347 protein-coding genes, 1 tRNA gene and 3 pseudogenes (2 of these 351 only partly in view) are annotated in these 461,373 nt (G+C 71.4%); 183 read left to right on the forward strand and 168 right to left on the reverse strand.

All coding sequences use genetic code 11. The features are described from left to right. From WMF28_RS34455 to WMF28_RS34465, 3 genes are all read left to right on the forward strand, one after another. Positions 1–71, forward strand: the 3' portion of a protein-coding gene (locus tag WMF28_RS34455; RefSeq protein ID WP_437597757.1) for a hypothetical protein. Its footprint begins 1,024 nt before the window's first position; 71 of the gene's 1,095 nt are visible here — the last part of the coding sequence; its start codon lies beyond the left edge, outside the window; its stop codon occupies positions 69–71. Positions 72–96: 25 nt separating this feature from the next. After that, entirely contained in the window at positions 97–618 is a 522-nt protein-coding gene (locus WMF28_RS34460) for a hypothetical protein (RefSeq protein WP_437597758.1), read from the forward strand. Between the two features lie 63 nt (positions 619–681). Further along, a complete protein-coding gene (locus WMF28_RS34465; RefSeq protein ID WP_437597759.1) occupies positions 682–1,194 on the forward strand; it encodes a hypothetical protein in 513 nt (170 codons plus the stop codon). Between the two features lie 317 nt (positions 1,195–1,511). Here WMF28_RS34465 and WMF28_RS34470 read toward each other — a convergent pair whose 3' ends face one another. From WMF28_RS34470 to WMF28_RS34485, 4 genes are all read right to left on the reverse strand, one after another. Further along, positions 1,512–1,943 carry a hypothetical protein gene (locus tag WMF28_RS34470; protein WP_437597760.1) on the reverse strand — a complete coding sequence of 144 codons (432 nt, stop codon included), beginning with the start codon at positions 1,941–1,943 and terminating at the stop codon, positions 1,512–1,514. Between the two features lie 496 nt (positions 1,944–2,439). Next, positions 2,440–3,804, reverse strand: a complete 1,365-nt coding sequence (locus WMF28_RS34475) for a serine/threonine-protein kinase (RefSeq protein ID WP_437597761.1) — start codon at positions 3,802–3,804, stop codon at positions 2,440–2,442. Between the two features lie 53 nt (positions 3,805–3,857). Then, the gene (locus WMF28_RS34480) at positions 3,858–4,817 is read right to left on the reverse strand and encodes a hypothetical protein (protein ID WP_437597762.1); all 960 of its coding nucleotides are present in this window, start codon (positions 4,815–4,817) and stop codon (positions 3,858–3,860) included. Positions 4,818–5,105: 288 nt separating this feature from the next. Further along, on the reverse strand, positions 5,106–5,771 hold the full coding sequence (locus WMF28_RS34485; RefSeq protein WP_437597763.1) for a hypothetical protein: 666 nt from the start codon (positions 5,769–5,771) through the stop codon (positions 5,106–5,108). 312 nt (positions 5,772–6,083) lie between these two features. On the opposite strand from WMF28_RS34485, the gene WMF28_RS34490 reads away from it, so the two are divergent. Then, complete coding sequence (locus tag WMF28_RS34490) at positions 6,084–6,905, forward strand: hypothetical protein (protein ID WP_437597764.1); 822 nt, start codon at positions 6,084–6,086, stop codon at positions 6,903–6,905. A 718-nt stretch (positions 6,906–7,623) separates the two neighbouring features. On the opposite strand, the gene WMF28_RS34495 is transcribed toward WMF28_RS34490, so the two are convergent. The 3 genes from WMF28_RS34495 to WMF28_RS34505 form a co-directional block, all read right to left on the reverse strand. After that, positions 7,624–8,112, reverse strand: a complete 489-nt coding sequence (locus tag WMF28_RS34495; RefSeq protein ID WP_437575385.1) for an ArsI/CadI family heavy metal resistance metalloenzyme — start codon at positions 8,110–8,112, stop codon at positions 7,624–7,626. Positions 8,113–8,158: 46 nt separating this feature from the next. Beyond that, positions 8,159–8,464 (reverse strand): ArsR/SmtB family transcription factor, encoded by a 306-nt coding sequence (locus tag WMF28_RS34500; protein ID WP_437480477.1) that lies wholly within the window; start codon positions 8,462–8,464, stop codon positions 8,159–8,161. 166 nt (positions 8,465–8,630) lie between these two features. Next, positions 8,631–9,542 (reverse strand): nucleotidyltransferase domain-containing protein, encoded by a 912-nt coding sequence (locus WMF28_RS34505; protein WP_437597765.1) that lies wholly within the window; start codon positions 9,540–9,542, stop codon positions 8,631–8,633. A 211-nt stretch (positions 9,543–9,753) separates the two neighbouring features. Here WMF28_RS34505 and aroA point away from each other — a divergent pair, with 211 nt between their 5' ends. The 16 genes from aroA (at position 9,754) to WMF28_RS34585 (ending at position 26,944) form a co-directional block, all read left to right on the forward strand. Next, positions 9,754–11,121: a 3-phosphoshikimate 1-carboxyvinyltransferase gene (gene aroA, locus WMF28_RS34510; protein ID WP_437597766.1), complete on the forward strand. Its 1,368-nt coding sequence runs from the start codon at positions 9,754–9,756 to the stop codon at positions 11,119–11,121. Between the two features lie 32 nt (positions 11,122–11,153). Further along, positions 11,154–12,077: a (d)CMP kinase gene (cmk, locus tag WMF28_RS34515; RefSeq protein ID WP_437597767.1), complete on the forward strand. Its 924-nt coding sequence runs from the start codon at positions 11,154–11,156 to the stop codon at positions 12,075–12,077. Further along, positions 12,061–13,020, forward strand: coding sequence for a hypothetical protein (locus WMF28_RS34520; RefSeq protein ID WP_437597768.1), 960 nt, complete (start codon positions 12,061–12,063; stop codon positions 13,018–13,020). Before cmk ends, WMF28_RS34520 begins: the two co-directional genes overlap by 17 nt. A gap of 70 nt (positions 13,021–13,090) precedes the next feature. After that, positions 13,091–14,203, forward strand: coding sequence for a hypothetical protein (locus tag WMF28_RS34525; protein WP_437597769.1), 1,113 nt, complete (start codon positions 13,091–13,093; stop codon positions 14,201–14,203). Positions 14,204–14,282: 79 nt separating this feature from the next. Continuing rightward, positions 14,283–16,187 (forward strand): 30S ribosomal protein S1, encoded by a 1,905-nt coding sequence (locus tag WMF28_RS34530; RefSeq protein WP_437597770.1) that lies wholly within the window; start codon positions 14,283–14,285, stop codon positions 16,185–16,187. A 196-nt stretch (positions 16,188–16,383) separates the two neighbouring features. Further along, entirely contained in the window at positions 16,384–16,893 is a 510-nt protein-coding gene (locus WMF28_RS34535; RefSeq protein WP_437597771.1) for a hypothetical protein, read from the forward strand. Positions 16,894–16,968: 75 nt separating this feature from the next. Further along, a complete protein-coding gene (locus WMF28_RS34540) occupies positions 16,969–17,520 on the forward strand; it encodes an HIT family protein (RefSeq protein WP_437597773.1) in 552 nt (183 codons plus the stop codon). Then, positions 17,517–18,968, forward strand: coding sequence for an AI-2E family transporter (locus tag WMF28_RS34545; RefSeq protein WP_437597774.1), 1,452 nt, complete (start codon positions 17,517–17,519; stop codon positions 18,966–18,968). Before WMF28_RS34540 ends, WMF28_RS34545 begins: the two co-directional genes overlap by 4 nt. A 68-nt stretch (positions 18,969–19,036) precedes the next feature. Beyond that, positions 19,037–19,996 (forward strand): hypothetical protein, encoded by a 960-nt coding sequence (locus tag WMF28_RS34550; RefSeq protein ID WP_437597775.1) that lies wholly within the window; start codon positions 19,037–19,039, stop codon positions 19,994–19,996. A gap of 97 nt (positions 19,997–20,093) precedes the next feature. After that, positions 20,094–21,047 carry a hypothetical protein gene (locus tag WMF28_RS34555; protein ID WP_437597776.1) on the forward strand — a complete coding sequence of 318 codons (954 nt, stop codon included), beginning with the start codon at positions 20,094–20,096 and terminating at the stop codon, positions 21,045–21,047. Between the two features lie 78 nt (positions 21,048–21,125). Next, positions 21,126–21,551 carry an HIT family protein gene (locus tag WMF28_RS34560; protein ID WP_437597777.1) on the forward strand — a complete coding sequence of 142 codons (426 nt, stop codon included), beginning with the start codon at positions 21,126–21,128 and terminating at the stop codon, positions 21,549–21,551. Between the two features lie 199 nt (positions 21,552–21,750). Continuing rightward, a complete protein-coding gene (locus tag WMF28_RS34565) occupies positions 21,751–22,095 on the forward strand; it encodes a hypothetical protein (protein ID WP_437597778.1) in 345 nt (114 codons plus the stop codon). 115 nt (positions 22,096–22,210) lie between these two features. Continuing rightward, entirely contained in the window at positions 22,211–22,879 is a 669-nt protein-coding gene (locus WMF28_RS34570) for a carbonic anhydrase (RefSeq protein WP_437597779.1), read from the forward strand. Positions 22,880–23,033: 154 nt separating this feature from the next. Further along, positions 23,034–24,569, forward strand: coding sequence for a SulP family inorganic anion transporter (locus WMF28_RS34575; RefSeq protein ID WP_437597780.1), 1,536 nt, complete (start codon positions 23,034–23,036; stop codon positions 24,567–24,569). Positions 24,570–24,652: 83 nt separating this feature from the next. Further along, a complete protein-coding gene (locus tag WMF28_RS34580) occupies positions 24,653–26,251 on the forward strand; it encodes an FAD-binding oxidoreductase (protein ID WP_437597781.1) in 1,599 nt (532 codons plus the stop codon). Positions 26,252–26,449: 198 nt separating this feature from the next. After that, positions 26,450–26,944 carry a PDZ domain-containing protein gene (locus WMF28_RS34585; protein WP_437597782.1) on the forward strand — a complete coding sequence of 165 codons (495 nt, stop codon included), beginning with the start codon at positions 26,450–26,452 and terminating at the stop codon, positions 26,942–26,944. Between the two features lie 66 nt (positions 26,945–27,010). Here the strand turns inward: WMF28_RS34585 and WMF28_RS34590 are convergent, their stop codons facing one another. The 4 genes from WMF28_RS34590 to WMF28_RS34605 form a co-directional block, all read right to left on the reverse strand. Further along, positions 27,011–27,892 (reverse strand): alpha/beta hydrolase, encoded by an 882-nt coding sequence (locus WMF28_RS34590; RefSeq protein WP_437597783.1) that lies wholly within the window; start codon positions 27,890–27,892, stop codon positions 27,011–27,013. Positions 27,893–27,970: 78 nt separating this feature from the next. Beyond that, positions 27,971–28,252, reverse strand: coding sequence for a hypothetical protein (locus tag WMF28_RS34595; protein WP_437597784.1), 282 nt, complete (start codon positions 28,250–28,252; stop codon positions 27,971–27,973). Then, on the reverse strand, positions 28,249–28,839 hold the full coding sequence (locus tag WMF28_RS34600) for a protein kinase (protein WP_437597785.1): 591 nt from the start codon (positions 28,837–28,839) through the stop codon (positions 28,249–28,251). Before WMF28_RS34600 ends, WMF28_RS34595 begins: the two co-directional genes overlap by 4 nt. A 194-nt stretch (positions 28,840–29,033) precedes the next feature. Next, a complete protein-coding gene (locus WMF28_RS34605; protein WP_437597786.1) occupies positions 29,034–31,535 on the reverse strand; it encodes a beta-glucosidase in 2,502 nt (833 codons plus the stop codon). A 456-nt stretch (positions 31,536–31,991) separates the two neighbouring features. Here WMF28_RS34605 and WMF28_RS34610 point away from each other — a divergent pair, with 456 nt between their 5' ends. Further along, the gene (locus tag WMF28_RS34610) at positions 31,992–32,600 is read left to right on the forward strand and encodes a hypothetical protein (RefSeq protein WP_437597788.1); all 609 of its coding nucleotides are present in this window, start codon (positions 31,992–31,994) and stop codon (positions 32,598–32,600) included. Positions 32,601–32,614: 14 nt separating this feature from the next. Here the strand turns inward: WMF28_RS34610 and WMF28_RS34615 are convergent, their stop codons facing one another. Beyond that, positions 32,615–33,292, reverse strand: coding sequence for an RNA ligase family protein (locus WMF28_RS34615; RefSeq protein ID WP_437597789.1), 678 nt, complete (start codon positions 33,290–33,292; stop codon positions 32,615–32,617). A 101-nt stretch (positions 33,293–33,393) separates the two neighbouring features. Between WMF28_RS34615 and WMF28_RS34620 the strand changes: the two genes are divergently transcribed. Next, complete coding sequence (locus WMF28_RS34620; protein ID WP_437597791.1) at positions 33,394–34,533, forward strand: AAA family ATPase; 1,140 nt, start codon at positions 33,394–33,396, stop codon at positions 34,531–34,533. 274 nt (positions 34,534–34,807) lie between these two features. Here the strand turns inward: WMF28_RS34620 and WMF28_RS34625 are convergent, their stop codons facing one another. Together WMF28_RS34625 and WMF28_RS34630 are read right to left on the reverse strand one after the other, a co-directional pair. Beyond that, the gene (locus WMF28_RS34625; RefSeq protein ID WP_437597792.1) at positions 34,808–35,017 is read right to left on the reverse strand and encodes a hypothetical protein; all 210 of its coding nucleotides are present in this window, start codon (positions 35,015–35,017) and stop codon (positions 34,808–34,810) included. Positions 35,018–35,237: 220 nt separating this feature from the next. Beyond that, entirely contained in the window at positions 35,238–35,480 is a 243-nt protein-coding gene (locus WMF28_RS34630; RefSeq protein ID WP_437597793.1) for an AAA family ATPase, read from the reverse strand. An 869-nt stretch (positions 35,481–36,349) separates the two neighbouring features. On the opposite strand from WMF28_RS34630, the gene WMF28_RS34635 reads away from it, so the two are divergent. After that, on the forward strand, positions 36,350–37,087 hold the full coding sequence (locus tag WMF28_RS34635) for a Uma2 family endonuclease (RefSeq protein ID WP_437597795.1): 738 nt from the start codon (positions 36,350–36,352) through the stop codon (positions 37,085–37,087). 57 nt (positions 37,088–37,144) lie between these two features. On the opposite strand, the gene WMF28_RS34640 is transcribed toward WMF28_RS34635, so the two are convergent. The 3 genes from WMF28_RS34640 to WMF28_RS34650 are packed head-to-tail and all read right to left on the reverse strand — an operon-like array spanning position 37,145 to position 41,984. Further along, on the reverse strand, positions 37,145–40,186 hold the full coding sequence (locus WMF28_RS34640) for an ATP-binding protein (RefSeq protein WP_437597796.1): 3,042 nt from the start codon (positions 40,184–40,186) through the stop codon (positions 37,145–37,147). After that, on the reverse strand, positions 40,183–40,938 hold the full coding sequence (locus tag WMF28_RS34645; RefSeq protein WP_437597798.1) for an enoyl-CoA hydratase/isomerase family protein: 756 nt from the start codon (positions 40,936–40,938) through the stop codon (positions 40,183–40,185). The genes WMF28_RS34640 and WMF28_RS34645 overlap by 4 nt, the downstream gene beginning before the upstream one ends. After that, entirely contained in the window at positions 40,935–41,984 is a 1,050-nt protein-coding gene (locus WMF28_RS34650; protein ID WP_437597800.1) for a RimK family alpha-L-glutamate ligase, read from the reverse strand. The genes WMF28_RS34645 and WMF28_RS34650 overlap by 4 nt, the downstream gene beginning before the upstream one ends. A gap of 322 nt (positions 41,985–42,306) precedes the next feature. On the opposite strand from WMF28_RS34650, the gene WMF28_RS34655 reads away from it, so the two are divergent. Both WMF28_RS34655 and WMF28_RS34660 read left to right on the forward strand, forming a co-directional pair. Further along, positions 42,307–43,476, forward strand: a complete 1,170-nt coding sequence (locus tag WMF28_RS34655) for an acyl-CoA dehydrogenase family protein (RefSeq protein ID WP_437604335.1) — start codon at positions 42,307–42,309, stop codon at positions 43,474–43,476. Between the two features lie 115 nt (positions 43,477–43,591). Further along, a tRNA-Ala gene (locus WMF28_RS34660) sits at positions 43,592–43,664 on the forward strand. A gap of 64 nt (positions 43,665–43,728) precedes the next feature. Here the strand turns inward: WMF28_RS34660 and WMF28_RS34665 are convergent. Genes WMF28_RS34665 through WMF28_RS34675 form a run of 3 tightly spaced genes read right to left on the reverse strand, consistent with a single transcriptional unit; the run spans position 43,729 to position 47,869 of the window. Beyond that, complete coding sequence (locus WMF28_RS34665) at positions 43,729–45,042, reverse strand: hypothetical protein (RefSeq protein ID WP_437597802.1); 1,314 nt, start codon at positions 45,040–45,042, stop codon at positions 43,729–43,731. Next, the gene (locus tag WMF28_RS34670; protein WP_437597804.1) at positions 45,042–47,132 is read right to left on the reverse strand and encodes a TonB-dependent receptor plug domain-containing protein; all 2,091 of its coding nucleotides are present in this window, start codon (positions 47,130–47,132) and stop codon (positions 45,042–45,044) included. The genes WMF28_RS34665 and WMF28_RS34670 overlap by 1 nt, the downstream gene beginning before the upstream one ends. After that, a complete protein-coding gene (locus tag WMF28_RS34675; RefSeq protein WP_437597805.1) occupies positions 47,129–47,869 on the reverse strand; it encodes a hypothetical protein in 741 nt (246 codons plus the stop codon). Before WMF28_RS34675 ends, WMF28_RS34670 begins: the two co-directional genes overlap by 4 nt. 194 nt (positions 47,870–48,063) lie before the next feature. Here WMF28_RS34675 and cobT point away from each other — a divergent pair, with 194 nt between their 5' ends. The 4 genes from cobT (at position 48,064) to WMF28_RS34695 (ending at position 51,792) form a co-directional block, all read left to right on the forward strand. Next, positions 48,064–49,161, forward strand: a complete 1,098-nt coding sequence (gene cobT / locus WMF28_RS34680) for a nicotinate-nucleotide--dimethylbenzimidazole phosphoribosyltransferase (protein WP_437597806.1) — start codon at positions 48,064–48,066, stop codon at positions 49,159–49,161. Further along, complete coding sequence (locus WMF28_RS34685; protein ID WP_437597807.1) at positions 49,158–49,925, forward strand: adenosylcobinamide-GDP ribazoletransferase; 768 nt, start codon at positions 49,158–49,160, stop codon at positions 49,923–49,925. Before cobT ends, WMF28_RS34685 begins: the two co-directional genes overlap by 4 nt. A 17-nt stretch (positions 49,926–49,942) precedes the next feature. Beyond that, positions 49,943–50,539, forward strand: coding sequence for a histidine phosphatase family protein (locus WMF28_RS34690; protein ID WP_437597808.1), 597 nt, complete (start codon positions 49,943–49,945; stop codon positions 50,537–50,539). Between the two features lie 377 nt (positions 50,540–50,916). Beyond that, on the forward strand, positions 50,917–51,792 hold the full coding sequence (locus WMF28_RS34695) for a hypothetical protein (protein WP_437597809.1): 876 nt from the start codon (positions 50,917–50,919) through the stop codon (positions 51,790–51,792). Here WMF28_RS34695 and WMF28_RS34700 read toward each other — a convergent pair. The 5 genes from WMF28_RS34700 to WMF28_RS34720 form a co-directional block, all read right to left on the reverse strand. Beyond that, on the reverse strand, positions 51,725–52,363 hold the full coding sequence (locus WMF28_RS34700) for an aldo/keto reductase (RefSeq protein ID WP_437597810.1): 639 nt from the start codon (positions 52,361–52,363) through the stop codon (positions 51,725–51,727). The genes WMF28_RS34695 and WMF28_RS34700 overlap by 68 nt on opposite strands. A gap of 133 nt (positions 52,364–52,496) precedes the next feature. Beyond that, positions 52,497–53,570 carry an MBL fold metallo-hydrolase gene (locus WMF28_RS34705; RefSeq protein WP_437597811.1) on the reverse strand — a complete coding sequence of 358 codons (1,074 nt, stop codon included), beginning with the start codon at positions 53,568–53,570 and terminating at the stop codon, positions 52,497–52,499. Beyond that, positions 53,567–54,079, reverse strand: coding sequence for an SDR family NAD(P)-dependent oxidoreductase (locus WMF28_RS34710; RefSeq protein ID WP_437597812.1), 513 nt, complete (start codon positions 54,077–54,079; stop codon positions 53,567–53,569). Before WMF28_RS34710 ends, WMF28_RS34705 begins: the two co-directional genes overlap by 4 nt. After that, complete coding sequence (locus WMF28_RS34715) at positions 54,036–54,908, reverse strand: SDR family NAD(P)-dependent oxidoreductase (protein WP_437597813.1); 873 nt, start codon at positions 54,906–54,908, stop codon at positions 54,036–54,038. Before WMF28_RS34715 ends, WMF28_RS34710 begins: the two co-directional genes overlap by 44 nt. Then, complete coding sequence (locus WMF28_RS34720; protein WP_437597814.1) at positions 54,905–55,471, reverse strand: TetR/AcrR family transcriptional regulator; 567 nt, start codon at positions 55,469–55,471, stop codon at positions 54,905–54,907. Before WMF28_RS34720 ends, WMF28_RS34715 begins: the two co-directional genes overlap by 4 nt. A gap of 355 nt (positions 55,472–55,826) precedes the next feature. Here WMF28_RS34720 and WMF28_RS34725 point away from each other — a divergent pair, with 355 nt between their 5' ends. Further along, positions 55,827–56,954, forward strand: coding sequence for an arginase family protein (locus tag WMF28_RS34725; RefSeq protein ID WP_437597816.1), 1,128 nt, complete (start codon positions 55,827–55,829; stop codon positions 56,952–56,954). 43 nt (positions 56,955–56,997) lie between these two features. On the opposite strand, the gene WMF28_RS34730 is transcribed toward WMF28_RS34725, so the two are convergent. From WMF28_RS34730 to WMF28_RS34750, 5 genes are all read right to left on the reverse strand, one after another. Beyond that, a complete protein-coding gene (locus WMF28_RS34730) occupies positions 56,998–57,870 on the reverse strand; it encodes a sulfurtransferase (RefSeq protein WP_437597817.1) in 873 nt (290 codons plus the stop codon). A gap of 188 nt (positions 57,871–58,058) precedes the next feature. Further along, on the reverse strand, positions 58,059–58,829 hold the full coding sequence (locus WMF28_RS34735; protein ID WP_437597818.1) for a toxin TcdB middle/N-terminal domain-containing protein: 771 nt from the start codon (positions 58,827–58,829) through the stop codon (positions 58,059–58,061). Positions 58,830–59,157: 328 nt separating this feature from the next. Continuing rightward, complete coding sequence (locus WMF28_RS34740) at positions 59,158–59,631, reverse strand: hypothetical protein (RefSeq protein WP_437597819.1); 474 nt, start codon at positions 59,629–59,631, stop codon at positions 59,158–59,160. A gap of 126 nt (positions 59,632–59,757) precedes the next feature. Then, positions 59,758–68,739 carry a SpvB/TcaC N-terminal domain-containing protein gene (locus WMF28_RS34745; protein ID WP_437597820.1) on the reverse strand — a complete coding sequence of 2,994 codons (8,982 nt, stop codon included), beginning with the start codon at positions 68,737–68,739 and terminating at the stop codon, positions 59,758–59,760. A 225-nt stretch (positions 68,740–68,964) separates the two neighbouring features. Next, positions 68,965–69,792 carry a hypothetical protein gene (locus WMF28_RS34750; protein ID WP_437597821.1) on the reverse strand — a complete coding sequence of 276 codons (828 nt, stop codon included), beginning with the start codon at positions 69,790–69,792 and terminating at the stop codon, positions 68,965–68,967. Between the two features lie 659 nt (positions 69,793–70,451). Between WMF28_RS34750 and WMF28_RS34755 the strand changes: the two genes are divergently transcribed. Continuing rightward, positions 70,452–71,984 (forward strand): helicase HerA domain-containing protein, encoded by a 1,533-nt coding sequence (locus WMF28_RS34755; protein WP_437597822.1) that lies wholly within the window; start codon positions 70,452–70,454, stop codon positions 71,982–71,984. Between the two features lie 18 nt (positions 71,985–72,002). Next, entirely contained in the window at positions 72,003–72,599 is a 597-nt protein-coding gene (locus tag WMF28_RS34760) for a Uma2 family endonuclease (RefSeq protein WP_437597823.1), read from the forward strand. A gap of 106 nt (positions 72,600–72,705) precedes the next feature. Here the strand turns inward: WMF28_RS34760 and WMF28_RS34765 are convergent, their stop codons facing one another. From WMF28_RS34765 to WMF28_RS34785, 5 genes are all read right to left on the reverse strand, one after another. Next, complete coding sequence (locus WMF28_RS34765) at positions 72,706–74,283, reverse strand: protein kinase domain-containing protein (RefSeq protein ID WP_437597824.1); 1,578 nt, start codon at positions 74,281–74,283, stop codon at positions 72,706–72,708. A gap of 196 nt (positions 74,284–74,479) precedes the next feature. Beyond that, entirely contained in the window at positions 74,480–76,138 is a 1,659-nt protein-coding gene (locus WMF28_RS34770) for a DUF2254 family protein (protein WP_437597825.1), read from the reverse strand. 64 nt (positions 76,139–76,202) lie between these two features. Beyond that, entirely contained in the window at positions 76,203–77,312 is a 1,110-nt protein-coding gene (locus tag WMF28_RS34775) for a hypothetical protein (protein WP_437597826.1), read from the reverse strand. A 221-nt stretch (positions 77,313–77,533) separates the two neighbouring features. Further along, the gene (locus WMF28_RS34780) at positions 77,534–77,878 is read right to left on the reverse strand and encodes a hypothetical protein (RefSeq protein ID WP_437597827.1); all 345 of its coding nucleotides are present in this window, start codon (positions 77,876–77,878) and stop codon (positions 77,534–77,536) included. Further along, positions 77,866–78,135, reverse strand: a complete 270-nt coding sequence (locus WMF28_RS34785; RefSeq protein WP_437597828.1) for a hypothetical protein — start codon at positions 78,133–78,135, stop codon at positions 77,866–77,868. Before WMF28_RS34785 ends, WMF28_RS34780 begins: the two co-directional genes overlap by 13 nt. A 396-nt stretch (positions 78,136–78,531) precedes the next feature. Here WMF28_RS34785 and WMF28_RS34790 point away from each other — a divergent pair, with 396 nt between their 5' ends. The 3 genes from WMF28_RS34790 (at position 78,532) to WMF28_RS34800 (ending at position 81,970) form a co-directional block, all read left to right on the forward strand. Continuing rightward, entirely contained in the window at positions 78,532–79,419 is an 888-nt protein-coding gene (locus WMF28_RS34790) for a tetratricopeptide repeat protein (RefSeq protein WP_437597829.1), read from the forward strand. A 61-nt stretch (positions 79,420–79,480) separates the two neighbouring features. Then, positions 79,481–80,899 (forward strand): protein-disulfide reductase DsbD family protein, encoded by a 1,419-nt coding sequence (locus tag WMF28_RS34795; RefSeq protein WP_437597830.1) that lies wholly within the window; start codon positions 79,481–79,483, stop codon positions 80,897–80,899. A 75-nt stretch (positions 80,900–80,974) separates the two neighbouring features. Then, positions 80,975–81,970 carry a hypothetical protein gene (locus tag WMF28_RS34800; RefSeq protein ID WP_437597831.1) on the forward strand — a complete coding sequence of 332 codons (996 nt, stop codon included), beginning with the start codon at positions 80,975–80,977 and terminating at the stop codon, positions 81,968–81,970. Positions 81,971–81,979: 9 nt separating this feature from the next. On the opposite strand, the gene WMF28_RS34805 is transcribed toward WMF28_RS34800, so the two are convergent. From WMF28_RS34805 to ribF, 3 genes are read right to left on the reverse strand one after another with little or no spacing between them, the layout of a single operon-like run. Continuing rightward, positions 81,980–82,948 (reverse strand): hypothetical protein, encoded by a 969-nt coding sequence (locus WMF28_RS34805; RefSeq protein ID WP_437597832.1) that lies wholly within the window; start codon positions 82,946–82,948, stop codon positions 81,980–81,982. A 57-nt stretch (positions 82,949–83,005) separates the two neighbouring features. Then, entirely contained in the window at positions 83,006–85,180 is a 2,175-nt protein-coding gene (locus WMF28_RS34810; protein WP_437597833.1) for a DUF4912 domain-containing protein, read from the reverse strand. A 30-nt stretch (positions 85,181–85,210) separates the two neighbouring features. Beyond that, a complete protein-coding gene (gene ribF / locus WMF28_RS34815; RefSeq protein WP_437597834.1) occupies positions 85,211–86,212 on the reverse strand; it encodes a riboflavin biosynthesis protein RibF in 1,002 nt (333 codons plus the stop codon). A gap of 146 nt (positions 86,213–86,358) precedes the next feature. On the opposite strand from ribF, the gene WMF28_RS34820 reads away from it, so the two are divergent. The 6 genes from WMF28_RS34820 to rplI all read left to right on the forward strand — a co-directional run bounded on the left by WMF28_RS34820 (position 86,359) and on the right by rplI (position 90,421). Further along, on the forward strand, positions 86,359–87,321 hold the full coding sequence (locus WMF28_RS34820; RefSeq protein ID WP_437480630.1) for a ribose-phosphate pyrophosphokinase: 963 nt from the start codon (positions 86,359–86,361) through the stop codon (positions 87,319–87,321). Between the two features lie 167 nt (positions 87,322–87,488). Continuing rightward, positions 87,489–88,166: a 50S ribosomal protein L25/general stress protein Ctc gene (locus tag WMF28_RS34825; RefSeq protein ID WP_437597835.1), complete on the forward strand. Its 678-nt coding sequence runs from the start codon at positions 87,489–87,491 to the stop codon at positions 88,164–88,166. 147 nt (positions 88,167–88,313) lie between these two features. Next, positions 88,314–88,985, forward strand: a complete 672-nt coding sequence (gene pth / locus WMF28_RS34830) for an aminoacyl-tRNA hydrolase (RefSeq protein WP_437597836.1) — start codon at positions 88,314–88,316, stop codon at positions 88,983–88,985. 112 nt (positions 88,986–89,097) lie between these two features. After that, complete coding sequence (gene rpsF / locus WMF28_RS34835) at positions 89,098–89,634, forward strand: 30S ribosomal protein S6 (protein ID WP_437597837.1); 537 nt, start codon at positions 89,098–89,100, stop codon at positions 89,632–89,634. 3 nt (positions 89,635–89,637) lie between these two features. Continuing rightward, a complete protein-coding gene (gene rpsR / locus WMF28_RS34840; RefSeq protein ID WP_437480642.1) occupies positions 89,638–89,958 on the forward strand; it encodes a 30S ribosomal protein S18 in 321 nt (106 codons plus the stop codon). 10 nt (positions 89,959–89,968) lie between these two features. Continuing rightward, positions 89,969–90,421 (forward strand): 50S ribosomal protein L9, encoded by a 453-nt coding sequence (gene rplI, locus WMF28_RS34845; protein ID WP_437597838.1) that lies wholly within the window; start codon positions 89,969–89,971, stop codon positions 90,419–90,421. Positions 90,422–90,570: 149 nt separating this feature from the next. Here rplI and WMF28_RS34850 read toward each other — a convergent pair whose 3' ends face one another. After that, on the reverse strand, positions 90,571–91,509 hold the full coding sequence (locus WMF28_RS34850; protein WP_437597839.1) for a PfkB family carbohydrate kinase: 939 nt from the start codon (positions 91,507–91,509) through the stop codon (positions 90,571–90,573). A gap of 382 nt (positions 91,510–91,891) precedes the next feature. Between WMF28_RS34850 and dnaB the strand changes: the two genes are divergently transcribed. Both dnaB and WMF28_RS34860 read left to right on the forward strand, forming a co-directional pair. Then, on the forward strand, positions 91,892–93,394 hold the full coding sequence (dnaB, locus tag WMF28_RS34855) for a replicative DNA helicase (RefSeq protein ID WP_437597840.1): 1,503 nt from the start codon (positions 91,892–91,894) through the stop codon (positions 93,392–93,394). A gap of 78 nt (positions 93,395–93,472) precedes the next feature. After that, positions 93,473–96,313, forward strand: coding sequence for a hypothetical protein (locus WMF28_RS34860; RefSeq protein WP_437597841.1), 2,841 nt, complete (start codon positions 93,473–93,475; stop codon positions 96,311–96,313). A 257-nt stretch (positions 96,314–96,570) separates the two neighbouring features. Here the strand turns inward: WMF28_RS34860 and WMF28_RS34865 are convergent, their stop codons facing one another. After that, positions 96,571–97,413, reverse strand: a complete 843-nt coding sequence (locus tag WMF28_RS34865; protein WP_437597843.1) for a hypothetical protein — start codon at positions 97,411–97,413, stop codon at positions 96,571–96,573. Positions 97,414–99,681: 2,268 nt separating this feature from the next. On the opposite strand from WMF28_RS34865, the gene WMF28_RS34870 reads away from it, so the two are divergent. From WMF28_RS34870 to WMF28_RS34890, 5 genes are all read left to right on the forward strand, one after another. Beyond that, complete coding sequence (locus WMF28_RS34870; RefSeq protein ID WP_437597844.1) at positions 99,682–99,915, forward strand: hypothetical protein; 234 nt, start codon at positions 99,682–99,684, stop codon at positions 99,913–99,915. Continuing rightward, a complete protein-coding gene (locus WMF28_RS34875) occupies positions 99,912–100,415 on the forward strand; it encodes a hypothetical protein (protein ID WP_437597845.1) in 504 nt (167 codons plus the stop codon). The genes WMF28_RS34870 and WMF28_RS34875 overlap by 4 nt, the downstream gene beginning before the upstream one ends. After that, a complete protein-coding gene (locus WMF28_RS34880; RefSeq protein ID WP_437597846.1) occupies positions 100,409–101,983 on the forward strand; it encodes a protein kinase in 1,575 nt (524 codons plus the stop codon). The genes WMF28_RS34875 and WMF28_RS34880 overlap by 7 nt, the downstream gene beginning before the upstream one ends. A 684-nt stretch (positions 101,984–102,667) precedes the next feature. Then, positions 102,668–102,898 (forward strand): hypothetical protein, encoded by a 231-nt coding sequence (locus WMF28_RS34885; protein ID WP_437597847.1) that lies wholly within the window; start codon positions 102,668–102,670, stop codon positions 102,896–102,898. A gap of 15 nt (positions 102,899–102,913) precedes the next feature. Then, on the forward strand, positions 102,914–103,792 hold the full coding sequence (locus tag WMF28_RS34890) for a hypothetical protein (protein WP_437597848.1): 879 nt from the start codon (positions 102,914–102,916) through the stop codon (positions 103,790–103,792). 251 nt (positions 103,793–104,043) lie between these two features. On the opposite strand, the gene WMF28_RS34895 is transcribed toward WMF28_RS34890, so the two are convergent. Continuing rightward, complete coding sequence (locus WMF28_RS34895; protein WP_437597849.1) at positions 104,044–105,066, reverse strand: hypothetical protein; 1,023 nt, start codon at positions 105,064–105,066, stop codon at positions 104,044–104,046. Positions 105,067–105,618: 552 nt separating this feature from the next. After that, positions 105,619–106,152, reverse strand: coding sequence for a hypothetical protein (locus tag WMF28_RS34900; protein ID WP_437597850.1), 534 nt, complete (start codon positions 106,150–106,152; stop codon positions 105,619–105,621). A 453-nt stretch (positions 106,153–106,605) separates the two neighbouring features. Between WMF28_RS34900 and WMF28_RS34905 the strand changes: the two genes are divergently transcribed. The 4 genes from WMF28_RS34905 to WMF28_RS34920 all read left to right on the forward strand — a co-directional run bounded on the left by WMF28_RS34905 (position 106,606) and on the right by WMF28_RS34920 (position 112,461). Beyond that, positions 106,606–107,649 (forward strand): glucose 1-dehydrogenase, encoded by a 1,044-nt coding sequence (locus tag WMF28_RS34905; RefSeq protein WP_437597851.1) that lies wholly within the window; start codon positions 106,606–106,608, stop codon positions 107,647–107,649. A gap of 151 nt (positions 107,650–107,800) precedes the next feature. Continuing rightward, positions 107,801–108,790 (forward strand): L-threonylcarbamoyladenylate synthase, encoded by a 990-nt coding sequence (locus tag WMF28_RS34910; RefSeq protein ID WP_437597852.1) that lies wholly within the window; start codon positions 107,801–107,803, stop codon positions 108,788–108,790. Positions 108,791–108,957: 167 nt separating this feature from the next. Beyond that, on the forward strand, positions 108,958–110,145 hold the full coding sequence (locus WMF28_RS34915; RefSeq protein ID WP_437597853.1) for a YcbK family protein: 1,188 nt from the start codon (positions 108,958–108,960) through the stop codon (positions 110,143–110,145). 258 nt (positions 110,146–110,403) lie between these two features. Next, a complete protein-coding gene (locus WMF28_RS34920; RefSeq protein WP_437597854.1) occupies positions 110,404–112,461 on the forward strand; it encodes a PrkA family serine protein kinase in 2,058 nt (685 codons plus the stop codon). 64 nt (positions 112,462–112,525) lie between these two features. Here WMF28_RS34920 and WMF28_RS34925 read toward each other — a convergent pair whose 3' ends face one another. Together WMF28_RS34925 and WMF28_RS34930 are read right to left on the reverse strand one after the other, a co-directional pair. Continuing rightward, positions 112,526–112,789 carry a hypothetical protein gene (locus tag WMF28_RS34925; protein ID WP_437575454.1) on the reverse strand — a complete coding sequence of 88 codons (264 nt, stop codon included), beginning with the start codon at positions 112,787–112,789 and terminating at the stop codon, positions 112,526–112,528. 45 nt (positions 112,790–112,834) lie between these two features. Then, entirely contained in the window at positions 112,835–113,590 is a 756-nt protein-coding gene (locus WMF28_RS34930) for a PP2C family protein-serine/threonine phosphatase (RefSeq protein WP_437597855.1), read from the reverse strand. A 133-nt stretch (positions 113,591–113,723) separates the two neighbouring features. On the opposite strand from WMF28_RS34930, the gene WMF28_RS34935 reads away from it, so the two are divergent. Continuing rightward, positions 113,724–114,908 (forward strand): FIST C-terminal domain-containing protein, encoded by a 1,185-nt coding sequence (locus WMF28_RS34935; RefSeq protein WP_437597856.1) that lies wholly within the window; start codon positions 113,724–113,726, stop codon positions 114,906–114,908. 27 nt (positions 114,909–114,935) lie between these two features. Here the strand turns inward: WMF28_RS34935 and WMF28_RS34940 are convergent, their stop codons facing one another. Then, positions 114,936–117,323 (reverse strand): protein kinase domain-containing protein, encoded by a 2,388-nt coding sequence (locus WMF28_RS34940; RefSeq protein ID WP_437597857.1) that lies wholly within the window; start codon positions 117,321–117,323, stop codon positions 114,936–114,938. Between the two features lie 236 nt (positions 117,324–117,559). Between WMF28_RS34940 and WMF28_RS34945 the strand changes: the two are divergent. From WMF28_RS34945 to WMF28_RS34965, 5 genes and pseudogenes are all read left to right on the forward strand, one after another. Next, positions 117,560–118,456, forward strand: a pseudogene (locus tag WMF28_RS34945) (ABC transporter ATP-binding protein); the annotation flags it as partial. Further along, complete coding sequence (locus WMF28_RS34950) at positions 118,453–119,259, forward strand: ABC transporter permease (protein WP_437597858.1); 807 nt, start codon at positions 118,453–118,455, stop codon at positions 119,257–119,259. The pseudogene WMF28_RS34945 and the gene WMF28_RS34950, both read left to right, overlap by 4 nt. A gap of 5 nt (positions 119,260–119,264) precedes the next feature. Further along, the gene (locus WMF28_RS34955) at positions 119,265–120,050 is read left to right on the forward strand and encodes an ABC transporter permease (protein WP_437604336.1); all 786 of its coding nucleotides are present in this window, start codon (positions 119,265–119,267) and stop codon (positions 120,048–120,050) included. A 93-nt stretch (positions 120,051–120,143) separates the two neighbouring features. Continuing rightward, positions 120,144–122,054, forward strand: a complete 1,911-nt coding sequence (locus tag WMF28_RS34960; protein WP_437597859.1) for a PAS domain-containing protein — start codon at positions 120,144–120,146, stop codon at positions 122,052–122,054. A gap of 870 nt (positions 122,055–122,924) precedes the next feature. Continuing rightward, positions 122,925–124,310 carry an alpha/beta hydrolase family protein gene (locus WMF28_RS34965; RefSeq protein ID WP_437597860.1) on the forward strand — a complete coding sequence of 462 codons (1,386 nt, stop codon included), beginning with the start codon at positions 122,925–122,927 and terminating at the stop codon, positions 124,308–124,310. Positions 124,311–124,637: 327 nt separating this feature from the next. Here WMF28_RS34965 and WMF28_RS34970 read toward each other — a convergent pair whose 3' ends face one another. Continuing rightward, positions 124,638–125,537 carry a LysR family transcriptional regulator gene (locus WMF28_RS34970; RefSeq protein ID WP_437597861.1) on the reverse strand — a complete coding sequence of 300 codons (900 nt, stop codon included), beginning with the start codon at positions 125,535–125,537 and terminating at the stop codon, positions 124,638–124,640. Between the two features lie 148 nt (positions 125,538–125,685). Between WMF28_RS34970 and WMF28_RS34975 the strand changes: the two genes are divergently transcribed. From WMF28_RS34975 to WMF28_RS34995, 5 genes are all read left to right on the forward strand, one after another. Then, positions 125,686–126,309, forward strand: coding sequence for a glutathione S-transferase family protein (locus WMF28_RS34975; RefSeq protein ID WP_437597862.1), 624 nt, complete (start codon positions 125,686–125,688; stop codon positions 126,307–126,309). Then, entirely contained in the window at positions 126,306–127,310 is a 1,005-nt protein-coding gene (locus WMF28_RS34980; protein ID WP_437597863.1) for a flavin-nucleotide-binding protein, read from the forward strand. The genes WMF28_RS34975 and WMF28_RS34980 overlap by 4 nt, the downstream gene beginning before the upstream one ends. 155 nt (positions 127,311–127,465) lie before the next feature. Continuing rightward, positions 127,466–128,986, forward strand: coding sequence for a sensor histidine kinase (locus tag WMF28_RS34985; RefSeq protein WP_437597864.1), 1,521 nt, complete (start codon positions 127,466–127,468; stop codon positions 128,984–128,986). Positions 128,987–129,037: 51 nt separating this feature from the next. Continuing rightward, complete coding sequence (locus WMF28_RS34990; protein WP_437597865.1) at positions 129,038–130,420, forward strand: sigma-54-dependent transcriptional regulator; 1,383 nt, start codon at positions 129,038–129,040, stop codon at positions 130,418–130,420. Positions 130,421–130,612: 192 nt separating this feature from the next. After that, positions 130,613–131,083, forward strand: coding sequence for a response regulator (locus WMF28_RS34995; RefSeq protein WP_437597866.1), 471 nt, complete (start codon positions 130,613–130,615; stop codon positions 131,081–131,083). 52 nt (positions 131,084–131,135) lie between these two features. On the opposite strand, the gene WMF28_RS35000 is transcribed toward WMF28_RS34995, so the two are convergent. Beyond that, positions 131,136–132,161 (reverse strand): Rieske 2Fe-2S domain-containing protein, encoded by a 1,026-nt coding sequence (locus WMF28_RS35000; RefSeq protein WP_437597867.1) that lies wholly within the window; start codon positions 132,159–132,161, stop codon positions 131,136–131,138. A 77-nt stretch (positions 132,162–132,238) separates the two neighbouring features. On the opposite strand from WMF28_RS35000, the gene WMF28_RS35005 reads away from it, so the two are divergent. After that, complete coding sequence (locus tag WMF28_RS35005; protein WP_437597868.1) at positions 132,239–133,288, forward strand: AraC family transcriptional regulator ligand-binding domain-containing protein; 1,050 nt, start codon at positions 132,239–132,241, stop codon at positions 133,286–133,288. A 171-nt stretch (positions 133,289–133,459) separates the two neighbouring features. Here the strand turns inward: WMF28_RS35005 and WMF28_RS35010 are convergent, their stop codons facing one another. Next, a complete protein-coding gene (locus tag WMF28_RS35010; protein ID WP_437597869.1) occupies positions 133,460–134,644 on the reverse strand; it encodes a hypothetical protein in 1,185 nt (394 codons plus the stop codon). A gap of 393 nt (positions 134,645–135,037) precedes the next feature. On the opposite strand from WMF28_RS35010, the gene WMF28_RS35015 reads away from it, so the two are divergent. The 3 genes from WMF28_RS35015 (at position 135,038) to WMF28_RS35025 (ending at position 139,097) form a co-directional block, all read left to right on the forward strand. After that, positions 135,038–135,592, forward strand: coding sequence for a CAP domain-containing protein (locus tag WMF28_RS35015; protein ID WP_437604337.1), 555 nt, complete (start codon positions 135,038–135,040; stop codon positions 135,590–135,592). Positions 135,593–135,675: 83 nt separating this feature from the next. Next, positions 135,676–136,860 (forward strand): acyl-CoA dehydrogenase family protein, encoded by a 1,185-nt coding sequence (locus WMF28_RS35020; RefSeq protein WP_437597870.1) that lies wholly within the window; start codon positions 135,676–135,678, stop codon positions 136,858–136,860. 182 nt (positions 136,861–137,042) lie between these two features. Next, positions 137,043–139,097: a M3 family metallopeptidase gene (locus WMF28_RS35025; RefSeq protein ID WP_437597871.1), complete on the forward strand. Its 2,055-nt coding sequence runs from the start codon at positions 137,043–137,045 to the stop codon at positions 139,095–139,097. A 30-nt stretch (positions 139,098–139,127) separates the two neighbouring features. On the opposite strand, the gene WMF28_RS35030 is transcribed toward WMF28_RS35025, so the two are convergent. After that, positions 139,128–141,008 carry a hypothetical protein gene (locus tag WMF28_RS35030; protein ID WP_437597872.1) on the reverse strand — a complete coding sequence of 627 codons (1,881 nt, stop codon included), beginning with the start codon at positions 141,006–141,008 and terminating at the stop codon, positions 139,128–139,130. A gap of 641 nt (positions 141,009–141,649) precedes the next feature. On the opposite strand from WMF28_RS35030, the pseudogene WMF28_RS35035 reads away from it, so the two are divergent. Next, positions 141,650–141,754, forward strand: a pseudogene (locus WMF28_RS35035) (protein adenylyltransferase SelO family protein); the annotation flags it as partial. Positions 141,755–141,896: 142 nt separating this feature from the next. On the opposite strand, the gene WMF28_RS35040 reads toward WMF28_RS35035, so the two are convergent. After that, complete coding sequence (locus WMF28_RS35040) at positions 141,897–142,073, reverse strand: hypothetical protein (RefSeq protein WP_437495098.1); 177 nt, start codon at positions 142,071–142,073, stop codon at positions 141,897–141,899. A gap of 159 nt (positions 142,074–142,232) precedes the next feature. Here WMF28_RS35040 and WMF28_RS35045 point away from each other — a divergent pair, with 159 nt between their 5' ends. Further along, complete coding sequence (locus WMF28_RS35045; protein WP_437480723.1) at positions 142,233–142,562, forward strand: PilZ domain-containing protein; 330 nt, start codon at positions 142,233–142,235, stop codon at positions 142,560–142,562. Positions 142,563–142,863: 301 nt separating this feature from the next. Here WMF28_RS35045 and WMF28_RS35050 read toward each other — a convergent pair whose 3' ends face one another. Next, entirely contained in the window at positions 142,864–145,293 is a 2,430-nt protein-coding gene (locus WMF28_RS35050) for a hypothetical protein (protein ID WP_437597873.1), read from the reverse strand. A gap of 1 nt (position 145,294) precedes the next feature. Beyond that, on the reverse strand, positions 145,295–145,900 hold the full coding sequence (locus WMF28_RS35055; RefSeq protein ID WP_437597874.1) for a 5-formyltetrahydrofolate cyclo-ligase: 606 nt from the start codon (positions 145,898–145,900) through the stop codon (positions 145,295–145,297). 358 nt (positions 145,901–146,258) lie between these two features. Here WMF28_RS35055 and mscL point away from each other — a divergent pair, with 358 nt between their 5' ends. Together mscL and WMF28_RS35065 are read left to right on the forward strand one after the other, a co-directional pair. Further along, positions 146,259–146,708, forward strand: a complete 450-nt coding sequence (gene mscL / locus WMF28_RS35060; protein WP_437597875.1) for a large conductance mechanosensitive channel protein MscL — start codon at positions 146,259–146,261, stop codon at positions 146,706–146,708. Positions 146,709–147,673: 965 nt separating this feature from the next. Beyond that, entirely contained in the window at positions 147,674–148,480 is an 807-nt protein-coding gene (locus WMF28_RS35065) for a hypothetical protein (protein ID WP_437597876.1), read from the forward strand. Between the two features lie 316 nt (positions 148,481–148,796). Here the strand turns inward: WMF28_RS35065 and WMF28_RS35070 are convergent, their stop codons facing one another. Beyond that, a complete protein-coding gene (locus WMF28_RS35070) occupies positions 148,797–149,834 on the reverse strand; it encodes a phosphotransferase enzyme family protein (protein WP_437597877.1) in 1,038 nt (345 codons plus the stop codon). Between the two features lie 12 nt (positions 149,835–149,846). Then, entirely contained in the window at positions 149,847–151,181 is a 1,335-nt protein-coding gene (locus WMF28_RS35075) for an MFS transporter (protein WP_437597878.1), read from the reverse strand. 175 nt (positions 151,182–151,356) lie between these two features. Between WMF28_RS35075 and WMF28_RS35080 the strand changes: the two genes are divergently transcribed. From WMF28_RS35080 to WMF28_RS35100, 5 genes are all read left to right on the forward strand, one after another. Next, positions 151,357–152,181 (forward strand): glycosyltransferase family 2 protein, encoded by an 825-nt coding sequence (locus WMF28_RS35080; protein WP_437597879.1) that lies wholly within the window; start codon positions 151,357–151,359, stop codon positions 152,179–152,181. A 24-nt stretch (positions 152,182–152,205) separates the two neighbouring features. Next, on the forward strand, positions 152,206–153,810 hold the full coding sequence (locus WMF28_RS35085; protein WP_437597880.1) for a C45 family autoproteolytic acyltransferase/hydolase: 1,605 nt from the start codon (positions 152,206–152,208) through the stop codon (positions 153,808–153,810). Positions 153,811–154,139: 329 nt separating this feature from the next. Continuing rightward, complete coding sequence (locus WMF28_RS35090) at positions 154,140–156,638, forward strand: cytochrome c peroxidase (RefSeq protein ID WP_437597881.1); 2,499 nt, start codon at positions 154,140–154,142, stop codon at positions 156,636–156,638. A 34-nt stretch (positions 156,639–156,672) separates the two neighbouring features. Next, the gene (locus tag WMF28_RS35095) at positions 156,673–157,314 is read left to right on the forward strand and encodes a LolA family protein (RefSeq protein WP_437597882.1); all 642 of its coding nucleotides are present in this window, start codon (positions 156,673–156,675) and stop codon (positions 157,312–157,314) included. 178 nt (positions 157,315–157,492) lie between these two features. Next, complete coding sequence (locus tag WMF28_RS35100; protein WP_437597883.1) at positions 157,493–158,674, forward strand: SUMF1/EgtB/PvdO family nonheme iron enzyme; 1,182 nt, start codon at positions 157,493–157,495, stop codon at positions 158,672–158,674. A 188-nt stretch (positions 158,675–158,862) separates the two neighbouring features. On the opposite strand, the gene WMF28_RS35105 is transcribed toward WMF28_RS35100, so the two are convergent. Then, positions 158,863–159,747, reverse strand: coding sequence for a hypothetical protein (locus tag WMF28_RS35105; RefSeq protein ID WP_437597884.1), 885 nt, complete (start codon positions 159,745–159,747; stop codon positions 158,863–158,865). A 769-nt stretch (positions 159,748–160,516) separates the two neighbouring features. Between WMF28_RS35105 and WMF28_RS35110 the strand changes: the two genes are divergently transcribed. After that, complete coding sequence (locus tag WMF28_RS35110) at positions 160,517–160,849, forward strand: hypothetical protein (RefSeq protein ID WP_437597885.1); 333 nt, start codon at positions 160,517–160,519, stop codon at positions 160,847–160,849. Between the two features lie 415 nt (positions 160,850–161,264). Here the strand turns inward: WMF28_RS35110 and WMF28_RS35115 are convergent, their stop codons facing one another. Together WMF28_RS35115 and WMF28_RS35120 are read right to left on the reverse strand one after the other, a co-directional pair. Then, positions 161,265–161,939 carry a peptide chain release factor-like protein gene (locus WMF28_RS35115; RefSeq protein WP_437597886.1) on the reverse strand — a complete coding sequence of 225 codons (675 nt, stop codon included), beginning with the start codon at positions 161,937–161,939 and terminating at the stop codon, positions 161,265–161,267. Next, on the reverse strand, positions 161,936–163,171 hold the full coding sequence (locus WMF28_RS35120) for an RtcB family protein (protein ID WP_437597887.1): 1,236 nt from the start codon (positions 163,169–163,171) through the stop codon (positions 161,936–161,938). The genes WMF28_RS35115 and WMF28_RS35120 overlap by 4 nt, the downstream gene beginning before the upstream one ends. 178 nt (positions 163,172–163,349) lie before the next feature. Between WMF28_RS35120 and WMF28_RS35125 the strand changes: the two genes are divergently transcribed. Further along, positions 163,350–164,894 (forward strand): sigma-54 interaction domain-containing protein, encoded by a 1,545-nt coding sequence (locus WMF28_RS35125; protein ID WP_437597888.1) that lies wholly within the window; start codon positions 163,350–163,352, stop codon positions 164,892–164,894. A gap of 415 nt (positions 164,895–165,309) precedes the next feature. Here the strand turns inward: WMF28_RS35125 and WMF28_RS35130 are convergent, their stop codons facing one another. From WMF28_RS35130 to WMF28_RS35160, 7 genes are all read right to left on the reverse strand, one after another. Continuing rightward, positions 165,310–165,636, reverse strand: a complete 327-nt coding sequence (locus tag WMF28_RS35130) for a hypothetical protein (protein WP_437597889.1) — start codon at positions 165,634–165,636, stop codon at positions 165,310–165,312. A gap of 481 nt (positions 165,637–166,117) precedes the next feature. Beyond that, positions 166,118–167,386: a PAS domain S-box protein gene (locus WMF28_RS35135; protein ID WP_437597890.1), complete on the reverse strand. Its 1,269-nt coding sequence runs from the start codon at positions 167,384–167,386 to the stop codon at positions 166,118–166,120. A gap of 216 nt (positions 167,387–167,602) precedes the next feature. Then, positions 167,603–169,684, reverse strand: coding sequence for a DUF2169 family type VI secretion system accessory protein (locus WMF28_RS35140; RefSeq protein WP_437597891.1), 2,082 nt, complete (start codon positions 169,682–169,684; stop codon positions 167,603–167,605). Positions 169,685–169,687: 3 nt separating this feature from the next. Further along, positions 169,688–170,095, reverse strand: coding sequence for a PAAR-like domain-containing protein (locus WMF28_RS35145; protein ID WP_437597892.1), 408 nt, complete (start codon positions 170,093–170,095; stop codon positions 169,688–169,690). Between the two features lie 26 nt (positions 170,096–170,121). Further along, positions 170,122–170,856, reverse strand: coding sequence for a DUF3540 domain-containing protein (locus WMF28_RS35150; protein WP_437597893.1), 735 nt, complete (start codon positions 170,854–170,856; stop codon positions 170,122–170,124). Positions 170,857–170,860: 4 nt separating this feature from the next. Then, a complete protein-coding gene (locus tag WMF28_RS35155) occupies positions 170,861–171,937 on the reverse strand; it encodes a pentapeptide repeat-containing protein (protein WP_437597894.1) in 1,077 nt (358 codons plus the stop codon). A gap of 84 nt (positions 171,938–172,021) precedes the next feature. Beyond that, positions 172,022–172,480 carry a hypothetical protein gene (locus tag WMF28_RS35160; protein ID WP_437597895.1) on the reverse strand — a complete coding sequence of 153 codons (459 nt, stop codon included), beginning with the start codon at positions 172,478–172,480 and terminating at the stop codon, positions 172,022–172,024. A gap of 73 nt (positions 172,481–172,553) precedes the next feature. Between WMF28_RS35160 and WMF28_RS35165 the strand changes: the two genes are divergently transcribed. Further along, the gene (locus WMF28_RS35165) at positions 172,554–174,425 is read left to right on the forward strand and encodes a choice-of-anchor D domain-containing protein (protein ID WP_437597896.1); all 1,872 of its coding nucleotides are present in this window, start codon (positions 172,554–172,556) and stop codon (positions 174,423–174,425) included. 60 nt (positions 174,426–174,485) lie between these two features. Here the strand turns inward: WMF28_RS35165 and WMF28_RS35170 are convergent, their stop codons facing one another. From WMF28_RS35170 to WMF28_RS35185, 4 genes are all read right to left on the reverse strand, one after another. Then, positions 174,486–175,931, reverse strand: coding sequence for a type VI secretion system Vgr family protein (locus WMF28_RS35170; protein WP_437597897.1), 1,446 nt, complete (start codon positions 175,929–175,931; stop codon positions 174,486–174,488). Positions 175,932–176,004: 73 nt separating this feature from the next. Then, entirely contained in the window at positions 176,005–177,681 is a 1,677-nt protein-coding gene (locus tag WMF28_RS35175) for a DUF2169 domain-containing protein (protein ID WP_437597898.1), read from the reverse strand. A gap of 678 nt (positions 177,682–178,359) precedes the next feature. Next, the gene (locus WMF28_RS35180; RefSeq protein WP_437604339.1) at positions 178,360–179,700 is read right to left on the reverse strand and encodes a cytochrome B6; all 1,341 of its coding nucleotides are present in this window, start codon (positions 179,698–179,700) and stop codon (positions 178,360–178,362) included. 602 nt (positions 179,701–180,302) lie between these two features. Next, positions 180,303–180,845: a thermonuclease family protein gene (locus WMF28_RS35185; protein ID WP_437597899.1), complete on the reverse strand. Its 543-nt coding sequence runs from the start codon at positions 180,843–180,845 to the stop codon at positions 180,303–180,305. Between the two features lie 421 nt (positions 180,846–181,266). Between WMF28_RS35185 and WMF28_RS35190 the strand changes: the two genes are divergently transcribed. Further along, positions 181,267–181,632, forward strand: coding sequence for a hypothetical protein (locus tag WMF28_RS35190; RefSeq protein ID WP_437597900.1), 366 nt, complete (start codon positions 181,267–181,269; stop codon positions 181,630–181,632). A 78-nt stretch (positions 181,633–181,710) separates the two neighbouring features. On the opposite strand, the gene WMF28_RS35195 is transcribed toward WMF28_RS35190, so the two are convergent. Then, entirely contained in the window at positions 181,711–182,610 is a 900-nt protein-coding gene (locus WMF28_RS35195) for a dienelactone hydrolase family protein (RefSeq protein ID WP_437597901.1), read from the reverse strand. 65 nt (positions 182,611–182,675) lie between these two features. Continuing rightward, complete coding sequence (locus tag WMF28_RS35200; RefSeq protein ID WP_437597902.1) at positions 182,676–183,101, reverse strand: response regulator; 426 nt, start codon at positions 183,099–183,101, stop codon at positions 182,676–182,678. Between the two features lie 789 nt (positions 183,102–183,890). Here WMF28_RS35200 and WMF28_RS35205 point away from each other — a divergent pair. The 3 genes from WMF28_RS35205 to WMF28_RS35215 all read left to right on the forward strand — a co-directional run bounded on the left by WMF28_RS35205 (position 183,891) and on the right by WMF28_RS35215 (position 188,555). Further along, the gene (locus WMF28_RS35205; RefSeq protein WP_437597903.1) at positions 183,891–184,982 is read left to right on the forward strand and encodes a hypothetical protein; all 1,092 of its coding nucleotides are present in this window, start codon (positions 183,891–183,893) and stop codon (positions 184,980–184,982) included. Positions 184,983–185,302: 320 nt separating this feature from the next. Next, positions 185,303–186,586 carry a diaminopimelate decarboxylase gene (locus WMF28_RS35210; RefSeq protein ID WP_437597904.1) on the forward strand — a complete coding sequence of 428 codons (1,284 nt, stop codon included), beginning with the start codon at positions 185,303–185,305 and terminating at the stop codon, positions 186,584–186,586. Positions 186,587–186,677: 91 nt separating this feature from the next. Beyond that, entirely contained in the window at positions 186,678–188,555 is a 1,878-nt protein-coding gene (locus WMF28_RS35215; RefSeq protein WP_437597905.1) for a bifunctional metallophosphatase/5'-nucleotidase, read from the forward strand. Here WMF28_RS35215 and WMF28_RS35220 read toward each other — a convergent pair. After that, entirely contained in the window at positions 188,539–190,557 is a 2,019-nt protein-coding gene (locus tag WMF28_RS35220; RefSeq protein ID WP_437597906.1) for a hypothetical protein, read from the reverse strand. The genes WMF28_RS35215 and WMF28_RS35220 overlap by 17 nt on opposite strands. A gap of 420 nt (positions 190,558–190,977) precedes the next feature. After that, entirely contained in the window at positions 190,978–191,889 is a 912-nt protein-coding gene (locus WMF28_RS35225) for a prephenate dehydratase (protein WP_437597907.1), read from the reverse strand. 600 nt (positions 191,890–192,489) lie between these two features. Here WMF28_RS35225 and WMF28_RS35230 point away from each other — a divergent pair. Then, complete coding sequence (locus WMF28_RS35230) at positions 192,490–193,044, forward strand: RNA polymerase sigma factor (protein WP_437597908.1); 555 nt, start codon at positions 192,490–192,492, stop codon at positions 193,042–193,044. 12 nt (positions 193,045–193,056) lie between these two features. Here the strand turns inward: WMF28_RS35230 and WMF28_RS35235 are convergent, their stop codons facing one another. Continuing rightward, positions 193,057–193,506: a helix-turn-helix domain-containing protein gene (locus WMF28_RS35235; protein WP_437597909.1), complete on the reverse strand. Its 450-nt coding sequence runs from the start codon at positions 193,504–193,506 to the stop codon at positions 193,057–193,059. Positions 193,507–193,897: 391 nt separating this feature from the next. Between WMF28_RS35235 and WMF28_RS35240 the strand changes: the two genes are divergently transcribed. After that, positions 193,898–194,473 (forward strand): hypothetical protein, encoded by a 576-nt coding sequence (locus WMF28_RS35240; RefSeq protein ID WP_437597910.1) that lies wholly within the window; start codon positions 193,898–193,900, stop codon positions 194,471–194,473. A gap of 67 nt (positions 194,474–194,540) precedes the next feature. Here the strand turns inward: WMF28_RS35240 and priA are convergent, their stop codons facing one another. Next, positions 194,541–196,967, reverse strand: coding sequence for a replication restart helicase PriA (gene priA, locus WMF28_RS35245; RefSeq protein WP_437597911.1), 2,427 nt, complete (start codon positions 196,965–196,967; stop codon positions 194,541–194,543). A gap of 477 nt (positions 196,968–197,444) precedes the next feature. Here priA and WMF28_RS35250 point away from each other — a divergent pair, with 477 nt between their 5' ends. Further along, on the forward strand, positions 197,445–198,035 hold the full coding sequence (locus WMF28_RS35250; RefSeq protein WP_437597912.1) for a DUF2231 domain-containing protein: 591 nt from the start codon (positions 197,445–197,447) through the stop codon (positions 198,033–198,035). 23 nt (positions 198,036–198,058) lie between these two features. On the opposite strand, the gene WMF28_RS35255 is transcribed toward WMF28_RS35250, so the two are convergent. Then, positions 198,059–199,354: a serine/threonine-protein kinase gene (locus tag WMF28_RS35255; protein ID WP_437597913.1), complete on the reverse strand. Its 1,296-nt coding sequence runs from the start codon at positions 199,352–199,354 to the stop codon at positions 198,059–198,061. 320 nt (positions 199,355–199,674) lie between these two features. On the opposite strand from WMF28_RS35255, the gene WMF28_RS35260 reads away from it, so the two are divergent. From WMF28_RS35260 to WMF28_RS35275, 4 genes are all read left to right on the forward strand, one after another. Beyond that, positions 199,675–200,673: a helical backbone metal receptor gene (locus tag WMF28_RS35260; RefSeq protein WP_437597914.1), complete on the forward strand. Its 999-nt coding sequence runs from the start codon at positions 199,675–199,677 to the stop codon at positions 200,671–200,673. A 108-nt stretch (positions 200,674–200,781) separates the two neighbouring features. After that, positions 200,782–201,048: an acyl carrier protein gene (locus WMF28_RS35265; RefSeq protein WP_012239660.1), complete on the forward strand. Its 267-nt coding sequence runs from the start codon at positions 200,782–200,784 to the stop codon at positions 201,046–201,048. Next, on the forward strand, positions 201,045–202,850 hold the full coding sequence (locus WMF28_RS35270; RefSeq protein WP_437597915.1) for a fatty acyl-AMP ligase: 1,806 nt from the start codon (positions 201,045–201,047) through the stop codon (positions 202,848–202,850). The genes WMF28_RS35265 and WMF28_RS35270 overlap by 4 nt, the downstream gene beginning before the upstream one ends. Positions 202,851–203,003: 153 nt before the next feature. Beyond that, entirely contained in the window at positions 203,004–204,401 is a 1,398-nt protein-coding gene (locus WMF28_RS35275) for an MFS transporter (RefSeq protein WP_437597916.1), read from the forward strand. A 17-nt stretch (positions 204,402–204,418) separates the two neighbouring features. Here the strand turns inward: WMF28_RS35275 and WMF28_RS35280 are convergent, their stop codons facing one another. The 7 genes from WMF28_RS35280 to WMF28_RS35310 all read right to left on the reverse strand — a co-directional run bounded on the left by WMF28_RS35280 (position 204,419) and on the right by WMF28_RS35310 (position 209,906). Then, complete coding sequence (locus tag WMF28_RS35280; RefSeq protein WP_437597917.1) at positions 204,419–205,279, reverse strand: fibro-slime domain-containing protein; 861 nt, start codon at positions 205,277–205,279, stop codon at positions 204,419–204,421. A gap of 85 nt (positions 205,280–205,364) precedes the next feature. Continuing rightward, positions 205,365–205,505 (reverse strand): hypothetical protein, encoded by a 141-nt coding sequence (locus tag WMF28_RS35285; RefSeq protein WP_437597918.1) that lies wholly within the window; start codon positions 205,503–205,505, stop codon positions 205,365–205,367. Between the two features lie 78 nt (positions 205,506–205,583). Beyond that, on the reverse strand, positions 205,584–206,891 hold the full coding sequence (locus WMF28_RS35290; RefSeq protein WP_437597919.1) for a hypothetical protein: 1,308 nt from the start codon (positions 206,889–206,891) through the stop codon (positions 205,584–205,586). Next, a complete protein-coding gene (locus WMF28_RS35295) occupies positions 206,888–207,805 on the reverse strand; it encodes a hypothetical protein (protein ID WP_437597920.1) in 918 nt (305 codons plus the stop codon). Before WMF28_RS35295 ends, WMF28_RS35290 begins: the two co-directional genes overlap by 4 nt. Beyond that, complete coding sequence (locus WMF28_RS35300; RefSeq protein WP_437597921.1) at positions 207,802–208,638, reverse strand: hypothetical protein; 837 nt, start codon at positions 208,636–208,638, stop codon at positions 207,802–207,804. The genes WMF28_RS35295 and WMF28_RS35300 overlap by 4 nt, the downstream gene beginning before the upstream one ends. After that, positions 208,613–209,422, reverse strand: a complete 810-nt coding sequence (locus tag WMF28_RS35305) for a ParA family protein (protein WP_437597922.1) — start codon at positions 209,420–209,422, stop codon at positions 208,613–208,615. The genes WMF28_RS35300 and WMF28_RS35305 overlap by 26 nt, the downstream gene beginning before the upstream one ends. A 67-nt stretch (positions 209,423–209,489) precedes the next feature. Beyond that, positions 209,490–209,906 carry a hypothetical protein gene (locus tag WMF28_RS35310; protein WP_437597923.1) on the reverse strand — a complete coding sequence of 139 codons (417 nt, stop codon included), beginning with the start codon at positions 209,904–209,906 and terminating at the stop codon, positions 209,490–209,492. 247 nt (positions 209,907–210,153) lie between these two features. Between WMF28_RS35310 and WMF28_RS35315 the strand changes: the two genes are divergently transcribed. From WMF28_RS35315 to WMF28_RS35330, 4 genes are all read left to right on the forward strand, one after another. Beyond that, positions 210,154–212,874 carry a TonB family protein gene (locus tag WMF28_RS35315; RefSeq protein WP_437597924.1) on the forward strand — a complete coding sequence of 907 codons (2,721 nt, stop codon included), beginning with the start codon at positions 210,154–210,156 and terminating at the stop codon, positions 212,872–212,874. Next, positions 212,871–213,650, forward strand: a complete 780-nt coding sequence (locus WMF28_RS35320; RefSeq protein WP_437597925.1) for a hypothetical protein — start codon at positions 212,871–212,873, stop codon at positions 213,648–213,650. Before WMF28_RS35315 ends, WMF28_RS35320 begins: the two co-directional genes overlap by 4 nt. 187 nt (positions 213,651–213,837) lie before the next feature. After that, positions 213,838–214,773, forward strand: a complete 936-nt coding sequence (locus WMF28_RS35325; protein ID WP_437597926.1) for a hypothetical protein — start codon at positions 213,838–213,840, stop codon at positions 214,771–214,773. A 241-nt stretch (positions 214,774–215,014) separates the two neighbouring features. Further along, positions 215,015–215,719, forward strand: a complete 705-nt coding sequence (locus WMF28_RS35330; RefSeq protein WP_437597927.1) for a hypothetical protein — start codon at positions 215,015–215,017, stop codon at positions 215,717–215,719. A 124-nt stretch (positions 215,720–215,843) separates the two neighbouring features. Here WMF28_RS35330 and WMF28_RS35335 read toward each other — a convergent pair whose 3' ends face one another. The 5 genes from WMF28_RS35335 to glgC form a co-directional block, all read right to left on the reverse strand. Next, positions 215,844–216,821 (reverse strand): hypothetical protein, encoded by a 978-nt coding sequence (locus WMF28_RS35335; RefSeq protein ID WP_437597928.1) that lies wholly within the window; start codon positions 216,819–216,821, stop codon positions 215,844–215,846. Beyond that, a complete protein-coding gene (locus WMF28_RS35340) occupies positions 216,821–217,570 on the reverse strand; it encodes an RsmE family RNA methyltransferase (protein ID WP_437597929.1) in 750 nt (249 codons plus the stop codon). Before WMF28_RS35340 ends, WMF28_RS35335 begins: the two co-directional genes overlap by 1 nt. Continuing rightward, positions 217,567–218,520, reverse strand: a complete 954-nt coding sequence (locus tag WMF28_RS35345) for a 50S ribosomal protein L11 methyltransferase (protein WP_437597930.1) — start codon at positions 218,518–218,520, stop codon at positions 217,567–217,569. The genes WMF28_RS35340 and WMF28_RS35345 overlap by 4 nt, the downstream gene beginning before the upstream one ends. Positions 218,521–218,676: 156 nt before the next feature. After that, positions 218,677–219,372, reverse strand: a complete 696-nt coding sequence (locus WMF28_RS35350; RefSeq protein ID WP_437597931.1) for a metallophosphoesterase — start codon at positions 219,370–219,372, stop codon at positions 218,677–218,679. Positions 219,373–219,621: 249 nt separating this feature from the next. Further along, entirely contained in the window at positions 219,622–220,890 is a 1,269-nt protein-coding gene (gene glgC / locus WMF28_RS35355) for a glucose-1-phosphate adenylyltransferase (RefSeq protein ID WP_437597932.1), read from the reverse strand. Between the two features lie 401 nt (positions 220,891–221,291). Here glgC and WMF28_RS35360 point away from each other — a divergent pair, with 401 nt between their 5' ends. Beyond that, the gene (locus tag WMF28_RS35360) at positions 221,292–222,002 is read left to right on the forward strand and encodes a hypothetical protein (protein ID WP_437597933.1); all 711 of its coding nucleotides are present in this window, start codon (positions 221,292–221,294) and stop codon (positions 222,000–222,002) included. A 30-nt stretch (positions 222,003–222,032) separates the two neighbouring features. Here WMF28_RS35360 and WMF28_RS35365 read toward each other — a convergent pair whose 3' ends face one another. Further along, positions 222,033–222,419: a hypothetical protein gene (locus tag WMF28_RS35365; protein WP_437597934.1), complete on the reverse strand. Its 387-nt coding sequence runs from the start codon at positions 222,417–222,419 to the stop codon at positions 222,033–222,035. 99 nt (positions 222,420–222,518) lie between these two features. Then, positions 222,519–222,887 carry a hypothetical protein gene (locus WMF28_RS35370; protein ID WP_437597935.1) on the reverse strand — a complete coding sequence of 123 codons (369 nt, stop codon included), beginning with the start codon at positions 222,885–222,887 and terminating at the stop codon, positions 222,519–222,521. Between the two features lie 263 nt (positions 222,888–223,150). Here WMF28_RS35370 and WMF28_RS35375 point away from each other — a divergent pair, with 263 nt between their 5' ends. The 5 genes from WMF28_RS35375 to WMF28_RS35395 all read left to right on the forward strand — a co-directional run bounded on the left by WMF28_RS35375 (position 223,151) and on the right by WMF28_RS35395 (position 230,284). Further along, positions 223,151–225,007, forward strand: a complete 1,857-nt coding sequence (locus tag WMF28_RS35375; RefSeq protein ID WP_437597936.1) for a chloride channel protein — start codon at positions 223,151–223,153, stop codon at positions 225,005–225,007. A 328-nt stretch (positions 225,008–225,335) separates the two neighbouring features. Further along, positions 225,336–225,803, forward strand: a complete 468-nt coding sequence (locus WMF28_RS35380; RefSeq protein WP_129579215.1) for a response regulator — start codon at positions 225,336–225,338, stop codon at positions 225,801–225,803. Between the two features lie 85 nt (positions 225,804–225,888). After that, complete coding sequence (locus WMF28_RS35385; protein ID WP_437597937.1) at positions 225,889–227,487, forward strand: circularly permuted type 2 ATP-grasp protein; 1,599 nt, start codon at positions 225,889–225,891, stop codon at positions 227,485–227,487. After that, positions 227,484–228,518: an alpha-E domain-containing protein gene (locus WMF28_RS35390; protein ID WP_437597938.1), complete on the forward strand. Its 1,035-nt coding sequence runs from the start codon at positions 227,484–227,486 to the stop codon at positions 228,516–228,518. Before WMF28_RS35385 ends, WMF28_RS35390 begins: the two co-directional genes overlap by 4 nt. Before the next feature lie 20 nt (positions 228,519–228,538). Continuing rightward, a complete protein-coding gene (locus WMF28_RS35395; RefSeq protein ID WP_437597939.1) occupies positions 228,539–230,284 on the forward strand; it encodes a class II glutamine amidotransferase in 1,746 nt (581 codons plus the stop codon). A 13-nt stretch (positions 230,285–230,297) separates the two neighbouring features. Here WMF28_RS35395 and WMF28_RS35400 read toward each other — a convergent pair whose 3' ends face one another. Continuing rightward, a complete protein-coding gene (locus tag WMF28_RS35400) occupies positions 230,298–232,415 on the reverse strand; it encodes a glycosyl hydrolase (RefSeq protein WP_437597940.1) in 2,118 nt (705 codons plus the stop codon). 394 nt (positions 232,416–232,809) lie between these two features. Then, complete coding sequence (locus WMF28_RS35405) at positions 232,810–233,382, reverse strand: peroxiredoxin (RefSeq protein WP_437597941.1); 573 nt, start codon at positions 233,380–233,382, stop codon at positions 232,810–232,812. Positions 233,383–233,743: 361 nt separating this feature from the next. On the opposite strand from WMF28_RS35405, the gene WMF28_RS35410 reads away from it, so the two are divergent. The 6 genes from WMF28_RS35410 (at position 233,744) to WMF28_RS35435 (ending at position 241,097) form a co-directional block, all read left to right on the forward strand. Continuing rightward, positions 233,744–234,928 carry a thiolase family protein gene (locus tag WMF28_RS35410; protein WP_437597942.1) on the forward strand — a complete coding sequence of 395 codons (1,185 nt, stop codon included), beginning with the start codon at positions 233,744–233,746 and terminating at the stop codon, positions 234,926–234,928. Then, positions 234,925–235,782: an MBL fold metallo-hydrolase gene (locus WMF28_RS35415; protein ID WP_437597943.1), complete on the forward strand. Its 858-nt coding sequence runs from the start codon at positions 234,925–234,927 to the stop codon at positions 235,780–235,782. The genes WMF28_RS35410 and WMF28_RS35415 overlap by 4 nt, the downstream gene beginning before the upstream one ends. Before the next feature lie 443 nt (positions 235,783–236,225). Next, positions 236,226–236,921 (forward strand): mobilization protein, encoded by a 696-nt coding sequence (locus WMF28_RS35420; RefSeq protein WP_437597944.1) that lies wholly within the window; start codon positions 236,226–236,228, stop codon positions 236,919–236,921. 174 nt (positions 236,922–237,095) lie between these two features. Then, entirely contained in the window at positions 237,096–238,655 is a 1,560-nt protein-coding gene (locus WMF28_RS35425) for an SLC13 family permease (RefSeq protein ID WP_437597945.1), read from the forward strand. A 249-nt stretch (positions 238,656–238,904) separates the two neighbouring features. Then, a complete protein-coding gene (locus WMF28_RS35430) occupies positions 238,905–239,309 on the forward strand; it encodes a hypothetical protein (protein WP_437597946.1) in 405 nt (134 codons plus the stop codon). 447 nt (positions 239,310–239,756) lie between these two features. Then, positions 239,757–241,097 carry a hypothetical protein gene (locus WMF28_RS35435; protein WP_437597947.1) on the forward strand — a complete coding sequence of 447 codons (1,341 nt, stop codon included), beginning with the start codon at positions 239,757–239,759 and terminating at the stop codon, positions 241,095–241,097. Positions 241,098–241,170: 73 nt separating this feature from the next. On the opposite strand, the gene WMF28_RS35440 is transcribed toward WMF28_RS35435, so the two are convergent. The 4 genes from WMF28_RS35440 to WMF28_RS35455 all read right to left on the reverse strand — a co-directional run bounded on the left by WMF28_RS35440 (position 241,171) and on the right by WMF28_RS35455 (position 247,227). Beyond that, positions 241,171–241,434 carry a hypothetical protein gene (locus tag WMF28_RS35440; protein WP_437597949.1) on the reverse strand — a complete coding sequence of 88 codons (264 nt, stop codon included), beginning with the start codon at positions 241,432–241,434 and terminating at the stop codon, positions 241,171–241,173. A 150-nt stretch (positions 241,435–241,584) separates the two neighbouring features. Beyond that, positions 241,585–242,292 carry a hypothetical protein gene (locus tag WMF28_RS35445; protein WP_437597950.1) on the reverse strand — a complete coding sequence of 236 codons (708 nt, stop codon included), beginning with the start codon at positions 242,290–242,292 and terminating at the stop codon, positions 241,585–241,587. Positions 242,293–242,718: 426 nt separating this feature from the next. Next, a complete protein-coding gene (locus WMF28_RS35450) occupies positions 242,719–246,720 on the reverse strand; it encodes a serine/threonine-protein kinase (protein WP_437604340.1) in 4,002 nt (1,333 codons plus the stop codon). A gap of 75 nt (positions 246,721–246,795) precedes the next feature. Next, complete coding sequence (locus WMF28_RS35455) at positions 246,796–247,227, reverse strand: zinc-binding dehydrogenase (protein ID WP_437604341.1); 432 nt, start codon at positions 247,225–247,227, stop codon at positions 246,796–246,798. Here WMF28_RS35455 and WMF28_RS35460 point away from each other — a divergent pair. Both WMF28_RS35460 and WMF28_RS35465 read left to right on the forward strand, forming a co-directional pair. Further along, on the forward strand, positions 247,196–247,405 hold the full coding sequence (locus WMF28_RS35460; protein WP_437597951.1) for a hypothetical protein: 210 nt from the start codon (positions 247,196–247,198) through the stop codon (positions 247,403–247,405). The genes WMF28_RS35455 and WMF28_RS35460 overlap by 32 nt on opposite strands. Before the next feature lie 234 nt (positions 247,406–247,639). Next, on the forward strand, positions 247,640–248,011 hold the full coding sequence (locus WMF28_RS35465; protein WP_437597952.1) for a hypothetical protein: 372 nt from the start codon (positions 247,640–247,642) through the stop codon (positions 248,009–248,011). Positions 248,012–248,182: 171 nt separating this feature from the next. On the opposite strand, the gene WMF28_RS35470 is transcribed toward WMF28_RS35465, so the two are convergent. Further along, on the reverse strand, positions 248,183–248,803 hold the full coding sequence (locus WMF28_RS35470) for a LamG domain-containing protein (protein ID WP_437597953.1): 621 nt from the start codon (positions 248,801–248,803) through the stop codon (positions 248,183–248,185). A gap of 458 nt (positions 248,804–249,261) precedes the next feature. Here WMF28_RS35470 and WMF28_RS35475 point away from each other — a divergent pair, with 458 nt between their 5' ends. Further along, positions 249,262–249,513 (forward strand): hypothetical protein, encoded by a 252-nt coding sequence (locus tag WMF28_RS35475; protein ID WP_437597954.1) that lies wholly within the window; start codon positions 249,262–249,264, stop codon positions 249,511–249,513. A 60-nt stretch (positions 249,514–249,573) separates the two neighbouring features. Here WMF28_RS35475 and WMF28_RS35480 read toward each other — a convergent pair whose 3' ends face one another. The 6 genes from WMF28_RS35480 to WMF28_RS35505 all read right to left on the reverse strand — a co-directional run bounded on the left by WMF28_RS35480 (position 249,574) and on the right by WMF28_RS35505 (position 261,473). Then, positions 249,574–250,446, reverse strand: a complete 873-nt coding sequence (locus WMF28_RS35480; protein WP_437597955.1) for a DNA-formamidopyrimidine glycosylase family protein — start codon at positions 250,444–250,446, stop codon at positions 249,574–249,576. A gap of 79 nt (positions 250,447–250,525) precedes the next feature. Beyond that, the gene (locus tag WMF28_RS35485; RefSeq protein ID WP_437597956.1) at positions 250,526–253,333 is read right to left on the reverse strand and encodes a hypothetical protein; all 2,808 of its coding nucleotides are present in this window, start codon (positions 253,331–253,333) and stop codon (positions 250,526–250,528) included. After that, complete coding sequence (locus tag WMF28_RS35490; RefSeq protein ID WP_437597957.1) at positions 253,252–253,884, reverse strand: vanadium-dependent haloperoxidase; 633 nt, start codon at positions 253,882–253,884, stop codon at positions 253,252–253,254. Before WMF28_RS35490 ends, WMF28_RS35485 begins: the two co-directional genes overlap by 82 nt. 261 nt (positions 253,885–254,145) lie before the next feature. Beyond that, positions 254,146–255,270 (reverse strand): PAS domain-containing protein, encoded by a 1,125-nt coding sequence (locus tag WMF28_RS35495; RefSeq protein WP_437597958.1) that lies wholly within the window; start codon positions 255,268–255,270, stop codon positions 254,146–254,148. Positions 255,271–255,488: 218 nt separating this feature from the next. After that, the gene (locus WMF28_RS35500) at positions 255,489–260,534 is read right to left on the reverse strand and encodes an AAA family ATPase (RefSeq protein ID WP_437597959.1); all 5,046 of its coding nucleotides are present in this window, start codon (positions 260,532–260,534) and stop codon (positions 255,489–255,491) included. 228 nt (positions 260,535–260,762) lie between these two features. Beyond that, positions 260,763–261,473, reverse strand: coding sequence for a hypothetical protein (locus WMF28_RS35505; RefSeq protein WP_437597960.1), 711 nt, complete (start codon positions 261,471–261,473; stop codon positions 260,763–260,765). A 399-nt stretch (positions 261,474–261,872) separates the two neighbouring features. Between WMF28_RS35505 and WMF28_RS35510 the strand changes: the two genes are divergently transcribed. From WMF28_RS35510 to WMF28_RS35520, 3 genes are all read left to right on the forward strand, one after another. After that, positions 261,873–263,429 carry a hypothetical protein gene (locus tag WMF28_RS35510; RefSeq protein WP_437597961.1) on the forward strand — a complete coding sequence of 519 codons (1,557 nt, stop codon included), beginning with the start codon at positions 261,873–261,875 and terminating at the stop codon, positions 263,427–263,429. 148 nt (positions 263,430–263,577) lie between these two features. Then, positions 263,578–264,891 carry a DNA polymerase beta superfamily protein gene (locus tag WMF28_RS35515; protein WP_437597962.1) on the forward strand — a complete coding sequence of 438 codons (1,314 nt, stop codon included), beginning with the start codon at positions 263,578–263,580 and terminating at the stop codon, positions 264,889–264,891. Then, positions 264,888–265,667, forward strand: a complete 780-nt coding sequence (locus WMF28_RS35520) for a nucleotidyltransferase domain-containing protein (protein ID WP_437597963.1) — start codon at positions 264,888–264,890, stop codon at positions 265,665–265,667. Before WMF28_RS35515 ends, WMF28_RS35520 begins: the two co-directional genes overlap by 4 nt. Before the next feature lie 158 nt (positions 265,668–265,825). On the opposite strand, the gene WMF28_RS35525 is transcribed toward WMF28_RS35520, so the two are convergent. From WMF28_RS35525 to WMF28_RS35540, 4 genes are all read right to left on the reverse strand, one after another. After that, a complete protein-coding gene (locus WMF28_RS35525) occupies positions 265,826–267,511 on the reverse strand; it encodes a protein kinase domain-containing protein (RefSeq protein ID WP_437597964.1) in 1,686 nt (561 codons plus the stop codon). Between the two features lie 246 nt (positions 267,512–267,757). Then, complete coding sequence (locus WMF28_RS35530; RefSeq protein WP_437597965.1) at positions 267,758–268,345, reverse strand: TIGR00725 family protein; 588 nt, start codon at positions 268,343–268,345, stop codon at positions 267,758–267,760. 189 nt (positions 268,346–268,534) lie between these two features. Next, positions 268,535–269,074 (reverse strand): chalcone isomerase family protein, encoded by a 540-nt coding sequence (locus tag WMF28_RS35535; RefSeq protein WP_437597966.1) that lies wholly within the window; start codon positions 269,072–269,074, stop codon positions 268,535–268,537. A 157-nt stretch (positions 269,075–269,231) separates the two neighbouring features. After that, positions 269,232–270,536: an SGNH/GDSL hydrolase family protein gene (locus WMF28_RS35540; protein ID WP_437597967.1), complete on the reverse strand. Its 1,305-nt coding sequence runs from the start codon at positions 270,534–270,536 to the stop codon at positions 269,232–269,234. A gap of 440 nt (positions 270,537–270,976) precedes the next feature. Here WMF28_RS35540 and WMF28_RS35545 point away from each other — a divergent pair, with 440 nt between their 5' ends. Further along, a complete protein-coding gene (locus tag WMF28_RS35545; protein WP_437597968.1) occupies positions 270,977–271,456 on the forward strand; it encodes a YbhB/YbcL family Raf kinase inhibitor-like protein in 480 nt (159 codons plus the stop codon). A 220-nt stretch (positions 271,457–271,676) separates the two neighbouring features. On the opposite strand, the gene WMF28_RS35550 is transcribed toward WMF28_RS35545, so the two are convergent. Beyond that, on the reverse strand, positions 271,677–272,825 hold the full coding sequence (locus tag WMF28_RS35550; RefSeq protein WP_437597969.1) for an ATP-binding protein: 1,149 nt from the start codon (positions 272,823–272,825) through the stop codon (positions 271,677–271,679). A gap of 189 nt (positions 272,826–273,014) precedes the next feature. Further along, positions 273,015–274,643 (reverse strand): RNA repair transcriptional activator RtcR, encoded by a 1,629-nt coding sequence (gene rtcR, locus WMF28_RS35555; protein ID WP_437597970.1) that lies wholly within the window; start codon positions 274,641–274,643, stop codon positions 273,015–273,017. Positions 274,644–274,759: 116 nt separating this feature from the next. Between rtcR and rtcA the strand changes: the two genes are divergently transcribed. Together rtcA and argF are read left to right on the forward strand one after the other, a co-directional pair. Beyond that, positions 274,760–275,779, forward strand: coding sequence for an RNA 3'-terminal phosphate cyclase (gene rtcA / locus WMF28_RS35560; protein ID WP_437597971.1), 1,020 nt, complete (start codon positions 274,760–274,762; stop codon positions 275,777–275,779). A 259-nt stretch (positions 275,780–276,038) separates the two neighbouring features. After that, positions 276,039–276,974: an ornithine carbamoyltransferase gene (gene argF, locus WMF28_RS35565; protein WP_437597972.1), complete on the forward strand. Its 936-nt coding sequence runs from the start codon at positions 276,039–276,041 to the stop codon at positions 276,972–276,974. A gap of 52 nt (positions 276,975–277,026) precedes the next feature. Here argF and WMF28_RS35570 read toward each other — a convergent pair whose 3' ends face one another. Further along, entirely contained in the window at positions 277,027–279,549 is a 2,523-nt protein-coding gene (locus tag WMF28_RS35570; protein WP_437597973.1) for a PAS domain-containing protein, read from the reverse strand. A 239-nt stretch (positions 279,550–279,788) separates the two neighbouring features. Between WMF28_RS35570 and WMF28_RS35575 the strand changes: the two genes are divergently transcribed. Further along, positions 279,789–280,349: a hypothetical protein gene (locus WMF28_RS35575; protein ID WP_437597974.1), complete on the forward strand. Its 561-nt coding sequence runs from the start codon at positions 279,789–279,791 to the stop codon at positions 280,347–280,349. 10 nt (positions 280,350–280,359) lie between these two features. Here the strand turns inward: WMF28_RS35575 and WMF28_RS35580 are convergent, their stop codons facing one another. After that, a complete protein-coding gene (locus tag WMF28_RS35580) occupies positions 280,360–282,054 on the reverse strand; it encodes an MYXO-CTERM sorting domain-containing protein (protein WP_437597975.1) in 1,695 nt (564 codons plus the stop codon). Positions 282,055–282,454: 400 nt separating this feature from the next. On the opposite strand from WMF28_RS35580, the gene WMF28_RS35585 reads away from it, so the two are divergent. Continuing rightward, complete coding sequence (locus WMF28_RS35585; RefSeq protein ID WP_437597976.1) at positions 282,455–284,809, forward strand: AAA family ATPase; 2,355 nt, start codon at positions 282,455–282,457, stop codon at positions 284,807–284,809. Between the two features lie 263 nt (positions 284,810–285,072). Here WMF28_RS35585 and ltrA read toward each other — a convergent pair whose 3' ends face one another. The 4 genes from ltrA to WMF28_RS35605 form a co-directional block, all read right to left on the reverse strand. After that, positions 285,073–286,410: a group II intron reverse transcriptase/maturase gene (gene ltrA / locus WMF28_RS35590; protein WP_437597977.1), complete on the reverse strand. Its 1,338-nt coding sequence runs from the start codon at positions 286,408–286,410 to the stop codon at positions 285,073–285,075. 878 nt (positions 286,411–287,288) lie between these two features. After that, positions 287,289–287,417, reverse strand: a complete 129-nt coding sequence (locus WMF28_RS35595; RefSeq protein WP_437597978.1) for an ATP-binding protein — start codon at positions 287,415–287,417, stop codon at positions 287,289–287,291. A 378-nt stretch (positions 287,418–287,795) separates the two neighbouring features. Next, entirely contained in the window at positions 287,796–288,917 is a 1,122-nt protein-coding gene (locus WMF28_RS35600) for a DUF4419 domain-containing protein (RefSeq protein ID WP_437597979.1), read from the reverse strand. A 360-nt stretch (positions 288,918–289,277) separates the two neighbouring features. Further along, positions 289,278–290,693 carry a hypothetical protein gene (locus WMF28_RS35605; RefSeq protein WP_437597980.1) on the reverse strand — a complete coding sequence of 472 codons (1,416 nt, stop codon included), beginning with the start codon at positions 290,691–290,693 and terminating at the stop codon, positions 289,278–289,280. 115 nt (positions 290,694–290,808) lie between these two features. Here WMF28_RS35605 and WMF28_RS35610 point away from each other — a divergent pair, with 115 nt between their 5' ends. The 7 genes and pseudogenes from WMF28_RS35610 to WMF28_RS35640 all read left to right on the forward strand — a co-directional run bounded on the left by WMF28_RS35610 (position 290,809) and on the right by WMF28_RS35640 (position 315,253). Beyond that, a complete protein-coding gene (locus WMF28_RS35610; RefSeq protein WP_437597981.1) occupies positions 290,809–305,916 on the forward strand; it encodes a hypothetical protein in 15,108 nt (5,035 codons plus the stop codon). Between the two features lie 81 nt (positions 305,917–305,997). Next, a complete protein-coding gene (locus WMF28_RS35615) occupies positions 305,998–307,257 on the forward strand; it encodes a metallophosphoesterase family protein (protein ID WP_437597982.1) in 1,260 nt (419 codons plus the stop codon). A gap of 222 nt (positions 307,258–307,479) precedes the next feature. Further along, entirely contained in the window at positions 307,480–308,697 is a 1,218-nt protein-coding gene (locus WMF28_RS35620; protein ID WP_437597983.1) for a cytochrome P450 family protein, read from the forward strand. A 383-nt stretch (positions 308,698–309,080) separates the two neighbouring features. Next, positions 309,081–312,839 (forward strand): AAA family ATPase, encoded by a 3,759-nt coding sequence (locus WMF28_RS35625; RefSeq protein WP_437597984.1) that lies wholly within the window; start codon positions 309,081–309,083, stop codon positions 312,837–312,839. A 284-nt stretch (positions 312,840–313,123) separates the two neighbouring features. Further along, positions 313,124–313,231, forward strand: a pseudogene (locus WMF28_RS35630) (hypothetical protein); the annotation flags it as partial. A 1,026-nt stretch (positions 313,232–314,257) separates the two neighbouring features. Next, entirely contained in the window at positions 314,258–314,518 is a 261-nt protein-coding gene (locus tag WMF28_RS35635) for a hypothetical protein (RefSeq protein ID WP_437597985.1), read from the forward strand. 129 nt (positions 314,519–314,647) lie between these two features. After that, positions 314,648–315,253, forward strand: coding sequence for a hypothetical protein (locus WMF28_RS35640; protein ID WP_437597986.1), 606 nt, complete (start codon positions 314,648–314,650; stop codon positions 315,251–315,253). Positions 315,254–315,414: 161 nt separating this feature from the next. On the opposite strand, the gene WMF28_RS35645 is transcribed toward WMF28_RS35640, so the two are convergent. The 8 genes from WMF28_RS35645 to WMF28_RS35680 form a co-directional block, all read right to left on the reverse strand. Then, a complete protein-coding gene (locus WMF28_RS35645) occupies positions 315,415–315,804 on the reverse strand; it encodes a YidH family protein (RefSeq protein WP_437597988.1) in 390 nt (129 codons plus the stop codon). Between the two features lie 41 nt (positions 315,805–315,845). After that, on the reverse strand, positions 315,846–316,562 hold the full coding sequence (locus WMF28_RS35650) for a molybdopterin-dependent oxidoreductase (protein WP_437597989.1): 717 nt from the start codon (positions 316,560–316,562) through the stop codon (positions 315,846–315,848). Between the two features lie 43 nt (positions 316,563–316,605). Continuing rightward, entirely contained in the window at positions 316,606–316,986 is a 381-nt protein-coding gene (locus tag WMF28_RS35655) for a dihydroneopterin aldolase (protein WP_437597990.1), read from the reverse strand. A gap of 124 nt (positions 316,987–317,110) precedes the next feature. Then, positions 317,111–317,419: a hypothetical protein gene (locus WMF28_RS35660; RefSeq protein WP_437597991.1), complete on the reverse strand. Its 309-nt coding sequence runs from the start codon at positions 317,417–317,419 to the stop codon at positions 317,111–317,113. Positions 317,420–317,663: 244 nt separating this feature from the next. Continuing rightward, the gene (locus tag WMF28_RS35665; RefSeq protein ID WP_437597992.1) at positions 317,664–318,404 is read right to left on the reverse strand and encodes a Crp/Fnr family transcriptional regulator; all 741 of its coding nucleotides are present in this window, start codon (positions 318,402–318,404) and stop codon (positions 317,664–317,666) included. Positions 318,405–318,506: 102 nt separating this feature from the next. Continuing rightward, positions 318,507–322,511, reverse strand: a complete 4,005-nt coding sequence (locus tag WMF28_RS35670; protein ID WP_437597993.1) for a hypothetical protein — start codon at positions 322,509–322,511, stop codon at positions 318,507–318,509. Between the two features lie 64 nt (positions 322,512–322,575). Beyond that, complete coding sequence (locus tag WMF28_RS35675) at positions 322,576–324,819, reverse strand: hypothetical protein (RefSeq protein WP_437597994.1); 2,244 nt, start codon at positions 324,817–324,819, stop codon at positions 322,576–322,578. Between the two features lie 386 nt (positions 324,820–325,205). Beyond that, a complete protein-coding gene (locus WMF28_RS35680; RefSeq protein ID WP_437597995.1) occupies positions 325,206–326,333 on the reverse strand; it encodes a vWA domain-containing protein in 1,128 nt (375 codons plus the stop codon). Between the two features lie 344 nt (positions 326,334–326,677). Between WMF28_RS35680 and WMF28_RS35685 the strand changes: the two genes are divergently transcribed. Then, positions 326,678–328,489 carry a PE-PGRS family protein gene (locus tag WMF28_RS35685; RefSeq protein ID WP_437597996.1) on the forward strand — a complete coding sequence of 604 codons (1,812 nt, stop codon included), beginning with the start codon at positions 326,678–326,680 and terminating at the stop codon, positions 328,487–328,489. A gap of 23 nt (positions 328,490–328,512) precedes the next feature. On the opposite strand, the gene WMF28_RS35690 is transcribed toward WMF28_RS35685, so the two are convergent. Beyond that, positions 328,513–329,928, reverse strand: a complete 1,416-nt coding sequence (locus tag WMF28_RS35690) for a hypothetical protein (RefSeq protein WP_437597997.1) — start codon at positions 329,926–329,928, stop codon at positions 328,513–328,515. 439 nt (positions 329,929–330,367) lie between these two features. After that, positions 330,368–330,574, reverse strand: a complete 207-nt coding sequence (locus tag WMF28_RS35695) for a hypothetical protein (protein WP_437597999.1) — start codon at positions 330,572–330,574, stop codon at positions 330,368–330,370. A gap of 635 nt (positions 330,575–331,209) precedes the next feature. Here WMF28_RS35695 and WMF28_RS35700 point away from each other — a divergent pair. Then, a complete protein-coding gene (locus WMF28_RS35700; protein WP_437598000.1) occupies positions 331,210–332,250 on the forward strand; it encodes a serine/threonine-protein kinase in 1,041 nt (346 codons plus the stop codon). Positions 332,251–332,336: 86 nt separating this feature from the next. Continuing rightward, positions 332,337–333,929: a serine/threonine-protein kinase gene (locus tag WMF28_RS35705; protein ID WP_437598001.1), complete on the forward strand. Its 1,593-nt coding sequence runs from the start codon at positions 332,337–332,339 to the stop codon at positions 333,927–333,929. Between the two features lie 33 nt (positions 333,930–333,962). Here the strand turns inward: WMF28_RS35705 and WMF28_RS35710 are convergent, their stop codons facing one another. Further along, positions 333,963–336,206 carry a cyclic nucleotide-binding domain-containing protein gene (locus WMF28_RS35710; RefSeq protein ID WP_437598002.1) on the reverse strand — a complete coding sequence of 748 codons (2,244 nt, stop codon included), beginning with the start codon at positions 336,204–336,206 and terminating at the stop codon, positions 333,963–333,965. Positions 336,207–336,358: 152 nt separating this feature from the next. On the opposite strand from WMF28_RS35710, the gene WMF28_RS35715 reads away from it, so the two are divergent. The 6 genes from WMF28_RS35715 to WMF28_RS35740 all read left to right on the forward strand — a co-directional run bounded on the left by WMF28_RS35715 (position 336,359) and on the right by WMF28_RS35740 (position 342,617). Beyond that, a complete protein-coding gene (locus tag WMF28_RS35715) occupies positions 336,359–337,495 on the forward strand; it encodes a hypothetical protein (protein WP_437598003.1) in 1,137 nt (378 codons plus the stop codon). 34 nt (positions 337,496–337,529) lie between these two features. Next, on the forward strand, positions 337,530–338,522 hold the full coding sequence (locus WMF28_RS35720; RefSeq protein ID WP_437598004.1) for an NAD-dependent epimerase/dehydratase family protein: 993 nt from the start codon (positions 337,530–337,532) through the stop codon (positions 338,520–338,522). 58 nt (positions 338,523–338,580) lie between these two features. Next, positions 338,581–339,498 carry a hypothetical protein gene (locus WMF28_RS35725; RefSeq protein ID WP_437598005.1) on the forward strand — a complete coding sequence of 306 codons (918 nt, stop codon included), beginning with the start codon at positions 338,581–338,583 and terminating at the stop codon, positions 339,496–339,498. Continuing rightward, positions 339,495–340,655: a peptidase MA family metallohydrolase gene (locus WMF28_RS35730; protein WP_437598007.1), complete on the forward strand. Its 1,161-nt coding sequence runs from the start codon at positions 339,495–339,497 to the stop codon at positions 340,653–340,655. The genes WMF28_RS35725 and WMF28_RS35730 overlap by 4 nt, the downstream gene beginning before the upstream one ends. Beyond that, complete coding sequence (locus tag WMF28_RS35735; protein ID WP_437598008.1) at positions 340,637–341,473, forward strand: type II CAAX prenyl endopeptidase Rce1 family protein; 837 nt, start codon at positions 340,637–340,639, stop codon at positions 341,471–341,473. Before WMF28_RS35730 ends, WMF28_RS35735 begins: the two co-directional genes overlap by 19 nt. A 343-nt stretch (positions 341,474–341,816) precedes the next feature. Then, entirely contained in the window at positions 341,817–342,617 is an 801-nt protein-coding gene (locus WMF28_RS35740) for a hypothetical protein (RefSeq protein ID WP_437598009.1), read from the forward strand. 86 nt (positions 342,618–342,703) lie between these two features. Here WMF28_RS35740 and WMF28_RS35745 read toward each other — a convergent pair whose 3' ends face one another. After that, positions 342,704–343,618, reverse strand: a complete 915-nt coding sequence (locus WMF28_RS35745) for a zinc metalloprotease (protein WP_437598010.1) — start codon at positions 343,616–343,618, stop codon at positions 342,704–342,706. 770 nt (positions 343,619–344,388) lie between these two features. On the opposite strand from WMF28_RS35745, the gene WMF28_RS35750 reads away from it, so the two are divergent. Together WMF28_RS35750 and WMF28_RS35755 are read left to right on the forward strand one after the other, a co-directional pair. Next, entirely contained in the window at positions 344,389–344,841 is a 453-nt protein-coding gene (locus tag WMF28_RS35750; protein WP_437598011.1) for a Fur family transcriptional regulator, read from the forward strand. Between the two features lie 196 nt (positions 344,842–345,037). Then, positions 345,038–346,708, forward strand: coding sequence for a permease (locus WMF28_RS35755; protein ID WP_437598012.1), 1,671 nt, complete (start codon positions 345,038–345,040; stop codon positions 346,706–346,708). Here the strand turns inward: WMF28_RS35755 and WMF28_RS35760 are convergent. The 4 genes from WMF28_RS35760 to WMF28_RS35775 form a co-directional block, all read right to left on the reverse strand. Further along, a complete protein-coding gene (locus tag WMF28_RS35760; protein ID WP_437598013.1) occupies positions 346,684–347,031 on the reverse strand; it encodes a hypothetical protein in 348 nt (115 codons plus the stop codon). The genes WMF28_RS35755 and WMF28_RS35760 overlap by 25 nt on opposite strands. Before the next feature lie 188 nt (positions 347,032–347,219). Next, positions 347,220–348,305: a serine/threonine-protein kinase gene (locus tag WMF28_RS35765; protein WP_437598014.1), complete on the reverse strand. Its 1,086-nt coding sequence runs from the start codon at positions 348,303–348,305 to the stop codon at positions 347,220–347,222. Positions 348,306–348,647: 342 nt separating this feature from the next. Further along, the gene (glnA, locus tag WMF28_RS35770) at positions 348,648–350,054 is read right to left on the reverse strand and encodes a type I glutamate--ammonia ligase (RefSeq protein WP_437598015.1); all 1,407 of its coding nucleotides are present in this window, start codon (positions 350,052–350,054) and stop codon (positions 348,648–348,650) included. Between the two features lie 136 nt (positions 350,055–350,190). Beyond that, entirely contained in the window at positions 350,191–350,529 is a 339-nt protein-coding gene (locus tag WMF28_RS35775; protein ID WP_012239819.1) for a P-II family nitrogen regulator, read from the reverse strand. A gap of 637 nt (positions 350,530–351,166) precedes the next feature. Here WMF28_RS35775 and WMF28_RS35780 point away from each other — a divergent pair. From WMF28_RS35780 to WMF28_RS35810, 7 genes are all read left to right on the forward strand, one after another. Then, the gene (locus tag WMF28_RS35780) at positions 351,167–353,896 is read left to right on the forward strand and encodes a serine/threonine protein kinase (protein ID WP_437598016.1); all 2,730 of its coding nucleotides are present in this window, start codon (positions 351,167–351,169) and stop codon (positions 353,894–353,896) included. 4 nt (positions 353,897–353,900) lie between these two features. Then, complete coding sequence (locus WMF28_RS35785; protein WP_437598017.1) at positions 353,901–354,476, forward strand: GNAT family N-acetyltransferase; 576 nt, start codon at positions 353,901–353,903, stop codon at positions 354,474–354,476. A gap of 77 nt (positions 354,477–354,553) precedes the next feature. Then, on the forward strand, positions 354,554–356,122 hold the full coding sequence (locus WMF28_RS35790; protein WP_437598018.1) for a sensor histidine kinase: 1,569 nt from the start codon (positions 354,554–354,556) through the stop codon (positions 356,120–356,122). Next, positions 356,119–358,038, forward strand: a complete 1,920-nt coding sequence (locus tag WMF28_RS35795; protein ID WP_437598019.1) for a sensor histidine kinase — start codon at positions 356,119–356,121, stop codon at positions 358,036–358,038. Before WMF28_RS35790 ends, WMF28_RS35795 begins: the two co-directional genes overlap by 4 nt. An 82-nt stretch (positions 358,039–358,120) precedes the next feature. Beyond that, entirely contained in the window at positions 358,121–359,143 is a 1,023-nt protein-coding gene (gene ruvB / locus WMF28_RS35800) for a Holliday junction branch migration DNA helicase RuvB (RefSeq protein ID WP_437598021.1), read from the forward strand. A 159-nt stretch (positions 359,144–359,302) separates the two neighbouring features. After that, positions 359,303–361,297, forward strand: coding sequence for a PAS domain S-box protein (locus WMF28_RS35805; RefSeq protein ID WP_437598022.1), 1,995 nt, complete (start codon positions 359,303–359,305; stop codon positions 361,295–361,297). 35 nt (positions 361,298–361,332) lie between these two features. Next, complete coding sequence (locus WMF28_RS35810) at positions 361,333–362,493, forward strand: sensor histidine kinase (RefSeq protein ID WP_437598023.1); 1,161 nt, start codon at positions 361,333–361,335, stop codon at positions 362,491–362,493. Between the two features lie 22 nt (positions 362,494–362,515). On the opposite strand, the gene WMF28_RS35815 is transcribed toward WMF28_RS35810, so the two are convergent. From WMF28_RS35815 to WMF28_RS35845, 7 genes are all read right to left on the reverse strand, one after another. Next, entirely contained in the window at positions 362,516–363,034 is a 519-nt protein-coding gene (locus WMF28_RS35815) for a hypothetical protein (RefSeq protein ID WP_437598024.1), read from the reverse strand. Continuing rightward, positions 363,034–363,756, reverse strand: coding sequence for an anti-sigma factor family protein (locus WMF28_RS35820; RefSeq protein WP_437598025.1), 723 nt, complete (start codon positions 363,754–363,756; stop codon positions 363,034–363,036). The genes WMF28_RS35815 and WMF28_RS35820 overlap by 1 nt, the downstream gene beginning before the upstream one ends. Next, entirely contained in the window at positions 363,753–364,559 is an 807-nt protein-coding gene (locus tag WMF28_RS35825) for a sigma-70 family RNA polymerase sigma factor (RefSeq protein WP_437598026.1), read from the reverse strand. The genes WMF28_RS35820 and WMF28_RS35825 overlap by 4 nt, the downstream gene beginning before the upstream one ends. Before the next feature lie 110 nt (positions 364,560–364,669). Continuing rightward, positions 364,670–365,821 (reverse strand): S1C family serine protease, encoded by a 1,152-nt coding sequence (locus WMF28_RS35830; RefSeq protein WP_437598027.1) that lies wholly within the window; start codon positions 365,819–365,821, stop codon positions 364,670–364,672. Next, complete coding sequence (locus WMF28_RS35835; protein ID WP_437598028.1) at positions 365,818–366,120, reverse strand: DUF1844 domain-containing protein; 303 nt, start codon at positions 366,118–366,120, stop codon at positions 365,818–365,820. Before WMF28_RS35835 ends, WMF28_RS35830 begins: the two co-directional genes overlap by 4 nt. Further along, positions 366,117–366,347, reverse strand: a complete 231-nt coding sequence (locus WMF28_RS35840; protein WP_437481196.1) for a hypothetical protein — start codon at positions 366,345–366,347, stop codon at positions 366,117–366,119. Before WMF28_RS35840 ends, WMF28_RS35835 begins: the two co-directional genes overlap by 4 nt. Before the next feature lie 40 nt (positions 366,348–366,387). Continuing rightward, positions 366,388–367,008: an FKBP-type peptidyl-prolyl cis-trans isomerase gene (locus WMF28_RS35845; RefSeq protein WP_437598029.1), complete on the reverse strand. Its 621-nt coding sequence runs from the start codon at positions 367,006–367,008 to the stop codon at positions 366,388–366,390. Between the two features lie 294 nt (positions 367,009–367,302). Between WMF28_RS35845 and WMF28_RS35850 the strand changes: the two genes are divergently transcribed. The 4 genes from WMF28_RS35850 to WMF28_RS35865 are packed head-to-tail and all read left to right on the forward strand — an operon-like array spanning position 367,303 to position 371,773. Continuing rightward, positions 367,303–368,523, forward strand: a complete 1,221-nt coding sequence (locus tag WMF28_RS35850; RefSeq protein WP_437598030.1) for an efflux RND transporter periplasmic adaptor subunit — start codon at positions 367,303–367,305, stop codon at positions 368,521–368,523. A gap of 6 nt (positions 368,524–368,529) precedes the next feature. Beyond that, complete coding sequence (locus WMF28_RS35855) at positions 368,530–369,327, forward strand: ABC transporter ATP-binding protein (protein ID WP_437598031.1); 798 nt, start codon at positions 368,530–368,532, stop codon at positions 369,325–369,327. Continuing rightward, positions 369,324–370,544 carry an ABC transporter permease gene (locus WMF28_RS35860; protein WP_437598032.1) on the forward strand — a complete coding sequence of 407 codons (1,221 nt, stop codon included), beginning with the start codon at positions 369,324–369,326 and terminating at the stop codon, positions 370,542–370,544. The genes WMF28_RS35855 and WMF28_RS35860 overlap by 4 nt, the downstream gene beginning before the upstream one ends. Continuing rightward, a complete protein-coding gene (locus WMF28_RS35865; protein WP_437598033.1) occupies positions 370,541–371,773 on the forward strand; it encodes an ABC transporter permease in 1,233 nt (410 codons plus the stop codon). The genes WMF28_RS35860 and WMF28_RS35865 overlap by 4 nt, the downstream gene beginning before the upstream one ends. 74 nt (positions 371,774–371,847) lie before the next feature. Here the strand turns inward: WMF28_RS35865 and WMF28_RS35870 are convergent, their stop codons facing one another. The 3 genes from WMF28_RS35870 to WMF28_RS35880 all read right to left on the reverse strand — a co-directional run bounded on the left by WMF28_RS35870 (position 371,848) and on the right by WMF28_RS35880 (position 376,323). Further along, the gene (locus WMF28_RS35870; protein ID WP_437598034.1) at positions 371,848–374,016 is read right to left on the reverse strand and encodes a S1 RNA-binding domain-containing protein; all 2,169 of its coding nucleotides are present in this window, start codon (positions 374,014–374,016) and stop codon (positions 371,848–371,850) included. 128 nt (positions 374,017–374,144) lie between these two features. Then, entirely contained in the window at positions 374,145–375,245 is a 1,101-nt protein-coding gene (locus WMF28_RS35875; protein WP_437598035.1) for a P-loop NTPase, read from the reverse strand. 121 nt (positions 375,246–375,366) lie between these two features. Beyond that, entirely contained in the window at positions 375,367–376,323 is a 957-nt protein-coding gene (locus WMF28_RS35880) for a hypothetical protein (protein ID WP_437598036.1), read from the reverse strand. A 689-nt stretch (positions 376,324–377,012) separates the two neighbouring features. Between WMF28_RS35880 and WMF28_RS35885 the strand changes: the two genes are divergently transcribed. The 3 genes from WMF28_RS35885 (at position 377,013) to WMF28_RS35895 (ending at position 380,166) form a co-directional block, all read left to right on the forward strand. Continuing rightward, positions 377,013–377,540 (forward strand): TlpA family protein disulfide reductase, encoded by a 528-nt coding sequence (locus WMF28_RS35885; protein ID WP_437598037.1) that lies wholly within the window; start codon positions 377,013–377,015, stop codon positions 377,538–377,540. Between the two features lie 151 nt (positions 377,541–377,691). Next, complete coding sequence (locus WMF28_RS35890) at positions 377,692–378,219, forward strand: peroxiredoxin family protein (RefSeq protein ID WP_437598038.1); 528 nt, start codon at positions 377,692–377,694, stop codon at positions 378,217–378,219. Positions 378,220–378,294: 75 nt separating this feature from the next. Continuing rightward, positions 378,295–380,166 carry a hypothetical protein gene (locus WMF28_RS35895; protein WP_437598039.1) on the forward strand — a complete coding sequence of 624 codons (1,872 nt, stop codon included), beginning with the start codon at positions 378,295–378,297 and terminating at the stop codon, positions 380,164–380,166. A 36-nt stretch (positions 380,167–380,202) separates the two neighbouring features. On the opposite strand, the gene WMF28_RS35900 is transcribed toward WMF28_RS35895, so the two are convergent. After that, on the reverse strand, positions 380,203–381,525 hold the full coding sequence (locus WMF28_RS35900) for a hypothetical protein (protein ID WP_437598040.1): 1,323 nt from the start codon (positions 381,523–381,525) through the stop codon (positions 380,203–380,205). A gap of 95 nt (positions 381,526–381,620) precedes the next feature. Here WMF28_RS35900 and WMF28_RS35905 point away from each other — a divergent pair, with 95 nt between their 5' ends. Further along, on the forward strand, positions 381,621–382,610 hold the full coding sequence (locus WMF28_RS35905) for a diacylglycerol/lipid kinase family protein (protein ID WP_437598041.1): 990 nt from the start codon (positions 381,621–381,623) through the stop codon (positions 382,608–382,610). A gap of 130 nt (positions 382,611–382,740) precedes the next feature. Beyond that, the gene (locus WMF28_RS35910) at positions 382,741–383,703 is read left to right on the forward strand and encodes an acyl-CoA desaturase (RefSeq protein ID WP_437598043.1); all 963 of its coding nucleotides are present in this window, start codon (positions 382,741–382,743) and stop codon (positions 383,701–383,703) included. A 161-nt stretch (positions 383,704–383,864) separates the two neighbouring features. Here WMF28_RS35910 and WMF28_RS35915 read toward each other — a convergent pair whose 3' ends face one another. Further along, positions 383,865–385,550 (reverse strand): CTP synthase, encoded by a 1,686-nt coding sequence (locus tag WMF28_RS35915; protein ID WP_437598044.1) that lies wholly within the window; start codon positions 385,548–385,550, stop codon positions 383,865–383,867. A gap of 448 nt (positions 385,551–385,998) precedes the next feature. On the opposite strand from WMF28_RS35915, the gene WMF28_RS35920 reads away from it, so the two are divergent. Continuing rightward, a complete protein-coding gene (locus tag WMF28_RS35920) occupies positions 385,999–386,898 on the forward strand; it encodes a fumarylacetoacetate hydrolase family protein (protein WP_437598045.1) in 900 nt (299 codons plus the stop codon). A 37-nt stretch (positions 386,899–386,935) separates the two neighbouring features. On the opposite strand, the gene WMF28_RS35925 is transcribed toward WMF28_RS35920, so the two are convergent. Both WMF28_RS35925 and WMF28_RS35930 read right to left on the reverse strand, forming a co-directional pair. Beyond that, entirely contained in the window at positions 386,936–387,418 is a 483-nt protein-coding gene (locus tag WMF28_RS35925; protein ID WP_437598046.1) for a hypothetical protein, read from the reverse strand. Then, positions 387,415–387,930 carry a hypothetical protein gene (locus tag WMF28_RS35930; RefSeq protein ID WP_437598047.1) on the reverse strand — a complete coding sequence of 172 codons (516 nt, stop codon included), beginning with the start codon at positions 387,928–387,930 and terminating at the stop codon, positions 387,415–387,417. The genes WMF28_RS35925 and WMF28_RS35930 overlap by 4 nt, the downstream gene beginning before the upstream one ends. A 170-nt stretch (positions 387,931–388,100) precedes the next feature. Here WMF28_RS35930 and dacB point away from each other — a divergent pair, with 170 nt between their 5' ends. Then, positions 388,101–389,675 (forward strand): D-alanyl-D-alanine carboxypeptidase/D-alanyl-D-alanine endopeptidase, encoded by a 1,575-nt coding sequence (dacB, locus tag WMF28_RS35935; protein WP_437598048.1) that lies wholly within the window; start codon positions 388,101–388,103, stop codon positions 389,673–389,675. Positions 389,676–389,837: 162 nt separating this feature from the next. Here the strand turns inward: dacB and WMF28_RS35940 are convergent, their stop codons facing one another. The 4 genes from WMF28_RS35940 to WMF28_RS35955 form a co-directional block, all read right to left on the reverse strand. After that, on the reverse strand, positions 389,838–391,634 hold the full coding sequence (locus WMF28_RS35940) for a sigma-70 family RNA polymerase sigma factor (protein ID WP_437598049.1): 1,797 nt from the start codon (positions 391,632–391,634) through the stop codon (positions 389,838–389,840). Between the two features lie 1,109 nt (positions 391,635–392,743). Beyond that, complete coding sequence (gene rplT / locus WMF28_RS35945) at positions 392,744–393,103, reverse strand: 50S ribosomal protein L20 (protein ID WP_437598050.1); 360 nt, start codon at positions 393,101–393,103, stop codon at positions 392,744–392,746. A gap of 26 nt (positions 393,104–393,129) precedes the next feature. Continuing rightward, entirely contained in the window at positions 393,130–393,327 is a 198-nt protein-coding gene (gene rpmI / locus WMF28_RS35950) for a 50S ribosomal protein L35 (RefSeq protein WP_437481252.1), read from the reverse strand. 186 nt (positions 393,328–393,513) lie between these two features. Beyond that, the gene (locus WMF28_RS35955) at positions 393,514–397,362 is read right to left on the reverse strand and encodes a DUF3857 domain-containing protein (RefSeq protein WP_437598051.1); all 3,849 of its coding nucleotides are present in this window, start codon (positions 397,360–397,362) and stop codon (positions 393,514–393,516) included. Between the two features lie 724 nt (positions 397,363–398,086). Here WMF28_RS35955 and WMF28_RS35960 point away from each other — a divergent pair. The 6 genes from WMF28_RS35960 (at position 398,087) to rimI (ending at position 403,264) form a co-directional block, all read left to right on the forward strand. Then, positions 398,087–398,569, forward strand: a complete 483-nt coding sequence (locus WMF28_RS35960; protein ID WP_012239856.1) for a roadblock/LC7 domain-containing protein — start codon at positions 398,087–398,089, stop codon at positions 398,567–398,569. Positions 398,570–398,580: 11 nt separating this feature from the next. Next, entirely contained in the window at positions 398,581–399,171 is a 591-nt protein-coding gene (locus WMF28_RS35965) for a GTP-binding protein (RefSeq protein ID WP_437481258.1), read from the forward strand. A 426-nt stretch (positions 399,172–399,597) separates the two neighbouring features. Then, complete coding sequence (locus WMF28_RS35970) at positions 399,598–400,107, forward strand: hypothetical protein (RefSeq protein ID WP_437598052.1); 510 nt, start codon at positions 399,598–399,600, stop codon at positions 400,105–400,107. A gap of 99 nt (positions 400,108–400,206) precedes the next feature. Further along, positions 400,207–401,487, forward strand: a complete 1,281-nt coding sequence (gene alr / locus WMF28_RS35975; RefSeq protein ID WP_437598053.1) for an alanine racemase — start codon at positions 400,207–400,209, stop codon at positions 401,485–401,487. A gap of 59 nt (positions 401,488–401,546) precedes the next feature. Continuing rightward, positions 401,547–402,743 carry a vWA domain-containing protein gene (locus tag WMF28_RS35980; protein ID WP_437598054.1) on the forward strand — a complete coding sequence of 399 codons (1,197 nt, stop codon included), beginning with the start codon at positions 401,547–401,549 and terminating at the stop codon, positions 402,741–402,743. Continuing rightward, positions 402,740–403,264, forward strand: coding sequence for a ribosomal protein S18-alanine N-acetyltransferase (gene rimI, locus WMF28_RS35985; RefSeq protein ID WP_437598055.1), 525 nt, complete (start codon positions 402,740–402,742; stop codon positions 403,262–403,264). Before WMF28_RS35980 ends, rimI begins: the two co-directional genes overlap by 4 nt. 15 nt (positions 403,265–403,279) lie before the next feature. Here the strand turns inward: rimI and tssM are convergent, their stop codons facing one another. Both tssM and WMF28_RS35995 read right to left on the reverse strand, forming a co-directional pair. Beyond that, positions 403,280–406,183 (reverse strand): type VI secretion system membrane subunit TssM, encoded by a 2,904-nt coding sequence (gene tssM / locus WMF28_RS35990; RefSeq protein ID WP_437598056.1) that lies wholly within the window; start codon positions 406,181–406,183, stop codon positions 403,280–403,282. 123 nt (positions 406,184–406,306) lie between these two features. Beyond that, positions 406,307–406,864: a hypothetical protein gene (locus tag WMF28_RS35995; RefSeq protein ID WP_437598057.1), complete on the reverse strand. Its 558-nt coding sequence runs from the start codon at positions 406,862–406,864 to the stop codon at positions 406,307–406,309. Positions 406,865–407,315: 451 nt separating this feature from the next. Between WMF28_RS35995 and WMF28_RS36000 the strand changes: the two genes are divergently transcribed. Further along, entirely contained in the window at positions 407,316–408,053 is a 738-nt protein-coding gene (locus WMF28_RS36000; RefSeq protein WP_437598058.1) for a metallophosphoesterase family protein, read from the forward strand. Positions 408,054–408,224: 171 nt separating this feature from the next. On the opposite strand, the gene WMF28_RS36005 is transcribed toward WMF28_RS36000, so the two are convergent. Both WMF28_RS36005 and rpoZ read right to left on the reverse strand, forming a co-directional pair. Beyond that, the gene (locus WMF28_RS36005) at positions 408,225–409,094 is read right to left on the reverse strand and encodes a class I SAM-dependent methyltransferase (protein WP_437598059.1); all 870 of its coding nucleotides are present in this window, start codon (positions 409,092–409,094) and stop codon (positions 408,225–408,227) included. Positions 409,095–409,215: 121 nt separating this feature from the next. Next, a complete protein-coding gene (rpoZ, locus tag WMF28_RS36010) occupies positions 409,216–409,461 on the reverse strand; it encodes a DNA-directed RNA polymerase subunit omega (RefSeq protein WP_437598060.1) in 246 nt (81 codons plus the stop codon). Positions 409,462–409,608: 147 nt separating this feature from the next. On the opposite strand from rpoZ, the gene pyrH reads away from it, so the two are divergent. The 3 genes from pyrH (at position 409,609) to WMF28_RS36025 (ending at position 412,793) form a co-directional block, all read left to right on the forward strand. Further along, positions 409,609–410,370, forward strand: coding sequence for a UMP kinase (gene pyrH, locus WMF28_RS36015; protein ID WP_437598061.1), 762 nt, complete (start codon positions 409,609–409,611; stop codon positions 410,368–410,370). 145 nt (positions 410,371–410,515) lie between these two features. Beyond that, the gene (locus WMF28_RS36020; protein WP_437598062.1) at positions 410,516–411,571 is read left to right on the forward strand and encodes a peptidylprolyl isomerase; all 1,056 of its coding nucleotides are present in this window, start codon (positions 410,516–410,518) and stop codon (positions 411,569–411,571) included. Then, positions 411,558–412,793, forward strand: a complete 1,236-nt coding sequence (locus WMF28_RS36025; RefSeq protein ID WP_437598063.1) for a KamA family radical SAM protein — start codon at positions 411,558–411,560, stop codon at positions 412,791–412,793. Before WMF28_RS36020 ends, WMF28_RS36025 begins: the two co-directional genes overlap by 14 nt. A gap of 9 nt (positions 412,794–412,802) precedes the next feature. On the opposite strand, the gene WMF28_RS36030 is transcribed toward WMF28_RS36025, so the two are convergent. Further along, the gene (locus tag WMF28_RS36030) at positions 412,803–415,502 is read right to left on the reverse strand and encodes a protein kinase domain-containing protein (protein ID WP_437598064.1); all 2,700 of its coding nucleotides are present in this window, start codon (positions 415,500–415,502) and stop codon (positions 412,803–412,805) included. 670 nt (positions 415,503–416,172) lie between these two features. On the opposite strand from WMF28_RS36030, the gene WMF28_RS36035 reads away from it, so the two are divergent. From WMF28_RS36035 to nusB, 8 genes are all read left to right on the forward strand, one after another. Beyond that, complete coding sequence (locus WMF28_RS36035; protein ID WP_437598065.1) at positions 416,173–417,738, forward strand: acyl-CoA carboxylase subunit beta; 1,566 nt, start codon at positions 416,173–416,175, stop codon at positions 417,736–417,738. A 320-nt stretch (positions 417,739–418,058) separates the two neighbouring features. Continuing rightward, positions 418,059–418,607 (forward strand): hypothetical protein, encoded by a 549-nt coding sequence (locus tag WMF28_RS36040; protein WP_437598066.1) that lies wholly within the window; start codon positions 418,059–418,061, stop codon positions 418,605–418,607. Between the two features lie 851 nt (positions 418,608–419,458). Continuing rightward, positions 419,459–422,125: an Rne/Rng family ribonuclease gene (locus WMF28_RS36045; RefSeq protein ID WP_437598067.1), complete on the forward strand. Its 2,667-nt coding sequence runs from the start codon at positions 419,459–419,461 to the stop codon at positions 422,123–422,125. Between the two features lie 6 nt (positions 422,126–422,131). Further along, positions 422,132–422,494, forward strand: a complete 363-nt coding sequence (locus WMF28_RS36050; protein WP_437598068.1) for a PilZ domain-containing protein — start codon at positions 422,132–422,134, stop codon at positions 422,492–422,494. A gap of 17 nt (positions 422,495–422,511) precedes the next feature. Further along, positions 422,512–423,255 (forward strand): riboflavin synthase, encoded by a 744-nt coding sequence (locus WMF28_RS36055; RefSeq protein WP_437598069.1) that lies wholly within the window; start codon positions 422,512–422,514, stop codon positions 423,253–423,255. Positions 423,256–423,310: 55 nt separating this feature from the next. After that, positions 423,311–424,480, forward strand: coding sequence for a 3,4-dihydroxy-2-butanone-4-phosphate synthase (gene ribB, locus WMF28_RS36060; RefSeq protein ID WP_437604342.1), 1,170 nt, complete (start codon positions 423,311–423,313; stop codon positions 424,478–424,480). A 103-nt stretch (positions 424,481–424,583) separates the two neighbouring features. Then, entirely contained in the window at positions 424,584–425,093 is a 510-nt protein-coding gene (gene ribH / locus WMF28_RS36065) for a 6,7-dimethyl-8-ribityllumazine synthase (RefSeq protein ID WP_437598070.1), read from the forward strand. 16 nt (positions 425,094–425,109) lie between these two features. After that, positions 425,110–425,532 carry a transcription antitermination factor NusB gene (gene nusB, locus WMF28_RS36070; RefSeq protein ID WP_437575709.1) on the forward strand — a complete coding sequence of 141 codons (423 nt, stop codon included), beginning with the start codon at positions 425,110–425,112 and terminating at the stop codon, positions 425,530–425,532. A 19-nt stretch (positions 425,533–425,551) separates the two neighbouring features. Here nusB and WMF28_RS36075 read toward each other — a convergent pair whose 3' ends face one another. From WMF28_RS36075 to WMF28_RS36090, 4 genes are all read right to left on the reverse strand, one after another. Then, a complete protein-coding gene (locus WMF28_RS36075) occupies positions 425,552–428,014 on the reverse strand; it encodes an endonuclease MutS2 (protein WP_437598071.1) in 2,463 nt (820 codons plus the stop codon). Further along, on the reverse strand, positions 428,014–429,948 hold the full coding sequence (locus WMF28_RS36080) for a sigma 54-interacting transcriptional regulator (protein WP_437598072.1): 1,935 nt from the start codon (positions 429,946–429,948) through the stop codon (positions 428,014–428,016). Before WMF28_RS36080 ends, WMF28_RS36075 begins: the two co-directional genes overlap by 1 nt. 62 nt (positions 429,949–430,010) lie before the next feature. Then, positions 430,011–431,075 (reverse strand): hypothetical protein, encoded by a 1,065-nt coding sequence (locus tag WMF28_RS36085; protein WP_437598073.1) that lies wholly within the window; start codon positions 431,073–431,075, stop codon positions 430,011–430,013. 83 nt (positions 431,076–431,158) lie between these two features. Next, the gene (locus WMF28_RS36090) at positions 431,159–432,157 is read right to left on the reverse strand and encodes an NAD(P)H-dependent glycerol-3-phosphate dehydrogenase (RefSeq protein ID WP_437598074.1); all 999 of its coding nucleotides are present in this window, start codon (positions 432,155–432,157) and stop codon (positions 431,159–431,161) included. Between the two features lie 109 nt (positions 432,158–432,266). On the opposite strand from WMF28_RS36090, the gene WMF28_RS36095 reads away from it, so the two are divergent. The 4 genes from WMF28_RS36095 to WMF28_RS36110 all read left to right on the forward strand — a co-directional run bounded on the left by WMF28_RS36095 (position 432,267) and on the right by WMF28_RS36110 (position 437,072). Next, positions 432,267–433,340, forward strand: coding sequence for a hypothetical protein (locus WMF28_RS36095; protein ID WP_437598075.1), 1,074 nt, complete (start codon positions 432,267–432,269; stop codon positions 433,338–433,340). Between the two features lie 312 nt (positions 433,341–433,652). Next, the gene (gene lepB, locus WMF28_RS36100; protein WP_437598076.1) at positions 433,653–434,996 is read left to right on the forward strand and encodes a signal peptidase I; all 1,344 of its coding nucleotides are present in this window, start codon (positions 433,653–433,655) and stop codon (positions 434,994–434,996) included. 114 nt (positions 434,997–435,110) lie between these two features. Then, on the forward strand, positions 435,111–435,764 hold the full coding sequence (locus WMF28_RS36105; RefSeq protein ID WP_437598077.1) for a hypothetical protein: 654 nt from the start codon (positions 435,111–435,113) through the stop codon (positions 435,762–435,764). Between the two features lie 138 nt (positions 435,765–435,902). Further along, positions 435,903–437,072, forward strand: a complete 1,170-nt coding sequence (locus WMF28_RS36110) for a zinc-binding dehydrogenase (RefSeq protein ID WP_437598078.1) — start codon at positions 435,903–435,905, stop codon at positions 437,070–437,072. Between the two features lie 5 nt (positions 437,073–437,077). Here the strand turns inward: WMF28_RS36110 and kbl are convergent, their stop codons facing one another. Further along, on the reverse strand, positions 437,078–438,268 hold the full coding sequence (kbl, locus tag WMF28_RS36115) for a glycine C-acetyltransferase (protein WP_437598079.1): 1,191 nt from the start codon (positions 438,266–438,268) through the stop codon (positions 437,078–437,080). A 266-nt stretch (positions 438,269–438,534) separates the two neighbouring features. Between kbl and WMF28_RS36120 the strand changes: the two genes are divergently transcribed. Both WMF28_RS36120 and WMF28_RS36125 read left to right on the forward strand, forming a co-directional pair. Further along, the gene (locus WMF28_RS36120) at positions 438,535–439,599 is read left to right on the forward strand and encodes a hypothetical protein (protein ID WP_437598080.1); all 1,065 of its coding nucleotides are present in this window, start codon (positions 438,535–438,537) and stop codon (positions 439,597–439,599) included. A gap of 32 nt (positions 439,600–439,631) precedes the next feature. After that, positions 439,632–441,044, forward strand: a complete 1,413-nt coding sequence (locus tag WMF28_RS36125; RefSeq protein ID WP_437598081.1) for a DUF4331 domain-containing protein — start codon at positions 439,632–439,634, stop codon at positions 441,042–441,044. Between the two features lie 39 nt (positions 441,045–441,083). Here WMF28_RS36125 and WMF28_RS36130 read toward each other — a convergent pair whose 3' ends face one another. Further along, complete coding sequence (locus WMF28_RS36130) at positions 441,084–442,076, reverse strand: hypothetical protein (RefSeq protein ID WP_437598082.1); 993 nt, start codon at positions 442,074–442,076, stop codon at positions 441,084–441,086. Between WMF28_RS36130 and WMF28_RS36135 the strand changes: the two genes are divergently transcribed. Then, positions 442,076–443,617 carry a tetratricopeptide repeat protein gene (locus WMF28_RS36135; protein WP_437598083.1) on the forward strand — a complete coding sequence of 514 codons (1,542 nt, stop codon included), beginning with the start codon at positions 442,076–442,078 and terminating at the stop codon, positions 443,615–443,617. The two genes, WMF28_RS36130 and WMF28_RS36135, sit on opposite strands and share 1 nt — an antisense overlap. A gap of 118 nt (positions 443,618–443,735) precedes the next feature. Here the strand turns inward: WMF28_RS36135 and WMF28_RS36140 are convergent, their stop codons facing one another. After that, positions 443,736–444,197, reverse strand: a complete 462-nt coding sequence (locus WMF28_RS36140; RefSeq protein ID WP_437598084.1) for a hypothetical protein — start codon at positions 444,195–444,197, stop codon at positions 443,736–443,738. 14 nt (positions 444,198–444,211) lie between these two features. On the opposite strand from WMF28_RS36140, the gene WMF28_RS36145 reads away from it, so the two are divergent. Then, positions 444,212–445,279 (forward strand): endonuclease/exonuclease/phosphatase family protein, encoded by a 1,068-nt coding sequence (locus WMF28_RS36145; protein WP_437598085.1) that lies wholly within the window; start codon positions 444,212–444,214, stop codon positions 445,277–445,279. 46 nt (positions 445,280–445,325) lie between these two features. Here WMF28_RS36145 and WMF28_RS36150 read toward each other — a convergent pair whose 3' ends face one another. Next, the gene (locus tag WMF28_RS36150; RefSeq protein WP_437598086.1) at positions 445,326–446,039 is read right to left on the reverse strand and encodes a hypothetical protein; all 714 of its coding nucleotides are present in this window, start codon (positions 446,037–446,039) and stop codon (positions 445,326–445,328) included. A 223-nt stretch (positions 446,040–446,262) separates the two neighbouring features. Beyond that, positions 446,263–447,300, reverse strand: a complete 1,038-nt coding sequence (locus tag WMF28_RS36155) for a polysaccharide deacetylase family protein (RefSeq protein WP_437598087.1) — start codon at positions 447,298–447,300, stop codon at positions 446,263–446,265. Positions 447,301–447,687: 387 nt separating this feature from the next. On the opposite strand from WMF28_RS36155, the gene WMF28_RS36160 reads away from it, so the two are divergent. Then, positions 447,688–448,248 (forward strand): hypothetical protein, encoded by a 561-nt coding sequence (locus WMF28_RS36160; RefSeq protein ID WP_437598088.1) that lies wholly within the window; start codon positions 447,688–447,690, stop codon positions 448,246–448,248. On the opposite strand, the gene WMF28_RS36165 is transcribed toward WMF28_RS36160, so the two are convergent. Further along, complete coding sequence (locus WMF28_RS36165) at positions 448,214–448,954, reverse strand: ComF family protein (RefSeq protein WP_437598089.1); 741 nt, start codon at positions 448,952–448,954, stop codon at positions 448,214–448,216. The genes WMF28_RS36160 and WMF28_RS36165 overlap by 35 nt on opposite strands. Positions 448,955–449,106: 152 nt before the next feature. Here WMF28_RS36165 and WMF28_RS36170 point away from each other — a divergent pair, with 152 nt between their 5' ends. The 3 genes from WMF28_RS36170 to WMF28_RS36180 all read left to right on the forward strand — a co-directional run bounded on the left by WMF28_RS36170 (position 449,107) and on the right by WMF28_RS36180 (position 454,576). Next, a complete protein-coding gene (locus WMF28_RS36170) occupies positions 449,107–452,079 on the forward strand; it encodes a GYF domain-containing protein (RefSeq protein ID WP_437598090.1) in 2,973 nt (990 codons plus the stop codon). Next, positions 452,076–452,912 carry a hypothetical protein gene (locus WMF28_RS36175; protein WP_437598091.1) on the forward strand — a complete coding sequence of 279 codons (837 nt, stop codon included), beginning with the start codon at positions 452,076–452,078 and terminating at the stop codon, positions 452,910–452,912. The genes WMF28_RS36170 and WMF28_RS36175 overlap by 4 nt, the downstream gene beginning before the upstream one ends. Before the next feature lie 194 nt (positions 452,913–453,106). After that, complete coding sequence (locus tag WMF28_RS36180) at positions 453,107–454,576, forward strand: alginate export family protein (protein WP_437598092.1); 1,470 nt, start codon at positions 453,107–453,109, stop codon at positions 454,574–454,576. A gap of 168 nt (positions 454,577–454,744) precedes the next feature. On the opposite strand, the gene ftsH is transcribed toward WMF28_RS36180, so the two are convergent. From ftsH to WMF28_RS36205, 5 genes are all read right to left on the reverse strand, one after another. After that, positions 454,745–456,691: an ATP-dependent zinc metalloprotease FtsH gene (gene ftsH / locus WMF28_RS36185; protein ID WP_437598093.1), complete on the reverse strand. Its 1,947-nt coding sequence runs from the start codon at positions 456,689–456,691 to the stop codon at positions 454,745–454,747. A 171-nt stretch (positions 456,692–456,862) separates the two neighbouring features. Next, positions 456,863–457,864: a tRNA lysidine(34) synthetase TilS gene (gene tilS, locus WMF28_RS36190; protein WP_437598094.1), complete on the reverse strand. Its 1,002-nt coding sequence runs from the start codon at positions 457,862–457,864 to the stop codon at positions 456,863–456,865. Continuing rightward, complete coding sequence (locus tag WMF28_RS36195; protein ID WP_437598095.1) at positions 457,861–458,097, reverse strand: hypothetical protein; 237 nt, start codon at positions 458,095–458,097, stop codon at positions 457,861–457,863. The genes tilS and WMF28_RS36195 overlap by 4 nt, the downstream gene beginning before the upstream one ends. A gap of 178 nt (positions 458,098–458,275) precedes the next feature. Beyond that, positions 458,276–459,673, reverse strand: coding sequence for a class I SAM-dependent RNA methyltransferase (locus WMF28_RS36200; protein ID WP_437598096.1), 1,398 nt, complete (start codon positions 459,671–459,673; stop codon positions 458,276–458,278). Beyond that, positions 459,670–461,373 carry the 3' portion of a protein kinase domain-containing protein gene (locus WMF28_RS36205; RefSeq protein ID WP_437598097.1) on the reverse strand. The gene runs 564 nt beyond the window's last position, so the window shows 1,704 of its 2,268 coding nt (coding positions 565–2,268); the start codon falls outside the window, past its right edge; it ends in the stop codon at positions 459,670–459,672. Before WMF28_RS36205 ends, WMF28_RS36200 begins: the two co-directional genes overlap by 4 nt.

Raw genomic sequence — 461,373 nt, forward strand, 5'->3', positions numbered from 1 at the left:
GGCTCGCGGCGGTCCGCGCTGCTCGAAGAAAGGCGCAGGCCGACGATGGTTCGCCGGAGATGGGCAAGTAGCGCGCTGACGAGGCCGTGCGCCGGGATGGTCGCCCTCTCGCTCGTGTCCATGGGCGCCCGGGCGGAGGAGCGCGCGCCGCCTCGATGGGAGATCGACGTCAAGGCGGCCTACGTCGTGCTGGGGGCCCGTGCCGCGCATGCGACGGGAGGCATCATGCCGTCGGTCACCGGCTTGCGCCGGTGGCCCGTCCGTGACGCCGTGGACGTTGGCATCGGCGCCGACATGGGGCTCTTCGGTCTGGGCGGCGACGCACGCTGGCTCGGCGTCCTGGGAGGCCCGGCGGCGGCCGTCCGGGTCATGCCGTTCCGCGCGCCCTTGTCTTTCGAGCTCTCGGCCCGGCTCGACTTCGGGCGCATCCCCGTGTGCAACGCATGGGGGTTGTGCCTGCGGTACTATGGATTCTTCCCGGCTGTGGAGGCTGGCGCAGCCTACCTGTCGACCCAGCATGTGGCGGTCGTGGCGACGTGCGGTGTCCGCTTCATCAGGACGCTCGCGTGGTCCGGTGTCAGCGTGGAGCCGGCTGCTGCGGGTCGGATCTTCTGGTAGGTATATCACCGCTTAACGGGCGGAGAGCCCACGTACCCCAGACGGTCAACCCGGAGCAGATGGATGAAGTCTTCGATGGGGAAGCCGAAGCCCCTCGTACGCCGCGGCCTCTGCGAGGCGGCCCTCGGGCACCGGCTGTTTGCGACCAGGGATCCCGACGGCTGGAAGGCGCACTTCGAGGTCCTGGGCACGCTGTGCGCCGAAGCATGGCTCGACGACCTGCCGGAGGAGGACCGCGCATGGGCAGCGGCGCACCACGAGAGATTCAGGGAGTGGGTCGACGCTCCGGGGCCGAATGGCGCCGACCCGAGGTCCGGCGCGAGCGCCCTCCAGAGCGGCCAGGTCCCCGTCTCCGGGGAGTTCGCCCCATCGTGGCCGATGCTGCTCGGCGCCGTCGAGAGCGCGTTCTTCGCGTCCGTCAGGGTCTTCGAGGTGGCACCTGCAGGCGAGCGCGAACGTGCGGCGGCCGACGCGACATCGCGCCTCCACCGGACCTACCACTGGCGAACCCTGTCGTCCGACGCTGCGGCCGAGCAGCACCGGCCCGAGGCGCTCCGCGCCTTCCAGAGGGGGTGAAGGCTATCTCCAGAGCAGCGGTGGGCTCTTCGACGGAGAGCCCGGCCGACCGTGGCTGAATCTGAGCCACTCCACCTCGGAGCCCTGGCGAGCTTTCGCCGACCGCGTCGAGGACGCGCCCGACGGCGAGAGCGAGCTTGCGACGGCCGAGGCGGCGGCGCGCGAATGCCGGGAAACACTCCATGGAAAGTTCCCGCCGTGGGACAGCGACCCGGACCATGAGCACTGGCTCGTGGCGGTCCGCGCAGCTCGCGCCCAGGCGCTGGCCAGCGATGCACCGCCGGACAAGGCGCTATAGCCCCAGCAGCCCCTCCCGGCTAGTCGGCCCCGCTGCAGTCCGAGACGTGAAAGACCGCCGTCTCGAGGCGCGCCTTCGCACCGTCGAAGAGGCGGATGAGGTCACACGGCCCCGCCGCCACGTCGGCCTCGTATGGGTCACCTTGCTGCTCCTGGACGACGATCTCGCATGCGCCCTGGTACAGCTCTCCGTCGATTCTCGCGGACGCGTGAGGCGAGTCGGCCTGGTCCATCACGTCGAAGAAGGAAAGCGTCTCGCCATCCTTCGCGACCGTCACGCTGAGCTCACCTTGGTTGCGTACGATGCACATCCCTGAGACGGCATCGCTTACCCCCACGGCCTTCGTACCGTTGCCGCCGGTGTCGATCACCAGGCCTTCGCCATTCCGCGAGACGGTCACCTTCCCCGAGACCTCGGGATCGGCGATGCACCCGCAGATCGAGGCGCTCACAGCAACCCAGAACAGGGGCAGGAGCGCGCGCCCGAGGACACCTGCGACCGTCTCGCTCATGTCGTGCATCCCTCCTGGCTCTGAGGGATCACCGTCGGCGGACTCCCCCTAGGTGTGCAGCACATCACGTGCTCTTCTCCGTCCTCTTCAACATAGATCGCGCTGTCCTCGTATCCCTCCCAGCAGACATCGTCCGCCTGGCTGGGGATCACGCAAAGGGTGTACCCGTCCGGGAGGGCGTCTCGAACGATGCCGGCACAAGCACGTGCGAACGTCGGCGACTCCGGGGCGGTGGAGGCCCCTTTCCTCCACCCGTCCCAGAGAACATCCGTGTCCTCCGCGCAGCCGTGCGCCTCGCTCTGCGTGCCATTCCAGAGCCACACGGCGGGGTCCCCCTCGTGTGGGCCTCGGCCGGGGCAGCCGAGATCGGGGACACAACCTAGCCCAGCGCTCGCGCCGATGAACAGAAGAACGCATCGCATCGACAGAAGCCCTCCTAGTACAGCGCAGGACCACAGCTCACATCGCCGGCCTCGCAATACGGCCGGCGCAGGTCGGCTTCCACCACCACCGCGGTTCGCCGCGAGAGCGCAGCGCGGGGGCGGCGGCTCGCTTCCTTCGAGGCGGCCCCCGCCGACCCCACCCGCGACGGCAAGCGCTGCTGCTCGCATGGTGGCGACACCCGCTCGACCAGCACCGCCCCAAGCTTCTCCGCGCGGGGCGCGATCACAATCGGGCGCGTGAGGCAGAGCGCGCCAGCGCTCAGCGCGCCCGTTGCGGCGAGCGCAAAGGCGACACGGCTCGCGAGCTTCCGGGGCGCCGTACCGGAAGGGTTGCTCCGGGCAATCACTGGATCTCGCCCAGGTTCTCGGACGAGCGAGGACGGCGGCGGCCAGACCAGCTCCTTCGGAGGGAGAGCCGTCGGCGATGGCACCTCGAGAGGGGGGATCTGCGGCAGCGGGCGCTCATCCTCGTTCGGCGCCCCAATCACCGGCGCGCTCTCGGACGGCCGGGTGCCCGGATCTTCCGTCACCGGCGCTGGTGAACGTGGACCCTCCAGATGGGAGCTGCGCAAGGTCGACGGCGCCACGCCGGCGACCGGGGCGTGCTCCTCGCCGCGGCTCGGCGCCCGGTCCAGTGGGGCCCATGCATCCGCGAGGCCCTCGAGCACGGTGATGAGGTGGTCCACGTTCCTGTACCTGCGGCGCGGATCCTCTTCCAAAGCCATCTCGATGGCGGCAGCCACAGCGGGCGGCGTGTCGATGGGGATCGCGGGCCTGTCCCGCTGCACCCCCAACGTACCTGGCGGGCCGACGTCGAGCGGGCGACGGCAGACGAGCTCGTACAGCAAGGCCCCGAGACCATAGACGTCCGCCCGTGGCCCCACCCGGTCGCCGCTCAGCAGCTCAGGAGGCGCCACCAGCGGCTCCCGCGCCGCCTCGTGGGGCTCGATCCGGAACAGGCGAACCAGGCCGAACTGGCTGATGCTGTAGTCCCGCTTCGACGTGATGAGCACGCGGTCCGGCCCGAGCGCCCCATGGCACCATCCCAGCGCGTGACACCGCTGGATCGCGCGGGCGATCTCGATCACCATCCGCAGCGCGGTCACCCCGAGGTCGGCCCCACGCGTCGCGTCCATGATGCTGATCCCGTGGCTTCGCCGGCACGCGACCCAGGAACAGAAGTCGCCCGCGTCGCCGTAGAGCACGGGCTCGATCTGCGGGACCGCTCGCGCGATGTCCTGCAAGCGCTGGAGCTCGGAAGCGAAGGCCGTCCGGTCCATCGGTTGGCCCTCGCGCAGGTGCAACCAGACGGTCGCGCCCTCATCGCCGACCTGTTGGGCGAGGAACGTGCGGACCATGCCGTCGTGAACCTCACTGAGGATCCGGTGACCTTCCCAGACTGTACCAGGCTCTACCATGCGAACCGCACCTCCGCGCCACGCGCGCTTGCGCGGACCTGAGCATTGCTCGGGAGCACCGCAACCACCAGCGTCGCGGCCCCCAGCACGCTGCCGGCGACGAGGGCTGCCGTGCTGACGTGCTGCTCTACGTCGATGGTATTCATCGCTCTTCGCGCCGCATCGGTCTCCTCCCAGTCGGGCTTGCACATCTCATCCCTCAAGGCGCTGTCCTCCAGCGATGCCACGATGTGCAGCACGATTCCCGATACCAGGAACGCGCCCGATGCTGCTGAGCCCGCGTAGAGAAGCCACCGCCCCGGGGGCGCTGCCGGTTGTGCCGGCGCGCCCGCCGGCCTCGCCGGCGGCGGAGCGACCAGCGGAAGGCTCGCCGGCTCGGCGCTCAGGAGGACGGCGCGCGGCTCCGATTCTCCCGCGGTGACGTGCACGGTGGAGCGCACCGTCCGGCCGTCCGGCATCGCCGCAGCGACCTCGTGCTGCCCGGGTGCGACATAGATTCGACCGCTCTCGTCCACGAGACGCCCGTCGACGAGCACCGGCGCCGCCCCGGCGGGCGCGAACACACGCAGCTCCGCCACCTGCCGCCGCGCCGCGGCCAGGTCCGCGTGCCGCGTCTCGTGAAGTTTCCGCTCCCTGGGCGTGGCCGGCGGGCGCATCTCCCGCACGCAGCGCGTGAGCTCCACCACGGCGTCCACCCAGCGCCCGAGGCGGCGGTCGAGCTGCCCGAGCTGGCAGATCCCCACCGTGGATCTCTCGATGTCGTAGATCTGCGCCCACAGGTCACGGGCGCGCGCGATGTCGAGCCGCTCGAACGCCGCCTCCGCCTCCCTGATCAGGGCCACCACCCGCGGCGACCGTGGCGGCGGCGCGGCGAACGCCGGCGTGAGCGCGAGGAGGAACATCGCGACGGCCGCTGCATGCGACCAACAGACGACCAGCGCAGAACGCAGCAAAGCTCACCTCGGCCCAACGAAGGGGACCGGATGCCGCGCTGGCCCAATCCGGCGCGGCATCCCTCTTTCCGCCCAGCCTCGGCCGGAGCGGCGTCTGTTCCTCGCGCAGAGGTGAATTACCATGGGTCTCCTGGCGCTGTGAATCCTGGATTGCCCCAATTTGCGGGCCGTCATGCATTCCGGTTCATGACCAAGAATTCTCACCGTTCAGCGGCTTGTGTGCTCGCCAGTAGCGTCGGTTCTTCGGCTCGCCACGTTCACCGCCGACGGGCCGCACACACGCGCCGTCTACGCGGCGACGTATCGCCGCTGCAACGCGCGGCGCTCCTCCTCCGTCGACGCCGTGATGAGCTCGATGTAGGGCTCGAAGGCGAGGGGCATGGGGAGATCGAAGAGCAGGTGCTTCTCGGGATCGACGCTCTTCCCCGCGCCATGGCAGAGGAACAGCCGCTCCTGGAGGAGCGGGAAGACGGCGAGGGAGGTGAGCTCGTGCCTCTCGATCGTCTCGATGTCGGCGATCGACGGCTCGAGGATCTCGTCGAACACACCGCTCGGATGCTTGAAGGGACCTCCGGCGTGATGGTTCACGTCCTTGCGCACGAGCGCCCCGCCGCGACCGATCGTGATGAACGAGCGCTCGTGAGGCGTGCCCTCCCAGACCGTCACCCGCCGGCTCGTCGCGTCGGGGTGGATCCACACGGTCGGGAGGTCGGCGTTCAACGGCTCCACGCCCTTGACCCGGCCGATCGTGCTCGATCTGAGGAGCTGCCGGGTGACGGCCGTGCAGAAGAGGGCGTCCGTCGGAACGAGCCTTGTCCCCTGCCAATCGCGATCCCGGCGGAAGTGACGGAAGAGGACGAGGTAGGGGGACCTGCACATCTGCGCGAGAACGAAGAGCCCCCGGCGGGTCTCGAGATCGATCACGTTGCCAACGCCCCAGGTTACGCGTCCCATCGCGGCCGCGACTCTACCCGTTCAGGCTCGCTCCGGCGAGGCGATCGGTTACGCGATCGCCGGCGGCTCGTCACGCGGCGGCGGCTTGACCTACAGGCAGCAACGCGCTCGCTGTAGGACGCGGCCAGCCCGACGATGGCGGGAGGCCGCCTCTCGCTCGGCCAGGGTGATGCATCGCTCCGTGGCTCGAGGGCCATCGCCCGTCCCCGGCCACGGAGCAAGATCGCGACGCCAGTCCGGGCGCCCAGCAGCTTGCACTCAGCCAGCCCAGGACCGACACTCGGAGCGCCCCTTACCAAAGGAGGGTATCTCATGGGTTATCGCAATCTCAGTCCCCAGGCGATGGTCAACATCTCCGCGCCCTGGCTCGATCCGGCGCAGGATCGGAAGGTCTTCACGTCGCTGCCGCTGCTCGCGCCGCTCCTGCCCGCGGTCGAGGAGGCGCACGGCCGGATCCTGACCACGCAGCGGCTCGGCTCCAGCCTGCAGCAGCAGGCGAAGACGCTCATGGAGAGGGCGCTCGCGCTCGACGCGACGCACGACCGCAAGCTCCGCGGGGCGTACAACTACCTCGGCGCGCTCGCCGAGCTGACCGACGATCCCGCCTTCGCGGCGGCGCTCCTCGATCTGCGGGATCGGCTCGCGCCGGCGGGGCTCAAGGCGATCTCGCGGAGCTACGGCGACCAGGCGGGCGACGCCAAGCTGCTCCGGTCGCGGCTCGACGAGGCCTCGGAGAAGCTGCTCAAGAAGCTGAAGACGCCCGAGGGGCCGCTCGCGCAGGTGGTGGACGCCTGGGTCGCGGCCGCGCTCGAGATCGAGAAGGTGGAGGCGCAGCGCGATCAGCTCGCGCTGAGCGCCCCGTCGAACACGGACGGGGCGACGCCGCGCGAGGTGCTGAACGCCCGCAACGGCTGGATCCGCGTGGCCCGCGCGGTCGAGACGAACCTCGCCCTCGAGAAGGCGGCGACCGGCGAGATCGCTGACCGCCTCCTCGGCCGGCTCCACCGCGAGTCCGCCCGGGCCGACCGGCGCGTGCGCAAGGGCGGCGCCGAGGGCGAGGCCGAGCCCGCGCCGGCCGACGACGCCGCGCCGCCCGCTGCCGGCGACGACGACGATTCCTTCGACGGCGCCTGATCCTGGCGCTCCTGGCCTCCGCGCCACGATCAAGCCCCCGCGCGGGGCGCGCGAGGGAAGACGCCTTGCTCGATCTGCCGCCCTCCACCTCACGGAAGTAAGCCATCTTACTTTTTTCGCCGCCTGCCGCCGGGTGCGCGGCTGTCCACTTGCGCGGAACAGGTGTCGGGCGGCGATTCGAGTAAGAGTCCTTACGATCAGGTGCCACCGGGCGGCAATCTCGCGTAAGAAGCCTTACTTCGAAGGGCCACCAAGCGGCGATCGCCGGCAGTTGACTTGCGCCGAGACGCCACCCGGCGGCGATCGCCGGCAGTTGACTTGCGCCGAAGCGCCGCTTGCCGGCGATCGCCGGCAGTCCGCCTGCGCCGAGGCGCCGCTTGCCGGCGATCGCCGGCAGTCCGCCTGCGCCGAGGCGCCTCTAGAATGCCGATCACATTGAAATTCCGCTAAAATCGACTCATGGGAAGAGGACCGCAAGGGCGCAAGGGCGCAAGGGGGGAGAAGAATATAATTCTATCTCTGTTCCCTTGCGCCCCTTGCGCCCTTGCGGTCTCTCGTCTGACTGGGTGCCGTGCCCTTCCAGCGTGCTCCTCGGCGACTCTGACGGGTGCCACAATCTGTTGAATTTAGCTGAATTTCAACCTATTCGGCGTTCTAGTCCGTACCGGCAGCAGCCAGGGCCGTCCCGAGCGCCTCGGCGACGGCCCTGCGGGGGAGATCAGCGCGCGGCGGCATCGTCGAGCTTGGACGGCGCGCAGCACGCCGGCGCGCAGCACGCGGCATCGCTCTTCGCGGCATCGCTCTTCGAGGGCACCGCGGGCTGACTCCCCATCACGGCCGCCTCGCCCTTCACCACGAACACCTCCCACGAATTGCCGTCGGGGTCCTCGATCCAGACCTTGTCCTGCACCGCGTAGCAACAGGCCGTGTCCTCCTCCGTGAAGGTCCTGAGCTCCGCGGCCTCGAAGCGGCTCTTGGCCTCGAGCACGTCCTCCGTGCTCGCCACCTGGACGCCGAAGTGGCTCGCGTTGACGCCCGTGCGCGGCGCCTCCTGCATCGTGAGGTTCAACGAAGGCGACGCGAGGTCGAATTTCGCATAGCCGGGACGACGCTTTGTGGCGCTCACGCCAAAGGCCTTCTCGTAGAACGCGACCGAGGCATCGATGTTGGAGACGTTGAGCGAGACATGAGGCTTGAGGACATTCATCGCGCACCTTCCTTCCAAAAAGTTCGAAATGGAGGGCAAAAAAAACTCAGCAGCACGCCTTGCCGCGCTTGCAACAGTCCTCCCACAGGTACGCGGTCAGGGCACGGAGCGCCTCGTAGTCGGCGCTGTAGTAATGAAACGTCCCTTCCCCGCGCGTCCTCAGGATGCCCGCATCGACGAACCGCTTCAGGTGATGGCTCAGCGTCGAGGCGGCCAGTCCGACGTGCGCCTGGATGTCGCCGGCGGAGGCGCCCTCCGCGCCGGCCTGCACAACGAAGCGCAGGACAGCCAGCCGCACGGGGTGCCCGAGCACGGCGAGCTGCTCGGCGTGACGATCGAGCTTCGACGACACGCCCTACTTCTACAATTGTCGAAGCATCGGCGCAAGCCCTTCTTCCAGAAAATACGAACTGGTGCCGCGTCCCCCCGGGGTCCTCGGCGCCTTGGTCCCCCCTCCTTGCTCGACGTGTGTCCGGGCCCGCCCCCGCGGCGACCCTCCGCGACCGTCGCGGCCGATGCTAGCAGCTCGCCCCGTCCCGGCGGCACAGGTCGCTCATCTCGCGCGCGAGCGCCTCCATGCGCCCGAGGCTCCCGAGCAGCGCCTGCGCGCCATCGCCCGGGGCGGAGAGCGCCGCCTCCACCCGGTCGGCGAAGCGCTCGGGACACCGCGGGAGCGCCCGCGTCCTCAGGAGGGAGCCCTTCTCGTTCGAGAGGTAGCGCTCGTTCAGCGCGAACAGCGCCTGCACCAGGCAGGCGGCGGCGCGGAACAGACAGCCGCTCACGTACGTCACGTCGCCGCGCCTGGCCGCCTTCTTCGCGGTGTCGATCGCGAAGCCGGCCTCCCACAGGAACCGGTCGAGGAGCGCCCTCCTCAGGGCCGGCGGATACGGCGTCACGAGCGCCTTGAGCGGGGCCAGCGCGCCTCCCGGATCGAAGAGCGGCCGGCAGTCGTGGAGGTCGGCCAGGTAGATGGAGCTGAGGAAGCCGTGAGGGTGCCCGGGCTGGTAGTCGCACGTCACCTGCCCCGCGCGGCATTCCTCGATCACGCGCCGCACGCGGGCGAGATCGCGGTAGAGCCAGTCGACCCGGTGCCCCTCGATCTCGAGCCACGCGCCCCCGTTGATCCACGGTCCCCACGCGCCGAGCGGCGTCACGTCGTCCCCGGCGGCCGTCGCGAGGAGCTCCCGCGCGAGCGGCGTCACGGTATCCCCCGCGCCGCTCGCGCAGAGCTCCCGCGCGAGCGCGCGCAGCGCCGGGAGGTCGGGCGGGCGCTCCGGCTCGTAGTAGATGCCAAGATCGATGTCCGAGTCCGGGTGGCCCTCGCCGCGGGAGCGCGAACCGCCCAGCACGACCGCCACCACGCCCGAGATCGCGCCGAGCCGAGCCGCCACGCGCGCTGCCACGTCGAGTGCCCCGTTTGCCCCGTTCACGCCGCCTCCTGTCGCTTCCCCGCGACACGCCGAGCGTAACATCAGGACGCGCCCGGGCGCCCGGACCGGACAGGCGCCGCCGCGCCCCGCCCGCTCGCAGCCCACGCCGCGCCCCGCCCGCTCGCAGCCCACGCCGCGCCCCGCCCGCTCGCAGCCCACGCCGCGCCCCGCCCGCTGTGCCTGCGCCCGCCGTTCTGCTAAACGGCAACGCGTGCCCGACCTGATCGTCCACCCGGCCGAGCGACCTCTCCTCGGGAGCGTGCCGGTTCCCGCGGACAAGAGCATCGCCCACCGGGCGCTCCTCCTGGCTGGGCTCGCCATCGGGCAGAGCCGCATCCGGGGCGGAACGCTCGGCGGCGACATCCTCTCGACCGTGAACGCGCTGCGCGCCATGGGCGTCCGCGTCGAGGAGCCGGCGCCGGGCGACCTCGTCGTCGACGGCGCCGGGCTCTCCGGCCTCCGCGCCCCGGCGGGGCCCATCGACTGCGGCAACTCCGGGACCACCATGCGGCTCCTCTCGGGCATCCTCGTCGCCCAGCGCTTCGCCGCGCGGCTCGTGGGCGACGCGTCGCTCTCGCGCCGCCCCATGGAGCGCGTGGCGAAGCCGCTCCGCCTCCGCGGCGGGCACATCGAGGGGCAGCTCGACCCGCGCAAGATCGGCGAGATCACGGCGCCGCTCGACGTCGGGCCGCTCCCCGAGCCGCACGTGCTCTCGTCCATCGAGTACGACCTCCCCGTCCCGTGCGACCAGGTGAAGAGCGCCCTCCTCTTCTCCGGCCTCTTCGCCGACGGGCCCACGTTCGTGCGCGAGCCGATCGTCTCGCGCGATCACACCGAGCGCATGCTCACCGCGCTCGGCGTCCCGGTCGACTCGGTCGGCGCGATGGTCTGCCTCGACGCGGCCCGCTTCTCCGGCGCGCTGCCGGCGTTCGACGTCGACGTGCCCGGCGACCTCTCCGCCGCCGCGTTCCTCATCGCCGCCGCGCAGCTCGTGCCGGGCAGCCGCGTGACCGCGCGGCGCGTGGGGCTCAACCCGACGCGCACCGGCCTGCTCGAGGTGCTGCGCGACATGGACAGCAGCGTCGCCGTCGAGATCAAGGGCGAGGCCCTCGGCGAGCCCACCGGCGATCTCCACATCGCCTCCGGCGGCGCCCTGCGCGGCGGGCGCGCGGGCGGCGAGCTCGCGTCGCGCGCCCTCGACGAGCTGCCCATCCTGCTCGGCCTCGCGGCGCGGGCGCGCGGCCTCACCGAGGTGTTCGACGCGCGGGAGCTGCGCGTGCAGGAGACCGACCGGATCGCGGCGATGGCGTCCGTGCTCGGGGCCTTCGGCGTGCGCTGCGAGGAGCGCACCGACGGGCTCCTCGTCGAGGGCAGGCCCGACCGGCCGCTCGACGCGGCGGACATCGACAGCCGCGGCGATCACCGCATCGCGATGACGGCCGCCGTGCTCGGGCTCGTCGCGAGCGGGCCCACGCGCGTGCGCGACGCGGGCTGCATCGCGACGAGCTTTCCCCTCTTCATCGGGACGCTCCGCGCCCTGGGCGCGCGCATCGAGGTCGAGGGCGCCCGCGCGGCATGAGCGGGCGAGCAGGTGAGCGAGGAGGAGCGCAGGTGACGGAACGGCAGAGACAGGACGACGCACGCCACCTCCCGGGCCAGGGCGAGCTCCGGCGGCTGCGCGTCGCCATCGACGGACCGGCCGGCGCCGGCAAGGGCACGGTCGCGCGGGGGCTCGCCGAGCGGCTCGGCTACCTCCTCGTCGACACCGGCGCGATCTACCGCGCCGTCGCGCTCGCGGTCCACCGCGTGGGCCTCGCGTGGGACGACAGCGGCGCGATCGGCACCCTCGCCGAGGATCTCGCGAGCGGCGGGCGCATCGCCCTGGAACGCGGCGGGCCCGGCGCGCCGCCCGACTCCACGGACGCCCGCGCGGCGCACGACGTCCGCGCGGCGCACGACGTCCGCGCGGCGCACGACGTCCGCGCGGCGCACACCACCTCGGACGCCGGCGCAGCGAACGCCGGCGCAGCGGACGACGGCTCGGCCGACGGCCCGGCCCACTCGAGCGTGGGGGGCAGCGGCATGCGGGTGCTGCTCGACGGCGAGGACATCTCCAGCGCGATCCGCGCGCCCGAGATCAGCCTCGGCGCGAGCCGGGTCTCGGCCGTCCCCGCGGTGCGCAAGGCGCTGCTCGCGATGCAGCGGCAGGCCGGCGCCGGCGGCGGGGTCGTGCTCGAGGGGCGCGACATCGGCACCGTGGTGTTCCCCGACGCCGAGGTGAAGTTCTATCTCACCGCGCCGGCCGAGATCCGCGCGAAGCGGCGGTACGACGAGCTCGTCGCGCGCGGCATCGACGTCAGCTTCGAGGCGACGCTCTCCGACGTGCTCCGCCGCGACAAGGCCGACAGCGAGCGCGCCGTCGCGCCGCTCCGCAAGGCCGACGACGCGATCCTCGTCGACTCCGGGCACCGGAGCCCGCAGGAGATCGTCGACGAGATGGCGACCCTCGTGGAGATCCGTGCGCGCGGCGCGTGACGTCCGCGCCGCCGCCGCCGTCGTCACCGTGATTGCGCTCGCGCTCCCGGCCTGCGGGGGCGCGGCGCCGCGACCCGAGGCGCGCGGCGTGGGGAGCCCGGCCGGCCCGCGGATCGTCCGGCGCATCGAGCCGGCCGATCTCCTCCCGGCCGATCTCGATCTCGTGGTGCGCGTCGACGTCGCCCGTATGCGCGGCGACCTGGGCCAGGCGGCCGCGGACGAGCTCGCGCGGCGCGCGCTCGACGAGGTGCCCGACGAGGCGCTCGAGAGCGCCCTCCACCGCGCGGACATCGTCTGGCTCGGCCTGCGGCTCGCCGATCTCGAGGAGGGCGACCGCGTTGTCGTCCTGGAGGGCCGGATGGCCGGACTCACGCCCGATCCCGAGCGCTGGGAGGCGTCGCCGGCAGCGAAGGGCGTGCAGGGCGGCGTCGCCGTCTTCGACCGCCGCGACGGCAGCGCGGGCGCGCGCGCCGACACGGCGCGGATCGTCGCGCTCGGCGATCGCGCCGTCGCGCTCGTGTCCGCGGTCGAGGTGAGCAGCGTCGCGCGCGTCCTCCGCGACGGCCCCGACGAGCGCCGCGGCGACCCGGCCGCCGAGGGGCTCGTGAGCCTCGACCTGCGCGCGCGCCGGCTCCCTCCCTCGCTCGCGCGGCGCTTCCCGTCGATCGGCGCGGTCGTCGCCGGCGTCGAGCGCGTCCGCGCCGTGGCGTCCCTCACCGACGAAGGGGTGCGCCTCGATGCAGAGATCGTCGGCGTCGACCCGGCCGGCGCCGCGCGCGCCCGCCGGCTCCTCGAGGTGCTCCGCGACAACGTCGAGGAGGCACGTTACGTGGACCTCATGAAGGCGCTCTCGATCGAGCAGGTGGAGCGCACCGTGCGGCTCCGCTGGCTCTTCCCTGCGCCCCTCGTGCTCGCCCTGCTGTCCCGGAGCTCTCCCGGCTGAACCCATCCCCGACGCGCGTCGGTTTCGTTTACGTTCTCTGGCTGTCCCGGCGCTCCCCCGGCTGAAACCGATGTCCGACACCCTGATCGAAGAGCCGATCCGACCGACCGTGATCGACGACGCCGCGGCGCCCGCGCCTGCGCCCGACCCCGCCGAGGCGCAGCCCGCGAAGCCCGGCGACGGCGGCGCCCCGCCGCGCCCTGCCCGGCCGCGGGGGGCCGCGTGCCTCGTCGCCGGGCTCGCGCTCGTCGCGCTGCTCGCCGGCGTCGCGCTCGGCGTCTACTTCCTCTTCTGGCGCTACGAGCCGACGGCCCGGCGCCACATCCCGGGCGACGCGAACATCGTGCTCCGCCTCGAGACCGCCGATCTCGCGCTCTTCGGCCCCGTGCGCCGGCACTTCCTCCCGCTGCTCGACGAGGCGCCCTCGGGCACGTCGCGGCGGGCGCGCATCGAGGCGGCCACCGGCCTCGATGTCCTCTCGGATCTGCGCGAGATCGTGATCGCCTCGACCGACGCCGCGAGCTGGGTCGCGCTCGCGGGCGGGCGCATCCCGAAGGACCGGTTCGTCGCCGGCATGGAGAAGGTCGCCCGCGAAGAGGGCTGGGCCGGCCTCCGCCGCGAGGGAGATCTCCTCCTCCTCGGGCCGCGGGCCGTGATCGGCCAGGCCGACGACGGCACGCTCGTCCTCGGCACGGACGTCGAGATCGTGAAGGCCGCGCTGCCCGCGTCGGACGAGTGGCAGCGCCTCGATCTGCCCGAGCAGGGCCCCGTCACCTTCGCGCTCACCAGCGCCGCGTGGTCGGGCGCCGCCGGCGTGGTCTCCGCCGTGCTTCCGCGCGCCGGAGCGCTGTTCCGCCGCATCGATCACGCCTCGGGCACGTTCACCCTCGGCGCGGAGCCCGCGCTCGCGATGCGCCTCGCGCCCGTCTCGGGCGACGCCGCCGCGGCGCTCGCCGCGGACACGCAGGCGTTCCTCGGCAGCCTCAAGCTCGCCCTCGCGCTGCTCCCCGACGTCGCCGGCGCCGGGACCGCGATCGAGGGCGCCCAGGCCGTAGCGCAGGGCGATCGCGTCGAGCTCCGGGCGAAATGGCCCCACGAGGGCCTCGATCGCGCCTGCGCGGAGCTCGCACAGCGGGCCCGCGCCGCGCGCGACGCCGGCGGCGCCCCGCGCCCCGCGCCCTGAGGGCGCGCGCTGCTTTGAGCCGGCGGGTTCGTCGTTTCTCGGGGAAACGACAAAAACCTCTCGTGGCTCGGTCGTTGCATTGACAGAGGCCCCTCCTCAGACTACAGGCTCGCCTCTCCCGAGGGGCCGGGTACATCGGTACGCGTGTGCCTGCCCCTCCGTCGCTCGTGCGTGGCACCAAGGGTCCACGCCTGCGCCCGCTGCGACGAATCCCAGGGAAGGAAAGGAAACAAGAACGAACAACATGACTAGTAACATCCATATGGAGGCTGGCTCGTCCGGGGCGAGCATGGAGAGCTTTGCCGCGCTCTTCGAACAGAGCGTGGAGGGGGGCGATTTCGCGCGTGAAGGAGAGATCATCTCCGGCACCGTGGTCGCAGTGAACCGCGACTCCGTCGTGGTCGACATCGGCGGCAAGAGCGAGGGCGTCATCGCGCTCCGCGAGTTCGCGGACGCCGGCGGCGTGAGCGCCGTCAAGGCCGGCGACAAGGTCGACGTCTACATCGAGAGCCGCGAGAACGACGACGGCCTCGTCACCTTGTCGAAGGAGAAGGCCGACAAGATGAAGGTTTGGGATGAGATCTCGAACGCCTGCGAGGCGGACGAGCTCATCGAGGGCACCATCAGCCAGCGCGTGAAGGGCGGCCTCTCGGTCACCATCCGCGGCGGCGTGAAGGCCTTCCTCCCGGGCTCTCAGGTCGATCTTCGCCCGATCCGCAACTTGGACAAGCTGATCGGCCAGACCTACAAGTTCAAGGTCATCAAGTTCAACAAGAAGCGCGGCAACATCGTGCTCTCGCGGCGCGTGCTCCTGGAGCGCGAGCGCGACGAGATGAAGGCCAAGACGCTCGAGACGTTGACCGAGGGGATGACCGTCAAGGGGACCATCAAGAACATCACCGAGTACGGCGCCTTCGTCGACCTCGGCGGCATCGATGGCCTCCTGCACATCACGGACATGTCGTGGGGCCGCGTGAACCACCCGAGCGAGGTGTTCCAGGTCGGCGACGAGGTCCTCGTGAAGGTCCTCAAGTACAACGCCGACACCGAGCGCGTCTCCCTGGGCCTCAAGCAGACCCAGGAGGACCCCTGGAACCACGCCGAGGAGGCCTACCCCGCGGGCAAGAAGGTCCGCGGCAAGGTCATGTCGATCACCGACTACGGCGCGTTCGTCGAGCTGGAGCCGGGCGTCGAGGGCCTCATCCACGTCAGCGAGATGAGCTGGACCAAGAAGGTCAAGCACCCGTCGAAGCTGCTCGAGGTGGGCCAGGAGCTCGAGTGCCAGGTGCTCGAGGTGGACGCGCGCGCGAAGCGCATCAGCCTCGGACTCAAGCAGCTGGAGCCCGATCCCTGGATGCTCTTCACGGACAAGTACCACCCCGGCGACAAGATCGCGGGCAAGGTCCGTTCGCTCACCGACTACGGCGTCTTCGTCGGGATCGAGGAGGGCGTCGACGGCATGGTCCACAAGAGCGATCTCTCGTGGTCGGTGCGCGTCAACAACCCGAGCGACCTGTACCACAAGGGCGACGACGTCGAGGCGATCATCCTCTCGATCAACCACGACGAGAAGAAGGTCTCCCTCGGCATCAAGCAGCTCTGGGACGATCCGTGGCCGACCATGCTGACGGAGTACCCGCCCGGCCGCGTCATCGACGAGTGCCAGGTGGTGAGCATCGTCGACTACGGCGTGTTCGTGCGGCTGCGCGAGGGCGTCGAGGGCCTCGTCTCGCTGGGCGACGTGCAGGAGCCCGAGGAGGGCAAGCTCAAGGTCGGCGACAAGGTCAAGGCCGAGATCTCCTCGCTCGACACGGTCGATCGCCGGCTCTTCCTGACGATGAAGAACATCGGCATGGAGCGCCCCGCGCCCGTCCAGCGCCAGCAGCAGAAGCGCAAGGAGGAAGGCGGGGACGACAAGCCGGTGGCCGGGACGATCGGCGATCTCATCAAGGAGAAGTTCGGCGGCAAGCTCGACCTGAAGTGACGCTGCCCGGCGCGCGGCCGCTCTGAGCCGGCCGCGCGCCAGGCGCTCACTCCGCCGCACGCCAGGTACGGCGGGCCGCGGGCGCCCCGGTGCCGCTCGGCTCGCCGTGTGGACCCGATGTCGACGAGAGGCGAGGCCCTTCCCAGGGCCTCGCCTCTTGCTTTTTCCAGGGGCGCCGTGGACGATCCTCGCCCCGATGAGAGGCCCCCTCGCGCGCTCTGCCCTCGCGGCGCCGGTCCTTGCCGCCCTGGCGTTCGGCGCGCCCCCCGCCCGGGCCGACGGCCCCCTCGCCCGCCCGGCGGGCGGCGATCCGCTGGCCCGCCCGGCGAGCGGCGGCTCCCTTGCCAGCGCCGCAGGCCGCCTGCCCCCGGTGGCGTTCCCGGGGCGGCCGCTCGTGGGCGCCCTGGCCCTGCGGCGCGACCCCGACCCGTGGTTCGGCGATGACAAGGCGCGCCATTTCTACGCGTCAATCGCCCTCGCCGGCGGCGGGTACGCGCTCGGCGCGCTCGCGACCGACGACACCCACGGACGGATCGTGGTGGGGGCCGCGGTCGCGCTCGGCGCCGGCCTGGCGAAGGAGGCCTTCGACGCCGCCGGGCACGGCACCCCGTCCTTCCGCGATCTCGTCTGGGATGCGCTCGGTACCTCCGCCGGGCTTGCCCTCTCGGTCTGGTTCGACCTCGCGGCGACGCCGATCTCGTTCTGAGGCCCGCGCCGCGGCCGGCGCGAAGAACGGGCGGTGGTCCCGCGCGCGCGGCCGTCGTGCTAGCGTCTCCGCGACATGGGTAACCCCCTGTGGGCGCCCTGGCGCATCGAGTACATCCTTGCGCCGAAGGGCCACGTCGACTGCATCTTCTGCGGTATTCCCCGCGCCTTCGAGCAAGAACAGCGCGACCGGCTGGTCGTGGCCACGACCCGCCGCGCGTTCGTCATGCTCAACCGCTACCCGTTCGCGTCGGGTCACCTCCTCGTGGTCCCGCACGCGCACGTCGCCTCGCTCGACGCGCTCGATCCGGCCGACCATGAGGCGCTCTTCCGCCTCGTGCGCGAGTCGACGACCCGCCTGCGCGCCGCGCTCAGGTGCGAGGGCATGAACGTCGGGATCAACCTTGGCACCGCCGCGGGCGCCGGCATCGCCGAGCACCTGCACGTGCACATCGTCCCGCGCTGGCCCGGCGACACAAACTTCATGCCGGTGCTCGCCGACGCGCGCGTCGTGCCGCAGGCGCTCGAGGCGACGCGCGATCACCTGCTCGGCTTCTTCGCCGACCTGCCCGCGTCGCTCGTTGACGACGGCGTCCCGGGCTCGGCGTCGCGCGGCGGGGCGCTGTGAGCGAGGGCATCTCGCCGCGCACCGTGTTCCTGACGATCAGCGCCGTCCTCACGGTGGCGTTGCTCATCGTCGCCCACGCGGTGCTGCTCCCCTTCGTGCTCGCGCTCGTCGTGGCCTACGTGCTCACGCCGGCGGTCCTCCGGCTCGAGCGCGCGCGCGTCCCGCGCTGGGCCGCGATCCTCGTCGTCTACGCCCTCGTGCTCTCCGGCGTCGGCGGCTTCTTCGCCCTCAGCGTCCCGCGCCTCGTGGCCGAGGGAAAGGCGCTCACCGTCGAGGCGCCGCGGCTCGCCGCGCGGCTCCGCGAGGAGTACCTGCCCGCGCTCGACGTGCGGCTCCGTCGCTGGTCGGGCCGCGAGCCTCTGGCGCCGCCCTCCGCGCCGCCCGAGGCCACGCCGGACCGGCCGTTCGGCGAGCGCGCCGCGCCGCCCGGCTCGATCGCCGCGCCCCGAGAGGAGAGCGCCGAGCGCCCGCCTGTCCGCATCACGCCCGGCCCGGGCGGCTCCTTCGACGTGCACATCGCCGACGACGTCGAGATCCGCGAGGCAGGCGACGGCGTCTGGCAGATCGCGCAGGCGCGCCCGAAGCACCCGCTCTCCAGCGCGAACATGCTCCAGGAGGGTTACGAGAAGGCGGCCGACTACCTCAAGGAGAACTCGCTCACGGTCCTGCGGATTGGCCAGGCCATCGCGACCGCCATCTCGCGCGGCATCTTCAACCTCTTCATGACGTTGATGCTCGCCGGGTACATCATCCTCACGCACGAGAAGATCTTCCGCTTCTTCCGCGAGCTCTGGCACCCGATCTCGCGCGACTCGTTCGATCGTTTCCTGCGCCGGCTCGACCGGGGCCTGTCCGGCGTCGTCCGCGGTCAGCTCCTCATCTGCCTCGTGAACGGCGTCCTCTCCGCGATCGGCTTCTGGCTCTTCGACCTCAAGTACTGGCCGATCCTCTCGGTCCTCGCGGGGGTGATGTCGCTGATCCCGATCTTCGGCTCGATCCTGAGCTCGATCCCGGCGGTCGCCATCGGCCTCACGCAGTCGTTCGGCACGGCGGCCGGCGTGCTCGCGTGGATCGTGGGCATCCACCAGCTCGAGGCGAACTTCCTGAACCCGAAGATCATCGGCGACTCGGCGAAGATCCACCCTGTCCTCGTGGTGCTCGCGCTGCTCATCGGCGAGCACTTCTTCCAGATCACCGGCGCGCTCTTCGCGGTCCCGTGCCTGTCGATCGCGCAGACGATCTTCCTCCACTTCCGCGAGTCCACGCTCGGCCTTGCCGACCCGACGGCCTCGATCCCCCCGCAGCGCGGCCCGCAGCTCGCCACCCCCTCGATCGAGCCGCTCCCCCCGCTGCGCGGCTTCGAGACCGCCGGCCCTGCCATGACCCCCCTCCCCTCCTCCGGCGCCGATCCGGACCCCGCCCCCCGCGCGAACGACCCCGTCACCTAGCCGCTCCCGGGCAAGCCGGCTATGAGAGCCCGAGCCCCGCCAGCGGGAACGTCAGATCCACGACCTCGATGAAGACCCCCGGCAAACCCACCCTGACCCCGACCCCGAAGAAGCAGAGCCCCAAGCAGCAGCGCGAGCAGGCCATCTCGGCCCTCCGCAGTGGAAAGCCGCCGGCCGATCCCCTCGCCCAGCTGAACCCGCGCTCGCTCGCCCTCCGCGTCGGCATCCCGGCGCTCATCGTCTGGGCCATCGCCCTGGCCCTCCCGGGGATCTGGCCGAAGGTGGTCGCCGGCGTCCTGACGGTCATCGTCGTGGGCGTCATCCTGTGGGCGCTGCGCTTCGCGACCAAGACGCGCGCCGTCGCGCAGATCGTGCAGACCGCCGGCACCGCCGAGGCCCGCAAGGACGCGATCGCCAAGCTCGACACGGAGTTCAAGAAGGACGACGCGGCCGCGACGTTCGCGAAGGCGCAGCTCCAGATGCAGGAGGACCCGCGCGCCGCGCTCAGGACGCTGGAGACCATCAACCTCGACAAGGTGATGGCCCCCATGGCCGACGAGGCGCGCGCCCAGCGCGGCATGATCCACCTCATCCTGAGCGAGACGGACGAGGCGCGAATGCTCGTCGACAAGATCGACATGAGCCGCCACAAGGAGCCGAAGATCCGCGCCATGATGGCCGCCATCGTCGGCGAGGCGTGGGCCCGCACCGGCCAGGCGGCGAAGGCGGTCGAGCTGCTCGAGACGTACGATCCGAGCGACGAGGCGTTCGCCGATCTCAAGCCGCAGCTGCTCCGCTCGCGGGCGTTCGCCTACGCGTGGGCGAACAACACGAAGCAGATGAAGAGCACCCTGCGGACGCTGAGCGCGCTCAACCCGCAGTACCTGAGCGGCTTCGTCACGAAGAAGAAGAGCCCCATGGGCGTCCCGCCGCGCGGCGTGCACCCCATGCTCGAGAAGGAGGCGTTCGAGATGCTGATGCGATCCGGCGCCGTCCCTCGCAAGATGCAGCAGGTGAGGCGCGGCTGAGCGGCGGCCGGCCGAGGTCGACGGCGCGGACCGCGCCCGCCTCAACGCCTGTCCGCCGCGCGCGGCCCCTTGACGCGGGGCGCGCGGAACGGCTCACATGCGCGACCTGATGAGAGGGACCGCGCTGATCTACAGCTCGCACAGCCGCTGCAACGTCATCCACAACGACTACATCGCGCAGCGCGCCCTGGCAGGGCGGGACAACAAGCGCATCCTGTTCCTGCCGATGTCCGAGGCGCCCCGCGACGGCAACGAGCTCGAGCGGCAGGAGTTCGCGTACGGCAACTTCCGCTGGTTCTTCCGGTTCTACGAGCGGTTCGGCCTCGAGCCCGTGCCGTTCTACTGGACCCGCCACCTGCGGCGGGAGGACGTCGACGTGCTCTGGCACCTCCTCGGATCGTCCGAGGTGGTGATCCTCGGCGGCGGCTACAGCACGACGGGGCTCTCGCGCTACAAGCAGCTCGGCGCCCTGTTCGAGGGCGAGCCCGGCAAGTTCGGGCGCCTCCTGCACGAGCGCCGGCAGCGGGGCCTGCTCACGGTCGGGTTCTCCGCCGGGGCCGACCAGCTCTGTCAGCACCTCTTCCGCCGGGTGTGGGACAGCCCGGGCGACAGCGACGGGTTCGGCCTCGCGCGCGACACGCTCGTGACGCTCCACCACGAGCCGAGCCGCAACGGCGACCTCTGGCACGCCGCGAGGCGCATGCCCCATTGCTTCGTCTTCGGGCTCCCGAACGACTCCGGGCTCAATGTGGACTGGGGTGTTCTCCCCTCCGGCAATCTCTGGCAGGTCTACGAGCTCATCGTCGACACGTCCTGGGACGATCCGGCCGACGCCCTCCACGTGAAGACGCGGCAGGGTGCGCTCATCGACCACTTCGACAACACGGGCCGCCACTGGGCGTTCCACGGCGGCGACCACATCGCGCGGATCACGTCGCAGGACGGCCGCTTCGACCGGGCCTGGATGACGGCGGGCGGGCGGCTGCTCGACTACTGGACGCGCGAGCCCGCCGCCCATGGGTCGATCGACGAGATCCTCGCGAGCCACTGATCGCGCTGCGGCCGCATGGCGCGCCCGAGTCAGGGTTGACGTTGGGCAGGCGGCGCCGCATCGCTGATCGAGGCCGCCATGCCCGCTCGACCTTGCGTTTTCTGCAGCATCGCCCGGGGCGAAACGCCGGCCTACGTCGTGCTCGACGAGCCCGAGATGATGGCGTTCCTGGACGCCCGCCCGCTCTTCCCGGGTCACTGCCTGCTCATCCCGCGCGTTCATCACGAGGTGCTCACGGACCTTCCGTCGGAGCTCGTTGGCCCCCTCTTCATGACCGCCCAGCGGCTCGCGCGCGCCGTGGAGTCGGCGAGCTCAGCAGACGGCTTCTTCGTCGCGATCAACAACCGCGTCAGTCAGAGCGTCCCGCACTTGCACGTCCACGTGGTCCCGCGTCGCCAGAAGGACGGTCTCAAGGGCTTCTTCTGGCCTCGTTACAAATATGCCGGTGAGCGCGAGATGCACGGTCTTCGTGACGCCATCGTGACGGCGTTGTCTGAAGGTTGAATTCCGTCGCAGTAACGGTTATCTGAGCGTGACGCCGGCCTGGCTCAGGCGAAAGGCGTCCGTCCCTGACCGCGGCATTCTGCCACACACGGTTGGTACGTCGTGGCATCTTGCGACGCGCCAGGCCTGCTGCCACGTTGGGGAATAGACCGCGATCTACCCCGGTTCGAACGGCCGACGCTCTATCCATCCCTGAACGATGCTGAGTTTCCGGTCATTTCTCCCTCGGCTCGCGCTGCTCTTCGCGCTGATCCTCGCCCCAGTTACGCTGGTACGGGGGAATCTCAGCATCATCGAAGCGAGCAGCTCGGATGTTTCGGGGGCGTTTCGAACCGGATCCATCGAGATCGATCAAGGTGATCTCGCGGGGCTGCACCTGCCGTTCCGCGGTTCGTCCCATCACCGCCGCGCGCTCCACGCGGTGTCGAGCGACGGCGAGGGGCGGGCGCGGGTCGACCTCGTGGCCGATCTCCGCCCCCCCCGCGTCGCGTCGCCCGTCCCTCACCCTCCTTTTCGTCGTCCTCCACCACGTTTCCTGAATTGATCTCCTAGCTCCGTGGCTGAGGCCGCTCGCGGCCGGGCGCGGAGGATCTGGAAACCGGAGGTGTTCACGACGACTGCCGCGCTGAATCGGCGCGGTCAACGAGAGGGTTTGTTCCATGCAGAAGCTCGCTGACGGGTTGCACAAGTTCCATGCCGAGGTTTGCCGCTCACATCAGGATCTCTTCCGCCACCTGGCGGGGGGTCAGCGGCCCGAGGCGCTGTTCATCACGTGCTCGGACAGCCGGATCAACCCGAACCTCATCACGCAGACCCAGCCGGGCGACATCTTCATCGTGCGCAACGTCGGCAACATCGTGCCGCCGTACGGCGCGAGCAACGGCAGCGAGGCCGCGGCGATCGAGTTCGCGGTCGCGCACCTGGGGGTCAAGCACATCATCGTCTGCGGCCACACGCTCTGCGGGGCGATGCGCGGGCTGCTCCATCCCGCGGGTCTCGACGAGCTGCCGGCGGTCAAGGGGTGGCTCCAGCACGCGGAGCTGACCCGCCGCCTGGTGCAGGAGAACTACCCGCACATCGAGGGGGAGGATCGGCTGACGATCACGGTGGAGGAGAACGTGCTCGCCCAGATCGAGAATCTCAGGACGCACCCGACGGTGCGTGCGCGGCTCGCGCGCGGCGAGCTCTCGGTCTACGCCTGGGTCTTCAAGATCGAGACAGGGCAGGTATATCAGTTCGAGCATTCGACCGGGCAATTCGGGCCCATCTGCGAGGCGGCGCCCCCGTCGGCGTTACCGGAGACCACGATCTACCGGCGCGCCGGCTGAGCACCTCACAGGCACTGAACCAAGGATCACTGGAAAGAGGACCCGTTCAATGCAGTTCCCGAATGCCATCCAAGCAAGCGCCGGATCGGAGCGCGCAGACTCCCGTACCGATTCTGCTGGCGTCCCTGGCAGCGCAACAGCAATCCCCATCCAGGTGGCGCCTCCTGCGGACAGCGCGCCGCCGCTCGATCCGCGCCTCCGCGCGAACCTCAAGTACGATATCCCCGCAGGCCTCGTCGTCTTCCTCGTCGCCCTGCCGCTCTGCCTGGGCATCGCGCTCGCGTCCGGGGCCCCTCTCCTGGCCGGCATCGTGGCCGGGGTCGTGGGAGGGCTCGTCATCCCGCTCGTGAGCCGGTCCGCGCTCAGCGTGAGCGGCCCGGCGGCGGGGCTCGCGGCCATCGTGGTCGCGGGCATCGCCACCCTGCAGAGCTTCCAGGCCTTCGCGATGGCCGTGGTCATCGGCGGCGTCCTGCAGCTCGCGCTCGGCTTGCTGAAGGCCGGCGCGATCAGCCATTTCTTCCCCTCCTCCGTCATCAAGGGGATGCTGGCGGCCATCGGCGTCCTGCTCATCCTGAAGCAGCTCCCCCACGCCGTCGGCTTCGACCAGGACAACTTCGCCTCCGAGTCGTTCCAGGTCGAGGGCGGCAACACCTTCACGATGCTGGCCCAGGCGCCGCAGGCGATCGAGTGGGGCGCGTTCCTCATCAGCGCCGTCTGCCTGGGCATCCTGGTCGGGTGGGAGAAGACGCGCTTCGCGAAGATCTCCTGGCTGCCCGCGCCGCTCATCGCCGTGGTCGTCGCCACGCTCGGCAACGAGCTGTTCAAGACGGCGGTCCCGTCGCTCGCCCTCGATCAGAAGCACCTCGTGTCGCTGCCGATGGGCGACGGGGCGCAGGGCCTGCTCAGCGTCCTCCAGCTGCCGGACTGGTCCGCGATCCTGCGGCCCGAGGTCTGGGTGCTGGGCGTGACCCTCGCGATCGTGGCCAGCCTCGAGACGCTGCTCAACCTGGAGGCCGTGGACCGGATCGATCCGTGGCACCGCAAGTCGCCGCCGAACCGGGAGCTCGTCGCGCAGGGGCTCGCCAACATGCTCTCCGGGTTCGCCGGGGGCCTCCCGGTCACGTCGGTCATCGTCCGCAGCAGCGCCAACACGAACGCCGGCGCGCGCACGCGGGTCTCCGCCTTCACGCACGGCGCGCTGCTCCTGCTCGCGGTGGTCTTCGCCGCAGGGCTGCTCTCGCACATCCCGCTCGCGTGCCTCGCGACGATCCTGCTCGTCACCGGCTACAAGCTGGCCAAGCCAAAGATCTTCGCCGAGATGCACAAGCTCGGCTGGAGCCACTTCATCCCGTTCGTGGTGACGATCGTGGCCATCGTGCTGACCGACCTCCTGAAGGGCATCGCCATCGGCCTCGCGGTCGGCGTCCTCTTCGTGCTGAGGACCCAGATGTCCCGCGTCTTCGACGTGATCCACGAGGGGGCGCGCGTGACGATCCGGTTCAACAAGGCGGCCTACTTCTTCACCCAGGGCAAGCTCGTCGCGCTGTTCGAGCGGCTGCCGAGCGACACCCACGTGGTCGTCGACGCCCAGAACGCGTCCTACATCGACCACGACGTCGCGGAGCTCATCCGCCGCTTCCAGCAGTCCGCGCCCCGGCGAAATATCCACGTAGAAATCCGCGGCCTTTAGAGCGACGCTGGCGGGATGCGCCCCGCCCTCGAACCGGTCGATACGATAGACAACCTGTCCCTCCCGCCCGCCTCGGGTTGATCGTGGTCGCTCGATTCGTCAGCGGGGCGCACCGGCGATCCACGCGAGGGGCAGCGGGCGGGGGGGGCGCGTACGTCGGGGGCGCGCCGCTGCCGCCGCGGCTCGACGAGATCCCTCGAAAGCCGCTCTGCATGCTCCAGGGCTATGGCGGGCAGCACCAGTCGTGTGGAGACCTGTACACCCCGGCGTCGGTCGAGGAGCTCAGGGTGCTGTTCGGCATGGCGCGGCGGACAGGGCGCAGGATCACGTTCCGCGCCGGGGCCCAGTCGTTCGACGGGCAGGCCCTGAACGACGACATCGTGATCTCGATGACGGGCTTCACCTCCATCGAGATCGACGAGGAGGGCGCGCAGATGACCGTGGGCGCCGGCACCCCGTGGGGTGCCATCGCCCGTGAGCTCGCCGCCCGCGGGTTCGTGCCGTACACGGTCGTATCGACGAGCCACGCCACCGCGGGAGGCACGGTCTCCGGAGACTGCCTCTCTCGCTTCTCGGGCACCGGCGGCAAGGAGGGGCACTACGTCGAGCGGCTGACGCTCCTCACCCTGGACGGGCAGCTGCTCTCCCTGAGCCGCGACGAGCCGACGAGCGCGCTGTTCCACGCGGTGATCGGCGGGCTCGGCTACCTCGGCGCGGTGCTCGACGTCACGTACCGCATCGCACGCGTCGCGCCGGCAGGGACCCCCATCCGGGTCGTGACCCAGGCGACGCGCTGCGGGTCGCTCGACGAGCTCGCCGCGATGCTCGTCCCGCGCGCCGAGCAGCTCCTGCCCTCCGAGGGAGGGAGCGCGGTCGAGGACGGATGGGTCCCCGAGGCGCTCTACTCGATCGCCTTCCACACCCTCGACGGGAGCAAGAGCATGGTCCTGCGGTCGCGGTACGTCGCGGGGACGTCGCACGCGCTCCGCCCGCTGCTGAACCACCGCCGCGGGTACCCGCTCCGCGTCCCGATCGAGTGGCTGATGCGGACGTCCGTGGTGAGCCGGGGAGTCTGGACCCTCATCGACCGCTTCGTCTTCGATGTCTCGCGCCCGAACGTCGACGAGCTCATGGGCTTCCTGTTCTTCATGGACGGCAACGTCCTCGCGAACCGCATCGGGCAGACCCTTGGGGCGCCAATGATCACGGTGCAGCAGACCTTCATGATCCCCTACGACCCGGGCGCCCCGGAGGACAGCCTGCGGCGGCTCGTCGATTTCATGAACAGGATCGATGAGATAGCGACACGAGACGGAACCCCGCCGCTGCTGCTCGATGTGCTCCACATCCAGGGCGACCGGTTCCTCCTGTCGGCGAACTACGGGGCCGACGGGTTCGCGGTCACGGTCGCCTTCGCGGGCAGCGATGAAGACAGCGTGTGCCGGATCCGCCTGCGGCTCACCGAGCTCAGCGCGCACACCCTCGAGCTCGGCGGGCGGGTCCATCTGGTGAAGAACGTCCACGCGACGGCGGAGCATCTCCAGGCGATGTACGCGCACGCGCTCCCGGAGTTCGTCCGGCTGAAGGAGCTCGTCGATCCCGACGGGCTCCTGCGCAACGAGTTCCTCGAGCGGGTGTTTCCCGCGCACTTCCGTCCGGCGCCACGGCTCGCCCGCGCGTGATCGCGGCGCGCCGCGGGACGGAACCCCTCCCTGCTTTCCGACAACGGCCCGGACAGCGGCGGAGAATCGCTGGTTGGGATCTTGCACCTCGGAAGGCTGGGAGGCCGGGGGCGCCGAGAGGCCATGCACACAAGTCAGCAGCGAGATCGACCCCCCGGTGCGCGCGGCGCGTACGGGTGGGCTCGGCGGCTATCCCGCGTGCTCACCCCGCTGGTCCCGCTCGCTGTCGCCGCTTGCCGCGGAGATTGCCCGCGCGTCGAGGCCACGCAGCCGCGCGCAGACGCCACGCAGCCCCGCGCAGCCGCGCCGGCGAGCCCGGCGGAGACCGCGCAACGAGAGAAGCCGTCGCGCCCCGCGTCAGCAGCGACCGTCGTCCCGGCGCCGTGGCACCTCACGATCCAGCCGACCGCAGGCGAGGGCGTGAGGATCGCGAGCATCGATATCCGCAGCTTCACGTCCCCCCTGCTGGAGCCGGGCGACGTGATCCTCGCGGTCGACGGGCGACCCGTCCACTCGATGACAGGGCTGGAGAGCTACCTGCACGCCTGCGCGCCCGGGGACATGGTGGTGCTCACCGTGCTGCACAACGAGACAACGATCGACTACGCGATGCTCCAGGTACCGGCCAGGGACGCTCCGGCGCCCACGCCGGCCGGCGCAGCGGCGCGGGGCGGGCCTGTCGACGGCGGTTGAGCGGGCTCTCGGGTCCGCCGCGGGCGCGCGGGGGCGGTCCATCCGGGGCGGCTGCCTGTGCGTCCCTCATCGCGGACGAGCTCCGCGCCCTCTGCCGGGCTCCTTGACCGCGCCTCGCTTGCCGCTCAGGAACGCGAACGCCTTGTCGACCTGATCGTCGATCATCGCGTGTCCCGCGCGCTTCTTGCCGAGCGACCTCGAAGGCCACTTCAGCCGGCGGAGCATCTTTGCGAGCGCCACCTGGTCCCGGTGCGCCGGGTCCTTGCCGCCCCAGCCGACGAAGACCGGGACGCGCAGCCGGGTCCGCGCGCCTGCCCGCTCCAGGTAGCGCGCGCCCGAGCCGCCCGCGAACGCCGCGTACCCGTCGACCGGCAGCCGCCCGCGCATCGCCAGCGACGTCGCGTAGTACGCGCCGTTCGAGAAGCCGAACACGAGCACCCGCTCGAAGCGCCCGCCAGCGCGCCGCTCGAGCTCCGCGCGCGCCGCGTCCCACCCGGCGAGCAGCGCGTCCTCGTGGGCCGCCTGCGCGGCGGCGGCGGTGGGCCAGCACCACCAGTCTTCCATCGTCTTCGGCCCGATCCCTCGCCGGCCGCGCGGCATCATCACGGCGACGCCGTGCCGGGCGCCGGCCCGCGCCGCGCCCCGCTGTTGCGCCCACTGCCACCCTGAATCGGGCTGAACGACGCCGTGCAGGAAGATCACGAGCACGCGCGGGCCAGGCGCCGCTCTGGCCGGCAGGAAGGCGCACGCCTCGCCGGGCAGCGAGGCGAGCTCCGGCGCGCACCACCGCGCCGCCGCCGCGGCCGCGGGCGCGTCCCCAGGGGGAGCGGCCTGCGGCGGCGCGGGCGCGCCTGCCGGAGGCTGGCCGGCCTCGTCGCCCCTGGCCGGAGCGGGCGCGCCCACGGCCAGGAGCGCGGCCAGGGACAGCACCATCGCGAGCGAGCGCATGAGCGCGCAGTACCATTTCCGCGCTGCCGCCGGGTAGCGCGGCGCGCTCGCCGCCGGTGCGGTGTTCTCGTGCCCCGCTCAGGGATCGAACGAATAGACGTCGCGGTTCCAGAGCTGACCGGGGCCGACGTCGCCGTCGCAGGCGAAGCCCCACCCCGAGAACACATACATGGTGCCGTTCACTTCCGCGGCGACATGTCGCTTGAGCTTGACCAGCGGATCACCGCCCGGCGACAGCTGGGTCCATTTCCGGTTGTTCGGGCTGTACCGCCAGAGCTCCTCGATCGGGTTCTGCTCGAACGGCGCGCCGCAGCCCGACGACCCGTCGCCTCCTTGCAGGTACAGGTTCGAGCCGATCACCGCCGCGGCGCCGTAGTTGCGCGGCGGCGTGATCCCCGACGCCCGGCCGGCGTGGCCGCGGCCGCCGGCGACGCGAGCAGCGTCCTCCCTGCACCGGGCGGGCGCGGCGCCGCCGGCGCGGAGACGGCGCCGGTCGCCGCGAGGACCGGCGCGGCCCGCTCCGCGGTGAGCGGCGCGTCGACCCCCCGCGCGAGCGACTGGTGCGCGAGCGACGTGCCGGCCACGTCCGCCGTGACCCCGCGCTCGACAGCCCAGGACGCCAGGGCGCGGCCGAGCGACCGCATGCTCGGCCACCGCTCGGCCGGCGCCTTGGCCAGGCCTCGCCGGAGGATCGACCAGAGCTCCTCGTCACCTGCGCCGAGCTGGGTCGTCGGCACCGGCTCCTTGCTGAAGCTCGCCGCGATCACCGCGCCCAGGCTCTCCCCGCTGAACGGCCGCCGTCCGGTGATGAGCTCGTAAAGAACCACGCTGAACGCCCAGATGTCGGTCTGCTCCCCGTGCTCGCATCGCCTCTTCTGGCGAACGATCCGCGCTGGCCGAGGACAGGGTGCTTTTCCTGCATGACTCGCCTTTCCCTCATCGTTCATCGTTCATCGTTGGGTGGTGGCCCTATTTGCCCCGGAGTGATGCACATGAAGGCGGGAAGGCGGGAAGATCATTGATCTTTTCTTCCCGCCTTCCCGCCTTCATGTTCAAATCCGGCCACCCCCCTGCGTCGCGCTGCCCGGGACTCCCCATCACCGGGAGCCTCGCAGGCCCACGCCGGCGCGCCCTCAGGCCCTCAGGCGTCCACGTTCACCGCGGTCTGCCTCGTCAGGACGGTGGCCGAGTGCCCCGCGTGCAGCGTGAACACGCCGGGCTCGACCTGCCAGCGACCTGCCGCCCAGTGCGCAAAGGCCCGCGCCTCGATGGTGGCGACGACCTCGGCCGTCTGGTCGGGCTCGGCCTCGACGGAGGCGAAGCCGGCCAGCCAGAGCACGGGGCGCTCGACCGCGGAGCCCGGCCGCGACAGGTAGAGCTGGATCACGTGACGGCCGCGGCGGGTCCCGACGTTGCGGACCTGCACCCGCACCTCGACGGCCGCGCCGGCGGCGACGCTCGGCGGCGCGTCCATGTCGACGATCTCCCAGCGCGTGTAGCCCAGGCCGTGCCCGAACGGGTAGGCCGGGGTGACGCCGGCGCGGGCCCAGGCCCGGTACCCGACGTGCAGCCCCTCGGCATAGACCAGCTTGCCGTTCTCGGGCTTCGTCGAGAGCACGGGGACGTCCTCGTCGCGCGACGGCCACGTCGTGGGCAGACGGCCGCCGGGCTCCACGGCGCCGAGCAGCACGTCGGCGGCGGCGTTGCCGAGCTCCTGGCCCGGGAACCACGTGAGGAGCACCGCGGCCACCTCGTCGCGCCAGGGCAGGGTCACCGGCCCGCCGGAGTTCACGAGCACGATCGTCCGGGGGTTCACGGCCGCGACCGCGCTGACCAGCTCGTCCTGGCGGCCAGGGAGCGCGAGCGTGCTCCGGTCGAAGCCCTCGCTCTCGATCGCCTCGGTGGTGCCGACGACCACGATCGCCACGTCGGAGGAGCGCGCGAGCTCCACGGCGCGCGCGAGCTCCTCCTCGTCGGGCAGCGCGGGGACCTCGGCGCCGAGGGAGAACGCCACCGCGATCGTGCCCGGAAAGACCGAGTGCGCGAGGGCGAGGTCGATCTCCTGGCCGGCGGCGAGGGACAGCTCGGCCGCCCGCTGCGGCGGGGCGAGCAGGGCCGCGGCGAGGTCGTCCTTGTCCGGCGCGATCATCCCGTCGAAGAGGACCTGCCCGCCGCCGGTGAGGCGGTAGGCGCCCACGCCGGCCACGCCGATCCGGTAGCGGCCCGCCGCGGCGGCGCGGAACCGCGCCGTCACCTCGATGGTCGCGGCCCGCGTCGCGCGCTCGTCCCCGATGAACGTGAGGCGCCCCACGTCGCGATGCTCCTCGTGCACGACGTGGCCCTTGGCGTCGAGGAGCCGCACGTGCACGCCGGCTGTGCCGGTCACGGGGTCGACAACCTGGTCTCCGGCCACCGGCACGAGGCCCTCGTGGATGCGGGCGCCGAGCGCGTGGAGCACCTCGGCGCGCTGGCCGAGCGCGGCGCGCAGCCCGTCGAGCGGCGAGACGGCGTAGTGCGGGTGCACGCTGGCGCTGCCGCCGCCCTGGATCCGCCCCTGCGCGGCGCCGGGGCCGATCACGGCGACGCGCCGCAGGCTGGCCGCGTCGAGGGGGAGCGCGTCGCCCTGGTTGCGCACGAGCACCATGCCGGCCGCGGCGGTCTCGCGGGCAAGCCGGGCGGCCTCGGCGGCGGGGAGCTGGGCCGGGGCGGCGGCGGCCGGCGCGACGCCCTCGAGCGCGCCGACCCGGGCGGCGAGGCGCAGGAGGCGGCGGACCTTGTCGTCGATGGCCTTCTCGGGCACCGCGCCGCGCTGGACCGCGGCGACGAGCGCCCGGCCCCACGGCCCTTCCGGGCCAGGCATGACGAGGTCCAGCGCCGCGCGGGCTGCGGCCTCGGTGGAGCGGGTCGCGGTCCAGTCCGAGATCACGACCCCGTCGAAACCCCACTCGTCCTTGAGCGGCGCGTCGAGCAGGGCGTTCTCGGTCATGGTCGCCCCGTTGACCGCGTTGTACGAGGCCATCACGAGCCACGCGCGCGCGCCGACGATCATCCGCTCGAAGGGCGCGAGGTACAGCTCGCGCAGCGTGCGCTGATCGACGCGGACGTCGACGGTGAACCGCTCGGTCTCGGAGTCGTTGGCCACGTAGTGCTTGGGGGTGGCGCCGACGCCGTGGGCCTGCAGCCCCCGGACGTAGGCCGCGCCGATCCGACCGGTGAGCAGCGGGTCCTCGGAGAAGCACTCGAAGTGCCTGCCCCCGAGCGGGCTGCGGTGCAGGTTGACCGTCGGCCCGAGGACGACATCGACGCCCTTGCGCCGCGCCTCGGACGCCAGCAGGGCGCCGACGCGCTCCAGGAGGGCCTCATCCCATGTGGCGGCGAGAGCGGTGGCCGAGGGGAGGCTCACCGAGGGATCGCGCTCGTCCCAGTGCTCGCCGCGCACGCCGACCGGACCGTCCGAGACGACCATGCGGCGCAGGCCGATGGCGGGCTCTGGGTAGGTGCTCCAGAAGTCGGCGCCCGTCAGCAGGCGGACCTTCTGCTCGAGCGACAGCGCGGCGAGGGCGTCCGCCACCCGCCGCTCGACGGCCTCGGGTGGATGATCGGTCTTCTGGGGATGTGCTGATAGCGAGTCGGCGACGGCCATGGACCCTCCTGGAAGCGCAGAGACGCCGCCCGCGGCGGCGGCGTGAGCACGGTACGTACAAGGTCAGGGGAACGCCAGGTTCACAGGAGCGCGACGATCATCGGGGGTTGGGGATCATCGGGGCAGGTGGTGAGAGGGGCACCACCTGTGTTGGTGCCGCGTCGGTCGGCACGGGCGGTAGAGCTCGCGCGCCCGCGGCGTCCTCGGCGGGTCCCGGCCGCTCCGGCAGCCGTGCGCGAGCCGGGCCCGGAACCCGTCGTCGTGGCGCGATCCGTCGCGGTGATGGCAGCCGGCGAGGAGGGGGATGAGGGAGAGCCAGCAGACGGCGAGGAGGCGCACCGGGGGATTGTCGTGCCGCGCGCGGGGGGCGTCGAGACCTCGAGGAGATGGGAGCCCTTGTTGCTCCGGGACGGGAACGAGGCAATCCTCCGGGGCCCCTCGAGCGAGGTCTCCGCCATGAGCCTTTCGACCGTGCTCCGCGTCCTCGGCCGCACCGACGGCGAGGTCCACAGCGTTTTCCGCACCGGGTCCCGCGTGTACGGCACCGCGACCTCGACGTCCGACGAGGATTTCGTCGCCGTCCTCGCGCGCCGCGACGCGAGGCAGGACCTCGCGTTCTCGCCTGGCATCAACGTCGTCCTGCACGGGCTCGACACCTTCCGCAACGCCATCGCCGAGCACAGCGTCTTCGCGCTGGAGTGCCTGTTCCTCCCGCCCGATCACCGGCTCAAGGAGACGAGACCGCCCTTCGCGTTCAAGCTCGACAGGAAGAAGCTCGCCGCCTCGGCCGCGAGCCGCTCCGCGTCCGACTTCAAGAAGGCCGGCGCCCGCTTCGACGAGGAGCCGGAGGCCTCGAAGAAGAAGCTCTTCCACGCGCTCCGGGTGCCGCTCTTCGCCGTGCAGATCGCCGAGACCGGCGCCATCCACGACTACGGCGCCGCGAACCCGTACTGGCGCGAGCTCGTCGCGGACGAGCGCCTCGACTGGGAGGACTACCGCAAGACCTACGGCCCGCTCCGCGAGAGGCTCTGCGACCGGCTCGCGGCGCTGGCCTCACGACGGTAGCCGCGCCGCCGGCCTCAGGGCGGAGGCCCTCCCGCCGGATCCGCCGCGAGCTTCTGCGGCCGGATCTCCTGGTGCATCCAGTGCTCGTCCGTCTGCACGTGCCCGCGCCGCACCCACTTGGCGAGGCTGCGCTGGAACATCACGTCCGGGAACTCGCCCGCGACCCGCACCACCACCCCCTCGCGCTGGCCGCCGAACGCGGAGGGCTCGCGCGCGAGCCCGCTCGTCAGCGCCTCGAGCTCGCGCTCGCTCTCGACGATGCCCCGGAACAGGACAGGCACCGTGGGGAGCCCCAGATCCTTCGCCTGGGCCACGACCATATCCCACTCCCAGAAGAGCCCCAGCGCGTCGTCGCGCACGCCGAAGACCAGCGAATACCCCGGCAGCGCCTCGTACTCGATGGAGTGGACCGCATAGCAATACTCGCAGAAGAGCGACATGCCGTCCGAGAGCCGGTGAGCGATGCTCGCGTGCGTGGCCTTCGCGAGGTCGAAGCTCGGGTGGGACGGAGGGCCCGAGTGCGAGCGGGAGAAGACGCTCTTCCGCGTGTACGTGAGGTTGCTCCCGTCGCACTTCTCGGTGATGACGATCTCGACGCCGAGCAGCCCCGATACGTCGGCCATCCTCTTGTCGTCGGACGTGCCGCCGGGCGACCATGGCAGGTGGAACGAGCGCGGGTATTTGGCGGACATGGCGGCGGAAGGGTAGCACCGACCTCCCGGCGCGGACATGCTACGATCCTCGCGCGCTGCGCGCCTGCGTCCGGCGCGCGCCCGCCATGGGGTGCTCCGTCATGTCGTCCGCGTCCTCGCTCCTCGACCTCCTCACGCCCGATCCGGAGCGTGTCCCCTGGGACGAGCTCCAGGTCTTCGACTGGGTCCGTGCGCTCGAGGGCTGCCCGCAGGACCCGATCCACCACGCCGAGGGCAACGTCTGGATCCACACCCGCATGGTGCTGGAGACGCTCCTCGGGCTGCCCGAGTGGCGGGCGCTGCCGGCGGAGGAGCAGCGCGTCGTGTACCTCGCCTGCCTGCTCCACGACGTGGCGAAGCCGGCGACCACCCGGGAGCAGGACGGGAGGATCACGGCCAAGGGCCACTCGCGCGCGGGCGAGCTGCTCGCGCGCCGCCTGCTCTGGGAGCTCGGCGCGCCGTTCGCGCTGCGCGAGCAGGTGTGCGCGCTCGTGCGCTACCATCAGATCCCGTTCTATCTCATCGAGCGGGACGACGCGCGGCGCGTCGCCGCCGAGATCAGCCTCCACGCGCGCTGCGACCTGCTGGCGCTCGTCGCCGAGGCCGACATCCGCGGGCGCGTCTGCGCGGACATGGGCCGCGTGGTCGACAGCATCGAGCTCTTCCGCGAGTTCTGCCGCGACGAGGGGTGTTACCGGGCGCCGCGCGCCTTCGCGTCGGATCACACGCGCGTCGTGTACTTCCGCTCCGACCTCACCGGCGGGCGCCACCCGGACGTGGAGGTCTACGACGACACGCGCGTCGAGGTCGTGGTGATGAGCGGGCTCCCGGGCGCCGGGAAGGACACCTATGTCCGCAACCACCTCGCCGACTGGCCGGTCGTCTCCATGGATGCGCTGCGGAGCGAGCTCGAGATCGATCCGACCGAACCGCAAGGACAGGTGGTCCAGGCGGCGCGCGAGCGGGCGAAGGAGCACCTCCGGCGCGGCGAGCGGTTCGTGTGGAACGCGACGAACCTGTCGCGACAGCGGCGCGGGCCCGTGCTGCAGATGGCGGCGGACTACGGGGCGAGGGTCCGTGTGGTCTACGTGGAGGTGCCGGCGGCGGCGCTGTTCGCGCAGAACCGCGCGCGGGAGGCGGCGGTGCCGGAGGCGGCGATCCGCAGGATGATCGAGCGGTGGGAGATCCCGGGGAAGACGGAGGCGCACGAGGTCGTGCTGGCGGTGCGCGGAGAGGGGTAGGGCGTGCCGAGCTGCCCGGCCCCCGGAGAGGGCGTTCGTCGCGCGGGGTGGGGGCCCCGCCGAACTCGGCGGAGACATGGATCATCCGGCGATGCCGGATGATCCATGTCTCCGCCTCAAACATCGGCCCATCCCCCACCCCGCGCGACGAACGCCCTCTCCGGGGGCCTACCGTTGTGCCTGGGGAGAAGCACGTCTTGATGGCGATGCTTGGATAACTGCCGAGAGGCCCTCGTGCCCCGATCGGCCGAGCCGAGGAGATGTCCGGCGGAGTTCAACGCTCGTCGCAGAAGTGGCTCAGCGTCCACTCGCCGCCACACGGGTAGTGGATCAGCTTGAGGCCGGCCAGGCGCTGGCTGGACTCTTCGTACTTGACGGGTGCGCGCCCGATGCCGGTCTTCGGGGGGCGAACGCTCGAGCTGAAGAGCAATCCCCGGTAGACGACCCGCAGATCCGACTGGACCTGACCATGGTACTTCACCAAGGAGACGATGTACTCGGCCAGGAGCATCCCGTTTTCAAGCTGCCCCCTATTGCCGCGGACGTTCTTGGATTTCAGCTCGCACAGGAAGACATAGAGGGGCCTGGGCGTGGCGCTGCGCTCGCTGTCCCGCTGGTAAAAGATGATGTAGTCGCAGAGGGCGCGGACCCCTGGAAGGGCCTGGAACAGGGGGAAGAAACGATCGTCGACCGAGAACGTGCATTCACAGTTCAGGCGCGAGCAGCGACGGGGAGCGAACCCGTTGGTCCTCGGATGCCAGGAGCACCTCGCTCAAGCGCTCGATCGATTCATTGGTCAGTTTGGGATGAAAATGAAACAACCCGTAGACCGCCCACGCGAGGTACGTCTTCCCCGAGTTGTTCGGCCCTGTCAGCACGATGAGGTCCTTCGAGAGGTCGACCTCCGCCTCGCGCAACGGGCCCAGATTTTCGACGCGGCAGCGCATGCCCTTCGTCCCAGGAGATCCGCGCGAAACGCGTACAGCCGCGGCCCGCAGGAACCCCGAGCAACCCACCGCCTCCCCTCCGGGTCGGGCAAGGTTGCGAACGGCACCGAGCAGGCAGGCGCGCTCATTTCTTCACCGTCCTCAATGTCCTGCGATCATCGAGAACGTCTCGTCCGCCACGCCGACGGAGGACACCGGAACCGCCGGCGATGAGGAACGCGCAGCCGCGGGCTCCCTGCTCTTCCGCTCGGGATCGGGCCGCTGATCCCAACGGCACGCGGACGTCGCGCGGCCGCGGCCGCCGGCGCACACGTTGACGAGCGATGTCTTAGCCGGCAGCCTCGACCATGGCGCAGGTGAGGTCGGCGCGAGTTCGCTCTCCCAGGTCATCGACCCGAGCGCAGCTTGGATGCTCCTGCGTCTCAGGGCGACGTCGGCCTGCCTCAACGCGCACGAGCTCTCCGCCTAGGTCGACCCCGGTTCCCCTCAATTTGTACAAGGTTTCGGGGTCGCCGGACCTCGGTCATCTCAATTTGTACAAGGTTCTCCCCTCTGTCGACCCTGGTTCCCCTCAGCTTGTACAAGGTTTTGGGGTCGACCGACCCCTGCCATGCTCAACCTGCACAAGGTTCCCCCGTCGGCCGATGCCTGCCCCCGGCTCTCACCCCCGACCCGCACGGACATGACGCGCGGCCGACCCAACGAGCTCCTCCGCGAGCTCTGCCGCAACGAGGGCGGTTACCGGGCGCCGCGCTCGTTCGCGCCGGATAGGTGTTCCCCCGTCCAGCCGGCATCGGCCGGCGCGCGCCGCACGGGCCGGCCGGCTGCGCTCGCATGCGCGGCGCGGTACGCTGCGCCTGGAGCCGCGTATGCCCTTCCAGAGCGAGAACTCTCCCGTCCCGATTCCCCCGCCCGGCGAGGACCAGCTCCCGTACGACGATGGAGAGCCGATGGAGTCCGAGCGCCACCGCGCACAGATGGACCTGCTCATCGAGGCGCTGAAGCTCTTCTGGCACGACCGCGATGACGTGTACGTCGCCGGCAACATGGCCATCTACTTCAGCGAGCTGCAGGCGAAGAAGAACGACTTCCGAGGCCCCGACGTGTTCGTCGTGCTCGACACCAACCGGCGCGAGCGCAAGTCATGGGTCGTCTGGCAGGAGGACGGGAGGACGCCCGACGTCGTGATCGAGCTGCTCTCCGAGAGCACCGAGGCCGTCGATCGCGGCGACAAGATGCGCGTCTACGCGAAGCTCCTGCACGTACCGGAATACTACCTGTTCGATCCGTTCTCGGGCACGCTCGAGGCCTATGCGCTCGATCAGGCCACGCGGTCCTACGTGCCGGTGCCGCCCGAGTCGAACGGCGACGTCGCGAGCGCGTGCCTCGGCCTGCGGCTCGGAGTACGCCATGGCACCTACCTCGGCCTCGAGGCCGGCTGGCTGCGCTGGATCGATGCCCAGGGGCGCGTGCTGCCGACCGGTGAAGAGCGGGCCCGCGCCGCAGAAGAGCAGGCCCGCGCCGCCAGCGACGAGGCGAAGCGGCTCGCCGCTCGGCTGGCGGCATACGAAAAGCAGTTTGGACCGCTGCCGGGCGCCTCGGAGTAGCGGCCCGCCTGACCCGCGCCGCCCGCCGAAAGGCGCGGCTCAGCCCCAGCCGACCCGCTACCTCCGCCCGAACCCCGGCACCAGCATCGCCGTCCACCGCGCCGGGCTCTTGATCCGCTCCCGCGCCATCACCGCGTCCGCCTCGAGGAGCCGCTGCAGCCCCTTCTCGCCGCCGAAGAGCTCGCCCGACTGACGCCGCGCCGCCGCCGCGTAGAGCGGCATGTCCGCCGCGTCGAACCCGGCCGCCGCCACCTCCAGCTGCAGGATCGCCTCGTCCCGCTCGCCGCGCAGCTCCGCCGCGCCCGCGCGGAGGAGCGGCACGAACGGGTCGGACCACGCCATCCGCTCCCGGGTGAGCGCGGCGGCGTCCCGCAGCGCCGCCTGGATCAGCGGCTCGGGATCGGTCGCCCCCTCGGCGGCAGCGAGCGCCGTGCTCGCGCGCTCCACGTGGGCCATCACCCGGCTGTTCTGCATCATCAGCAGCATCGAGCCCTCGATCGCCGGCCACGCCTCCGCGAGCCGCTTCATCGCGGGGCCGGCGCGGCCGGCGTACCGGTCGACGTAGGTCTCGCCGAGCAGCCCCACGAAATGCTCGAGGTGGAACCCCGACGTCGTCCACCTCGACAGCGCCCCCAGGACCGCGCCGCGGGCGCCCGCCACGTCGTCCGACGCGAGCGCCACCCACACCGCCTGCACGCTGAAGATCGCCGCCGCATAGCGATCGCCCCGCTGCTCGGCCCCCCGGAGCACGGCCGGCATCGTCCGCGCGAGCGCGTCGATCTGCCCGCGGTAATACCGCATCCACGACGTCATCACCTGCGTCGTCACGAGCTCCCAGGCGGCGCCGGTGCAGCGGTCGCGCAGCAGCTCGTCGGCCCGCTCGTACCACGTGAACGCCGCCTTCCAGCGGCCCGCCGTGAACGCCTCGAGCATGCCCGACACCATCATCGACAGGCCGAGGAGGTGCGGGCTGTCGAGCCGCTCCGCGAGCGCGCGCACCGCGGCCACGAGCTCCTCCGCGCGCGCCCGGCCCGGCGCCCCCATCATGCACGCCGACGAGGCCTCGAACGCGAGCGCGCGGCCGACGCGGTACGGCTCGCCGGCGCGCAGCGCGAGCAGCAGGGCGCGCGCCGAGAACTCGGCGGAGCGCACCATGTCGACGGCCGACAGACCCACCGTCACCGTCCAGCAGGCGTCGATGCGCGCGAGATCCTCCGGACGCACCTCCGCCTCGGACCGCTCGCGGAACCGGAGGCCCCGCAGGCGCAGCTCCGCCCGGTGCAGGAGCAACGCCACGAGCGCGCGCCGCGGCGTCTCCGGGAACGATAGGCCGACCGCCCTCAGCACGGCGCGGACGAGATCGAGCCCCTCGTCGATGTGCCCGCTCCGCAGGTGCTGCTCCGCGGCGCGGCGGCGGAGCTCGAGCGACCGCGCGCTGTCCGCCCCCTCCGCCGCGGCCGCGTAGCGCCTCGCCGCCTCGGCGCCCTGGCCCGCGTTGACCAGCGCATCGGCGCACCGCACCCCGAGCGCGCGCCGCTCCGCCTCCGGGAGCTCCGCCTCGCGCGAGAGCAGGCCGAGCGCGAGCTCGTAGAGCCGCGCCGCGCGCTCGAACGCGAGCGCCTCGGCCGCCTGCTCGGCCGCGAGCGCCGCGAGCCGCCCCGCCCGCGCCGCGTCGCCCGCGCCGAGCCAGTGCCGCGACAGCGTCTCGGCGTCCGCCGTCCCGAGCGCCTCGAGCGCCCGCCCGAGCCGCCGGTGCCGCGCCGCGAGCTGCTCCGGACCGAGCCGGCCGACCACGGACGCGCGCACGAGGTCGTGCGACGCCTCGACGAGCTCGCCCTCGCCGGCGCGCCGCGCGACGATGAGGTCCTCTGTGAGCAGCAGCGTCATCGCCGGCGCGCGCTCCTCGTCCTCGAGCTTCGCCGCGCGCGCCGCGACCGCCGCGTCGATCGGCTCGCCGGCGACGGCGATCACCTCGATCAGCCGGAGCGCCTGCTCCGGCAGGCGGTGGAGCCGCGCCTTGAGCGCCCGGTCCAGCGCGGCGTCGCCCTGCGCGCCGGTCTCGCCCGCCGGCTCCTGCGCGTCGCGGGCGAGCTCGCCGAGCAGCCGCGGGTTGCCGCCGGACGCGCGGGCGACGGCGTCCGCCCGCGCGCGGGTGCCCTCGTCGCGCGCGAAGAGGAGCGCGAGCGCGAGCTCCTCGGCCTCGAGCGGCAAGAGCGGCCCGACCTCGATCTCGCGCAGCTCGCCGTCCCCGCGCGGCGGCTCGACCCGCTCCCGAACGCCGGGGGCGGCCTCGACCTCCCCGGCGGCCGGGCGCGCGAGCCCCATCCCGTCGAGCAGCGCGCGGAGCGGCGCGCTCGTGGCCACGTCGTCGGTCCGGTAGCTGCCGAGGAACATCATCGCGGGCGCGTCGGGCGGCCGCGTGAGCTCGAGCAGGAGCGCCACGCTGTCGGCGTCGCAGAACTGGAGGTCCTCGATCGCCACGACGAGCGGGCTGCGCTCGGCGATGCGCCAGAGCAGCTGCCGGAGCGCCGCGAAGGCGCGCTGCCGCAGCTCCTGCGCGTCGGGCGACTCGCTCACGCGCGGCGCGGACGCGACGGCGGGCACGCGCGAGAGCGCCGGGAACACCCGGACGAGCGCGCGGACGTCGCGCGGCAGGAGGCGCTCCACCTCGTCGGCGGAGACGCGCCGGAGGAACCGGCTCAGCGACTCCATGACGCCCCCGAAGGCCTTGTAGGACTCGGTCGCCCCGAGGGCGCAGCGCCCCCGCAGGACGACCGGCCCCTTGTCGCGGCGGAGCCCCATCAGGAAGTGGTGGATGAGCGCGCTCTTGCCCATCCCCGCGCCGCCGCGAACGAGCACGGAGATGGGCCGCTCCATGAAGAGCGACGCGGCGGCGCGATGCAGGGCGCGCAGGTGCGGGCGGCGGCCGATGAAGTGCTCGATCGTCGGCGGCACGAGCGGGTGCAGCGCGCTCTCCGGAGCGGGCTCGGCGCCGCCGGGCGCGGGCTCGGCGCTGCCGGGCGCAGGCGCGGCGCTCGGCGTCGGCTCGGCGCCGCCCGGGTCCTCCGCTCCGCCCCCTCCGCCCTGGGCCACGGTCACGTCTTGCTCAGGAACGCATCCATCGCCTGGCGGTGCTCCGGGCCGTTCCACTGCTCGGCGAACGCCCGCCGCTCGACCTCTACGGCGGAGGCGCGCAGCGCCTCACGCACCTTGCAGAGCGCCCGCTTCATCGCCGCGACCGAGGTGCGCGGGCTCCGGGCGATGCGGTTCACCTGCGCGATCGCACGGCTGCGCGCCGTGCCGGTCGCGACGACGTCGCTCACGAGGCCGATCCGGAGCGCCTCGGCGGCGCTGATCTTCTCCGCCGTCAGGAGCAGCCGCGACGCCTGCAGCGGCCCCACCCGCTCGCAGAGCCGCGTCAACCCGCCCCAGGCCGGCGACAGGCCCATCTTGACGTGGCGGAACGAGAGCGCGGCGTGCTCCTCGACGAGGACGAAGTCGCAGAGCAGGAGCAGCTCGCAGCCGCCGCCCAGCACGTCGCCCTGCACCGCGGCGACGATCGGCACCTCGCTCTCCTCGAGCGCCGCGAGGCCCTCGAACATCGCGAGGATCTCGCCGCCCTCCGCGCCGCCCGCGGCGAGCGCGGAGAGCTCGCGGATGTCGCCGCCCGCCACGAAGACGTCGCTGCTCGTCGCGGCGATCACGATGCCGCGCACGCGCGGGTCCGAGCCGGCGAGGCGGACCGCCTCGCCGAGGCGCCTCGCGAAGACGCTGTCGATGGCGTTCCTGCGCTCGGGGCGATCGATGGTGAGGACGACCGCGTCGCCGGCCGCCTCGACCCCGAGGGTCACGAGACGGCCCTCCGCGCGCCCCTCCCGTTCGTGAGCGCCGGGGGCTTCCTGCGGCTCGCGCCCGCCCCGTTCTCCACCGCGCGGCTGAACCGCCGCGGCACCGGCATGCGCTCGTCGTGGATCACGTCGGCGATCCGCGCCTCGAGCGTGCGGCGGCTGAGGCCGCGCTGCTCCTCGGCGTACCGCTCGGCGTAGCTGATGATCGCGCCCGCGACGTCGACGCCGCTCGCGCGCTCGACCCCCTCCAGCCCGGGCGAGCTGTTGATCTCGAGGATCTTGGGCCCGGAGCGCGCCTCGAGCATGTCGACGCCGGCGACCTCGAGGCCCATCGCCTTCGCGGCGCGGATCGCGACGCTCCGGTAGGAGCGCGGCAGCTTCACCCGGTCGCCCTTGCCGCCGCGGTGGAGGTTCGAGCGGAACTCGCCCGGCTTGGCGACCCGCCGCATCGACGCGACCACGCGGCCGCCGACGACGATGACGCGGATGTCGCGCCCCTTCGACTCGCGCACGTACTCCTGGAGCACGATGTCCTGGCCCATGGCCCAGAACGTCTCGAGCAGCGCGTGCACGGCGTGGGGCGTCTCGGCGAGCATGGTGCCGATGCCCTGGGTCCCCTGCTGGAGCTTCACGATCGCCGGGCAGCCGCCGACGAGCGAGAGCGCCGCCTCGACGCCGGCCGGGTTCCTGGCGCAGACGGTGATCGGCACGTTGAGCTTGCGGCGCGTGAGCAGCTGGAGCGCGCGCAGCTTGTCCCGGCTCCTCGCGATCGAGACGGCGCCGTTCAGGACCGGGACGCCCATGAGATCGAACTGCCGGACGACGGCGAGGCCGTAGTTCGTGATGCTCGCGCCGATGCGCGGGATCACGATGTCGAAGCGGGGCACCGCCGAACCACCGACGAGCAGCGACGGGCGGCCGCTCGACACCACGATCTGGAAATCGAGCGGATCGATGACGCTGACGTCGTGACCGCGCGCGCGCCCCGCGAGCACGATCCGGCTCGTCGAATAGAGGGACGCGTTGCGCGACAGGACGAGGAATCGCATGTGGCCCGGAGGCTAGCAGAGCCCGCAGACTGCGTGGATGGGAGCGCGAGTGGATTCATTTTTCGCGCTTCGGGTCCGGCGCGTTCAGCGTGTTCGGCGCGGTTCTTCGAACGCCCCCACCGCCCGCGCTGCCTGCCCCGCGTCGCGCGCCGCGCCATCGGCCCTCGTTTTCCATGCGGCTTCCATGCGGCCCCATGCGGCTCCGTTCGATTTCGATGCGGCGGACCGGACGCGAGCGGAAGCGCGGGTGAAGAGCGGCGCTTGCGCTGGAAAATGTTTCGTGTACGAATTATTTCGGTCCGCCGACGAGGAGGGGTTCGCGATGTGGCAGCCGTTCACGGAGGAACATCAGCAGTTCAGGAAGACGGTGCGGGCCTTCGCAGAGAAGGAGCTCGCTCCCCATGTGGAGGAGTGGGAGGCGTCGGAGTGTTTTCCCGGCTGGGTGTTCAAGCGCGCCGGCGAGCTCGGGATCCTCGGCGCGCACTTCCCGGAGGAGCACGGCGGCGCCGGGCTCGACTACTGGTTCTCGGCGGCGAAGGCCGAGGAGCTCGTGCGCTGCACGATGGCGGGCGTCTCGATGGGGCTGCTCGTGCAGAGCGACATGGCGACGCCGGTGATCAGCGACATCGGCACGAAGGAGCAGATCGACGAGTTCCTCAGGCCGGCGCTCGCGGGCGACAAGATCGCCGCGCTCGGCGTCTCGGAGCCGGCGGCCGGCAGCGACGTGGCCGGGATCCGGACGACCGCGCGCAAGGACGGCGACGACTACGTGTTGAACGGGCAGAAGACGTTCATCACGAACGGGACGCGCGCCGACTTCGTGACGCTGCTCGCCAAGACGTCGCCGGACAAGGGGGCCCACGGCTGCTCGTTCTTCCTCGTGCCGACGGCGCTGCCCGGCTTCAGCGTCGCGAAGAAGCTGAAGAAGATCGGCAACAAGTCCTCGGACACGGCGGAGCTCTTCCTGGAGGACGTGCGGGTGCCGCGGCGCTACCTGCTCGGCGAGCCGGACCAGGGCTTCGCCTACCTGATGCAGAACTTCCAGACCGAGCGGCTCGTCGCCGCGGTGGGCGCGATCGCGAGCTCGTTCATGACGCTCGACAACACGGTCGACTACGGGCGCGAGCGGGTGGCGTTCGGCAAGCCGATCATCAAGCGCGAGTCGTGGCAGCACAAGTTCGTGGACCTGTACACGCGCTGCGAGGCGGGGCGCGCGTTCGCCTACAAGTGCGTCGACCACTACAACGACGAGCGGTACGTGCGGAAGGTGCCGATCAGCTTCGACACGGTGAAGCTCATCTCGATGGCGAAGATCCTGGCCGGCGACGTGGCGAACGACGTCGTGGACACCTGCCTGCAGTTCCACGGCGGCTGGGGCTACATCGAGGACTTCCCGATCGCGCGCGCCTGGCGCGATCAGCGGCTCCTGCGCATCGGCGGCGGGACGACCGAGACGATGAAGTACTACCTGGCGAAGCTGATGAACTTCTGAGGGCCGCCCGCGCGAACGGCGCCAACCGACGCTCACGGACATAAAAAACGCGCCGGTCGAAAAAAAGTAGAGACAAGCCGAGCGGGAGGCTGTACATCTGCCGCTCCCAACGACCGGGGCTGTAGCTCAGCTGGGAGAGCGCATGACTGGCAGTCATGAGGTCAGGGGTTCGATCCCCCTCAGCTCCACCGATAGGACCGAAGGACTCCCGCGGGAGTCCGGCACGCCGCGCCTGCCTGCCGGCGTGCTCGCTCAGAACGCGCCGAGGTAGCGCGGCGGCAAACCGACCCGCGGGTCGACGTGGATGCTGGCCGCGTGCACGACCGCGCGGCTGCCCTCGCCGACGTCGAAGCGGTGGACGACGCCCCCTTCGGTCTCGGCGTCCGCGGCGAGGCACCGCCCGCAGGCCTCGGCGCAGCGCACCTCGCCGAGGGAGGACGGGAGCTCCGTCGAGCGCAGCAGGACCTCGGGCTCGCCGCGCGCCGGTCCGGAGGCGGCGAGCGCGACCGTCGTGAGGGTGTCGTCGACCGGGCCCCCCTCGCTGAGCGCGTCGCGGCCGAGCGTCGCGAGCAGGAGGCGGTCCTCGGCGGCGAAGGCGACCGAGAAGCCGGGCGTCCCCGCGCCGAGCTCGGCGGCCGTCCAGCGCGCCTCCTCGACGAGGGTGCCCTCGCGGCGCGCGAGGACGACGAGGCCCGCCTCGCCGGCGTTCGACGCGGCGTCGCGGCCGAACGTCCCGGTGCACACGACCGCGAGCCGCGAGCCGCCCGCGGACACCGCCAGCCCCCCGCACCCGTGGAGCCCGTCGAGCACCGTGACCTCCCGGATCGCGTCGCTGCGCGTGTCGATCTCGACGAGGCGCGACTCGGCCGACGCGCTGAAGTCGAGCGAGGTCGCCACGAGGAGCACGTAGAGGCTGTCGTCGACGAGCACCGCGCGGCCCGGCCGGGGGTAGAACGCCGGATCCTCCCCGGCCAGGGCGGGCGCGAGGTCGATCCGGCCGACGATCGCGCGGGCGCCGGGGTCGACGACGAGCACGTCGCTGCCGCCGTCGATCGGCGCGGCGGCCGGGTCGAGGTTCGGCTCGTGGCGCGTGACGTACGCCTTCCCGGGCGAGACCTCGACGTAGTCCTGCGGGTTCGCGCGGAACGCGGTGGCGACGGCGAGCTGCCCCGGCACCTCGCCGCTCCGGACGTCGACCCACGTGAGCACGGACGCGGCGCGGTCGAGGAGCACCAGCCGATCCCCGCGGACCGGCGCCGTCGGGACGAGGACATCCCCCGAGAGCGGCGAGGCGAGGCCGGGCGAGCTCGAGCCCGACGAGACGATCGACGCGGAGAGCACCGCGCCGTCCCAGCTCACCAGGCTGACGTTCGTGGACAGGTAGTCGCTGCTGACCACGACGGCGCCGCGCCCGCACGGCCCCGCGACGACGTCCGTGCCGCCGGTGCTCGGCGGCGGCTCCGGCGCGTTGCACCCGAGCAGCGCGCACGCCGCCCCCGCGGCGAGGATCTTCAGGGAGGGAGCCCCGGGGGCCGCCCCCCGTCCCAGGTCGAAGCGAGACGCCATCACCACCACACCTCCGTCGCCGCGTGAAAGCTCCGCCCGGGGAGCTCGAGGTTGAGCAGATCGAAGGTCCTCGCGGCGAGGACGTTCGTGATCGCGAAGCGCGCCGAGAGCCGCCGCCGGAGCGCGAGGATCGCGAGCTCCACGTCGGCCGTCGCCTGCTCCGGCAGCGGCCGGAGCCCCGCGGGATCGCCGACGCGCGAGGCGCGGTAGAGGAGCCGCGCCGAGAGCGAGGCGCGGTCGACGCCGAGCCGCGCGGGCTCCGCGTACACCTCCAGCGACGGCGCCGCCACCAGGCGCGACTGGAACGGGATGAGATCGTTCGCGATCGCGCGGCCCGGCGAGGTGTCCCTCGGATCGAGCGCGGTGAGCGCGAGGCCGGCGCGGAGGTGATCGAGCGCCGAGGCCGAAGCCGTGAGCTCCAGGCCGAGGACGCGCGCGCTCGCGACGTTGTACGGCCGCAGCACGCCGGCGAACGCGGGGCGGTGCGCGACGAGCCCCGAGGCGAAGCGCGAGAAGCCGAGGAGCTCGCAGGCGATCTCGGCGCGCGCGCGCGGCGCCGCCGCGGCGAGGCGCACCCCGAGCTCGGCCGAGAGGCCGCGCTCGGGCGCGAGCTCCGGGTTGCCGATGACGATCGGGGAGCTGCCGTAGAGCTCGCCGAGCACGGGGACGCGCACGTAGCGGCCGAGGTTCCCGAAGAGCGAGACGCCGCCGCCCGCGAGGCGGAGCCGGGCGCCGAGGCGGCCGCTCGGCTCGAGCGCGCGAAGGGGAGCGCCGGCGCCGCCGTGGCTCGTCCGGTGGAGCTCCACGGCGCCGAGGGCGTAGCCCTCGAGCGACGGGCCCTTCGCGTAGCGCAGGCTCACCGAGGCGCGGGACGTCGCGCGCGACGCGCGAAGCGGCGCCTCGCCCGCGCGATCGAGCGCGAGGAGCTCGCGCTCGTGGGCCGCCGAGGCCGAGAGGGAGAGGTCGTCGGCCGGGCGGTAGCGGAAGGCGGCCTGCCCGGCGCCGCGCGCGCCGGCGCTGGCGACGAGCGGCGACAGCAGGCCGAGCTCGCCCCGCGGATCGCGGACGACCTGGCTCGAGAGGATCGCCGAGCTCGTGAGCTCGAGGCGGCACCGGTCGAGGCCGCCCTCCGGCGGGCGGGCGCACGGGGCGACCGCGTTGACCGCGCCGAGCCAGCGCTGCACGTGGGTCCGCGCCGCCCGCGCCGGCGTCTCCGAGAGGCCTGTCGCGCCCTGGTCGCGCGCGAAGCCGTTGCCGATCGCCGTGACGCTGCCGCCCCCGGGCAGCTTGTAACGGCCGATGCTCCAGAGGTCGTAGGCGTCGGCGTCGGCGTTCGGCCTGGGCAGCGCCCGCCCCAGCCGGCTGTCCGTGACGAGGTAGTCGTTGTCGGCGGCGCGCCGGCCGAGCGCGATCACGGCGCCCGCGCGCTCGTCGCCGAGGCCCACCGACGCCCACGCCGCGCGCTCGCCGAAGCTGCCCGCGCCGAGCCCCACGGAGGCCCGGGGTGCGCGCGGCAGCGACGGCTCGAAGAAGATGGCGCCGCCGATCCCGAGGCGATCGGCGTGCTCGGGCGCGTTGCCCCGGTAGACCTCGACGCGCTCGATCATCCAGAGCGGGATCCTCGAGAGATCGGCGGTGCCGGTCACGTCGTCGTTGAGCCGGACGCCCGCGAGGTACACCGGCGTCTCGGCGCTGCTCGCGCCCCGGATGGACGCGGTCGCGATATCCGACGCCGCGCCTGTCCGGGAGACCTGCAGGCCGGGGACGCGGCTCAGCACCGCGGACGCCGCGGCGCCCGGCGCGCGGAGCTCGTCGCCGCGGATCACGTGGGACGCCGCGGTCGGATCCCGCGCGGCCGAGGTCGACGCGCGCTGCCCCTCGACGCGCACCTCGAGCGCCCGGCCGCGCGGCCGGGCCGGCGCAGCTGCGGCCGGAGCGGCTCCGCCGTCGTCTCCTGCTTCGCGCGCGCCGCCTCCGCGCGCGCCGCCGCTCGCCGTGTCGCCCGCGCCCGCCTCCTCCCCCTGCGCGCTCGGCGAGAGGCCGGCGACGGCCAGGAGCGCCGCGCAGGCGAGCCCCCCGGGGCGCCTCACGGACACAGCGCGTGGACGATGCCCACCGCGTCGAGGTCGAAGACGTCGGGCGTGCCGGCGCGATCGGTGATCCGCACGAAGCGGGCGAGCGGGACCCCGATCTCGGCCAGATCGAACGGGTCGCCGCCCGCCGACGACGGATCGAGCGGGTCGACGTCGTTCTCGTCGGGGTTGGCGTGCACGGGGTGCCACCCGGCGCAGCCGTCGTAGGGATAGCGATCCGCGGCGCAGGGGAAAGCCGCCCAGGCGACGCCGTCCTCGCTCACCTCGACCGTGGCGAGCTCGGCGAACACGCTCGCGGCGTCGCCGCCGCGCTCGAAGGCGTTCTCGAACACAAGGAAATCGGCCCCGGGCCCGTCGATGATCGCGTTGCCCTCGAACGCGAGCACGATCGACCCGCCGTCGCCGAGCGAGAGCACATCCAGCGAGCCGCCGCAGCAGCCGGCGCCCTTCGGCGGGCCGAGGACGACGTCCGGAGCCCGGTCCTGGCCGAACCCCTGCACTGCCCCGAGGCAGGCCGACACCACGCTCGTCGCGAAGCGCGCGCCCGGACCGTCGCACGACGCCGCCCCCGCTCCAGGAGCGCCGCCGTGGCCGCCGGAGAGGCACGAGCCGCCCCCGCCCGCAGCGGCGGCGGGCTCGCCGGAGCCGTCGTCCGGGGGCGCGTCGACGCCGCCGCACCCGGACAGGACGCCGGCGGCGGAGCAGAGGCAGACGAAGAGGGCGCGCAGCGACATCCTGGACCTGTTCGAGCGAGCTGGCGCCGTGGATCTCCGCGCCGGCGGCGACCGGCTTGTCCCGTTCCGGGGAGGATCTCCATCTCCCCGCTTCCCGCGAGGTACCTCTTCGGCCGGATGGGCCGCTATCACGGGCTGCAGGGACGGTCAACGCGCTTCCCCGGCCTCCCGCGGGAGAGTAGAAAACCTGAAACATGGACCTCTCGCCTCCCTGGGTGTTCCCGGAGCTCGACGCGGGCGCGCTCGCCGCGGCGCGCGCGCGGCAGGACACGCTGACCAAGCCGCGCGGCAGCCTCGGAGCGCTCGAGGATCTCGCCGTCGCGCTCGCGGGCATCCAGGGCGGGAGGCCGGCGAGCCGGCCTGCGGCGGCGGTGCTGTTCGCCGCCGATCACCCCGTCACCCGGCACGGCGTGTCGGCCTACCCGGCCGAGGTCACGGCGGCGATGGTGGCGAATTTCGTGCGCGGCGGCGCCGCCGCCAGCGTGCTCTGCCGGCACCTCGGGGTCGAGCTGCGGGTCGTGGACGTCGGCGTCGCCCACCCGTACGAGCGCATCGGCGTGGACGTCGGCGGCGCCGGCGCGCGGCTGCGGCGCGACCCGGTGGCCGACGATCCCATCGGCGATCTGCGGGTCGAGGACGCGCTCTCGGAGGCCGTCTACGAGCGCGCGCTCCGCGCCGGCGCCGCCGAGATCGACGCGCTCGGGGGCGACACGCGCGTCGTCCTGCTCGGCGAGATGGGCATCGGCAACACAACGGCGGCCTCCGCCATGGCGGCGCTGCTCCTCGGGCTCGCCCCGGAGGACCTCGTCGGGGCGGGGACGGGCGTCGGGGGCGACGCGCTGGCGCGCAAGATCGAGGTCGTGCGCGACGCGACGCGGCGGGTTCAGGGCGCCCCGGGCGCCGAGCGCCCCGATCCGCACCGCATCGTGCGGGCGGTCGGCGGAAAGGAGATCGCCGCGCTCGTGGGCGCCATGGCGCGGGCGATCGAGCGGCGGATGGTGGTGCTCGTCGACGGCTTCATCGTCTCGGCGGCGGCGCTCGCGCTCGTCCGGATGGAACTCCAGGCGCGGGCGGGCATGCTCTTCGCGCACCGCTCGGCCGAGCGCGGCCACGCCCACGTCCTCGCGGCGCTCGACGCCCGCCCCTTGCTGGATCTCGGCATGCGGCTGGGCGAGGCGAGCGCCGCCCTGGCCGCGCTGCCCCTCCTCGACGCCGCGTGCGCCCTCCACGCCGGCATGGCGACGTTCGCGAGCGCGAACGTGCCCGACCGCGCGCCGCCCGGGACTCCATGACGATGCCGCCGGTCCTGCGCGGCGCCCGGGCGGCGACGACCTTCCTCACGCGCGTTCCGGTCGGCGGCTTCCCCTATGCCGACGCGGACTGGCGCTGGGCCTCGGCCTGGTTTCCGTTCGTGGGCGCCGTCCTCGGCGCCGTCCAGGCCGCTGTGTGGCTGCTCGTCGACGGGGGCGGCGCGCTCGTCGCGGCCAGCGTCGTCGTGGCGCTGGGCCTGCTCCTCACCGGCGCCTTCCACGAGGACGGCCTCGCGGACACGGCCGACGCGCTCGGCGGCGGCTTCGATCGCGCGCGCGTGTTCGAGATCCTCAAGGACAGCCGCATCGGCTCGTTCGGCGCCGCGGCGCTGATCGTGGTCCTCGTGCTGCGCATCGCCCTGCTCGCGCGGCTCGACGCCGCGGCGCCGGTCGCGCTTGTGCTGACGCAGTGCCTCTCGCGCACCCCGCCGATCTGGTTGATGGTCGCGCTGCCCTACGTGACCCAGGGCGGCTCGCGCAGCCGGCCGGTCGCGCGGGCGGCGCTCCCGCAGGCGCTCCTCGGCTCGCTCTGGCCGGCGCTCGCGCTCGCCGCCGCGCACACCGCCGGGGTCATCTCGGCGGCCGAGGCGGCGGCCATGCTCGGCGCGGCCGCCGCCGCCGCCGCGGTCTGCGGCCTCCGCTTCCGCGCCCGCGTCGGCGGCCTCACCGGCGACTTCCTGGGCGCGACGCAGCAGATCGCCGAGTGCGCCGCGCTGCTCGCCCTCGCGCTCGCGCGGGGCGGCTGAGCCGCGGGCGCGCCGGCATGGATCCCCTCCCCTTCGGCCTCATCGCGTTCCGCCACGCCCCGGTCCCGCTCTCCGGCGTCTGCTACGGCCGCCTCGACGTCGCCGCGGAGCTCTCCCCCGACGGCGCCGCGACCGCGATCGAGCGCGCGCTCGGCGACCTCGGCCTCCGCCCCGGCGTGGTCTGGTCGTCGCCGCTCTCCCGCTGCGCGCTCCCCGCGGCCGAGCTCGCGGCGCGCCTCCGGGTGGCGCACGCGGTCGACGAGCGCCTCGTCGAGATCGCCTATGGCGCCTGGGAGGGGCGCGCCTGGTCGGACATCGAGCGCGACGATCCGGTCGCGTATGCCGCGTGGCTCGACGGCTGGGAGCGCGCCGGGCCGCCGGGGGGCGAGTCGGCGATCGAGGTCGAGGCCCGGGTGCGGTCGTTCTGGTGCGCGCTCTCTCCGGCGTGCGGGGCGCCCCCGCACCTCCTGGTCGCACATGCGGGCGTGCTGCGGGCCCTCCGCGTCGTCGCCTGCGGCGCGTCGTGGATCGAGGCGATGAGCGCGCCTGCCCCGTACCTTGCGGCCGAGCGCTTCCCGCTGCCGGCGTCCGCCGTTTCGCTGGAAGCCCGCTAGTCGCCCGCTCCGCGCGTCAGAAATCCTGGCAGGACGATTCCGCGGGGGGGCGAACCGTCGCGATCCGTCGGATCCTCCGGGGTTTTGGGAGAGAGAGCGTGACGACGGATCGCACCCCCTCGGAAGGCATGGGCCCAACCCGGGCCCAACGAATAGGCGTTTGCGGGACTGCGCCTGAGCAGCAGCGGCGGCGAGGTCCCGGCGCAGTCCCGCAAACGCCTATTCGTTGGGCTTGCGTTTCGGAGCGGTCATGCCGAGCTCGTCACTCGCACCAGACGGGGCTCATGCAGCGCGCACAAGTTCTCCGGCGGCGCCAGGTCGACGTGATTGACGCGAGTCGGGATCGCGGGTCTGCTTTTCGAGGATAGCGGGAGACGATGATGCCGAGCGCTTCGGAGCCTGACCCATCGATGCCGGACCGCGCGGCGACCGCGGCGCCCTCGACGACCGCGCGCGGAAAGCCGGAGGGGAGGCCGCCGCACCCGGCCACCGTGGTGCAAGCCAAGCCGCAGCCGAAGGCGCGCGCCGAGAGGCCGCCGCACCCGGCCACGGCGGCGCGGCCGGCGGCGGGGGGCCAGGGCGCTGCCGCGCCACGCGCTCCCGGCGAAGGGCCATCACCACCGGGTGAAGGCACGGCGCAGCCGCTGCTGACAACCGTTGCCACCGTCGCTGCATTGGCATGGGGCACTGCCTACCTGCGCGATTCCCTGTTCGGTAGCTCCGAGCTGCCCCGGCGCGGCGTGCGGAACGATGACATCGTGGACGCGGTGGCGCAGGACTACACCGTGAAGAAGGGGCTACAAGTCACCCCGCGGACACGGACGCGGATTGTGGTCTCGCTCGGCCGCATCCTGACCGTGAACTACGACACGAGCGATTCTTCGTTCAACATCGGAGAAATCGAGCGACCAAAGGGTGTCAAATACTTCGCGAGCGACATTCTCGAGTTTGCTTTCAGGCGAATCGAGGCCTATCTCAAGAAAGGGCCATTGCCGCTCGCCCTCATCCGTGGGGCCGGCATCGTCAATCAAGGAACCGCCTGGATTGCCAATTTTCCTGGCGTCCAGGCGCTGTCATGGCTGGTGTCCGGGACCCTGTCCGTGGACGTCGAGAGGCAGACTCCGCTCGGCAAGATGATCGAGCACTTCCTCGCCGACTACCATCCCGACCTGTTCATGAAGAGCATCACCGTGGAGCCGGGGCCGCAATCGAACGCACGGAACACGGTGGTGAAGCTCGGCACCAAGGAGTGAAGCGCGGTGGAGGGCGGCCCCGAGCGCCTTGCATTGCGGTCGGCGGCGAGATAGGTGTGCGGATGCTCGGATGACGGCTATACCGAGCGCCGAGCGCTGGTCCGAACTTCCAGTTGGGCCGTTGAACCCAAGCAGAAGCCGATTCGGAAAGCTCGAGCACCTCGTCTCGAGTGAGCGAGAACGTCAGGGCGCCCGCGTCTTGTCTCGCCTGCTTCGCGTCCTTCGCTCCTGCAATCGGAATCACGCCCTGCTCGATCACCCACCGCAGCGCGACCCGCGCGGGCGTCTTCCCGTACTTGGCGCCGATCGCCTCCAGGCGCGCCGTGATCGCCCCGGCCGCGGCGATCTCCGTTGGCCGAAACACCCCGGTGAGCCGGCGGCGGACCCAGTCCCGTGGGACATCTCCCGGGCGGTACTTTCCAGAGAGGAGGCCCATCGCCAGAGGCATGAACCCGACTGGAGTGACTCCGAGCTCCCGACACGCGTCAAGCACGCCATCGAACTCCGGGCGACGGTACCAGAGCGAGCTCTGTGCTGCCGAAGAGGTTTGATGTACTTGTTCTTCCACCACGCGGCGGTGCCTACGCCGAGGCGCGAGACGAGGACGTTCGTCTTGCCCAGACGCACCTTCTCCGTCTCGTCCAGGGCAGCCGCAGTTCTCGATGGGTCATTGGTTGAGTTGGACATCGGGTCACCCGTAGCTGTCACGGGTGCGGTTGAAGCTGCTCGGCCAAGGGGCGGAAAGGCGCCTCCCTCGACCTGAGGTCTCGCCACCACGGCGTTGGAGCATCGAGCTGCGAGGGTTCGACGACCTGGCCGAGGCTCGGTGTGACAACCCGTAGGCCCTGTTCGGCCGCGAGTCGCACGAGCGTCTCCGCAGGCTCATCCCACGCGTGGAGCGCAAGATCGAAGGTACCCCAGTGCACCGGCAGCAAGGTCCCGCCGCCCAGCATCTGCAACACCTTGAGCGCGTTCTCGGGCCCCAGGTGAATGGCCTCAAAGCCTGGGTAGAACGCGCCGATCTCGAGCATGACGAGGTCGAACGGCCCGTACATCTGGCCCGTCTCGCGGAACTGTTCGGTCAGCCCCGTGTCGCCCGAGAAGAAGACCTTGTGCCGATCTGACTGGATGACCCATGACGACCAGAGGGTCGCGTCCCGGTCGCTCAGGCTGCGACCTGAGTAGTGCTGGCTTGGGGTCGCGATGAAGCGCAACCCGCGAACGTCGCATGATTCACCCCAGTCGAGCTCGTGAATGCGCTCTGGCGCAATTCCCAGCCGCTCGAGGTGCGACCCCACCCCGAGCGACGTGACGATCGGGATCGCCGGCATGCGAGCGAGACCGGCGATCGTGGTCGCACACAGGTGGTCGTAGTGGTCATGGGAGAGCACCACGGCATCGAGCGGAGGTAGCTCTCCGAGCCCTGCCGGCACGGGGTGAAAGCGCTTCGGGCCCGCGAAGGAGACCGGGGATGCCCGCTCGCCGAAGACGGGATCGGTCAGGACTCGATAGCCGTCGATCTCGATGAGCACGGTGCTGTGGCCGAGCCACGTCGTGCGGAGCCCGGAGCTGACCGGACGACCCCATGCTTCATGGGGGCGCGTCGTCGGCAAGGGAGCTTTCGGTCTACGTCGAGCCCCCCCGAAGAGGAGCTCGGGGAGCATCGGAAGGACTCCGGTCGTCGACGCCCTCCACGGACCCAGCGGGTTACGAAAGACGTCGCCGTCGAACTGCCTCGACGAACGAACTCGTTCCAGACGAAGACCATGAAAGCTCATGCGTTGCCTCTCGCCGCCCGAGCCGCCGCCTCGGCGCCGAGCTTCTCGCTCGACGTCCACAGGTCGGCCGCGAGCTTCGGATCCATCGCCTGCTTCTGCGGGGTCGCCGGCCGTCGCTTCGAGATGTACTCGCCCTTGAGCGACGCCGCCTCCGGCGAGGTCGGTGTCTTCGCGAGGTCGAGTTTTCCGCGCGCCTGCATGGAGCTTGAGGTCGACACGACGCGCGCGCCGGGGGTCTTGCGGATGAGGGCAAGCAGCGACGTCGTGAGCAGGAAGTACGCGAGGTGGTCTAGCGCGAACGTCAGCTCCAACCCGTCGGGCCCTATCGTCGGCTTCTTGAAGGTGGCGCCCGCGTTGTCCACGAGGACGTCGAGCCGATCGTGCTTGGCCTTGAACTCCTCGGCGGCGCGCTTCACGTCGGCCATCCGCGACAGGTCGCAGAGAAGGATGTCGAGGTTCGGGTGCTCACTTGCTCTCCTTGGGAAAGTGGGGACGCAGAGCAGCGGCAAAGAGGAGGTCGAGTATCCGGTCGGGCAGGATGCGCACCAAGGTGAGGAGTGCGGCCTCGCGGCCGACGGTGTAGCGAGTGCGCGGCTTGCGCGCCGTCACTGCCTTGGCGATCACCTTGGCCGCAGCGTCAGCGGGCAGGCCCGACTTGGTGTGGTAGGCGGTCTGCGCGATGATGGCTTGCACCAGCCCGCCGTAGCGCTGGCTTTGCTCGGGCGTCATGGTCGACGTCACCTCATGGGCGCTGGCGATCGCCCGGCCGGGCATCTCCGTTCGCACGGCGCCCGGTTCGACCACGACCACCTGGACGCCCAGCGGGGCGATTTCGCGTCGCAAGGAGTCACTGACCGCTTCGAGCGCGAACTTCGTGCCTGCGTACGGACCATAGGTGGCCATGGCGACCTTGCCGCCCACGGAGCTGATGTTGACCACGCGACCCTTGCTGCGGATCAGGGCCGGCAGGAGTGTCTGGGTAACGGCGATGTGGCCGAAGAGGTTGACCTCGAACAGGCGTCGCCACTCGTCGATCGCGAAGACCTCGACCGGTGCGTTGACCGCCATGGCGGCGTTGTTTACCAGGGCCCGCACTGCCCGGCCCTGCGGGTCCCCGTGCACCCGAGTCGCCAGCGCCCGGATGTGGTCCGGGTTGGTGATGTCGAGGATCAGCGGCTCTATACCTGGCCCCCGGATTGCGTCGGCGTCCCGGTCGCGCCGGACACCCGCGAGGACGTGGAACCCCCGCCGAGCCAGCTCGCGTGCCGTGGCCGCGCCGATGCCGGTAGACGCACCGGTTATGATGGCGATCTCTTGGATTTCAGGTGCCGCTGTCATGGCCGCGCTCCTTTCTTCGACGAGCGAGGAGCGAAGCGCGCTGCGAGGAGCTGCGTCCGCTGCTCCAGCACCTCCATCGACGGTTGGTCCGCGAGCAACCCGTCGAGCGCGAGGAGGAAGACCTCGGCGCTCGCCTCATCGCCCAAGATGGCGGCCACGCACTCGAGCGCGATCTTGCGATAAAGTGCCTCGCTCTCGGGATCGATGCGCTCGCACGCCTCGATGAAATCGCTCCCCATCGGTGCCCCGACCATCTCAGCCCAGGGCTCGAGCGCCAGCAGACGGCAGACGCTGAGCAAGCGCTCATAGGCGCTCCCCGGGCCGTTCGCCGCCTCCTTCGCGGCGGGGTGCCGAGAGACCAGCCAGTCCACGAATACGGCCCGGTAGATGTCTTCTTTGTCCTTGAAGATCCTGTAGAGCAGCGTGCGCGAGAGGCCGGCGCGCTTGGCGATGTCCTCGAAGGCCGTCTTCGCGAAGCCGAAGTTGAGGAAGCACCAGCGCGCGGCGGTCAGGATCCTCGCGCGGCGGGCGGCCGCCTCGTCGTCTGTCGTCGTCGCTCGCATGAAGACATTGTGACAACTTATGCATCAACTGTCAACATGCTCCCGATGGTCCCAGGACTGGTCCGCGAAGTCGGAGAGGCCGAGGCGGATGATTCGCTCGCTCGTGCGCGGCTCGACGTCGGGCACGAGCTCGGCTGGTTGCCTCTGAGGTTCCACGTGAACACCAGCAGATCGCGCACGGGCGAGGGCGACGCCGGGCCCTCGGGGACTGCAAGAGCGCCCCGCGCGCGATGAGCCAGGACGAACTCGGGCGGCCACAACGTACTGGCCCATCACCTCGCGACCGAGCGCTTCCCGCTCCTTGCGCCCGCCCTTTCGCTGGCGGCCTCCTGAGGGGCGCGTACCCTCGTCGGGCATGACCCCGCACGAAGAGCTCGCGCTCCTGCTGCGTCCGGCGGCTGGAGGCCTCTACCTCGTCTCGACCGGGCGCGCGCAGCAGCTCGAGGTCCAGCGACGGCTCTACGGCGCCACGACCCAGGAGGAGGTCCTCGCCCGGTTCCGCGCGTCGTTCGACCGCATCGCCGGCGCGCGCGCCGTCTTGCTCGGCATCCCCTCCGACGTCGGCGCCGGGTTCCTCCGCGGGTCCAACATGGGCCCGCAGGCGATCCGGACCGCGCTCCTCGACGCCTTCCCGGACTTCCCCGAGCGGGCGCGCGACGTCGGCCTCGTCGACATCGGGGACGTGTTCGTCGTGCCGCAGCTCCTGCACGACGACATGCTCTCGGAGGCCCAGAAGGCCGCGTCGCGCCGCGCCCTGTACCCCGGCGTGCCCGAGGCGCTCTCGTCCCGGCTGCCTGTCTCGCCGCTCTCCATCGCCGAGCGCGCCCTCGATCTCGTCTTCTCGATCAACCCCGACGTCGCGCCCATCGTGCTCGGCGGCGATCACTCCACGGCCTTGCCGGTCGCGCGCGCCCTCTCGCGCGTGCAGAGCGCGCGGAAGCGGCCGTGGGGCATCGTCCAGCCCGACGCGCACACCGATCTCCTCGAGGAGCGGCTCGGGGTTGCGTACTGCTTCGCCACCTGGTCGTACCACGCGAACGAGCTTGTCGGGCGGGGCGGCCGGCTGACCCAGGTCGGGGTCCGCGCCTCCCAGAAGCCGCGCGAGCACTGGGAGGGCCGCTACGGCGTACGGCAGTTCTGGGCGGCCGAGTGCCGCGCCGATCCTGCGGCGGCGCTCGACGCCATCGTCGCGCACGTGAAGAGCACCGGCGTCGAGGGCGTGTATTTCTCGAACGACATCGATGGCACCGACGCCGCGTTTGCCGATGCCACCGGGACCCCGGAGCCGGACGGCCTCTCGCCCGACTTCGTTGTCGCGCTCATCCGCCGGCTCGGGCGCGAGGTCGGCCTGCTCGGCGGCGATGTCATGGAGGTCGCGCCGGCGCTCCAGCCGACGCCGGAGAGCTCGGCCCGCACGCTCGCGCTGGCGGTGCGCTACCTGCGCGAGACGATCGAGGCGGTCGTCGGCCGCGCGCTCGCCTGACATCGCGCGCTCGCCGGGTGCACGCGCGCTCGCCTGACGCCGCTCAGGGCTCGGCGCCCTTCGCCGCGGGCAGGGAGGCGTCGCGGGCCCAGTCGCTCCACGAGCCCTCGTAGAGGATCGCGTCCGCGCGGCCGAGCATCGCCAGCGCGAGCAGGTCGTGGCAGGCGGTGACGCCGGAGCCGCAGTAGCAGACGACGGTGCTCGCCTCGATCGCGCCGAGGTCGCGGTAGCGCCGCTCGAGCTCGGCGCGCTCGCGGAAGGGCCCGGCGGGCGCGCGGAGGTTCTCCGCGAACGGGGCCGAGCGCGCCCCGGGGATGTGGCCCGGGCGCGCGTCGACGGGCTCGCTCTGCCCTTCGTAGCGCTCGCGGGCGCGCGCATCGAGGATCACCGCCGAGGGATCACCGCGCAGCCTGTCGACGACCGCCTTGTCCACGACCGTGGCGCCTCCGGCGGCGAGCTCCATCGGCGGCGCCGGCGCGATGGCGGGCACGTCGGTCGAGAGCGGGTGTCCCGCGGAGGCCCACGCCTCCAGGCCGCCGTCGAGCACGCGCCCGCCCGGATGGCCGAAGTAGCGCAGCAACCACCAGAGCCGGGCCGCGATGGCGCCGCCCGCGTCGTCGTAACCGACGACCAGCGAGTCAGGGGCGATCCCGATCCTGGCGAGCACGCGCGCGAACGCCGCCGCGTCGGGCAGGGGGTGGCGCCCGGGGCCTGCCTGCGCCGGCCCGGAGAGGTCGGCGTCGACATCGAGGTGCACGGCGCCCGGGATGTGCCCGCGTGCGTACTCGTCGGCGCCGCGGCGACCGGTGAGGTACCAGCGGCAGTCGACAACGCGAACGCGCGGGTGGCCGGCGTGCGCTGCGAGCCAGGGGACATCGAGGAGGGGGCCGGTGGGCACGGAGAGGGGGGCGCGCATGCAGGGCATGGTAGCAACACACGGTCGGCCGCGGAGCCCGGCGATCGGGAGCCCTGATGGGCATGCGCGGATCGCGCTCGCCCCCGAGCTGGCCACCGCCCGGCGCCAGCGACGAATGCGCCGCTCTGGGCCTCCGCACCGGTCGACGCCACCTTGCTGTTGGGGCGGTGCTCGACCTCCTCCACCGTCTAGAGCATCCCGTAGCCGTCGCGCAGGGCCGAGCGCGCCACGAGCCCACGCCGGTAGATGTCCTCGTTCCGGTAATCGACCTCCTCGACCGACATCGCGGAGACCCCATTCCCATCCTCATCCTCGCCCAGCACCGTCGTCGTGACACGCCGGTACCCGAGGTCCATCCGCTCGTCCCGGTGATAGATCCCGTCTCCGTAGGTCTCGATCCGCGTCCGGTAGGTGTGCATCCCCTGCGCGCCGCTCACGCCCTCCACCCCGTCGCGCACGACCACATCGCTCAGCACCCACTGGCTCGACGGCATATCGACCACCGCCGTGCGGTCGTCGCTCTCGTCCACCGGCGCATTCCCGGCGACCTCCCTCGGCACCACCAGGTTGCCCTCGCGCCGGTAGTCGATCTCCACGCTCCCGCCCAGCGGCCGGTGCACCCGCCAGAGCAGGTTCGCCTTGCCGATCTCGTTCCTCCGCGTCCGCACCGCGCTGTCGCCGTCCCGCTTCAGCACGTGATCGGCCAGCCCGTCGCCATCGATGTCCTCGAACCCGAGGTGTGACGCCCCGGTCCCCTCGGAGTAGTACACCGACCCGCCGACGCAGACGAAGTAACAGACCTGCAGCGACACGCTGCCGTCGTGGCTCTCCGAGCGCCGGAAGCCCACCGCGTCCCCGCTCCCCATGAACGCGTACTCCAGCGGATCGAGGTCCACTCCCCAGTCGCCGGCCGGCCAGTGCTCCTCCGCCGCGAACCGCGCGCCGAGGTTCAGCTGCACCCGATTGAGAACATCAGCAAATCATCCTTCGACCACCCTCCGACAGACCCCGCTGTCGCAGGTGGTGATTCACATGCATCTCAACGGATTCCATTAGAATCATCTATCGTTGAACATGATCGCGTTCGTGCGCCGTGGCCTAAGGTGTCCACGAGGGGCCAGCCCCGGCGCTCGACGAACGCGAGAATGTTGTCCTCCTGAAGGCGTTGACTTTGGCCACGCGAAAGACACGACGGGTGCAATAAAATCGAAACTTGGCGTGTTCCACAAGGTTACGACGAACGAACCGAAACGCCTTCGACCCCGCACGAGCGGGCCGGCGTCGAGGCTATTCAGCTGGAGCACCCGGAATTCGCGCCCGAAACTCGGGTCGCACATGGTTCGGATCGCTGACAAATAGCTCAAGACGTCGGCCGATCGCCACGTCCCCATCACACAAGACAATCGAAAACGCTTCGCCGCTACTGAACTCGAATACGAGAGCAACATCTTCCGAATCGACTGCAAAAACATCAACGTGCTCGAGCTGACCGCGAGGCCACCAGTAAAACTCGCTAACAAGGCTCACCTCGCTCCAATACGACATGTCCAAATCACTCGGGCTCACGGGCCCATCCTCGATAACGAGATAGTCCTCATTGGGCCCTGGACGCACCACGAGCAGCGCGCCGTCGAAGACAAGCTCTGTTATGCCATGCCCGAATGCGTCATTCGCTCGACCGAGACCGAGCACGAAGCGCCGGGCATGAATTAGCGGCTTACCAATGGCATTATCTAACTTGTTCAAACCATGAGCTGCCATGATTTTTCCTCAGAAGTCGACACGACGGAACCCGATCAGATTTCCGGTCTGCGTGTTGATGCGGATGCTGACCTCCTGCCCGAAGCTGCGGCCTATCACATCAACCTGTCCGAACCGGCCTGTTGCCTATGTTCGGAGGGGGTTCCCAAGCACATCCTCAATAACACGCACCGCGTTTGCCTGAGTCGGCTTGATTCCTGTGTTCACCCCCTCTGCCACACGCTTCTCCAAGAGCGATGCTCCTCGCGTGGTTGCTCCCTTCGCAAGCTGGGAGCTGGAAAGTACAGCCTCGCGGGTTGTCTGCGAAAACGCCGGCAACAGCTTCGGTGCTGCCCTTGCGGCCAAGGTTTCCGCTTTCACGGCGGCTCTCCGCGCAGCCAGCTTGGCGAGCGCCTTGCCCCCAGCCTTGACCAGCGTCACGGCTGTGCCCCCGATGACCACCGCATCGATCGGGTCGACCGCCGGCTCTTCCAGCGGCAGGTCTTCCCTTGCAACCTGCGCTTGGTGGAAGGCGAGCCGCTCCGCGGGACCGCCGTCTACGCAGACGCCAGAGGCGCACATCGTATCATCCGGAGCGATGCTCTGCTCTGGGCTGTCCACAGGCCCCACGAACGACTGACAACCGCCGTCAACACACTCCTCGGCCAGCCCAGTCGGATCGACGAACCTCAGCGGGTTGTTCCGCGTGTACGTGTACAGCCCCAGGTGAATCGGGTCGTACACCCCGCCATTCGGCGCCCCCCGCATGTACTGGTCGAGGATCGGATCCGGGCTCATCCACATCCCGAGCCGCGGCTCATAGCTCCGCGCCCCGTAGTGGTAGAGCCCCGTCGACAGGTCGAGCTCCTTGCCGGTGAACAGGTACGGCTGCCGGTTCTGGAACTGCGAGTCGGTCTGGTCGGTCCACAGCTCTCCGCTCGGCAGGTACTCGACGTGCTGGCTCAGCTGCTGGTCCTGGTCGGTGACGTACTGCGTGCTCCCGAGGTGGTCGGGGTGGTAGTACAACACCGGCGGCCGCTGGAACCAGTCCGCGTCGATCTTGCTCGCGAGCCGCGTCTCGCCCGCGAACAGGTGCTTCGTCGCCACCACCCCGTTGCGCACCACGAGGTGCTGGTCGACGTACGCCGTCTCCTCCTCGCCGGCCACCCGGTGCAGGTGCACCCGTCGCTCCCCGGCGCCGTCGTACTGCGCCCGCGACATCTCCTGGTTGTTCTCTCTCACCGACACAAGCCGCCCGTCTTCGTCCCAGCTCAACGTGCGCTGCGGGCTGCCCCGGTATCTCCACTCCTTGTGGTTACCGTTCGCGTCATACAACAGCTCCCGCAGCCGCGGCTGTGTCTCCGCCACCACGAACTCGTCCACCTGGTTCGCCGCGTGCGGCCGCGGCCCGGTGTAGCGGTACTCGTTCCGGTACGTTCTCTCCCGGATCGGCTCCTGCTTCTGCCACTCCCCCGGGGCGCCCCACTTCGGCACGTACCGGGCCACCTCCTGCCCCTTCGTCTTCACGTTCCCGAGGACGTCGTAGTCCATCTCCAGCGTGTACCGCTGCTGCTCGTTCCCCCGCTCCTGGTAGGTCCCCGACGCCTCGGTCAGCTGGTAGAGGTCGTCGTACGCGAACCGCTGCTCGGTCGTCGCGACCATCACGGCCCCACCGAGCGACGCGTCGAACGGCGCCTCGTTGTCGAGCGCGAGCACGTTGCCCACAAGGTCGTAATCATACCGCAGGCGCTGGAACGCCCTCGGCGGCCGCCCCATCTGCTGCATCTGCGGCGTCCGGTGGTCCGCGTCCACCTCCGACAGCCGCCGCGTCGACGCCTCGTACCGGTACTTCGTCTCGATCCCGTTACCCGCCACCACCCGCACCCGCACCCGCTGACCGAACTCGTCGTACCCGATATGCCTCAGGTACTCCGTCGTCATCGGTTCATTCGGGTGCTGCGGATTGACCCGCTGGTTCTCCCCGACCACCGACACCACCGCGCCGCCGCGGTCGTACCCGTAGCGCACGATCTCCTCGCCCGACCCGGGGAAGTGCAGCTCCTGCATCCGACCCAGCGAATCGAACACGTACTTCAGCGTCGCCTCGTACGGCCCCCGGTGTGGCTCGCGCAGCCGCGGGAACTCCGCCACGAGCTCCGCCACATGGCCGAACCGGTCATACCGGTAGCTCCGCGTCCCCGCCGCGCTCGTCTCCTGCTTCATCCGCCCCGCGCGGTTGCCGTTCGCGTCGCCGGCCTCCTCGGCCTCGCCGTACGTGTACACAACGTCCTGCGTCACCGGATAGTCAATCTTCCACAGCCGGTTGTGGTCGTACTCGTACCGGATCAGGTGCCCGCGCAACGAAAGCTCCGCCGTCTGCTTCGCGCGAAGGTTCCCGGCCAGGTCGTACCGCCACTCCGTGCGCCCCGCGTCGGGGCTCACGAGCGCCACCATCCGGCCCGCCGTGTCGTACGTCGCCGTGGTCGCGTTGTTGCGCGCGTCCGTCACCCGCAAAAGCTCGCCCACCGGGTTGTGCTCGTACCGCGTCACGATCGGCTGCCCCACCTCGTCGATCGTGTTCCACTCCTCCACCGCCGCGATCCGCCCGCCCACGTCCCGGTAAGTGTTACGCGACTTGCCGTTCGCGTCGATCACCGTCTCCTGGAACATGAGCTGCCCGTCGAGCTGCACAAGGTCGTGCTCGACCCACGTCCGCGCGTACCCAGCCGTCGCGGTGGCCTTGGGGTCCGGCATCTCGACAAGCCGCGTCCGCGACAGCACGTCGTGCTGGAAGTGCGTGCTCCGCACCATCTCCACGGCCGTGAACGCCGTATCCGGCTCCACGCTGAACACCGGCTGTCCCTGCTCCTTCACCCGGCCCAGCGCGTCGAACCGCACCGCCCCGCTCACCGTCATCCCGACCTCGGTGCCCGTACCCGTGTCGCGCTCCTGGTCCTTCTTGGTCTGGATCACCCGCCCGAGCCCGTCCGCGAACGTCACCGTCACGATCGGATCGTCCGCGTGCTCCGCGTCCTTGTGGCTCGTCCTCGCCCATGCCGGCACCGCGGTGGACTGATCGGGCTGGAGCGCGTACTCGAACCCGACCGCCGGCTCGCCTTCCCCGTCGAGGTCTTCCTCGCTCCAGATCTTGCTCGGCGTGCATCCAACCGGAAGCGCCTGCGGCTCGGTGAGGTCGTTCGGCCCCCAGACCCCGATCAGCCGGCCGAAAGCGTCGTACCGATGGACCATCGTGTGCCCGTTGACGTCGGTCTCCTGCGCCACCGTCCCGAACAGGGGATTGGGCACCGTGATCGAGCGGTATCCGAAGCTGTCGGTCACGCACGTGCGGTAGCTGCGCGTCAGCGCATCGTAGCCGTAGGTCAGCTTGTAGCTGGCCGGATCGGTGAACGTCGCGAGGTTGCCCACCTCATCGAAGCTGAAGCGCCAGGTGGCCTGGTCGCCCGCATACGGTGAGCCGTCCGGCCGCTTGCCCCCGGAGATGACGTTGGTGAGCGTCGCGAGCGCGCCCGTCCCCGGCCAGTACGTCGCCGTGCGCTCGCGCAGCACGCGGCCCTCCGCGTCGGTCGTCCGCACGAGGCTCGGCTTCACGAAATAGGGAGCGTCGTCCTGCTCATACCCGATGTGGTGATGCACATCGTCCACCGCGCTCCCCTCCTCGCCATAGGAGAACACGTCGGTGAGGTTGCCGTCCTCGTCATAGAACCGCGTCTCCAGCGCGCTCTTGTGAACCGCCCCCGGGTCGTCCGTCGTCCCCTCGTAGAACGCGCTCGTCCGCGCCGTCTCCCTCGGGAAGAACCACCCGTTCGCCTCGATCTGTCCCAGGTCCGGCGACAGGTGCTCGACCTCCTCCACCGTGTAGAGCATCCCCTCGCCGTCGCGCAGGGCCGAGCGCGCCACGAGCCCACGCCGGTAGATGTCCTCGTTCCGGTACTCCACCTCCTCGACCGCCATCGCGGAGACCCCATCCCCATCCTCGCCCAGCGCCGTCGTCGTGACGTGCCTGTAGCCGAGGTCCATCCGCTCGTCGCGGTGATAGATCCCATCTCCGTAGGTCTCGATCCGCGTCCGGTACGTGTGCACCCCCTGCGCGCCGCTCACGCCCTCCACCCCGTCGCGCACCACCACATCGCTCAGCACCCACTGGCTCGACGGCATGTCGACCACCGCCGTGCGGTCGTCGCTCTCGTCCACCGGCGCATTCCCGGCCACCTCCCTCGGCACCACCAGGTTGCCCTCGCGCCGGTAGTCGATCTCCACGCTCCCGCCCAGCGGCCGGTGCACCCGCCAGAGCAGGTTCGCCTTGCCGATCTCGTTCCTCCGCGTCCGCACCGCGCTGTCGCCGTCCCGCTTCAGCACGTGGTCGGCCAGCCCGTCACCGTCGATGTCCTCGAACCCGAGGTGCGACGCGCCCGTTCCCTCGGAGTAGTAGACAGACCCGCCGACGCAGACGAAGTAACAGACCTGCAGCGACACGCTGCCGTCGTGGCTCTCCGAGCGCCGGAAGCCCACCGCGTCGCCGCTCCCCATGAACGCGTACTCCAGCGGATCGAGGTCCACTCCCCAGTCGCCGGCCGGCCAGTGCTCCTCCGCCGCGAACCGCGCGCCGAGGTTCAGCTGCACCCGGAAGAACGCCTCTTCCGGCGCCTTCATCACCTTGTCCGGCAGCCCATCGCCGTTCACGTCCACGAAGTCCACGATCGTGCGCGCCGTCGTGCGCGTGTAGCCGATCCCCGCGCCCACGCTCGCGCTCACCCCGCCGCTGGAGCCGCCCGCGCTCGCCCCGAATCCGATGCTCTGCGCCCCCGTGTCCTCCAGCCGCACCGCCTCCGGGCCCGCCGCGTCCGAGAAGAAGCCCAGCACCTCGCCGAGCGCATCGTTCAGCGCGCCCGCGTTGAAGCTGGCCTTGTTGAACGCGTCCCGCTGCCACGGCACCGGCGCCGTGAACCGGTAGCCGAGGTTCAGCGCCACCGTCATCTGCCCGCTCTCGGGGTTCTGCGCCACCTGGTCGACAAGCCCATCACCGTTGATGTCGAGCAGCTCCACGTGCGCCGCCGATAGCCCGTAGCTCGTCCCGGCGCTGAAGCTCGTGCGCAGGTAGCCTTGCGAACGCCCCTTGCTGTCGGTCTTGTTGAGCGTCTGCTCCTCCTCGTCTCCCGCGCTGAACGTCAGTGACGCAAGCTCGCCGCTCAGCCGCACCGTCCGGTGCTCCACCCGCCGCAGCGCCTCCGGCAGCGAGAACGACGCGCTCGGACCGAACCCCCGGCCCGTGCTCAGCACCGCGCCCTCGCGCGTCACCCTGTCCGGGAAGCGGTCGCCGTTCAGATCGACGAGCTCCAGATCCGTCGTCGTGCTGCCGAAGCTATAGCCTCCTCCCACCGGGCCCGCGCCCGCCGTGAGCTCCGCGTTCCACGTCTCCGCGTAGCGCACGCTGCCCCGGTGCCGCTGCCCCGACAGCCGCCCCACCACCGACGGCAACACCCGCTCGCCGCCCACGAACGCCTCCGACGCCGCCGCGCCCCAGATCGGCGCGCCTCCCTCCGGCGAGAGCGGCACCGCGAGCGTGAAGCCGCGCTCGGGGTCGCGCGTCGGAAACAGGATGTTCGCCTCGGAGAACGCGCGGTCTCCGTTCATGAAGCCGATCGACCAGCCGTGGAACCCACCTGCCGTCGGATCCTGCGGCGCCCCGTCGATCAGCGCCTCCGACGCCGCGTCGGGCACGAGCCGGGCGACCCACACCGGCGCCCCATCGATGTTCGCGCCGCCCAGCGCCCCGCTGCTCCCGGTCGCTTCCTTCTGGAAGAGCGCGACGTAGATCGGCTCGCCGGCCTCGACCTCCAGGTCCACCGCCACCGAGATCGCCGTTCCGGCACTGCTCGGCGCCACGTACAGCTGCTTGTGCAGCAGCCGATGCACCCCCTGCACAAGCAGCGTCACCGGCGTCGTCCCCGGCACGAACAGCAACCCCTCGAGCCGCACCGTCCCCGTCTCCGGCGCGATCCAGGGCGCGCGCCGCGCCCCCGGCGTCCACCGCTGCACCGGCATCGCCACGTACGGCTGCTGCTGGATCAGCGCCACCGGCAGCGGCGCGTCCTCGGCCGTGTCGCTGTCCAGCGTGCAGCCGGCGCGGCCGTTCGGCTGCACCCCGCACTGCACCGGCCCGCACCGACGCTCGCCGCTCTGCCGGTCAGCGCGGCAGTACGTCCTGTACTCCACCGCCGGCGCCCATGCGACGCGCGCCGGGTCGTCGGGCACGTCCGACTTCACCCGGAACCACAGCCGATCGCCCTCCTTGACCCCAATCAGCCCGTTTGCATCGCCGTGCAGCCGTCCCGCGAGCGCCAGCACCCCGGCCTCCGCGCTCACCACCTCCTCATCCATGACGCTGTAGAACGCGCCCTCGCTCTCCCGCGCGATCGACACCCTCAGCTGATCGCTCGTCGACCCTTTCACCAGATCGCCCGTGATGCTCACGACGCCGTCCGACGACGCCACCCACGGCACCTCGGGCCGCCCTCCGAGGCGATGGTCCTCCCTGTACTCGAATCGATGGATGGGCCGCCCGTCCGGCCCCACCTGCCCGAGCAGCTCCTCGCCGACCTCGTAGGTGATCGACGGGCTCCACGACAGCAGGTCGGATGTCGTGTTCACCGCCCGCTCCGGGTCGATCTCGGGCGTCGCGCTCACCCGGAAGTAGAGGCGATCGCCCGCGAGCACGTGGACCGAGAGCGCCGCGCCCCCGCAATCGCCCGCGCCGATCGCGCACGGCCCGAGCTCGTCCGGACCGAACACGTGGCCGAACAGCGGCGGCAGCTCCCCGTTGCGCACCAGCTCCACGCGCAGCCCGTCGCCCCCCGCCTCCTGCTTCTGCAGCACGCCCCCGATGCGCACGTCCCCCTCGAACGGCGCGATCCACCGGAGCATCGGGTCCGCCGGATAGAAGTCGGCGCGCGACGCCAGCGCGAAGTCCGGGCGGCCCGACGGCGCGCTGACGCCGGCGGTCCCCCAGTCCTGCACGCCCAGAAACCCGCCGCGTCGATCGTTGATCGCGACCTGGACCTGCCCGAGGTCCCCGACCGACACGAGATCAGGGAACCCGTCGCCGTCGAGATCCGACGCGACCCGCTCGTCCTCCGCCCGGCTGCGCGTGTACGCCGCCGACGCGCTGAGCGCATCGCCCACGTTGATGCCCGCGTGAATGCTCCATCCCGAGGTGTCCGTCAGCCCGAGATCGCCCGGGTCGAGCCCGCCGAGGTGGAACGGATCGAGGTGATTCTCCCTGGGAAGGCGCAGCAGGTTGCGCAGCGCGTCCCCGCCGTCGCCGACGAAGTCGGGCAATCCGTCGCCGTTGAGGTCGAGCAGGCTGGCGCGCGTCGTCTGGTCGCCGCCGTACCCGCCGCCGCCCACGCTCACGATGCCGAGCAGCCCCACCGACACGCTGCCGCCGAAGGTCGAGTCCTCCGTGCGCGACAGCCCGTTCTGCGACCCCACCTGGCCCCACGTCACGGCGTCGGCCGCCAGCGCCCCGGGCTGCCCCGACGCCGTGCGCGGCGCGGTGAAGTACTCGAACGTGTGGCGATAGAGCTCCTCGCTCGTGAGCGTCCCCTCGCCGTCGCGGCTCCCCTCGCCCGAGACCGCGATCGCCTGGAGCAAGCTCTTGCCGAAATCTCCTCGGGTGTATTCGAGCGCGTAGCTGCGAATGATCGTCTCGCCGAACCGCACGTCCACGCGCTGGAGCCGCTCGCTTGTCTGCTCCAGGAAGCCCGGCCTGCCGTTCAGCATCCCATCCGGGCGCCCGTCCTCCGAGATGAAGTCGACGGCATACGCCGCCTCGACGCCCTGCGACGTGTTGGCCGTGTACTCGATGCGCTCGGGGTGCACCTCGATGTGCGGCGCCGGGCCCGCGGGCTCGACCCGATGCGCGTAATGGAAGAACATCTGGTTGCCGAACGGGTCGCGCACCTCTTCCAGGTACCAGCGGAACACGTTGCGCGGTCGGCCCGGGTCCGGATCGTCGAGCCGCGCGGTCGCGCTGCGCCCGTAAACATACGTCGTCCCGCTCTTGTCCGTGACCTCCCAGAAGTAGCTGTCGGGCCCGGTCCCGTGGCGCACGATCCGCGCGAAGCGCCCCTCCACCCGCTGCCGGTAGACCTGCGACGCGCTCGACGCGCCGCCCACCGGCACGAGCTCGCTCCCGTCGAGCGCATACCGCTCCTCCTCCGTCGCGTACGTCGGCACGCCGAAGCGCGCGTCGATCTCCACCCGCGACAGCCGCAGATCCCAGCCCACGCCGAGCCAGCCGTTGCGGTGCTCGCTGTCGTAGCGAATGGCGAGCGCCGGCTGGAGCCCGTTGCGCCCCGGCGGGACCTCGATCGGGTGGCTCAGGTGCGCCGAGCCGCTCGAGCTCGCCTCCGGCGGCGCGATGAGCGTCACCCCGGCGAGCGGGCTGCCGAGCGCGAGCCCCTTGATGCTGCTCGGATCGAACGAGCGCGCCCCCGGCGCGTCGGGCATCGCCAGCGTCGCCCCGATGAAATCGGTGAAGTGGTCGGTCAGGCTCGCCAGCTTGCCCTCCGCGGCCACGCCGGCCCGCTCGACGCCCTGCCAGCTGCCGAGCGACTCGTCGAAATAGAAGCCCTTCACGTGCTGCGCCGTCATCCCCGGTGGAATGGCGTGCTCGTCATAAGGCAGCGTCAGCCGCACCGGCTTCTTGAACCTGAGGCCGTGCGGCCCGAAGCGATAGGCCCTCCCTCCGGGCGTGACGTTGACCATCGCGCGTCCCATCGGCCGCACCTCGCCCTCGGGCAACGGCCGTATCGTGATCCGCACCGGCTCGTCCACCGCGCCCTCGGGGATCTCCAGGACAGCCCCCTCGAACGCCACCACCCGCGCCTTGTCGGGGAGCACCACCTCGCCATGGGGCGCCCCCACGTCCTCGACCAGCGGCGCGTCGAACCGAGGCCCCAGCAACAGGCCCCCTGCGCCGTCGCTCGGCAGCCGCAAAGGGATCGCCGAGAGCGCCACCCCGCCGCCCGGAGGCGACAGCGGCAACAGCCGCGGCTCCGGAGGCCCGGCCTGCGCAATGCCCTCGTGCCCCCGCCCGAGCAGCAACATCACAGCACAAAACACCACGAGACGAACAAGCCAGCGCGCCTGTCGCATTCGAGATCCCCCCACGCAATGTCTGTTGGCTGGCGCACAGGGATCCACGGCCGGACACACCGTGTCAATACGTACCTGGCGAAAACAATAAAAGCGCGCCGCCGTCTTCTATGGGCGCCAGCCGCCTCTTCCTCCCGTGTGCGGGACCGCTGCTCGGCGCGCCGGCGGATCCAACCGTCACGCGATAGGCGGCAGCTCAGGCTCGCTCGGCGCCTGCGCCGGGGCCGGCGTGGCCGGCGCAGCGGGCTCGTCCTCGCCCGTCTCCGGGTTCACGTCGGCGATCGCGCGCCGCGAGCGCAGGTATTGCCCGATCGCCTCGTTCTGCTGGAGGATCGGCGCGAGCAGCGCGAGCCGGGCCGCGATCCCCTCCCGCGTGCGCGCATGGTGCTTGCCCAGGAGGATGGCGACCGCCTCCAGCAGGAGCCCCTGCCCTTCGGCGCGCGCGGCGCGCACCCGGCCCCAGTCGATGAGCGACGGCGGCGACGCCTCGAGCGCGTCGCGGTACTGGCCCGCGAGCTCCGCGAGGCGGGTGACCAGGCGGCCGAGACCGAGCTCCTTCGCGGCCGGGGCGAGCTCCCCTTTGAGCAGGGCGACGATGTCGTCGACGGCCGCGAGCTCATCGACGTACGGAAGCGACGTAATCGCCTGCACGCTCACAGGGAAGAGCGGTTTCAGGAACGCCGCGACCTCCTTGTGGATGGGATCGTCGGGCGCGGCGCCCTGCGTCTGCGCGACGACATGATCGCGGATCGCGCCGAGCGTGCGGTCGACGAGCGCGTCGATGCGCTGGGCGGCGGGGTTCGCCCCCGTCGCCGCGGGCTCGCCGGCCCAGCGGCGCTCCAGCACGCGCGCGGCGAGGTCGTGCTCGATCGCGACGTCGCAGTGCTTCACGAGCTCCGTGAAGCGCTGCTCCTTGGCAATGGCGCGGACCTGCCGGAGGGCGAACAGCCGGCGACCGGTGGTGAAAACATACAGGTTGAAGATCGATTCGAGCGTGGCATCCATGGAATCCTCCCTTCGGGCGAAGGGAGGAACTTACAATGATGGGGGCCACCGCCGGCAAGGAGAACTCGATGGCTGGCGGGCGGATAGCACGAAATCGACGCACGGGATCCATCGCGGCAGCGCCCCGCACCGTATCCGGCTGGCAGACGAAGGATCCGTCTTCGATGTGACGACCAGCCCGGAAGACGCTCGTTGCGAGGTCGCCGCATGCGAGACGCGTCAGGCCCTCGACCGCGCCTCGTCGCGGGGATTCGCCCCCCCTCTCGCCTGCCCTCCTGCCTGGTCGCTGGGGGGCTCGGCCCCCCTCTCGCCTGGCCTCCTCCCTGGTCGCGGGGGGGTGCGGCCCCCCTCTCGCCTGCCCTCCTGCCCGATTGCCGGGGGGTTCGGCCCCCCTCTCGCCTGGCCTCCTGCCCGATTGCCGGGGGGCTCGGCCCCCCTCTCGTCTGGCCCTGCACCCGATCTCGCGGGGGTCAGCCGCCATCTGGCCTGGTCTTGCGCCCGATCGCCGGGGGGTTCGACCCTCCCCCTCCCGGCGTCCTTCGCTCCTTCGCCCCTGACCTCCTTTCGATACCGCCCGCTCGACTCGCACGCGCCGCCGCGCTCGCCTACAGTCCGCAGGCCAGCGCGACCGGCCACGTGCCCCCACGGGAGGCGACCCTTTGAGCCCCATCCTCTCTCTCTGTGAAGGCTATCGACTCGATCTCTCCGACTACGCGCGCACCGGCCTGCGCGTCGGCATCTGGGCCTCGTCCGGTCGCGGCAAGAGCTTCGGCGTCGGGGTCCTCTGCGAGGAGCTGCTCGCGGCCGGCGTCCCGGTCGTCGCGATCGATCCCGAGGGGGAGCTCTACACGCTGCGGGAGCGGTTCCGCCTGCTCGTCCTCGGCGGCGCCCACGCGGACTTGCCGCTTCCGTCCAGCGAGCGCGCGGCGGAGCTCGCGCTCGCGCGGGTGCTCGACGAAGGGCTCGGCCTCGTCGTCGATCTGTCCGACCAGCCGACCAACCGCGCCCAGCAGGAGGCCGCGCTCCCGTTCCTCGAGCGGCTCTGGGCGCTCCTGTCCGAGCGCCGCGCGCCGGCGGCCGTCGTTGTCGAGGAGGTGCACATCTTCGCGCCTCAGTCGGGCGCGTCGCTCACCTCGGACATCCTGCACCGCTTCGCCAAGCAGGGCCGCAAGCGCGGCGTCCTCCTCGTCGTCGCGAGCCAGCGCACGCAGGCCGTCTCGAAGGAGCTCATGAGCCAGCTCAACTTCCCGGCGATCGGCGGCTTCGAGATCGAGCGCGACTACGACGCGGTGAAGGCGCTCGTCGACGGCCACACGTTCGAGGAGTTCCGCGCGCTCCCGGCCGGCCAGTTCTTCCTGCCCGCCGCCGGGCGCTTCGAGCGCTGGCGCGCCCGCCACACCGCCCACGGCGGCGACGCGCCGAGCTGGACCGGCGAGCCCGGCGGCGCGCCGCGGATCGCGGACTCCACGCTGAGCACGCTCATCGACGAGCTCCGCGAAGCGCTCGCGGACGAGATCGCGCGTTCGCGCGCGCCGGATCCGAGCGCCGCGCTGCGGGCCGAGATCCGCCGCCTCAAGCAGCAGCTCGAGCAGGCCGACGAGGCGCGCAGGGCAGCCGAGGCCGAGGCCGAGCGGCTGCGCACCGCGCTGCAGGTCGCCGGCGTCGTCAAGGTGGTGATCCAGAACGAGATCGTGGTGCGCGCCGGCCAGAGCCACGAAGCGCGCGCACAGCCGGCGCCCGCTCCCGGCGCGCACGCGGCGCCCGCTCCCGGCGCGCCGAGGGACCGCGTCCCGGCGTCGCTCGCGGCCCCGCCCGCGCCGGCGCCGGGCGGCGTGGTCGTGAAGGTCGCCGCGAGGCCGGCCTCGCCGTCGCTCCGGGATCTCGCGATGCCGACCGGGGCGTTGCTCGAGGCGCGCGGCGTCAAGCGGATGGTGAGCGCCGCGAGGAGCCACGCGCAGCGGCGATCCCCCCGCTCGGCGGCGCACGTCGCCCTGGCCGCGAAGCTGCTCGCCGGCGGCGCGGCGCTGACCGCGGAGGAGCTCGCGGCGCGCGGCGGCTCGCGCAGCCAGGTCGAGATCCGCCGCGCCGCGCGCGCTCTCGCCGCGCTCGCCCGCGCGGGCTTCGCCTCGGTCCAGGGCGGCCGTCACGCGCTGAACGAGGCGGCCGTGCTTCGCGCGCTCCAGATCGGCTGACGAGGCTATGCTGCCGGCATGAGCGGCGTCGCGAAGCAACTCGCCAGCAAGCCCGCCACGCTGGAGGACCTCCTCGCCCTCCCCGAGGAGGACCGCCGTCACGAGATCATCGACGGGGAGCTCGTCGAGAAGGGAGCGGCCACCGGCGAGCATGGCGGCGCCCAGGCGGACCTCGTGACCACCCTCAACCGCCGCTTCGGCCGTCGCCCTGGGGGACGCTGGCCAGGCGGCTGGTGGTTCGCCACCGAGGTCGAGATCTCCTTCACCTCGGGCCAGGTGTACCGCCCCGATGTCGTCGGTTGGCGCCGCGAGCGCGCGCCGCAGCGCCCCACCGGCGTCCCCGTCACCCTTCTTCCCGACTGGATCTGCGAGATCCTCTCGACGAACCGGCGCAACGACCTCGTCAAGAAGAAGCGCACCTACCATCGATGCCAGGTGCCGCACTATTGGATCATCGACCCGGCGGAGGAGACGCTGGCCGTCCATCGCTGGGGGCCGGATGGCTACATCGAGATCCTGGCGGCGCAGCGGGGAGAGATCGTCCGGGCAGAGCCGTTCGACGCCGTCGCGTTCCATGTCGGCGTGCTCTTCGGAGACGACGAGCCGGAGGAGTAACCCCGCGTTCGAGGCAGCGCGCGACGCGCTCCCTCACGCCGACGCTCCCCTCCGCGGGCCGGCTGCCCCACCGCGCGCGCAGCGCGCAAGCCACCCCGCGGCTCAGCTAGCAGCTGGAGATGGACAGCAGGCGGATCGTCGCGATCGCCCCCAGCACGAACAGCCCCGTGAGGAAGATCCTCCGCTTGCGCCGCAGCTGCTCGGCGGTGAGCCCGGCGCTCTCAGGCGCCTCGTCCGGCGTGATCTCCCCGCCGCCCCGCCCCGCGGGCGCTACGGCCACCTTGCTCGCCTGCATCGGCGTGCTCGCCCCGCTCGCCTTGCTCGCCGTGCCGGTCTGCTGCGCCGCGCCGCCCGCGGCCTCCACCGCGGCGCGGCTTCGCTGGAGCTCGCCCTCCGGCGTGCTCGACGCCGCGAGCGCGCGCGGGCGCGGCGTGTCGTCCACGCCGTCGAAATCGAGGTACTGCACCGAGAGCGCGCCCACGGCGGCGCCGAGCGGCCGCGGGGCGCCGCTCTTGCGCGCCGACGGCGCGCTCCGCCGGCCATCCGGCGACGACGGGCGGTCCCCGGACACGGAGCGGCGGTCCCCGGACGCGGAGCGGCGGTCCGCGGACGCGGCGCCGGCCAGCGCCTTTCCCAGGAGGTCCGGCGAGCTCTGCCCCGGCCCGCTCGCCGGCGGGAGCGACGGCGCGGCGTGGCCGCCGGCGCCGCTCAGCGAGCCCGCCCTCGCGATGTAGGCCTCGACGTGCCCCTTCAGCTCGTTCCGGGCCTCATTCTCCGCGCCCTCGCCCATCCCGCGGAGGACCTGCTCCAGCTCCTCGGCCAGCTTGCCCGCGCTGACGGTGCGCCTGTCGACGCGGAACTCGGTCGCCGCGTCGAGCGCGTCCGCGAGCGGCGCGCACAGGTCGGGCAGGAGCTCGCGCGCGCGGGGGCTCGGCATCGACGCGACGCGCATGATCAGCTGCGCCTGCGTCTCGGCCTTGCGCACGCGGCTGCCGAGCAGCGCCTCGAGGAGCGTGAGCCCCAGGGAGAACACGTCCGCGCGCCCGTCGAACGGCTCGCCGCGCGCCTGCTCCGGGGGCATGTAGGGGAGCTTCCCCTTGAACACGGCGCTGTCGGCCTGCTCGCCCGCGAGCCCCGGGATCCGCGCGACCCCGAAGTCGGTCAGGCAGACGCGGCCGTCCCGCGCGATCAGGATGTTGGACGGCGAGACGTCGCGGTGGACGACCGCGTAGCGCCGCCCGTCGTCCTCGCACAGGCTGTGCACCGCATCGAGCGCCCTCGCCATCTCCCGGCCGATATAGGCCACGGCGCGCGGCGAGAACGCGCCCACCTTCCTCAGCACGCGATCGATGGCGGGGCCGTCGATGTAGTCGAGCGCGAGGTACACGGAGCCCTCGAAGTCCCCGAGCTCGATCAGCCGGACCACGTTCGGGTGATCGAGCCGCGCGATCACCTGCGCCTCGGCGAAGAACGACTCGCGCGCGGAGTCGCCGAGCTCGGACCGCGCGGCCAGCCGCTTCAGCGCGACGCGGCGCAGGAAGCCCGGCGTCATCTCCTCCTCGGCGAGCCACACCTCCCCCATGGCGCCCTTGCCCAGCATCCGGATGAGCCGGTACTTGCCGGCGAACAGCTCCGGCAGCGGATCGGAGTCGGCGTGCTTGCGGCGCGGGCGTGAGGCGGACATCTCGGGTGTGCAGCGCAGGGCCTCGACGCTCGCCGAGCCTAGCCCTCCTGCTGCTGGTGGAGAGGGTGCATGGAGGGCATGCCCGATCCTATCGCCGCCCGCGCGCCGCAGGAATCATCGCGTCGATGCCCGGGGCGAATCCAGCCCGCGTGTACAGCGCCCCGGTCCACCCCCCGCGAGCGCGCCGGTCGCTCCATCACTCCTGCGTGTGCTCCTCGCGGATCGGCTCCCGCATGGTCGTCGCCGGGAACCACTCGAAGAAGCGGTGGATGAGCTGGCGCCGCTCGGGCTCGATGTACTCGAACACGGCGCCCCGGTCGTTGATCTCCCAGAACTCGTTGCTCGTCACGGCCAGGAGCTCGGCGCGGATCGAGCGCAGCCGGTCGGGCCGCTCGTCGCGCATGTCGCGGTAGATCTTCCGCGCGAGCGCCTCCTCGCCCTTCTGCAGGTAGTACGTGGCGAGCTTGACCTGCGCCTTGCGGACGCCGCGGAGCGACGGCTCCTGCTGGTCGAGCTCGGCCTCCTTGTCCACCTCGAGGAAGATCCGGAGCAGCTCGTCGCGGGCAGGTGCGTGGAGGTCGTACGCGCGCTCGTTGAGCACGCAGAGGTCGAACGCGACGGTCTCGGTGAGGAACGCGAGCCCCATCGCGTGCGCCGTCTGCGCGTAGTACTTGAAATACCGCGCGATATCGAGGACCTGATCCCCCCAGCCGGCCTTGAGCAGCTCCTCGGCGAGGTAGCGGTACTGGTTCAGGTTGTTGTAGGCCGCGGCGATGTCCTTCGCGTTGAGCGACCGGCGCATGTAGGTGTTGAAGAACTTCACGACGACCGCGACGGCCGCCCGGTCCCCCGCGGCGATGGCGGTCTGCCCGATGTAGCGCGTGTCGATCGCGATGCGCGTGATGAGGTCGGGCATCGCCGTGAGCGCCTCGCGGTAGACCATCAGGAACTGGCGGAGCGCCTTGTACTCGAGCCAGGTCCGCGTGGCCGAGAGCTTGCCGAGCGCCTCGGCGTTCATGCTCACGAAGTCGGTGTCCCTGGCGAGGCGGTCGCGGATCTGGAACCAGCGCGGATCGAGCGTCGCCTTGTGCGGCAGGTACGCGACGACGAGCTCCGACAGCGAGTCGACCGTCTTCGACGCGATCCCCTTGTCCTTCTGGTCGATCGCGTTGAGCGCCACGTCGGCGAGCTGCTCCAGCGACGAGAGCGCCGTCACCCGCCGCTCGTCGACCTCGCCCTCGCTCTCGCTGCCCGCGGGGCGCAGCGCCTGCTCGACGCCGCTCTTCTTGATCCGCCCGACCACGTTGTCGGGCTCGACGAAGTCGAACACGTACCCGAAGTAGGGCGCCATCATGAGCAGGCTCGCGGTGAGCAGCCCCATGGTGACGAGGACGCCGTACGACGGGACGAAGGCGTGCTCGGTCGAGCCGCCCCCGCCTTCGCGGATCGAGAAGTTGACCCACAGCGAGAACACCGCGCTGACGACGAAGAAGCCCATCACGAGCATGTTCGTCCGGTCGCGGAAGAACATCTCGGTGATCCGCGGCGTGTACCGGTTCGCGGCGAGCTGCACGATGATGGAGGCGACCGTGATGACGATGCCGAGGATGGCGGCGATGACCTCGCCGATGCCGCCCATGATGTGCTCGGCGTCGCCCGGCGACATGCGCACGAACACCTCCCAGAGCGGGAGGGGCTCGTTCCCGTCGCGCGCGATGTCGAGCAGGTAGACCGCCGACAGGGCCGCCATGCTGACGCCGAGGAGAGACGACATCGGCCGCAGCCAGACGCGGGCCACGGCCGCGCCGCCGCGGCGCCTCCCCTCGGCGTCCTCTGCGGTCCGATCCTGCGTCATGAGGTGATCGCCGCTCGATCCACGCGCCTTGCCCACGCGTTCGCCACGCCAGGCGGCCGCCCGGCTATTTCTTCTCCGGGGGGCTGTCGAGATCTTCCGCGAGGTAGCTGAGGATCACCTCGTCCAGCGACTTCTCGCTGATGAGATCCTCACCGAAGATCGACGCGCCCTCCGCCGGCCTGTTGGTGGCGAAGATGCTGGCCGGGCGCGAGGCCGCGTAGCGGCCGGAGCCGGGGCCGCCGGCGAAGTGCTCGACCGCGACCGGGGCCGCGGGCGGCGGCGAAGGGTGCTCCGGGTGGACGTTGCTGTAGACGCCGGCGCCCGAGGCCGCGGACTCCGCTCGCCGCCCGATCACCGACGCGGGCGGCGGCGGGAGGTCCTGGATCTGCTGGAAGAACGGCGTCTGCGCCTCGGCCGCGGCGCGCTCGAGGGCGTCGAGATCGAGATCGATGGACGGCTCGGATTTCTTGATCTCCGGGGGCGCCGTCGAGCGCACGGCCCTGCCGGCGAGCGGGCTGGCCGCGCGCCCGCCGCCGAGCCCCTGGAGCCCGACCGGATCGAGCTCGAGCCGCGGGCGCGCGCTGGCCGACGCGGGCGCCGGCTCGGACGCCGCGGAGCGCGCCGGCGGCGCGGCGGCAGGCGCGATCGCCGGCCTCGGGGGCGGCGCGGCGGGCCTCGGCGGCGGCGTGGGCGCGGCCGGCCTCGGGCTCGGGCGCGGCGCCACCTCGGACGCGAGGGGCGGCGCGATGGGCGACGCGAGGGGACGGGACGGCGGGGACGGCCTCGGCGCGCTGGGGACCTCGGGCGACGACGGGGCCGGCGGCCGCGTGGCCGCGCTCGGCTCGGGAGCGACGCGCGCCGCTGCGGGGGGGGCCGATACGGGCGGCGCGACGGTGTCGTCGAAGAGGTAGTCGAAGTGGCCGTCGCGCAGGGCGATGAACATCGCCTTGTGCTGCTCCTTCATCATGCCGCGCACCGTGTCCGCGAGCGTGGCCAGGCCGACGTGCTCCGCGTACGACGTCTTCGTGGTCTTGAGGATGCGCCCGCCGTCGGCGAAGAGGTGCGTGATGATGTGAGGATGGCGAATGCCCGAGTCCTCGGTCTGTATGTGGAACAACCGCCCCTTGTGCCGGACGTTGTTGTTGAAGCCGAGCAAGGGCGACGGGGCTTTCACGACAGGCAATCCGAGGGTGGGGAGGTCAGGAGATCGCGCCAGAGGGGAGCGCTCGCCACGGCCGAGACTATCACAGCACGGCGCGCCAGGAACGATTCGCAGCGCGCCGGCGTTCCTTCGCCCTCCTTTGCGTTGCTTCTGCGTTGCTTCAACCCCGGGGGCGCATGTCGGAGCCGGCCGCCCGCCTGGCGCCGCGCGCCTGGCGCCGCGCGCCGGTCGCGTCAGGGCAGGCAGCGCTCCAGGTCGTCCGCGCTGCCCGCCTTCAGGGCGCATGACACCTCCGCCTGCGTGAGGTCGGCCTCGCAGCGGACGAAGCCGCGCTCGCCTGCCGCCTTCCGCGCCATCGCCTGCCGCTCGGCCACGTCGGACGCGGCGGGCTCAGGCGCGGCCGCGCGCAGCACGAGCTCGACGTAGCGATCGAGGAGCGCGGCGCACGCCTCGGGGGACGGGCGCGCCGAGAGGCGGCGGAGCGCCGCGCGCCCGGCGACGACCCCGATCACGAGCAGCACGATCGCCAGCGTCGCGAGCACGTCGGCGCGCGTCGCGAGGCGCGTCATTCCAGGCATCGATCGACCTGCTCCGGGGTCGTCGCCTGCCGGACGCACGCCATGGCGCCGTCGGTGATGCTCCGCCCGACGCACCTGTCGATGAGCTCCTTGCCGCGGGCGTCCCGCACCGCGGCCGTGCGCTCCTCGACGACCTTCGGATCGACGACGTTCTGGGCCCGGAGCTCGATCTCGGCGCTCCGCTTGAAGATGGCCTCGCACTCGTCGCGGCTCGCCGGGTGCCCGCACCCGGCCGCGAACGACGCGGCGCCGAGCAAGGCAAGACACGACGCGAGCCGGAGGACCCGGCCCCGACCCGGACAGCCGGCGACCGTGGAGACGGAATCCCGCCTCCGCTGAAGGGAAGTTGAGCCAGGGCGGCGACGCATGGCCGCGACGATGGCCCCACGTCCGGTGGGGCGCAACCAGGTCCAGCGACTGGCCTGAAACCGGCGGCTGGCGGGGGTGGCCCTGTGGGCCCCGGTGCGATTCCCATGAAGGCGGCAAGCATTTAAAATCATTGATATTTTCTTCCAGCCTCCCGCCTCCATGTCCAGATCCGGCCACCCCCCGCTGGCCGCCTGAAACCGGGCCGAGCGCCGGTCCGGCCCGAGTCAAGATGGAAAGCTCGCGTATTGCTGGAACGCGTGTGCAGGTCTGTTAGGATTGCTTTTGTGCGCAAGGCGAGCGAGCACGGTGACAGCGTGGACGGCGCTCGATCCGTCCGTACGGGCTCCAGGGGGCGCCGCACGAAGTCGACGGCGACGACCGTTGCGGGCAGCGGGGGGGACGCTCCACGAGAGAAGCGGGCCGGCAATGCGCCGCGCCGGCGCGCGCCGCCGCCGGCGCTGACCTCGGAGGAGATGCTGCGGCGCGCGCTGGGCGCGGAGACGCCGCGCTCCCGGGCGCTCTGGGCGCGGCGGGGCCTGTCGCTCCGGGGGCCGCTCGACCGGACGACGCAGGCGATGCTGCTGCGGCAGCTCTACCTCGCCTATTTCGAGACACGCCGCTTCGAGCGGGCGGCCGAGGTGGCGGATCAGGTCCTGGCGCTCGGCGTGCTGCGCGACGTCGCCCACCAGGACGCGGCGCGGGCGAAGCAGGCGCTCGGCGACATCGAGGGGGCGGTGGGGCACCTGCGGCTGGCGGCGCGCACGGGGCCGGCGAGCCGGAGGGCGTTCCACTGGTGGACGCTGGGCAGCGTGTACCACCTGGCGCGCCGGTACGACGAGGCGATCGGCGCGCTCACGCGCGCGGCGCGCTGGGGCACGCGGGAAAAACCGCTCTACCAGGGGCACCTCGCCGTCGTGCAGTGCGAGAGCGGCGAGACGGTGGAGGGGCTCGGCACGCTGATCGACCGGCTCTCGGCGGTGCCGGCGGGCCAGGGGTACGGCCGGTTCGTGCTCGGGCAGATGGCTTATTTCGACCGTCGCTGGGGCGAGGCCAAGAAATACCTGGAAGCTTTCGTGCAGCGGAGCACCTCGGGGAGGGCCGCGGTCGCGATCGCGCTCGGCGGGGAGATCGAGGCCGCGCGCCGGACGCTGGGGTCCCTCCCGGAGCGCTGAGGCCGGCCTGAACGGACGGCGGCGCGCCGCACGACCGCGATCGCTTTGCTATAGAACCTCTGTGAAGACCGCTTCGACTCGTTTCAAGGGGAACGCCGGCGCTGTCCCGGCGGATCGTGAGCGCGGCGGGGCCGGCGCGCTCGGGCGCGCGCTGGCGGCGCTCGCCGCGCTCTCGGTGCTCGCGTTCCCGGCGCTCGCCGCGGCCGGGGATCAGCCGGATCTGTTCACCCGCGGTCTCCAGGCGGGGCCGCTCTTCGCGGGGCTCGCCGCGCTCGCGGGCGGCCTGCTCACGTGCCTCACGCCCTGCGTGTACCCGATGATCGCGATCACCGTGAGCATCTTCGGGGCGCGGGAGGCGAAGTCCCGCCGCGAGGCGATGCTGCTCTCGACGAGCTTCGTGCTCGGGATCGTCGTGCTCTTCACGACGATGCTCGTGGTCGCGGCGCTCACGGGCAGCCTGTTCGGGAGCGTGCTCTCGAACCGGTGGGTCATCGTGGGCATCGCGGGGGTGTTCATCGCGCTCTCGCTCTCCATGTTCGGCGCGTTCGACATGACGCTGCCCGACACCCTGATGCAGCGGCTCTCGCAGGTCGGCGGCATCGGCTACGGCGGCGCGTTCCTGCTCGGGCTGGTGAGCGGCCTGGTCGCGGCGCCGTGCACCGGGCCTGTCCTCACCGGCATCATCCTCTGGATCGGGCAGACCCAGAGCATCGGCCTCGGCGCGCTGGTCGGCGCCGCCTTCTCCATCGGGCTCGGCCTGCCGTTCTGGCTCGTCGGCGCGTTCGCCGTCGCGCTGCCGAAGGGGGGCAAGTGGATGCTCGGGGTGAAGTCGTTCTTCGGGATCGTGATGCTGATCGTCGCGCTCTATTTCCTGAAGACGACGTTCCCGGCGCTGTCGTCGCTCGCGCAGCCCACGCCGGTGTTCATGGCCGTCATGGCGGGCCTTGTCGTGGTCGGCCTCGTGCTCGGCGCCGTGCACCTCTCCTGGGACGACGGCGGCTCCGGGGTGAAGGCGCGCAAGGGGCTCGGGATCGCGCTCACGGTGACCTGCGGCTTCCTGCTCGTCGCGAGCCTGGATCTGCCGCGGCTCGCCTCGCCCGTCCCGTCGGCGGTGGCCGGCGAGGCCGCGCCGCGGCAGCTCACGTGGCTGCACGAGGAGCCGGCGGCCGTCTCGAAGGCGCGGGCGGAAAAGCGCCCGTTGCTCGTGGACTTCACCGCGGAGTGGTGCGGCGCCTGCAAGCAGCTCGACAAGGAGACCTTCTCGGATCCCCGCGTCATGGCCAAGGCGGCGCACTTCGTCGCGGTGAAGGTCGACGCGACGGACGACGAGGATCCGCAGATCGACGCGGTGAAGGGCAAGTACAGGGTCGTGGGCCTGCCCACGGTGGTGATCTACGACTCGACCGGGGCCGAGCGGAAGCGCTTCAACGACTTCGTCGGCCCGGAGGTCTTCCTGGCGGCGCTCGAGGGCATCCAGTAGCGCCGCACCTGCGGTGGTGCTGTCATCTGCCCAGAGAGGTTTCACATGAAGGCGGGAAGGCGGGAAGAAAGGTCAATGATCTTCCCGCCTTCCCGCCTTCATGTGCATTACTCCGGGGCCAATCGGGTCGCCACGACCCTGCGCCCCTTCCTGCTCGCCGCCCTCGCGCTCTGCTTCGTGGTCATCGCCGGCTGCGGCGCTCCTCCGGGACCGACCACCGGGACCGTGGTGATCGGGGTGACGAGCGAGCTGCGCGCCGGGGTCGAGCTCGATCGGATGCGCGTGGCCCTGCGCGCCGGCGGCGAGCTGCTCCGCGAGGACGAGCTGGCGCAGAACAGCGGGCAGCTGTTCTTCCCCAGGGAGTTCTTCTTCAGCGATCTCGAGGACGGGACGGCGGTGGAGATCTCCCTGGAGGCGTTCGGGGCGGAGGACGCGGAGCGGCCGCTGCTCGTCCGCACCGCGTCGACCCGGGTGATCGGCGGCCGCACGCTGCTGCTCCCCGTGCGCCTCGAGCGGGAGTGCGCCGTCGCGCCCGGGGATCCCACGTGCCCGGCGCCGCAGACCTGCGTGGCCGGCGGCTGCAGCGTCCCCGACGTGGATCCCCGGCGGCTCGAGCCGTACAGCGCCTCGTGGAACGCGGACGCCGAGCCGGACGCCTGCAAGCCGTCCGGCGGGGGAGCGCCGGTCGTCGCCGTCGGCGAGGGGCAGGCCGACTACTTCGCGCTCGAGGATCTCGACGAGGTCCAGGTGGAAGCGGGACCGCAGGGCGGGTTCCACATCTTCGTCGCCATCCGGCTCAAGAACCTCCGGCGGTCCGGCTCGATCACGGTGGTGAACGGCGTCGTGCCCGAGCTCGGGTACGCGATCGAGCCGCTCAAGGTCATCTTCACCCTGGATCAGGACGAGGGTGGCTTCTGCAAGCTCGCCGGGCTGCGGTTCCGACTGGACGGGGAGCGGACGATCGACGAGCTGCTCGGGAAGGTCGTGGACGTCGAGGTGAGCGTCACCGATACCGACGGGGACACCGGGACCGGCAGGCGCAAGGTGACGCTCTCGCAGACCCTCCTGTGACGCGCGGCCTCACTTGCGCGCGGCGCGCCAGCGGGTCATCGAGCCGCCTGTGAGCAGGTCGAGGGACGCCTCGGCCTCGATCGCCGCGAGCGTGGCGGCGCGGTGCTCCTCGGGGCTCCGGCCCGGGTCGGCCGAGAGCGCGACGGCGCGCTGCCAGGCGAAGAGCAGCTCGAGCACGCGCGCCGTGAGCTTCGCCTGCAGCTCGGCGCGCTCGCGGCGGAGGCGCTCCAGGGCGATCTCCTCGTCGGCGAAGAGCAGGCGATCGAGCCGCCAGGTCGCGCGCGCTTCGAGCCAGAGGCTCATGCCGCCGGAGGCGGTCCTCCGCGCCGGATCGTACTCGGTGGGGGCCAGCTTCTCCGCCTCGTCGATCAGGCGCGAGACGCGGAGGCGGAGCTCCGGGAGCAGCGACGACGTCCGGGCGCGCGACGCGATGGCGTCGATGCGCGCCTCGGGATCGAGGAGGCGCGACTGCCGCAGCGCCGCCTCGACGATGGCGCGGGCCATGGCCGGCGTGACCCGGACCGGCAGCGGGAGCGGCGGCTCGACCCCGGCAGGCGGCGCGGCGGGAGGTGCCTCCGGGAGCGCGGGCGCCGGCGCCGCGCGGGGCGGGCTCGGAGGGGCAGGTTTCAGCCGAGGCGCTTCGGGTTCGGCGATGGCGGAGGGAGGGGGCGCGCCGGGGCGCTCGGACAGCCGCTCGAGGGGGATGCTCGCGAGCAGCATGCCGCTGACGGAGCGCTCGCCGCCGTCGAGCCGAGCCAGGCCGAGCTGGAGCGAGACCGAGAGCGGTTGCGCGCGTCCCGGGGACGGAGCCCAGAGCTCGTGGGGCGCGGCGTCGAGGCGGTCCACGCGCGGGTCGAACGCCGTGGGCTCATCGTCGGAGGGGAGCTCGGCGCGCGCGGCTGGCGCGGATAGGGCGCAGGCGAGCGCGCCGAGGAGGAAGAGAGCGGAGCTGGCGATGGATCGGTGGTTCGTTTGCACCCGAGCTGGGTCGACCACCGCGCGCCGCCAGTTGCGTGAGCCGGTCGTCCGGCTCGCTCAGCGGTTCCCCGAAGGCGGGCGCGCCCGGGTGGCGAAGCTTCGCCAGAGCTGGGTTCCGCCGCCGAGGGACCGAGCCCGGAGCGCCTCGCTGGCGTGGGGCTGACCGCTGGGCCCTGGTCCCGTACGCCGGAGCGCCTCGCTGGCGTGGGGCTGACCGCTGGGCCCTGGTCCGGCGCGCCGGAGCGCCTCGCTGGCGTGGGGCTGACCGCTGGACCCCGGCCCGGCGCCCCGGCCGCCCCCCCGGACAAGGTCGCTCGACCCGCCGCGGGTCGCCGCGACCGCCTGCGCGAGCGCCTCCGGGGTCGGCACCGTTCCCGAGGGGAAGCGGGGCGGCCCTTCGCTCGACGGACCGCGGGTCGCCGCGACCGCCTGCGCGAGCGCCTCCGGGGTCGGCGCCGTTCCCGTCGGGAAGCGGGCGGGCCCTTCGCTCGGCGAGACGAGCGCCGGTGCCGCAGGGATCGCTGCGCTGGGGCCGGGCGTGACCACATCGGGAGCGGGGCCGCCGGGCGGGGCCGGTGCGGCAACGCCAGGAGCGGTCTCGCTGCTCGACATGGGCGCGGGGGCCGCCGTGGCGTCGCTGCTCGCGGCCGGTACGGCACCTTCCGCAGCAGCGTCACGGCCCGCGGCCGGTACGGCACCTTCCGCAGCAGCGTCACGGCCCGCGGCCGGCGCGGCAGCCTGCGTGGCGACATCGCTGCCGCCGGCGGGCGCCGCCGCGGCCGCCCCGGTGTCCGCGCTGCTGCGCGCGGCCGGCGCGCTCGGCGCCGGTGGAGGCGCGGTCAGGGAATCCGCGCTCGCAGCCTGCGTCGCGGCGGCGGGTCCCCCAGCCTGATCGCTCGCACCTGAAGTTGGCGGCGACGCTCCGGACACGTCGAGCGTGCCGGACGCCGGGGACGGCGCATCGCCGGCGGCGCCCTCGAGGCGCGGCTGCGCGTCGATCGTCGGTGCGGTGGGGCCGTCCGCCGGGATCTCGTCCTGGAGCGCCGCCTGTGCGGAAGCTTCGGGCTCCGGCGGACGCGATCTCGGCGCGACCGGCAACGGGCGTGGCGCAGCGACCTCGAGGCCCACCGCAAAGGGCTCGAACACGTCGCCGTCGAGCCAGCCCGTGCACATCCGGAGGTGCGCGCCGGCCGGGATGTCGCGCACGAACATGTCGCCGAAGAGCGCGTCGATGGCGAGATCCCGCTGCGCGACCACCGGCCGCTCCCAGCTCGGGAGCACCGCGACCACGCGGATCACGAGCTGGCCTTCCGCGCGACGAGCGCGCGCCCGCGCGAGCGTCCGGGGACGCACCTCCCAGTAGACGTAGAGCGTCTCCGGATCGACCGCGAGGCCGACGACCTCGTCGACGTTGTACCGCGCGGGCAGCTCCGCGCGCTCGTCCTGCAAGGCCGCAGCCAGGCCGAGGGCCGCGCCCGCGGCGACGCCTTCCGCGATCGCCGCCGGCGCAGGAGCATCCGCTGGCGAGGGATCGCGCGGCGGGTGCGCCGGGGCGGGGTCGGAAGCTACGGAGACGGGCTCGGGCTGCCGATCCTGCTCGCCCGGGATGGGGGGCTCGATCGGCTCGCTCGAGCCGGCGTCCCCCGCCGCAGGAGCGCCCGCGGCTTCGACGCCAGCGTCCTTCGCGGCCTCGGTGTCTGCGCCGGCGTCCTCCTCCTCCGCGTACTCCTCCTCCGGGTCCTCCTCCGCGCCTCGCGCTTCCGCGCCCTCTCCCTGCGCGCGCTGCGCCTTCTCGAGCAGCCGCTCCCGGAGCCGCCGCGCCTCCTCGTGCTCCGGCTCGCGCGCGAGGAGCTCGTCGAGCACGGCGATGGCGCGATCCGTATGCCCCTGGGACGCGTAGATCTCCGCAAGCGTCGTGGTGGCCCGCGGCCGCGGCGGGGGCGGCGGCCACTGCTCCGGCGGGGCCTCGCCGCGCAGCGCGCGCGCGGTCTCCGGCATGTGCAGGCCGCGCTCGACCACGCGCGAGAGCAGATCGCGCGCCCGCCCGAGGAAGCCGCGCAGGCGGGCCCGCTCCGGCTCGCCCTGCGCGGAGCGCGCCAGGATCTCGTCGACGAGCTCGGCCTTCGTGAGCACGCGCGGCCGCGGCACCCCGAGCCCCTCGGCGCGCGCTATCAGCTCCTCCCGCGTCAGCCCGTCGAGCTCCCGGCGCTCCATCGCCGTGGACGCTACCACATCCTGCGCTCGCCCACGTCGCGGGGCCGCTCAGCGAAAGGCGCCCTCCGCCGCCGGATCCTCGGCGAGCGGCGCGAGCCGCGCGCGCGCAGCCTCGGCGTCGCGCGCGATCTGCGCCTTGAGCTCCGGCAGGCCCGAGAACCGCCGCTCCTCGCGCAGCCGGGCGATCAGGTGCACCCGCAGCGCCGCGCCGTAGAGATCCTCGTCGATGTCGAAGAGGTGCACCTCGAGGTTCGGCCGCGCCTGCCTCGACGGCTCGACCGTCGGCCGGACGCCGAGGTTCGCCACGCCGCGGGCGAGCGCGATCGCCCGGCCCGACGGCGTCACCCGATCGACGAGCGTCGCGTAGACGCCGAACGGCGGGAGCGCCTCCTCGATCTCGTCGAGGTTGCAGGTGGGGAAGCCGATCGTCCGGCCCCGCCGGGCCCCCTGCGCGACGACGCCGGACAGCATGTGCGGGCGCGACAGCATCCGCTCGGCCGACTCGAGATCCCCGCGCGCGAGGGCCGCGCGGACGCGGGTGCTCGACCACGCCCCCTCGGCGTCGCCGACGAGCGGGTGCGATCGCGTCTCGAAGCCGAGATCCTCGCCGAGGCGGCCGAGCGTCGTGAAGTCCCCGGCGCGCCCGTGGCCGAACCGGAAGTTCGCGCCGACCAGGACGACGCGCGCGGCGAGCCGATCGAGCAGCACGCGCCGCACGAACTCCTCCGGCGTCTGGGCCGCGAACGCGCGGTCGAACGTCACCACCTCCACCCGGATCGCCGGCCGCACGCGGCGGATGAGCTCGATCTTGCGCGGCAGCGCCGTCAGCGTCGGCGGCGGGGTGCGGCCAAGGACGCTCGCCGGATGCGGCGCGAACGTGAGCGCCACGGGATCGAGCCCCCGCCGCTCGGCGTCCAGCGCCGCGTCGGCGAGCAGCGCCTGGTGCCCCCGGTGGACGCCGTCGAAGTTGCCGATGATGACGAGGCTGCCCCGCGGCCCGACCGCGGCGCGCCCATCCTGCCCGCCTGCGGCGGCAGCAAAATACTCCACAGCCGCTACCTAACCCGAAGCAGCGCCGAACGAAAAGCCGGCGGATAGGGGAGTCGCCCGGCACGATACGCCTGTCCAGCCAAGCGTCCGATGTACAGAGTCGCTTGACGTGTCCATGCCCGACTGATAGAGCCGCGCTCCCGTAAATGGGCTGGAGGCGCGCCGTGTTTAAGAGAGTCAGTATCTTCTCCGGCAACGCCAATTTCGCGCTCACCCAGGAAATTTGTCAGGTTCTGGAGCAACCGATGGGGAAGTCGCGCGTATCGCGCTTCTCCGACGGGGAGACGTTCTGCGTCATCCAGGAGAACGTCCGAGGCGTCGACACCTACGTCGTGCAGCCCACCTGCTCGCCGGTGAACGACAGCGTGATGGAGCTCCTGATCATGGTCGACGCGCTCCGCCGCGCCTCGGCCGGCTCGATCACGGCGGTCATCCCTTACTATGGCTATGCCCGGCAGGACCGGAAGGTCGCGCCGAGGACGCCGATCACGTCGAAGCTTGTCGCCGACCTCATCGTCGCCGCCGGGGTGAACCGGATCGTCGCGCTCGACCTGCACGCCGGGCAGATCCAGGGCTTCTTCAACATCCCGTTCGACCACCTGTACGCGATGCCGGCGCTGCTCGAGCATCACCTCCGCGAGCACTACGGCAAGGACGTGGTCATCGTCTCGCCGGACGCCGGCGGCGTGGAGCGGGCCCGCGCCTACTCGAAGCGCCTCCAGGGCACGCTCGCCATCATCGACAAGCGCCGCGAGCGAGCGAACGAGAGCGAGGTCATGAACATCATCGGCGAGGTGTCCGGCAAGCACTGCCTCATCCTCGACGACCTCATCGACACCGCCGGCACCCTGGTGAACGCCGCCAACGCCCTGATCAAGCAGGGCGCCAGGAGCGTCGCCGCCTGCGCGACGCACCCGGTCCTGTCGGGTCCGGCGGTCGAGCGCATCAAGGACTCCCCCCTCACCGAGGTCGTGGTGACGAACTCGATCCCGCTCTCGGACGAGGCGAGGGCCTCCGGTAAATTCAAGGTCGTCTCGGTGGCGCGGCTGCTCGCCGAGGCGATCCGCCGCATCCACCACTCGGACTCGGTGAGCTCGCTCTTCGTCTGACCGGCGGCGGGGCGCGCGGGCGCCCCTGTCGCCCCGCGCTCACGCAACAAAATGCGTCGCCCGGCGACGAAGGCTCGACTTTCTCTTCTTCGTTTTGCTATAGCGCCGCACCCTACGCCGGAGTGGACCGCACCGCGGGCCTCCGGAACACTTCTGGAGCCGTCGTCATGGAGATCATCAAGCTCAACGCCACGAGGCGCGAGGATAGCGGCAAGAGCGCGTCGAGCCGCCTGCGCCGCGCCGGACAGATTCCCGCCATCGCCTACGGGCGCGAGCTCGCGCCGCAGTCGGTCGCCGTCTCGCCGAAGGCGCTCCTTCAGGTGCTCGGCTCCGACCACGGCAAGAACTCCGTGGTCGAGCTCGCCATCGAGAACGGCGAGACGCTCACCGTCATGGTGCGCGACTACGACTACCACCCGATCTCACGGGAGCTCGTCCACGCCGACTTCATCCAGGTGAAGCTCGATCAGCCCGTCGACGTGCAGATCCCCTTCCGCTGCGTGGGCAAGCCGAAGGGCGTCGTCACCGGCGGCATCCTCCAGCAGATTTTCCGCACGATCCCGGTGCGGTGCCTGCCCGAGAAGATCCCGTCGTTCATCGAGATCGACGTGACCGAGCTCGACATGGGCGAGTCGTACAAGGCCAGCGGGCTGAAGCTGCCCGAGGGCGTGAAGGCCCTGCTCGCGGACGAACAGACGATCGCGGTCGTCAACGCGCCCGAGAAGGCCGGCGCCGAGGAAGAGGCGAAGCCCGCTGCCGGCGCGCCGGCGGCGGCCGCTGCTCCGGCCGGCGCCGCGGCCGCTCCCGCGAAGGGCGGCGCTGGCGACAAGAAGGACAAGAAGTAGCCCCGGCGCGGGAGCGGGCCGCCCCTCGCCTCGGCACCACGAGGCGCGCGCGGCCCGCCCTGCCCTGCGCTCCGTCCCCGCGCGTCGCCGCCGGCTCGGCTGGCCCGGCCTGCTCCGATTCCAGGGACTCAGCAGAACCCGCTCGTCATGCTGCTCGTGGTCGGCCTGGGAAATCCGGGCAAGGAATACGCCGCTCACCGGCACAACGTCGGCTTCATGGCCATCGACGCGCTGGCCGACGAGGTCCGGGCCGATCCGTTCCGCGAGAAGTTCTCGGGCGTGCACGCGAAGGCGGAGATCGCCGGGCAGCCGGCGATCCTGCTCAAGCCGATGACCTTCATGAACGAGTCGGGGCGCAGCGTGCAGCCGGCGATGGCCTTCTTCAAGGTCGAGCCGTCCTCGCTGATCGTGCTCCACGACGAGCTCGATCTGCCCTTCGGCGCGGTTCGCCTGAAGGTCGGCGGCGGGCACGCGGGACACAACGGGCTGCGCTCGATCATCTCGCACTGCGGCACCGGCAACTTCGGGCGCGTCCGCCTCGGCATCGGGCGGCCGCCGGCGGGCTACCGGGGCGAGGTCGCGGACTACGTGCTGTCGGGGTTCGACGCCGTCGAGCGCGCGGGCCTGCCCGACGGCTTGAAGCAAGCCGTCCAAAGTGTGCTAGAAGTCGCCGCCCGCGGCTTCGACGCCGCGATGAACGTTCGAAATACCCGGCCCAAGCCGGGCAAGAGGCAGAAGGGCGAAGGGGACGGGTCGACAGATCCAGCCCCTGCCGCAAAGGGAGAGAGGGATCCCCTCCCCCCGACGCAGAAGCCCTGATCCTCGACGGAGACAGCTTGCCGAGCTCGCCGGTGCGTCGCTCGACAAGCTGCTCCTTTCCTCGCTCCGGGGCGTCGCCCCGGGGCCACAGGCCGAGAGGGAAGACCGAAGAATGAGCCGACAGGTAACGGCGCCCGGGCGCGCCAGAGAGTACGAGACCATCTACATCCTGCGACCCGACATCGACGCCGACGGCGCCGAGAAGATCGGGTCGCGCCTCGCCGAGGTCGTCGGACGCGAGTCCGGCCGGCTGACCAAGGTCGAGACGTGGGGGCGCCGCCGCCTCGCGTACGACATCGCCAAGCACCGCCGCGGCGTGTACGTGTACCTGAAGTACCTCGGGGGCGGGAAGGTCGTCTCCGAGATCGAGCGCAACCTGCGCCTCTTCGACGGCGTGCTGAAGTACCAGACGGTGCTCGTGCGCAACGACGTCGAGGCCCAGGACGTCACGATCGCCGACGAGGACGTGAAGTTCGAGCGCCTCGAGCTCACGCCGCTCGAGGACGACCGCGACGATTCGCGCGAGCGTCAGCTCGGCCTGATCGAGCCGGAGCGCCGCATCGACCGGAGCTCCGAGGCGGCCCCGCCGGACGTCGACGAGGCTGAAGAGACCGAGACGGAAGGCGCCGCCGACGAGGAGGAGAGCTGAGCAATGAACGGCCGCAACAGTGACATGGGCCGCAACGGCGGCGGAGACTACGACGATCGCGACTTCGGTCGCACGCCCGACCTGAACGCGGACGCCCCGGGGCGCCGCCGCACGGGCCGGAAGCGCGTCTGCCGCTACTGCGCGGACAAGGCGTTGATCATCGACTACAAGGACCCGCAGGCGCTCAAGTATTTCATCTCCGAGCGCGGCAAGGTCGTCCCGCGCCGCATCAGCGGCAATTGCGCGCGCCACCAGCGCAAGGTGACCCTCTCGATCAAGCGCGCGCGCAACATCGCGCTCTTGCCGTTCACCGTGACGGCGTAGGAGGTCGATCATGGCAATCCACATCCATGTGGTCCTCACGGAGGACCTCCACAACGTCGGCAAGAGCGGCGAGCTCGTGAAGGTTCGCCCCGGCTTTGCGCGCAACTACCTCATCCCGCGCGGCCTCGCGATCGGCGCCACCGCCGAGAACGTGTCCCGGATCGAGCACGAGAAGCGGGTCGCCGAGTCGCGGGCCGCCAAGACGCGCGCCGAGGGGGAGCAGCTCGCGGGCAAGCTCAGCCAGGTGAAGCTCACCATCAGCCGCCCGGTCGGCGAGGGCAACAAGCTGTACGGCTCGGTCACGGCGCGCGACATCGAAGAGGCGCTCGCCGCGCAGGGCTTCAGCGTCGACCGGCGTCGCATCGAGACCGACACGATCAAGACGCTCGGGGCGCACGCCGTCGTGATCCGCCTTGCCCCGTCCATCACGGCGTCGGTCGAGGTCACGGTCGCCGCCAAGTAGCGCCGGAAGCGCGGCTCGCCCGCGCTTCCACCTCGTCCGCAAAGCGCGGCTCGCCCGCGCTTCCACCTCGTCCGCAAAGCGCGGCTCGCCCGCGCTTCCACCTCGTCCGCAAAGCGCGGCTCGCCCGCGCTCCCGCCGCCACGCCCGCCTCACCCGCGCTTCCGCCTCACCCACGCCCGCGCGACGTCGTGCCCTCGCGCCACCGCGCGCAGCAGAAGCGCCGGGTCTGCCCACCGCGTTTGCTCCTCCCACACGAGGCTCGCCAGCATCCCGGCGCAGAACGCATCCCCCGCGCCCGTCGGATCGATCGGCCGGACCGGGCGCGGCGCGATCGCGCGCTCGCCCTCCGGGCCGAGCACGAGCGTCGCCCGCGCGCCGTCCGTGACGACCAGCGTCGCCTCGGGCCGGAGCCGCTCGCGGAGCGCGCGCGCCGTCATCCCCAGCACGTCGAGGTCGCCGGTGCTGCACTTCACGACGTCCGCCTGCGCGAACAGCCGGAAGCAGCCCCGCACGCCGGCGTCCGCCCCCGGATGCGGCCCGGCGCGCCCGGCGCGCGGCCACATCCGCGGGCGCGCGTTGATGTCGACCGAGACGGCGCACCCTTCGCGGCGAGCGCCCGCCGCTGCCCGCGCGAGCGCGCCGATCGCCCCGCGCACCGGCGCGATCCCGGTGAAATGCACGACCCGGGTCTGCCATCGCGCCGGCAGCGCCGCGGCGAGCGCGCGCGCCTCGATCTCGCCCTGCCGGTAGCCGGCGAAGCGCGCCTCGCCGCGCGTGATCGCCACGAACATCAGCCCGGTGCGCGCCGCGCCCAGCGCGAGCCGGCCCACATCGACGCCGGCCGCAGCGACCTCATCCCTCAGCCCGCGCCCCAGGGCGTCGTCGCCCAGCGCGGCGCACAGCCCCGAAGGCACGCCGAGCCGGGCGAGCGCCGTCGCGGTGTTCACCGCGCCGCCCCCCGCCACGCGGCGCAGCAATTTTGCCCGCTCCAGCGGAACGCCCTCCGGCGCGTAGAGGTCCCACAGCGCTTCACCCACGCAGACCACTTCGGTGGGTTCAATCCTTGTTTGACGCGTTTTGTGATCCACAATGGCGGCTCCCCGCGACGGCGCATGCCCGGGCGCGAAGCGTCATCGCAGCTGAGTCAAGCGGGAAAGGAAATGCCGATGAGACCGGGGTTACTCGATTTCCATACCTTGCCGCGCTCGGCAACGCCTCGGCGCGTCGCTCCCCCGCGATCGGAGCGGCGCCCCTCGAACGTGGAACCTGCATTGGGATGCCCACCGCACGAACGCTCACTGCAATGCAAACAGAAACCCTTCTCAGGGCTGCCCATGTTCTGATAGACGGAAATCGACCCTGCACCCGACGCCCCGAAGGACCGTTGCGCCTTCGGGGCGTCGCCCATTTCGACGCCTGTGGAAAAGCTCGGGGCGGGATGGGGGTAATCGGTGGGGAGGAGATGCACGGATGATGAGAATGATGGATCGCCGGGGCCAGCGGCCTCAGAGGGTCGAGCCTCCCATCGTCGCCGGACGCGTGCCGCCGCACGACCTCGACGCCGAGGCGGCGGTGCTCTCGGCCATCCTGCTGCACCGCGACGCGCTCGATCGGGTGCTCGAGATCCTGAAGGCGGAGCATTTCTACAGCGAGGCGAACAGCCGCGTCTACGAGGCCGCGCAGGAGCTCGCGTCCGCCGGCACGCCCCTCGACATCGTCTCGGTGGCCTCCTGGCTGCGCGATCGGGAGCGCCTTGCCCAGGTGGGCGGCGCGGCGTACCTCGCCCAGCTCGCGGACGCGACGCCGGCGGTCGCGCACGTCGGCGCGCACGCGCGCGTCGTCTACGAGAAGTGGCGCGTGCGCCAGCTCATCGCCACGTGCCAGCGCGTCGCGGCCGAGGGGTACGGCGACGTCGGCGTGGTGCAGGAGTTCATCGACGGCGCGGAGCAGTCGGTCTACCAGCTCGCGCGCACGCCCCAGGGGACGGCGACGCAGCCGCTCGCGCAGGTGCTCAAGGCCGCGTTCGAGCAGATCACCGCGGCCGCGGAGCGCGGCGACCGCATCACGGGCATCTCGACCGGGTACGAGAAGCTCGACGCCAAGACGGCCGGCCTGCACGACGGCGACCTCACGATCATCGCCGCGCGCCCCGGCATGGGCAAGACGTCGTTCGTCCTCAACCTCGCCGTGAACGTGGCGTCGCCGCGCACGGTGAGCTCCCCCGGCCCCGACCAGGCGGGGCACGGCATCGAGCGGCACGAGCCCGGCTTCGGCGCGGCCGTCTTCTCGCTCGAGATGCCGCGCGAGCAGCTCGCGACACGTATGGTCTGCTGCGAGGGCCGCGTCGACCTCGGCAAGCTCCGCCAGGGCTTCCTGCAGCCCGACGACTGGCGCCGCCTGACCGAGGCCGCGTCCTTCCTCTCGACCCTGCCCGTCTGGGTCGACGACACGCCGGCGATCACCCTCCTCGAGCTGCGCGCCAAGGTGCGGCGCATCCAGGCCGAGTACGACCGGGGGCCCAGCGACGGCAGCTCGGGGCGGCGCATCGGGCTCGTCGTCATCGACTACCTGCAGCTCATGAAGGGGCGGGACGGCGTGAACAGCCGCGAGCAGGAGATCAGCGAGATCTCCCGCGGGCTCAAGCAGCTCGCGAAGGAGCTCAAGGTGGCGGTCATCGCGCTCTCCCAGCTGAACCGCGCGGTCGAGACCCGGACCACCAAGGACAAGCGCCCTCAGCTGTCGGACCTCCGCGAGTCCGGCGCGATCGAGCAGGACGCCGACAACATCATCTTCATCTACCGCGACGAGTACTACAACCCGGAGACGACCAACCACAAAGGCATCGCGGAGCTCATCGTCGCGAAGCAGCGCAACGGGCCGACGGGCAAGGTGATGACGCGGTTCACCGCGTCGTGCACCCGGTTCGACAACCTCGCGCCCGGCGACTACCCGGAGATGGCGGACGACGAGTAGACGAGCCGCCGGCGGCGTGACCGCCACCGAGCGGTCCTGACCCAAGCCGCGCCGCGGCCGTGCATCGGAACAGCACCGATGATCCGCTCGCCCGAGAGGTCCCTCCGCTCCCCCGCTTTCCCCCCGCGCGCCTGGCGCACGGCGCGCCGCTCCCTGAGCCCTGCGGGCCTGGCCGCCCTCGCGCTGGCCTGCGCGACCTGCGCGCCGCCCGTGCAGGGCGGCAGCGTCGTCGTGTCCTCCGGCGCGGCCGGGCGCCTCGGCATGCTCTGCCGGTGGGGGTACGGCGGCGGGGAGCAGGGCGAGCTCTGCCCGAGGGCCGAGGGCGCGGCGCGGCCGGCGCGCGTCCGGCGGATCACGGGGCCCGCGGACGCGCTCTCGGGGCCACTCGCGGCGGGGCGGCGCGGCGACTACGTGCTCGAGAACGACGAGATCGCCGTGGTCGTCGATCAGCTGGGCCCGGGGGCTGGCCTCGCCGAGAGCGGCGGCCACCTCATCGACGCGGCGGACGCGCGGGCGCGGCGCGACGAGCTCGGGCAGATCGTCCCGCGGATCGGCGCGCCGCCGCGGCAGGTGCTCTACCGCGACATCGCGACGGGCGCCGGCGAGGACGGCGCCGCCTGGATCGAGGCGCGCGGCGAGGTGCGCGGGCGCGAGCTCGCCGGCGGCGCGCTCTCCGTCACGACCCGCTACACGCTCGGGCCGCGCGATCGGGCGGTCGTGATCGCGACGTCGCTCCGGAACGACGGCGATCGCCCGGTCGAGGCGCTCGACCTCGGCGACGTCGTCCACTGGGGGTCGGCGGAGCACGTCGCGCCCGGCGTGGCGCCGGGGCACCGCGGCGATCACGAGGCGCCGTACCTGGCCGGCGTCGGGGCGGGCGTCGCGTACGCGCTCGTCCCGGCGGACGGCGCGACGATCCGCGCGCGGAGCGGCGCCGGCTTCAGCGACGCGACGTTCGCCCGGCAGGCCGCGCTGCCGCCCGGCGGGCGCGCTGCCTACCAGCGGGTCCTCGCGATCGCGCCCCGCGGCGACTCGCTCGCCGTCGCGACGGAGGTCTTCTTCCTCGGCGGCGGCGCGCCCGGCGGGGTGGCGCTCGCGCTCGTGGACGCCCGCGGCGCGCCGCTCCCGCCGCTCGCCGGCAGGGCGACGCTGACCCCGATCGCCGAGGACGGCGCCGCGCCGGCCGCCGGCGCGCTCGATCTGTGGTTGCGGACCGGCGAGGACGCGCCGCTCGCCGCCGAGGCCCCGCCCGGCCTCTACCTCGTCGGCTTCGAAGGGAGCGGCCGCCGCGCGCTGGGGAGCGCGCGGATCCGGATCCGCGCCGGCGAGATCGCCCCCGCGCGGCTCGCGCTCTCCGGCGCCGGCCGGCTCGACCTCCAGCTGCAAGAGCGCGGCGCCCCGGAGCCGGCCGAGGACCCGGAGCTCCTCGGTCCGCTCACGCCGGCGAAGGTCAGCCTCGTCGACGCCACGAGCGGCAAGGCCGTATCGCCGCCCCGGCTCACGTTCACGGGCGAGCTCCAGATCCCCCTGCCCCCCGGGCGGTTCCGGGTCGTCGCCTCGCGCGGGCCCGAGTACGCGCTCGCCGAGGCGATGGTCGACATCGCGGACGGCGGCAGGTCGCGGCTCGATCTCACGCTGGAGCGGGTGGTCGACACGTCGGGCTACATCGCCTGCGACCTCCGGCAGCACACCGCGCAGAGCGCCGACGCGGGCGTCGACATGACCGCGCGGATCGTGTCGAACCTGGCGGAGGGCGTGGAGTGCGCGGTGACGAGCGAGCACAACCTCGCCCTCGCCTCCGATCTCCGGCGGGACATCGCCCTCCTGGGGCTCGAGTCGCAGCTGCGCATGCTCCCGGGCGTGGAGCTCACGAGCGGCCGGAGCGGCGCCGGGATCGGGAGCCTCAGCGTGTTCCCGCTCGGCGCGGAGGCGGCCGCGCCCCGCGAGGGCGCGCTGCGGTGGGTCGACGAGACCGCGGGGGAGATCCTCCGCGAGGTGCGCGCGCTGCCCGGCGAGCGCGTCGTCCAGGTGAGCCGGCAGCACGGCGGTGGCTCACCGCTGCACGGCGGTGGCTCACCGCTGCACGCGTCCGGGGCGCCGCAGGGCGCGCCGGACCCAGGCCCGAGCCTGCTCGCGCAGATCGTCGGGGACGGCGCCGGCGCCGATGCCGTCGAGGTCTGGACCGGGCGCGAGGTTGCCGCGCGGGACCGCGCGCTCGAGGAGCTCTGGGCGCTGCTCCGCGCGTCCCACCCGGTCACGCCGACGGCGACGAGCGACACCCACGGGCTGCACGGCGCGGAGGCGGGTTACCCGCGCACGTACATCGCCGTGGCCGACGATGATCCGGGCCGGCTCGACGCGGCCGACCTCGTCGCGGGCCTGCGGCGCCGGCGCGACGTCGTGATCACGAACGGTCCGTTCGTGACGATGCGCCTCGGCGACACGCGCCAGGGCGGCGTCGCGTCGGCACGGCGCGGGACCCGGGGCGGGCCGCTGTCGCTCTCGATCCGCGTCGAGCGGGCCCCCTGGGTCGACGCGCGCGAGCTCCACGTGCTCGTCGGCGGCGTCGCGAGCGGCGCGCCGATCCCCCTGGAAGGCGCGCGCACGACGCCCGCGGGCGCGCTCCTCGACGAGATCGCGATCCCCGTCGTCCTCGGAGCCGGCGGCGGGCGGCGACCGCCGCGGCCGGGCGCCCGCGACGGCGGTGCGCCCGGCGACCAGCGGCCCGGGCAGACCGCGCACGGCGCGATCTCCATTGCCGAAGACACCTTCGTCGTCGCGATCGTCCGGGGGCGGCGGCCGCTCGAGCCGGTGCTCACCGGGGATCCGGGCGAGATCCTGCCGTTCGCGATGACGGCGCCGCTCTGGATCGACGCCGACGGCGATGGCCGCTCCCTCGGCCGTGCGGTGGAGCCGTGAGCGCGGCGAACTCCGTGGCTCGCTCGATGAGAACGCGAGCTGGCACGACGGCGGGAGGTTACCCCGGATCAGCAGAAAAGCCGCCAAGGCGCCAGGGCCGCCAAGAGGAGAGAGGAAGCGCCGTCCCCGCATTTTCCCCTCCTATTTCCCTGGTTTCTTGGCGCCCTTGGCGTCATGGCGGTTCGCCTCCCGACCCGACTTCCCGCAGTAGAGCCAGGGCCTGAACGCGCGTCGCTCTCGGCGCTTTCGGGCCCGGCTCAGGCCACGAGATCGCCGTCCCCCGCGCTCGCCTCCTCTTCGTCTTCACCCACCGCCGGCTCCCTCGGCTCCTCCACGCTCGACCCCTCGCCCGCGGTCGCCCCGCCATACCGCTTGCCGGCCCGCTCCGAGGCCTTCAGCACGGGCCCTCGGATCGTCTCGATCGCCTCGGCCGGCGCATCGGAGAGCTCCAGGTTGGAGAGCACCGCGGACACGACCCGGAACCACTGGCTGCGCGCCGCCGCGATCGTCGCCCTGGTCACCGGCGCCGTCTTCTCCTTCGCGGCGAGCTCGTCCCGCTGGTGCTCGATCGCCTCGAGCTCCTTGCCCGTCTTGATCCACCGCTGCGTCGTGTGGAGCAGCGTTGTCTTCCCGGCCGCCGGGATCCCCTTCAGGAACTCGCCGATCGACGGCTCCTCATCGAGGAGCCGGGCGACACGCGCGGTGTTACCCGCCTCCGCGGTCGGCGAGGCCTTGATGATGGTGAGCCCGCTCGGAAACAGCTTCGGCTGCACCTGGTCGCAGGTCGCGGCGCGCCCTCTCTCCGGAGGGTCCTCTCCGAGGCAGTGCTCGCGGTGCGCGTCGATGCCCCAGCACACGGCCCTGGCGAGGTGATCGTGGCGCTCGTCGACCCGCGCGACCTCCTCGTTCAAGGCGCTCATCCTGGCCGATGGCCCGGCCTTGCTCGGGCGCACCGCGAGCACGGCCTCGTGGGCCGTGATCACCTTCGGGTGCAGGCCGGCGATCTCGGGTATCGAGAGGAACAGCCGCTTCCGTTGCGCGCTCTCGACCCACGGGGCCAAGAGCGCGACCATCTCTTCGATCATCAGGTGCTTCAACATCGCATAGACCTCCTCGTCCGGGGTACAGCGTGTCCGGTCAGGAGACGGCGGAGCGGCAGAGCCCGTCAAGAGGACCGCAGGTTTCCGACGGCGCGAGACCAACCCGGCCGCCTGAAAAGGAGGTGCCACGGAGGTCACGACCAACGCCGGCGCTCGTTGCGAGGCCGCGGACAGGTCGCGATCGACCGCGGAGGATCTTTTCGGCCCGGGAACAGGTCCCGATCAAAAGAAATGAATTTTTTCATACAAACGGCGTGGTCCCGACCAGGCCATCGGCTCAAGACGAGCCTCGCGATGGGTCGAGACCACGCGGGGGGCATCCGAACGAGCGGCCGGAAAGGTCGAGACCCCTCGGCGGCCTCCTGGGTGAGTGCTATCTCAGGGGGACGGAAGGCACAGGGGCCGCAGCCCCATACCCACCGGGGTCAGCAGCTACGGGGGACCGGTTCGAAAACGGTGACGACGTGGGGAGCGGCGCCACTGAGCAGATGGCAGGGTGCACGCCCGACAAGAGATGCACAGACATGTTCGTCGATTGCCAGGACATCGGCGGCAGGTGCATCACGGGATATCCAGGCTGCGACAAATGGCGCCATACATCGTGCAAAAGCTGCCTTGAAGCCTGCCAATCGGGCGCACCTTACCCACCAGCGTGCAAATGCAGATCGTGCGGATTCAGATGATGAATGAGCTGAACCAGGGCGCAGTCTACGTTGCCATGGGCGGGGTTGCCGGAGCGGCTCTAGCCAAGGTTGCATCCCCGGTCGTGGTCGACGATGACAGTCTCCTGCTGGGGCCATCAAGAATCGACCCGAAACGTCATCGCGCTGCGCGCATCAGATACTTTGGTGGAGAGCCGTCTACCGATCTAAATGAAGAGCTTGCGCGTTCTGATGGGCCGCCGGTCTGCGTGGCGCTTCCGCCGACACCAGACGGCCTGATGAGCCTCTGTCGGATCTGTGCTTCCGTAGTCGAGCGAGGGCGCGCGTTGTTCGTCGTTGATCTCAGCCCAGACGCCGCCGGAGCATCTCCGCAAGGGCCCGGCCCAGGCAGGGCCATCGCCCTCGATGTCGCGGATGCTCTGCTACGCAAGCCGCCTGTGGTCCAATGGTCGAAGCTCGAGACAGCTCTCGCGGCTACGCTCTGGAAATTGTGGTGCCGCCGCTCGCCCGTTGCCTTTTCCAGGTTCTGTGCATCTGGGAGCATGTTCCACCCGCAGCTGGCCAACCTTGGGCGCTATCATGCCGGACTCTTTCCCAGACGGGTAGGCCACAAGCTCTTACTATCACGCTTTGACGAGCTTCTCCTACGACAGCTATCGCAAGAGTGGCTCTCGCCAGTTAAAGTGTTCGTCAACGCGATCAATGCCGACTCTGAGCTCGCTGCATGGTTTTCACACACAGGGGATCTGTACGTGGCCAAACGGCTCAATGGTTGGTATCACCACACGCGAGGCCGTATCATCGAACGCCGGAACGCGAATCACCCGAGACCTTCCGAGATGACGAGGTGGTCCTTTCGATGGCATGCGGGGAGCGAGGAGTTCCTCGACGCGCTGCCGAGTGTGCAAGCGGCCCCGCCTGTATCTATTGGAGGTGCTACCGCGTACGATCCTGACCACGTATGGGTATGCCAATCTGATGCACGAGGCACACCTTACCTGAGCCGACTTGACACCCCATCGTCAGGCGCGACACGCTGAAATAGGGCGTATCGGATAGGGCCTGTGACGATGCAAGGTCCTTCGCCAGCGCGTCCGTTGCTGCTGAAACGCCCCTCCGCCTAGCGGTTCGTCAACCAAGTGGTTGGCGAACAGTCCTCGTCCAGAATCCGCTGCCCCACGACGATTTCGCTTGACCATGGCACGACGGCACCGGCTCGCCGGCGTACTCCGCGATCGCCGCGGCTTCAGCGGCGGAGGGGGCCGTGCCGAGCTCGCGCCCATGCTCCGCGTCACCCGCACGGCTCGCGAGCGCGGCCAGGGGAATGAGGTCACCATCGACCGACCGGGCTCGTGCTCGAGGACCTCGACGCCGAACCTCACGCGCGGTCACGACCGAGACGCGAGGCATTTCCCGTTGCGATGCTTTTTGCGGCCCGCCGAGAGAATTTTCGTCGCTTGTGCGCAATGCTTCGCGTCGACATCGCGCGGAACGCGCGGCGCTTCTGCGCGCCCGGCTGCACCGTCACGGTGGTATGAAAAGCAACGCCGCACTGGATTGGGCCAGCGCGGCGTTGTGGTCCCCCTCGAGTGCGCCGAGGCGAACCGTGCGTGCTTCTGTTCCAGCAGGCCATCCACGGCAGGCGGCCGCCCTGGCAGCCGTCCTTGCCTCCACGTTCCCCCTACAAGCCGCGGCCGCGGACCCGCCCCCGCGGTCCCGCGAGGTCCAGGAGCTCATCGACGAGGCGGAGAAGGCCGCCAAGCGGCTCGATCTCGATCGCGCTCGCGCGTACTGGGCGCAGGTCAACGAGCTCGAGCCCTCGCCGATGGTCGCGAGGTGAGCGCGGGCGGCCCCGTCTTCCTCGCGCCCGGACAGCACGAGGTCACGGCGACGGGAAAGCAGGGGCAGGTAGCCCGTGAGCTCGTGAAGGTGGCGGCCGGCGAGTCGCAGCACGTGTCGCTCACCTTCAGGACCCCGAAGGCTGCCCCGGCGCGGACGCGCAACCCGTGGATCATCGGCACCGGCGCGGCTGCCTCGGCGGCCCTGCTCGGCGCCGGTGTCGGCCTTCACCTGGCCGGCGACGCCGCTGAGCGCGAAACAATCGCCAAGGTGGCCCGCCTGAACGACGGCTCGATGCTCCACAGCAGCCCGGAGTATCGCCAAGTCTACGACGAAGCGGACGCGGCCGACACACGAGCAAGCCTGTTCCCTGGCTTGGGCTCGGCTGCGATCGTCGCCGGCGCAGCGCTCGGCGCCGCGACGATCGTCTACGTCGTCTGGCCGCGGAAGGCCGAGATCCGCCCGCGAGGCGCCGGCGCGGAGGTCCAGCTCGTATGGTAGCGGCGGGTGAAATCTGGGAAGGCCACGAGCTGCTCAACGAGGAACGCGGCCTGGTCCGTCACTTCCTCGCGCGGCAGGTCGGCGACAAGGGAGACCTCGTCTGGTTGCACGTCCACGAGGGCGCGGGCCTCGAGGAGAGCGCCTTCGCCGAGGAACTGGCGCGCCTACAGCGCCTCTCCGACGAGGTCCCCGAGATCGTCCGCGTGCTCTACGGGGGGGTGCGCGGCTCCGTGGCGTGGGCAGCGACCCCCGTGCTCCGCGACGCGGTCCCGCTCCTCGACGCCATGCGCGGGCAGGACCTCGGGCCGGCCGCGCTCCAAAAGCTGATCGCCATCGGCCGCTGTCTCGAGCGCGCTCATGAGCGCTCCATGATCCATGGCGCCCTCAGTCCGGACCGTGTCTTCGTCGTGGGCGAAGGCCGGTACGCGATAACGCACTTCGGCTTTGTGCGGCTCTTTCAGCTCGGCCCAGACGATGCTCTGCGCGATCCGTACGGGTACGCACCGCCGGAGCGGTTCTCCGGTGGACGCATCGGACTTCGCGCGGAGGTCTACGGCTTCGGCACCGTCATGTACGAGCTCTTGTGCCGACGCCCCCTGTCGACGTGGACCGAGCCCACGAGTTTCCCCGTCGGGATGCCGCTGATGCTTCGGATGATGATCAAGGGAGCCCTCGAGGAGAACCCCAAGCGACGGCACCCGAGCGTCCGAAAGATGCTCGTTGCTCTGACGCCCTTCGCCCGCGCGTGGGAAGAGCTCGGCGAGCCGCCGGAACCTTCGCACGCGCACATCTTCGCCGCGCCGTCCGGCGCTCGGCGCAAGCCGGACGAGGGAGCGCCGATCTCCGTGGAGAACGAGGCGGAGCCGCTCGGCTCGGGTGAACAGGTGGGCCGAACCAGCGCGCTCCCCACGCCGCGCCCGTCCGAAGCGCCCGACACGGCCAGGAGCGCGCCGCCGCGGGACGCGCAGGACCACGCCACCCACGCGCCGCCGCTCGCCGAGCCGCGCCCTCCCGGCACGCCCGACACGCTCAAGAGCGCGATACCGCCGCGGGACACGCGGGACCACGTCACCCACGCGCCCCCGGTCGTACCGCCGGCGCCTCCAGCGCCCGAGCTCCCGGACCTCCATCCGCCGCTGCCGGTCCCGCCGGCGCCTTCGATCGCTCCGCCTCCTCCGCTGCTGCTGGTCGCGCCAGCGCCCTCGACCTCTCGAGATTCAAGCACCACACCGGAGCGACGCTCCCGCGCGCGCTGGTACGGCGCGGTGCTCGCGCTGGCGTTCGTGCTGGGCAGCGCGGCCGCGGTCCTCTGGCGCGAACCTTCCCGCCGAGCCGCGATATGCCTGGGGCCGGTTGTCCAGGCTGCTGCGGTTCGAGCCGCTCCGCCGCACCCCGCTCGACCGCTCGCTCGAGGCCCTGAGCCGCTCCCCGAGGCTGCCCCGCCGCCGGTCCCGCCGCGGCGTCGCGCGACCCGCCCCGCCGCTCCCGCACGGCAGGCCATGAAGACGCCGGCCCAGGAGTTCGATCTCTGCGACGGCCTGATCCCTTGTCAGAAGGACTTTTACTGAGCAGCTGAAGGGGTTCTCATGCGGTCGAGCGCTTGCTTTGTAAGTGTCGCCGTTGTGCTGACGGCGTGTGGGGACGGGCTCGATGCCTACGGTGTCGCTGCCCCGCGGACGGACGACAACGCCGTATGGCTCTGGACTGGCGAGAGTCCCGATGCACCGGCATGTCCGGGTCACCGGCTGGATTTCTGGGAGGGATGGGCTGAGGTGGGCGCTGTCGACGAGTGCGGCGTGTGCACGTGTGGACCAGCCCTGTGCACGTTGCCGTCGAGCGTGACAGCACACAGGTCGCTGCGCTGCAGCGACTACGGAACCCAGATCGTCTTCGATGATCAAGACGCGGACGAGGATCGCGCGGGCGTGTGCCGCAAGGCGGCCCCTCCTGTGCCAAGCGAGGTGTTCACCTCGGTCACCTTCGATCCGCCGACCCTCGCTGCCGAGTGCGTTGCCTCGCCGTCGTTCGATCCCCCGCCGATCTCCGCCACCTTCGCAAAAGCCTGTCCGATGGAGTCAACCACCCATCCACGGAGGGATTGGCGAGCGTGTATCTCTCCCGAAGATGACGAACTATGTCCGCCAGGGTTCAACATACGATTTGAGTTCAAGGAACGAATCGCAGACGCGCGCACGTGCGCCCCATGTTCCTGCGAGGCTCCAGAAGGTGGGAGCTGCGAGGCTGAATTGCTCGTGTATGCCGAATCGAGCTGCACCACCAAGATCATCGGAGGTGGGTTCGGCGTCGACCAGAACGACAGTCGGTGCACCGACATCGATCCCCTTCCGATCGCGGCGATGCGTGCTGTGCTTACCCATGAAGATCCGGGCACGTGCACGCCGAAGTCGCCCGTCTCCCAGGTAATCGGCGATCTCGTCAGCGGAGAACCGCGCGTCTTCTGCTGCTCCAACAACTTCAACTGAAGGGCGGTACCCACGATGCGATCGAATGCATCATACCTCCTTGCAGTGTTCGCACTGCTCGGGTGCTACTCGATAGACCTTCCCCCAGAGCTACCGGAGCCCGATCGTACGAAGGAAATATTTATCCTCATGGAAGGCGCTGGAGAATTCAAGCGATGTGAGGCGTTCAGCGCGGAGCTTTTATGGGAAGGATACTTCGAAGAAGAGGGGTTCAGCGCGGAGGACAAGTGTGAGCCCTGCGAATGTGCGCCGGCCGAGTGCGAACTGCCGTCGAAGGTGACTGCCAGCGCGTCGGTCTGTTCTCGTGAGGACGCCGTCGGCACGCTTGAAGCCGGCGCGTCATGGGACGGTTCCTGTTCAGCGGCCGAAGAGCCGATCCCGGGAGACGCCGTCGCTACAGTAACGTTCGAGCCGTCGACCCTCGCGCCGTGCGCTCCGGTGTCTCCGGTACCGAAACCGTCGATGGGCAGTCTACAGTTCGTCAGGGCCTGCAAGTCCGATCCTCCCGCGTACGCACCGACGCTCAGCATGACGTGCTACCCTCCTCAGGAAAATGGCGAGTGCTGGAAGGGCTACGACCGCAAGCTCGAATATCCCATGCTCAACGACACCCGCCAATGCTCTCCGTGCTCTTGCGGCGCGCCGAGCGGCGGAAACTGCACGGCGGAAGTCATGCTGTACCAGGATCCAGACTGCGTCAGCGAGGTCGTGGCCGAGTACGTCACCAATCACAGCAACCCTGTTTGCACCAGGGCGACGAGCGCGCCGCTTGCGGCGATGCGATCGGTGTTCTTGAAGAGCGAGCCTGGAACGTGCGCCCCGTCGACCGACTCCGAGATCGTGAGCGGTTCGCTGGAGCCCGGGGTCACACACGTCTTGTGCTGTGAACGCTAGGCGCCGCAGGCGGACACGGCGGCGGCCGCGCGGAGATCGCCGACGTGCCCGTGCTCGCCGGCCGGAACGGCGTCCAGCGGCAGGCGCCGCCCCATGCGAGGGCGGCGCGGCGCTGGGCGTCGAGCCGGCCGTCGAGGCGGGCACGCGGGCCGAACGCTCGCGCATCTGCACCACGTCGCCGAGGCGGAACACCACCCCGAGGGGCGACCCCGCGGAGCTCGGCCAGCCGGAAGCGCGTGTGGCCGCGGGCGTCATTCCTCGTCCTGCGTGGCGCGTTCTTCAAGTCGCTGGACGCGCGGGTGAGCTGTGCCGTCGTCCACCACCACCCAAGGAGCCAGCGGATCGTACGCTGTGACACCCCACACCGGCAGCGGCGCTCCTTGAGCGATTTCAGCAAGACCGTGTCGCTTTATTTCATCGCCGACAGCCGTCAACCTATAGCGAGCCTCTAGCATAGGTGCTCTGTCCGTCCTATAGGGCACACTCTCCAGCGCGGCCTCGGCCCCACGGTGCTCGGCCCACTGGCGCAGCCGCATGGCGAGAAAGCAATCGCCGATGCGCATCCCCCAACCATGACGCAGCTCTTCGCCAGCCGGTGAACGGTGCATGAATACGTCCACGGGCGTCGACCAGTCTTTATCGAGACACGCGAACAAGAGCTCGTCAACCCAAGACAAGGTGAGCGCGCTGCCGTCCACCCGAGGAAAGAATGCAGCTTGGTGGGTGCCCAACTCTACGAACTCCTTCCGTGCTCGATCTGCGCGCCCCCCCTCGGTGGACAGCACCGGAGACCGACCGGATAGCTTTCGCCAAGAGCGCGCCATGTGCTGGACGCGCGTCCGAGATAGAGCGCGCGCGTCGTCCAGACCGCGGCGCGCGTCGGCCGGCTTCACGTGGACGAATCCACGGCCAAACCCGTCCTCCGGCGCATCTCCCAGGACGACGATGTCGAGATCCGGGTGCTTGGGCCGATAGCGGAGCCTCCACGCGCAGAGCGCCCACAGCATCAGCCTGTCCCTCCACAAACCGGAGGTCCATACGACGATTCGCTGACGCGATTTCAACGCATTGACAACATCATGAAACCGCGAATAAAATCGTGTCCTCTCCCGCCCTCGAAGGTTCCAATAATCGCACCGCCGCTCACAATGAACTTCGGAATCGGACGCACACGGCCCCTCCAGCACGTTATCGCTCACGAAACGTACAGGAAGACCAAGCCCGCGCCGGATCGCTCTCCGAATGTCCTCATTTGCAGTGACGTGAATCGTCATTAAAACCTCAGAATAGACACTTTTTGCAATCCGACGATGGAGGATCCCCGGACTCGCATCGTCTATAGCAGGTTCGACACTTCGTTTCGCCTGCGTCTCCAGACCCTGGTCTCGCACAAGACCGCCACGGACCGCGGTCCATGCAATCCTGATACTTCTCATCGCAGCTTCTATTGCTTGTCCGCTCGCAACCCTCTCGACAGCTCTTGTATCTAGCGTATGCGCTATCCCGACACGCTGTCCGCTGCGCTTCGTTATCCATCTTTCCACACTGAATATTGTCAGACTCGGAGCCCGCCTCGCATTTCTCCTCACACGGTGTCTGGCTCGCGATGTTGCAGACTGGAGGAGAAGGCGGATCCATGTCCTGCGTCTCCAGCGGTACGGGTCCGATGCCGCCGGCTCCTGTCTGGCCGAACCCGTAGCCGCCCGCCCCTGTCGCGGTGATGATGATCCCGCCGGCGCCGCTCTCGCCCTCAGCCCGGAGGTAGCAGTCTCCGACATCGAAGTTGCACCCCGCAAGACCGAGAAATCCAACAGCCAACAGCTTGTTCATTCCGGCTCTCCCCCGAATCTCCAGGTAGGCCCAGCGGTTACCATCACGACCACGCTGCCAGGAAGAACACGACTGCTCCCGCCGGCCCAGTCCACGTTGAGGCTCGTGGATACCCCCAGACGCCCAGCGAAGTACCAGTCGGACTGTGCGCGCCCGCCTGGAGCAAACCCCATCACGCGGTCACAAATCACGGCACCGCATACCGGCATCGAGTAGAGCGACAGGGATGGACCAAGGCTGACGTTGCCCGTCTTCGTGACGTATCCAACGGCAACCGCCGTTCGATCATAAACACCCACACGTGCCCCCGGGATGATGCTGAGCATGTTGTGGACTTCGATCCGGAAGTCCCTCTCTTTTCGCCAGAGCCAGCCGGCGAAGGGGCTCACGGCCAGCTTGGGTTCGGTCCCGACCTGGATCCCGCCCACGCTCACGCCACCGCTGAACTCGAGTGCCTGCGCCGACGCCGGAACAAGGACGAGCGCGCATGCGCAGAGCAGGCAGACGTTGCCGTGTGAGCGCATCGACATGGTGGCCGTCCCCCCGGCCGAGCCCCGACACGCGCCATGTGGGGCGCAAACAGTTTTTCTGGGCGTGATTCGGGCGTCAAGGAAAATGGGGAATTTCGGCTAGTCGATAGAAGGGCAGTTCGACCGTCTCGGGTGCATCTGGTACGCAGGCGGTTACGCGGTGGCGCCGTTCGTCAACCAAGTGGTTGGCGAACAGTCCTCGTCCAGAATCCGCTGTCCCGCGACGATTTCGCTTGACCATGGCACGACGGCACCGTGCTCGCCGGCGTGCTCCGCGACCGCCGTGGCTGCAGCAGCGGAGGAGCACGACCCCGGGAGCGGGCGGCTGCTCGGGACCTTCCCCCAGGCGTTCAGCCACCTTGCGCTGGTCGGCACCGCGTTCAAGCTGACCCCGGATCGCTCCGGTCCCGCGGGTCATCGAGCCCGTCGACGCTCCAAGGAAAGGAGAGCTGGATGCGCGCCATCACGGTCGAGCCCGGCAAGCCACGCTCCGGGCTCCTGGAAGACATCCCCGAGCCGCCCGTCGAGCACGGGCCCGTGCTGGTCAAGACGCTCGCCATCGGCGTGTGCGGTACGGACGTCGAGATCGTGAACGGCGGTTACGGCTGGGCGCCGCCGGGCAAGACGCGACTCGTGATAGGGCACGAGTCGCTCGGCGAGGTGCTCGAGGCGCCGCCCGACAGCGGGCTCGACAGGGGCGACTGGGTGGTGGGAATCGTGCGCCGCCCCGACCCGGTCCCGTGCGCGAGCTGCGCGAAGGGCGAGTGGGACATGTGCCGCAACGGCCGCTACACCGAGCGCGGCATCAAGGCGATCGACGGCTACGCCTCGGAGCGGTACCGCATCGAGCCCGAGTTCGCGGTGGTCATCGACAAGAAGCTCGGGGAGCGGGGCGTGCTGCTCGAGCCGGCGAGCGTCGTGGCCAAGGCCTGGGACCAGATCGAGCGCATCAGCGCGCGGACGAGCTGGAAGCCGAGGAGCGTGCTTGTCACGGGGGCGGGCCCCATCGGCCTGCTCGCGGCGCTGCTCGGCGTGGAGCGGGGCCTCGAGGTGCGCGTGCTCGACCGGGTGACCGAGGGGCCGAAGCCCGGTCTCGTGCGCGAGCTCGGCGCCGCGTACCACGCGAGCAGCGTGCAGGAGGCCGGGGCGGGCGTGGACATGGTCATCGAGTGCACGGGGGTAGGGAAGCTCATCTACGACGCGATGCAGATCGTGGCGCCGGTCGGCCTTGTGTGCCTGGCCGGCGTGTCGTCGGGGGGACGGACGCTCCCAGTCGACGTCCAGGGCCTGAACCGCGAGATGGTGCTCGAGAACACGGTCGTCTTCGGCACGGTCAACGCGAACCGGCGGCACTACGAGGCGGCCGCCGCGTCGCTCGCCCGGGCGGATCAAGGCTGGCTCGATCGCCTCATCACCCGCCGCGTCCCGCTCGACCGCTGGGCCGAGGCGCTCGTGCGCCAGCCGGCGGACGTGAAGCCCATCGTGACCTTCGGGTGAGCGGAACGGCCCCGTGGGCAAGAGCGCCGCGCCGCAGCGCGCTTGGTCGAGACCGCGAACGGGGCGCTCCCTCGGCCCCGCCCGCGCCCCGTGACCGCCCCGTCGGTTTTCGTTTGCCTCCCGCGCGCACGGGCAACATGGACCGCGGCGCATGCGAACCGAGCGGCTCGCCGCGGACGCGGCATCCATCGCACGGGCCGCCGAGATCCTCCGCCGCGGAGGGCTCGTCGCCTTCCCCACCGAGACCGTGTACGGCCTCGGCGCGCGCGCCGACGACGCGCGCGCGGCGCGCGGCATCTTCGAGGCGAAGGGCCGGCCGCCCGGCAACCCGCTGATCGTCCACGTCCCGGATGTCGCGGCCGCCCGCGCGCTCGCCGACGGCTGGCCGGCGGACGCGGAGCGCCTCGCGCAGGCGATGTGGCCGGGTCCCCTCACCCTCGTCGTCGCGCGCCGGCCCGACCGCGTCGCCGACGAGGTGGCCGCCGGCGGGCCGACCGTGGCGATCCGCGTGCCGGTGCACCCTGTCGCGCGCGCCCTGCTCGAGGCCGTCGCGCTGCCGATCGCCGCGCCGAGCGCCAACCGCTCCACCGAGATCTCGCCGACCACCGCCGAGCACGTCGAGAAGAGCCTCGGCGGGCGCATCGACGCCATCCTCGACGGCGGGCCCACCGCGGTCGGCATCGAGTCCACCATCGTCGACGTCACGACCTCGCCGGCGCGGCTGCTTCGCCCGGGGCACGTGGCCGCCGAGACGATCGCCGCCCTCGTGCCGCTCCAGACGACCGCCGGGCTGATCACCGCCCCGGCCGAGCGCGCCCCGTCCCCGGGGACGCACGCGCGCCACTACGCTCCGCACGCGCACGTGGCGCTGGTCCCCGCGGAGGCCGTCCGCGGCGAGGTCGAGCGCGCCGCGCGGGCCGGCGCGCGCGCCGGCGCCATCGAGCACGGCCGCCGCACCGCGACCGGGCCGCACGCCGAGCTCCTCCCCGCGGATCCCGCCGGCTATGCGGCGGCGCTCTACGCCGCGCTGCACCGGCTCGAGGACGCCGGCTGCGACGTGATCGTCATCGCCGCCGTCCCCGAGGATCCGGCGTGGGACGCCGTGCGGGACAGGCTGACGCGCGCCTCCGCGGCCCCCTGAGCCGCCCGCGCGACCGGCGAACAACGCTGAACAACGCTGGAACAGGGCCTCGGCCGCGCCCAGGTGGGTTTTCATCCCCCGCGCTGGCGGTTTGTGGCAAATCAGGGTCGCCCGCCCGCCGGGTGAGCTACCTTCCGTCGCGCGTCTCGCCCTTCCTCGTCGACCCCATGCCGGCAACGTCCCGCGCCGCCGTCCCCAGCCTCGCCGCCGCCGTCGGCCTCGCCGCCGCGCTCGTCGCCGCCCCGCCGGACGCCGGCGCCAGCCTGCTCGACGAGCCGCCGAAGCGCGCGAGCTTCAACCTGAACGAGACGGTCGCGCCGGAGCTGCCGCTCCTCCGCGCCTTCCGCAACGCCGCGGTCGAGCGCCCCGGCCCGCTCCGGCTCTACATGAGCAGCGCGTACGGGAAATGGCAGCAGCAGCCGTGGTGGCAGCTCGCCTGGGGCAGCGCGCGCCCGGACGCCGCCGACCTCGGCGAGCGCGGCCTCGCCGCCGCCGCCCCCGGCGCCCCGGCGTTCGCGAGCGCGTACTCGCCCTTCTCCCCGTTCGAGCCGCCCGGATCCCTTCACCTCGATCCGGCCGCCCCGGCGTGGCTCCGCCAGCTCGATCCGATCCTCGCCCCGCCGTTCCTCGCGACCACGGGGCCGAGCCTCTCGTCGAACGGCTTCGATCTGCTCTGGGACCCGCCGAAGAAGCAGCCGCCCGACTGGCGATGCCGCCGGGGCCCGGTCCAGTTCGCCCGGTACGGCGGTCAGCACGACGCCTTCGAGCTTGTGCGCTGCGACGGCTCCGTCGCGCCCGGCGCGCTCGATCGCCTGTCGATCATGGCGCGCCCCCCCGAGGCGCCGGACCCGGGCGAGCTGCTGCCCGACGAGCCCGACGAAGGCACGTGGCAGCGGGCGCTCGAGTGGGTGCCCCAGGTCCGCCTCGTCCACCCGCGCCTGCTCTGGGCGCTCCAGCAGATCGCCGACGCCTTCCCGCGCCGCGGGGTCCACATCTTCAGCGGGTACCGCCCGCGCCCCGCCGGGGACGGGCCGGCGCGGGGGAAGGCCTCCGGCGGTCACCACAGCCAGCACGCCGAAGGCCGCGCCATGGACATCCTCGTCATGGGCGTCCCGAACGCGGCGCTGTTCCAGTTCTGTCGCACGCTCGACGACGTCGGCTGCGGGTTCTACCCCAACAGCAAGTTCGTCCACGTCGACGTGCGCCGCCCCGGCACCGGCCGCCTCTTCTGGATCGACGCCTCCGGGCCCGGCGAGCCGTCGGAGTACGTCGATTCCTGGCCCGGCGTCGTCGAGAGCGGAGGGCTCTCCTGGGGAGCGCAGGGCGCGCGCACCGGCGCGCCGGCGCCTCGCTGACGTCGCCTGCCCGCGGGCGTTCTCGCACCTCCGCCGGGCTTCACCTGCGCTATCGGGCCGCGCCGCAGCCTATTCCCGTTCCGGATGGAGAAAGCTCCAGGGCGCGGCGAGCTTGCGTCCCCGGGATCGGTGTTAAGCTTGGGTTCCCCCTGGGCGCGCGGCGCACGATGGAGGGCGGAGCTCGGAGAGCCGGGCTCCGCTCCCGCACCTCCGGCGGCCAAGGCCGCCCCGCGGTCGCCCCGGAGAAAAAGGTGCGAAATGGGCGAGTTGCGGACAGGGATGGTTGAGAAGATCGCGGCGCTTCAGGACTTCGCGCTCTACCGCGATCTCGCGTGGGAGGGCACGTTCGAAGAGTACCTCCAGATCGTGCGCCAGAACCCGCAGGTGACGCGCAACGCGTTCCAGCGGGCGTACGACATGATCATCCGCTACGGCATCGAGGAGTACACGGACAACAAGAAGAAGCTCATCCGGTACAACTTCTTCAAGGATGAGATGCACGGCGGCGCCGACGCCGTGTACGGGCTCGACATCCCGCTGATGCGGCTCGTCCACGTGCTCCGGGCCGCCTCCGAGGGGTACGGCCCGGAGAAGCGCGTCATCCTGCTGCACGGCCCGGTCGGCTCGTCGAAGTCGACGATCGCCCGGCTCCTCAAGAAGGGGATCGAGCACTACTCGACGACCCCCGACGGCGCGCTCTACACGTTCGACTGGGTGAACCTCGACGACGTCGGCATGGCGGGGACGGAGAGCGCCCGCTTCAAGTGCCCGATGCACGAGGAGCCGCTGCGCCTCGTCCCGCCGTCCTGGCGCGACCGCGCGTTCCGCGAGCTCGGCCTCTCGAGCCCGCAGTTCCAGGTCCGCTCCGAGGGCGACCTCGACCCGGCGTGCCGCTTCATCTTCAACCGCCTGATGGACAAGTACGGCGGCGACTGGTCGAAGGTGATGCAGCACGTGCGCGTGCGCCGCCTCGTGCTCAGCGAGAAGGACCGCGTCGGCATCGGCACCTTCCAGCCGAAGGACGAGAAGAACCAGGACTCGACCGAGCTCACCGGCGACATCAACTACCGCAAGATCGCCGAGTACGGCTCGGACTCGGACCCGCGCGCCTTCAACTTCGACGGCGAGTTCAACATCGCGAACCGCGGCATCGTCGAGTTCATCGAGGTGCTGAAGCTCGACGTCGCGTTCCTCTACGACCTGCTCGGCGCGTCGCAGGAGCACAAGATCAAGCCGAAGAAGTTCGCCCAGACGGACGTCGACGAGGTCATCATCGGCCACACGAACGAGGCCGAGTACAAGAAGCTCCTGAACAACGAGTTCATGGAGGCGCTCCGCGACCGCACGATCAAGATCGATATCCCCTACATCACGAAGGTGTCGGAGGAGATCCGGATCTACGAGAAGGACTTCAACAAGGAGAAGATCCGCGGCAAGCACATCGCCCCTCACACGCTCGAGGTCGCCGCGATGTGGGCCGCGCTCACCCGGCTCGAGGACCCGAAGAAGCACAACCTGTCGCTCGTCCAGAAGATGAAGCTCTACGACGGCAAGGTCCTGCCCGGCTACACGCAGGACACCGTGAAGGAGCTCCGCAAGGAGGCGTCGCGCGAGGGCATGGAAGGGATCAGCCCCCGCTACGTGCAGGACAAGATCTCGAACGCGCTCGTGAACGACCTCGGCGAGGGGACGATCAACCCCTTCATGGTCATGAGCGAGCTCGAGAAGGGCCTGCGCCACCACTCGCTCATCACGAACGACGAGCAGCGCAAGCGCTTCACCGAGTGCATCGGGATGGTGAAGCGCGAGTACGAGGAGCTCGTCAAGAACGAGGTGCAGCGGGCGATCAGCGCCGACGAGGACGCGATCCAGAAGCTCGCCGCGAACTACATCGACTCGATCAAGTCCTACACCCTGAAGGAGAAGGTGAAGGACCGCTTCACCCGCGAGGACGTCGAGCCGGACGAGCGGCTCATGCGCTCGATCGAGGAGAAGATCGACATCCCCGAGAACCGGAAGGACGACTTCCGCCGCGAGATCATGAACTACATCGGCGCGCTCGCGGTCGACGGCAAGAAGTTCGAGTGGCACACGAACGACCGGCTGCGCCGCGCCCTCGAGCTCAAGCTGTTCGAGGACCAGAAGGACGCGATCAAGCTCCAGACCCTCGTGTCGAGCGTCATCGACAAGGAGACGCAGGAGAAGATCGACATCATCAAGACCCGGATGATCAAGTACTTCGGGTACAACGAGGTCTCGGCGCGCGACGTGCTCGACTACGTGGCCAGCATCTACGCGCGCGGCGACACGAAGTGACCCGGCGGCGCGCGTAGATGTAGATGCTGACCGGGCGCGGCGTCTCGCCCGCGCCGCGCCGCGGTCAGCCGTCCCGCCTGAGCTTCGCGATCTCGCGCTCCAGGGAGGCCACCGTCCGCTTGAGGTCGCGGACCTCCTCGACGGTCGCCAGGCCCATCGCCTTGGCGAACGTCTCCTTCTGCTCCGCCGTGAACGAGGAGACCCGGCCGGGCACGCTCATCGCGGTCATGAACAGCCGCATGAACCGCTCGTCCTGCATCAGCTTCGCCACGTTCGGGTTCGCGGCGAGCTTCAACCCCTCGGAGACCAGTTTGTCCTTCAGCGCCATGCACGCAGCCTAGCCGACTTTCGAGCCGGCGCGTCAGCCCGCGCGTCAGCCCACCTCGACCAGCACCGCGGTGATGTTGTCCCGCCCCCCGCGCCGATTCGCGAGCTCGATGAAGAGGTCGACGGCGGTGTCGCCGCCCTTCGAGGCGATGCTCGCGATCTCCTCCTCGGCGTGGAGATAGCCGTGCAGCCCGTCGGAGCAGAGCAGGTATCGATCGCCCGCCTCCACGGCCACGATCGAGGTGTCGACCTCGACATAGTCCCTGTTGCCCACCGCGCGCGTGATCACGTTGCGGTGGGGCGAGCTCTTCGCCTCGTCCGCGGAGATGAGCCCGTTCTTGATCTGCCACGCGATCAGCGTGTGATCCTCGGTCATCTGCACCGCGGTCCGGTTGCGGACCTGGTAGATGCGGCTGTCGCCCACCTGACCGGTCACGAGCGCGCCGCCGACGATGAGCGCCGCGCTGATCGTCGTGCCCATGCCGCTCTTGTCGCGGTCGAGCTCGGCGATGGCGAAGACCATGTACGTCGCCGCCTGGATCGCGCCCTCGAGGATGCGCAGCACGGCGCGCGCCTTGGGCTGCGTCAGCGGCTCGTCGGGGTCGCCGATGGCCGGCAGCCCTCGCTTGACCATGCCGTAGATCGTCTCGACCGCCTCGGCGCTCGCGACCTCGCCGGCCGCGTGCCCGCCCATCCCGTCCGCGACGATGTAGAGGCGAAGCTCGTCGTCCCGGAAGAACGCATCCTCATTGGCGCGTCGGTGGCGCCCGACGTCGGTGCGGCCAAATGATTCGATCCTCATCGAGCTTGCCCGGTCCTTCGATCGCCGCCCGGTGGGGAAAGCCCCGAGGCGTCGGCGCGACTGTCGCACGATAAACTTCTTCAGCGGGGCCTGTCGAGTGGGCGAGGGCTCGGTTAGGATGGATGGGCCAGCCATGGCACGAAGCTTCTCCGCGACCTGTGGGCCGGATGGCCTTCGCCACCACCTGGCCGACCTGCGCAGCGCCGTCCCGTCGGCCTCGGGCGGGGTCGTCTTCGTGTCCGGGCAGCTCGCCCAGCGCGCCTCGAGCGTCGCCGAGCTCGTCCGTAGCACCTGGCGCGGCACCCCCGCCTGCGTGGTGCCTGCAGCGGGCGTGCTCAGCGAGCGCGGCGAGATCGAGGGGGACACCGGCGCGAGCGGCGTGCTCTGGTCCGGCGGTCGGGTCACCCCGTTCGCGCTGCCCGAGCGCGCCGAGGAGCCGGGCCGCCGCCTGCGCGAGCCCCTCGCCCGCACCATCGGCCACCGCTCCGCGACCGCCATCCTCTTCGCCCGGCCCGGCGCGTTCGCCCCCGAGATGCTCGAGGCGCTCGCCTCCTGCGCGCCCGGCGCGTGCCTGTTCGGCGCCGGGACCGCGTCCGGCTCCGCCATCGGCGTGACGTCCGAGGGCGAGCTGCTCGAAGGCCCGGCGATCGGCCTCGCCATCACCGGGTTCGCCCCGCCGATCGTCGACGCCTCGCCCGCCGCCAGGCTGCTCGAAGGCTTCCACCCCATCGAGGACGTGAGCGGCGGCGTCGTGCTGCGCGCCGGCGGGCGGCCGGCGCTCGACCTGCTGTCCGCCGCGACCGCCTCGCTCGGCGAGCCGCCCAGCCCCCAGCAGCTCGTCGTCGCCGCGCTCGCCGACCCGCTCGATCCGCGCGGCGGGGCCGCGGTGCCGCGCGGCGAGGCCGCGGAGCCGGCGGCGGCGCTCCGCTCCGAGCGTTACGTGCTGCGGCCGATCCGCGGCGTCGATCCGTCGCGGCGCGGGCTCCTGCTCGGCGACGACGCGAGGCCCGGCGTGCGCCTCGCCTTCGCCGTGCGCGACGCCGCCGCCGCCCGCGCCGGGCTCGAGGGGATCGCCCGGCAGGTGTCCCGGAGCGCGCTCGGGTCGGCGCCCCGCTTCGCGCTCTACCTGAGCTGCGCCGGGCGCGGCCAGGGCCTGTACGGGGCGCCGGACGTCGAGGCGCGCATCCTGCGCCAGCGCTTCGCGGATCTCCCGATCGCCGGCATGCACTCGAGCTTCGAGATCGCCCCCTGGGCGCCGGGCCAGGCCAGGCTCACCCTCTACACCGGCGTGCTCGCGCTCTTCCGCGCGCCGAGCTGAGCGCCGGCTCCCCGGACGCCGCGCGCGTCAGCGCTCGCGGTACACCGCGATCACGGCGGAGGCCCGCCGCTTCACCTCGGCGTGGATTGTCGCGTAGCGCGGCTCCGCGCGCAGGGACGCGAAGACGGGGCAGCGCTCGATCCACATCAGGTCGAACAGGCCGTCGGCCAGCGAGAGATCGAGCGCGGTCAGCGCGAGCTCCGGCTTGCCGACGAAGGCCGCGATCTCCGCCTGGAGCTGCCGCATGAACGACGTGCGCCGCAGCGCCGTGACGCCCGCGCCCTGCGCAGGCGCCGTCCGGACGTCCGACAGCCGGTCCTCCAGGACGTCGTCGATCAGCGACAGGAACGGATCGGGGGTGTACGGGAAGGCGTCACGCGCGCGCTTCTGCAAGAGCACCTCGAGCACCTCCGGGGCGCGCTGCCACATCGCGCGGCGCATCCACAGGACGGAGTGGCCCGTGGTGCTGGCCCCGGACGGCAGCGCATCGACCACGGCTTCGGCCTCCGCCCACCGGTCCAGGAGCGCGTACGCGCGCGCCAGCGCGTAGGCCACGAGCACCACCTCCGGATCGCGCGCCAGCGCGGACCGCGCCCGCCGCGCGCCGTCCTCGAACGCGCCGCACTCGAGCAGGATGCTGGCGATGAGGCCCTCCGCCTCGGCGTTCCCCGAGCGGGACGCGAGCGCCGCCTTGAGCTCCCGCATCGCCTCGACCACGTCGAGGCGCTGGAACCGCACCGACGCCATCGCGAGCCGCGCGTCCGGCAGCTCGGGCGCCGCGGCGACGGCGCGCGTCGCCGCCTGCGTGGCCAGGTCGCCGCCCTGATCCGTGAAGAACCAGAAGCGCGAGCGCGCGAGCGCGTAGGCCGACAGGATCATCGGATCCTCGGGCGCGCGCTCGAGCGCCTGCTCGAAGAGCGCGATCGCGCGCGCCTGGTGCTCCGGCCAGAACCTGCGGTACTCGTGGCGCCCGCGCAGGAACAGGTCGAGCGCGACAGGATCGCTCGGCGCCGTGCGGCTCGGGGCGGCCCCGTCGAGGGTGAGCGCCGCGGCGACCGCCTCGGCCACCTCGTCGTTGATCCGCAGCACCTCGGTCTCGGGGCGGTCGAAGCGCTTCGCCCACAGCTGGAAGCCGTCGGCGACGGAGACGAGCCGCGCGCTGATCCGCACCGTCCCGTCGCGCCGCCGCACCGAGCCGCCGACGACCACCTGCACCCCGAGCTCGCGCCCGAGCTCGCGCGGATCGACCTCGCCGTCAGGGCGCCGCGAGGCCGCCCCGCGCGGCCTCACCCGCAGGCCCGGGGTCATCGAGAGCGTGTCGATGAGATCATCGGTCAGCTCCTCGGCCAGGTACGCGTCGGACGCCGAGCCCTGGTTCGTGAACGGCAGGACCGCGACGCTCTTGCCACCCGGATCGCCCGTCCCGGAGATCGACCCCGAGATCGCCGTCCGCTCGTGCGGCGGCGTGAACGCCGGCGGGATGACCGTGGCCGGGCGCGTGAGCGACGCGAGCTCCTGCGCGACGCTCTCGACGGACGCGTACCGGTCGTCGCGAGAGCGCGCCATGCAGCGGAGCACCACGCGCGAGAGCGCGTCGGGCAGGTCGGCGCGCCGGTGCCGCGGGTCGGGCGGGTCGGCGACGAGCCGCGCCGCGGCGACGGCGAGCGGCGCGTCGCCCTGCCACGCGCGCTCGCCCGTGAGCATCTCGTAGAGCATCGCGCCGAGCGCGTAGAGGTCGGCGCGCTCGTCGATGTCGGTGGCGCCCTGCACCTGCTCGGGCGCCATGTACGCCGGCGTCCCCAGGACCGCGCCCAGCGTCTTGCCCGCCTCGCCGTCCGGCACGATGGCGCGCGCGATCCCGAAGTCGGTCAGGACGACGCGCCCGTCGCGCCCGAGCAGCACGTTGTCCGGCTTGAGATCGCGGTGGATGACGCCTGCCCGGTGCGCGGCCTTGAGCCCCGCGCACACGCCCTCCACGATGTCCATGGCGCGGGTCACGGCGAGCCGCCGCTCGCGCGCGACGAGCGCGGCGAGCGGCTCGCCCTCGATGAACTCCATCGTCAGGAACCGGTCGCCCTCGTGCTCGCCGATGTCGAAGACGCGCGCCACGTTCGGGTGCGTCACCTTGCGCGAGAGCCGCACCTCGCGGCGGAACCGCTCGATCACGTCGGGCGCGCCGCTGAGCTCGCGGCGCAGCACCTTGACCGCGACGACCTCCGCGAGCTCCAGGTCGCGGGCGCGGTACACGCTCCCCATCCCGCCGATGCCGACAAGCCCGAGGAGCTCGTACCGCCCGGCGAGGACCTGCCGCGGGCCGGTCGCCGCGGCGGCGCTCGCCGACGCGGCCCCCTCCCGGGCGCCGCTCGCCGGGAGCGGGGTGTCGTGGATCGTGTCGTCCTTGAAGCGCTGCGGCATAGGGGAATCCGGGCGACCGTTGCCCCGCACGCATCGAGGTTAGCTCAGGAGGGGCGGGTCGAGCACCTCTCGTCGTGAGAGCTCGAGCGCGGAGGTGCTAGTGTCCGCCGACCATGGTAGAGACGTCGAGCGCCATCGCGGTGGAATCGCTCTCCAAGACGTACCGGGTCCACGAGCGCGCCCCCGGCTTCTCCGCCATGGTGCGCTCGGTTTTCCGGCGCCGCACCAGGTTGGTCCACGCGGTCGACGATCTCTCGTTCTCGATCGCGCCGGGCGAGCGCGTCGGCTTCCTGGGCCCGAACGGCGCCGGCAAGACAACGACGCTGAAGGTCCTCGCCGGGCTGCTCCACCCGTCGGGCGGCCGGGTCCGGGTGGCGGGCTTCGTCCCGCAGCACCGCGAGGCCAGCTTTCTCAAGCGCATCACCCTCGTGATGGGCCAGAAGCAGCAGTTGCTCTGGGATCTCCCGCCCGTCGAGACCTTCGCCCTGAATCGCGCCATCTACGGGATCAGCGATGCGGATTTCAAACAGACCCTGGGTGAGCTGGAAGACCTGCTCGGGATCGCCGCCATCGCCACGAAGCCGACACGGCAGCTCTCGCTCGGCGAGCGCATGAAGTGCGAGCTCGCGGCCGCCCTGCTGCACCGCCCGGAGATCCTGTTCCTCGACGAGCCGACGATCGGGCTCGACGTCGCGATGCAGCTCGGCGTCCGGGAGTTCATCCGCCGCTACAACGAGCAGCGGCGCGCCACGGTCGTGCTCACGTCCCATTACATGGACGATGTGGCGGCGCTCTGTCCTCGGGTCATCGTCATCGACAAGGGGAAGCTGCGTTACGACGGCGATCTCGCGGCGCTCGTCCGGAGCGTGCGGCCTCACAAGCGGATCGCGCTGCGCTTCGGCGGCCCGGTCGACCGGGCGCTCCTCGAGCGGGTCGGCGCCGTCCTCTCGCTCGATCCGGGCCGCGCGGTGCTTCAGGTGTCGCAGGAGGAGCTGCGGCCGGCCATGTCCTGGCTGCTCAGCCAGACCGACATCGCGGATCTCACGGTGGAGGATCCTCCCCTGGAGGAGGTGATGCGCGAGCTCTTCGCGGGCGAGGAGCGGGCGGGCGCCGCGGGCGAGGCCGCGTCGTGAGCGCGCTCTCCAGGGCGGCCCGGGCGTTCCCGACGCTGCTCCGCGTCGGGCTCGCGGCCGCGATGGCGTACCGGGCCGAGATGCTGATCTGGATGCTCACGACGACGATGCCGCTCGTGAGCCTCGCGCTCTGGTCGGCGGTGGCCGCGAGCGCCCCGGTCGGCCGCTTCGAGGCGAGCGACTTCACCGCGTATTTCCTGGCGATCCTCATCGTCCGGCAGATGACCGGCTCGTGGCTCGTCTGGGAGATGAACATGGAGATCAAGAGCGGCGCCCTCTCGCAGCGCCTGCTCAGGCCGATCCACCCGCTCGTCGCCTACGCCGCCGACAACCTCGCCGCGCTGCCGCTGCGGGCGGCGCTCTGCTTGCCCATCGCGGTCATCGCCCTCGCCGTGACCTCGGGCGAGCGGTTCCATCCGACGCCCCTCGATCTCGGGATCTGGGCGGCGTCGCTCGTCGGCGCCTGGATGATCAACTTCTTCACGATGGCGCTGATCGGCTCGCTCGCGTTCGTGATCGAGAGCTCGACCGCGGTGTTCGACATCTACCTTGCGGCCTTCATGGTCTTCGCCGGCTACCTCGTCCCGCTCGAGCTGTTCCCCTCGTGGCTCGGCGACGTCGCGCGGGTCCTGCCGTTCCGGTACAGCCTCGCGTTCCCGGTCGAGCTCATCACTGGCCTGCTCGACCCGGGCCGCGCGCTGACCGAGCTCGCCGTGCAGTGGGCCTTCGCGGCCGGCACCGCCGCCGCGGCGCTCGTCGCGTGGCGCGCGGGTGTCCAGCGGTTCTCGGCGTTCGGCGGGTGAGCGGCGTGCGTTATCTGCGGTTGCTCGCGACGCAGCTCCGGGTGTCGCTCGCGCTCGGCATGCAGTACCGGTGGGATTTCCTCCTCGGCGCGGTGATGACCGTGGTCTGGACGCTGGTCGGGCTCGTCCCGCTCCACATCGCGCTCGCCGCCCGCCCGCCGATCCACGGCTGGACCTACGAGCGCGCGCTCGTGGTGGTCGGGTGGTTCACGCTGCTCAAGGGCATCCTCGAGGGGGCCGTGAACCCGTCGCTCATCAGCGTGGTCGACCAGATCCGGAAAGGCACGCTCGACTTCACGCTGCTCAAGCCGGCGGACGCGCAGTTCCTCGTCTCCACGGCCCGGTTCGAGGTCCGCAAGGTCGTGGACGCCGCGGCCGCGGCGGCGATCTTCGTCTATGCGTTCACGAAGATGGGCCGCGCCCCCGAGCCCGCCCACCTGGCGCTCTCGCTCGGCCTGCTCGTGACGGCGACCCTGGTGCTCTACTCCATCTGCATCCTGGTCATCTCCGCCGCGTTCTGGGTCGTGCGCCTCGACAACCTGGCTTACCTCTTCAACTCCCTCTTCGATTTCGCGCGCTGGCCTGTCACGATCTTCAGCGGATTCTGGCGCATCGCGTTCACGGTCGTCGTCCCGCTCGCCCTGATGACCACCTACCCGGCGGAGGCGATGCTCGGCACCATCGCCCCGCGCACGGCCGCCGCCGCAGCGCTCGGCGCGCTCGCCTTCGGCGCCGTCGCGCGCGCGGTGTGGAAACGGGCGATAGGGCGGTATACGTCGGCGTCGAGCTGAGCGTCGCGAGGGCTTCCGGCGCGCTGCGCGGGGCACTACGCTGGCGGACTGACCTCCTGTCGCGAGGAGGACCGGCGGCATCGGGAAGGAGACATGGTGAAGAACGGAGGGCTGACGCTCGAGGAGTTTGGCCGGAGCCTCATCGAGCTCACGATGACCGAGGACGTGATTCGCCGGCGGGCGATAGCCCTCCTTTCGCTCGCGCGCCGCGAGGAGAGGGAGCTCAAGGTCCTCGGGAAAATGTCGCGCCTCACGGTCGATTTCCAGGCCGGCGACGCGACGGTGACGCGCGGCGCGAGCGGCGCCTTCGATGTCTCGCTCCCGCAGGCCCTGACGGTCCGGGTCGACACGGACGGGGAGGCCGAGGCCGCGGAGCACCGGCTCGGCGCGACGATCGTGCTGCGCATCACGCCGAGGCCGTGCGCGCCGCTCGGGATCTTCCTTGACGTCGCGGAGCCGGCGGCGGAGTCGGTGCTGTTCGCCGAGCCGCAGGCCGGCTCGAGGGACTACCTGCACGCCCGGATCGAGGAGGAGGTCCGGAAGGAGCTCCTCCGCCTCGTCCGCGCCCGGATCGCGGAGACCGGCGCCGAGCGCACCGTCGATCTGGAGGAGCCGCTCGCGCGCGCGCTCGGGCTCGCCGGGGCGGACCCGGGCGGCCGCGAGGCGCCGCCGCCGAGCCGGCTGCGCGGGGCCGGCGCCGCGCCCCAGCAAGCCGCCGCGGTCCGGCAGGGCGCTCCGACCGACGAGCTTGTCGCGCAGCTCCGGGTCTTCGGGAACGCCATGCCCATCCAGGTGTGGACCTCGCGCCCGGACGGCCAGCTGAACTTCGTGAACCGGGCCGTCCTCGACTACTTCGACCGCACGGAAGAGCAGGTGCTCGGCGAGGGCTGGCTCGGGGTCCTGCACCCGGATGACGTCCAGAAGACGGTCGCGAGGTGGACCCGGAGCCTGGAGACGGGGGAGCCGTACGAGACGGAGTTCCGCCTGTGGCGGGCGAGAGACCAGACCTACCGCGAGCACGTGGTGAGCGCGCTGCCGCAGCGCGACGCGGCGGGGAACATCGTTCTGTGGATCGGCAGCACCACCGACGTGGCCGACGTGCGCCGGGCCGAGGCCGCCCTGCGGACGAGCGAGGCGCGTTACCGGCTCTTCGCGGAGGCGTCGAACGAGGGGATCTGGTTCTGGAACATCCGCGAGGACACGACGGAGTGGAGCGATCGCCTGCTGGAGCTGATGGGCGTCGGCCGCGAGGCGTGGGGCGGGACGTTCATGAGCTTCTTCGAGCGCGTGCATCCCGACGACCGGAGCGCCATCCAGGCCGCGCTGAGGGCGCACCTGGAGGAGCGGCGGCCGTTCGAGCTCGAGCAGCGGCTGCGGCACGAGGACGGGGAGTACCGCGACATGTTCATCCGCGGCATGGCCGAGTGGGACGAGCGCGGCGTGCCGTTCCAGATGGCGGGCGGCGCGACCGACGTCACCGAGCAGAAGCGCCATCAGGCCATGCTGAAGGAGCGGCTCGAGATCATCGAGCAGCAGCAGGAGGCGATCCGGGCGCTGTCGACGCCGATCATCGAGGTCTGGAAGGGTGTCCTGACGATGCCGGTGCTCGGCGCGCTGGACGAGCAGCGCTCGCAGCAGATGATGGAGGTGCTGCTCGACGCCGTGGCGCGGACCCGGTGCCGTCACGCGATCATCGATCTGACCGGGGTGAGCGCCCTGGACGCGGGCACGGCCGATCATGTGCTGAGGCTGATCGACGCCGTCGCGCTGCTCGGCGCGCAGGGCATCGTGGTCGGCATCCGGCCCGAGGTGGCGCAGACGGTGGTGTCGCTGGGGCTGGATCTGTCGAACATCAAGACGCTCTCGAACCTGAGGGAGGCGCTCCTCTTCGCCATGCAATCGAGCGGGGTGTCCGTCCGGAGGCGGAGGAGGCGGAGGGCTCTGCGCGAGGACGCGGACGACGCGCCGAGCGCGCGGGAGCCGCTCTCGGCGCGCGGGCGGTGACGGGCGGGCAGGCGCCCGCCGCGTGGACGAGGGCGCGAATCCGCGCAGATCGCAAGGTCAGGGGTTCATCCCTCTTCGCGGGCTTGCTTCGACCGTGTCACACGACCCTGCCCCCCTGATGGAAGCGTCGGAGTCATCGCGACGTGCGCCGGCAGGACCGATGAGCTCGGACCGGGACCGGAGACGAACAACGAGCCGGCGCCTCGCCCGAGGGGCCCTTCGCAGGAACGACCGGAGCTGTCATGCTCATGCCGCATCGCGACGACCGCATGAAAGACCCATCGCGTGCTTTGATTCACAGACACCTCCACTTCTTCAAGATCGTGCCGTGACTGTAAATATGGCAACTGTCGTAAAAATATCGTACAGGTGAAGAATGCATAGCCGATGGGCGACGAGCGCCGGTTCGTTCCAGCGTGCACCGCTCTTCTCTGGCGCGACGCGGCGCACGGCCTGCGACGCGGGCCTGGCGCAGCCAGATCCGCTCCTGTTACTGATCGTAACGCGATGTGGTCCGCGTGTTACCGATCGTAACGTGATGTCGCCGAGCGAGGCTTCCCGCGCGCTTTGACAGCGGTGACAGGTGTATTCTCTCGACCCCTCGTGCGATACCCGAAACGGGGAGATCTGCGGACGGCGCGTGCGCTGCGCAGCGGGCATCTCGACGCGGGGCGGCCGCTCCTCCGGAGGGCAACGCGTTCAACGCAAGCATCGTGAGAACGGCGGTTGCGACCCCTGGGAGCTGATCGAAATGCCTTCCACCGGGAATGTACATGCGGTCGCGCTGCGCGTGTTTCCGACGGGGAAGAGCGCAGCACGACCGGTTCGACCCTGACCGTGCCGAGCCCCTCAGACTCAGCGAGGCCCACCATGTCCTTTCGATCGAAGTACTCCAAGCTGCTCACCGCAACCGCCATCCTCCCCCTGCTCGTCGCGTGCGGCTCGAGCGATGACACGGGCGACACCAGCACCGGCGGCGGCAGTCCGACCGGCGGCGCTGGGTCGACCACCGGCACGTCGTCGGCGAGCGGCACCAGCGGCAGTGGAGCCGGTGGCGCAGGCCCCGCCACGAGCGGCGCGGGCGGTGCAGGGACTGGTGGCGGTGCCTCCGGCGCAGGCGGCGGTCCGGTCGTCGGTGATGGCTACCCCGAGCACACCGGCGCCGACTGTGAGGTGACTGCCGGTGGACTGAAGAAGAATGACAATCTGCCCAATCCCTTCGTCATGGACGACGGGACCGCCATCACCACCAAGGCAGCATGGAAGTGCCGGCGAGCGGAGATCAAGGCGGAGATTGAGAAGTACGAAATTGGCCCCAAGCCTGAACCCCCGAAGGTCGAGGCCAGCGTCTCCGGCAACAAGCTGAACGTCGTCGTCACGACAGCTGCAGGCTCGATCACGCTCACCTCCGATATCGGAGGGTCGGGCAGCTGCGTCGCCATCGGGATGAACGGGAACGCGGGCCTGATCAGCGGCTGTACCCAGATCCCCTTCATGCACGATCAGGTGGTGGGCTACGACGGGGGCAGCGGCTCGCACAGCCAAAGCAACCCCTTCTACAAAGTGTACCCCGACCTGTGGGGCAAAATCGGAAAGTACAACGCCTGGTCATGGGGTATCAGCCGCCTCATCGACGGCATCGAGCAGGTGAAGGACGAGCTGAACGTCGATCCGACCAAGATCGGCCTGCAGGGCTGCTCCTACGCCGGGAAAATGGCCCTGTTCGGCGGTGCGTTCGATGAACGGGTGGCGCTCACCGTCGCCCAGGAATCGGGAGGGGGTGGCATCACCTCCTGGAGGACGTCTCAAGACTTCACGACCCGTACGGGGACGAACATCGAGAAGATCGACAACACCAACGGCTCCTGGTTCCTGGGCAGCATGAAGCAGCTCGACCCCTACAGCTTGCCCCACGACCACCATGAGCTCATCGCCATGATCGCCCCCCGCGCCGTCATCGCCCTGGGCAACCAGGACTTTGAGTGGCTGGGTGATGAATCCGGATGGAAATCGGTCAATGCCGCCAAGGAAGTCTGGAAGGCCATGGGAGTGCCAGAGAACATCGGCTTCGACTTCACGAGCAACCACGGTCACTGCGCGGCCCCGGCAGCTCAACAGGCTAGCGTCAAGGCGTTCGTGGACAAGTTCCTCAAAGGAATGAACGCAGAGACCGAGATCGTCATCCGGCCGCAAGAGGGCAACTTCGATCTGGACTTCACCAACGTGATCGACTGGGAGACCCCCGCCCTGCGGTGAGCGAGTCCTCTGCTGGCTCGTCGATCGGGAGACCGAGCTCGATTGGCGCCCAGGGAGAACGCCTCGGCTTCAGCTGCCGACGCCGCGAGAAACCCGAGACCGTGGCGATACGTTCCAGATAGCCGCTGAGCCATGGCCCCGGCCGGAAGTCGGTAACGGATCCGAGACAGGCCGGACGAGAGCCCTACGCGTGGATCGCGCCGAGAGGCGCGTTCCGGCTCTGGGATGGGAGCGGTTGAGGTCGCGCCGCGGCGGCGGGCGCGACGCCGCCAGGTTCGGAAGCATCTGAGGCTTTGCTTCGTCGACGTTCGCCGGCGCAGGCCGCGATCACCTCAGCCACGTCTCGGACCGGAGCCGCTCGACGAGGAAGTCGACGAAGGCACGCACCCTCGCCGCCGCGCGCCGGCCCTCGGCGTGGACGACGTGGATCGGGACCGGCGGGGGCTCGAACGCCGGAAGCACGATGGAAAGACGGCCGTCGCGCAGCTCCGGGCCAATCTGATAGGAGAGCACCCGCGCGAGCCCCCGCCCGGCCACGGCCGCTGCGATGGCGACGTCGGCGGTGTTGACGAGGAGCTGGGACGGCGGGAGGACCTTCTCGACCCGCGCGCCCGACGCGAACGACCACTCCGCGGGAGCGCCCGTCGGCGAGAAGGAGATGGTGTCGAGCTGCGCCAGGTCGGCCGGCGCCGCGGGCGCGCCGCGCGCGGCCAGGTAGCCCGGCGACGCGCAGACCACCCGCCGCACCGAGCCGACACGGATCGCGGTCAGCGACGAGTCGGGCAGATGGGCAATCCGGACGGCCACGTCGAGCCCCTCGTCGAGCATGTCGACGATGCGGTCGACGAGCAGCGTCCGCGCCGACACGCGCGGATGGCGCGCCAGGAAGTCGAAGACGACCGGCGCGACGAACATCCGGCCGAACATGACCGGCGCCGTCACCCCGATCTGCCCCCGCAGCGCGGCGTGGGACCCGGCCGCCGACGCCTCGGCCTCCTCGAGCTCGCCCAGGATCCGCTTGCAGTCCGCGAGGAACCGGGCGCCCGCCTCGGTCAGGCGGACGACGCGCGTGGTGCGGTGCAGGAGCCGCGTGCCGATCCGCTCCTCGAGCGCGGAAATGGCCCGCGTCACCGCCGGCGGCGACATCGACAGCCGCCGGGCCGCGGGCGCGAAGCCCTCCTCCTCGGCGACGGCGACGAACACGCGCAGGGTGTCCAGGCGATCCATCGGATTATTCCAGTTCACGGAACGGTCTCTTGTCAAGGACGGGCATTACCCTCGACGACCGGAATGGGTATCTTCGGTTGGCGAGCGGGAGGCAGGCACACGCGGGCTGTGCCGCCTCCTGCGGCCATCCAGTCGAAAGGACACCTCGATGACGATCCCTGCCAGCCCACTCCGTCTTTATCGCCATCCGCTCTCGGGGCACGCGCACCGTGTGGAGCTGTTCCTGTCGCTGCTCGGGCTTCCGTTCGAGCGCATCGACGTCGATCTGAAGAGCGGCGCCCACAAGACGCCCGAGTTCCTGAGCAAGAGCCCCTTCGGTCAGGTGCCGGTGATCGAGGACGGCGACGTGACGATGGCCGACAGCAACGCGATCCTCGTTTATCTGGCCGCGCGGTACGACCCGTCGAGGCGCTGGCTCCCGCGCGATCCGGTGGCGGCGGCGCGCGTGCAGCAATGGCTCTCCGTGGCCGCGGGGCAGCTCGCGGCCGGGCCCGCGGCGGCGCGCCTCGTGAGCGTGTTCGGCTTCAGGCTGGATCACGAGCGGGCCAGGGCGATCGCCGCCCAGCTCTTCGCGGTGCTCGACCAGCACCTCGCGGCGCGGCGCTTCCTCTCGGGCGATGAGCCGACCCTCGCCGACGTCGCGATGTACACGTATACAGCGCACGCGCCGGAGGGCGGCGCGCCGCTCGATCCGTATGGCCACATCCGCGCGTGGCTCGCCCGCGTGGAGGACCTGCCCGGCTTCGTGCCAATGCAAAGGGCGCTCCCGTGACCGCCCCGTCCGGCTGGCCCGGTGAGGGATCACCCTATCACCCGGGCGAGATGGCCCTGCAGGCGCGGGCCGGCGCGCGCGAGCGGGCCGAGAAGGCCGGACGCAGGATCATCCGGGACTTCATGCCCGACCAGCACCGCGAGCTGTTCACGAAGCTGCCGTTTCTGCTCGTCGGGAGCCTCGACGCGCAGGGGCGGCCATGGGCCTCCATCCTGGTGGGGCGGCCGGGGTTCATCGCATCTCCGGATCCCCGGACGCTCGCGGTGAACGCGCGTCCTCCGCCCGGCGATCCGCTCGCCGCACACCTCGTGGCCGGCGCGCCCGTGGGCCTCCTCGGCATCCAGCTCGAGACCCGCCGTCGCAACCGGATGAACGGCACGATCGCCGAGGCCGGCGACGGGGGCTTCGTCGTCGAGGTCGGGCAGAGCTTCGGCAACTGCGCGCAGTACATCCAGGCGCGAGAGCCGAGGTTCGTGAGAGAGCCGGACGCGGCCGCCGCGCCTCCTGCGGCGCAGGCGGAAGGACCGGCGCTGTCGGCCGGCGCGGCGGCGCTGATCCGGCGCGCGGACACGTTCTTCATCGCGACCGCCGCGCCGGCCGCGCGCGGGGGCAGCGCGGTCGAGGGGGCCGACGTGTCCCACCGGGGCGGCAAGCCCGGCTTCGTGCGCGTGACCGAGGAGGACGGCCGCACGGCGCTGACCTCGCCGGATTTCACCGGCAATTTCGCGTTCAACACGTTCGGCAACCTGGCGCTGGACCCGCGCGCGGGGCTGCTCTTCGTGGATTTCGCGTCGGGCGGGGTGCTGTCGCTGACCGGAGAGGCCGAGGTGCTCTGGGACGGCCCGGAGCTCTCGGCCTTCGCCGGAGCTCAGCGGCTCCTGCGGTTCCGGGTGGCCGAGGGCGTCTTTCGGGAGGACGCTGTGCCGCTGCGCTGGTCGGCGCCGGTGGCGGCGCCGCAGCTCGCGGCGACCGGCTCGTGGGAGGGCGTGGAGCGCGCGTGACGCCGCGCGGCGGCGGGCCGGCCCGGGGGAGTTTTGCCCCGCCGGGGAGATCCGGGGCGACCGAGGCCAGCCCGCGACGCGACGCGCGGCCTTGAGAATGCGCACGCGTCCTGCATTCTGCTCCAGCAATCATGCGGCTCGCCAGCAAACTCACCTTGGCCCTCGTCCTCGTCATGTGCGCCGTGCTGAGCCTCTACGGCTACCTCTCGGTCCGGCGCGAACGGGCGCTGTTCGAGGCGGACGTGCGGCGCGACGAGCACCTCATCGGCATCGCGCTCCGCGCGGCGGTGACCGAGACATGGCGCCGGGACGGGATCGACGAGGCGCTCCGCGTGCTCCACGAGGCGAGCGAGCGCGAGGATGGGGTGCGCTTCCGCTGGGTGTGGCTCGACGCGCCGGCCGGCGATCGCTTCGCGCCGGCGCTGCCCGCCGAGGAGATCGCCGAGCTCTCGGGGGGCGCCGAGGTGTTCCGGATGCAGCGCGAGGGCGACAGGACCGGGCGCATCTACACGTACGCGCCGGTCGCCGTGGACCCGGCGCGCGTCGGGGCCATCGAGATCTCGGAGTCGCTCGAGGAGGAGGAGACGTACGTCCAGGCGAGCGTGGTCAACACGGTGACCACCATCATCGCCCTCGCGGCGCTGAGCGGGCTCCTGGCGATGACCTTCGGGCAGATCCTCGTCGGGCGCCCGACGCGACGGCTCGTCGACAAGACCCGGCGCATCGGGGAAGGCGACCTCGGCGGTCCGCTGCTCCTGTCGCAGCGCGACGAGCTCGGGCAGATCGCCCGCGAGATCAACGCGATGTGCGAACACCTGGCCGAGGCGCGCGAGCGCGCCGCCCGGGAGACGACCGCGCGCATCGCCGCGCTGGAGCAGCTCCGGCACGCCGATCGGCTCACCACCGTGGGCAAGCTCGCGTCGGGCATCGCGCACGAGCTCGGCACGCCGCTCAACGTGGTGGGAGGCCGCGCCAAGATGATCGTCCGCGGCCTGCCGCCGGAGGAAGCGGCGGACAGCGCCCGCATCATCGCGGAGCAGGCGGACCGGATGACGAAGATCATCCGGCACCTGCTCGATTTCGCGCGCCGCCGGGTGGCGCAGAAGGCGCCGGCCAATCTCGCGCAGATCGTGCGCCAGACGCTGGCCCTCCTGGAGCCCCTCGCCCGCAAGCGGAGCGTGACGCTCCGCCTCGACGAGGCGGCTCTCGCCCCATCGCGCGCCGAGGCCGAGGTGGACGCCGGGCAGATGCAGCAGGTGCTCACGAACCTCGTCATGAACGGCATGCAGTCGATGAAGCGGGGCGGTGAGCTCACCGTCCGCGTCGAGCGCGCGCTCGCGCGCCCCCCGGCCGATCACGGCGGCGCCGAGGGCGAGCACATCGCCATCCGGGTGATCGACCGCGGCGACGGGATCGCGCCCGAGCACATCGCCCGCATCTTCGAGCCGTTCTTCACCACGAAGGACGTCGGCGAGGGCACCGGCCTCGGGCTGAGCGTCTCCTACGGCATCGTGCGCGAGCATGGGGGCTGGATCGACCTGGAGAGCGAGCGTGGCAAGGGCTCGACCTTCACGGTGCACCTCCCCCCGAGCGACCGGGGAGGCGCGGGCCCGGCGGCCGGGGACGAGGGCGCGCCCTCGCCGGGGCGGGGCGGGCCGGCCGGGGCGGCGGCCTAGCCGCGGCTGGCCGCAGGCGCGGCCCTGTACTACGGGATCCATCGAGGAAACATGGGAAGGCGAGCGCTGATCATCGACGACGACGAGGCCATGTGCGCGTGGCTCGCGGCGGACCTCCGCTCGCGGGGCGTCGAGGCGACCACGCAGACCTCACCGGCGGAGGCGCTCTCGCTGCTCGAGGAGGACGAGCGCTTCGACGTCCTCCTGACCGATCTGAACATGCGCGGCATGGACGGGATCGCTGTCTGCCGCCGGGCGGCCGAGATCCGGCCGGACCTGCCCGTGGTGGTGATCACCGCCTTCGGCAGCATCGAGACCGCGGTGGAGGCGATCCGCGCGGGCGCATACGACTACGTGACCAAGCCGGTCGACATCGAGGCGCTGGCGCTGGCGCTGGAGCGGGCGATCGCGCACCACGCCCTCAAGGCCGAGGTGCGGCGGCTGCGCCGCGCCGTGGCCGGGCCCGGGGCGTCCCCGGACCTCATCGGCCGGAGCGGCGCGATGCGGCGGGTGCAGGACCTGATCGAGCGCATCGCCGACGCGGAGGCGACGGTGCTCATCACGGGCGAGAGCGGGACGGGCAAGGAGGTCGTCGCGCGGGCGCTGCACGAGCGGAGCCGCCGCAAGGGGGGGCCGTTCGTGGCGATCAACTGCGCGGCGGTGCCGGAGTCGCTGATCGAGAGCGAGCTCTTCGGGCACGTGCGGGGCGCGTTCACCGACGCGCGCGCGTCGCGCCCCGGGCTGTTCGTCGAGGCGAACGGCGGGACGCTGCTCCTCGACGAGATCGGGGAGCTGCCGCTCTCGGTGCAGCCGAAGCTGCTCCGCGCCCTGCAGGAGCGCCGGGTGCGGCCGGTGGGCGGGAACGCGGAGGTGCCCTTCGACGCGCGCATCGTGGCGGCGACGAACCGCGATCTGGACGCGGCCGTCGAGGAGCGCCGGTTCCGGGAGGACCTGTACTACCGGGTCAACGTGCTCCACCTGGAGCTGCCGCCGGTGCGGGCGCGGGGCAGCGACGTGCTGCTGCTCGCGCAGCGCTTCCTGGAGGACTTCGCCGCGCGCTCGGCCAAGGAGGTGGTGGGCCTGTCGCCGGCGGCGGCCGAGCGGCTGCTCGCGTACTCGTGGCCGGGCAACGTGCGGGAGATCCAGAACTGCATCGAGCGGGCGGTGGCGCTCACGCGGTACCAGGAGATCACGGTGGACGATCTGCCGGCGAAGATCCGGGAGCACCGGCCGTCGCACGTCCTCGTGGCGGCGGACGATCCGTCGGAGCTCGTGCCGCTGGAAGAGGTGGAGCGCCGGTACATCCTGCGGGTGCTCGAGGCGGCCGGCGGGAACAAGACGCTGGCGGCGCGGATCCTCGGGCTCGACCGGAAGACGCTGCACCGCAAGCTCGATCGGTGGGAGCCGCCCGCCGTGCCGGCGAAGGGCGGCTGAAGCGCGGAGGAATACCCCGGGCGAGGAAGGACGCCCCGGGCCGGGGGCGGCCGGCGAGGCCACCTCGACCAGGGCCACCTCAACCCGGGTCGGTTCGGGCGGGCGGGCGGCCGCCGGCGGCACGCTGCCTGCAATGGATGGAATGGTCAATGGCACGATATCTGCACAAGGAGCGGTCATAAGGAGACCCCGATGACCCCCCAGCAGCTCCGCGAACATGCCTGGTCCCCGAGTGTGACCCCCGAACCCCAGCCGAGCGTCCGCCTCGTCGCCGCGCCCGTCCGCGTGCTCCTGGCCGAGGACGACAGGGAGCTGCGGCTGCTGCTCGCCACCGCCCTCCGCCGCGACGGCTACGACGTCCTGGAGGCGCGCGACGCCAACCACGTCCTCGATCTGATGGGCGACGCGCTGGTCTCCGGCAACGGCGCCCCGGTCGACGTCGTGGTGAGCGACATCCGGATGCCGGGCAAGAGCGGCCTCGAGCTGCTCGCCGGGCTGCGCCGCGACGACTGGGCGACGCCCGTCGTCCTCATCACCGCGTTCGGCGACCCGGAGACCCACGCCGAGGCCTACCGCCTGGGCGCCGACGCGGTGCTCGACAAGCCGCTCGACATCGACGATCTGCGGATCATCGTCCACACCCTCACCTCGATCCGCAGCTGACGCGCCGCCCGGCCGCGCGCGCCCCCGTCGCCCCCACCGGCGCCGCGACGCCTCACCCCGGCTCCACCGGCAGCCGGCGCGGCTCCCCCTCGCGCGGAGCCTTCAGCCGCGCCCGACGCATCTTGTGCCACGCGAGGATCCCCGCATCCGCACGCACGAAGCGGCACGCGTCCAGGTCCGCGTCGCGCGGCTCCGACGACGCGAGCATCCGCTCGTCGCCCGGCTGGATCAGCCGGAACTCCATCAGCATCCCGAGCCTCGCCAGGAGCCGCCCGATCACCGGGATCGGCAGGTAGTACCGCCCCACGATCGCCGTCCGCCCCGCGTCGATCGGCGCGCACCCCACCAGGCCCTCCACCACCTTCCCGAACGACAGGCGCAGCAGGCCCGGGAAGCGCACCTCCAGCTCGAACTTCAACCCCCGGCGGCCGTCCCACGGCTCCCCGTCGTCGTGGCGAAGCACCCCCACGGCGTGGATGACGTCGCCCTCCACGCGGACGTCGTAGGGATCGAGCAGCGCGCCGACGCCGGGCACCCAGGGCCGGTGCGCGAACGGCAGGTGGTGAACGTCGAGCATCCCCTCCATCGCGCGCGCGAACGGCACGTCCCAGTCCATCGACGCCGTGTGGGCGTGCCGCTCGTCGGCCGGCAGGCCCTCGAACCAGGGCACCGGCGGCAGCTCCGCCGGTCGCTCGCCCCAGAAGAGCCACACGAAGCCCCGCTGCTCGCGCACCTCGTAGCGGGTCAGCGCGAGCGCATCGGCCGCGCCGCGCGCGCTCGCCCCGCGCCCCTCGCACGGGATCGCCACGCAGCGCCCGTCCGAGGCGAACCGGAAGCCGTGGTACGGGCACTCGATCGTCCCGTCCACGACCCGCCCCAGGCCGAGATCCGCGCCGCGGTGCGGGCAGCGCGCCCGCGCCGCGACCAGGGCGCCGCGCTCGTCCCGGAACAGCACGAGGCGCGTCCCGAACCGCTCGACGGTGACCGGCCGCTTGCCCACCCGGGCCGCGTCCGCGATGATGTACCAGGCGCCCTCGACGAACCCGCCGCGCCCTTCCTCGATGCCGTGCCTTCGCATAGTGCTCCTCCGCTTGCCCGGAAGCCTGAGGCTCCCTCGGCGAGGGGGCAGTGACCGCGCGCGCCACAAGGGCTGACATGCGGCGCCAGGCCGCCCGGGCGCCGGCGCGCGCGCCGACGATCTGGGCCCGCACCGCCGCGCAGCTCGCGGACCACGCGGCGCAGCGCGGGGTGGATCGCGCCGCGCTGCTCGAGGCCGCGGGGCTCCCGGCCGCGGCGCTCGCCGATCCCGACGCCCGCGTGCCGCTCGCGGCGTTCTACGCGCTCGTCGAGGCGGCCGTGGCGGCCGCCGCCGATCCGCACCTCGGCCTCGACTTCGCGGGGCGCTTTCAGCCGGAGCACTTCGACGCCCTCGGCTTCCTCGCCATGAGCAGCCCCACCCTCGGCGAGGCCTTCCACCGGATGCTCCGCTACCAGCAGCTCTGGAACGAGGGCGAGCGCTACACCCTGGAGCTCCGCGGTCGCTGCGCGCACCTCACCTTCGCGCCGTTCGGGCCCGATCGGCCGGCCCACGGCCAGGTGGCGGAGATGTTCGCGTTCGACGTGCTCGTGAACGCCGGGCGCATGTGCGGCGACCCGATCCAGGCGGTCGCGGTGCGCTTTCGCCATGCGCCCGGCGGCGATCCGGAGGAGAAGGCGCGGCGGCTCGGCGCGCCGGTGCTGTTCGGGGCGCCGCAGACCGAGCTGGTCATGCCGGTCGAGGCGCTGGACCGGCCGCTGCCGCACGCGAACGAGGCGCTCGCCGCCTTCCTGGAGCGCCAGGTGCGCGTCCTCGCGGCGAGCCTGCCCGGCGCGGCGCCGCCCGCGCTGTCCGGCCGCGTGCGGGCGCTCCTCGGCGAGCGGCTGCGCGAGGGGGCCGACCTGGGCGCGCTCGCGGCGCGCCTGCGGATGAGCCCGCGCACGCTCCAGCGCCGCCTCGGCGACGAGGGCACGTCGACCCACGCCCTGCTCGACGAGGTCCGGCGCGGCCGCGCGGCGGCGCTCCTGGAGACCGACATGGCGATCGGCGAGGTGGCCTACCTGCTCGGCTACTCGGAGCCGAGCGCGTTCCACCGGGCGTTCCGGCGCTGGACCGGCGTGACGCCGGAGGCGTTCCGCGTCCGCGCCAGGGGAGCTGGGCCGCAGTGACAGGTGCCGAGGAGGAGCCGAGCGCCGTCGCGAGCCGCAGGACGCGAGGGCCTGCGCGCGAAGGCGGACGAACGGCGACGGCCGAGGCGAGCGCGCGCGGCGCCCGGCCTCGGCCGGCTTCCGGAGCTCATGCTCGCCCGGCCGCGGCCCGCGCCGCCGCCGGGCGCGCGTTCACGGGCCCCCGGGGGCGATCTCGAGCTTGCCCATCACGTTGGCGCTCGCCGTGAGGCTCGCCTCGATGTTCTCGACCGCCTGCGTGATCGCGTTGGTGGCCGGGATGATGCACGCCCCCGCCTTCACGCTGCCCGTTGCATCGAGGTTGGGCGCGATCGTGACCACCGCCTCGGCGCTGTTGAGAAGCAGCTGGCCACGCGCCTGGGCCGCGACCAGGAGCCGCGGCAGGTTCGTCTTGAGCGTCGCGATCACCACCTCGGCGTCGGTCCCGCCCTCGATGTTGACCGCGGGCTCCTTGCAGCTCGCCTTCGCGCTCGCGCTCGCCTTGCAGGAGCCGTCGCACTCCGCGGTCCCCGTGCACTCGGCCTTCGGCTCGCTGAGCTCGGCCCTGCACTTCGGCGCCTTGAAATCGACGTCGCACTTGCCCGAGCAATCGGCGTTGCACTGCACGTCCACACCGGCATCGAACGAGCACGAGCCGCGGCACTGGCCCGTGCAGGTGCCCTTGCACTCCCCGCGGCAGTCGCCGCCGGCGGTCGTCGCGGCGCAGTCGCCCTCGCACGTCCCCTCGCACGTGCCCTCGCACGTGCCCTCGCAGTTGACGGCCAGGTTGGCCGAGCCCTCGCACGAGCCCTCGCACGAGCCCTCGCAACGCCCCGAGAGCTCGCCAGGCTCACAGCGCGCGACGATCTCCCCCGGCGTCAGCTGGCACTCGACGTTGGCGCTGCACTTCGCCTCGCAGTTCGCCTGCACGCTCGCGTCGACCGTGCAGCTCGGCGGCTGGAAGGAGATCGACAGATCGGCCGTCGTGTCCCCGAGCGCGTCGATGGCGAGCTCACACCACTGCGTCGCCCGCTCGCTCGGCTTCGTCGCCGTGATCGTCGCCGCGTCCTCGCCGAGATCCAGCGCGATCGCCTGACAGGCGCTTGTGACGTCGGCCACGATGGCGCCCGCGGCCCCGGTGAAGTCGGACACGGACTGCATGAAGGCACCATAATCGAGCTCGGCTCGTGCATCGAGCCCCCACTCCACCGCGGTGAGATCGGCGCCCGGCGTGAAATCGCGACAGCAGAGGTCATTCTGCAGCTCCGCGGCCTTGTCACACCCCATGAGCGGAACGAGCGAGAGCCCCGCCAGCACCAGAGGGAATGTCGCGATTCGCCACGTCACACGGATATCCATCAGGAAACTCCTTGGTTCTTTGTCGGGAGCGCGTCCGGTGCCCGATCGCCGCGAGAGCGGCAAACCCCCCATGGGGGCAGCCGCTCACCTTCGCGCTCGGGCGGCAGCCGCCTCCGGAGCAGGGCGACAATAATTCATAGACCGACCCGGATGACAAGGACCATCCTGCGGAATCGTCGCCGCTCTCGACGTGCCCCTAGCGCGAAGCCCGTCAGCGAGCCAGCAATGCATGACGAGATCTGTTGATGTGCGTCTCGGCGCGGGTAAAATACCCGGATGCGGCCGTCCAGGGATGCTCTCGACGCGGCATGACACGGCACGTCGTGTTTTCACATAGCCATCATCGAATAGCCGTTGCAGAGCTCGGTCGAGCCGTAGGACAATGGCCCCGTGATGACGCTCGGCCCACAGGTCCCCCGGCTCTCGCGGCTCTCTCTCGTGCTCGCCCTGACGGCCGCGTGCAGCGGCTCGTCCGACGACGAGGGCACGGTGGGCCAGGCCGCCGGCGAGCCGCCCGGGATGGCCGGGATCACGGCGGTCCACAACAGGGCGCGCGCCGCGGTCGACCCGCCCGCCGACCCGCCGATCCCCCCGCTCACGTGGTCGCCCGAGATCGCCGCGGCGGCCCAGGCCTACGCCGATGGATGCGTGTTCGGCCACAGCAAGACCGGCTACGGAGAGAACCTCTACGCCACGAGCGGCTCCGCGACCACGCCGGAGGACGTCGTCGCCGCGTGGGTCGACGAGGCGGCCAACTACGACCTTGCGAGCAACGCCTGCAGCTCCACCTGCGGCCATTACACTCAGGTGGTCTGGGCCGACTCCCTGCGGCTCGGCTGCGGGGTCGCCGATTGCACGGACGGCTCGCCGTTCGGCGGCGGGTCCTGGCAGCTCTGGGTGTGCAACTACGATCCTCCCGGGAATTTCAACCAACAGCCCCCCTACTGAGCCGAGCGCGGGCGCCGCGCGCCGTCCTCGCACCCCACGTCGCGCCATCGCCGCCCCTCGCCCGCTCTGGTATCGCAGCGGCGATGGACTTCGGATGGACCCCGGCCCAGCGCGCCGTCCACGACCGCATGCGCGCCCTCGGCGCCGAGGCCGACGCCGCGGCCCCGGACGACCGCATGCGCGTCCTCGCCCGGGGGGGCGCCCTCGGCCTGCCGATCGCCCGCGATCTCGGCGGCGAGGGCCTCGACCTCGTCACGACGGCGCTCGCCTACGAGGGCCTCGGCGCGGCGCTGCGCGACGGCGGCGTCCTGCTCGCCGCGGGGGCGCACCTCTTCGGCGTGGCGCTCCTGCTCGCCCGGGTGGGCACGCCCGCGCAGCAGCGCGCCTGGCTGCCGCGGATGGCGACCGGCGACTGCATGGCGACGGTCGCGGCCACCGAGGCCGGCGCCGGCTCGGACGTCGCGTCGGTGCAGGCCACGGCCGACCGCGCCGCCTCCGGCTACCGGCTCACCGGCGAGAAGCGGTACGTGACCTGGGCCGACCGGGCCGACGTGTACCTCGCGATCGCGCGCGACGGCGGCGAGGGCCGCGCCGGGGGGGCGCCGGCGCGCGGCCTCACGGCGCTGCTCGTCCCCCGCGCCGGCGCGGGCGGGGCGGACGCGGAGGGCGCTCGCGCCGGCGCGGCGGGGGCCGACGCGGCGCGCATCCGCCCGGGCGCCCCGCTGGCGACCGCGGGCCTCCGCGGCGCGCGGCTCGCGCCCGTCTCGTTCTCCGGCTGCGAGGTCGGCCCCGACGCGCTCCTCGGCCGCGCCGGCGCCGGCCTCGCCGTCTTCCAGATCGCGATGACCTACGAGCGCGCGCTGATCCTCGCCTTCCGCCTCGGCGCCATGGAGCGCGCCCTCGGCGAGGCCGTCCGCTTTGCCCGGGAGCGCGCGATCGGCGGCCAGGCGATCGCGCGCCACCAGGCCGTCGCGCACCGCCTCGCGCAGATGAAGCTGCGGCTGGAGACCTCGCGGCTGCTCGTCTACCGCGCCGCCTGGGAGCTCGACAAGGGCCACCGCGGCCAGGCCGAGGCCGCGCTGGCCAAGTGGCACACGGCGGACTCGGCCGTGCAGTTCGCGCTGGACGATCTCCAGCTCCGCGGCGGCGCCGGCTACCTCGAGGAGAGCGGCCTCCCCTCCGCCGTGGACGACGCGCTCGGCGGCAGCATCCATTCGGGGACGTCCGACGTGCTCGCCACGATCGTCGCGCGGTGGCTCGGCGCCTAGCGCCGCCCGCTGGATTCCGGCCACGATGCCCGGACCCCTGCGCCGCGCTCCGGCGGCTTCGCGCGCCCGGCACTAGCCAACCCCCCGGGACGCCTTTACCAAGGAAGGGCTGCGCGGCCCGGCCGAGGGTAGCCGGCGCCGCGCCCCGTCCGTCGGCCCCTCACGCCCAACCAGGAACGATCATGACCGAAGCGACCGACAATCCCCTGCTCTCTCTCGGCTTCGAGATCCCGTTCGATCGCATCCGGAGCGAGCACGTCGAGCCCGCGGTGCGCGCGCTGCTCGACGACGCCCGCGCCCGGCTGGAGGCCCTCATCGCGACGCCCGGCCCCCGCACCTACGACAGCACCCTCGCCGCGCTCGAGGCCGTCACCGATCGGCTCGACCGCGCCATGAACGTCGTCTCGCACCTCGAATCGACGTCGACCACGCCCGAGCTGCGCGCCGCCTACAACGCCGTCCAGCCGGAGGTCAGCGAGTTCCTGAGCGGCATTGCCTTGAACGAGGGCGTCTACGGCGCGCTCAAGGCGTTCGCGGCCACGCCCGAGGCCGCGGCGCTGACCGGCCCGCGGCGCCGCTTCTTCAAGAAGACCCTCGACGATTTCCGCCGGAGCGGCGCCGAGCTCGACCCTCCGGGCAAGAAGCGCCTGTCCGAGATCGACGTCGAGCTCGCGACGCTCACCCTGCGCTTCTCGCAGAACGTGCTCGACGCGACGAACGCCTTCGAGTTCGTTGTCGAGGACCCTGCCCGCCTCGCCGGCCTGCCGCCGAGCGCGGTCGAGGCCGCCCGCCAGAGCGCGCAGGACAAGGGCGTCAAGGGCTACCGCTTCACGCTCCAGGCGCCGAGCTACATCCCGGTCCTCACGCACCTCGACGACGCCTCGATCCGCGAGCGCTTCTACCGCGCCTTCAACACGCGGGCGACCGAGGGCGACCACGACAACCGCCCGCTCCTCCGCCGCATCCTCGAGCTCCGCCGCGAGAAGGCGGCGCTGCTCGGCTACGCGACCTTCGCCGATCTCGTGCTCGAGGATCGCATGGCCAAGACGGGCGCCGAGGCGCGCCGCTTCGTCGCGACGCTGCGGGAGCGCACCGAGCCGGTCTTCGCCCGCGAGAAGGAGGAGCTCGCCGCCTTCCGCCGCGAGATCGAGGGCCCTTTCGCGCCGCCGCTCTCGCCGTGGGACGTCGCCTACTACGCCGAGAAGCTGCGCCGCGCCCGCTACGACTTCGACGACGAGGCGCTCCGCCCCTATTTCCCGCTGGATCGCGTCGTCTCCGGCCTGTTCGAGGTCGCCCACCGCCTCTACGGCGTGCGCATCACGCCCTGGCAGGACGCCCCCACGTGGCACCCGAGCGTCCGCGCCTACAGGCTCCTCGAGGCGGACGGCGCCCAGAGCGCCGCCTTCTACCTCGACTTCGCGCCGCGCGAGCAGAAGCGCGACGGCGCCTGGATGCACGGGCTCGTCACGGGCGCGCCGAGCGAGGGCGGGGGCGCGGCCGGCGAGGACGCGCGGCACCTCGAGATCCTGGCGGGCAGCTTCACCCCGCCGGTCGGCGGCCGCCCCGCGCTGCTCAACCACCGCGAGGTCGAGACGCTGTTCCACGAGTTCGGGCACATGATGCACCACGCCTCGAGCCGGGTGCCGATCCGGAGCCTCGCCGGCACCAACGTCGCCTGGGACTTCGTCGAGCTCCCCTCGCAGATCATGGAGAACTGGTGCTGGGAGCGCGAGGCGCTCGATCTCTTCGCGCGCCACCACGAGACGGGCGCGCCGGTCCCGGACGACCTGCTCCAGCGGATGCGCGCCGCCCGCACGTTCCGCGCCGGCGCCACGACGATGCGGCAGCTCGGCTTCGCCGAGATCGACCTCGCGCTGCACATGGACTGGGCCCCCGAGCGCGGCGATGTCGTCGAGTTCGCGCGCGAGGTCCTCGCGCGCTACTCGCCCGTCCCGCTGCCCGAGGGCTACGCCATGATCGCCGGCTTCTCGCACCTCTTCTCGAGCCCGGTGGGCTACGCCGCCGGCTACTACTCCTACAAGTGGGCCGAGGTGCTGGACGCCGACGCCTTCTCCCGCTTCCAGGAGGAGGGCCTGTTCAGCCGGAAGGTGGGCGACGCGTTCCGGAGCCAGATCCTCGCGCTCGGCGACACGCAGGACCCGATGGATCTCTACAGGAGCTTCCGCGGCCGCGAGCCCACCCTCGACGCCCTGCTCCAGCGCAGCGGCCTCGCCTGAGCCCGCTGCGCGGCGCCCCCCTCCGAGCAATCACTTCATCGAGAAGTTGCAAGCCGACAGCGACGCCGCCGCCACGGTCTGGGTCATCGCCCAGTTGTTGAGCGACCGGATCTGCGCCTGCTCGGTCCTGAACGCGTACCCGTTCGCGAGCTGCACCTCGGTGCCGTTCCGCGGCCGGATGAACACCGAGTACCGCCGCGACGACGTCTCGACCACCATCCGGACCGTGTACGTCGTCCCGGCCGAGTACGGGAACACCGTCGTCGCCTGGTAGCGCGAGCCGTTCCGCACCCGGACGTTGCCCTGCTCGTCGAAGATCACGCTCGCCGCGAGCTCGGTCCACGCATCCGCCGCGCCGCTCGACAGCCCGACCACGCCGTCGATCTTCGACGCGCTCGGCGTCACGTCCCAGGTCGCCGTGAAGGTGCCCCACTGCGTCGTCAGCGGCGTATTCACCCACTCGCCGGCGTCCACGCTCGGGCACGACGGCGCCGGTGTCGTCGGCTGCGTCGGCTCCGTCGGCGCCGGCTGGGTCGGCGTCTGCGTCGTCCCCGAGCCGTACTCGAAGGCGCCGATGTCGATCGCGCCCACCGAGGTCCGCCGCAGCGCGCCGCCGACGGCCGCGATCGCCCCCTTCGGCGGGTGGAAGAGCGGCAGCGCCAGCGGCGACGGGAACGCGCGCCCCGAGATCCCCGACGTCTGGCTCACGCCGGCGTTGCGGAGCGGGCTCGACGCCAGCAGCGACACGTCGCGGTTGGCGATGCTCGTGAAGCCCGGATCGCTCACGATCCGCGTCCCCGTGAAGCCGGAAGGCACGGTCGTGCCCGTGGGCACGGCGTTGTTGACGCCCTTGATGAGCGGGCTGCCGGTCTTCCATCTCGCGTCGTCGCGGAAGACCTGGACGCTCCCGCCCCCGACGCGGTGAAAGACGTTGTTGTGCAGCTCGATGCTCTCGATGCCATCGAACAGGTGGATCGCCGCGCTCGACCCCGCCATCAGCAGGAACGTGTTGTTCACGAACCGGTACCGCCCGTTCGTGTCGCCCGTGCCGTCGCCGCCGACGCGCACCACGTACTGCGTGTGCGTCTTGCGGAAGACGTTGCCGACAACGTCGGAGTCCTCCCGCGCGAGCCCCGGATCCTGCCCGTCAGGGCCGATGAGCTCGAGGTCCTTGTAGAGCCCGCCCTCGATCCAGTTATAGTAGATCTCGTTCCGCTCCGCGCGGGACTTCACCGCATTGCCGCCGTTTGCATCATGGACATAGCTGTGCTGCATCCGGAACACGGCGCCCGGATAAGCGGTCTCGTCCGTGGCCATGTAGATCGGGTGCTTCTGCGTCCCCTGCCCGCACTTGTAGACCTCCACGTACTCCAGGGTCAGCGAGCCCGAGTCGCCGTCGGCGCCGAGGATGCCGTGCGCGGGGCAATCGTGGACCACGGTGTCACGAATGGTGACATCGTGACCATGGTGAAAAATGCACCTCGACGTGCCACCGGTCACATCGAACCCCTCGATCACGACGTGGTTCGCATTGAGCTCGATGGTGTTGGTGCCGCCCTTGAGGACGGGGCGCTTCCCGGAGACGCGCTTGCCGCGGATGGTGATCTTCGCGGTGGGCGTGCCCCACTTCGTGATCCTGATGTTGCCCGAGTACGTCGCGTTGCCGTCGACCTCCACCACGTCGCCCGGCTTCAGCCGGCCCGCGACGTCGCCGATGGTCTTGTAAGTCCGCGTCGGGCCGACTTGATACGTCGTGCCGGCGGCCTGCTCCTCCGCGTCCAGCTCCTCCGCGGTCACGTCCTCGTCGAGCGGCGCGCAGCCGGAGCCGACGATCGACATCGCCACAAGCGAGGCGATGAACTTACCGGCAGCGAACGACCGCGACCCAAAGCCCTGAGAAATCGAATGCATGGCTTTTTCTCCCCCGGCGTCGTCGAACCCCTGTGGTGAACAGGACCGTAACGGGCGAAGGCCACAGGGGGCAGTAAGCTAGCCTCCCACTGTCGGCCTTCGCGCCGCGAACCATCGGTGCAGACCATTCAGCACCAGAGGGGCGGATACCGGCGCTCTCGTGAGATCACTTATTCCCGGATTGCCGCGAAGGGTCAAGACGAAATGCTTTCGAAACCCAAACCAGCGATCAATTAGGTCGCACACCCGAGCTGTTTTTCACATCAAGGTTGCAAAATTCGATGCAAAACTGCAATGCGCAGTTCGTCCGCTGATGTGAGGAATGTGTAGCGAAGTGGTCGCTCGCCCGCTCCATCAAGGGCGAAATCCCGCTGAAATGTAGGTCAACGCCCAATACAACCGGGTTCTCCACGCCATTCACTGACCTTCACCTACGTTGCCCCCCGCGCTCTCGAGCTCGGAGGCGGCGTCCACGCCCCGTCGAGGCGAGTTTCTTCCCGGAAAGACGCTGCGTTCAGGAGCAGGAACTCGCGCTGTCGGCCTCGGCGATCTCGCCGCGTGTGCGCGGGGAGCAGCACCATTCACGCTTCGAGCCGCTGCCGCGGAACGTCGAGCGCGCGCCGCGGTAACACGGGCGCCGGGCGCTCTTCCGCGGCGACGAGCGCTCGCCCACGCGCTCGTCGCCGCGCGCGCGACTGAGCCGCTCTCATGTCCGATTCGGCAGCTTGTTGCGGCGGCGCCCCGACCCCGAGGAACGAGGAGCCGCTCAGGAAGGAATACTGGGAAGGACGAATCGACTCGGAAGGAGGCTTCGTCTTCTTTCGTGGATTCCCGGCTTCCTCCGGGATCCACGGGATCCGGCGCACCGAGCGGCGCCCGGCGGCGCGCTCAGCGCCTGCCCTTGAAGCCCATCATCTGCTGCACCACCGCCTCGCTCTCCTCGGCGATCGCGCCCTCCTGGGCGGCGCGATCGGCGCAGTCCTCACAGACCTTCTTCTTCTTGGTTCCGACCTTGATCGTCTTGAGCTCGTCGACCTCGCTGTTGCACTCGCGGCACGTGGGCATCGCCGGCCTTCCTTTCGCCGCGCCAGCATATCGCACCCGCGCCGGGATCGCGCACCCGCGCTGCGAGCCGCCAGCGGGGCCCGCCCGCCCGATGTTTGGCCCGGGCGTGCCGCGCGGCCTAGGCTTGGCGCCCCCACGAGGACCCCAAGGAGGAACCCCATGGATCGTAGGCAGGGCGCGCGTGCGCAGGTCGACTTCCCCGTCTCGGCGCTCGTCGACGGCCACAGGCACCGGTGCCGCGCGATCGATCTCTCCCCCACGGGCATGATCGTCGAGCGCGCGCCCGCGCTCGCGGGCCGGGCGCTGCCGGCGCTCACCCCGTTCGAGCTCGATATCGGGGCCGGGCGCCCCATCCGGCTGCGCGCCCGCCCGGTCTGGGACCGCGACAACCTGCTCGCCGTCCGCTTCGTGGTCATGAGCGACGCCGACCGGCTCACGATCGCCGAGCACCTCGACGACAGAGCCCGGCGCCGCGAGCCACTCCATTAGAGATGGCCGCCCCCGACGCAATGCGCGCCTGCAAGGGTGAAATCGCAGGAGTGCAACCCCCGGGGGATTCGCCCGGGACATCTATGCGAACTTGCGGGGAATTTTGATCTTCTCGCGGTGGCACGCGAGCTGCTAATCCAGAGGGCAGCGTTGCTGGTGCGGCCCCTCCCCCCCCCGGGCCCCGGCGACGCTTTTTCTTTTTGTCGCTCGCCGGATCCGCGGGCCGTTCACGCCGCCCGGCGCTCGATGGCGGCCCCCGCGCGGCGCCCGGGCAGCCGCCCCGGAGCGGGGGCGTCCCGCGCTACGTGCGCGGCTCCCTGCGCCGGCGTGCGGCGGAGATCGACGTCCGCGGGATGCAGGCGGCAGAGCGGCGAAGCTCGTCGAGGGCCTGCTCGGGCAGGCGCTGCACGCGGGGCCCGGCGGCGGGCGGCTCGGCAGGGGCGGCCGGGCGGGCGCCCAGGTACGGCCAGAGGCGCTCGCGGATGGGAGGCGGCAGCACGTTCTCCAGGTACTCGAGCGCGGTCCCGCGGAGGTGCGCGTCGTCGGCGTGGAGCGCCCGGTAGGCGATCTCCAGGGGCTCGCGCTCCAGGCAGAGCGAGAGCACCCGGAAGACATGCTCCAGGCTGCGGCTCGTCCGCTCGACGAGCAGGCGCTCTCCAAGGGGCGCCTCGGCCGGCGCGGACGCGTTCGCGGGCTGGGCGTCCCACACCCGGCGGTCGATCTCGATCTCCCGCGTCGCCGCCGCGATCACGTCCTCGCGGGGCAGGTGGATCGGCGCGCGATGCTGGAGCAGGCGCGCGAGCGCCACGCCGCACTGGTAGCGCACCTCGAAGCGCTCGTCGGCGAGGCCGAGCATCAGCCCGTCGGCGGCGCGCTGGGTGGGGCAGGCCTGGAGCACCCGCGGGACGCGGCGCCGGACGGCGACGCTCCCGGCCGGATCGAGCAGCGCGTCGAGGAGCTGGCCGGTCGCGCGGGGGGCGACGGCGCGGAGCGCGCGGATCGCCTCCGAGATGAGCCCCTCGCGCTCGAGGAGCGGGAGGAGGTGCGCGACGAGCGCGGGGTCCGGCTCCCGGACGAGCCCCCGGCGGACGCGCTCGGGGTCGCCCGAGCGGAGGTCGGCGATCACCGCGAGCACCGGGTCGGACGCGATCGCGGCCGACGCGGCGCGCGCCGAGAGCGGCCCTTCGGCGACCTTGCGCTCGCCCGCCGGAGGCCCGTGGCCGTCCCCGGGCGCGCGGCCGGAGAGCGGCGCGCGGCCGGAGAGCGGTGCGCGGCTGGAGAGCGGCGGACCGGCGTACGACGTGTGCTCGCCGTCCCCGGGGGCGCGCTCGCCGTCGGACCGCGCCGCCGCCCCCTTCCGGAGCGCGGCGAGCTCGGCGAGCACCCTGTCGCGGCTGAGCGCGTCGACGGTGCCGCTCAGGGTGCGGCGGGTGGTCGCGTCGACGACGCTGGCCGGGTCGAGCGAGACGGCGCCCGAGCGCAGGCTGCTCTCGAGCGCGGCCACGTAGCCCCGGTGCAGCCGCGGCGTGAAGAGCAGCGTGACGCCCACGACCGCCGTGCCGAGGCCGATGAGGAGCGGCGGCGACCCACCCCCCGGCGCGACAATGAGCAGGACCATCGCGACGCCGCTGCCCGCCGCGGTGCCGATGCGGTCGAAGCCGACGTCGATGAGCGTCTTGATCGACCGCTTCTGGTCCGGCGGCAGGGGCGTGTAGAGCAGCTCGTAGCCCGACCGGAACAGCGAGTTCCGGAGCACCGCCTCGGTGGCGCGGACGATGGCGGCCGACCAGAGCCGCGGCGCGACGACCACGGAGAGGGAGCTCGTGAGGACGGCGGCCGGGAGGATGCCGATGGTGGCGGCGAGCCCGAGCCGGTCGAGCGAGAAGGTGGCGGCGAGCGACTGCGCCAGGAACGAGAGCACGCTCACCGAGAGGTGGAAGAGCGCGAAGAACGAGAGCAGCTCGTTGCGGTCGCGCATCGCGGCGGCGGCCTCGGCGCTGAGGGCCACGTCGAACAGCGCGCCGCTCACGGCGCCGAGCGCGACGAGCAGGGCGAGGTCGCGCAGGTGGCTGCTCTCGCGCAGCGCGCGGAGCCCCGAGGCGCCGGCGCGCGGCCCCTCGCCCGCGGCGCTGGCCGCGCCCCCGCCCGGGAGGCTCGCGCCGAGGAGGTGGGTCGCCCAGGCGGAGAGCGCGCTCACTCCGGCGAGGGCGAGGAGCATGGTCGGGGCGTCCATGAGGTGGCTGGTGCGCCAGGCGAACAGGCCGCCGATCACGCCGCCGAGCGTCCCGCCGCCCGCGATGCGCCCCATGGAGTGGCGCGCCGTGTGGGGGTCGAAGCGCTCGTTGACGAGCGACCAGAAGGCGGAGATGAGGGTCGCGCCGAAGACGGCGATGTGCAGGTAGAAGACGAGGGCGGCCGCGCCGGGCGCGCGCAGGGCGAGGGCCCACTCCAGGACGAGGAGGACCGAGCTCGCGGCGCAGGTGGCGGGGACGACGCGCGCCGGGGAGAGCTGGAGGAGGGCGCGCGAGAGCAGGAGGACGGCGGCGAACGAGAGCACCGCGCCGGCGGCCATGACCTTGGGAACGTCGGCGGCGCCGAAGGTGGCGAGGAAGAGGGCGTCGCGGGTGGCCCGACCGGCGACCTGCTGGGCGATCATCGTGCCGGACGCGATGGCGGCGAGGAGGACGGCCCTGCCGCTTCCGCTCGCCGCTTCCACCTGTTCCAGCGGCATCCTAGGCGGGTTCGGCGGCGAGCACGCGGGCGTCGGTCACGACGGTCCCGAGCGCGACGTCGCCCTCGGTCGCGGGCACCTCGGCGACGAGCTGGAAGTCGAACGCGACGCCGACGGCGTGCGCCGGGGGGCAGAAGCGCGGGAGCGTGCTGTCGTAGTAGCCGGCGCCGTAGCCGATCCGGTGCCCGCGCGGGTCGATCTGGAGGGCGGGGACGACGATGACGTCGAGCGCCGCGGCCTCCTCGTCGGCGGGGTCGGGCTCGCGGAAGCCGAGGCCGCGCTCCTGCATGGCCTCGGGATCGGCGACGAAGCGGAAGGTCATGACGCGCGACTCGGGATCGATGGCGGGGTACGCCACCTGGACGCCGCGGGCGCGCAGGAGCGGGTCGAGCTCGCGGAGGTCGACCTCGTTGCGGTCCTCGATCGGGTAGAAGAGCGCGACGCGCCGGGCCGCGGCGACGGCCGGCAGCTCCGCGAGGGCGCGCTGGATGCGGCGCGACCGCTCGAGGAGGGCGTCGCGGGGGATGGAGCTGCGGACGGCCCGGGCGCGCTTCCGCAGCTCGGCTTTTGCGCGGTAGCGCAGGGCGATCTCGGCATCGGGATCCATGCTCGGTGGTTCCTCCGGCGCGCATCCTAGAGAGGCCGCCCGGGATCGGGGAACCGTCGTGTGAGAAATCGGCGCGCGGCGGCGCATGCGGTCGCGGGTGTGGCGGTTTTGCAGGGGGTGGGGCGCGGCCGAGGTTCCAGAGGGGGCAGAGGCCGGCTCGAGGGGCGGCAGCGGGCGGCGGCGACGGGCGAGCCGAGGTGAGTTCACGGACGAGCCCGGTGGCACCGCTTGTGTTGACGGCCTCGCCCGCGTAGACAGCGTGGGCAGGGCGGATGTTTGAAGCGCCAAGGTTCCAATAAGGCAATGAGCGAGCCAGGGTGGCCGCCCGAGCACGGGCCCTCGGCGATGGGAGAGAGCGATGTTCTGGGAGGATTTCAAGAAGTTTGCGATTCGTGGCAATGTCATCGACATGGCGGTCGGCGTCGTGATCGGCGCCGCGTTCGGCAACATCATCAAGTCGCTCGTCGATAACCTGATCATGCCGCCGATAGGCCTGCTGACGGGCGGCATCGACTTCAGCCAGCACTACATCGTCCTGAAGGCGCCGGGCGCGCCCGGTACGTACGCGAGCGCCGAGGAGATGGTGAAGGCCGGCGCGGTCCTCCTCCAGTATGGCCAGGTCATCAACAACCTGGTGAGCTTCATCATCGTCGCCCTCTGCGTGTTCCTGCTGATCCATCTCATGGGGAAGCTCCACAGGAAGCAAGAGGAGACGGTGACGACGAAGGATTGCCCCGAGTGCGCGATGAGCATCCCCCTCAAGGCGGTGCGCTGCGGGCACTGCACGGCGGCGCTGAAGGCGGCGTAGGGGCCGGGCTCTTCGGCAGTGGCTCCTTTCGGTGGAAGGCCCAGAACCGGCTTTTGGGAACAGGTTCTGGCGCGGGCCTTCGCATGAGGCTGACCATCGTTGCTCTCTGCCATGGATTCGCTGGGCCCATGAGGACCCCATCCTTCGAGTAGTGGTGGCGGCGGCGCGGCCTGCTGCTGGCCAGCAGGCCGCCGTGACGGAGAAGCCGGTTGCGGGGCCACGCCGCCCATACGCACCGTCCGAGGCGGCGCCGCCGCCCGCCGCAGCTCGTACCGCGAGTCCGACGCGTCGATCCACAGCTCCCCGGTCGGGAAGTACTCGTCCCGCTGCGTCAGCGTCTGCTCGTTGTTCGACGCGAAGCTCGTGCTCCCCAGGTGGTCTGGGTGGTAGTAGAGCGTCGGCGGGTCCCCGAACCAGTCCGGATCCATCTTGCTCGCGATCCGCGTCTGCCCCGCATAGATGTGCTTGGCGAACGTGTGAACATACGCCGGCGTGCACAGGCCGTCGTCCACCTCGACCCGCGACAGCACCCATTTGCTGCCGGGCTCTTGCCGAGCGACGGCAGCACGCTGAGCACCGCCGCCGTCGTGCCGCTCGCCTCGAGCTTCTCCGCCACCGCCGACGCCGCCGACCCGAAGCCGAACCCGAAGCGCGCGCTCATGCTCTCGATGACCCGGAAGTCCCCCGGCCCTTCGAGCGCCAGGTCGCCATACTCGCCCGGCTGCCAAACAAAGACGGCCGGGGGCCTCCTCGTGAAAAGACCCATGAAATGGCCGCAGTCCCTCGATCCGGAGCACGATTCCGGCGCTTCCGTCCATGGTCCCTCCCTCGGGCCATCGAATTCGGCCTACTCAGCCGCCGGAAGCTCGGCTAGCGTTCCACGCTCCGGCAACACCCTGAGCTCGCCTCTCTGGCCCGCCGGTGCATCGCGGGGGCGGGCGAACCACGTCATGACGGAGGTAACCTTGCGTAATCTCACGATAGGAGACCTGAAGCTCGCCTTGCGCGATCTCTTGGATGAGAGGGCCGACGAGCTGCGCCTGTCGGCGACAGGCAAGCTGTACGAGCGGCGACTCAGAGCAAAGCAGAAGGAGATAGACGCCATCCCCGACGCCGCGGGCACGCAGGCGCCGCTCGCCAGGGAGCTCTCCGAGGCCGACGTCCGGCACGACGGGCTCGGGGCGGCCATCTTCTTCCTCTGCAAGGCCATCGAGGCGCACCCCGCCTTGCCGTCGGCGCTCAAGGACGCGGCGGCGACCGCGCAGCAGACGTTCGTCCCGAAGCTCGAGGTGCTCCGCGCCCCCTACGCCGACGAAGCGTCGGCGGCGCTCGACAACCGGCCCGAGCTGGCGCGGCTCAAGGCAGAGCTGAAGTCCACCGCCACCCCGGGCGGGGGCAGCCTGCATGACTGGGTGAAGGCGTTCGTCGCCGCCGGCGACGACATCGACAAGCTCCTGCGCAGGCGCGCCACGCTCCTCGCCACCGGCGAGAACGCCGCGGCCACCGGCCCGCTCCGGGGCGCCGCGGTCGGGCTGCTCGGGCGCTTCCGGGATGCGCTCCGGGACGAGATCCAGGAAGAGGGCAGCGCGCTTCCGTCGGATCACGAGGCGCGGCTGTTCGCCTACATCGACAAGCTGAACGCCGATCGCGAGCGGGCCGCGCGCGGGCGCGCGGCGCCGGAGCAGGGCGCCCCCGCGCCCCCCGGCCCGCCGGCTGTGCCCACGGCGCCGGAACCGGCCGAGCCGGTGGTGCTCACCGACCCCGGCCTGTAGCCGGTACCGCATCTCCGACGCGCCCGCCGCCTGCTCAACAAGGCCCCCGCCCATGTCCCGACATGCCCGCCGCCTGCCCGGCCAGGCACCCGCCCATGTCCCGACATGCCCGCCGCCTGCCCGGCGAGGCCCCCGCCCATGTCCCGACATGCCCGCCGCCTGCTCGGCCAGGCACCCGCCCATGTCCCGACATGCCCGCCGCCTGCTCAACAAGACACCCGCCCATGTCCCGACATGCCCGCCGCCTGCTCGGCCAGGCACCCGACCATGTCCCGACATGCCGCCCAGCCCAGCGACGGCCCCCGCGCCGATCCGCTCAGCCCCCCGCGAGCAGCCGCGCGATCTCCCCGCGCTGCCGCCGCGCCGAGCGCGCAAGCGACAGCTGCCCCGCCGCCCGCTGCAGGTTGTGCGCGACCCGCGTCGGGAACCGCGCCGGATCCCAGCCGAAATACCGGTCCTCGAAGGCGTCCCGGCAGAACCGCGCCGCGAGCTCCAGCGCGATCCGCTCCACGGCGTCCGCGAGCGCCTCCCGCTCCTCCGCGCCGAACGGCCGCACCTCGCGGTAGCCCGCCACCGCGGCGGCGAAGACCTCCCGATCGAAGCGCGCCTCGGTCGCGTCCTCCCCGACCGGGTTGCACCACGAGCGCCACGCGTCGCCGAGCTCCACGTCTATCGACTGCAGCGCCAGCGTGTCGAGATCGAGCAGGCAGATCCCCTCCCCCGCGGCGGAGAAGCGCAGGTTCGAGATCTTGAGGTCGCCGTGGCAGTGCCGCAGCGGCAGGTCGAGCCGCCCCTGCCACGTGCGCCACGCGTCGAGGATCGCATCCGCCAGCCGCCTCCCCTCCCCCCCGGTGGCCGCGCCGTCCAGCCGCTCCATGTGCAGCGCCGTGTCGTGCGCGCCGGCGCGGACATGGCGGTACGCATGCTCGAGGTCGTCCACCGCCCGGTGGAACCGCCCGACAAGCGCCCCCGCCGCGCGCGCGAGCGCGGGGGAGCCGACCCGGTGGTGCGTGCGGCCGGGGATGAAGTCCATCACCCGCCACACCGCGCCCGCGCCATCCCGCGCCCAGAGGGCGCCGTCGCCCGCGCGCAGCAGCCGCGGCGTCGCGAGCCCGCGGCTCGCCAGGTGGGCGGTCACCGCCTCGATGTCGTCGTGGACCTCCGGCGCGAAGATCGGGCTCACCCGCTGCACCACGAACCGCGGCGGCTCACCGGCCCCGCCGACCTCACCGGCCCCGCCGACCTCACCAGCCCCGCCAGCCCCGCCGGCCACCCACGTTCCATTGATGAGGCCCTCGTCGTCGCAGCGGCGCACGGCGAGGCCGCGCAGGGGCGCCCATACGTCCGGGATCATCGGAACCGGAGGCTACCCGCGCCCGGTCTCCGGCGGCAAGGAAGCCGCCTCCGGCACGGCAGCGGCCTCCCGGCGCAGCGCCGCGGCCCGCCGGCGCTGCATCCACCGCGACCCGAACCAGGCGAGCACGCCGGCGCCGAGCCCCAGCCACGCGGCCGCCCCCGGGACCCCGACCCGCTCGACGAGCACCGCCCCGCCGAGCGACGTGGCGCACAGGCCGACCGTGAGGACCAGGTTGTCGATGGCCGAGAGCCGCCCGACGAAGCGGTCCGGCGACAGCCGCTGGATCTCCGCGCTCGACAGCACCCAGTTCGCGCCGCTGCCGAGCCCCCACACGAGCGCGACAGCGATCAGCGCCGCCGCGTGCCGGGTCACCGCGAACGCCGCGATCGCCGCGAACGTCACCCAGGCCGCCCCGGTCGCCGCGAGCTCGCCCCGCAGGCCGCGGCGGACCAGCGCGACGCCGACCAGCGGGCCGATCCCCGTCCCCGCGCCGCGCACGCACTGGAGCACCCCCAGCGTCAGCGCGCCCGTGCCCGCGAAGGCGAGCTGCGTCGCGAGCACGTTGAGCAGCAGCAGCGCCCCGCCGTTCGCCAGGTGGACCGGCGTCTTCGCGAGCACCGCGTCGAGCAGCGGCGGCCGCTCCCACGCGTGCGTCCAGGCGAGCGCGATGTCCCGCCGCACCGACGCGAGCGCCCCGAGCAGGCCGCCCTCCGCCGGACGCCCCTCGGCCACCATCGACGGGAGCCCCCAGAGGAACAGCGCCGACAGGCCGAACGACGCCGCGTCCAGGGCGAGCGCCATCGCAGGACCGAGCGCCGCGATCAGGCCGCCGACCGCCATCCCGACCGCGAACATGACGCTCCACGTCGCCGACACGATCGCGTTCGCCTCGAGGAGCTCGTCCGCCTCGACGACATGGCGCAGCACCGCGCTCTGCGCCGGCAGGCGCAGCGCCCCCACCGACCCGCGGGCGAAGACGAGCACCTGCACCGCCGCCACGCTGCCCAGGACCGCGGCGCCGAGCATCGCGACCGTGAGCGCGCCCTGCACCACGCTCGTCGCGATGAGCAGCCTCCGCCGATCGAGCCTGTCCGCGAGCACCCCCGCCACCGGCGCGAACAGCGCGTTCGGGAGGTGATGCCCGACGATGACCAGCGCGAGCGCCACGACCCCGCCCCCCTCGCCGCCCAGCGCGAGCAGGCTCACGGCGACGAAGCCCATCCAGTCGCCGAGCAACGAGACGATCTCGCTCAGCCAGACACGACGGAAATGGGGGCGCCGGCGGAGCAGGCTCGGTCGGGGTTCCGGGCGAAGGGCGCCGGCCGGCGTCGAAGGGACACGCACGTGGAGGCTCCTTGTCGCGCGAGCGCTACCCGACCACGTAGGGCCGCGATCGCCCGCCATGCGCCGCGTACCCGCCCCTGTCGAGCCCGGCCGGACGTCGCTCCGCAGATCGCTCCGCAGGCGGCGTGGACGCACCGGACAGATCGTGCCTGCCGCTGTTCATCCAGGGCACACCATGCTAATCGCGCTCTGCTTCATGCGGATCTGCGCCATCATTCCTGCCTACCAGGCCGAGCGCAACGTGGAGGACGTCACACGAGGGGCGCTCCGGGTCAACGGCCTGGGCGGCGCCGTCTTCGTTGTGGACGACGGGTCGAGCGACCGGACGGCCGAGCGCGCGCGCGCGGCGGGCGCCACGGTGCTGATCCACCCGGAGAACCTGGGCAAGGGCGCGGCCCTGCGCACCGGGATGGAGCTCGCCCTCGCCGCGGGCTTCGACGTGGCGGTCACGATCGACGCGGACGGCCAGCACCCGCCGGAGGAGGCGCGGCGCCTCATCGAGGCCGACGTCGACCCCGAGGCGCTCGTGCTCGGCATCCGGGATCTCGTGTCGGCGGGCGCGCCGCGCGCGAACCAGATCTCGAACCGGATCTCGAACTTCTTCCTGTCGCTCTTCGCGGGCCGGCCCTTCGCCGACACGCAGTGCGGCCTGCGCCGCTACCCGCTCCGGACGACGCTCTCGCTCGGCGCGCGCGACGACGGCTACGCCTTCGAGGCGGAGATCCTCCTGCGCGCGGTGGCCGCCAAGCTCCGCATCGTCGAGGTGCCGACCCGGGTCATCTATCCGACCGAGGAAGAGCGGCTCACGCACTTCGACAGCGTGCGCGATCCGGCGCGGATCGTGGGCCGGGTGCTGGCGACGCTCGCGCTCACGCGCGGGCTCCGCCACGTGCCCGCCGCGCCGGCGCCGTCCCCCGACGCGCGCCGCGCCGCCGTGGCGAGCGCGCGCGCCGCCGAGATCGACCCCCACCCGTCGCAGCCGACAGCGGCGCCCCCCTGATCCGGGACGCGCGCTCTGGAACGCGTGACGGCCCGGGCCGGATCCAGCGCGGACGCGGCGTCGGGCAGCGCCGCGTCCGGCAGCGCCGCGTCCGGCCCCCCCGCGTCCGGCCCCCCCGCGGGCGCGCTCCGGCGGCCCTCGCGCCTCGCCCGCCACCGGCGCAAGCTCGTCGCGGCCGCGGCGCTGCTCGCCGCGCCGGTCCTCGCGCACCTCGGCATCGGCGCCGCGACGCGGATCGAGCCGCCGCCGATCCGCGCCGTCGCCGGTGAGCCCGCGGCGGGGCCGGCGGGGCTGCGCGTGCTCGGCCCCGCCTACGCGCGCCGCCGCGGCCGGATCCTCGAGGCGCGCCTCGCCGGATCGCCGGAGGAGATCGGCCACCAGCACGGCCGGCTCTTCTACCCGGAGATGGTCCAGAACGAAGGCACCCTCCACGAGCAGCTCCGCCGTCACGTGCCCGTCGCCCCGCTCCGGTGGCTCCTCATGGACCTCTCGCGCCTCCAGTTCCGCGGCGTCGACGAGGGCATGAGCGACGGCGCGCGGCGCGAGATCGCCGCGCAGGCCCGCGCCTTCTCGCCCGACCCGTTCGACGGGGTCCTCCCCACGTACCACCGCTTCATCTTCCTCCAGTCGCTCTACGACATCGCGCTCTCGTTCGAGCACTCCCCGCTCATCGGCTGCACGAGCTTCGCCCTCACCGGGGCCGCGTCGGCGGGCGGGAACGCGGTGCTGGCCCGCAACTTCGACTTCGAGGCCGGGCCCGTCTTCGACGAGGGCAAGGCGGTGTTCCTCGTGCACGAGCAGGGGAAGATCCCGTACGCGTCGGTGTCCTGGCCCGGCCTCGTCGGCGCGGTGACCGGGATGAACGCCGCCGGCCTCGCGCTCGTCGTCCACGGCGGGCGCGCCGGCGAGCCGCGCGCGGCGGGCGAGCCGGTCGTGCACACGATGCGCGACGTGCTCGGCCGCGCGCGGGGCGTCGACGAGGCGCTCGCGATCCTCGAGGCGCGCGCGCCCATGGTCTCCCACCTCGTGATGCTCGTCGACGCGGCCGGCGAGGCGGCGATCGCCGAGCGGGCGCCCGGCGCGCCGCTCCACGCGCGCCGCGGCCGCGGCAAGGTCCCGCTCACGAACCACTTCGAGGGGCCGCTCGCCGGCGACCCGCGCAACCGGCGCGTCGAGGCCGAGACCTCGACCCACGCGCGGCGCCGCCGCCTCGACGAGCGGCTCGCGGCCCTGCCCGACGGCGCGACCGTCGAGGCGGCGGTCGACGTCCTGCGCGACAGGCGCGGGCCCGGCGGCGCGCCGCTGCCGCTCGGCGACCGGCGCGCGATCGACGCGCTCATCGCGACGCACGCGGTCGTCATGGATGCGACGGCGCGCGTCCTCTGGGTCAGCGAGGGCCCCCACCTCGCCGGCCGGTTCCTGCGCTTCGACCTGGCGCGGCTGCTCGACCCGACCTTCGACCCCGCGCTCGACCCCGCCGAGCCGGAGGCGCTGCCCGAGGATCCGCTGCTCACGAGCGGCGACTACGCCGCCTGGGAGCGCGCCGGCTCGCCCCACACGGGCGAGCTCGGCAGCAGCGCGCCCGGCCCCTCCGCCGGGGGCGGCGAGCGCGGCCGCGACGCTCCATGAGAGCACGACCGCGTCGCTCGCCGAGCGCGGCGGCCGCGAGGATCCTTCAATAATCTCCGCGGCGCGGCCGCGACGCGCTTGAATAATCTCCGCGGCGCGGCCGTGACGCGCTTAAATAACCTCCGCGACGCGCGCAGCTTCACAGCCGAGGCCGGTGCGCAACTGTTTCGCCCTCGTTTCACAACAGGGCCGCGTCGTCCACGCCCGTACACCGGGGCTAGGACACCTCTCGTCCGGCGCTCCCGTACCGCAAGATTGCCTAGCGCGCGCTTCCGTCCGACAATGCGATTCGGGGCGCAACGTCGCCGCAGCGGAGCGTCGACCGGACCATGACGGACATCAACCTGATCAACACCACCCTCGATCAACGCTACCTCATCCTCGGGCTGCTCGGTGAGGGCGGGATGGGGGCAGTCTACGAGGCACGGCACCTGGGCACCGGCCGCCGCGTCGCCGTCAAGGTGATCACGAGCAAGCTCGCGCAGGACGACGCGGTGATGGCCCGCTTCGAGCGCGAGGCCAGGGCGGCCGGCGCGATCGAGAGCGAGCACATCGCGAGCGTGCTCGATAGCGGGAGGGACCGGGCGACGGGCCTGCCCTTCCTCGTGATGGAGCTGCTCGCGGGCGAGGACGTCGATCAGCTGCTCCGGCGGCTCGGCCCGCTGCCGCCCGAGCTCGCGCTCTGCATCGTGGCCCAGGCGTGCATGGGCCTCATCAAGGCGCACGACGCGCGCGTCCTCCACCGCGACATCAAGCCCGCCAACCTGTTCCTGGCCCGGCGCGACGGCGGGGAGTTCTCGGTCAAGCTCCTCGACTTCGGCGTCGCCAAGATGCAGGCCGACGACAGCTTCGAGCACCACCAGGAGCTCACCGCCACGAGCAACCTGATCGGCTCGCCCATCTACATGTCGCCCGAGCAGGCGCGCAACATGAAGGACGTCGACGGCCGGACCGACCTCTGGTCGCTCGGCATCGTCCTCTTCAAGATGCTCGCCGGGCGCACCCCCTACCGGAACTCGCGGGGGCTCGGCGAGCTCATCGTCGCGATCTGCTCGGTGCCAGCGCCGCCCATCCAGAGCCTGGCGCACTGGGTGACCTACGAGGTCGCCGAGATCGTCCACCGCGCGCTCCAGATCGACAGGAACCTGCGCTTCCAGTCCGCGGAGGAGCTGCTGAACGAGTGCCGGATGCTCCTGCCGCACGGCTTCTCGATCCGCGAGGACATGCTGCAGCCGCTCCCCGAGTCGCTGGGGGCCGACATGCCGCCGCCCTCGCGCGCGAACCCCGAGGCGCCGACGCGCCGCCCGCCCACGCCCGTGGCCACGCCCCGCAGCTGGCAGGACGGCGGCGATCCGTCGCGCCGCCCGCCGACGCCCGTGCACACGCCCCGCAGCTGGCAGGACAACAGCGATCACCCGTCGCGCCGCCCGCCGACGCCCGTGGGCACGCCCCGCAGCTGGCCCGAGCACGTCACGGCGCTCTCGCAGAGCGGCCCTGGCCACCTGGGCCAGAGCGGCCACCACATGAGCCAGAGCGGCCAGCACCTGGGCCAGAGCGGCCACCTGATCCGCGGGCGTCCGGACGGGCCGCCGCCCTCGTCGAGGACCGTCGCCGGCACCTCGGTGCCCTTCCAGAAGACGATCATCGTGGCCGGCGAGGCGCAGCCCACCGCCGAGCGCCCCCGCAGCAGGGCGGCCCCGCTCGTGGCGGCGGCGGCGCTGGTCGCCGCGACGGGCGCCGGCGTGGGCGCCTGGCTCGTGCAGAAGACGACGACCGCCGCGCCCTCCCCGGCGCCCGGCGCGGCGCCGGCTGCGCCCGCGGCCGCGGCCGCCGCCGCGCCCGCCGCGGCCCCGGCCGAGCCGGCCGTGCAGATCGATCCGGAGCGGCTCGGGAGCTTCAACCCGCTGCCGGCGCTCGTCACGTCCTCGAGCAACCCGCTCACGGACGAGAAGATCCAGCTCGGCCGGATGCTCTTCTACGACAACCGGCTCTCGAAGAACCACGACCTCTCGTGCAACTCGTGCCACCCGCTCGACCGCCACGGCGCCGACGGCGCGAAGGTGTCGATCGGCCACGCCCACCAGAGCGGCCGCCGCAACACGCCGAGCGTCTACAACTCGGCGGGGTTCTTCTCGCTCATGTGGGACGGGCGCTTCGACAGCGTGGAGGAGCAGGCCAACGGGCCGATGATGAACCCGAGCGAGATGGCGATGACGCCGGTGCGGCTCGAGGCGACGCTGCGCTCCATCCCGGACTACGTGAAGGCGTTCAGCAGGGCGTTCCCGAACGACCCGTGGCCCGTGACCGTCAACAACGCCGCGAAGGCGATCGGCGCGTTCGAGCGCAAGCTGTTCACGCGCGGGCGGTGGGATCAGTTCCTGGACGGGGAGCCCGACGCCCTGACCAACGCCGAGAAGGAGGGGTTCAACACGTTCGTCGAGGTCGGCTGCGTGACGTGCCACTTCGGCCCGCACGTCGGGGCGACGATGTTCCAGAAGCTCGGCCTCGTGCGATCGTGGCCCGACACGATGGACCGCGGGGTCTTCGAGATCACGAAGAAGCAGGCTGATTTCATGGTCTTCCGGGTGCCGACGCTCCGCAACGTGGCCGCGACGGCGCCGTACTTCCATGACGGGTCGGTCTCCTCGCTGCAGGAGGCCGTGCGGCTCATGGGCAAGCACCAGCTCGGCAAGGACCTGAGCCATGCGCAGGTCGACCAGATCGTTGTCTGGCTCAAGTCCCTGACGGGCGAGCTCCCGACGGAGTACATCGCGAAGCCGGAGCTGCCGGAGAGCGGGCCCAACACGCCGAAGCCCATTGCAGATTGAGCGCGGCTCGCCCGTCTGAGGGAAGAGGACGAGGATGCAGCGACGATCTTTCCTGATGGGCCTCGCGGCGAGCGGCGGCGCGCTGTCGCTCGCCGGCCGCGCGCGCGCGGACGAGGTGGGCGACGCGCTCGCCGAGATCACGAGGGCGCGCGCGTCGGTGAAGACGCTCGTCGCGCCGTTCACGCAGGAGCGGACCATCGGCCTGCTCGCGACGGCGGTGAAGAGCGACGGGGAGATGACGCTGGTCCTGCCGGACCGGCTCCGCTGGGAGCTCAAGCCGCCGGACGCGATCACCTACTGGATCACGCCCGAGGGGTTCGGCTTCGCGACCCCGAAGGGCGCGTCGGGCGCGGGGCGCGGCGCGGCGGGGCGCTTCGGCGCGGTGCTCTCGGATCTGCTCGTGCTCCTCGGCGGCGATCTGGCGAGGCTGCGGGCGCGCTACGATCTGTCGATCCCGAGCCGCGCGGACGGGATCACGCTTGTCGCGCGGCCGCGGGCCGAGGAGGTCGCGAAGCACGTGCGGAGCCTCGAGATGGCGTCGGGGCCGGAGCTGTGGTCGGTGCGGCGGGTGGTCATCGAGGAGAAGAACGGCGACCGGAGCGTCATCGCGTTCGGCAAGGTGGCGCGGGACGGGACGGTGGATCCGGCGCGGATGAGGGCGCCGAAGCAGGGCTGAGCGGGGCGCCGGTGAGCGGGCGCGGGACGCGGCGGGACGGGCGCGGGACGCGGCGGGACGGGCGCGGGACGCGGCGGGACGGGCGCGGGGCGCAGCGGGACGGGCGCGGGACGCGGGCGCGGGCCGAGGTCGCAACGCCCGGGTTCCCCTCGCCGCGATCTCGATTATGACGCCCCGCATGCGACCGACGCCCCGCATGCGACACCTCCTGCTCCCCTTTCCCGCCCTGACGCTCGCCGCCGCCTGCTCCGGCGCTCCCCCGGAGCCCGCTCAGACGGCGGCTCCGCGCGCGCACGAGGAGCGCCCGCCCGCCGCCGCGCCGTCCCCTGCCGGGACCGCGGGCGCGGCGCCCCCGGCCGCCGAGGCCGGCGCGCCGGCCGCCGAGGCCGGGACGGCCGGCGGGGTGAGCGCCGCCGCCGAGGAGGAGCAGGCGTGCCCGGCGGACATGAAGCTCGTCGAGGGCGAGTACTGCACCGAGGTCGAGCACAGCTGTCTCCGCAGCTGGTACGACAAGTCGAACAAGAAGACCGTCTGCGAGGAGTTCGCGCCGACCCCCGCCCGCTGCACCGGCGAGAAGGTGAAGAAGCGTTACTGCATCGACACGTACGAGTGGCCGAACAAGAAGGGGGAGCGGCCCGAGGTGATGAATCGGTTCCACCAGGCTCAGGTCAAGTGCGCCGCGGCCGGCAAGCGCCTCTGCACCGAGTCGGAGTGGACGCTCGCCTGCGAGGGGCCCGAGATCAAGCCGTTCCCTTATGGGTACTCGCGCGACGCGGCGAAGTGCAACGGCGACCATCTCTGGGACGATCCCGACATGAAGAAGGTGGCGAAGCGCGACCCGGGCGAGCTGGCCCGCCTCTGGAAAGGGGTGCGGAGCGGGTCGCAGGAGCAATGCATCAGCGACTATGGAGTCGCCGACCTGCCCGCGAACACGGATGAGGTCGTGGCGAGCGAGACGAGCGGCGGCTGGCGCGGCAAGTTCGACAGCGTCCACACGGGCGGCCCCTGGTACAAGGGCGTGCGCAACCAGTGCCGGCCGAAGATCTACACGCACGACGAGGGGTTCTATTATTACTTCCTGAGCTTCCGCTGCTGCGCCGAGCCCGACGGCAAGGCCACCGAGCCGCGGACGCCGCGCCAGGCCCAGGAGGGGTGGACCATGGATCGGGTCGAGCGGATGGCGCAGTTCACGGTCGAGCAGATGCGCGGGAAGCTCGAGCTCAAGGAGCAGGGCAAGTGCGAGTGCAGGCCGACCGACATCCTGTGCAAGACGATGTGCGGCACGCTGCTCGGGCCGGGCGCGGTGGACGCCACGCCGGGCGGGGCGCCGGCGGCGACGACGGGCGGCGCGAAGCGGTGAGCGGCGAGAGGCGGTGAGCGGCGCGAGGCGGACGCCCTGCGGCTGCGCGCGCCGGCGGCCCCGTCGGGGACAGTCCGCTCCTCCGCGCCCTGGGTGACGTCGCGCTGGCGGGGGGCCGGACCGGTCGCAACGCCGGAACACCAGAGCGGGCAGCGTCTCCGGAGGGACGCTTGCCTGGCCGGCATCGCTCAGCTCGGGTCGTCGAGCACCTCGGCGAGCGATGCGACGACGACGGCCCGTTCATGCCACCGTTCCAGGATCTCCGGATTCTTCTCGGCCAGGATGCGCTCCCGCGCCACGTCCGGCACGGCGATGCCGCGAACCCGGAGCGCCGTCAGCACGGCACGCGCCGCCTCCTCGGCACGGCCTTCGTTGCGGCCTTCGTTGCGGCCTTCGTTGCGGCCTTCGTTGCGGCCTTCCTTCTGCGCCTCGGCCCGCAGCTGCTGCTTGTACTCTTCAAACCACGCACGGATCTCTGCGCTCACATCGTCCTCCTCGTCAATCGTCGGCTCCTGGGTTCCGAGCCGGAAGTGTACCAGCAGCGGCGCGGCGACGCTCTTCTCCCAGGCATCGTCGGGCAGCGCCGCGAGATCTGCCACCGCCTCGCGCAGGAGGCGGCCTGAGCCGAGCAGCCGCAGGAGCAGCGTCGCCCGCGTCCGCAGCAGCTCGGCGAGCACCACCACCCGCATCGCCAGACCCGGCACAGCCTGGTAAACGCCTGGTTGCACCGGCTCGCAGCGGTAGGCGTCGAGCACCGTCTCAGGGCGCCCCGACCCGATGACGACCAGCGCAGGGAAGTGCACCGCCGGCTGCGGCGGCGCGGCGGCATCCTCGTCCGGCACGACGGAGCCGGTCGCAGAGCGGGCGCGGCGCTCGAGCTCGTGGTGCCACGTGAGCTGCTTGCGCAGGCAGTGGCGGGTCTGACGAAGGCTCGGCGTGCGATGAAACGGCTCGAACAGGCTCGGCTCCGCCGAGAGCTCGCCGAGCAGGCCCATGGCGGCGCGCTCGGCCTGCCGTGCTGGATCAGGCACGCTGTAGACATCGATCTTCTGTGTCGCCGCCAGGACCTCCACCTCGGTCTCCGCCGCCGAGACGAGGCTCAGCCCGTCTCGCAGCAAGTTCTTTGAGAACTGGTCGGAGCGATTGTGCATCGGAGTGCGACCCTAATCCATGACGGCAGCATGGGCCACCGTCGATCGACGGGGGGAGACGAATTGAATGGCCCGCAAAAAGCGCCGCGAACAGCGAGCCGTTCCCGTAACGCCTCATCGAGCAACACGCACTTACCGGCAGGAGGAGTGAATCATGTGAAAATCGTTCTCGGCGGCGTGAGATTGCCGGTCACCTGGGGGATGAGCGCACCATGGCTCGCTCGACGCGCTGCGGCGCTCTGAAGGGTCCGGCCGGTGACTGGCCGGGACGTTGCACTGCAAGGCGACTTCCTCGGCTCAAAGGGCCAGGCTTCGAGAGTCGGGTCGCGCCGTCGTCCGGTGTGAAGCCCGCACGCTCCTGTCTTGGTCTCCTTGACAGGGCGGGGTAGCGGTCGGATATGCTGCCTTTCCATGATGCGTGGGGGCGGCACGATGGGGTGGGGTCGGAGGTCAGGGCGCTCCACGCGGAGGCGGTGGTCAGCGGCCCTGGGGGCTGATGACGCCGACAGGGCCGCGGTCAATGAGAGTTGCGGACCATGATGATTTACACCCACATGCACCATGACATGTCGTGCATCACAGCGGATTGTGACGTTGGGCGGAGAGAGGGTCGTCGATGTGCGTTCTCCGTGTAAGCGGGTCGAGCTTCGATCCCGAAGGCTACCTTCGGACGTCGAAGCTCCAACCTTCGATGGTGTTCCTGGCGGGCACGCCTCGCCTCACGACGAGACCGGAGGGGATCAAGCACACACACTCCGGCTTCACCGTGACGGTGAGTGACGCGGAGTGGACGCTGCGGGACCAAGCGCATGACGCGTGCGCATTCCTGGATGTACACGAGGCGGAGCTCGCGACGCTGAGCTCCTGGCCCGAAGTCGAGGACGTGAGGCTCGATTTTCCGATTGAGAAGCGCGATGTCCTGGCGCAGTCCGAGTACTTTCCTCCCGAGCTCGTTCGTGCGGCCGGCCGCGCCGGCATCGGGCTCGAACTCTCGATTTACCTCTGCACGGAGGATGAAGCGTGATCGAGACGCCGCCACGCCTGCGCGCCTGCGCTCTCTGCGACGAATGCGGCAGCACCTACTTCACCGATTCGTCGCAGATGGCCGGCCTTTGCGCCGAGTGTGCTCACCACCTGTATGGGTACCCAGAGTGCGTTCACGCGTTCGCCGAGCGCCGCTGTTCACGCTGCGGATGGGACGGCTCGCGCTCCGCGTACCTCCGGGGCCGCCTCGGGGAGGAACGGTGATCCGCCAGGCCGGTCCCGTCCACGGTGAAGGAGCTCCCCACAGCGCGCCCACGGTCGACGACGTCCTGACCGAGCGCTGATGGCGGACGGCGGTAGAACCCCGGCTCAGGCCCGACCCGTGCCAACCGCTCGTCGTTGCGGCCGGACGAGCAGACCCGGGAGAGCCGATGAGGCAGGCAGGCGGCCCCCTCTCACCGCGCCTCCCGCGCCTCCGCCACCTCGAGCGCGCTCTTCCGCCCCACCCGGTACGTCCTCACCGGCTCGCCCCGGACGATCCGGTCGTGCTCGCTCCAGCGGGCGGCCTCCCCCTCTGCGATGCGCCGGGCGGCGCGCTCGGCGAGCCGCTCGGCGATGCGCTCCACCGCGCGGCGGACGTTCGCGCGCTGCGAGCGCTCGTCGGCGACGCGCACAATGATCCCGCTCGGCCGGTGGTGCACCCGGACCGCCGACAGGGTCTTGTTCACGTGCTGCCCTCCAGGCCCGCTCGCCCGGCAGGCGGAGATCTCGAGCTCGCGGAGGTCCACGCCGGCGCCTCCCCCTGCGTCTGCCCCAACGCCGGCGTCCGCCCCCGCGGGGTGGACCGCCACCCCCGCGAACCACCGCTTGCGCGCCGCCCGCCCCCGCTTCGCGCTCTTCTCGACCAGCGCGTGCGTCCCGACCTCCCCCTCGAGGCTGCCCCGCGCGTCGCCCTCCACGAGGATCTCGACCGAGGCCGGCGCGTCCTCGTCGCCGTGCACCGTGACGTCGACAACCGCGAGCCCGCGCTCCCGGCAGAGCGCCTCCATCCGCTCGGCGAGCCGCGCCACGAACCGCCGCACCTCGACCGGCCCGCGCCCCGCGCTGATCTGCACCCAGGCCCGGCTCATCGCTTCACCGTGAGCACCGGCACGAGCGGCGCGACCGCGGTCGCCAGGCCGGCGTCCACGAGGCTCTCGATCACCGGCTGGATCGGCTTGTACGCGTCCGGGTGCTCCTCGAGCAGCAGCGCCGGATCGTCGCACACGACGCGGCCGCCGAGCTCCGTGCGGGCAAGCTCGCGACGCCGGTACCTGGCCGCGATCTTCTCGCGCGCCTCGCTGCGCCCCATCTTGCGGCCGGCGCCGTGCGCGACCGAGCGCAGCCCGGCCTCCGCGTCGCTCGAGCGCATCACCCACGACGGCGCGCCGCGCGACCCGAGCACCACGGTGAAGTCGCTGCCCCGGGCGGGCGCGGCCCCCTTCCGGTGCACCCACGCCGGCTCGCCGCCCACGGTCTCGCGCGCGACGTCGTTGTGGATGAGGTCGAGCCCGCCCGCGATCTTCGACGCCCGCGAGGCGCCGAGCGCGCGCAGCATCCGGTAGGCGAGCAGGAACCGGTTCGCCTGCGCGAAGCGGCACGCGCCCGCGAGCTCGCCGAGGTACGGCTCGGCGGCGTCCCCCTCGAGCACCGCGGCCCCCCAGCGCTGCCCGAGCGCGCCGCCGAGCCCGCGCGAGCCGGAGTGGGCCAGGACGACGAGATCCCCCGCGGAGAGGCCGAGGGCCTCCGCCGCCGCCGGATCCCGCGGCGCGCCGACGCGGGCGACCTCGAGGAAGTGGTTGCCCCCGCCGACCGAGCCGAGCGCGCTCTCGTACCCCGCGCGGTACGGCGAGGCGTCGCCGCTCGGGCGCAGGCCGTCCTCCGGCTCCGCCGCCGCGAGCCGCGCGAGGGCCTCGGGCACGCCGTCGATCTCGGCGAGGCCGCGCGCGCCACGCCGCCAGACCTGCTCGAACACCGCCGCCGGGTCGCAGCCGTCGAGCGGGTCGTCCTCCATCGCCTGCCGGGCGCGCCGCTCGAGGAGGTCCGGCGCCATGCGGCCGATCGACGTCGCGACGAGCCGCACGCCGCACCCGGCGTCGCCGCCGATGAGCTGCGGGACGACGCGGTCCGCGAAGGCGAACGCCGCGCCGATCGGGATGCCCCGCCCCGCGTGCAGGTCCGGCATGCCCACGGCGCGGACGCAGCCAGGCAGCGCGGCGACGCGCGCGAGCTGCTGGACGGCGTTGCCCTCGAGCCAGACGTCGTCGCGGGCGACGAGGCGGGCGTGGGCAGGAAGAACGACGCTATCGGCGGGCGCTTTCATGAGATCTCCGTGGCGGGCGGCCAGCCCATGGCGGGCGGCGAGGGTGAACGCGGCGGAGACTTGCGGATCCCGTGCCAGCGCGCGACCCGCTGCGACGCCGGCAGATCGCTTCAACCTGGTGCATGGCGCACCAGATTGAGTGGTGCACGGTGCATCACATCTGGTGTACGGTGCACCGGTGAATCGCCTCCTCCTCACCTGGTCGGACGCGGGCACGCTCGGGCCGGCGCCGGCGCACCAGGGCCGCCGGCCGGAGGGCGATCGCGGGCCGGTGCTGCGGCTCCTGGACCAGGAGGAGAGCCGCTACGACGCCATCGTGGTGCTCACCATCCCGGCGGGCGAGGCGCCGTCGCAAGCGCTCGTCGAGCGAGCGCGGGCGCGGGCGCGGGCGCCGCGGGTCGAGCTCCGCGTCGTCGACGTCGACGATCCGTCGGACCACGCGAAGCTCTTCCGCGCGCTCGGCAAGCTGTCGGCGCAGCTCAAGCGCGCCTTTCCACAGGCGGCGTGGGCCACCGACGTCCTGCTCTCGGCGGGCACGCCGCAGGCGCAGACGCTCTGGGTCATCCTTGTGCAGGCGGGGATCCTGCCGGCGCGCATGCTCCAGGTCATCCCGGCGGCGTTCGTGCCGCACCCGCACCCGCGGCCGGTGCGCGAGGTGCGGCTGGACATCGAGGGCTTCCCCGAGATCCGCGCGCTGCGCGAGGAGGTCGTGCGCCTGCGGGCCGAGGCGCGCACCCGCGACGTGGTCCTCGTCGGCGAGAGCGAGCCGATGCGCTTCCTCCGCGCCCGGATCGCGCGGGTCGCCGCGACCGACGTGCCGGTGCTGATCGTCGGCGAGACGGGGACCGGCAAGGAGCTCGCGGCCAGGGCGATCCACGAGCACAGCCCGCGCGGGCGGGGCCCGTTCATCGCGGAGAACTGCGGCGTCTTCGCCGAGGGCGTGCTCGCGAGCGAGCTGTTCGGCCACGAGGCGGGCGCCTTCACCGGGGCCGCGGGGCGGCGGCGCGGCGTCTTCGAGCAGGCGCACGGGGGCACGCTGTTCCTCGACGAGATCGGCGAGCTGTCACCGCGGGTGCAGGCCTCGCTCCTGCGCGTGCTCCAGGACGGGACGCTGCGCCGGGTGGGCGGCGAGGCGAAGATCGAGCTCGACGTGCGCGTCCTCGCGGCCACGCACCGCGACCTCGGGGCCATGGTCGAGCAAGGGACGTTCCGCGAGGATCTCTATTACCGGCTCCGCGGCGCGATCATCGAGATTCCGCCGCTCCGGGCGCGAGGAGGGGATATCGAGATCCTCATCGACGCGTTCCTCGACGAGGTGCGGGCACGGCGCAAGGGGCGCGGGCTCGAGGTGACCCGCGAGGCCCTGCGGCGGCTCCACCAGCACCCCTGGCCGGGCAACGTGCGCGAGCTGCGCGCCGAGGTGCTGAGGTGGGGCGTGTTCTGCGATCACGCGGTCGACGTGGGCGACCTCGCGCCGGAGATCGCGGAGCCGGCGGCGCGGCGACCGGCCGGCGGCGCGGGCGCGCGGGGGGCGGAGGCCGGCGGCGAGGACGTCGCGCCGCTCGCGGAGGCGGTGGCGTCGACCGAGCGCGCGGCGATCGGGCGCGCGCTCCGGGTGCATCGGGGCAACATCTCCCGCGCGGCGCGGGCGCTCGGCATCGACAGGAACACGCTCAAGCGCAAGATGGCGGCGTACGGCCTCCGCGGAGACGAGGCGGCCTGAGCCCGCGGCGTGGGGCGCCCCCTGGCACGGCGCGCCGGTCACCGGCGCTCGCCTGCGGTGGGAGGGGCGAGCGCCTTCGCGGGCCGCCAGACCGTGGCCGCGTGACACGGGTTCGCTACGAGAGGGCGGGTGTGGGGGAATGCGCGTTGACCTTGGCGGTCGGGCTGCTGGCTCCAGGTGAGACGCATGCAGAGGGAGGGACCAGCCGCTGGGCTCGGCTGGGATGACCTCTGCCGAACAGCGGGGCGACCTTGCAGGGTTGGAGCCGCTGGACGGCCTCGAACAACGACGGGCATACTCGATCACGGAAAGAGGGCGAGGCGCCGCGCCCCCGCATGGCCCCCGATCCCTCCGCGATCGCGCCGTTCCACGAACGGGCAGCTCCGCGGAGGCCCGTTCGCGGGTCGGCGCGCACCTACTTCGCCGCTGCGTCCACGGCCTCCTGCGCCTTGCGGTAGGCGGCCATCTGCGCCTTCGTCGCCTGGAGGATCTGCGAATACGTCGCGTCGTTCCCCGCTGACTGGCACGTCTGTGCGTCGGCCCCGAACAGCGCGTCCTTCATCATTCGGCGGGGCCTCGACTTCGCCTGGGCGACGAAGTTCAGCCCTTTCTCTCGCCAGAAGGCGCAATCCTCTGCCCCGAGGTCTTCGCACATCCGTGCGTCCAGATCCTCACAGACGTTGCACCCCATCGCCAGGGCACCAACAACAGATAACATCAAAATGTTCATCTTCGATTGCATGAAATGACTCACGAGCCGCACTAGGGTTTCGGCCGCGGAGGGTACCCCAGGTCCGCCTCCGAGAACAGGGGGGACGGCGCGATGAGTGGCTGTCAAAATCGATCGGCTGCTCGCTGTCGAGCTGCGCCACGCCGCTGCGGGCGAGGATCCGTCGGTCGCCGTCGAGCGCTTCCGTATGCATGGCGACAATCCTACACAATGCAAGCCGGCCAATCTGCGGGGCTCCCGCTGCCACACAGGCCGCCCTGGAGGCCTTCCGCGACCCGCTCGCCTTGCCGTCGGGCGGCGCCTTGCGACCGCGTCTCGGATGCACCCAGGCGCAACATTTGTCGTGACAGTGGAATCGCCGCATGGGTTCTGCCGCTGGCGCCGCGATCCCCCGCGGCGGGAGGCGACGGACGCAGTGGCGAGGCTCACCTCAGGGCCGAAGCGCACACGAGACCGTGGTCGCCGGCCGGATTGACCGGCTCGCAGGACGAGCTCAAGGAGCGCTGTACTGGGCGCTGCAGCGGGAGAGGGCGTGACGGAGAGCGTTCTGGAGCAGCCCGAAGGTCAGGAACGCCCCCTCCGCGCTGCCGATCTCGGTCATGGTCCGCGCGATCGCCGGCGAGATCCCGGAGACGAGGCACCGGCTACCGAGGAGGCTCGCCGCGCGCACCACGGCGAGCAGGTGCGACACGGTCGCGGCGTCCACCGCGCTGACGCCGGTCAGGTCGAGGATCGCGAAGCGCGCCTGTGTCCGGACGATCTCGGGGAGCAGCCGCTCCATGATCTGCGCCGCCCTCGCGGTGTCCACGGTGCCGATGACCGGCAGCACGAGCACGCCCTCCCACGCCTGGATGATCGGCGTGGACATCTCGAGCATCGTCTCCTGCTGCTGCCGCAGCAGCGCCTCGGCGCGCTCGCGCTCGGCGTTCTCCTCGGCGAGCTGGCGGTTCTTCCGCTGGAGCTCCTCGGCGTCGCTCTCCCGGCGCTGGAGCGCCTCCCGGAGCTGCGCCTCCAGCCGCTTGGACGCCGTGATGTCCCTGACCGTCACCGCGACGCCGTCGTCGAGCGGGACGATCTGGTATTGCAGCCACAGGCTCGCGCCCCCGGGCAGCACGCTCTCCGTCTCCTCGAGGAGCCGCTCGCGCGTCCGAAAGACGCGCTCGTATTTCTCGAAGAGCCCGGAATCGCGGACCGTGGGAAAGACATCGACGAGCCGCCGGCCGATGATCTCCTCGCGCGGCCTCGACGTCACCTGGCTCACGAGCAGGTTGGCCTCGGTGAACACGAAATCAACGGTCTCCCCCGGCCCGTCGACCGTGCGACGCAGCACGCTGAACCCGTCGAGGCTCCCGTCGATCGCCGCCCGGTACCGCGACTCGGCCGCGACCAGCGCCTCCTCGGCGCGCCTGCGCTCGGTGATGTTGCGCGCGACGCAATAGACGAGCTCAGCGTCCGGGTAGATTGTCGAGTTCCACTCGATCCACAGGTACGAGCCGTCACGGCATCGATATCGGTTCATGAACGTCGCGGTGAGGTCGCCGGACAACAGCTTCGCCGACTCGGTCACGGTGCGCTCGAGATCTTCGGGATGAATGAAGTCGAGGAAGGGCCTGGCCAGGAGCTCGTCGCGCGAGAAGCCGAGCGTCTGCTCCCACGCCCGGCCGATGCGCTTGAAGTATCCGTCGAATCCGACGATTGCTACCATGTCGACGGAGAGCTCGAAGAAGCGGTCGAGGTCGTCGTTCCGAGAGGCTTCAGGCATGATGAAGAGCATGGCTATCATCTCCGTCGCGGGCCGTCGACCCCCTCGGCCAGGCGCCCCGCAGCGCGCCGCAGCGCGCCGCGCGATGGACGCAACGCACACCACATCAGACCACGAGGTCATGGTGAGTGCGCGGCTGTCGCGTCCGCGGCTGTCGCGCCCGTCGGGCGCGCCGGCGTCGCGAGCGCGACGCCAGCCCACCGAGCTCGAGGTTCCCTAGCTACTGGCGAGCTTCGAGCCTGCCAAGAGCGCCTGATCCAGGCGCGTCTGATCCAGTGTGGCCTTCAACGTCTCAGCCGAGTAGAGGTTCGCGCCACGAAGATCGGCATAGCTCAGATCGGCGCTCTCAAAATCGGCCTCCATGAAATTCGCCTTGACCGCATGCGCCCGGAAGATCCTGGCATGCCGGAAACGAGCGCCCTTGGCCGTCACCCGATGGAGCACGGCATGATCGAGCACGCTGTGCGAGAAGATCCCGGCGCTCAGATCCGCTTCCATGAAGTTTGCCGACCGAAGCTCGGCGGCCTGAAACGAGCACCCGGGCGCCCTGACGCGCTGAAACGAGCCCTTCGACAGCTTCGCGTCATCCGCCCTGAACCGCACCATGGACGCGTCGTCGAAGCTCGCCTCCTCGGCCGAACAATCGTACATCTGCGCGTCGTCGAGGACCGCGCGCCGAAACGTCGCGAGGCGCAGCGCCGCACCCGAGAACGTCGCGCCGGCGGCGCTCGCCCCGTCGAAGACGACGCCAATCAGCGTCGCGTCGGCCAGGTTGGCTCGCGCGAGGTCCGCACCATCGAACGCTGCCCCGGAAGCGCTGGCATCGGCGAGCGTCGCATCGGCGAGCCTCGCGCCGGAGAAGATCGCATTCGTCAGGTTCGCTCCGGAGAGGTTCGCACCCGTGAGGTTTGCGCCCTTGAAGCTCGCGCGCGCCGCCGAGACGCGGTCGAGATCGGCACCCGAGAGATCCGCGCTGTCGAAGAGCGCCCCCTCGAGCCTGGCACCGCTGAAACGCGCGCCCGTGAGGTCCTTGCCGCGAAAGTCCATGTCCGTGAGGTCGCAGTGAAAAAAGCTCACGCCCGACAGGACGGCCCCGGATGCCACGAGCGCCGCTGCCTCCTCCCTCGGCATCCCGGGCGGAGGCTCTACCGGCCCCGCCAGGAACCCATCCTCGGCGCTGCCGACAGGCGGCGGCGCCGAGGGGCCAGGCGCCGTCGAGACCCGAGGAGCCTCCTCGCCCTCGATCCGCGCAAAGAATCGCTGCTGTATCGTATCGATGGCTGTCTTGGCACGAACATCATCCATGCACGCATAGAGCAGCGCTATCTCGGGCGCGTCCTCACGCGTGACATTGAGGATGCCACGCCACACCAGACAGACCTTCAGCGCGTCCGCGTCGAACCACACCGTGTCCAGGTTCAGCGGGATCTCCCTGAGCTTGCCGCCGGCCTCGCGGGACTGCTGCGCGAAGGCCCGAGGCGCGAGGCCAGGGAGCTTGCCGTTGATGACCGAGCGCCTGGGGTGCACGCCCGCCAGATAGAAGTCCTCGTCGCCGCGCGGATAGGCGATCTGCTGCTCGGGCGGCGCCGCGTTGAAGTACCTCCAGTCGAAGTCTCGCGGGAAATACGGCCATCGCTCCTTGAGCCAGGTGCTGTCGTACGTGCCCAGCCGCGAAGCCCGAAGCGCCCAGGTGGCGGGGACCGGCGCGAAGCACGCGGGGGCCGGGCGATCCAGCTCGCCGCGAAGCAGCTTGTCCCCTCGCTCCAGGTTCGGCAGCCAGGGTCCGGCGACCCCCTGGACAAGACCCCTGCCAACGGGATTCTCGCGATGCCCCGGTCCGCCAAAGGCCCGCTCGTAGCGGAGCGGGATGCGATCGAACGGGCTCGGCGCCGACGGCCCGCTCGTCTGCCACCTCCGATCGCCGATCGCCGCCAGCGAGAGCCGCAACGCCTGGCCGAAGGCGAGCTGCACGTTCGTGACGCCGGATCGCTGCGGCTGCGCGTACGCGTGCCCCACCATCAAGATATCGGCGCTCGGCTTGAAAGGCGCATGGTCGGACGCGTACCTGAGGGTCCCTTGTGGATCCTCGTCGAAGTACACGTCCCCGGTCGGGGGCTCCTGCTCGCTCGGCGGGAGCGGCTCGGCCAGCCCCTCCGGGACGATCGTCATCGAGCTCTTGACCACCACGACGAGCGCGTCCTGCGGCGGCTGGAGCTGCCACGGGCGGACGGCCGCGGCGATGGATCCATCGGTGACGACGGGCACCGTCTCCCTGCGGCGGACCGGCAGATCGAGCATGGCTCAGGGCGCGACCAGGACCTTGGCCTGGCTGGGAGAGTCGTGGAGCCCCGCCGGCATGTTGGCGTTGGCGCCGTTATGCGCCGTCTGCGCCGTGAGGTACACGGCGCCCTTCCCCTCGATCTTGACCTTCGAGCTGCCGCGCTTGAACACCACCTTCTGCGCCACCGTCCCGGAGACGACACCCCCCGCGGTCCCCGCCTGATCGCCGGTGCTGGTCGGTATCTCGGACATCTCGACGACAGCGTACTTGTTCTCGATCATCACCTTCGTCGAGGTCGCCGTGGCGTTGCTCACCATCGCCATGTTGGGAAACGGTATCGGGATGGGCGGGGCCGGCGGCGCCGGAACCTTGCACACGTCGGGCATGCCCATGCACGTGCCCCCTCCCTTCGATCCCGCTGGCATCATCGCGCTCACTCCTGATTTTCCTGCCGCTAGCCGAGCAGCACGCGCTCGCCGTCGATGCGCGTGTCTTTCTCCGACGTGATCGTCGTCCGGCGCCCGAGCAGCTCGAGGGTGCTCGACACCAGCGTGCGAAGACGCCCGGCGCGCGTCTCGAGGAGCCCTTCCACGTCCTGAAACACATCCATGGCGCGCTCGATGACGCGGCCGGCGCGCAGCTCCCACTGGCCCACCGCCCAGTCCGCCTTGACGGCATCGACCGCGAGCGCCCCCGCGGAGACACGTGCCTTCTTGCTCGCCAGCGCAATCGAGTCCTGCGTCAGCTCGATCTGGCTCCCGTCCACGCCTGCCGAGAGGATCACGCGTCCGGCCGGCGCCGAGAGCTTGAGATCGGACGTCGCAGAGATCCTCAGCTCGCCCGTGGCGCCATCCAGGCTCGCGACCAGCGCGCCTTCGGGATCGAAGAGCGCGAGCACCTGCCCCTCGACCGTCGCCCTGGCCCCGGAAGGCGCCACGAGCTGGGAAGGCTGCGCGGCGTGCACGACGCCCGTCACGTAGACGGTGCCCGAGTCCGCCTCCTGAACGAGCACGCGATCGCCCGTCGTAGGGCGATAACCCGGCACCGCGATGCGGGCCGTCCACTCGGTCTCCGAGCGCGAAACGCCGCGCAGTCGGACGCGCCCCTCCTCCACGCCCAGCACGAGCGCCTCGACCACGGGCTGGACGGACACTCCTCCTCGCTGCGCTGCCCCATGTCCTGTCTTCATGACGTCACCCGTGGGTAGAGAAATCTTCCGCCGCCGCCCGGTCTGGATCGGTCCCGCGAAGGCCATTTCTGCTCGCGCCCGAGAGCCGCGCTTGGCTCATGTTCGCGCGATGCATGTTCGCGAAATCGAGGATGGCATGGGCCAGCGTGGCGTGGCTCAGGTCCGCGTGGGACAGGTCTGCCCACGAAAGCGACGCGCCCTCCAGCGAGGCGCCCCGCAGATCGGCCTTGCCGAGCCTGGCCTGACCCAGCTTTGCGCCTCGTAGCTGCACCCCCGGTGCGATGACGCGGACGAGCTCGGCGTCCTCGAGGATCGCCAGCGAGAGATCGGCCCCCTCGAGCCTCGCCTCGGTGAAGTCCGCGCGCTTGCCTTGGAAGCCCATGAGCTTGGCTCGCCGCAGATCGGCCCGCGCGAAGCAGCTCTGGGCGGCCTTGACCCCGCGCAGATCGGCGCCCTCGAGCCTGGCGTCGGACAGATTGGCATCTTCGAGGCTCGCGCCATGGAAGCTCACCCCCGAGCCCTCGATGCGTTCCAGCAGGCATTGACGAAGCTCGGTGCGCTCGTCCAGCTTGCATGTCGTGAGGTCCGCGCCGGTGAAGTCCGCCAGAAAGAAGCGTGCCCCCCGCAGATCGGCCGCGCCGAGCGCGGAGCTCCCCACACGGCACGTCGTGAGATCCAGCCCGGCGAGCGACGCGCCCGCGAGCGTGACGTCCGAGAGGTCCGTGCGGAGGAAGCGCGCCTCGCGCAGATCGGCCCCGGTCAAATCGGCTCCCTCCAGGTTGGCGTCCACGAGGAGCGCCTGCGTGAGGATTGCGCCGAGGAGCCGGGCATCGGCCAGGTCGGCGCCGGTGAAGTCGGCCCCGGCGAGCTCGACCCCCGAGAACTGCGCGCCGGTGAGCCGCGACCCGGCGAGCTTGGCCCCCGCGAGCGACACGCTCACCCACTGAGTCCGCTGGAGGTCCATCTCGCGCAGATCGACGCCGGCGAGGTCCACCGCCTCGACGCGCACACCCCGCGCCCTGCCCTGAGCGCAGAGCTCCATCAGATGAGCGCGGCTCGTGACGACGGTGGCTGCGGTCATCGTGGCTCCTCGGCACCGGCCCGGCGCACGCTCCATCCTACCAGAGGCGCCGGGCGCCCAGGGGGAAAAGTACCCTCCTCCGCGTCACGCGCCGTCGTCTTCTTCCTTGGGACGCTTGATCCCGTAGAGCTGCCCGTCGCCGGCGTCGAGCAGCTTGAAGCGCGGCTGTCGCATCTGCGGCGGGATATGCGCCTCCACGAAGCGGTTCCAGTTCGACGCCATCACGCAGAGCGCCTGGAAATACGTCTCGGGGTCGAGCCGCAGCGAGGAGACCACACGCGCGCGCTCCGCTCCGGCGCGTCCATCGAGCGCGTTGCGGCCCGGGAACGGCGCGTGGTCGGTGAACACGACGGCGAACTGGCGCGGTGAGTGCAGGACCTGAACACCGTTGGCCGCAGCGGGCGTCGCCTCCGTGGACCAGTCGACGGGCATCGCGCCCGGCTCGGCAGGGGTCGCGGTCCCGCTCGCCTTCATGGCCTCCTGCATCTTCATGGCCTCCTGCATCGCCTTGAGCGCGCGTTCGGCTTCCTCGGGGCTGCTCATTGCAGGCGGCATAGCAGAATGCCGAGCTTGGGGGTATGGGCTCGGTCGCCTTTCCGGCATAGTGGGCGCACCCATGACGTCGACCCAGCCGAATGTCCCCTCCACCGGCAGCTCGAGCGCGCTGACCTTCTCCCCCAACCCGCTGGGCTTCGGTCCCGTGCCCGCGGGGGAGGCCGCCGTGCACGTGGTCGTGGTGCGAAACGGCACGAGCGAGGCGGCAAACCTCGCGATCGACGCCAGCGCCGCCGAGTTCAGCATCCTGAGCGGCCCGACGACGGTCGACGCCGGGCAAGTGGCCGAGCTGTTCCTGCAGTATCAGTCCGCGGCCGAAGGCACGCACGCCGGGACCTTGACGGCGACGGGCCTGTCGGGCGAGCTCGGGCGCTGCTCGCTGTCCGGCACGACCATCCCGAGCCTCACGATCGATCCCAGCGCGATCGCCTTTGGCGACGTGCCGGTCGGGCAGACCCGCGTGGACTCGTTCTTCGTCACGAACGCGACCGGCAGCGATGTGAACCTCGAGCTGATCTCCGCGGTCGGGGGCACGTTCACGATCTCGCCCTCGACGGTGCGGAGCACGGCGGTGCCGACGTTGATCGCGGTCACTTACGTGCCGGACGACGTCGGCGCCGCCCAGGCCACGATCCGTCTCTCCGACGCGCTCACCGCGTCGCTCTCGGGAAACGGTATCGTCCCGGAGGAGCCGGACGACGTCAACCTCGTGGCCGCACAGCGCTTCAAGGTCGAGGTCCCGTTCGACCACGCGCGCCTCTTCCTCGGGGCCGGCGTCACGAGCAGCCCGGCGGGCACCTTCTCGAACGTCGATGGCTGCGGCCTCGACGCCGACTCGAACATCTACCTCAGCGCGCGCAACGGGCGTATCTTCGCGCAAGCGGGCACTGACGTCTTCCTCCAGGCCGACGGCGGCATCGACGGAGACGGCTTCGCGCAGCTCCACCAACAAGGATCGGACGGGAAGGCGATCCTCAGCTCGAACGGCGCGACGTACGTCGCGGGAAAGCGCGGTGTCGTCATCAGCGCCGGCGTCAAGGTCGGGCGGAAGAACGGGGATTCGTTCGACGAGAGCGCGCCCGACACGGACAAGATCGACAACTGGACCAAGTTCTTCGCCGCGGTCGACGTGGTCGTCGCCACCAAGCTCGCGTACGACGCGATCAGAAGCTACCTGGACGACCGCAAATCGACGCCGCCCTACAAGCAGTGCATCGAGTTCGTCGCCGCGGGCATCGCCTCGACCGCCCCGTTCGTCGGTGGGTCGGGCGCCGCCGGCAAGATCCCGGGCATCACGATGTTCGGGGCGGGCGGCATCTCGATCTTCAGCCCTGCGTACACCGCTGTCTACGGCGTGGGGGGGCTCGCCCTGGTCTCCCTCTTCCCAACGATGTTCGGAATGGTCGACGCGACGATCTGGGCGGGTGACGACGTCGGCATCACGGCCTCGACGGGCTCCGTGAAGGTGTTCGGTAGCGAGTCGGTGAACGTGCACTCCGCGAAAGAGGTGTCGATCGAGGCGTCGACCAAACAGCACCAGACCGGCGGCACGATCGAGCTCAAGGGAGGTTCGATCAAGATCGGCAATCATGTGCTTTCACCCGAGGCGCCGCTCACGAACAGCATCTCCATCGAGTCGAACCAGTCGCTCGAGATCACGGTCGGCGCTGGCAAGATCAAGATGGATGCCCTGGGCAATATCGAGCTCGGCACGGCGGGCAACACGATCAAGATCGGACCTCAAGGCATCGAGCTCAAGAGCAGCCAGGCTGTCCTGGCGCTCGACTCCATGAAGTCGCAGCTCAAGTTCGGCGCCGGCGACTTGCTGACGATGAACGACGAGGGGATCGCGCTGAAGCACGGGATCCGCGACAAGATCGAGCTCACGAATGCGGGCATCAAGCTCAACGGCAAGAAGCACCAGCTCGGCTGACGAACCCGGTCCTCTCCGGCGCAGATCGTCGCTTTCCCCCCAAGGAGCCTGGCGTCGCGATCAGGCGTAGTCGTCGAGCTCGATGACGATGCCCGATACGGTCCTGATCTGATTGACGTGCGCGTTCGAGGCCGTGACCGGGGATGGCGCCGACTCGTTGGGGATGGCGCCGACGATGATCGGTCTGTCAGGATCGCCGTCGATGAACCCGAGCAGCACCTCCGTGCCCGGCTTGACAGGGAAATGCATGCCGTAGCCTGGTCCTGCGTGCGGCTGCGCCATGCGCACCGGCCGCGACGCCTTGGCGCCGCCGCCCGCCGCGGTGTCGAAATGGAACTGGACGGTGTACCTGCCCTTCGGATCGATCCGCGCGCGCTGCCCCACCGCGTTCGACTCCACGACCCCGCTGAGCAGCCCGTGGATCCGCGGCCTCGGCGTGATCCTGGGCGGCCTGTACGCGCGGCCCGCGGGGATCGCGCGAAACGAGTTCCTGTAGGAAGGCGCGCTCTCGACGCCGCCGTGCCCCCCCACGACCTGGTTCGCCTCGTGCTCGACCTCGATGAGCAGGAGGCCGCTCTCCTCCACGTGGCGGTGTCCCTCCAGCGTGAACCGGAGCCCGGCGCCGAAGGCGGGGATATCGCTCTCCCCGACATAGACATCGCGCGTGGACTGGCGCTCTTCGGCGCGGACCCGGGCGAAGAACTCGCCTTCTTCCGGCGTCTTGAAGTGCGTGCCGTACTCCACGACGCCTCCTGCGTACGCCGCAGGAAGCTCGTGATGCGCCGTCAGGTCGATGCGCGGATTTCGATAGTTGTAGTCCTGTACGACGTACCCGGCCGGGATGAGGCGTGTCTTCACCTCCAGCGAGAAGACGTCGCGTTGCTCGCCCCTGGGCCGGAAAGGCACGTCGCCGCCGTCGCCCACGGCGCCGAACCCCTCCATGTGATCGGTGAGCACCAGCACCTCGCGCTCCTCGCCGTGCTCGAAGAAGAAGCTGATCCCGAGGTGCTCCGCGAGGCGCGAGATGAACGCGAGGTCGCTCTCCCTGTACTGCACGACGAACTCGCGCGGCGGATAGGCCTCGAGGAGCCGCTGCTGGACATCCGACGCGAGGCCCACGAGCTCGATCTTCTGCTGGATCATCTGCGGGATGGTGAGATCCATCAAGATCTCCTGCGTCTCGACCAGCGTGAGGCGCCACGCGCGCGGGACGAGGAGCAGATCGTAGCTCCGGTGTTCCGCCTCGACCTCCAGGCGGTCCACGAGCTCGGCGATCATGCCGTGAACACGCCTGAGCACGACGCCGTCCCGCTCCATGACGATCGTCGCCTCGGCGCCCACGACCTCGTCCCTCGGCAGCCCCTCGGGCTCGAGGCACAGGATCGAGATCTGGAACGAGAAGAGCTGCGAGATGACCTCACGGCCGCGGAGCGTGCGGACCCGCACGTGATCGCAGCGGAACGCCGCGGATTCCAGGCGGATGGTGAGCGGGTGTTTCACCGACATGGATAACAGGAGACCCCAGGAGGACGACCACGTCAAGCGATACGGCCATTCTCGCCCGAGGCTGCGATAGCCGTCACCGGGTGAAGCGACCGTAGAGCACGCGCTTCACGTCCACCGAACGACCGGGAATCTCCGGCGCTCGCGGCGGTGGCTGCGGCGCCAGCGGCGGCGAGTCAACCTCTGAGAAGGCCTGCGGCTCCGCCGCATAAACCCTCTTGGGTGCGGCCCCGGCGGCTCGCGGCTCCGCGGGGCTCGGGGGCACCGCCGCACCCGCCGGCGACACGTCGGGCCCCGGCGCCGCTCGCGGCGGGCTATCCGGCAGCGGAGGCTCCGCGGCCGAGGAAGCAGCGCCGTCGCGTTCGGCGGCAGGCGCGCGGTACGCTGGTTCTTCGAGCTCGGCGGGAGATGCGCCGCGAACGGGGTGCGGCGCGCTGTCTGATGGACGATTCACCACAAACGGCAGCGTGTCGCGCCTCAGCCCCTGCGACATCATTCCCGTGGCGGTCGGGAACGGTTGCGTGAGGAGGAGGTCTTCGCGTCCTCGGCGCGGAGGTTGAGGAGCCGGCGCCGGTGGAATCGCTGGCGGCAGGTCCGGACGGAACGGCAGCGTGGCGGACTTCAGGCGCGGCGCCCCCTCGGGCTCATCCCCCAGCGGCACGGTGCGGAGCAGGCGCGCTCTCGAAGGCGTAGCGCCGTGCCGCGCAGCGCCGGGGGTGACCCCGGCCTCCGACTTGCCGGAGACCGTGGGGATCGGCGCCGGCTGCGCCCTCGCATCCGGCGTCGAGCTCTCGGGCCATGACAGCGGCTCTCCCTCGACCTCCACGGACGCGGCCGCCCGCATGGACGCGAGCGCCAGGCGGCTGGGCAGCGCGAGTTGCCCGCGCCACACGATCGTGCACCGCTCCTCATCGGCGTCGATACGGAGCGTGTCCGCGGTGAGCACGAGCGTCCCGTTCGCGATGCCGTGTTCGGTCAATCCGGAGACGCTCGCGAGGCCGCGCGCGCGCGGCACCCTCGTGGCGAGGCGCGGCACGCCGGGGCGCACCCCGTGGAGCACGATCCACTCACCGCCGCGCAGGCGGTCGAGCCGCTGATCAGGCGGCGCTGCCTGGAAGTATTCCCACGCAAAATCATCAGGGATATCCGCGAACGGAGCTTCGATGCTCGTCCTCTGGCCCGAGCCGAGGAGCTTGCGCCGGGAGGGCCATGTCCCGCCGATCGGGCCGAGACACGCGGGCCTGCGCGGCTCGGCCGGCGCGACGAGGTTGGGCTGCCCGTCACCGGGGAGCGCCCCCAGACCGACGGGGTTGTCGAAGTACCCCGCCCCGCCAAACGCCCGCTCGTACACGAGAGGAATTCTCTGGAATGCCGCGGTGTGGCGGACCAGGAGCGACTTCTGCAGGAGCGTGCGCCCCTCGTCGGCCACGGCCAAGCCCACCTGCACCGACTGCGCAGGCGCTTCGGTGGGTGAGTAGGCGTGTCCCGTCAGGACGACATCGACCTTGGTCAGATGAGGTGCCAGATCGCGGGTGATTCGGGCGCTGCTGCTGGGGTCGTCGTGATGCGGGACGTCGTGCTCGACGATGCGCTCGGGCTCGACCCGTCGCATGGTGCCGTCGGGCACGAGGCAGAATGTCGCTTTGACCACGATCGTCGCGTGGATACGGCCCCGATAACGCCAAGCGATGGCCGCGGCGGCGCAGCCCGGTGCGGTCACGATCGCGTCGTTCGAAAACAGCCCGCCGCTCATTTCCTCTCCTCTCGTCGTCTCTCCAGGCGCCTGACCCGCGAGGCCTCAGGGGCCCCGGATCTATCTTGACACCACGTTCCATAGAAGGAAATGGTGAACCTTCGCCCGTGTCAAGCTCAGCGGGGACGAGGCCTGGCGGGGCTGAGGAATCCCCTCATTTTGTGGCCGCTTCCAGCGAGAAATTGAACATGAAGGCGAGAAGGCGGGAAGATTTCTCAGAGATTTTGCTTCCCGTCTTCATGTGAATTCCCCAAAAAATTTGAGGGGATTCCTCAGCTGGCGGGGAGAAGGAAGTCCAAACGTTTCGGAGACGTCGAGCCCCAACTGCGGGACCTGCCCTGGGTTGACAGAACATGTTTCGATGCGATCCGGCCCTCCTGAAAAAATTTAGCTATATCAACAACTTATGCATGCCTCGAAGGGGCCGCCTTCACGCCACAGCCTGCGGGAGCTCGTCCAAAACGGCCCGGCTTCGCCCCCGGCAGGGCGATGCAGAGCCCTCAGCCGCGCGGTGTGCCGGCGCACTTCGTCCTCACAGCGCGGCTTGCGCTTTCCGGGTCGGCTCGCGGCTCAGGCACGATGCATCACTCTGCGCACCTGGGCCCGTCGGACCAGGTCATCCCGTCGTTGGGATCGCGCGCTCGGCACTCCGGAGCTTCTAGCGGCAGTCCAATCCAACTAGAGGACCCGCATGAACGCCGTGAGGTCGGCCTTCTCCTGGGCCGTCAGCTTCGTGCCGAGCACGAGGTTGAAGAACTCCACGGTGTCCTCCAGCGTGAGCAGGCGGCCGTCGTGCAGATAAGGAGGGCTGTCCTTGATGCCGCGCAGCGGGAAGGTCTTGATGGGACCGTCCGCGGTGGCCATCCGGCCGTTGATGAGCTCGGGCTTGAAGAAGCGCTCTGCGCGCAGGTTGTGCATCAGGTTGTCGGTGTAGTACGGCGCCGCGTGGCACGTGCCGCACCGGCCCTTGCCGTGGAAGACCTGCTCGCCGCGGAGCTCCTCCGGCGTGGCCTTCGCGGGGTCGAGGCGCCCGTCCACGCCGAGCTTCGGCGCCGGGGGGAAGTCGAGGATCTCCTGGAACTCGGCCATCGCGTGCACCTGGTGCCCGCGATCCAGGATGTTGATCCCCTTCTTCACGGCGATGACGATATCGCCGTCGAAGTACGCCCCCCGCTGCTCGAACTCGGTGAAGTCCTCGACGGTCTTGAGCGCGCGCTGCGAGCCGAAGAGGCGCTGGATGTTCACGCCGCGCAAGGTCGGGGTGTCGACCCGGTGCCGGAACTCCTGCGGTCTTGTGTCGCCCACGAGGTGGGTCGCGTTGTTCGTGTGCCCGTTCGCGTGGCAATCGAGGCAGGCGACGCCGAGGCTCGCCCGCTCCGAGCGCCGGTCCGCTGTCGCGTTGAACTGCATCTGCGGGAACGGCGTGACGAGGAGCCGGAGCCCCTCGAGCTGCTTCGGCGTCAGGATGCCGTTGAAGAGCTCGTAGAAATTAGCGATGTTCACGAGCTGCCCCTTGGAGACGTCCCCCAGATCAGGCCGCGTGGTGAGATAGATGGGCGCCGGGAACTCGGAGAGGATGTGGTCCGGCAGGTCGAAGTCGAGATCGAAGCGCGTGAGGTCGCGCCCTTCCTGGCGCTTCAGCTCGTCGATCTGGAACCTCGGGAAGACCATTCCGCCTTCCGGGTGGTTCGGGTGCGGCAGCGGCAAGAAGCCCCTCGGCCAGAGCCCCCGCTCCCGGATGGCGTCCGGCGTGAGCGCCGCCAGCGCGTCCCATGTGGTCCCGTTCGAGAGCTTCACGCGCACGCCGGCCTGGACGGGCTTGCCGCGCGACATGGTGACCCCCTGCGCAGGGCGGTTCGACAGGTCGTACCGCTCCTCGAGCAGCGTCTGCTGGCGCTTCATCACCGCGGGCTTTTCGGCCTTCATCCGGGCGACCATCGCCGCGAACGGCTCCTTGTCCTCCACAGGCAGGTAGCTCGTCCGCGGCGTCTCGGGCCCGGGCGGAGGATTCGCGTTCATGGGCGCCCGCGGGCCGGCCGGCGCGATCGTCCCGGCCGTCGCCGGCGGCGCCTCCCGCAGGCCGGCAGGATCCTCCGGTCCCGCGCTCGGCGCCGAGGCGCAATGCACGAGGCCCAGCGAGAGCGCCGCGGTGCACGCCACAAGGCACGAGATATCCATTCTCTTCACGGACATAAAAGCGCTCCTTCGCGAGGGATACGTCGACAGGGAACGATCGACCGGGCGCACCGCTCTCCGGCGCGCCGAGCTCCCGTCCGGCTCACACGAGATGTCGGCTCGCCGGGCACCCAGGGCAGACGCCATGAGCAATTCCGCCCGTAAGCGACTCTCGTGCCAGGGTCGGGTCCGCTGTGCGCGTCGAGCCCGACAAGGAGCGGAGCGCGGCGTCCGCCGCGCGAAACTGCTCTCTTTTCGCTCGGGTCGGGAGGCGGGCGACCCATCGAGCCATCCAAGGCGGGCGGTATGCCCGGGTTCAGGCGCGCGATCTGCTTCGCGCAGGAGCCTGGCAAAACGAGACGAATTGCCACGGTGCGTGGCAGGGTGGCTCGCCCGGCGGAGCCGGGCGAGCTGATAGAGGGGTAGCCTGGACGGATGCGCGCCGATCAGCCGCCGCGCGGGCGCCTCTCCGTCGCCATGCGGAAGAAGGGCTCCTTGACGTCCCGAACGTCGAAGAAGAACACCCGATCCCAGCACGGCACGCGCTCGCGCTCCGACAGCGCGAACACCTCGCCTTTGGACAGGCTGCCGACGAGCTTCGCGCTCGACTGGCCTCGCATGCTCCACCGGAACTCGTACGGGAGCAGGAGGCTCGTATCGCTGAACATGCCGCGCCGTTCGGTGAAGCTGCGCCGCGCAGCCTCGGACAACTCCTGCGCGTGACGCAGGTTCGGCGCGACGATGTACGTGATCGCCAGGCCCTCCTCGAGGAGCTGCTGGTTGATGAGCCGACCTCCTGACAGGACATGGGCGAGCACGCGCCCGTAAGCGTCGAACGGCTGTTCGTCCGTCTGGATCTCGACCTCGGCGCCTTCGGGGAGCAGCTCGGCGAGCCGCGCGGACGCCGCCTCGGCCCAGCGGCCCTGCGAGGCGCCGAGGAAATGCGTCTCCGGCGTGTCGATCGAGAGCATGCGGATGGGATGGTTCACGCCCCGTTCGTCGCGTACGTGGAGCGTGTCCCCGTCCACCGTCCTGACCACCTCCGCGTGGAAGCTCTTGCCCGGCAAATCAGGCGCTCTGCGCAGCCTCCGCCTCCGGGAAACAAGGGACACGTAGCCGATGAACCTCCGGAATCCCGGAAGCAGTCCTGTCATCGCCCCCTCCTGTGCTGGATAGACTCCCAGAAACCACCGTTGTAGTTCGCTCGGACGTTCGCCCGGCCCAGGCGGCCTGTTCCATGATGGTATGGACCGGGCCCGGGCCGGCTGACAGAGCTCGCTACGCCTGATCCGGGGGCAGGAGGTGGCCTGAAGCACCGAGCGGTGGGAGGAGAGCAAGAGAGAATCAACGCAAAGGCGCCAAAAGAAAGATACGCCTTGTTCCTCTTCTTCTCTTTGCGCTTTTGCGCCTTTGCGCCTTTGCGTTCAACTCTCTCCTTCTGCTCTTCTGTTCCTGAGCCAGGAGAAGGCGCCCACGAAGGCCAGCGCCATCGGCGCCCGGCTCGATCTCTCCTCGGGAGAGGTCACGCTCGAACAGGACGACCGGCGGTCGACCGGGGTGTCCGGCATCCCCCTCCGGGTCGGGGCCGAGCGAGCTCTCGCACGCGCTCGGAGACGTCCGGGTCACGGCCGCCGACGCCGGCCTGTCTCGGCCGTCGCCATCGCCGCGCCGGAGGCCGGCGGCTCGCGGGCGCTCGCCGAGGGCTCGCCGGCGCTCGATCGGAGCGACGCGACGCCGCTGTCGGAGCTCATCGCGGCGTTGCGCGAGCTCCGGTGAGGCGGCGGCGGCGGGAGGCTTCTCCTGAGATCGAACGCCGGAGGACCGGGACCCCCCCATGGGATCCCGCCTCGCCGATCACTGCCCCTTCAGCTTCGCGGCCAGGAACCGCCGCACCTTCTCCCAGGCGTCCGCCGCGGCCTTCGTGTCGTACCGCTCTCCCGAGGGGTTCGCGAAGGCGTGGTCGGCGTCGTACCGGAGCACCTCGTGCTCGACGCTCGCCTCGTGGAGCGCCTTGTCGAACTCGTTGACGACCTCGGGCGGAATGCCCTTGTCCATGTTGCCGAAGACGCCGAGCACCGGGGCCTTGATCGCCTTGAGCTGCGCGGGATCGGTGACGAGCCGGCCGTAGTAGAGGACGGCGGCGTCGAGCTCCGGCTCGTTCAGGGCGAGCTTGAGCGACCAGGCGCCGCCGAAGCACCACCCGATCGAGCCGGTGCGCGGCGCCAGGACGCGCGCGTCGGTCGAGAGGAAGCGGTGCGCTGCGCGCACGGTCTCGATCCCCTTCGCCTCGTCGACGGCCTTCATCGCCGCCATCGCGTCGTCGGGCGTGCTCGCGACCTTGCCGCCGTACATGTCCACGGCCAGCGCGGCATACCCGTCCTCCGCGAGGCGGTCGGTCCAGTGCTTTATGTGCTCGTTCAGGCCCCACCACTCGTGGACGACCACGAGGGCCGGGATCGGCGGCTTCGCGTCGCGCGGCAGGCTCAGGTACGCCTGCGTCCCGGCCACCTCGACCATCTGTCCGCGCGCGGGCGGGGCCTTGTCCGACCGGAGCTGGTGGAGCGCCTTGAAGTCCTCCTCCGAGAGCAGCCCGGTCGGGCTGTCCGCGGCGCCGGAAGGCGCGGGCGCGGGTGCCGGGGCGGCGGCGCCCCCCGGCGGCTCGGCGGGGGGCGGGGGAGACGAGGCAGAGCAGGCGGTCGCCGCGAGCAGCGCGAGCGGCGCAGCCAGGCGGCGGAAGAGCGAGCGGAGCTTCATGGCCGCGCACCCTACCAGCTCGGGGCGGCGCGCCGGAAGGCTCGGCGCGGGGAGGTCGCGCCCGCCTACGTGAGGTCGCGCCCGCCTACGTCGACGCGCAGGCGCAGCTGGCTCGACGCGACGCCCCGCTGGATGGCGGACACGAGGGTGTCCGGGGAGAACGGCTTCGCGACGAACGCATGGGCGCCGAGCCGGAAGGCGCGCTCGCGCTCGCGCGCCGACGACATCGCGGAGACGACGACGAGGGCGACGTCGCGGTGGTGCCGGCTCTGCCGGATGAAGCGGATGAGCTCCAGCCCGTCGATGTCCGGCAGGTTGATGTCGATGATCACGGCGTCGTACGCGCCGCGATGCATCAACCGGAGCGCCGCGAACCCGCTCGCCGTCTCCGCGATCTCCACCGCCGGCCCGAGCTCGGGCGCCCTCTCGAGCGCGGCCCACATGTGCGCTCGCATCGCGGCGGAGTCGTCGATGAGAAGGATGCGCGTCATACGGGGCCTGCGGGGCTCTCGGGGCGCCTAGTACAACAGAAACAGCAAAAGCAAAAGCGGTTGCCAAATTTCCGACCCCGGCGGCCGGCGCGCGCCGTCTTCCGCTGCCGCGCTCCGCCTCGCCTCCGCGCCGGCCTCGGCCGTTCGCGACGCATCGCGTCATAGGGTGGCCTTGGGCCTACCGCCCACGCCGTTGGGGCCCCAACGAACCGCTCCCAGGGGCGGCCTGTCCGGGTCCGCCGCGAGCGCCTGCGTGATCAAATCGGTCTCCTCCGGGAATTCAGTCCTGTCCGGGAATTCGTCTGACCCCACGAGAAATCGTGGTGCGCACCGGCTTATTGCACATCTCCGCCACAGCTGTCGGGCCACTCCTTGCAAGCTGTACAAGCCCGCCGGCCCTCTCCTGGTCGGCGCCATAGACCGGACATTGCTCACGGTCAGACTGACACCGATCTGGCAGCTGGCGATCTCGCCAGCCGATCCGGTATAGTGGCGCTCAGCCGAGGCCGACCGGAACCATGGGAGCCCCAGCGGCGCAGCTCGAGGTCCTGCGCAAGTGGATCCAGGATGACGCGCAGGCCCTCATCACCCTGGATCCCTGACGCGGCGATCCGCGTGAAACAGCGGTAGATAACTACAAGAGGGTGGGAAGATGGGCTCGGCTCGGGTCCCGTCTTCCGCGCTCCGCGCTGTCATGCTTTAATGTTGCCGTTCTTGGGAAGATGCTGTCTTTTCGGCGCCTTGTCCAGCCGGACGGACAGGTCATCGACCACCTGAGGAGAGCTGCTTATGAGCAAGGAACGAGATACCGAGACCCAGGGCCCGTCGTTCAGCTACGTTGATCGGCGGCAGGCCCTCCTGGGGCTCGGGGCGATCGCCGTCACCGTGTCGTGCGGAGATGGCAGCGATTCGGATCCGACCGGCGCCGGAGGCTCTGCGAGCTCCGGGGCCAGCGGGACCACTGGCCCGGGCACGGGAGGCGGGGGGGCCGACCCCGCCACCACGTCGGGCCCCGGCTCGGGCGGCACGGGACCGGGCTCCACCACGGCAGGCTCGGGCGGCTCAGGCACGGGAGGCACCGACTCGGGCGTTGGAGGCGGCGGCGGCAGCGGCGGCGGCGACGGCCTCAGGGCGCCGCCGTTCGACGACGTGCCGATGTGCACGGCGTTCAACAAGACGGACGGCGCCGGCCAGGGCCCCTTCTTCATTCACGAGCTCGAAAAGGGCGACGACATCTCCCTGTTCCGGCAGGACATTCGTGGTCGCTACAATGAAAGTGCACCAGCCGGTGTGGAGATGCATCTCCACCTGCGCGTGCTCGACCTGAGCAAGCCCGACTGCAATGGCAAGGGCGTAGGCCTGGCCGACGTGGACGTCTACATCTGGCACACGGACGGGCAGGGGTTCTACAGCGGCTTCGGGACCAGGGGGACCGCCAACGAACAGAAACCCGACTCACCGTACTCGGGCAGGCCGAGTCAGAATGATCTCGATGTCAGCGAACGCTTCTGTCGCGGCGTGCAAACCACGGACGCAGACGGTGTCGTCTCGTTCCAGAGCATCTTCCCCGGCTGGTACAACGGCCGCGATGTTCACATCCACTTCGTCTGCTTCAAGAAGGGATCGATGTCGAAGGGTCGCGCCACGTACAGCGGTGGAGACCACATTTTCACGACGCAATTCTACTTCGAGCCCGCCTTCACCGACTCCGTCCATACCAAGTACGATCCGTACAAGGCGCGCACCACCGGCAATCTGGCGACGGCGTACGCAGGCGCCATCAAGGCAGACGAATTCAACAACAGCGGCCTTCGTGCCAAGGCTGTGATGGACGGGGACATCGTGGTCGCTCAGATGCAGATCGCCGTGAATCCGACCTAGAGCTGACTCGAAAACTCGTCCATCGAGTCCGTCGCTGCGGTCCGCGGGCACGGCGCGTCGCCGGCCCCCGACCGCCCTGAACATCACCTCGACATCCCGAGATCCCGTGGGCCGCCGCGGAGGCGACGCGGGCGTGATCCGCGCGCGGCTGCTCGTCCCGCGCCAGCGGGCGAGCGCCTCGCAGGGCGGCGCGCGCCCGGGAGCTGCCGCGGGACGTCGCGCGCGAGAGATCCTGGAAACATGGGTCGCGCCCCTGCTGGTGGTCGCGGCGTCGCGGGAAACGGACCGGACAATCCGCCTCCCGGACGCCAGACTGCGCCATGAGCGACGCGGATCGACTGGATCCCGGGAGCATGGCGCGCGCGTTCCGCGAGGCGCGGCGCCGCGGGATGGATGTGGAGCCTGCGGTCCTGTTCCACGACCTCGGGCGCATGCGGGCGCGGATCGGGCGGATCGGCGCGGCGTTCCCGCCTGACGCCCTCCACACGGTGGCGATCAAGGCGAACCCCCTCGTGGAGGTCCTGCGCGCGGCGGTCGACGGCGGCGCGGGGCTCGAGGCGGCCTCGCTCGAGGAGGTGAAGCTCTCGATCGCCGCCGGCTGCCCGCCCGGCCGCATCGTCTACGACTCCCCCGCCAAGACGCGCGCCGAGATCGCGGAGGCCCTCCGCCTCGGCGTGCGGCTCAACGCCGACAACCTCGATGAGCTCGAGCGCATCGACGAGCTCGTACGGCCCGAGGGGGCGGCCGATCGCATCGGGCTGCGCATCAATCCGCAGGTCGGGGCCTCCAGCATCGTCCTCACGAGCGTCGCGGACCGGCGCTCCAAGTTCGGCGTCCCCCTCGAGCAGGCCGACGCCGTGCGCGCGGCCTTCGCGCGGTATCCGTGGCTCGCCGGGCTGCACGTGCACGTGGGCTCGCAGGGGTGCGCGCTGGCGCAGCTGATCGACGGGATCCGCCGCGTCGAGGCGCTGCGCCAGGAGATCCGGCGCGCGCTGGGGCCGGGCGCCGCCGGCGTCATGGACATCGGCGGCGGGGTGCCGGTCGCCTACCGGAGCACGGACCGCCCGCCGGCGCTGGAGGACTACGCGGCCGCGCTGCGCCGCGAGGCGCCGACGCTCTTCGAGGAGGGGACCACGCTGATCACCGAGCTCGGGCGCTGGGTCCAGGCGGGCTGCGGCTTCGCCGTCTCACGCGTCGAGTACGTGAAGAGGGACTCGGCTGGGCGGACTGCGATCCTGCACCTCGGGGCCGACTTCCTGCTGCGTCGCGCCTATCACCCGGACGACTGGCACCATGACTTCGTGGCGCTCGACCCCGACGCCGCGCCCAAGGAGGGGCCGCTCTCGCCGTGCACCCTCGGCGGCCCGCTCTGCTTCGGCGGCGACGTGATGGCCCGCGACCTCCCGCTGCCGGACCTGTCGCCCGGGGATCTCGTGCTCATCCGCGACACGGGCGCGTACACGCTGAGCATGTGGTCTCGCCACTGCAGCCGCGGTATCCCCGCGGTGCTCGGCGTCGACGGCGGCGACATCCGGGTCCTGCGCGAGCGCGAGCGGCCGGAGGACGTCGTCGCGTTCTGGAGCCGCGATCGCGGCCAGCCATGAGCTCGCCGCGGGGCATTCACACGTCTGTTTCCACGCGAACCCAGCCTGTGAGAGCCTGGAGCGGCCAGCGCAGCGGAGTGGAGGAGCGGAGATGAGAACGAACGGTGCTTCCGGGGTCCTGGGGCGATGCGCGCGAGCGTGGCGGGTCACGCTCCTCGGCGCGATGCTGTGCGTACCGCCGATCGCCGGCGCGGGCTGCGGAGACGACGGGACGGCGAGCCCCCCCGAGATGTCCATCGGCACCGGCGGCGCCACGGGCACCGGCTCGGGCGGCGGCGCTGCCGGCACCGGCGGACAGGGCGGCGATGGTGGCACCGGTGGCGGCGACACCGGTGGCGCGGGCGGCACAAGCGGCGGCGACACCGTGAGCGTGCAGCTCCTCGCCTTCAACGACTTCCACGGCCATCTGGAGCCCCCCGCGGGTAGCAGCGGCAGGATCACCCTGGCCGACGCCACGCAGGTGGACGCGGGTGGCGTCGCTTACTTCGCGTCGCACGTCGCCGCCCGCCGCGCCACGAACCCGAACACCGTGGTGGTCTCGGCCGGCGACCTCATCGGCGCGAGCCCGCTCGTGTCGGCGCTGTTCCACGACGAGCCCACGATCGAGGCCATGAACCTGCTCGGCCTCGACATCAACGGCGTCGGCAACCACGAGTTCGACAAGGGCACCGCCGAGCTCCTCCGGATGCAGTCGGGCGGGTGCAGCCCGGTCGACGGCTGCGCGGACGGCACCCCCTTCGCGGGGGCGAGCTTCCAGTTCCTCGCCGCCAACGTCGTCGTGGACACGGCGAGCGGCAGGACGCTGTTCCCGCGCTACGACGTCCGCGAGTTCGACGGCGTGAAGATCGCCTTCATCGGCATGACGCTCGAGGACACCCCGTCGATCGTGACGCCGATCGGCGTCGCGGGGCTGTCGTTCATGGATGAGGTCGACACGGTGAACGACATCGTCCCGGAGCTCCAGGCGCAGGGCATCGAGGCCATCGTGGTGCTGCTCCACGAGGGAGGGCTGCCGACAGGCCACTTCAATGAGTGCCCCGACGTCTCGGGCCCCATCATCGAGATCGCCACGAACGTCGACCCCGCCGTGGATGTGATCGTCACCGGACACACGCACCAGGCGTACAACTGCCTCCTCGGCGACAGGATCGTGACGAGCGCGGCGTCGTTCGGGCGGCTGGTGACCGACATCGATCTGGAGATCAGCAGGAGCACGGGCGAGGTGACGGCGAAGACGGCGAGCAACGTGGTCGTGACGCGCGACGCGCCCGACGCGGGGGTGGAGGCCCTGGTGACGCGCTACAAGGACCTCTCGGCGCCGCTGGCCAACGTGCGGGTCGGCACGATCACGGCGACGCTCGACCGCGCGGTCCCGCCCATGGGCTCGGGGCTGTTCACGATGGGCGCGGTCATCGCCGACGCCCAGCTCGCCGCCACGCGCGAGGCGAGCAAAGGCGGGGCCGAGATCGCGCTGATGAACCCGGGCGGCGTCCGCGACGACCTGCCCCACGCGGCCTCGCCCACAGAGCCCATGGATGGAGTGGTCACGTTCGGCGAGATATTCAAGGTGCAGCCGTTCGGCAACAGCCTTGTCGTGATGACCCTCACGGGCGCGCAGATCCACCAGCTGCTGGAGCAACAGTTCCGGGTGGACCCGACGGGCGCGCCGCGGAGCGTGATCCTTCAGGTGTCGGGCGGCTTCACGTACAGCTATAGCCAGAGCGCGCCCATCGACTCGAAGGTCGACATCACCTCGATCCGGATCAACGGCGTCCCGATCGAGGTCGCGCGGACCTACCGGGTGACCGTGAACAGCTTCCTGGCCACGGGCGGCGACGGCTTCACCGTGCTCAACGACGGCGTCGATCGCCTCGGCGGAGCGCTCGATCTCGACGCCCTGCGGGACCATTTCGCGGCGAGCTCGCCCATCTCGCCGCCCGCGCTCGACCGGATCACGGTCGTGCCCTGAGCGGCCGAGGAGGCCACGCCATCCGCTGCTCGGCCGCGGCCCCGGGCGAGCGGTGGATGGCAGGGGGCGACGTGAACGACGCGTCCGCCGCGCCGCCGTGGCCCACGACCTTCCTCGGCCACCAGTCCATGCTGAGGTGGATGTGGTGATGGTGATACGGCCACCCATCGCCGTACGCCATCCGGTCCGAGAAGCTCGCGAGCTCGTCGTCGGTGATCTTCCTCCGATCGCGCTCCGGAAGAGCGTTCAGCTTCCGGGCGGTCATCGAGAGGAACGGCGCGATGATCTTGTCCACGCCGATGACGCGCGTGCGCGCCGATCGGAACAGCCTGGCCATGAAGAACGCCTGGCGCTCGAGATCGACGAAGTGCTTCCGCTTCGCCGCCGAGGAGCAGTACCCGTCCTCGTGCTTCGACCCGTCCCCGCAGATGATCTCCCCGTCGTTCGCGCCGTCCGTCTGGAAATAGGCGATGTCGATGTTGCCGCCCTGATCGTGCGTCGACTCGGGGTGGCGCGGGTCGCCGACGTCGTAACCAGGCGTGACGCCGTTCAGCTGGCAGACGTCGATCAGCGAGAGCGGCGTCGTGCCAGGGAAGGCCCAGAGCGTCTCCGCCAGCGCGTCGCGGACGAGCATGATGAGCTCGCGCCGAGCAAAGCGGTAGTTGCTGAAGGTCTCCCAGACGTAGCCGCCGCCGACCACCGAGTCGTCAGGATCGGGGAACGGGAACGGCAGGAGCCCGCTGCCGCCGTCGCCGAAGCCGGCGCACTCGTCGAACGAGAAGCCGGCGCCCACGCAGCTCGGGCCGTCGACGTAAGGAGTCGAGGTCACGTCCAGATCATAGGCGTTCTGGCCCCCGTCATGGCCGACGACCCGGACGAGGTACTCGGCGCCGCCTCGCTCGGAGTAGAACCCGTAGAACTCGGTGTTCGTCTCCTGGTCGCGGTACGAGTACGGGTACTGCTCGCCGTAACGCGAGCCGAGCAGGCGGCCCTCGCCGTCATAGGCCACGAGATCGATGTCGCCGGCGGCGTGACGGAACCGGATGCCCACGCGGACGATGGTCCGCGCCGGCACCACGATCCTGAACCAGTCCTCATCCCCCTCGCACAAGGTGAGATCCTCCGTGACGCCCACGGGCGCGCTCACCGCCGCTCCCGCGTCGTCGTTGGGCTCGAGCACGTCGCCCTCGGACTCGCAGACGAAGGAGTCCTTGCGGCACGCGCCGTCGTCGCAATGGCTGCCTTCCGGGCACCAGCCGGAGGGGACGGCCGGCGAGCACGCGACCTCGTCCGATACGCAGAGCTCCCCGAGGCAGGTCGTGCCCTTCGGGCAGGTCGCGGCGGCGTCGCAGCCGGCGAAGCACGCGGCCCCGCTCTCCTCGTCCACGACGTGGCACACGTAGCCAGGCCGGCAGTCCAGGTCGCTGCCACAGGTGTTCATGCACACGGGCGCGCCGCCCTCCGCCGCAGGGAAGCAGCCCGCCTCCGGGCCGCACGCGTCGTCGCTCTCGCAATCGAACGCGAGGCAGTACCCCTCGACCCAGCCGTTCGGCTCCGCGGGGTCCGCGTCGCGATAGCAGGTCGCGCCGGGCAGCCAGCACGCCTCCTCCGCGTCGCAGGCCGCGCCCACGCGCCCGGGGCCGACCGTGTCCTCGGCGCACGCCGCGCCGCAGGCCGCGTTGCACCCGTCGCCGCGCCGAGGCGAGCAGAGGCCATGGCGGTTCTCCACGCCCTCGCAGGCCGCGGGATCGTAGACGGGATAACACACCCCCGTGTCCGTCAGGATGTCGGTGTTGAAGCAGCGGGAGCCGGGCGCGCAGCCCTCCTCGCTGTTCGGCGCCGCACACAGCCCGTCCGCGCGCTCCATGCAGACGCCCAGCATGCAGAGGGCCGCCTCGCCGTCGCAGTCCGCATCACAGCTGCAGCTCGCGCCGATGGGGCTCCGCTTCGGGCCCGCCCCACCGCGCATGTCGCCATCGCCGTCGCCCGGCAATACCGGCATCCATGGGCCCATATCACACGCTTCCAGAGAACCCATGAGCGCCGGCACCACCACGAAGAGCCATCGCCAACGTAGATTCATGTCACCTTGCCTGTCGATGAACGCGAGACCGCTCGCTGCGAGCGTTCTAGTCCCAGGCGAGGCGCGACTGGCTATCGAAAAGACCGGAGGAGTCACGCAGGCCACGCGGCGCGAGGATATTTCCAGCTTCCCAGCGGCGTTGTTCCGCTCGCCGGTGGGGGCGCCTACTCGATGAGAGGCCGGCCCGCGTGCAGGACGATGAGCTCGCTGTCACCGGCGCCGCGCTCTGGCGAGTCACGTCATGCTGTGTCTCTCGAGGTCGACGAGGCGCGCAGCCCGACGCCACGGGCGGGAGGCGCGCCCGGGATCATCGGGTGATGGCAGCGCAGCGCGCGGCCGCTACTCGTACTTCCGGCTGACGCGGAACGAGCCGAGCGAGCGCACGCCCGTCGCGTGCTGCTCGAGCAGCGCGAGGGCGTCCTTGAACTCAGGCTCCTCCGTGCTGCCCTCGCACTCGACGAGGAAGAGGTATTCCTCGGGGCTGTCCGGCAGCGCGCGCGAGACGATGCGCGTGAGGTTGATATGGTGTCTGCCGAGCGCGGACAGCGCCGCCACCAGGGCGCCCGGGCGGTGGTCCAGCCCGAAGAGGAGCAGCGTCCGCCCGCCCGATGGCGGCGGCTCGGCGGTCTTGCCGACGACGAAGAAGCGCGTGATGTTCTCGCCCTTCGCGCCGAGCTTCGGCACGAGGATCTCGAGCTTGTAGATCGCCGCCGCGCCCTTGTTGCCGATCGCCCAGGCCTCGCCGTCCTGCGCCGCGCGCTCGACCGCCTCGGCGGTGCTCTCCGCCGCGAGGATCTGCGCGCCGGGGTAGTTCTCGCGCAGCCAGTCGCCGCAGTGCTTGAGCGGGACGAAGTGCGAATAGATGCGCTTCGGCGCCACGCCCGCCCTGCCGAGGAGCGACAGCGTGACGTGCAGCGAGAGCTCCTCGCACACGACGAGCGCCGCGCCCGTGCCCTCGCGTCCTATCAGCTGATCCACGGTGTCGTAGATCGGGCCGCCCACCGCGTTCTCGATCGGCACGACGCCGTAGGTCGCCGCGCCTTCGGCCACGGCGTCGAACACGTCCGAGATGGTGCGCCGGGGCTCGAGGTCCGCGCTCGCCCCGAAGCGCCGCGACGCCACCTCATGGCTGAACGTCCCAGGCCGCCCGAAGTAGGCGACCCGCTGGCGCGGCGCCGAGGCCTCCCCCGCGTCGCCCGCCGCCGCTCCGTCGCGGCGCGCCGGCCCCGGCTCCCCCGCGTCAACCGACATGGCCGGCGGGCGCCTCGCCAGAGCCCGCGCGGGCGATCGCGACACGCCCGCTGCGGGGCGCGCTGTTCCGCCGCGGGTCCGGCATTCTTCGATAGAACGTGCGCATTCGAGCGCCGCCTGTCTACCGGCGCGATGCCGTGGCGTCCAGCGAGGAAAGCGGCCCATCGGCCGAGGCGGCCCGGCGCGGAGGTGCCGCGCCGGGCCGCCGCCCGCTCTGGAGCGCGCCGCGAGCGCGCGCCGCAGCCCCGGCTGCACGAGCGCGGCCGGCACAACGGAAGACCCCCGCCGTCGAAGCCGAGAGATGAACGATCGTTACATCTCCGAAACGATCGTCGTGCGGCGCTTTTACGAACGTTTCAGCCTGCATCCGCGCAATATGCATGAAGCCAGGCACCGCCGACAACGCCCACATGCACCCACACCAAACCACCCGAAAAGGTGAAAATCTGCCTGAGATCGCTTCGACCGCATTTTGCAAGTTTGGTTTCTTGTGATAACGATCGTTTCGCAATGCCGGGCACAGAGCATGGAGGCGACGGTGGACGGCCGCCAAACGACAGGGAAGGGGCTTATTGGCGGCTCTTCAACAAGAAAACGATCGTGCTCGTGCGGCGATGGCTGCGTCTCCTGGGGGTGCCGCGCCGTGATCGCCGGGACGTCGCCCAGAACGTGATGCTCGCGGCGCACGAGAGCTTCGCGAACTACGACCCGGCGCGCGGCCCGCCCGACCGGTGGCTGAACCGGATCGCGGTCCACACCGCCTCCCACTATGCCGAGCGCGCGCGGCGCCGGCAGGAGGAGCCGTTGCCGGACGACTTCGACGCGGTGCTCGAGGAGCCGTCGGCCGAGGAGCAGATCATCTCGGAGTGCGATCGCCTGCTGGCGCTCTCGGTCCTGCGGGAGCTCAACGGCGAGCTCAGCGCGGTCCTCGTGGCCCACGACATCGAGGGCATCCCGATGGCGGATTTCGCGAGCCAGTCCGGAATCCCCCTCTCGACGGCCTACAAGCGGCGGACGCGCGCGCTCGCTGTGTTTCAGCTCCTCGTCACGCAGCGGCTCGCGTCGATGGACGGGAGTGACACCCGGAACGGCGGCCACCCGGCGTCCGCCGGTGCGGCCCCGGTGCTCGTCCTTCTCTCGTCCGCGCGGCCGTGACCGCTCAGAGGCTCATCGCCCGGGCCGCCGGCTCGACGACGAGGGGACGGAGCTCCGTGAGCCGCGCTCATCGGGCCGGGGCCGGGAGCGCGGCCGCGCGCGCTCCGGATCATCGTTGATGAGGGAGAGGATGGCCTGCTTCTTCGGCGAGTCCTCCGGCTCGATCAGCAGGAAGAGCAGCGCCTCCTGGAGCGCCTCGGGCGCGCGGTCGAAGCGATCGGCGACGACGGCGGAGACCGGGCTCCTCCCGTCTCCGGGCAGCAGAAGGCGAGCATCGCAGTTGAGCCCCTGTGCGATGAGCGCCAGCGCGCCGAGCCCGAGATCGCGCTCGCCGCGCTCGACCTGCCGCAGGTACGTCGCAGAGAGGTGCGCCTTCTCGGCGAATTCGGCGTAGCTGAGCCCGTGCAGCAGCCGGAGCACACGAATGGCCCGACCGACCTCTTTGGGAAGCGCATCGCCCATGGCCGGCGCAGCCTATCAACTCCCGCCACAACCAGAAAAGGACGATCGCACCTTTCTCGCGTCCTTCGCTGGGTCGCGCGCGAGTCGACGCCCGTTACTTACTATAACTGATTCAGCTCCTCCACGAGCGCCCGGGAGTGCGAGTTCTCGCTCTTTTCGAACACCATGTTGGCGACGACGGACGCGCGGCTCACGTGAGGTGGCCGCCCGGCGCCCGCTCGGCTCGCGCGGGCGCGCGTCGCGTCGCCGCCCGGCGACGGCGCCGGGTCGGCGCTCGGCCAGCGTCGGTTGCGACCGCGGGGCGCTTCTGTCATTTCTGGCGAGTCGCGTACCATGATGTGCGCTGTCTCGAGCGCGCGTCTCGGCCCCTCGGGGAACTGCAAGGGCATCGATGATCCGTCTGGAGCTTTCAGGAGAGCACACCCGGCTGCACTCGACGCTGTGCGGCCAGTGCCCGCAGGGGCCCGCGGGGTGCTGCGCCAGCCCGCCCGAGCTCGACTGGACGGACATCGGGCGCATCGTCTCCCTCGAGGGCCGCGGCTGGCTGCTCGAGCAGCTCGCCGCCGGCAACCTGCTCCCCGTGAGCCGCGGGCTCGAGCTCCTGCGCACGCGGAAACGGGAGGAGCGCACGGCCCCGCGGCGCTCGAAGTGCGTGTATCACGGCGCGCGCGGCTGCACCGTCCCCGCCGAGCGGCGGGCGGCGACCTGCAATTACTTCCTGTGCGAGGACGCCTTCGCCGAGCGCCCGGGCGGCCAGGCAGATCCGGCCTCGGCCGCGAGCCGCCGGGCGCACGCGCTCCTCCGGGAGCTCTACGGCCGGTGGGACCGCGAGCTCGCCGAGGCGATCGCCTCCCGGCCGGAAGGGCCGTCGTGGGACGCGGCGTTCCTCGACTGGCTGGGCGCGGAGTTCGAGCGGCTCTCGAGCGCGTCGCGCGCCGAGCTCGGCGAGCTCACTGCGCCGGGGTAGCGCCGACCGCGCCGGGGTAACGCCGAGCGCGCCGCGCCCGGGTGGAACGCCGCGCGCGGACCGCCGCTCACAGCATGGCGACCGGATCCACGTCGATGATCACCCGCGCGTTCCGGTCGAGCCCGTCCCGTATCAGCCCGGTCAGCGCCGCGAGCGTTCCCCGGAGCGGCCCGCGCTCGCGCGCCCTGAGGAGCACCCGGAACCGGTACCGCCCGCGCAGGCGCGCGATCGGCGCCGCCGACGGCCCGAGCACCTCGACGCGCCGCGCGACCCCCTCCGGACACGTGCGGGCGTGGGCCGCGAGCTTCGCCGCCGCACCGCGGCCCACGCCCTCGTCGACCGCGTCGATGCGGATCAGCGCGAGGCGCGTGGCCGGCGGATAGCCCACCTCCTCGCGGTCGCGGATCTCCCGATCGAGGAAGCCCGGCACGTCGTGCGCCGCGGCGAACGCGATCGCCGGGTGCTCGGGGTTGCGCGTCTGGATGAGCACCCGGCCCGGGCGGTCGCGCCGCCCCGCGCGCCCGGCCACCTGCACGAGCAGCTGGAAGCCGCGCTCGGCCGCGCGGAAGTCGGGCAGCCCCAGCGCGGCGTCGGCGTTCACCACGCCGACCAGGGTCACGTTGGGCAGATCGTGGCCCTTCGTGACCATCTGCGTGCCGACCAGGATGTCGATCTTGCCCTCGCGCATCCTCGCGAGGATCGCCTGCGAGCGGTCTTTCCCCGCGACGTCACGATCGAGGCGGGCCACGCGCGCCTCCGGGAACGACTCGGCGATCGTCGACTCGAGCCGCTCGGTGCCGAGGCCCTCGAGCAGCAGGGTCCGCGAGCCGCACGACCCGCAGCGCTCCGGCAACGGCCCCGCGTAGTCGCAGTAGTGGCAGCGCAGCCGCCCGCCCTGCGGCCGCTCGTCGAGCGGCGCCGCCGGCGGGGGCGCGCCCGCCGGCGCCGGCGCGTCGCGGCGCCGCCCGCGGTGGTAGGTCAGCGCGACCGAGCACGCCTCGCACGTCGTCAGGTTCCCGCACGAGCCGCAGACGACGCTCGGCGCGAAGCCGCGGCGGTTGAGGAACAGGATCGCCTGCTCCTTCGCCGCGAGCGTCCGCTCGAGCGCGCGGTGGAGCGGCAGGGAGATCAGCGGATCGCCCGAGGGGCCGGCGCCGAAGCGGCGGAGATCGACGAGGGTGACCTCGGGGAGGCTGGCCTCGCGGTGCGCGCGGTCCGGCAGGCGCAGCTCGACGAGCTTGCCGCGGCGCACCAGCGCGACCGACTCGATGGAGGGCGTCGCCGAGCCGAGCACGCACACCGCCCCGGCGCGGTGGGCGCGGAGCAGCGCCATGTCGCGCGCGTGGTAGCGCACGCCCTCCTCCTGCTTGAACGAGCCGTCGTGCTCCTCGTCGACGAGGATGAGGCCGAGGTCCGGCACCGGCGCGAACAGGGCCGAGCGCGCCCCGATGGCGACGCGCACCTTGCCGCCGTGGAGGCTCGCCCACATCGCGTGGCGGTCGGCGTCGCCGAGGCCGCTGTGCAGCACCGCGAGCTCGTCGCCGAAGCGGGCGCGGAAGCGCGCGACGAGCTGCGGGGTGAGGGCGATCTCGGGCACCATCACGAGCGCGCCGCGGCCCCGTTCGAGGCAGCTGTTGATGGCGCGCAGGTACACCTCGGTCTTGCCGGAGCCGGTCACGCCGAAGAGGAGGAACGCGCTCGGCCCGGCGGACCGCGCCTCCTGCCCGGCGGGCTGCGGCTCGCGCGGGGCGGCCGCGCCCACCTCCCCTTCCCCGGACGCGGACAGCGCCGCGAGCGCCGCGTCGATGCGCGCCGCGGCCTCGGCCTGCGCCGCGTTGAGCTCGGGGGGCACGTCGCGCTCCTCGGGGAGGCGGAAGAACGGGTCGCGCGGCGGCTCGCGCTCGTCGAGGGCGACGAGGTTGCGCTCGGCGAGCTTCTTCAGGGCGCTGCGCGCGTTGCCGAAGCGCTCCTCGATCCGCGCGACCGGCTGCTCGCCGGTCGCCCGTAGCAGCGCGAGCACGGCCGCGGCCTGCCCGCGGAGCGTGCCGGGCTCCTCGACGACATCCGTCGCCCTGGCGTAGGCGACCTTGCGGCCGCCCACCTGCTTGGCCCGGCCGAGGTCGAGCATGCCGTCGAGCTCGCCCTGCGCCTTGAGCGCCCGCACCTGCCCGCGCTCGATCGCCGGCAGCGCGAGGCGGAGCACCTCCCCGATCGGCGCGAAGTAGTAGGAGGCGAGCACCTGCAGGAACGAGAGCAGCTCGGCCGGCAGCGCCGGGCGGGCGTCGACGAGCGCCGCCAGCGGCTTGATCTTCGACGGATCGATGGCCGCGCTGCGCTCGCTCACGGCGAGCACGACGCCGATCAGCTTGCGCCGGTGGAACTCGCAGAGCACCCGCGCCCCCGGTCGCACCTCGCCGGCGAGCGCGGCGGGGACCTCGTAGGTGAAGGCCTGCGAGAGCGGGACGGGCACCGCAACATCGGCGAGGAGGGGCATCGCTCCGGGGAAGGCCGCGCGCGCGGCGCGGCACGGGCGAGATACCAGAGAACGCCGCCCGGGACGAGGAACCACGGCACGCGCGCGCACGGTGCGCCCGTGCAGGCCCGAAAAGAGGCAAAAAAAAGCGCCACCGGGGCCTTGGGGGGGGGAAGGCCGCGCCGGCAGCGCTGCCGGACATAGAGCACCGTCCGTGCCATCTCTGCTGTTCGCGATCTGAACGTATTTCGCTCCAGATGAGACGGCTGCGGCTTCCGAACCTGAAATTTCAGCAATGCACCATTGCAGAAGCGAATTGCGCTGGCCTGCTCGCGCGTCGCACAGGCACGCACCGCGCGGGCGATGGGAACGCCCGAGCCGCTTCCGAGGGGCCCGCCGATTGCTCGGGATCCGGTCAGGGGTTCACCGCTGGACGGTCGGCGGGGCGGGCGCCATGGGCTGGAAATGCGTGCAATCACGCGCCTTTGAGGAGGGGACATGATCAGAACCGCGGTCTTGAGCGGAATCGAAGAGCAGGACTGGATCGACCGGATGGCCGACCCGCTTCAGCGCGGCATCCGGTCCGTCCTGAAGCGAGCGCCCGCGGTCGCGAAGGTGCTCCACGGCAAGTTCCTCGGGCACCCGCTGCATCCGGTGCTGGTGACCATCCCCATCGGCGCGTGGTCCTGCGCGCTCGTGCTCGACCTTGCCGGCATCGGCCGCGGGCGGCGGCTGCATCGGGGGGCGGACGCGACAGCGGCCATCGGCCTCGGCGGGGCGCTCGTGGCCGCCTTTGCCGGGCTCGCCGACTGGAGCACCACCCTCGGCTCCGCGAAGCGGATCGGCTTCGTCCACGGCGCGATGAACATGGCGATCGCCGGCCTGTACGGCGCCTCGCTCGGCTCCCGGGCGATCGGGCTGCGGCCCCTCGGGATCGCGCTGTCGACCGCGGGGTTCGGCCTGGCGGGTGCGAGCGGCTGGCTCGGAGGAGAGCTCATCTACCGCTACGGCGTCGGCGTCGGCAACGACGCGTGCGAGCGGCGGCCGGAGACGCAGGTGCCCGTGCCCGAGGCGCCGATCGCCGGCTGACGGCGACGGGAACCGCCGGTGCGCTAGCGCGCCGCGAAATAGCAGCCCGCGACGACGAGCGCGGCGAGGGCGAACAGCAGCGCGGCGTGCACGAGCAGCGGCACGAGCCCGCGCCCCTGCGGGCGAGCGAGCGGACGCTGCGCCGTGGCCCAGGGCGACGGCGGCTCGACCGCCGCCCGCGCGGCGAGCGCCGCGCTCTGCGCGCCGGCCGCCCTTGCGAGCTGCGCGGCGGCCTCCCTCGCCGCCGGCGCGGCCACCGCCATCGCCCTCGCGATCGCGGCGCCGCCCTCCATCGCGCGCGGCGTGGCGGCCGCGGTCGCGAGCGGCTCGAGCACCGCGGGCGGACCGAGCTCCAGCGCGCGCACCGCGCGCTCGCGCGCCCGGCGGGCCGCGACGATCTCCATGCCGAAGTTGTCGCGCAGCCACGCCCCGAAGCGCAGCGGGCTCGCCGTCAGCTCGGACGCCGCCGCGTAGGCCGCGACGTCCCGCAGCATCGCCGCCGCGCTCGGGTAGCGCTCCTCGGGCGCCTCCGCGAGCGCCCGCGCGACGATCGCGTGGAGCGCCGCCTCGTCGGGGAGGCCGCGCTCCACGAGCGGCGGGATCTCCGCGCGCCGCGCGAGCTCGAGCAGCTCGCCGCGCGCCTCTTCCTTCGAGAGGCCCGCCCCCGGGGCCGGGCTGTACATCCGCCGGCCGGCGAGCAGCTCCCACAGCAGGATGCCCGTCGCGAAGAGGTCGGAGCGCGCGTCGAGCGCGTCGCCGCGGGCCTGCTCGGGGCTCATGTAGCCGGCCTTGCCCTGCAGCGCCTCGTCCAGCGTCGCGCCGCTGCGCTCGTGCGCGCGGGCGATGCCGAAGTCGCAGAGCTTGATCTCTCCCTCGAAGCTCAGGAGCACGTTCGACGGCGAGACGTCGCGGTGCACGACGCCCTTCCGGTGGGCGTAGGCGAGCCCCTGCAGCGCCTCGGCGATGATCAGGAGCGAGAACGCGACCGGGAGCTTCACCTTCTGGCGCGCGCAGCGGCGGAGCAGCTCGCGCAGGTCGAAGCCCTCGACGTACTCCATCGCGATGAACAGCGAGCCGTCCTCGCGGCCGAGATCCTCGACCTGCACGATGGCCGCGTGGCGCAGCCCCGCGGCGAGCCTGGCCTCGCTCGCGAGCATCTCCACGAAGCGCGGATCGTGCGCGAACCTCGGGGTGACCTCCTTGATGGCCACGAGGCGCGCGGCGCCGAGATCCGTGCGCACCCGCGCCAGGTACAGATCGGCCATCCCCCCCTGGCCGATGTGGTCGAACAGCGTGTAGCGGCCGAATTGGCACGGCAAGAGCCGCCCTGCGCGGGGCGCAGCCCGGCGCAGGGGGAGATCCTCATGACCGGGACCGCGGGCGAGGGGTGGCAGGCCAGAAGGCGGGTACGGGAGCGTGCCTCCGCGACGCACATCGAGGCGATCGATCTGCACGAGCCCTCGTCGCAGACTTCGCGCGGGCGGGCCAACTAAACGGGCGCCGCCCCCGGCAGCGGCCGGGGCCCGGGGCCCGGCGGCCCGGGCATAGCTGCCGGGACGCGGCGGTCCGACGCCGCGCCGACGCCCGGCGAGCGCGCCGACCACGTGCAGCGTGCGCGGCGGCGGGCTACATCCGGCGCATGACGTTCAGCGCGGGCTGGGGACAGCCCTTTGCCGGGTCGTTCATCCGCATCGTCGACGACCGGGGGCGCAAGCACGAGTGGCGGACCCCTCCGCGGCGCATCGTCTCGCTCGTCCCGAGCGACACCTACTCGCTCGTCCGGCTCGGCGCCCGGGACCGCCTCGTCGGCCGCACCCGCTACTGCGTCGCGCCCGCGGAGGACGTCGAGGGCATCGAGCTCGTCGGCGGCACGAAGGACGCCGACGTCGATCGCATCGCCGCGCTCGACCCCGAGGTCGTCGTCGCGAACCAGGAGGAGAACAGCAAGCGCGACATCGAGCGCCTCGACGCGGCGGGCCTCCGGGTGCTCGTCTCGTTCCCGAAGCGGGTCGCGGACGGCGTGGCCCACCTCGCCCGGCTGGCGCGCCTGCTCGGGCACTCCGCGATGACCGCGGCGGCCGCGCCCGCGGCGGTCCCGGAGCGCGGCGAGCCGGACCCGTCGCGGCCGCCGGCCGCCGCGCGCGAGCAGGTCGCGGCCGCCTACCGCGCCCACGCCGCGGCCGAGGCGCGGCGCCGCGCGCGCCCCCCGCTCCGCGCCTTCATCCCGATCTGGATGGACCCGCTGATGACCGTCCATGGCGACACCTTCATCTCGGACATGCTCGACCTCGCCGGCGCGCAGAACGTCTTCGAGGATCGGCCCCGGCGCTACCCGCTCGCGGCCGACCTGGGCAAAGCGCCGCCGCTCCCGCCCGAGCGCGTCCAGGGCCGCGACGTCCGCTACCCCCGCGTCACCCTCGACGAGGTCGTCGCCCGCGCCCCGGACCTCGTGCTGCTGCCCGACGAGCCGCACGCCTTCACCGACGCCGACGCGGCAATATTTCGCTCCCTCGACATCCCCGCCGCCCGCCGCGGCCACGTGATCCGATGCGATGGCAAGGACCTCATGTGGTACGGCGCGCGGGCGCTCGAGGGGCTCAATCGGCTGCGGGAGATCATCGACGCCGCCCGTCCCTGATGCACGCACGACGCGATCGTCTGTCCAGGGGCGCGCGGCCCCATGCGCGCGCCGCGCGGCCGAGCAAGCCCCCTCCTCGCCACGTCGCAATTGGGGTAGGACCGTGGGATGACGTGGACACGGGAGACGTTGCGGGCAGAGATCATCCAGCTCCTGGAAGGACACACGGCCGGCGAGGTAAAGATCGAGGAGTCGAGCCATCTCGTCGCCGATCTCAGCCTCGACTCGCTCGGGGTGATGGAGATCGTCGCGGATATGGAGGATAAGTTCGACCTCTCGATCCCCGACGACATGTTGCGCGAGGTCGACACGGTCGCCGACGTCGTCAAGGCCATCGAGCTCAGGCTCAAGAACGAAGGAAGGCTCTCGGGATGACGGCTGTTTGGAAAGCGCGGACGGTCGCCCAGGCGATCGAGGACGCAGCGGCGAGCACGAAGACGGGCTATCGCTTCATCGAGGAGTCGAGCGAGAACGAGCCGTTCTTCACGCATGGCGGCATCGAGCGCGCGAGCGCGCGCATCGGCGGCGCGCTCCAGGCGCTCGGGCTCCAGAAGGGCGAGCGTGTCGCGTTGATCCTGCCGGACAACGCCGACTTCATCTTCGCCTTCCTGGGCGCGATCCGCGCGGGCATCGTCCCGGTGCCCATCTACCCGCCGACGGGCCTCGGCAAGCTGACCGGCTACCTCGAGAACACGCTGCACATCGTCGCGAAGAGCGGCGCCAAGGTCCTGCTCACGAGCGCCGAGATCAAGCGCGTGCTCGGCACGATCCAGGCGCAGGCGCCGGAGCTCCAGCAGATCGTGGCGGTCGAGGGCATCCGGGGCTCCCGCGAGGAGCTCAAGCCGGTGAAGGTCGAGCTCGACGACGTGTGCTTCCTGCAGTTCACGAGCGGCTCGACGTCGCGCCCGAAGGGCGTGGTGCTCACGCACGCGAACCTGGCCGCGAACGTGCGGGGGATCGTGGAGCTCGGCCTGGCAGTGCGCGAGTCGGTCGACACCGGCGTGTCGTGGCTGCCGCTCTACCACGACATGGGGCTCATCGGCTTCGTGATCGCGCCGCTCTACTACGTCAACACGGTCACCTTCCTGCCGCCGCTCCTGTTCCTGAAGCGCCCGGTGCGCTGGCTGGAGACGATCACGCGCCACCGGGGCAACGTGTCGTTCGGCCCGAACTTCGCCTATGCGCTCTGCGTGAAGCGGATCCGGGAGCAGGAGATGGCCGGGCTCGACCTGTCGACGTGGCGGGTCGCCGGCTGCGGCGCCGAGCCGATCCGGGCCGACAACCTGCGCGCCTTCGCCGAGAAGTTCGCGCCGGTCGGCTTCGACGAGAAGGCGTTCGTCTGCTCGTACGGCATGGCCGAGAGCACGCTGGCGGTGTCGTTCAGCGCGCTCGGGACCGGGCTGCAGACCGACGTGGTGGACGGCGAGACGCTCTGGAAGGAGGGCAAGGCGGTGCCCGCCCCGGCCGACAGCGACGGCGCGTCGTCGCTCGTGCAGTGCGGGTCGGCGTTCGAGGGGCACGAGATCGCGGTGTTCGCGTCGGACGACGCGGAGAGCGCGCGCCCGCTCGGCGACCGCGAGGTCGGGGAGCTCCGGCTCCGCGGCCCGAGCGTGATGCCCGGCTATTTCAACGACCCGGATCTCACCAAGGAGGCGTTCGCGGGCGGCTGGCTGCGGACGGGCGATCTCGGGTACCTCGCCGAGGGCAAGGTCTATATCTGCGGGCGCTCGAAGGAGGTCATCATCGTCAACGGGCGCAACTACTACCCGCAAGATCTCGAGTGGGAGGCGAGCCGCGTCTCCGGGGTCCGGAAGGGCAACGTGATCGCGTTCGGGACGATGAAGCCGCACAACGACCGCGAGCGGGTGGTCATCGTCTTCGAGACGCCGGCGCTGGACGAGCAGGAGAAGCAAGCGGTGAAGGGCGAGGTGCGCCGCGTCGTGCAGCAGGCCATGGGGCTCACGGTCGACGACGTCGTCGCGGTCGGGGCGGGCGTGCTGCCGAAGACCTCGAGCGGGAAGCTCCAGCGGAGCAAGGCGCGGGAGCTCTACGAGAACGGGGAGCTCCTGATCCGCAGCTCGTCGCGCGACGGGGACCGGCTGGACGCGGCGAAGGAGTTCGCCAAGAGCCAGATCAACTACTTCCGTCACGCGATCTTCCGCGGGCGCGGGGGGTGATCCTGGCGGGGGGCGCCTCGAAGGGGCGCCTCCTCGGAGGATCGCTGGACGGCGGGGGCAAGGGGGCGGGCGGCTCTCCGGTGGAGCGAGCGGGCGCGAACGCATAGCCGCTGGTGCGGGGGGCCGTTATCGTCGGCGGCCGGAGGGCGATCCATGCCTGCTTGGCTCAATCAGCTGCTGCCGATCGCTCTGCTGCTCGCGGCCATCGCGGTCGTCATGCGGCGGCTGCCAAAGATCGAGCTCGGACACACGGAGGAGTTCAAGCGCCGGCGGTTCTTCAACTGGTTTCCGCTCGGGCTCACTTACGCCTTCCTCTACATGGGGCGGTATAATCTCTCCGCCAACGCGTCGGCGCTCGACGCGATGCAGCTCGTCAGCAAGCAGGAGTTCGGGAGCATCGACGGCTGGGGGTCGGCCGTCTACGGGGTCGCCTTCCTGCTGAACGGGCCGCTCACGGACCGGTGGGGCGGGCGCACCACCATCCTCCTCGCCGCGGGCGGGTCGGCGCTCATGAACCTGCTCATGGGGGCAGCCGTCCGCGTCGCCCAGGAAGGACAGCTCGACCACGACGGGGCCATCACCACGATGACGGTCCTCTTCGCCGGCAACATGTACTTCCAGAGCTTCGGCGCCGTATCCGTCGTCAAGGTGAACGCGCCCTGGTTCCACGTCCGCGAGCGCGGGATGCTCGGCGGCGTCTTTGGCATCCTGATCTCGCTGGGGCTCTACTTCGCCTACGACTGGAGTCGATTCATCGCCAAGCACCTGCCCATGCAGTGGGCCTTCCACATCCCCGCCCTGCTGCTGCTCGGGTTCCTGGTGCTCGACTTCTTCGTCATCCGCGACACGCCGGGCAAGGCGGGATTTCAGGACTTCGACACGGCCGACGCGTCCTCGGGCGACACCGGCGAGCGCATGGGCCCGCTCGGCGTCGCGCGGCGCATGTTCTCGCAAAGGGTCATCTGGATCATCGTCGCCATCGAATTCTGCAGCGGCTTCCTCCGCAACGCCGTCATGAAGTGGTACCTCATCTTCGCCGACAAGACCGACCTCGAGGGCTTCGTGTCGACCCACTGGGGCGTGCTCCTCTGCATCGCCGGCATCCTGGGCGGTGTCTTCGCCGGCTTCATCTCCGACCATGTCTTCGATTCGCGCCGCGGCCCCGTGGCCTCGGTGCTGTACGCAGGCCTCGTGCTCGGCGCGGTGATCGTCCTCTTCACGCTGAGCCTCCCCATCGCCGGGTGGACCGTCGTGTTCATGTCCCTCTGCGTGATCGGCGTCCACGGCATGCTCTCCGGGACCGCGAGCATGGACTTCGGCGGCAAGAAGAACGCCGGCGTCGCGACAGGCATCATCGACGGCTTCGTCTACCTGGGCACGGCGACGCAATCGTTCCTCTACGGGAGCATCCTGCCCTCGGGCGACGCGGCGAAGGACCCGGCGAACTGGATCTCATGGCCCCTCGCCATGCTCCCGGTCGCCCTCGTCGGCTTCGCGCTGGCGACGCGCGTGTGGAACGCGAGGCCGCAAAGACAAGCCGCGGCCCACTGACGCGCGAAGTCGACGCGCTACAGGATGATCGGCTCGCAGTTCGTGTACTTGAGCGTCGAGATCATGAAGCTCGATCCGCCGCTGCGGCGCTCCGCGAAGAAGATGTCGAGCGGGTAGTTCTTCCCGAGCTCGAGGCCGAGCGCCTCGGCCATCGCGTCGAGATCGAGGGTGTCGAACATCGAGCCGTGGACCCCGCCCAGATCCATCACCAGCTGGTTGTTGATGAACACCCAGATGTCGTCATCGCCACCGAAGATGAAGTCGTCCCCGCCCCTGTACCTGAAGCTCATGTGGAGCTCGAACGTGAAACCGTAATTGTGGTCCCTGTCCTGGTTGCCCCAGCCTTCGCCGTCGATGGGGAAGAACTCCCTGCTGGAGAAGAGACGAAACTCGTCATCGCTCACGTCGAGGGGGACGACGAACCGGATCGAACGGTTGATCTCCGGGACGTCCCGGAACCATTGATCGAAGTGCTCGGGCCCGGACGTGTACTCCGTGGCACCCTCATGGGCGTATACCGGCTTCTGGTCAGGGCCGAGCACACGCTCGACGATGCCCGACAAGCCCGTGCCCTCGAAGCGCTCGAAGTCCGGGTGCCCGCCGGGAGTGCCGTACGCCTTGAAGTCGCGCACCACCCCTTCGAGCCGCGGCTCGCAGCCGGCTTGCCCGCCGCTCGAGGAGGACGTGCCCGGGGCCGAGCCGCCGCCGGCCGGCGAGAAATCGCCGCCCAGGCCGGTCCCGGAGGAGCCGCCGCCCGTCCCCGAGGCGTCGATCTCGATCGTCTTCCCGATGACCTCGGGGATGGCGGTACACCCGGCGAGCGCGAGCGCCGAGGCTGCGGAGAGAAGGATGGCCAGCGATTGCGGAGAGCATGACACGACACGGCACATCGTCAGTAATGCCGATATAGCATATCGGGCCGACTCGCGCCCGCGTGCCGCCCTGCTCCGGCACCCCTTGCGGTCACGACCGCTGGAACGATCTGCCAGGATCGACGAGGCCATGGGCAAGGTGGAAGACGGCGCGATCCAGGGGGTCGCCGGCGCCGGAGAGTTCCTGCCCGCGGCGCGGTTCGGAGACGCCCAGATCCGCCTCGAGTTCCATCGCCTTTCGCGCCGCCCGGGCGGTCGCGGGCGGGGAGATCGGATAGCGGTGCGCACGACAACGAGGGAGCGGTCAGCATCACCACCTGTCCTCGATCGCCTCCACCCTCACCTCGCACGCGTCGTCCCCCCGGAGCGGCGACTTCGTCTCCTGCACCCGGAACCGCGTCCCGATCTTGAACAGCCCGCCGTACGTCTCCGCGTCGATCGGCCGCTCCGTCCCGAAATCCACGCGGTGCAGGAGCTGCATGATCGCGAGCGCCGTCCCCTGCTGGAACAGGAGCCGCGCCCTCGCCGTCGGCCCGTGCCTCATCGCGTAATACGCGCTCTCGTGCGTTATCGGCGCGCGCAGCACCAGCACCCGGCCCGGCTGGAACTCGGGCGCGGAGAGCGCACCCCACCCGAGCGCGCGGGCGAGCCCGAGCAGCTGCTCCAGACGCTCATGCTGGTCCCTGCCCACCGGGCCGCACACCGCCTCGAACGACGCGGAGGCGAGCATCCCGCCGAGCAGGTGGAACGCGCCCGTCTGCGCCGCCTCCCGCACCAGCGCCTCGAACACAGGGACCAGCTCCGGAGACCGACGCTCGATGAGGTGCACCGTGTCGAACGTCTTCTGCTCGAGGTACCCCACCGGCAAGACCGCCAGGTTCACGCCGTACGCCGGGATGAGCCCGCGCTCGTCGGACCGGAGCGCCCCGAGCTCCTCGAGCATCGCGAGCCCCGCGCGCTGCGCCCGCGCCTCCGGGCCGCTCTCGGGTTCCCAGCTCACCCGCGACGACTCGATGACCGCGCGCGTCAGCGCCTCGCCGAAGCGCGGCCGCTCGGACCGCCGCGTGAGCAGGAAGGCGCAGGCCACGTCGCCCCGCGCGACGCACGTCACCTCGTCGGCGTCGAGCCGACCCCAGTCGGACGGGAACGCGAGGCTCGCCGCCGCCGAACAGTAGCCGGAGGCAAACGCGTCCACGACCATCCGGTTCTGGATCCGACCGCCGTACTTCGCGAGGAAGCTCGTGCCGTGGAAGAGCGCCTCCGCCTGCACCATGCCGCCCTCCGCGCTCAGCTCGAACCGCAAACACCCCTGCCCCATCGCGGCGAACAGCTCGGCCGCGAGCTCGAGCTTCTCCCGCGGCGAGGCGCCGTGGCGCGCCGCGTACAGCGGGCCGAGCAGCGCGTGCGTCGCCTCGAACGCCGCCTGCCGGCGCACGCCGCGGCTCTCCCCGCCGAGCGCGTCGTAGATCGTCTGCTCCAGGAAGAGCGCGTAGTGGTGCGAGTGCACGATCACCAGCTGGTCCGCCACGTGGAGCAGGCCGTGGGGGGCGATCGGGCCGAGCAGATCGCCGAGCGGCCCCTCGATGCGGCCCCGCAGTCCGCGCCGGAGCGCCGTCACAGGAGCCTCCGCAGCGCGGCGCGCTCCAGGCCGAGGATGTCCGCCGCCGCCGTCTCGATGAGGACCATCGCCTCCGCGCCGAGCTCGTCCGGGTGCTCCAACGCGAGCGGCGTCAGCCCGGCGCGCAGGGCGAGCCGGAGCCGCGCGACGTGCGGCTCCGGCGCGCGGGCCTCGAGCAGCGCGAGCAGCCGCTCGGTGCGCGCGGCCTCGGCTGATGGCGGATCCGGGGGCGGCGGCGTGCCGCCCGTCCGGCGCGACGGGATGCTCGACGAGCCCCGCGGCGGCGCGGAGCGCGCGACGCCCCGCACGAGATCGTCCACCGTGTCCGCGCTGAGCGCCTCCTCGAACAGCCCCGGCGGGTCGCTCAGCATCTCCTCGGGCGGCTCCTCGAGCGGCAGCTCGGGCGCGAGCTCCGCGGCGAGCCGGTGCGCCACGAGCCGCGCCATGCCGAGCGGCATCGTGCCGTCGAACAGGCTCGCGACCACGCACGCGCGGACGCGGCGCAGGAGGACGGTCCGGCCGCTCAGCTCCAGGGTGACCACCGGGTCCGGGAGCTCCTCCCCGCGGCCGTGCGAGCCCGGCGGCTTGCTCGACGACCGCGCGCCGCGGCCCCGGACGGGCCGGGCCGACGCCTCGCGCTCGGGGACGAGCCGCTGCGCGGCGAGCTGGCTCCCGAGGTACGCATCGCGGAGCCCCGCGGCGACGTCGCCCGGCGAGAGGGCCGCGCCCTCGCGGACGAACAGGGCGTGGACGCGCGCGTCGCTCAGGTGGAACACGACGATCGCCTCGAGGCCGTCGACGCCGTAGCCGATGCTGTCGAGCGCGATCGGAGCGAGCGGGTCGTCGTCGTCCAGCGCGCCCGCGACGGCCGTGACCCCACCGCCGAACGAGGACTCGGCGTGGTCCGCGCTCACCTGACGACCCTGACCGCGACGTCGAGCGCGTGCCGGCACGCGATGCGGACGGCGTGCGCCTCGCGCGGCATGAGGGGGACCGGGCGCATCAGGCCGACGATGTACCCGGCCGAGCGCACCTGGAACCCGATGAGCTGGAAGCACGGCTCGTCGCCGACGCACAGGTCGAACCGCTGCGACGGGGCGCCCGGCAGCGCCGCAACGAGCGAGCCGATCGCCGACGCGATGAGGCCCGAGGCGGCGAGCCGCGCCTCCGTGTCGCGGATCGCGCCGGCGAACGGGAGCCCGGCCGCGTCCGCGAGGAAGACGTCCGTGGCGCCGGTCACCTCGGCGATCCACTCGATCACCCGCTCGCAGCGCGCGACCGGCCCGCCCGCCGCGGCGAGGTCCGGGAAGCGCGGCTGCGCGCGCCCCGCCGCGAGCGCCTCGACGGCGAGGTCGAGGCGCTCCGCGAGCGGCTCGCGCGTCGACACGAACGAGGCCGACGAGGCGGGCGACGGCAGGTCGAGCGGCGCGCCGTGCCGCGCGTCGACGTCGTCCGCCGACGAGGGCAGCGCGCTGCGGAGCCCGAGCTCGCCGCCCGCGCCCGCGCTCGACATCGGCAAGAGGTCGCTCGACGGCGCGAGCTCCTCGAACGACGGCGACAGCGGCGCCGCGGACATCGGCTCCGGCTCCGCCCGCGAGGGCGGCGGCGGCGACCCGAACGACACGAGCGGCGCGCCCGCGGGCGCGATCGACGGGGGCTGCCGCTTCCGCGGCTTCGACTGCTTGACGAGCGCCGCCGCGGTGAGGACGGCGCTGTCGATGTCAAAGGAGGAGCGAGATCGGGCCATCGTCATCGTCCGGCGAGGTGGGCTCCAGGCGAACCAGGACGTCGTTCGCGAGCTGATCGAAGACGCGCGCGAGCGGCGGAGGCCGCTTCTGCATGAGAAGGAGCGGCGCCCCGCGGAGAGACGCCTCGAGGAACGCCTCGTCGCGCGGGATGACGGTATCGAGGATGATCCCGTCGGGGAACCTGGTCCAGAGCGTCTCGGCGACGTCGAGCGACGCGGACGCCTGCCGATCGAACATCGAGAGCACCATGCCGAGCAGCGACAGGCGCGGGTTCGTCTCGGCGCGCACGCGATCGATCACCGCGAGCAGCTGGCCGACCGAGCGGAGCGCCAGCGGCTCGGCCTGGAGCGGCAGGAGCGCGTGCGTCGCCACCTCGAGCGCGCGCGTCGTGACCTTGCCGAGCCCCGCGGGGCAGTCCACGACCACGAGGTCGAAGTCCGGCGCGAGCCGCGCGAGCACGCTCGGGAGCACCGGCGCGCGGGCGAGCGCGTCCTCGAAGCCGGCGACCGTCGTGGGATCGACCCGGCCGACCGTGAGCACCTGGAGCTGCGGATCGCGCGTCCGGAGCAGCACCGACTCGAGGCGCTCGGCGCCCGTGAGCAGCTCCGCGACGCCCGGCCGCGCGCGATCGGCGAGGCCCAGCGACAGCCCGAGGCTCCCCTGCGCGTCGAGCTCGAGGACCAGCGCGCGGTTGCCCGCGCGCGCAAGGGCGAGCCCCAGGTTGAGGGAAATCGTGGTCTTTCCCACGCCGCCCTTCTGGCTCGCGACCGCAATGACGTACATGGACTCCCCGACGGCGCGCAGTCCCGGCGCCCGGGGGGCATCCTAACAGGACGGATGCCGCCGGAAACTAGAGCAGCGAGATCCGCTTCATCAGCGTGCCGCACAGATCGCTCTGCGGGTTGCGCCCGCGCTCGAGCGCGAGGCCGGCGCGGAAGATCTTGTCGGCGCTATCGAGGTTGCCGAGCACCACGTGGCAGAGCCCGAGGAGCTCGTGATCGGCGGGATCCCCGTGGATCGAGACGAGCTCGGTCAGCGCGGGCACCGCGGCGCGGTGGGCGTCGGTCATCGCTTCGGTGGGCTTCGACGGGACGCCCTTGGCGAGGATCATGAGCCGCAGCACCTGCCGCTGGTCCTCGGCCCGGTGCTTGAGAAACTCCGGCTTCTGGAAGAGATCGCGGTATCCCCGGTAGGCCGCGTCGAGGTTACCCCCGCGGGCGAGGGTGACGATGGTCTTGACCGCCTGGACGAGCGCCTCATTGGCCATATCGAGACGATACACGGGCCGGCGCCCCGCGGGGAGCCCGCCGCTGCGCCGACGGAACGTCACGCGGCCGCCGCGCGCTTCCGTCGCCGTCGCTCGCACAGGCGCCGCGCCCGCTTTTGTCGGCGTCGTTCGCGCCGCGCCCGCTTCTGTCGCCGTCGCTCGCGGACGCTCCAGACCGCGAGGCGCAGGGGCGCGTCGCTTGCGGCACCGCTGTACGCCGTGGTAGTCGCCTGGGGCTCAGTTGCCCATGCGCGCTTCTGGACGAGAAACAGGCCCGCCGGCGCCTCGCGCAGGCGCGCCGCACGCGTCCGCCTCCAGGGTCGCGAGGGAGGCCGCTGCCCGCGCCCGCGAGGGCTCCGTCGCGCCGCGGGGGCGCATTCTGCTCGCGTGCTGCCTCTCGGCCAGCGCGCTCGTCACGCTCGCCGCGCCGGCGGCGCTCGCGCAGCCCGGGCCGCCGGCGGACGCGGTCGTGGCGCCGCAGATCCTCGAGCACGTGGACCCTGTGTACCCGCCCGAGCGGCTCGCCGAAGGCGTCGACACGACGGTCACGCTGCTCGTCACGGTCGAGAAGGACGGCACCGTCAGCGACGCTGTCGTGGCCGAGTCCGGCGGCGCGGGGTTCGACGAGGCGGCCATGAAGGCCGTGCGGCGGTGGCGCTTCTCGCCGGCCCTGCGCGGCGGCGCGCCGGCGCGGGCGCGGATCCGGGTGCCGTTCCACTTCGCGCCCGGCCCCCACGAGGAGCAGCCCGAGCCGCCGGCGAGGCCCGATCGGCCGGAGGCCTCCCCGCCGCCGGCGCCGCCGAAGCCGGTGGAGTTCGCCGGGGGCGTCGCGGGCCCGCACGCCGTGGCCGAGCCCGGCAAGCCGATCGAGATCCACGTGCAGGGCCGCCCGAACCCGCCGCGGCGCGCGTCGAGCGACTTCCGGATCGGCCGCGCGGCGCTCACCGCCGCGCCGCACGCGTCCGCCGCCGACCTGCTCCGCACGGCGCCCGGCGTCCACGTCGCGCACCCCGAGGGCGAGGCGGTCGCGCAGCGCATCTTCCTCCGCGGCTTCGACGCGGAGCACGGCCAGGACATCGAGCTCCGGGTCGGGCCGATCCCGCTGAACCAGCGCTCGCACGTGCACGGCCAGGGCTACGCGGACCTCAACGTGGTCATCCCGGAGGTCGTGCGGTCGCTCCGCGTCGTCGAGGGCGTCTACGATCCGCAGCAGGGCGACTTCGCTGTCGCGGGCAGCGCGTACTTCGACCTCGGCGTCGAGGAGCGCGGGCTCCTGCTCAAGGGCACGCTCGGCTCGTTCAACACGCGGCGGCTGCTCGCGATCTGGGCGCCGGAGGCGCAGTCGGAGGACACGTTCGGGGCCGCCGCGGTGCGCACGACGGACGGCTTCGGCGAGGGCACGCGCGGGGCGATCTCGGGCGCGGCCGTGGGCCAGTACCGGATGTACCTGCCGGACGAGTTCTCGCTGCTGCTCCACGTGGCGGCCCACGGCAGCCGCGCGAACCTCGCGGGCGTGCTCCGGCGGGACGACATCGCGGCGGGGCGCGTCGGCTTCTACGACGCCTACCGCGACCCGTCGGCCCGCTCGCAGTCGGCCGCGTCGACCCGGCTCCAGCTCGGGCTCCTCGCGGAGCGGGCGGACGACGACGGCTCCCAGAAGAGCGCCTGGCTCTGGGCGATGACGTCCAGCTACCGGAGCCGGATGAACTTCACCGGCTACACGCAGCGCTCGCGCGTGCGGCCCGCGTGGGCCGGCCGCGGCGATCTCGTCGAGCAGTCGAACCAGGACGTCGCGCTCGGCGGGGGCCTCGCCTACCGCACGCCGCGGGTCCCGCTCGCCTCGTGGCTCACCGGCCAGGTCGCCGTCGGGGCCGAGGTGCAGACCGACGGCATCGATCAGGCGCAGAACCTCCTCCAGCCGCCGCAGAACGAGACGTGGGACCGGCGCGTCGACGCGTCGATCCAGCTGACCGGGATCGGCGTCCACGGCGACGCGCTGCTCGAGCTGTCGCGCTGGGCGCGCCTGCGCGGCGGCGCCCGCGCCGACGTGCTCGTCTTCGACGTGGACGACCGCCTCGGCAACTTCATCCCGGCGTTCCAGAAGGAGACGCACATCGAGGGGTTCCGGCGCACGGCGGCGGGCGTCGCCTTCGGCCCGCGGGCCACGCTGGAGGTCGACCCGCTGCCCGAGCTGCGCCTCTCCGCAGCGTACGGCCACGGCTACCGCTCCCCGCAGGCGCGGCAGCTGGAGGAGGGCGAGAACGCGCCGTTCGCGACCGTGAAGAGCTACGAGGTCGGCGCGACGCTGCGCCCCGGCGGCGGCCTCAGCGCGACCGCGGCCGCCTACGAGACGCGCCTCTCCTACGACCTCGCGTTCGACGCGGCGGAGGGCGGCCTCGCGCGCATCGGCCCGACGACCCGCCGCGGGCTCGTCGTCTACCTGCAGGCGGCGCCGAGCCCGATGCTGACCGCGGGCGTGAGCGCGACGCTCGCCCACGCCACGCTGGACGCGCCGCCCCCGCCGACGCCCGAGAACCCGACGCCGCCGTACGTCGAGGGGCAGCAGCTGCCGTTCGTGCCGCCCGTGGTGGTGCGGGCCGACCTCTCGGTGAAGCGGCCGCTCGTCACGATCGCCGGCCGGCCGATCGTGGGGCGGCTCGGCTACGGCGCGACGTTCCTCTCGGCGCGGCCGCTGCCGTACGCGCAGACCGCGGCGCCGCTCCTCGTGATGGACGCGTCGCTCTCGCTCCGCCGGAGCCTCCGCGCGGGCGGCGATGCCGCGCAGGAGGGCCCGTGGATCGAGGTCGGCGTGGAGGCGCAGAACCTCCTCGACGCCCAGCATGCGGACACCGAGTACTCGTTTGTCTCGAGCTGGCAGACCACCCCGCTGCCGTCGGCGCTGCCGGCCCGGCACATCAGCGCGGGGCCGCCGCGCACGATCCTCGGGAACGTGACGCTCTCGCTATGAACGCTCGCAACGCTCACAACGCTCGCCCGGCCGCCCGCTGCTTGCTCGCCCTCGCGCTCTCCGCGGCGCCGGCGCTCGGCTGCGCTGGCACCGGCCAGCCGGAGGTCTCGTACCTCGCGTACGCCGAGGCCGCGCCGCCCGGAGAGATCGCCGCCGGCGCCTGGACGGTCGTGCTCGACGAGGCGTCGGTCGCCTTCGGGCCGGTCCAGCTCTGCGCGGCGGAGTCCGGCTCGGCGACGCTCTGCGGCACCGCGATCGCCGAGCTGCTCTCCATCGTGCGCGTCGACCTGCTCGATCCGGGGGCGCAGCGGCTCGGCCGGGTCCGCGGCTTCGAGGGGGAGATCCGGAGCGCGTCGTTCGACTACGGGATCCACTGGTTCCTGACCGAGTCGGCGCCGGTGCGGTCGCCCGAGGCGCCCGGCGGGCACTCGGCGCACCTGCGCGGGCGCGCGACGCGGGGGGCGGTGGCGCTCGACTTCGTGGCCGACGTCGACGCGCTGCCGCAGTTCCAGGGGCAGCGCGCGGTCCCGAGCGTCGCGGCCGCGGCGACCGTCGGCGCCGAGCCGGTGCGCCTCGCGGTCCGCTTCGACGTGGGGGCGTGGGTCGCGCGGGTCGACTTCGATGCGCTGGCCGAGGAGGCCGGGAGCGAGGGCGCAGGCGGCGAGGGCGGGACGACCAGCGCGGTGATCGCGCCGGGGTCGCGCGCGCACAACGCGCTGCGGATCGCGATGACGGCGCAGGAGCCGCCGGAGCTCGTCTGGTCGGGGTCGCCGTGAGGGGGCCGCCGCGGCGCCGCGGCAGGCCGAGGGCCGGGCGCCCAGCCCCGGCGATGGGGTCGCCACGCAGGACGCGCTGCGCCAGCGCCACCTCGACGACGATCACTGCGACGCGTCCGCGCGGTGCGGTCAGCTCGGCGCGCCCGTGCGCGCTCGTTCGGACTTCCAACGAGTGAGGAGCAGGATCATGCAGAGCATCGGACAGTCAAGGATCGCGGTCGCGGCGTGCGCGCTCGCGCTGGTCGCGGGTTGTGGTGGTGACGACGACGGCGCGGGGTCCGGGACCGGCACCGTGCAGATCTTCGTGGAGCCGGAGGACACGATCCCCGAGGGCCTCGAGCCGGGCACGGGGGAGGAGAACATCGCGGACGGCTGGAGGGTCACCTACGATCGATTCCTCGTGACCATCGGCAACGTGCGCGCGGCGCGCTCGGACGCGCCGCAGGCGACGCTGAGCGATCCGTCGGTGTTCGTCCTCGACCTCAAGAACGCTCCGGCCACGAGGTATGTGATCGCGGAGTTCGAGGGCGCGAGCGCGGCGCGCTGGGATCGCTTCGGCTTCGATCTCCCGAACGCGCGGGAGGGGGTGAAGACGCTCTCGCCCACCACCGAGGACGACGTGGCCCTCATGGTCGATAACGGCTACTCGGTGTTCTTCGAGGGCTCCATCGAGAAGGAGGGGGGCGAATCGTGCCCGCCGGACGGGGAGTGCGTCCCCGCGGAGGAGGTGCGCTTCAGCTGGGGTCTCTCGGCCGGCACGTCGTTCGAGGACTGCGCGACCGAGGACGAGCTGCCCGGGTTCAGCGTGCCGGCGGGCGGGACGATCGCTGTGAAGCCGACCATCCACGGCGATCACTGGTTCTTCAACAACATCACCGCGGGCGTGGAGCTCACGAAGCGCTACGCGCAGTACATCGCCGACTGCGATCTCGACGGCGACGGCGAGACGACGATCGAGGAGCTCAAGCAGGTGAAGGTCGCCGACGTCTTCGGCCAGGAGTACAACCTCGCCGGCGCGATCGGGGAGCTCGAGACGGCGTACGACTACGTGGTCGCGCAGGCGCGCACGCTCGGCGACTTCCAGGGCGACGGCGAGTGCCCGAAGCGCACGGTGCTGCCGTGATCGGGTGAAGGCAGGCGGCCGCGCCGGTCGTGACGGCCGGCGCGGTCCTGCCTGCGTCAACGCCTCTCGTCCAGGTTCGGCCCACGTCCGGAAGGCGCAAGACGGCACCACACACGACGCGCGCTGCGCTCCAATCGTCGTAGTACGCGCGGGCATCATTTATCGGCGGCGCTATCGACAATGAACGCAATTCTCCTTGACCTCGTGCAGGAAGAGGGAATGCGCTGGCGTGGAGGTCATGATGAAAACCTGGTTGAGCCTGTACGCGGCGCGGCGCGGTTCGGTTGCCGCGCTGTGCGTGAGCGCGGTCCTCGGCTGTGAGCGCGCGCCACGGTCGAGCCCTGCCCACGCCGCCCCGGCGCAGCTGCCATCGCCGCCGGCGCCGGCCGGGCGATCGCCGGCGCGCGCTCCGTCCGGCGACCAGACCCCAGGGAGCGCCGCAGCTTCGGCGCAGCCGCCGGCCGCGGCGACGAGCCCGGCGGACGGCGCAGGGCGATCCGAGGCCGGCGCGAGCGCGGCAGCCGCCTGCGGTCGCTGCGACGGCGGCCTCGAGTGCATGGTCGTGGGCGATGTGGCTCGCTGCGTGGAGCCGCTCGACTTCGAGGCCCTGCACGATCGCGAACGCTGGCAGGGGCGCTGGGTGGGTATCCGCGCCCGCTACTTGCCCCTGCAAAGGAGCTGCACGAAAATGGACTGCCCATCTGACGGATGCTGCAACAAATGCACGGCCGGATTCCTGGCCTTCAGCTCGAGCAGCGGGAGTGTCACACCGCTCCGCAACGGCGCCCGGCTGTCGTGTGCCGCCAGCATGGACTGCGAGCACAAGTGCGGCATGAGCCCCGGCCACTACGATGTGATCGGCAAGCTCTCGTCGGCCAGCCAGGACGGCAAGCACGACGGGCACTGGATGCTCGAGGTCCTCGCGATTCAGGCTGCGGGCACGTAGCCGCCCGACACGTGCCGAGACGTGCGGCGACGGCATCTGGAGCGGGCCCGGGGAGGGCTCGGGACTGCGGGGGCCCGACTGCCGTCCCTGCGAATCGCCGGCGTGCACGCTCGGCGACCTCCGCCTAGCGCGCGTCGTGCTCGCGCCAGAACGCGAACGCCTCGTCCAGGTAGATCTCCTTCGCCCCGTGGCCGACCGGGTGCTCGGCGACGCGCACGGGCCAGCCCGCGCCGCGCAGGACGCCGGCGAGTGCGCGGGCCGATCTTCCCACCGAGTCGTGGGCGCCGAAGCCGATGTAGAACGGCCTGGGCGCCAGCGTCGCGAGCTCGGGCGTCGCCTGGCCTCCGCCGCCGGACATCGCGCCGAAGCCGTCGGCGTCGATGCCGCCGCGCAGCGCGAGCGCCGCGGCGAAGAACGCGCCCGACGACGAGCCGGCGACGTACACCCGCGAGAACGAGACGCCCGCGATCTCCTCCAGCTTGCGCCGCTTCTCCGCGAACGCCGCCACGAACGCGGCGGCGTGCTTCTCGTACGCCGGCCCGCCCGTCGGCCAGCCCCACCAGCTCGCGTACCCCTTCGGCGCGAGGCCGACCTTGCCGCGCGGCATCAGGGCGGCGACGCCCGCTCGTCGGGACGCGCGCGACACGACCGTCTCGAAGTTGGTCTTCTGCTGGCTCTCCTTCCCCGGCGGGACGATCCCGTGCAGGTAGATGAGCAGCGTGCGCGTCGGCGCGTCGGGCAGCACGTAGCAGGCCTCCTCGTCGAGCGCGTCGACGCCGTCGATGCACCAGTCCGACTCGACCCGCGGCGGGCGCGCGCGCGGCCAAGGCGCCTGCTCGGGCTGCGCGCTCGTGGCCGGGGCGGCAGCCGGGATCGGCGGCGGCGCCGGGCCGGGCTCCGCAGGCGCGAGCGCGCCCCCGTCACGCACGAGCGCGCGCCCGCGCCTCGGAGCGTCTGCCGCGCTGTTGCACGCGCACGGGACGACGAGGGCAACGATCGCGGTGAGCTGCCCCGCGATCCGCCGCGCGGCCGATCCAGCGGACGGCCCCCTGGCGCGAAGGCCAGGGCCGCCCAGCGCGCCGCTCGCCGAAGGCCAGCCCATCACCCCGCCCGCGCGTCGCTCACCGCGATCAGCGCCCCGAGCGCCGCCGCGCACACCGTCTCGGTGCGCAGCGTCAGCGCGCCGAGGCGCACGCGCTCGAACCCGAGCGCCGCGCACACGCCGAGCTCCTCCGGCGTGAACCCGCCCTCCGGACCGACAGCGAACGCCGCCTCCATGCCCGGCACGAGCGCGGCGAGCCGCGCGCCGAGCGGCGTCTCCGCGTAGGGATCCAGGCACATCCCCAGCGCGCCCCCCTCCCCCGCCCGCGCCTCCGCGAGCGCCGCCGCGAGGCTCATCGGCGCGTCCACCCGCGGCGCGTCCCCGCGCCCGCACTGGCGCGCCGCCTCGACCGCGATCCGGCGCCAGCGCTGGCTCCTGTCCTCGCCCGGCCGCGCCACGCTGCGCGCCGAGATCGCCGGGATGATCCGCGTCGCCCCGAGCTCGGTCGCGTCGCGCACCACCGCATCCATCTTGTCGCCCTTGCCGACCGCCTGGATCCACGTCACCCGCCGGCCAGGCCGCACCGCGGCCGGGCGGGGCGCGTCGATGCGCGCCTCCGCGCTCCGCCGGCCGATCGACTCGAGCGTGGCGTCCGCCTCGACCCCGAGCTCCGGATCGAACACGACGAACCGATCCCCCTCGCGGAGGCGGTGCACCCGCACGACGTAGCTCGCAGCCTCCGGCGGCAGCGCGATCACGCCCGCCGCGATCGACCCGAGCGGCACCCGCAGGATCCCCGGGCCGCTCATCCCGACGCGGACGCCGCGCCGTCCGGCGCGCGGAACAGGAGCGCCACCCAGCCCTCACCGCCCGCGTCGCCCCGCGTCGCCCCACGATCGCCGCGCGGCGACGCGGGATCCGGCCGGGTCGCGACGTGCGCGAGCGGGCGCGGCAGCGAGGTGTACCGCGCCACGAGATCGTCCCGCTCGCCCTCGAGGATGCCCGACAGGATCAGCCAGCCGCCCGGCGCGAGCACGCGCGCGAGTTCGGGCCCGAGCGGCCGGAGCACCCGCGCCTCGATGTTCGCGACCACCCACGGGAACTGCCGCGTCACCTGCTCGACGACGCCGGCGCTCGCCGCGATGCGGCCCTCGAGGCCGTTGCGCGCCGCGTTCTCGAGGACCACCTCGATCACGTCGTCGTCGTTGTCGATCGCGACCGCCCGCTCCGCCCCGAGCAGCAGCGCGGCCAGCGCGAGGATGCCGCTGCCCGTGCCCACGTCGAGGATCTCGCGGCCGCGGAGCTCGGCCGCGTGCTCGTCGAGCAGCTCCGCGACGAGCGCGGTCGTCGCGTGGAGGCCCGTGCCGAACGCCCTCCCCGGCTCGAGCAGGAGCACCCGCTCGCCCTCGCGCGGCGCCCCGCGCTCGATCCACGGCGGCACGACCGTGATCGTGGGCGTCAGCGCGAACGGCGCGAAGTGCTCCTTCCACGCGTCGCGCCAGGCGTCGCCCACCACCTCCTCGAGCCGCGCGGCGAGCGGCGGCGAGAGCTCCCCGAGCGCCGCGATCGCCGCCTCCGCCTCGCCGTGATCCTCGAAGCTCGCGACGAGCGTCACCTGGCCCGAGCGCGCGCCGCGCACGAGCGTCTGCTCGTCGCGCTGCTCGACGCCGGTGGCGCCCAGCTCGAAGAGCGCGGCGCCGATCTCGTCGGCCTCGGGCTCGGGGACATCGACTGCAACGAACGGGTATCGAGGCTCCACCTGGCTTGCTCCGTGACGTGCCGCCGGCCTGAAGAGCGGCGGCGGCGCGGCCGGGAGCCTAACGAAATTCGCCCTCCTCCGCTCCGCCGATCGCGCGGAAGTCCTGGAGCGCACGGAGCATTTCCGCGCGCGAGCACATCCCCCGTCTCCGCCGCTCTACCGCCCCACGTAGCGGCGGCGCGCCGGGACCGAGACGAGCACCTCGGAGCGCGACGGCGGCGGCGGAACGCGCTCGCCGTCGTGAAGCACCATCGCGGTGAGGCGCCCCCCGTAGACGGCGCCCGTGTCGATCCCTGTCGCCCACGCGTGCATCTGCGGCTCGCTGCGCGCGTTGTGGCCGAACACCACGTGCGGCGGACCCTGGTAGGTCTGGCCCCACAGCGTCTTGCCCCCGCGACGCTCGACCGGCTCGCCGTAGCGGCCGAGACAGCGCACGTACATCAACGTGTGCGGATCTTGCCGCTCGATCGGCAGCCCGGGGATCAGCCCCGCATGGACGACGCGGAGCCCGTGCTCCGGCAGATCCAGCCAGTACGGCAGCGTCTCGAGCCAGGCCCAGTCGCGCTTGCGCAGCTGCTGCGCGGTCTCCCTCGAGAGCTCCCCCAGCGGCTCGCCGCGAGGATCGCTGCGCCCGGCGCGCCACCGGAGCAGCCGATCCTCGTGGTTGCCCCGCACCGAGATCGCGCCGATTTCCCGGAGCAAATCGAGCGTTCCGCACGGATCCGGACCGCGCACGATCATGTCCCCGACCATGACCACCCGATCGCCCGACGCGAAGCCGACGTGCTCGATCAGCCGCGCCAGCTCATCCCGGCAGCCGTGGACGTCACCGATGAGGATCGTGCGCGGCATCGCACACCCAACGTAGCAGGGACGCCCGGTCCAGGGGGCTCTCCAGGCCCCCGCCCCCCCGAGCCCGGCACGGCCGCGACGCCCCTCGTCCAGCGGAGGCGCGCACCGGAGCCGGGCGCCACGAGCGGCATTTTTCCTGTAATTACCGATACTTGGAAATGCCCATCGGCCTCCGCCGTCGCTGCCGGGCGGGCGGGCTGATCGGGCGCGGGGCCCGGCGCGGCGCGCCGGCGGCCCCGGTCAGGCGCGTTACGGAGAGTCGATCTTCGCGCGTTTCGGGATGACGACGATCCCGCCCTCGCTGACGAACCACTTCTTGCGGTCCTCCTCGAGGTTGAAGCCAATCTCGGCGCCGGCGGGGATCTCGACGTCCTTGTCGATGATGCAGCGGCGGAGCTTGACGTGGCGCCCGATCTTCACGTCCTCGAACAGCACGCACTCCTCGATGTGGCTGAAGGAGTTCACGCGGACCCGGTTCGAGAGCACGCTCCGGTGGATCCGGCCGCCGGAGATGATGCACCCGAGCGAGACCAGGCTGTCGGTCGCGATGCCGACGCGCGCGTTCGCCTCGTCGCGGAAGACGAACTTGGCGGGCGGATCGTGGCTGATGCCCGTCCGGATCGGCCAGCGCGGGTTGTAGAAGTTGAACGCCGGCTGGATGCTGACCAGATCCATCTGGGCCGCCCAGTACGCGTCGATCGTCCCGATGTCGCGCCAGTACCCCGCGCCCTCGTCCTCGCCGGGGACGCGGTTCTCGTGGAAATCGTAGACGTAGACGCGGCTGCCGCTCTGCACCATCCGCGGGATGATGTCGCGCCCGAAATCGTGCGCGCTGTCCTCGGTCGCGGCGTCCTGCTCGAGGACGTCGAGCAGCGCCGGCGTCTTGAAGATGTAGTTGCCCATCGACGCGAGGCACATGCCCGGCCTGCCCGGCATGCTCGGCGGATCCTGCACCTTCTCGTGGAAGGCGATGATGCGCCCCGCCTCGTCGCACTCGATGACGCCGAAGGACCGCGCTTCCTCCTTCGTCACCGGGATGGCGGCCACCGTCACCTCGGCGTCGCGCTCCAGGTGATCGTGCAGCATCTGGCGCACGTCCATCTTGTACACGTGGTCGCCGCCGAAGATGCAGAGGTGCTCGGGCGACTCGTCCGTGATGACGTGCTGGGTCTGGTAGACGGCGTCGGCCGACCCCTTGAACCAGCTCTTGCCCGTGCGCTGCTGCGCCGGGACGGTCTCGATGAAGCTGTCGAGCATCGGCGACAGGCGCCAGGCTCGGGCGATGTGCTCGTCTAGCGACGCGCTCTTGTACTGCGTGAGGATCTTGATTCGGTGCAGGCCGGAGTTGACGAAGTTCGACAGGACGATGTCGATGATCCGGTAGCGGCCGCCGAACGGCACGGCCGGCTTCGCCCGGTCGTGCGTCAGCGGGCCGAGCCGCCGGCCTTCACCGCCAGCGAGGATCATCACCAAAACCTTCGACGCTTCGAAAGCGGCGCGCAGGGTCGTCTCGCGCATGGGACGGAGAGGGTACTCGATCGATGTTGCGAGCGCGAAGAGCGGAAACGCGTCCTTCGCGGTTTCGAGGTAACCCGGGGGACCTCCTGGCGCGCGCGCGCGGCGCCTCCCGGGCGCCCTGAGCGCCTCGGCGCGCTCCCCCTTTCCGGCCCCGCGACGGGCTGCATCGACCGGGGGACGTCGCCCGCCGCCGCGATGCGCCGCCGCATGGCCGCCCGATGAAGAGAGGGGACGTTCCCGTTTCTCTTTACGATCTGCTGGCGGCCGTGTTAGCCGTTTCCGCCGCCGCGCGCGCATGCGAGAGGCGCCTGATCCGCACGCGGTGCACCGCTGTCCGGAGGCTACTCCAGCGCTGGATCTTTCCTGCCGGATGTGCCCGTCACGTTGACCTTGGAGATGCCATGAACGTCCGATTCGGTCGAACCCTCGCCGCTGCCATCCTCCTCGTCCTCGTCGCGGGCACTTCAGGGTGCGGAACGGACGAGCAGCCCTACCAGGCCAAGCCCGCATTCAGCGGCCGGAAGCCGACCCTGCCCGCGGTGCCGACGCTCCCCGCGAAGAACAAGAAGCAGGGCGACGCCTACACGGTGTGGGGCGTCACGCACGATCTCCGGAGCCGCGTCCATTTCGAGGACGTGAACGGCAAGAAGCTCTCGATCATCGGTTACATCGTCAAGACGAACCTCCAGGACGCCCCGACCTGTGCCGTCCACAAGACGGGCAAGGGCGACCCGCCCGACTGCAAGGCGCCGGTCCCGAGCTTCGCGATCGCCGACGAGAAGGGCGAGACGAAGGACGTGATCGAGGTGATGGGCTGGGCCTCGAACTTCGCGCAGATCTACAGCATGATCGAGGCGATCGACAAGGCGCCGCGCGGCAAGGAGACCGAGGCGAAGCTCACCGACGAGTTCTGGGGTCAGGAGCTGCCGAACCCGATCCCGGCGGTCGGCGCGAAGGTGAAGGTCACCGGCACCTACGGCGTGACGTTCACGAAGTCGACCGGCGGCGCCGCGGCCAACCCGAAGTACGGCATCCTGTCGGCGGAGCAGATCGAGTACCTCGAGCCGCCGCCCGAGAAGGCCACCCTCCCCGGCATGAAGCGCAGGCCCTGACGCCCCCGCCACGCCGCAGCGGGCGCCGCCTCACGTGAGGATGGAGCGGATCCCGCTGCCCGGCTCGGCCGCCGCCGACTCGAAGATGGCGTCGATAAGGAGCCGCCGCATCGGCGGGTCGTGCGCCTCCCGGGCATCGATGCGCACAAGCGAGGCCGGCGCCTGGCGGATGAGCGAATCGAACGACGCCGGCTCGAACCGGTACAGGTCCTCCGTCACGAGGACCGCGTAGGGCTGCGACGCCGCGATCGTCGGCCGGAGCGAGCGCAGATCGCATTCGCGCACAGCGACGCCGAGCCGCGCCCCAACCTCCCGGCACACGGCGACGAACTCGGCAGGACAGCCGGCAACGATCACGAGCGGAATGGGCGGCGCGCTCGGGACCACGGCCTTGCGCGGCTTCGTACCGTCCTCCATACGCGCCTCCACGTAGGCCATGACTTGACTACGCCTGCAAGGGAATTGTTCCAGCAGACACCACGGCGCGCGCGGCCTCCCGGCGCGCCGCCCCGGCGCTCAACGCGCGCCGATCCCGTGCTGCACGTGCCACCCCCGGCCCTCCTCCACGCCGATGAAGCGGATCCGCCCGGACCGCTCCATGTCGTCGACAAGCTCCTCCGCCTCGAGCTGCGAGATGTCGATCCGGTCGCAGAGCACGTCCCGGAAGTGCGTCTTGCCCTGCACGTAGTCCGCGTCGATCAGCGAACCCAGCGCGCCCGCCAGGATCTCGGCCGCCAGGTCGAGCGCCACCACGGGCGTGACCACGGTCTCGGCGGTCGTGCGGACGCTCTCGTCCGTCGTCTGGACCGCCGCGTCGCCCATCGTGACGCTCTCGTCCCCGGTGATGAAGGTGCCGTACTCGACGGTGCCCCGCTCGGTCGTCATGGCTCCACCTCGTCCGCGCTCGGGCCGGTCCGGAGACCGCGCCCCCACTGGCTTCCTTCCACGCTATGGAGCGGGGGAGCGCCGACCGGAAGCCGACGCCGGAGCGTCCGCGCCGGAGGCGTCGATCCCGGCGGCGATTTAAGGCAGCAGCCCGCGGGAAGATCAGGGAAGCTACCGCTCCTGCCAGGCCCATCGGCGGGGGGGGTCTGGGCCCCGAGGTCATGATGTCGTCGCCCGAGGACTCCCCTTCACGCCCGAGCCGCATGGCGGCAATACGCACGCCGATCCCGAGGGCGCAGGGGCTGATCGCGTTCCAGCTCGTCGGTCGGGTGCTGCTCCACGCGATCCTCGTCGGCGTGACGGCCGGCGTCGCCGGCTCGCTGTTCTTCGCCGCCCTCGAGCTCGCCGAGCACGAGCTCCTCGTCAGGCTCACCGGCTACGCGCCGCTCCGCGCCAAGGGCGAGTCGGTGCTCTCGGGCGCGTTCACCGGGCCGTTCCGGCCCTGGCTCGTCTTCGTGCTGCCGGCCCTCGGCGCCCTCGCCGGCGGGCTGCTCACGGCGAAGCTCGCGCCCGAGACCCGCGGCGGCGGCGGCGACGCCTTCATCAACGCGTTCCATCAGCTGGGCGGCAACATGCGCCGCCGCGTCCCGGTGGTGAAGGCGCTCGCCTCGATCTTCACGCTCGGCTGCGGCGGGTCCGGCGGGCGCGAGGGGCCGACCATGCAGATCGGCGGCGCGATCGGCTCGATCATCGGGCGCGCCCTCCGGGTGGGCCCGCGCGAGCGGCGGATCCTGCTCATCGCGGGCGCCGCCGCCGGCATGTCGGCCGTGTTCCGGACGCCGCTCGGGGCCGCGCTCCTCGCCGTCGAGGTGCTGCACCGCGACGACTTCGAGGCCGACGCGCTCGTGCCCTCCATCCTCGCGAGCGTCGTCTCCTACTCGGTCTTCATCTACTTCTTCGGCGAGTCGACCCTCTTCGCGCACGCGCCCCGCTACCCGTTCATCCCGGGGCACCTCCCCCTCTACGCCGCCCTCGCGCTCGTCGTCTCGCTCGTGGCCACGCTGTTCCTCCGGACGCTGCACACGGTGGAGCACACGATGCACCGGATCCGGCTGCCGATCTGGGCGAAGCCCGCGCTCGGCGGCCTCGCGCTCGGCGCGCTCGTGACCCCGCTGATCATGCTCCTCGGGCCGCGCTTCGACCGGCCGGGGCAGGGCTTCGGGCTGCTGGGCGCGGGGTACGGCGCGGCCCAGGTCGCGATCACGGGCGCCTCCTGGATGCCGAGCGGGTGGACGGCAGTGCAGCTCCTGGTCGTGCTGCTCGCCACAAAGATCGTCGCGACCTCGCTCACCGTGGGCTCGGGCGGCAGCGCGGGCGACTTCGGCCCGTCGCTCGTGCTCGGCGCCCTCACGGGCGGGGCCTTCGGGCGCGCGGCGGAGCTCCTCCTCGGCGATCCGCGCATCGACCCCGGCGCGTTCGCGCTCGTCGGGATGGGCACGTTCTACGGAGGCATCGCGCACGTGCCGATCGCCTCGCTCGTCATGGTCTGCGAGCTCGCCGGCAGCTACGACCTGCTCGTGCCGCTCATGCTGTGCGAGGGCATCGCCTTCGTGGCGCTCCGGCACAGCACCCTGTACCGCGCGCAGATGGCGACGAAGCGCGAGTCGCCGGCGCACCGGGACGAGCTCATCGTCGACGTGCTCCGCAGCATCCGCGTCGCCGACATCGTCATCCGCAGCCGTCCTTTCGTCTCGTTCGAGGCGCGGTCGCCCGCCGCGGTCGTCGTCGAGCGCATCGCGGCGTGCGAGTGGCAGGACACCTTCCCGGTGCTCTCCGAGGACGGCAAGGTCATCGGCACCATCGACGCCGAGATCCTCCGCGCCACCGCGACGAGCCCCGAGCTGTCGGGGCTCGCGATCGCGCACGACATGATGACGAGCCCCGCCTCGGTCAGCGAGACCGCGGACCTGCACCGCGCGCTCCAGGTGCTGCTGGAGCTCCGCGTGCGCGAGCTCCTGGTCACCGACCTCGAGGGCAAGATCGTCGGCATCCTGGACGAATCCGACATCACGCGCGCCTACCACGACGCCACGGCGCAGCTGGAAGGGTCGCCGCAGTAGGAGGGACGACCGCCCCCTGCGCGCCGCTGGCGCCCGCCGAGCGCGTCGCCCGGGGCACGCTCCCCGGGAGAAGGCCAGCTTTTCGGCGTCCGCGCGGCCGCGCCGCGAACGCCCGGGCTTCACGAATGCACGCGCGCGGATGTCCTGGTCGCGCCGCGCGCCCGATCACAGTGTCGGGCGCAATGCCCGCGAGCAGGGCCCCCGCCCGGTTTCGGGAGTCTCCTGAGGTAGCAATCTTGGATTCCACGCAGCGACGGACCCCGGAGCGTGGGGGATACTCTGGTTCATCCCTGGAATTCGATCCGGAGAGCGCGCGGGGGAGATGGGCATGCTTGTCGATACTCTCGGAGGTCGGACGGTGCGGCGCAACGCAGAGGTACGAACACGCTCGAGCGCGCCGAACAGCCGCGCCAAGCTCGTGGTTGTCGTCGACGATGAGCCAAGCATCCAGGAGGTCGTGAGCATGATCCTGGAGAGCGAGGGCGGCTACGAGGTGCGCTGCGCCTCGAACGGCGAGGAGGCGCTGGCGCTGCTCGACCAGATCGCGCCGCCGGACCTGCTCGTCGTCGACATCATGATGCCGGTGATGGACGGCTGGGGCCTGCTCACGGCGCTCCGGCACAACGAGAAGACCGCGCGTATACCAGTCATTGTTTCATCCGCGTCTTCAAAACATGACGCGACGAGCCTCGGTGTCGCGCGCGTGCTCCCCAAGCCGATCGACTACGACGCGTTTCTGGCCGCGGTCGACGAGCTCACGCATTGCAGAGAGCGTCAGATCCTCAGCGCCGAGTAGCCCCCCCGCCGCTCGCGGAAGCGCGCTCCAGAAACCGCAACTGGCCCATGGACCTCGAGGGCCCGAAAGCGGTAGCTTCGCTCAAGTGTTGTTAGAGACCCCGGGTGCCGGCCTCTTCGCCGGCTACACTCCCCTCCCCGGCGCCTACGACGAGCTGTTTGGTCCCGGCGGCGCCCCTCGACCCGAGTTCCTGCGCACTGCCACGCTCCTCGGCGCGCTCGCGCCGAACGAGTTCGCGCGCGCGCAGCAGCTCGCGGAGATCGCCCTGCTCAACCAGGGCGTCACCTTCTCGGTCTACGCGGACCAGCGCGGCGCGGAGAAGATCTTCCCGCTCTGCCTCATCCCCCGGATGCTCTCCGCGGCGGACTGGGCCCACATGGAGCGCGGCCTCGAGCAGCGGGTCCGCGCGCTCGGCCTGTTCCTCGACGACATCTACGGCGACCAGCGCATCCTCCAGCAGGAGCGCATCCCCCGCGACCTCGTGCTCGGCTCGGGGCAGTACCTGAAGCAGGTCCACGGCCTGCGGCCCCCGGGCGGGGTGCGCATCCACATCGCGGGCGTCGACATCATCCGCGATCCGGCCGGGACCTTCCGCGTCCTCGAGGACAACCTCCGCACCCCGTCCGGCGTCTCCTACGTCCTGGAGAACCGGCTCATCAGCAAGCGCGTGCTGCCGCACCTGCTCGACACGGCGCGCGTCCAGCGGGTCGACCATTACCCGGCCCGCCTCGCCGAGACGCTGCGCTCGGTCTCGCCCGTGGACCCGAGCGGCACGAGCGCGGTCGTGCTCACGCCGGGGCCGTACAACTCGGCCTACTTCGAGCACAGCTTCCTCGCGCGCACGATGGGGCTGGAGCTCGTGCAGGCCCCCGACCTGTTCGTCGATCAGGATCAGGTCTTCGCCCGCACGACGCGCGGCCCGCGCCGGGTCCACGTCATCTACCGCCGCATCGACGAGGCGTTCCTCGACCCCGAGGCCTTCCGCCCCGACAGCGTGCTCGGCGTGCGCGGCCTGATGCGCGCCTACGCCGCCGGCAACGTCGCGCTCGCGAACGCGCCCGGCAACGGCGTGGCCGACGACAAGGCCGTGTACCCCTTCGTGCCGGAGATGATCCGCTACTACCTCGGCGAGGAGCCGATCCTCGATCAGGTCCCCACCTACCTGTGCATGCGCGACGGCGATCGCCGCTACGTGCTCGAGCACCTCGACGAGCTGGTCGTCAAGGCGGTGGACGAGGCCGGCGGCTACGGCATGCTCATGGGGCCGCAGTCGACCGCCGCGCAGCGGGAGGAGTTCCGCGCGCGCATCGAGGCGGCGCCGCGCCGCTACATCGCGCAGCACCGGATCGAGCTGTCGACAAGCCCCACCTGGGATCCGGCCTCCAGGGTCGCGGTCCCGCGCCGGCTCGACCTCCGCCCGTACGTGCTGACGGGCCGCGACGGCCCGTGGGTGCTGCCGGGCGGGCTCACGCGCGTCGCGCTCGTGGCCGGCTCGTACGTCGTCAACTCCAGCCAGGGCGGGGGCTCGAAGGACACGTGGGTGCTGAAGGGCCCGTGGGACGTCGAGCAGCGCGCCCCGTCGGTGGGCGCCGCGGACCCGGCCCCCGGGGCCGCGAGCAACGGCCCGCCCAGCACGCCGCCGCCCTCCGCGCCGCCGCCCTCCGACCCCCCGGAGGCCCTGTGATCTCCCGCGTCGCCGATCACTGTTTCTGGTTCGGCCGCTACCTCGAGCGGACCGAGAGCGTGGCCCGGATCCTCGCCGTCACGCAGAACCTCGCGCTCGACACCGAGCTCTCGGAGCAGCAGTGCTGGCTGCCGGTCATCATCGTGGCCGGCCAGAAGGAGCACTTCGCCGCCGAGCACGGCGAGGACGCCGCGGCCGACGGCGAGCTCGTGCAGCGCTACATGAGCTTCGACGAGGACAACACGACGAGCCTCCGCAGGTCGAGCTCCGCGGCGCGCTTCAACGCGCGGTCGATCCGCGAGGTCGTCAGCCTCGAGGCGTGGGAGACCGTCAACGAGCTCCACCTCTGGATGAACAGCGAGCAGGCGCTGGAGGAGTTCAGGTCGAGCCGCTACGCGTTCTACCGGCGCGTCCGGCAGCTCACGCAGCTCTGCCTCGGGCTCACCCAGAGCACGATGCTCCACGACGGCCCGCTCGATTTCATCTGGCTCGGCGTGCTGCTCGAGCGCGTCGGGCAGACCGCGCGCACGCTCGACGTCCACCACCACGCCCTGACCCACCTGGAGCGGCCTGCGTCGGACAGCAACGGCCAGGCGCAGGGCGGCGAGTCCAGGCAGCACCGGGTGGTCGAGACCGCGCTCTGGCTCTCGCTCCTCCGCGCCTGCTCCGGGTTCGAGCCGTTCATGAAGCTGAACCAGGGTCAGGTGAACGCGCAGGCGGTCGCACAGTTCCTCCTCTTCGAGCCCCGCTTCCCGCGCTCGATCCGGCACTGTGTGCACGCGGCGTTCGTGCGGCTCTGCGAGATCCGCCCGCCGGAGAGCGCGACGCTCCCCGGGGGCGAGAGCGTGGAGCGGCTGCACCTCTTGCACCAGTGGGTCGCCGACAGGGCGAGCGAGGCGCTCGATCCGCTCTCGGTCCACGCGGCGCTCACCCATGTGGTCGACGAGACAGCCACGATCTGCGACGGTATCGGTCGCGAGCTGCTCGGTTACGGGCCGCCCGACAGCAGCCCCTCGGTCACGAGCCAGTAACCCGACCCGCCGACGTATCCATGCCGAATCTCCTCGCGATGTCGTTCGAGGGCGAGCTCGCCCCGTGTTTCGATCTCCTCTGCCTGCGCCCCGGGGGCAGGCTGCCCGACGGCTGGGGCATCGGGTACTACCCGGGCGGCGAGCCGAGCGCCACGGTGCTGAAGGAGCCGGCGCCGCCGCAGGGGAGCATCCGCAGCGAGCTCGTGAAGGCGTGGGAGCACCTCGAGTCGTCGCTGCTCGTGCTGCACATCCGCACGGCGACGTGGGGCAGCATCAACGACGCCAACACGCAGCCGTTCAGCCGGAGCTGGGGCGGGCGCGACTGGCTGTTCGCGCACAGCGGCAGCCTTGTCGACCGGATCGAGGTCGATCCGAAGTCGCTCTTCCAGCCGGTCGGCTCGACGGACACGGAGCTCATCCTGTGCGAGCTCATGCGCTGGATGGCGTCGGAGGGCCTGCGGAGCCTCGGCGACATCGATCCTGCGGTGCTGCGCGACTGGTTCGACGAGATGAACGAGCACGGCCCGCTCACGTCGGTGCTGGCCGACGGCCGCGACCTCGTCGTCTACGCGGATCGCGATCGCGAGGGGGACGCGTTCCTGTGGGAGGTGCTGCCGCCGTACGAGCGCCTCGCGTTCGGGGACGACGACCTCGAGGTCGACCTCACCCGCCGGGGGGTCAAGAGCCGCAAGGGCGTCATCGTCTCGTCGGAGGAGCTCAAGGTCCATGCCGGGGCGCAGCCGGCGGCCTGGGCGCGCGTCCCTCCGGGCCACCTCGTGGTGCTGCGGCAGGGCGCGCTGCGGGCCACGGCGTCTCCGCGCATCGACCGGCGCCGGCCGTCCCCGTCCTCGCCGCCGCTCTCGTCGCGGCCGGTCCGGCGCCCCAAGCACGCCTCGATCCGCCGCTTCCAGGTCGTGCATCGCACGGCGTACCACTACATGACCGCGGTGGAGCGCAGCACGCACCTCCTGCGGGTGACGCCGGCGCACGACCGGCTGCAGGCGCTGCTCCACAACGAGATCGACCTGTCGGTCGAGGGCAAGCAGCGCGAGTACGACGACGTCTTCGGCAACCGCGCGCGGCGGGTGCTGCTCGAGACGCCGTTCAGGGAGCTCGTCATCGAGTCGAGGTCGCGGGTGGAGCTGCTCGACACCGATCCGCTGAGCTTCCGCCCGCTGCGCGCCCGGTCGACGATCCCGCTCGTGTGGATGCCGTGGCAGCGGCAGATCCTGCAGCCGTTCCTCCTGCCGCCGGAGCTGGCGGAGAGCGAGCTCGCGGAGCTCAGCGAGTACGCGATGACCTTCGTCGAGCGGAACGACTACGACCTGCTCGACACGCTGCTCGACCTGAACGCGTCGATCTACGAGGAGTACGAGTACAAGCAGGGGGCGACGAACCTGTCCACGACGGCGTTCGACGTCTACGCGAACCGCCGCGGCGTGTGCCAGGACTTCGCGAACCTGTTCATCTGCCTGACGCGGCTGCTCGGCGTGCCGTCGCGCTACGTGTGCGGCTACATCTACACGGGGCCGAAGCACGAGAACCACCGGCAGAGCGAGGCGTCGCACGCCTGGGCGCAGGTGTATCTGCCCGAGATCGGGTGGAAGGGGTTCGACCCGACGAACGGGATCCTGACGCAGACCGACCACATCCGCGTCGCGGTCGGGCGCAACTACGTGGACGCGACGCCGACCTCGGGCACCATCTTCGTGGGGGGTGGCGCCGAGCGCCTCGAGGTCGACGTGCGGGTCGAGCCGATCGATTGAGGGAGAGCGCGGCTCAGGGCCGCGTGGCGATCCAGTAGAGGAGCGCGGTCCGGCTGAGGCCGTCGTCGAGCACGGTCTGCTCCTGTGCCTCGGCCCAGGCCACCTCCTTGTCGACGGTCGCGTGCGCCGCGATCAGGAAGGCGTTCCAGGCGTCGTCCGGTCCGCTCATGGCAGCTTCCATCGCCGGCCAGGTGTCCGTGATCCACGTCTTGGAGAGGAGCGACTCCGAGATGGGGGTGATCGGGAGCACCTGGATGCCATAGACGTACTCCGGGTTCGGCCCGAACCACGTCCCGAAGTCGGCCTTCGTGGACCAGAGGACGCCGACGGCGCCGTTGTCCTTGAATGGCACATCGTAGACGGTGCTGTCCGAGGTGACCTGCCAGTACGTCTGCGCCGAGGCCGTCTCCAGGGCGAGGAGCACCCGGCCGATGTTCTTCACGTCGTCGTTCTCGAGCGCGTCGCCGAGCAGCTGCATGCTGTACCAGGCGTGGACGGCCTCGGACGTCGACTCCTGGTTACGGCCGTCCGCGAACGGGAACAACCCCGAAGCCCAGGAGTGCCCCCTGTACCAATCCATGCTGCGGAACGGCGTGAAACTCGTGTCCTTGGTGCTCGGGTTCGCGATGTCGCGGACGAGCCAGAGGGCCTTGTCGCCGTACTCGTCGCGCCAGTTCGCGTCGTACTTCGCCAGGACGGCCGCGGCGTAGAGGAAGTAGCCGTAGTGGAAGTGGTGATCGTTGTAATACCCCTGGCCGAAGTCGGCGGTCTCGTCCGCCAGGCCGTTGGTCGTCACGAGGCCGCCCCAGGTCGTGTCATAGACGAGGGGGTTCGCGTTCTCGCCGTTGAGCCACGGGTTGAGGTGCGACTTGAGCCGCGCCCTGAGCTCCTCGGCGAGATCCGCCTTGCCGACCACCTCGGCGATCTGCGCGAGGCGCGCGAGCTTCGCGATCTGCTTGCCCCCGAGATAGGGGTTCGTGCCGACGACCGCCTGGTCGGGCGTGAACGTCCTGTCGTCCTCGAGGGCGTCCACCAGGGCGTCGCCCCACTCGTCCGAGGCGCGGCGCGGCGCGTCCCAGCCGATCGTGCTGAGCGGGTACACGAGCTCCCAGGTCGCGCCGGAGACTCCCGTCATCTTCCCGATCACGGTCGGATACGAGATGTCTGCGGTCTGCAGCTTGTCGAGGTGCTTCATGTGGTGCGGCAGGGCCATGGTCAGGAGATCACCCTCCCCTTCCGTCCTCCAGACGAAGCGCACCGAGGCGGTGTCCTCCTTGACCGACGCCTCGATGTCGCCGCCGACAGGGATGACGGCGGCGTGCTCGTCGAGCTCGGCCGCGGCGTTCGGCCCCGGCACAAGCGCGAGGCGGAGCGAGCCCTCGTACTTCTCGTCAGCCGCCATGGAGAGGGCGTCCCACTCGAGGGTGATCTCGGGGAACGCATAGAGGACCCACTTCTGGCCGTTGTTGAGGGAGATCTCGAATCGATCCCCCGTGACCTCGGTGGGGCTCGTGGACTCGCCGTTGACCTCGGTGATCGCCACGCCGTCGCCGACGCGCACGGAGGGCCGGAGCCCGGCGTACGTGGTCGTCACGTACGGCATCCCGTAGACGATGGGCGCCGTCATGGTGCCGCCCTGCGCCGTCCACGCCACGGTGACCGACAGGAGATCGTACGACGTGACCGCATGGCTGGAGAAGGCCTCGCGCGCGCTGAGGCCGAACTGCGACACATCGGCCGTCGTGACGGCCGTGCTGTTCACCACGACGGGCGGCCGGGCGACCGACAGGGCCTGTCCGAGCGCCTTGAGGTCGTACGGCGCGGCGTTGATCCGCTGATCGCCGTCGCCGAGCACGAAGTTCATCCAGGTGGCGTTCGTGGCGCGCGGGGCCCTGGAGCCGGCCAGGGCGGCGCCCGGATCGAGCGGGTGCTGCGCCTGCTCGAACTCCGGCTCGACGGTCGACAGCGCCTTGCCGCGGTCGAGGTCCCACGTCTCGATCGGCACGCCGCCGGAGCCGCCCTCGCCCCCCGCGCCGCCCTCGCCGCCGCCGCCCCCGTCGTTGTTGACCGGCGGCGGCGGAGGAGGGTCATCGCCGCCGCAGGCGACGATCGCGCCGAGGCAACTCAGCAAAGTGAAAGTCCGTAGCATCGGATGCTTCAAAATCATTCTCCTGCTCCCTCGCTCCAGCGCTCATCGCTCCATCTGATGTGAAGCGGATCGAGAGATGAGCCCTGGCGTCGTGGTATTTTCATCGATCTGCAAGCAACGGAGCAAGATTCTTTCACGAAGCGCGGGACCCGTCCAGCCTGGCGAGCGCGGCCGTCGGCGCGCGGAGGCCCCCGCGACGCCATCAATCAGGCGATCGCCGGCGCGCACGCCGCGAGTCGGCTACGTCGTTGTCCGCCGGTCGTGATCGCGTCTGCCCGGAGGGAGCTCGCATGAAGGCGACAAAGCACCGAAATAATTGGTGCATTTCTCCCGACCGCCCCGCCTTCATGTCGGGGCCCGGCCGTCGGGCGGCCCCTTATCGTGGCTTGGCAGCGGGCTTTGCGGGCGCCTTGCGGGCGGCCTTCTTCGCGGGCGCCTTGGCCGCGCTCGTCGCGGCCGCGCGGCGCGCGGGCGGCGCCTCGGGCGCGCCGCCGCCGCGCACGAGCGCGAGCACGGCGTCGGCGTGTCCGTCGACCTTCACACCGCTGAAGGCGCGCTTCACCTCGCGGTCGGGACCGATGATGAACGTGCTCCGGATCGTGCCCATCACCTTCTTGCCGTACATCGTCTTCTCGCCGTAGGCGCCGTAAGCGTTGTGCGCGACGAGGTCCGGATCGCTGAGGAGCGTCACCCCGAGATCGTACTTGTCCCTGAACTTCCGGTGGCGATCGACGGAGTCGCGGGAGACGCCGAGCACGACGGCGCCTGCCTCGGCGAACGCGTCGAGGGCGGCGGAGAAGGCCTGTGCCTCCCGCGTGCAGCCCGGCGTGTCGTCCTTCGGATAGAAGTAGAGGACGACCGTCTTGCCCTGAAAATCGGCGAGTCCCACCCTCTTGCCGCCGTCGCTCTCGAGGGAGAAGTCCGGGGCACGGTCGCCTGCATTCACCATCGCTCGTTCGCTCCTTGTCTGAGCGGGCGCAGGGAGGACTGACCCCCTCCGGCCCCGCGGCGCGCACGATACACGCGACGTCGCCGGCGTACCACAAGACTGCCCCGGGCGCGCCGGCCCGGATCCGGCTCGGGTGGGGCGTGGCTCCCGTCCCCCGGCGCCCGCCCGGCCGTCGGGGGCGGCGGCGGGCGAGCCGATGTGGAGCGGCGAACGCTGTCGGGCTGCGCGCGTGCAGGCAGAAGAGCAGCGCCCCGGGCCGGCTTGCCCCCACAGGGCAACCGAGGTACCCACAAGGCACATTCGCACGACGCGCTCGACGGCGTCATTGAATGAGAAGGCGCCAGCGCCGCTGGAGGAGATCATGACCCTACCCGTCCCCGTGTACATCGTCGCAGCGGCCCGGACGCCGATCGGCGCGTTCCAGGGTGCACTCTCGCCCTTGCCCGCCCCCCGCCTGGGCGAGGTCGCCATCCGGGCGGCCCTCGAGCGGGCGAGGCTCTCTCCGGACGCCGTCGAGGAGGTCTTCCTCGGCAACGTTCTGTCCGCCGGCATCGGGCAGGCGCCCGCCCGGCAGGCCGCGATCTATGCCGGCATCCCGAGCAAGGTCCCGGCCACCACGGTGAGCAAGGTCTGCGGCTCGGGCCTCCAGGCGGTCATCTTCGGCGCGAAGACGGTCGCGCTGGGCGACGCGGACGTCGTGGTCGCCGGCGGCATGGAGTCGATGTCCAACGTGCCCTACTACCTCCCGCAGGCGCGCTCCGGCTACCGCATGGGCGACGGCAAGCTCGTGGACGGCATGATCCATGACGGCCTCTGGGACCCGTACGGCAACTTCCACATGGGCACGGCGGGCGACGCGTGCGCCAGGGAGCACGGCTTCTCGCGCGAGGCGCAGGACGAGTACGCGAGGGAGAGCTTCCGCCGGGCGCTCGCGGCCCAGCGCGAGGGGCTGTTCGCCGCGGAGATCGCGCCCGTCTCCGTCCCGCAGAGGAAGGGCGACGCCGTGGTCGTGAAGGACGACGAGGGCCCGCCGGCCGGCAAGCCCGAGAAGTTCGCCTCGCTGAGGCCCGCCTTCCAGAAGGACGGGACGATCACCGCGGCCAACGCCTCGTCGATCAACGACGGCGCGAGCGCGCTCGTCCTGGCGAGCGAGCGCGCCGTGAAGGAGCACAAGCTCACGCCGCTCGCGCGGATCGTCGGCTACGGCGGCGCCGCGCAGGCGCCCGAGTGGTTCACGACGGCGCCGGCCGCGGCGATCGCGAACACCACGAAGAAGCTCGGCCTGACGACCGACCAGATCGACCTGTTCGAGGTGAACGAGGCGTTCGCGGTGGTGGCGCTCGCCGTGAACAAGCTCGCCGGGCTCGACGCCCAGAAGGTCAACATCCGCGGCGGCGCGGTCGCGCTCGGCCATCCGATCGGCGCGAGCGGGGCGCGCATCCTGACGACGCTGCTCTTCGCCATGAAGGACCGCAACGCGAAGCGCGGCCTCGCCACGCTCTGCATCGGCGGCGGCGAGGCGCTCGCGGTCGTCCTGGAGCGGTGATCCGGCCGCGGCCCATCACGGCGGGCGTGGAGGCCTTCGCCGCGCGCACGCCGACGCTGCCGCCGGCGACCCACACGAACAGCTACGCGCTCGGCGGCCGCGAGGTGCTGCTCGTCGAGCCGGCCACCCCGTACGAGGACGAGCGCCGCGCGTGGCTCGCGTGGGCGCGCGGCCTCGCCTCCGGGGGGCGGGTGATCGTGGCGATCGCGGTGACCCACCACCACGCCGACCACGTGGGGGGCGCGCGGTTCTTCGCGGCCGAGCTCGGCCTGCCGGTCTGGGCGCACGCCGAGGCGGCCGCGCGCCTCCGCGACGTCCCTGTCGCGCGCCACCTCTCGGACGGGGAGGTTGTGCGGCTCGACGGGCCGGCGCCCACGGCGCTCCGCGTGCTCCACACGCCGGGGCACGCGCCGGATCACCTCTGCTTCCTCGACGAGGCGCGGGGCGCCCTTGTCTGCGGCGACATGGTGGCCGGCGCGGGGACGATCCTGATCGATCCCCGGGAGGGCGACATGGCGGAGTACCTGGCGCAGCTCGAGCGGCTCGCGGCGCTCGGCGCCCAGGTGGTCCTGCCCGCGCACGGCGGGCCGATCGACGCGCCCGAGGCCCTGTTCCGGCGCTACGTCGCGCACCGGCGGCTGCGCGAGCAGCGGGTGCTCGGGGCGCTCGCGGCGGCCGGCGAGGGCGGCGCGTCGCTCGATGCGCTCCTGCCGCTCGCCTACGCGGACACGGCGCCGGCGCTCTGGCCGCTCGCGCGGCTGAGCCTTGAGGCGCACCTGATCAAGCTGGAGCGCGAGGGGCGGGCTCGGCGGGGCGAGGGCGGGTGGCGGCGGGCGGCGGGCGACGCGGAATGACGCCCGATCGCGCGCGGAGTCCACGCCTCGTCATCCTCCCCTGTTGTCGCGCCTGTGCCGAGCGAGCGTGTCGGCTCTCGGTCGCGAGCAGCGGAGAAGCAATTTACGTGATGCCTTTGACCACCACCCCGGGGCGGGCGCGGGTCACCGATTCGCTCCCATTCATCGCACGCTGCGGCAGCTGCTTGCCCGTGGAGGGATCGTGCTCACCGAGAGCGAGAGCGCGCGCATCCAGGCATGCACGGACATTGCCACCCTCGACCGCTGGGCCGATAACGTCCTTGGGGCGAAGACCGCCACGAAAGCGCTCTCCTGACGGTTGACGGATGCGGCCCAGCACGGCGAGGTCCACGGCGCGAGCGCCGCCGACGAAACCTCCTGGACACCGCGCCGTGACCGAGAACCGCGTTGCGCGCGCGAGCGCAGACAACTAGGGTGCGCCGATGAGCACGATTCATTTCATCGGGGGCGAGAAGGGCGGCGTCGGCAAGTCGGTGGTGGCGCGTCTTGTCGCCCAGTACTGCATCGATCGCGCGCTCCCCTTCATTGCCCTGGACGCCGATGGCTCGCACGGGGCGCTGCTGCGGCACTATGCCGAGCACAGCCGGCCGGTGGACCTCACCCGCTTCGAGAGCGCCGACGACCTCATGGCGCTGGCAACAGAGGCCGAGCGCCGGGTGGTGGTGGACCTGCCGGCGCAGAGCGAGCGCCCCCTCTTCGCCTGGATCACGGAGGCGGGGGTCCTCGACCTGGCGCGAGAGTGCGGCGTCGAGCTCGTGTTCTGGCACGTGATGGACGACGGCAAAGACTCGTTACTCACGCTGGATCGGCTGCTCAAGCGCGGCGGGACGGCGGCGCGCTACTGCATCGTGAGGAACCAGGGCCGGGGCAAGGATTTCTCGCCCTTCGATCGCTCGCCGACCCGGGCGGCGGCCCAGGCGCAAGGCGCCGTGGTCCTCGACCTGCCCGAGCTGCACCCGGCCGCCATGCAGAAGATCGATCACCTCGACGTGAGCTTCTGGGCCGCGGTCAACAACCCGGCGATCGGGGGTGAGACCTTCACGAGGATGGATCGCCAGCGCGTGAAGGTGTGGCTGCAGACCGCGTTCGACCAGCTCACGCGCGCCGACGTGGTCTGAGCGTGAGCGGTCACGACGCGCCGGGCGCCCCGGCGCCCGAGGTGGCACGGCACCGTCGTTTTCAGGTGGTCATCTCCTCTTCCTACGATTTTTACGATTCCCACGATTTTTACGACTCCTACGATTCCGACGACGAGCTCTGCGGAAGGGAGATGCCTGTGCCAGAGTCGCGGCATGCAGGGCCAGTCCGACCATTGCGCCACGCCGCCGGGAGCGTCACGCCGAGGCCGCACGCCCGCTCTGCGCCTCAGCCCGCTGCGCTGGCTCGGCGTCGCGTCGGGCCCGGCCGCCGCCCTCGCGATCGCGCTCATCCCGAGCGGGCTCCACGCCATCCCCGGCTACGGCCACCGCCCTGCGTACGCGGCCGCGGTCGCGGCGTGGATGGCGCTGTGGTGGCTCTTCGAGGTGCTCCCCATCGCGTACACCGCGTGCTTGCCGCTCGTGCTCTTCCCGCTGCTCGGCGTCTTCGGCCGCGGGCCCGCCGGCGACGCGGCCCGCGCCGTCGCGCCGTTCCTCGATGCCTATATCTTCCTGTTCCTCGGCGGCATGGCGATCGGCGCTGCCATGGAGCAGTGGAGCCTGCACCGGCGGGTGGCGCTCCACATCATGCGGGCCATCGGCACCGACCCGAAGCGGCTCCTGCTCGGCATGCTCGTCGCGACGAGCGGCATCTCCCTCTGGATCTCCAACACCGCGACCGCCGTGATGATGGTCCCGATCGGCCTCGCCCTGCTCGCGCAGCTGGAGTCCGCCGCTGGAGGGCGCCGGCTCTCGCATTTCGGGACGGCGATCATGCTGGGGGTGGCCTACGCCTCCAACGTCGGGGGCATCGGCACGAAGATCGGCACCGGCGTGAACTCCATCTTCTGCGGCTTCCTCGCCGACAAGCTGCACCGTGACATCGGCTTCCTCGAGTACATGACGCTCGCCTTGCCGTTCGTGGTCCTCTTCGTCCCGCTGCTCTGGCTCGCCCTCTGGCGCGTGGGCAAGCGGGACCGGCTCGGCGCCGGCCACGCGCGCGACGTGCTCGACCTCGAGCTCGCGGCGATGGGCCCGATGGGCCGCGGGGAGAAGAAGGTCGCCGTCGTCTTCGCGGCGGCGAGCGCGCTCTGGATCCTCGGCGACCCGCTGCGCGCCGTGCTCGCCCCGCCGCTCCAGGCAGCGCTGCAGGGCCTCGGCGCGGCGCTCGGGTCGGGCTCCGCGGCCGACTTCAGGGTGCAGGGCAAGCACTACGAGGCGGGCGTGGCGCTCCTGGCGGCGTTCAGCCTGCTCGCCCTGCGCGCCCTCTCGTTTGCCTCGGTGCGGCGGATGCCATGGGGCACGCTCGTCCTGCTCGGCGGCAGCTTCGCGATGGCGGCCGGTATCGAGGGGGGCGGGCTCTCCGCGTGGATGACCGCGAAGCTCGCGGTCGTCGCGGAAGCGCCGTTGCTCGCGCAGCTCGGGCTCGCCAGCGGGGCCACGGTCGCGCTGTCGGCGCTGGCGTCCAACACCGCGACCGTGAACGTCGCCCTCAACGTGCTCCCTCGGGATCTCGGGGTGCTGTTCGCGGCCACGATCGCCGCGTCCTGCGACTTCATGCTGCCCACCGGCACGCCGCCCAACGCCATCGTGTTCGGCAGCGGCTACGTGCGGCTCCCCGTCATGATCAAGACGGGCTTCGTCCTCAACGTCGCCGCCGCCGTGCTCATCACGGCCTATGTGTACGGCTACGCGCGTCACCTGTTTGGCAGCTAACCCATTGCCCCCGGTCCGGGTGAACCGAGGGTGATCACGCGACGGCGCTTCGCTCCCCATCGTCCGATGATCGCGGGGCATTGAGACGACGGGAGATGACGGGAGATAAAGAGGACCGCAGGGGCGCGGGGGACGCAAGGGACCGGAGACGATAGGGGGATTGTCCCAGGCGCGAAACGTGGGTTCGGGAGATCCCACCGGAGATGAATGATAGGAGACTTCCGGGCGCGGTTGCGGTATGAACGGATCATGGAGATCAAAGACCTGTCCGACTTCCTGCGCGCCGATCCTCGCTTCACCACCCGTCGCAAGTGGCTGATCCTGAGCGAGCTTGTCTACACCCCCACGGGTGAGAAGGTGGAGGAAGGCTTCCGCTATTTCACCTGCTCCGCCGATGCCCTCACCGCCGCCCTGGAGAGGCGGGACTTCGCCGCCATCGCGAAGCTCCCCTTCGCCCTCGACGATGAGGGCGAGCCGGACACCTCCGCCGTGCGCCTGGATCTCGCCTACACAGCGTCCGGTGCCTTCGCCGCCTTCCAGCCCGTGGAGTATCGCGAACACGTGCCCACGTACCTGTCAGCGTCCATGGTCCTCGAGGGGGCCGAGGCCCGGGCGCTCCGCGACACGCTGCGGGAAATCGACCAGTCTTCCTAGAGCGACAAGCCGCGGCATTTGTTGGCAATCCGAGGAATTCGGTAGTATGGGCTCGTGTCATACCTCGAGCCCCCGCTGAAATTCTTGGCATGCTGGAATTGCATTGCGCGGCCCCTGCTCTCGGGAGCCCCCCATGCGTTCCTCGTCGAGCGCTTCCCCACAAAGATCCGCCGCACCTCCATGTCCATCCCCTGCCCCTGGGCAATGGCTGGGTCGGCGGCGCCTTGCCTCTGATCGCCATCACCGCGTCGACCTGGGCCACGACCACGTTCGGGACTGGCACCATCTACACGGGCCTTATTTATCCCATCTTAGTCTTCATGGTGACGTTGATCGCGGCGGTTGTTTCCTCCACAAGACCGGGGATCCCCGCATCGACGCCGACCTCCACGAGACGTGACCCGGACTGAACCCGCGTACCCGATTCACCGCCAGAGGAGATTTTTCATGAGCACCTGGAAGACGCCTAGCGCAACTCTTGTCGTCTCGCTCGCGCTGGCCGGAGTTGCTGCGCCGGCCACGAGCGAAGCGCAAACGGCAGATCCGCCTCAGCAGGCTGCGCCAGCCGAGCCGGCGACCGCGCTGCCCCCCGTGGTGGAGCCTCCTTCTGCGCCTCCTCCGGTCGAGCAGAAGAAGGCCGAAGACAAGCCTCTCGTGCGTGTCTACGGCATCGTCAAGCCCACGATCGTCGTGGGGAACGGCCTCGAGTCCTTCGGCAACCCGAACTACGTCGCCCCCACGGCCGCGGCGAACCCGCTGTTCCTCTCCCATCCAGATGCCGTCGGCCTGAGCTTTCAGGCGCAGCAGACGCGCATTGGCGTGGCCGTCGGGGAGGGCACGCCCGTGAAGGCGCAGGTCGAGGTCGATTTCGTGGATTTCGCCAAGTCCTCGCCGGCTCAGGCGACGACCCTTCGCATGCGTCAGGCTTACGTGGAGTGGTCTCCTGCCGACGGGCACAAGCTCACGCTCGGTCAGGCCTGGGATCTGTTCTCGCCGCTGAACACGCACACGTACAACATCGTGGGTGGGCTCTTTCAGTCCGGAAACTCGGGCTTCGTGCGTCACCAGTTCATCTACCTCGCGAACCTCGGCAGCGTCGAGGTGGGCGCCGCGCTCGGTCTGGTCAGCCAGAACGTCACGGCCATCCTCAACAACGTCGAGTACTCGCGCACGCCCACCTTCGCGCTGCGTGCGAGCTATCGCGCCGAGAAGGCCGCATGGGTGGGCGCCTCGCTGATCGGCACGCAGCTGGCCTTCGACGCGAACCTGCCGACCGAAGAGGGGCGGCTGGCGGTGGGTGGCAACCTGTTCGCCGAGGTCACGTCCGGGCCGCTGAACGTGCGGGCCGAAGCGTACGGCGGTCAGAACCTCGCCAACTTGGGCCTCCTGACGCTCGGGCAGGGCTACAGCACGAACGACGTCACCGAGGTAGGCGGCTGGGTGTCGGGGAAGCTCACGTTCCTCGAACGCCACTCTGTGCACCTCGTCGCGGGGGCCGCGATGGTGCTCAACACCGACGACATGCGGCTCGGCTACACGCCCGCGAGAGCGGCGACGGCCGAAGCGCCGGCCACCCCTCTCGCGCGCGTGGGCGGCAATGGCCCCGGCTTCGAGCGCAACGTGACCGTGCGCGGGGGCTACGCCTTCGCGCCCATGAAGGGGCTCTCGATCGTGCTCGAACCTTCCGTGATGCTCACGCGCCACAAGCTCGGCCCTGACGACGCAGCGCAGACGGACGCCGACCGCCTGGGCTGGGGCGTCGAGACGGGCGGCATCTACCAGTTCTGACGGCCCACGCGCCGGAGCGCGCTGGAGCTGTCCCGGTCGCTCCCGACCGCGGCGCCCCGGTCAACTCGACAGCTTACCCGCGCGTCGAGCTTCGCCGGGCCGGGGCTCTCAACTCCAGTGCGCGGCCAGCTCGAGGCGAGATGAGGGCCGCGAGGACTTTGTAGATGCCGCTCATGTCGTCGCGGGTGCACTGACGGCCAATCTGGTGGATGAGGTCTTTGCCTTCACCGCTGGTGCGCCGGATGGCGTGGAAGAGGTCTTTGTACCAGACGATCGGGTACCAGCCGGTGGAGATGATGCTGCCGTAGTGAATGCCGTCGCGCAGCGGCTCGCTCATCCTGTCCAGGCTGAGCTTCTGGAGGCGCTCCCCGCGTAGGTTGCTCGAGTCAAGCGCTGCGCTGGAATCGAGCCGACCGGCGATCGTCGCCGGTGTCGACGTGGCGCCGCACGTTCGGCGCCGGATGCGCGCAACGAGCGAAGGACGGGATCAGCGCAACGCCGTGGTGATGACATAGCGCGTCTTGTCCGAGTCCGGATCGTCGCAGTCCTTGTAATACTGCCCGGGCGGGTGGAGCTTGCTGCAATGGTCCTGGCAGCTGCCGACGATCTCGATCATCCCGCAGGGCTCGGCCTCGTCCCCGCTCCCCGCGGCGCAGTCGCGCCGCGCCGCGCGCGACGCCTCGACGTTCGCCTCGTTGTAGCAGGCGCGCAGGTACGGCGTCTCCGCGAAGAGATCTCCCCAGAAGGCGCCCTCGACATGAGGATACGCCTCGCGCTCGTCCCGGTCGACCTCGTGGCGCAGCGGCTTCTCGTGCGATCGCATCGAGATGACGACCGACGCGCCATAACGGTTCGTGCGGGCCGCCAGACAGGCGGAGACGATCTGCTTGCCGGCCGCGTGGAGCGGGCCTCGCCTCCACTCGTCGGCGAGGCCGAGCTCCCCGTGATAGACCTCGTCGTGGGTCGTGCCCGCCACGTCGGTCCAGGAGAAGCGGAAAGCCTGAGACGCGTCGAGCGCGCAGCTGACCGTGTACTTCACGAGCATCCGGAAGAGATCGCCGCCGATCCCGGAGTCCTGCAGCGCGGAGGCTGCCGCCGGACGCAACGTATTGTAGCTGAGCGCGTTGTAGCTCAGCGCGTTGTAGCTCAACGCATTGTAGCTGAGCGCGTTGTAGCTCAGCGCATTACCGCTCACGAGCGCGTCAGCGCTCGAGTCGACATTCGCTGCTTCGCCATCCGCTTCGAGCGCCAGCTCGGGCGCGATGCAGCCGGTAGCCACGAGAAGGATGCCAATGCATCCAAGAACAGACTTGGTTTTCACGTGATGAGACCTCGGTAGCGAGCCAAGGGGAGCGCTCGCGCCCCCCGATCACAGCACGCCCTCCGGCACGTCGCTCAACACAACGACAGCCGGGAACTCTCCACGTCTATGAACATCGTACGTCGATTCACTCCGTCTGTCAGCTCTTAAATCGACGTTCCGTGCGGATTCTCCCGTGGGAAAGCGGCGCGTGGTTCCCCGTAGTTCCGTTCAGCCGCGCTCAGCTGCGTTCAGCTGCATTCAATTACGCTCAGCTGCGTTCAGCTGCGTTCAATTACGTTCAGCTGCGTTCAGTTGGGTTCAGTTCCGACCCGTGCCGACCCACTGCGCCGCGAGCTCCAGTGTGCGGGCGTTGTCCGGGACGTGGGAGAGAAAGCGCCTGCGCCACTCGGGGTCACGGACGCCGGCGGCCCGGTCGAGCAGCTTGTCGCGCGCCGAGGAGATGGCCGCGGCGGCCCGCGGCGCGTCGCCGACCGCGGAGAACGCCTCGGCGTGGACCAGCCGGATCATCGACTCGCCCTCTTCGAGCCCGCCGAGCGACTCGAGCGCGGCCAGGGCCTCGCCGGCGGCCGCGAGCGCCTCGGCGGCGCGCCCCAGCCCGATCAGCGCCCGCGCGCGGAGCGCCGTGGCCGCGACGCGGAACGGCGACGCGCTCTCCAGCGCCTCGGCGAGGCGCGCCTCGCGCTCCGCGACCCCGAAATCGCCGGCGAGCAGGGCGATCTTCGCCAGGTACGAGCGCGACACCACCTCGGCGCGCGGATCGCCGAGCCGCTGGCTCGACGCGAGGGCCGCCTCCTCGACGGCCCGCGCCTCGGCGAGCCTGCCGCGATAGGCGAGGACCTGCCCCAGGCTGGCCTGCGCCGCCGCCACCACCTCGTGGAGGCCCATCCGGTCGGCGGCCTCCAGCACGGAGCGCAGCGCCGCCTCGGCGCCGCCGTAGTCGCCGAGCTCGCCATAGGAGTAGCCCAGGTTCGCGCGGGTGATGCACGCGTTGCGCCGGTCACCGACCTGCTCGAACGCCGCGAGCGCGGCCTCCAGGCCGGTGACGCACGCGCCGGGATCGCCCCCGCTCATGGCGCGGAAGGCCCGCGCCTGGTGGAGCCCCGCGACCACCTCGGCGCCCGCGCCGGCGCCGCTCGACGCCCCGTCGCTGAGGGCGCGCTCCACCTCCGCGATGAGCGCGTCGACGACCGCGGGCCGCCCGGCGAAGGCCAGCGTCGAGGCGCCCGCGCAGAGGCACGTGCTCCTCGCGCTCTCCGCGCCCTCCAGCGCGGGCGCGCCGATCGCCGCGCCCACCCGCCGCTCCACGTGGTCGAAGCCGCCCAGCTTGCTCGCCGCGGCGACGACCTGCGCGATGGCCGTGAACCACGGCGCCGAGCCGGGCGTGAGGTGCTCCACCGCCTCCGTCCCCCGCTCCTCGGCGAGCGCGAGGTCGCCCCGCCACACGTGCGCCTCGGCCTGGACCAGCCGGAGCGCCCCCACCACCGCGGGCTCCGGTGCGCACGCGAGCCCGCGCTCGGCCCGCGCGATCGCGGCGCCGAGGTCGTTGCCCTCCAGGGCGTGCTGCGCCGCGCGCAGGTACGCCGCCGCGGCGCGCGGGGGCACGGCGCCGCGCTCGAAGTGCTCGGCGAGCGCCATCGCGTCGGGCTCGCCCGCGCGCTCCAGCCAGTCGCCCGCCAGCGCGTGGCCCAGCCGCCGGTCGGCCTCGGTCAGCATGCCGTACGCCGCCTCGCGCACCAGCGCGTGGCGGAAGCGGTACTCGACCTCGCCCCGCAGCCGCCCGGGCCCGCGCCGGTGGATCACCTCGCGCCGCTCCAGCTCCGAGAGCCAGCGCGTTACCCCGGCGCCCCCGAGCAGCGCGCTCACCCCGCTCGGCCAGAACGCCTGGCCGAACACGCTCGCCGCCCGCAGCACGCGCCGCGCCTCCGCGTCGAGCGCCTCGATGCGCGCCTGCACCATCGCCAGCACCGTCTCGGGCAGGTCCGCGCCGTGGCCGGCCGCCACCGCCCGGACCTGCTCCTCGAGGTAGAACGGGTTGCCGTCGGCCCGGTCCACCAGCGTGGCCACGACGTCCGCGCTCACCTCGTCGCCGAGCGCCGCGCGCACAAGCCGCTCGCTCGCCCGCCGCGTGAGCGGCGGCAGCATCATCTGGTTGCCGAAGCGGCCCTGCGACAGCCGGGGGAAGATCTCGTGCACCTCGGGCCGGCCCAGCCCGAGCACGAGGAACGGCAGGTCCTTCAGGCTCCGGAGCGCCGCCTCTACCATCGTCACCGTGGGGAGGTCGCCCCACTGGAGGTCCTCGAGGATCAGCACCACCGGCTGCTTCGCGCACTCGGCCCGGATGAACTCTTCCCACGACAGTCGCAGCTGATCGCCCATCAGCAGCCGGTTGCGCCGCGCGGCGCCGACCTGGATGTCGTCGTCCGGGAACGGCGCGCCCACCAGCTCGCCGAGGAAGGCGCTGACCCGCCCCACGTCGAGCTCCGGGTGGCGCTCGACCCGCGTCCTCACCTTGCGCCGCCGCTCCTCGAGCGGCTCGCCGTCGACGATGCCCATCACGCCCCGCAGCGCGCGCGACAGCAGCCCGAACGCCGAGCCCGAGCTCATCGGGTCGCCCTGGCCGAGCCACACCTCCACGCTTGCGCCATTGGCGCCGTGGGCGCCGTCGGCGCCGTGGGCTCCGTCGGCGCCGTGAGCTCCATCGGCGCCGTGGTCGCCGCGCTCGCCGAGGTCCCCTCGCGCCCCGCGCGCCGATATCTTCTCGAGGAACTCCTGCCGCAGCCGCGACTTGCCCATCCCCGCCGCCGCGACCACCAGCAGCGCGCCCGAGGTCGACTCCTCCACGCTTCGCTCGAGCTCCGCGGTCAGCACCGCGAGCTCCCGCTCCCGCCCCACGCACGCCACCGGCTTGCCCAGCAGCGCCGGCGCGGTCGCCACCCTGAGGTCGTCGCGCGCCCCGTGCAGGAAGCGCGCGCCGCCCTCGCTGCTCGTCTCGAACCGGCCGCCCAGCAGCCCCGCCGTCACCTCGTCGATGCGCACCGCGGCCGCGGGCGCCGGCTCGCCTTGCGCCGGCAACAGCTGCACCGCCCGGTCGATGAGCTCGCCCATCGGGATGCGCGACGTGAGCTCCGCCCGCCCCGTGACGAGCGAGACCGTCGCCCCCCCGAGCAGCGCGCGCAGCGCCAGCGCGCAGCGCCCCGCCTGCGCCGCGAGATCCGTGGCCGCCTCGGCGCTCGTCAGCACCACCAGCGGCGAGCGCGCGTCGATGAGCTCCATCTGGCCCTGGTAGCGCGCCGCGAGCGCGCGCAGCTCCTCGGCGCGCTCCAGCGCCCGCGCCTGCTCCTCCTCGTGCGAGCGCGTCTCCTCGTCGGGCTCCGAGCGCTCGTGCGCGAGCACGAGGCACGTGACGCGCCGCTCGCTGCTCGTGAGCTCCAGGACACGCACCGGCGCGACGGGCTCGCTCCCGGCCGCCGCGCACAGGTTGCGGAGGTCGACCGCGCCGAGCGCCTCGGCCACGGCCGCGCCGTCGCGGGGCCGCTCGTCGGGCAGCTTCGCGAGCAGGCTGGCGACCAGCGCGTCGAGCTGCTCCGGCAGCTCGGGGCGGAGCTCGCGGACGCGCGGCGGCTCGTCGAGGAGCACCTTGACCAGCACCGCGAGGACCCCGACGCCCTGGAACGCGGCGCGCCCGGTGAGGCACCTGAAGAGCACGCAGCCGAGCGCGAACACGTCGGCGCGGGCATCGACGCTCCGCTCGCCGCGCGCCTGCTCGGGCGCCATGTACTCCGGGGTCCCGAGGACGGTGCCCGGCATCGTGAGCTGCTGATCGATCCGGAAGCGCGCGATCCCGAAGTCGAGCACCATCACCCGGTCGAGCCGCCCCTCGGCGAGGAGCAGGTTGCTCGGCTTGAGGTCGCGGTGCACGACGCCCTGCCGGTGGAGGGCGCCGAGCGTCTCCGCCACGCGCGCGACGACATCGACGCTCTCGGCCGGGGTGAGCCCCCTCTGGACCATGCGCTCGGCGAGCGTCTCGCCCGAGAGCCACTCCATCACCAGATACGGCTTGCCGTCCGCCGTGAGGCCGTGAGCGATGTACCGGACCACACCGGGAATGCGCAGCGCCGAGAGCGCCTGCACCTCGCAGGAGAAGCGGCGGAGCTCACTCTTGCCGGCGCGGCGAAGCACCTTGAGAGCCACCGTGTCGCCGCTGCACAGGTCGCGCGATCGGTAGACGTGGCCCATCCCCCCCGAACCCGCGAGGGCCTCGATCTCGAACCGCGCGTCGACGATCTCTCCCGCCTGCATCAACGGCCGTGAAGCCACCGATATCACGCGCGCGGCCCTCCTGGGCCGAATCCAGGCCTGGATGGGCGCGCGGACTCACCTCGTGGCGCGCGCGTCCGGGTCGATCGCGCGATGCGATGCGATGCGTCGCGGGTGAAGCCGCTCGAACAACGCACGCTCGGGGAGGAACGGTGCTCCGCCCTTGCGGCATGCCCTGGAAACCATAGTATTGCGTACGATAGCTTGGTGCGCAAGATCACCAGATAACGCGTCCAGCGTGGGTGCGTCACCCACGAGGAGGGTTTCTGTGATGCGCGGACCGCTTCGGAGCAGGCGAGCGAGCCGGCTCCTGTGTAGTCCGATACCCACAGCGGGTGACCGCACTGTCCCGCTGGACGCGTCATGCGCCGCCGTGATGATCACGCTCCCCTTCTTGCTTCCCGTGCCGACCTGCCGGTGAGCCCCGGCCATCGGCTCCAGTGGATAGCGTCTATCGATGACCGGCTTCAGCTTGCCCGCCTCGATCAGCTATCGAATGAACGTCAGCGCCTCGAGCTTCTCGGTCGCCATCGCAGACACGCGCTCTTGCCGCCCGCCATCGACGTCCGCGCTCATCGCGCTCGGCCACCACGAGATCCATTTTCAGCGGATTTTTCCCACGACGACGCGGATGGCGCTTGGAGACACCACGGCGAGGACATCATGAATGAATTTTTTCTCTCCAGGCGCTATCTGCGCCCGGTGGTGCTCGCGGCTCGCTCGGCGGTTGAAGATTTTCCCCCCGGACCTCGTCTGCGCCCGGGTGGTGTTCGCAGGCTCGCCCGGCGGTCAAGGTGTGTTGACATCCAGCCACGGGGCTGCGATGAATTGGCGGAGCTTGCCCTTACCTGACAGGAGACGTCGGATGTCGATGAGCAAGAGCTTGATGAGTGCCGTGTTGATGAGCGTCGGCATTGCCTTTGCGGGCGCGGCGTGGGCCGCGGGTGGGACGGCGGACGTCCCCGCTTCTGTTGCCGAGGGGAAAGATTTCGGCTGTGGTGCAAAAGGACAGAAGCCCTGTCCGATGCAGGGCTGGATGAAGACGGTGATGCAGTCGGCGACCACGAGCGGCGACGGCGCGAAGATCGCGTCGGCGCTGGAGTACGTCGCGGCGAAGCCGCCGCCCGGGATGCCCAAGTGGGTCGCGATCTCGAAGGACGGCGTGGAGAAGGCCAAGAAGGGCGACATCGACGGCGCCAAGGCGAGCTGCAAGGCCTGCCACGATCTGTACAAGGCGGAGTACAAGGCCAAGCTCCGCGACGCCGCCTTCTGAGGCGTCTCTCTCTTCCCGCTCCCCCCCTGTCGCGCCGAACGCGCGCTCTCCTGGCAGCCCTGGTCGCACCCGCCGGGGCTCGGTCCGCGGGCGCGGGCCGCCGCTCCCCGTTACCGTCCCCCCTCGGTTGCCGCTGCTCCCCGCTTCGGGGAGGCGCGCGGCCCGCGCCGCTCAGCAGGCGTCGTTGCCGGCTGCCGCGCAGATCTCCTGGGGCGCGAGCGTCCGGCCGAAGACGCGGAGGCTGTCGAGCAAGCCGTCGAACTCGTCCTTGCCCGAGGGCTCTTCCGAGCCGATGAAGATGGGCTGTTCGTCCGAGGCGATCACCGCCCCGGAGGAGCTCCGGTCGATCTCGACGCCGTTCACGTAGAGGCTCTGCGTCTGGCCGTCCGAGAGACACGCGATGTGCGTCCACTCGCCTGGAACGAGGGCGTGAGGCACGTTCCGCTCGACCCCCATGGTGCAGCGGATCTCCCCGCCCGCCATCAGGAAGATCGAGGGCTTCCCGCCGCTGTCGATCACGGCATATCTCCCGCTCTTCGGCAGGGTGGCCGGGTTGATCCAGACATCGATGGTCATCGCAGGGGCGGTCCACGCGGCGTCGTGGCGGAATTCGAGGCTGCTCCCCCGCGTCACCCTGAGCGCCTGGCCGTCCTTGCCGGGCTCGTATCTCAGGTTCTGCGCCCGCTTGGGCTTGAACTTGTGCCGGGAGCCATCGTTGGGGTCCCCCTCGAACGCGAAGCACGCGATCAGCGACGGATCTGACGCGTCGCACAGCGCCGCGGGTTCCTCCACGGGCTCTTTCGCGGGCTCCTCGGCGGGTTCTTCCGGGGGTGCGTTCCCCGGCGCCTCGGCGGGAGCTTCACCGAGGTCTCCGAACGGTTCCTCCTCCGCGGGCTTTTCCGGTCGAGGCTCGGATCGTTCTGGCTGGCCGGTGCCTCTCGTGTCGAGGGCACAGCCCGGCAGCGACAGCAGCACAACGGCCATGCCGGCCAGGCAATGGGGTGAACGACGGGAGGAGCAAATCATACTGCGTTTCCTGTGGCCGGCAGCATAGACCCAAAGAGCGCGCCGTGTCACCGAGAGTCGCACGAGGGCTGACACGATGCAAACGCTCTCCCCGGGTCTCACCCCTCCGGCGCCCGCGCGAGGAGCGAGATAGCCGCTCCGCAGCATCGCTCTCCGGAACATCGAGAGCATAACTTTCAAGAGATCACCGACCTGTCGATGACATCGTTCTCGAGGACACGGTCGTGCGCGATACGAGGCCTTCCGCGGACGATCCGGAGACAGGGTACGGTATCTACGTCATCGCCGACATCGAGGCTAACCTGCAATCCGAGGCGACCCTGCGGCGCGTCGTCGTCGAGCAAAACCGCTTCCTGGGCGTCGCGTTCCTCGGCTCTGACGCCTCGAACCAGTGCGGCTGTCAGGGCGCGAGCTTCCCGTGCAGGACCAAGAGCGCGGGGCTCACGCCGCCGGAGTCGCTCCCACCGGTACTGTAAATATCGAGCGCGTGGAGGCGCGCGCCGAGCGCGATCTCCCGATTCGCCGCCTCCCGCGCCTCACCCCGGCGCGCGCTTCGCGCGGCGGAGATCCGCGGCCGCGCCCTTCCGCTCCTCCGGCTGGCACGTCGGGCAGAAGATCGCGTCGTACCCGTGGACGCTCGAGCGACGGAGCTTGTCGCCGCAGCGCGGGCACGGCTGGCCCGGGCGCCCGCGGACCTTGAGGAAGTCGCGCAGCTTCTCGTCGAGCGCCGGCGCCCGCCGGGCGATCGTCCGGGTCGCGTCGCCGAGGACGCGGGCGACCGCCGCGTGGAGGCTGTCGAGCTCCCCCTCGGAGAGGCTCTTGACCGTGGCCTTCGGGTGGATCTGCGCCTCGAAGAGCACCTCGTCGGCATACGCGTTTCCCATGGAGTCGAGCGCCGCCTTGTCCATCAGGAAGTCCTTGACGAGGCCGCGCCGCCCGCACGCGGCGGCGCGGAACGCCTCCGGCGTGAACACCCGCGGATCGAGGACGTCGAGGCCCACCCGCTCGAGCCCGGGGATCTTGTCGTAGTCGCCCCGCGCGAGCACGTAGACCTTGCCCATCTGCACCTCGTCGCGATACCGCAGCTCGCGCCCGTCCTTCAGGGCCAGCGAGAAGGCGAGATCGGTCGGGATCCGCGTCTCCCCGGGCAGCGTGATCGAGAACCGCCCCGCCAGCATCGGGGCGATCACGAGATCGAGCGCGCGCGCCCCGGCGAGCTCGATCACCACGGCGTGCGCACGGCGCGACACGCGCCGGATCTCCACGCCCGAAAGGAGCGCGTCGAGGCGCTCCGGGAGCAGGACGCGCAGCACCACCGGGCTGTCGGCCCGGGCCGCCGCCACGATCGCGCCCGCGAGCTCGCGCGCGAGGATCGGGACGACGTATTCCAGGTCGGGGCGCTCCGGCACGACCCCAGGATACCGATCTCACCGCGGAGGTCGCGTACGACCTCCGATCGGGCGGAAAAGAAATGCGGCGGCGCGCTGCTCAGGCGCTGATCTGCGGAGCCTCCGTGCCGTGCGCGACCTCCCCGCCGTCGCGCTCCTCCGGCTGTCGATCGCCCTCGGCCACGAGATCCTGGCTGCGCGCGAGCGCGTACACGGCGCGGATCCGCGCCGGCGCGAGGGCCGGCCCCGGCTCGGGGTTCAGGAGCACGGCGCCGTCGTCGAGCTCCAGCGCCACCGGGATCACGCCCCGGGGCTCGAGCGCCGCCCGGAGCTCCTCGAAGCGGATCGCGCCGTCCGCGCGCTCCGCCTGGCCGAGCGGCGGCGCCTCGACGCGCACGAGGTCCTGCCCGCCCTCGTCGAGGAGCTCATCGTAAAGAGTCGTTACGCCCGGCACGAAGGCGCTGTGGACCATGAAATAGTTCTTGATCCGCTCGGTGCTGACGAGGCTGAGCTGCAGCCGATCCGACCCGGCGAAGCCGCACCTGCCGGCGTCGAGGAGGCACCGGACGTGCTCGCCCTTGGCCACCGAGGAGAACTCCGCGAGCACGTGCAGCCGCGCGCCGTGCGCGAGCTCGCCGCTCTCCAGCGCCCGCGCGAAGCGGATGAGCCGCATCGCCGTGCGCGCGTCGCGATCGAGCCCCTCGGGCTCGCTCAGGAACACCGCCGCGGAGGCCGGCGCCCCGCGCGCCGCGCAGCGCACCGCGAGCGACGCGAGGTCGTGCCCGTGCTGCGTGTACACCGTCGCGCTGCCGCCGCGCGGGAGCGGGAGCGTCGCCCCGTTCGATCCCGGCGGCGCGCCCTCCGGCGCGAGCGTCACGCCGAGCGAGGCGAGCCGATCGGCGAGCGGCATCCGCTCGTCGCCGCGCTCCCCGAGGACGAGCGTCACCTCGATCCCCGGGACGAACTGCGCGAGCGCGTGCAGCAGCGAGGGCAGCGCGGGGCTGTACCCGACGATCAGCACCCGCTTGAGGCGGCTGCGGCGCAGCGAGAGCGTCGCCGCCCACGCCCGCGCCGCGCCCGCGCCGTTCGCGCCCGCGCCGTCCGCGCCCGCGCCCGCGCCGTCCGCGCCCGCGCCGTCCGCGCCCGCGCCGTTCGCGCCCGCGCCGTCCGCGCCCGCGCCGTTCGCGCCCGCGCCGTCCGCGCCCGCGCCGTCCGCGCCCGCGCCGTCCGCCCTCGCGGCGGGCGCGATCCCGCGGCCCATGAGGAGCTCTCGCCCGTAGCGCCGGAGGGGCGCGTAGGTGGCCGACACGCCGATGAGCCCCCGGAGCCGCCGCGCCGGCACCCGGCCCGCCCGCGCGCCGAGCGCCCACGCCGGTGATCCCTCGATCGGATCGAGCAGCGGGTTCAGCCACTGCACGAGCCCCTCCGCCGGCACGAGCTCGCCCTCCCGGCGCACCGGCACCGCCTCGCCGAGGAGGACGCCCGCGAGGACCACGTTGTTCTGGCAGGCCGCGCGCGCCATGCGCGAGAACGAGATCTCGCCGCCCGGCCCCTCGCCGAGCGCGGCGACGATCCGCGCCGCTTGCTCGCCCAGGAAGATGTGCGTGTAGAACTCCGACCCGTCGGCGGTCATGAGGTCGGTGTAGAGCGACTCCACGCCCGGCGTGATCAGGTGCTGGCACAGGAAGAAGCCGAGGAACCGCTGCATGTCGAGCGGATACGTCCCCGGCCCGCCCACCGCCTGGAGCAGGTCGCGGTTCTTGCTCTCCTGCACCTCGACGAACACGTGGCCGCGCCGGTTCTGCATCCGGAACGAGGAGAGGGTCATGGCCGTCACGGCGTCGGCGTCGGGCCCCGCGTCGGGCCGCGCGAGGATCAGCGCCCGCTTCACCCCGGCTGCGCCCACGAGCCCGAGCGCCTCGGGCTGCGCGCTGTCCCCCTTGCGGTAGGCCACCCAGCGCATCCTCGGCGCGTAGAGGTACGCGGGCGGGTCGTCCTCGGTGCCGAGGAGCGCCATCCGCGGGAACGCGTGCCGGGTCGGCGGGGGCCCGCGGCGGACGAGCCACACCCAGAGCTCCGAGAGCCGGAGGCTCCGGAGCGCCCGGTGGCGCTCGTACAGCCGGACGAACTCCTGCACAAGCATCTCCGCCTCGTGCACCGGACCGATCACGAGCGTGTGCCCCGCGTAGCCGACCGGCCGCCGCCGCGCCGCGCGCACGACCTGGTCGACCACGTTCGCGCCGATGCCGATGATGAACGACGTGATGAAGACGCCCACCATCGTGAGGCCGAGCGAGATGACGGCGACGAGGGGGTGCACCCGGAGGTTCGCGACGAGGTTGTCGGCGCTCTCGAGCTGCCGGAAGGACCACCAGATCCGGTCGATGAAGGTGGTGTCGGGGACCGGGCCGCGGCCGTCGTAGTCGTGCGCGACAGCGAGGTGGCTGAGCAGCACCGACGCGCCGAACGCGAGCCCCCAGACGGCCAGCGTGACGAGCCCGAACTGCTCGAGCAGCTCGCGCCGGGTCAGGATCGCGTAAAGGTCGACCGCGATCTCGCGCGTGAAGCGCAGGAGCAGGAAGAGCCGCGAGAGCCGCAGCACCGGCAGGGCGTGGGCGGCGTGCGCGTCGAGGAGCTGCTCGAGCGGCAGGAAGCTGAGCCAGGCGAGGACGTCGAAGGCGAAGAGGAGGACGTCGAGGCGCGACCGCTCGCGCCCGCGCTCGCGCAGGAGGGCGGCCCGGAGCAGGAGCTCCACGCCGAAGATCCCGAGGAAGTACGGGCGGAGCTCGTCTTCGAGGCCCTGGATGGGCAGCACCGAGACGAGGATCAGGAGCGAGAGCGCGGCCTTGACGGGGCGGGCCTCCAGCCCGGCGGCGAGGCGGAGGAGCAGGGGCGGGCGGGGCGCCATGGGCGCGAGGATAGAGGAAAGGCGACCCCGTGCGCCGCCGTCTCCGGGCGATCCGGGAGGCGCCTCGGCGCGCCCCGCTCCGGGCGCCGCACTGCCCGGACCGAATAGCAGCGGTCCACCTCGGGGCGGACATTGCCCTGCGCGTCCGTCGTTATCCCGTTGAACTCGTCGGAGATGACGCAGAAATTCATGCGATCTGTACCATAGTAGCGGGTCAACACCTGGAACATGGCAGTCCCGAAGCTCGAGTGCCCAGAGACGTACGCCGGGAACGATGGCGTCATGCGCGACGGGCCCTGGTTGCTGCCGGGGCTCCCGACGGGCGTCCACCCTCTGTCAGCTATCGTGAACGGGTTCCCGTCCCTGTCGGCATGACGGATCCCGACGATGGGCCTCCAGAAGTCGTAATGGTATTTCGTCTCCCGCGTGGCGATGCCGGCGTCGGCCAGCGCGATGTTGACCAGCGCGAAGTAACGGGCGTTGTCGATCTCCGAGTTGCCCTCCTGGACCGCGAGGACCCGCGCGATCTGGTTGTAGAGCCGCGGCGGCACCCCGATGCGCGGGGCGTCGTCGTACGACCGCGGCGAGCGGGCCGCTCGGGTAATACACGCTCGCCTGCGACGCCCCGTCGACGCTCAGGATCGCGAGATACCGCGCCTCGGCGCTCGTGTACGTGAGCTGGAGCGCGTCGCCGGGCAGGAGCCGCTCTCCCGCGCCGCCGGGCAGGACCTGCTCACCGCGCTTCACGTGATGGACCGCAAGGGGCCCGGCTTGGGCACGGGTCGGTGTCGATTCGCAATCTTCCGCTGTTGCTACAATTTTGCAGCTCGACTCGACGTGCCCAGCGTGCGCCCGATGCAGTGCTTGAGGCCCGCCTGGAGGTCGGAGAGCGTCGTGATCTCGGAGAGGTCGAGCCCGAGCGAGACGACCGTCTGGGCGACGCTCGGCCGGATCCCGGTGATGATCCCCTCGGCGCCGAGGAGCCGGATCGCGCGGACCAGCTCGACGAGGTAGCTCGCCGTCTTCGTGTCGACCGCCTCGACCCCGGTCAGGTCCAGGAGCGCGAAGCGGGCCTGGGTGCGCACGACCGCCTGGAGCAGGCTGTCCATCACCTCCGCGGTCCTCGCGCTGTCGACAACGCCGATCATCGGGAGCGCCAGCACGCCGCTCCAGACCTGGAGGATGGGCGTCGAGAGCTGGCGGATGACCTGCTGCTGCCGCTCGATGAGCGAGAGCCGCTCCCGGAGCTCCTGCTCCGCGCGCCGCGACTCGGTGAGATCGAGGGTGATGCCGACCACCGCGTCCACCTCGCCCCCCTCGCCTCGGACCGGGACGAACCAGTTCTCGATGGGCTTTCCGTTCGCTTCCATGACGTTGTGGATCGGCTCCCCTCGAAGGGCAGTGCGCAACCCCACGGTCTCGTGCTCCTTGTAGAGGTCGAAATTGTTCAGCCCGACGAGCTGTCCTGGCTTCATGCCGGCCGACGCGAGCGCCTTGCCGTCATAGTAGGTGAACACACCGCGGCTGTCGGAGGCCCAGACGACGACATCGAGGTTGTCGACGAGGGCGCGGAGGATCGCCTGCTGCTGCGCCTGGCGCCGGGACGCCTCGATCTCGGCCGTCACGTCGCGGCCGATGCACAGCACGCCGGCCGCCTCGCCCCGGGGATCGAGCACGCGGTGGTGAGCCCACGCGCACGCCATGTGCTCCCCGTCGCCCCGAGCGTGGCGCAGGCGCCGTTCCCCGCTCTCCTCGTCGAGCAGGCGCCGCCATAGCCCCTCGTCCTCGGGCGTGGGCAGCAGCTCGTCGATCGGCCGGCCGATCGCGTCCTGTCTCGAGATGCCGAGCTGTCTCGCGGCGCTCTCGTTCCACTCCGTGATCGCGAGATCCAGGCCGTATTCGACCACCGCGAGCGGCGATCGGGCAAGAGTGTGCACGTGTTCCCTCATCTTCAGGAGCGCCGCCCGCCGGCTGCCTTCGCTGCGCGCCAGCGTAACCCTGAGCCCCATCGGCAGATCAAGTTCCTATCAGGGGCCACGCGGGCGCGAAGGCCACATCGCATCACGGCGCCCGCGCGCGTCAGGCCAACGGCGTACGACGCAGCGCGCCGGGGCCGCCGCGCGAGGAACAGCGGCCCCTCGGGCCGACCCGCTTCCTACAGCCGTCGATTTTCACCCAGGCGGCGGAGCGCGAACGCGATGCCGCTCTGGAGGCTCCCTTTCACCACGACGGATTGCAGCTCGACATCGAGCTCGACAAGCGTCCGCGCCACCTCGGGGCGAATGCCCGTGAGCACCGCCTGCGCTCCGATGAGCCGCAGCGCGGTCGCCGCGCTCACCAGCATCGCGGCAACGCCGCTATCGACGACCTTCACGCCGGTGACGTCGATGATCACCACCGCCGCGTGGCACCTTTGCGCCCCCTGGAGCGCGGTCTCGAGCATCTGCCGCGCCCGCGCCTGATCCACGGTCCCGATGAGCGGCATGACCATGACCCGGTCGGTGATCGGGATGAGCGGGGTCGACATCTCCGACAGCCGCTCCGTCTGCACCCGGATGATCTCTTCCTGGAGCTGCGCCCGCTCCTCCTCGGCGCGCTCGCGCTCGCCGAGCTCCAGGAGGAGCCGCTCGTTGGCTCGGCGGAGCTCCTCGGTGCGGTGGGCGATCCGATCCTCCAGCGCCTCGTTCACGCGCGCGAGCTCGCGCGCCGACGCCTCTGCGCGCGCGACGAGCCGCGCGTTCTCGACCGCGATGGCGGCCTGCGCCGACAGGAGGGCGCACAGATCGAGCCGCGCCGGGGTGAACACCTCGGTCGCGGCGTTGTTCTCCAGATAGAGGATACCCGTGAGCTCTCCCTTGTGCATCATGGCCAGGCAGAGCAGCGATTTCGGCTGCCTTTCGGCGATGTAGGGGTCCCCTGCGAAGCGGCTCTCGCTGGACGCGTCGCCGAGGACCACGGGCTCCCGGGTCCTCGCGACATAATGCACGACGGAGAGGGCGATATCGGCGCTGGTCTCGGCCGGGACCGGTGGGCCTATCGTGACCGTGTGGGGGTCCATCGTGATCGTGGCGTCGAGCGTGAGCCGGCCGTCCTGCTCGAGGAGGAGGACGCCCCGCTGCGCGCCCGCGTGCTCGATCACGAGCCGCATCAAGCGGTCGAGGATCGTCTCGAGGACAATCTCGCCGGCGATCGTCTGCGCGGCCCGGCTGATCGTGATCGTGTCGAGGAGCGCGGTCCCCTTCCCCGAGGTCGTCCTCGTGGTGTAATCCGCGCCGTTCGTGGCGGACGACGCCGCCATCTGGAAGAGGTGCGGGTGTTTGCCGGCGAGGTCGGCCGCCTTCGCCGTCGCGCCCCACCGCAGGTAGCCCTGGTACGCGTCCCGCATGTGAATGGACGCGATCTTCTTTCTCCTGCTGGCCAGGTGAAACCTCGCGGCGAGCTCGTTGGCCAGCGCCTCGTGGTGGAAGAACTCGTTCTGCCCTGCGGCCTCGATCGCCGCGTCGTAGAGGTTCGTCGCCTCGAGCTCGTCGCCTTCGATCCGCGCCCGCTCCGCCTCGATGAGCAGCTTCCTGTGCAGGAAGTTCTCGGGGCAGCTCTCCGCCCACTCGGCGAGCTTGCGCTGGTGACCGGCGAGCAGCTCCGCAAACGCCCGCTGCTCGGCGGCTGACCTCGTCGGGTAGAGCCCGCAATAGACCAGGCAGAGAAAGAAGAGCCGGTCCGTCTCGGCGTAGGTGCCGTTGCCGATCGCGTTCTGCGCCTCCTCGAGCCGCGCCATCTCGAGGGCTTTGTCGTACTCCTCGTAGAGGGCGAAGAGCTGCATCTTGACGGTGTAGTACCAGGCCGCGGCCATCGTCATGCCGGGCTGCCCCAGCGTCGCGACAAGCGACTCCTCGTCGAAGGAATCGTCGCTCAGCGTGGATCGGCTCCTCGTGCGCCCCGTGAGGTTCGCGATCATCTGCTTGCTGAGCCGGAGGACGACCTCGGTGAGCGGGGTCTTGGTCCGCTGCATCAGCGCGAGGCGCCGGTCGGCCGCCTCCTCCACGGCGCCGAGCTCGTCGCCGTGGCCCAGCCGGAAGTCGAGGCTGCGGTGCGCGGTATAGGCAAGGAAGATGAGATCGCCCGACTCGAGGCCCGCATGGTGCGCCTGCTCGAAGTACTCGAGCGACGACCGGAGCGGCTTCCAGAAGGCGTTGACCTGCGCGAAGATGAAGCACACCTGGCATCGCAGGTCGACGGAGTTGAACTTCTCGCAGAGGTCCAGGGCGAGCTTCGCGAACTTGTACGCTTGCTCGTACGAGCTCAGCCACCCGCACAAGATGATGGCATACGCCCCGAAGATACCGGGCGACTGCTCCGAGAGGCCATACTGGAGGGTGAGCGTCATCTCCCTGGCCATGATGTAGGAGCAGACCCTGGCGTCGACCATGTAGGCGGCGGGAGCCAGGATCCTCAGGATCGGCATCGCGGCCTTCTTGTCGGGATCGGTCATCAGGGGCGCATGCAGCAGATCGTCGATGCGCCGTCCGGCCAGGATCGCCTGCGCTTGCTCGATCTCCGCGTCCGCCGCCGCCTTGCACGCCTCGGGGGTCTCGGGCAGATGAATCCCGAAGGCCGAGAGCGCCTCCCGGCCGACCTCGATGGCCCTGACGAACTGGTTCCTCGCGCAACAGACGGCGATGCTGAGCTTTCGAACGCGCGCCTCGTCGAAGCGGGACCGCGCGCGGGCCAGGAGGACGTCGAGCGAGGCCTCCACCGCGTCGAACGCCCCGACGGCGTACTCGCACTCGGCCTGCTCCATGCGGAGCGCGAACAGAAGCTCGTAGTCCTCTCCCCAGGCCGCCTCGCCGAGCGGGGACAGGCCGGCCCGGAAGTAGCTGGCGGCCGCCTGGTAGGCCGCGGACGCCTTGGCCTTGCGGCCAGCGGCGAGGTTCATGCGCGCGAGCATGAGCCGCTCGCTCGGCTCCTCGATCATCGCGGCGCCGAGGTTCAGGTGGTTCGTGATCTCGAACAGGGTCTCGTCCCGCGGCTCGGCGCCGCTCCTCGCCCGGAGGAGCCGCCCGATCCTGAGGTGCACCGCCTGCTTCTCGGCCTCTCCGACGAGCGAATACGCGGCCTGCTGCACGCGGTCGTGCACGAACCTGTAGGCGACATGGAACGTCTCGGGGGGCGCCGAGCTCGCCACGTCCTGATCCGCGCCGCCATCCAGGAAGCGGTATTCGGCGTGCAGGGGCAGGACGAGGCCGTCGCGCAGCGTCTCCCAGAGATCCGCCGCGGCGTCGATCGGGGATCTTTCGTGGAGGATCGCGAGCGAGCTCAGCTCGAACCGGTGGCCCATGCAGGCGGCGAGCTTCAATGCGCGGCGGGTATTCTCCGGCAGGCGCTGGATCTTGCCCGCCATGAAGTCGACCACGTTGTCCGTGACCATTCGCTGCCGGATGCGCTCGATATCCCAGATCCAGCGGCCCGAGGGCGCGTCGAAGGTGAGGAGCTTCTCCTGATCGAGCGCTCCGACGAACTGGTTCAGGAAGAACGGATTGCCGTGCGTCTTGCTCCACACGAGCTCTGCGAGCGGCTCGATCGGCTCCTCGCCGCAGCCCAGGGCGTCCGCGACCAGCTGCGTCGCGTCCGGCAGCGAGAGCGGCTGGAGCGCGATCGCAGACACGGCGGCCCCGGCCTCCCGGAGCCGCTCCAGGGTGATCGCCAGCGGATGGGCCGCGTCCACCTCGTTGTCGCGATAGGCCGCCAGCAGGAGCAGGTAGCCGCGGTCCGGATCCGACACGATCTGCTCGATGAGGTTCAAGGAGGCCGGATCGATCCACTGGAGATCGTCGAGGAAGACCGCCAGCGGATGGTCCCGGGTGGCCACCGTGCGGAAGAAGCGCTGGAAGACCAGCGCGAAGCGGTTCTGCGACTCGGTGGGCCCGAGCGGCGGGACGCTCGGCTGCGGCCCGATCAAGAACTCGAGCTCGGGCACGAGGTCGACGAGGATCTGCCCGTTCGAGCCGAGGGCGAGCTGCAGGCGGCTCTTCCAGCGCGCGAGCGCCTCCGAGGGCTCGGCAAGGATCTTCCGGACGAGCTCCCGGAACGCGCACGCGATGGGGGCGTACGGCGTGCCGCGGTCGAGCTGGTCGAACTTCCCTGCAATGAAGTCGCCTCCGTCGCGGGCGATGAGCTGGTGTATCTCCTGGATCAGCATCGATTTGCCGACGCCCGCATAGCCGGAGACCAGAAAGAGCTCGGCCGCACCTCGGGCCGCGCGCTGCCATGCGCTCCCCAGCGCCGTCATCTCCGCCTCGCGCCCGTAGAGCTTCTGCGAGAGGCGGAGCTTCCCCGACCGGTCGCGCCGGCCGAGCGGGAATGGCTCGATGCGGCCCGTCGTCGAGAGCCGCGCCAGGCACTCGTCCAGATCGGCCTTGAGCCCGCTCGCGGTCTCGTACCGATCCTCGGCGGCCTTGGAGAGGAGCTTCATCACGATGTCGGAGACGACCCGCGGAACCGCGGGCGAGACCTCGTGCGGAGGGATGGGCCTCCGCGCGATATGGCTGTGGACGAGCTCCACCGAATCCGTGGTCTGGAAGGGCAAGACGCCGGTCAACATCTCGTAGAGCGTGACGCCGAAGGAATACAGATCCGTGCGGTCGTCGAGGATCCGGTTCATCCGGCCCGTCTGCTCCGGAGACATATAGGCCAGCGTCCCCTCCAGGGTATCGGGGGGCTCGGCGCCATGGGTCTCCCGGGAGAGGCGGGTGGCGATCCCGAAGTCGATCAATTGAGCCGACCACGTCTCTGGACGAGTCAGGATGTTGTGCGGCTTGATGTCCTTGTGGATGATGCCGTATCGATGGATGGACGCCAGCGCGTCCGCCACCGAGGAGGCGATCTTCAGCGTCGCACCGAGGTCGAGCCTCCGCGCCTTCAGGGCGACGTCGAGGGGGGGGCCGCCAAAGTCCTCCAGGACGAGCGCGAAGCTGCTGCCATGCTTCTCGAGGCCGTACGTCTTCACGACGCCTGCCAGCGAGAGCTCGTTCAAGATGCCATGCTCGTGCCTGAGCTTGGCGAGCATCCTCGGGTCCGGGCGATCCCCCTTGGGAAGCTTGATCACCACCGGTACATGATCGGCATTCCGGTAGCCGCGGTACAGCACGGCATCGGAGCTCTGCTGGATCTCCGAGATGAGCGTGAACCGAGGTAAATGAACCATTCCGTCCCCTCTGGGCGCTCCGTTTCCGACGGAGTTTTGCACCAGACAGAAGACGAAAAAGATGTGCTCCCTGTCAAGCCTTATCTGAGACGCCGCGCGAATCCAAGGCTCGGCGATCGGGCTTACACTTGCATGAGTCTTATCTGCTTGCGGATCGGGCGTATCCGACGCGAAAGATGGCAGCACCACCCGGCGCTGACCGCCGGCGCCGCTGGTCGAGCTGTCGAGTTACGGCGAGCCGCCGCCGGCGCCGCCCGAGCTGCCGTAGCCGCCGACGCCGACGCTCGTGATGGCTTCGTACCCGCCCTCGCCGTACCCCCCGCCGGACCCGCCGTACCCGCCGTACCCGCCCTCGCCGCCCTCTCCCCCGTTGCCGTAGTACTCGTCCGGGTGTTCGTAGACGTCGATGCTGACGTTCAGCTTGCCGTTGAGCCACAGCGCGCTGTCCCCGATACCGAACTTATACTGAGCCCAGGTCGTCGAATGCGGCGAGACGTAGACGTAGATGGACTCCGACGATAGCAGCGTCGCCTCGACCTCCGACACCGTGCCGCCCTCGACCTTCTCGAAGTTCCACCCTGGAAGCAGGCGGACGTGGTACGAGCCCTGCTCCAGATCGACGAGGATGGACGTCGCGTCAGGATCTTCGTCCTCGCTATTGATCGTCAAGACAGCTCCGCCGCCGTCGCCGGAGCCGCCGGCGCCGACACTGACGGCTACGGTTGCCCCCTCGTCGTACCAGTAGTAGCTGCTCCGGATCTGGAACGTGGCGTTGCGGAGCCGATAGCGCGCTCCGGATTGCGCCTCCGCCGCGAGCGGCAAGCTGAGCGATCCGAGCGCCGCATCCTCAGCCGGTTGCGACGTGCAACCGCTGAGCCCCGCCACGAACGCCACGCCGGCTGCCGCGAGCGACCCAAAACCCCTGAACATCTTGCTCATTCTTCTCTCCTCCCAAGCTACGGTTCGGGACTGGCGGCTCCGTGTGCCACGGTTTGCCGCCGGTCCCGGGTACGCACACACCTGAAGCAATTCGCGAACCAACCCGCTTTCTCGGCTTCCGCGCGCTCCATTCGACGGTCACCAGCCAATGTGGCTCATCTTGGCTCATACGACTTGTGCCAGTAGACAGCCCCTGCACCTCGCCCGGGGTGATGCAGGAGGCGGGGCATGCCCGCCCGGGTGGCCACGCTGCTCGCCTCTTTCGACGAGGCGATCGCCCGCGGCGCGCTGGATGTGGCCCCCCGCAGGCGCGCGCTCGTCGACCGGAGACCGGACGTCCTCGCTTGCGCCGGATCCCCTACGCTGACCTCCCGGCATCCGCCGGAAGGAGGCATGTTCATGCGTCGATGGTCCGTGCTGCTGTGCGCTTCAGCTATCGTTGCGTGTGGTTCGGGGGACGAGTCGCCAGGCAGCAGCGATGCCGGCTCCGGGGGAGGAGGGAGCGCCGGCTCCGGGGGAGGAGGGAGCGCCGGCTCCGGGGGAGGAGGGAGCGCCGGCTCCGGGGGAGGAGGGAGCGCCGGACTCCCTCACGCGTTCCGCTACGGCGCCAACCTCGGCCACCGCAATGCGGCCTGGGGCGACGACAAGGAGGGGACGCTCGCGGCGCGAGCGGGCGTCCGCAGCCTCCGCGTCAAGCTCCCAGCGGCCCATTTCGCCGCGTGGGGATACGATATCGAGCTCGGGGATATCCAGTCGTATGCGGCCCTGGGCATGGCCGAGCACCTCGGGTTTCTCATCGGATCCGAGTCGGTGGAGCTGACGACGGCGCCGCCCGGCGCGGCCGACTGGCAGAACGAGCACTACATCCCGAAGAGCCTTTACGAGCCGATCTTCTCGGCCGATGGAACGGTGAACCCGGCCAACGCGTGGGCCTCTTACGTGTACCGGACGGTGGACACCTACAAGGACTGGATCCAGGTGTGGCACGTGTGGAACGAGCCCGACTGGGTGGCCGACTGGCGCGTCACCGAGGCGTGGGTCACCGAGCCGCCCAAGGCCGCCGATCTCCCCCGGTTCAACGGATCGATATTCGACTACATAAGAATGCTGCGCGTCACGAAGGAGGCGGCGCGCAAGGCGGACCCGGACGCGCTGATCGCGACGGGGGGCATCGGATACCCGTCGTTCCTCTCGGCGATCCTGCGCTACACCGACAACCCCGAGGGCGGGGCGGTCACGCCGGATTACCCGGAGAAGGGCGGCGCCTACGTCGACGTCCTCGACTTCCACTATTACCCGATCTTCAGCCCGAAGAGCTCGGACGCGTCCGTCGACGATTTCCTCGCATCGAAGGACGCCCTCGCCGCGGCGCTCGCCGACGCCGGCGCGCAGGTGCAGGGGTGGAACGTCTCGGAGAACGGCGCGCCGCTCGCGCCGACGCCGGAGTACCCGGAGGTGGGGAGCCCGGAGTACGCGCGCAACTACCTCATCAAGATGATGACCATGGCGCAGGCACACGGCATCGGGGGCGTCGACTGGTTCATTCTATCGAACGGCGAGGAGGGGAGCGACGATGTGTTCGCGCACATGGGGCTCTACAACGACGTCGGCGCCCTCGCCAGCGTGGATCAGGCCACCAAGACCGACCTCGGCAAGGCGTACACCACCCTCGGCGAGGTGCTCTTCGGCGCGTCGTACGATGACGGCGCGACGAAGGAGCTCGCGCTGCCGCGGGACGCGCGAGGCGCCGTGTTCGAGAAGGACGGCAAACGCCGCATCGCCCTCTGGGCCGTGACGCCGAGCGACACGGAGGACGCGTCCGCGAACGTCGAGCTCGCGACGGCGACGGGGTTCGATGTCCACGCGTGGGACGGCGCGAAGACCTCCGCCGACGCGAGCGGCGGCAAGGTGACGCTCGCCCTCTCGGGCAGCCCGGCGCTGCTGGTCGAGCGATGACCGCCAGGGGTTATCACCCAGGTTGATCCATGGGCCAAGCCCGACCCGGGTTGACCCATGCGCAACCTGGGTCGGGTCGGCGCAACCTGGGTCGGGTCGGCGGGTCGCAGCGCCAACCTGGGTCGGGTCGCCGTGGTAGCGTCCTCTCATGGAGCTCCGCCTGCGCGGCCTCACCCACCTCGACCCGCTCGCCGTCCCCCTGCCCCACGGCACCGAGGTGACCACCCGGGTCGACCGCGTCCTCGACGAACGCCGCATCCCCCAGGGCGCCATCGGGCGCGTCGTCGGCTCGGCCGGCGCCGAGCTCGACGTGATGCTCGTCGGCGTCGGCGTCGTCCGCTACCGCCGCGACGAGCTCGTCCCGCGCAAGACCGGCCAGGTGCGGCACGCGGAGCGGCGCAGCGCCGCCTGGGACGCGCTCCTGCCCGCCGTCGTCCTCGAGGCGGTCGTGGGGTCGCGCGCGTGGGGGCTCGCGCACGAGGGGTCCGACACCGACCGGCGCGGCGTCTTCGCCCTCCCCTTCCCCTGGACCACCGGCCTCGCCGAGCCGCCACGGGACCTCGTGAGCACCGACGGCAGCGCCTCGTACTGGGAGGTCGAGAAGGCCATCCGACAGGCCCTGCGCGCCGATCCGAACACCCTCGAGCTGCTCTTCGTCCGCACCGCCGAGGCGCGCGACGAGATCGGCGCGTGGATCCTCGAGGCGCGCGCCGCGTTCGTCTCGTCGGCCATCTACGGCAGCTTCGGCCGCTACGCGCTCTCGCAGCTCAAGCGGCTCTCGCAGGCCCACCGCCTGGCCGAGCACCGGGAGCGGGTGCTCGACTGGCTCTCCCACGACCCCTCGCTGTCGCTCGACGACGTCGCCCGCAAGCTCGCCGCCATCAGCCCGCGGGCCGCGCCGACCGAGGCCGACCGGGAGCTCCAGGCGAAGGAGTACATCAAGCAGCTGTACCGCTCGCTCCACGACCAGGGCCTCTTGCCCGCGCGCGACTTCGCCTCGCTCGCCGCCTTCGCGCGAGAGGGCAGGGCCTCGCTCGACCCCGCCCGCGACCTCCGCCCCAAGAACGCCTACAACCTGGTGCGCCTCATCGCGACCGCGATCCGCTGGCTGCGCGACGGCGAGGTCGATCTGGTCGTGCAGGGCGACCTCCGCGAGACGCTCCTCGCCATCAAGACCGGCGCCTGGCCGCTCGACCGGACCATCGAGCTCGCCGAGTCGATGACGCCCGAGCTGGAGGCCGCGCGGCTCGCGACGAAGCTGCCGCCGCACCCCGACGTGCCCCGCGCCGACGCGCTCCTCCGGCGCGTCCGCGAGGAGATCGCCCGGCGGCACCTCGCCGCGGCGCCGGGCCCGCTCGGCAAGGACGCTCCCCCGGCGCCGGTCGCGGTCTGGGACGAGGGAGACGCCGGGCGCGCGCGCGGCGAGGAGCGCGGCGACGACGAAAGAAAGGACGAGGGATGAACGCTCAGGTGCTCGATGCAAAGCAGCAGGAGGTCGCGGCGCGCGTCATCGCCGAGGAGGAGGCCAGGCGGCCGCACCTCGTCATCGCCCTGAGCGGCGCGCACGCCTACGGCTTCCCCTCGCCCGACAGCGACCTCGATCTCAAGGCGGTGCACGTCGAGCCCACCGAGAAGCTGCTCGGCCTGCTCCGCAGCAACGCGAGCCCCGCGCGGATGGAGGTCATCGACGGCGTCGAGATCGACTACACGTCGAACGAGATCCACCCCGTCCTCCTCGGCGTGCTCCAGGGCAACGGCAACTACATCGAGCGGATCCTCGGCCCCCTCCAGCTCCACGTCGATCCCGACCTCGCCTCGCTCCGCCCGCTCGTCGCCGCCGCGCTGTCGCGCCGGATCTTCCGCCATTACGTCGGCTTCGCCACGAGCCAGCTCCGCGCCTGGGAGGCGGGCGGCCGCGCGTCGGTGAAGAAGCTCCTTTACGTCCTCAGGACCACGTTGACCGGCGCCCACGCGCTCCGGACAGGCGAGATCGTCACCGACGTGACCGCGCTCCTCGACCTCTACGGCTTCAGCGCCGCGCGCGAGCTTGTCGAGGCCAAGCGCGCCGGAGAGAAGTCGGCGCTCGCGCCGGACATCGCCGCGCGCTGGACAGAGCAGATCTCCCGGGCCTTCACGACCCTGGAGGCGGCCCACGATCACGCCGCGCTGCCGGAGGAGCCCCCGAACCAGGGCGAGCTCAACGACTGGCTGCTCGCGCTGCGCAAGGCGCGGCTGTGAGGCGCGGAGGGGGCTTGCACAGATGTCCCTCGCGCAGACGAACGGGCTTGTCCTCGTGACCGCCAATACGAAGGACTTCGCTCGATTCAAGGATCTCCAGCTCGAAGACTGGTCGAAGCGACGAGCGCGATGACCGGCGCCGCCGCCGCATCGCCGCCTCACCGCGGCAGCGAGCAGCCGTCCCCGCACGCCTTGCGGCCGTCGCGGCACTTCACCGCGGGCCCCTGGCCCTGGCACGTCACCGGGCATCCCCCTCCGGTATTCGAGCACGACACAGCGCACGAGCCCGTGCAGGTCACCTCGCACCCTCCAACCCGGTTGCACTTCACGACGCTGCCATTGCCCACGACGAAGAGGCATTTGCCCACGTCCTCGCAGGTGGTCGAGCAGCCGGCGCCGCAGGTGGCCTGGCACGTCTCTGCATTGCGGCAGTCGACAGAGCAGTTGTCCATGCACCTCGTGTCGCACGACGTGCTCCTCGCGCAGGAAGACTGGCAGTCGCCGGCGCAGCGGCTCTCGCAGACCTCGCGATCGGAGCAGCTCGGCCGGCAGCCGGACGCATCGCCGCACGTGAGCTGGCAGCTCTTCGGCGCGTTTCCCGGGCTGCCGCCCCCGCAGGAGCAAGGCACGCCCGGCGCGCAGCTGACGGCGCTGACCGCGGGCGCCAGGGAGCTCTTGGCCTGCGCGATGTCCTTGAGGGACACCGGGGTTGGCGCGCCGCCCTCGCGGGCGCCCTGATCGCGGGAGGGCCAGAGCAGCAGGACGGCCCCGAGGCCCACGCAGAAGAGGAGCACCGCCACCCCGCCGACGACGACGAGCTGCGGTGGCCCCGGCGCGCGCGGTAGAGGCGCGGCGCCCGCGCCCGGATGGGGCCGAGCCGGCAGAGGCGCCGTCGAGACGGCCGACGCGGCCGGCACCGCCATCGCCGGCGGTCCCGCGCCCGGGGACATCGCCGTCGCGAAGGGGGGCTCCTCGCCCCGGCGCACGGCGCGCACGTCGGCGAGCATCGTTTGCGCGTCCGGATAGCGCCGCTCGACCTGGAAGGCGAGCGCGCGGTCCACGACGCGCGCGACCCGCGGATCCACGCCGGGCGCGGCGGTCGCGAGCGGGGGAGCCGGCGTCGTGCTCATCTTCACGAGGAGCTCTCCCTCGGTGAGCGCGTCCGCGTCGTGGAGCCGCCGGTTCGCGAGGAGGGTGAACATCGTCGCGCCCACCGCGTAGAGGTCGGCCCGCCCGTCGACGTTCCTCCCGAGGATCTGCTCCGGCGCCATGTAGCTCGTCGTGCCCAGCATCGCGCCCGTCCGCGTCTTCAGCCCGGCGCCGCCCTGCTTCATGCGCGCGATCCCGAAATCGAGCACCTTGAGCCGCCCGTCGCGCGTCACGAAGAGGTTGTCCGGCTTGATGTCCCGATGGACGATCCCGGCGTCGTGCGCGGCCCGGAGCACCTCGAGGAGCGTGTCCACGTGGGCGAGGAGCTCGGGCAAGGGGACGCTGCCGAGCCGCAACGCGCGCTCGCGGAGGCTCTCCCCGTCGAGCAGCTCCATGACAAGGAACGGCTCGCCCTGCTCGGTCACGTCGATGTCGAGGACCTGCACCGCGGCCGGGTGGCCGAGCCGCGTGGCGGCGAGCGCCTCCTGCTCGAAGCGGGCGCGGAGCTCGCGCGACACGGCGCTCTCCGGGTGCAGGACCTTGATGGCCACGCGGTGCCCCACGTGATGGGTGGCCGCGTAGACGGCCGCCATTCCCCCCGCCCCGATCAGCGCATCGAGCCGCCATTTGCCGTGGAAGATCGTCCCGACGCGGGCCTTCAGCCGACGAATTTCTTCCTCTTCCGCTTCCGACATCGGCGCCGAGCCTAGCACGGGCTGCCTCGCGGCTGGCTCGACGGCCCACGTGGAGGTGGCCCGGAGCCACTGGCCCTCTTCGCTCATCGACGCTCGGGCACAATGGCCCGCGATCCGAGGTCGGGAGAGGCGTGCCGCGTTCTCCCGCGATCCGAGGTCGGGGGAGGCGTGCCGCGATCTCCCGACAGGCCACGTCATGCGCGCTGCCGCCAGAGCGCCAGTCTTCGTCGTGCCGGCGGAGGCGACTCAAGCCCGGCCGGCGCGGCCGCGGCCGGCGAGGTCCCACGCCGCCGCGACGGCCTCTTCCGCGCTCGCGACCGACGCGATGTGATCCGAGCGCCGGTCGTCCACGCGCCCTCCGGCGAGCTGCCTCGCCCAGCCCCCGCTCGCCGCGAGCGCGAGCAGCGGCTTGCCGAGCTGCCAGGCGACGGCGATCTCGCTCAGCGTGCCCGCGCCCCCGCCGACGACCACAACGACGTCGGCCGCCGCGACGACAAGGATGTTGCGCCCGATCTGCAGGCCGGTGGGGACGACGATGTCGACGTACGGGTTGGCCGCGGAGGCCTCGTACCCGGGCAGGAGCCCGACGATATCGCCGTCGCGCCAGGTCGTCGCCTCGCGCCCGCCGCGCGAGACGGCGGCCATGACGCCCCCGAGCCCGCCGGTGACCAGCCGGAACCCCGCCTCGACGGCGCGCCGCCCGAGCTCGACGCACAGGGCCTCGGTCTCCGCGTCCAGCGCGAGGCCGTTGCCGATCACCGCCATCACGGGGCGGCGCGGCACGTAGGGAGCGATGTCCCGCCTCGTGTCCTCCTCTTCCCGATCGTCGTCCATCACGGCTCCGCTCCGGCGCCCGCGAGCCGCCGCGTCACGTGGCGCTCGGCCCGGTCGCGAGGCGCATCGTGTCGCTTCCCGCGCAGCGTGGCAAGGCCGCTCAGGGCCGCGCGCGGGCCGGCCGGCGGCGCCGCGCCATCGCGGCGCCGGGTGTCCCGGGAGCGCCGCAGGCGCTCGTCGCGCGCCGCGCTACCTGAGCCGGCCGATGAGCTGCTCGCCCAGCCTGGGCTGATCGATCTTCCCGAGCCAGATGCGCCAGACCGCCCTCATGAAATCCGCCCCGGCGACGCTCGCGCTGCTGCCGCCCACGAGCGCGGTCGTGCTCTTCTTCTCCGGGTCGTACTGGATGGTGACGTGCGACCCCTCCTTCAGCTCCGCCTTGAAGGCGCCCAGGAACGCCTCGATCTTCGCCTGATCCTGATAGCCGTTCATCGCGAAGGCGCCAGTCAGGGCGTCATGGATCTTCTCCCTGTCCACGTCGCGCATCATCCGCCACACGAACTTCTTCGGCACGTCGGCGTCGATCACCGCCTGCTTCGATTTCAACGCGGGCGCCTGCTTCATGAAGTGGCTGATCTCGTAGACGTCGATGTCGATGAAGGCGATCGTCTTCACGCGGACGCCGGCGCCTGTCAGCACCCAGTCCGCGGCCCGGAGCGGGGCGGCGGCGGCGAGGAGGGCCACGAGGGCGGCGACCACGACCACGACCTTCTTGGGAATGAGCTTCATCGGAGACCCCCTGGAAGTGCGCGGGCCGGCCGAGCCCCCCCAGGAGGAGCGCTGCTCCTCGGGCTCGCCGCGCGCCGGAGCGAGCTAGCCCTCGCGGCCGCGTGGAGTCAAGGCTCGTGCCGGCGTGTCGCCTCGTGTCGCCTGGCGCCGTCGCGCGCTACTGCTGGCCGGAGTAGAGGGCGTCCACGGCCTCGGCCCAGAGCTTGTTCATGGCGATCCGGCCCGCGGGCAGCGGGTGCACCTGGTCGGGAGCCGGCTGGAGCTGCTCGGGGTGCCCCTCGAACCACGCATACAGATCCGGCCCTGGAACGAGGGCGTTCTCCAGCGTGAGCTCGTCGATCGCCTGGTTGAACACATCGAGCGTGTCGTGGTTGCCGTCGGGCGAGAACGGGATGCGCGCGAGCACCGGGACGCGGCCCGCGGCCTCGATCCTGTCGATGAGCTCCTGCAGGTTCGACTTGAAGGTGCTCGCGTCGGTGTGGTTGCCCCACGAATCGTTGGTGCCGTAGCCGATGGCGAAGAAGCGGTAATCGGGGTTCAGCTCCAGGGCCTCATCGAGGCGGTCGAGCGCGTCGCCTGTGAGCTCGCTCCCGATGCCGCCGTTGATCATCGCGGGGTAGTGGGCCTCGTGCGCCGCGTGCACGTTCTCCGCGAAGCTCGGCTGCGTGGCCGGGGTGTCGCGGTCGTAGGCGAACGCCGTGATGCTGTCTCCGAAGAAGAACCACGTGTCCTCCGCGCCGTTCGAGATGTCGTGCACGTCGATCTCGTCGAGCTGGACGCCGGACTCGTCGGACGCCGCGGGCGCCTCGGTCACGACGAGCCGGACCCAGCTCTGGCCGCCGAAGTCGAAGCTGTGGGCGCGCGTGCGGACCGGGTTGTCGGTCACCTCGGCGACGCTCTTCCAGGTGCCGTCCGAGCCGTTCGTGGAGTCGCTCGACGTCTCCACGCGGTAGGCGTCCGGCGCGCCGTATTGCACGTCCGTGTAGTTGTAGTTGTACGAGGCCGACCAGCTCAGGAGCAGCCGCTCGTACCCGCTGCCGACCTGGATGGCGACCCAGGCCGGCTCGCCTGTGATGGGTTTGCCCGCGATCCAGGTCCCCGCCGACCTGTATTTGCCGTCGTTGATGACCGACGCCGTCCCCCTCGAGGCGAAGGCGGGCTTGCCGCGGGAGATGATGGGATTGGGCGTGAGCCCCGGCGCGTCCGGACCGCCGCCGCTGCCGCCGCCGCCCGTGTTCCCGGCGCCGCCCGTGTTCCCGGCGCCGCCGGCGCCGCCGGTGCCGCCGCCCGCGCCGCCGCTGCCCTGGGCGGCGGTGCCGCTGGAGCTCGCCGACGCGCCGCCCGTGCCCCCGGAGCTGCCGGACGCGCCGCCGTCGTCGTCCGAGCAGGCCGGCAGGAGCGCGACCGTCCCAAGCGCAAGAAGAACCAGGAGACCTGACTGGTGAAATGAACGCAAAGCCATCGAAACTGACCTCCAGAGCCGGGCACTCTGGGGCATCGGGGGCCCACGATCAACAGCGGAGGCGACCTCCGTCATCGATCGGCGCCGATGAGATGAACCGGTAAAGTCAAGCGCGCCGTGACGTCAATCTCAGCGGAACATGCCGATGTCACCGAGGGGATGCGACCGTTAACTGAAGCGGTAAATGTACAGAGATGGTGATATCATCCGATCTCCATCGACAGCGCGGCGCTCCGCGTCGAGGCCGACAGCCGCCGCCAGGGGCGCCACACGGGCGACTCGAACACGGCCTCCTCGACAAGAGCCATCGGCCCCGCTCGCTCGTGCGGTGGGCCTCACGGCCGCCGGGCTGCAAAGCGCCACACCACGATTGATCGGCCGCCCGAGCTCACCCGCCTTGCACGTTCACTCCGGGTATGGCCCGTGCCTCTCCGGTGAGCATGACGTTCCAACTCACCTCTCCGAGCTTCGCGAACGGGCAGCCGATCCCGGCGCGCTACACCAGCGACGGCGAGGACGTGTCGCCTCCGCTCCCGTGGTCGGACCCGCCGCCGGGCACGAAGAGCTTCGCCCTCGTCGTCCACGATCCCGACGCGCCCGATCCGAAGGCTCCGAAGCGCGATTGGGTCCACTGGGTGCTCTACGGTCTGCCCGCCGACGCCCGGTCGCTCCCTGAAGGCGCGACGCGCCAGACGCTGCCGCCGGGGACGCGCGAGGGCCTGAACGACTGGGGGGAGAGCGGCTGGCGCGGCCCGAGCCCGCCGATCGGGCGCCACCGCTACTTCTTCGATCTGTACGCGCTCGACACCGAGCTGCCGGACCTCGGCACGCCGACCAGGCGCGAGCTCGAGGCTGCGATGAAGGGCCACGTGCTCGCGCAAGCGATCCTCATGGGCACGTACGCCAAGCGCGGGCAGTGACGTCTCAGCGGCTCTTGCGGAGCCCCACGCGCTCCCGCCGGGACCGAGCGGCGCCAGCCCTCGCCGCCTGAATCAGAGCGCAGCCGGGGCCGCCGAGAGCTGCTCGGGAGCCTTCGTGCAATCCACGCGCGCGAGCTCTGCCATCGACCGCACCCAGCGCTCGCGCGACGCGCTGGCCGTCGAGCGGGCCGTGCTCGCGCTCGGCTGGCGATCGACCGGGCTACGATGAACGAGGGAGCGTGACGCGGAACGTGGTGCCCTCCTCCTGCGTGCTCGTGACCTGGATCGAGCCTCCGTGGGCGTCGATGATCGCCTTGGCGATGAAGAGCCCCAGCCCGAGCCCCTTCGACCGCCGCAGGTCCTCGTGCCGCTGCTCGCCCCGGCGAAACGGATCGAAGATCACCGGCAACAGCTCGGGCGGGATCGGGATCCCGCGATTGTTCACTTCGAACACGACGGCCTTCTTCTGCCCGCGCAGCTCCACCTGCACCGGCTCCTCGGGCGGGCTGTAGTCGACGGCGTTGCCGATCAGGTTCGACATGAGCTGCCCTATCCGGCCCGGATCCCACGTGCCGAGCGCGTCGCCTCGGGCCTTGAAGTGGAGGGTATGCTCCGGGTGACTGGACTCGAGCTCCGCGACCACTTGCTCGCAAATCGAGCCTAGATCGACCGGCTTCGGCTCGATCGGAAGGCCGTCGTGGGCGCGAATGCGCGTCAGGTCGAGCATGTCCTCGACCATCCGCGCCGCCCTGTCGTTGCTCGCGGCGATCCGCTGGACGACCCGCGCCACGGCGGCCGTGACGTCCTCGCGCTTGAGCAGCGAGGCGGTGGCGAACTGGATGGCAGCGAGCGGATTGCGCAGGTCATGCCCGAGGACCGCGATGAACAGCTCGCGGAGCACGACGTCGCGGCGGAGCTCGGCGGAGCTCGCCCTCTCCAGCTCGACGGCCGCGGTGATCATCACCTCGTCGAGCGTCGCGTGCACGAGATCGGCCTCCTCGCCGCCGAGGATCACGCTCTCGCGCGCGCAGATGTCGACGATCAAGGAGCGAAGGACGCTGAGCTCGCGCAGCTCCTCCGCGAGCGTGTAGCGCTGGGCCAGGCGATGAGACACGTGCACCTTCGCGGCGTCCGAGCTGCCGATCTCCTGACCGCTGGCTCCGCCTGCCTTGCCTGCTCGCGCGCTCTGCGAGAGCGAATCGATGAGGTCGTCGAGCAGCTTGGGCGTGTAGTCTTTCAGTTCCTCTTCGTTGAGCGCGCTGGCTTGGGGGATCTTTGGATCGTTCCGCAGGCGGGATGTCCACTCACGTAGGAGCTCATCCTTCCGCTCACGGAGCAGGACCGTAACGCGCGACAACGGCTGTGTCACATGAGCTCCTTTGGGCTTTTCTCCTGACGCAGGCGTGCTCTGTCGTGCGTCGGAGCGCAGTCCGCCACCGCCGTGAATCCCGATACGCTCCCAGGGAGAAACCCGAAGGAAGCATGCAGTCGTACGCTTGCGCGGCAGCTCACGGCAGGCCGGCGCTGACGCGGCCATCGGAACGGAAATCTCCGTTCCCTACCCTCCCCCCGCCACCTCGCTCCACGCGATCTCGAACCGCGCCAGGTACTTCCGCAGCCGGTCCGCGTCGTTGACGCTCTTCTTCTTCGCCCGCGACGCCGCGAACAGCACCCGTCCCGCCTCCGACAGCGACCGCGCGCTCTGCAGCACCCGCAGCACCTCGGCGAGCTGCGCCCGGTCGAAATGGTCGAGCGCCGCCGCCCGCCTCGCGCCGAGCGCCGCGACAACGAGGTCCTCGCCCTCCTCTCCCCCGCCGGCGCCGCCAGCCGCCGGCGCCCGCCGCCAGGCCTCCGAGAGCCGCGCGATCTCCTCCTCGACGATCGGCGGCCCGATGCGGCCGCCGGGCGCGAGCGTCGCCATCCGCGTCACGGCCGCGTTGAGGTCGCGGAAGTTGCCAGGCCACAGCGCCTCCCGCGACGTCGAGAACCGGAGGAACCGCTCGCGCGCGTCGCGGCTCATCGTGATCCGCACGCCGAGCAGCCGCGCCGAGGCGTCGAGCTCGTAATCGAGGTTCGGCTCGATGTCCTCGACCCGCTCCCGCAAGCCCGGGAGCCGGAACGTCCACAGGTTGATCCTCGCCAGGAGATCCTCCCGGAAGCGCCCCGCCGCGACCTCCTGCGACAGATCGCGGTTCGTGCCGGCCAGGAGCTGGAACTCGCTCCGCACCTCCCTGTCCGAGCCGACAGGCAAGAACGCCTTCTCCTCGATGGCGCGCAGCAGCATCGCCTGCTCGTCCGCGCCGAGCTCGCCGATCTCGTCGAGGAAGAGCACCCCCTCGTGCGCCTTGCGGAGCAGACCCGGGCGGTCCTTGAGCGCGCCCGTGAACGAGCCCTTCGTGTGCCCGAACAGCGACGACATCGCCCCGTCGCCGCGGATCGTCGCGCAGTTCAGGTCCACGAAATCGCCGCTCACCTGCCGTCGACCCTTCTTGAGATCGTAGATCTTCCGCGCGAGCTGCGACTTCCCCGCCCCCGTCGGGCCCATGAGCAGGATCGGCGCGCGCGACGCGATCGCCACGTGCTCGATCCGCTCGATCAGCCGGTTGTACCCCGCATTGCGCGTGTCGATGCCGCTCTTCAAGAACGACACCCCCTCGCGCTGCTCCTTCTGGAAGCGCGACGCGATGCGGTCGTACTTCGAGAGATCGAGATCGATGATCGTGAACGACCCGGCCGCGAGCTCCGTCCGGTCGCGCTTCGGCGGCGACGTCTGGATGAGCCGCCCGGGGAAGTAACGCGACTCCGTGAGCAAGAACAGGCAGATCTGCGCGACGTGCGTGCCCGTCGTGATGTGGATGAGGTAATCCTCCCGGTCCGGCGCGAACGGGTACGCCCTCGCGAAGTCGTGCAGCGCGCCATACACCGCCTCGAAGTCCCACGGGTCGTCCACCTCGACCACGTGACCGCGGATGTCCGTCTCCGGCGAGGCGTGCCGCACATCGCCCATCACCGTCCCGGCCAGCGCCTCGAACCGGCGCTGGTAGAGCAGCTCGAACCGGTCGACGATCAGGTCCTCGTGCTGGCAGAGCGCCACGCTCGGGCGCCACCGCGACCAGCGCTCCGGCGTCTTGCCGGTGTCGAGCGTCGGGCCGAGCATGCCGAGGACCACCGTGGATTTGCGGGTCATAGAAGGTTCTCTAGTCGCTTTATACAGGCAGATAAGCGCCCTCGCCAGCGCCCTGCGATCGGGGTGAGCCGCGGCCGGGGGTCGTGGTATCGCTCATCGAGGGAGAGTCGACCGCCATGCTGACCATCGATGGATCCACGGGAGAGGGAGGGGGCCAGATCCTCCGCACGGCGCTCAGCCTCTCGCTGATCACGCAGACGCCCGTGCGGATCACCTCGATCCGCAAGGGCCGCGCGCGCCCGGGGCTGATGCGGCAGCACCTCACCTCGGTCCAGGCCGCCGCCCAGGTCGGCCGCGCCGAGGTGTCGGGCGCCGCCCTCGGGTCGCAGGAGATCGTGTTCCGGCCGACGGCGATCGTGCCCGGCGAGCACACGTTCCGGGTCGGCAGCGCGGGGAGCACGACGCTCGTCCTGCAGACCGTCCTCCCGGCGCTGCTCCGCGCGCCCGCGCCGTCGACGCTCACGCTCGAGGGCGGCACGCACAACCCCATGGCGCCGCCGTTCGATTTCCTGGACCTCGCCTACCTGCCGCTCGTGCGGCGGATGGGGCCGGAGATCACCGCCACGCTCGTGACGCCCGGCTTCTATCCGGCCGGCGGCGGGCTGGCCCGCGTCTCGATCGCGCCGGTGCCCGCGCTCGCGCCGCTCGAGCTGCTCTCGCGCGGGGAGCTCCGCGGCCGGAGGGCGGTGGCGACGGTGTCGAACCTCCCGAGCGCCGTCGCGCTGCGAGAGCTCGACGCGGCGGCCGCGGTGCTCGGCTGGGAGCCGGCCTGCTTCAGGCCGAGCGTGCTGAGGGGCGGCCACGGCCCGGGCAACGTGATCACGATCGCGGTCGAGAGCGAGCACGTGACCGAGGTGTTCACCGGGTTCGGCGAGAGGGGCGTGCGCGCGGAGTCGGTCGGCGCGAAGGCCGCGGAGGAGGCGCGCGACTACCTCGCGGCGGGCGTGCCGGTCGGCGAGCACCTGGCCGATCAGCTGCTCTTGCCGATCGCCCTCGCGGGGCGCGGCGCGTTCCGGACGGTGCGCCCGTCGTCGCACACGACGACCCACCTGCAGCTGCTGCGCGATCTCCTCGGGATCCGCGCGTCGGTCGAGCCGATCTCGGAGGGGGCGTGGCACATCGAGATCGGGCGCTGAGGGCCGGGCCGCCCGGCCGAGGGCGCGAGTCGCGCGGCGCCTCGCGCCGGGGGCGGAGGAGACGGCCGCAGTCCGACACGGCGCCTCGCGGACTCCGCTGCTCGCGCTCGCCGCGGTGGCGAGCGGCGGATTGACGGCGGCGTCCCGGTTGTGCCACATCACGGCGGCGCACGGCGCGCTCATCGCGGGCTCCTCCGCGGCGGAGGGGCGCGCATCTCTGGACGGCAGCGCACACGGCAGCGACGCGGAAGGCGGGACAATGGCGAAGCGCGACTACCTCAAGATGACGGACATGACCCTGGCCGAAGCGCACCGCGTGCTCAGGCTCGCCGCTCGCCTGAAGGAGGAGCCGAAGGGGCGGCGCGCGACGCTGCTCGCCGGCCGCTCCGTCGCGGTGGTCCTGGAGAAGGCGAGCACGCGCACGCGCGTGTCGTTCGAGGTCGGGATCGCGCAGCTCGGCGCGCAGCCGGTCGTGCTGAGCACCCAGGGCAGCCAGCTCGCGCGCGGCGAGCCGATCCGCGACACGGCGCGCGTGCTCGCCCGGTACTGCGACGCGATCGCGTTTCGCACGTCGTCGACCGCGCGCCTGCTCGAGATGGCGGAGGCGAGCGTGCCGGTGATCAACGCGCTCTCGGACGACGGCCACCCGGTGCAGGTGCTCAGCGACATCTTCACGATCGAGGAGGCGCTCGCGGCGGGCGGGGACAGGCGCGGCATCGCCGGCCGGCGCGTCGCCTTCCTGGGCGACTGCGCGAGCAACATGGCGCGCTCGTGGCTCGAGGCGGCGCCGCGCTTCGACTTCCACCTCGTGCTCGCGGGGCCCGAGGGGTACCTGCCGCCCGCGGACGAGGTCGAGCGGGCGCGGGCGACAGGCCACGTCACGATCGTGAACGACCCGCGCGAGGGCGCGGCGGGCGCGGACGTGGTGAACACCGACGTGTGGGCGAGCATGGGGCAGGAGGGCGAGGCGGAGAGGCGCCGCGCCGCGTTCGCCGGCTGGACGGTCGACGCGGGGGTGATGGCGAAGGCCGCGCCGCACGCGGTCGTGCTCCACTGCCTGCCGGCGCACCGGGGCGAGGAGATCGACGACGAGACGCTGGAAGGGCCGCGCTCGCGCGTGTGGGACCAGGCCGAGAACCGGCTGCACGTGCAGAAGGCGCTGATGCTGTGGCTGCTCGAGGTCGAGCTGGCCTGAGGCCCAGAGGGGGAGAGAGCAGGCGCGAGAATCCACCCCTCCCCATCGCGGCTCACGGGCGGCCCGCGAGGTCCGCGACCACCTTCACCAGGGCGGCAGGGTCGATCGGCTTCGCGACGTGCTTCTGAAAGCCGGCCGCGAGCGCCCTCCTCTGGTCCTCGATCCGGGCATAGGCGGTCAGGGCCACCGCGGGGATCGCCCGGATCTCGTCCCGGCCCGCCGCGCGCACCTGCTCTATCAACGTGTAGCCGCTCTCCCCCGGCATGCCGATGTCGCTCACCAGGACATCGGGACTCAGCCGCCCGAGGACGCTCATGGCGTCGCTCATCGAGCCAGCCGTGGTGACCTGCGCGCCCGCTCCCTCCAGCAGGAACGCGATCATCTCGCGGGCGTCCGGCTCATCCTCGACGAGGAGGACGTGAACTCCGCTCAGCGGCGTCGACTCCCCGTCTTCGAGCGCGACGCGCCAGGGCGCAGGCGGCGGCCCCTCACGCACGCTGGATGGCGCCGCATGCAGGGGGAGCGTCACCGTGAACGTGGCGCCGCCCCCCTCGCCCCGGCTCTCCGCTTCCACCGTGCCCCCGTGCAGCTCGACGAGGTGGCGGACGATCGCGAGCCCCAGGCCGAGCCCGCCGTGGGCCCTCGTGGGCGAGGAGTCGCCCTGGCGGAAGCGGTCGAAGACATAAGGCAGGAGCGACCTGACAATGCCCTTGCCGTTGTCGGCGACCGCGATCATGACCTGCGAGTCGCTCCGCCCCACGCGGACCGTCACCCGACCTCCCTTCGGGGTGAACTTCACCGCGTTCGAGAGCAGATTCCACATGACCTGCTGGAGGCGATCCCGGTCGCCGCTCATGTGGCCCAGCGCCTCGCCGAGCTCGACGCCGATCTCGATGTTCTTCGCCCTCGCCGTCGGCGTGAGGGTGTCCACGGCGGCCTCGACGACGCCGGCGAGGTCGACCGCGACCGTGTTCAGCCGCAGCTTGCCGGTGATGATCCGGGAGACCGTGAGGATGTCGTCGACGATCTGCGCCTGCGCGTGGGCGTTGCGCTCGATCGCCGCCATGCCCTGCTTGACGCGCTCCGACCCGATGTCCTTCTCCTTGATCAGCCGCGCCCAGCCCAGGATCGCCGTGAGCGGCGTCCGCAGCTCGTGGGAGACCGTCGCGAGGAACTCGTCTTTCATGCGGTTCGCGTCCTCGGCGCGGAGGCGGTCCTGCTCCGACTGGGCGAGCGCCTGCTGCTCGCGGCGGAGCAGATCCGCGCGCTCGCGCTCGAGCTGCTTCAGCTCGGTGATGTCGACGACAGCGCCCGTCAAGAACAGCGGGGAGCCGTCCTGATCGCAGATGAGCCGCCCGCGGTCGTGGACCCACCGGATCGCCCCGTCGGGGCGGACGATGCGATGGATGATGTCGTAGATGTGCTGTGCGCGGAGGGTCCGCTCGATCACGGCGATCACCATGTCGCGGTCCTCCGGGTGGACGCGGCTCAGCCAGTCGTCGATGGGCTGCGTCGTCTCGCGCTCTTCCAGGCCCAGGATGCGGTTCAGGCTCGCGTCCCTCGTATCGGCGGATGTCGCGAGCTCGATCCTCCACGTGCCCACGTCCGCCGCCCACGTGGCGAGCCGGAGCCGATCCTCTCGATCCTGGAGCGCGCTCTCGATCCGGAACTGCTCGCTCAGGTCGACCACCGCGCCGACCATGCGGATCGCCTTGCCGCGCGCGTCGCGGAGCACCGAGCCGCGATCGAACACGCGGGCGACCGAGCCGTCGCCGCGGTACGCGCGGTAGTGCTCCGACCAGCTGTCGGCGCTGCCGTGGACGCTCTCCTCGAAGCCGCGCACCACGCGGTCGCGATCCTCGGGCAGCAAGCGGCCGAGCCACCAGGAGCCCGTGGGCACCGTATCCTCGCGAGCGTAGCGGAAGACGGCGTAAAACGTGTCGTTGCGCTCGACGTGGTCCGTCCGGATGTCCCAGTCCCAGATCGGGTCCTTGATCGCTCGAGAGAGGAGACGATAGCGCTCGCGCTGCACGTCCACCTCCAGGCGCGCGTCCTGCTCTCGGCTGCCGTCGCGCGCGGCGGTCTCGTCAGCGCGCTGCGCCGCCGCGCCCCGCGCGACGGCCGAGGGCCCCGGAGAGGCCGCCCCGTCCGCGCTGGTGAGCGCGACCGCGGCCTGATCGGCGAGCGCCGCGAGCAGCCAGGCCCCCTCGTCCGAGTCCGGGCGCAAGCGCTCGACCGCGAGCACGCCGGAGACGCGGTCCCGGACGACCAGGGGGGCGGCGACGACGTGGGCCGACCCGTGCAGCGCACGCGCGACCCCCTCCTCGAAGCTCGGCAGGGGGCGGCCGCGAAGCTCGGCGAGCAGCGCCGGATCGAGCCCCAGCGAGGATCGCACGACCGGCCGCCCCTCGTCGTCGTTCAGGATCAAGACGGCCCTGTCGGCGTCGCTCAGCTGCCTCGCCGCCGAGAGGACAGCCTCGTGAATCTCGCGCGCGGAGCACGCCACCGCGAGCGCGCGGCCGACCTCGGTGAGCAGGCGGATCTGCGCGCAATGCCTGCTCTCGGGGTCAACCACGGAGGAACGGGCCTCGGCTGGGAAACAAGGGGACTCTAGCGAACGATCGATGTGCATCCCTGACCAACCAGCCGGGCACGCTCGGGAGCGGGGCGCGATCACGGCAGCGCGCGAGCTGGCGGTATGCCTCTCGGCAAACTGTAATAGGAGCGCGTGGACATGCGCGCCAGCCGGGCCGCTGACAACCCCTCGCACAAAACTTGGCCCGGACTCCAGGTTCCTGCGTAAACGCGCGCTGCGTGGATTTCCGCGACATACCGCCCGAGCTCCTCCTGGCCGTGGCCGGCGCGGCGCTCTTCTTCGGGCTGGTCCAGACGCTCCGGCTCGCGTGGCGGAGCGCCCGGCAGCGGCGCCGGATCGAGCGATGCCGGGAGCAGGGCGCGGCGGGAGAGGCCCGCGCCGAGGCGCTCCTCCGCGAGCTCGGGTACACCATCGTCGGCCGTCAGGTCGCGGTCTCCTATGGAGTCCAGATCGACGGCGAGCCGATCACCGTCGGTCTCCGCGCCGACTACCTCGTGGCGCACGGCCGGAGTCGGTATGTCGCCGAGGTGAAGACAGGCCGGCTCGCGCCGCGCATCGATACGCCCGCGACGCGGCGGCAGCTGCTCGAGTACCGCCTCGCGTTCGACGTCGACGGCGTGCTCCTTGTCGACGCGGATTCGCGGCGGGTGCGCTCGGTTGTGTTCCCGCTGCCCGCCGGGGCCGCGGCGCGCGAGCCCCCCGGCGCGCACCTCGCGTGGTTCCTGGCGACCCTCGTGGCGGCCCTCGCGGCCGCGATGGCGGCCCGCGCCGCCGGGTGACTGGTGGTGACTAGAGCGCGGCGCGCGCGCGGCGCCGGCGGGCGGCGAGGAGCAGGAGACCGAGGCCGAGCAGGCCGACCCTGGCCGGCGAGCCCTCCGACGTCGCGCCCGCGCGGCAGGCGCAGGAAGAGTCGGGCTTGCGGGGCGCGCCGCCATCCGCGCCGCCGGCGCCGGCGCCGGCGCCCGCGCCGCTGGTCAGATCCGGCGGATCGTCCAGGAACAGGCCGCCTCCGTCCTGGCCCCCGCTCGAGGCCGTGACGCCGCCGTGGATCGGCGGCTCACCGCAGACGCCGCCGACGCACGGCGCGTTGCCAGGGCAGACGGCGCCCGCGCACGCGTCGGCGCAGCTCCCGCCGATGCAGAGCTGACCTGCAGGGCAGGTCAGGTCCTCGCAGCCGGTATCGACGCAGCGGCCGTCGCCCGCGCACGTCTTGCCGGCGGGGCAGGTGCGGCAGCCGCAGTTCGACTGGCAGATGCCGCGCTCGCAGACCGCGCCGTCCTCGCAGGCGATCTGGGCGCAGAGATCCACGCACCGCCCGAGCTGGCACTCCTGGTTCGCGGGGCAGGTGACGCCGTCACACCCGCCCACGCAGTTGCCGCCGATGCAGATCTGGCCGCCTTCGCACGCCACGCCCACGCACGCCCGCTCCACGCACAGGCCTTCCTCGCAGACCAGGCCGTCGTTGCAGACGACCTCGCCGCGGCCGCAGTACGGCACGCACGACCCGCGGTTGCACACGAGGCCCTCCTCGCAGAGCCCCTCGCCGTTGTCGACCTCGCCGTCGCAGTCATTGTCGATGTTGTCGCAGCGCTCGCGCTGCTCGCCGGGCTCGAGGACGGGCAGGCACTCGGGATCGCCGTCGGTCGCGCAGCCCGTCCTCCCAATGGCGCACGCGCCCTGCAGGCCCGTGTCGCAGACCTGGCCGCCGCCCTCGCAGGTCACTCCCGTGATGTAATAGACGAAATCGTTGAAATCACCGTCATTCGCGTACCCGCCCACATTCGCGCGCCAATCCGTCGCGCTCACGGGCAGATCTTCGAAGGCGACATAGAATGCGTCGGGGCTGGCGGTCGACGTGTAGATCAGCGTGGTCACCCACGGCGCCCTCGGCGTGCAGTTCGTGCAGACGGTGTTCAGCTCGCGCTGCGAGAACTTCGTCTGGGTGCAGTAGGTGCCCGTCTTGCCGATGAGCGCGAAGCCGACCAGGCCGCCCTGGTACCGCGGATCTTCGCGGATGTCCGCCGCCGAGAACTGCCTCGGCGTCCACCCGTGCTGCCCCGGCTGGTCGGTATCCATCGTGGCCAGCGGGCAGAAATCGTCGTCCTGGCACCGGAACGCCTCGGACGTGTCCGCGGGGATCAGCTCGTAGATCTGGTTGTCCGGCGGGCGCGTGCCGGTCGCGGTCGCGTTGTACCAGCCGAACGCGACCTTGCACCCACCCCCGCGCAGCACGAGCTCCCCGGTGAACCCGCAGAGCGGCGAGAAGACGCCCGGCTCCGTGCTCGCGTCGGCCACGGGATCGATGTCCTCCCCCCGGTACATGAAGAGCCCATCGAGCGTGACGGCGTTCGCCGGGAACCCGCGGCTCGTCACGAGGCCGCGCTCGGCGTCGCTGACCCGTTGAGGCAGATCGGTGCCGTCCAGCTGCTCCACCGCGGCGCTGGCGGGCGTGACCCCCGCGAGCGCCGCGAGCGAGAGGAACAAAGAAAGCGCGGCTCGAACCGCGCGACGGCGAGGTACCAAGGAATAAGGCGTGTGCGGCATGTAGGCCACTCTACACCTCCTGGTGAGCTCAGGGGGTATAAGATTCCACAGCTCCGCGCCACCACAATGTTGCAGCATGGTTGTTCCTGCGTCGCCGCGCGCGCCTGTTTTGACGCATGCTGTCACCGCGGAGCATGAAATTGACGTGCCCGTCAGGGTCGTTCCGGCGCCGCTCCGGGGCGCGGAGGCAAAAGGCTTCTTGACGCTCTCCCGCGGCGAGGCGGGGGGCCGTTGCGGCGGAGCGGGGACAGCGTCGCCCGACGTTTCGCGGGCGCCGGGGGGGTCGGGGCCGGGTGTGGTAGGCTGGCGGGCTCCGGCTGCGCCTGGCCGATGCCGCCGTATGACGAAGAAATCGCTCCGCGTCTATCTCATCGCCCACCACGACGGCCGCGTCACCGGCATCCTCCTGCGCACGTGGGCATTCGTCTTCGACCGGCCGGCGCCGTCCGCTCATGGCGCCTCCGAGGAGGACGTGCTGCGCAAGATCGAGGTGGAGCTCCACGCGCGGGTGGCGACGGGCGAGGACGATCTCGATCGCTATCTGTGGGACGAGTCGTTCGAGGTGCGCACGCTCGGGGTCGATGTTCACCCGCAGACCACGGTCAAGCGCGCGGCGGTCGTCGGCCGGCGCCGCATCCCGCTGCGGCTCACCTACCTCGCGAGCAAGCTCGCCGAGGGCGGATATCGGGTGATGCTCCCGCGCTTCGGCTGGTCCGTGATCGTGGAGGATCTCTCGATTGCGCCCGACGTGCTCCGCCAGCTCGTGACGAGCGCGCTGCTCGGCGAGTCGCCGCGGTCGCTCTTCGATTTCCGCCGCGAGGGGGACGAGTACGTGCGCCCGTGGTCGCCTCGCTTCCCGTCGCGCGCCGAGGGCTCCGCCCGGCGCGCGGCGGACGAGCGCCCCACGCTGCGCGCGGTCGCCGAGGATCTCGTCGAGAAGGCCGCGCGCCAGCGGCTCCCGCTCGCCGTTGGCGAGTCCGAGGAGCTGGAGCAGGCGCTCTCGGTGTTCGACGCCGCGCGGGCCGCGCAGGGCGCGCCGCTGCCGTCGATCCTGCTGGTGGGCGGCCCGGGCGTCGGCAAGACGACCTGGGTTTACCGGCTGGCGCGGCGGTTCGCGGCGTGGCGGAGGGACAAGGCGCGCGCGCTCTCGCCGGGTCTGTTCAGCACCTCGGCCGACCGGCTGCTCGCCGGGATGACGTACCTCGGCATGTGGCAGGCGCGGTGTCTGAAGCTCGTGGGCGAGCTGTCGCACGAGGGGGATCTCCTGCACGTCGGCGCGCTCTTGCCGCTGCTCCGGCCGCAGCCGGACGGCTCGTCGATCGGCGATGTGTTCTTGCCGGCGCTCCGGACGGGCGAGGTGAGCCTCATCGGGGAGTGCACCGAGCCGGAGCTCGAGGCGTGCCAGCGCCGCGCGGCCTCGCTCGTGGCGTGCTTTCAGGTCGTCCGGCTGCGCGAGCCCGATCCGGCCGCGGTGCCGGCGCTGCTCGCGGAGTACGAGGCGCGGAAGGACGCGCGCGTCCGGTTGCACCCGGCGGGCAAGAAGCGGCTGGTCCAGCACCTCGCGATGTTCCGGCGCGACGTGCTCTTCCCTGGCAAGGCGTTCCGCTTCTTCGACTGGCTCACGCAGGAGGCCGGCGCCCGGGCAGACGCGGACGGCGGCGCCCGGGCAGGCGCGAACACCGCCCGCGTGCTCTACCCGCGGGACGTGTCGGAGGCCTATGCGCGCCACTCGGGGCTGCCGATCGAGCTGATCGCCGACGAGATCCCCGCGAGCGCCGAGACGATCGCGCGCGGGCTGAAGCGGCGCGTGATCGGGCAGGACGAGGCGTGCGACACCGCGGCGCGGGTGCTCGCGCGCTTCAAGGCGGGGATGAACGACCCCGAGCGCCCGTGCGGCACGCTGCTCTTCGTCGGCCCGACGGGCGTGGGCAAGACGGAGCTCGCGAAGGAGCTCACGCGGTCGATGTTCGGCGACGAGGGGCGGATGATCCGGCTCGACATGAGCGAGTACCGGCTGCCGGGCTCGTCGGCGCGGCTGCTCCAGGCGGGGCCGGGCGCGACGACGCTCGCGCAGCGCGTGCGGCAGGAGCCGCTGTCGCTGGTGCTCCTCGACGAGATCGAGAAGGCCCACCGCGAGGTGTTCGACCTGCTGCTCGGGATCCTGGGCGAGGGCCGGCTGACGGACGAGGACGGGCGGCACGTCGATTTCCGGATGGTGCTGATCGTGATGACCTCGAACCTCGGCGTCGCCGATCGGGCGACGGTCGGCTTCGGCGGCGGCGGAGACGGAGAGCGCGGCGCGGCGGGCGCGCCACGGTTGGCGAGGCGCGCGGCGCCGGCGGGCGTGCGCGAGCACTTCCGGCCGGAGCTCGTGAACCGCATCGATCACGTCGTCCAGTTCCGGAGCCTCGAGCGGGACAGCGTGCTCAGGATCGTGGATCTGGAGCTCGAGAAGGCCGAGACGCGCACCGGGCTCGTGCGGCGGAACCTGCGGCTCCGTGTCCTGCCCGAGGCGCGGGCCTGGCTGGCCGAGGTGGGGTTCGATCCGAGGCGGGGGGCGCGGCCGCTGAAGCGGGTGATCGAGGAGCGGGTGATCACGCCGATCGCGGCGCGCATGGCGGAGGATCCGGGGTGCCGGGACAGGGAGATCGTTGTCGAGGGCGGGGGGGCGGGGCTCGCGCTGCGCTTCGGGTAGCCCGGCCGCGGGGGGCGGGCGCAGACCGCGGCGACGGTTCGATGGGCTGATCCCTTCAATCCAACCCGCAGGTCCTGCGGAGCAGCCAGAATTCAACGCAAAGGCGCAAAGGCGCAAAGGCGCAAAGGCGCAAAGGCGCAAAACGACGGAGAGGGGAGGAACGAGAAGGCCTAGTCGGGTAGACCGGGGTCGACTGCCCCCCGGCCCCCCACAGATCCGGACGTGCGGAATTCCCGCATCCGGCTCTTCGGGACACGGGTTCGCTACGAGCGTGCAGGAGCGGGGTGCCTGATGCGCGGCCGCGGAAGGGGATACCTCTCCAGCAGCCGGTGCATCCGCTCCCAGGTCATCTTGGCGTTCTGCGAGCGGCGATCGAGCCACTTGCGCCACACCGCCACAACCTCCCAGGCGAAGCGACGGAGCGCCTCCGAGTTCCCGGTGATCCCGTAGTACTCGTAGTGACCCCGCAGCTTCATGGCCAGGCTCCCCTGCTGGCTGCTCAGCTCCTCGTGCATGTGGTCCCTGCACCACTCCGCCACGCGCCGCAGCGCGCGGCTGAAGCGGTCCTTGGCGGTCCTGCGTTTGATCGCCCAGTTGCCTCGCCGCGACCTGCCCCAGTGATGCATGAAGCCGAGCAGATCGAACGTCGACGGCCACATCGGCGACGCCCCGCCGCTCGGCGGGGGTCTCTTCGGCGGCCGCTGGAACGGCAACAGGCGCGTCTTGTCCGGGTGCAGGCTCAGCCCGTACTTGCCGAATCTCTTCGGTAGCACGGCCATCACCCGGCGCGCGTCTTCTTCCACTTCGAACAGCAGCACCGCGTCGTCCGCGTAGCGGATGAGGTGTACCCTGCCTCGAAGCCGGGGTCGGACGTCGCGCTCGAACCACGTGTCGAGCACCTCGTGCAGGTAGATGTTCGCCAGGATCGGCGAAACCACGCCGCCCTGCGGTGTGCCGGCCTCCGGGTAGCTGAGGCTACCGTCTTCATGCACGCCCGCGTGCAGCCACTTGCTGATGAGACGGAGCAGCACGCCGTCTCGTACCCTGCGGCGCAGCGCATCCATCAGGTGCTGACGGTCCACCGTGTCGAAAAACCTTCGGATGTCGACCTCGATGACCCATCCGCCCGCCATCTCCATCGCCTTGTCCCAGAACGACGCGAGCGCTCGGTGTGCCGAACGGCCGGGCCGGAAACCGTACGAGCAGTCAAGAAAATCCTGCTCAAAGACGGCCTCCAGCACCATGGCCACCGCGCGCTGCAGGATCTTGTCCTCAAAGATCGGGATGCCGATCGGGCGTGTTTCCCCGTTGCCCTTCGGGATATGGACCCGCCTCACCGGCGGCGCGCGGTACGTGCCCGCCTTGGCTCGTTCCAGCAGCGACCGGAGGTTGTCCTCCAGTTGCTCCGCGTACTGCTCCGCGGTCTGCCGGTCCACGCCGGGCGCGCCGTCCTTGCGCGTTCGCCGGTAGGCTTCGCGCATCCAGTCCAGGTCGATGTGATGGGCGAGCGTCGTCAGCACCATGGTGGGTGCCTGCCGCGCCAGCTCCGCTATTCGTTCGAGTTTCGTGCAGACGGTTTCGGAGCCCGATGTCTCCTTCATCTTTCCCTCCAACGATCCCGTGCCCCGGTGCTCCCCTTCCCTCCACGGGGTCCCTCGGGTTGGTTCCCCCGCTTCCGCGGTACTACGAGTGCACTCCGACTTCCCGTCGCCCCCGCTCCGCTCGCTTGCGCTCCGCTCGGCGGTTCCACCTCTCGGTGGAGGCGGCGGGACCTCCCAGGTTCCTCGGGAAACCCTTGCGTACGTGCCCTGGTCTCTGACCCCGGTGGGTCGCCACGCCAGGCCCTGCGACCGGGGGCTACCCGGGCTCGCTCTTGACGCGACGATGTTGTCTTCCGCTGCGTTCACGGCGTCGACCCCACGACCTCTGATCTTTCGAGGCTCCATCCCACGGCCCGCACGCTCGCTGTCTACGCTTCGCGACGCCGGTCGCCCGGCGCCCCGCAAGACTCGCTTCCGGCTGGTGGGCCAACCTTGCCGGGCGGGACTCTCACCCGCAGGGTTTCTTCGCGAAGTTTCAGCTCATCGCTTCCTCCTCGCCCAGGCTTGGCCTGGCGCACGAACGCCGAACAGGTTAAAATTCAGCTAACTTCAATAGATTGTGGCACCCGTCGGAGCCGCCGAGGAGCACGCTGGAAGGACACGGCACCCAGTCAGACGAGAGACCGCAAGGGCGCGAGAGGCGCAAGGGAACAGAGATAGAATTATATTCTTCTCCCCCCTTGCGCCCCTTGCGCCCTTGCGGTCCTCTTCCCATGAGTCGATTTTAGCGGAATTTCAATGTGATCGGCGTTCTCGAACACCAGTCATGTTGAAACCCAGAGAATTTTCACAGGGAGGCGAGGAGGCGGGGAGGAAGAAAAAAGAAAGAATCTCTCCCTCTCGCCGTCTCTCGCCCCCCGCCTCTTGGATGATCAGCCCTAGTCTTCCAAGTTCTTCTCTTCGAGCCCTTTCTTCTTCCTGATCGACGGCCCCTTCAGCGAGAGCATATGCGCGTTGTGGACCAACCGGTCGCAGATCGCGCCGGCGACGGTGGGGTCAGCGAGCATCGCGTGGTCAACGGATTACAGGAATGACTCCCCCACTCTCTCTTGCCCCTTTGCGCCTTTGCGCCTTTGCGCCTTTGCGTTAAATTCCGGTTGCCCGCTGCGAATGCCGCCCGATCCAGCAGCAAGATTGCCTTGCAGACGACGGGGGCGGGTGCTGGCGGCGGTACCGGGAAGCCCCGCCGACGCCCGGCAGCGGTCACGGGAAGCCCTCCCGACGCCCGGCAGCGGTCACGGGAAGCCCTCCCGACGCCCGGCAGCGGTCACGGGAAGCCCTCCCGACGCCCGGCAGCGGTAACGGGAAGCCCTCCCGACGCCCGGCAGCGGTAACGGGAAGCCCTCCCGACGCCCGGCAGCGGGGGTACCGGCGACCTTTCGACCTCAGCGCGCTTCGGCGGGCGGCTCGGCCGCGGGCCAGGGCTCTCCGTGCACGACGGCCCAGACGAACTCCGGGATGAGCGCGAGCGAGTGCTGGTCCTGCATGACGCCGATGAGACCGCTGATGAACTCCAAGGGGTGCTCCCGGCGGTGCTCATCGATGAACCGCAAGGACGCGCTGGTCAGCCCGGGCGGGAGCCGCGCGAGCCCAGGCCCCTCCGGCTTCGCCAGCGCGGTGAGCGGGTTGCGCCGGGCCTCCGCGGCCTGCCACCGTTCGAGCCAGCCGTCGAGATACGTATTCGGAACGAAGTGGTCGGCAGGCCAGGCGCGCAGGTACGGAAAGAGCACGTGGATCCACCCGGTGAGCTCATCCGCGGAGTTCTCGTACCGGAAGAAAGCGCGCCAGAACGCCGGATCTTGACGGCCCTCCGCCGAGGCGACGATCTGGTCGAGCACCGGCAGGAGAGCATGAGCCCAGCGCTCTGCCCCGAACGGGCCGAACGCCGCCGCGCGGTGGCGCACCCAGCGCCAGTCGTCCGCCGTGCCGAGCAGGTAAATGCGGGGGATTCCACGGTCCGGAAAGCTCATGTCCGCCGGGAAGGGCGGCTGCCACTCGAAGTGCGGCACGAACGGCGTCATCACCGTGAGCTCCGACGCCACGCGCTCCACCGGTCCCGTGGTCGAGAAACTGGCGGTCACGAGCTCCCGCAGCTTGCCGACCCGCGCGGCGATCTGGCTGGAGAAATCCGGAAACGCGACGGGCCACGGGTTCACCTCACCCAGCGTGAAATCCGGCCGATCGATCCTCAGCTCGAAGTCGCTGTCCTCGAGGAGGACCTGACGCCGCTGCTCCTCGTTCGCAGCGACGTGGAGCGTGAACCCACGGGCCAGGCAGAACCAGATCACGTCGGGCGAGAGCACAAGGGGGTAGCGCTGGGTGAACGCCATGTAAGCCGCCTGGACGAGCGGGTGCACGTCCGTGCGCCCGACGAGGGGCAGGCGATGGCGATAGGCGGCCTCGACGGGCGAGACGAGCAGGCTCTGCAACGCCGATTCCTCGTCGAACGCGGGCAGCGGCGCCGTCGCAGGCTCGAAGTCGGCAACGGCGATCGTCGTGATGCTCATGGATCCTCGCTCTCCTGGCCCTGCGCGACGGCTTCGTGATCCAGCGCTGCCCTCTCGCACCTCGTACACGAACGCGCCGCGCGAGACAACTCGCCACGACGGCGGCTGCCGGCCGCAGCCGCAGCGCCCGTCGCACATGCACGCCGGCACGCCGTGGCGCCGGCTCGCGCAGGTTCTCACGGCGGCATCCGACGCAGCGCCGCGATGCGCACGCTTTCGCGGGCCGCAGGTGCAATCATCGCCCCTGACTGCAGCCGAGCCCGAAGCGAACAGACGCTGGGGGAGGAGGGTGCCATGGCCCGGGAGCAGGTCCCCGCCCCTGTGCGGGGGTGGTGGCGCTTGGCGGGGCGCGGATTCCGGTCAATCATTGGGCATGCCGTCGCATCGTCGTTCGTCCTCGCAGTCCCGCGATATCCGGTCAGCGCTGCGTGGCTCGTCAAAAAGCGCAGGCAACTTCGCACATCCGACGGCCAGCGAGGCCATGGCGCCCGGCGAATCGTCCGCGCCCAGCGCCACGAACCAGGCCACCACCCAGACGACGAGGGCCACCTCCGGCTGGGATCCGTTCACGCGCAAGGCCACCCCGCCCCCGAACTCTCCGGCCGCGACGCCGAGCCCCGCGCCGCAGGCGACGACGGGGAATGCTTCCGGGAGCACGTCGGCCGCCGCCGGCGGGCACAACGCGGGTCGAGCGCCGACCAGCACGCCGGTCTCGCCGGTCTCGCAGCCTTCCGCGCCGGGGCCGCGCGTGTCCCCGATCGACGTCCCGCGCAGCCAGAACGCCACGCCGGGGAATCCTGCCGGATCGGCCCCCTCCGGCCTGCCGCGCAGCGCCCCCACGACCCCGGTCACCGACGCGCCATCGCTCCCCACCGCTCGGCCGCAAGCCGCCCCCACGACCCCGGGCAGCGGCGCTCCGTCGCTCCCCGCAGCCCGGCCGCAGGCCGCCCCCACGACCCCGGGCAGCGGCGCTCCGTCGCTCCCCACCGCTCGGCCGCAAGCCGCCCCCACGACCCCGGGCAGCGGCGCTCCGTCGCTCCCCGCAGCCCGGCCGCAAGCCGCCCCCACGACCCCGGGCAGCGGCGCTCCGTCGCTCCCCGCAGCCCGGCCGCAAGCCGCCCCCACGACCCCGGGCAGCGGCGCTCCGTCGCTCCCCACCGCTCGACCGCAGGCCGCTCCCACGACCCCGGGCAGCGGCGCGCCATCGCTCCCCACCGCTCGACCGCAGGCCGCCCCCACGACCCCGGGCAGCGGCACTCCGTCGCTCCCCACCGCTCGGCCGCAGGCCGCCCCCACGACCCCGGGCAGCGGCGCTCCGTCGCTCCCCACCGCTCGGCCGCAGGCCGCTCCCACGACCCCGGGCAGCGGCGCTCCGTCGCTCCCCACCGCTCGACCGCAGGCCGCCCCCACGACCCCGGGCAGCGGCGCTCCCCAGGGCGCCGTCTCCCCGAACCCCAGGATGGGCGCGATCCAGACCGGTCCGGGCGAAAGCCGTCCCTCCACCGGATCGACCGCCGGCGCTCTCCAGAACACGACCCCGCGCGCCGCTCCCGGCCAGCAAAACACCAGCTCGCCGGCGCCCGGACGCCCTGCGCCGAGCGCGAACGAAGCGAGCGTCAAGGCGCCCACGAAAGAGGCCACGCCGAAGAACACCACGTCCCCCCAGACGCCGACCAGGACCGGCGCGACGCCCGACACACGAAGCGCCCCGACGGCAAAACCCACCTCCACCACGGAGAACGCGCCCGCCGGGAGCTCCGCCGCCAAAGGCCCCACGGGCAACGGCGGCAAGACCAGCGACCCTGGCGCCAATCGCAAGGACGCAGGCCCCCTCGGAAACGCTTCGCGGGAGAGCGCGCGCCGAGCTCCGCCCGGTGATGCCCCGGCGGGCATGCTCGCAGGGGACAAGCCCGCTCTGGCCCGCGGGGACGTGGCAAGCGACCGGCCGCGACAACCCAACGAGATCGAGGAAGAGCCGGAGCCGCCGTCGGAGAGAGCGCCGGATCCGGCGACGTCCACCCCGCTCGAGGAGGTGACCTGGATCGTCGACAAGGCCGTCAAGAAGACCCTCTGGCGTACCGACACGGGCTTCAGGAGCCGCGAGCGGGCCAAGCGCGGCGTCCCCGCGATCACCGAGCCGCTGACCCAGGGCGGCTTCCCCAGCGACCCCGGCAAGGCGAAGGAGCAGATTGGAGGGCGCTTTCCCAAGGGGCAGCTGCTCAGCGACGCCGAGTGGAGCGCCTTCGAGCAGCTCTCCTCGACCCCCGCGGGGCAGGCCTGGCTCAACGCCTCCGGCATGCTCACGCACGCCGAGGTCGAAAGGTACCTGTCGGGCCGCGACAGCGAAAACCCCGAGCGATTCCGCGGCTTCCACCAGGTCCACAAGGCCAGCAAGGTCGTCCTCGCCAGCTACGTCTCGCGCCAGATGAACCGCGGCGAGGCCGGCAAGCGCTTCGAGGGCACCCCGCCGGCGGCCCTCGCCCTCTCCATGGAGGCGAAGCACGCGCCCGACTCCGCGAGGAGAGCTGCGCTCCAGCAGCGCATCGACCAGAGCATCGTCGACGAGTGGTCCAAGACCCTCGAGTACACCGACCCCAACGACGATGCGAGCACGGCCATCGACAAGGGCGCCGTCCCGGACCCGCAGAAGAAGTTCTTGCGGCCACGAAAGACGCTCTCCAAGGAAGAGGTCGTCGACAGGCACAGGCAGTCGCTCGATGTGCTCAAGAACGTCTTCCACCTGCTCCAGGAAGGCGCCGAGATCTACGACGACAGCAAAAAGAGCCATGTCCCCCTCCAGGACGTGCCCGTCGCCAAGCTCCTGTCGCACGGCGGCCGCGTCAACGTCCAGATCCCCGCCGGCAGCCCTCCGTACGCCCTCACCGAGCTCCTCGGCATCACCGACAGCAACGGCGACCCCGCAAGCGGCGTGTTCAAGCGCGCCTTCGGCACCCACCACATCAAGCTCGACGACGGGAATTTCAAGGAGCAGGGCGGCCACGGCGCCGCCATCAGGTCCAAGATCGACGACACCGAGCTCTACGGCATCAACCTCGCCGTCGGCGGCCTCGGCCTCAAGGACTTCAACGGCGACGTCATCCTCCCCGACGGCGCCCACGGACACATGTTCCTCGGCTACCGCCCGCCCAAGCCGGACAGGCCCGGCGCGCTCCAGATCGGCATGGAGACCACCGGCCCGGGCGCCCCCAGCACCGTCGGCTACGTCCACAACTGGCGCTCCACCGAGAAGACCGCAAACCCCATCTCCAGCGTCGGCGGCCTCAAAGCGGACAAGATCGGCGACGAGAGCATCAAGAACGCCCGCACCGTCGACCTCGGCAAGCTCGGCGAGGACTGGGCCACGACCCTCAGGGACCGCGCCGACAGGTTCGAACAAGAGCTGGCGGCAAAAGGCAAAGACGCCCTCAACGAGCTTGTTGGCCCACGCACCCAGCCGCCTCAGGAGCTAGAGGACGCACGGCGACGGTCGGGAGATCCCGAGCTGGCCGACGACGACTACGACGGCGACGACGAAGACTCCGACGACGAAGATTCCGACGACTCCGACGACGAAGACTCCGACGGCGACGACGAAGACTACGACGAAGCCGAAGACGACGACGACGACGACGACGACGAAGACTACGACGGCGACGACGAAGACTACGACGAAGACTACGACGACGACGACGACGAAGACGAAGACGAAGACGAAGACGAAGACGAAGACGAAGACGAAGACGAAGACGAAGACGAAGACGAAGACGGCGACGACGACGACTACGACGGCGACGACGAAGACTCCGAGGACGACGACGGAGATCGCTTCGGGCCATCCCAACGGCCCCAGTCCGGCCGCGAGCCCCCGTATCTAGCGCCGCCGACGCCTGAAGGCGGACAGCACGCTCGCGCGCCTCGCGGCGAGTCCCCCGCGACGAGCCAGACGTCGGGAGCTCAAGGGAAGGCACCGGAGAGACCCGGCCAGCCCCGGCCGGAGACGACCTCGCAGTCGCCCGCGCAGCGCTCCGCGACCCCCGCCACGGCCATCACCACGGGGATGCAGGCGCCGTCTTGGCTCGGCAAGAAGCTCGGCACCGGGGGACACGGGTTCGCCGGGATGGTCTCCAACGAGGGCGCCGCCCAGCGCGAGCAGGCGCTGGCGGACAAGTACAAGCTGCAGATCGGACCGGACGAAGACGCCGACGGCACGCACTTCTCGCACAAGATGCTCGACCATATCGAGAAGGCCCTCGGTGAGCTGCCCACCGACGACGTCACCGGCAGTCCGACGCTGCGGAAGATCATCCGCGACCTCTCCTCGGAGCAATCGGCGAGCGAGTACGACGAGGACACCGACACCATCAATATCGTCAATCCCGAGAAGGTACCCACCTTCGTCTACAGCCGGCTCAACCGGCGCTGGGACTGGCAGCGAAAGCGGATGGATCGCGGCGCCATGCGGGGCTACCCCGGCGTCAGCAAGGAGCAGGACGATGCGCTCGGCATCACCGGACGCCGCCAGGTCATGGGCGGCGTGTCCGACGCGCTCGCCACCGGCAACCTGCTCAAGTGGACGATACGCCACGAGGTCGCCCACTCCATCGACAAGCTTGTCGACTGGAACAGCCTCGCCAGCGACGACCGGTTCGGCGGCTGGCAGGAGCACTCCAACTCGCGGGAGCTCCAGGTCGTCGCTGACGCCATCTTTGCCAAGGCGGGCATCAGCGACGACAAGGCGCAGCAGAAGATCGACGACGAGGGGCAGATCGATCCCACGGGTGCCCCCCTGATCGAGCGCTTCGCCTCCCTCCTCGATCCGGAACAGCGGCGCGAGGACATGACTCTCCTGGAGAACTTTCCCGCGAAATTCACCTCCACGGACCCAGACCTGAAGGACAGGCTCGAACGGGTCGTCCGCACCGTCAAGATCGCCATGGCCCAGCCCTGGACGCTGGCCGACGGCGGGGCCCGGGAGCTGCAGGTCGAAGACCGCATCTACCACGTCGACCATTACGACAAATGGGTCAGCTACCGCGCCGACGCCCGCAACAACGCCGTCTCCAACTACCAGTTCTCCACGCCCAAAGAGTGGTTCGCCGAGACCTACGCTTCCTATCACGACCCCGACCCCAGGCCGAAGGCGCAGCTGACCCAGGACGTGCGCGACTTCTTCCAGAACGAGCTCCCGGGCCTGATCATCACGGGGCGAGATCGATGGCAACGCAGCCGCGACAGGATCGCGCAGCGCGCCGGGAACAAGCCGCCGCAGCCGCCCGCAGCGGGCTCGAGCGCAGCGGGCCCGAGCGCAGCGGGTCCGAGCGCGGTCACCGTGGGCTTCTCCAAGAACACGCCGACCGTGGCCCCGTCCAGCGGCTCGCACGCAGCGAGCCCGCCTCACGACGCCTCGGGCGCCCCCAAGGACAGCTCGACCCAGGAGACCGACGGCGCCAACGAGAACCTCGGCGACCCCCAGGCCGCCTTGCAGGCGCTCCTCGAGACCAGCAACACCTGGTCTCATCCGGCCACGGACGCGGACAAGCAGGACGCCAAGAGGCTCCTCGGCGACCTCATGCGATCTCAAGGCGTGGACAAGGCGCTCGTCGACAGGCTCGCGGAGCTCATCGACAACCCCGACTCCCTCTCCCAGCACCAGTTCGCCACCTGCGCGCTGAACAGCGTGCTCCACACGCAGCTCACGTCCGACCTGGCCGGCTTCGCGCACGTGGTCGCGGCGGAGTTCACCGGCAAGCTCTTCGATCGCAATGGCAAGCTGCTCGCCGACTTCTCGCTCGACACGCAGGGCGAAAACGACGCGACGGCCAGTGCCCAGCCGGCGGATCCCATCCTCCGCGTCATCCGCGGCGACCTCCCGCTACAGGACGCCCCCATCGGCAACAAGCTGCTCCAGAACGGCGTCAAGAAGGCCGCGGCCAGGCGCGCCGACCTGGAGCGCAAGGGGAGCGCCTTCTCCGACGCGCACGTCCTCGATTACCTGCTCGCCCGGGGCCTGGGCAAGATGCTGAGCAAGCTCGCCCCCGAGCAGTACCAGGCCGACGTCAAGTACACCGCCGGCGTCATCCCCGGCTACCACAAGGCGGCCACAAGGGCCAAGGACGCGAAGGGCCCGTCCAAGAAGCACGGCGATCTGCTGCTATCGGCCGATTCCCTGGTGACGCTCTTCACCGACATCCTCGGCGGCAACGCCCAGACCATGGTCACCGGCGACAACTACGACGTGGGCCGCATCAATGACGTGCTCACGAGGCCCGGGCAGGCGCCGTTCGTCCTGGCCACGTTCCTCGACGGCAACGGCCTCGCCGAGCGCGCCGACGCGTTCGCCAAGGATCCCACAAAGGCCAAGCCGTTCGACACGGTGGGGAACATCGGCACGTCGAGCGCGCACCAGGTCGTCATCAACGGCAAGATCACCGAGGACGGCGATCACTACGTCGTGCCGATGCACACCTGGCAGCAGAGCTTCTCCATCAAGGTGAAGAAAGACGCCCTGCCGTCGCTCTTCCCGGTCTTCACGTACGGAAACTATCTCCCGTCGGGAGCGCCAGGTGCGAATGACGCCTCCCAGAGCCTGGCGCCGGAAAACAACGCGTGGACCCAGCTCACCACGGGAGGCAATGACAAGCTCGGCACCGGCGGACACGGAGTCGCCGGCCTCGTCTCCAACAAGGGGGCCGCGGCGCGCGAGCAGGCGCTGGCGCGGCAGTACAACCTGCAGATCGGCCCGGGCAACGACGCCGGTGGCAAGCACTTCTCGCACAAGATGCTCGACCGGATCGAGAAGGTCCTCGGTGAGCTGCCGCCCGACCACGTCACCGGCAATCCGACGCTGCGGACCATCATCCGCGACATCTCCTCGGAGCAATCGGCGAGCGCCTACGACGAGCTCACCGACACCATCAATGTCGTCAATCCCTACGACATGCCCTCCTGGCTCTACAGCCGGCTCAACCGCAGCGTGAGCTGGCAGCGATACCTCATGGATCGCGGCGCCAAGTCGGACTACGACGGCATCAGCAAGCAGCAGGACAAGGAGCTCGGCATCGCCGGACGCCGCCAGGTCATGGCCGGCGTGTCCGACGTGCTCGCCAACGGCAACCTGGTCAAGTGGACCATGCGCCACGAGATCGGTCACTCCATCGACAAGCTCATCGACTGGAGGAGCCTCGCCGAGGACGACAAGTTCGGCGGCTGGAAGGTCCACTCCGACACGCAGGATTTCGAGGACGTCACCCGCGCCATCTTCGCCAAGGCGGGCATCACCGACGACGAGGCGAACACCGAGATCGACGGTTTCTCCGTGCTCCAGCGCTTCGCCTCCGTCCTCGATGCGCCCTCGCTACGCAAGGACATGGCTCCCCTGGTGGAGTTTCCCGCGAGCGCTGCCCCTCGGGATGCAGACCTAAGGAAGAAGCTTGAAAAGGCCGTCCGCACCGTCAAGATCGCCATGGCCCAGCCCTGGACGCTGGACGACGCCGGGGCCTCGGAGCTGCAGGTCGACGGCCGCATCTACCACGTCGATCAGTACAACCAATGGGTCAGCTACCGCGCCGACGCCCGCAACGACGCCGTCTCCAACTACCAGTTCTCCACGCCCGCCGAGTGGTTCGCCGAGGCCTACGCGTCGTACTACGACCCCGACCCCGCGCCGAAGGCGAAGCTGACCCAGGACGTGCGCGACTTCTTCGAGAACGAGCTCCCGGACCTGGTCACCAGGGGGCACGAGACATGGCAACGCATCCGCGAGAACATCGCGCGGAGCGCCGCGCAGCAGCCCCAGGAAGGGAGCTCAGCGAGCGCCATCACCAGCGGCTTCAACCCTGAAGCGAGCGTCGACCCGGCGGACCTGCTTGCCGGGTACAACCCCGATTCGGACAGCGAGGACGAGGCAGCCGACCCGCTGCCGCAAACCGACGAGATCGAGGAAGAGCCGGAGCCGCCGTCGGAGAGAGCGCCGGATCCGACGACGTCCACCCCGATCGAGGAGGTGACCTGGATCGTCGACAAGGCCGTCAAGAAGACCCTCTGGCGCACCGACACGGGCTTCAGGAGCCGCGAGCGGGCCAAGCGCGCTGTCCCCGCGATCACCGAGCCGCTGACCCAGGGCGGCTTCCCCGCCGATCCCGGCAAGGCAAAGGAGCTGATCGGAGGGCGCTTTCCCAAGGGGCAGCTGCTCAGCGACGCCGAGTGGAGCGCCTTCGAGCAGCTCTCCTCGACCCCCCAGGGACAGAGCTGGCTCAACGCCTCCGGCATGCTCACGCACGACGAGGTCGAGAGGTACCTGTCGGGCCGCGACAGCGACAACCCCGAGCGCTTCCGCGGCTTCCACCAGCTCCACAAGGCCACCCGCGTCGTGCTCGCCAGCTACGTCTCGCGCCAGATGAACCGCGGCGAGGCCGGCAAGCGCTTCGAGGGCACCCCCCCGGCGGCGGTGGCCCTGTCCATGGAGGCGAGGCACACGACCGATCTGGCGAGGCGGGACGAGCTCAAGAGGCTCATCGACCAGAGCATCGTCGAAGAATGGTCGAAGACCCTCGAGTACACCGAGCCCAATGACGACGCGAGCACGGCCATCGACCAGGGCGCCGTGCTCGACCCGAAGAAGAAGCTCTTGCGGCCGCGAAAGACGCTCTCCAAGAAAGAGGTCGTCGACAGGCACAGGCAGTCGCTCGAGGTGCTCAAGAACGTCTTCCACCTGCTCCAGGAAGGCGCCGAGATCTACGACGACAGCACCAAGAGCCATGTCCCGCCCGAGGACGTGCCCGTCGCCAAGCTCCTGTCGCACGGCGGACGCGTCAACATCCAGATCCCCGCCGGCAGCCCTCCCTACGCGCTCACCGAGCTCCTCGGCATCACCGACAAGGACGGCAAGCCCGAGGCCGGCGTGTTCAAGCGCTTCGTCGGCACGCACCACGTCGCGCTCGGAAAGGGCAAGTTCAAGGAGCAGGGCGGCCAGCCTGCCGCCTTGATGGCCAAGCTCGACGACACAGAGCTCTACGGCATCAACCTCGCCGTCGGCGGCCTCGGCCTCAAGGACTTCAACGGCGACGTCATCCTCCCCGACGGCGCCCACGGACACATGTTCATCGGCTACCGCCCGCCCAAGCCGGACAGGCCCGGCGCGCTCCAGATCGGCATGGAGACCACCGGCCCGGGCGCCCCCAGCACCGTCGGCTACGTCCACAACTGGCGCTCCACCGAGAAGACCGCAAACCCCATCTCCAGCGTCGGCGGCCTCAAAGCGGACAAGATCGGCGACGAGCAGATCAAGAATGCGCGCACCGTCGACCTGAGCAAGCTCGGGAACGACTGGGCCACGACCCTCAAGGACCGCGCCGACAGGTTCGAGCAAGACCTGAAGCAGAAGGGCAAAGACGCCCTCAACGAGCTCGTCGGCCCCCGCACCCAGCCGCCTCAGGAGCTCCAGGACGCCGCGCAACGGGCCCCCGAGCAGCAGTCGGGAGGACCCGAGCAGGAGCCGCGGGACAACGAGCGCCGAGATCCGCCCGGTGATGCCACGGCGGACCTGCTCGCCGGGTATAACCCCGATTCGGACAGCGAGGACGAGGCCGCCGATCCGCAGACGCAAACCGACGAGATCGAGGACGAGCCGGAGCCGCCGTCGGAGAGAGCGCCGGATCCGACGACGTCCACCCCGATCGAGGAGGTGACCTGGATCGTCGACAAGGCCGTCAAGAAGACCCTCTGGCGCACCGACACGGGCATCAGGAGCCGCGAGCGGGCCAAGCGCGCTGTCCCCGCGATCACCGAGCCGCTGACCCAGGGCGGCTTCCCCGCCGATCCCGGCAAGGCAAAGGAGCTGATCGGAGGGCGCTTTCCCAAGGGGCAGCTGCTCAGCGACGCCGAGTGGAGCGCCTTCGAGCAGCTCTCCTCGACCCCCGCGGGGCAGAGCTGGCTCAACGCCTCCGGCATGCTCACGCACGACGAGGTCGAAAGGTACCTGTCGGGCCGCGACACCGACAACCCCGAGCGCTTCCGCGGCTTCCACCAGCTCCACAAGGCCACCCGCGTCGTGCTCGCCAGCTACGTCTCGCGCCAGATGAACCGCGGCGAGGCCGGCAAGCGCTTCGAGGGCACCCCCCCGGCGGCGGTGGCCCTGTCCATGGAGGCGAGGCACACAACCGATCTGGCGAGGCGGGACGAGCTCAAGAGGCTCATCGACCAGAGCATCGTCGAAGAATGGTCGAAGACCCTCGAGTACACCGAGCCCAATGACGATGCGAGCACGGCCATCGACAAGGGCGCCGTGCTCGACCCGAAGAAGAAGCTCTTGCGGCCGCGAAAGACGCTCTCCAAGAAAGAGGTCGTCGACAGGCACAGGCAGTCGCTCGAGGTGCTCAAGAACGTCTTCCACCTGCTCCAGGAAGGCGCCGAGATCTACGACGACAGCACCAAGAGCCATGTCCCGCCCGAGGACGTGCCCGTCGCCAAGCTCCTGTCGCACGGCGGACGCGTCAACATCCAGATCCCCGCCGGCAGCCCTCCCTACGCGCTCACCGAGCTCCTCGGCATCACCGACAAGGACGGTAAGCCCGAGGCCGGCGTGTTCAAGCGCTTCGTCGGCACGCACCATGTCGCGCTCGGAAAGGGCAAGTTCAAGGAGCAGGGCGGCCAGCCTGCCGCCTTGATGGCCAAGATCGACGACACCGAGCTCTACGGCATCAACCTCGCCGTCGGCGGCCTCGGCCTCAAGGACTTCAACGGCGACGTCATCCTCCCCGACGGCGCCCACGGACACATGTTCATCGGCTACCGCCCGCCCAAGCCGGGCAGGCCCGGCGCGCTCCAGATCGGCATGGAGACCACCGGCCCCGGCGCCCCCAGCACCGTCGGCTACGTCCACAACTGGCGCTCCACCGAGAAGACCGCAAACCCCATCTCCAGCGTCGGCGGCCTCAAAGCGGACAAGATCGGCGACGAGCAGATCAAGAATGCGCGCACCGTCGACCTGAGCAAGCTCGGGAACGACTGGGCCACGACCCTCAAGGACCGCGCCGACAGGTTCGAGCAAGACCTGAAGCAGAAGGGCAAAGACGCCCTCAACGAGCTCGTCGGCCCCCGCACCCAGCCGCCTCAGGAGCTCCAGGACGCCCAGCAACGCTCGGGAGATCCCGAGCAAGCTCCCCGGAACAACGAACCCGGGGATACCCCGGGGGACACGGCGCAGGGCGCCAGAGCGCCGGCGAACACGCTGGCAGGCTATAACCCCGTCCTCGACGGCGAGAGCGTGACGGCCGATCCGCTGCCGCACACCGGCAACGCCGCACAGGTCGAGCCGAGCCCACGAAGTCAAGGCAAGACGCTCGACGATCTGCTCAGCTCGCTCGACGAGCAGAGCGGCGCGTGGTCCGCCCCGGCGAACGACAGTCTCAGGCAAGAGGCCGCGGACAGCCTGGCAGGCCTGCTCGAGTCGCTCAACGTCGACCGCGCGATCGTGGACAGGCTGCGCGAGCTCATCGAGAACCCCGCGTCGCTGTCGCAATCCGCCTTCAGCAACTGCGCCCTCCACAGCGCCCTCTACACGATGCTGAAGGGCGATCTCGCCACCACCTCGCACCTCGTCGTCGCGCTGTTCACGGGCCGGCTGCTCGGCCGGCTCGCGCAGGCGCCCGGGGCCCGCGAGCTCGGCGCACAGCAGAGTGCGGGCAGGGCGGTGCTCAGCGAAGACCTCGACATCATCCGGCGCGTGATGACCGGAGAGATCCCGCGCGCCCTCGGCCCGGCTCCGACTCGGCCGCTCGTCAACGGGCTCAAGACGGCCGGGGCCAAGCGCGGCGGCCTGACCCGAGCGACGGACCGGCAGCAGCTGGATCGCCACCTCCTCGACCACCTGCTCGCCCGAGGCCTGGTCGAGCTCCTCGGACAGGATGCCGTCGCGCAGCACGGGAAGCGAACCGACCGCGCCCGGCAGCGCGATGTCGTGGCGGCGCAAGGCGACCTGCTCCTCTCGGCGAACTCGATGGCGACCCTCATGAGCGACGCGCTCGGGGCGGAGGTCGCGGTCAAGAGCGGCGGGCTCTCCGAGGGCGACGTCGCGCACATCAACGAGACGCTCAGGCGCACCGATCGCGCAGGGTTCGCCGTGGCGACCGTGGCGAACGGCAAGGCGCTCTGGGAAGCGGCGAAGCGGCACCGCGACGGCGGCGCCCTGACACCTCACGCTCCCGCGAGCGTCGCGCCGCTCGGCGAGGGCGAAGCCGAGAGCCGGCACCATCTCGCGATCGACGGCGAGATCACGGTCGACGGCGACGCCTTCATCGTGCCCGTCCAGTCGTGGGGGCAGTCGTTCCCCATCCGGGTGCAGAAGGCCGACATGCCGAGGCTCTTCGAGGTGATCACCCTCGGGACCTACCCCCCGCCGCGCGCCCCGGCCCTCGACGCCCCCACCCAGCAGCAAGCGCCGGCGCACCTCGCGTCGCGCGGTCGGTCCGGGACCGCGGTAGACGCCGCGGACCCGCGCGACCAGCTCGCGGGAGCTCCCGCGAGCCAGCACGAGACCCACATCGCTGGCGGGCCTGCCGTGGCGCCGGGAGCGCTCGATCCCGGAGCGGTCCAGCTCACGCCGTCAGGCGAGCTGTACGCGGCCCTCCTGGGGCACGTCCCAGAGCAGCGCCTGACCGAGGTGACGAGCCTCGCCATCGGGATCATCGACTCGCAGCTCCTCCCGCAGATCCTGGAGCTGCTGCCCATCGGCCTGCGCCCCGCCACGCGGCTGGCCGAGGAGATCGTCGCGAAGTGGCTGGCGTTCAACCCCGACTTGCTCGACCTGCCCGCCGGCGAGCTGAAGGGGCGCCTCGCAGCGCACGCCGAGCTCGTGCTGGGCATGCTCGAGCGCGACCGGGGTCGCTCGACGATCGGCCGAAAAGGCGGCTCCTCCGCCGCGGCGCCTGCCGCCTCGGCGGCGTCGAGCGCCCCGCAGCCCCCCGAGGGGACACCTGCCCCTCAGGAGGGATTCAAGGACAGAGCGCAAGAATCCTCATCCAGCACGAGCAGCGCTGCAGACACGAGCAGCGATGCCGGCGCACCCGGGAAGACGACCGAACCCGAGGGCTATGTAAGCCTGTTCGCCGACCTCGAGGACTCCGACTTCGGCGTTAGCGCCGAGGAGCACAAGCAGAAGGCGCGCGAGCCGCGGAACCAGGAGAAGCTCGAGAAGCCCGCTCGCGGCGAAGATCCTCAGAAGCGCGCTATCCCCGAGTGGATCTGGGGTGTGCCGCACTACGCAGCATTGCAGACCGCGCTGCTCGCGCACTTCAACGAAGACGCGGTGCAACGCGCGCTCGCCGAGCTCCTGGCAACCACCGAGAGCGCGGAGACTCCGGTGCCTTTCGCGGAGTTCGTGGCCATCGCGCTCAAGGAACCCCACGACGCCGAGAGCCTGAAGCAGGAGTCCGTGAAGTTGTTCGGTAGCTACCAAGGCGAGATGCGCAAGCTCGTCTACGACGCCACCAAGGCGCTGGGGGCCCTCGACTGGGCCGAGCACGTGCCGGACTTCGATATCGAGGCGCTGCGCGAGCCGCCGCCGCCCCCGCCGACGGGCGACGCGGAGCCGCCGCGCTCGGTCCTCAAGAGGGGCCAGGAGGGACGCTGGGTCACCCGCGCCGAGATCGAGATCATCAATCGATCCATCGGCGAGCGCGCGTTCGCCGGCATGCTCGCGCGCGCCATGAACAAGGGCAAGATCTCGGGCACCCGCGCGACCATCGAGCAGCTGGTCCGCCAGGCCGAGCGCTTGGCGGACCCGGCGCTGTCGCCGCCGCTCACGTCCACCTCGCTGGTGGTCGACACCAACCTGGTCGAGGCGCTCTTGACCCCGCCCAAAGAGCTGCCGCTTTCCAAGCGTTACCTCCGCGAGCAGCTGGACGTATTGATCCGCGAGCACAGGATAACCGACCTGCGCCTCGCCAACATCAACATCGGAGAGCTGTTCCAGCACGACAGCATCGTCGGACGCACGTTCACCACCAGCGATGGGCGAGAGATCCCCTGGTACGGCATCCGGGTCGACGACGACCGGCGCGACGACATGGCCGATTACGCGCTGGGGTTCGAGCAGCTCGCGAGCGGCTCGGTCGGCGAGAAGAAGGGCAGCGCCGACCGCAGCATGGTCGCCGACGCCTTCTTCTCCGACCGCAAAAGAGACAAGGGCGGCGCGCTCGCGGTGCCTCATTTCGCCACCGCCGATCACGGCATCCTGACGCCGCTCTTGAGCTTCGCCGGCATCGACGCGAAGAGGCGCGGAGAGAAGGCGTTCATCGACTTCGTCAAGGAGAACACCAAGGAGAACACCCGAAACGGAGCTCCTTATTTTGAGCCGGAGCTCAAGAGCCGCAAGCTCAAGGCACATACGATCCTCCACCTGGAGACGGGCGGGCACACCGCGGCCAAGGACGCCCAGCCCGCCCAGAGCGAGCCCATCGGCGCTGCGCTCCTCGACACCCCCGTCGGCGCCACCCACCGGGTCCATGACCTCATCTCGCTCATCCGCGCCTTCGGGTTCGACGTCTACATCGTCGGCGGCGCGGTGCGCGACGCCCTCAGCGGCAAGAAGCCCAAGGACGTCGATCTCAAGACGAACATGCCGATGTCGCGGCTTGAGGAGGTGCTGCGCACCGACCCAGCGTTCAAATCCCTCCCCGTCACCGTCGTCCCCGAGCTGCGCCTTCTCCAGGTCGGCGGCGTCAACACCATGGTGGACATCACCTCGGGCGACGACACCAGCGTGCAGGGCCCGCTCGACGTCATGGCCGACGCGCAGAAGCGCGACTTCCGCATGAACGCGCTCTACCTCGACGAGAACGGCTTCGTGGTCGATCCGCTCGACGGCGCCATCGAGGATCAGCTCGTCGGCAGGCTGCGCTTCGTGGCCGACCCCGGCCCGACCGCGCCCGTCGAGGAGCGGCAGAAGGCGGTCGTCGAGCACCTGCGCCGCACGCCGTGGAACCTCGGCCGCGCGCTCAAGTTCTATCAGCGCGGCTACGAGCTCGAGCCCGAGATCCTCCACGCCGTGCTCGACAACGCCGAGAGCATCCTCGCGTCGATGAAGGAGCGCGAGGCGCCGCTCCACGCCAAGTCGCTGGTCCTGCACGCCACGCGGGCCGAGTCGCCCACGGGTCTGGCCGAGATCATGCAAGTGCTCGGCTTCTCCCCCCAGGCGATCCGCGAGATCATCCCCGACGACGTGGCCGGTCGCTTTGACGACGAGAGCCTCGCGTACGAGAACGACGTCCTGCCGCGCTGGCGCGAGACCCCCGACGACGACGGCACGGGGTATCCGCTGGCCGCGCCGGAGATGAAGATCGACCTCGCCACCGGGCGGATCTATCAGTACCGCTTCCACGCCATTGCGCCGCAGCAGGAGGGGCAAGCGGGGGAGCGCGTCATCATCGACGTGGACCTGAGCGACCACAACCAGCCAGGCCACCACGCGCCGCACTACCACGTGTACCGCTGGCGCAAGCGCGACGGCCAGTTCAAGTGGGACAAGAAGAAGAACGGCTTCTCCGACACTGGCCAGCCGGGACTGCCGGAGATCGCTGACGGCCGCTACCTCGGCCCCCAGCCGTGGCGGTTCGAGGAGGGGCTCGACAGCGGCGACTTGCTCAGTGTCAGGAGGCGCATCAACGAGGCAGGCATCGAGCTCAGGAGCGACGGCGACCTCCTCGACCTGGGCGGGCAGGTCAAGCTGCACCCGAAGCGGCTGCAAGAGCTCGTTGACCGCGGGCAGCTCGGCAAGCTGCTCATGCTGGTCAAGAACCTGAACGACGGCATACCCTGGTCCTCCAGGGATCAGGCCACCGTCGATCTGTCCGGCTCGCACCGCGGCCAGGAGCGGCTGCGCTTCAAGCCGCAGCTGAGCCTGGTCGTGCCATTCCTGCGCGACAGCGGCATTGAGGACCCCACCTCGATGGCGATCTTCGCCGAGAACGGCGAGATGCAGCACGACGCCCTGCTGCGGCTCTACGACCTGGTGAGCGGCGAAGAGCGCTCGGATCTGCGCCGCCCGGCGGCCGCGTTCGCGCGGGAGCGCGCCGAGAGCGTGAGCGAGTTCGTCGAGCGCTTCGAGTTCTATGTCGCCACGATGAAGGGCAACCTGATCGGCGCTGACGTCGAGGCTCTCTGGCAAGCGCAGCTGAAGGCGGCGCAGGAGGCCAACGCCGTGGGCAACGTCACGCTCCGCGCGGACGGCGAGCTGACGGAGCGACTCGCGGAGGCGGCCAGCGAGCTGCGCTTCGAGACGGCGAGCGCCGCCGCCTACCACGCTGCCAAGCACGGCGACGAGTTCCTGACGCCGGAGGAGCGGGCTGCCAGCGTGCAGCCGAAGGACGCCGTTCGACGGTACCTCGACACCGCGCGCGAGGCCGTCCGCAAGGCCGTCCAGGCCGGCGCCCTCGAGGCGAGGACCGACGAGACCGGCGCGACAAATATCGTGCTCTGGGACGGCACGGCCAAGGTCATCGTCCGGGTCGGGCCGGACGGCACAGCGCACATCCTCAGCAGCTACGTCCAGGACCGCCGCAACACCGCGCCTGCGGCGGCGTTCACCCGCCCGGCGGGAACCGGCGCGTCGCTCTCCGGGCCCCGGTCGGGGCACGCCGCGACGCACGGCGCTGCCGAGCCCGAGAGCAGGGATCCGGCCGACCGGCTCGGCTCGTACAGCCCCTGGAACGGCGCCGCCGAGGGGACACAGGGCCCGCAAGCCCCGCAAGCGACCGGCGCGCCCGCTACCCTCGACGGCGATGTCACCCTCCGCGCGCCGATCGACGCCCTGGTGAGGACGCTCGTCGCGAAGAGCCGCGCTTGGTCCTCCCCGCGCACGCTGGCGGACAAGCAGGAGGCCATCACGCTCGTCACCGAGCTCCTGCAGCAGCTCGGCATGGACGCGAAGGTCGTCGACAGGGCGGGCGAGCAGGGCAAGGACGCGCCCGACGACGAGCACTCCGCCTGCACATGCGTCCGCTAGAGCACCGATCCGCTTGAAGACCGAGAATGAACCACAGAGCGCCCCCGGCGCGGGGCGGCTAAGCTCGGGCCGCTCCAGCCCATGAAGTTCGTCCACGCCGCCGATCTCCACATCGACAGCCCCCTCCGCGGGCTCGACCGCTACCCGGGCGCCCCTGTCGAGCAGATCCGCGGGGCGACGCGCCGCGCGCTCGAGAACCTCGTGAGCCTCTGCCTCACCGAGGAGGTCGACCTCCTGCTCCTCGCGGGCGACATCTACGACGGCGACTGGAAGGACTACAGCACAGGCCTGTTCTTCGCCGCGCAGCTCTCCCGGCTGCGCGCCGCCCGGGTGGACGTGGTGCTCCTCTACGGCAACCACGACGCCGAGAGCAACATCACACGTCACCTGGAGCTCCCCGAGAACGCCCGCCGGCTCGATCCGCGCCGCCCCGAGTCCGTCGCCTTCGAGCGGCTCGGGGTCGTGGTCCACGGGCAGAGCTTCGCGACAAAGGCGGTCACCGACGATCTCGCGGCGGGCTACCCGGACGCGCGGACAGGCCTCTTCAACATCGGCATGCTCCACACCTGCCTGGGCGGCCGCGAGGGCCACGACAACTACGCTCCTTGCAGCCTGAACACCCTGACCGGGAAGCGATACGACTACTGGGCGCTCGGCCACGTGCACACGCGAGAGGTGCTGTCGGAGGATCCGTACATCGCCTTTCCCGGCAACCTCCAGGGCCGCCACGCCCGCGAGACCGGCGCGAAGGGCGCCCTGCTCGTCACGGTGGACGACGGCCGCATCACCTCGGTCGAGCACCGCCCCCTCGACGTCGTGCGCTGGTGCGCCTGCGAGGTCGATCTCTCCCCGGCCGCGAGCGCCGACGACATCGTGGATCTGACGCGGGAGCAGCTCGAGCAGCGCGTCGCCGAGGCGGACGGGCGCACGCTGGCCGCGCGGGTGATCCTGTGCGGCGCCACGCCGGCCCACGCCGCGCTCCGCGCCGATTTCGAGCGCTGGACAGGGCAGATCCGCGCGATCGCCAACGACCTCGGCGGCGGGCTCTGGATCGAGCGCGTGCTCTCCCGGACGCTCGCCCCGATCGAGGTGGGCGCGCTCGAGGAGCGGGACGACGCGATCGGCCAGCTCTCGCGGTCGCTGCGCGCGCTGCGCGAGGACGAGGCGGGCCTCGCCTCGCTGCTGCGCGAGTTCGCGAGCCTCAGGAACAAGCTCCCCGCCGAGGCGCGCGAGGGAGACGACGCGATCCGCCTCGACGACCCGGCGTCCCTGCGCGAGGCGCTCGACGACGTGGAGCACACGCTGATCTCGCGGCTGCTCGGCGCCAGCGACACGCCGTGATCGCCGGCGCGGCGGCCGGGTCGGATCCGACCCCGAAGGCGGGAAGGCAGGAATAAAATACCAATAAATTCAATGGTTTGTCGCCAGATCCGTCCGGGCGAGCGCGACCGCGTCGGCGCGGCTTGACGGCGCGTCGATCTCCACCATGCACTCCTCCTGACGCACGCGCCTGCGCACACGAGCATCGCCTCGAACGGCCGGGCGCGACGAGACGGGGGATCCATGGTCGACAAGGTCGCTTTTCCGGAGCTGTTCCGTCCGAGGGGCCGCGCCGAGCCGCACTCCATCTACGCGCGCATGAGGGACGCGGGGCGCATTCATCGCCTCATCCAGCCTCGCCTCAACGTGCCTGTCTGGACGGCCACGCGCTACGACGACTGCGTGGAGCTCCTCAAGGATCCGCGCTTGATCCGGGATTCCCGCAAGCTCCCCGCCGAGCTGCGCGCGGGTTACCGCCCGCTGGGCGATCGCTCGACCATGCTGAATCAGCACATGCTCGAGGCCGATCCGCCGGATCACACGCGGCTCCGGGGCCTGGTCCAGCGTGCCTTCTCCGTGAAGACGATGGAGGGGCTGCGCCCGCGCATCCAGGCGATCGCGGGCGAGCTCATCGACGCCGTGGCGGACCGGCGTCGCATGGAGCTCGTGGCCGACTTTGCGTTTCCGCTCCCCATCGCGGTGATCGCCGAGCTCCTCGGCCTCCCGCTCGAGGATCGCGGCCAGTTCCGCCGGTGGACCAAGATCATCCTCGCCGCCTCGACCGATCTCGCGCGCCTGGAGAGCGCGATGGCCGCCGTGGAGGAGCTCGAGGCGTACCTCGCGGCGCTCCTCGCGGCGCGCCGCAAGGCCCCGCGCGACGACCTGATCAGCGCGCTCCTGCTCGCCGAGGAGCGGGAGCACAAGCTGAGCCCGGCGGAGGTCACGAGCATGGTGTTCCTGCTGCTCGTCGCGGGCCACGAGACGACGGTGCACCTCATCGCGAGCGGCGCGCTGCTCCTGTTCTTGCACCCCGAGGAGCGGCGGCGGCTCGAGGCGGATCCCGGGCTCATCGGCTCCGCGGTCGAGGAGATGCTGCGCTGCGAGGGGCCGGCCGAGCTCTCGTCGATCCGCTGGGCGCTCGAGGACATCGAGCTGCTCGGCGCCCGCGTGCCGGCGGGAGAAGGGATCGTGGCGGGGCTCCTCTCGGCGAACCGGGATCCGGAGCACTTTCCGGATCCCGACCGCTTCGACATCGGCCGCTCGCCGAACCGGCATATCGCCTTCGGGAGCGGGATCCACTTCTGCCTGGGCGCCCCGCTCGCTCGCATCGAGGCGGCCATCGCCCTCTCGACCCTCCTCCGGAGGCTCCCGCGGCTCGAGCTCGACATCTCGCCGGACGAGATCGACTGGGGCGAGTGGGCCTTGCTCCGCGGCCCGGCGGCGGTGCCCGTGGCGTTCTGAGGGAGGGCGACCCGGCGCAGGCCTCGTCGGGATGAGGCGTGCAGCCCGCGAGGAGGCTCCGCGCCCCGGGGAGACTGGCGGCAGGAGGCCGGCGATGCCCCGCGATGAGCCAGCAGCGAAGCGCTCGCCGAGGTGCTGCTCGGCAAGGCGCCGCGCCGCGGCTCGTGGCGCGCCTTCCTGCATGCGCCCGTGACGCAGCACCGCTGAGCCGGGCGCTCAGCGCTGCACGCCCGCCACTTCCAGCGCAGCCCGCCCGTCATTTCAGCGGGCGGGCTGCGATCGCGCCGCGTCGCGCCGCGAGAGCGCCTTGACAGCGCGCGGAGGTTTCGCACTTGCTATCCGTTCAGGGGAGGGCACAGCCCCTGCGTTCGTCGGGCGGCCTCGTGAAGATCCTAGAGCTCCACCTCCTCGCGTTCGGTCCCTTCACGGATCTCCGGCTCGACTTCTCCTCGCCGTCGCCGGGCCTCCACGTCATCTACGGCCCGAACGAGGCCGGCAAGAGCACCGCGCTCCGGGCGATCCGCGGCCTGCTCTACGGGATCCCGCACATCACGCCCGACGCCCACCTGCACCACAACACCGATCTCCGCGTCGGCGGACGGCTCGCGGGCAGGGGCGGCGCGGCGCTCGCGTTCGTCCGCCGCAAGGGGCGCGTGAAGACGCTCCGCGACCCGGAGGACAACCCCCTCGACGACGCCGCGCTCGCGCCGGTGCTCGGCGGCGTGACGGAGGAGCTCTTCCGGACCTCCTTCGGGCTGGACCACGAGACGCTCCGGCAGGGCGCCGAGGCCCTGCTCCAGGGCAAGGGCGACGTCGGCCAGAGCCTGTTCGGCGCGGGGCTCGGCGGCCCGGGGCTGCAGCAGCTCCTCGCCAAGCTGCGCCAGGAGGCGGACGAGATCTTCACGCCCCAGGCGAGGACCCGCCCGCTCAACGAGGCGATCAAGACCTTCGAGGAGGCGCGCAACCGCGCCAAGACCGCCGCGCAGCCGCCCGCGGACTGGACGCGCAAGCGGCAGGAGATCGACGAGGCCAGGGCCGAGCAGGAGCGCGTCGACGCGGAGCTGCGCGCGCTCCGGGCGACCGACAAGCGGCTCCGGCGCGCGCTCCGCGTGCTCCCGCTGCTCGAGGCGCGGCGCGCGATCGTCGGCCGGCGCGCCGCCCTCGGCGACGTCGTCCTCCTGCCCGAGGGCGCGCAGCGCGATCGCGAGGACGCGCAGGATCGCGCCGCCGACGCGGCCGCCCAGGCGGAGCGGCTCCGCGCCGACATCGAGGAGCTCGAGGCCCGCCACGCCGCGCTGCACGTCCCCGCGTCGCTCGCCGAGCTCGATCCGGGCGTGATCGACGGCCTCGTGACCCGGCTCGGGAGCCACCGCAAGGCCGCCGTCGACCTGCCGCGGGTCCGGGCGGAGCTCCACGGCATCGAGGAGGAGGCGCGCGCGATCCTCCGCAGGCTCGGGCGGGACGCCTCGCTCGTCGGCGGCGCCGAGCCCGAGCGGCTCGAGGCGATGCGCGTCGACGTCGCGACCGAGGCGCGCATCAAGAAGCTCGCCCGCGAGCGCGGCGCGGCCCTGGCCAAGCCGCGCGAGGTGGAGCGGCTGCTCTCGGCGCACCGCGCGCGGCGCGACGCCTGCGTGCGCCGCCTCGCCGAGCTGCCGCCGGGCGAGGACCCCGCCCCGCTCCGGGGCGCGCTCTCGCGCGCGCAGAAGCAGGGCGACCTCGATCACCGCCTCCGCGAGGCCGCCGCCGCGGCGGCGCAGCTCGCCCGCGAGGCCGGCGCGCAGCGCGACCGGCTCGGCCTCGGCGGCGCGCCGCCGAGGCGGGCGCTCTCCGCCGCCGAGGCGAGCGCCCTGCCCGTCCCGCTCCCCGAGACGGTCGACCAGGCGGCGGCGCAGTGGGGCACGATCGCGCGCGAGCGCGAGCGGCTCGGCGAGCGCTCCGCCGAGGTCGAGGCGCGCCTGCGCGAGAGCGCGCGCGAGATCGACGCCCTCCAGCGCGCCGGCGCGGTGCCCACGGAGGCCGATCTCTCCGAGGCGCGCGAGCGTCGCGACGCCGTCTTCAAGGCGCTGCTGCGCGCTCTCCAGGCGAAGGGGAGCGCCCGCGCGGCGGCGGCGATCCACACCGCCTCGCTCTTCGATCTGGGCGCCGACGTGGCCGCCTCGCCCGGCGCCGGGCGCAGGCCGCCGCTCGCCGCGCCGGGCGAGGCGGCCGCGCGCGGGAAGGCCGACGAGTACGCCGAGCTGGTCCGCGTCGCCGACGCCCTGGCCGATCGGCTGCGCCGCGAGGCCGACCGGGTCGCCCGCCTCGCGCGGCTGCTCGCGGACAAGGCGCGGGCCGACGCGGATCAGGCGCAGCTCGCCGCGGAGCGCGCCGCGCTTTCGCGCCGCACGGAGGAGGCCGAGGCCGCGTGGCTAGAGCTGTGGCGGCCCGCGGGCGTCGCGCCGCGCTCGCCCGAGGAGATGCGCGGCTGGCTCGGCCGCTACGTGGGCCTGACCGCCACGGTCGACCGGCTGCGCGCGGCGGAGGCGGAGGCCGAGGCGCTGCGGGCCCGGATGCAGGCGCACGCGGCCGAGCTCCACGCGGCGCTCCAGGGCGCCCGCGCCGCGTCGGGCGGCGCGCGCGGGGACGTCGCGGACGCGGCGGGCTCGGTCGCCGGCGGGCTCGGACCGCTGGAGGACGCGGCCGCGCGCCTCCCGGCGCTCGTCGAGGCGGCGGAGCAGGAGCTCGCGGCCATCGAGGGCGCGGCCCGCGAGCGCCGCGAGCTCGCGCGGGAGCGCAAGGAGCTCGAGCGCGAGCTCGAGGACCTCGAGCGGGAGCGGGCCGAGCACGCGCGCGCGCTCGATGCGTGGCGGGCCGAGTGGGCGGAGAGCGTGCGGCTGCTCGGCTTGCCCGGCGACGCCTCCGCGGACGAGGCCACGGCGATCCTCGACGAGCTCGGCGCGCTGTTCCGCAAGGCGGACAGCGCGGCCCACGAGCGCCGCCGGGTGCTCGGGATGGAGCGCGACGCCGGGGCGTTCGCGGCCGACGTCGCGGAGCTCGCGGCCCGGCACGCGGCGGATCTGGCCGAGCTGCCCGCGGATCAGGCCGCCGATCAGCTGATCAAGCGCCACCACAAGGCGCGCGCCGATCTCCGCGAGCGCGGCGAGATCGCGCAGCGCCTGGCCGAGAAGCGCCGCGAGCGGGACCAGCAGGAGGCGCGCCGCGCGGCCGCCGAGGCGCGCCTCGCGAAGCTGTTCGAGGCGGCGGGCGTCGCGCGCGCGGGCGACGCCGCCGCCGACCTCGCGGCGCTGTCCCTGGCGGAGGAGCGCTCGCGCGAGGCGCGCCGCCTCGACCGCGAGCTCGTCGAGAACGAGGGCAAGCTCCTCGAGGCGGGCGAGGGCGCGGGCGTCGCGGCGCTGGAGCAGGAGACCGCGGGGGCGGAGCGGGACGCGCTCGCGCTCGAGCTCGACCGCGCGGAGGAGCGGCTCGCGGCGCTGGAGGACGAGCGGCGCCGGATCGACCGGGCGCTCGGGAGCCTGGAGCAGGAGCGCGAGCAGCTCAGGGCGACGGTGGGCGCCGCCGAGGCCGCCGTGGAGGCGCAGATCTGCCTCTCGCACCTGCGCGGCGAGGTGCGCCGCTACGTGCGGGCGCACCTCGCCGCGGTGCTGCTCGAGCGCGAGATCGAGCGCTACCGCGAGCGCAACCAGGGCCCGATCCTGGCGCGGGCGAGCGCGCTCTTCCATCGCCTGACGCTGGGCGCCTTCGCCGGCCTCCGGGTGGGCTACGACGAGAGCGAGCAGGCGATGCTGCGCTGCGTCCGCGCGGCCCCGCCGCCGCCGGCGGACACCGCGGCGGAGCCTGCGAAGGCGCCGGTGCAGCGCGAGGTGGACGTGAGCGGCCTGAGCGACGGCACGCGCGACCAGCTCTACCTCGCGCTGCGCCTCGCGAGCCTGGAGCACCACGCCCGGACGGCCGAGCCGATGCCGCTCATCCTGGACGATCTCCTGATCCATTTCGACGACGACCGCGCCCGGGCGGCCCTCGCGGTGCTCGGCGAGCTGACGGCGACGACGCAGGTGCTGTTCTTCACGCACCACGCGCGGCTCTGCGAGCTCGCGCGCGAGGCGGTGCCGGCCGAGGTGCTCCGCGAGCACCGGCTGCGGTGAGGGGGCCTCTCGCGTCGAGCTCCACCGGGGCCGCGCGCGTGTTCGCGCTCCACCGCATAGGAGTCACGGCGCGGTTAGCTTGAACTCCGGGAACCCGGTCCATGCCGCGTCGAGCCACGAGAGCCGGCCACCGTCTTCATAGTTGACGAGCATCGCCGGAATCAAGAGCACCTGACGCTGGCGGCGGAGCTGGGCAAGTTGCAGGCGCGGGCGCTCACGCCGCTGCTGTCGCGCACCACCTCGCGGCGCGCTACGGCTACTCCCCCGCAATCGACCTCGACCGCGTGCGCGCCCGCATCGCCACCACGCTCTCCGCCTTCGCCACCCGCCTCGATGGAAGCCGCGACTACCTCGATGGCGACCGCCCGAACGCGCTCGACGCCTACGTCGCCACCTTCCTGACCCCCTCTGCCCGATCCCGGAGAGCGACTGCCCCCGCCTCCAGCCTTTGCTCCGCCAGGCCTTCGGGACCGCGCGCGAGGAGATCGGCGACGCCGTGCCGCGAGCGCTCTTCGACCACCGGAGCCGGAGGTACGAGCGCCACCTCGGCTGGCCGATCGAGATCTGATTGTCGTGCGCGACGCCGAGGCAGATGCGGTCCGGGGTCCACAGATCGCGCGCGGACGCCCAGCGCACGAGCCGCTGCCAGGCCTCGCTGACGCCCCCGCCAGGGCCATAGGGGCCGACGCTCCGCACATAGGCCCACGTGGTAGCTCGGCAGCGTCCTCACGGTCACGTTCATGATCTCCTCCTCGTCTCGACGGGCATCGGCGTCCGACGAGGAGGCATCTTGCTCGGCCGCGCACGCCGCTGTTTTGCCTGGCTTACGCGCGACCTCACCCGGCTTGTGATCCGCGCCAGCTGCTCGGGCGATAGGAACGACCCGATCCGGATCGGCCCATGACCGCGGCATGTCACGGCGACCTATCCGCCACTGCACGCTCGACCGTGACCTGTCACGGTCGAGCGCCGTGGCAACAATGGGACCGTCAACGTCACCCAGACCGAGCGCTGGTTCGTCAGCACCAACCAGACGGCGTATGGCGGCATCCAGATCGGAGAGTGGGGCAACGGCACCTTCCTCGCGGGCACTGCGCACACCCGGAGCGTCCCAATAACGCTGCCGCCGCTCGCGGTCGGCACCTACTTCGTGTTTCATGCCGTCGACGTCCTGAACGTCGCGTCAGAGACCCGAGAGGATGATAGCGTCGTACGCGAAGCATTCGTGCTCGAGGTGATCTCATGCTGAACCGATCTCTTGACTTCAGCTTCAAGGCCGGTGCCGTTCTCGCCCTCGCGTCTGCACGCGGCTGCTCCGACGCCGGTCCTCGGGCCGCGGGCTCGCCCGGGAGCAGATCGCTCGGGCGAGCGTCGACCTGAAGCGCCGGCCCCCGTCGGAGGGCACAGGCATCGTCAGCGTGAGGCTGGACAAGGAGGCGCTGCAAATCGCAGACGCAAGCAGCGTCTCCTTCTCCCTCGGCAGCGCCCGGACCGTGAGCGGCACCGTCAGGACGCCGGACGGCACGGCGGAGTTCTCCGGCAAGTACGTCCTGATGTGCTGGGTGCCCCCGAATTCTTTAGGGAAAGCGGAGAACGGCACCGGCAGCGGCGGCGTCGAGCGACTCCAGGACGGCGATTTCGAGTCTCCCTTCTGCAAGCAGGTGGCCCACCTGCGGTGACGGGCGCCTGCGCTGCGGGTAGGCGCGTCGCGCTCCGACAGGCGCACGAATCCGACGATGTTGCCTGTCGAGCGCGCTCGTGGCCATGCTAACATTGGCGCGCAACGAGGTTCGTTGCGGAGGTGAACCATGCACGGTCGATTGAATTCCGTTTTTATTGTAGCGTTCTCGCTATTTGCCAGCGCTTCGTCGCTCGGATGTCTCAGCACCGCGTATGATCCCGTGGGGGAGCCACCTTACGTGGCCGAGGCCGAGCTGCATATCACCACGCGCGATGGCTCTCTCTTCGAGGGAGGTCCGATGGACATTCGACTCATGGAGAACGGCGGGCCGACGGCACAAGCCTTGATAAGCGCCCGGGCAGACGACGGACGGGTGTGGTCTGCCGTCATGGGGCTCTCCCTCGATCAGGTCTCCGGAGCGACCGTCGAGTTGCGCCACGAACCGCTGTCGGAGGGAGCAGGGACAGTCAGCTTCGGGGAGGCCGAGGCGCCTCAGCACGTGGAATCCGGCACGCTCTCTTTCTCGCTGGAGAGCGGCCGGACCGTCCGAGGAGTCGCAGACATCTCGCCTCAGGACGCCTCGGCGGAGTTCGAGGGCCGGTACAATCTGTCGTGCTGGGTGCGCCCAGAGTCCCTGGGCCAGCCGCGCAACGGGGAGGGTGTCGGCGTCGAGCAGATCCAGGACGCCGAGTTTGCGTCGCCTTTCTGCAGCCCCATGGCACACCTGCGCTGAGGAAGACGGGCGGGACAGAGCCCAACCCGAGCAGCCAGGGCGAGGAGCCGATTTCAGAAGCTACCGCTCACTCCTTTCCCTCGGGACCAACCTTGCCTGGTGCACGCTTTGCGCCGAGTTCTATTCATCATTCTTTTTTGTGCCTTTGCGCCGAATTCTACTCACGACGTGAACAGCCAGGCCATGCTCGCCGCGCCGATCAAGAAGATCGCGGCCGTGAAGATCAGGATCGCCGTCCTGTCGGGCCGGTAAGCCCCGCGCTCGATATCGCTGTACGCCCTCAGATACCGCACCGCGGCCCACGCCATCAGCGCCATCCCGAGCAGGACCATCCCCGCGCCGAGGCCGACGACCTCGCGCAGCAACGACCGCGACCCGGCCTGCGCGGCCCCGGGCGCCGTCTCCAGGAAGTACAGGCTGAACCTGTTGAGCGTGATACCGAAGCTGAGCAGCGCGATCGCCGTGCGCACATAGGCGAGGTGCGTCCGCTCGTTGGCCATGTGCTCCCGCGCGTAGGCCTCTGTCCGTTTCACGCTCTCTTCGATGGGCATCGTGGACTGCCCTCCTCACCGCACCGCGCGACAGCCGCTCATTACCGGCTGTACCGGTCGTCGAACCACGGATACGCCGTGTTCGAGTAACCGCGGACCTCCCAGAACCCCGGCCGATCCACCGCGCTGAACGTGATTCGCTGGATCCACTTCGCGCCCTTCCAGGCGTAGAGCTGGGGCGCGATCATCCGCACCGGGCCGCCGTGCTCGCGCGGCAGCGGCTCGCCCTCCCAGGTGTGGACGAGCAGCACGTCGGGCAGCATCGCCTCCTCGAGCGCGACGTTTGTCGTGTAGGGGGTCTGGGTGCCGGGCGCGATGTCGCTCGCCTCGATCAACACGAAGCGCGCTTCCGGGAGCGGGCGCGCGCGGTCGGCGAGATCGGCGAACCGGACGCCGATCCAGTGATTGTCCATGCGGCTCCAGGTGGTCACGCAGTGGAAGTCCGACACGTCGAGCGTCTGCGGCAGCTCCATGAACTCCTCCCAGGAGTAGGTTCGCGGCGCCTCGCACAACCCGTCGACCCGGAGCTGCCAGCGCTCAGTCGGGATGTCCGGCGTGTCGCCGAGGTCGAGCACCGGCCAGTTCTTCACGTCGCGCTGCCCGACCGGCAGCTTCGGCATCCCGTGCCGGTTCGGCGGCCCGCTGCCCGCCGGCGCGACCCCGGCGAAGACGCCCTTGCCGCGCGCCGCCTGCCGCTCGGCGAACGCCTGCCTTCGCTCGATCAACGGCCTCGTCCGCTGCCCTCCGTCGTTCCCCATGACATGACCATGTCGACGACCCGACACGCCCGCAAGCCCGGGCTCACCCGCCCCTGCGCCCCGAGAGCTCCACCGAGGCGGAGTCCACCGACACCGAGGTCGGGGGGCCAAACTTCTTCACCTGAACGGTGACGCGGAGGGCCGGTGTGTCGTCGAGCACGCACGCGATGATGCGCTCGGCGAGCGTCTCGAGCAGCTTGTACGAAGCGCTCGTGCCCGCCTCGACGACGAGGCTCGCCAGCCTGTCGTAATCGAACACGCGCGCTCGCGCGTCGGCGCGGGGCAACAAGGCGACCGGGAGCTCCACCTCCAGGCACACCGCGAAATCCTGGGGCAGATCGCGCTCGGCGCGCGACGCGCCGTGCTTGGCGCGAAAACGGATGCCGTCGAGGCGGATCCTATACGTCTGGATCTCAGACTCCATCAGCGCCCCCTAGCATGCCTTCCGGCCGGCTTCCGCCGAAGGATGCGCGGCCGTGGGCTCGCCCGCTCGCGGTGGCCCTCCCGGCGCGCCCGCGCGCGGCCGCCGCGCGCGGGCCGCGGCCCCGTCAGAGAGGCCGCTTGAAGCACACGGCGTCGATCTTCGCGGCGAGCTCGCTGCGCAGGAACTGCACCGGCTCCCAGCCCTCTTGACCGAACCGCTTGAGGACCGGGTTCCATCCGGACCCGCTGGTCACCTCGAGGACCTGGCTGTCGCTGACCTGCGCCGTCTCGGCATCCACGCACCGCACTTCCCATCGGGGCGGATCGGTCCCTGCGTGCACCGGCGGCACCAGGAAGCGCGGCGCGATGTACGACGCGGAGCAACCGAAGAGAAACGCGACGGCGATGGCTGTCCCGGAGCTGAGCTTCGGCATGAGCAATCCTTTCCTGCGAGGTCGACTCGCGAAGGCGTATCGGCGCTTCGTGCGCCACGTCAACAAGGAACGGCGCGCGCGGGGGCGCGAGGAGCGGCAGACCGCCGCGCATGTGCCGCGCGCAATGACCGAGGATCTCGCCGCTCGCGCCACCTCCGGCGCCATGGGCACAGGACCCCGCAACGCGCGGCGGGCTGACCCCGCCCGGAAAGGACGCCAGCCCGGCGGCGCGAGCCGACCCGCCCTACCGCTTGCGGGCGAGCGCCTCCCGATCCTTCACGATGAGCCGCCGCCCGGCCACGTCGAGCACCCCCTCCTTCCGCAGCGCCCCGAGCGTCAGCGTCACCGTCTCCCGGGTCGAGCCGATCACCTGCGCGATCTCCGCGTGCGTGATCGGCGCCGAGATCAGCGTCCCCCGAGGCGTCGGCACGCCCCAGCGCACCGCCGCGTGCAGGAGGAACTCGGCCAGCCGCCCCCCCACGTTCTTGAACAGCATCGACTCGATCCGGTCCTCGGTCTCCCGCTGCCGCGCGACAAGCAGCGCGAACACCGCCCCCCCGAACCCCGGGTGCTGGGCGCAGAGCTCGCGGATGAGCGCGAGCGGCACCCGGACCACCTCGGCCTCGTCCATCGCGATGGCGCGCTCGGTCCGCGTCTCCAGCCCGCCGAGGCACGACTCGCCGAGCACGTCGCCCGTGCCGCGGTAGCTGAGCGGGAACGCGGCGCCCGCGTCGTTGACGCGCTCGACGCGCGCCCGGCCCCGGCCGAGCACCACGAGCGTGTCCGCAGGGGCGCCCTGCTCGAAGATCGCCGCGTCGGACGCCACCACATCGAGCACGGCGGCGTCCGTGACCGCGTCCCGCACCGCGCGGTCCACCTGCGCGAAGAGCGAGGAGAGCCGGAAGGCGCGCGCCACCCGCGCCTTCACGGGATCAGTCGGATGGCGCCCGGCATCCGGCGCGTACTGGGAATCCAGATCGCTCACAGGGTGAGCAAAAGCGTAATCCATGCTGCGTAGGTTGGCACACAGGAATCCCCTGGAGCCGGGGCGCTCTTCGCGCTGGCGTGAGGCGAGCGGGCGCCGCGCTCAGCGTCCGTCGCGGTCGAGCCGGACGACGATGTCCCGGTCGAGCGCGCCGTCCGCCGCGCGGGCGAACTGCTGGAACCGCGGGTAGGCGTCCGGCTGCACGCGGCCCGCAGGCAGCTCCAGGAAGCGGTCGAGGAGCAACGCGCCGCTGTCGAGGCGATCGTTCACCCGCACGGTGCGCCCGTCGTTGTCCGCCGCAAACGGAGCGAGCCGCGTGGCCACGCGCGCGCCCGGGGGGAGCTTGACGCGGAGCCGCACCTCCGAGCGGGTCGCGATCTGCTCGGACAGGTAGAGCGGCGTCTCCCGGACCGGCAGGCTGGCGAGGATGGCGACGCGCACGCCGAAGGGGGGCGAGAGCACGAGCTCCGGCCCCTGCGCGCGCGCGAAGCCCGCGGCCGCGATCTTCATCTTCAGGGTGAGCGGCCGGTCGATCTCGGTCAGCTCCTTGACCTGGATCTCCTGGAGCCGCGCCCCCGGCACCATCTGCGGCAGGAGCCGCGACTCGACAGCGTCCCTGAGCTGCGCGTCGGGGAGCGACTCCAGGGCCGAGCGCAGCGCGATCGCGAGCTTGCCCTCGTAGCGCTGCTCGATCGCCAGCGACGCCGAGCCGTCCCTGGCCACCTCGGCGACGCCCTCGGTGACCACGCCGTCGTGCGCGCCGGACGAGGGCGTCACCTCGCGCGGCGCCCCGGGCCGCAGCACGATCGCCGGCTGCCCGCGGAGGGAGCTCGGCAGGTAGCCGTACGGCGCGAACTTGTCGCGCACGAACATCCAGCGGACCGCGCTCGCGCCGGGCTTGTCTCCGGTGTCGATGCGCACCGCGAGCGCGTTGAACGTCTCGGCCTCGCTCATGGGCCCGCGCGGCGGCGCGGTGAGCCGGTCGCTCACGATGCCGTAGCCGGCGTCGATCCCGACCAGGCGGCACAGGTAGAGGAACGCCTCGGTCCGGTTGCCGCTCTTGCCGATGACGACGCGGCGGCCGTCGTTCTCGCGCCCCTCCTCGACGTTGGCGAGCACCCACCGGTAGATGCGGCGCGCCTGCTCGTCCTTCGACGGCGCGGCCTCGACGCCCGCGCCCGCCGAGCGGCGCGCGGCGGGCGCGCCGGAGGCGCCGGGCGAGAGCGGCGTCCGCGCGATCGACCGCGCGATGCGCACGAGCCGCGGGTCGCGCGGCGTCTCGTCGGCGGCCGCGTCGACCATGCGCGCGATCGTGCTCTCCAGGCGGATGCCCCAGCCGACGCGGAGGTTCGGCAGGAACTCCGCCATCGGCGCGCTCGCCGGCTCCTCCGGGAGCGCGGGGCTCTTGTCGACCCGGTAGCGGCGGGTGACGAGCGCGCCGGACTCGACCATCTCCGGGGCGGGGACCGGGCCGGAGACCTCCACGTCGAGGGGCCGGCTCTTCGGCGACACGATGATGAACTCGCTCCGCCAGTAGGGGACCTTCTCCTCGCGGAAGAACCAGCGCGGCCCCTGGAACGTGAGCCCGCCCTGGCCGTCGCCGCGCAGGACGAACAGGTTCTCCACCTCGATGTAGTCGCCCACCTCGAGGTGCGGCATCGTCACGGTCGGCTTGTCCTCGATGAACTCCGGCTCGTGGATCGACCCGTCGCGCTTGACCGTGCGGAGCTTGAGCACGAGCCCGTCGGGCACGCGCTGCTCGGCGTGCTCCTGGATCGCCTCGCGCGACTGGATCCGGATGATCTCGTGCTGGAGCATCCGCGCCGAGCCGTCCTCGTGGACCCACATGGCCGCGTAGTCGAGCACGCGCGCCGCGGTGCCGGGCATGACCTCGCCCGAGGCCTCGTGCTCGACGATCACCTTCTTCGAGTCGAGCCGGTAGGGGCTGAGCTCCGTCGTGCCGTCGAGCAGCTCGATCGCGTCGCGCAGGCCCGCGGTGTCGGCGCCGGTGCGGATCGCCTCGATGAGCGCCTTCTGGAGCGCGCCGCGCTCTCCCCGGGCGAAGCGCGCGTCGGCGAGCGCGAGGCGCGCGTCCGCGTCGTCCGGCGACTTCGCGAGCGCGCGCTCGAGCTGCTCGAACGACTCGGCGCGCTTGCCGGCGCGGGTCAGGAGGTCGGCGATGCGCAGCGCGATGTCCTTGCGGTCCCGGCGGGCGGAGCCGAGGCGCTCGAGCTCCTTGATCGCCGCCGCGTAGTCGCGCCGATCGATCGCCCGCTCCAGCTCGATCTCGGCGTCGGGGTCGAGCCCCCGGATGCGCGCGGCGAGCGCGTCCGCCTGCGCGACGTGCCCGTCGGCGTCGTGGATGCGGAGGAGCGCGCCCAGCACCTCGACGTCGTCCGGGAAGCGCGCGGCGGCCTCCTTCACGGTGCGGACCTGCTCGACGCGCCAGCCGAGCCGCGCGTACATCGCGGCGAGCGTCTTCAGGAGGTCGGGCACCTCGCGAAATCGGTCGGCGAGGGCCTCGATGCTGCGGGTGACCTCGGCCAGGCCGGCCTTGTCGGCCTCCTCGAGCGCGAGCAAGAAGCGGGGGTACCAGAGCTCCGGATCCTTCGCCGCGGCGCGGGCGCGCACGTCCTTCACGAGGTCGCGCCCGTCGGACGGCGGGAAGATCGGGTCCTTCTCGAGGAAGACGGCCTGCGCCGCGAGCGCGGGGCCGGTGGCGCGCGCCGGATCGGCCACGAGCGGCTCGATCAGCACCGCGCTCACGTCGTCCTGGCCCTCGAGGTGCGCGATGGTCGCGGCGAGGTACCGGGAGATCGGGTCCTCCACGTCGCGCTCGGGGGGCGGCGCGCCGCGCAGGCCGAGCGCGCGCGCCACCTTCGGCGCGGGCTGCGGCGGCACCCCGAGCGCGGTGAGGAACGGCTCGATGGGGTTGGGATCGGGGAGGACCTCGGGCGGAAAGAGCGAGGTGGGGGGCGTCGGGTCGGCGGACGTGGCCACGCCGAGGGGCGTGCCGTCCGGCGCGAGCAGCCGGATGGAGGTGTTGCCGCCCGCGACGCGGGCGAGGATGCGGTGCCGGCCGGGGCCGAGGCGCAAGCGCGCGCCGAACCGGGGCCAGATGCCCCACTGCTTCGTGTCGCGCGTCAGGACCTCGACGTCGTCCACGCGGATGGCGAGGGCGCCCTGGACCGCGATGATCAGCTCGCGCTCGGCGGGCAGGTCGACGAAGGTCTCGACGTAGAAGATGCCTCCCCTGGCGCTGCCCTCGCCGCGCGCGTCCGGCGTGACCGCGGAGAGCTGGCAGCCGCGGCGCTCGGCGCCGAGCACGCGCGGCGCGTCGGCGCGGCGGGGATCGCGCGGGAACACGGGCGGCCAGGGGCCGGCGCGCTCCGCCTCGTAGCGCACGCGGTGGTCGCTCTCGGCCAGGTGGCCGAACGGGCCGGCGAAGCGGGCGTCCTCGATGCACCCGTATTGGCGCGCCGCGAGGTCGATGAGCGGCACGGCCGGCGCGGCCCCGGCGCCGCCGGCGTTGCCCGGGCGCGCCGCGGCGGCCACCTCGTCGGGCAGCCCCTCGAGGCTCCACCACTCGACGAGCTCGCCCCGCGCCCGCCAGCCGAGGTTGCCGGGATGATCGATGGCGCGCAGGACGACCTGGCGGGACTTCTTCCAGAGGCCCACGACGCTGGATCGCAGCCCGAGCAGGTGGTTCGCGGCGAACCAGCCCACGAGGGGGGCGTCCGGGTGCGCGCTCACCCGCGCCGCGTCCAGCGCCTCGAGGTAGGCCGTCGCTGCGCGCGCGTTGCGGCCGTGCGCCTCGTCGTCGATCGCGCGCCCCAGCGACGCGAGCAGGGTCTTCGCGCCGATCCCGTCGAGGCGCTTGCGCGCCGCCTTGACCCCCGCGGGCGTGCCGCCTGGGACGAGGAGCTCCCCGAGCAGCCAGCGGCCGACGACCTCGCCGTCGGTCGAGTGCGCGCCGGCGTCGCGGAGCGAGGCGATGGGGTCCGGCGCGCGGGGCGCGGTGACCGCGCCGCAGGCGCCGAGCGCGAGGGCCAGGGTGGCGGCGCCGGCGAGCCGGAGGAGCGTCGAGAGGGGGCGAGGTGCGCGCATCGGCTCGGTCCTTAGCGCGAGGGACTGCGCGCGCACAGGTCCGCCCCGATCCAGGCCGCGGGGCTCACACGCCGGCTTCGACGGCGCTGGCGACCTGCTGGAGGAGCACCGCCTGCTCGATCACCTCGGGCGGCACCCCCAGATCCTCGCGAACCGCGCCCGCGCCCTCGCGCACCACGCTGACATCCTGGCCCGCAGCGCCCGCGGCCTCGCCCGCCGCGCCCGCGGCCTCGCCCGCAGCGCCCGCGGCCTCGCCCGCCGCGCCCGCATCCGCCTGCTCGGCCGCCCGGCGCAGCGCCGCGATCTCCGCCTGCGCCGCGATGAGCGCCTGCTCGAGCTCCTCGTGGAGCGCCGGGGGTGAGCCGGCCGTGCCGCGCGCCTCGGTCAGCTCGCGCTCGAGCTGCGCGATCTTCCAGGTCGCGGCGTGCGCGTCGGCCTCGCTCGCGGCGGCGCTCCGCGCCAGGGCGTCGAGCTGCTGCCGCAGCGCCTCCACGGCGTCGCCCGGCCCGCCGGCCCCCGGGAGCGTCCCGCCCGGCTCGCCGCCCGCAGCCTGGCCCGGACCGCCTCGCTCGGCCGTGGCCGACGTGAAGACCGTCCCGAGCTCGTCGACGAGCTCCTTGCCCACGCGCTCGCTCTCGCGCAGCTGCGCCTTGAGCGACGCGATGACGTGGCCCCGGTCGCGGAGCGCCGCCTCCAGGCTCGCGATCTCGGCGGCCGCCGCCTCCCCCGCGTCGCGCTTCTCCAGCTCGGCCGCCCGCCGCTCCAGGACGACGACGCTCTGCTCGAGCTCGACGATCCGCGCCTCGAGCAGCTGCCGACGCGCGTCGAGGGCGCTCCGCTGCTCCTCCAGCGCGCGGTTGTCCCGCTCGAGCCGGTCCGCGCGCTCCTTCAGCCGATCTCGCTCGCGCGCGAGCTCGGCGCGGGCGGCCTCGTGCTCCTCGTGCTTCGCGGCCGCGCGCCGCGCCTCCTCCAGCGCGCGCTCGCCCTCCTGGGCGCGCCTGCGCGCGGTGTCCCGCTCCGCCGTGATCTTCGAGAGCTCCCGCCGCGCCCCTGCGGCGGCCGCCTCGAGCTCCTCCACGCGCGCCGCGAGCGCCGGGTTCGGCGCCGCGACGGCGGGCCTCGCCTCGAGCTCGGCGATCCTGACGCGCGCGGCATCGAGCTCGGCCGTCGCTGCGTCGAGGCGGTCGCGGGCGCCGGCGATCTCGGGCTTGTTGCGGATCATGCCGAGCTCGAGCTCGACCTTGGTCCGCACCCGCTTCTCGTCGTCGAGCTGCTTGGAGAGCCGGGTCGCGCGGTCGCGCTGGCCGCGGAGCTCCTCCTCCATGTCGCGGATCTGGTGCGCCAGGCGCTCGGCCCGGACGTGGGTGTCGCCCGCCCTGGCCTCGACCTCCCGCAGGCGCGCTCCTCGCGCCTCGAGCTCGGCCTCCGCCTCGGCGAGGCGCGCGGCCGTGGCGACCGCGCTCTCGGCGCGGGTCCCGGCGTCGTTGCGGTCGCGCTGGTGCCGGGTGCGCAGCTCCGCGAGCTCGCCCCCGAGCCGCTCTGCGCGGCCCTCGGCCTCGGTGAGCGCCTCGACCGACGGGCCCGCGGCCGCGACCGGAAAGCCGGCGAACGGCAGCTCGATCACGGCGAACGCGTCGAGCCGCGGCAGGCGCTCGCCGGCCACGGCGATGAACCATTCCGGCTCCTCGGAGCCGTCGAGGATCGACGTATCCACGCTGACCTCGGGCTCGCCCTTCGGCGCGAACTCCGCGACCGTGTAGCCGACGAACGGCGCCTGGCCGACCATCCGCACCTGCTTGAACTGGAGCGCCACGAGGTCGTAGAGCGCGTAGTAGCCGGGCGCCGCGCCGCGCCGCGCGCCCGCCGGGAGCAGCCCCCGGGCGACGTCCGGGTTCGGCGACGCGATGACGGCGGCGCCGTTCGCGGCGGTGAGGCGCCGGGCGCGCCGGAGGATCTCGGCCGGGTCGCTGAAGATCGAGAGGTCGGGGATGACGAGGGTGTCGAAGGCGCCGTCACGCACGCCGAGGTCGCCGTCGAACACGGCGAAGCTCGGGTGCGGCTGCCGGGAGCTCGCCGATCGCGCGAGCTTCTCCGCGACGCGCGCGGCGTCCGGATCGTAGGCGTGGACGAGGCGGGCTCCGCGCTGGAGCAGCCGGTCGGCGAGGCCGATGGTGGCGTCCCCCAGGACCGCGACCCGCCGGCCGCGCACGAGCGGCTCGAGGTACGCGCTCAGCACCAGAGCGGGGTGGAGCGCAGCGGGGGCGGCGGGCCGCGGCGAGCCGGCGGCGGGGGGGGACTCCATCGTCATGGTCCCGTCCTCTTACGGCGCTGGGGGCCGGGAGTCCACAAAGCGCAGTGCAGGGTTGCAACGACGCGCCTGCCGCGCCGGGAGCCCGCCCTGCGCCTCGCGCCCCACATCCCGGCGCTTTCGTGCCCCCGCGCTCCCCCACGGGCCTTGACCCCCCGCGCGCGAGCCCAGCGCCCCATCCACCTCGACCCGCGGCGCCCCTCGTCCATGACGCTCTGCGTCTTTCACGCCCGGCCCCCGTTCGTCGCTCCCGATGTAATCTCCACAACAAGTGCGCGTCGCGCTCTGCCCTGTTCGCGCTCTGCTCTGCGCGGTTCTCGCGGTTGGTCGCGGCGGGCTCGTTCGATGATGCGTGCAGCGGGCTCAGCCGATGATGGGGTGCGCGCTCAGCGGAGCACGGTCTCGCAGCCGAGCAGGATCTGGATCTTCGCAGCGGACGCGTTCCTCGCGGCGTCGCAGGTGTCGGGGCACAGCACGAGCGCCGTGGGCGAGCTCGGGTTGTCGTAGCGCCAGCCTGGACCGTCGCAGCCGGGGCGCTGCGGCAGGATCTCCTGCGGCGCGCCGCCGAGCCCGAGCAGGACGTTGACGTCGTTGAACGCGATCTGCCCGCCGGCCACCTGGGAAGGGACCTTGTACTCGCACGGGAGCACCTGACCCGTCACCTTCGCGAGCGCGTTCTGGAACTCGACAGCGATGTTGGTTGCCGCGACGAGGATCGCGGCGTCGGTGCCTCCGGCGGCCGCGATCTGGTTGGCGATGCTCTGGTCGACGCCCGGGAGCCCGATCACGAAGGTGCGCACCGGGGGGCGGTAGCGCTCGCCCGCCGCCGCGAGCGCCGCGATGGCGGCCGGGTCCTCCGGATCGGCGCTGCCGCACCGGGCCGCGGGCCCCTGCGGCTTCCCGTCGGTGACGAGCAGCACAGCAGAGGCCTCGCCGGGGTTGTTCTGCGCCACCTCGATGCCCTGGAGCAGCGCGCCCCCCAGCGCCGGATAGATGGGCGTGCTCAGGCCGTTCGGCTCTTCGTCCTCGATGGCCTCGACGATCGCGCCCGCGCTGTCCGGCAGCGGACCGAACGGGACGAGCGGCGCCTTGTAGGCGTTCTGATCGCAGGCCGGCACGGCGTCCGCGGCGCGCGGGAAGAAGCGCAACGCCACGTGTACGCCGGCGAACCTCGCGCTGTTCACGAACGCCGTCAGGCCGACCTTGGCGCTATCCCACTTGTCTCCCGCCATGGAGGAGGATCTGTCCATCATGATGTAGAGATTGAGCGGGACGGCGATCGCCTCCTCGGTGACGAGCCCGCAGGCCGCGTCCGGGTCGGGGCGGGTATCGATGGGCGCGTCGCCAAACAACTCTCCATCCGGATCGACGGTTCCGCCCGAGCCGGCCCCTTCCGACGAGGACGATACGGAGCCGATCCCCGAGTCCGGGGCGCAGGCGCCGTGGAGCCCGGCGGCGGCAGCGAGCCCGAGCAGAGAGGTGAGCGAGAGGCGGTGGAGCGGTTCAAGGCGCATGGGGTGCTGGCGGACGGCAGGGACGGCACGGAGCCCGGGCAGGAGCGCAGACTCAGACTACCCGACTCAGTGGCACGCGCGAGGGGCGAATCGCGGGATCGTGAGCTGGCTCGCCGGCGCAGCGCTATCGGTGTGTACGGCACGGAACCATCGGTGTGTACGGCACGGAACCATCGGTGTGTACGACACGGCACCATCGGTGTGTACGACACGGCACCATCGGTGTGTACGACACGGCACCATCGGTATGTACGACACGGCACCATCGGTTCATGGGCTCGTTGGGGATTACCGTCATCGCGATAAAGTCTTTCCGAAAAGCGCGCGAAGGTGCAGAATTAAGCATGCGCGTTCGCTCCCTCCTCGGAACGGCCTCTGTGCTTGCGATGCTCTCCGCGCTCGGCTGCGCCGAGAGCAGCTCGATCGACGGTCCCATCGGGCCGGTCTCCGGCACCGGCGGCGGCTCCGGAGCGGGCGGAGCGCCTTCCGCGAGCGGCGCCACAACGACATCATCGAGCAGCAGCGCGGCTGTCACGGGCGGCACGAGCGGCGCTGGCGGGGGCGAAGGCGGCGCGGGTGGGGAGGGGGGCAGCGGAGAGGGGGGCGGTGGGGGCGAGGAAACCGATCCTTGCGCGATGGGGTGCCTCCCGGGCACGCACGACGTGGACGGCAACCCGCTCACGGGCGAGTGCGGCTGTGAGTACGCGTGTACGCCGACCCCGGCGGGCGAGGCGGGCGAGGATCCGATCGACGGTGATTTCGTCGACGACAACTGCGATGGCGGCGACGGGCTCGTGGAGCAGTGCGTCTACGTCTCGGCGGCGATCGGAGATGACGCCAACAGCGGGACGCGCACGTCCCCGGTGCAGACGATCGCCGCGGCCATCCAGGTGGCGCGGGATGGTGCGGTGCCGGCGGTCTGTCTCTCCGGCGAGCTCTATGAGGAGTCCGTCACGGTCGTGTCCGGCATCAGCATTTATGGTGGATTTGATCACGAAGATCCCGATTTCAAGTTCCGGAGGACTCCCTCGGTGACGACGACGGTGCGCGCACCGGGCACCGTGTTCCACGCGCCGGCGATCGAGCAGCCGACGCACATCGAGGGGATCAGGATCGAGGCGCTGAGGGCGACGTCGCCGGGCACGAGCACCTATGGAGTGCGGCTCGGCGGGGGGCGCGAGCAGCTCTTCGTGCGGTACAACATCATCGACGTGGAGGGCGGTCGAGACGGCGCCGCGGGGGCGAACGGGACGGCGCACTCGGCGGGGACGGCGACGGCAGGAAATGTGGGGGAGGTCGGCTGCGACGCATGCAGCAGCTATGGATACGGAGGCGCGCAGACCACGTGCACCGAGTTCGGCGGCGCCGGCGGCCGGGGCGGCTACAACAATGGCACTGGCTCCACGGGCTCACTGGGGAGTGGCGGCGCGGCAGGTGGTCCGGGAGGCGCTTCGTCACGCGAGTGCGGTCCCAATAGCGCGGGAGGCGGAACCGGCGTGGCGGGTGCGGTTGGGCTGCAAGGAACGCCTGGCGCCGGGGGAGCGAGCCTGGGCACCATCGCCTCGGGCATCTACCAGCCAGCGAGGGGTACCAACGGGCAGAACGGGGCGATTGGCCGCGGCGGCGGCGGCGGCGGCGGCGGCGGCGGCGGCTCGTGCGGGGTCGGATGCTTGTGCTATGAAGATCGCGGCGGAGGCGGCGGCAGCGGTGGATGCGGCGGACTCGGTGGCCGCCCCGGGCACGGTGGCGGAGGAGGCGGGGGAAGCTTCGGTATCTTTGCGGTGGGCGGACGGGTGGTCGTCTCCGGCAACGTCATCACGACCGGCGCGGGCGGCGACGGCGGTCGAGGCGGGAACGGTGGTGCGGGCCAGCTCGGAGGGAGCGGGGGCATGGGTGGCTCGGCCCGCGAGGACTCCGGCGGCGGCGGCACCGGTGGCAAGGGCGGCGACGGCGGCGCCGGCGGCCCCGGCGCGGGCGGCGGGGGCGGCCCGAGCGCCTGCCTGGCGCGGTCCGGCAGCGTGGTCTTCACGTTCGCGGACAACAGCTGCACGACCGGCACGCCCGGCTTCCGCGGCGAGGGCGGCACGAACACGAGCGGCGGCACCGGGGGGCCAGGGCGGAACGGGATGGCGGCGGCGAATCTGCAGATCAACTGACCAGCGTCGCGCCGCTCGGAGACCTATCTCCCAACCCGGCCCAGGTCGAACTTCGTCACAACGGCGCTGAACTCGCCCGGAGCCACGACCTTCGTCTCATCGCCAAAATCCAGCGTTCCGTCGTTGAGCCCGACGGCCACGAGAGCATTCGTCCCCGGATCCGTGTCGATGCCGACCACCGCTTGCCCTGTCGCAGCATCACCGAAACGCCTGCTCCAGAGGTGCGCTCCGCCAGCGCTCAGCTTCGCGACGGTCCAGTCCCGGTCCTGTCTGCCGCCGAGCGGCCCGCCCCCGAAGTCGACGGCGCCTGCGACCCCGGCGCCGAGCACGATGTCTCCGGCAGTGTCGGCGGCAACGTGAACCCCGAACGGCCAAATAGACTCGACGTCCGATCCACTAAAACCTGACTTGGGCTCCACAGCTAACTGGGACGAATCATCGCCGAATCTCAATGACCACAGGTGGTTCCCCGCGGACGAGAGCTTCACGAGCAGGATATCCGAGTCCGCCGGCCCGCTGGTCTGCTGGGTGCCTCGGGCCCCGTGGGTTTTGACGGCGATCGCTCCTGCGAGAGCCCCAGCCACGAGGATATCCCCTCGCGCATCGACGTCGATGTCAGTCACCCAGGCATTCCCCTCTCCTTGGAGGCCAACGGTCCAATCCCACTCCCCTGTGGACGAGAGCTTGAGCACGAAAGCTCCAGCCCCCGACGGGCTCGGGCCGATGCTCCTGTCGAAGCCGGCGTCGGTGAATCCCGTGAACCGGCCCCCCACGACGATGTTACCGCCGGGGTCCACCGCCACCGCCTTGGCCTCGAGGCTCGTCGTCGCCGTGGTGTATTCAGGGTCGCCCAACCGCAAGCTCCAAAGCGGATTACCCGTCTCGCCGTCCAACTTCACGACAAAAGCGTCCTTCGAGGATGCAGTCGTCAGGGTCGACGAACCCAGGCTTACCTCGCGGCTGAAAGAGCCGACCAGAACCACGTCGCCGTCGGGCGTAGCCGCCGAATCCAGGACAACGAGGCGACCCGTGCCCGTGAACAAGTTGCGCCCCCAGCTCAACTTGTTGTCGGACGAGAACCTGGCCACGAAGCAACCATCCTCTTCGAGAGTGGGCGCCGTGATGGAATTGCCAGCACCAAACTCGATCGCGTCCTCGTACAGGCCCGACAAGACGACGCTGTCGTCAGGCAGCACCGAAAGACGCGATCCCAACGCACCATCCAAGGCGTTCACCCGCAGCCACCGGCTGAAGGCATGGCTACCGTCCGGCTTCAGCTTGGCGAGAAAGAAAGCGAAGTCAGACGATATCAACGGCGGACCCCCGAAACCAGTGGTACCTTGAAAGACTCCTGAGAGGAGGATGTTTCCCTTCGAGTCGAGCCGAGCGCTCTCTGGAAAGACCAACTCATGGCTCCCGAAGTTCTTCGCCCAGAGCACTCCTGAGCACGAATCTTCGTCGCAGTCCTCGAACTCATTGAGGCCCAGGACCTGAGCGCACGAAGCAGTGCCCAGGAGGGCACCCAGGGCCAGCACGCGGATGACGCGAACGAGGGGAAGAGAAGGCGGAGCGCGGCGCATGGTGACACATGAAGCCCCAAAGTCCCACGCCGGTCAAGCGTGAAGCAAGACTCTCAGAAGTCCTGCTGGCTCGCGTCGGAGGGCACCTTCGCGCGCTCTCTCCACCGAGCGATGGGCAAGCCTCTCCCGGTTCCGGCGGCTTCGCGGCGGGTGGACCGGTCGGAGCGCTTGCGGCAGGCTCAAGCGAGTCCCGTCGCTCGCACGCGCGCACCGCGGCAGGTGCAGGCGGTTCATGCGGGTCGTCGGCGGCGCTCACGGCCTCGGAGAACGCGATTGTCCTCGGGGAGGGCGCCTTCACTCACCCGGCGCGCGCAGTGGATGAACGCAAGATGTCCTGTGAGATGACGAAGGACGGCATGACCTGCAAGTTGATGCCGGCCGAGGGCATGTCCGTGGACATGCTCAAGGAGCGCAGCGAGGCCATGACCAGGATGATGTCCGCCGGGATGCCCATGATGATGATGATGTGCGGCGGGATGCCCATGAGAATGGGCATGTCCACCATGACCAAGGAGCGCCACCACCAGGCCTCTCTTTCTTGAAGCCAAAGGACGCCGGCGACCGTCGGCGTTCTTTATCTCCTCTCCATCCCCGCGCGAGACCCGCCCTCAGGGCGCCGACAGCGAACAGGTCATCATCAGGCAAACACAGCCAAATCCGTGAATTCGACGTAACGACTTGCAGCGACCATCAGATGAGTTCCGTCACTCCTGGTGAAGACGCCTGAGCCCGCGCGCGATGCCCCTGTCGCATTGCCCCTCCTCCCGCGCGCCGGTGGTGGCCGGGTTTGAACATGAAGGCGGGAAGAAGAGATCAATGATCTTCCCACCTTCTCGCCTTCATGTGAATCACTCCGGGGCAAATCAGGCCACCACCCGCGCGCTCGCCCTGCCCATCAGGCTCGCCCTCCCCAGCTCTCCCCAGCGCGCTCGCCCTCCCCAGCTCCCCAGCATCCCCAGCAGGCTCGCCCTCCCCAGCAGCCTTGCCCTCCCCTCCCCGCGCGCCCACCCTCCCCGCGCCCGGCCGCCAGCCGAGGCCGGCGCCCAACCGTCCCTACCGCGAGGGCGCCGGAGCGGCTACAACCTGAGCTCGTTCCGCGGGCATGCTGGCGCAGCGCGCTCGGAACAGCGAGGACTGCCGATGGACCACGACATCGACGACGTGATCGACGGCCGATACAAGCTGATCGAGGTGGTCGGCCAGGGAGGCCATGGCGTCGTCTACCGCGCCCTGGACCAGCAGACCGGCACGCACGTCGCGGTCAAGTACCTCAGGCCCGAGTTCTCCAGCGATCCCGCCCTGAAAGCCCGCATGCGGCGCGAGGCCAGCGCCATGGGCACGCTGTCCGGCACCAGCGCGACACAGGTCTTCGCCTTCTGCGAGGCACCCGACGGCACGCTCTTCATCGTGATGGAGTTCCTGAGGGGCAGCGACCTCGAGACGACCCTGCGCCGGCTCGAGGCGCAGGACCAGCGGCTCCCGCTCGCCCGGCTCCAGGAGCTGTTCTGCCCGATCATCGACACGCTCGACGCCGCGCACGCCCGCGGCATCGTCCACCGCGATCTGAAGCCCGCGAACATCTTCGTCCTGGACAGCGACGCAAGCGGTCCGCCCTCCTCGTCTCGCCAAAAAAGTAACCCAAATCACATCAACCACGCTCTCTCTCCTGCTGGCGACCCGATCCGTCCTGCGGACCACGGCGCCGGCGGCGGGTCGCCGGCCGATCCCGGCGCAGCGGCCCGGGGAGGCGTACGCTTGCTTGATTTCGGGCTTGTCAAGGTCATGCAGGCCGACCCCCTCACCCGCGAGGGGGCGATCCCCGGTTCGCCCAGCTACATCGCGCCCGAGGTCTGGAAGGGCCGGCCCCAGGAGATCGACCACCGGATCGACATCTACTCCCTCGGCGCGGTGCTCTTCCGCGTGCTCGCGGGCCGCGTGCCGTTCTCCGGGGCGAGCCGGGTCGACATCCTGCTCGCCGCCGCGCGCGGCCCCCGGCCGAGCCTGTACGCCCTCCGGCCCGACCTGCCGCCCGAGATCGACGCCTGGGTGGCCCGGGCGCTCGCCGTCGTCCCGGAGGAGCGCTTCCAGGACGTCCGCGCGCTCTGGAGCGCGCTGGGGCCGCTCCTCGACCTCGCCGCTCGGGTCGAAGGCGAGGCCGCCGGCGGCGCGATCCAGCGGTGAGCACGTTCCCCTACCCGTGCGCCTTGCGACGCGGGAAGCGGCGCTGATAGCGTCTTCCAGACCATGTCTGAATCGAGGGCCGCAGGATGAGCTCCTCGCCCGGTCTGTTGCAGTCGAATACCCGGTTCCGCGACCGCTACCAGGTGCTGCGCGTCATCAAGGCGGGCGGCATGGGCGCCGTCTACGAGGTGATGGACGACGTCACCGCGGCGCGCCGCGCGCTCAAGGTGATGCTGCCCAGCCTCCTCGACAGCGAGGAGCTGCGCGCCCGCTTCGCCCTCGAGGCCCGCATCACCGGCATCATCGAGAGCGACCACATCGTCAGGACCTCGGACGCCGGCATCGACGACGAGACCGGCACGCCGTTCATCGTCATGGAGCTGCTCCGCGGCGAGGAGCTCGGCGGCCTCCTCAAGAAGCGCGGCTCCCTCCCCGCCGAGGACGTCGCCATCTACCTGTTCCAGGCCGCGCTCGCGCTCGACAAGACGCACGCGGCGAACATCGTCCATCGCGATCTCAAGCCGGACAACCTGTTCGTCACGGTCCGCGACGACGGCTCGCCGTGCGTGAAGATCCTCGACTTCGGGATCGCCAAGGTCATCGAGCAGCACCATGCCTCCACGCTGACCCGGCAGATGCTCGGCACGCCCGTGTACATGGCGCCCGAGCAGCTCCGGGCCGAGCGCAACGTCGGTCCGCGCGCCGATATCTACGCGCTCGGGCACGTCGCGTACGCGCTCCTCGTCGGCGAGTCGTACTGGGCCCAGGAGGCCGAGGCGACCCCGTCCCCGTACCTGCTCGCGGCCGAGCTCCTGCGCGGGGCGATGGAGGCGCCCAGCGCTCGCGCAGCGCGCCGCCGCTCCGCCGCGCTGCCGAGCGCGTTCGACGGCTGGTTCTTCAAGATGACGGCGCTCAGGCCCGAGGACCGCTTCGATCGCGCGTCCACCGCGGTGAGCGCGCTCGCCGTCGCGCTCGACGTGCCGCTCCCGCGGGCGTCGCGCGTCGTGCTCCTGCCGGACGCGCCGCCGCCCGCTCCGAGCCCGAGCGTGAACCCGAGCCCCACCGACCCGACGCAGCCCTCGCGGCCCGGCAAGTCGGGGCGCTTCGCCGACGTGCCGACCGTCACCGCGCCCGAGCCGTCCACGACGCCGCCGTCGCGCCGCCCCCCGCCCTCGCCGCCGCCCGTGTCGAGGTTCCCGGAGCCCCGGTCCCGACCGTCGGAGGCGCCGAGCCGGACGAGCGTCTCGACGGGTGAGCCGTCGAGGAAGTCCGATCCTGCGTCGCGGCGCGAGCGCGCCGCGCAGCGGCGGTTCCACGTCCGGGCCGACACGGTGACGGGGGTCCTCTACGTGAAGGTCTGGGGGTTCTGGGATGTCGACGAGGGCAAGGCGTACCTCGACGACTTCCGCCAGAAGGCCTCGACGCTGCTCCACCTCGGCAAGCCCTGGTACGTGCTCGCCGACATCGCGGACTTCCCGCCGCAGAAGCCCGACGTGAGCCCGTACGTCGAGCAGACCATGGCCTACGCGGTCGAGCACGGCATGCGCAAGGCGGCGAACCTCGTGAACAGCGCGCTCTCGAAGATGCAGATCTCCCGCCTGTCGGCCGCCATGGGGCTGCCCGAGTACTCGTTCTTCACCGCGGAGGCCGACGCCCTCGCGTGGCTCCTGAAGGGCTGAGCGCCCCCGGCCCGGGCGCGAAGGGCTCCGCGCTCAGCCGAGGACGAACCGCCGGATGCGCCCGGCGAGGCTCCGCACCTTCTCCTCGGCCTCGTTGTAGCGCTCGGCCGCGTCGCGCAGGTGGGCCTGGCGCGAGGCCATGAGCAAGCTGAGCTCGATCACGAGCTGCGGGCGCGCCTCGATGATCGGCTGCAGCGCCTCCTTCGTGATCTGGTAGAGCACCACCTCGTCGACGGCGCGCACCGTCGCGGTGCGCTCCTCGCCCGTGAGCAGCGCGAACTCGCCGAAGACGGCGCCCTTCTCGAGCGCGGCGACCGTCGAGTCCTGCCCGTCGGTGTGCCGCACCAGGACCTCGACCACGCCGGACGCGACGACGAACATCGACGAGTCCCGCTGCCCCTGCAGCACGACCCGGTCGAGCGGGCCGTACTCCACCCGGCGCACCTTCGTGGCGAGCTTGCGGAGCTCGCGATCGAGCAGCGGCTTGAAGACCGGCGCCCTCCGGAGCAGCGTCATGATGTCCTCGGCGCTCACCCCGCGCTCGGCCTTGCTCGGCTCGTCGACATCGATCGACGACGCGGCCCCGTGACCGTCGCGCCGCTGCAGCGCGGCGAGCAGCGACGGGTTCTTCTCCATGTACGCCTCGAGCAGGCTCGCGTTCCGCGGGATGCACTCGTCGCCCGTGTAATCCATGAGGTTCCGCTCGGCGGCCCAGCGGGCCACGTCGTTCATCGACTTCCGGTACTGCCGGCACGCCGCGGGGAAGATGCCGTCCTGATCGCCGAAGAGCGCGGTCAGCGCCTCGGGCATGAGGCTGAGCCCGAACAGCCGCACGTCGCCGCGCTGGTGCCAGAGCGCGAAGTCGCGCCACCGCGGGTCGAGGTGCGCGAGCTCCGGGAACGCGAGCACGCTGTTCTTGAGCACCGCCCGCTCCGCGTCGCGGAACACGCGGTGCCAGGTCTCCTGCGCGTTCCACAGGTTGGGGCCCGCGAGCTCGATCGCCTTCTGCAGGTCCGCGTGGTGGGCGTGCAGGAAGGTGAGCGTGGCCTTCTGCTTGCGCATCAGGTTCGTCAGGCTCACCGGCCCGGCCGCGAAGAAGCCGGCGGCGCGCGGCGCGATGTGCCGCATGTCCCAGACCTCCTTCCACGCCGCGACGTCGATCGCCGCGCGGATGGGCGCGAACGCCGCGCCGTTCTCGAAGGCATCGCGCTCCCCCGGCGAGAGCATGTCCGGGTACTGGTCCTTCACCGCCTCGAAGATGCCGATGCACGTGAGGAGCTCGAGGTAGAGCCCGACCCGGAGCAGCCAGCGGGGATCGGGGAGGTTGCGCCGGTGCTGCTCGAGGTCCTGATGGATGGCCCGGAGGTACAGGAGGGCCTTGTCCATGCCGATGGTCAGCACGGGGAACCACGGGTGGTAGCCGACGTGCAGCTCGTCGATCCCGAGCGCCTGCTGCTGGATCTCCGTGTCCGCCTTGACGAGCCGGTCGAGCAGGCGCGTGTAGAGCGAGCCGAAGCGGCCGGTGTCGAAGATCTCGACGTCCGTCGTCTCGGAGGAGACCGTCCTGCCCGCCTCGCTGAGCCGGATCTCGACGCGGAGCTGCTGCCGGAACAGGCTCGCGAGCGTGAACGGATCGGCGCCGTCGGGGATGCGCCGCCGGAACGACTCGGGCAGGTCGACCCAGTGATAGCCGCCGCCGGTCTCCTCGCCGGGGGGGTGCGGCATGAGCTGCCGCGCCGGCACGATGGTGGCGACGTAGACGGTCTGATGGAACGAGTTCCACGGGGCGGGCTCGAGCATCGGGACGGGGTAGGACGACGTCGAGACGATCTGCGGGCTGAGCGGCAGATCCATGATGCCGGGCACGGGGCACGGCTCGCCTTCGCCGGGGGTCGCCGGGAGGAACCACGCCGACAGGGTCACCTCGAACGGCCGCTCGAAGGGGGCGACGAACGCGTAAATGTCGCGCAGCCGGTAGAGCAGCCACACCTCGTCGCCGAGCTCCGACGGGTCGCCCGCGGTGTTGATGCAGCCGGCGCGCTCGCTGCACCCGTGCCCGGGATAAAGCGCCTCGTCGACAGGCCGCTTGCCGGGCTCGAACGGGATGAGCTCCAGCGACGGCGAGAGCTCGGCCGACTCCTCCTCCGGGCTCTGGCGCGCCTCGAGCTGCCGCAGGTACTGACGGACCCGGGCCAGCTTGTCCTCCCAGTCCATGCCCTCGACGCGGCTCATCAGCAGCCGCTTGAACTGCCTCTGGAACTCCTTCGGGGTCATCATGCAGCGTCCACCTGAGTTGCCGGGGGGCCGGACAGCCGCCCTCCGGGAGAGCTTACCGGCTCCGCGCGCGCGGCGCGCAGCGATCAGCGCCGGCCAGAGCCCGCGCGAGCCCCTTGCGGCGCCGCGTCCCGGAAGGTACGGGCTTGCGCCGTATGGCCATCGAGATCCGCGAGCTCCGGAAGGGCGACAAGAAGGTCCTCAAGGACTTCCTGAACGTGGTCGACACCGTCTACGAGGGTGAGCCCAACTATATCCGCCCGCTCGACTTGGACATCGCCGATCGGCTCGACAAGAAGAAGAACCCCTTCTTCGAGCACGCCGAGGGGACGGCGTGGGTGGCGTACAAGGACGGCCGGCCGGCCGGCCGGATCACCGCGCAGGTCGATCACGAGCACCTCCGGATCCACCGCGACGAGACGGGCGCGTTCGGCTTCTTCGATACGATCGACGACGCGGAGACGGGGCAGGCGCTGCTCGCCGAGGCGGCGGGCTGGCTGCGCGCGCGCGGGATGAAGCGCATGCGGGGCCCGTACTCGCTCTCGATCAACGAGGAAGCCGGCTGCCTCGTCGAGGGGTTCGACCACCCGCCGGTGCTGATGATGGCCCACCACCGGCCGCACCAGGGCCGGCTCATCGAGCAGGCGGGGCTCGAGAAGGTGAAGGACCTCTACGGGTGGCGCTACGAGGTCGGCGATGTCCCGCCCCGCGCGCAGAGGGCCCACGCCGAGGTGCTGGCGATGCCGGAGGTGCACACGCGCTGCGGCGACCCGAAGGACCTGCTCCACGACATCCGGATCGTCCTGGACGTCTTCAACGACGCCTGGAGCGACAACTGGGGCTTCGTGCCGATGACCGAGAAGGAGCTGGTCAAGTGGGCGAAGGACGTGCGGCTCATCCTGATGCCCGAGCTCACGAAGATCACGTTCATCGACGGCGAGCCGGCCGCCGTGTCGCTCGGGCTGCCCGACCTGAACGAGCTGATCCGGGACTTCCACGGCGAGCTCCTGCCGGGTGGGATCTTCAAGCTGCTGTGGCGGCTGCGCGTGCGCGGGCCGAAGAGCGGGCGCCTCGTCGTGCTCGGCATCCGCAAGAAGTGGCGCCACGTGCGGCGCTACGCCGGGCTCAGCGCATTCCTCTACGTCGAGATGAACCGGGCGGCGCACCTGCTCGGCATGAAGGGCGGCGAGCTCGGGTGGACGCTCGAGGACAACGCCGCCATCAACGCGGGCATCCGGCTGATGGGCGGCCGGCTCTACAAGAGGTACCGGCTCTACGAGCGGGCGCTCTGATCGATCGGGGCGCCGGAGCCGAAGGAGCGGATCGATGAAGGTGCTGGTCACGGGCGCGAGCGGGTTCCTCGGCTCGCACGTCGCCGAGCAGCTCGTGCAGAAGGGGCACGGCGTCGTGGCCCTCGTGCGGCGCTCGTCCAACACGAAGTTCCTGTCGTCGCTGCGCGGGGTCGAGCTCGCGTACGGCGCCATCGAGGACGCGGAGAGCGTCCGCCGCGCGGTCGTCGACGCGCCCGGCGTCGACGCGATCGTGCACTCGGCCGGGCTGGTCAAGGCGCGCGACGAGGCGGAGTTCTTCCGGGTCAACGTCGGCGGCACGCGGAACCTGCTCGACGCGGCGAAGGCGGCGCCGTCCATGAAGCGCCTCGTGTTCGTCTCGAGCCTCGCCGCCGTCGGCCCGAGCCTCGACGGGCGCCCCGTCGCCGCCGACGCGCGCCCGGCCCCGGTGACGCGCTACGGGCGCTCGAAGCTCGAGGCCGAGCGGCTGGTCCTCGCCGAGAAGGACGCGCTGCCCGTGGTCGTCGTGCGCCCGCCGATGATCTACGGCCCGCGCGACCAGGAGTCGTTCGCGTTCTTCCAGAGCGTCGCGCGCCGCTTCCTCCCGATGCTCGGCGACGGCAGGAACACGCTCAGCGTCATCTACGCCTCGGACGCGGCCGCCGCGTGCATCCGGGCGCTCGAGGCCGACGTGCCGAGCGGCCGGGCTTACTTCATCGACGACGGCCGCGTGTACGTGTGGCGCGACATGCTGGCGCACGTCGAGGCGGCGCTCGGCGCGCGGGCGCTCGTCCGCGTCGGCATGCCGTTCTCGCTCGTGCGCGGCGCCGCGCTCGCGAGCGAGGGGATCGGCCGCCTCACCGGCAAGCCCGTGATGCTGACGCGCGACAAGCTGAACGAGCTCGCCGCGTCGCACTGGGTCTGCGACTCGGGCGACGCCCGCAGGGAGCTCGGATGGGAGCCCCAGGTGGGCTGGGCCGAGGGGACGCGCCGGGCGGTCGCCTGGTACCGCGAGCACGGCTGGCTGTGACGTGACGCCGCGCCGCGCGCCGTTTGACGCTCGCCCGCGGCCTTCGTACCGTAAACGCATGTCCCGCTGTCCGCCGGCTGCCCCGGGCCTCGTCGCGCTGGCGCTCGGCCTGGCGGCCGCGCCGGCGCAGGCCACGGAGCCGCCTCCCGGCAACGCCGCCGCGGCGCAGGCTCCGCGCGATCCGCTCGAGCGCGGCGCGGCGGCGGCGGACGCTCCGCCGGGCGCCGCCGCGCCCCGGTCGACCCTGCGCGGCGCCGTCGTGGTGGCGGTGGACGACGCGAGCTCCGAGGCCGCTCGAGCGCTCGCGCGCGCGCTCTACCACGATCCCGCGCTACGCCCGCCGATCGACGAGGCGACCGCGCAGGTGCTCGCCGGCGATCCGCCGCGGCCCGACGCGCCGGCCTCCGTGAGGGAGCTCGCGGAGGTGCGCCGCTCCGCCGGGCGTGCCGAGTCCGAGCCGGTCGCGCGCGGCCTGCTCGCGTCGCTCGGCGCGAGCGCGGGCGCGGCGCTCGTCGTGGCGGTGACGACGGCGCACGGCCACCCCGTGGCCCGCGTGCTCCGGGTCGCGGGCGCGAGCTACGCGCCGCTCGAGCTCGGCGCGACGGTCCAGCGCACCGCGGAAGGCGCGGCCGCCCCCGCCGGAGCGGCGTTCGACTGGCCGGGTGCGGGCGCGGCCGTCCGCGCGCTGCTCGCCGGGGAGGAGCGCCGGGCAGGCGCGACCGGTCGCGCCGCGGCGCCGCTCGCGCCCGCCCACGCACCGTCGCGACGCGGCCCGGTGGGCCCCCGCGCGGGCGTCGACCTGACGGCGCCGGCGGGCGACCAGGGCTCGCCGGAGCGACGCTCGATGTGGAGCTCTCCCTGGTTCTGGGGTCCGCTCGCGGGCGTCGTCGCGACCGGGATCGTGGTGCTCGTGCTCTCCCAGACGGGCGAGGGCGACGGCGAGACCGTGCGTCTCCGGGCTCGGATCGCTCCATGACGCGCTCCTGCCGGCGCAGCTCGGCGGCGTTGGGGCTGCGGCTCGCCGCGCTCCTGTGTCTCGCGCTCGTCGCCGCGCCCAGGCGTGTCGCCGGCGCCGCGCCCCGCGTCTACGACGCGCCCGCCGCGACGGGCGACGGCGGTGCCGCTGCTCCCGTCCCGCCGCCCCCGCCGGAGTACCACACCCAGGATCTCGACTGGATCGAGTTTGCCTACCACCCGTCGACCCGCGATCGCGTCCGCCCCTTGATCGCCCGTGCCGACGCCGTCCGCGCCGAGCTCGGCGCCCTGCTCGGCCGCGAGGCGCTTGTCGCTCCGGTGAAGGTCCGGATCGCGGCCTCCCTTGCCGAGCTCGACGGCCTCATCCCCGGAGGCATCGCGGGCCCCGCGACCGCTGTCTCCTTCGGCGCGCTCCGGCTCGCCGTCCTGAGCGACGCTCCGCGGCTCGGCGTCGAGGCGCCCGATCTCGAGAGCGCCTTCCGTCACGCGCTCGCGCACCTCGCCCTCGACGAGGCCACGGGCGGCGCCCTGGTGCCGCGCTGGTTCCACGAGGGGTTCGCCGCTCACGCGGCCGGCGACGGCGTCGCTCGCCGCGCGCAGAGGCTCTCCGTCGCCGCGCTGAGGGGCGGCCTCCTCCCGCTCGACGCGCTCGAGACGAACCTGACGGGCGCCGGCGACACGGCCGGATCCCTGGCGCGCGCGCAGTCGGCCGACGTCGTCCGCTTCCTCGTCGACGGCGAGCGCCGCCCGCTCTTCGCGCACGCCCTCGATCAGGTGCGCGCCGGCTCCCCGCTCGCGGGCGCGCTCGAGGCCGCGTATGCCTCCACCGGCCGCGAGATCGAGCTCGCGTGGCGCGCCGACGTCGCGCGCCGCTACGGCTTCGTCCCGGTGCTGGCGGGCTCGCTGCTGGCGATCGGGCTGCTCGTGGCGGGCAGGCTGGCCGTGCGCCGGTTCCGCGCCCGGAGGTCGCCGCCGCCTCCCGCGCCGCGCCGGCGGCTCCGCGCCGCGCGCGAGGCGGCGGAGATGCGCCAGCGGACCACGCGCCCGTCCACGGCCCAGCTCGTGGCCACCCTGGGCGCCCGTCATCGCAGCGAGGCGGACGGCGACACGGACGTCCCGAAGGTGGAGCACAACGGCCAGTGGCACACGCTCCACTGAACGCCGCGGAAGGAGGCGCTCCCCGGCCTGATCGCCCGGGGCCGCAGCGCCGCCTGCTCGAGCTCGCGCTCGGCGCGGCCTGGCTCGTCGGCCTCGCCGCGGCCCTGCAGATCGTCGCCGTGCTCCTGTCGTCGAGCCCGCTCGCGGCGGCGCTCGCCGGCGCCGTCGTCGCCGACCTTGTCGCGTCGCGGGCGGGCGTTCCGTGGACCGACCCGCTGGAGCCGGAGGGCCCGGGCCACCGCGCGCGCATCGCCCGCCGCGTCGGGCTCGGCGCGGCGCTGAGCGCGCTCGCCGTGCTGCTGACGCTCGGCGTCTCCGTCGTCCTCGGCTGGGCGACCGTCGACGCCGGGGAGCCCTCGGTGAGCTTCGGCTTCGCCGTGGCGCGCGCCATCGCCCTCGCCGTCCGCGACGAGCTCCTGCTCACGGGCATTCCGTTCGCCGCCGCGGCGCGCGCCGGCGTCTCGAGCCGCCACGCGTTCGCCTTCTCCGTCCTCGCGCACGGCGCCGCCCTCGGGCTCGCCCCGGGCGCGACAGCGTCGAGCTTCGCCCTCACGTCCGCGCTCGGCGCGCTCGCTGCGGCGCTCTTCCTGCGCGGCCGCGGCGCGTTCGCGCCCATCGCCGCCCACGCGAGCTTCATCGCGCTCGCGGGCGCGGGCCTGCGCGGCTCCCTGCTCGACGTCACGTGGGTCGACGGCGCCCTCGCCGTGGGGACCCGGGCCTTCGGCCCGCCTGCCTGGCTCGCCGCCGCCGCGCTCGCGGCCCTCGCCGCGCTCGTCCTCCGCGCCGGCGCGCCCCGTCCTGGCCGATCGGCGCGGTGAGCGCCCTCGCCCGCGCGCGGCCGCCGCGGGGCGCTCCCTGACGCGCCGCCGGGCCGGCATGAGATGCCCCTCGCCTGCGTTGAAGCTCCGGACAGCGGCGCTGGGGGCGCCGCGCTCCTCCTCGCTGCGCACTCGGCTTCGCCCTTCCAGCGATCGGCGCGCCAACGTCCGCCGGATCGACACCGGCATTTCGCAGCGCCGTGCGAGGACGCGCCGCGCAGCGCGGGCGTGACACGCGCAGCATCCCACAGCGCCTCACCCCCCGGACACGGCTATGTCATATTTCAGCGCACCGCGTCAAATGCACGTTGACGCAATGCCTCCGAGGAACCAACGATCGCATATGCATTGGGAAAGGATCCGCCAGATTGCGCCGGTAACGCTGCTCGTTCTCGCGTCGACGGGCTGCGGCATGGCGACGATGGTCGACACGAACACGCGCTCCATCCAGGCGACCACCGAGGAGATGAGGCGCACGCGGTCGACGATCGAGGATTCGAATCAGGCGCTGCGCGAGTCGCAGGAGAGCCTCGATCGGCTGGCCGACCTGCGCCAGCCGATGGAGAAGGTCGCCGAGATGCAGGCGGCGATGGAGCGGCTGGCCGAGCTCAAGGGGTCGATGGACGCGATGCAGCGGAGCCTGCGCGAGACCGCGAGCCTCGAGCAGTCGATGGACCGGCTGAGCGAGATGAAGGCCACGATCGCCGCAATGAACGAGAGCCTCGCGGGCATCCGCGGCCCGCTCGAGGACGTCGCGGCGCTGAACGCTCCGATGCGCGACGTCGCGGCGCTGAACGCTCCGATGCGCGACGTCGCCGGGCTGAAGCAGCCGATGGAGCAGGTCGCGACGCTGCGCGAGCCGATGCAGGAGGTGAGCAAGCTGTCGGCGCCGATGGAGGAGATGAGCCAGCTCGGGAGCGACGCCTCTCGCCAGACCGGCCTCGTCGCCGTCGCCCTGCTCGGCTGGGGCCTCGTGACGTTCCTCGGCGTGTACTTCGGCGTCCAGGCCGGCACCCGTCGTCAGCAGCGCCTCGCGCAGGGCGACCGGGACTCGAGCGCGGCCCCGCCGCAGGCCGAGCCCGCGCCTCGCATCCTCGCCGAGAGCCCGAGCTTCGAGCGCCGGGCGCAGGTCAAGTCGACGTGATCGTCGTCTGACGGACACGCCTCGCCGGCCGGCGAGCGGCGGAGTTGCCCGCCGCTCGCCGGCTGCGCCCCCACATCATCTACCGATCAACGATATGTATCCCAGAACGCCGACATGCGATCGACCTGCCCCGAAGTAAACGAATCCATGCAGGCGTCGTCGGTATAATTCATGAAGTTCCGGATCGGGTCGAACCCACCGCCCCTGCAGGTGTCCCGGTTCATCGGGCAACCGTACGCGGCGCTGCGCTCAGCCGACGTGTCGTCGACCCCGTCATTGGTCTTGCTGCAGCCGCCCTGGAAGGTGTGGTAGAGGCCGAGCCAGTGACCGACCTCATGCGTCCCCGTATCTCCCTCGTTGTACGGCGCCGCGGCGCCGCCGGGCAACGAGGAGTGGAGCAGGACGACGCCGTCGTCGCTCGGGTTGGCCGTGTAGCTCGAGGGGAACGTCGCCCAGCCGAGTAGACCGCCGCCCGGGTTGGCCGTGTAGAGGTTGAGGTGGTCGGGACCACCCATGCGAAGCGCCGACTTGGCTTGCCGCTCGGCCGCGGAGCCGAGCTTCATGGTGTACCAGGTCGCGTTCGTCGTCCGGTCCACCGAGGCCAGGACGAAGCGGAAGCGGGTGCTCGCGTAAGCCTCGTTGAGCACGTCGATCTGCTCCTCGATCCTGGCCTGGGGCACGTTGCCGTTCGAGGTGCTCGTTCCCTTGTTGATGACGTGGACGTGCACGGGGATCTCGACGTCCGTCTGCACGGTGAACCCGACCGCCGCCTTGCTGCGAACGAACTGGTCGACGGCGTCCCGTTCAACCTCGCTCAGCTCGACGGTCGCGCAGCTGCGCCGCAGGGGAGCCGGGGCCGCCTCCACCTGCTCGGGCTCGACGTCGGCGACGACCGGTTCTTCCTCCTCCGCCGGGGTCGAGGGGTCGCCGTTGCACGCGGCGGCACTCAAGGCAGCGATCAAGACTAAGGCAAGTACCTCCGCACACGTCCGAGCTCGCATGGACATTCTCCTTGTTCACAGGCCCCGCAAAGGAAGCGGGAATATATATCCACGTTGACAATCAATTCAATTCCAAAAGGGCTGATTCCACTCAAGGCGACAAGGCGAGATTCCACGTCTTGGTCGTCTTGCGTCATCTCGTCGAACGCCGGCTGGTGCCTCGGGGCGCGCGCCGCGATGACGCGGCGCAACGGCGTGCGCGGAGCCGACACGCCGGCTGCTCCAACATGGAGCGATCGCTCCATTATGGAGCACACGGCGAGATCAACGCTGGCCGAGCGGCCCTCGACTCGAGGCCAGATAACGACCAGGACGCTGGCCGTTCCGCCTGTTTTCCATGTCCTCTGCGCATTCAGAAGCAGGCTCGAGGGGCTCATCCAGGTTTCGAGAAGCCCTCTGAGCTGAGGAACGCCGTATCGAGGCTCATCCGCCTGGCCTGTGCAGTTTGAGCCATGGTCGAATCGAGGCGCGCGAGGTTATCCAACTCGCCATCTGCCCCATTACTCAGCGTAATCCGACGGCCGCGCTCGCTGCGCCGGCGCGCTCCGGGCCGCGCGGCGCACGCGTGCCCGTGGTCCGGGCGGGAGAGCGGCGAGCTCCTACCGGCCCGGAGGGCGCTCGGCGGCGGCCTCGCCGCGCGACGGGCGGCGCGGCGAGGCGGCGGCGGTCGAGCGATCTCACTTACCCCCCGCGGCCGTCCCGGGGCGCGCGGCCGGCGAGCTCCGTGCATCCTGATTGCAGTACTGTCCTGGCGACGGTAGATGTCTCGCATGGCGCGTTCGAAAGCAGGTCAGTCCGCGGAGCAGCTCCGCGAGCAGATCCGGGCGACCGGCCTGCGAGCCACCTCGCCGCGCATCGCCGTGCTGCACAGCCTCGGCCGCACGCGGACGCCCGTCAGCCACGCCGAGCTCGCGGCCGAGCTCGCCCCCAAGGGGTGGGATCGCGCCACCATCTACCGGAACCTGATCGATCTCACGAACGCGGGGCTCGTGCGCCGCACCGACATGGGCGACCACCTCTGGCGGTTCGAGCTGCGCGAGGGCACCGGCGACCACGCGACGAACGAGCACCCGCACTTCATGTGCGACACGTGCGGAGATGTGCTCTGCCTCCCCGACGAGAGCATCGAGATCAAGGCGGCGCGCGGCGCTCCCCGCGCGCTGCGCCGCAAGGGCCTCCAGATCCAGATCAAGGGTCGCTGCGACCGGTGCGTTCAGCCCTGAGCCACGGGGCCACCGGCGCAGCGCGGCAGCCCTGAACCGCTGGGCAGCCTGAGCCGCGAGCCGCCTGCGCCGCGGGTCCCTCTGAGCCGCGCGAAGACGCGTCGCCCCGCGGGGATGCGACGGCTGTTCGCACCTCGATTGCAACATCAATTTGATGTTGATTAGGGTCCGGGGCTCGGGCATAGCCCACCGGCCCATGCTCGCGCTCGTCGTCGCCTTGTCGATCGCCGGCCTCGCCACGGGGCCGCTCCTCGTGGCGCTCGGCCGACGCCGGGCGCTGCCGACGTCAGCGCTCGACGGGCTGACGCTCGGGCTCGTCCCCGCCCTGGTCCTCGCGCGCCATCTCCCGCACGCGGTCGAGGAGATCGGGGCGCAGGCGGTCCTCTGGACGGCGCTCGGGTACATGGCGCTCTCGCTCACGGAGCACCGGCGGCGCGACACCGGCGAGGTCCTGGGGCGGGAGATCGCGTTCTCGGCGCTCGCCGTGCACGGGCTGCTCGACGGCGCCGCGCTCGCGCTGGCCGCGTCCGCGGCCGACGGCGGCGCGGACGGGGTGCTCTTCGCGAGCGCCGTCCTCGTGCACCGGCTCCCCGAGGGCCTGTCCCTCGCGGCGCGCTTCCTGCCCGCCTGGGGCTGGCGGCAGCTCGCCCTGCGCCTCGGTCTCCTCGGGCTGCTCACGCTGCTCGGCGCCCTCCTCGGCCAGCGCCTCATGGAGAGCCTCCCCCACGAATCGTTCGAGGTGTTCGTCGCGTTCGGCCTCGGCGTCCTCCTGCGGCTCGTCGTCCACACGCACGAGGCGCCGCCCCGGAGCCGGACGGCGCGGACCGCGAGCGCCGTCGCCTTCGTCTCGGGCCTGTGCGTCGCGCTCGCGCTCCCCAGCCCGGAGAGCTTCTTCACGCATGCCCACGCGTCCGAGCTGTCGATGGCCGAGTCGCTGGTCCCGCTGTTCGTCGAGACGGCGCCCGCCATGCTCGCGGGGCTCGCTGCGGCGGGGCTCATGCACGCGTTCTTCCCGCGTCTCGCGGTCGGACAGCCGCACGGCGGCGCCGCGCTGCTCTCGCTGCGGCTGCTCGGCCTGCCGCTCACCGCGGTGCGCGTCGCCGGCAGCGCGCTCCTCGCCGTGCTGGTCGCGCTCCTCGTCGCCAGGGTAGCCGGGTCGCCCGGCGCGGCGCTGCGCCGCAGCGCGCCCCCCGCCTCGGGCGTTGCCGCGTCGCCGGGCGCGCGACTCCGTGCGGCCGCCGTCGAGGCCGTCGGTCCTGCGCTCGATCGCGTGGCCGCGTGGTACCTCGGCGGCCTCGTGCTCGCCGCCGTCCTCGAGGCGACGATCGAGCCGGACGCGGCGCGCGCGCTCGGAGCGCCGGCCGACATCGTGGTGAGCGCCCTCATCGCGGTGCCGGTCTACATGTGCGCGCAAGGCGCGACGCCGCTCGCCGCCGTGATGATCCACAAGGGGTTCTCGGTCGGCGCGGCGCTCGCATTCCTCCTGGTAGGGCCCGCGACCAGCGTCGCGTTGCTCGCCATGCTGAAGCGGTCGCTCGGCGCGCGCGCCGCCGCCGCCTTCGCGCTCTTCAGCGTCGCCTTCGCCGTCGTTGTCGGCCTCGTCGCGAACGCGCTCGTCCCCGGCGCCGTGGTCCCGGACCTCCACGACCTCGCAGCCGGAGAGCACGCCGCCGTCGAATGGGCCTGCGCGGCGGCGCTCGGCGCGCTCCTGCTCTGGAGCTTCACGAGGCTCGGACCGCGCGCGTGGTTCGGCAACATGCTCGGCACCGGCGGCGCCCCTGCGCCCAGCCCGGCGGAGCCGCACGCGCCGGATGCGCACGCGCATCCGGCGCGGCGCGGCGATCATCCGAGCTGGACCGCCCCGTGATGATCGCAGTGATCGCCGTGCGGGCGGTGGAGGTGCCCGCCGACGAGGTAATCGAAATGATCGCCGTGGGGCACGGCCTCGTGGCCGCAGCCTTCCCCGTGCGTGTGCGCCTTCGCGTGATCCGCGCAGGCGTGGCTCGGCGTGCACGCGTCGGGGTTGTCGTTGCCGACCGGGAGCACGTGCTCGTCGAAATGATCGCCGTGCGGGTGATGCAGGTGTCCGTCGTGCAGGTAATCGACGTGGCCCTCGTGCCGCAGCGCCTGATGTCCACATCCCTGCCCGTGAACATGAGCGTGCGCTTCGTGGGTGCGGTGATTGTCCATCGAGTTGCGTCCTTTCCGGGAAATGCCCGCTTCGAGCGCGCATGGCGGCCCCAGGAGAAACAACATGGGGCACCGATGCCCACCGTCGCAAGCAGCCGTCCATCCGCCGTGGTCTTGTGGCCGCGCCCGAGGAGCGTAGAGGCGAGCCCTGGGCTGGGACGAGCGCGCCGCCGAGGCTCGTCGCTCGCTCAGCGGCTCCAGTACCTGCCGAGGAGCACGAGCACCATCGCCCAGACCACGACCCCGAACCCCGCCGCGACGAGCATGGCCGGCGGCAGCCGCCTTCCGTGCTGCACGAGCCGCCCCAGCGTCCCCGCCGCGCCGCCGCCGCGCATCGCGGCGCTCTCCGGCGCGAGGCTGAGCTTGTCGCCCAGCACGACGTCCGAGGCGCGCCGCCCCTTCTGTCCCCGGAAGCGCGCGGCGCGCAGCTCGCGGAGCACGGCCTCGAGCTCCTTCGCGAGCACGCCCGCCGAGGCGATCCGATCGTCGCGCTCGCGCTGCAGGCAGGCGTCGACGACGCGGCAGAGGCGCGGCGGGAGCCCCGGCTTGCGCGAGGCGATCGGATCGCAGTCCTTGCTCAGGATGCGGACCATGAGCGCGTTGTAGTTCGGCGCCTCGTGCGGGAGCGTCCCGGTCAACGCCTCGTGCAGGACGACGCCCAGCGACCAGAGGTCGGCGCGGCCGTCCAGGTCCTCGCGCCCCGCGGCCTGCTCGGGCGACATGTAGGCCGGCGAGCCGACGACGCAGCCCGTGTGGGTCAGCGCGAAGTTGTGCTCCTTCTCCAGCACCTTGCTGATCCCGAAATCAAGGATCTTCCCCACGAGCTCACCCAGGTGGTTGCGGTGCACGTAGAGGTTCGCGGGCTTCAGGTCGCGGTGGATGATCCCCTGCTGATGGGCCATGTCGAGCGCCCGCGCGAGGCCGATGAAGATCTCGACCAGCGTCTCCGGCTCGATCGTGTGCTCGCGCCGCAGCCACTCGTCGAGCCCCTCGCCGACGAGCAGCTCGAACACGAGGAACGGCGAGCCGTCCTCCGCCTGACCGAGATCGAGGATCTCGACGATGCTGGGGCTCCGCACGCGCCCGCTCGCCTTCGCCTCGTTGAAGAAGCGCTGGAGCGCGACGGCGTCCTCGGCCACCTCGGGGCGCATCACCTTGAGCGCCACGTCACGGTCGATGAGCTCGTTCTTGGCGGCCCACACCGACCCGCTGGCGCCTCGGCCCAGGATCTTCACGAGCCGGTAGCGAGACTGGATGAGATCGCCGGGGTTCACTGCTGCACCGAGGTGTCCCGGGGACGAGGGTGTCTTCCCCCCGGACCCACATCAGAGACGGGTCGGAGGATACCCCGGCGCATGGACGAGCGGTACCGCGGCGCCGCCAGGTCCAGCGGGGACCCAAAGTTCGCGAGGCGAGGGAGCGACAGCCCACGTTGCGCCCCAAGGGCCGCAGCGCCGCGCGCAGAAGCCCTGGGTTTCGAGGCGCCGCGACGCCTCATCTCGGCGTCAGCGGCGCTCGACAAACACGACAGCGAGCGAGGAAGAGAGCGGGCAGCGAGGGTCACAGCGCAAATTTCCCGTGCGCCGGGCCCTGCGCTGCCTCGGGGGTGGGGAGGATCAGACGTCGTAGTAGAGGAAGAACTCGTGCGGGACCGGGCGGAGCCGGATCGCGTCGACCTCGCGCTCGCGCTTGTAGTCGATCCAGGTCTTGAGGATGTCGCGGGTGAAGACATCGCCGCGGAGCAGGAACTCGTGATCGCGCTCGAGGCAGGAGAGCGCCTCGTCGAGCGAGCCCGGCATGTGCGGCACTTCCTTGAGCTCCTCGGGCGAGAGCGCGTAGATGTCCTTGTCGAGCGGGTCGCCCGGGTCGATCCGGTTCTGGACGCCGTCGAGGCCGGCCATCATCATGGCCGCGAAGGCGAGGTACGGATTGCAGCTCGCGTCCGGGAAGCGGACCTCGATGCGGCGGCCCTTCGGGCTGTTGCCGGGCGGCAGCGGGATGCGGATCGACGCCGAGCGGTTGCGGCTCGAGTACGCGAGGTTCACGGGCGCCTCGTAGCCCGGGACGAGCCGGCGATAGCTGTTCGTCGTCGGGTTGGTGAGCGCGGCGATCGCCTTCGCGTGCTTCAGGATGCCGCCGATGTACCAGAGGCCCGTGTCGGACATCCCGGCATAGCCGTCGCCGGCGAAGAGCGGCTTGCCCTCCTTCCAGAGCGACTGGTGGCAGTGCATGCCGCTGCCGTTGTCGCCGAAGACGGGCTTCGGCATGAACGTCACCGACTTGCCGTGCTTGCGGCCGACGTTCTTGATGACGTACTTGAACCACATGAGGTTGTCGGCCATCGTGGTCAGCGTCGAGAACTTGATGCCGATCTCGCACTGCCCGGCCGACGCCACCTCGTGGTGGCCGACCTCGACCCCGATGCCGGTCTCGATGAGCGTGGACATCATGTCCGCGCGCAGATCCGAGAGCGTGTCGGTCGGCGGAACGGGGAAGTAGCCCTCCTTCGCCCGGATCTTGTGGCCGAGGCCGGCCTTGCCGGTGTTCCAGACGGCCTCCTCACTGTCGATCTCGTAGAAGGCGCCGCGCTGCGAGCTCTCGTAGCGAACCGAGTCGAAGACGAAGAACTCGGCCTCGGGCCCGAAGTAGGTCGTGTCAGCGATGCCGCTCGCGCGGAGGTGGTTCTCCGCCTTCTGGGCGATGTAACGGGGGTCGCGGCCGTAGGGCTGACCGGTCACGGGATCGCTGATCTTGCAGATCAGGCTGAGCGTCTTCTGGGCGTGGAAGGGGTCGAGCTTCGCCGTCGACGCATCGGGCGTCATCAGCATGTCGCTCGCGTTGATCGGCTGCCATCCGCGCACGGAGGAGCCGTCGAAGCCGATCCCCTCCTCGAAGATGTCCTCGTTCAGACGGGACACCGGGACGGTCGTGTGCTGCCAGATGCCGGGCAGATCGATGAACTTGAGATCGACAAACTTTACGTCGTTTTCCTTCGCAAACGCGACGACATCTTTCGCCTTCATGATCTTCTCTTTACCTCGCTGACTCGCTGCTCTCGCTGTATGTGACTCTACGGCGCGCGGGCTCGCTGCTGCCTGCCTGGGGTGTGGAGCCTGCGACCCGCCGCGAATGCCCTGTGACGCTCTACCCGCGGCTCGCCTAGATGGCGTCCTCGCCGCGCTCTCCCGTGCGGATCCGCACGGCTTCCTCGACGGGGACGACGAAGATCTTGCCGTCGCCGATCCGGCCCGTCTTCGCGCTCTTCTCGATGGCGTCGATCACGTCGCTGACCATGCTGTCCGGCACGACGATGTCGACCTTCACCTTCGGGACGAAGTCGACGACATACGCCGACCCTCGATAGACCTCCTTCTTGCCACCGGTCCGACCGAAGCCCTTTACCTCGGTCACCGTCATGCCCTGGATCCCGACCTCGGCGAGGGCGTCCTTGACCTCGTCGAGCTTGAACGGCTTGATGATCGCCTCGACCTTTTTCATTGCGCACGCCTGTGGTGACCGGATGCCCGCCAGGGTAAAATCCCGGGCGCTCACCCGAAAAGCCCCGCCGGAGCAGAGCCGGTAAAGGGGGGACGCCTCCGCCGGCGGCCTCCCGTCGATGTGCCGGGCGCCGCCCGGCCTCCGATCCGTGACGGGGTCCGCTCGGCCTCCCGAGCATTGCCCCGACGCTTGTCAACAGACTCAGGCCCCCATCCAGCAGAGCTGGATCGACGACCCTCTACCCCGGGCGCCGGCGCAGCGACCGGAGGTCCAGGCTGGTGTACCCAAGCTCATGTTTCCGGAATGTTTCGCGCATCATACGTGCGTGAGAAAAGTGGTTCCGGCGTCAGAAAATCGGATCCCGCTTACGCTTTTCAATCCCTCCCGGGAGCTCCCGGGAGGAGGGCGCGCCCGGTCCCATCGCGCCGGCGCCGGGGGGGTGGGGCATGCTTTATCCATGCCCGGCCGGCGTGGACCCGCCTCCCGGCTCCGGCCGGGGATGGCTGAGCTCGCCTCCACGGCGCGCCCGAGGGGGTGGATCCCCCCTCCTGACAGGTCATGCCGCGCTCGCCTTGTTCTTGCGACGCGGCTCGAATAGTCTCCGCTGGCGAATCCAGTCGCGGGACAGCCCTGCCTGATGGCTTTGCCGAACAAAGCGAAGATCCCGGTAGGCACGGTCCTCGCCGGAAAATACCGCATCACACGCGAGATCGGACGCGGTGGCATGGCCGCCGTGTACGAAGCCGAGCACATCGACATCGGCAAGCGCGTCGCGATCAAGGTGCTCGCACAGGAGCTGACGACCTCGGCCGTCGTGGTCGAGCGCTTCCTCCGTGAGGCCCGTGCCGCCGCGTCGATCCGCAGTCCGTTCATCTGCGACGTCTACGACTCCGGCAAGCTCGACGACGGGCGGCCCTTCCTGGTGCTCGAGCTCCTGGAAGGCGAGTCGCTGTACGAGCGCATGACGGTCGTCAGGTACCTCGACCCCGAGACCACCGTCACGGTGGTGTCCCAGGTGTGTCGAGGGCTCACCAAGGCGCACGCCGCCTCGATCGTCCACCGCGACCTCAAGCCGGAGAACATCTTCCTCACGAAGGACGAGGAGGGCCGGCTCTGCGCGAAGATCCTCGATTTCGGGCTCGCGAAGTTCTACGCGCCCGTCGACGGCGGCGACGCGCAGGCGCGCCTCACCCGCGAGGGCGCGGTGTTCGGAACGCCGGCGTACATGAGCCCGGAGCAGGTGCGAGGCCAGGGGGCGGTCGACCACCGCGCCGACCTCTGGGCGCTCGGTTGCATCACCTACGAGTGCCTCACCGGCCGCACCGTCTGGCAGACCGAGCAGGGCGTCGCGATGACGTTCGCGCAGATCGCGAACGCGCCGCTGCCGCAGCCCGCGGCGCTCCGCCCGGACCTGCCGCCGAGCTTCACGGTGTGGTTCGAGAAGGCGCTCGATCGCTCGATCGATCGCCGCTTCCAGACCGCGAGGGAGTTCGCCGACGAGCTCTCGATCGCGCTCGGCGTCGCGCAGCCGACGCCCCCGCGCGGCGCGGAGCCGTCGCAGGCAGGGCTCCTCCCAACGAGCGGCGATCCGCCGGCCGACGTGACGTTCGATCCGCCGGGGGTCGTCCGTGTGACCCCCAACGAAGCGCGGCGCACCGTCCCCTCGGGCCCGGCGGAGCGCGGGGGCGACCCGTTCGGCGGGCTCGACCTCTCGGGCCCGCACGGCGGCGCGCTGGCCGGGCGCGTGAGCCAGGGCGCGGGGCAGCAGATCTCGTTCTCCGGGGGCCCGGGCGACGCGTCGGTCCCCGATCCGCTCGCGCAGCGCTCGCCGCCGAGGCGCGGCGGCGCCGGTCGCGCGCTCGTCGTCTTCGGCGTGCTCGTGCTCGCCGCGGGCGCCGCTTACGCGGGCTACCTCCAGTTCCTCAAGCCGACGGCCCTGCCGCCCGTCTCGTCGAGCAGCGCGCCGCCGCCGCCGCCGGCCATCAGCGCGCCGTCGTCGTCCGCGCCGACCGCCGTGCCGGCGCGCGCCGACGCCAAGGCCGAGCCGCCCGGCCTGCCGTGGCCGCCGCTCGTCGCGCAGGCGCAGGAGTCGATCGCCGCGGGCGATCTCAAGGCCGCGCTCCGGCAGCTGAGGGACGCTCAGGAGAAGGGCAACCACGCCGTGCCTCGGACCCTGATCGAGCACGTGCAGGTCGCCATGAAGGACGCGAGCGGCAAGGCACCCTGCCAGCTCACCGGGCTCGCCCGGCCGCGCACGCACGATCTCGTGCGCGAGGGCGGCCGCGCCATCGGCGCCAGCCGGCCCTCGATCACGCTCGGGCCGCGCGGCGCGGTGGTCACCTGGACGGACTCGCACGAGGGCAGCGAGCACGCCTACACGGCGGTGCTCGACAGCGCGATGCGGCCGTCGTCGCCGGCGCTCGACGTGACGCCCGAGGGCCGCGCCATCGGGCGCCCCGAGCTGACCACCGCCGGCGATCGGCTGGTGCTCACGTACTGGGACGGCAAGGGGCCGGAGGCCGGCGTGCACGTGCGCTGGCTCGACGCCAGCGGCCGGATCGACGGGCCCGCGATGATGGTCGCCCGCTTCCTTCGGGGAGGGAACTCCTGGCCCTCGCTCGCGCGCGCCTCCGAGGGGTTCGTGATCGCGTGGTCGGACGACGGCGACAGCGCGTCCGAGGACCTCTTCATGCGCCGCCTCTCTCCGAACCTCGATCCGGTCGGCGAGATCATCCGGCTGACGGACGTCACCCCGACGGGCCCCTCGAAGCCGCGCGTCCGCTTCCCCTCGATCGCGGTGACGAACGACGTGATGCACCTCGCCTTCCGCTTCGATCGCGAGCCGATGCGGGTCATCCAGTACATGCGCCTCCCGCTCGCAAGCGCCGACAAGGGGCTCCCGCCGGCCGCCCCCGGCAAGCGCGCCGATCGCGCGCTCGGCGACCTGTCGCTCGTGAACAGCGATCGCGCCCGGAGCGACAACCCCTCGCTCGCCTGCGGCACGGGCGGCTGCTTCGTCGTCTGGCACGGCGAGGCGCCGATCGGGGGCGCCTCGGCCGCCTACATCGATCCGGCCAAGGGCCAGCCGCTCTGGCGCAAGAGGTTCTCGAAGTCCGGCGCGCGCCCGTCCGTCGCGATCGCGCCGAGCGGCCAGGCTCAGCTCGTCTGGTTCGAGCAGGGCCGCATGCTGACCGCATCGATCAACCGCGACGGCATCGGCACGCCCACGAAGTTCGCCCGCGTCAGCGGCGATCAGCCGGCGCCTTCGATCAGCCCCGGCGCGAGGCCTGGAGAGTGGTATGTCGCCTGGCTTGACTACGAGGCGGGTCATCTCGAGCCCTACGCCGCTCGCATCCAGTGCCGGTGACCCCATGCTCATCCTGCCACCTCGAAGCGAGGTCCGCGCCCGCCCCATCGAGACCGAGCGGCTGATCCTCGTGCCGATCGACCCGTCCGACGGCCCCGAGCTCTGGCTCGCGGTCAGCGGCTCGCGCGCACCCCTCCAGCGCTGGCTGCCCTGGGTGCAGTTCCACACGGATCCGGCCGCGAGCGTGCGCTTCGCCGAGGCGTGCGCCGCCGACTGGGATCACGGCAGGGCGCTGCGCTTCGTCATCCGCGAGCGCGCGCACCGCTCGCTCGCCGGCGTGGTCGGGCTCGAGTCGTGCGTGCACCTGCACCGCTCCTGCGAGCTCGGGTACTGGCTGCGCAAGGAGGCGACCGGACGCGGCCTCATGACCGAGGCGGCGCAGGCCGCGCTCGGGTTCGCGTTCGGCCACATGGGCGCGCACCGGGTGCGGGTCGCGGCCGCGACGGACAACCACGCCTCCCTCGCGGTCATCGGCCGGCTCGGCTTCCGCTTCGAGGGCATCGCCCGCCAGGCCGAGTGGTGCGACGGCCGCTGGCTCGACCACTCCGTCTTCGCGCTCCTGGCGACCGATCCCAGGTGAGGCGCGCCGTCCCCAGCGCTCTGGCGCCCGAGTCGGCCCGTACGCCGCTCGAAGCGCGCTAGCATCCTGCCTTCGCCGTGGCTCGCCGTCGTCGCCTCATCCGCTGGCCTCGCGGCACGATGCCGCTCGTGCCGCTCGCGCCCGCGATCGTGATCGTCGTGGGGATCGCCACGGCGGTGGCGATCGCGCTGATCGGTATCCGCCAGCTCGCCAAGATGAGCGATCAGGCCGCGAGTCTGCGCGCGGAGGTGCTGGCCGCGACGCTGTCGGCGCGGCTCCCGGGGACCGCCGACGCGGAGCGGACCGAGCTCCTCGGACAGGCGGCGCGGCGGGCCGGGTCGGAGATCCTGCTCGTCGAGCACAGCGGCCACGTGCTGGTCAACGAGAGCTTCGGCGCGCCGGCCAAGGCCGACATCTTCCAGATGCTCACGCAGGGCAAGGGCGAGGCGATGACCTCGCTCGGCCGCGTCCGGTTCGCGGCGCGCCCGCTCCGCCCGCCGCTGTCCCACCTCTCGGTGCTCACCTTCGTCTCCGCGCCGAGCCCGCCGCCCGACTCGATCGCCCTCGGCAACGCCGTCGCGGCGCTCACGACGCTGCTGCTCGGCGTGGCGGTCGCGGTCGCGCTCTCGTTCACCAAGGCGGCGCGCGACGACGTCGACTACCTGCGCGAGCGCATCACGGCGATGGCGCGCGGCCAGGGCCAGAGCGCGTCGAGCACGGACCTGATCCAGATCGAGCCGGTGCCGATCCGATCGCTGGACCAGGTGGGGCTCCTGACGGCGGCCTTCAACCTGCTGATCACCCGCTTCGCCGCGGCGGAGCGCACCTACCGGGCGGACCTCCAGCAGGCCTCCGCGATGGACCGCGAGCGCTCGGCGTTCCTCGCGGGGCTCAGCCACGAGCTGCGCACGCCGCTCAACGCCATCCTCGGGTTCGCGCACGTCCTCGAGAGCGAGGTCGACGGGCCGCTCAGTCAGGACGCGCGCGAGGCGCTGTCCGTCATCCGGCAGAGCGGCGAGCACCTGCGCACGCTCATCGACGACATCCTCGATCTGTCGGCGCTCGAGACGGGCAAGCTCCAGCTCTCCCGCCGCGCCGTCAACCTCCGCGTCCTCGTCGATCAGGTGATGCGGGAGGCGTCCGCGGCGGCGCGCGACAAGCCCATCCAGCTGCGCGCCACCGGGGACCACGGCCTCCTCGCGCACGCCGATCCGCGGAGGGTGCGGCAGATCCTGACGAACCTCGTCTCGAACGCCGTCAAGTTCACGGCGCGCGGCTCGGTGAGCGTGCACATCGCCGCGCGCGGCCGCTACGCGGCGATCGTCGTCCAGGACACCGGCCCCGGAATCCCGCCGGAGGAGACGTCGGCGGTCTTCGAGGAGTACCGGCAGACCGGCGACGTGCGCGCTCGCCGGGCCGGGACGGGGCTCGGGCTCTCGATCGCGCGGCGCCTCGTCCTGATGCACGGCGGGACGATCCAGCTCGACAGCGAGCTCGGGCGGGGCTCGACCTTCACGATCACCCTGCCGCTCTGGGTGGTCCCGCCCCCCGCGCCCGCTCCGGTCCAGCCCGCGCCCGACGGGGCGGCGCCGCCCGTGAGCGAGCCAGGCGGCGGCCGCCCAGGAGGAGGAGGGAGGATCGCATGAACGAAGAGCGCATGAGGGATGACGCGATCCACTTCGCGCGGCGCGTGCTCGTCCGCCAGGCGCTGGTCGGCGTCGCCGCGTTCGGGGCGATCGCGACGCTCGCGCCGAAGCTGCTCATCCTGGAGCAGGACGTCGCCGCGAGCGTGCTCGCGGTCGGCGCGAAGATCGCACTCGCCGCGATCTTCGCGACCACGCTGCTGACGCTGCTCCGGCTGCGCACGCACCGGGACCTGTTGCGCTCGCTCATGATCGGCTCGCGCGACATCGATCACGAGGAGCTCGAGCGGTTCGCCGAGCTGCCGCCGTCGCTGGCGCTGCGCTTCGTGCTGGCGAGCTCGACGATCTCGAGCCTCACGATGATCCCGGGGATCAGGCCGGAGAAGCTCGACGACGGCCGCGCGGTCAGCCTGCTCATCCTCGCGATCACGATCCTCAGCGCGTCCGCGATCCCGCACTACGTGCTGACGCGCGCCACCACGTTCAGCCTCTTCGAGATCAGCCCGGCCGAGGCGATCGGCGCCTTGCTCGAGACGGCCGAGCTTTACCAGACGCCGCGCCGGCGGGTCACCTACAAGCTGCTCCTGGCCGTCGCCGCGCCGGTGCTGCTCGTCGGCGTCGGGGCGGTGCTCATCGCGAACGCGCACCTCCAGACGTTCATCGAGCGGAGCCGGCGCACGACCGCGGGGCTCATCGCGCGCACGGCGCTCGACCCGTCGCTCGGGGCCATCGCGGAGGCCCATCGCAACGACGTCGTGGCCTCCGCGGCGGAGTTCGGGTTCCTCGCGCGCGTGGAGCCCAACTGCGTGGGCGGGGAGCCCTCCTTCGGCCGCGAGGCCGACGGGCAGATCGCCGTGATCACGCCGCTCGACGGCGGCTGCGTCAACATCCGGTTCTCGGCGGATCTCGAGCCCTCCGCCGCGATCTGGGGCGCGCTCGTCGCGTTGCTCGCGGTGCTGGTCGCCGGGGCGCTAGGCAACCTGTTCGGCCGCGTCCTCGCGGCCGATCTCGTGCACGCCACGAAGCAGGTGCGCCTGCTCGGCACGGACAGCGTGCTCCGCGGCGGCACGCAGATCGCGCGCCCCGCCCGGTTCGCCGTCGTCGCTCGGCTCGGGCACGCCATCGAGGATCTCGCCGAGCGCTTCCGCGTCTTCGCCGCGGCGCAGGAGCGCGCGCTCGAGGCCCGCGAGGCGGCGCAGCGCATGCGCGGCCTCCTGTTCGCGAGCGTGAGCCACGACCTCAAGAGCCCGCTGAACGCGATCCTCGGGTTCGCCGAGCTCGTGGGCCAGGAGGACCTGACCGCCGCTCAGCGCGAGAGCCTGGAGCTCATCTCGACGCGCGGCCGGGAGCTCCTCGGCCTGATCGAGTCGATCCTCGACGCCGCGCGCGTCGAGGCCGGGCAGCTCACGCTCGAGCCTCAGCCGACGTCGGTCGGCGCGCTCATCGTCGGCGCGCTCCGCAAGGCGCGCGAGCTCGCGAGCGACGCCGACGGGGAGGTCGTCGTGGAGGTCGGCGACACGCTGCCGCTGATCCCGGTCGATCAAGCGTACGTGACGCGCGCGATCGCCGTCATCGTGGCGCACGCGCTCAGGACCGGCGCGGCCGACCCGTCCGCGCGCCTCGTGCGCCTCACCGCGACGATGGCCGGCGAGTTCAACAGCGAGGTCCGCATCGACATCGAGTACGGCAGCCGCGACGTGCCGCCCGACGAGCTGGAGGCGTTGTTCAGCCGGCAGACCACGTCGCGTGGCCGCGGCCTGACGCTCGGCCTCAGCCATGCGCGCTCGGTGATCGAGCTCCACGGCGGCTCGCTCGAGGTGGACGGCGCCCCGGACGGCCGCCCGCTCTGCCGCGCTCGGCTGCCGCGCGTTCCGCCCCCGCGCCGCCCCCGCCTCTCCTCGGTCCCCGCGCTCGGTTGACCTCGCCCGCAGCCGCGCGAACCACGCGCCACCGCGCGCGGGATCGCTTCCCTTCGCCCTCTGCCCGCGGTACTCCCGGGGCATGCCTGAACGGGCGCTCTCTCCTGCCGAGACAGGCGACGACGATCGCTTCGACCGCCTCTTCCGGCCTGCCTCGCTCGCGGAGTACGTCGGCCAGACCAAGCACACCGAGAACCTGAAGGTCTTCGTCGAGGCCGCGCGCCGGCGGCGCGAGCCGCTGGACCACATGCTCTTCTGCGGTCCGCCCGGGCTCGGCAAGACCACGCTCGCCCACATCCTCGCCCGCGAGATGGGCGTCACCCTCCACGTCACGAGCGGGCCGGCGATCGAGCACAAGGGCGCGCTGGCCGGGCTGCTGACCAAGCTGGAGCGCAATGACGTGCTCTTCATCGACGAGATCCACCGGCTCACGCCGGCGGTCGAGGAGAGCCTCTATCCCGCGATCGAGTCGTTCCAGATCGACATCATGACGGGCGACGGCCCGTATGCGACGACGATCCAGCTCGCGCTGAAGCCGTTCACGCTGGTCGGCGCGACGACCCGCACCGGGCTGCTCACCGCGCCGTTGCTGTCGCGCTTCGGCCACGTCGTCCGCCTCGATTTCTACCCCGTCGAGGAGCTCGAGCGCATCGTGCAGCGCAGCGCCGGCCTGATCAACGTGCCGATCGACGCCGGGGGAGCGCGCGAGATCGCGGCGCGTGCGCGGGGCACCCCGCGCGTCGCCAACCGCCTCCTGCGCCGGGTCCGCGACTTCGCCGAGGTGCTCGGCGACGGCGCGATCACCATGGCGATCGCGCGGAAGACCGCGGAGCGGCTGGAGATCGACGCGGCCGGCCTCGACGAGATGGATCGCAGGCTGCTGCGCGTCATCATCGATCACTACGACGGCGGCCCCGTGGGTGTCGACACCCTGGCCGCGGCGCTCAGTGAGCCGCGCGACACGATCGAGGACGTGTACGAACCGTTCCTGCTGCAGCAGGGCTTCCTCGGCCGCACGCCGCGGGGCAGGGTCGCGACCCGCCGCGCGTACGAGCACCTGGGCCTCGCGGATCCGGCAGCGAAACAGGGGGATCTCTTCTCTTGACCCACGCCGCGTGGCGCCCCGGTGCGCCGCGCCGCCATGTGCCGTCCGCGATGTTTCGTGCTCGCGCTCTGGGATTGCGCCGTGACCCGGAAATCTCTCATCGCTCCAGCGTGGAATCGATAAGCTTGCGGTGTGTCGCGCCGTGATCCTGTGCTCGTCGTGGATGACGACGCCGTCAGCCGGCAGATGCTGCTGCACGCGCTGGCCGACGCGGGCATCGAGACCATCGCCGTCACCTCGGGCGCGGAGGCGCTCGCCTGGCTGAAGGCGAGCGTACCCGCGCTCGTGCTGCTCGACCTCGTGATGCCGCCTCCGGACGGCTACGTCGTCCTCAGCGCCGTACGGGACGATCGCCGGACGCAGGACGTCCCGGTCGTCGTGTTGACGGCGCTCGATGCGGACGAGGACGTCGCCCGCGCCTTCGAGCTCGGCGCGGACGACTTCATCCGCAAGCCGTTTCGCCCGGCGGAGCTCATCGCCCGCATCCGCGGGCAGCTCCGGATCCGCGACTACGTCGACGCGCTCGCGCGCAGGGAGCACGACGCGAAGGTGGTCCTCGAGCTGACGCAGGCGCTGTCCTCGACGCTCGACTTCCGGAACATCCTCTTCACGGTCGTGCGCCGCATCGCCGAGGTGGCCCGCGTCGACCGGTGCAGCATCGTGCTCGTGCGCGACTCGGGCAACGTCGGCTACGTGGTCGCCGCGAGCGACGACAAGGAGCTCCGCGACCTGCCGATCGATCTCGGGAAGTACCCGGAGATCCAGCGCGTCATGCGCACGGGCGACGTGCTCGTGATCGACGACGCGAAGGCGCACCCGCTGTTCGACATCGTGCGCGCGGAGCTCCCGGAGAACGCGTTTCGCTCGCTCGCCCTCCTGCCCATCCTGTTCGAGGACAAGCCGCTCGGCGTGCTCTTCCTGCGCGGGCGGCAGCCGGTGGCCCCCGATGCGCACGAGCTCTCGCTGGCCCGCACGGTCGCGAGCGCCACCGCTATCGCCCTGCGCAACGCGCGCATCCTGCAGTCGCTCCGCGACCAGACACAGAAGAGCACCTTCGCCCGTTTCGAGGCGGAGCGCCGGCTGAAGGCGCTCCAGCGCTACGCCGACTTCTTCCACTCGACGGCGGACGGCATCATCGTCGCCGATCCCGACGGCCACATCCTCTTCTCCAACCCGCGCGCCCAGGCGATCACCGGGCGCACGGCGGAGGACCTCGAGAGGGCGAACCTGGCCGACGTCGTCGATCCTCGCGAGCACCCGCTCCTCGAGGAGATCCGGGCTGGCTTCGCCAAGGGGTCGTTCCCGCACATGGTGGACTTCACCGTGAGGCGGGGCGAGCACGAGAAGCTCATCCTGAGCTTCAGCTTCAGCAGCGTCCTCCGGGAAGAGAGCGGCGCCGTCCTGGTCAGCTTCCGCGACGTCACCACGGAGCGCGCCACCGAGGCGGAGCTCACCAAGACCAAGGAGTTCCTGGAGCGCGTCATCGAGAGCTCCGTCGACGCGATCGTCTCGGCCAACATGGAGGGCATCGTCCTGCTCTTCAACCGCGCCGCCGAGCGGATCTACGGCTATGACGCGAAGGAGGTCGTCGGCGTGATGAACGTCCGCGCGCTCTACCCCGACCACAACGCCGAGCAGATCATGAGGCTCATCCACGCGAAGGAGCACGGCGGCCCCGGCCGGCTCGAGGGCTATCGGACCGAGGTCCTGGCCAAGGACGGGTCGCGCGTCCCGGTGCACCTCTCCGCAGCGTTGATCTTCGAGAACGGCGTCCCGGTCGGCTCCGTCGGCATCTTCACCGACCTGCGCGAGCGGATGCGGATGGAGGCCCGCCTCACCGCGGCGCAGGAAGAGCTCCGCGCTCGCGAGAAGCAGGCCATCATCGCCGAGCTCGCGGGCGCGGCCGCGCACGAGCTGAACCAGCCCCTCACCAGCGTGCTCGGCTACGCCGAGCTGATCTGCCGCCGGATCGACGACGCGTCCCCCATCATGGGCGCCGCGGCCACGATCCGCAGCGAGGCCGAGCGGATGGCGGAGATCGTCCGCAAGATCGGCAAGATCACCCGCTACGAAACGAAATCCTATGTCGGCGCCGCGAAGATCATCGATCTCGACCGGTCGAGCGGCGACGACCCGAACAGGGTGATCGGGTGAGCGGAAGGAGCGCGGAGCGCCGGGGGAAGCAGCCGTTGTCCGACGCTCCCGTCACGCTCCGGAAGCCCCTCACCCGGGACATCCCGCTCGAGTGGATAGACAGCCTGCTGATCGCGTCGAGCGAGCTGGATCCATCGGCCTCCATCGACCAGCGCGCCTCGGCGCTGCTCGGCGCAGCCGCGAAGGTGCTCCCGGGCTGCGGGCTCGGCGTGTACATCCCGGGAGCGACGGGCGCGCAGGTGGCCGTCCGGGTGTCGCCGCGCGCTCGCCGCGACGACAGCCGCGATCCGGCGCGGCTCCTCCCGGAGTTCGCCTTCGAGCGCGTCGTATCCATCGAGCCCGAAGGTCGCTCGACGATGCACATCGCAGCCGACGACGCCGGGTACCTCGACAGCGCGTCGATCCAGGCGCTTGTCGACCGGCTCGTGCTCACCCTGGGCGCGTCGCTCCGCGAGGCGCGTGCGCACGAGTCGCTGCGCGCGCAGGTCATCCAGGCCGAGAAGCTGGCCTCCCTCGGCAAGATGGCCGCCGGCGTGGTGCACGAGCTCAACAACCCGCTCACCTCGATCCTCGCCTACTCCGAGTACCTGCGCCGCAAGGGCGAGCGCAGCGGCTTCGACCCCTCGGACCTCGAGCGGCTCGCGCGGATCAACGAGGCGGCGGATCGCATCCGCCGCTTCTCGCGCGATCTGATCGCCTACGCGCGGCCGTCCACGGAGAAGCCGGGCGCCGTCTCCCTCCACGACATCATCGAGCGCGCGCTCGTCTTCTGCGAGCACCTCCTCGACCAGAGGGGCGTCACCGTCGACCGGCGCTTCAGCGAGATACCTCCCGTGCGGGGCGTCATCGATCCGCTGACGCAGGTGTTCGTGAACCTGTTCACGAACGCCGCGCACGCGATGCACGAGCACGGCGGCTGCCTCGGCATCGCCACCGCGATGTCGCCGGAGGACGGCTACATCACGGTGACCATCCGGGACGACGGGCACGGGATCGACGCCGAGCACCTGCCGAGGATCTTCGACCCGTTCTTCACGACCAAGACCGACGGGACCGGCACCGGGCTCGGCCTGAGCATCGTCAGGAACATCACCGCCTCGCACGGCGGCAGCATCCGCGCGGAAGCGTGCGCCCCGCGCGGGACGGTCTTCTATCTCGACCTGCCCGTCGCGCTGCCGTCCTCGGCGCGCCGCTGAGCGGGCGCCGAGCGCTCTCGGCTCAGGGCGCGACCTTGATGCCGAGCACGAGCACGCCGCCCATGTGCTGCTGACCCGCCACGAAGAAGTTCTCGCCGGCCTTCGCGTTCACCTCGAGCAGGGGCAGGAACGTGTTGCCGCCTGGCTTCTGGATGCTCGCGCTGACGACGAAGCGCTTCGGCTCGTCCTGCTTCTTCGCGGCCACCACGTCCTTCAGCGACACCATGAGGACGCTGCCGTTCGGCAGCTTCGTGGTGGTCGGCTTGCCCTTCCGCAGGCTGATTTTCAGCCGATCGAGCAGCTTGTAGCTGTTGTACGCCGAGAACGGCGGCTTCCCGAGCTCGGGCATCTTGCCGATCTTCGGATCGATGCCGGTCCCGTCGTTCGTCGCATGGAGGACCACGACCTCGGACGAGATCGCGGCGTCGGCGGGCGCCGCCGGAGCAGGGGTCGGCGCCTTCTCTTGCGCGACGGCGGGGGAAGGGCTCGCGCCGAGCGCCAGGACCATCATCGCGGTGATCGCACTCGCAAGAAATCTCATCACTGTCCTCCCGGACCGTCATCGGAGAGCCAAACCACCGTGGTCGTCGGGCCTGAGGCCGCGGCCTCCCGCGGAACGTAGAAGATGGTGCCCATGCGCGCCCCGAAGTCGACCGCGGCGACCTCGACGCCGGGCTCGATCTCGCCCTCGCCGCTCGGCGCGGCGGCGGGCTCGTGCGCCGGCGCCGCAGCCGGGGGGGCGAGCACCGCGGAGGGCGCCGGCGCCGTCAGCACCGCGCTGGGCGCCTCCGCGCCCGTCCGGCCCCAGACCATCATCGCGGCGGCCGCCGCCACGGCGAGCGCCGTCAGCGCGAAGATCCCGCGCGCGTTGTCGTTGGCCGGCGACCCCTGAAGCCGCGTCCGCGCGCGGGGCGCATCGCCCGACGGCGACGCCGCGAGCGGCTGCACGACAGCGCCTCCGCTGGCCTTCGCGCCTCCGCTGGCCTTCGCGGCGCCCCCCCGCCCTTCGAGGATCTTCGCCATGACCCCGTCGGCGATGCCGTCGGCCGCGCTGGAGGCGAGCGCGCTGTCCCGGATCATGTCGGCTGCGGTGACGAGCCCTGCGACCTTCGCTCGGCAGCGCGGGTCATGGATCAGGTAATCCTCCACCTGCCGATGGCGAGCCTCATCGAGCTCACCGTCGACATAGAGCATCAGCTCCAGATCCGTCGGCGGGAGGCTCGCGTCCCCGTGATTCGCGTTGCTGCTGTTGGCGGTACTCACGCGATCTCCTCCGGGTCCTCTGCGGCGGCCTTGCCCTCTTCCTCCGCGTAGCAGTCAGCAAGGGCGCGCTGAAGCTTCTGACGGGCGTGGAACAGGCGGCTCATGATCGTCCCTTTCGAGACCTCCATCGCCTGCGCCATCTCCTCGTAGGACATCCCCTCGACCTCCCGCATCAGGATCACGCCTCGGTGGTAAGGGGGCAGCGCGTCGAGCGCGGCCTGGATGCGCCCGGCGATTTCCCGGCGCCGGACGACGTTGAGGGGGTCGGCGCCGTCGATCCGAGCAACGAGCGGGAAGTCGGACTGCTCGTCGGCTGCCTGGTTTTCCTGAAGCTCGACGTCGCGGCGCCCTGGCTTCCGCATGAGATCGATCGCCAGGTTCGTGACGATCCGGTAGAGCCAGGTAAAAAATGAGGAGCCGCCCTGAAAGGAGCCGAGCCCCTTGTAGACGCGGAGAAAGGCGTCCTGCACCAGCTCGCGCGCGTCGTTCTCGTCGCGGACGAGCCCCATCGCGATCGCGAAAGCCCTGCGCTGGTGTCGTTCCACGAGCGAGCGGAACGCCGCCTGGTCCCCCTTCTGCGCCCGCTCGATGAGCTCACGATCTTCCTCCGCTTCCCGCCGTCGTGCCTCGCGATTGGACGCACGGGCGGAAGCGCTATTCAGGCGCGCGTGGAGCTGCTCCGCTCTGCGGTGGGCGTCCCCCGCGGACGGGAGATCGCCTTCCATGTCACCCGGCGCATCGCCGGGAGGGCCGGGAGGTGCGGCCGGCTCGAGCTCGTCCGGGGAGGAAGGTACAGAGGCCACGGGATCAGCTTACCTGAGGAGGCTGGGGGACAAGGAACGTCGCGCGGCAGGCAGACTGGCCGGGCGCGCGGCCGGCGGGCGTGCCGGGCAGAAGGCAGGGGTCACCCGGCTCACGGCTCATCGGGCTCTTCGTTGAGCTCGGGGAGCTCGCCGAGCGTGAGGCGCACATCGAAGACCCGCTCGAGCCGCGCAACGCGGAGCGTAACGACCTTGCTCACGCCGGCGATGCTCGCCATCCACCGAAGCTCGTTCGGGTCGGAAATCGGCTGTCCCTCGAAGCCGACGATCACGTCATCCGGCGCAATGCCAGCCCGGTCCGCGGGCCCCCCCGGCACCACGGTCTTCACCCACGCCCCCTTTCGATCGGGCCGCTTGAGCCGCCCCGCCTCGATCGAGTTGAGCACGTCGACGATCACCCCGACCTGGCTCCGCCGGATCTTCCCGTCGCGCAGCAGCATCGGCAGGAGCTGCCGCACCATGTTGATCGGGATCGCGAACCCGATGTTGTTCGCGTTGGCGCGCACGGCCGCGTTGATGCCGACCACCTCGCCCTTGAGGTTCAGGAGCGGGCCGCCGGAGTTGCCCGGGTTGATGCTCGCGTCCGTCTGGAGGAAATTGAAGTAGCCGCTCGGATCGAGCCCCTTCACGTCGTCCCGGGTGCGCCCCTTGGCCGAGAGGATGCCCGCCGAGACCGTGTGAGAGAGGCCGAAGGGGTTGCCGATCGCGACCACCCAGTCGCCGACCTCCATGATGTCCGAGTCGCCCAGCGGAAGCGACTGGAGCCCCTGCTCCTCGACCTTCAGCACGGCGACGTCCGTGTGCTTGTCGCGGCCGACGACGGTCGCCTTGATGTCGCGGCCGTCGACGAAGCTCACGAGGATGTCGGTCGCGCCCTCGATGACGTGGTTGTTCGTCAGCAGAAAGCCCTCGGGATCGTAGACGAAGGCGGTCCCGAGCCCCTCGGCGACCGTGCGGCGGCGACCGCCCGGGTGCTGCTGTCGCTCGACCCGGGCCTTGACCGTGGCGACCGCCGGATCGGCCCTGCGCGCGAGCGGCGCGAAGGAGCCGGGCATGCCCTCGGAGCGGACGATGGACGGAGGGGGCGGCGCGGGTGGAGGCGGAGGGAGGTTCGCCACCGGCACGGCGCCCGAGGGAACGGCGGAGCTGCTCGCGCCGGAAGAGTGGCCGGGGGAGGCCTTGTTGCACGCGGCGATCAGGCAGGCGAGGAGGACCCAGGAAAGAGCCCTGGCGCCGGCGATCACGAGCGTTTCGAGACCTCGAGGTAGCGCATCCGCAGATCGTAGAGCGCCTGCTCGATCAGGCGCTCCTCGTCACCCGTGAGGTTCCCCTTGGTCTTCTCCTGGAGCAGGGAGAGGAGGTCGATGTCCTGATGCGCCAGGACCAGGTTCTGCTCTTCCCTGCCCTCAGGGCTGGGCGCGTCGCCGAGGTGCACGTACGCGGAGCCGATGATCGACAGCACGAACGTCGAGAAGTCGAGCGTCGGCAGCTCCGGGGAGCTCCCGAGCGGAGGGAGCTCCTCTTGATCGTGCGCGTCGCTCACTCTGACCCTTCGTCGTCGAGCTCGGGTTCGACCCGCGACCCGTGCGCTGACGCGCCGAGCGCCGGTTGATCGACGATGATCGACTCGGTTTGCTCCTCTTGATCCGGCAAGCTCGCGAGGTGCGCCTCGATGGTCGCGGCGCTGAGCGTCCCGCTCGCCAGGAGGCGCTCGCGCACCCGACGATCAAGCTGCAGCTCCGTCAGCTTGCCCTTCTCACCTACGGTCATGATGTGATCTCCTCGAACAACCCACCCGTTCGCGGTGGGCTTATGACGACTTCTTCGAGAGCGTCACGAGCACGTCTGCATCCGCGTGCTCGTGAGGGTGACCGTGCTCATGATCATGGTCGTGATCGCAGCACCCCCCGCTCTCGGACTCCTCGATGCGCTCCTCCAGCTCGGCCTGGGCCTCTGCGATCTCTTCCTCGCTGGCGGCGCGCACGTCGCTGACCTGGACCTGAAAGCGCACCTTCTGGCCGGCCAGGGGGTGGTTCGTGTCGACCCGGAAGCCGTCGGGGAGGATGTCGACGACCCGGAGCGCGACCGGCTCGCCGTCCGGCCCCTGGGCGACGAACTCGTCGCCGACCTCGACCTCGCCCGCCTCGGGGAAGTCGGCCTTGTCGACCTCGAAGACGCCGGCGTCCTCGCGCTCGCCGAACGCATCGGCCGGCTCGACGGTGATCTCGCGCTGCTCGCCGGCGCGCAGCCCCTCCAGGGCGCGCTCCAGGCCGGGCACGATCTGGGCGTAGCCGTGCACGTAGACGAGCGGCTCCGCGGTCGACGCCTGGTCCACCGCATCGCCGTTTTGGTTGAAGAGGACGTAGGACAGCGTGACGACCGTGTCCGTTGCGATGGGCAGCGACTCCATAGGCGGCGGTTGGTCTGCCATGGCGGTTCCGCGGTTTCAAGCGAGCCGCGCGTGCATGGCGGCATGCTATGAGGATGTCCGATGGCGGATTCCATAGCTCGGGCGACCGGTCGCGACCCTCTCGACGCGTCGGCCCCTGCTGCGCAGGCCAGCCCGGAAGCGGAGCGCGTCCGCCCCGGTGAGTCGCCGCCGGGCGGGGCACGACCGGCCTCGGCAGCCCCTCCGCCGCACGGCGCCCCGGCGGACCGGGGCCCGCGCGCAGGTGGACCGCCTCCCGGGCGCGGGAGGGAGAGCCTGGAGCAGGAGCTCTCCCGGGTGGGCACGAAGCGCTGGCTCGGACGGCTCGGCGTCCTCGCGACGATCGCCGCGCTCGTCGCGGCGATCGTCGTGTGGAGGATCCGGACGGCGCCGCCGCCGCCGCCGCGCTACGTCACGGGCGACATCACCACGGGCGACGTGTTCGAGGAGGTGCAGTCGACGGGGCAGGTCAAGCCGCTCACCGAGGTGCAGGTCGGCGCGCAGGTCTCGGGGAGAATCACCAAGGTTTACGTGGATTTCAACAGCATCGTGAAGGCCGGCGACGTGCTGGCCGAGATCGATCCGACGCTCTTCGGTGCGCAGATCGACTCGAACCAGGCGCAGGTCGAGGCGGCCAGCGCGAGCGTCGTGCGCTCCGAGGCCTCGCTGGGGACCGCCAAGCAGCGGCTCGACCGCGCGAAGAAGATGGTCGCGGAGGGGGTGGGCTCGCAGGCCGATCTGGACACGGCGCAAGGCGCCTACGACGTCGCGCTCGCAGACCTCGCGGCCGCGAAGGCGCAGGTGGCGCAGCTCAGGGCGGTGCTCCGCTCCTCCACGACGAACCTCCAGTACACGCGCATCTTCTCGCCCATCGACGGGGTCGTCATCAGCCGCGCGATCGATCCCGGGCAGACCGTGGCGGCGAGCTTCCAGGCGCCCACGCTCTTCGTGATCGCCCAGGATCTGCGCAAGATGCGCGTGCTCGCCGACATCGACGAGGCGGACGTCGGTCGGCTCCGCGAGGGCATGGAGGCGGACGTCAGCGTCGACGCGTTCCCGGGCGAGACGTTCCGGGGGACGGTGAGCCAGGTGCGCTACAGCCCGCTCAACCAGTCCGGCGTCGTGACGTACGCGGCGGTGGTCGAGGTCGACAATCCCGACGTCAAGCTGCGGCCGGGGATGACCGCCACGGTGAGCATCCGGTCCGCCGAGGCCAGGGGGGTGCGGCGGCTGCCGAACGCGGCGCTCCGGTTCAAGCCGGCCCCGGAGCGGGACAAGGACGGCAAGGAGATCAAGGCGCCACCCCTCGATCCGCTCCCGCCGAAGAAGGGCCGCGTCTACGTGCTGACCGACGCCGCGCCGGGCGCGGAGAAGATCGAGCCGCGCGTCGTCGACATCGGGATCACCGACGGCATCTTCACCGCGCTCATGACCGATCTCGGGCCGGTCAAGGTCGTCACCGATGAGAACGACAGTCCGTCATCGGGCGGCAGGGGGCGCGGCCCCCGGCTGTTCTGAGGCGTGATGCTCCCGCAGAGCCAGGGCGTCGCCGCGGTGCTCCGAGACGAGCCGCTCATCGAGCTCGCGAGTGTCGGCAAGGACTACACGACCGAGGCCGTCGTCGTGAGGGCGCTTCGCCATGTGGATCTGACCATCCAGCACGGCGATTTCGTCGCGATCGTCGGACAGAGCGGCTCGGGGAAGAGCACCCTGATGAACATCGTCGGGTGCCTAGATCGGCCGACCCGGGGCACATACCGGCTGGACGGGCTCGACGTCACCCGACGCAGCAACGACGCGCGCGCGATCGTGAGGAACCGCCTTATCGGGTTCGTCTTTCAGGGCTTCAACCTGCTGCCGCGCACCACGGCGCTCGAGAACGTGGAGCTGCCGCTCGTCTACCGGGGCGTCGGCGTGGCGGAGCGGCGCAGGCGCGCGCTCGAGGCGCTCGGCGCGGTGGGGCTGGCCGATCGCCTGCACCACACGCCGAACCAGCTCTCGGGCGGCCAGCAGCAGCGCGTCGCCATCGCGCGGGCGCTCGTCACCTCCCCGCCGCTGCTCCTCGCCGACGAGCCCACCGGCAACCTCGACACCCGCACGAGCTACGAGGTGCTCGGGCTCCTGCAGCGGCTCAACCGGGGCGGGATCACCATCGTCCTCGTGACGCACGAGCCGGACATCGCCGCCTGCGCGAGCCGCGTGATCACGATGCGCGACGGCGAGGTCCGCAGCGATCTCAGGAACGAGCGCCCCGTCGACGCGGCGGTGGCCCTGGCCGCGCTGCCGCCCTCCGGGGCGGAGGGCGACGAGCAGGCACCGTGAGCGGCTACCTCGCCGCCGTCCGGCTCGCGCTGCGCGCCATCGTCCGCTCGAAGCTCCGCGCCGCCCTGACGGTGCTCGGCATCCTGATCGGGGTCGCGGCCGTCGTGATCGTGGTGGCGCTCGGGACGGGCGTACGCAACCGCATCATGGGCGAGATCTCTGGCCTGGGTGCGAGCTCGATCTACATCTTCCCGCAGTCGACGCAGGCCTCCGGGCTGAGGCGCCGCGAGAGCGTGCGGATGTCGGAGGCCGACGGCCTCGCGATCTTGAAGGAGTCGACAAGCGTGGCCGCGCTGAGCCCGTTCAGCTCGACCTCGATGCAGATCGTGGCCGGAGAGGCCAACGTCGCGACCCAGGTCATGGGCGTGACGCGGAGCTACCTCTCGATCCTCTCGTACCGCGTCGCCACGGGCGACGGCTGGACCGAGGTGGACGAGCAGCTCAAGACGAAGGTCTGCGTGATCGGCGAGACCGTCCGGGAGGACCTGTTCGGCTCGGGCGAGGCCGTGGGGCAGTACATCCGGATCGGCAAGCACCCGTTCCGGGTGATCGGGGTGCTCGAGAAGAAGGGGCAATCCCCGTTCGGCGAGGACCAGGACGACCGGCTGCTCATGCCGATCGGCAGCTTCCGGTCGCGCGTCGTACCGAGCGCGCCGGGCAAGGTGCAGATGCTCGTCGCCGCCGCGACCAGCGAGCGGACCGTCGATCGGGCGGTGGAGCAGATCGACAGGATCCTCCGGCAGCGCCACGAGATCGCGCCGGACGCCGAGCCCGATTTCGTGATCCGCACGCAGGCGGAGTTCCGGGCGTCCCAGGAGCGGATCCTGGACACCTTGACGATGCTCCTGTCGTCGATCGCCGCGGTGTCGCTCCTCGTCGGCGGGATCGGCGTCATGAACATCATGCTGGTCAGCGTCACCGAGCGGACGCGTGAGATCGGCATCCGCATGGCGATCGGCGCCTCCGAGGGCGACATCCTGGTCCAGTTCCTGGTCGAGGCCATCACCCTGTCGCTCATCGGCGGCGTCATGGGGCTCGGCGCGGGGCTCGTCGTGATCGAGGTCCTCGCCGCGGCGCTCGGCTGGAACATGACGTTGCCGGTCAGCGCGGTCGTCATCGCCGTGGGGACGAGCGCGACGATCGGGGTCGTCTTCGGGTTCTTCCCGGCGCGCCGCGCCGCGCGCCAGGATCCCATCACCGCCCTGAGGCACGAATGAGCGCGACGCTCACCCGCGTCCTGTCGGCGATCGTGATCGCGCTGCGCGCCGTCCGCCGGAACAAGCTCCGCGCGGGGCTCACGATCCTCGGGATCACGATCGGCGTCGCGGCCGTGGTCACCGTCACCGCGCTGGCGAGCGGCGCGCGCGCCAACGTCAACGCGCAGATCTCGAACCTCGGCTCCAACTCGCTCATCGTCTTCGCGCGCTCCGCGCGCGCCTCGGGCGTCCGCAGCACCACCGGCGCCCGGCTCTCGGAGCTCGACGGCCAGGCGCTTGTGCGCGAGTCGACGAGCATCCGGATCGTGGCGCCGTTCCTGCGATCGAGCGCTCAGGTCATCTACGAGGGCCAGAACGCGAGCCCGACGCTCATCGGCACGCGCCTCAACTACTTCGAGATCCGGAGCTGGAGGGTGGCGCAAGGAGAGCCGTGGAGCGCCGCCTCGGAGAACCTCTCGGAGAAGGTCGTCGTCATCGGCGCCCAGACCGCGCGCGATCTGTTCGGAGCGCTCGATCCGGTCGGCCGGAGGGTGCGGATCGGCCGCCAGGTCTACCGTGTGCTCGGGGTGCTCGAGGAGAAGGGGGCGTCGCCCTTCGGGCAGAGCCAGGACGACATCGTGCTGATGCCCATCACCACGATGCGGTCGCACGTCGTCGCCACGCGGCCCGGGGAAGTGCACGCGATCCTGCTGAGCGCGACGTCCGCGGAGACATCCGAGCGCGCCAAGCTGCAGGCCGAGGCGATCCTCCGCCAGCGGCACCGCATCGGCGAGAACGAGGAGGACGACTTCGCCGTCCGGAGCCAGGCGGAGTTCCAGGCCATGCAGGACGCGATCTTCGCGGTGCTCTCGGTGCTGCTCGTCAGCATCGCGGCGGTGTCGCTCGTCGTCGGCGGCATCGGCGTCATGAACATCATGCTGGTGTCGGTCACCGAGCGCACCCGGGAGATCGGCATCCGGATGGCCATCGGCGCCCGGGAGATCGACATCCTGCTGCAGTTCCTGCTCGAGGCGCTCGTGCTCGCCACGCTGGGCGGCATCGTCGGCAGCGCGCTCGGGTACGGCGTCATCCTCGGGTTCTCCAGCGCCCTCGGCTGGCCGATGAAGCTCGAGCCGGCGGCGCTCGGCGTCGCGCTCGGGGTGAGCACGGCGATCGGGATCGTCTTCGGGTTCTTCCCCGCGCGACGGGCCGCGCGCATGGATCCGGTAAACGCGCTCGGGCGCGAGTAGCGCGAGCCCCTCCGGCCCGCGGCGGCCGGAGGGAGGAGGAGGCGCGGCCGCGAAGCGGCGCGCGCCTCCCGGGATCAGCTCTTCTTCATGAGGTCGGCGAACGTGCCGAACTTGGCCTCGCGCGCGACGCCAGCGCGGTACTGCTGGTACGCGTGCTTCTCGGCGTCTTCCTTGAGGGCGCGGATCGACAGCTTGGCCTCTCCCCGGCGCGGATCCACCTCGATGATCTTCGCATCGAACTGGGCCCCGATGGGGAACTCCTTGCGCAGGTCGGTGCCGCGCTGCGTGCCGGTGTGGCCGGCCGGGATGAAGCCGCGGGCCGCTCGCCCCGTCGCGCCGAGCACCCGGACGACGAGCCCCCCTTCGGTCACCTGCGTGACGGCCACCTTCACCGCCTTGCCCTGCTGCACGCGCTGGCGCGGCTCGCTCTCCTCGCCCTCGGGCGGGGCGGGGTGGAGCCCGATCCGCCGACCCGCGGCGTCGCAGCTCGCGACGACCACGTCGACCTCGTCGCCAACGTTCACCACCTCGTTCGGGTGCTGGATCGGCTTCATCGAGAGGTCGGCCGTATGAACGAGCCCATCGATGCCCGGCTCGAGCTCGATGAACGCGCCGAACGGCTGCAGGCGGGCGATCTTGCCCTTGTGGCGCGTGCCGACCGCGTACTTGTCCTTCACCGCGTCCCACGGATCGACCGTGGCGGCCTTGCGGCTCAGCCAGAGCTTGCCCTTGTCGTCGACGCGCACGACCTTCACGTCGATCTCCGCGCCGGGCTTGAACAGGTCCATCAGCTTGGCGCCGCGGTCGTGGCTCGCCTCGCTCATGTGGACCAACCCCTCGACGCCGCCGGCGTCGGGGAGCGCGACGAAGACGCCCCACGCGACGACCTTGCGCACCACGCCCTTGTGCAGCGAGCCCGGTTCGATCGACGTGAGCGCCTCGGTGCGCGCCCTCCGGCTCTCCTCCTCGAGCATTTTGCGGCGGGACACGACGATGTCGCGCCCCTTCTTCGCGAACTGCGTCACGATGAAGTCGAGCCGCTGGCCCACGAGGTAGTTGAGGTCGGCGCCGTGGCGCAGATCGACGTGCGATGCCGGCGCGAAGGCGCGAAGGCCGCTGAGGTCGACCTCGAGCCCGCCCTTCACCGCCCCGGTCACGAACCCTTCGATCGGCTCGCCGCTCTGGAGCGCCGCCTCGGCGTGCGCGCGCGCCTGGTCGAGCTGCACCGACGCCCTCGACAGGAGGAGCATGCCACCGCGCACGCCGGTGCTCGCCACCGTCGCGATGAACTGATCGCCCTCGATGGGAGGCTCTTCATCGAGGATTTCGCGACGGTCGAACAGACCCGTGGCCTTCCCGGCGATGTCGATCCAGATGGCGTGGTCAGTGATTTTGCTGACCTTGCCAAACACTTCCTCGCCGATGCTGAAGGCCGGGCGATCGCGCGGCGGCGGCGCCCCCTGCCCCTTGCGCCGCTTGCGCTTCTCGCCTCCGAGCTGGGGCTGCCCTCCCGCCTCGTCGGCCGCCTGCTCCTCCTCGCCCTCGTCCTCTGCAGCATCGGATGCAGCGTCGGACGGGTCTGCGTCGCCGGCGTCGGTGGCGACGTCGGCCGCCTCGGCGCCCGGCGGACCGGCCTCCTCCGCGCCCTTGCGTCGGCGGCGACGGCGGCGCTTCTTTCCTGCGCCCCCCTCCGCCTGCGCGGTCGCGCCGGCTTCGCCCGCCAGCGCAGGCTTCGCGGCTTGCGCGGGCTTCGCCGTTTGCGCGGGCTTCGCGGCCGCCGGCGGGTTCCGCCTGCCCGGGGGGGACCCGGGCTTACGGTTGCCGATATCATCCCGCGGCAGGCCGGGGACGCGGTTGCCAATGTTGTCGCCGGGCTGCTCTTCCCAGTCGTCGTCGTCGGCGGCGGCGCTCACCGGTGCGGCGGCGGGTACCGCTGCGACCGGTGCTGCCTCGATCTGGGTCGAGCCCGCCTGCGGCGAAGTTTCGCCGCCCGACGCATCGCTCGCCTCGGAGGGGACGGTGAGCTCCCCTTCATGCGCCTGGGCTGCTTGCTCGGGCGCAGCGTTCGCTGCTTGCTCGGGCGCAGCGTTCGCTGCTTGCTCGGGCGCAGCGTTCGCTGCTTGCTCGGGCGCAGCGTTCGCTGCTTGCTCGGGCGCAGCATTTGACGACTCGAGCTGGCCGCCCTGGTCGGCCGGAGCTGCCGGCGCGTCCGCCGGCGTGGTGGTATTTTCGTGGGTATTCATCCGCGCCTCGCGCGACAACGCATGCCGATGGGGGCGAAACGTGTTCGCGTTCTCTCCAGCGGCCCCCTCGGTTCAATGGGGGGGAAGGGGCCGGAACCATAACGTACCCGGGACGTTTACGCGAGGGCCTACCGCATGATGGGCAGGTGCTTGTTCGTTCCCCCGCTCCGATCGATGCGCAGGCTGCCCCCGCTCGCGAGGTTGTGGGCGCTCATCTGGCCGGCCAGCCGCTCGGCCACATCCACGAACGCGCGCGCGATCGGGCTGCCCGGAGCAGCCTGAACGACCGGCGTGCCGGCGTCGCCCCACTCCCGGATGGCCGGATCCATCGGGATCTGACCGAGCAGCGGCGCCTCGGCGAACTCGGCGATCTTCTGCCCGCCGCCGGCGCCGAAGAGCTCGTGCCGCTTGCTGCACCCGTCGCACACGAAGTAGCTCTCGTTCTCGACCACGCCGAGCAGGGCGATCCCGACCTTCTGGGCCATCGAGACCGATTTGTACACGTCCTGGAGGGCCACCTCCTGCGGCGTCGTCACGACGATCGCGCCCGTGGTCCTCATCTTCTGGGAGATCGTCAGCGCGATGTCACCGGTCCCGGGCGGTAGGTCCAGCACAAGGTAGTCGAGCTCACCCCACTCCACGTCGCGCATGAACTGGATCAGGGCGTTCTGGAGCATCGGTCCGCGCCAGACGACGGCCGACCTCGGATCCTCCAGCAGGAAGCCGATCGACATGAGCTTCACACCGAAGCGCTCGAGCGGCAGGAACTTCTGACCATCGGCGGAGGTCGGGCGGCCCATCACGCCGAGCATGGTCGGGACGCTCGGCCCGTACATGTCCGCGTCGAGGAGGCCGACCTTGGCCCCCTCGCGGCTCAGCGCCAGCGTCAGGTTGGCGGCGACCGTGCTCTTGCCGACGCCACCCTTGCCGCTCATCACGAGGACGATGTTGCGCACGCCCGGAGACGGGTCGTCCTGGAGGATGGTGCGCGTCGGGATGGCGATGTCCCACGCGATCCGGACGTCCTTCGCGCCGGCGCCCTTCAGCGCCGCCTCGATGTCCGCAGCGAGCCGCTGCTTGAAGTAGCTGGTCAGCTCGACGGTGAGCGAGACCGCCTCGCCCTCGACCGAGAGCTCCCGGACGCGCCCGAGGTCTGTGAGAGGGCGCTGGAGATCCGGCGCGATGACCTTTGCCAGCGCGGCGAGGGCGGCATCCTTCGTGATGGGCATGGGGCGGAGGAGTTAGGACCGCTCGGGATTCCCGTCAACCGGCGAGCGCGGCACGCTCGCGGCCGCTCGGTTTCGTCGCCTCGCGCGGGGCACCGGCCGTCCCGGCGCCCGGCCGCTTCCCTCACCAGCAGGAGGTGACCACGGAAGCCTGGTCGCCTGGGTCGAGCTGGCGCGACGGCAGATAGCACCGCGAGTCCACGCACACCTGGTTCGAGTTCACCTCGACGCACACGCACGCACCGGGGAGCCCGCTGGGCGACTTCGGGCAGACGTCGGCCGCGTTCTCCGCGGTGCACCGGATGGGGAGCGCCGCGTCGATGCACACCCGCTGGCCACGCAGCGTGGTGGTGCACCCCATCGTGGAGTCTTGGTCGCCGCAGTCGATGTCGTTGCGGCACGGCTCACAGAAGTTGCCCTGCCCGACGCAGGCGCCGAACCGCGGCGTGCACGCGCCGTCCTCGCACCTGTAGTCGAGGTCGCAGTCGGTGTCCGTGCTGCAGGACCTGGCGCACCGGCTCTCGCCGCCGATCGTGACGCAGCGCTGCCCTGAGACGAGCGAGCAGTCGAGATCGGAGCTGCACAGCGCGCACTGCGTGCGCTTGACGCAGGTGCTGCGCAGCAGGCACAGCGAGCCCTCGACATAGGTGTTGCCGTCGCCGAACATGGCGGGGTCGACGCATCCTTCGTCGGTCTCGCCGCAGAAGCTGCTATTCCCCTTCTCCGTGCCGCAGATCGCGCGAGGGTCGCGGGTCACGGCGCACTCGAAGCCGCCGGGGCAGTCTGCGTTGCTCGCACAATGCGGCTGCGAGCAGTACGCCTCGGCGTCGCCCTCTCCCTTGCCGAGGCACTCCAGGCCGAGCGAGGTGCACTGGTCGGGGGAGCAGGTCGGGATGAAGCAGTAGCTGCCGTCGCTGCACTTGCCGGCGGAGCAGGCGGGATCGTCGCCGCACACCGCTATGTCGCGCTGGCACTCGTCGGGTTTACCGTTGCACTGCATCAGGTTGCACGGCGTATCATCGGGGCAGCGCCCGAACTGGCCGCACTCGAGACCGAACGGACATGACGCACCGAAGCCCACTATTTTTCCGTTTGGCTTACAAATGGAAATTTCGACTTTCGTGTCGTCCTCCTCGGCGGGCATACAGTCCTGGAGACCCGGGGTGCATTCAAGGTGGCTGCTGCACTTGAGCACGCAGCGGTTGCCGACGCAGGTGTTGCCCGGGAGGCAGAGTTCCGGCTCGCACTTGCCTTCGCAGACGCCGTTGATGATCACCCCCCCGAAACATTCGTCCCGCGGCGTGTCCGATGACGAGCAGGCGCCGCTCGCGAGGGCCGCCGCGCTCGCCAGGCAGCCCAGCATCAGGAACGCGTGGAGACGACGGAGACGGGCGCTGCGAGAGGATACGACCTGCTGCATAGGACCTCAGCGCGGGAAACACCCGCGGATCGGGGCAGGCACCGGGGGCCTGGCCGGAGATTGCGGAAACGAGCCCCCGAGCGAAGCGGCGACGGCGACAAGGTTGCCCTTGACGCCCCCCGTGCCGCCCAGAAGAATGAGCACTCCTACACCATACTTCAGGCGGTGGCATCATGCGAATGGACGCAGTTCTCGTTTGGATGGGCCTTGGCGTCGTAGCAACCCTGGGGCTCGTCGGCTGCGCAGGAGAGGATCCCATTCCGGCTCCTCCTTTTCCTGACGGGACGGGTCAACCTGCGGCCAACGCGGCTCAATATCCGGCTGGGCCGTATGGGATCAGCCCCGGCCGGGTGATCGCGAACTATCAGTTCGTCGGATACGCCAACGCCGCCGAACACAACGACACGATGCAGCCGATTCAGCTCGCCGACTTCTACAACCCGTCCGGGGAGGAGGTCTTTCCCGAGGGCTCGCCTTACGGCGCTGGCGAGCCGAAGCCGAAGGTGCTGCTGATCGACGTCTCGTCCGTGTGGTGCCACCCCTGCAAAGTCGAGGCGGAGTCCGTCCTGCCCCGGCTTTACGAGCAGTATCAACCGCTGGGCGGCGAGTTCCTGGTCCAGCTCGCTGACGGGAGGAACCCGGGCGAGCCGGCCGTGGCGCGCGACCTGTACCGCTGGACGACCCAGTACGACGTGCAGTACCCGTCGGCGATCGACCCGTCATACAAGCTCGGCGCGCTCTTCCAGGCCGATGCGTTCCCGGCGAACATGCTGGTCAAGACGAAGGACATGACCATCGTCGAGGTCGTCGCCGGCGTGCCCGCGGAGGACAGCCGTTTCTGGCGAACCTTCGAGAGGATCATGAACGGCGAGATCTGAACGAGCCGCCGCGCGGGCGCATCGCCGAGCCACCGCGGTCGGCACGCCTGCGCGGGAGAATCTGCCAGGGCGCCGCTCCTGGCGTCCGCGACGTTAAGCCCTCATGCCGGGTCGGCCGCTCAGGCTGGCCCATTCGCGACGGAAACCCTCGATGAACCGAACTACCCGCTGCGCGCTCTCGCTGGTGTTCACTGTCCTTGGCCTCGCGACCACCGCGTGCGGAGCAGCCTCCGGCGGCCCGGCGGCGAGCCCTGCACCGGACTTCTCGCTCCCCGCCCTCGACGGCAAGACAGTCAGGCTCTCGGACTACTCCGGCAAGAGCGTCGTATTGATCGACTTCTGGTCGACCACCTGCGATCCGTGCCTGGCGGAGATGCCCCACATCGTCGAGCTCTACAAGAAGCACAGGGACAAGGGGTTCGTCGTGCTCGCCGTGTCCCTCGATGGACCGGAGTCCCGCGCGCAGGTGAGCAGCACGGCGCACGATAGGGAGATGATCTTCCCCGTGCTCCTCGACGAGGAGACGACCGTGGCCGCCAAGTACAATCCGAAGCGCGAGCTCCCGTTCTCCGTGCTCATCGGCCGAGACGGCTCGATTCTTCACAAGCGCGGCGGGTACCAGCCCGGCGACGAGGCGATGCTCACCGAGCAGGTCGAGAAGGCGCTCGGCCAACCGTAGGAACGGAGGGACTCGCGCTCGGCGCCGCGCCGCGACGACGCTCCACAGGCGATAGGTCCATGGTAGGAACGCGAGGTGCGCTCCCTGCTCCAAGCCGCCCTTCCCTGTCTGCCCGCAGCGTCCCTCCTCCTCGCCGCCGGCCCCGCGGCGGCGATCGATCTCCCGAACGTCGGCGGCAAACCGATGGCGGTGGACGTCGTGAACACCGCGGCCGCGGTGTACCACTTCGACAACCGGAACGACGATCCCCGCTACGCGTCGCGCTACCTCGACGACCACTACGGCGAGATCCTCGACCGGCTGGACGCACAGATCAGCTGGTGGCGTCTTCAGCTCGGCGCCCGGATCGATGCCGCCCTCTATGTCGGCGCGCCATCGGCGACCAGCGCCGACCTGCAGCAGAAGATCCTGAACGATGAGGTCTTGTTCGAGATCAACGACGCCAGGCGGGAGCTCCACTCGCGGTACCGGAACACGGTCTATCCGGCGAAGCTCTGGGTGACCTACACGCAGCCAGGCATCGAGGCCACGGCAGGCGATTTTTACGCCCAGCTCGGGCGCGGCCTGGTCTTCAGCGTGCGCAAGATGGACGAGCTGGCCATCGACACGACGGTCCGAGGTGGCAGGCTCGCGATCGAGCACGATTTCACGCTCCTCCGGCTCAAGGCCATGGCCTTCGCCGGGCAGCTGAACCCGCTGCGCATCGACAGCGCGAGCGGCAGGAGACTGCACGGCGCCGGGTCGCCCCTCTTCTTCGGGTTCCCCGACGCGGAGAGCGCGGGCAACCTGATCACGGACGAGTCGACGTTGGACGCGCAGGGGAATCCGCGCACCGTCAAGAACGTCGCGGAGGCGCGGCCGAGCTACGTCGAGGACACCGTGCTCGGCGGAAGCCTGGAGGTAGGGGTGAAGGGCGTGCAGCTCGCCGCGAACGGAGCGCTCCTCCGCGGCGAGATCGGCACGTTCAGCGGCTCGATCGGCGTTCCCTCGATCGCGGAGCACGGGGACGTGTATGTCGAGGTGGCCGGCCAGCCGGGCCGAACGGAAGAGGGCCGGCGCATCCGGTCAGGCTATGCGATCTACGCGGCGGCGAACGCCCGCAGCGGGCCGCTCGCCGTGTCGCTCGAAGGGAAGCACTATCGCCGCTTCTTACCGCTCTCGGCCAGCATCGATGCCGATGTGCTGAACCCCGGCTTCAGCGCGCCCGAGTACAAGGGCCTCGCGTACAACCAACCTCCCACGGCGGAGCCCGTCTATGTCGAGCCGATCGGAGCGCCGAATGTCTGCGCGACAGGCGGGCGCGGGCGCGTCGACTACCGCTTCAACCGGAGAGCGTCCCTGTACGCCTGGGTCGGTCATTACGTGAGCTTCACGGAGAAGGCGAACGAGGAATGCATCACGGACGACGCAAACCGCACCGACACGTGGGACGTAGCGGCAGGCACCGAGCTCCACTTCGATAACAGCCGCTCGCACGTGCGCGCGTGGGCCGGAGCTCGGCAATCCGACGAGGCCGATTCGGAGCGCGCCTTCTACAGCGAGGGCTACGTCCGCTACGACATCGTGAAGCACCTCGCCGGAGCATTTTCCATCCAGGCGCAGGGCAACAGCCGCCGCCGCTACAGGCCAGAGAATTTCGAGTCGTCCTGGATCGAAGGGGACAACTACCTCGCGCTCCAGTGGTCGCCCCACCTGGCTGCAATTTTCGGTCACGAATACACATCCGTACCTGGTTGCGAGCCCGGCAAGGACGGCGAGCTCTGCCACCTCTTCAGCGGGGGGCTGCAATGGAAGTCCGGCTCAAAGAGGACGACGCTCGCTCAGATCGTCGACACGGCGCAGCTCTTCGTCGGCCAGCGGCGCGGTGGCCTGCGCTGCGTCTCCGGTGTGTGCCGGACCTTCCCGCCGTTCGAGGGTGCGCGGCTCGAGCTCGTCTCGCGGTTCTGAGCGGCCGGGCGCTCGTCGGGCCGGGGCCGGCGCCGCTCAGGACGCGCCGAGGATGGCGCAGGCCACAGAGATCCTGACCTGAGGCACGGCGTCGGCGAGGAGCAAGGCAGCGCGAGGGCTCTCGCCGAGCTCGACCAGGCCGGTCGCCGCCGCCTCCCGCACCGGGATCTCCCGGGATCGGAGATCGCGCTCCAGGAGCGGCACGGCCGCGCGCACGCCTGCACGGGCGAGAGCTCCCCGCGCGAGCACCGCGCGCGTCGACGTGCCCGAGGCGAGCTTCATCAGCCACGCGACCGCCGCGGAGCGCTCGCGCGCTGCGACGGTGTCCGGCGGAGCATCGACGTGGCGGGCGTGGACGGCGAAGGCCACGGCGTGGTCCGGATCGTCCTTCGCTTCGAGGAGCGCGGCTCGCACCGCGGGGTCCTCGAGCGGCGCGGAGAGGATGGCGTAGACGCGATCCCTGCTCTGACTGGCGCGGATGGCGCCGATGAGCACGGAGACCGCTTCCCCGGCGCCATCGCCGCCCACGCGCACCAGCGCGCGCGCCGCGGCGATCGCCGGGGCGCCGCGCTCGGTGGAGATCGCCCAGAGGAGCTGCGCGCGGCCGCCGTCGCCGAGGGCGCGCGGCGCCGCCCACGCCTCGGCGATCGCTTCACGCCCGGGTTCATCCGAGAGGGTCCAGATATCCCGTAACGCCAGCACGACCTCCCGACCGCCGAGCGCGCCGGCGGCACGGATCGCGAGCGTCCGCGCGAGCGGGTACGGGTCGAGCCGCGCCGCTTCGAGCAGCGCGCCCCGGTCGCTCGGGTCCGCCGCTGCGATCGCGGCGCGAAGCGCCGAGACGCGCACCTCCTGATCTCCGTCGAGCATCCGCGAGCGGCGCACCGCGCCGTCCGCGGCTGCGACGAGGGCTCGCGTCTCCAGCGCGCGGAGCGCCGCGTTCTTGCCAGGGGACCTTCCCGCCGCCGCATCGTTTGCGTACAGCTTCACGCGCTCTGGATCGGTGATCCCTGCCTCGAGGAGGATCATCGCCGCGGCTGTCGTGACCGCGTCCGAGCCCGCCGCGCGCTCGGCGAGCGCGTCCTCCAGGGGGCGCGCGCAGGTCCGGATCTCGCGCAAAAGATCGACCCCGGACGGCGGCGTCGCGCGCGCGATCTCCCCCTCGGCGACCGCACGGGCGATCGCGCGTGCGGCGTCGCTGTCCAGCGCGCCGCGGCGCAGATCGTCGTTCAGCGCGCGGCGCAGATCGTCGAACCTGCCCGCCTCGGCCGCGCGTATCGAGGCCGAGCTCGCGCAGCCGATGACCGCGGCGAGCGAGAGGAGGCCGGCGAGGATCGACCCGGAGAGCACGCGGTGCATGAGGCGCCTCTTACCGCGCCGAAGTGCGCGCTCGAAGCCCCTTCGGCTCGACCAGCCGGGGAATCCGTTCTATACGGCGCTCACCTCCCGGCACCATGCGTATCGACGTCATCGTCAACACCACGGCGCGCCGGTACCGGGCGAGGCCTTCGCTCATCGACCGCATGTCGGCCGCTTGCGCTGGCGCGGCGAAGCTCCATCTGACCTCGAACATCGCGGAGCTCGAGGAGGTCTGCGATCGGATCGCGCAGCGGGGCACGGATCTCGTCGCGCTCTCCGGCGGCGACGGCAGCTTCATGGCGGGGGTCACGGCGCTCGCTCGCGCCTTCGGCGAGAGCTCCTTGCCGCCCCTCGTCCTGCTGCCAGGCGGAACCGTGGCGACCGTCGCGCGGAACTGGGGCATGGCGGGCGATCCGGCTGCGCTCCTCGAGCGGATCATCCACGAAGCTCGCGGCCGCCACGACGGCGCCGCCCTCCGTGGGACCGTCCGTCGGCCCACCTTGCGCGCGCGAGCGACGACGCGCGGCGGAGTCGAGGAGCGCATCGGCTTCATCTTCGGCACCGGGCTCGTGGCCAGCTTCTTCGATGTCTACTACGAGCGCGGAGGGGACGGATACGGCGCCGCTGCGCGCATCGTGGCGCGGGTGTTCATCGAGTCCTTCTACGGCGGCTCGTATGCGCGGCGCGTGCTCGACCCGTTGCCCTGCACGATCGACGTGGAAGGACGGCAGCTCGCCCCGCGCGCCTGGTCGCTGATCTGCTCGTCCGCGGTGCGCGATCTCGGCATCCACATGCGGGTCACCTACCGGGCCGGTGAGGATCTCGAGCGCCCGCACCTCGTCGCCAGCGCGCTGCCCCCCCGAGAGCTGGGCCCGCGCGCCCCGCTCGTCGTTGCGGGCCGGAGGATCGGCGGCAGGGATCACTTCGACGATCTCGTCCGCGATTTCACGGTCCGGTTCGACGCCGCGCCCGGCGCGACGTCTCCCGGCGACGGTCCCTATATCCTCGACGGAGATCCCCTCCGGGCGAGCGAGATCCGGATCTCCGCCGGGCCGTCCATCGACGTCTTGCCCCTGCGCCCCTGAGGCCGCGCGCTCGCCGGTGGCGTGCGCCCGCTCCGTCAGGCGCCGGGCGCTGCGTCGCGTGACGGAATCATGACCAGTGTCGTGAAGCCCAGTGACCGGCGTGCTCGATGCTCCATGCACCTTGGAAACCATGACGCACGCCCCTGCATCGAGCCCTACACGAGTCGTCGTACCGAAGTCTGGCCCGGGTCTCGGCCAGCTCTTCAACGTGCTCGGGATCGTCGCGATCCACGTGGGCACCGTGGTCGCCATCATGCGAGGCGCCACCTGGAAGCTCGCGGCGCTCGCTGCGGCCACGTACTTCATCCGGATGTTCGCTATCACGGCGGTCTACCACCGGTACTTCTCGCACCGGAGCTACAAGACGAGCCGTGGCCTCCAGTTCCTGCTCGCGCTGCTCGGGACCACCGCGACCCAGAAGGGCCCGCTGTGGTGGGGGGGAACGCACCGCGTCCATCACAAGTACTCGGACACCGAGCGCGACGTTCACAGCCCGCTCCGCAGGGGGTTCTGGTACGCGCACCTCGGCTGGTGGCTCGGCCGCGAGCACGAGGAGCTCGACCTCAAGCGGATCCCTGATTTCGCGGGCTTCCCTGAGCTCCGCTGGCTGGACCGCTACCATGTGATCGGGCCGCTCGGCATGATGGCGCTGCTCGTCGCGGTGGGCGGCTACGATGCGTTCCTGTGGGGCTACGTCGTGTCGACGTGCGCGCTCATGCACGGCACGTTCACGATCAACTCCCTCGCGCACGTGTTTGGCTCGCGGCGTTACGCGACGACCGACACGAGCCGCAACAATTTCTGGCTCGCGCTGATCACGCTCGGCGAGGGCTGGCACAACAACCACCATCACTACATGAGCAGCGCGAACCAGGGCTTCTTCTGGTGGGAGGTCGACGTCAGCTTCTACATCCTGCGCGGGATGGAGAAGCTCGGCCTGATCTGGGACCTCAGGACGGCGCCGGCGCACGTGCTCCAGCGGAACCTGATCAAGGAGGTCGGCGAGCGCTCGCCGCTTCTCGCCCCTCACGCCGCGCCGGTCGAGCCGCTCGACGCCCCGCCTCTGGGCCGGCCGAGCCTCGGCGACGTCTGACCGCCCTCCCCGTTCGGCATCGAACCGCTGACGGACGAAGGCCGCTGGTCAGCTTTCGTCCGTCAGCGCTCGCGGCAGCCCGCTCGATAACCTGAGCCGGCCCATGCATCCCGCCGCCGACGTGGCGGCCAGAGATCCGTCAGGGCTCCCCGGTGGAGCCGCTAGTTCACGGACGAAGCAGCTTGCTGGCTGTGAGCGGTGGCGGAATCGCCGGGCTTCGGCTTCTCGGCCTTGTTGCGCTCGCGCTGTCGCTCCAGGCCGGCGCGGACGAACCGAGCGAAGAGCGGGTGCGCGCTTTGGGGGCGACTCTTGAACTCGGGGTGGAACTGACAGCCCACGAAGTACGGGTGCTCGCGCAGCTCGACCATCTCGACGAGCCGCTGGTCGGGCGACGTCCCGGAGAGCACGAGCCCCTTCTGCACCATCGCTTCGCGGTACTTGTTGGCCACCTCGTACCGGTGCCGGTGCCGCTCGCTGATGCTCGTCTGCCCGTATGCCTCCGCAGCGACCGAGCCCTTGTCGAGCACGCACGGGTACGCGCCGAGACGCATCGTCCCGCCCTTCTCGACGACCCCCTTCTGGTCGGGCATCAGATCGATCACCGGGTAGGCGGCGTTACGATCGAACTCCACGGAGTTCGCTCCCGCCATGCCGCAGACGTGCCGCGCGAACTCGACGACCGCGAGCTGCATGCCGAGGCAGATCCCGAAGAACGGGATCTTCTCCTCGCGCGCGTAACGGATGGCCTCGATCTTTCCCTCGGTCCCGCGATCGCCGAAGCCGCCGGGCACGAGGATCGCGTCGAGGTTCGAGAGCAGCTCGGGCGCACCGCGCGCCTCGATCTGCTCGGAGTCGATGTACTCGAGCTCGACCCGCACGTCGTTGTGGAGCCCGCCGTGGACGAGCGCCTCGTGCAGCGACTTGTAGGAGTCGCGCAGGTGCACATACTTGCCGACGACGCCGATCTTCACGATGCCGCGGGACGGCTTCTTGAACCGCTCGACGATGCGCTGCCAGGATGAAAGATCCGGCTGCCTCGCCCAGATGTTGAGCAGCTCGGTGATCTTCTCGTCGATCCCCTCGGCGTGGAGGACCAGCGGGAGTTCGTAGATGCAGTCGACGTCGACGGCCGCGATCACGCAATCGACCGCAACGTTCGAGAAGAGGGAGATCTTCTCCTTCATGCTGCGCGGGAGCGGTCGATCGCAACGACAGATGAGGATGTCCGGCTGGATGCCGATCTCGCGCATCTCCTTCACCGAGTGCTGCGTGGGCTTCGTCTTCAGCTCGCCCGCCGTCGCGATGAACGGCACGAGCGTGACGTGCACCGAGATGGCGTTCTGCGCGCCCGACTCCACCTTGAGCTGGCGGATCGCCTCGATGAACGGGAGCGACTCGATGTCGCCCACGGTGCCGCCGACCTCCACGATCGCCACATCGGCCCCGTCCGCGGCGGAGCGGATGCGCAGCTTGATCTCGTCCGTGACGTGCGGGATCACCTGCACCGTCGCCCCGAGATACTCGCCGCGACGCTCTTTCGAGATGACCGCCTCGTAGACGCGGCCCGTGGTGAAGTTGTTCTGCCTCGTCATCCGGGCGAGCGTGAAGCGCTCGTAGTGCCCCAGATCCAGATCGGTCTCCGCGCCGTCGTCCGTGACGAAGACCTCGCCGTGCTGGTAGGGCGACATCGTGCCGGGATCGACATTGATGTACGGGTCCAGCTTGAGGTGGGTGACCTTCAACCCACGGGACTCCATCAGCGCCCCGATCGACGCCGCAGCCAGTCCCTTGCCGATCGACGATACGACTCCGCCTGTGACGAAGACGAACTTGGTCCGCTTGCTCATGACCCATCGCTCCGCTGCGCCGTGTGCGCGCCTGTAACCAGTTCCTCGATCGGCGCTCAAAGGTGAGCGCCGACGAGGCTCGGCTGTCCACGGCAAATGCCTTGCCCGGCTTACAAGCCGCACGGCTCCGTCAACAGAACCGAAGCCGGAGGAAACCCCGCGAGGGGGAATCCCGCACCGGCAACAGAACCTGACCTGCCGTGCGAGCCCGTCTGCAACCGGACGGGCCCGAGGCAAGCCTGCGCGACGTGATGCCGCTCTGAATCCGCCGGCATTCTAGGCCGCTCTCCCAGCGCGTCAATGCAAAGGGCAATCCGATCTCCCAAGAAGGCCTGGGCCCCTCGGGATCGGGCCCGACCGCGGCCGCGGGAGCGGGAGCTCCAGCCGCCCGAGGCTTCGGCGGACCGGGATGGTACGCTCCGCCAGCGCTCCGCGACCTGGCCACGCCATGAGAATCGCCCACGTGCTCCAGCTGGCGACGTCCACCCAGGTCGTCGCGCTGGAACGGGACGGTGCGCTCTACGACGTCGCGGAGCTCGAGCGCCACTTCGGGACGAAGCTCGCTGACATCCGCGGCGTCTCGGACTTTCACACCCGCGTCGTGGCGCTCCGTTGTGCCGGTCTCCACGCGCTGGACGACCGGCTCCTCAGCGGAGATCGCCCCTCGTCGACGCAGCTGCAACCGGCCACCGTCCTGTGGCTGCCTCCCTGCGCCACCGACCGCGCGGCGTACATCCAGCTCGGGCCTTACGCGCACGGCGCAGAGCGCCCCTGGTATCGGTTCGGCAACAGCCGCGCGCTGCTTGGACAGGATGCAGCGATCCCCTTCCCCGCGCTCGAGGACGACCCCGACTACGAGCTGAACCTGGCGGCGCTCCTCTGCGAGGATCTTCGGCGCGCCACGCCGGAGGAAGTGGAGCGCGCGATCGCCGGCTACACCGTGCTGAACGACTGGACCGCGCGCGGCCTGGAGGCGCGATCGCTGGCGGGCGGGTTGCCACCTTCAGAAGCGAAGGATTTCGCGACGCAGCTCGGCCCGGTGCTCGTCACGCCCGACGAGCTCGGCCCGGTCGCGGAGCTGCGGACCCAGGTCCGCGTTGGCGCCGAGGCGCTCCCCTGCTCTCGCGTCGGCGAGTGGGCCTTCTCGCTGATCGAATCGGTCGCGTACATCAGCAACCACATCGAGCTGCGCGCAGGCGACGTGGTCGGAGCAGGCCGGGTCTTCGGCGGGAGCGCCGGCCGGCAGGTGCCGTACGGCGCCAGCGTGGAGCTGATGATCGAGCGCATCGGACGACTGACCGGCAAGCCGGTCCGCGGCCCCGCTCCGTTGCCATGGCGCCGCGGGTGAGCGGCGCCGGCGCATCGCCGCGCGTGGCCCTCGGCGGTCAGAACGAACCGACGACGCCGAGGCCCACGCCGGTCGCGGTGATCACCGGGGCCGGCCGCACCGTCAGCGCCGCGGGCTCCACCGGCTGCGCCGAGCGTGCCTCGGTGGTCATGAAGACGCCCTCGGCGACGAGGCCGAGGCCAGCGAGCTGCGCGAGCCCGCCGACGACGGTGAGCGCCCCGCGCAGATACAGCTTCGCTCCGCAGTCCGGATCGTCAGCGGCGCAGTCGTTCTTGGCGAGCGCGAGCCAGGGGCCCGCGATCGGGATCTTCAGCTCGCTCGACCCGGGCACCTCGGGCCAAGAGGACGCGGCCAGGAACGCCGCCCCATAGGCGAGGGCCGTCACGGCCGCCCCGCCGACGATGACCTTCGCGCGCGCTGACGACGGCGGATACCGCGGAGGTACCGCTGGCTCCTCCGCGTCGGCGGAAGCAGCGGTCAACGCGAGCACGGCGGCGACGGCGAGGGCGGAGCTCTTCATGGAGTCTTCGTGCTGGAGGGCGCGGAGCCGGACTTCTTCGACGGCAGCTTCACCGTGTACGGAACCTCGAGCGGCTCGCCATCGAACGGCAGCACGATCTCTCCGACGAAGGCACGCTTGACGCAAGATTCGGCAGGCGTTCCGGCGAAGGGCGGCCCGACCAGCACGTCGGTCACGCGCCCCTTCTGGCCGTCGAACACGACCTTGACCTCGCCCTCGCCAGTCGGCGCGCTGGGCACGACCTCGGCGCAGTTCGCCGCCTTGTCGCCCCCGCGCCGCAGCGCGATCTCCATCTGCTTCTTCTGGTCGACGTTGAGCCCGCCGCCGTCGTCCGGTGACGCGCTCGTCTCGGCGGCGTCCGAGCTGCCCGTCTCCGCCGGTGCGGCCTGGTCGGAGTTTGCCTGGTCGAAGTTGTAGTCTTCCCCTGCCTGCTTGGGCTTGGCGCCGGAGCATGCCGTCGCCGCGAGGATGATGAGCGGCAAGAGCGCGCGGGTCGAATGCTGCTGGGACACGGAGTCCTCCCTTCGAACAGAACGTGAAGGTGTGCCTGCGCGCACCGTAGCAAGCTCTCCTTTACAAGGACAACCCCGAGCGCGCACCGAGAAGCATCGCCGGGCTGCGCCGAGGCGGTCGACCGGAGGAAGCGCCCGCGGTGGAGACATTGTAGACCCGGAGAGCCGTCATGCCTCGACATCCCCGCCGCGCCGTATCCGTGGTCGCGCTCGTGCTCTCGTCGATCCTCGCCCGCCCGGGTGGCTCGCAGCCGCTCGACGGCGGCACGAACCCCGCGGAGCGCTCGACCCGCAAGGAGGAGCTCACGCACGGCATCCCCGGTGCCTCGAGCGCACCCCGGTCGCCCCTCGGAGCGCATGGACCTCGAAAATTCGACCCAGGCCGCGCTCGAGAGCAGCTCGAGAAGCTCGCCACCGGCGTGCATCGCTCGGGGGGGCGGGTCGGCGTGCTCGCGCTCGACATCGCGAGCGGAGCGACCCTCGCCGCCTTCGACGAGCGCGGCCTGTACAACCCCGCATCCAACGCGAAGCTCTTCACCGCAGCCGCTGCGCTGCGCCTGCTCGGCCCGGGCTACCGCTACCTGACCGGCCTCTACGGGGAGGCATCGAACGGGAGCGTCGCCGAGCTCGTGCTCCGAGGTGCCGGAGATCCGTCGCTCAGGACGCGCGATCTCTGGGAGATGGCGCGCGACCTGCGCGCGGCCGGCATCCGCAAGGTCACCGCGATCGCGATCGACCAGGGGTACTTCGACGCGCGCTTCGTGCCTCCCGCCTTCGAGCAGCAGCCGGATGAGTGGGCGGCTTTCCGCGCCCCGGTCGCTGCGGCCTCGCTGAACGCGAATGCCTTGCGCTTCACGGTGCGCCCGTCGAGAGCGGGTCAGGCCGCTTCGGTCGCGATCGATCCTCCAGGCTTCACGGTGCTTCGTGGCACCGTGACCACCGCGAAGCGCGGCACGCCTGAGAAGATCGTCGTCCGACTCGAGCCGAGCGGTCAGCGCCTCGTCGCGCACCTCAGCGGGCACGTTCCGGAGGGCGGCCGCGCGGTGAGCCTCGCGAGGCGCGTCGATGATCCGCGCATGGTCGTGGCGTACGCGCTCAAGGAGATGCTGCAGGAGGTGGGCGTCGAGGTCTCCGGTGAGGTGCGGCTCGGCGGCGAGCATCAGAAGCGGCTCCTTGTGGCTCACCGCTCGGCGCCTCTCGGCGAGCTCCTCGCCCCCCTCGGGAAGGACAGCGACAACTTCTACGCAGAGACGATCTTCAAGACGCTCGCCGCCGAGAAGCGCGGACGCCCCGGCACAGCTGAGGCCGCGGCGGAGCTGGTCGGCGAGATCCTGACCGAGCTCGACGCCTTCGGAGAGGGCGTCGTCCTGCGGAACGGCTCCGGCTTGTTCGACGCGGCCCGTGCATCGCCAGCGTCCATCGTCCGGCTGCTCCGCGCCGCGCACCTCGATCCGGCGCTCGGCGCGGACTTCACCGCGCAGCTCGCGATCGGCGGCGTGGACGGGACCTTGCGCGGCCGCTTCCGCGGGTGGTCGAAGGAGCGCGCCATCCGCGCCAAGACGGGGACGCTCGCCTCGGTGGTGGCCCTCTCCGGCTACGTCCTCCCGCCGCCCGGCCGATCTCCGATCGCCTTCGCTGTCCTGGCCGCCGACGTCCCGGGGAACATCGAGCCGGTACGAAGAGCGATCGACGACTTCGTCGGTGCGCTCGCCGACGAGCTCTGGAAGGGTGCGCGCACGCCGTGAAGGCATGCGCGTCCACGGCCACGTGTGCAGCCGCGACGAGCTCCCGATCCCCGCCCGCCGCTGCGCGTGCCCACGCACGAGCGGGATCAGGCGGCTCGATCAGCACGGCCGCGCAGCGTTCGCTGCGCGGCCGCATCATCGTACCCGCTCGGCGCTCGTCGCTCAGTAGTCGCGCATCTGCTTGCGGATCTTGCCGAGCGCCTGCTCCTGGAGCTGACGGATGCGCTCGCGCGACAGGTTGTACTTGTCGCCGATCTCCTTGAGCGTGAGCTCATCCTCATCGTCGAGGCCGAAGCGCCAGCGGATGATCCGCGACTCGATCGGCGTGAGCGTCGTCAGAAGCCGCCGGACCTCGTCGCTCCACTTCCTGTTCGCCAGGTGGTCGAACGGCGACAGCGCGTTCTCCTCCTGGAGGAAGTCGATGAACTTCCGCCCGTCCTCGTCACCGACCGGGCGGTCGAGAGAGAACGGCGTCTCCGCGTAGAAGTCCTTCACCTTGTCGAGCTTCTCGCGCGGGACCCCCGTCTCCTTCTCGAGCTCCTCGATCGTCGGCTCGTGCCCGGTGCGCGCGATGATCGCCTGCGTCGCCCGCGCTACGCGGTTGTACGTGTCGAGCATGTGGACCGGGATGCGGACAGCGCGGCCCTTGTCGGCCAGAGCTCGGCTGATCGCATGCCTGATCCACCAGGACGCATAGGTCGAGAAGCGGTAGCCGCGGCTGTGATCGAAGCGCTCGACCGCCTTCATCAGCCCGATGTTGCCCTCCTGGATCAGGTCGATGAGCGGCAAACGCCCGCGGTTGTACCGGCGTGCGATCGACACGACGAGCCGCAGGTTGGCCTTCACGAAGCGGTTCTTCGCGTCGTGCTGCGCCTGGAAGGATCGCTCGACCCGATCGAGATACCGGCGGTACGAGCTGGACAACGGGAGCCTCGGCCGCGTGGGACGCGTCTCCTCGGGATCGCTCACGTCGTCCTCGAAATCGGGCTCGCGCACGAGATCGCGCGCGATGGTGAAGGCACGCGCCATCCAGAGGCGATCCGAGTCGGGCAGCCGGACGGCGGCAGCGAGCTCCTCGGAGAGCTGGGTCCACGGCTTCTCCTGCTCGGGCAGGAGCTTCCCCTTCTGCTTCTTGGCCAGGCGAACGAGCTTCTGCAGCTCCGCGATCTGCGGGGCCTTCACCTCATCCTCGCCGGCCTTCACGACATCCTCCTCGAGCGCGGTGAGGATGTATTCGGCCGCAGGCAGGTACGAGAGGAGAGCCACCCAGTGGTCCACCTCCGTGCGCTCGACCGCGCGTGCGGTGTCGAGCTCCTCGTCCGGCCCCATGACGGGATGCAGCGCCATGTCGCGGAAGTAGCGGGCGAGCATCGAGTCGCCGCCGCCGTCCTCGACATCCTTCAGCTCCCGATCCTGGCTCTTCGTCCGCTCGGGCTGAGGCAGCCGCTCGATCGGCCCGATGTCCAGGTCGATGAAGTCGGCCGCCCGATCCTCATCCAGGATCTCCGCCGGGCGGGGTCGGACGGCGGTCTCCTCCGCCTGGTCGTCTTCCAGAAGGTTGAGGGCTGCGATTTCTGGCGTGGCTGTCCCACCCTGAGCGAGCGGGTCGCCCTTCACTACAGTGGCGTTGCTCTTGGTCGACCTCATGGCGGCTCCCTCCACGGTGGTAGCTCCTTGAAAGTGCGAGCGCGGCGACTGGCTGTCCCCGAATCCTTCGACCTCGGAGACCCCCGGATCGGTGGTCTGCGATGCCGCCCGCCGGGGAGCCGATGCGGTCTCGGCTCCCTGCAAGCTCTTGGATGCCGCGAGCCGCGCAGAGGTACCTACAGCAGAGGACTTGGCGTTTCTCCGCGCAGTTTCTGGACGGCGGGCGGTCGACGTGCTCATCTTGGTCTTTGTGTCGGCGTTCACTTCTAAACGGCTGACCTTGCGAGATTGAAATGCCTCGTCACCTTTCAACGGCGGGCGAGACGATTTCGTGCCAAACAGGGAGCAGGAGCTGACCGAAGGAGCCCCTGTTGAAACTGGCAACCGCTGGTGCTTTCTTTTGATTCCGGTCGAACTCTTCGCGCCTGAGGCAGGCCTGCTCTTGCAGAGTGATGCCCTTGAGCTAGCTCCCGATGGCAGCCTAACTCCAGAAGCAAGAACAGTGCCTTTATTGGCGTGCGTTCCGTGTTCTCCCGTTTGAGAGCTTGACCTGGGTGCGGTATGTAGAGTGGAAGGTGCCGTCCGTGTCGTGTCGAGCGAAACATTTCGCTGCGACCGAGCCGAACTGCATGGCTGGGTACGCTTGTGGGGACGCAACAACATCGGCGACCTGTCTCCTTGGGGGGCACATCGAGCTCGCTGGCCTCCCACGGTTTGGTAGGGCCGCCCTCGCAGCACAGGCAAGGGAATGCGCTGTCCTTTCCAGGGTCTAGGATGGGCCGAAGCCGATCGCTGAGGCCGTTCTCTCAGTGAGCTTCGATGTTTCCTGAACCTGGGCCTCCCGATGGCAATGTCGAGCCCTCACCCGACGGCTGAAGGCGGAGAAGGTTATTTTTCACGACAGATCGCCTGGAAAGTTAGTATTTCCAGGCATCGGGCCAGGCTCAGCGGCGTCGCAGCGAAGTACGCCCCCAGACCCGGGATGACGGACGGGAATGGCCTGAGGGACGTCAGGTCCCGAACGTGCGAGGCCCACGTCGAGCGGCGGTGGCTACCCGGTGGAGCGCTCAGAGATCCTGAAGGTGGGTCCGAGCTTACCCTGGCAGCAGGGTCATAGGGTGCCGTCAAAGATGCGTAACCGGCGTGCAGGATGTGCACACTGTGCATTTGTTCGGCACCCATTCGCCTCACCGTGGGGAAGGGCGACGCTTCTTACGCCAAGGGCATAACGGCCTGCCCTCACAACGATGACGCTCGGACCTCTACGCCACGGCGCATGGCCCGAGCGGCCTGCTGAATGAAGCAGGCTCGGCGTAAGAAATGCTACAAATTGTCGTGTTGGCGTCCAGACGGGGCGGTCTAGCAGGCTCGACCGGCTGACGGAAGCTCAGCGGAACGAGCAGGCAGACCGCCCGGTGCCGTCACTTCGCGGCGGCAGGCGCGGCAAGCTTTGCCACGGCACCGAACGACGCCGGATCGTGGATCGCGATCTCCGAAAGGATCTTCCGGTCGAGCGCGATGCCTGCCTTCTTGAGCCCGTTCACGAGGCGAGAGTAGGTCGTGCCATTCAGGCGCGCGGCAGCGTTGATCCGGGTGATCCAGAGACGACGGAAATCACGCTTCTTGAGCTTACGGCTGATGTAGCCGTACTCCCAGGCATGACGCAGGACCTCGACCGCCTGGCGGAAGCGATTCTTCCGGCCGAGGAAGTAGCCCTCGGTTTGATTGAGGACGCGGTTGCGACGACGACGGGCCTTGAACCCTCTTTTTACGCGCGGCATCGGAGTTTTACCTCACTGATCCAGGGTCAGCCGTAAGGAAGAAGCAGCTTGACGCGCTTCTCCATCGCCGAATCGACCATGTCGTTCTTGCGGAGACGACGCAGGCGCTTCTTGCTTTTTTCCTGCATGCAGTGGTTGAGCCCGCACTTGCTGCGGCGAATCCGGCCGGAGCCGGTCACCTTGAACCGCTTGGCCGCGGCCCGGTTCGTCTTCATCTTCGGCATGACGCCCTCGATCCGAGTGCCTACCGCTCCCAGCGGCCACCCTCCGAACCACCGGAGAGGCTGTTCCTTGCCGCAGAGATGCGTAGAGGGGGCGCTTTATGGCGACCCGCCGCGAGGTTGTCAAGGCCCAGGCAGGGGGCAGGCGCCGGTCGACGAGCTCCCAGGGCCGCAGGCTCAGGCCGTCGCTCACTTGCCGAGCACGGCCCGCTGGCCGAACGCCCGGTCCGCCGTCTCGCAGAACCTCCTGAAGGCCATGTACTCGGACGGCTTGATCCGGGACTTCGTCAGGGAGATCTGGCTGCGGACGACGATCTTCCCTGCGGACTGCTCGACCGAGATGGAGAACTTACCGAACGGGGTGTCCACCTCCTGGGGCAGCGGCGCCCTGGTGACGCGCCACCCTGCCGGGAGGCGGATCGACCATTCATCCCGGCGCGTGGTGAGCGCAGGGATGATCACGTCGCGGGTGCGCACCGAGAGGGAAGCAAACTCGGTGGCGAGGCGCTGGGCGGGGACAGCTGGGACCGACAGGGTGTCGCCCTCCGCGCGAGCGAGCGCGACAGCTTTTCCTCTCGCCCGCAGCCTCACCGGCAGCTCGATGTCCTCGAGGTCGTTCACCTCGACGCCGGCCTTGCCGGGAGCCAGCTCGACCGTCCCGAAATCCGCGGCGAGGTCCCGACCTGCCCGATCGCGGCGCGTCCCCTCCGCCATGTAGCGGGTCCGCCAATCCGGCGCGAACGCGCCGGCCACCTGGATGTCGACCCCGAGCTGAGCTGACCCGTCGGCGCCGAGCGCGATGTCGACGGTCCGGTGCACGACGGAAGCCTCCGGCGCGGGCTCCGGGAGGCGGACGAGCTTCGGCTTGCCCTCGTTGATCTGAAGCGCCACCGCTCCGCGATCCATGATCGGCAGCTCGGTCGTGCCGGAGTGCTCTGCCGTTCCGTCGAGGTAGAGGTCGAGCGAAGGCACATACGCGATCGCGTGGTCGAACGGAGCGAGGCTCGCGGGCTCCGGCTCGATGCCGCCTCGCATGCGGGTGCGCACGAGGACGATCGTCGCCGGGATGCCGATCTCGCGGAGCATCGTGACGATCAGCGTCGCCTTGTCCTTGCAGTCACCCCAGCCGCGAGCGAGCGTCTGGGCACACCTCCTCGGGCGGATGCCGTCGATGCCGAACTCGAGCGCCACGTAGCGGGTCTCGGTCGCGTACTTGTAGATCGCGCGGACCTTGCTCAGGTCGTCGTTGAGGTTCTTCGTGATCTCGCGCACCCGCTTGCGCACCTCATCGTCCACATCGAACTGCTCCCGCGCGAGGCCCCAGTACCAGGAGCCGACCTCGTCCCAGCTCTTGAACGTCGAGACGTGAACGTGCGCGAGGATCTCGGACCACGCGGGCATCGCCGGCTCGGGGGCGACCGCCGGGACGGAGGCGGCAGAGAAGCGGAAGATGCGTCGGTCGGCGTCTTCCTTGGTCTCGCGCACGAGGCCAGGCAGGGGGGACGCGAAGATGTGGAACGGCTTCGCCTTCGGCGTGATCAGCACGTACTCGCTGCTGGCGATCGGCTCGTCTCCCTGGAGGTACTCGATCTCGCCGAAGTGATCGGCGATCTCGTTGCGAGGGCTGACGTCGTCGATGCGGTACCGCAGCTCGACGACGTCGCCTGCGTTGAGCCGCGGGAAGCTGACGTAGAACGTGCGCGCCGAGGTGTACATCGCGAGCGCCGGGTTGTTCGCGCCCGCCTCCCCGCTCTCGATCGCCCCGTCGACCTTGCCGTCGGCCCGGTAGACCTTCGCGGCCCGGAGGCTCACGGTCTGGCGATCGGCCTGGTACTCAAAGGCGTACTGCCGGGCGCTCGCCGCAGCCTCGTCCGTGAGCGGCTGGAAGACGACCTGCCGGAAGCGGCTGGCGAGGCCGTTCGGGAAGACGGTGGTGACCGTCAGGCTGCGGAGCGTGCGCTTGGGATACTGCCGGTCAGCGCTGCGCCGCATCGGCAGGAAGCGGTCGGGCGCCCAGGCGTAGGCCTCGTCAGCGCGCGGCTTCGGCGGTTCGATGTGCTCGATGTACTCGCGCACGTCCTTCGCCTGAGGGCTGATCGCCAGGATCTGCTGCAGCATCTCCAGCTGCGCCTCCCGGTTGCCCTCCTCGCCGTAGAGATCCGAGAGCGCCCGCAGCGTACCGATGTCCTCCGGCGCCATGGCGAGCGCGCGCTGGTGAGCAGCGAGGGCGCGATCGCCCTGGCCGAGCGCCCGGTACGTGCGCGCCGCGACCGAGCGGGCCCAGACGGAGTCAGGCTCGCTGCGGAGGAAGCGCTCGAGCCAGCGCTCCGCGCCGGCAGGATCGCGGCGCGCCACCGCGAGGTCGACCTGCTGGTGCAGGAAGCTCGAGTCGTCGAAGCGCAGCGCCGCGTACCGCGCCTCCATCTCGACGGCCTCCGTGTCGCGGCCGAGCGCGCGGAGCTGCGCCGCCGATGCGCGGAGCAACGAGACGCTGCTCGGCTGGCGCGACAGCGCGCGCTCCAGCGTGGCGAGGGCGGTGCGCTTCAGCCCCGCCTCCACGTAGAGGTCGACGAGCCCGAGGGTGGCGGTCACGTGATCGGGATCGGCGGCCAGGATGCGCTCGTAGATCGGGGCCGCCTCCCGCCAGTTCGGGCTCGTCTGCGCGAGCCGCGCCTGGGAGAGCAGGACATCGACGTCCTCGCGGCCACGACCCGCGAGCGCAGCGGCGCGCTCGATCCACGTGCGCTGCTGGTTCCTGTCCTCCGAGAGCTGGCCCGCGAGCAGGTAGCGGCGCACGCTCGGCTCGGCCTCGGCGGAGCGGCGCGCCAGATCGCGCGCTCTGTGCTCGCCCTCGGCATCGCCGCCGGTGAGCATGAGGTAGCGCGCAAACGCCTCGAGCAGGGCAGGCGAAGGCCGGGCGGCGCCCGCGGCGCGCTCGAACGCCTGCATGGGCCCCTCGACGGCAGGCGCACGCGCGGCGAGCTTCACGCCCGAGGTCGCTCCTTCGGCCTGCGCCCGCGCGTCGCCCGGGCGCCTGGCGCCGCCCGCTCGCCCCTGCGCCGCCGTCAACTGCGTCCCGATGTCGGAGGTCACCTCCAGATCGAGATCCGGAGCTCCCTTCTCGTTACCGATGCGCAGGGCGAACTTGGGCGCCGACGCGCCCCCGCAGACCTTGATCGTCAGGCGGTTGTAGCCAGGCTTGAGCGACACCAGCGCGGCGAACCGATCGATGTCGAGCTCGCGATACCCCGGATCGGCAAGGACCTTCTCGCCGTTCCAGAACAGCTTGAACGCGCCATCCGAGCCGACCCAGACCGAGATCGGCCGAGGCGCGCGCGTCCCCGCCTTCGCGCGGACGGACGTCGTCGCGTAGCCGCAGACGCCCTCGACCGGGCGGATGAAGTCGCCGAAATCGAACCATCCGTATTGCGGCGCCTCGGGCGGCACGCGCCAGCGGACCGCCCGCGCCTTGCCGTCGTACGTCCTGCCCGCCGCGAGCGGCTGATCGAGCTCTTCCTCGGGCCCGAATGCGCGATCGAAGCCCGCCTTGTTCTCGTTGTCGAACGGGCCGATCGTCGCCCAGCGACCGATGAACCCGAGCTTCTGGATCTTCGCGACCGCGCCGTCGAGATCGCCCCGCCGCCTGCGCGCGTATGCCGAGAGGAGCTCCGCGTAGACGCGGGCAGGCGCGCTGGTCGCGCCGCTCTCCGCGATCGATGCGATCGCCTCCTCGACCTGCGTGGGATCTGCGCGGTCCCACGTGCGCCAGAGCTCGCGCAGCGCGCCGTAGACCTCCGGCGCCCTCGCCGCGCGGACAGCCGCGTGCGCGGCCAGCACCTCGGGGTGAACCGCGCCGAGCTCCGCGCGCGCCTCGGAGCCGATCGACGTGGCGCACACCAGGGCCGCCACCCCCGTGGCGAGCGCGCCGGAGCGGCGCCTCCTCGTCGTCCCCAGGTTGAGCTCGTTCTCGCGGGGCTCGGTCCGGCTGAGCGCGTCACGCATCCACGGCGCTATCCCGTGGCCGAAGCCATCGGTCAAGCGCAAGCCTCGCCCGCGTGAGCGCCGCAGCGGCCCACGTCAAGGGCTGACGCGCTCGGCCCAGCGAAGCGCCCGGCAGGGCGATCCCGGGATCTCGCACGTCGAGGAGCTCGTTCATGCGCCCGCCGCGCCGCCCGCGCTGATCCCAGGAATTTTTCGAACCTTCTGCCCGATACACAGGGGCGATGCGCGGCGCGCCCACGAGCAGCGCGCCCGGACGAGGCCGAAGCGGCGGCCCGAACGCCGACCGCGAACGCGGCCGGCCATAATAATATAATAAAATCGACAACTTACAGATCGGCTCCCCCGATCGGCGGCCGCGGAAGGGCGCCAGGAGAGCACCGGAACCGAGGCGGATGGAGTCGGGGGTGGGAGCGAGCTCCGTCAGGCTCGAGCACCGCTCGGAGGGGCTCCGCCGCGGGATCCTCCAACTTCCAGAAAGGGCCGCCTTGCTCCGCCGCACCTGCTTCGGATAGAAACGTCCCAAGATGTACGGGCGCACGGTCGAGGAGCAGCCGCATTGCGCGCAGCGAGCCGGCCATGCAAGCGCCAGGCAGCGAGCCTGGCGCCGCGAACGTGGTACCGGTGGTAAGGCAGGCCCGCACAGCGGGAAGCCAGTTCGATGACGATGGTCGGGGACCGCTCGTGCGGCGCCCGGTGATGACAAGGGCTACAGAGCCCGCAATGCCCAGGGCCCCATCGCGAGAGCGCTGGCGGAGGAACGATGGTCAACCCTCAGATGGTGATGTACGAGGAGGAATTCAATCAGATCCAGAGCGTGGTGGATCGCCTCGTCAAGGACGCCAATGCGAAGGTCGTCTTCATCGTTGACAAGAACGGGCAACTGATCGCCGCGAGCGGAGACGTGGACAATCTCGACACCACGTCGCTCGCCTCGCTGACGGCGGGCAACATCGCCGCAACGGGCGGGATGGCGAAGCTCCTCAAGGAGAACGAGTTCGCCACGCAGTTCCACGAGGGTGAGAAGGCGAACATCCACATCCAGCTGGTCGGGAACCGCGTCATCCTCGTGGTGATCTTCGACTCAAAGTCGAGCCTCGGGTTGGTGAGGCTCCGGGTGCGAAAGGCGAGCGAGGAGCTCAACCACATCTTCGAGGCGCTGCTCAAGAAGGTGCAGGAGCCAGGCGCCGACTCGCCGTTCGCCGAGATCACCGACGAGGACATCGACAACCTCTTCAACGACTAGGAGCGCGGTCGATGAGCTTCATCAATTACATGGCGCGCGAGATCAACTGCAAGATCGTCTATTACGGGCCGGGTCTCTGCGGCAAGACGACGAACCTGCAGTACATCTATGAGCGCACCAACCCGGACGCGAAGGGGAAGATGATCTCCCTCGCCACGGAAACCGACCGGACACTCTTCTTCGACTTCCTCCCGCTCGCGCTGGGCGAGATCCGCGGCTTCAAGACGCGGTTCCACCTGTACACGGTGCCGGGGCAGGTCTTCTACGACGCGAGCCGCAAGCTCATCCTGAAGGGCGTCGACGGCGTGGTCTTCGTGGCGGACTCACAGCTCGGCCGCATCGAGGCGAACCAGGAGTCGGTGGAGAATCTCCGCACGAACCTGGGCGAGCAGGGCTACTCGCTCGACAAGATCCCGTACGTCATCCAGTACAACAAGCGGGATCTACCGGAGATCGGCACGGTCGAAGAGCTCCGGTCGCTGCTCAACCCGACCAACGTCCCCGACTTCGAGGGGGTTGCGCGGACCGGCGTCGGCGTGTTCGACACGCTCAAGGCGGTCGCAAAGCTGGTGCTGACCGAGCTGAAAAAGGGCGGCCCCTAGTCCAAGGGGCAGCCCCGAGATCGAAGCACAGCGCGGCGAGCGAGGCAGAAGGCCCGCTCGCGCGCGCTGCTGCCATCAGGCGCGCTGGTAGATGCGGTTCCGCCGGTTGCGGTTCTTCGCCTTCAGCTTGGACCGATGGCGCTTCGACTTGGAGCGCGTGGTCTTCCGAGGACCTTTCGACAGCATGAGGAACATGGACAGGCTCCGTTGAGGCGCCCGGCGCGGAGGCGTTGTGCCGCCGCCGCCGGTGCGAAGGGGCGGCAACGTACGGCATCGCAGGGCAAAGTTCAACCGGAGAGCACCTCGACCAGGCGGCCCGCCTGGTCCACCCGAGGGCAGGCCAGGTGTGACACCGGGGCGGAGCTTTTCTGCTATCGGTGTTCGTACCCCGTGCGGTTCAGGATCCTCCTTTGCCTAGCCGCCTCGGTGACCGCATGCGGCGCGAGCATCAACGCGGTCTACGAGGGGGACGTGCGCTTCGAGCACTGCATGGCGCTCGACTCGCTGGCCGACGTCAAGCCGACGCTGCGGCGCGCGTGCTGGGACGAGTGGCTCCAGTTCTATACGTTCGGTCAGACGCGCGATCGCGTCGAGTACGCCACGCTCCGGGCGAGGCAGCTGAGCCACGCCAGCGACTTCGACGAAGGCGAGTGGAGCCCGCCCAGCAGCCGGGCCCCCGCCGTGCCGGAGCCGACGAGCGCGCTCGCCCCGCCGCCCAGGCTCCTGACCGCCGACGTGGTCGCGCCCGCGGACGAGGCGGACGCTGGCGCCGCCGAGACCGCGCCGAGCGCCGCCGAGGACGCCGCGCCGCCGGGGGCGGCGTGCAGCGCGGCATGCGAGGCGAGCTGGAAGGAGTGCCAGCGGGACTGCAAGTCCGCCGGCTGCGAGAAGGGATGCTCCGGCAAGTACACACGGTGCATGCGCGGCTGCTTCTGACCGACCGCGCAGCGCTCGGCGAACCATGCCTCACCTTGTCGCACCAAGATGGCCTGGAATCTTGACCCGCGATCGAGCGTAGGTCTATCCGCGTACACGATGTCCGCTTCGCACGCGCCCACAGAGCTCAGCAGCACGCCTCCTGATCGCAACGGCACGGCGTCGCCCCTCGAAGCGCTCGGCTCGGGCGCTGGCCCCGTGCGGGTGCTGCGGCCGCGGCGGGCGGCGCCGGCGGACGCAGTGCGGCCGACCCGCGCGGAGGTGAACCTCGCGCACCTGCGGCACAACCTCCGGGTCCTCGAGCGAGCGCTGAACGGCGTGAAGCGGCCGCAGATCTGGGGCGTGCTCAAGGCCGATGCCTATGGACACGGCGCGCCGGCAGTCGCGCGGACGCTCGAGCGCGCCGGCATCCCCGGCTTGGGCGTCGCACTTCTGGAGGAGGCCATCGAGCTGCGAGACGCCGGCATCCGGCTGCCCATCCTCGTCATGGGCGGCTACTACGGCCCGCGCCGCGAGGGGTTCGAGGAAATCATCGCGCGCGATCTCGTGCCCGTCGTCTACGACGCCGGCCAGATCGAGCGCCTCGCGAACGTGGTGCGGCTCGAGCAGCGCGATCGCGTCGGCGTCCATCTCAAGGTCGACACCGGCATGGGACGGCTCGGCGCCACGAGCTCGGAGCTCGAGGCGGTGTTCGCGATGCTCGCCAAGCACCCGGAGGTGAGGCTCGACGGGCTCATGACCCACCTCGCCTGCGCGGACGCCGACGATCTCGGCGTGACGATCGAGCAGATGAGGCGCTTCGAGGAAATCGAGCAGCGGGCGAAGAGCTTCGGGCTCACGCCGCGGGTTCGACACGCCTCGAACAGCGCGGCCATGCTGCGCCTCCCCGCAGCGTGGCTCGACATCGTTCGACCCGGGGTCGCGCTGTTCGGCATCTCGCCGCGCGCAGGGCTCGCGCCAGACCTCAAGCCGGTCATCCGGGTGCGCAGCGAGGTCGTCGCGCTCCGCACGATCGCGAAGGGCGACAGCATCGGCTACGGCCACACCTGGCAGGCTTCGCGGGAGAGCGTCGTGGCCACCGTGCCGATGGGGTACGCCGACGGCCTGAGCCGCCAGCTGTCGAACCGCGGGGCCGCCCTCGTGCGCGGTCAGCGCGCGCCGATCGCGGGCGCCGTGTCGATGGACCTCACGATGCTCGACGTGACGGACGTGCCGGGAGCGCGCGTGGGCGACGAGGTCGTGTTCCTCGGGACACAGGACGGCCCGCTCGGGCGCGCGACGATCAGCGTTGAGGAGATCGCCGCGCTGACGGGGACGATCGCCTGGGAGGTGCTGACGAGCATCTCGCGTCGCGTGCCCAGGTTTTACCGAGAGCCCTGAGCTCGCGCGCGTCGACGCTCGCCGCTGGCGGTGCGAACGGGCGTGATACGCTGCTCTCCATGAAGACGGCCGTGAAGCAGCGGGCCGGCGTCCGCGGCATGCTATGCCGCCTCGGAGCCGCGCTTGCGCTCGGCGGCGCGGCGATGTCCGCTTGCGAGGACGACGGCCCGAAGCAGCCTCCACGCAGCGGCGGCGGCCAGGGAGCACAGGAGCCGGAGGACGGGTTCGACCCGGGGCCCGGAGGATCGAGCGGACCACCCCCCGTGGACGCGGGTGGGCTCTGCGGCAATCAGATCCACCAGGTGGAGATCTCCGAAGCGCCGAACCTCTACTTCGTCCTCGATGCGTCGGGCAGCATGCTCAGCCCCGCCTCATCGCGCGCGACCCGCTACGACCGGGTTCGCGAGGCCGCGGTCGACCTCGTACGCAACCTGGGTCCACTGATCAACGTCGGCGCCGCCGTGTTCCCGCTGAACGCGACCGCCGAGGCGCCGTGCAGGCCGGGCGGTGAAGTTTTCCCCGTCACCCCGGGAGCTCCCTTCGCGGCCTCGCAGGAAGGCGCCTCGACCTCCTCGAGGTTCCGCTCGGCGACGCGCATCGAGCCTCTCGGCGGGACGCCGACCGCGGCAACGCTCGCGGCGCTCGCGCCGAAGCTCGTGGAGCTCCCGGGCAAGACCATCGTCGTGCTCGCGACGGACGGCGGCCCGAACTGCAACAGCTCCGCGACGTGCAGCGCCGAGGACTGCATCGCCAACATCGAGCAGCAATGCCCCGAGGAGAACTGCTGCACGCCCTCGGGCCTCTCGGGACCAGGAGGGTGCCTCGATCGCGACGATACGGTCGCCGCGATCGCGCGGCTCGCGACGAGCGGGATCGAGGTCTATGTGGTCGGCATCCCGGGGAGCGAGTTCTACGGCGATGTCCTCGACCAGATGGCGCTCGCCGGCGGCGCGGCGCAGTTCGTGAGCCCCTTCTACTTCAAGGTGGAAGACCTCGACACGCTGGGCAACGTCCTCTCGAGGATCGCCAGCATCGTCGTCTCCTGCGAGTTCGACCTCATCGATCCGCCGCCCGAGGACGGGCAGACCAACGTCTACCTGGATGAGGAGGTGGTCCCGTACGACCTGGAGAACGGCTGGCGCTGGAGGTCCCCCGCTGTCGTCGAGCTCCTCGGGGATGCGTGCCAGAAGCTCAAGAGCGGGCGGGTGGGGCAGGTCCAGATCGTCTCCGGCTGTCCCACGGAGGTGGCGAGGTGAAGCGCGACGCGACGAAGGGCTCGGTCACGCTGATCCAGCTGACGGCCGAGTCCGCGGACGACGCTGCGCTCGACGAGATCGACGCGGTCGCGGCCGCGGCCTTCGACGTGCCGCAGTTCTCGGCGCGAGAAGAGCTGCGCCGCCCATGGACGCGCTGCTGGATCGCGCGCGAGGAGCGACGCGCGCTCGCCTTCCTCATCGCGTGGCACGTGGTCGACGAGCTGCACGTGCTCAACGTCGCCACGTTCCCGAGCGCGCGGCGACGCGGGCTCGCCACGGCGCTGATGAGCCGCTCGCTCGAGTACGCGCAGCAGCAGCAAGTGCGGCTGGTCCTGCTCGAGGTGCGCCGCTCGAACCGGGCGGCGATCCGGCTCTACCGGAAGCTCGGCTTCACGGCGATGGGCGTGCGTCCGCGGTACTACAGCGACAACGACGAGGACGCGGTCGAGATGGTGCTCTCGCTCGATCCGGCGACCGGCGCGGTGCAGCCAGGCCGCGACGAGATCCGCATCGAGGTCTGACCGGCGCCGCGCCGCTCAGCGCGGGACAGCTGCGGGGAAGCGGGAGGCCGCCGCGAGCGGCGGCAGCCGCGCGGCCACCACCTGAAGCGGGGTCAGCAAGAGCGGCCGGAGCAGCGTCTTGGCCCGCTCATCGAAGGGCTGGAGGAGCGCGTCCGCCTGCCGTATCGCCTCGATCAGCCGGTCGGCCATGAGGCGCGCGTCGACGTTGGGGTTCACGTCCTCGAGCCGCTGGATCTCGTCGCGGAGGGAGCTGAGAAGCGAGATGTACCTCGCCAGGGGCGTGTCCGTAATCGGCGCCGAGCCGCTCGGCGCGGTGGGAACGCCGAACTCGACGGTCCGCTTGAACTCGTCCGGGACCGAGCTCGTACGGTTTCGTATGAGCTTCACGTCGAGGGGGACCTTGAACCTCGTCTTCTGCTCGATCTTCTTCTCGACGTGCTCCTTCCCGCGCTTGAACAAGCCCGTGTCCTCGATCGCGCTGCGATCCCGCTTCCATTGCGTGTTGTCCTCGAGCGCGCGGATGATGCGGAGGTACGGGTAGTCCGGCTTGGCGAGCTCCATGTAGAGCTCCTTCGCCTCCTTCAGGTTGGCCGGCGTCCGCACGGTGAGGTCCGTCATCCAGTCGGTCCACTGCGCGGAGTACCGGGCGTCGTAGTCAGCAGCGAGGCCGTCCAGGTCCTTGTCGATCGCGGCGTTCTCTCCGGGCGCGAGCGGAACGACCCACTCTTCTTCCCTCAAGAGCTCGGCGCCTTGGCGGACCTTCTCGAGCACCTCGAAGTGTCCCTTCTCGGTGTACGGACCGTCGACCTCTTTCCAGCGCTTCTCCTTGGCGTACTGCTTGCTGCCGATGACCTTCAGCACGTCGGGGCGGTCGGCGAACATGTCGCCCAGCGTGAGCGGGGGGTACTTGCGGTTCGCGCGGCTGTTGTCGCCCGTCTCGTCGTACTTCTCCTCGATGATCGAGTTGACGAAGAAGTCGTAGTAGCGCTTCCGCACCGGCACGGCCTGGAGCATCGCGCGCACGCTCGCGACCAGCTCCGCCTTGTGCGCGATGGGCGTGACCCTCTTCTGCTTGATCAGCGACAGGTAGTACGTGACGTGCCGCTCGAGCTGCTTCTTCAGCTCGGTCTCGTTGAGGTTCGACGTCGGCCGGAGCACCTCGGCCCAGAGCGAGGTGAACCTGTCCTTGGCCCAGTCGACGTCGAGGTGCTCGACGTCGCTCAGCATCAAGTACAGCTTGAGGTTGTTCCGCTCGCGCAGGTAGTGATCTCCCTTCGCGAGCTTGAGGCGGTCCTCGAGCCGCTGCTTGCACGGGATCACGAAGCCGTTCTGGAGGCTCGCGATGTAGACGTGCAACAGCGGGGGGTAGACCGTCTCGCCCTGGAACATCGTCCAGCCCATCCCGTCCGGCGGTCCCTCCTCGCGCGCCCTGTCGATCTGTTGCAGCCGATCCAGCGCGGGCCGCAGCGCGGCGAGCTTGTCCGAGAGCGGTCGCGTGTCCTCCCACCGGAGCGCGCTGACGGCGCGCCCGTCTGCCTCGACCTCGCGCAGGAACTCGCGGTTGTTGGCGAACGACACCAGGCTCGGGATCGCCAGGATGATCCCGAGGGTCGCCGCCGCCGCGCTGATCGCGCCGCGCACGATGCGCTGGCGCCGGATCTCGCTCGCGCTCCTCGCGGCGATGTCCCCGTCCGGGAAGACGACGTTCATGAACACGTCGTGGAGGAAGTAGCTCTTCGACTCCACGTTCTGCTGAGCCACGGCCTCGTGCGTGCGGATCCCCATCGCCTGCCCCATGCGCTGGAGCACCCGATCGAGCGGCCTGCCCTCCTGCGTGCCGCTCGTGAAGTAGAAGCCGCGGAAGATGGGCGTGCCCTGGAACGCGTTGACCATGAAGACGGTCGAGACCAGATCGGAGAGGTTCCGGCGGATGCCCGAGAACTCGAGCGGGAACTGGTAGACGCGCTCGCGCCCCTCCCGGCTGCGCTCCATGACGAGCCGCTTCAGCGAGCGACCGTGGACCTGCTTCGCCATGGCGTCGAACTCAGCGTCGAAGAGCCTTCCCGGGTCGGCCTTGTCCGCGCTCAGCTTGAGCGTCGCCCCCCACGCCTGGGCGCGGTCGCTCTTGCGCATGTCGCCGAAGAACTCCGAGAAGCCCGCGATGAGATCGCACTTCGTGAACAGGAGGTAGACGGGCAGCACCATGTGGAGCTGCGTCATGACCTCGTCGATGCGCGCCCGGAGCTTCTTCCCCATCTGCTCGATGTGCTGCTCGTTCGCGTCGATGAGATCCGCCACGCTCACCGCGACGAGGATGCCGTTGAGCGGGCGGCGGGCGCGGTGCCTGAGGAGCATCTGCAGGAACGCGATCCACTCCTCGTGGTCGTCCTGCTCGGTCGTGTAGCGCCCCGCGGTGTCGAGGAGGATCGCCTCGTTGGTGAACCACCAGTCGCAGTTCCGCGTCCCGCCGACGCCGCGCACGCCGCCACCGTTGCTCGGGTGCGCGTAGGGGAAGACCAGGCCGGAGTGCTTGAGCGCCGTCGTCTTCCCCGCCCCGGGCGGACCGATGATGACGTACCAGGGCAGCGAGTAGAGCGCGCCGCTGCCGTGCTTCTTGCCCTTGCCGAGCTTCGAGGTCTTCAGCGCGCTGATGCCGCCCTGGACCTGCCGCTGGAGCTCCTGGATCTCGGCGCGCCGCTCGGGCCGCGCGTTGAGCGCCTGCTGCGCCCCCTGCTGGACGATCGCGCGCTCCAGGGCAGACGCGGCGCGCCCCGCCTTGACGCGGCGATACACGAAGAGCGCGAGCGCTGCGAGCGCGATGACGACGCTCGCCGCGATCGGGATCGCCGTGGACAGGCCGAACGTGAAGTACGCCGCCCACGAGATGAGGAGCAACAGCCCGAAGAGGACCCACAACACGCCAGCGACGATACCACCGGTCGCCGCGTCCGCAGCACGTCCCACGCGGCGCGCAGCGATCGGCGGCGCGCCGCGTGGTGCCGCCGCGCCAGCGCGAGCAGCCCGAGCGCGGCGACCCCTGGATCAGTCGTCGCCGCGCTCGTAGTCGCCCGGGTCGAGCGCGGCGTCGGTCTCCTCGCCGGCAGCGAGCCGGCGCGAGCGGACCGCGTCCAGGGCGATATCGATCACCTCGAGCCGCGTCGACGGGGCGTAGTACTCGTTCTCCGAGACCTGCGGCAGCTCCGCGAGCCTGGCCGCGACCACCTCGCGGTCGTCCTCGTCCAGATCGAGCGCCGCCGGATCGCCGCTCAGCGAATCCTCGGCCAGGTCCCGCCCGACCTCCGCACCAGGACCCCGCGAGAGCGCCTCGCGGACGAAGATCACCGGGCTGAACGCGAGGTGAACCGACTCGAACTCCAGCTGCCAGTAGGTCGGATCCTCTCCGTCCATGCGCCACCACGACGCGTGCCGGCGCCGGATGACCTCGCCGAAGTAGACGCCCGCCATGTGCGCAACCACCGGCAACGCCTCGACCCTCTCCGACGTCGCCCCACGGGCCTGCTCGAGGTAGTGGTCGAGCACGGGCAAGGTCTCCGGCCGGTAGTCAAGCCGTACACCGAGGGCGCGCTCCACAAACCGCACGCACCCCTCGGCGAGGTCCTCCACAGCGGGCGGCGGTGGCGGCGCGGGCGGCGCGACAACAGTTGCAGCGGACAGACCAGACTCGGCTGACCGCTCCGCAGAAATCGGAGAGGCACCTGCACCGTTCTGTTTGGTATTCATGGGCTCCACGCTATCCTTCTCCGGTGCGGGTGGCCGCTAGTCAACGTGGTCGTGCTGGGAGCGCCTCCGCAGGCTCGGTGGTCGCAGCAGTCCGGGCGATTTCGGAAGTTTCGGGATCTTCGGGATGGAACGCGGCCGGTCCTCCAGCCTCCGTCAGGAGGTTCCGGGCGCAGCGGAAGCATGGGTCGCCGGAACTGCTCCGAGAAGCCGGCACCCCTCAACCCCGGCCCGACCAGTCCGGCCGCGGATTCGGGTTTGAATTCCTAACGGAAGTCGAGGCCTTCGTGCTAAGCTCCGCCCTCGCGTCGAAATGAGACTCGGGATTTTCAGCGATACGCACGCCAACTACGAGGCGCTCAGCGCTGTGCTCGAGTCCTATCGCCACGAACGCATCGACGTCTATTACTGCCTCGGGGATACGGTCGGCTACGGCGGCTCGCCGAACGAGTGTGCCGACCTCGTCCGGAAGGTGGCCAAGAAGACGATCCTCGGCAACCACGATGCGGCCGTCGCAGGTCGGATGGACTACTCGTACTACTACGAGGCTGCCCGGCAGGCGCTCGACACGCACGCGGCGATGCTCTCCTCCGAGAACGCAGCCTGGCTGCGGAGCCTGACGTATCAGGAAAAGTTGACGGACATCAACGTCGACCTCTGCCACGGCTCGCCCGTCCGGCTCGAGGAGTTCGAGTACATCTTCGCCCCTGAGCAGGCGCGCGAGTGCCTGCCGATGTGGAACGAGCTCGGTCACATCACGCTGATCGGCCATTCACACCTCTGCAAGGTGTTCGCGCTCACGCCGAACACCGTCGAGGAGCTCCCGGCGGTGGATTTTCAGCTCGAGCAGGGGCGCAAATACATCGTGAGCGTCGGGTCGGTGGGACAGCCGCGGGACTACGACAACCGCGCGAGCTACACGATCTACGACAGCGACACGAAGCGCTTCGAGTTCAAGCGCGTCGAGTACGACATCGAGACGGCGGCGGAGAAGGTGCTGCGCGCCAAGCTCGAGCGCAACTTCGCCCACCGGCTCTACATCGGCGTCTGAGGCGACCGGCGCACGGCGCTCGATACGGCAGGCGCGCGCGCGTTCAGTCGCCCGGCGCGTGATGATGCACCGGGCGACCCGGTGCCACCGCGGGGCGGCACCGCGCGGGGCGGCCCTGCTGTCACGGGTCTTCCTCTGGCGACGCACGCATTTCGCGGCCGCGCCCGGCGTTCAGGAGCGGCCGGCTCGAACGGAGCGACGAGGCCGGCAGTGATAGAGCAGCATGCTCGTCTGGTTGTCAGGCGGCGCTGCGGAAAAATCGCTGCGGAGCTCCGTGAGCTCGAAGCCGTTGTAGTGGAGCAAGGCCTCGAGCTCCTGCGGATAGAACTGACGATGGGCGAGCGGCGTCATCCATCGCTCGCCGCCGTTCACGGCCGTGAACTCCATCGAAACGAACAGGATCTGCCGGACCTTGTCGTAGTCGAACCGTTCGGTGTACCGGACGACCTCGCCTGGACCGTCCTTTGCGGGATACCGGAAGCGCGGCGTGGCATAGGCGCGATCCGGATCGCGCGCGAGCTCGGCCGGCTCGGGCATGGACACGTCGAAGACGAGCTCGCCCTTGGGCGTCAGATGTTCGCGCGCTCGCGCAAGGAAACGCTCCACGTCGGCTCGCGTATACAGATGCAAGAACGCGTTGAAGGGGCAGAGCACGAGCGGAAAGCGGCGCCCTAACCGCAACGCCCGCATGTCGCCCCGCCGCAGACTCACGCGGGAGGAGACGCCGCGCGGCTCCCGCCCGAGCTGCGCGCGCAGATCGCCGAGCATCGGCGCCGACAGATCCACACCCGTGATCCGGACCCCCGCCCTCGCGACAGGCAGCGCGATCCGCCCGTTGCCGCAGCCGTACTCGAGCACCGGCCCGCCGGACGCCACGGCGAGATCGACGTAGTAGCGGACGTCGTCCTGTCGGCGAGCGTACGTCTTCGAGTAATACGCCGGATCCTCGTAGTGGGCCGACGTCCCCGCCTCGAGCTCCGGATCGCGACGCTGGCCGGAGCTCGAAGACCGCCTCGCGCGCGTCGTGGTCTCAGCTTTCATGCGAAGCAACAGATCAAGCGCAGCGCTGGCACAACGACGGGAGCGCGCTGGAGGAACAGGGCCCCGACGGAAGCGTGCATCACCAGAGCACGCTCGCCCGGTGCGCCATCAGCGCTGGCCCTCAGCGTTGCTGGCCGTTGGCGTTCATCTGCTGGAGCCACTCGGACACGACCTCGTGGGAGCTCCGGTGGAAGTGCACCTTGCCCGCCGCGATCTCTCGAAGGCTGGTCACGGCAGGCTTGTTCTTCGTCTTCACGAGGGCGTCCGAGCCCTTCATGATCTGCCGCGTCCGGTTGGCCGCAAGCACGACGAGGGCGAAACGGTTTTCCTCGCGTTCGAGGCAATCTTCCACAGTTACACGCGCCATAGGGGGGCCGAGAGTAGCGCCCTGCCCGGTCAAGCGCAAGGTACATGCCGCTCGGTGGCTCTATCCCGCGGCGCGCTGCCACGTCGCCGATCGATGGTGCACGTTGCTCGTTGCCCTCGACGCAGGTCCCGACTACGAGGTGCGACCGTGGCCGCTGAGCAGGATTCTCTCCTTCCCCCTCCCCCTCGCCCGGCCCCCGGGCTGAAATACCGCCGCATCGTGCTCAAGCTGAGCGGTGAGGCGCTCTGCGGCGAAGAAGGCGGATTCGGCATACGCCCCGAGACGCTCCATCACGTGGCCAGCGAGATCGCCGAGCTCCAGCGGATGGGGGTGCAGATCGGGGTCGTCGTGGGCGGCGGCAACATCTTCCGAGGGCTGAAGGGCGCGAGCGCGGGCATGGACCGCTCCCAGAGCGACTACATGGGCATGCTCGCCACCGTCATCAACGCGCTCGCCCTGCAGGACGCGCTCGAGAAGACGGGCGTGCCGACGCGCGTGATGACCGCGATCGAGATCCGGCAGGTCGCCGAGCCATACATCCGCCGCAGGGCGATGCGTCACCTGGAGAAGGGCAGCATCGTCATCTTCGCCGCGGGCACGGGCAACCCGTTCTTCTCAACCGACACTGCGGCAGCGCTGCGGGCCATGGAGATCCAGGCGCAGGCGCTGTTCAAGGCGACCAAGGTCGAGGGCATCTACGACCGCGATCCCGTGCGCCACGAAGGCGCGCAGATGTTCGCGCACCTGAGCTACGACCGCTTCCTCGCGGACAGGATCGGGGTCATGGACTCGACGGCGGTCACGCTCTGCCGCGAGAACAAGATGCCCATCCGGGTGTTCAAGCTCATGACCCGCGGCAACATCCTCCGGGTGTGCAGGGGCGAGGAGATCGGCACGGTCGTCGACTGAGCGCGCGCGCCCGAGCGCCCCGCACCGCCCCGCGCGGGCGACGAGCCGAGGCACCCGCCAGCGCGCCGACGTGAACCCGGCCGGCGCCCCCGCGAGCCACGAGGAAACCGTGCTAGACCCCGAGCCAGCAATGATCCGAGCTCCGGTGCGCCGATCCCTGCTCGCTATCTCGCTCGCCGCGCTCGTCGCGAGCTGCGATGAGCCCGCTCTCCAGGCCCCGTCGGACGCGGGGGAGCCGGTCCTCGGGCTCACCGCGGAGCAGTCGACGCGCGTGCTCGCGAAGGTCGGCGAGCGGGTGATCACCCTGGGCGACTTCGGCAGGACGCTGGAGCGGATGGATCAGTTCGATCGGCTCCGCTACCAGACGAAGGAGCGACGCCGCGAGCTGCTCAGCGAGATCATCGACGCGGAGCTGCTCGCGCTGGAAGCCAGGCGCCGCGGCCTCGAGAAGGACGCCGCGGTCGAGGACGCGATCCGGCAGATCCTCCGCGAGGCGATGATCGCCCAGGCGAGGAAGGGCCTGCCGGCGCCGGCCGACATCCCGGCCTCCGAGGTGCGCGCGTACTACGAAGCGAACGCCGACAAGTTCAGCGAGCCCGAGCGAAGGCGCGCCGCCGCCATCGTGGTCGGCGACAAGGCGCTCGGGGAGAAGGTCCTCAAGGAGGCGCAGAAGGCCGGGAGCGGCAGCGCATGGGGGGAGCTCGTGCTCACGCACTCGCTCACCGCGCCGAAGGACAGGAGCGCGGCGCCGCCGCTTGACCTCGCGGGCGAGCTTGGCATCGTCAGCCCACCCGGCGATCCGCGCGGCGCCCACCCGCAGGTCCCGGAGCCGGTCCGCGCGGCCGTCTTCCGGATCGGCAGCGTGGGGGCGGTGAGCGACGAGCTCGTCGAGGCCGACGGCCGGTTCTACATCGTCCGCCTGAGCGGGCTCACGGGCGGGCACCGGCGCGAGCTCGCGGCGGCCGAACGCTCGATCCGCGTCGCGCTCCTTCAGCAGAAGATGCAGGAGCAGGAGCGCGCCATCGAGGACGAGCTGCGGAAGAAGTTCCCCGTCGAGATCAACGACGCGGCGCTCTCCTCGGTGAAGCTGCCACAGCAGCTCACGCTGCCCGGGAGCACGCCGCAGCCCGATCCCGCGAAGCCCAGCGCGCCGCAGCCGGCCGGCGGTGCCGCGCCCCCATCGAGCGATGCCGGCAGGTAGCGCGCTCGTCGCCGCCACGCAGCTCGCCCGGCGACCCAGCGAGGACGGCGCGAACGCCCGCGCTGTGGTGCTGCCGGAGCCCCCCGTGGCGCCCGCCGCGGGCGACCAGCAGGGAGCGCGTCCGGCCCGCGCGAAGGCGCGGACGAGCGACTGGACATGGCAGCTGCGCCATGCGCTCTCGAGCGCCGACGATCTCCACCGGACGCTGTCGCTCACGCCGGAGGAGCTCGCGGGCGCGAGGCGCGCCGAGAAGGCCGGGCTGCCCATCCGCGTCACCCCGTACTACCTGAGCCTCTGCGACAAGAGCGATCCGGCGTGCCCGATCCGCCGGCAGTGCGTGCCGCTCGCCGACGAGGCCGCCGAGGTGCCCGGGGACCTGGTCGACCCCCTCGGCGAGGTCGCGCACGAGGTCGCGCCCCACCTCGTGCAACGGTACCCGGATCGCGCGCTGCTCCTCGCGACCGATCGCTGCGCCGTGTACTGCCGCTTCTGCACCCGCTCGCGCATGGTCGGTGACGGCGGCGGCGCCGTCGCGCTCGAGCGCCTCGCGCCGGCCATGGCCTACCTCGAGGCGCACCCGGAGGTGCGCGACGTGATCGTGAGCGGCGGCGATCCCCTGGCCGTCTCGACGGACCGCGTCGTCCGGCTGCTCGCCCGGCTGCGACAGATCCCGAGCGTCGAGACGATCCGCATCGCCACGCGCGTGCCGGTCACGCTCCCGCAGCGTGTCACCGCAGAGCTCGTGCGCGCGCTCAGGCCGCACCATCCGCTCTGGGTGATGACGCACTTCAACCACCCGAAGGAGCTCACGCCCGCCGCCGAGCGCGCCTGCAAACGGCTCGTCGACAACGGCTTCCCCGTCATGAACCAGACCGTGCTGCTGCGCGGCATCAACGACGACGCGACGACGCTGGCCGCGCTCTTCCGGGGTCTCGTGCGCTGGCGCGTGCGCCCCTATTACCTGCTCCAGATGGACCCCGTGCGCGGCACCGCGCACCTGCGCACGCCGCTCGCCACCGGCATCTCCCTCATGGAGCAGCTCCAGGGTCGGCTCACCGGCATCGCGCTGCCGAAGTTGATCGTCGATACGCCCGGAGGGATGGGCAAGGTGCCCGTCGGCCCGGACTACGTCGTCGACCGCCGGCCCGGGCGCACCGTGCTCCGCACGCACCGCGGCGTCGAGGTCGAGTACGTCGACCCCCCGCTGCAGCCCGGCGGCTGAGCCGCCCGCTCAGCGGCCCGGGCCGCGCGAGAGCGGCTTCGCGATCCGGAACGACAGGTTCAGGGCCCGCGTGATCCCGAAGAAGCGGGTGCGCGACGCGCTCCTGCACTGCTGCGAGTCCGTGGCCCAGCTCCCGGAGCGGGCGATGCGCCACGGCGGCGCGTCCCCGCCGGCGTCGGCGGCCGACTCGATCTCGCGCGACGTCTCCGCCCAGGACCTCTCGCCGTTCACGTCGGCGACCCACTCGCGCACGCCGCCCGCCATGTCGCGCACGCCGCAGGGCGACGTGTCGATGGGGAAGGTCCCGACCGGCTCCAGCTGCGACAAGAAAGGTCGCGACGAGCGCATCAAACAGAACGTCGGATCGAAATGATCCCCCCACGGGTAGAACCGGCCGTCGGTCCCGCGCGCCGCCTTCTCCCACTCCAGCTCGGTCGGGAGCCGGACCTCGATCCCGTCGCGCTCGCTCCGGAAACGGCAGTAGGCCACGGCGTCGAACCAGTCGATGAGGATGACGGGCAGGTTCCAGAGGTGCCCCTCCTCCGCCGGGAACCGCTTCTGCGCGTCGCCTTCGACCACGGTGGGCAACGGCTCCCAGCCGCCGCCGCTGGCCGGCCGCGCCACGTAGCCCTCGGAGCCGCGCGTCCCGTGCGGCGCGCGCTTGAGCGCGAGGTCGAGATCGCGCGTCTCGAGCTCGTTCAAGAACTCGCAGTACTCGCGGAAGGTGACGGGAAACTTCGCGATCGCGACGTCGGGTACGTGGAGCTCGGCGCGACGGAGCGGATCGTAGGCCTGCGCGTCGCCGCCGGCGATGAAGGTCCCCCCGGGGATGTAGACGAAGCCCTCGCCGATCTCGGCGTCGGTGTAGAGGTTCACCTCGACGCGGTGGTGGGTGCCCCGCTTGAGCAGCAGCGGGTAACGCACGTCGCGATGACCGGCGCGCTTCAGGATGAAGAGGTAGCTGCCCGGCTTGAGGTGCACCTCGCGGAGCGGCGTGCGGCCGAGGGTGCGCTCGTCTCCCGCCATCAGGATGCGATCCTTCTCGACGTAACGGTACGCCACGACGCTGGCGCCAGGCGGCGACGAGTCGACCGAGAGGACCGCGTCGGCGGTGAGCAGCGCGGTGTATCGCCCCACGTCGAACTCCGCCACGAGCGCCTCGTGGTAGATGCGCGCCGCGTGCTGGTGCTCCTGGTCCGCCCGCACCGCGCGCGACCAGTACAGGTCCGCGAGCCCGGCGCGCGCCTCGACCAGATCCGGATCGTACGCCAGCGCCTTCGTGTAGAGGTCGATCGCCTCCGCCGCCGCGCGCGCCTGCTCACGCTCGACCCCGGCCGCGCTGTCCTCGAGGTGCCACCCGGCCCGCTTGCGCTCGATCGGCTCGTACTCCTTCACGTCCTTGAGCAGCCGCCGCGCCTCCTCGACGAGCCGCTCGCGCTCGCTGTAGAGCCGCCGGTCGCGCTCGAGCGGGGCCTTGGCGAGCTCGCAGAGCTTGATCGCCTCCTCGCGGCGGCGCATCCGCTCCTTGGCGCCCTCGAGGAACGCCTCGGCCTCCGCCGCGACGCGGTCGGCGGTCGGCGGTCGCTGATCGGGATCCTTCGCGAGCATCGCCAGGCAGAGGTCCTCGAGCAGCAGCGGGCAGCTCGGCGAGATCGAGCGCGGTGGTCTGGGGTCGCGCGTCTGCGTCGCGAGGATCACGGCGAGCACGGTCTGCGCGTCGAACGGGTGCTCGCCGGTCAGGATCTCGTAGAGCACCACGCCGAGCGCGAAGATGTCCGCGCGGTGATCGATCCGCTTGTGGTCCCCCCGGATCTGCTCCGGCGCGATGTACCCGGGCGTGCCCGAGAGCGCGCTCGCGACCGCCTCGTGCCGCTTCCGGCCGAAGTCCTGCCCGCCCGGGTCGATGGCGATCGGCTCGCTCACCTCCGTCCTCGAGAGCAGCTTCGCGTTGCCCCAGTCGCCCAGGTACACCTCGCCGTAGTCGCCGAGCAGCACGTTCTCCGGCTTGATGTCGCGGTGGGCGACGCCTCGCCGGTGCGCGTAGGCCAGCGCCCGCGAGATCTGCACGAACGCGCCGATGAGCCGGACGAGCGGCCACTGCCTGCGGAGCTCGGGGTTCGTCAGCACGTTCTGCAGGCTCTGCCGCTTGACGACCCGCATGGAGTAGTAGGGCTGGCCGTTCGGCAGCGTGCCCAGGTCGTAGACCGGGATGATGTTCGGGTGCTCGAGCTGGGCCGTGATGCGCGCCTCGGTCCGGAAGCGGTTGCCGACCGCGGAGTCCGCCTCGGCCCCGGGCTTCAGCGTCTTCAGCGCCACCACGCGCCCGATCTCCCGGTCGCGCGCCTTCACCACCTTCCCGGCGCCCCCCGCCCCGAGCGCCTCGCCGACCTCGTAGCGGCTGCCGCCGGTGTTCACGGCGCGCGTGGCGGAGGTCGCGAGCGTCGGGAAATCGGCCACGACCTCCTCTCCCGGCAGGTCGATCTCCCGCTGCGTGTCGAAGCGCAGCGCGTCCGGATCCTCGATCTGCGGCGCGAGGGCGCGCGCGACGGGCGGGCTGCGCCCCTCCTGCGCGAGCAGCTCCGGCAGCGCCGCCAGCTGCTCCGGGGTGAGGATCCCCTCGAAGAGCTCCTGGGGCGTCGAGGCGCCGCCGAGGGTCCATCGGCAGGCCATGTCCCAAAGGGCGTTGGGCTCGATGAGCCCTCGCGCCACGGCGGCGACTGCCAGGGCACGAGCCTCGCGAGTCTGAGCGAGCTTCACTCGAGCGACCTCTCGTCCGAAACGATCTCACCCTGCGACGCGAGGCGGAAGGCCACGCTGGAACCGCTGAGCGCAAGGCGACGCAAGCTACGAGGGCGTAGCGCTCCCGCAACGGAGCCAGGGGTGCCGGTGCCGCGGTTCCGTGCGCATCCGACGAGGCGCCGCACGTCAGCTGCCGTGGCAGGCGACCGCGCTGCTGCCGCACCGGCCCGAGCTGCCCCGTTGGAAGTCGCGACGCGGCAGGGCCATGGCGGCGATGGCAGCCCCTGCGCCCCGGTCCCCAGAGACTCTACGTGTCGGAAATTCCTGCATTTCCCAGCGACAAATGAGCGCTGCCCAGGTTACGTGGTGTCCCCTCGCCTGTGCAAGAAAGTAGGGGGCGGTCCTCCAGTGCCCGGTCATTTTTCGTCGCATGTACCCGCGCGTCTCACCTTTCGTGCGTCCGACTCGTTTCCGCCTACCTCGTCAGGTGTCGTCGTTGTCGTGTACCAGCGGGTGGGTCCGTCGCCCCGTCGCGCCGGCACAGGGTTTCGCCGTCGCGCCGACCTGCCGCGCCGGCCCCTCCGTCGGGCACGACGGGGTTTTCGATCCCCGTGGGGGTCCATGGTAGGTACGGCGCGGCATGGCTGATCCGACGGCCCTGATGCCTCCGGCGCTCGCTCGCCTCGACGAGATGAACCGCCGCGCGCTCGACGGGGGCGGGAAAGATCGCATCGCCAGGCAGCACGAGGCCGGCAAGCTCTCCGCGCGGGAACGCATCGACCTGCTCCTCGATCCGGGCTCGTTCGTCGAGATCGACCGGTTCGTGGTCCACCGGTGCGCCGACTTCGGCATGGACCAGCAGAAGGTCCTCGGCGACGGCGTCGTGACCGGCTGGGGCCTCATCGACGGCCGCAAGGTCGTGGTGTTCGCGCAGGACTTCACCGTGATCGACGGCTCCCTCTCCGGCGCGTACGCCTCGAAGATCTGCAAGGTGATGGACCTCGCGATGAGGGTGGGCGCCCCCGTCGTCGGGCTGAACGACTCGGGCGGCGCGCGGATCCAGGAGGGGGTGGAGTCGCTCGCCGGTTACGCCGACATCTTCCTCCGCAACACGCTCGCGAGTGGGGTCGTCCCCCAGGTCAGCGCGATCCTCGGGCCGTGCGCGGGCGGCGCCGTCTACTCGCCCGCCATCACCGACGTCATCCTGATGACCGAGCGGACGAGCTACATGTTCGTCAACGGCCCCGAGGTCATCAAGACGGTGACCCAAGAGGACGTCACCAAGGAAGACCTGGGCGGCGCCGCTACTCACGCCGCCAGGAGCGGCATATGCCACCTCACCGCCCCCGACGACCGGGCGGTGCTCGCGCAGGTCCGCGAGCTGCTCTCGTTCCTGCCCTCCAACAACACCGAGGCTCCGCCGCGCCGCGGCGCGGTCGATCCGGTCGATCGTGAGGTGCTGGAGCTCGACACGATGCTCCCCATCGAGCCGTCCGGGCCGTACGACGTCAAGCGGCTCGTCCGCGCCGTGGTCGACGACGGTTGCTTCCTCGAGATCCACGCGCGCTACGCGCAGAACATCGTGGTCGGGTTCGCCCGGATCGGCGGCGCGCCCATCGGGGTAATCGCGAACCAGCCCCAGGTGCTCGCCGGCTGCCTGGACATCAAGGCCAGCATCAAGGCGGCGCGCTTCGTCCGGTTGTGCGACTGCTTCAATGTCCCGCTCGTCACGCTCGTGGACGTCCCGGGCTTCCTCCCGGGGCTCGACCAGGAATATGGCGGGATCATCGCTCACGGAGCGAAGCTGCTCTATGCGTTCGCCGAGGCGACGGTGCCCAAGATCACGGTGATCACCCGCAAGGCTTACGGCGGCGCCTACGACGTCATGGCGTCCAAGCACATCCGGGCCGATTACAACCTCGCCTTCCCGACGGCCGAGATCGCGCTCATGGGCCCGGAAGGCGCGGTGAGCATCGTCTACGGCAAGGAGATCCAGCAGGCGACGGACCCGGACGTCGCCCGCGCACGCTTCGTCCAGGACTACAAGACGAAATTCGCCAGCCCGTACAGGGCGGCCGAGCTCGGCTTCATAGACGAGGTGATCTACCCCCGCATGCTCCGCATTCGACTGGCCCAAGCCCTCGACCTCCTGCGCGGCAAGCGCGACAAGAATCCATCGAAGAAGCACGGAAACATCCCGCTTTAGTAGAATTTTCGAACAGCTCGGGCCCCACGAGAGCCCCGCTCAGCGACAGTTCAGCCCCCAAAACCGCATAGAACGCCTGGGAAGGAGGGAGCCGGATCGAGCGACGCCGTTGCGCGGCCGATCCCAAGCGTGTAAAAACAACTTGCGTGGCTGTTTTTCTTTGCTCTCCACGCGCGATGCTTCTCTCTGACCAACGATCTGCACAAGCGCACCCGGGGGCCGGCTGCATGAAGACGGGTGGTTTGGCGGGCATACCGAGCGTTGGGGCGTCGCCGAGTATACGAATGAGGGGTCGGTTGGGTTCTGTGGAGGTATTGAGCATGAAATCTTGGGTATTCGCTGCGTTTTTGATTTCCGGTTGCGCCCTCGTGGCGTGCGGTGACGACAGCACCGCCTCGCCGACCAGCGGCAGCGGCAGCGGCAGCGGAGGCTCCGGCGCCAGCAGCGGCTCCGGCGGCAACGGCGGCAACGGCGGCAATGGCGGTAACGGCGGCGAAGGCGGCAACGGCGGTTCGGGCGGCGAAGCAGGCGCGAGCACCACGAGCTCTTCCTCGACGGGGATCCCGACCTGTGATGACATGACGGACACTTGCGGCCGCAACAACAATTCGGGCTGCTACCTGTGCGCCGCCGATGGGGCATGCAAGGAGTTCATTGACGCCTGCCTGGATGACAAGACGGGCTGTCTTGCCCTGGCGCAATGCATCGATCGCTGCGACAACAAGGAAGATCCGGCCGCGTGCGTCGAAGAGTGCCGCACGGCGAACGAGGCCGTGGTGGAGGCCTACGATGCCATCACCAAGTGCACTGTCTGTGAGCAGTGCGCTCAAAACTGCGATGCATCCGAAGAGCCGCTGTGCGCGATGTGAGGCGCTGACGAACAGCAGGTCATTCTCCGAAGGGGGCGTCCGATGGCCGCCCCCTTCGGCCCTTTGTACGCTCCCCGGCACGACCGCCATCGCCCGGGCTCCGCTGTAACTGCGCATTCACGAAGCACGCGCGCTCGGCGAGCGGCTCGCCAGCGCTGGCCGAGATCAGGCGCAGGAGGGCGGGCACCGGCGGCTGCTCGGGGCAGGACACGGCGGCAGCGTGCCAGCGGGGCCGCTGGGAGGGGTGCGGCCGGACGCCGAGCGAGCGCCGGCTGCTCGCCGCTGGGAGAACGCCGTCCCGGGTTGGCCTGCCCCGTCCCGGATTGGCCTGGCCCCGTCCCGGGTTGGGGCACCGTCCCGGGTTGAGGCCCCGTCCCGGGTTGGGCACCGTCCCGGGTTGGGCACCGTCCCGGGTTGGGCACCGTCCCGGGTTGGCCTGGCCCCGTCCCGGGTTGGGGCACCGTCCCGGGTTGGCCTGGCCCCGTCCCGGGTTGGGGCACCGTCCCGGGTTGGCCTGGCCCCGTCCCGGGTTGAGGCCCCGTCCCGGCTTGGGCCCCCTCCCGGGTTGGACGCTTGCTCCCCGGTGGCGGGCGCCGGCACGCGGTCCAGCGCCCCCCGGCCAGGGTGGGTCCAGTGCCAGACGCCGCCGTCGCTCGGGGCCGGCAGCAGGCGCCGCCGTTCCTCGGGACGGAGCGGCGAATACGCGAGGTAGCTCACGTACTGGCGACCGGCCTGCCTCGGCGATCTCCGTCCCCACGCCCTCAATCGCGCAGCGCGCTCCGGGTTGCGCCTTCATGGCCCGGGCAACCCGTGGTAACGCTTGGCGGCGCCGCCGATGTGCGGCATCCGACATGGGAAAGAACCTTCTCGTCATCAATGTGGACATCCGCGAGACACGCGTCGCGCTGATCGAAAATGGGATCATCGCCGAGCTGCATCTCGAGCGGGAGAGCTCCAAGGGGACGCTCGGAAACATCTACCTCGGCAAGGTCAGCCGCGTTTTGCCCGGAATGCAGGCCGCGTTCATCGACGTGGGGCTCGAGCGAGCCGCCTTCCTGCACGTCGAGGACCTCATCCGGCCCGACGATTTCGAGGCATACCTGGCTGGTCACCGCCGTCCCGCCGAGGAGGAGCGCGCCTCCTCCCGCGGCCGCGCCGCGCGCGCCAGCGAGGCGCCCGGGCATGCAGAAACAGAAAGCGAGGCGCACGAGCTAACCGGCGCAGAGACCGCGCCCGAGGGCACCGACGCGGCAGCCGAACACCACGAGCCCCAGGAGGGGGCGGATTTCGGGGCCGAAGAAGGGTTCGAGGCCGAAGGCCCGCTCGCGGCGGACAGCCCGCTCGACGAGGCGAGCGACGTGCCGATCGAGCTGCCCACGGCGCTCGACGTGCTCGGAAGCCCTTCCGGACAGGCGTTCACCGGCGTGGGCTCGATGGTGACCCTCGACGAGGCCGACGACGAGCCGGAGATCGACGGCGGACACGTGGACGACGACGACGACGAAGAGCTGGTCGCGCCAGGCGGCAGCAGCGACGTCGACGAGGGCGGCCCGGAGGACTCGGGCCCCGACGAAGCGGAGGCGGAGGACGACGACGAGCTCGACACGCCCGCCTACGACGTCGAGCCCGCCTCCCCTCCGCCGGAGGATGCCGCCGACGTGTGGAGCGCAGACGCTGAGCGCCCGGAGGCGCGCAGCGACGCCGCGGACAGCGGGGAGACAGAACCGGTAGCAGCGAGGGCATCGGACGAGCCCATCGCGCATGCCGCCGGCGAGTGGCCGGCCAGGCAGGAGGCGAACGCGTCGCCGGCCGCCGAGGGCGCCGTCGCGGCAACCGCGCCGGGTGATGAGGTGCCGCCGGCAGCGCGTGCGCGCAACGGGCGCACACGCGGACGGCGGGAGGCGCGCGTGCGCCGGTCAGGACGGACGCGCGACCGGCGCGCCAACCTGGAGGGCGCCAGCGGCTCGCCCGAGGGAGTGGTCGCCACGGAAGCGCGCGAGGCGCCGCGCGAGGGGCGCGAGGCGCCGCGCGAGGGGCGCGAGGCGCCGCGCGAAGGGCGTGAGGGGCGCCAAGGGCGCGAGGCGCCGCGCGAGGGGCGCGAGGCGCCGCGCGAAGGGCGCGAGCCGCCGCGTGAAGGACGTGACCGGGGCGGGAAAGGGCAGCAGGGCGGACGCGAAGGGCGCGGGCGCGAGCAGCGGACGCGAGAGCGCGGACGCGAGCCGCCGCGGGACGGCAAGGGCAAGGGCGCCGCGCGCGGCCAGCAGAACGGGCGCAACTGGCAGAACGAGCCGCCGCGCATCTCGAAATCGACCCCGATCCGCGAGGTCGTCCGCGAGGGGCAGGAGGTCATCGTCCAGATCTCGAAGGAGCCCATCGGGACGAAGGGCGCCCGGGTCACGAGCCACATCTCGCTCCCCGGCCGCTATGTCGTGTACCTGCCGACGGTCGATCACATCGGGATCTCCAAGCGGATCGGCTCGGAGAAGGAGCGCTCCCGGCTGCGCGACGCCATCGAGGCGATGAAGCCGCCGCAGGGCGGGCTCATCGTGCGCACGCTCGCCGAAGGCCTCACGAAGAAGCAGCTCAAGGCCGACGTGGGCTACCTCGTGCGCCTCTGGGGCGAGGTGGCGAAGAAGCGCGAGAGCGACGTGAGGGCGCCGGCGGTGCTCTACACCGAGCTCGACCTCGTGCTGAAGACCGCACGCGACCTCTTCACCGACGACATCGAGAAGATCGTGATCGACGACCGCGATGAGTACATCCGCCTGCGGCGCTTCGTCGAGATGTTCATGCCCGAGCGCGCCGACGCGGTGGAGCTCTACGAGGGCACCGAGCCGATCTTCGACGCGTACGGGATCGAGGACGAGATCCAGCGCGCGCTGTCGCGGAAGGTCCCGCTCCCGTCGGGGGGGCACCTGATCATCGATCAGGCCGAGGCGCTCACCGCGATCGACGTGAACACGGGGCGGTTCGTCGGCAAGGGGTCGAAGGATCTCGAGGAGACGATCCTGACCACGAACATGGAGGCGGTCGAGGAGATCGCCTATCAGCTCCGGTTCCGCAACATCGGCGGGCTGATCATCCTCGACCTCATCGACATGGAGCGCACCCAGAACCGGGAGAAGGTGCGGCGCCGCCTCGAGGAGCTGCTCTCCAAGGACAAGGCGAAGACCACGCTGAACCGGATCTCCGATCTGGGTCTCATCGAGATGACCCGGAAGCGGACGCGCGAGAGCCTCGGGCGGACGATCCTCGAGCCGTGCTTCTACTGCGACGGGACGGGCCAGCTGCAATCCAAGCAGACCGTCGCCTACGAGATCCTGAGGCAGATACGGCGCGAACGGATGAACCTGCCCGGCTACTCGGTCGTGGTCAACGCGCATCCGGCCGTGATCGACCTCCTGAAGAACGACGAGCGCATCGCCGTGCAAGAGGCGGAGCGGCTGTTCCAGCGCCGGATCGATCTCGTACCCCGGAAGGAGTACCACCTCGAGCAGTTCGATCTGCAAGGTAAGTAAGGCGCCATGGTGGACGATCAGGGTTCTCCGGAGAGCATCGACGCGAAGACGGGACGCAGGGAAGAGCGCGTCACCATCAACAAGGAGTTCGAGTCCTATGACGCGTTCATCAACGAGTACGTGACGAACATCTCGCGCACCGGCGTGTTCGTCCGATCGAAGACGCCGCTCGCCGTCGGGACGCAGGTGAACCTCCGGTTCACCGTGATCATGGACGACATCGAGACGATCGAGGGCGTCGGCGAGGTCGTGCGCGTGCACGACGATCCGCAGGGGATGGGCGTCGTCTTCACCGAGCTGTCGAGCTACTCGCAGGGGCTCATCGACAAGCTCCTGACCAGCCAGGGACACCGCACCTCGAAGGAATAGGCAGAGGGGCGTCGACGATGTTCACCGGGCTTGTCGAGACGATCGGGATCCTCCGCCGCCGGAGCGGCGGCGCCGTGGCCCGCGCGCTCGTCGAGACGAGCCTCGGGCCGCTGACGCTCGGCGAGTCCGTGAGCGTGAACGGCGCCTGCCTCACCGTCGATCGCATCGCGCCCGGCGGGTTCGAGTGCGATATGTCCTCCGAGACCCTCGGCCGCACGACGCTCGGCGCGCTGCAGATCGGCGCGCGGGTCCACCTCGAGCGGGCGACGCCGCTCGGCGCGCGCATGGGCGGGCACGTGGTGCTCGGCCACGTCGATGGGCTCGGCCGCGTCGTCGAGCAGTCGCGGGCCGGCGACGCGGTCCGCCTGAGGGTGAGCGCCCCGGACGAGCTCGCTCGTTTCCTCGCTCCCAAGGGCTCGATCGCCATCGACGGCGCGAGCCTCACGCTCAACGACGTGTCCACGCCAGGCTCCGCGGAGACCTGGTTCGACGTGATGCTGGTGCCGCACACCATCGGCCGGACTCTCCTCGGTGAGCTCCGCCCCGGCGCAGCCGTCAACCTTGAAGTTGACGTGCTCGCGCGCTACGTGGCGCGGACGCTCCAGGTCGCGTCGCTCGCCGGCCTGCAGAGCCTCTCGAGCAAGGATGCGCGCGATAGCAAGGCCTCTGCCGAGCGCGGCGAAGAGCGTGGAAATACGGGAGAGCATGCGGATCACGACGAACGACTCCTCGCAAAGCTGCGCGCGGGGGGATTCTGGTGAGGCGCTGTCCGCCTCGAGCGGCAAGCTCGGCCAGGACATGACGTCCGGCGGCCCGATGCCTCACCGGCTGACCATCGACAAGGCGGTCCTCGACCGCGTGAACACCGCGCTGGATCACATCCGCGCGGGCAAGATGGTCATCCTGGTCGACGACGAGGATCGCGAGAACGAGGGGGACCTCTGCATGGCGGCGGAGGCGGTGACCCCCGAGGCCATCAACTTCATGGCGATGCACGGGCGCGGCCTCATCTGCCTCGCCCTCGACGAGGAGCAGGTCGCGCGCCTCGAGCTGCCGATGATGTCGGCGCCGGGGCGGAGCGGGCCGCCGCTCGGCACCGCCTTCACCGTGAGCATCGAGGCGCGCTCCGGGGTGACGACGGGGATCAGCGCCGCCGATCGGGCGCACACGATCCGGGCCGCGATCGCGCGCGACGCCAAGCCGGAGGATCTCGTCACGCCGGGGCACGTCTTCCCGCTGAAGGCGCGCCGCGGGGGTGTGCTCGTGCGGACGGGGCAGACCGAGGGGTCCGTGGACCTCGCGCGGCTCGCCGAGCTGCGGCCGGCGGGCGTGATCTGCGAGATCATGAACGACGACGGCAGCATGGCCCGCATGCGGGACCTCGAGGTCTTCGCCGCGAGGCACGGCCTGCTGATCCTGACGGTGGCGGACCTCATCCAGTACCGGCTCCAGACCGAACGGCTGGTCCGCCGCGTGAGCGACCGGACGCTCCGGCTCGACCTCACGGGCACGGAGTGGACCGCGTACGTCTACGAGGTCATCAACGAGCAGCGGCAGTTCCTCGCGCTGACCAAGGGCGTGGTCGCGACGACGGAGCCCATCCTCTGCCGCGTGCACTCCGGCTCGACCATCGCGGATCTCTTCAGCTCGACGCCCTTCGACGGCGGCTCGAACCTGCGCGAGGCGCTCCTCGCGATCGAGGGCGCCGGCGTCGGGGTGGTCGTCTACATCCCGTCGCGAGGGGACCTGAGCCGCGAGCTGGAGCCGCTGAAGGGCCCGGGTCCCGACGAGAGCGCCCCCGTGGTGAGGACGCAGCAGCCGTCGACGCTGCGGGAGTTCGGCCTCGGCGCGCAGGTCCTGGCGGACCTCGGGGTGCACCAGATCCGGCTCCTCACGAACAGCCAGCCGAAGATCGTCGGGATCACCGGCTTCGGGCTCACCGTGACCGAGCGGGTGCCGCTCGTCTCGATGAAGGGCGACGCCTGACGCGCGCTGACGCGCTCGGGTCGCGCAGGTAGAAGGGGCGCTCGGATCAGGATCGCGAGCGCAGCGACCGCGCACCCCGCGCGGCAGGAGAGAGGAACGGCGGATGGCAGAGCAAGCGGTCGGGCAGGCACAGGCGAGGGTGATCGAAGGGAACCTGGTGGTCCCGCCGGGGGCGCGCTTCGCCGTCGTGGCGAGCCGCTTCAACCACTTCATCGTCGACCGCCTGGTCGAGGGCGCGCTCGACGCCATCGCGCGGCACGGCGGCTCCCTCGAGCGGACCTCCATCGTGCGCGTCCCGGGCGCGTGGGAGATGCCCACCATCGTGGGGAGGCTCGCGCACAAGAAGAGCGTCGACGCGATCGTCACCCTGGGCGCCGTGATCCGGGGCTCGACCCCGCATTTCGACTACGTGGCGGCCGAGGTCACGAAGGGGATCGCGACCGTCTCGCTCCAGACCGGGGTGCCGGTCACGTTCGGGGTCCTCACGACCGACTCGATCGAACAAGCGATCGAGCGGGCGGGCACAAAGCATGGCAATAAGGGGTGGGAGGCCGCCGTCAGCGCGATCGAGATGCTCGCGCTCGGCGCCGCGCTGGACGCAGCTGGCCTCTAGACGAAGGTTCTGAGAGATGGGTGCGCGTTCTACCGGCCGCGAGGCGGCCTTGCAGATGTTGTTTGCGTTGGAGGCCGGCGGAAACCCGGCGCCCCGCGTCGTCGCGACCTTCTGGCGCGAGACGCCCGGGGACCCGGAGGGGCGCGCCTACGCGGACGAGGTGGCGATCGGCGTCGCCAAGGACCTCGCGGCCGTGGACGAGGCGATCCGCAAGGCGAGCACGAACTGGCGCCTCGAGCGGATGGCGCGGGTCGATCGGAACGTGCTCCGGCTCGGCGCGTGGGAGCTCATGAACCACCCGGAGGTGCCGCGCGCGGTCATCCTCGACGAGGCGGTCGAGCTCGCCAAGCGCTACGGCAGCGAGGAGAGCGGCGCCTTCGTGAACGGCGTGCTCGACCGGGTCGCCGAGAACCTCGGCCGCGTCGACCGGGACCGCTGAGCGCCGCGGCGCGCGCGGCTCACCACTTCAGCCACGCGACCGTCACGCCGTCGCCGCCCTCGCCGGGGCCGCCCGGGCGGAGGCGCGCCACGTAGGGGCTCCCGCGCAGCGCCTCGCGGACGGCGTCGCGCAGGGCGCCCGTGCCGTGCCCGTGGACGAAGAACGTGACCCGGCGGCCCGCGCCGAGCGAGCGGTCGAGGAACTGCTCGGCCATCGCGACCGCCTCGTGCGCGCGCAGGCCGCGGAGATCCACGGTGTTGTCGGCCGTCTGGATCGGGACGTCGGGGTCCGCCGCCGCGTCCAGGTCGACGCGGCGCTGCTGCGGCGCCGCGGCCGCCGGCGGCGCCGCAGCAGCGCCGCGCAGCTCGGCGATCGAGGTCGTGAGCTTGAGCGCGCCGGCGGCGACCCGCAGCTGGCCGCCCGAGAGGACCTCGACCACCTCGGCCTCGGCCCGCAGGCGAGGCACGTAGACGCGGGTGCCGACGCGGACGGCCGCCGGATCGATCGCCGGCCGCGCCGGCGGCTCGTCCCTCGGGCGGAGCTCGAGCTCGCCGCCGATCGACGTCTTCTGTCCGACCGCATCCATGGCGCGCGCGGCCGCCCGCACGTCGTCCTCGGTGGGCTTGCCGCGCAGCCGCGACTGCGCCGCCTTGAGGTCCTCGCGCGCGCGCCGCAGGCTGGCGAGCAGCGCCTCGCCCTCGCGCGTGATCACGCCGCGCTCCTTCTCCCTGAGCCGCTCGATCTCCCCCTCCAGCTCCCGCCGCTTCGCGCGGGAGGCGCCCGCTTCCCGCTCGGCGTCCTCGCGCGCGAGCTCGAGCGCGCGGCGCTCGGCGGCGAGCTTCTCGACCATCTGCTCGAAGGTGACCGCCTCCTTCGTGAGGAAGCGCTCGGCCCGCTCGAGCACGGTGCCCGGGATCCCGAACTGCCGCGCGACGGCGAGCGCGCTCGAGGCGCCGGGCACGCCGACGACGAGCCGGAAGGTCGGGCTCATGGTGGCGAGATCGAAGCCGACCGAGGCGTTCTCGAAGCGCTGATCGCCCAGCGCGAGCGCCTTGAGGCCCTCGTAGTGCGTGGTGCAGGCGACGGTGCCGCCGCGCGCGCAGAGCGAGTCGAGCACGGCCGCGGCGAGCGCCTCGCCCTCGCGCGGATCGGTGCCGCCGGCGAGCTCGTCGAGCAGGACGAGGGCGCCGGGGCGCGTCTCGCCGAGGATCCGCCCGAGGTTCTTCACGTGGGCGCTGAAGGTCGACAGGTTCTTGTGGAGGTTCTGGTCGTCGCCGACGTCGGTCAGCACGACGTCGAAGAGCGCGACGCGGGAGCCGTCCCTCGCCGCGACCGGCAGGCCCGCGCGGACCATCAGCGCCGCGAGCCCGAGCGTCTTCAGGGCCACGGTCTTGCCGCCGGCGTTCGGCCCGGAGACGATCATCGCGCGACCCGTGCTCATCGAGAGATCGCTCGGGACCACCTTCACGCCGTCGAGCGCGAGGAGCGGATGGCGGCCACCGTTGAGGGCGATCGAGCTCGGCCGCGCCGCGGCCTCGGAGGCGCCGCGATCCACGGCGAACGCGCCCTCGGGGACCTCCGGGAAGGTGAGGTCGAGGTCGCGCGCGAGCCGCGCGGCGGCGGACCTCACGTCGGCGTGGGCCAGCGCGCGGGCGGCGGCCGCGACGCTCTCGATGTCCTCGGTCACGCGAGCGGTGAGCGCCGCGTAGATCGCCTGCTCCTCGCGCGCGACCTCGGCGTCGACCATCTTCATCCGGTTGCCCGTCTCGACGAGCACCCGGGGCTCGACGAACACGGTGGCGCCGCTCGCGCTGGTCGCGTGGACGATGCCAGGGAAGCGCTCGTGCGCGTCGGACCGCACCGGGAGCACGTAGCGCCCGTCGCGCTCGGTCCAGTAGCGGTCCTGGAGGATGTCCTCGTGCTTCTGGATGAGGTCCTCGAGGCGGCGAACGAGCCGATCGCGCACCGCGCGCCGCTCCGCGCGCAGCGCCTCCAGGCGGGGCGAGGCGCGATCCGAGAGCGTGCCGTCCGGATCGAAGGCCGCCGCGAGATCGCGCGCGACGGCGTCGAGCTCGGGGTTGGTCGCGCACGCCGCATAGAGCGCGGGCGCGATCTGACGCCGGCTCTGCAGGTACTGCCGCGCGGTGCGCGCGGCGTCGAGCAGGCCGAGCACGGCGCGGAGCTCCTCGTTCGCGAGCGACGCGCCGATGCGCGCGCGATCGAGCGCGTCCTCGAGCTCCGCGACGTCGCGCGCCGGGACCGGCTCCCCGGCCCGGGCGAGCTCGACCGCCTCGCGCACCTCCGCGAGCGTGGTGAGCGCCTCGGCGCGCGTCGACGCGAACGGCAGCGCCCGGGCGAGCCGCTTGCCGGCGCGCGACGCGCAGCGCTCGGCGAGCGCCTCGAGGATGCGGTCCCACTCCAGGTCGGCGCGGGTCTTGATCGGACAGGGATCTGCGAAGGGCCCCTCGGGGTTGTATTCCATCACGCTTCGGTCGGATCGCGGGCCACGCCGCCGGCCCCGCTCGGCATCGGGTTCTGCTCCTTCTCGAGGTAGCGGAAGATGGTGCGCGGGTCGACGCCGAGGTCGCGCGCCGTCTGCGTGCGGTTGCCGTTGTTCCGCTCGAGCGCCTCCAGCACGTACCGCCGCTGGAACTCCTCCTTGGCCTTCTCCAGCGGCATGACGGACGCCTCGGCGCCGGGGCCGAGATCGAGGTCCTCCACGGCGAGGAGCGCCTGATCGCAGAGGACCAGCGCCTTCTTGATGCGGTTCTCGAGCTGCCGGATGTTGCCCGGCCAGGAGTACTTCTTGATCGCGGCGAGCGCGGCGGGGCTGAAGCCGCGCACGGCGCTGCCGAGCTCGTCCGCGTACTTCGAGAGCAGGACCTTGGCGATGATCAGCACGTCGTCGCCGCGCTCACGGAGCGGCGGGAGCCACAGGTTCACGACGTTGAGCCGGTAGTAGAGATCCTCCCGGAAGTTGCCGGTGCGGATCTCCTCCTCGAGGTTCCGGTTTGTGGCGGCGACGATGCGGATGTCGACCTTCTCGGGCTTCGAGTCGCCGACGCGGAAGACGACCCGCTCCTGGAGGGCGCGGAGGAGCTTCACCTGGAGGTTCAGCGGGAGCTCGCCGATCTCGTCGAGGAACAGCGTGCCCTTGTCGGCGACCTGGAACTTGCCCGGGCGGCTGGCGATGGCGCCGGTGAAGGCGCCCCTCACGTGGCCGAAGAGCTCGCTCTCGATGAGGTTCTCGGGGATCGCGCCGCAGTTGATGGTGACGAAGGGGCCGCCCTCGCGCGGGCTGCGCCGGTGCAGCTCCTTCGCGATGAGCTCCTTCCCGGTCCCCGTCTCCCCCGTGATGAGCACGCTGATGTCGGTCGCCGCGACCTTCTGCAGCTTGCGGAACACCTCGAGCATCGACGGGCAGGCGCCGATGATCTCGCCGAACTTCTTGTCGTGCAGCTCGGCGACGAGCTTGGCCTTGTCGGCCCTGAGGGCGTTCAGGAGCATCGCGTTCTGGAGGATGAGCGAGGCCTGGGACGCGAAGATGCTGAGCAGATCGAGCTGGGCGCGATCGAAGAGGTGCTTGATCTTGTCGTTGCCGACGTAGAGCGCGCCGATGATCTGGCCCTGCGACAGGAGCGGCGCGCACATCACGCTGGAGAGCTTCATCGCGATGACGCTGTCGCTCCGGCCAAACTGGGTGTCGGCGAGCGCGTCGGAGACGATCACGGGGCGGCCCGAGGAGATGACCTGCCGCACGATGCTGTCCGAGATCCCCCCGGCCGCGTCGGTGATGGCCTCCTTGCGGATGTTGCGCGACGCGCGCACCGCGAGCTTGCGGTCGCCGCCCGCGGACGTCGCGGCCGGAGCGCCGCCGCGGACCGCCGAGTCGGCCGCCGCCTCCGCGCCCTCGAGGAGCAACAGGAAGCCCTTGTCGGCGTGGCTCAGCTCGATGACGTCGTCGAGCATCGCCTCGAGGAGCTCGTCGACGCTGCGCCGGTTGATGAGCTTCTCGCTGAACGCGAACAGCTTGCGGACGCCCGCGAGCTCCGACGAGCCCTGCGGCGCCGCGGGCCGCTCCGCCTCGCCGTCGCACGCCGGGAGCCGCTCCTGGACGGTGGGCGCCTCGGCGAACATCGAGAACCCGACCTCCACCGCGCCGAGCTGGAGCCGGTCGCCGTGCACCAGCCGGGCGCGCCGCTTCTTCTTGCCGTTGATCGCGATCTCGCCGTCGCGCTCGCACTCCTCGACCACGAAATCACGCCCGTCGAACACGATCTGCGCGTGATGATCCAGCACCCCCGCCCCCGCGACCGCGACGTCGTTTCCGAGCGCCTTGCCGAGCGTCGTGACCGGCTTGTGGACGCTGTACAGGCGTGGCGCGCCCTCGGAGGCGAAATACTTCAGGGTCGGCATCGAGAGCAGCATAGCAGGCGTGCCGCGGCCTCATGCAGCCGTGTTGGCCCGCACACCGCGGCTTACCAGAGCTCTCCGATGACGACCGCGCCCATGCCGCCTCGGTAAGGCACCATGCCGCCGCCGAGCACGCGCGCGACCGGGGGATCGCCGCGCTCCTCCTGCGCGTCCAGGGCGACGTCGCCGCTCGGGTCCGGCCTCCCGAGGAACAAGGCGCCCGCCACGATGCCGAGGGTGCCCGCCGCGCCCTGGGCGATGAGGCCGCGGCGAGGGTCGTGATCGCTGCCGATGTACGCGAAGTAGATGGGCAACGACACGACCGTGCCGATGCCGAGGCCGCCCCACATCCACGCGAGCTGGTTCCACGACGGCGTCCAGGCGATGGACAGGCCGACGGCGCCCGCGGTCGCGACGTTGAACCCGATCAGGCCGCCGAGCGAGATGCTGTCGTTCGACTCGCTCCATCCGCCGTTGCTGGCGGCGGCCCCGAACTCGCTGCCGATGAGGGAGCCCCACACCGCGCCCGAGGCGATGAGCATGTTGGTCTGCGGCTTGGGCCGGAGCAGATGGTAGAAACCCCAGCCCGCCGCGCCGCCGACGGTGGAGCCGATCACCTCGGAGGTGGCGAGCCCGAGGAACCCCCACTCCTTGCCCTTGCGCGCGCTGACGTGCTGGTAGGAGGCGATGCCGAGCCCCTCGCCCGCGCCGATCACCATGCCCGTGGCGATCGCGGAGGGCATGCCACGCGGCATCGGCGGCGAGTCGAGGAAATAGACCCCGACCGGCGCCGCGACGCCGAGGAGCGCGGGCGCGATGAACTGCACGCCGGGATCGTCGATGCCGACGAGCGCGTCGAACCAGATGCCGGTCCCCATGCCGTAAGCCACGGACGTGGCGTAGAGATAGCCGACCTCGAGCGGCGTCGACTTGGGCAGGCTCTTCTTCTGCGGCGGCGCATAGGCGTAGCCGCCGTACGGAGCGCCGTACTGGCCTCCGCCGTACTGGCCCCCGTACGAGCCGCCCTGCTGGCCACCGTAGGGCGGCGCTCCGTACTGGGCAGCGGCCGTCCAGCTGACGCTCGACACGAGGAGCGCGGAGAGGAGACTCACGAGAGGTCGCGTGTGCATCGCGCCGCCACTTTACACGCTCGCGCAAGGCGAGGCGCGCGGGCCGCGCGAGAAAGCGCCTTCCCGCGAGCCTGCCCCGCGCCTCACTCTTTCGTGAGGGCGCGCGTCATGAGGTCGACAACGGCCTGCGGCGGCGGCTTTCCCTCGTAGAGCATCCTGTACACCTCGACCGTGATCGGCGCGCTCACGCCCAGCTTGTTCGCGAGGTCGTACGCGCTCTTCGCCGTCTTCACCCCCTCGGCGACGTGGCCGAGCCCCTCGAGGATCTGCTCGAGCTTCCGTCCCCTGCCCATCTCGAGCCCGACGGTGCGGTTGCGCGACAGCTCGCCCGTGCACGTGAGCACCAGGTCGCCCATCCCGGAGAGCCCCGCCAGGGTGAGCGGGTTCGCCCCCTTCGCCGCCGCCATGCGGCCGATCTCCGCGAGGCCGCGCGTGATGAGCCCGGCGCGCGCGTTGTGGCCAAGGCCGAGGCCGTCGCAGATGCCGGCCGCGATGGCGACGACGTTCTTGAGGGCGCCGCCCACCTCGACGCCCACGACGTCATCGGACGAGTAGACCCGGAACCGATCTGTCGCGAGCATGCGCTGCACCGCGTGCGTCTCCGGCGGCCTCCTGCCCGCGACCACCACGGTGGTCGGCTGGCCGGCCGCGACCTCCCGCGCGAAGCTCGGGCCCGACAGATACGAGAGCCGCGGCTCGGCCTCGCGCCCGAGCTCGTCGACGAGCACCTCGCTCATCAGCATCAGCGAGTCGTTCTCGATACCCTTCGTCGCGCTGCAGACGAGCGCGTCCCGCGGGATGTGGGGCTCGGCCTCGCGGACCACCTCGCGCAGCGCGTGCGACGGCACGACAACGACGACGAGCTCCGCGCCGCGGAGCGCGCCCTCGAGATCGCTCGTCGCGCGCAGGCTCGCGGGCAGCTCCACGCCCGGCAGGTACCGGGGGTTCTCGCGCTCACGGCCGATGCGCTCGGCGAGCTCCCCCTGGTGCGCCCAGAGCGCGGTGGGGTTGCCCTTGTCCGCCAGCAACTTCGCCAGCGCCGTCCCCCAGGCGCCGGCCCCGATCACTGCGACGTTCGCCATGGAGGCGACCCTACCATCACCCGCGCGCCGGGCCGAAAGCGACGTGCCCCGCCCGCGCGCTGTGCACGCGCGCAGCTCGATCCGCCGGTGTTTCGACTATGCTGCGCCCATGCTCTTCCGCACCGCCGCGCTGCGCGCGCTCGGCCTCGCGCTCTGCCTCTCCCTGCTCGGGACGGTGTGCGGCGCGTGCGGCCAGGGCGCGCTCGGCGTCATGCCGGGCATCGTGAACGATCCGGGGAACCTGTCGCTCCGCAGGGCGATCCTGTCCTTCGCGACGAGCCAGCTCTGCAGCGAGATGCGGAAGCGGAGCGTGCCGCTGCGCCTCCGCGACGAGGATCCGGTGACCGGCCGGTTCTACCCGGGCTCGTGCGTCGCCCAGGAGCTGGCGAACGGCCACCTCTTCCTCCAGTTCGGGGGCAGCGGCGTGGTCTGGACGAACCTGACGAAGCGCATGAGCTTCGATGCGAGCGCCGCCGTCGAGTACGATCACGACTTCCTGATGGATGGCGACACGATGTACGTGTACTTCCGTCAGCGATCGACCACGGCGGCGAGCTTCACGACCAGGCTCGTCGAGCAGCCCGCCGCGATCTCGCTCGGCGGCGTGTCGCTGGCCCAGGGCAGCGCGTACGCCAACGCGCTCGGCGCCCAGCTCGTGAAGACCGAGATCGCCCGGGGATTCACGGTCATCCGCGACGACGACGGCGCGGTGCAGTTCGGCCTCGGCATCATCGAGAAGGGGCAGCGGCCCCACGCTCCCTACGCGCGGCGCGAGCACGGCAGGCTGCTCCTGGCGAACGAGCGCACCGAGGTGCACCAGGACCAGCGCGACTACATCGGCCCGCTCGAGATCACGGACAGCGGCGAGGCCATGACGCTCACGGTCGCCGTCGACGGCGCGCCGGGCGTGGACGTGATCCTCGTGTCCCGGGGCACCGGGGAGCAGTGGCTCCAGGCGTACCTGACGCAGCCCGCGCCTCCACCGCTCTCTGCGGCGCCCCTGCTCGACGAGCCGGTGTACTCCGGCGCCCCCTGGCGGCGGACGGTGCCGCTGCCCGAGGGGCAGTACTACCTGGTCATCGACAACACGAACGCCGCGGGGCGGACGCAGCCGACGACATACGCCCGCGACGACCGGGCCGCCCTGGTGAGCTACGCCGTCGAGATCGGGGACGCGCCCTGACGAGGGCGACGGCGAGGGTGACAACGACGGACCGCTCGTCGCCTGTCGCGCCTGCGCACTTGCCGCGGCGAGGGGCGGCGTATACATAAGCTCCCTCTTGCCGCCGCGCCCCGATGAATGCCGTCGCGCCCCGATGAACAACACCAGAGCGTACCGTCGGTCGCGGCCAATCGGCCCGCTAGCTCGGAGCTCAGACCCTCGATGAGGGGAAACGCTAGCTCGGAGCCCCGCGTCAGCGCGGCCAAGGCGACCGGAGGCGCGGACCCGCGCGGGACCGGCAGCGCTCCTCCGCCCGGAGGCAGGGACGGCCGGGTGCTGCGCTTCCTTTTCCACCTCGTGTGGATCTGCCTCGTGCCGTTCGCGCTCGCGGTCGCGAACGTCTGGCTGCTCACCCCGTCGTCCGAGAGCGGGAGCACCCAGCCGCTCCGCGTCTTCGTCGGCGAGCAGCAGATCCCGGCCGGCATCGTGCTCTTCACGATCTTCGCGATGATCTTCTGGCGGTTCCGCCACGAGCTGCCGTTCGCGTCGGCGATCGGCGTCGGCGGCCGCCGGGACATCCCGCCGAAGGCGCGCGCCCGCTTCGAGGACGCCGCGGCGCTCCTCGAGGAGGCCCACCGGATCCTGCGCACCCGCAAGCGCGACGTCGAGCGCGAGCTGACGAGCGGCGAGCGCGAGCAGGTGATGCAGGCGATCGCCGCCCTCGAGCGCACGATGAGCTCCGAGACGTTCGACGCCGACGAGTTCGACGCCGCCCACAGCCGCGCCGATCGCGCGGTCGGCGAGCACCTCGGCCGCTGGCGCAAGGGCGAGATGCGCGAGTACGCCGAGTCGATCGGCATCGCCGTCGCCGTGGCGCTCCTCCTGCGCGCCTTCGTCGTCGAGGCGTTCAAGATCCCGAGCGGCTCGATGATCCCGACCCTCATGGTCGGCGACCACATCTTCGTCAACAAGTTCACCTACGGCCCGCTCATCCCCTGGACCGACCAGCGCCTCTTCCCTCGCCTGCCGCCGACGCGCGGCGACGTGATGGTGTTCAAGTTCCCCGAGAACAAGGAGCAGGATTTCATCAAGCGGACGATCGCCGTCTCGGGCGACACGCTGGAGGCGATCAACGGCCGTCCCATCCTCAACGGCTGGCTCGTCCCCCACTGCCACGTCGGCCCGTTCCGCTACGAGGGCCGGCAGGCGGAGCTGTTCGTCGAGTTCCTCGGGGAGAAGTCGTACTTCACGCTCTACGACATGAACCCCGACGAGACGATGTGCGTGGCGAGCGACGACTGCACGCCGGGCTCCACGTGCCGGGGCGGCGTCTGCGGCATGCTCCAGGGCCCCTTCAAGGTGGCCGCCGACGAGGCGTGGGTGATGGGCGACAACCGCAACAACAGCCACGACTCGCGCAGCTGGCGCGGCGGGCTCGGCGCGGGCGTGCCGTTCGAGAACATCAAGGGGCGCGCGATGTTCGTGTGGATGAGCTTCGGTCCGGGCGGCGGCATCGCGCAGGATCGCCTCTTCGTGAACGTGATGGGTCGCCCGAAGCTCCCCGGCGCCCACGAGGCGACCCTGCAAGAAGGCCTCGACAAGTGCCTGCGCGAGCGGCCTCCCGTCTCCGAGACGACGCCGCCGCCGGCGCCCGCGCGCGTGCCATCCAAGCGCTGAGGCCACCGAGACGAGCGCGGGGGGGGAGCTGCGCTCCCCGCGAGGCTCGTGTACGGTGCCCCGGCCTCAGGCCAACGTAGCGATTCCCCCCGGCCCGAGGCGACGGAGGAGACGATGGCACGTGCGGTCGAGATGTGGAGCCTTGTGCTCGCGGGCAGCTTGCTCGCCGGAGCAGGGTGCAACAGGGAGGAGGCCTCGACGACGAGCGCAGCGACCTCGGCGGAGCCCTCGGCGCCCCCGGCGCCCCCCGCGGCGTCCGTCGCGGCGGACCCCATCGGGTACGTGGCCACCTACCCGACCATGGAGCCCCAGCCCGGGCGCCGGCGCCTGCTGGAGCAGTTCGCCGTGCACCCGTCGGCGGACGCCCAGTCGAAGGAGCTCGCGCGGCTCGACAGCGGCGCGCTCGTCGACCTCAAGGCGAGCTACCAGGACTGGATGCTCGTGGCCTTCCAGAGCGGGGGCCAGCCCACGCTCGGATGGATCGAGCTCAAGACGAACGACAGCCGCGCGACGACCGCGACGGACGCCGACGTCCACCAGGCGACGGCGACCCCTGCGCCCAGGACGGCCGATGCGGGCGCCCCCACCGGCGGGGCCACCGGCAGCGACGCGGGCACGACCGGCAGCGACGCAGGCGCGACCGGCACCGGCACGACCCCCGAGGCCGGGACGACCGGCGACGCAGGTGCGGCCGGCGACGCCACGACCCCCGACACGGGCGCGGCGGACGGCGGCACGGGTCGGCGCAGGATCGAGCTGAAGAAATAGGTAGAGCTGCTGAAGAAGTGAGCAGCCCGAGCGCAATTTTCTGATGGGCGCTCGCTTGTCCACGCGCCACGCTACATACCCCTGAGGCGCCCGAGCGCCAGCTGCGCGCCTCGGAGCCCTGAGACAGGAGCCAGGTGCATGAGCGACGCGATGTGGGCGCTGACGTACAACCGCGAGAGGCAGCCGTGGGAGTCCACCGTCGGGCTGTCGAAGGACGAGGTCGAGCGCCCGGCGATCGACGAGGCCAAGGACTACCACGACCGCGCGAGCGTCCTCGTGAAGCCCATCATGACGGGCTTCTGCGGCTCGGATCGGGGCATCTGGTTCCGCAGCGCCTTCAAGGACATGATCTTCAAGTCGCTCGATCGCGACCGGAAGGCGACGCGCACGATCGGCCACGAGCTGCTCGGCCGCGTCGTCGACCTCGGGACCGACGCGCGCCGGACGTTCGGGCTGGAGGTCGGCGACATCGTCTCGACCGAGAGCCACATCGCCTGCGGCGCCTGCTACCAGTGCCGCGTCGGCGACACCCACGTGTGCGCCGACGACAAGATCATCGGGATCAGCGAGGATGGCTGCTTCGCCGAGCTCGTCAAGCTGCCGGCGAAGAACCTGTGGCGCACCGACATCGCCAGGATGCGGCCCGAGGTCGCCGCGGTGCAGGAGCCGTTCGGCAACGCCGTGCACGCGTGCACCAAGGTGAACCTCCGCGGCAAGCGCGTGGCGATCTTCGGCTGCGGCACCATCGGCCTCTTCGCGGTCGCGATCGCGCGCGCGATGGGGGCCATCTACATCATCGGCGTGGAGCCGGCGGAGCGGAACGCCGAGATGGCCGGCCGCCTGGGCGCCGACGTGGTCCTGCGCCCGCACCGGGCGAGCCCCGACCGGCCCCACGCGAGCGATCCGGAACTGACGGAGCAGGTGCGCAAGCTGACGGACGGGGTCGGCGTCGACGTCGTGCTCGAGATGAGCGGCGTGAACAGCAGCGTGAACAACGCGATCCACGCGGCGAGGCGCGGGGGCGACGTCATCCTCTTCGGCCTGAAGAGCGGCGACGCGGTGATCGAGAACTTCGACCGCCTCATCGTGGACGGCATCAGCCTCCACAGCGTGATCGGCCGCCGCATCTTCGAGACGTGGCACATCACGCGCCACCTGCTCGAGTCGCGCGATCCGAACATCCACGACCTCATCTGGGAGGTCATCCTGAACCGGGGCCAGGGGACGGTGTTCGACTTCCAGGACTACGACGCGGCGGCCTTCCAGGAGGCGATCTCGAGCCACCCGAAGGTGATCCTCCGGTACTGAGCCGGTCAGCCGACGACGCCGAGCTGCCGGCCGACCTTCCGGAAGGCCTCGATCGCACGGTCGACGTGCGCGGGCTCGTGCGCGGCGGAGAGCTGCACCCGGATGCGGGCCTCGCCCTTCGGCACGACGGGGTACGAGAAGCCGATGACATAGATGCCCTCGGCGAGGAGCGCCTTGGCCATCTCGTTCGCGAGGCGCGCCTCGCCCAGCAGGATGGGCACGATCGGGTGGATGCCCGGCCTGATGGTGAACCCGGCCTGCGCCATCCCCTGCCGGAACCGGCGCGCGTTCTCCATCGCTTGCTGGCGCAGCGAGGGCTCGGCGTCGATGAGGTCGAACACGGCGATCGAGGCGCCGGCGATCGCGGGGGCGAGCGTGTTGGAGAACAGGTAGGGCCGCGAGCGCTGCCGCAGCAGGTCGACGATCTCCTGCCGGCCGGTCGTGAAGCCGCCGCTCGCGCCGCCGAGCGCCTTGCCCAGGGTGGAGGTGATCACGTCGATGCGGTGCATGACCCCGCAGAGCTCCGCGGTCCCGCGCCCCGTCGGGCCGATGAACCCGGTCGCATGCGAGTCGTCGACCATCACCATCGCGCGGTACTTGTCGGCGAGATCGCAGATGGTATCGAGCTTCGCCAGATATCCATCCATCGAGAACACGCCGTCGGTGGCGATGAGCCGGAGCCGCTTGCCGGCGGTCTTGCGGAGGATGTCCTCGAGAGCGGCCATGTCCCCGTTCGGGTAACGGTGCCGCTCGGCCTTGCAGAGGCGGATGCCGTCGATGATCGAGGCGTGGTTCAGCGCGTCCGAGATGACGGCGTCCTCGTCGCCGAGGAGCGTCTCGAACAGGCCGCCGTTCGCGTCGAAGCAGGACGAATAAAGGATCGCGTCCTCGGTGCCGAAGAAGCGGGCAATCCTGGACTCCAGCCGCCGGTGCAGGTCCTGCGTGCCGCAGATGAAACGGACGCTGGAGAGGCCGAAGCCGTGCGAGTCGATCGCCTGCTTCGCCGCGCCGATGACCGCCGGGTGCGACGACAGACCAAGGTAGTTGTTCGCGCAGAAATTGAGGACCTCGACGCCCCCCTCGGTCCGGATCGCCGGCCCCTGCGGCGTCGCGAGGATCCGCTCTTCCTTGTAGAGGCCCGCCGCACGGATGTCCTCCAACGCCCGTGCGTACAATGACCGAGCGACATCGAACATGGCTGTCGTTATAAAACGGGGCTGTCAGCGGGTCGACGGGGGAACGCCGTACGGCCGTCCCGCGTGGCGCTGCTCACCGGCCTGAGCGCCGGCGGGCGACCCCGGACACGAGAGGCAGGGTGCGCGGGGCTTTGTCGCGCGTGGCGCGGCCGCGGCCTACTCGATCCGGGAGGGCCGTGGCAGAACGGCCGCGTTCGGCGCCGCGCGATCGCCGCGCGGCTCGCGCGAGCCGGGCGCACGAGCGACGCTGCCGGGGAGGAGCAGGCATGACGGAAGCCAGGGGGGACCTCCGGCGAAGCGCCGGTGTGCTGTGCGCTCTGGCGTCGCTTGCGGCCGCCGCGGGCCACCCGGGTTGCAGCCGCGCGGAGGACGCGCCTGGACGGACCATCGCGGGCTCCGCCGCGGGGACGGGGGGCGCGGCCACGACGAGCGGTACGGGCGGCGGGGGCGGCGCAGGAGGCGATGCGCCCTATGCGATCTCGACCCTTGCCCCGGCGACGGCGTTCGACGCGACGCCGGACGCCGGCGCGGCGTACGTGTACTTCACGGGCATCGACGCTGGCGGCAGGGCCGGCGTCTTCAGGACCAGCGCGCACGGCGGCGGAGGCGCCACCGAGATCGCGGCTGGACCGCCCTTCGTCGCGCCGCTCGGGATCGCGGCGAGCGCGGGCGGCGGCCGGCTCTTCGTGGCCGATCCGGGCGCGGGCAGCGCGGCGCTCGACGACGCGGGCGCCCTGTTCGCGATCGACTTGCCCGGCGGCGCCGTCGCGCCGGTCCGCGGCGGCGAGGGGATGCATGCGCGCGGCCTGGAGGTCGTCCGGGGCGCGGACAGCGAGGAGCGGATCGTCTTCTCGGGGCGCGATCGCGAGGGGGGCGAGCCCGGCGTGTTCGCCCTGCCGTCCGGCGGCGGCGAGGCCTCCGCGATCGCGAAGGGGAGCCCGCTCGTCGATCCCAGCGGCGTCGCCGTCGCCAGCGGGGGCGACATCTTCGTCTGCGACACCCTCGCGAGCCCCGACAGGACGGCGACCGTCTTCAGGATCGAGGACGGCTTCGTGAGCGCGTTCGCGACCGGGCTCCACGTCGGCTATCCGTGCGGCCTCGCGCTGACGCGCGACGACGCGGCGCTGCTCGTGCTCACGCGCAACGTGGCCCGAGGCGCCGACGAGGTCGTGCGGATCGAGGTGGCGTCCGGGGCGCGCTCGGCGACGGCCACCGGCGCCCCGAGCCACGACGAGCCCGGCGGGCTGCACCGGGCGAAGGGCGCCGACGTCTTCGCGTTCGTCGATCACAGGGCCCAGGAGCAGGGCTCGGTGTTCCTGCTCAGGCAATGAGCCGCAGAGGAGCGATGGGAGGACCCGCACGCATGATCCAAAGGCCGTCGCGCGCCGCCGCCGTCTTCGCGGCGTGCGTCGCGCTCAGCGCACCCGGCGTTGCTGCAGCGTCGAGCCACCGCGAGGCGCCGGCGATCGCGGGGGATCCGGCCGCCGACAACACCGATCTGTACGCGTGGGTGGAGGGCGGAAACCTCGTGATCCTCGCGAGCTACATCCCGCTCGAGGAGCCCGCCGGCGGGCCGAACTTCCACGGCTTCTCGGACGACGTGCTCTACGAGGTGCACATCGCCCGCGGGCCGTCGAGCCTCGAGGACGCGCTGACCTACCAGTTCCGGTTCTCGACCACGCCGTACCGCGCGGAGGATCCGGCGGGGCTCACGCCGGCGCCGAGCGGCGGCAACGAGTTCTTCGCGCAGCTCGCCGGCGCGGAGCAGACGTACACCATCACGAAGATCGAGGGCGGGGCGTCGACGGTCCTCCTCGCCGACGCCCCGGTCGCGCCGCCGAACATCGGGAGGCGGACGAACGAGCTCGCCTATCAGATCACCGGCGGCGGCTACCCTGCCTTCGCGACGTCCTCGAAGTTCCTCAAGCGGATGGCCGGCGGCGAGGGGCGCGCCTGGGCCGGGCCGCGCGACGACGGCTTCTACGCGGATCTCGGCCGGGCGTTCGACCTCGCGGGGCTGTGCCCGCTCCTCTCGGCGCCGAACCCGTCGTGCACCGCGCGCGACAACCTCGCCGGCTTCAACGTGCACACGCTCGCGCTCGAGATCCCGCTGGCGATGGCCAACGGCGGATCGGAGCCGACGCGGGGACCGAGCGACCGGCAGACGCTCGGCATCTGGGCCTCCGCGAGCCGACGCAAGGTGCGGATCCTGCGCGCGAACGGCAAGGAGGACGGCCTGGGTCCCTGGGTGCAGGTGTCGCGGGTCGGCCTGCCGCTCGTCAACACGTGGATCATCGGCCTGCAGGACAAGGACAAGTACAACCGCGCGCACCCGCGCGACGACCTCGTCCACTTCGGAGCGTACTTCCTGAACCCGATCCTGGTGCGCGACGCCGAGTTCGCGGGCCTCTACCGGGCCGGCCAGCCGCTCGCGGCCTTCGATCCGGAGGCGCTGAAGCAGAACCGGACCGATCTCATCGACAGGTTCAACCTGAAGCCATCGAGCCTCGGGGGACACACCCTGGAGACCGTCGGCGACGTGCTCCGGATCGATCTGGGCATGCCGTCGGGCTTCCCGAACGGCCGCGCGCTGGTCCCCGGCGCGGACCATGAGCAGACCGACGTCACCGACGCCCTGTTCACGCTCCTCCTGACCGGCGCTCCCGGGGCGACGGCGGGCGACGGGGTCGCGGCGAACGACGCGCGGTTCCTGCCGGCCTTCCCGTACCTCGCGACGGCCTGGGAAGGCGCGACCCAGGGGCATTTCCGGCCCTGAGCCGCGCGGCGCAGCGCGGCGCGACACGCCGCTCGCCTGTCACGGCGCTGCGCATCGCATCCCGCACACGCCGCCTGCGCCGCCCGCGCGCCCGTCCGGTCGAACGCACGCGGCGCGGCACTCGCTGTCGCGCGCGCAGGCCGCGCCCTCGGCCCTGGGCGCGGCGCAGCGCCCGTCCACGCAGCGCGCGCCGGGCGCGCAGAGCCCGCCGAGGCAGGCGGCGCCGGCGGGAGGGAGCGGCGCCGCGCTGCAGCGCGCGTCGACGCAGCGGCGGCCCCGCCCGCAGTCGGCGTGCGCCTCGCAGCGGCCGCCGGGCGGGACGTCGTCCGCGCACGCGCGCCCGGCGCAGTGGCCGCGGCACTCGGGGTGCGACTCGGCGTAGCGCGTCTGGCGGGTGACCGCGGCCAGCGCGTCGACGGAGAGGCCGCAGGGGCCCGCGGCGCGCGGGGCGCGGCAGATGCCCGCGTCGGTGGGCCCGGCGCCGTCGCAGCGCAGCCCGTCCGCGCACTCGAGCGACGACCGGCACCGCGCCCCCTCGCCGAGCGCCCCCCGCACGATCCCCTCGCAAGCAGGTGGGATCGGGGCGGCGAGCGGAGAGACCCAGTCGCACCCCTCGAGCGATCGCTCCATCGCCTCGACGCAGCGGCCGACCGCGTCGGCCGAAAGCGCCACCGCCTTCGCGCGCGCCGCGAAGCTCAGCGCGCGCGAGCACTCCGCGCCCGCGTGGAAGCCCGCGCCGCCACCGCAGCACGCCGCCTTGCGCCGCGCGGGGAGCGCGTGCAGCGCCTCGCACAGCCGCGCCGCGAGCGGCTCCGGCGCGCCCTCGGCCTTCGGGTAGACGGGGGCGATCTCGTCGCCGGCCAGGGTGTCGGCCGGCGACGTCGTCGAGGAGCCGGCGTCCGGCGAGGGCGCGGCTGTCGCACCCGCGTCCGGCGCGCTGCGCTGCGCGCGCGCGCAGGCGGCGACGAGCTGCAGGAGCAGCGCCGCGGCGCAGCGCCGTCGCAGGCGGTCGCCATCCGTCGAGACAGGCAATGCGATCTCCTCCGCGCCGCGCGCTGCTGGTCGATCGAGCGATGCGCTGGAGCGGCGAGCTTGCCGGCGCAGACCGGCAAGGCAAGCTCTTTCGCGACCGGATCGAGGTCGCGACGCCCCGGCGAGAGGCGCGGCTCGCCCCGGGCGGAGCTCCAGCGCGCCAGGAGGTCAGCGCTCCGATGCTGCGACGAACGGGTCTCCTCTTCGCCTGCGCTGCCCTGAGCGGAAGCCCCGGTTGCACCGAGCGATCGCGCGCCGAGGCCGTCCCGGCCGCGCCGGCGTCGCTCGAGCGCCCCGCCGCGGCGCCGGCGCCCTCGAGCCTCGACGCGGCGCGCGGGCTCGCCCTCGCGGCCCCGGCGGGCGCGGGCGCCGTCGATCGCGAGATCGAGGCGCTGTCGCGGCGGCTCACGAAGGCGCCGGGGGGCGCGGATCTCTGGAGCGCGCTGGGCTACGCGTGGATCAGGAAGGCGCGCGCGTCGGACGATCCTTCGCTCTACCTCCGCGCTCACGCGTGCGCGGAGGTCGCGCTCGCGCTGGCGGACGGCGATCGCGCGTCGCTCAACCTGCTCGGCCTCGTGCTGCTCCACGATCGCCGGTTCGCCGGGGCGCGCGACGCCGCCGAGCGGGTGCTCTCGCGCGACGAGGGCGACGCGCTCGCGCTCGGGACGCTCAGCGACGCGGCGCTCGAGCTCGGCCATTTCGAAGCGGCGGCCGCGGCGGCGCAGCGGATGGTCGACAAGCGGCCCGGCCTGCCGTCCTACGCGCGGGCCGCGCACCTTCGCTGGCTCCAGGGCGACGTGGCGAGCGCGAAGCGGATCATGCGCCTCGCGATCGACGCCGGCGATCCACGCGAGCCCGAGGCGCTCGCGTGGACCCTGGCGAAGGCGGCCGCGATGTTCTGGCACGAGGGCGACCACGAGGCCGCGGACCGGGGCTTCGAGCGGGCGCTCGCCGCGCAGGACGCGTATCCACCGGCGCTCGCCGGCAGAGCGCGCGTCGCGCTGGCCCGCGGCGCCTTTGGGCGCGCCGTCGAGCTGCTCGAGCGGGCCCATCGGCGGAGCCCGGAGGCGGAGATCGCGTGGCTGCTCGGCGACGCCAGGACGGCAGCCGGCGACCACGCCGGCGCGGCGCAGGCCTACGCCAGCGCGATCGACGCGGGGCGCAGGTCGGACCGCCGGATGCTCGCGCTGTACTACGCGACAAAGGGTCTCGAGCGCGACGAGGCCCTGCGGCTCGCCGCCGCGGAGCGCGCCCTCCGCGGGGACGTCTACACCGAGGACACCCTCGCCTGGGCGCTGTACCGCGCCGGCAAGCTGCCCGAAGCGCGCGCGGCGAGCGACAGAGCGCTGGCGCTCGGCACCAGGGACGCGCGCCTGCTCTACCACGCGGGGGCGATCCGGATCGCCCTGGGCGACATGGAGCGAGGCGAGCAGCTCGTGCGGGCTGCGCTCGAGCTGAACCCGGCGTTCGACAGCACAGGGGCCGCCGAGGCCGAGCAGCTCCTTGCGCGGCGCAAGCCCCTCGGCGGCTCGGCCCGCTGACGGGCTCGATGTGGCTGGACGCGCGAGGTGCGCCGTGGTCGAGCGCGCGAGTCAGGCCGAGGGAATCTCGACGTCAGCGATGTCAGCGACCTCAGCGATGTCAGCGACCTCAGCGACCTCAGGTGTCGTATTTCACCGTCGACGGGACGACCAGCGGTGGAGGAGCGATGGCGGGCTGCGAAGGCGCCGGAGCGGGCTCATCGGTGTCTCCCGAGCCCGGCTGGCTCTTGGGTGGTTGGCCATGGAGCTCGCGGAGCCGGGCGGGCGCGGGCTCGATCGCCGTTGGGGCCTCGTCCGTCCCCTCGCCCTCCCCTGTCGCGACAGGGGGTATGCTCACGGCGGGCGGAGGTGGGACGAACATCCTCGGCACCCGGATGGAACGGGCGATCGACGCGACCTCGGGGAAGCTCGCGGCCATCCGCTCGACAAACGCTGCACGGGCCGCATCATCGGGGGCGGTCGCCGAGGCCTTCGCGACCCGCAGCGCCGACCAAAGCTCATAGTACCAGGCGGAGAGGGAGGCATGCGCTTCCAGCAGGTCACGAATGGTATCCTCGGAAACGATGATGTTCTTGCCCATGGGCGAGAGGATACATGACCGAGCGGCGCCTCCCACCTGGTTCGAACGGCACAATCCCCGTGGACTCGGCGCCGGACGGCCGCTCCGCGAGCGCGGCGGTGCACGGCGCTCGTCGCGGCGCCGAGGCGCCGGTGGACGGCGGCACGTCGCTCAGGATCATCACCTATAACGTCCGCTATTTCGGGCACGGCACGCGGGGCATCGCCTCGACAAGCGCCGCGATCGCCCGGATCGCGACGACGCTGGCGGGGCTGTCCCCGTTGCCCGATCTCGTGTGCCTCCAGGAGGTGGAGACGCAGTCGCTGCGCTCCTCGACGATGAACCCGCGGTGGCACCCGGAGGAGACGCAGCTCGAGCGCCTGATGAACGAGCTGCACGCGGCGCTCGCGCATGCAGAGCGGCCCGAGCGCTACGTCGCCTACTACTTCCCCGCGCACATCTACAGGCTCACCTCGCGGACGAACATCTACACGACCGGGCTCGCGGTGATCGCGCGCGACACGTTCCGCATCGGACACCACAACGCAGAGCGCCCCCACGACATCACCCACCGGCGGAGGGTCAAGAGCCTGAAGCAGACGCGCATCTGCGCGCACGTATCGTTCGAGCACGAGAGCGGGCAGAGCTTCGATGTGTTCAACACCCACCTCAGCCTGCCGAGCGTGTTCTCGAGGGAGTTCTGGACGGGCGAGGCGCGGATGGGGTTCGGACCGAACCAGCTCGAGGAGGCGCGGGTGCTCGCCGACTTCGTCCGCCGCGAGCAGCGGACCGACAACTTCGTCGTGGTCGGCGACTTCAACTCGCTGCCGGGCTCGCCGGTCGATCGCTTCCTGCGCGAGGAGATCGGCTTCGTGGACGCGTTCGCCAGGGTCCGCTGCCTCTCCGAGCGCGAGGCGCGCGCCTTCCCGACGGCCGGCTTCATGAACCTGCGCATGCACCTCGACCACGTGTACTCGTCCGAGCGCCTCGAGTGGATCGACTTCGCGGGCACGCACCCGTTCGGGCACAAGGGGGCGTTCGCCGGGCTCTCCGATCACGTCCCGCTGATCGCGCGCTGCCGCCTGCCGGGCGACTCCGGCTGATCGCCCCGCCGCGCGGCGCTGCCGCCCCGAGCGCGGCGCCCGGCGCTCACCCCGGCAGCCAGAGCAGGTCGTCCATGATGGGCTCGAGGCACGCGGAGATCTGCGGGCCGAACTCGCCGCCGCACGCGAGCTTGCCGAAGCAGGCGCGGACCTCCTGGCGGCCGCGGCTGTTCATCGCGCCGATCGCCCGCTCGAGCTGCGGGCCGAGCCCCTCCTCCAGGCTCTGCCGGCACGTGTCGTAGTCGAGGTCTCCGCACCCCGCGAGCCGGCCGCAGAGGACGGCCATGAACGGGGCGAGATCGGAGCGCGGGAGCGTGGTGGCCGTCATCGCCTCGGAGCCGCAGCGGCTCACCTCCTGCGCGTAGGCGGCGGTGAAGGGATCGCCCTCGAACCGCCGCAGCGCTGCCAGCGAGCACTCCGAGGTGGCGCGGAGCATCGCCGGCGAGGCCATCGTCGTCATCTGGGTGCATTGCTCGAACTTCGGCCAGCCCTTCGCCTGCTCGGTGGCCCGCTCGTAGAGCTCCTCGAGGTAGACGCACCACGCGCGCTGGGCCTCGCGCTGCTCGCGCTGCTCGACGGTCGCCTTCCGCTCCCCCCGCCCGTCGCGCGCCTCGGGCGCGGGCCGCGCGGGCGCCTTCGCGGAAGCCGCGGGCGGCGGCGAGCCACCGCATCCCGAGGCGAGGGCTACGGAGATCAGCGAGGCCGCGCCGAGCATGGAGAAGGCGGCGCGGGAGCTGCGACCACGGATTGTGCCTTTCACGAGAGCCTCCTTCGTCGGACAGGCTGCGAAGCAGCTTTCCAGGCCACCGAGGCCATGCGCGTGCAGAACCGGCCCAGCGACGGTGCACGTGCACAGCTCAGGCCACGCGCGCGCCGGTCGACGCGGCCGCGAGCGAGCGGGGGCGCTCGGGGAGCGCGGCGGCGGACGCGGGGAGCGCGGCGGAGCGGCGCGGCGGCGGAGCGGCGCGGCGGGCTTTGCTCGATCAGCGGCCGGCCCGAGAGCCGGGCCGCTGGCCGATGAGCAGCTTGAGCTTGAAGAGGGCGCCGATCTGCCCGCGATCCATGGCGATGCGCGGGAAGTTCAGGGGGTCGAAGGACGAGAGCATGCAAAGGCCGGAGTTGTTGGTGAAGCCGATCTCGAAGCCGGCCTCCTTCACGGCGCGATGGAACGCGCCGCACAGGCTGTATCCGACGGGGTACGCGACCGCGTGCACCGCCTCGTTCAGCGCGTCGGAGAGGACGTGGCGGGAGCGCGTGAGGTCGCGCGTGGCCTCGTCGGGCGACAGGGTCTGAAGGACCCGGTGGCTGTGGGAGTGCGACTGCACGTCCATGCCCGCCCGCCGCAGCGCCGCGATCTGGTTCCAGTCCATGATCGTCCTGGCCGCGAGCGCGCGCTCCTCGCAGAGATCGATCGACACCCCCGTGGCGCGCTCGATCTCGTCCCACAGGCGCCCGATGTCGACGCCGGACGTGCGCTTGATGGTCTGGCAGACGCGCGTCGCCGCGGCGATCGGGTCGCGGAGCGGATCGAGCACGAGCGTCGCGGGGTAGGCGATCTCGACGCGCGCTCTCCGGCACCGGTGCATGAGGAGCGCGACGCGGTCCCACCAGAAGAGGCGCCCCCTGTCAGGGTACCCGGTGGCGATGAAGAACGTGGCCGCGACGCCGGCGCGCTGGAGGAGGGGCAAGGCGACGTCGTGGTTGTCGCGGTAGCCGTCATCGAACGCGACCATGACGGGGTTCGGCGGGAGCTTCCGGCCCTTGGCGAAGAGCCGCACGTCCCGGATCGACACCACCGTGCAGTGCGCCTTGATGACCGCGAGCTGCTCCTCGAACTCGCGCGCGCTCACCTCGGCGACCCCCGGATCGAGCTCGTCCACCTCCGAGAGCTCCGCGATGCGGTGGTAGGTGAACACGGAGAGCACGGGCAGCCGGAGCTTCGCGCGCAGCCACAGGAAGCGATCCAGGAGCCCGAGGGTGTCGAGCACCCCGGCGGCCAGCGCACGACGACCGCGCGGCATCCCTCTGCGAATCCACGTCAGTGGATGTGCGACGACGTACACGAATGTATTCCAGCACACAAACAGCGTCCGTGCTTGCTTTCCGGAGCGGCTCCGAAGGAAACGCTCCTGTGCGCCGTCTGGTGTGCCGCCGAGCGGGAGAGTTCGGTTCGACAGCAGACGATGCGGCTAGACTGGCGGTCGATGTTCTCGACGGACGCGCCCCAACCTGATTCGGCCGAGAAGGCGTCCCAGCCTGAATCGCCTGGGGACGTGCCTCAACCTGGGGACGTGCCTCAACCTGGGTCAGATGGGGACGCGCCCCAACCTCGGTCGGCTGGGGACCATCCGTCGAAGCCGATCTCGCCGCTCGGCACCATCGGAGTTGCGCTCACGACGGCAGCGGTCGTGTTTGCGCTGGGGATTTACGCGGTCGAGACGAGCCTGCCCGGGCTGGAGACGCGCAGCCGAGAGGCTCTGCCGGCGAAGGCGGCGGGCGACGGGCCCGCGCGCGCCATCGCTGCAGCATCGAAGCGAACGGACGCTCCCGAGCAGCTGGCAGCCCCGCCCCCCGCGAGCACGACCGAAGCTGCAGCGCAGGCCGCACCACCGCCGTCGGGCGCCGAGCCGCCGGCGCCTCCTGCACCGCCGAGCGCCGAGCCGCCGGCGCCTCCTGCACCGCCGGGCGCCGAGCCGCCGGCGCCTCCACAGCAGCCAGCCGTCGAGGCCGGAGCGCGCACTCCGCCGATCCCACGCAGCGGCTACGGCATCCTCAAGCTCAACTCCTCCCAGAACGCGACCGTGTACGTGCTGGGCGTGGCGGTGGGGCCCAGCAATCAGCCCATCGAGGTGCGCTGCGGGCGCCGCTTCGTGCGGATCGGGGAACCGACGCGCGACGGCACGCGATGGCTCACCGAGGGCAGGAGCATCCGCATCAAATGCGGGGCGCTGACGGAGGCGAGCTTCTGAGCTCGTCCGCGCCGCTCTCGGCGGTGGCGAGGACGAGATAGGTGACCGAAGCAGCCCCCGCGCCGAGGAGCGCCTCCCGGCACGCCGCGAGCGTGGCGCCGGTCGTGGCCACGTCATCCACGAGCGCGACCCTCCGGCGCTGGACGCGCTCCGGCGCACGGGCCCGGAATGCCCCCGCCACGTTCTGCAGGCGGAGATCGCGCGGGAGCTGCGCCTGCTGCGCGGTGGACCGGACACGGCAGAGGGCCCGCGGGGCCAGCGACGCCGGAAGTCCGCCAGCGACGTGCGCGGCCAGCAAGGCCGCCTGGTTGTACCCCCTATCGGCGAGACGGCGCGGATGCAGCGGCACCGGGACCACAAGGTCGACGCTCATCCCCGCCTCACGCGCCGCGCCGAGCAGCAACCGGCCGAGCGGGCGCGCGAGATCCGGGCGATCTCCGTACTTGAAGCGCCGGATCCCCTCCGCGAGCGACCCGCCAAACGGGGCGAACGCGACGAGATCGGCGCCCGCGGCGGCGCTGGAGCCCGCCGCCTCTCGCGGCGGGCGCTCCGCGTAGGGCACGACGGTCCGCGCGCAGTCAGCGCAAAACACCGCGGCATCTGCGATGAGCGTGTCACAGCCAGCGCAGGACGGCGGGCTGAGCGCACGCGCAGCGGCGGCGGCCAGGAAGCGGACGGCGGCGACGAGGGCGTGGGAGGGGCTCATGGGCTGGCAGCCCGATCGTCGTCAGGAGCGGGCGCGCGGTTGCGCGAGCGGACGAAAGAAGATCTCTTTGCAAAGAACGCGCGGTACGATCGCGGAGTCGTGGATCACGTCCTGAAATTCAGGCGCTCTCGCAGGGGGAGGAGGGGCCGCCGTTGAGCGCGTGGCGATGGACGGATGAGCGCGGCGTCCAGCGGCTCGTGAGCACCGCCGAGCTGCGCAGCGCGCTGGCCGCCGGGGTCATCCCGGGCTCCACGCTCGTGTGGCGCCAGGGCATGGAGGCGTGGGCGCCGGCTTCCAGGCTGCCGGAGCTCGCCGACGCCGCGCAGCTCCGGCGCAAGCCGGAGGCGGGCGCCGCTGCGCCCGAGGAGCCGCCCGCCGGGGAGCCGGCTCGCGACAGCAGCGCGACGCTGGAGCTCGAGCTCGTCGAGGAGCTGGACCCGGCGCCCGCCCACCCCGGCCAGCGCACCGGCCCAGCGCCCCCGGACAGGTCCGCGAACGAGCGGAGACCGACGGCGCACCCGAGCCGTGGCACAGCGCGCCCGCAGCCGCCGCCCCCGCCGCCGCGGAAGCGCGAGTCCATGAGGACGCTCACGGGGATCGATGTTCCGGCGAGCGCGCCAGCCAGCGGACAGAGCGCTCCGATCGTCGTGCCATCGGCGGGCGGAACGTTCGACGCGGGGATCGCCCGCGCGATCACGCAGCTGCCCCGCTACGACGGCTCCTCGACAGGCGACGAGGGAGCGCCCGCTATCCCGCGCGCGCCGAAGCTCCCCTCGGCGTCGGAGGAGCACGAGGACACGTCGTCCGGTCAGCATCCGGCCGGCGACGCAGACGTGGCCGCGGGCGGCGCCGGCGCGACGAGGGACGGCGACGAGCCCGCGGCGCCGAAGCGCGCGCCGGGCGCGGCAGCGCCCAGCAGGCCGGGCGCAGCGCCGAGGGCCGCGGGCTCGTCGCCGCGCGCAGCGAGACCGCCCCGGCCCCCGCCACTCCCTGTCGGCCGCGACGCGGCGCCCGCCGGCGCTGCGCCGCAGAACGATGGGCGCAGCGGCGCGGATCCGGGCGCCGTCAGGCCTCTCTCGGCAACGCCGCCCGCGCCGTCGAGCTCCAGCCGGGGCACGAAGCGGCCCGCGGCGGGACGCACCGTGCCGCCGCCCCCCGTGCCGGTCCGGTTCCCCGCGGTTCCGGCGAGGAGGCCTTCGGGCGCGCAGGCGCCCGATGCGCCGGCTCGGGCGGCGGCAGGCGCGAAGGCCCTCGTGCGCCTCGGCTCGCTCCCCGCGCCACCGCCGCGCCCTCCCGCGGAGGCTCTCCACGCGACGCCGATGGCACCGCCGCCGCTGCCCTTGCAGCCGGCGGTAGCGCTCCCGTTGCCCCCGGCTGCCCCGATCCCCCCGGCCGATGCAGCGCCCGTCTCGAGCGCCGCCGCCACCGCGGCGCTCGAGACCCGTGGACCTCGCCTTGCAAGCCTTGCGAGCCCTGCGATGTCCGGCGACGGTCTCCTGCCCCGCAGCGCCGAGAGCACGTCGGTCGACGACGGTCGGGATCCCTCGGCGAGCCACGCCGGCAGCGAGGCCCCCGAGCCCTCCACCACGACGGGACCGCACCGCGAGGCCAAGGAGCACTCCGCTGCGCCCGTGCCCGGCGAAACGAAGCGCTCCCCCCTGCCCGACGATACGTCGATGGGGCGCCGCGAGTACGCGACGATCCCTTCGGCCGGCGTCGGCGCAGGCTCGCCGCAGGGGAGCCCGGCCGCGCGCTCGTGGCCAGGCTTGCCCGGGCTACAGAGCTCGCAGCGCGGTCCGGCAGCCGCCGACGCGCCGCTTTCGCCGGGCCAGCGCTCCGATCGCAGCTCCGTCGCGGGATCGAGCGGCGGCGCGCCCGCGCTCGATCCGCGCGCGCTCGCGGCGCGACGCGCTCAGCCGCCCCTCGCGGGCTCGTCGAGCACGCTGGCGCGGGGCGATGGCAAGCGCTTCTCCACGGCGGTGCCCGTGCCGGTCTCGTCGCTCATCGGCATCTGCGGGGCAGCGGTGCTCATGAGCGTCGCCGCCTTCTTCGCGGGGCGCCACTCCGTCGCAACCCCACGGCGGCCGCCGGTCGCCACGGCGCGCCCCGCGCTCGGCGCCGCGCAGGACGTCGCGCGCTCGGCGATCCCCGTCCCGCTGAAGCCCTGCTGGGTGGCACGCCAGCCGCAGCAGTGGGCGCCGCTCGTTGCGAAGAGCATCCCCTTCGAGGTCACGGCGACGAAGGACGGCAAGCTCCTGGTGGGCTACGCCAAGAGCGCCATGGAGGCCGTCGGCCTCGAGGTCGATCCCGCGACCGGGAAGCGGAGCGAGCGGTTCTCGAACCGAGAGGCCACCGACATCGTGAGCATCTCGCCCGTCGAGGACGCCTTCACCGTCCTCACGTCAGCGCAGCAGGCCATCCGCTCCCCGGTCAACGTCCCGGGGCCACGGCCCTTCGTCGTCGGTCTGGCGGACGGCGCCGTGGTGGCGGCCGACAACCCCGGCGCCACGCCTTCCCGGCTCTGGCCGGTGCAAGGCGACGAGCCGCTCGAGTCGCCGCGCGCCCTCGCGGCCGGGGCCCACGGTTACGCCGTCGCATTCCGCCGCGAGAAGGCCGTGTGGACAGGCTGGCTCGACGCCGAGCGCAGACCCGCCGGCGAGCTCACCCGCGTGACAGGCTCCGGAGGCGCGCTCGGCAAGCCGTCGCTCGGCTGGAACGAGCGCGCGCTCGCCGTCGTCTTCGCCGATCGGCCGATGGACGGGCGATGGGAGATCCGCGCCGGGCAAGCCGCGTCGGGCGATATCCCCGCGTCGACCCAGGTGATCCCGCTCCCTTCCGGCGGCCCCGGCGGCGACGCGTTCGCGCCGGACATCGCGGGGCTCAGCGATGGCCGCTGGCTCCTCGTGTGGACCGAAGGCCCTCCAGGGAGCCGCGCCATGCGCGCGCAGACCTTGGCGCCCAATTTCTCCCCGATCGGGGATCCGATCGCGCTCTCCCCCCCCGCCGGGAACTTCGGCCAGGGCGTGCTCGGCGTCTCGCCGCGCTCGGGCTACGTGGGCGTGGTGTTCCTCTCGAAGCCCGCCGCGAGCTACGAGCTCTGGGGGGTCATCCTCCAATGTGGATGATGAGGGCCTCGGACGGCGCGAGCCGGCTCCGGGCGGCGGCGCTGGCCCTGCTGCTCGTCGCGGCGCACGCGCCAATGATCGCCGCGTGCGCCGCGCAGACGTCGCAGATCGAGCAGGGTCGGGCCCTGCGCACGGGCAAGCAGCCCTACGACGAGTTCTTCGAGGCCACGCGCGCGCTCCGCGAGGAGTCGCTGAAGGCCGAGGAGCTCGCGGACGCGGCGCAGGCCGAGCTCGCGCGCGCGCTGGGGCTCGACCGGAGGTCGGCCGGCGATGCGATGCTCGACGCGGCGCGCGCGCGCGCCGCGGAGCTCCGCGCGTCGGGCGTGCGGCTCCACGTCGAGCTCGTGCCAGAAGCGCGGCTCGTGAACGCCCGGGGCGGGCGCTCGCCCGACGCGGACGACAGGGGCGTCATCGAGGCGTTCGAGGCGTCCTTGAAGAGCTCCCTCGCGGCGGCGAAGCAGCTCGACGAGCTGTCGAGGCGCGCCGTGGAGCTCGAGAAGAAGCGGGCGTCCCTGGCAGCCGAGTCGGCCGAGGCCATGGCGGGCGATCCGCAGCGCCGCGATGTGAAACGCGAGCTCGCGGCGGCCGAGCGCGTGCTCGCCGAGGCGGGCGCGTCCGCCGAGCGGCACGCCGGCAGGGCGTCGAAGCTCGCGCTCGATCTGGTGCTCGCGGTCGATGCGGGCGGCGCTCCGGCGCGGCGAGGCGCGGCGAGGCGACCCCTGTCGAGGCAGCCTGCCGGCAGCGTGAAGGCGCCGCCGCAGCGCGGGAGCGGCGCAGGGGCCGCGCCGAAGCCGCCGAAGCCGCCGCACGGCGAGGACGATTTCGATCCCTGACGCCGCCGGCGCGGCGGCTCGCCTTGCCCGACGCCAGCACCGCCGGACGGGAGCGGCGCTGCTTCCCCACTTGTCCGACGAGCGTCGGGACGCCTATCCTCCGCGAGCGATCCAGGAGCGCGGCCCGCCTGAACGCCGCGCGCCGGGCCGCGCATCTGCCGTTCGACGACCCCGCGCTCCGGCCCTCCTCGCTGATGATCCGATCCCTGCCGTTCGCCTCCATCGCTCTGGGATCGGCGCTCCTGGCGATCGCGCTCGCGCCCCGGACTGCGGCGGCTCAGGCGCCGCCGCAGTCGGAGGGCGTGCCCCTCGGCGGGTTCACGTTCCGCCCGTCGGTGGAGCTCCGGCTCCGCGGCGAGTTCCGCCGGTACCCCGTGGACACGGGCGGCGACGTCTACAGCTCGAACGCTGTGCTCGCCGAGGGCTTCGGGGGCGCGCTGCCGCCGCTCCTCGACACCGGCAACGTGGTCAAGACCCAGTGGTTCTTCGTCCAGCGCGCGCGCCTCGGTCTGGCCGTCGATCACGGGCCCGTCACGGGCGTCTTCACGCTGCAGGACACGCGGCTCTGGGGGAGCGACGACGCGATCTTCGTCGGGGCGGGCGAGCCGTCCCTCCCGGAGACGGCGCCCTACGAGGCTTACGTCGACCTGCACACGCGCTCGGGACGCCGCGCCTTCGTCCGGCTGGGCCGGCAACGGATCGCGTGGGGCGACGGTCGCCTGATCGGGGCGAACGACGAGACGCTCACTGCGCGCTCGCTCGATGGCGTGCGCGCAGGGGTGCAGCTCGGCAACGTCGACCTCGAGGCGATGGCCGTGCTCCTCGCGGCGCCTGGCGGCGCTCCGCCCGAGGTGTCCGGGACGCGCAAGCCCATCTCCGCCGGGACGGGGACGCAGCTCTATGGCCTGAACGCGATCTGGCGCGTCGCTCCCCTGCTCCACCTCGAGGCCACGGCGCTCGCGCGTATCGCCCGCGAGCCTCGGCCGAGCTGGCTCACGCCCGGAGATACCGTGGTCCTCGACGCGCGCGTCTCCGGCGAACGTCGGGGCTTCCGCTATGCGCTCGAGGGGGCCTACGAGCTCGGCCGCGTCGCCACCTTCACGGCCGACCGCCCGCTCGGCGCGTTCGCGGCCGCTGCGCGGGCGGCGCTCGAGACCTCCCTCCCCGCCCACCTCACCTTCAGCGCCCGCGGCGCCTACGCGACGGGCGACGACGGCGCGCTCGAGGAGGGCGAGACGCAGCGCCGCTTCGATCCGATCCTGCCCGACGCGCAGGACAACCACGGCCCCATGGGGCTCTACGCGTGGTCCAACGTGATCGAGGCGGGCGGAGGCGTCCGCGCCTCCCCCCTCGACGCGATGACCGTCGCCGCCGGCTATACGTTCGTCGGCCTCGCCTCGCCCGGGGGCAGGTGGGTGACCGCGCGCCTCCTTCCGGTCGGCGCCGCCGCTGACAACGAGAGCCGGACGCTGGGCCACGAGATCGACGTCTCGCTCGCCTTCCAGCCGTGGGAGCCGCTGCGCTTCGCGCTCGGCTACGGCCTGTTCATCTTCGGCGACGGCGCCCAGGCGATCGTCGGGAAGGCGAACCGCACGCACGACGACGGCCGCCCGGCAAACCTGCAGCAGTGGGCGTTCTTGCAGACAACCCTGAGCGCCCCCTGAGACGAGCCAGGGCGACGCCGGGTCGCGCGCGTCAGTGCGCCGCGTGCGCCGCCGTTCGGAGGTGAGGGGGATTCGAGGCGTCTCGGATGGCCGCGCCGTACCGTGTGGCGCCGCGGCGGTGCGGGGGCTCGCCCTGTTGGCCGGGCGCGGCCCCCGCGCGCTTCGCGATCAGGTGCTCGGGGCAGGCTTCGGGGTGCCGAAGATGCTGGCCGCGCGGCGCTTCTCCTTGGCGGCGCGATCGCGATCGCTGTAGCTCGGGATCACGACGCGCTGGCGCTGCGGCAGCTCGCGGCCGGAGACGATGGCGTCGACCTCCTCGGCGTCCAGCGTCTCGCGCTCGAGGAGCGCCGTGGCGAGCCGCTCGAGGATCTCGCGGTTGTCGGTGAGGAGCTGCCGCGCCTCGGCGTGGGCGTCGAGGATGAACCGCCGCACCTCGTCGTCGATCTGGTTGGCGATCGTCTCCGAGTAGTCGCGGCGCCGGCTCGTGAAATCGCGCCCGAGGAACACGCTCTCCTCGTCCGAGCCGTACGAGATCGGCCCGATGACGTCGCTCATACCGAACTCGGTCACCATGCGCCGCGAGAGGTTCGACGCCTGCTTGATGTCGTTGCCCGCGCCGGTCGTGAACTGGCCGAAGATGATCTCCTCCGCGACGCGGCCGCCCATCAGCACCGAGAGCCGCGCCTTGGCGAAGTCCCGCGACATGCTGAGCCGGTCCTCCTTCGGCAGCTGCTGCGTGAGGCCGAGCGCCGGGCCGCGCGGGATGATCGTCACCTTGTGGACCGGATCCGAGAACTTCTCCAGGAGCTTCGCGACCAGCGCGTGACCGGCCTCGTGGTAGGCCGTGGTCCGCTTCTCCTCGTCGCTGATGACCATGCTGCGGCGCTCGGCGCCCATCATCACCTTGTCCTTGGCCATCTCGAAGTCGACCATCGTGACGACGTCCTTGTCCTGACGCGCCGCGAGGAGGGCCGCCTCGTTGACCAGGTTCTCGATGTCGGCGCCGACGAAGCCGGGCGTCCCGCGCGCCAGGATCTCCATGTCGACGTCCGTGCCGAGCGGGACCTTCTTCGTGTGGACGCGGAGGATGCCCTCGCGGCCACGCACGTCGGGGCGGTTCACGACGATGCGCCGATCGAAGCGGCCAGGCCGCAGGATCGCAGGGTCGAGGACGTCGGGGCGGTTCGTCGCGGCGACGATGATCACGCCCTCGTTCGACTCGAAGCCGTCCATCTCGACGAGCAGCTGGTTCAGCGTCTGCTCGCGCTCGTCGTGACCGCCGCCGAGGCCCGCGCCGCGGTGGCGGCCGACCGCGTCGATCTCATCGATGAAGATGATGCACGGCGCGTGCTTCTTGCCCTGCTCGAACAGGTCGCGCACCCGGCTCGCGCCGACGCCGACGAACATCTCGACGAAATCCGAGCCGGAGATCGAGAAGAACGGCACCCCCGCCTCGCCGGCGATCGCGCGCGCGAGGAGCGTCTTGCCCGTCCCGGGGGGGCCCATCATCAGGACGCCCTTCGGGATCCGGCCGCCGAGCTTCTGGAACTTCTTCGGGTCCTTGAGGAACGCGATGATCTCCTCGAGCTCGTCCTTCGCCTCGTCGATGCCCGCGACGTCGGCGAACGTCACCTTGTTCTGCGCCTCGCTGAGCAGCCGCGCGCGCGACTTGCCGAAGCTCATCGCCTTGCCGCCGCCGGCCTGGAGCTGGCGCATGAACAGGTAGAACATCACGAGCAGGAAGATCGTCGGCAGGAGGTACATGATGGCCCCCGGCCAGAACGGAGAGGCGTCCTCCTTCTCGAAGTACACCGCGACCTTGTTGTCGACGATCGTCTTCGTGATCTGGTCGGCGTTGTCAGGGCCGATCGTGACCTTCTTCGTCTTCGCCCCGCTCTTCGGATCCTTGACCCAGAAGGTGTACTCGCGGTCCTTGATGGTGACCGACTCGACGTGCGGTTCCTGGTCCTTGGGCTCGACCTGGACCTGGGCCATGAACTCGCTGAACGCGACCTGCGTGGCGGGCCGGGAATCCGGGCTCAAGAACTGCCAGATCGCCAAGAACATCATGATCAGCAGAACCCAGAGCAGCAGCGTCTTGTGCGATTGCTTCACGAGGACCCTCTAAGCTCGCGCGGCGAGCCGGCGTGTACCGAAATTGTACGCGTGTTCCAGTCAGCATGCCACCCGTCAGCTCGGTCGTCGACCGCTCGACCGCGGGTCTTCCCCGCGCTGACACGGCGAAAAAGGGAACTCGACAGGGGACGCGGGTGGGGTTGCATGCGGTCAGGCCCCGCGACGTACAGACTTGTCCTCGATAAGCACGCTGGACTCCTCTGGAAAGCCCAGGGAGATCTCTCCACCGCCGCGAACCCGGACGCGCAGCGGCCGCCCGAGCTTGCGAGCCCGCTCGATCGCGAGCCGCTGCGCCCGGCCGAGCGGCACCGAGAGCGGCTCGCTGCCGCTGAGGACGGCCGCATCTCCGCCGGAAGGCGGATCTCGGCCGGCAACGAGCATGTCCGAGAGCGCGCAGAGGTGCTCGACGATCGCCGGCGACAGGTCCTCGAGGAGGGGGAGGAGCTCGCGACGAACGCGAACACGGGTGAAACGGGGGTCGCCGTTGCTGGGATCCTCCGCGAAGGCCAGATGATGTCGGCTGAGGTGGGCCAGCACGTCGGCGCGGCGGGCGAGGAGCAGCGGGCGGATGAGCTCGACGCCGGCTGCCGAGCCCGCCTCCACACCGCTGCGCGCCGCGCCGGCGGCCTCAGGCCAGAGCGGAGCGCGCGGCGGCAGCACGGCCAGGCCTCGCGGCCCCGCGCCCCGCAGCAGGCGCAACAGCACCGTCTCGGCCCGGTCGTCCGCGGTATGGCCAGTCGCGATCGCGCGGGCGCCGTGCGCCGCCGAGGCAGCCGCGAGCGCGGCGAACCGGGCGGAACGCGCCCTGGCCTGGAGATTCGCGCCGGGCGCCACGTCCACACGGGTGCTGGCATAGGGGACGCCGAGCCGCTCGGCCAGGTCGCGCGCGATCGCGAGCTCGGTCGCGGCCGCCGCGCGCAGGCCGTGGTCGACGCCGTGCGCGACGACCACGTGGCCGATCCGCCGCCGGAGCAGCGCCAGGACGTGCAGCAGCGCCGTCGAGTCGGGGCCTCCAGAGCAGGCGCACAGGACCACGTCGCCGCGAGCGAGCAGCCGCTCGTCCCGGATCAGCCGCTCGGCGAGGCGGATCAGCGACGGGGGGTGCGACCGGCCCCGCCTGGGCGGCGGGGGAGGTCCGGGGGACGGGCTCATCGCAGCTCGAACGCCTTGCAGAAGATGATCGCGTCGCGATCGTCGAGCGACGGGCTCACGTGCGGCGCGACCGGGTAACCGAGCGAGCAGCGCGGCGCGCGCTCGGAAAGCACGGCGACGCCCTCGTCGCGCTCGGTCTCCGCCGGATCGAACGAGGCGCAATCGGGGCAGGCGAACACGAGACGATAGCGCCGCGCCTCGTCGCGGAGGCGCTCGTCGAGGTGGTGAATCATCCCCGCAGCGTAGCGCAAGCCGCTGGGCGGAGGCGCCATGCGGCCGCTCCGCAGCCCGCGGTCCGGGCTCGGCGGCGCTGTCTGCAGCGCGGCGAGCTGCCCCGTGGGACCGCGCAGCGCGGCGAGCTGCCCCGTGGGACCGCGCAGCGCGGCGAGCTGCCCCGTGGGACCACGCAGCTCAGCGAGCCGACCGGCGGGCGCGGGTGAGGCGGACGATCGATTCGATGTGGCTCGTCTGAGGGAAGAGTTCGACCGCCTCGATGTCCGTGATCTCGAAGCCGCCGCGGAGGATGACGCCGAGGTCGCGCGCCAGGGTGGCCGGGTCGCACGAGACGTAGACGACCACGCGCGCGCCCGAGGCCGCGATCGCGCGCGCCGCGCCGGGCGCCCCGCCGCGCGGAGGATCCAGCACCACGACGTCGGAGCGCGCCGGGATCGGGACCTGATCGGCGTCCGCCTCGATCGCCCTGCCAGCGAGGCCGCGGGCGGCGAGATTCTGGCGCAGGCAAGCGACCGCGTCGGGCGAGAGCTCCACCGCCGTGAACGACGCGAGCGCCGGAGCTCCCGGGGCGGCGGCGTCGGCAGGCTCGGCGACCGGGGAAGGTCGCGGCGCGCCGCGCGCGAGGAGCGCCGAGAGCGTCCCGCTCCCGGCGAACAGCTCCAGGACGTGCGGCGGCCGGGTCGAGTCGAGGTGAGCGAGCTCGGCGGCGCGGCGGGCGAGCACGGCGCCGCCCTCCTCGGACGGCTGCCCGAAGCCGCCCGGCGCGAGGAGCAACGGCAGGCCGTCGGCGCCCAGGATCGCCGGCCGCGGATCACCGAACGACGCGGCCTCGCGCGCGCCGTCCAGCGTGACGCGGGCGCCGGCCCACGCGCCGCGGGCCGTGCGCTCGTCGAGCAGCTGCCACACGGCCGGCGGGAGCTGGCCGCGCCACAGGATCTCGACCACCGGGCGGCCCGATGCGCCCTGCGAGATGAGGACATCGCCCTCCCCCTCGGCCCCGCGGAGGACGCCGGGCAGCTCGCCGGCGAGCGGCGCGATCGCGTCGACCAGCACCAGGCAGCGGTCGATCGCCACGACGGCGTGCGTCCTCGGCGCGCGGTAGCCCACGCGCACCTCGCCGCGCTCCGCGCGCGCGAACAGCCGCGCGCGCGATCGATAGCCGAGCGGCTGAGGCGCGGGATGCACACGGATCGGCGGCAGAGCGGCCTCGGTGAGCGAGGTCGCCCGCGCGATCGCTTGCCGGAGGATCTGCTCGTGCGCGGCCTGCTGCGCCTCGACGCGGACGTGCATCCAGTCGCAGCCGCCGCAGGCGTCCGCGAAGCGGCAGGGCGGAGCGATGCGGTCGGCGCTCGGCTCGACCACGCGGAGCAGCCTGCCCCTCGCCGGGCGCGCGCTCCGATCGAGCTCGACCTCCACGAGGTCCCCCGGCGCCGTCGCGGGGACGAAGACGACCTCGCCCGCGAGCCGACCGACCCCCGCGCCGCCTGCGGCCAGCGCATCGATGCGCAGCTGAGCTCGCTCGCCGGCGCGGGGCCGCGCCCTGCCACCGCTCGAGCGGCGCTGAACAGCCTTCATCCCTTCATCGTAACGCGCCGCAGGCCCGTCGGGTCGCGGTGGACGAGAGAAGCTTTGCCGACGAGCGTGAGCGCGCGCTCGCGCCCGCCCCCCGCGGACCCCACGAACGCACCGGAACGCGGCTGGCCGGTGGTGGTCGCGCCGGTCGAGGCGGGCGGCGCCGCATCGACGCCCCTGGAGGGCGAGGGCTGCACGGTCATCGTCTTGATGTAGATCAGCGCGCCGATGCCGATGACGCACAGCGCGGTGAGGGCGATGACGGCGACGAGCACGAGCGTGTTCCTGCCATTTCCCTTGGACACCGCGTCCTGCGTGGCGGCCCAGATGGCCGCCGGATCGGGGCGCGGCAGGGAGAGCGCTGTCTCGATCTGCGACTGGGGAGGCTGTGCCGGCGCGGTGGGCGCGAACAGCTGGGCCTGCCCCGAGGTCGTCGATACCGGAGGCGGAAACGCCGGTGCGGGCGAGCCGGCGAGAGGCGGAGGAGCCTGAGCATAGCCCTGGCCGTTGAACGGCAGCGCGTACGGGACGGCAGCTTGCCCCTGCGGCGACGCGTCGAAGGCAGGGGTCCTGCTCACCTGCCGGTAACGCAGAGCATCGCTCGGGCCATGGGGGACCTGAGCCGGGATCTGGAGCGGAGCCTTCAGCGGGAGCGCGAGCGTGGACGCGAGCGAATCGTCCAGATCGCTGTCCAGGAGGTTCCCCTTGGGGAGGGTAATCCGATCGTCCGTGTCGAGGTCGAGCGGAAGAGTTGGATTCGCCGGGATCGGCGGAGGCGGAGCCATGGGGTGGCCGCCGGGCGCCCGCGGTGGGCTCGCGGACCCGGGCGGCGCGCCGGGACGCACGGTGGGAAGAGCGGACCGGACGCCGCGCTGCGAAGGCGGCGCTGGTGTCCGCTCCGGGACCATGCCGGCCGCCGGGCGCAGCATCGGGCGCTCGCCGTACGGGAGCGGCCGCACCGGCTCGGCGTGCTCGCGCGTCGCGACCGTCGTCGGGACATCCTCGTCGTCGTCCATCAGCGACGTGGCCACCATCTGCCGGCCGGCCGCGTCCCGCTGCGGCGTGCGCCCGACCGGCGCGATCCCGCTCGCCGGCGCGGCGTTCTGCGAGACCTGCGGCGGCGTGAGACGCTCGTGCGGCTCAGGCTCCCGGTCGCGGCCGCGAAGCCCGACGCTGTCCGTGGCCGTGGTCGAGCTTCGCCCGCGCACCTGCTCGACGTTGATCGTGGACGTCACCTCCGCCGCCCACGCGAGGTGCGCCTCGCGCTTCTGGATGCGGTCGACAAACACCTGCTGCACGAAGTGCGCGACCTCCTCGGAGCCGACGAAGATCCCGCTCCTCATCAGGAAATTTTGCAAGGCCCGTGAAAATTCGCGCGCCGTCTGGAAGCGATCCTGCCTGTGCTTGGCGAGCGCCTTCATGACGACGCTCTCCAGCTCGATGGGGTAGTCGGGCACGATCGTGGACGGCGGCGGGACCACGCAGGCCTGCACCTTCTCGAGGGTGTCGAGATCCGTGTCCATCCGGAAGAGGCGCTGGTTCGTCGTGAGCTCCCAGAGGACGACCCCGAGCGCGAACACATCGGTCGTGCGATCGACCTCAATGCCCCGCACCTGCTCGGGAGACATGTACGCCAACTTGCCTTTCAGCGTTCCCGCACGGGTGGACGACAGCCGATCGGCGACCTTGGCGATCCCGAAATC

This window comes from Sorangium sp. So ce590 (assembly GCF_051521365.1).
Classification (GTDB): domain Bacteria; phylum Myxococcota_A; class Polyangia; order Polyangiales; family Polyangiaceae; genus Sorangium.

Bases quoted from the DNA above. Each gene is read 5' to 3' on its own strand.
- WMF28_RS34460 (WP_437597758.1), top strand. From the start codon at position 97: ATGGTCGCCCTCTCGCTCGTGTCCATGGGCGCCCGGGCGGAGGAGCGC.
- WMF28_RS34465 (WP_437597759.1), top strand. From the start codon at position 682: ATGAAGTCTTCGATGGGGAAGCCGAAGCCCCTCGTACGCCGCGGCCTC.
- WMF28_RS34475 (WP_437597761.1), bottom strand. From the start codon at position 3,804: ATGGTCCGCACGTTCCTCGCCCAACAGGTCGGCGATGAGGGCGCGACC.
- WMF28_RS34485 (WP_437597763.1), bottom strand. From the start codon at position 5,771: ATGGGACGCGTAACCTGGGGCGTTGGCAACGTGATCGATCTCGAGACC.
- WMF28_RS34490 (WP_437597764.1), top strand. From the start codon at position 6,084: ATGGGTTATCGCAATCTCAGTCCCCAGGCGATGGTCAACATCTCCGCG.
- WMF28_RS34495 (WP_437575385.1), bottom strand. From the start codon at position 8,112: ATGAATGTCCTCAAGCCTCATGTCTCGCTCAACGTCTCCAACATCGAT.
- WMF28_RS34525 (WP_437597769.1), top strand. From the start codon at position 13,091: ATGTCCGACACCCTGATCGAAGAGCCGATCCGACCGACCGTGATCGAC.
- WMF28_RS34535 (WP_437597771.1), top strand. From the start codon at position 16,384: ATGAGAGGCCCCCTCGCGCGCTCTGCCCTCGCGGCGCCGGTCCTTGCC.
- WMF28_RS34540 (WP_437597773.1), top strand. From the start codon at position 16,969: ATGGGTAACCCCCTGTGGGCGCCCTGGCGCATCGAGTACATCCTTGCG.
- WMF28_RS34550 (WP_437597775.1), top strand. From the start codon at position 19,037: ATGAAGACCCCCGGCAAACCCACCCTGACCCCGACCCCGAAGAAGCAG.
- WMF28_RS34555 (WP_437597776.1), top strand. From the start codon at position 20,094: ATGCGCGACCTGATGAGAGGGACCGCGCTGATCTACAGCTCGCACAGC.
- WMF28_RS34560 (WP_437597777.1), top strand. From the start codon at position 21,126: ATGCCCGCTCGACCTTGCGTTTTCTGCAGCATCGCCCGGGGCGAAACG.
- WMF28_RS34565 (WP_437597778.1), top strand. From the start codon at position 21,751: ATGCTGAGTTTCCGGTCATTTCTCCCTCGGCTCGCGCTGCTCTTCGCG.
- WMF28_RS34570 (WP_437597779.1), top strand. From the start codon at position 22,211: ATGCAGAAGCTCGCTGACGGGTTGCACAAGTTCCATGCCGAGGTTTGC.
- WMF28_RS34590 (WP_437597783.1), bottom strand. From the start codon at position 27,892: ATGCGCTCGCTCGCGATGGTGCTGTCCCTGGCCGCGCTCCTGGCCGTG.
- WMF28_RS34600 (WP_437597785.1), bottom strand. From the start codon at position 28,839: ATGAACGATGAGGGAAAGGCGAGTCATGCAGGAAAAGCACCCTGTCCT.
- WMF28_RS34605 (WP_437597786.1), bottom strand. From the start codon at position 31,535: ATGGCCGTCGCCGACTCGCTATCAGCACATCCCCAGAAGACCGATCAT.
- WMF28_RS34610 (WP_437597788.1), top strand. From the start codon at position 31,992: ATGAGCCTTTCGACCGTGCTCCGCGTCCTCGGCCGCACCGACGGCGAG.
- WMF28_RS34615 (WP_437597789.1), bottom strand. From the start codon at position 33,292: ATGTCCGCCAAATACCCGCGCTCGTTCCACCTGCCATGGTCGCCCGGC.
- WMF28_RS34620 (WP_437597791.1), top strand. From the start codon at position 33,394: ATGTCGTCCGCGTCCTCGCTCCTCGACCTCCTCACGCCCGATCCGGAG.
- WMF28_RS34630 (WP_437597793.1), bottom strand. From the start codon at position 35,480: ATGCGCTGCCGCGTCGAAAATCTGGGCCCGTTGCGCGAGGCGGAGGTC.
- WMF28_RS34635 (WP_437597795.1), top strand. From the start codon at position 36,350: ATGCCCTTCCAGAGCGAGAACTCTCCCGTCCCGATTCCCCCGCCCGGC.
- WMF28_RS34650 (WP_437597800.1), bottom strand. From the start codon at position 41,984: ATGCGATTCCTCGTCCTGTCGCGCAACGCGTCCCTCTATTCGACGAGC.
- WMF28_RS34655 (WP_437604335.1), top strand. From the start codon at position 42,307: ATGTGGCAGCCGTTCACGGAGGAACATCAGCAGTTCAGGAAGACGGTG.
- WMF28_RS34665 (WP_437597802.1), bottom strand. From the start codon at position 45,042: ATGGCGTCTCGCTTCGACCTGGGACGGGGGGCGGCCCCCGGGGCTCCC.
- WMF28_RS34675 (WP_437597805.1), bottom strand. From the start codon at position 47,869: ATGTCGCTGCGCGCCCTCTTCGTCTGCCTCTGCTCCGCCGCCGGCGTC.
- cobT (WP_437597806.1), top strand. From the start codon at position 48,064: ATGGACCTCTCGCCTCCCTGGGTGTTCCCGGAGCTCGACGCGGGCGCG.
- WMF28_RS34685 (WP_437597807.1), top strand. From the start codon at position 49,158: ATGACGATGCCGCCGGTCCTGCGCGGCGCCCGGGCGGCGACGACCTTC.
- WMF28_RS34690 (WP_437597808.1), top strand. From the start codon at position 49,943: ATGGATCCCCTCCCCTTCGGCCTCATCGCGTTCCGCCACGCCCCGGTC.
- WMF28_RS34695 (WP_437597809.1), top strand. From the start codon at position 50,917: ATGATGCCGAGCGCTTCGGAGCCTGACCCATCGATGCCGGACCGCGCG.
- WMF28_RS34705 (WP_437597811.1), bottom strand. From the start codon at position 53,570: ATGAGCTTTCATGGTCTTCGTCTGGAACGAGTTCGTTCGTCGAGGCAG.
- WMF28_RS34715 (WP_437597813.1), bottom strand. From the start codon at position 54,908: ATGACAGCGGCACCTGAAATCCAAGAGATCGCCATCATAACCGGTGCG.
- WMF28_RS34720 (WP_437597814.1), bottom strand. From the start codon at position 55,471: ATGCGAGCGACGACGACAGACGACGAGGCGGCCGCCCGCCGCGCGAGG.
- WMF28_RS34725 (WP_437597816.1), top strand. From the start codon at position 55,827: ATGACCCCGCACGAAGAGCTCGCGCTCCTGCTGCGTCCGGCGGCTGGA.
- WMF28_RS34730 (WP_437597817.1), bottom strand. From the start codon at position 57,870: ATGCGCGCCCCCCTCTCCGTGCCCACCGGCCCCCTCCTCGATGTCCCC.
- WMF28_RS34740 (WP_437597819.1), bottom strand. From the start codon at position 59,631: ATGGCAGCTCATGGTTTGAACAAGTTAGATAATGCCATTGGTAAGCCG.
- WMF28_RS34745 (WP_437597820.1), bottom strand. From the start codon at position 68,739: ATGTTGCTGCTCGGGCGGGGGCACGAGGGCATTGCGCAGGCCGGGCCT.
- WMF28_RS34750 (WP_437597821.1), bottom strand. From the start codon at position 69,792: ATGGATGCCACGCTCGAATCGATCTTCAACCTGTATGTTTTCACCACC.
- WMF28_RS34760 (WP_437597823.1), top strand. From the start codon at position 72,003: ATGAGCGGCGTCGCGAAGCAACTCGCCAGCAAGCCCGCCACGCTGGAG.
- WMF28_RS34765 (WP_437597824.1), bottom strand. From the start codon at position 74,283: ATGTCCGCCTCACGCCCGCGCCGCAAGCACGCCGACTCCGATCCGCTG.
- WMF28_RS34770 (WP_437597825.1), bottom strand. From the start codon at position 76,138: ATGACGCAGGATCGGACCGCAGAGGACGCCGAGGGGAGGCGCCGCGGC.
- WMF28_RS34780 (WP_437597827.1), bottom strand. From the start codon at position 77,878: ATGCCTGGAATGACGCGCCTCGCGACGCGCGCCGACGTGCTCGCGACG.
- WMF28_RS34800 (WP_437597831.1), top strand. From the start codon at position 80,975: ATGATCTTCCCGCCTTCCCGCCTTCATGTGCATTACTCCGGGGCCAAT.
- WMF28_RS34820 (WP_437480630.1), top strand. From the start codon at position 86,359: ATGGGCTGGAGGCGCGCCGTGTTTAAGAGAGTCAGTATCTTCTCCGGC.
- WMF28_RS34825 (WP_437597835.1), top strand. From the start codon at position 87,489: ATGGAGATCATCAAGCTCAACGCCACGAGGCGCGAGGATAGCGGCAAG.
- pth (WP_437597836.1), top strand. From the start codon at position 88,314: ATGCTGCTCGTGGTCGGCCTGGGAAATCCGGGCAAGGAATACGCCGCT.
- rpsF (WP_437597837.1), top strand. From the start codon at position 89,098: ATGAGCCGACAGGTAACGGCGCCCGGGCGCGCCAGAGAGTACGAGACC.
- rpsR (WP_437480642.1), top strand. From the start codon at position 89,638: ATGAACGGCCGCAACAGTGACATGGGCCGCAACGGCGGCGGAGACTAC.
- rplI (WP_437597838.1), top strand. From the start codon at position 89,969: ATGGCAATCCACATCCATGTGGTCCTCACGGAGGACCTCCACAACGTC.
- dnaB (WP_437597840.1), top strand. From the start codon at position 91,892: ATGATGAGAATGATGGATCGCCGGGGCCAGCGGCCTCAGAGGGTCGAG.
- WMF28_RS34860 (WP_437597841.1), top strand. From the start codon at position 93,473: ATGATCCGCTCGCCCGAGAGGTCCCTCCGCTCCCCCGCTTTCCCCCCG.
- WMF28_RS34865 (WP_437597843.1), bottom strand. From the start codon at position 97,413: ATGTTGAAGCACCTGATGATCGAAGAGATGGTCGCGCTCTTGGCCCCG.
- WMF28_RS34880 (WP_437597846.1), top strand. From the start codon at position 100,409: ATGGTAGCGGCGGGTGAAATCTGGGAAGGCCACGAGCTGCTCAACGAG.
- WMF28_RS34890 (WP_437597848.1), top strand. From the start codon at position 102,914: ATGCGATCGAATGCATCATACCTCCTTGCAGTGTTCGCACTGCTCGGG.
- WMF28_RS34895 (WP_437597849.1), bottom strand. From the start codon at position 105,066: ATGACGATTCACGTCACTGCAAATGAGGACATTCGGAGAGCGATCCGG.
- WMF28_RS34900 (WP_437597850.1), bottom strand. From the start codon at position 106,152: ATGTCGATGCGCTCACACGGCAACGTCTGCCTGCTCTGCGCATGCGCG.
- WMF28_RS34905 (WP_437597851.1), top strand. From the start codon at position 106,606: ATGCGCGCCATCACGGTCGAGCCCGGCAAGCCACGCTCCGGGCTCCTG.
- WMF28_RS34910 (WP_437597852.1), top strand. From the start codon at position 107,801: ATGCGAACCGAGCGGCTCGCCGCGGACGCGGCATCCATCGCACGGGCC.
- WMF28_RS34915 (WP_437597853.1), top strand. From the start codon at position 108,958: ATGCCGGCAACGTCCCGCGCCGCCGTCCCCAGCCTCGCCGCCGCCGTC.
- WMF28_RS34920 (WP_437597854.1), top strand. From the start codon at position 110,404: ATGGGCGAGTTGCGGACAGGGATGGTTGAGAAGATCGCGGCGCTTCAG.
- WMF28_RS34925 (WP_437575454.1), bottom strand. From the start codon at position 112,789: ATGGCGCTGAAGGACAAACTGGTCTCCGAGGGGTTGAAGCTCGCCGCG.
- WMF28_RS34930 (WP_437597855.1), bottom strand. From the start codon at position 113,590: ATGAGGATCGAATCATTTGGCCGCACCGACGTCGGGCGCCACCGACGC.
- WMF28_RS34935 (WP_437597856.1), top strand. From the start codon at position 113,724: ATGGCACGAAGCTTCTCCGCGACCTGTGGGCCGGATGGCCTTCGCCAC.
- WMF28_RS34940 (WP_437597857.1), bottom strand. From the start codon at position 117,323: ATGCCGCAGCGCTTCAAGGACGACACGATCCACGACACCCCGCTCCCG.
- WMF28_RS34960 (WP_437597859.1), top strand. From the start codon at position 120,144: ATGGTGAAGAACGGAGGGCTGACGCTCGAGGAGTTTGGCCGGAGCCTC.
- WMF28_RS34965 (WP_437597860.1), top strand. From the start codon at position 122,925: ATGTCCTTTCGATCGAAGTACTCCAAGCTGCTCACCGCAACCGCCATC.
- WMF28_RS34970 (WP_437597861.1), bottom strand. From the start codon at position 125,537: ATGGATCGCCTGGACACCCTGCGCGTGTTCGTCGCCGTCGCCGAGGAG.
- WMF28_RS34975 (WP_437597862.1), top strand. From the start codon at position 125,686: ATGACGATCCCTGCCAGCCCACTCCGTCTTTATCGCCATCCGCTCTCG.
- WMF28_RS34990 (WP_437597865.1), top strand. From the start codon at position 129,038: ATGGGAAGGCGAGCGCTGATCATCGACGACGACGAGGCCATGTGCGCG.
- WMF28_RS34995 (WP_437597866.1), top strand. From the start codon at position 130,613: ATGACCCCCCAGCAGCTCCGCGAACATGCCTGGTCCCCGAGTGTGACC.
- WMF28_RS35000 (WP_437597867.1), bottom strand. From the start codon at position 132,161: ATGCGAAGGCACGGCATCGAGGAAGGGCGCGGCGGGTTCGTCGAGGGC.
- WMF28_RS35005 (WP_437597868.1), top strand. From the start codon at position 132,239: ATGCGGCGCCAGGCCGCCCGGGCGCCGGCGCGCGCGCCGACGATCTGG.
- WMF28_RS35010 (WP_437597869.1), bottom strand. From the start codon at position 134,644: ATGGATATCCGTGTGACGTGGCGAATCGCGACATTCCCTCTGGTGCTG.
- WMF28_RS35015 (WP_437604337.1), top strand. From the start codon at position 135,038: ATGACGCTCGGCCCACAGGTCCCCCGGCTCTCGCGGCTCTCTCTCGTG.
- WMF28_RS35020 (WP_437597870.1), top strand. From the start codon at position 135,676: ATGGACTTCGGATGGACCCCGGCCCAGCGCGCCGTCCACGACCGCATG.
- WMF28_RS35025 (WP_437597871.1), top strand. From the start codon at position 137,043: ATGACCGAAGCGACCGACAATCCCCTGCTCTCTCTCGGCTTCGAGATC.
- WMF28_RS35030 (WP_437597872.1), bottom strand. From the start codon at position 141,008: ATGCATTCGATTTCTCAGGGCTTTGGGTCGCGGTCGTTCGCTGCCGGT.
- WMF28_RS35040 (WP_437495098.1), bottom strand. From the start codon at position 142,073: ATGCCCACGTGCCGCGAGTGCAACAGCGAGGTCGACGAGCTCAAGACG.
- WMF28_RS35045 (WP_437480723.1), top strand. From the start codon at position 142,233: ATGGATCGTAGGCAGGGCGCGCGTGCGCAGGTCGACTTCCCCGTCTCG.
- WMF28_RS35050 (WP_437597873.1), bottom strand. From the start codon at position 145,293: ATGCCGCTGGAACAGGTGGAAGCGGCGAGCGGAAGCGGCAGGGCCGTC.
- WMF28_RS35055 (WP_437597874.1), bottom strand. From the start codon at position 145,900: ATGGATCCCGATGCCGAGATCGCCCTGCGCTACCGCGCAAAAGCCGAG.
- mscL (WP_437597875.1), top strand. From the start codon at position 146,259: ATGTTCTGGGAGGATTTCAAGAAGTTTGCGATTCGTGGCAATGTCATC.
- WMF28_RS35070 (WP_437597877.1), bottom strand. From the start codon at position 149,834: ATGATCCCGGACGTATGGGCGCCCCTGCGCGGCCTCGCCGTGCGCCGC.
- WMF28_RS35080 (WP_437597879.1), top strand. From the start codon at position 151,357: ATGCTAATCGCGCTCTGCTTCATGCGGATCTGCGCCATCATTCCTGCC.
- WMF28_RS35090 (WP_437597881.1), top strand. From the start codon at position 154,140: ATGACGGACATCAACCTGATCAACACCACCCTCGATCAACGCTACCTC.
- WMF28_RS35095 (WP_437597882.1), top strand. From the start codon at position 156,673: ATGCAGCGACGATCTTTCCTGATGGGCCTCGCGGCGAGCGGCGGCGCG.
- WMF28_RS35100 (WP_437597883.1), top strand. From the start codon at position 157,493: ATGCGACCGACGCCCCGCATGCGACACCTCCTGCTCCCCTTTCCCGCC.
- WMF28_RS35110 (WP_437597885.1), top strand. From the start codon at position 160,517: ATGGTGTTCCTGGCGGGCACGCCTCGCCTCACGACGAGACCGGAGGGG.
- WMF28_RS35115 (WP_437597886.1), bottom strand. From the start codon at position 161,939: ATGAGCCGGGCCTGGGTGCAGATCAGCGCGGGGCGCGGGCCGGTCGAG.
- WMF28_RS35120 (WP_437597887.1), bottom strand. From the start codon at position 163,171: ATGAAAGCGCCCGCCGATAGCGTCGTTCTTCCTGCCCACGCCCGCCTC.
- WMF28_RS35130 (WP_437597889.1), bottom strand. From the start codon at position 165,636: ATGCAATCGAAGATGAACATTTTGATGTTATCTGTTGTTGGTGCCCTG.
- WMF28_RS35135 (WP_437597890.1), bottom strand. From the start codon at position 167,386: ATGCCTGAAGCCTCTCGGAACGACGACCTCGACCGCTTCTTCGAGCTC.
- WMF28_RS35140 (WP_437597891.1), bottom strand. From the start codon at position 169,684: ATGCTCGATCTGCCGGTCCGCCGCAGGGAGACGGTGCCCGTCGTCACC.
- WMF28_RS35145 (WP_437597892.1), bottom strand. From the start codon at position 170,095: ATGATGCCAGCGGGATCGAAGGGAGGGGGCACGTGCATGGGCATGCCC.
- WMF28_RS35150 (WP_437597893.1), bottom strand. From the start codon at position 170,856: ATGAAGACAGGACATGGGGCAGCGCAGCGAGGAGGAGTGTCCGTCCAG.
- WMF28_RS35155 (WP_437597894.1), bottom strand. From the start codon at position 171,937: ATGACCGCAGCCACCGTCGTCACGAGCCGCGCTCATCTGATGGAGCTC.
- WMF28_RS35160 (WP_437597895.1), bottom strand. From the start codon at position 172,480: ATGAGCAGCCCCGAGGAAGCCGAACGCGCGCTCAAGGCGATGCAGGAG.
- WMF28_RS35165 (WP_437597896.1), top strand. From the start codon at position 172,554: ATGACGTCGACCCAGCCGAATGTCCCCTCCACCGGCAGCTCGAGCGCG.
- WMF28_RS35170 (WP_437597897.1), bottom strand. From the start codon at position 175,931: ATGTCGGTGAAACACCCGCTCACCATCCGCCTGGAATCCGCGGCGTTC.
- WMF28_RS35175 (WP_437597898.1), bottom strand. From the start codon at position 177,681: ATGAGCGGCGGGCTGTTTTCGAACGACGCGATCGTGACCGCACCGGGC.
- WMF28_RS35180 (WP_437604339.1), bottom strand. From the start codon at position 179,700: ATGAACGCGAATCCTCCGCCCGGGCCCGAGACGCCGCGGACGAGCTAC.
- WMF28_RS35195 (WP_437597901.1), bottom strand. From the start codon at position 182,610: ATGAAGCTCCGCTCGCTCTTCCGCCGCCTGGCTGCGCCGCTCGCGCTG.
- WMF28_RS35200 (WP_437597902.1), bottom strand. From the start codon at position 183,101: ATGACGCGCATCCTTCTCATCGACGACTCCGCCGCGATGCGAGCGCAC.
- WMF28_RS35205 (WP_437597903.1), top strand. From the start codon at position 183,891: ATGAGCAAGGAACGAGATACCGAGACCCAGGGCCCGTCGTTCAGCTAC.
- WMF28_RS35210 (WP_437597904.1), top strand. From the start codon at position 185,303: ATGAGCGACGCGGATCGACTGGATCCCGGGAGCATGGCGCGCGCGTTC.
- WMF28_RS35215 (WP_437597905.1), top strand. From the start codon at position 186,678: ATGAGAACGAACGGTGCTTCCGGGGTCCTGGGGCGATGCGCGCGAGCG.
- WMF28_RS35220 (WP_437597906.1), bottom strand. From the start codon at position 190,557: ATGCCGGTATTGCCGGGCGACGGCGATGGCGACATGCGCGGTGGGGCG.
- WMF28_RS35225 (WP_437597907.1), bottom strand. From the start codon at position 191,889: ATGTCGGTTGACGCGGGGGAGCCGGGGCCGGCGCGCCGCGACGGAGCG.
- WMF28_RS35235 (WP_437597909.1), bottom strand. From the start codon at position 193,506: ATGGGCGATGCGCTTCCCAAAGAGGTCGGTCGGGCCATTCGTGTGCTC.
- WMF28_RS35240 (WP_437597910.1), top strand. From the start codon at position 193,898: ATGATCCGTCTGGAGCTTTCAGGAGAGCACACCCGGCTGCACTCGACG.
- priA (WP_437597911.1), bottom strand. From the start codon at position 196,967: ATGCCCCTCCTCGCCGATGTTGCGGTGCCCGTCCCGCTCTCGCAGGCC.
- WMF28_RS35250 (WP_437597912.1), top strand. From the start codon at position 197,445: ATGATCAGAACCGCGGTCTTGAGCGGAATCGAAGAGCAGGACTGGATC.
- WMF28_RS35260 (WP_437597914.1), top strand. From the start codon at position 199,675: ATGACGTTCAGCGCGGGCTGGGGACAGCCCTTTGCCGGGTCGTTCATC.
- WMF28_RS35265 (WP_012239660.1), top strand. From the start codon at position 200,782: ATGACGTGGACACGGGAGACGTTGCGGGCAGAGATCATCCAGCTCCTG.
- WMF28_RS35270 (WP_437597915.1), top strand. From the start codon at position 201,045: ATGACGGCTGTTTGGAAAGCGCGGACGGTCGCCCAGGCGATCGAGGAC.
- WMF28_RS35275 (WP_437597916.1), top strand. From the start codon at position 203,004: ATGCCTGCTTGGCTCAATCAGCTGCTGCCGATCGCTCTGCTGCTCGCG.
- WMF28_RS35285 (WP_437597918.1), bottom strand. From the start codon at position 205,505: ATGGAACTCGAGGCGGATCTGGGCGTCTCCGAACCGCGCCGCGGGCAG.
- WMF28_RS35300 (WP_437597921.1), bottom strand. From the start codon at position 208,638: ATGGCCCGATCTCGCTCCTCCTTTGACATCGACAGCGCCGTCCTCACC.
- WMF28_RS35305 (WP_437597922.1), bottom strand. From the start codon at position 209,422: ATGTACGTCATTGCGGTCGCGAGCCAGAAGGGCGGCGTGGGAAAGACC.
- WMF28_RS35310 (WP_437597923.1), bottom strand. From the start codon at position 209,906: ATGGCCAATGAGGCGCTCGTCCAGGCGGTCAAGACCATCGTCACCCTC.
- WMF28_RS35315 (WP_437597924.1), top strand. From the start codon at position 210,154: ATGCGCGCTTCTGGACGAGAAACAGGCCCGCCGGCGCCTCGCGCAGGC.
- WMF28_RS35320 (WP_437597925.1), top strand. From the start codon at position 212,871: ATGAACGCTCGCAACGCTCACAACGCTCGCCCGGCCGCCCGCTGCTTG.
- WMF28_RS35325 (WP_437597926.1), top strand. From the start codon at position 213,838: ATGCAGAGCATCGGACAGTCAAGGATCGCGGTCGCGGCGTGCGCGCTC.
- WMF28_RS35330 (WP_437597927.1), top strand. From the start codon at position 215,015: ATGAAAACCTGGTTGAGCCTGTACGCGGCGCGGCGCGGTTCGGTTGCC.
- WMF28_RS35335 (WP_437597928.1), bottom strand. From the start codon at position 216,821: ATGGGCTGGCCTTCGGCGAGCGGCGCGCTGGGCGGCCCTGGCCTTCGC.
- WMF28_RS35340 (WP_437597929.1), bottom strand. From the start codon at position 217,570: ATGAGCGGCCCGGGGATCCTGCGGGTGCCGCTCGGGTCGATCGCGGCG.
- WMF28_RS35350 (WP_437597931.1), bottom strand. From the start codon at position 219,372: ATGCCGCGCACGATCCTCATCGGTGACGTCCACGGCTGCCGGGATGAG.
- glgC (WP_437597932.1), bottom strand. From the start codon at position 220,890: ATGCGCGAGACGACCCTGCGCGCCGCTTTCGAAGCGTCGAAGGTTTTG.
- WMF28_RS35360 (WP_437597933.1), top strand. From the start codon at position 221,292: ATGAACGTCCGATTCGGTCGAACCCTCGCCGCTGCCATCCTCCTCGTC.
- WMF28_RS35365 (WP_437597934.1), bottom strand. From the start codon at position 222,419: ATGGAGGACGGTACGAAGCCGCGCAAGGCCGTGGTCCCGAGCGCGCCG.
- WMF28_RS35370 (WP_437597935.1), bottom strand. From the start codon at position 222,887: ATGACGACCGAGCGGGGCACCGTCGAGTACGGCACCTTCATCACCGGG.
- WMF28_RS35375 (WP_437597936.1), top strand. From the start codon at position 223,151: ATGGCGGCAATACGCACGCCGATCCCGAGGGCGCAGGGGCTGATCGCG.
- WMF28_RS35380 (WP_129579215.1), top strand. From the start codon at position 225,336: ATGCTTGTCGATACTCTCGGAGGTCGGACGGTGCGGCGCAACGCAGAG.
- WMF28_RS35395 (WP_437597939.1), top strand. From the start codon at position 228,539: ATGCCGAATCTCCTCGCGATGTCGTTCGAGGGCGAGCTCGCCCCGTGT.
- WMF28_RS35405 (WP_437597941.1), bottom strand. From the start codon at position 233,382: ATGGTGAATGCAGGCGACCGTGCCCCGGACTTCTCCCTCGAGAGCGAC.
- WMF28_RS35410 (WP_437597942.1), top strand. From the start codon at position 233,744: ATGACCCTACCCGTCCCCGTGTACATCGTCGCAGCGGCCCGGACGCCG.
- WMF28_RS35420 (WP_437597944.1), top strand. From the start codon at position 236,226: ATGAGCACGATTCATTTCATCGGGGGCGAGAAGGGCGGCGTCGGCAAG.
- WMF28_RS35425 (WP_437597945.1), top strand. From the start codon at position 237,096: ATGCAGGGCCAGTCCGACCATTGCGCCACGCCGCCGGGAGCGTCACGC.
- WMF28_RS35430 (WP_437597946.1), top strand. From the start codon at position 238,905: ATGGAGATCAAAGACCTGTCCGACTTCCTGCGCGCCGATCCTCGCTTC.
- WMF28_RS35435 (WP_437597947.1), top strand. From the start codon at position 239,757: ATGAGCACCTGGAAGACGCCTAGCGCAACTCTTGTCGTCTCGCTCGCG.
- WMF28_RS35440 (WP_437597949.1), bottom strand. From the start codon at position 241,434: ATGAGCGAGCCGCTGCGCGACGGCATTCACTACGGCAGCATCATCTCC.
- WMF28_RS35450 (WP_437604340.1), bottom strand. From the start codon at position 246,720: ATGCAGGCGGGAGAGATCGTCGACGCGCGGTTCGAGATCGAGGCCCTC.
- WMF28_RS35460 (WP_437597951.1), top strand. From the start codon at position 247,196: ATGACCGGCTTCAGCTTGCCCGCCTCGATCAGCTATCGAATGAACGTC.
- WMF28_RS35465 (WP_437597952.1), top strand. From the start codon at position 247,640: ATGAGCGTCGGCATTGCCTTTGCGGGCGCGGCGTGGGCCGCGGGTGGG.
- WMF28_RS35485 (WP_437597956.1), bottom strand. From the start codon at position 253,333: ATGGCGCCCCGCCCGCCCCTGCTCCTCCGCCTCGCCGCCGGGCTGGAG.
- WMF28_RS35500 (WP_437597959.1), bottom strand. From the start codon at position 260,534: ATGGTTCATTTACCTCGGTTCACGCTCATCTCGGAGATCCAGCAGAGC.
- WMF28_RS35505 (WP_437597960.1), bottom strand. From the start codon at position 261,473: ATGAGCAAGATGTTCAGGGGTTTTGGGTCGCTCGCGGCAGCCGGCGTG.
- WMF28_RS35510 (WP_437597961.1), top strand. From the start codon at position 261,873: ATGCGTCGATGGTCCGTGCTGCTGTGCGCTTCAGCTATCGTTGCGTGT.
- WMF28_RS35515 (WP_437597962.1), top strand. From the start codon at position 263,578: ATGGAGCTCCGCCTGCGCGGCCTCACCCACCTCGACCCGCTCGCCGTC.
- WMF28_RS35520 (WP_437597963.1), top strand. From the start codon at position 264,888: ATGAACGCTCAGGTGCTCGATGCAAAGCAGCAGGAGGTCGCGGCGCGC.
- WMF28_RS35525 (WP_437597964.1), bottom strand. From the start codon at position 267,511: ATGTCGGAAGCGGAAGAGGAAGAAATTCGTCGGCTGAAGGCCCGCGTC.
- WMF28_RS35530 (WP_437597965.1), bottom strand. From the start codon at position 268,345: ATGGACGACGATCGGGAAGAGGAGGACACGAGGCGGGACATCGCTCCC.
- WMF28_RS35535 (WP_437597966.1), bottom strand. From the start codon at position 269,074: ATGAAGCTCATTCCCAAGAAGGTCGTGGTCGTGGTCGCCGCCCTCGTG.
- WMF28_RS35540 (WP_437597967.1), bottom strand. From the start codon at position 270,536: ATGGCTTTGCGTTCATTTCACCAGTCAGGTCTCCTGGTTCTTCTTGCG.
- WMF28_RS35545 (WP_437597968.1), top strand. From the start codon at position 270,977: ATGACGTTCCAACTCACCTCTCCGAGCTTCGCGAACGGGCAGCCGATC.
- rtcR (WP_437597970.1), bottom strand. From the start codon at position 274,643: ATGACCCGCAAATCCACGGTGGTCCTCGGCATGCTCGGCCCGACGCTC.
- rtcA (WP_437597971.1), top strand. From the start codon at position 274,760: ATGCTGACCATCGATGGATCCACGGGAGAGGGAGGGGGCCAGATCCTC.
- argF (WP_437597972.1), top strand. From the start codon at position 276,039: ATGGCGAAGCGCGACTACCTCAAGATGACGGACATGACCCTGGCCGAA.
- WMF28_RS35585 (WP_437597976.1), top strand. From the start codon at position 282,455: ATGACGAAGAAATCGCTCCGCGTCTATCTCATCGCCCACCACGACGGC.
- ltrA (WP_437597977.1), bottom strand. From the start codon at position 286,410: ATGAAGGAGACATCGGGCTCCGAAACCGTCTGCACGAAACTCGAACGA.
- WMF28_RS35595 (WP_437597978.1), bottom strand. From the start codon at position 287,417: ATGCTCGCTGACCCCACCGTCGCCGGCGCGATCTGCGACCGGTTGGTC.
- WMF28_RS35600 (WP_437597979.1), bottom strand. From the start codon at position 288,917: ATGAGCATCACGACGATCGCCGTTGCCGACTTCGAGCCTGCGACGGCG.
- WMF28_RS35610 (WP_437597981.1), top strand. From the start codon at position 290,809: ATGCTCGCAGGGGACAAGCCCGCTCTGGCCCGCGGGGACGTGGCAAGC.
- WMF28_RS35615 (WP_437597982.1), top strand. From the start codon at position 305,998: ATGAAGTTCGTCCACGCCGCCGATCTCCACATCGACAGCCCCCTCCGC.
- WMF28_RS35620 (WP_437597983.1), top strand. From the start codon at position 307,480: ATGGTCGACAAGGTCGCTTTTCCGGAGCTGTTCCGTCCGAGGGGCCGC.
- WMF28_RS35640 (WP_437597986.1), top strand. From the start codon at position 314,648: ATGCACGGTCGATTGAATTCCGTTTTTATTGTAGCGTTCTCGCTATTT.
- WMF28_RS35645 (WP_437597988.1), bottom strand. From the start codon at position 315,804: ATGCCCATCGAAGAGAGCGTGAAACGGACAGAGGCCTACGCGCGGGAG.
- WMF28_RS35650 (WP_437597989.1), bottom strand. From the start codon at position 316,562: ATGGGGAACGACGGAGGGCAGCGGACGAGGCCGTTGATCGAGCGAAGG.
- WMF28_RS35655 (WP_437597990.1), bottom strand. From the start codon at position 316,986: ATGGAGTCTGAGATCCAGACGTATAGGATCCGCCTCGACGGCATCCGT.
- WMF28_RS35660 (WP_437597991.1), bottom strand. From the start codon at position 317,419: ATGCCGAAGCTCAGCTCCGGGACAGCCATCGCCGTCGCGTTTCTCTTC.
- WMF28_RS35670 (WP_437597993.1), bottom strand. From the start codon at position 322,511: ATGCGCGCACCTCGCCCCCTCTCGACGCTCCTCCGGCTCGCCGGCGCC.
- WMF28_RS35675 (WP_437597994.1), bottom strand. From the start codon at position 324,819: ATGACGATGGAGTCCCCCCCCGCCGCCGGCTCGCCGCGGCCCGCCGCC.
- WMF28_RS35680 (WP_437597995.1), bottom strand. From the start codon at position 326,333: ATGCGCCTTGAACCGCTCCACCGCCTCTCGCTCACCTCTCTGCTCGGG.
- WMF28_RS35685 (WP_437597996.1), top strand. From the start codon at position 326,678: ATGCGCGTTCGCTCCCTCCTCGGAACGGCCTCTGTGCTTGCGATGCTC.
- WMF28_RS35695 (WP_437597999.1), bottom strand. From the start codon at position 330,574: ATGGTGGACATGCCCATTCTCATGGGCATCCCGCCGCACATCATCATC.
- WMF28_RS35700 (WP_437598000.1), top strand. From the start codon at position 331,210: ATGGACCACGACATCGACGACGTGATCGACGGCCGATACAAGCTGATC.
- WMF28_RS35705 (WP_437598001.1), top strand. From the start codon at position 332,337: ATGAGCTCCTCGCCCGGTCTGTTGCAGTCGAATACCCGGTTCCGCGAC.
- WMF28_RS35710 (WP_437598002.1), bottom strand. From the start codon at position 336,206: ATGATGACCCCGAAGGAGTTCCAGAGGCAGTTCAAGCGGCTGCTGATG.
- WMF28_RS35715 (WP_437598003.1), top strand. From the start codon at position 336,359: ATGGCCATCGAGATCCGCGAGCTCCGGAAGGGCGACAAGAAGGTCCTC.
- WMF28_RS35720 (WP_437598004.1), top strand. From the start codon at position 337,530: ATGAAGGTGCTGGTCACGGGCGCGAGCGGGTTCCTCGGCTCGCACGTC.
- WMF28_RS35725 (WP_437598005.1), top strand. From the start codon at position 338,581: ATGTCCCGCTGTCCGCCGGCTGCCCCGGGCCTCGTCGCGCTGGCGCTC.
- WMF28_RS35730 (WP_437598007.1), top strand. From the start codon at position 339,495: ATGACGCGCTCCTGCCGGCGCAGCTCGGCGGCGTTGGGGCTGCGGCTC.
- WMF28_RS35740 (WP_437598009.1), top strand. From the start codon at position 341,817: ATGCATTGGGAAAGGATCCGCCAGATTGCGCCGGTAACGCTGCTCGTT.
- WMF28_RS35745 (WP_437598010.1), bottom strand. From the start codon at position 343,618: ATGCGAGCTCGGACGTGTGCGGAGGTACTTGCCTTAGTCTTGATCGCT.
- WMF28_RS35750 (WP_437598011.1), top strand. From the start codon at position 344,389: ATGGCGCGTTCGAAAGCAGGTCAGTCCGCGGAGCAGCTCCGCGAGCAG.
- WMF28_RS35755 (WP_437598012.1), top strand. From the start codon at position 345,038: ATGCTCGCGCTCGTCGTCGCCTTGTCGATCGCCGGCCTCGCCACGGGG.
- WMF28_RS35760 (WP_437598013.1), bottom strand. From the start codon at position 347,031: ATGGACAATCACCGCACCCACGAAGCGCACGCTCATGTTCACGGGCAG.
- glnA (WP_437598015.1), bottom strand. From the start codon at position 350,054: ATGAAGGCGAAAGATGTCGTCGCGTTTGCGAAGGAAAACGACGTAAAG.
- WMF28_RS35775 (WP_012239819.1), bottom strand. From the start codon at position 350,529: ATGAAAAAGGTCGAGGCGATCATCAAGCCGTTCAAGCTCGACGAGGTC.
- WMF28_RS35780 (WP_437598016.1), top strand. From the start codon at position 351,167: ATGGCTTTGCCGAACAAAGCGAAGATCCCGGTAGGCACGGTCCTCGCC.
- WMF28_RS35785 (WP_437598017.1), top strand. From the start codon at position 353,901: ATGCTCATCCTGCCACCTCGAAGCGAGGTCCGCGCCCGCCCCATCGAG.
- WMF28_RS35795 (WP_437598019.1), top strand. From the start codon at position 356,119: ATGAACGAAGAGCGCATGAGGGATGACGCGATCCACTTCGCGCGGCGC.
- ruvB (WP_437598021.1), top strand. From the start codon at position 358,121: ATGCCTGAACGGGCGCTCTCTCCTGCCGAGACAGGCGACGACGATCGC.
- WMF28_RS35815 (WP_437598024.1), bottom strand. From the start codon at position 363,034: ATGAGATTTCTTGCGAGTGCGATCACCGCGATGATGGTCCTGGCGCTC.
- WMF28_RS35840 (WP_437481196.1), bottom strand. From the start codon at position 366,347: ATGACCGTAGGTGAGAAGGGCAAGCTGACGGAGCTGCAGCTTGATCGT.
- WMF28_RS35845 (WP_437598029.1), bottom strand. From the start codon at position 367,008: ATGGCAGACCAACCGCCGCCTATGGAGTCGCTGCCCATCGCAACGGAC.
- WMF28_RS35855 (WP_437598031.1), top strand. From the start codon at position 368,530: ATGCTCCCGCAGAGCCAGGGCGTCGCCGCGGTGCTCCGAGACGAGCCG.
- WMF28_RS35865 (WP_437598033.1), top strand. From the start codon at position 370,541: ATGAGCGCGACGCTCACCCGCGTCCTGTCGGCGATCGTGATCGCGCTG.
- WMF28_RS35870 (WP_437598034.1), bottom strand. From the start codon at position 374,016: ATGAATACCCACGAAAATACCACCACGCCGGCGGACGCGCCGGCAGCT.
- WMF28_RS35875 (WP_437598035.1), bottom strand. From the start codon at position 375,245: ATGCCCATCACGAAGGATGCCGCCCTCGCCGCGCTGGCAAAGGTCATC.
- WMF28_RS35890 (WP_437598038.1), top strand. From the start codon at position 377,692: ATGAACCGAACTACCCGCTGCGCGCTCTCGCTGGTGTTCACTGTCCTT.
- WMF28_RS35900 (WP_437598040.1), bottom strand. From the start codon at position 381,525: ATGCACCGCGTGCTCTCCGGGTCGATCCTCGCCGGCCTCCTCTCGCTC.
- WMF28_RS35905 (WP_437598041.1), top strand. From the start codon at position 381,621: ATGCGTATCGACGTCATCGTCAACACCACGGCGCGCCGGTACCGGGCG.
- WMF28_RS35910 (WP_437598043.1), top strand. From the start codon at position 382,741: ATGACGCACGCCCCTGCATCGAGCCCTACACGAGTCGTCGTACCGAAG.
- WMF28_RS35915 (WP_437598044.1), bottom strand. From the start codon at position 385,550: ATGAGCAAGCGGACCAAGTTCGTCTTCGTCACAGGCGGAGTCGTATCG.
- WMF28_RS35920 (WP_437598045.1), top strand. From the start codon at position 385,999: ATGAGAATCGCCCACGTGCTCCAGCTGGCGACGTCCACCCAGGTCGTC.
- WMF28_RS35925 (WP_437598046.1), bottom strand. From the start codon at position 387,418: ATGAAGAGCTCCGCCCTCGCCGTCGCCGCCGTGCTCGCGTTGACCGCT.
- dacB (WP_437598048.1), top strand. From the start codon at position 388,101: ATGCCTCGACATCCCCGCCGCGCCGTATCCGTGGTCGCGCTCGTGCTC.
- rplT (WP_437598050.1), bottom strand. From the start codon at position 393,103: ATGCCGCGCGTAAAAAGAGGGTTCAAGGCCCGTCGTCGTCGCAACCGC.
- rpmI (WP_437481252.1), bottom strand. From the start codon at position 393,327: ATGCCGAAGATGAAGACGAACCGGGCCGCGGCCAAGCGGTTCAAGGTG.
- WMF28_RS35960 (WP_012239856.1), top strand. From the start codon at position 398,087: ATGGTCAACCCTCAGATGGTGATGTACGAGGAGGAATTCAATCAGATC.
- WMF28_RS35965 (WP_437481258.1), top strand. From the start codon at position 398,581: ATGAGCTTCATCAATTACATGGCGCGCGAGATCAACTGCAAGATCGTC.
- alr (WP_437598053.1), top strand. From the start codon at position 400,207: ATGTCCGCTTCGCACGCGCCCACAGAGCTCAGCAGCACGCCTCCTGAT.
- WMF28_RS35980 (WP_437598054.1), top strand. From the start codon at position 401,547: ATGAAGACGGCCGTGAAGCAGCGGGCCGGCGTCCGCGGCATGCTATGC.
- WMF28_RS36000 (WP_437598058.1), top strand. From the start codon at position 407,316: ATGAGACTCGGGATTTTCAGCGATACGCACGCCAACTACGAGGCGCTC.
- WMF28_RS36005 (WP_437598059.1), bottom strand. From the start codon at position 409,094: ATGAAAGCTGAGACCACGACGCGCGCGAGGCGGTCTTCGAGCTCCGGC.
- rpoZ (WP_437598060.1), bottom strand. From the start codon at position 409,461: ATGGCGCGTGTAACTGTGGAAGATTGCCTCGAACGCGAGGAAAACCGT.
- WMF28_RS36025 (WP_437598063.1), top strand. From the start codon at position 411,558: ATGCCGGCAGGTAGCGCGCTCGTCGCCGCCACGCAGCTCGCCCGGCGA.
- WMF28_RS36035 (WP_437598065.1), top strand. From the start codon at position 416,173: ATGGCTGATCCGACGGCCCTGATGCCTCCGGCGCTCGCTCGCCTCGAC.
- WMF28_RS36040 (WP_437598066.1), top strand. From the start codon at position 418,059: ATGAAATCTTGGGTATTCGCTGCGTTTTTGATTTCCGGTTGCGCCCTC.
- WMF28_RS36045 (WP_437598067.1), top strand. From the start codon at position 419,459: ATGGGAAAGAACCTTCTCGTCATCAATGTGGACATCCGCGAGACACGC.
- WMF28_RS36050 (WP_437598068.1), top strand. From the start codon at position 422,132: ATGGTGGACGATCAGGGTTCTCCGGAGAGCATCGACGCGAAGACGGGA.
- WMF28_RS36055 (WP_437598069.1), top strand. From the start codon at position 422,512: ATGTTCACCGGGCTTGTCGAGACGATCGGGATCCTCCGCCGCCGGAGC.
- ribB (WP_437604342.1), top strand. From the start codon at position 423,311: ATGCCTCACCGGCTGACCATCGACAAGGCGGTCCTCGACCGCGTGAAC.
- ribH (WP_437598070.1), top strand. From the start codon at position 424,584: ATGGCAGAGCAAGCGGTCGGGCAGGCACAGGCGAGGGTGATCGAAGGG.
- nusB (WP_437575709.1), top strand. From the start codon at position 425,110: ATGGGTGCGCGTTCTACCGGCCGCGAGGCGGCCTTGCAGATGTTGTTT.
- WMF28_RS36075 (WP_437598071.1), bottom strand. From the start codon at position 428,014: ATGGAATACAACCCCGAGGGGCCCTTCGCAGATCCCTGTCCGATCAAG.
- WMF28_RS36080 (WP_437598072.1), bottom strand. From the start codon at position 429,948: ATGCCGACCCTGAAGTATTTCGCCTCCGAGGGCGCGCCACGCCTGTAC.
- WMF28_RS36085 (WP_437598073.1), bottom strand. From the start codon at position 431,075: ATGCACACGCGACCTCTCGTGAGTCTCCTCTCCGCGCTCCTCGTGTCG.
- WMF28_RS36090 (WP_437598074.1), bottom strand. From the start codon at position 432,157: ATGGCGAACGTCGCAGTGATCGGGGCCGGCGCCTGGGGGACGGCGCTG.
- WMF28_RS36095 (WP_437598075.1), top strand. From the start codon at position 432,267: ATGCTCTTCCGCACCGCCGCGCTGCGCGCGCTCGGCCTCGCGCTCTGC.
- WMF28_RS36105 (WP_437598077.1), top strand. From the start codon at position 435,111: ATGGCACGTGCGGTCGAGATGTGGAGCCTTGTGCTCGCGGGCAGCTTG.
- WMF28_RS36110 (WP_437598078.1), top strand. From the start codon at position 435,903: ATGAGCGACGCGATGTGGGCGCTGACGTACAACCGCGAGAGGCAGCCG.
- kbl (WP_437598079.1), bottom strand. From the start codon at position 438,268: ATGTTCGATGTCGCTCGGTCATTGTACGCACGGGCGTTGGAGGACATC.
- WMF28_RS36120 (WP_437598080.1), top strand. From the start codon at position 438,535: ATGACGGAAGCCAGGGGGGACCTCCGGCGAAGCGCCGGTGTGCTGTGC.
- WMF28_RS36125 (WP_437598081.1), top strand. From the start codon at position 439,632: ATGATCCAAAGGCCGTCGCGCGCCGCCGCCGTCTTCGCGGCGTGCGTC.
- WMF28_RS36135 (WP_437598083.1), top strand. From the start codon at position 442,076: ATGCGATCTCCTCCGCGCCGCGCGCTGCTGGTCGATCGAGCGATGCGC.
- WMF28_RS36140 (WP_437598084.1), bottom strand. From the start codon at position 444,197: ATGGGCAAGAACATCATCGTTTCCGAGGATACCATTCGTGACCTGCTG.
- WMF28_RS36145 (WP_437598085.1), top strand. From the start codon at position 444,212: ATGACCGAGCGGCGCCTCCCACCTGGTTCGAACGGCACAATCCCCGTG.
- WMF28_RS36155 (WP_437598087.1), bottom strand. From the start codon at position 447,300: ATGCCGCGCGGTCGTCGTGCGCTGGCCGCCGGGGTGCTCGACACCCTC.
- WMF28_RS36165 (WP_437598089.1), bottom strand. From the start codon at position 448,954: ATGAGCCCCTCCCACGCCCTCGTCGCCGCCGTCCGCTTCCTGGCCGCC.
- WMF28_RS36175 (WP_437598091.1), top strand. From the start codon at position 452,076: ATGATGAGGGCCTCGGACGGCGCGAGCCGGCTCCGGGCGGCGGCGCTG.
- WMF28_RS36180 (WP_437598092.1), top strand. From the start codon at position 453,107: ATGATCCGATCCCTGCCGTTCGCCTCCATCGCTCTGGGATCGGCGCTC.
- tilS (WP_437598094.1), bottom strand. From the start codon at position 457,864: ATGAGCCCGTCCCCCGGACCTCCCCCGCCGCCCAGGCGGGGCCGGTCG.
- WMF28_RS36195 (WP_437598095.1), bottom strand. From the start codon at position 458,097: ATGATTCACCACCTCGACGAGCGCCTCCGCGACGAGGCGCGGCGCTAT.
- WMF28_RS36200 (WP_437598096.1), bottom strand. From the start codon at position 459,673: ATGAAGGCTGTTCAGCGCCGCTCGAGCGGTGGCAGGGCGCGGCCCCGC.